Consider the following 461373-nt stretch of genomic DNA (forward strand, 5'->3'; position numbering starts at 1 on the left):
TTGAATTTGAACTCGCGAGACAGGTGTCTGCGCTGTCACGGTATTCTTGCAATTGACGTGCCGCTTTGCCCCTCCTCGAAGCGCGGCGAAACCATATGCTTCGTGCCAAGCCGAACGTACTGTTGCGCTGCTGCCACGTGTCGCGAAGCCGACATCGAGCAGGGAAACACGACACCTGCTCACGCGTGACGGCTGGCTCAGTTCCTGCATGGTTGCGGGCGATCATGTCGTGGGTGCCCTCCTGAAGAATTATTGTTCGGTAGCGGCGCCGAAAGAAGCGGAAGTCTCACGTGATGCGCAAGGTGTCTATTGCTACCCTCCTAGTTCTCGTCTCATCCCATGCGATTGCGAATGACGAATTGATGAGGGCGGCCAGACAGATTTTCAAACCGATCCCCTCTGCTATCCCCGCAGTCAAGGACAATCCTGTCACTGTCGAGAAGGCCGAACTCGGCAAGATGCTATTTTTCGACCCTCGCCTCTCGGCGAGCGGGATCATCAGCTGCAACACGTGCCATAATCTTGGCACTGGCGGGGTCGACGCCGGGCCAACCTCGGTCGGTCACGGCTGGCAAAAGGGGGCGCGTCGGGCGCCAACCGTCTACAATTCGGTATTCAATGCGGCGCAATTCTGGGACGGACGCGCGCCGGATCTCAAGGCACAAGCCAAGGGACCCGTTCAGGCGAGCGTCGAAATGAATGCGACCCCGGATCGTGTGACGAGCACGTTGAACTCGATGGAAGGTTATGTCGGTAAGTTTAAGCGAGCCTTCCCGAATGATACACCGCCGGTCACCTTCGATAATTTCGCGAAAGCGATCGAGGCCTTTGAAGCTACCCTTACGACACCGGCGGCTCCGTTCGACCAGTACCTGAATGGCGATGTCAGCGCTCTAGATGATCAGCAAAAGGCGGGATTGAAGCTGTTCATGGACAAAGGATGCGCCTCCTGTCATAACGGACTGAATATTGGCGGCCAGGATTATTTCCCGTTTGGCGTAATCGAAAAGCCCGATATCAAACTGCTTCCTACGACCGACAAGGGACGGTTCGCAGTCACCAATGCTCCCGGCGACGAATACGTGTTCCGTGTCGCCCCCTTGCGCAACGTTGCCTTGCGAGCTCCCTACTTCCATTCGGGGCAAGTTTGGACTCTCAAGGAAGCCGTAGGAATCATGAGCGAAGTACAGCTCGGCGCCAAGCTGAGCGAGAAGGAGAATAACGATATTGTTGCCTTTCTTAATTCACTGAGCGGGCGCCTCCCCAAGATCGAATATCCGATACTGCCAACGCGCACAAAGGAGACGCCACCCCCCTCCTTAGGCAGATAGTGTCGTTCTTCCACAAACGGGATCACACATTGTCAAATGGACCATGGGTCAAGTCGATCCTCTTTGCAGCCTACTTGCGACGCCGCTGCTGCGTTCGGGAGCGGCGTCGCAAGCCCGAATGCCGTTTAGGTCGTCGAAGTGGCTGTCTCGAAGCATCGCGGGCCGTCCCTATCCCGACCGGCAGAGGTACTGGATCATGAAGTACATGCAGCATCGCGCGGTCAATCGGGAGCCGTCACGGAGGTCAGATGACAACGGTCATTAGAAATCTGCTCGCTCGAAAGCAGAAGCTGATTGAGCAACTCGATTCGACTACAGATGTTAAGCAGCGCGAGAAGATCGAGCATCAACTTCAGCAAGTAAACACGGCGCTCGACCTTCTCGATCGGCCTAAGCAGCCGAGCGACTGAGAACGCGAGACCAACGCCCGGTGCATCTTGAAGGGGGGACTTTTTGGCTTTCCAGCAAGCTTTAACTCTGGCAAGCTTTAACTCTGAATGGTGTCCGCCGGGCCTCAGCGTCGCAATCAATTTCTCCTAACGGACCATCGCTGTTCGCCCCCGCTGACAATCGTGTTCAGCCAACGTCGACTGCAGATAGCGGTTCCAGAATTAACCCGTGGCGGCGACATCAAGCTTAATGCAGGGGTTTGCTTGCGATAGTACTGCAGGGCGTTAGGCTCCGCGCACCGGACATTGCCCCGTCCGGGTCCGCCCAAGGCGAAGTCGTCGCGCCAATATACTCGGCGCGGCGCATCGTTTGATTGGAAAGCGTCATCGTAGCGTAAGCCGCCGCTGTCCGCCGCTTTCTATGCCCGCCTCTGGATCACCTTGCTCGTGCTAGTCGTCGCTGGCTTAGCCCGCATGAACGTGGAGGCCATGAACAGAGGTAGCCAACACCAAGTTGCTCGCCTCCGCAGAACGGGCGGCCCCGCGCGTCACTCCGGCGCGATCGTCGCAAGTCCAGCTTCGATGACTGCAATTTCTTGACTTACTTGCGCGACGGCTCGACTTGGATCGATGCCGGTGACGCTGCTTAGTTGCCTCAGCAGCTCCCGCCGATGCGCAAGAAGACCCTCCAGCGCGCCACGATCCTTTAGTCTGACGTAGCCGTTGACGATCAACTCAACTGAATGCGACATCTATCTCTCAAATAAACGATTGGCCTGAATTGGCCAATATAATTACCCACGCAGCTGAATGCAGCATCCCAATAGCAAAAACCTTCATCGGTAAGACTAACGAGCAAAGCTCCTTGTCGCCGTACATTCACCGCGCCCATCCTGGCGGTGGTCGCGAAGGTGCCGATGTCTCGCGTAACCTGCGTCTTCGCGGCAAGGGGCCGCCGCCTCCAGAAGCGGCGGCCCCGCCCAACGCGAGCGAACAATGCTAGAGCGTCTGCCAAATGATGAAGACACGTCACTTATCTTTCGCGACTTTCTCGAAGGCGCTGGCATACGCCTCAATGGAAGGACGTACCGTCCGCCCTGGCATGCCTGTTCTCACTCGAAATGAAGCGGCAAGCTGCCGTGGACGCGAATAAGATCTAGTTGCAACGCTCGCCTATCGAACGGTCACAACGTACGTGCCGAGCCATCGTAGGCAACGACCTAGGATGAGCACCGAGACGGACGCTCATTTGAATGCATCGTTGAGGATCGCCGCAATCCTGGCGCCGGCGAGTGCAATCCGCTGGTTGGCGATCCTGTGGGCCCTTGACTGATAAGGCTGCGTGAGTTTGTACGGGCCGTCGCCGCCGCGAATCGGCGGCGCATACACTGAACTCTTGGCGATCTCGAAGCTCTCCTGGATCCAATCGTTCTCATCCGTCGAACCGCTATCCACTGTCCGAAGATCCGCCGCGGCGTCGATGGCATCCTGCGGTGGCGCGCTGGTCGGTCCCAACAACCCATCCCAGAACGCGTGGAGTTCCCTCGCGCTTCCACATTTTCTGCAACTGATCTTGACGTCGTTTCCTCCGGCGTCGCCATCCTGCTCGGCGTGCGTAAAGCGAGAGGTCGCGTGCAGCGGCTGGTGCAGGTCACCGATGAGATGCAGCAGCCAGGAAAGATCGTATGAGCGCACGTCATCCGATGCCGTCTTATCCGCAAGCGTTTTCTTGAAGACCGCGACCTCAGTCTGCGCGTTAGGCGATTGCGGCTGCTGCAATGGGGTGCCATCCGTCGAGAACGGTTCATCAATGAAGTGCCAATACTTGTGGCGAAAGTGATCGGCATATCCGATGTTCTGCGACGCTTCGGGGGTTTGCGGCGCAACATCGCCGTTTCTGTCGCCATCGTTGTGGTGGTCGCTGAGCGATTTGATCTGGTCCGGCCACGTCGCCGCCTTGACGAACGCGACCTGGTCGCGCTGGCCCGCCGGCACGCCCTGGATCCAGCCATCGTATTGAGGATTGAGTTTGAGAAGGCGCGTGGCTTCCTGCTTGGCGGCAGGCGTCAGCTGGCTCCAGGCCAGCGCAGCTGCCTCCATATGTCCGAAATTATTCCAAGCGTTGGCGGACGATCCAACGAGTACTGCACAACCCAGCGCGATCAAGAAACGAATCTTCATGGAAAATCCTCACTGATGGACAATTGAAAAAGCTCGCTTACGTTGTGAATGTATATTTACGCACGTCTTGGGTCATCAAAAAGAAGGTAAAGATGGTGCTTGCCACGCAGACGTCGCTTGGGCCGAGTTCAAAACAAGCTCGGACCGAATAGCCGTCGAGGTCCTTGCCTCCCGCGCGCTCACTCAAGCTCCAACCAGTTCAACGCTGCACTCACCATCTGTCGGGCGCGGTCTCCACGACTCCTCCGAGCTTAAGCCAATGGAGGTTTTTTGGACCTAGAGGGCTCGCCAGGACGCGCCACCGTATTGATCCATGACATTGTGGCGACCCCGACCTCAAGCCAACATGAAGCGGCAGTCAGCAAGGCCTCGAGTCCGACAGGAACGAGATCTTGCGTATCGCGCCTAAAGAAGGCTCGCGGTACAAGGTACGGGAACGCGATGTCTGTTAGGTGACGGCGTCGATAGCAATCGTAGTCGCAATATCCTCCCCCTGTTCGCACATCTCGCACGTAACCTGGACCTAAGGACCGAGAACATCCGCTGCAGGTTCTATCGCCGTGCGGGGTCCTGTGATTCACGAGGATGAATTTCATAGTCTGCGCCCGTTAGGGGTCTCATTCCGGCCTGAGATCTTGTCAGCGATCCGAGCGTTCGAAATCGCGCCAATCTTGGTTCCGAGCCGGTCTGGATGGATATTTAAGGTCGTCTTGCAGCAACGAATGCCTATGATCCGGTATCCTACTGGGGCATCCGAGAAAGAAGACCGTGGTCTTTCTCAACGTCCGCGTGGCACACGCTGCCAGCTGCTAGGCCGCTCGCAGCCAGGAAAGCCATTTATGATCGGCTTCTCGCCGCATCCTGAGGCGGTCGACGCATTTCTTGGAACAAAGAGCCGTTCGCCAGCAGTAGTAGCGGATCAGACCGAACCTTCCACCGCAGATCGCACAGCACCTTGCTGAGCCATGCTCCGAATTATGCGAGCTGTTTCGCATTGTCGCCTCCTGTCGGCGTTAGCTGGATAGTCCTCGCCTTGCGCGCAGCACTACGTGCGCACGCCGCGCGCGACTTGGGCCGGTCGCCAAGCTTTTCCGGCTTGTACGGATACCGTGCGCAATCGCTTGATGTGCACCGATTTTGACGAAGCAACCACTCCATTGGGAGGGCTTCGCCGATCGCTGACTATAAGCGTCATTCAATCTTGATTAGTGCAATCAATACCGAAGTTGAGCCTAAATCCTGCGCCAAATCGCCAATACCCGACGAATTTTAACGAGATTGACCGAGAACCTGCATCCAGCAGCATTGGCTTGGAGCAAGCGCTGCCTTCGCCTGTCAAAGGGTGGCAATCCATCCGTCTCGAACTGTTCGATCGGCATGGTCACTGCGGGCCGGCCGAGATGTTGCTTTTGTAGTTGGCTTGGCGAAGGCGAGGCCGTTCACACTGCTCAGGAATGCGGATGATACGGCGGATCAAATTTGGTCCGCGGGGGTCTTGAGCTCAGGATGCAGAAAGGGCGAGTAGCGGACGGCAGAGAAATCACCGTCATACGCACAAGCGACAAAGACCGGCCGAATTCGAGCTTGCGAGGCGGAGGACCTTCAGCCGTTCATAGCCTGGTTGCAACAGTGGCCTGCACCATTGGGCGAGCAGGAAACAATATGGCCGCCCCTCAATTGGCCGCTGCTTCACAATATGCTTGATGCTGTGACGCTCGCACTTATGACCGCCGGTGGGCATCGCGCACCTTGGTCGCCCCCTTTTGCTCCCAGAGCTGTCGGGCTCCGATGTTCGTCAGTCGAGCCCGTTCGCTCGGACTACAGGCTCACTTGCGGCTTAAGGATGACGTTATCGATCAGCCGCGTCGAGCCGACGTAGGCCGCGGCGCACAGAGCAGCAGGATTGCTCAAGGGATTCGAGGCAGGCTCAAGCGTGTCTGCATCGACGAGCTCGAGATATTGCAGCCGGTCGACTTCATCCAAATGCCGCCTGGCGATTGCAATAAGCTTCTCGCATTCGCGTTCGCCTGCGCGAAATTCGGCCTCCGCTGCGAACAGACCGCGACTGATCGCAAGAGCCCGCCGGCGCTCTTCTTTATTGAGATAGCGATTGCGGCTGCTCATAGCGAGCCTGTCCGGCTCCCGAACGGTTGGCACGGTGACGATCTCGATGGGAAGATTGAGATCAATTGCCATGCGACGTACGACCGCGCATTGCTGGAAATCCTTCTGTCCGAAAAACGCGACATTCGGCTGCACCATGCTGAACAGCTTGCAGACGACGGTTGCGACACCGCGAAAGTGCCCAGGCCTGAAAGCCCCGCACAAGGGTTTTGCGAGTTCGCCGGGTTCGATGAAGGTCTCGAACTGAGCCGGATAGACCTCCCGTGCACCCGGAGCAAAAACAATGGTCACGCCGGCATCACGGCACAGCCCCTCATCCCGGAGAAAGGAACGCGGATAGGTACCGAGATCTTCGTTCGGCCCGAACTGAGTGGGATTGACGAAGATGCTTACAACCGTGACGTCGCATTGCGCGCGACTCGCGTCGACCAATGCCAGATGACCGTCGTGCAGGTAGCCCATTGTCGGCACGAAGCCGACACGCTTGTCTGAATTGCGAGCTTTTGCAAGAGCGGCACGTAGCTCAGCGACCGTCGTAACTGTTTGCATGTTGGAGCTTTATCTCAGGTTGGATTGGAAGGCGCCCAGCTTGCGATAGCATCGCTCAAGCCTTCGGGAAGCCGATAGCACTCTTGTGACGTCGGAAATGCACCATTGCGGACATCTGCGGCCCAGCGTGACAGCGCCTCCTGCAATAGCTGAAAACCCTCGACATAGGTGCGAACGAATTTTGGCCGATGGCTTGCAGTCAGGCCAAGCACGTCATGGAACACAAGTACCTGGCCCGAACAACTAGGGCCAGCCCCAATTCCAATTGTCGGGATTGTCAGGGTCTCGGTCGCTCGGGCGGCGAGTTCTGCCGGGATACCTTCCAGGACGAGAGCGAAACATCCGGCTTCCTGTAGACGATGGGCGTCGTCGAGCAGACGCAAGGCATCATCGGCGTTCCGACCTTGCACCTTGAAACCACCCATAACATTGACGCTCTGCGGGGTCAGGCCGAGATGGCCCATCACTGGAATGTCGCAATCGACCAAGGCGCGTACGATTTCGGTACGCTTGGCCCCACCCTCGAGTTTGACGGCGTCGGCCCCACGCTGCAAGAAGCCTCCGGCGTTGCGGATCGTCTCCTCTGGACCAAGGTGAAAGCTAAGAAAGGGCATGTCGGCTACAAGCAGGGCTCGAGGCCTTGTCCGTGACACGGCTTCGAGGTGATGGTTCATCATCGCCATGCTAACCGGCAACGTATTATCAAATCCGAGACAGACATTGCCAACGCTATCCCCAACAAGGATAATGTCGACAATGGGGTCAGCGATGCATGCCGTGACAGCGTCGTAAGCGGTGGTCATTGCGACACGCCGCCCTTCCCCCTTCCACCGCTGCAGCACCGGAATGGTGATGCGCTCGACAGGCGCCTGCGAAATGTGGCTCATCCTAAATCCGATCCGTCAACTAACCCGCATACCCAGAGTCGTCGCTTCCTATGGAAGGCGAGAGAAAATTGTCAACGGTGAGGAGAAAAAAGTAAGATACCTCGCCAAAGTTATGGACGAAAGCACCAAAACATCCAATGATCGCGCAATCATCGAATAAGACCTTCCAGGCCGCCACCAACATAGAGACCGATTGCGCGGCAGGCGCGTGTCGGTCTGCAGGCGGGACGGTTGCGGCGTTTCCGCTCTGCCTTCTTGCCGAGCGTACCGTGGCAAATCGCATGTGCTCTCATAGAGCCACAGAGAACGAATATGACCCGTCTTCCTCGACCATCGCGGGTCAACCTAAGCAGGAGTGCGCGATAGCGGCCCGCAGCGCACCGCCGTTCTCATTTACGTGTGACGGCAACGCGGGCAGCCCTGCGGGAAGCAGGCGCGGCAGAAAGGCTTGCCGCATGAATTGCAGGGCGCATGGCCCGCGGTATCGGTCAGGTGCAGCTTGTCGTCGCACACGAGGCGCACGCGATCGAGGCCCGGTCCCGCCTCGCAGAGCGGCCGCTCAAGCGTCCTGACCAGCGGGTGCCAGTCAAGCCGGATCATGCGCTGCCCTTTGCGGCGGCGAATCAGCACCTCGAAGCGTTGCACCGGTACATAGATCTCAAGCGCTTGGACCCATTCGACCGTGACGCGCAGCGCGTAGTTACGGCGTAGATCGTCGAGCTTGGCGCGATATTCACGCTCGATCGCCTCCACCCGCAGCGTCTCGCGCCGCCGGTCGGCCTCTGCGCGGTCTCCGTCCGTGCGGTTGAGCGCCGCCAGGCGTTTCAGAGATGTCTCGCGCAGGTCATTGTGATAGGCATGGACACGGTCGCGGTCTCGCTCCAGTCGGCGGCGCATCGCCCGCAGGAACGGCTCCATGCTATCCTGTGCCTCGCGCTCGAGCAGCGGACGCAACCGCGCCGCGAGCGTCCCTGAGCTCCATCCCGGTCCGGCCACGCGCTTGGTCGCCGCGTCGGGCATGTGCCAATCGGCAGTTTGCGCCAGCGCGGGCCGCAGCTGTGCCAGGACGTCGCTGATCGGCGCGCCAGTCGCGAGGTTGAAGCCGAGCCAGATCAGTTTCTCGCGCTTCTCGTCCGACAGCGCGGTGATGCGGAACGCCAGCATCAGGCAGCGTGTCCAGGTTGCAGACATGCTCTGGAGCCGCCAGATCGCGTTCGGCAGGTCGAGGACGCGATCGAGCAGCTTTTCGGGGGCACTGGGAGGTGGAACCAGAGCGGGGAGCCGAACCTCCCGTTCGCTCCATCGTCCCTCGTCGGCGAGGATCGCGCCGAAGCGGTCGAGCCAGTCCCCCTCGAGCGCTATCGCAACCGCGCCCGGAGCTTGTTGCGACCCGAAGCCGAGATGCGTGAGTTCGGGCCAGCCCAGCTGTCGTTGCAGGGGAGTAGGCGCGAGCACTTCAAGCCGGTCCGAAGCGAGAGCCTCGACGGCGGCGCCCCGGTGTTCCAGCAGATCAGCGACAAAGTCGCGCAGTTCACTCATCGGCTCGGCTCACACGGTCTCAAATTCATCACCGAACAGGGCGGTGTCGAGGGCCTTGGCACTTTCGTGGTGCTCGCGCGCTCCCTTCAGACGGCGGCCGAGCGCTTCCAACGCCTCCGCGCGGCCCGTCTCGGTTGAACGCAGCCATGCATCGAGCATGAGGTCGGCGAAATCGCGGTCCTCGTCGAGGCCGCCCAGGATCGCCCCGACCTCACCTACGACAAGCTCGAACATCGAGATCTTTTCGTCGAGCAGCGACAAAATCTGCTGCTCCAGAGTGCTGCGAGTCACAAGGTTGAACACGAACACCTCGCGTTGCTGGCCGATGCGATCGATGCGTCCGATGCGCTGCTCGATCGTCATCGGGTTCCACGGCACGTCGAAATTGATCAGTGTATTGCAAAACTGGAGATTGCGGCCTTCGCCACCCGACTCCGTGCACAGCAGCACCGGCACCCGCTCGCGGAATTCTGCAATGGCGGCGTCCTTGGCGGGGCCGCTGAGCGCGCCCTCGAAGCGCTCGAAGGCAAAACCTTCGCGTGCCAGCAGCGTGGCCAGATGCTCAAGCGTCTCGCGGTAATGAACGAAGACCAGCTTCTTCTCGTCCGGGTTCCGACGCAAGAGGTCGAGGAGCGCCGCCTCCTTGCCGCCGACACCGATACAGGCCCATTTCTGCGCCAGCGCGTGCCAGCTCGCATCGACGTGGCGGCCGGACAAGCGCCGCACGGCGGCGGCGGCCGCGGCCGGAGATGATCCGGCAGCGCCGAGCAGATGCCGAAGGGCCAGCCGATTTGTCCCCTGGGCCGCCAGTTGCCGCACCGCGGCCTCGAGCTCGCGGTAGGCTGTCAGCTCGCCCTCGGTGCCATCCGCGCAGATCGTCACGGCGTGACGGCGCGGCAATTTTAGCGCGACGACCGCGCGGGTGTTGCGCACCATGGCGCCGCGCATCAACTCGCGCAGGCGCTCGGGATTGGCCGGTTGGCGCGGCTTGCCCGTCGTCACGTGAGCCGCGCGAAACTCCTTCATGGTTTTGAAGATACCAGGTTTGAGCAGCGTCAGCAGGTTGTAGAGCTCAGTGAGATCGTTCTGCACCGGCGTCGCCGACAGCAGCAGGACGAAGCGCTTGTTGAGCGCATCCACCAGCTTGTAGCTTTGGCTCGTGCGGTCACGTAGATGGTGGGCTTCGTCCACGATGACGAGATCAAAGCTGCGGTCGAGAATGTACGCCGCATGCTCGCTGCGACGCGCCAGGGCGAGCGAAGCGATCAGGCGATTCTGCCGCCAGAACCCCTTCGGGTCGCTGCGCAGCAGCGCATCATGGGTGGTCGCGCAGGCAATGTCGAACTTCGATTCGAGTTCCTCCTGCCACTGCCCGACGAGCGAGGCCGGAGTCAGCACCAGAACGCTGTCGACGATGCCGCGCAAAAGATACTCCTTGAGGATCATGCCGGCCTCGACGGTCTTGCCGAGCCCGACCTCGTCGGCAAGCAGAACGCGACCACGATGCTGCTTGAGCACCTTACGCACGGTCTCGACCTGGTACCAGAAGGTTTCGATGCCGCGCAGATGCGGCAGGCAGAGCAGTTCGTCGAAGCCTTGAGCGAGGCCGAGATGGGCAAAGCGCTCGCGCAAGCCATACCAGGCGCCGTCGCTGTTCGGTGGCTTGTGCAAGGCGTCCAACAATGGCGCGAGATTGAGCTCGGTGGTGAAGGGAATATCGATGTCGATCAGCGGCAACGAAACCGGTATGGTCGGCGTAACGGACCCTTCCGTGGGCGGCCTGGGCTTGACCCGGGTCTTGGCTTTTGGCACCGGGCCGGCGGCCAAGCGCCTGCTCCGGACGGTCTTGCTGGGCTCGAAGATCCGAGCGTAGTGACGGTAGAGCCATCCCCGACGCTCAAGGCCTCCGGGAAAAACGTTCGCAACGTTGAGCCAATCCGTGAGCCCGTGGGCTTCAAGCAGCGAACGCGCCGGCAGGAGCCTGTTCTGCTGCGCAAGTGCCAGGGCGTTCAACAGGTAGCAGGCACCGATCGCAACGTAGCGCTTGCGGAAGCGTTTCAGAAAGACCTGTGCGCGGGCCGCATCCTCGTCCAGCAGCGCCGCCGTGGCGGCGAGCAGCAGGATATACCCATCGCCAGGCTGTGCGCGCACGGCCTCCTCAGCCAGCGGCAAAAAACCCGACTTGAAGCCGCGATCGGCGAAGGCAGCCAACAGAACTTGATCCCACGCCGCGTCCTTCCGATCTCCGCGCGACAGCTCTTCCGGCTGATCGCCAAATGGGAAAACCCTCTGCGCCGGGGATGCATGCGGCATTAAAAAAATCCCACTACCGCTCCGCCTGGAGGCGAAACCAATGACTCGGAAACAGCGACGCTACGCTGAAACGAGAGGCATGCAAGTACGCGATAGCTGTGCGGTAGCATCTGGTTGTGGAAAGATGCCTTGGAGCTTGGAGAACTCCCGAGCACCCGCACTCGCCATGGCCGCGTTGTATCCGAAGCCCCGCGAGGCGGAGCACAAAATCGCAGGCCATCGCGCCTTGGCAAACGGAGTTTATGGCCGGCTGCTGCATCGTAGTCCACGACGAAGCAATCGTGCCCTGTCATCGGGCCGTGGCGCGCCGTTCAAATCACGTGGATCCCGGATGTCCGGTAGGCCAAGGTCGAGAACATTCCGCGCCGGGTTCTCAGATAACAGGTCGAGCGCCAGCTTGCTGTTCGCAGTTTCGAGAACCTCGTATCCATCCCGTTCGCAGCAGCTTGCATATCGGTGGTCCGTCGTCGATGACCATCACTCTGACAGGAGTTGCGGCCATAGGTGCGCCCAGCCACTCGGTGCCTGAAATGGGTCCACATCAAGGCCAGATTAAGCTGTTCCAGCACGTTGACACGGGGCTCACCCAGCAGCGCCCCAGAACGGCCCTTGTATTTTTTGTGACCAGGTCGCGAACCACCGTGTCACTCACGCAGATGTTTGTCTCGTGGAAGTGCGATGGTAGCCGGTTCGTCGGTGATCACAAACCACTTTAGCACCGGGATTCTGTCTGGTGGGGCAAGCCGAGCAGATCCGGTTCATGACATCGCCCCCCGGCCGTGTCGACCGCGCCAATCAGGACCTCTGCCTCGGCGATCGCCATGACGGCCTTCCGCGAAACCAGGTTCTCGGGAATCGGAGCGGTCTCCGTGCCGAGCCCCATTGCACGTACGGCGCGGTTACAGACCTCGACTTCCGCACGTCGCTGCAGACGGCGGCGAACTCGCTTGATCCCGGCCTACCACCGCCTTACAACCCGGACCTGGCGCAAGCACGAGGCCGACAAAGCACAACGCTGTCAAAACACAACGCTGCGAGCGAGGATTGTGACGAACCTGGGGCCGCCAGCACAACTCCGGCGGCCTTACGCGCTCTGCCGTTCGTCGGAATTGAACCGAGTGGGTCCGTATTCCGCGACAATCCACTTGGTCGTCGTGACGGTGCCGCCAATTTCGTTCTCCGTTGCCAACCGGGCTGCTTCGAGCCTGGCCTCGGCAACGGCCAAACCGTCAAATATGCCAACCAATGTTGTGTTCGGCAGTCGATATCGCACGTTGTTCGAGCCAAGGATCCACAGTTTCCAGCCCTGCGCCGCTGCTTGCTTCAAAAAAGTGGGGTGCGAATCAGGATTGGTCTCCTTCAAATCATACGACGCAAGGTAGACAGGCATTCTGAGACCCCCAATGCGAGCAAATAATCACGCCGTCAAATAGTTCTGCAGGAGTTTCAGATGATCACGACCTGACCCCGGCGAGAAAACCATCGACTTCCAATTTGAGACGATGGCTACTTTGAGCGAGCGCATTCGCAGACGTCAGTACCTGCGAGGATGATGCACCTGTGCTTGAGGCGCTCAATGCAACCTGCCGGATGTTGCTGGCGACCTGCGTCGACATTTCTGCCGCATGTTGGATATTCTGCGCTATATCGTTGGTTGCCGTACCCTGCGCTTCGACCGCAGCAGCAATCCTCGAGCCGATTTGCGAGATCCTGCTAATACTGCCGCCGATCTGCGTGATGGCGCAAACCGACTCCTCCGTGGCTGCTTGGATATCTGCGATTTGCTCTGCAATTTCCGAGGTCGCCTTGGCTGTTTGTGTTGCCAGCGACTTTACCTCGTGCGCAACAACGGCAAAGCCGCGGCCGGCTTTGCCCGCGCGTGCAGCCTCGATCGTTGCGTTAAGAGCCAAAAGGTTTGTTTGCCTGGCAATTGCGGCGATCAGCTCAACGACGCCACCAACCCTTAGCGCAGCTGCCGACAGGTGCTTTATTTGTCGGTCGGTTTCTTCCGCCTGACGCACGGCGGCTCTTGCGATTTCTGCAGATTGCTCGACTTGGCGTCTAACCTCAGTAGCAGACGCGATCATCTCGACGGTACGTGCAGAGACAATCTGAACATTGCCTGAAGCTTCCTCCGAGGCGGAGGCGACCTTGCGCGAGACTTCCTGCGTATTGTGCGCCGTGTCCGTCAGACTACTAGCGGACGCCTCCAACTCGGTCGAAGCGGATGACAGTGTGTCGATGACGCCGCTTACTGCATTTTCAAAGGTCCTGGCAAGTTTCTCAAGCTCCGCCTTCCGTCGCAGTCCCGCCAAGCGATCCTGTTCCAGATTCGCTACAAGCTCGGCTTGCGCCTTTTCTCTCAATTTGAGCTTGAACGATTCCATGGCCCTCGCCATCTCACCGATCTCGTCCGATCGGCCAAGTCCGGGTAGGGTCACCTAATTGTCCAGCCGCCAGCTGGCGCATCGCTTTGGTCATGCAAGTGATCAGCCGAGCTATGCCCTGCCCGACAAAAATCGCAATGAATCCGATTGCGAGTGTGGCAAGCCCAATTCCCCAGCCCAGCATCTGGCGGATTCGCAAGGCACGCTCTTCCGCTGCGGCAGCGCTGGCATCAGCTGCCGCGATCGCTTTCAACAGGAGAGGATGATTGCGACCATAGATCTGCCCGAGATCATCAACCTGGTCATCCAATGCCTGTTGGGCAACCATGAACGCCACGAAGCTAGCTCGGTAGGAACCAATGAGCGTCTTCAGTTCCAATTTGGTGGCCGGCGCCAACTCGGAAGACGCCAGCGCGGTTCCGAACTCGGCAACCCGCTTGTCCAGTTCATCGCCGTACTTCTCCTCACGCCGCAGCATAAAATCTTTCTCGTGCCGCCGCATCATCAGCATCAATACGGTTAGCTGCGGCTGATTGAACTGCGCAATCCGGGATTCGGCTTGATGCACGATGTCGCGCAGCTTGCCCTGCAGGCCATCGTTCTCGGCGAACCCGAGCACGCGTTGCGCTGAAACGATGTTGTTGAAACGCGTTGCGTAAAGGCCAATGCCGGTTCGGAGGAATGATACGTCCTTCAGAGGATCGCCCTCTGGCAAGGAAGCAACATACTCCTCGATCTGGTCGAGGTCACCCAGCGCCTTCCTTATGCCCTGCGCGTGCCGCGCGATCAAGGCTTCGTCGTGCTTACGCAGAAACTCCAGCGCAATCTGCTGCGATTCAAGGAACGCTTCGGAAAGCACCGCCAGGTGAGCGCGAAGATGGATGCTCTGGTCTGCCTCGCGCTGCGCCTGCGCAACATAATTCAGCCCCACGATGCAAGTCGCCCCTGTGACGAGCACGCCCACTATTCCAAGCAGGGCGATCTTGGTTCGCAGGCTTGGCCGAAGTCGACGAAGAATTGGCAATACGAACCGTTTCGTAGCCGTTGAGACGGACATCAAATTGCCAATCAATCCGTGAACATTTCCGGCGCGCTTCTGATCAGCACGCTCGAAACGTGAGCTCGGGGAGATACTGACCATTCGCAACCTCTAGGTTGGGTTTGTTACACAAGGTTGACGAAGAGACCGGGATCGATAGCGTCCCGTGAGGAGAGTGGAGGGGCAGTTTGCTTTTGCGTTCTTCTTTCGCGTCCGCAGGCTCAACGTGTTCGCTTCGCCGATTCACCGATCGTCGACAATGCAAAGAACGATTGCGAGATCGGCATATCACGTCATCTAGCTGCGGACTCGCACCGCAGGTGACAGCTCGCGCATAAATCGAGCGATTTTTGGCATAGTTGCGCAGGATTCACTCCCTCCGCTAGGGAGCGCCACAGGTTCCAGAAGCGCTGGTAAATCAAAAGCTTCACGCAAATCATGGCTTTGGCTGCGCTCGGGTGGTATCACTACGACGTAGCTTTGATGCGCGCGCTTATGGGTCTGATCAGAGACAGACACGGGACGTATTACGCCCAGCGGAAGGTGCCTGAACGCCTTCAAGAGGCGGTTGCCCGCGTGGTCAACGCCGATGACGCGTCTTTCTCAAGAAGTCACTCGGCACGAAGAGCCTCAAGGCTGCCAACGTAGCTGCAACGCACGTGCTGGCAGACTTCGATAGGACCATCGCGGCGGCCGAGGCCCTGCTTACTACACGCCCTGTCCTGCCCTCGCTGACAGACGCCCAGATACGGCGGATGGCCGAGAGCCACTATGCCTCCATGCTGGCCACTGATGAGGAGGAGCGCCGCGACGGTACAGGTTCGGAGCCGGTGTTTCAGGAGATCGCACAGCAGATCAGGGAAGCAGGCCTCAAAGTCCAGACGCCGTTCGCTGTGGGGACTTTGCCGGAGGTGGGTCTGTCGGACCGGGAGTTCTGAAGCGCACCGAGACGCTGGAACACCCAGCTCACAACGTCAACGGCGGCGTTGGCACGCGGAGACATCACCGTCATTCGAGAGCACCTAGACGACCTTCAGGACGGCTTCCAGTCGCACGTCGATCGCGCCAGCTCGTCCTATCGAAAGCTCGGAATGGCTGTGCTCACGGCTCACGTCAGGGCACTCAAGGACATCGAGAGGCGCAACGCCGGAGAGCCTGTAGAGACACCTGCCCTTGCGCTCCCGCCCGGCTCCGCAGTCTCATCAGGTAAGCAGAACGGCTCACTGCGCGATGCCTTCGAGGGCTGGAAGAAAGAAAGGGAGCGACCTGAGGGCACCGTGCATGAGTACGGCCGCGCAGTGGAGATGTTCATCCAGTTGCACGGTAACCTGCAACTCGTGGACATGAGACGTTCGCACGCGCGCACCTTCCGCGAGGAGCTTCAGATGGTGCCCAAGGTGCGCAGAGGGGCGCTGTTGAAGGCATCGCCGCCCGAGCTGAGCGAGCACGGCCGCGCGAATCCCTCGGTCACCAAAGTCTCCGCAGGCACAATTAACAAGCAACTGGGAGCGGTGCAGGCAATCACGGGATGGGGTCAGCACAACGGTCTTGTGCCTGATGATGTGCTGTGGGCAGACCCGTTTGCTGAGATGAGGTTGGAGGGGGAACAGTCAGACCGCGAGCCATACGACGCGGATGATCTGCAAGCGATCTTCGACGCCCCGCTGTTCACTGAGCATCGGCTCCCAGTTGCAGCGAAGGGAGCCGCCGGAGTGTGGCTACCGCTGCTCACGTTGTTCGCCGGCGCACGGCAGGCGGAGTACGCAGGCCTTGCAGGTCGAGGACCCCAACGCTGGCGCTGGCATCTTCCAGACCCTCACCGAGGACCAAGCCCAACAGCACGTCGTAGAGCAGACCCAGCAGGTGGGTCTCACGGAACACGACGCCGCAAAGGTGGCGAAGGCTCAGAAGCACGGTCTCTGAGATGTTGCGTATCCCCGACCTGTGGACAGCCGCTCTAGCCCGCAACAACCTCGGGCCGGCCTCAGTCATCCGACAATTCATCCGACGCGCCACCGAAGTCGGGCGCGAGGCTGTTCCGGCGGGTGACTTTGTGACCGTTCGTGAGGCCTGCGTGGTTTACATGCTTGCCCGATCGAACAACCACTCCGCGGATTTCCAGCGCCTTGAGTGTCTCTCTGGAATGAACGGCGGCAGCGTCTCATTCGTGTCCAGCAGCCTAGAGAGCAAGCGCCTTGTAACCGTTGAGCGCGGAGACAGCATCGTCATCAATCTCACCGATAACGGCCGAGAGCTGGTGCGTAAATGTCGCGCGGCCAATGCCCAAGTCTAGCAGAGCCGCGACCTGCGATCTGCTCGTCAAGATCGGCAGCATTTCGACCGATCTCCCCGTGCCTGACATCTCCGCCGAGCTGGCAGATGTCACCGGCATGGATCGAGAGACATGCAGGGCGATGGTGATTTCACTGCGCAAGTGCACCGGCGCTTATGATCTCATATCGACTTGCCTCCCCACTGAAAACCACCTGCGTCCCCCTTAGAGCCGCCAAAAGCGGGCCCTCAGGGTGGACCAAAGCTGACCGAGCGTCAGAAAGGATACCCCCCCGATGTCCCATTCGACATCAACCACTGAAAAGCACGAAGCCTTCCTGCGGCAACGCGATCACCTCGAACGCGGCGAGGCGGAAGCGATGGACCAATACCGCGAGTTGACCAAGCAGCAAGAGCGTCGAGAGCGCAGCGCTGCGAGAGCGCTTGAGCCCGGCGATACGTACCGGCCTCCCTTCGACATCAGGAACAATGCGAGCTTCGGTGCACGATAATGACCGATAACGTCGTTTCACAAGCATCCACCCAGGATGCACCTCAGTCCGCACCGGCGGCCCCCGAAGTTGCACCAGCGCCCACCTCGGTTGACACTTTGCGGCCCTCTTGGTTGCCCGAGCAGTTCGCCACCGCCGAAGACATGGCGAAGGCTTACGCAGATCTGGAGCGCGCACAGACTTCTGGGCATGGCTCACAAGCTACGCCGCAGCGGGCGTCCCCAGCGCACAGCGGCGACGTGCCCGCCAATCACAGCGACGCCGCAATGCTCGTGGAGAGCGCTGGTCTCGACTTCAACACCGAGTATGCGCAGAAAGGCACCCTGAGTGCCAAGTCTTACGCCGACCTTGCTCGCGCCGGCATAGACCGCGCGATCGTTGATGGCTACATCGCAGGCCAGCAGGCGATTGCTCAGGACATGAAGAGCGCTGTGTTCGATGCCGCGGGAGGCGCCGACGCCTACACGGACCTGACAGGCTGGGCCGCTGTCATCCTCTGATGCTCCAGCACTTCATGACATCCAGTGAAACCCCGGTGTTACTCAATAGCACCGGGGAGCAGCGGCTCGTAGGTTACATTGTGGTTGATCACCGCACCGGCAAGCCGATCAAGTCGCAAGGCGGCCGACGTGTGGTCCTTTATCAACACGCCGGCACCGCACGCCGCTTCAAAAGCGAGAGCTGCCACCGCAAGAGCGAGATATATCGCTGCGTCATTCACCCGAGAGAGGCTGACGCGGTGCCGATGGGTTACGTGCTCATGCGAGGTGACACACCTGTGCGCATTGGTCGACCTCGTGACGCCACCATCAGACTTCAGTTGACCGCCGGTGGAGCCCGAGTTGCCGCCAATCGCAACCCCGGTGCCACCGTGCGCCGTGTGTATCTCGCATGACCACTTGAGGGCGACTCCCCACTACGATGCGGCCACCGGCATCGTCGCATGGAGGGCTCTCTGTCTCTCTCCCCCGGTAATGCCCCCATCGGATCAATCCCGGGGCGCAGTCGACAGGCGCGGGATCAGGAAGATCGGTATCGACGGCCCCCTTCTATCAGGTATCGAGTTAGGCCATGTACGGACTGACCACAGCCCAAAGGGCGCTCCTTGGCGCGTCGCCGCATTGCATCCTAAAACGAAACTTGCGGTCGCGCAGCATTGATGCACGTCAAGGCTATGCAAGCTAGTCACTGTCGGCCGACTAATCAGATGCCGGGGCAATCGCCGAAACAAATCAAATTTCGACACACAACCAATGGAAGTGCGCGCGCGAATATGCTCTAATCGATCTGTCGCCACTTTCGTGAATGGAGTACTTTCATGCGCGTCGCCGCTCGGCTATTTTTTGCTGGCTGTTTGTCGATGGCGCCCGGCGTCGCGCGAGCTGACGCGGTGGAAGACTATTACGCGCTTCTCCAAGAGTATTTCAAGGGTTCGCATTGGATTCCAATCATCATTCCTCGCGGTGAGCAGATCGGCAATGTTTACAATATCCGCAATCTGCAGTTTGTCGCTGACGGCAAGACTTGCTTCCCGAAGCTGAAGGTCCCCGCGCCCACAGCATCTACAGTTCCGGATGCTGCCAAAGGTAAGAAGATAAATGGCGCCCTCGCGCTGGGTGTCAAAGACGTTGCCGCTGCGGAAGCTCAACTAGGTAAGTCAGATGAGATGAGTTTGCAGTTTACTGACCCTCATGTCCTAGCGGTGTCCGCCGTCACGTTGGCAAATTCGTTCAATTCCGCGAAGTGCCGATTTCTGAAGAGTCAAGTCGAGGCAACGCTCTCCGGACAGTCGCTAACTGGCGAAACCGCAAACCTTGTAGTTGGTGAGATCTTGTTCGCGAAGCGGAGCTTAGTTATGAGCTATGCTGATGGGGCCAAAGCGACGGCAGAGGTATCCAACTGGCAGCGCTTCATCAAGCTTATCGGCCTGACCGCGAGTGCTAGTGTCGATGCCCAATCAGGGCGAAGCATATCGGTGACAACGTCAGAGCTTCTACCTGTAGCAATACGGCCCGCGTTTATTCCGGATAAATTTCCGGACGTAAGGCTCGGCTACGATAAGCAAAACACAGCGGTACGTTGGACACCGTTGAACATGGACACGCAAACCGATCAACACAGGGTCAATGATCTCGCCGAAAAGCTGAAGGATAGCCTGCCTCGGGCAAATAACCTGAAAAGCTTTTGAGGTTTGCCCGCTCACCTTTTCCAGATGCGCAGCTTATCCAGCGTAATTTCATCCGCCATGGTGTCGAGAACGTCATACCCCGAAATTCCTAGAGGACCGGATTTTTCAAAGGTGGCGGCAAATTTGCTCAATTCTCTGGTCTTCGCAGATGCCGGTTTTTCGTAATTGGCGATTTGCAACAATCGCTCATGATCGGCTGGATGACTGCTGTCTGGGACAGAAGGCTCCTTTTCGTGCATTAAAATCAGGTGGGCCAAGGTGGTGTAGCTAGCGGCAAACAAGTCGGTCTTGCTAGTCTTGAGGATGTCCAACGCAAATCTATCGGCTTCTAGTTCTTGTTTTCGTCGCCTCTTCGCGAGATCAGATTCAGTTTCGTTAGGATACGGTCCAAATCGGTGCTGGAGCGCAACATGACCAGCTTCGTGAGCGACAACGAACAGAGTCATATCAACGGAAAGCAAAGTGGCAGATCGCACTGCTTCTTCCGACTGATCGGTAACAGACGACATGCCGGCTGCGTCGAACGGCTCTATCCACGAAGAATTCGGCTGTTTCCTCAATTTTCGATGGTATAGGAGATATTTGAACCACCACGATGTATCGCTCAGTTGCACTTGCGAGAGGACCATGGCGAGGGCGCATATGTCGAGTGCACTTATTCCGCCCAACGATATGTTGATCGTCTGCCTGGGGTAATCTTGCCCATGCGAATAAAAAGAAAATGGCTGTTCCTGCAGTTCATAGCGCAAATCCGCAGCGGTCAGACGCCCAGCCACTGTTTTCGAGACACTAGACAAAATAGTCTTCATGTTGAGCTCAACCGTGAGCTTGGATGAGTTAAGCATCCAGTCCATCGCTTGCTCACGGGTGAAATTATTGAATTGGCTGAAATCAGGCGGTGCAGCCGCAGCAACGCGATACATCCCGAGGGATAGAACCGAGCTTAGCAAAGTTCGTCGGGTGAGAGCTTGTGCGCACATTCCTCGCCTCCAAGGATTGCGGCCAGCAGAATACCAAATGCTCGCCTTAGTTGAAACCCTATTCCGCTTGGCTTGTTCGCTGAGTTGATGACCGCAGGCATGAAAGGCTCAGCCGCGTCTGTTACGGGTAGTCCGCGTGGACAGCGACAGTCACTATCGTCACCATGCGCAATCGTTTTGAACGGTGTTCTGAATGCGGCCATGACCATGACCACCATGAACGGCAATTGCCAGTTTCCGCTTGACCGACAGAAGCGGACGTCTGCGCCTTTGTGAGCACACGCCCCGGATAATTGGCAGAAAAATGCGAGCGTCAATCGATAGACTAGCGGCTGCAATTTCCCCCCGTGCCCGGCCAAGCTCGTCCCTTCTTTCCCATTAGGAGGTAAATCAGCACCCTCCGGATGCGCACGCCCTGTGGCTCCGAGCTACGCAATCCTCTCAAGTACCCTGCTCACCTGCACAGCCGACCATTCGCCCATGCTCCCGCTTGGCTGCGGTATGCCGCGCTCGGTCAGGGCCTTCGCGATCTCGCTCAGAGAGCCTGCACCGGCCTTTCTGATCTGGGTAATGATCGGCGCGAGGTTATCGGCCTTCTGCGCCGCCTTGGCCTTCACGGCCTCTGTAGCGGCCTTCTGACCAGCACCGGCAACCAAGTGGTGCTTGGCCCTCCGGTCCCATTGCCCACACGCGCCACCTTGGCAGCCAAAGCGGCCTTGGTGCGCGGACGCCTAGATCACATCAACAGAGACCGGCTGGATAACAGGCTGGAGAACCTCCGCGAGTGCTCAGCGTCCGAGAACAGGATGAACAGTAGCGTCCGTTCGGACTGCATCAGTGGACTCAAGGCCGCTTCATTCGATCGCCGAACGGGGCGCTACAAAGCAGTGATCAGGATGACCGGACGGGGCGGCAGGCGGAAGTATCTTGGCACGTACAAAACTGCCGAAGAGGCCCACCGAGCGTTCTGTAAAGCGTCGCAAGAGCGGAGCAGCGCGTTCTTCAGTGAGGCCACCAAGCCGGAAGCCTGATCGCCCACCGGGTGCCATATCGGTGGCACCTGAGCGGCCCACCTGCGGTCGCACGCTAGGTGCACGTTGGTTGCACAAGCGGGCGCCGCGTCGCCCGAGGACGAAGCATCTATCAAAACCAATCAATCGGCATTTCTTCGATTAGTGCGCGAGCATATGCAGCCGCAACGAGAGCAGCGTAATTCTGCCAAACGTCGTTTTTTTGCTCATCACAATAGTCGCAGACGCCCCGCACGACGAATGCGTCCTTCCCTTGCGCCCAAGCTGCGTTCTGTAACCCGCTGGCTTCCATCTCGACCGCGCGAACGTTGAACTGATCGCGTAGTTGGTCGCGCGTTGTGTGGTTCTTCAGCAGCGTGTCAGCGGTCCCAATGGCACCGCCGTGCACCTTGGGAAGGGTGTCGCGCACATCGGGATGTGCGACCGCTTTGCCGTTTTCATAAAGAACGTCTTGAGAGCTTGGTGGGCGGGCAAACTTGGCACCTAGTCTCAGTTGCGCGTGCGCCAATATAGATTCCCACGGTCTTTCATTCATCAACTCTCGGGTTGTGAGGTGCCCAGCCGCTTGTAGCAGCTTCGCTGACGGCCGCTGAGGAGAGCTGCGCGTTTGGCGACCCTCTTGCGTCTCTTTGACGAAGTCATATTCGATTATTCCGGCAGAGCTTGAAAACACAACATCGCCCAGCCGCACGTGGTCATCGGGCTTTTGTGTGTTGGGACAACCGCCGGCAATACCCACCATGAGTATGTGTTCAACATTCGGGAATGATCGCAGAGCATTTGCAGTGACGGTAGCTGCGTTCGCCTTGCCCATGCCAGCAGAGGCGAGAACAACCGTTCGGCGCTCACCCCCCTTAACGAAGGTGCCTACAGAATACAGATTGCTGTCATCGGGTCTGCCGAACTGTGTAGCATCATCAAGGGTGGAGAGAACCGCTGCGTTCTCTTTTGGTAGCGCAGTGACGATGAGCACTTTTGCCATTTGGGCGCGCTCGTGCGCTCCGGGAGAGCGGGAGCCCGCTTGCTTTTCCATTTTGAATAAATCCTGTCCATCCGCGTTATATTCGATGCGCTTCATTGCAGGATACAGAGAGGTATGTCGCGCTGCGGCCTCAAGCCGCGCTCGCGTTAGCGAGCCGGGATTGGCGGCTTCGTAAGCCCGTAAAACGGGCCCTGCATAAGCAGCACAGTTGTCGGCATTTCGTGCCATGTGCTCCAACAGGCGCTGCTTTACCCGATCAACGTCCTCATCAGCAAACCAATCCATGATGAGGGTTTCCAAACCGTCGAAGTAAATACCTCGCAGTCCGGTCGCAAGTCCAGCGCGCGGCTCCGGGTCAGGGTCTTCTGACCCTTGTACGAGAAACTCATAATTGTCTTGAGCGGTCTGAACATCTTTGACGGCCAATTGAAAGGCATACTTCCTTATATTCGGCGGCTGCGCCTCTACATCATGTAGCGGCAGGCGCAGGTCCTTAAGATTGAAGTTGGGATTTTCGTAGGTTGCCCAAATCGAATACTGCGCCACGATTGGGTCGGGGTGCAAATTTAGCTCACCGATGACCTTGCGATTGGGCATGTTCAGCGTAAACAGATTTTCGGGGGCCTTGTCTAAGCCGACCAGAATGCCTGCGAGCCTCAACTCCGGCGGGTCTGCATAGTCAATCTGCACACGCGCCACTCGAAGCTCATTCTGGAAATGACCGCTGTGTTGGACAGCAGCCATTAGGGTCGCTCCCGCGAGCGGCAGATCAGCTCGTTCGAGCTCCTTCCTCGCCTCCTCGGCTGGGAGCAACGCGCACAACGCAGATACGCCCGCACCTAAAATGTCGGGGTCGTTACGATTTCGTTGGATAGCCTCGACAATTGCCCGTGTGTTGTCTCGGTTTCCGATCAACGCCAACGCGTTCAACGCCCAGCGCTTGACCCTGGGGGCTGTATCGTGGAGCAGCCCCATTAAGTGGATCGATATTCGCTCAGGCTGATGGTGTCGCAGACCTTGACGGTACAGCTTGCAAAGTCGCTGGAGACCGATCTTCTTGCTCTCTGGGTCTCTGTCCCCGATGAGCAGCTCAATGTAAGCGACTTCGGTCGGATCAAGATACCTATTAGTACGCCGAGGCCGCAGCATGGCAACTTTGAGCCTCGTGTCCCAGTAATCCCGTGAGGTTTTCCAACACAAGCCGCGACCAAGGATCGAAATCCTCGTAGTGGTTGATTTGGAACTTCAGATCATGCCAAGCGAGGTCATTTATCGCCAAGCGACGAGTGATCGGTTCAAGCCACTCCGGCGCTTGGAACGCGACAACTCCGAGCAGATTGAGAGGATTGTCATTGTTGGCGCAGATGAATCCTTTCAACTCAGCGCCGCGCGAGAGTTGGAGGTCAGTGCTTAGGCTCAAGTCGACTGAGACGGCACGGAGTCCACTGGCCACAATCCCATGGTCCTCTTGATCAAAGAGGGTGAGGTCATCGTGCACGACCGGACAGAAAAACCCGACTGATCTTTTTTGCAGGAAGTTGTCGCGATCTTCGCGATATCGGCCGTGCCTATACGTAAGCACATGATTGCTGCGCAGGACGAGCACGAACGACCACACAAGGACATCATCCGGGGTTCTACGACGCGAACTCGAAGCGTAGTGATAGTGCCGCTCGCTCAAAAGCTGTAAGACTTCACTTGATGCGACGACAGTGCGCCGGCAAAGCTCACTAGCGCTGTTGGAGTTGAGGGCCAGCGCGTGGTGGTACGCCAATTCGCGTCGTCTGCGCCTCGCGACAATCGGCACCCGATATTCAGCCGGAATTGCTGGGTCTGTTAGAAACTCGCGCAGGAAAAAGTACCCGGGCCTCGTGCGGAAGAAAGCGCTGCGCTCGCGGCGGGAGAGGATGTCCTCGCTTAACCGAGCTTGTAGCGTCTTATGTTGCGTCTTGCCGTACAATGAGGGCGGAACAATACCAGACGATAGGCCGCGCCTCAGGATTTCGCGGGGCGGTAACGGCCTCCGCGCTTCGCGCAGTACACGGCTTGCGATGTCTAGATACGCATCCAAAGGATTGTTTCCGGTAATGAATGCACGCTAACAGGGACGTCTCACGGGTTCAACGACGTGCGCGCTCTTATCACAGCCTAGGCACCTTGCGTGGTGGTAGCACCATGTGGTAGTAACCGCTCAGCAGTCGAGCTGATTTGTGCTGATTTTTCAGTATCTTCCTGCCTTGCCCGCGCCCTCCGCTAGGGGCGCGCCAGCGGCGCTAGAAGCGCTGATAGATCAAAAACATCCCGCAAATCATGACTTTGACTGCACGTAGCTTTGATGCGCGCGCTAATGGGACTGATCAAGGACAGACATGGTACCTTCTACGCCAAGCGGAAGGTGCCCGAGCGCCTACAAGAGGCCGTTGCCCGTGTGCTTAACTGAGACTGCGAGAGGCAGGTTTTCTCAAGAAATCGCTCGGCACGAATGGCCCCAAAGCGGCCAACGTAGCAGCGACGGGTGTACTGGCAATCTTTGATAGGGCCATCGAGGCAGCCGAGGCCCTGCTTGCAGCGCATCCTGTCCCGCCCTCGCTGACTGACGCTGAGATACGGCGCATGGCTGCGGCGGCCGGCGGCACGTGAGAGTGTGGTTCGGCGACGGAGCAAGCGGGCCCAGCGAGCGTTGGAGCACGGCAGCCAAGGAGGAGTACGGGCTGCCGGCACCATCTTCCTCAGAGAGATTGCCAAACCTGAGCGCGTGAGAGTGCTGGTGTCTAAGTTGTTTCGTCACCTCTAGCCGTACGCTAGGCACACTACAGGGGCAACCAGAGGAGGTAAGGGGACATGCTGCGGACTTCAGCGCCACGGTGAGAGCCGAAAGCAACCTGTTGGGCTTAGGCACCGCACCCTGCAAAGCGTCCCATGACGCGCGTGACACGGTGGGCGAAGTGGCAACGATGGGATGGGTGACCGGGTGGTTAGTCAATACAGCCTTTCGTCGGCGGTGCTCTTGCTCAGCCTTCGGCCAAACCCCAGGGTACGATTAGGTAGTAGATCGCCGCGCAACGACTACGTTGTCCGGGGCGCTACAACCAAACCACGGACTTTACTTACCGAAGATAGAGAAGTCGTCGGCCTCAAATGGGTTCGCAAAGCCCCTTCGAGCGATAAAGAAACCGACGATATGTGCGGCGGGGAAACGGTTGCTCAACACCTCTTTGGCAGCACGAAAGTGAGTGCCAGCAGTCAACACATCGTCTACGATCCCAATTCGGGTCGGTTCTGGGTTGCAGACCGACTCGTCTATTGCGAGGCATCCTTGATCTCCTGAACGGAAGGACGTTGATCGCTTTCATGCGCTGCACGCAAATTTGCCGTCTGCAATAGCAGCTCTCGCACGTCGATAGCTACTGCGGATCACAGTGCCCGGCAGATTTGCGCCACTCGGTCGTCGTCGGCGTCAGTTCTGATCTTCGACGGCGGCATCGGAACCAGCACTCCGCCAGTAAGCCATCTCGGGTTGATAGCTGGCCCCAGCACCGCTGCGCACTCGTTGATTGCTCGCCCTTTGTAAACGTAGTGGAGCTGGTTCCGCTGAGAAGGCTTCTTTTTCAAGTTAGAAATAAGAGAATTCGTCGCGCTGAAAACCGTAGCCCTGCCGGGCCGTGTACTCGAACCGGTAATAGCACTCATCATTTGGCTGTATGAAATGATGGTCGATACGGTTCTGATCATCGATTTGTCGAAGCTGGATGGTCACCCAAAGCGTCCCAAATATCTTCCGACTTCTTCACACGGATCGCCCCCCGCGCCTCGTAAGTGGCTGGCCAGGTGATGTCCGATCTTGCGAAGCAAGAGTCCAAAATGAAGAGCTTCCGCCGTTGATGAAGCGCGGCGCGCGCTTGGGTTAGCGTCCCGCTCACCCGCTTCGACGATAATGGTTGCTTCGGTGAGCGCACTCATCGTGATGTTTCGCTCAGGGAAGAACAGTCTGTTTTGTGGCACGGCCTGCTTTGAGTAACGTAGAACCGGCACCTGAGAGATTAAAAGGTAATCGCTCGCGATCTGAGCCTGCAGCTCAGCATTTTCTTTGGGATACGTCACTCCGAGAGGAGTGCCGATCACCGCAATTGTACGCCCCTTAGCTTCGAGCGTGGCCCTGTGCGCAGCGGTGTCAATACCGGCAGCGAGACCCGAGACCACCGTGAATCCGGCGCCAACCAGCTCACGCGCAATCCGGGCAGCGCGCTTTAGACCTTCCTCAGATGCTCTACGGCTACCGACAACTGCCACGCCGCGGGTCTCGGACAATTCCCACGTGCCCCGATAGTAGAGCAACTCAACCGGATGCTGAGCATCTCGCAACCGCTCGGGATAGTCACCAGCGTGGTTGATCCGAATGCCGAAGCCATGGTCGCCCGCAGTCTTCAAGGCTTGAAAGACTTCCCGTGCTCTTGCGTCCGCAATCGAGTGAGCAACAAAGTCGGAGGGTAGCGCTGTCGGGTCCTTCGCAAACCGCTCTGCAATGTTTTTGAAGGTAGCTCCAGGTTGGAGCCACATTTCCTCGTAGGCTCCAAGCTCGCGAGCAGGCGAGATGGGGTTTATTGCGGGCGAACTATCCCGCGAAGCAAAGAGAGCATTCTTCATTCTGACCCACCATCCGGTTTCATTATCTTACGGCAATTCCCTATTAACAAATTGGACTGTTGATGAAGCTGAACGGCTTCGGTGAGCTACGTACCATGGCTGAACCAGAGATCGTTCTCATTTGGTGACAAAGTCAAGGCCGGGATCGACCTGCCTATAGCCTTCCTATTTTGCCTCGGCGGCGCAGCTATAGGCTCCGCCTGAACTAAACGGGCGGATCGAATTTCGTTTGCTGGATGGCGTCGTAGATGCGAACGCGAACCTTCGGAAAGCGGCGCTTCAGTTCGACGGCGCCATCTTCAGCGCCCTCCCTGGTGGTGAACTTGGACTTGAGAATTCCGTCGATCTCGATGGCGTAACCCGTCTTCGGCAGTTCGATATTTCGCCCAGGCATTATTTGTCCTCGTCCTTGGTGGATCTCCGATCGCAGGGTTACGTTGTGTCCGTCGGGTCGGACAAGCCGGCCACGTCCGAAAGGAAGGGATAACGCGTGAGTGATCCGTACGACCTGCAGCGTTTCGTGGACGCGCAAAACCCGGTTTACCGGCGGGTCGTCGAAGAACTGGGCCGCGGCCGTAAGGCGACGCGTTGGATGTGGTTTGTTTTCCCGCAAATCGCTGGTCTAGGCTTCAGCGCGATGGCGCAGCGGTTGCGATTAGCTCTCGCGCCGAAGCCGCCGCTTATCTGCAACATGATGTGCTGGGACCTCGCCTCGTTGAATGCACCCGGGCTTATCGTGGCGGCCAGCGACAAATCGATTGCCGATATTCTCGGGTCGCCCGACGACATGAAGTTTCGATCGAGTATGACGGCTGTTCGACGCCGTCTCGAAGCAGCCGATCTTCAACGACGCTATCGTGGCCTTCTATCCGGAAGGCAAAGATCCGGCGACCGTGTCGACAGTTCAGCGAAGCGAAGCTCGTTGACCGTGGTCCTGTGAGAACTGCGGACGGCACGGCGTGTCTTGCGACTGGCCGCGGACTGTGGCCGACTTGGGACCACCGGCTAACTCGGGTGGAGGGCTGGCGCCAACTGCGGACCAAATTTTATTACTTTGAGGTATTTAGGTCGTGATATTGACGGGCGACGCGGCTGGATGTTGGCCGCCTTTTGGCGCCCAGATGCTTCGGATAGGTTGGAACTGTAGGGTCGGTTTGAGTCTCACCGGCCTGGAATCCCATCTCGGGTGAGGCTATTGGCCACTACTCCAGAGAGCTATTGTAATTGCACAACATATTTTTATTGAGATCGCACGACATATTATTGTTGTAATCGAATTCATCCTCGCCAATCTCAACTCGCGTTCGGGGAGGAGCTTGCAGTTTTAGCATCACGCCATCTGCCACGCCCCACCTCAATCTCGGGGGGCGCAGTACCTTTCTCGTCTTCTGAAGGATACTTCTCCGAGCGCATCTCCCTGGGAATTCAGCTACTGATTGGTACGAGCCAGCGTCGCCGAGCGGTCACGGGTGCACATCGCGGCAGCGATGATTGCCCGGCGCCAATTTCTCACCCCATAAAGTTCGTCACGCCTTTGCGACTTATGGAGAACGCGATCTCGGTTTCGGCGAAGAAGAAGCAGACCTCATTTTGGACCATCTTGAAGGGGTCTCTTCGAAAGACGTTACGAGACAATTCTACTCTTCGGACCCACGGGCTCGCCGAAAGTGGGCGGCGGCGATCAGGCGTTCTCATCCTGATCGGGTTCTTCCGCATATTTGGTGCAGCATAGCGATAGGTTGCCTGGTCGTTCTCAAGCAGCCAGGAGGACGCGTCGACGTAATAGTGGGTAGCTCGCACATTTGTCGTTTGATGGCTTTGATCCTGCTGATCTGGCCTTCGACCGGACTGGTTGTCCAGGATGTAGTTATTGCCGCTCGGACCGCATCGATGTCGCGCGCGATGCCGTTGGCGAAGCTCTTGAGCTCGCTGTTGCCTGCTTGCATGATCCATTCATCGAGCTCGGCGATGTCGCTACCGTTGAGAAGGGACACAAACCGCTTCGCCAGATCGGCCGCCGTGGCAAGCTCTGGAGCTTGTGCAAACAGATGACCGAGGAACAGCCTGGTTTGAGCATCGATCTGATCCGGATTCTGGCTCAAGTACCAAGCACAACGACGACGCGTGGGAGCTTTCCAGGTCAGGTGTGGTTGTGCGGCTCCTCCCGCTTCTGCATGTGCGCGTCTGTCAGCGGCCCATCGCGCGACGGTCACCCGACTTCCAGTATACCCCTGTTGCTGAAGCTCCCGCCAAAGCTGCTGGCCCACCTGGCAGCCGGAGGCCCACTGCGCTTCGAGCCATGCCTCGAAGGGCGCGAGAAGATGTGAAGGTCTTTTGGGACGTGAATGCTCCGGTTCACCGCCAGCGGCCAGCCAGCGCTGAACAGTGCGCTTGTCGACGCCGAGCAGTTGAGCGGTCCTGGATGTCGGGCAACCTTGCTCGCGTAGGCGACAGATTTCATCCCAGCGTTCGCGTCGCGCAGCCTTTCGATCCGCCCGCAACTGCGCAAGGCCGGGCGGCAGCGTGGAACTGCCGGTCTTCGCTTGTTGCGCGGACGCCATGATTTGCACAGCGGCGGCTACGTTGTGACGATGGCGGCCGACCGCATGGCGCAGGGCCTCACCCAAACTATTGAGCAGGTGCCAGCGGTCCGCCACCTGCACCGCGTCGGGCGCGCCGCAGCGTGTGCCATCAGCATAGAGTCCCGCACGATCGCGGGCGACGACCTTGATTCCCGGCCAGCGCTTCAGCCAGTTCGCAACACTGTCGGCGTTACGATCGGGAAGCAGATCAAGTACGCAATTGCGCTCCAGATCGCAGATGATCGTTCCATATCGCTGGCCACGACGCCAAGCCCAATCATCGATGCCGACGACGGTCGGGGCAACGAAATCCGGCAAGGGAGCCGAGTGAACCATTCGGAGCAAAGTGTCGCCGCTGACCGGCATGGCCAGTTTGCGCGACAGGCGCGAGCCGGGCTCACCGCCGACGGCAAAGCCGATCGCCAGTTGGCTCTCGCCGAGGCGGGTTGTGCGTCTTGCTTTCGGCCGCACCGTTGCCGGTAGCCGCTCGGCGAATATCCGACGCGAGCATTGCGGATTCGCGCATCGAAACCGTCGCGCGTGAAGCCGGATTTCGACAACCCGCCCCCGCCACGGCAGATCGGCTAAGCGTCGCACGTAATGGCTGTGGACGCGACCCGTCTGGCAGGCGCAACAAGGACAGAATGAGACCGCTGACTTCGGCCGAGCCACGAGCACCACCCTGTCGGTGTGGGGGAGGATCTGGACAATCGAAAGCTCGGGGGAAACCAGTGAGCGGAAGGCTTGAAGCAAGGCGAATCACGGGCGTCGACTGCGATCCTGACCTTATGCCCTTATTCGCACTGTCCGTGAATCCCGCAGCCTGCACCAAATGTGCGGAAGAACCCCTGATTGTCGCGCCATACGAAAGCGGGAAATGATGCATGCTTGGGTCGCTTGGTGCGAACACTGGGCGACCCGTGCCATCGCCGAAGACCCTTTGCTCCTGGATCGCGAATATATGGCGGAGGCAGCCAAGTAGTCTTAGAGACCTGAGCTGGGCGCGGCTCATGCCGAACCAAAATCTTGGGACGACGCTTTCGTGCGCGGCAGGTAGACACGAGGCCACCGCCCGGCGCTAGCCGCCGTTGACCGCCACGCCGCGACTCAAGCACGACATGGCCGGGTTTCAGGCGCGCGTCACGACGTTGATCGAGTTCATCGGGAGCCTGCCACGATGGCGACCCGCCATTGCCTTCTCAGCGGCCAATCGCATTCGGAGAAAAAAAACCCTGTGGGTTATCCTCGGCGTTCCAATAGTCCTTTGTGGCGGGTACTTCGTCGCGCCACTCAATCTCCGTCGCGGCGTCGTAGTTTTCCCATCTGGCGTTCTGTCCTTCTCTCACGAATGCGTTCGTCCTCGCCCAGGCCTCAATGGCGCCGTCCACTGTGGCCTCATGTATGGTTGAGACTACCTCCTGCGCGCGCAAGCACGCGCGCGTGATGGGCCCTGGTTCGCTTCGCTTCGTGAGCGCCCTCATGCCTCCGATGTAGTCGCCGCGAAATACGGTCGGAATGATGACTTGCGCCTGGTTACCTCTCAAAAGTTCTGAAGTGAGGTGCAGGCGCGATATGCGTCCGTTGCCGTCATCGAACGGATGCACTTCCGCGATCAGACAATGGAGGAAGACGCCACGTGCGAAAGGTTCGGTGAGCCCCTGCAGGAGATCGTAGCCGTACTTCAGCGTGCCAACGACCAGGTCGGGCTGGACCATTGAGATCCCACTGACCTTGTTGTTGACTGTCTTGAACCTGCCGGGCTGCTTTTCGGGACGGGCGTCCATCAAGAGCGCATGACGCGCCCTCAGCATGTTCTCGAACTCCTGATAGTCAGCAGGCACCGCCGTCAGTGCGCGTTCGTCGGTGAGTAGCCGGTACGTTGCGATCACGTCGTGCCCGTCCGCCGGACGGTTGATAGGCGCGACGCCTTCGAAGACGATGCGCTTCGCCTCTACCACCGTAAATTCGGTGCCTTCGATGAAGTTGGAAAAGTAGGCCTCGAGGAACGCGTTCGACTGTCTCACCCCCTGGTCCTGGGATACGGGCCGATCAGGAAAAGATAGCGACTTGAGGTGCGCGAACAGCTCCTGCAGTCGGGCGCAGCAGTTCTTGTCGGCGCCCGCCCGTCTAATTTCCGCAGCCTTGCTCGCGAAGCGCACTTTTTGCGTTCCGAGCAAACCGCCCATCAGGCGGTCGAGCTTCTTGAACTCTTCCTCAGCGCTAAGCTGAGGTGCGAGCTTCCTCGCTTCGTCGCGCATTTTGTTGAAATTGTCCGGCCCGCCCGAGTCAAGCAGGGTGACTAGGTAGTCCTCGAATTCGGCATCGCTCAGATTTCGCTGCACTCCGCCCCGTGTCCGCGTGGGTTTGAGGTTCTCAAGTAGAGAACGTGGACGGGACGGTGAATAGAACTCGGCGGTGATCATTGGACTGTCGCCAGGCAGAGCCGACGGCCCTTCGATTAGTCGAATTTCCATGCCCGGAAGCTCGACTGTCCGGTTGGAGTATGGCCCTGTGAGGAATACGTAAGATTTCCCGCCCTTCTCTGGCTGATATGGTCGCATCTTTGCGCCGGTGCGAGATGTCACCACCGTTTTGGGAAACAGGTGCGGTAAGATGTACCAGATGTTCCGCCCCACGACGGCTTCGAGACCGTCTTTCAGATTTGACGTATAGACGCGCTCGACGATTTGCCTAAGTTCACCGGCCTGGGCGCGCCTGCGGATCTGCCGGCTGCCGGCTTGGTCGTCTTTTGTCGTGATGAGGATCTCGCCGTAGGTCGCCATAGCCGTGTCCGCTGCGGTCGAATAAGGAGGACGACCGTCCATTAAAGTCGGTTAAACGCCCATTTTGGTCCGCATTAGTCGAATTGGAACCCGCTTCCAGCTCTAATATTCGAGTATCCTGCCCATATTCAAGGGGATAGTCCGTAAAAATCGTTTAAGGTGCCGTTTTTGTCCGCAATGCTCGAATAGACTGACACGGACATATTCGAATAATACGGACAAAAAGTCAATAATATCTGACTTTTACGGACAATCCACCTGGCAAATCGACTGTGGCGGACGCCGCATAGGACTAGGCGGTTGGAGCGGCCCGCTTCGGCCCCAGTCTGATCGAAAGCCGTTCAATCAGATGCGGTTTGAATTCAACCTTCGGGACGAACACCGGAACCTCGGGATCGGGCTTGTCTTTGTCGTGTTTGGGATTGGCGCTCCAGTCATCCCGCTGTGGGACGTTCTCCAGCCCGACCACAAACATGTCGAACCCATCTTCCGCCAGTCGGAACCGCAGGAAGTTGTTGTACGCGCCGATCCGCAGCGAACTGAACGCATCGTTACGGTTCATCCTGAACAGCAGGCAGGTGATCAGCATGTTCAGACCAAACAGCGTGCTCCCGATCAGAAAGCAACGAACCGTCCGCCGGCCCAGCAGCTCTCAGTTCTATTGGTGACATGACGACAGTCCTCTCTCCCAACTGCTGGGTCGAGACATAGCCTGAGTCGCAAAATCGGTTGCGCATCAAATCCGCGTCGCCGCGCCGCCGTCGAGCCTGTGATCGGCCATCTCAAGGACGACCACCGGATGCGCCGTAACCATCTCAAGGGCCGCGACGGCGACCGCATCAACGTGCTTGCCGCCACCGGCTACAACTTCAGCCTGCTCCGCCGCTGGCTCGCGGAACATTTACGCGGCCTGTTATGGATACTCTGTCGCCACCCATCGCAGCCACACCTTGCGTAAAAACGGTACTCAGAACGTTCTTCACAAACGACGATTTACAGTCAGCCCCCCCTTCGTCACTCGGGAGACCCCCGCAACAGCGTCAGGCAGTGGGCCCGAAATCGTGTCCAACTCCGCCTGACCAGTGAAACGGCGCGTTCATCAGTGTGGTGAAGATCACGCCCTGCTGAACCGGCTCAATGCCAGCCGCGATCTCAACTAGCTTCCGGGCGGCGGTTACCGCGCCCCACGGACAAACGACAGCTGTCCATAAGTCGGACGCCCCTTTCAATCTTGCGAGCGTGACGAACCTCTACCGGCTCCTTCGTCAAAGCCCACCGCGGACTCAGGATCGGGTAAGCGCAATACTCGCCCCATCGGTCGGAATAATAAGAAGAAGTTGGCGCTCGAGTGCCTATGCACGCAGAGCGTTCCTTCCAGCCAGCGCATCGGCGGCATCTTTGATGCCCGCATAGATCTCGTCAAGGTCTGCCGCTGTCGCACAATACGGCGGCATCACGTAGATCGTATTGCCGAGCGGCCGCAGCAGCAGATTTCGATTCTTGAAGAAGGCGTGAAGCTTCGGACCGATGTCCGCCAGATAGCCCGCATCGCTCGTCTTCAGATCGAGCGCTGTAATCGTGCCGGTTCGACGAACGCTTCCGAAGCGCGCATCGCCCCGGAATGGCTCAATTGCCTGTTCTTGCATCGCGGCGATCGCCGCCACGCGTTGGCGAGTTTCGGGATCTTGCCAGAGGTCCAGATTGGCTCTTGCGGCCGCGCAGGCCACGGGATTTGCGGTATATGAGCTCGAATGAAAGAACGTGCGCGTGCGATCCTTCGAATAGTGGGCATCGAATATATCGGCGCGGCAGAGCGTCACCGCGAGGGGAAGCGCTCCGCCCGTAATTCCCTTGGAGTAACAGACGATATCGGGTGTAAAATCGGCCTGTTCGCACGCGAAGAGTGTTCCCGTGCGGCCCCAGCCCGTCATGACCTCGTCGGCAATGAACAGGACCTCCGATGCCTCGCAGATCCGCTTCATCTCTCTGAGCACCCAGGCTGGGTACATCAGCATTCCGCCGGCCCCCAATATCAGAGGCTCCACGATAAAGGCTGCCGGAATTTCGTTTCGACATGCAGACTCAAGCGCGTCGAGCGTGTCCTGCTCTCGACCTGTTGCAGGAAACGGGACTGAGGTGACGTCAAACAACAAAGGCCCGTACGCCTCGTTGAACACGCCCCGCGCACCAACCGACATCCCGCCTACCGTGTCGCCATGATAGGAATGTTGCATCACGACAATGCGTATTCGCTGCTTGCCGATATTATGCCAATAGCCGAGCGCCATTTTTAGCGCGACTTCCACGCTTGTAGAGCCGCTGTCGGAGAAGAAGACATGCTCTAGCCCGCGGGGCGCAAATTTCAGGAGCTGCGCCGCAACTTCCTCAGCCGGATCGTGGGTGTGGCCGGCAAAGATGACCTGGTTGAGCTTGCCGGCCTGTTCTTGAATCGCGCGCACAATATCCGGGTGACAATGACCATGCGTCACCACCCACCAGGATGAGATTGCATCGATGATACGCCGACCATCGGCGGTGTGGAGATAGGCACCACTACCCCGAACAACCCTCGTCATCTCATCTTGAAGAGCGTGTTGCGTGAATGGATGCCAGATCGGAGATTTATTCTTTGGCATACAACTTGAAACTATCTGCCCGGAATGAGGTCTTGAATGTGGCCTGCAGCGTGTCCGCGGTGAGGGGAGAGAGCCATGGCAACCGTCCCAGCCAACGCACCCGGCCCATCTCGCGGATGACGGTCTGAGTCTCGGCATTTCGTTCACCAATGAAGGCCATCCCGAGAATGGGGATCTCACGCTTTCGGAGAGCCTCTATCGACAGCAATGAGTGATTGATGGTGCCCAGCTTCGTGCTCGCGCAAAGCACGACTGGAAGGCGCCATCGCTCGAACACATCAATGTAAAGAGTATCGCCAGTCAGCGGCACCATGAGCCCGCCCGCTCCCTCGATAACCAATGGCTGCCGACTAGTATCGGGCACATCGAGCGAATCTGCCTCGACGCGAACTCCGTCAACCTCCGCGGAATAGTGGGGCGAGGCTGGTGTTCGAAGGCGGTAGCGCTCTGGCAAGATGCGGTCGGCCGACAAGCCGCCGAGCCGCGCGACAGTCTCGGTGTCGGTCTCTCCATCGAGGCCGGCCTGAATCGGCTTCCAATAATTCGCGCCGAGAAGGTTCGCGAGCCCCGCGGAAAACACCGTCTTTCCGATTCCAGTATCTGTGCCCGTTACCACGATACGCGGAGTCATCGAAGTCCACCTTTTGTCTCCTCGGCCAAGGCATCGAGCATTGAGCATACGTCGTCTTCGAGGACGTTGAGCGTTAGCGAAACTCGCAAACGGGCCGTGCCCGCCGGCACGGTTGGCGGCCGAATAGCGCGGATGTCGAAGCCGCGCGCCTGCAGCGCCGAGGCAAGCCGCATCGCACGCGCGTTGTCGCCTACGATGAACGGTACGATCTGCGAGACCGAAGGACTTTTCCAACCACGCTCTCTCATCTGCCGATGCGCGAACGCGACCAATTCGATGAGTCGCTGCTGACGCTCGGGTTCCTGCTGCAGGATCAGAATCGCCTCTCGCACGGCGACGGCCGTCAATGGCGAGGGGGCGGTGGCGAAGATGAATGGACGGCACCGATTGACCATGAAATCTCGCAGGACGCCGGAGGCAGTAACGAGCGCCCCCGCAGCGCCCAGTGCCTTGCCGCAAGTATGAACAACCAGAAGATTTTCTCGCCCCTCATAAGGCGCGGTGAATCCCCGTCCCTTCTCACCGTAAACACCTGTGGCATGGGCCTCATCCACCATCAGGAACGCATCATGCCGGTCGGCGAGCGCAACCAGTTCTTGGAGCGGCGCAAAATCGCCGTCCATGCTGTAGAGACTTTCGGCAACGATCCAGATTCGCCCCACTCCGCCATTTGCCCGCCAGTCACGAATCGTGCTTTCGACCGAATCCGGGTCGTTATGCGCGCTTATCCGAAAGTCAGCGCGGCCGGCCCGCGCGCCTTCATGAATGCTCGCGTGCACCAGAGAATCGAGAACGAGCAGATCGCCTTTCTGCGGCACCGTCGTCAGGACAGCAAAATTTGCGACATAGCCGCCGCCAAAGAAGAGCGCTGTCTTGGCCCCAAAGAACCTGGCAGCTTCAGCTTCCAGACTTTCGTGCTCCTCGCAATTGCCGCGCAGGAGCCGCGAGCCGCCGGCTCCGATCGGTGTGCCGGCCTCGATCGCTGCCAACACAGCCTTCTTCATGCGCGGCGCGCTCGCGAGCGCCAGATAGTCGTTCGACGTGAAATCGATTCCTGCACGCGGACTGAGGCTGCGCAACCGGTGATCTTCTTTCAGGACGTTCAACGCCGAGGCATATCGGACAGCTTTTCCCGCGTGGATTGAATTCATTCTGCACTCTGAGAGCATTGAAATCGCGCAAAGTTCTCACCATGCGCGCAGAAAAACGGCTTCGAATGGCCGCTCGGCGATCAAACCGGCGATATTCGATTTTCTCGATCAACCAACACAACGCGCGGTCTGAATGTTTTTGCTTCCGCCTCGTCAAAGGAGGCATATGCAACGATGATAATTTTGTCTCCGGGCATCGCTAGTCGCGCAGCCGCACCATTCAGGCCTATGATGCCCGACCCCTGCGGCGCCTCGATCACATAGGTGGCGAAGCGCGCTCCGGTTTCGATGTTGTAGATTTCGACGCGCTCGTTAACCAGGAACCCTGCCGCGTCCAGCAGCGTACGATCGACTGAAATCGAGCCTTCATAGTGCAGATCGGCTTCGGTCACCGAGGCGCGGTGAATTTTGCCTTTCATCAAGGTAATTTGCATTTCTCACCTAAGCTTAAGGAGTTTGCAGCTCGCCGTCCTGCTTCGTTCAGGCAAGGGCGGACGTGATGCCGAGCTTGGTCAGCAACTTTGCGTCGCGGTCGGCTTTCGGATTTTTGGTGGTCAGCAGTACGTCCCCGATAAAAATTGAATTTGCACCGGCCAAAAAGCACAGTGCTTGCAACTCGTCGGTCATGTCATGCCGTCCGGCGGACAACCGCACGATGCTCTTCGGCATCATGATCCGGGCGGTTGCGACCAGACGCACGAGCGCGATCGGATCAGGACGCTCCGCGCTGTCATTGACGGGAACCCCCTTGACCTCGTTCCAAAGATTGATCGGCACGCTTTCCGGAGGTTTTCGGAGATTGGCGAGCAGGACGAGCATGTCGAGACGGTCCTCAACGCGCTCGCCCATGCCGATTATGCCGCCACAGCAGATCTTGATGCCCGCCTCGCGCACATGCTCGAGCGTGTCAATTCGGTCCTGCAGCGTGCGGGTTGTAATGATCCTGCCGTAGAACTCAGGCGAGGTGTCGACATTGTGATTGTAGAAGTCTAGCCCTGCCTCGGAAAGCTGTCCTGCCTGTTTCGGTGTCAGCATGCCGAGTGTGACGCAGGTTTCCATGCCAAGGTCTTTGACGGCGCTGACCATCTCACAGACCCGATCGAGATCACGGTCTTTCGGACTGCGCCAGGCCGCAGCCATGCAGAAGCGGGTTGCGCCAGCCTCCTTGGCACGTTGCGCGGTGGCGACCACATGGGCGCGATCCATCAGGCGGCTCGCTTTCACCCCCGTCTCGTAGTGCGCGCTCTGCGCGCAGTAGCCGCAGTCTTCCGGGCAGCCACCCGTCTTGATGCTGAGTAGACTTGCTGTTTCGACGTGGTTTGGATCGAAGTTATCGCGGTGAACGCTTTGCGCCCGAAACATCAACTCAGCGAACGGCAGACCATAGAGCGCTTCGGCCTCGCTACGCTTCCATTTGCGGCCGACCTGCGCCAGCTCGCAACTTCCGTTCCGGTCAACTCCAACAGCAACATCCATAGCCCTGAACCCGTAATCATAGATAATGATGTAAATTATCTATCGTTATCGACATTTGATCGATGCTAATCGATGTGATATCGGGGCGCACCCATTTTTCCGATAGATAATCTATGATGAGTGAGAACAGGACGACTGCTGGACGCATCGCAGAGTCGATTGGTGAGCGCATTATCAACGGCGCTTTGCAGCCGGACTCGCCACTCCGGCAGGATCATGTCGCACGGGAATTCAATTCGAGCCACGTCCCGGTACGGGAGGCTTTTCGACAATTAGAGGCTCAACATCTTGTCGTGAGTGCACCTCGCCGCGGCGTGCGGGTCGCTCCGCTCGACACGAATTCGGTGAAAGAGATCGCCGAGATGCGTGCGGCGCTCGAGGTGGTCGCGCTACGCAATGCAGCTCCAAAGCTCTCATCGACCCACCTGGCACGCATTGAACTTGCCCTGATTGAAGGAGACAATGCCAAGACCATTGAGGAGTTTGAGATGGCCAACCGGGCCTTTCACTCCGCCCTGGTTGCGCCCTGTGCGATGCCGCGTCTGCTGGCCAGCCTTGACGAACTACAGCTTGCAAATTCTCGGCTGGTGTTCGCGATGGCGCGGACGGCCGGCTGGCGTCCACGGTCCAACCAGGATCATCGCCTGATTTTGCAGGCCCTGCGAAGTCGCAATCTTGATCAAGCCTGTAACCTGCTTGCGCGTCACATTCAGACCATCGAACGCTTGGCCCTTCCGACGTCCTGATCAGGAAGAGGCTCTTGGGAGTTCAGTTGCAGCCTGCGAGGGGCGACACTGTCAAACAATCGATCGTCAACCAGCGATGCAGCAGCGGGGCGTTGCAGAGGGCTCGATCCCAAGTTAGTTATGCGTCCCATCTCTGACAGCAATGCTAGATCCATCCATGATTCGTCACATCGTTTTGTTCACCGCCAAGGATGAGGGGCACATTGACGGGATAATCGAAGGCCTCTCGGTTCTCACGACCATCCCGCATGCACGCCGGCTCGAGGTTGCTCGCAACCGCAAGAGCGACCAGCTCGGAAACGACATCGACGTCATCGTCTATGGTGAATTCGACAACGAGGCGGAACTCGCAGCTTACAAAGCGCATGATCTATACCAGGAATCGATCAGGCGGGTACGCCCACTCCGCGAGCTGCGGTACGCGGCAGACTACAATGTATCGACCGATGTGCGTTTGCTCACTCGCCGCGCTGTGTCCACTGGCGGAGACTAAGCTGACCGCCGGTTTCATGAGCTTGCAGGTTCCGATCGAACTTCGCTATTGTTTGGCGCGGGCCGTAAATCGCGGCGCGCGGATGCCACTCGCCGGTGACTGACAGCCCGATGCACGTCCGCGAACTGCCATGGATTGCCCCTGTCGCAGCGATGCAGCGCCTCGCCCGCAGGCCTCATCTTACGTTTCTCGATAGCGCATCAAGCCACGAGCTACTTGGACGCTACTCATATCTGACCTGCGACCCGTTCGGCACCTATATCGTCGCGGATGGACGGGCAAGTTGGAACGGACAGGTTCTTGACGACGCCCCCTGGGAAGTCCTTCGCACCCTTCTTGCGAGGTATCCGCAAGAGCATCGCCCAGATCTGCCGCCATTTCAGGGAGGAGCGGCCGGGTTCTTCGGTTATGATCTGAACAGGACATTGGAGCGATTGCCAGTTCCGGCAACCTCCGGACACTGTTTGCCTCAATCCATCCTGCATTTTTATGACGTGGTCGTCAGCTACGATCACCGTGAGAAGAGATGCTGGATGGTGTCTACAGGATGGCCGGAGCAGGAGCCCGCACGCCGCACCGCGCGTGCATGCCGTCGAGCCAATGAGTTTGCAGCTCTCCTTGCCAACTCAAACTCGCCGCGGACTAGCGCCTACGGCGCGGTCGGACCATGGCAATCGAATTTCAGCCGCGCGGGCTACATTGCGGCGGTACAGCGCGTCAACGATCTGATTCTGGCTGGAGACATCTTTCAAGCCAACATTGCGCAGCGCTTTAGCGCGCGCTTGCCGACCTCATTTGATCCTGTTGCCTTCTACTGCCAACTGCGATCATTGAACCCCGCCCCGTTTGCAGCCCTCCTGCGTTACGGCAACCTCACCATTGCATCGAGCTCGCCGGAGCGGTTCTTGAGGCTCGACGGACGACGGGTCGAAACGCGCCCCATCAAAGGCACGATCGCGCGCTCCACTGATCCCATGGAAGATCAGCGTCGCGCTCAACTCCTGGTCACATCCGACAAAGATCGTGCCGAGAACATCATGATCGTCGACCTCCTACGGAATGATCTGTCACGTGTTTGCACTCCGCATTCGGTTGATGTTCCTGCGCTGTGCAATCTCGAAACTTATGCCTCGGTGCACCACCTCGTGTCGGTCGTAACTGGTGAGCTTGCAGGAGACCAGGACGCCATCACCCTCCTTCGCGCCTGTTTTCCGGGCGGCTCCATTACCGGGGCGCCGAAGGTGCGATCGATGGAAATTATTGCGGAAATCGAGCGAGTCGCACGAGAGGTCTATTGCGGAGCGATCGGCTTCATCGCGTTCAGCGGCCACATGGATACGAATATTGCGATCCGCACTGTCACCATCGACGACGGCATGGCTGTGTTTCACGCAGGTGGCGGGATAACGGCAATGTCGGATCCGGCGGCCGAATACGAGGAGACACTCGTCAAGGCACAGCGAATGTTTGACGCATTTTGCGCCAATTCTTCCGGTGATTCGTGATTGTCATCATCGACAACTACGACTCCTTCGTCTTCAACATTGCCCGCTACTTCCGTAGGCTCGGTGAAGCAACGGAAGTGATCAGGAATGACGCGATTTGCATCGACGATATTGTTCTTCTCAAGCCGCGCGCCGTGGTCATTTCCCCCGGTCCCTGCACTCCAATAGAAGCCGGAATATCGACCTCGGTCGTTCGCGACCTTTCAGGTCGTGTCCCAATTTTCGGCATCTGCCTTGGGCATCAATGCATTGGTAGCGTTTTCGGCGGAACGGTGGCACGTGCACGTCGTCCCATGCACGGCCGGTCGTCATACGTTACGCATGACCGCAGAGGGATATTTGAAGGACTTCCTTCGCCCCTTTGCGTGGGGCGCTACCATTCACTCGTTGTGGAGATCGATCAGTTACACGCGTCGCATCTGACGGTAACGGCGCGTTCGGACGAGGGCGAGATCATGGCCCTTGCACATCGCGATCAACCTACCTACGGTGTCCAGTTCCATCCTGAATCGATACTGACCCACCAGGGCGAGACTCTGCTTAAAAACTTTTTGCGACTCGCAGAGAATTTCCAAGCGTGACGGCGGGCTATCCTCTCGTACGCCTCCGCCGCAATCAGGCGGCGGCGGCATCCCCAACATCTCAAATCGTATCGCATTCTCGGCCATCTGGTTCGGCCAGCAGCCCATAGAGCGCGCTTTCAACAGCCGAGGCGCGCGCGCTTAGGACACGACCGGTCACCACCGCAACCTATATCCGGGCAGCGCTTTACGCGGTCTTCCATCGTTTCGCTTTCCATGAAGCTGCTCCGCAGGATAAGCGCGTTTTTAGGTCTGTGAGGAGACGCGCCGTACTCCAGAGCATCCGGTTCACTGCGACATAAAACAACTTGTATCTCACGCGGTGTCAGATTGTAGGCTTCCATACGCAGCAACTGACCGCCTTGCTCAAGCGGGGAAGACCTTACACAAGCGCGAGAGAGAGCTTCGTGGATACGCTGGATGTCATTGGCGTCGGGATCGGTCCGTTCAATCTCAGCCTGGCAGCGCTGATTGAACCCACCCCTTTACGCGCACTATTCCTTGAGAAGCGCGAGACATTTTGCTGGCATCCGGGACTAGCGCTTCCGAACAGCCGCCTGCAAGTGTCGCCATTCAAGGATTGTGTGACCTTGGTAAACCCAACCAGTCCCTATTCTTTCCTGAATTACCTCGCACAAAACGGGCGGCTCTACAGTTTCATCAACAAACGCAACGCCTCGACCTCTCGGCGGGAGTTCACTGACTATTACCAGTGGGTCTCACGTCAACTCGGCACGGTCCGCTTCAACGAGGAAGTGGTCGACATCGCCCCCTTCAGGGACGCCTATCGCGTCAGTACGAGCACAACCACATACCTTGCGCGCGCCGTGGTGATAGCAGTTGGCGTCGAGCCAAAGATCCCCCGGTGCGCTAAGCCTCTCATTTGCGATACTATCTACCATGCGGCTGACTATCTTGATCGAGACCCACCACGCAGGGACGAGCATGTGCTCGTGGTGGGCGGTGGTCAAAGCTGGCGCAGAGATTGTCGAGCACATGCTCAATCGCCCCGATGTTCCCCGGATTACCTGGGTCACTTCGCGCTCGAACCTGTTTGCGATGGACGATACCAGTTTCGTCAACGAGGCCTATATGCCCGGTTATAGCCGGCGCTTTCACGCCCTGCCGCTTCAGCATCGCCGTGCCATCATAGAACGCGAAAAGCTGACAAGCGATGGCATTTCTGCCGAATTGTGCAACCGCCTCTACGACATTTTGTATGAACGAGACGTGGAAGGTGCGCTTCTTGAGAGCTTCCATTTACTCTCCAGTGTCGTCCTGAAGCACATCACGCCTCTCGACAAGCGCTGGCTAGTCGAGCTGACCGGTCTTTTCAGGCAGCAGCATCACAGTATCGTCGTTGATCGCATCGTGCTCGCCACGGGCTTCCAACCGCGCACGCCCCGCTTTCTGCAGTCGCTCCTAGGCAGCGCCCACATGGAGGACGACCTGCCCGTGCTCGGTCCGGACTACGCGGTCAGCTTCATGCAGCAAATGCCAGGACCGGTCTATTTGCAGAATCAAAGCCGTCTGCAGCACGGATTGCAGAGCGCAAATCTGTCGCTGGTGGCGTACCGCAACAGCCTCATTATCAACAGCCTCCTCGGGCAGCCGTTTTACCTCGATCAATCTGGGCAACTCCTAGGCGGTTACGAGGGGCCAGACGATGCAGAACTGAACGATCTATCGGATGCAAGGACATCGGCAGAAAACATGAGCGCGATCACATGAACGCGGGACGGCCCTCTATCTTGCGTATCGTCGATGTGCCCCCAGGAGCTGCGGACCGCCTCGCTAGCAGACTGCCCTACCGCGCCTTCGGACCATTTCTGCTCGCATCTGGTGTCATTGCTGCAGCCTATGGCACGAGCTTCGTACTGCCGGAATATGTGGAAACCCTCGGTATGGAGCGCGACGTCGCTGGCTCCATGATCTCAAGTGGCATGGTTGCGACAATCGTGTGTTGCTGCCTGGCAGGCCGTCTTGCTCAGCGTATCGGCATTATGCAGACGATGGCTGCCGCCACGGTCGTGATGGCACTGGCCATGGCAGCTTTTGCCGCCGCAGTGTTCGACACGCGAATAGCGTATTTAGGCGGCATGCTCGTCGGTGTGGGATGGTCAGTGTTGTTCATCCTGTCGCCGCTGCAGATTATCCGCCATCTACGCCCCACAGCACGTATCCAACATCTGACGATCTTGTCTGGCGCGCAAATGGCCGGGCTTGGCCTAGCGGCTCCGCTCGGCCACTTTCTGGCAGACTACACGGGGTCAATGGCGATCATGTACGCGCTGTTCGCCATGGCCTGCGCAGTCGCGGCCATCTGCATAGGCGTCGCACGAAATGCCATGTTGAGCATCCCCTCGGTGCCGATGCCTCACATCGAGATCACCCTCACCACGACGCTCGCCCTGCTTCGACACGCGACGGCCGCACCGATCCTCATGATCGCGGTTGCGGCCTGCATCTTCTCGGGGCTATCGACCTATCAGAGTGCCTATGCAGCATCACGTGACCTCAATCCCGACCTCTTTTTCCTGGTATTCACCATTACCAGCGTGGCGCTTCGCTTTTCTGTCGCCCATACGCTGGACCGAGTGCCCGTACACCGGCTTGCGCTCACGCTCTTTATCGCGACCGGCGCCTCATTGGCGTTGTTCATTGTCAATGAAGGCGACGATCTGCTCTATATCCTGGCCGCCGCAATCTTCGCCACAGGCTACGGGCTCAGCTATTCCACCCTTAACGGAATGGCCGTCAATCTCGCTGGCGAGCGTGGGCTCTCCGCACCGGTTACCTCGCAGATCTTCACCTTAGCCTATTTTCTCGGGTTGTTCGGCTTTCCGTTCCTTGGGGGGCAGTTGATCCGCGAATTTGGCCCCGATGCGATGTTGCTCACGCTATTGGGTGCGACCGCCTTTAATGGAGTGCTCGCAACCGCACTCCGCCCAAAGGCAACAATTGGCTCTCTGTAACATGAGAAAGGAGCTCACGACATGCTGACCGACGCACAAAAGGCGAAATGGCATCAGGATGGATATCTTCCACTCGAAGGCTTCTTTGACGCACCTACGCGCGACAGGATCTCTGGTTTTGTGGAGGACGTCGCACGCTGGGAAGTAAGCATCGACAAATGGATGATGTGGTTCGAGAAGACCACAGATGATCGCAAGATCATCTCAAAGGTCGAGAACTTCCTGGACTACCATGATGCGCTACGTCAGACGCTGCTGGCCGACGGTCGCATTTGCACCGCGATCGAAAAACTACTCGATGAAGACACCCGGATGTTGAAGGAGCTGCTGATCTTCAAGTACCCCGATAGCGGCGGGTACCGCCCACATCAGGACATATATCACATCCCCCACAAGCTTCCGGAGCGAATGGTGCATGCCATAGCAGCCGTTGCGATCGACGATTCGGCTCCTGACAATGGAGGCCTGTTCTTCACCCCTCGGCTCCATAAGGAGGGAGTATTTCCCATGGATGCCGGCGGTGTCATCAACCCGGAAGTGATCGAGAGCTTTGAATGGGAACCGGTGCCGTGGAAGGCAGGCGACGTGTTTATTTTCGACGACTACGCGCCCCACTACTCACTCCCGAACAAGAGCGATCGCTCTCGTCGCACGCTCTATTTGGTGTTCCAGCGGGCATCCACTGCCGGTCCTGATCGTGCCGAATACAACCGGATGAAGCGTGCCTATAACCCACCGGAGGGCAAGGTAGCTGACCTCCAAGATCTAAAGACGCCTAACGGCATCTTTTATCGCGAGTGATCGCAACGCCTAAGGAAAGACGACGTGTACACGAAGCAGATCGATCGCTCCCTGATGCGAACCGAATATGGCGTGCTGGTTTGTCGCTTGCTGGAGCATTTGCCGGACGATCTCAGCCCCGAGTTCGGTGCCTCGGTCGTTGAGGTCACCCCCGGTGGCGCGGTCGATCTGCACGCGCACCATGAGCACGAATTATGGGTGCTGATTTCCGGTGAGGGAGAGTTCGAGGCCTCCGGGCAGATCCGGTCGGTCAAGGACGTGACTTTGTTCTACATGCCCCCGCACCAGACCCACGCCATCCGCAATCTCAGCCAGGAGAATACTCTGAAATTCCTCTCGATCTGGTGGGATTGACATGCGCACCTATTTCGTATGTCCGGCTCCCCCCTGCCCTAACGGCAAATTGCATCTCGGTCACGTCGGCGGCGTATACCTGCTCGCCGACATCTTCGTGCGTTTTCAGCGTATGGCCGGCCATCGCGCACACTACATCACCGGCGCAGATGAGCATGGCACGTATACGCTTCTAAAGGCAAGAAAGCTCGGGCAACCCGTCAGCGAGATCGCGCAAAAGCACATTGACGAGATCCTGAAGTGCCTGCGTGCGGTGCACATCACGCCCGATGTCTTCGTTCGCACGTCCAGCGAGATACATAAGGAGAACGCGCTGGCGATTTTCCGCGAGCTGCAGGAGGCCGGTTACATCGAGGTTCTCCAGGGTGTCCAACTCTATTGCGAGCATTGCGATGAATTTGTCGCGGACTCGCTGGCAATCGGGAATTGTCCGGCATGCAATTCAGCGAGCGACAGTAACTTGTGCGAGAACTGTGGCCTGGCAATTCGCCACGACACATTATGCAATGCCCGGCACACCACCTGCGGCCACAATCTTGTACTAAGGCCCGTTGAGCAGGCCGTGTTCGATACGCCCCGCCTCGCCCATGCTCTGGTCGCAGCAATTGGACAAAGCGCCTGGGCCGCGCCCATACGAGACAAGGCGCGCGCTTGGCTCGCCAGCGATGTGCATGGTTTGCCGATGTCGCGCCACTTCAGTCATGGTGTGGAGTTACTGCAGCCTGAAGCTTTGTTCGGCCAAACCCTGCTCACATGGTTTGAAGGCTTGTGGTGCTTTGACACCGGAATTCGTGAGCAATCCGCCAATGATTTTCTGGACGCAAAATCAACCATGCACGACCCTAGCACCAGGCTTGTGTTTTTCATGGGCCAGGACAATCGCTTCTACTACACGATAGGTGTGGCCGGCGCGCTGCTCGCGCGCGGCTATCCAATTCCTACGAACCACTCGATCCAGGATTTCTACAAGCTCGAGGGCGAAAAATTTTCGACCAGTCGCGACCATGCGCTTTGGGCCGACGAAGTGGCGCACGCGGTGGATCCCAATGGACTTCGCTACGCGCTCGCTCGAATTGCGCGGCCATTCGGCAGAGACGAGAACGAGTTTAATGTTGACGGACTGGTCACGGCTGCATCACACCTTCGGGTCTGGGAAGACGCATTGCGCCAATATGCAATCAACGCACGCACATTGGACAGCAGACGTCTGAGATCTCGTTTGCGCATCCTGGCTCAGCGTTACGCGGATGCAATCGAGGAACTCCGATTTTGGGATGCGCTTGATATCGTCGATGGGTACTTCGAGGTAGCCGATTTTGCGCGTGACAACAGCGGCATGTGGAATGCCATGGAGATCTCGCTGTTCCTGAGCCTGCTGTACCCTGTGGTACCCGAGCTTTCGATCCGATATGGCCGGCATTTCTTCGGTGCAGCATGGCAGCCGTCCTTCGGGAAGCTGGCAGCGAAAGCTGGCCTGCCACCAAAGATAGATTTCCCACGCCTCAGCGCCGCGGTACCCACGCATTTCATCGCAGCGTACAATGAGCGTTTTCGCAGGCGCCAGCTAAGTAAGATAGCAGGATATGAATGAGCAAGCCATGAACTCGCCTGTCTCGACGCGCAGCTCCCTCGCTCAGGGCTTTGCGCCGTTCAACTACTCAGCTGCGAAGCACGCCATCAATTTCGGGTATGGGCTTCCCGATCCGGCGATGTTCTCAGAGTTGGCCTGGCCGGACGCATTAAGCCAAAATACTGGCGTCGCCACCGCTGATCTGCTTCAATATACGGATGCGGTCGGTTTGCCCAAGCTCCGAACAAGGCTCGCACAGCGTTATAATGTGCAGCATCAGGAGGTTATCCTTACCGCTGGTGCTTCACAGGCTCTGCAACTGATCGGCGATACCTGGCTCGACCCGGGCGATGTGGTCCTGACCGAGGACCCGTCCTACCTGGGTGCACTGCGCATCTTTTCGATCGCGGGAGCTACCATCCTCCAGCTTGGGATGAGCGCCGATGGCGTCGATGTGAGCGAGCTTGAATCGACCTTGCGCCACAATGCCCGCGTGAAACTTTTCTACACCTCGCCAGCATTTCATAACCCGACTGGGCGCCAGATATCGCGCGCCCACATGGCCCGCCTTGCAGCGATGCTAGCCCAGCACGGGGTGGCGTTGGTACAGGATCTCGTCTATTCGGAGTTACCGTACAACGGTGTAGCTGATTGGCTGCCGCCAGGCGGCAACGTCATAAATATCCACAGCATCTCCAAGCTGGCTGGACCGGGATTGCGAGTGGGTTGGGTCCTTGCAGACTTGGATGTCATCACCAGGTTGGCACGCCTCAAATGCGACGGCGGCGTCAGCCCTATTGTCAGCAATATCGTTTTGTCGTTGCTGCAGTCCGACGCACTTGATACGCACATTGTGCGACTACGCCAGCATTATCGTGCCAAGCGCGACAGCTTGAACACATTGCTGCAGGATAGCCGGTTTTGCGAGCCAGACTATCTCCTTCCAAGCGGCGGTTTTTCGTTTTGGGTACGGCTCGCCCCTGGAATTGAGGCTGAAGCTTTCATTGAGGCTGCGCGCTGCGAGCACGACGTGCATCTTGTGCACGGCCTTCATTATGGCCCACGAAGTGGGCAGCATGTACGCCTGTGCTTTAGCTACCTTCCGACGAATTTGATTGAGGAGGGATTAGCGAGATTGGATAAGCTGCATACAAAGCTGTACACGAGATCGCTACGGACGCTCGCGGAAAGTGGCCGATTCGAACTGTGATATACTCCGAGTTTTACCCAGGAATGACGGGCCGGTCCAATACGTCTGCGAGTTCGAGAGGTGGCTCGATCAATATGCGTGGCCGGGACTGAAATGCCTCCCGAACAGGAAGGATGACTTCCAACGTCCGGTAACGACCGTCTTCGGTTATAAGCGCGGTTTGGGTGACGACTAGCCGAGCAAAGCGTTCAGAACTAGGCCACAACAGCGTAAGCGCTTTTTTCTACGCACCTGTGCAATTGAGAGCCCGGATGGGATGAGGTGTCCACCATGAACAAGGTGGACACCATCGATGATCACTCCAGAAGCCCCTTTTAAGCTTGAGACGCTCGGCGTGTTGCGGAATGGCCGTCGTCGCTATGACCCAGCCAGCAAACAGCGGCTGGTCGAGGCCTGTCTGCAGCCTGGCGTGTCGCTGGCGGGGCTGGCGTTGCAACACGGCGTGAACGCGAACCTGCTGCGCAAGTGGGTGGCCAAGCGACAACTTCAGAACGGGAATGGCCAGCCGGAGGCGCGGGCGGCGATTGCGCCGGCGTTTATTCCGGTGAGCGCGCCGTCGCGGTCGCCAACCCGATCTGCCGGCGCGATCGCCCTTTGCGCTACGGAGCGATCCTCTGCTGGGCGGCTGACGGCATCGATGCCGAACGGCGTGACGCTTTCGCTGGAAGGCGGCGACGCGCAGTTGCTGTCGGTGGTGATTGAAGCGCTGGGGCGTTGCGATGTTCCGGCTGGCGTCTGATCTTCGAGTCTACCTTCACCGCGCGCCGATTGACTTCCGGGCGGTGTTGGTGACTTTCTAAATCCGCACAAAAATGACGACAAGAATGGGCGGTAGGATGGTGAGGGAACTAAAAAGGCGGCCCGCAAAGGCCGCCGCCGAGTGTCGCAGTGGTGTGTGTTTCAGAAGGAGTGTGGTTGCTCTTCGTCGTCGCGGTGATCGGCCGGCGCTTGTTGCTCCTGGATGAGTTCCTGGATCTTGAGGCAGTAGTGCGACCAGATGCTGTCGGATAGATCCTTGAGGAGCTCGTGGACAGCGAGCGCCTGCTCCGGGGTCCATTCGGGATTGATGAGGAAGCTGATCCCGAAGTTGAGGCCGGATGGTTGATGGTGGTTTCTGGTCATGCAACGTGCTCCTTCTCGTTGGTACTGGCGGGCCGGCTTCGATGCTGTGTGCTCTGGGCCTCGGCGCGTTCCAGAGCTTCCTTGAGGCGGTAGGATTCGCCGTCGATGGAGATCACCTCGGATCGGTGCACGAGGCGGTCGACGAGGCTGACGACGCATGCGGCATTTGGGAAGACCTCCGTCCATGCGGCGAAGGGCTTGTTGGTGGTCACGATTGTGGAGCGGGCCTGATAGCGCCGGCTGACGAGTTCGAACAGCAGGTCTGCGTGACGGTTCGAGTAGGATAGATATCCCACCTCGTCGATCGCCAGAACGTCGGCGGCGGCGTAGTGATGGAGCCTTCGGCGCAAAGCGGTATCGCTGTCGAGGGCGGCAAGCTCGCCGAGCATTTCGCTGGCCGATCGGAACAAGACCGAGTGACCGGCGATGAGCGCCTGGTAGGCGATATTCTGCGCGAGGGTCGATTTGCCGACGCCGTTTGGTCCGACGAAGACGATGTTGGTTGCGTCGTTCATGAAGGACAGCGACATCAATTGCTCCACTGCGGCGCGGTCGAGGCGCCTGGGCCAGAGCCAGTCGTAATCGGCCATCGGTTTGAAGTGACCGATCCTGGCGTCGCGCAGGCGTCGCTGCAGCGAGCGCCGGGCACGTTCCTCCTCCTCCCATTGCAGCATGGGGGCCAGCCATGGGGCGCCGGCGATTTCGTCCCAGTGTTCGACCAGGCCGTTGAGGCGCAGCGCCTTGGCGCGGTTCAGCAGGGCATCATCAGTGCTCATCGTCGTTATCTCCAGAAGGGGTCAGTTGGTCGTAGCTGTCGAGGCGGTGCGGCCGGACCGTTGTATCCTTGCGCCGCACATGTTCGGGCAGGCTGGTTTCGACGGGCGGCGGTTCACCACGCTCAAGGCGCCGACGTTCGAGTGCGGCGCGGACCGTCGCCGCATGGACGGAGCCCGCACGCAAAGCGTCCTCGACGGCGGCCTGCAATTCCGTTGCGCCGTAGCGATCGAGCAGCCGCAGCAGCGCGGTCGTGAGCGCACCGATGTTGGCGCCACGTTCGGCGGCCCTGATCATCAGGGTCTGACAGACCGGCACGGTTCGGGTGAGGCTGTTGAGGCCGCGATGCTGGCGCGCCTCACGCTTGATCTCGGCGAGATCCTTCAGGTGTCGTCGGTCTTCGATCTCTTGGCCACGATCATAGCTGCGACGGTGACTGGCGATCATTTGCGCGCCGTCGAAGATCCGGACCTGGCTGAGATCGGCCCGCACGCTCAGCATGCGCCGAACATGGGTATGGGGAACCGTGTAGTCGTTCAGGTCGAACCGCACATAGGGCGTTTTGCCGACCTTCACGGCGACCTGCTCCTCAACGGGATACGGGTTGGCGGGCAGCGGCAGAAGCAGTGGTTGCTCCTTTGCGAACGCCTGGCGTACTGTCATCTCGCGATCCTCCGGACATGGTCGGTCCGCCGCTTCGGATCGGCACCATTGTTCGGCCTGGGCATTCAGCTCGTCGAGATCGGTGAACTTGCGGGCGATGAAGAATGCCTCCCGGATATGCCGTATAGCGCGCTCGACACGGCCTTTTTCGTTGCCCCGGGCAACCGCGACAGGACGCGGCTCGAACCGATAATGGCCGGCGAAGGCAAGCAGCGTGGGATGGAATCGGATCGCATCGCCCTGGCGCTCGAGCACCGCGCTCTTAAGATTGTCGTAGAGCAGGACCCGGGGCAGCCCACACCATGTGTTGAACGCGCCGATGTGGCCGCGCAGGAAGTTTTCCATGCGCGCATCGAGGAAGAAGCGCAGGTAGATGTCGCGCGAGTACGACAGCACCATGACGAACGCCATCAGCGGACGGCGGGCGCGACCGATCTCGATGTGACCGAAGTGCCCCCAATCCACCTGCCCTTGTTCAGACGGCAACGTGCGCAGCCGCAGGAACGCCTCGGCTGGCTTGCGTGGACGGTGCAGAGCGATCAGGTGCCGGAAGTAGCTGGGCGACCCGCGGTAGCCGCGCTCACGCATCATCGCATACAGGCGGCTGGCCGTGAGTGCGGGGAACTGCTCCAGCGTCTTCAGGACGATCGGCAGATAGGGCTCGATCTTCGTGGGGCGCAATATCGGCCTATTCCTGGGCAGTCCGGCCTGGGTCAGGACGCGATGCACGGTCGTGTGATGAACGTGCAACTGCTTCGCAATGGTGCCGCAGCGCCATTTCTCGACGTGATACAGACGCAGGATCTGCGCTTCCAATTCAGGGGTAACGGTCATCGGTCGGGTCTCGGCCTCCATAGGGGTGAGCATGACGAGGCCCCCGGCGACGCACGAAGCCGGTACGAAGGAACAGCGACAACCGACAGCCGCAGAACCGACAGCTCGGCATGGGCATGATCGATGTCGTCGCTCGCTCGCCGACGTCAGTAGGTGCAACAACGACATCGTCCGCAGGCCGGCGCAGTAGTGAACCGACAGGCCATGCGGGTGGAGAGTGATGCGTCACGTTATTGTGCCGCGCCCGGTATCGTCGGGCGCGGGTCGCATGCGCCAGGCGTCCGCGGCGGCTGCGCTGATAACGCCGTCCCGCCTCGCGCAGGCTCTCGCGGCGGGCAGCACGGGCGCAGTCATGGCCGCAATAGCGTTGTCCCCGGTCGCAGTTGCGGCAGATCGTTACCTGCGAACGGCAGCGGCCGCACAGAAAGAAGCGGCCCGTGAGCATCCGCGGCGGTCCTTTCGGAGCGCCGCCGGAGGTTGGTGGAAAAGGTCGACGGAATGCGCTGACAGTGCGATAGTGCAGGCCGCGCACCGTCCGTGGGGCGTGACATCGAGCCCCACTTGCCAGTTGAGATCGGTGTTACGCCGGCTTTGTTTCTGCGGCGCTGATTACCCGCAGATCTACCATAAGGCAGGCGCAAAGCGGGGTACGTCGAAAGGAGCCTCAGGGCGCCCGGAGACGTGCCCCGCGTCTTTTATTCCTCAACTCAGACGCTGGTCGTCGCCGCAAAGGCGTCCGCCCGCTTCGGCGCGATTGGTGAGCGCGCGTGCGGACGCCTTCGCTCTACCGCCGTCGACCTCGTCGTCATTCTTGCGCGGTTTTCGACAGTCAACGACAGGGCGGGGATCAACAGCCTGGCGATCGTGGTCGAGCAGTCGATGGGGCAGGATCCGTTCCAGCGCGCGGTGTTCGCGTTCTGCAATCGCCGCCGCGACCGGGTCAAGCTGCTGATTTATGATCGGTCGGGATTTTGGATGCTGTTGAAGCGGCTGGAGGCGGACCGATTCCATTGGCCCCGAAGCCAGGAGGCGGTGCTGACGCTGACGACGGAGGAACTGCACTGGCTGCTTGACGGCATCGACATCGCGGCGGTGCGGCGCCATCCGGTGCGGCAATATCACAGCGTGGGCTGACCGTGTTCGATGCGGGCGGCGTCATCACCGCTATCGGGTGACGCCGCCAACCGCATGGAACCCGGTTGACGCGGCGGCATGACTTCGATTCAAGACTACGATGAGTCGCAAGCCCACGACGCACGAGATGGAAGCCCTGATCGCGGCGCACGCGGCCGAGATCGCGGCGCTGAAGGCCGAGAACGAGAAACTCGCGCAACGTGTCCTGCATCTTGAGGAGCAGTTGCGCCTGGAGCGCTTGCACCGCTACGCGCCGAAGAGCGAAAAGCTCAAGGAGCGCATCTTCAACGAAGCCGAGCAGGCCGCCGCTGAAAGCCGGGACGACGGCGATGTCGAGGCGGTCGCCGTGCCGGACATGGGATTGCCGGAGGCTCCAAAGCCGGCGCCGAAGACACGCGGCCGCAAGCCGCTGCCTGACGATCTGCCGCGCCAGCGCGTCGAACATGATCTGGGTGAGGATCAAAAGGACTGTCCGTGCTGCCGCAATCGGATGCATCGGATGGGCGAGACCGTCACCGAGCAGTTGCACGTCGAGGTAAAGGCGTCGGTGCTGCAACATGTGCGGTTCAAATATGCGTGCCGTCACTGCGAGCGCACCGCGCTGAACACCCCGATCGTGACCGCGCCGATGCCGGCGCAGCCGTTGCCGGGCAGCGTCGCCACGCCATCGACGCTGGCGCTCGTGCTCGCCAACAAATACGTCGACGGCACGCCGCTGTATCGTGTGGCGGACGCGCTGGGGCGGGCCGAGATCAGCATCAGCCGCGGGACGCTGGGCAACTGGGTGATCCGGGCGAGCGAATTGCATCTGCATCGGGTCTATGACGCGCTACAGCAAAAGCTCAGGGCGCAGCCCCTGGTCCACGGTGACGAAACCTGGGTGCAGGTTCTGAAAGAGGAGGGCCGGGACGCGCAGGCCAAATCCTTCATGTGGGCCTACCGCAGCGGCCAGGACTGCGCGCAGCCGGTCGTGCTGTTCGATTACCAGCCCGGTCGCGGTCAGGAGTATCCGCAGGCGTTCCTGGCCGGCTATCGCGGCTTGTTGATGAGCGATGGCTATGACGCCTGGCGCACGCTGACAGGCGCGACCCATCTCGGCTGTATGGCGCATGCCCGCAGGAAATTTACCGACGCGCTCAAGGCCAGGAAGACGCCCGGCGGTTCACCATTGCAGGCGCTCAAGTTCTTCGAGGCGTTGTATGAGGTCGAGAGAGTGGCGCGCCAGACGCCGCCCGACGGCGAAACGCGCGCCGCATACACCGTGCGGCTGCGCCAGCAGCATAGCCTGCCGGTATTGGCCGCCTTCAAGACGTGGCTCGACGACCAGGCGCCGAAGGTCCTGCCCGAAAGCTTGACCGGCAAGGCGATCGCCTATGCGCGCAACCAATGGGACTATCTGACCCGCTACACCAGTGACGGTCTTGCGCCAATCGACAACAATGTTCTGGAGCGCGACATCAGGCCGTTTTGCACCGGAAGAAAAAGTTGGCTGTTCAGCGATACCGTTGCCGGCGCCAAGGCAAGCGCCGTGATCTACAGTTTGGTGCTGACATGCCGGGCATGCGACGTCGATCCCTATGCATGGTTACGTCACGCGCTCACTGAACTGCCTCAGCGTGCGCCCGACGCCGACATCGAAGATCTGTTGCCGTTCAACTGCACCGGTCAAACACACCTGCCAGCTGAGAACAGCGGCTGACGTTCGAACGCTCAGGTCAACCAAGCCGTTCCGATGATCCCGCTGGGGCCCGGCGTCACACCACGCCGCGGCCACCCGCGCGCGCAGCCTGTGCAGTAAAATGCGCGCTTACACAACAGCAACCCCAGCTAGGCGAAGATTAGGCCGGGCCTATTGGCCAATCGCAGCGCCAACCAGTTGGTCGTGCCAGTCTGGTAGCGACAGATATTGACGGCCGAGATGGCCGTCGCCCTTCATGCGACCAGTCTACGAGGTCCATGGAAGAGTGGCGACTGAGCTCGCGTTTGATTGCGCCATAGACGCAGCGCTTCTGGCCGACAATCAAGACACGGCGCAGGTTCGGCAAATAGCTCTCGGTCGACACAGGCGCTGTCGATGATGTGGCCGGTGAGAGCTCGGCGGCATTCGAGAATGCCGCCGAGCTGTTGCCGTCATACGGTTGCCCGGCAGGCCTTTCGTTCCGCAGGATCTGGCCTCATGGGCACGGCCTGTGGATGATGGCGGTGAGTGCATGACGCCGAACTCAGATGACGCTGAGCTTCTTCCTGCCGATGTACTCGATCCCAGGTGCTTCCGCGCGGTGCTTCTATCCAAACGGCGCGCTGACTACCGTCGGTGTCCGAGCGGAATGCCTAGCTTTAGCGCCTTCTGACGCAGTGATCCGACGCTTCTCTTTGTAAGCTTTGCGATTTTCGTAACGGGTGTCTTCGCTCTCGAGTGTGCGCGCAGTTCCTTTACGTCCGTCTTCGTGTACTCGCGACGTACAATCTTCTTATTCAGCGTCTTGGCCATCATAACTCCCTTGGCATTTCTGAGCACGCATCTAGCCGAGATAAAGTAGAGCTGCCAAGCATGCGGGGGTTGCATGCCCAAGGCCTCCTGAACCCACCGGATACCCTTCACTTTTTCCAAGCTCAGGAGTGGTCTATCCAGATCGAAGCAAATCTAGCTGTTGGCCACGCGAATATGTCACTGGTAAGTATAGATCTGGGCGCTACACATCGGTTTGCGCGGACGCAATGTCGAACGAGGGTTGCGGAAAGTACTCGAGAAGCTCGCGCTCGATTCGGACCTCGCGCTGTGCGGTCGCCTAAAACTACGACGAGCAATTTCAGGCCGGTTTGCGAGATCGTACGAACGAAGCTCGCTTACGAGTCGTCCTCCAGCCAGCCGATCTTGCTTTTCAGGAATTGGAAGCCCAGTACCTGAAAGCCAGCCTGCTCCTTGTTGTCCCGGCCATAGCCGTGGCCGCCAGCGTTCGGCTCGTAGAGATAAGCCTCATAGCCCATCGCTTGAAGCTTGGCGACCATCTTCCGAGCGTGCCCGGGATGGACGCGATCGTCCCGCCGCGTCGTGGCGATCAGGATCGGCGGGTAGTCCTGCCCGGGCGCGGCGTTATGGTAGGCGGAATAGGTCTTGAGCCATTCCCATTCCTCGGGCTTGTCAGGATCGCCAAATTCCGCGATCCAACTCGCGCCCGCGAGCAGCTTCGTGTAGCGGCGCATGTCGATCAGCGGGATGGTGCAGAACAGCGCGCCGAAACGCTCAGGGTACCGCGTCAGCATATTGCTGATGAGAATGCCACCGTTCGATCCGCCCTCGGCCACGATCCGTTTTGCCTGTGTGACGCCGCGGCGGACAAGGTCGGCCGCGACGCTTGCGAAATCATCATGGGAGAGCCGCTTGCCGGCGAGGCGTCCAGCATCGTGCCATCGCGTGCCGAACTCGCCGCCGCCACGCAAATGTGCCTGCACCGTGGTGCCCCCACGCTCGAGCCACAGCTTGCCGAGCGCGGAATTGTAGTACGGCTTCACTGAGGTACCGAACCCGCCATAACCGCTCATGTGCACGGGCGCCTCACCCGTCTCCTGTTTCGGCCCGGTCTGCACATACGGAATGCGCTCGCCGTCGACCGAGATCGCTTCATGCTGGGTGACCACCAGACCATCAGCGATAAACGTTTTTGGCGCCTCCTTCAGCACGGCTGGACTGGAGACACCCTCTTGCAATAGCATCAGTAACGGAGGCGTAAGCGGATCCTGGATCTTCGCAAGCAGGTCACCATTGCTCTCTAATGGATCGCGATCAAGCGGCCAGACATCAACGACGCCGATATCGGGGAGCACGCTCACCTGCTCGCGGCTCCAAGTCGTAGCGGATGGCGTGCAGATCTCGAACACCGGTCGCAGCTCGTCCAGGATGGAGAGGACAAGCCTACCGCCCGACCAGAAAAATCCCTGCAGTGCGCGCCGCGGGGTCGCCATAAAAAGCACCGCAAAATTACGTTTCCCAGCGAGAAAGTCGGTCAACGATATGCCGACCAGGGTATCTGCCGGGTAGATCACTCCGGCGATTGTCGCAGCCGAGCGGAGCTTCACCGCGAGCCAATCCTGATGCGCCTGCAGCCAGACATCGGTAGGAGGGTCGAGCTGGATGTTCGCCCCTAATTCGGTTCCGAGCCAGGTGTGGGAGTTGAAGAAATTCAGCTGTTCGGTGAACCAGACGCGTTTTTCTTGGCCGGTTCGATCGATCGTGCAGTTGACGCCAATACGATCGGCAGTCGTCTCAAACACCACGGCCGCTCGTTCGATGGGGTCACCGCGGTGCCACAATCGGATGGTCCGGGCATAGCCCGAAACTGTCGCCATGCCCTTGCCATACGCGCTGGACACCAGCAGCTTGTCCTGATCGACCCAAGTGGCACTGCTCTTCGCTTCCCCAAGCACAAAACCATCAGCCACAAAACTCTTCGTGGCCATGTCAAACTCGCGCAGCGTCACGGCATCGCTGCCGCCCCGTGACAGAGCGAGTATGACTTGCGAGCTACTAGGCAGCATGGCGGTCCAGCTTACAAGCCAGTCCTCGCCTTCAATGGCCGCGAGCCGATCCACATCGAGTAAAACGTCCCATGACGGCTTCGACTTTCGAAATTCTTCTAAATTGGTTCGACGCCAGAGGCCCCGCGGATTATTGGCATCTTTCCAAAGGTTGTAGAGATGGTCGCCGTGCCGGCTGACATGCGGTATATTGTCCGCCCGGTCGTAGATTGAAGCCAGCGCGTCGCGATGCTGCGTGAATGTCGCTCCGCCGAACACCTGCAGAGTTTTGCCATTTTGCTGCTCGATAAAGTCAAGTGCCCGCGAGCCCTCTATCTCTTCCAGCCAGAGATAGGGATCATCATCTGGAGCGGAGAGCGTTGGCTTTCCTTGCCCTGACGGCTCTGTCGGCGAAGTTCCTTCAACCACAAATCACTCCAATGTTAGCATCAACTGGGCTTTTATAAGCTGCCAACGCCTGCGTTATACGGACTCCAGCCTACAACCTGCCGCGCCAGTCACTTCAAGCTCTTTCCCACCAGAGCAGTGCGATTATCCGTGGCTCGGGGCTTTGCATGGCCTGAGGCGCAGACTTTTCTGCGCACTAGGATAGCAGGCCTATGATAGTTGTTCAGATCGCCGACTTATTTGAATGGGTCACGGTCTGGAGACTTAGGGAATGCGGGGCATGCTTTGCATCCCTTGCTCGAACGCGGCGAACAGCCGCTTTCGAAAGTGACCAAGAAACACGAAATAGCCGTAGCAGGAGCGCCGACGACGCTGATCGAGGAGTGTTTCGCCGCTCTTCGCGTCTGCGATCAGGTGACGGGTTAGCGATCCTCTGCTCGAGTTGATCGAGCGACTGCCGCGCCTCAGTCATTCTGTTACATCGAGACCCCACCAAATGATCGGGACGAGAGCTGAAAGCAACGTCTTCTATATCAGGTGGATTGCGTCGTGAAAATATAATGCTCAGCGACTGACAATCGATCCGCTCCCAATGCTCAGCAAAGCCATGCCGCACCACCATGCCGCGGGTCTCATCCCGCGCGATGAGCGATTCAAAAATCGGCGGCATGCTTCGCCGGCTGACGGAGTCAATCCCGTTGACGAGGAAAGGTGTTGGAACTCCGGACCATGCCAACTCGAGCGCCACCGGCGCATCAAGCGATGAAGCGTATTAGAGAACTACAACCGAGTCGCTATAGGGAGCATCATCGTCAAAACTCGCGCAGGCGAGGCGTGAGGGGTGGCTGGCGTCACATAGGCGCCCATTTGCCAACCGTATTCGGTGGCTACGGCGATGTCAGAAATCCAACAAGCCTCCGCATTCTTCGTTTGGGGCCGCCGCTAGCACGCGCGTTCTCGCGTCGGGGCAAGATGCTCCGCTCTTCCGCGATCGGCACGCCCTTTGCTGGGATCAGGACGAAGGCCCCGTAGCCAATGTTGCTCGCACCGCAGGGCGCCAGGAGTTCATGGTGAGACCTACTTGTTACCATCGTTCTGAGATAATCACACCGTGCTTTTCCTTCGTTGCACCTCCGCTCTCTGCACAGGGGCGGGCGGTGCTTTGATGATATTTGAGGCATTTGGCCGCACAAGCTGCATTACGTGTATGTGGAGGACCGCGAGGCTTTGATCGCGTGATTTTCAAGATGCTTCAGCGCCGCGCTGCCCTAGGCAAGCCGTTTCCTGAAAGCGGAGTCAATCCATGCTTAAAGTGAACTCCATAGGCCAAGCAGCTTCCCAGATTCGATCATTACGATTGATCGCTCTTCTATACGGCTTGCTCGCTTATGCGGCTTTTCTTGTCACCATTGTCTACACTGCCGGCTTTGTAAGCGGCATAGGCGTACCAAAGACGATTGACACGGGGCCTCACACGTCCGTCGTCGATGCGCTTTCCATAAACACGTTGTTGATGGCTCTGTTTGCCATCCAGCACACCGGCATGGCGCGCAAGTGGTTCAAGAACCGGTGGACACGATATGTGCCGAACTACATCGAACGAAGTACTTACGTGCTAATCGCGAGCCTTTGCCTCATGTTGCTATTCTGGCAGTGGCGGCCGCTTCCGGCGGTTATTTGGCACGTCGAGGACCCCGACGTATCCGTAATGATTGGAACCCTATCATTCATCGGCTGGACGCTGGTGTTCGCCAGCACGTTCCTGATCGATCATTTTGAATTGTTCGGACTGCGTCACGTTATCGCCAATCTCAGGGGGCGCGGCATAGCGGCGCAGCAGTTCCGGACGCCGCTGTACTACAAATTCGTGCGACATCCGATCTATCTCGGCTTCATCATCGCGTTCTGGGCCGCGCCAGTGATGACAATCGGGCATTTACTGTTTGCAGCCGTGACCACCACCTACATCTTTGTCGGGATTTTCTTCGAAGAGCAGGATCTTCTCCAGCTGTTTGGGGAGCAGTACGGCCAATACAAAAAACAAGTCAGCATGCTCATCCCGTGGCGCAAATTGGACCGGTAGGAATCAGATAGAAAAGGCAGTCGCTCCCGAAAAGTGCATCGCCAGGTTCACGATCCCATCGGAGGACCTGCGAGCGGCGCTCCATCCATCTCAGACATCGCTGTGTCCGAAGGGCCGAAGGCGCACCGATCATCGGCACTCTAACATTCGCTGCTGCGCATGCAGCAAAGCATTATCGAGCTGCTAGTCCGGTTCAGTATAGGGAATCATTTCGGCGCGCGGCCCTGTCGGTACGATTGAGGCGGTGATGACCCACCGCGCAGCACTCCACGAACCAGTTGCCGATACAGCACGGCATCCTCGCCGCGCTTATCCTCTCACAGATGGACACGACAATTTCGACGAAAGCACACGAGTTGTCATTGACATCTAAATTCACTCGTGCCGCACTCCAATTGTTGTCCATCACCGAAAGCATACCGTGGCCGTCCTTCGTCAACGAGCTTCGACCCACGGCCACCAATTACATTGTCGAAACTTCCTGTACGCATCTGATACAGATCGCTGCGTTCATTGTTAGTGATATTCAAGCGTACAACCTCACGCAGCGTCAGAATCAAGCCGATTCTTTGAGAGTGAATGTTGCGCCGCAGTTACAGCAATTCGCGTTGGCGCTGTTATGACGCGCGCGGCCGGGGGCCCTCTAAAGGAAATGAAGCTCGAAATGAAGAACTTGTTGCTTATGACTGCGAGCATCGTCGCACTCAGCGCTGCGGCGCCTGCATTCGCTGCGGATCTCGCTGCACAGCCGGTCTACACCAAGGCGCCACCGCCGCCCGCACCGGTCGCGGTCGCGCTCTACGACTGGAGTGGTTTCTATGCTGGTATCAACGGCGGCTGGGGTTCGAGCCACAACTCCTGGGATTTCGCAGGCACGACCCCTGAGGGCTCCCACGACGCAAGCGGCGGTACGCTCGGTGGGCAGATCGGTTATCGCTGGCAGATCGGCCAGGCAGTGCTTGGCGTCGAAGGCCAGGGCAACTGGGCCGATTTCAACGGCTCCAATGTCAGCACGGCCTTTCCGGCCAACAGCAATCACACGAGGATCGACTCGTTCGGCTTGATCACCGGCCAGATCGGGTATGCCATCAGCAACATGCTGCTCTACGCGAAAGGGGGCGCCGCCGTGGTGAGCAGCAACTATCAGATCAACTCCGTTTCGCCAGGCACGCCGCTTGGCAGCGCGGACACCACGCGTTGGGGGGGCGTCGCTGGTGCGGGGCTCGAGATCAACCTGACGCCGAACTGGTCAGCTGGTGTTGAGTATGACCACGTATTCATGCCGACCAGCGACGTGAGCTTCGCAGCCGCTGGAGGTGGTACGCTTGGGAACGATCGCATCCGTCAAGATTTCGATCTCGTGACCGCGCGGCTCAATTACAAGTTTGGCTGGCCCGTGGTCTTCAAATAACGATCTTCTCACCTGCAATCGCGATCGAGAGCTCCGACCCTTGGGCCGGGGCTCTTTGAGGTATTCATTTGAGTGTAGGCACCCCTTGCCTTCTCGTTTTGAGGGTCCTGGGAGAGGTCGGTGCGGAAGTGCTGAACGACACCGACCGCGCAAGGCGCCATGAATCCCGGCGTTTGCATTCGGCAATCATGGCGAAAGCGGACGTCATTCTCATTAGGCGGCTCTCCGGCAAGTGTGGAATACCGGACGATCTGCATCTAAGGCATTTTCCACGCACTCGATGCCGCGCGTAAAGCTCAGGAAAGACCATTCAAAGTGCCTCTCGCTAAGTGATGCTGCGAGTACGGAAAATCCTCACCAGCAAGGCACGGCTGGTCTGCTGGCGCCGGCCGAATGAATGGCAGCGCCAATCGATCAAGTCACGACCCAATAGACGTTCGCGGCGATTCATGGCGACAAGCGCAGCCGTTTGAGGCCATACTGCCGCGAGGCGTGTTCCTTCTGAGATTTCAGTTCACCACATTCATGGGGAGCCTTGCGAGCGGACGCGAAACCAGCTAGGCGACCATCGGCGTTGCCAACGCGGGCGCCGAAAATTCAATAAGACCAAGGCGAAGTGCCTTTACGAGGCCTTGAGTCCGGTTCGCCGTGCCGAGCTTTCGTATTGCGTTCTTAAGATGAAAATTCACTGTATTCTCACTAACATTCAGTATCTTACCGATTTCCCAGGACGATTTTCCCTCCGCCACCCATCGTAGGCAATCCTTTTCGCGCTCCGATAGGGTCACTTTCCTATCGCAGGCACTGTCGGTGGGCTTTGCGATGTCCGCAAATGCAACATGGAAGTGCCAAGCCAACGCGTTGAGACGCCTCACATTCCCCTGAGGATCGGCATCATCAAAACGGGACGCGAACGACACCACAGATATCCGGCCTGATGGCCCAAATAGTGGCACGCTGATGCCACGCTTCAGGCCTGCCTCTCTGGCCTCGTCTAGTACGCGTTGCTCACACGCCTGCAGCTGATATTCCTTGGCGAGTTCGTCCCATAGAAATGGTCCCGCAAACATCGGTGTCCGCCGTACCACCGGATCGACGGTATAGTACTTGCGTTCCAAATAGCGTTGACACCAGTCTGGCGGAGCCTTCATAGCCACCAGAGGCGGTGGGCACCCCGGTAGACGAAGCGGCTCCGCGAACGTGAGCGCTCCGTAAGCGACCTCAGTGAAGCCCTCTTCGCTTGCACAGTTCACAAGCAGATCAAACAGAGCTTTCAGAGATTGCGTTTGGTTCGCGCATTCGACGAAGCTAAAGAGATTCATTTGGCGCCTCACGCGATCGCCAGAAGGCCGCTATACGCCATTCAACTGAACTCGTTTCAGACGCAGATTAGCTCGCGACTTCTTCCCGTTCGCAATGTGGTCGCGCGAATGCCGCGATAGCCGCGGATCGCAAACGGCTCGCAGCCCGGGTAAGATCTGCATACGCTGGCGATACAGGCGAAGTCGGAACGTCCTCGCGTTTCCGCCGACTTAGATGGCAGTGTCCCCGTAGTTCCCTTGATGTCCGACCGATGGTAGATCGCGCGTGACACGCCTGGGCCGATATTCCGCCATAGAGTAAACGGCCTTGACGGTCCCCGATCCGCCAGTCGAGCATCAGCCGGTCGCTTGATCGCTGGCGCGGCGAGACTCTCCGCCCCAATTTTGACCAGCGGCGCGAGCTGCAGTGCGCAGGACCATCTGATGCCGGGCTCAGGCTGTTTGAACTCACGATTGACGATCTGCTTGCGATCGACAATAAGCTCGGCGGGACTATATCTCCTGCAACTTCTTGAGGATCGCGGCTGCCCGCGCATAGTTGATCGGCCGTGAGCCGGCATCGGCGAATGCGGAATCGGCGAAGAGCACGGCAGGCTCGTATGAGGACAATACCTTCGGAAAGGAATCCGATCCGTCTGCGGGTCCTACTGCGAGGACGGTGATTTCGCCGTCGAACTCCTCGCGCAGGTCCGGCCCCCCTTCCAACAAGCGCCGTTCGAGGCGAACGATGACCGTCACCGCGCGGGCGCGCGCTGATATTGGTGAGAGGCTGCACGCGATTTCGAACGGACTCGGGAACCTGTTTGATCCAGATGACGCTGTGCATACGCTTCTCCAAAACTTTGCAAGGCTCTGAGATGAGCGCAGCAAGTGTCATACCACTCGCGGCCCACGCGACAATTCGTCGTCAATACAAGCACTTGAAGGGATCGCCAGATTTTGACCGACTTTAAGCACTGCGACTTACGTCGGAACTGCAACAGCGCGGTTTGCGTCAGCCCCGACATCCGTAGACGAAATTGAAACACGGCACACGGATTCCTCCTCGCACTCCCAAAGGCTGAGCAAAGCTGGAGGCTGCACGCTCGCGAGCGGTCGAAGCTCTTGACCGATTTGCATCGCACGATGCCTGCATCGCTGCCCCATTTTTGGTTACGCAATCAATCGCCCCCCGACCCACTGAAGGATCGGAATTGTGTGCTCCTCGTTGTCGACATCCAACGATTTGTGCGCCAGTCAACTACCAACGCTAGCAATTGATCGGGATCACGGACACGTGCCAATAAGTGCTTAGTTAATGCAGCGCAGGTCACGCCTCCTAGGATACTCGGCATGCAACATAGATCTGTTCGCGCAACCGACTCCGATCGAGGTGCGAACTCGCCACCCGACGATATGCTCCGACCTCAGATTTGCTCGAACGATCACCTCTCCTTTCTTATGGAAGCCCATGACGGACTTTCGGGAGCGATCGCCCAGCGCGCAGGTTTTAAAGCACTCTGGGCTTCTGGTCGGTCAATTGCGTCCTCTCTTGGCTACCGCGATGCCAACGAGGCCTCTTGGAGCCAACTCGTCGACGTGCTCGAACGCATCGTGGACTCGAGCGAGCTGCCGGTGCTCGTTGACGGCGATACCGGCTTCGGCAATTTTAACAATGCGCGTCTCCTAGCACGCAAACTCCGGCAACGTGGGGCTGCCGCCCTCGCGCTGCAGGACAGCTGTTTTCCGAAAATGAACTCCTGCCAGCGGCATGTCCTCGCCGACATCGGTGAGTTCTCGGGCCGTCTGCGAGCAGTGAGGGATACAGTTGGGCGAGAGTTGGTTCTCGTCGCAGGGATCGAAGCGCTGATTGTCGGTCGTGAAATAGACGAAGCGGTTTCGCGCGCTCACGCTTACGCCGACGCGGGGGCCGACGCGACTCTCATTCACTCGCGAAAGAGTACCGCGGAAGAGATCTTTGAATTTGCGAGTGCCTGGCGGAACCGACTACCCGTCGTGATCATCCCAACAAAGTACTATCAAACGCCGGTCTCTGCATATCGCGAGGCGCGCATTTCCACGGTGATCTGGGCCAACCACTCCATGCGAGCCGCAATATTGGTATGCGCAGGGTCTGCGCTCGGATCATGGCTAGGGAAGGGATCGCGAGTATTGAGCCCCATATTGCGACGCTTGCTGAGATTTTCGATCTATTGGGGTACGACGAACTCGTCCGTGCCGAAGCGCGATATCTCCAACCCGATGACCAAAAAAGCTAGCTCCTCATGCGCCACTGGACACATGCAGTTTCGACGAACTGGAGCCATGCACCCATTTCATCGTTGTCCGCCATTGAACCCCGCAGCGCAGCACGTGGAGATTTGATGGCGCGACAGCCCTATTACACGACCTACTTCGGTCCCATCAACTTGCTCGGCGGCCAGGCACCGAGGAAAAGCACCGAATTCATTCGGCGGCCAGAAACAATCAAGAAGGGGCTCTGATGTGTGTTTTAGATCAATTCCGGTGTTACTTTTGCTGCAAATCCGACAGATCTGCGGCCGCCCAGCAACGATCCCACAAAATTTAGGGGCGAGCGCTCTTGTTGGCGCACCGGACAGCTTTGGTCAAATTGTGGGGCCAAACTGCGATCAGGACCGCCGGAAAGGAGGGTACTGCACGCGGCGAGGATATCATTGATCTGACCGCAGAAGAGATCTGGAGCGAACTCGCTCCATCCGTGCGCGAGGGCGCGATTGCAGCGATCAACGGCAACCTCAACTGCTATACCGACCAGATCGGGCTGCTGGCGCTGCGCCATGCACTTGCTCGCAAGCTTTCCGCTGAGACGGCTCAGCCATGGTCGGCAGACGAAATCGCTGTGACGAGCGGCGCCAAGCAGGCGCTCTTCAATGCGGCCCTGGCCCTTCTAAATCCCGGTGACGAAGTACTGATCCCCGCCCCCTACTGGACGACTTTTCCCACACAGGTAATTATTGCCGGCGGGACGCCGATCTTTGTCGAAAGTCGACACAACAATTACGTGCCGAGGCTTACGGATCTTGCCGCGGCCATTACATCGAGAACCAAAGCGGTCGTGGTCAACACGCCAAACAATCCGACAGGCACAGTCTACGACCGCGACACCCTTAGTGGGATTGCCCAACTCGCGAGGGATCGGAACTTCTGGATAATCTTCGACGAATCCTACGGAGCTTTCGTTCATCCCCCACATTTGCATCATTCGATCCTATCGGTGGCGCCCCAGGCACGCGATCGCATATTGATCGTCAATTCCTTTTCGACGTCGTTGGCCCTCACTGGCTGGCGGATTGGCTATATCGCTGGGCCCAAAGCTGTTGTCAGTGCGGTTAAGGCGCTACAAACCCATACAACATCGAACCCCAATGTCATTGCGCAGCATGCGCTACTGTATCACCTCAACTCTGGCGACTCTGCCTTCGAATTGAAATTGCAGCGCCACATTTCGGACGCGCGAGTACTCGGGCTCTCGATTCTTTCAGATCTGAAACTGGTATCCCCGCCTGCTGCCCAAGGCGGATTGTTTTTCTACCTCGATCTCAGCGGTTTCCAGCGGCGTCCGACGGCCAATGGCTGCGAATTCAACCCCGATGACATCGCTGATGCGTTACTAATGAACGCTGGCGTCGCAACAGTTTCGGGCACCGCCTTTGGCGATCCATCCGGTCTCCGGCTTTCCTACGGCGTCGATCTTGAACTACTCGGTAAGGGTTTGCGGCGCCTGACTACAACTCTGAACGAGTGGAACTGAAATTTGGCTTCACGATTCTCAATATGAATCGAACTATCATTGACCTCCACTTTCAGCTCGCGCCATCATGTTTGTGGCAGGACGCGACTTGCGCCCGCGTCATTGGTGTGTTGAGTGTATTGTAAGACCGCATGTCCGCCTCCGCCGGTGAGGTGACTCGCCCTACACTGCGCGTCCGAGGGTTACTCGGGCGGACCGAGCCGATCCTCATCACTGCAGGACGAGCCATGGCAGATTATAGGGAAGCGTTTGTCGGAATCGATGTGGCCAATCTGAGAAATGCCGTCGCGATCGCTGATGCAGGCCGGGAAGGAGAGGTGCGCTTCTTACGGCGAGGCCGATGCCCACCAACATGCGCCGCGTCATAGTGCGGATCGACCAACCGATTTGACCACGTCCACTTCTATCACGGTGCCGGCCCGGCTGGCTATGGTCTTTATCGCCTGATCCGGGCCCTCGGCCATGAAATGCACGGTGGTGGCGCCATCGTTGATCCCAAGGAAGCTAGGCGATCGGGTGAAGAGAACCGCCGAGACGCCGTTCCTCTCGCGCGACTGCTACGGGCCGGTGAACTGACGGCGGTATGAGTTCCCAATGACGGCCACGAGGCGATGAGCGATCTCGTTCACGCCCGACCGGCAGCGGTTGAAGCGCTGCCGGTCCACCGGCAACAGGTGAGCGCGTTCATGCTCAAAAACGGCCGCATCTATCCCCGCAAGGGCTGGACAATGCGTTATCTGCGCTGGTTTCAGGAACAGACGTACGATCACCCGGCACATCAAATCGCGCTTCCATTGGCAGCTGCGGTCGTTTGCAAAGCTCTGCCGCCTTTTAGACGGCTAGCGCCGTCTCGACGAGGTTGGCCCAGTAGCCAATGCCATAAGGCAACGCTTCGTCGTTGAAATCATACTCCGGGTTGTGGAGGGAGGCGGTCGGACCATTACCAAGTAAAATGTAAGCACCCGGCCGTGCCTCAAGCATGTAGGCGAAATCCTCAGATCCCATCCTCGGCTTCATCTTGTCATCCACGGATTCAGATCCCACGAGGGTACGCGCGGCCTGAACTGCGAGATGAGTCCCCTCGGGATGATTGAAGGTGACAGGACAATCGCGCCGGTACTTGAACTCGACCCCCCCCCCAAATCCGCGCGCAACGCCCTGAGCTAACGCTAAGATCTGTTGCTCAGCGAAAGTTCGCAGCTCAGATGAGAAAGTCCTGACAGTACCGCCCATTTCTGCGGAGCCGGGAATGATGTTGTAAGCGGTGCCTGCGTTTAGCTTAGTGATGGAGATCACGAGCGCCTCAAGCGGGTTCGTGTTCCGCGAGACTAAAGTCTGCAACCCCACAACAATTTGTGCAGCAATGACGATTGGATCGATGGTCTGGCTCGGATTGGCCGCATGCCCCCCCTTGCCGGTCACAACGAGATCGAAGTCGTCAAGCGACGCCAGAGTTGGGCCGTGACCAATTGCGAATCTTCCGATCTCCAAGCCGGGAGAATTGTGCATGCCAAAAATCTGGGAGATACCGAAACGATCCATGACCCCTTCGTGGACCATCCTTTTGGCGCCCGATGGTAGCACTTCTTCCGCCGGTTGAAAGATTAGTGCAACGCAGCCCCTGAACTTGCGCCTTCTGGCAAGGTACTTCGCGGCGCCGAGGAGCATAGCTGTGTGGCCGTCATGGCCACAACCGTGCATCTTGCCGGGCGTCTCGGACGACCACGGCTTGTTCGATGCCTCGAGTATTGGCAGAGCGTCCATATCGGCCCTTAATCCGATCGTCGGACCGTCTCCGCCCTCACCGTGAATCAAAGCCACGATACCGGTTTCGGCTATCCCCGTTTCAATGTGATTGATGCCGAAGGAAGCTAGCTTCTCCATTACAAAGCTTGCAGTCGTGTGTAAGCGATAGTCTAGCTCGGGATGTCGGTGGAGATAACGACGCCACTCGGTCACCTCGCTGTGCAAATACCGAAAATTGTCAACGCTGAGCATTTTAAGATCTCTCTGAAACAGACCAAATCAAACGTGCGAGGCGCCGTGCCAAGTCACCAGCAACGACTGGCCGCGCGCTAGAAGAATGCACGGCCGGTGAATAGAATGGCCAGCCTGCAAATCGTCCCAGCGAGATCAAGCCCCGCATTTGAACTTTCCTCCTGTGCTTTCCGAAACGTGTAGCATAAAAGTGTAGCACTCCGGCACTCTCAACAAAAAAAGCAGCGAGGCTCCCGCGGGTACGACCGGTGCAGCGGCACCGCACGATTGAGACAGGAAGTCGACGCTTGGGCCCCACGTCCGGTGCATAAGGACAATTGCTTTCGGTGATCACCGCGCCCTACTTTAGGTCTCGCGCTAGCAATCGTAGTTCGAGAAACTCGAATCTTCGATGCAGATATTATTTCGTGCGCAACCTTAATCTAGTCAATTTAGCCTCTCTCGGCGCAGAACTCCTGCGTTTTGCGGCGAGGTCTGTAGAATTTGCGCGGCACGTCGTCGCCGGCATTCAAAACATCGCGGCGACGAGAATACGTAAGCGGCAAGCTGCGGCCGTCAGCCGGCGTGGTTCCGTGGCGTAAGCGCGTCGATTTGGCTGCTCGGCCAACCGTTGGCGATCCGCTCAAGCGTTAGGGTGAGCCAGGCGAGCGGATCGACGTGGTTCATCTGCGCTGTCTGCAGAGTGTGGCGACGTTCGCCCAGGTCCGTCCGCCGCCATCACTACCAGCGAGGAGAGTATTTTTTTCTCGTAATTGTTTGCGGCCTGATGGCCCGTTCGACGATGTTCGAACCGAGCTCGATGCGACCATCGGTCAGGAAGCGTTCGAAGATGGCACGGCGCAAGACGGCGTAGCGGATCGCCTCGGCCAGTTTTGATCTGCTGGAGATCCGCCGCAAGGTCTGCTCCCAGAGATCGAAGAGATCTGCGGCGACCGCCGCGGAGGCCTGCTAGCGCGCGGCAACGCATGCGTCGGGGTCATGACGACGCACAGTCTTCTCGACCTAGCAGAGCGTTGCCATCCGCTCGATTGTCGTCGTTGCCACTCTCGAGCTCCCTGCAACATGCAGCTCGTAGAACTTGCGCCTGCAGTGTGACCAGCAGCCAGCCAATGTGATGCCATCATTGCCGCGATCGGGGCGCGCCAATTTGTCATAGGCGGCATAGCCATCCACTTGCAGGATGCCCCGATAACCATGGAGATGTCGGACCGCGCATTCGCCGGAGCGGCTGTCTTCAAAGCGATAAGCCACCATCGGGGGACCACTGCGGCCAAAGGTTCGGTCATCTCGGGCATAGGCCCATAAGTAGGCCATCTTCGTCGATCCGGAGCCGGGAGCGAGCGTCGGCATGGTGGTTTCGTCGGCAAAGACCCGTTCGGCCTTCTTGACCTCGCTGAAGATGGAGAATACGAGCGCTCCTCACGTTGTTAAACTGATCATGGCGCGTCTGGCGGGCGCCTGCAAGCGTGATAGTAGGATTACAGTGTTAAGGGGATGACGCTGGCTTGCATCATCTGAGCGGGACTGCTAGGCAATGTGGAATCTAAGGGTTCCCTTTTTAGAGCAAATCAGAGCGACTGGCTGTGCCGCGAACACCAGCTTAAGGTCGGCCGCAGCGCCATCACCGAAGCACCGATAGCACTGTTGAAAACGTCGCCAGCTCAGGCCGGCTCGCCCCATGTGAGTTCCCTGTTCACATCGATCTTGATTCCCTGCCGATCTCGCCAGAGGACGCCCTGATCTCCCAAGGTTTTGTCTGAGCCGACGAAAACAACGCTCGGACTAGCGAAAACATCGCTCGGACTAGCCCGCGGCACTGTTCTCGGAGACAGTTTGGATCGGCACGCTCGGCGCCTCGCAGGCCACCACGGCAACCTGACGACACATCGTGAGCAGCCCGCCGGGCAACGCCATTACGTGCACCACCTTAAAGATGTCCGCACCCTCAAACCCCTCAGCCAGAGGGCCAACCTTCTTCTCGCCTAGGGATCACCTTTTCTGCCTACCATCAAGTATGGTAGTCGCCCACCGATCAGTTCATGCCAGGCCGTATCACTGCGAACCACACGATGATTAGGTGTGGCCAATGCTTACTCAAGAAGGATACTTCTTAAAGTGAGCAATGATTAGCTCAGCAACCTGATCCGAATGATCAACCCCACTTACTAATTTTGCGTCGTATAGCCCTCCCGGGTCCGCAATATTAATTTCAAGTATGTAGGGATACGCCATATCAATCCCGATAAAATTGATCCCATGTGCCATCAGCTTTTTACCGATCAACTCGGCAAGTTCGATTTCACTGGAATGTAAATCGACTTCAATCAGCTTTCCTCCTTGCGTTAAATTCGACCTGTGATCGTCTGGATGCAGTTGCCGACCATGCCAGGCAACAGCCTTTCCGCAAGCCACGACGACGCGCTTTTCGCCTTGGGCTACTTCCGGGATGAACTGCTGAAGAACAGCATACTCAGCCTTGAAGCCGCCTATACCATAGTCGAATACGTGTCGCGCGGCGGTGTTTCCGGTAAGGCATTGGAGGATTGCGCGAACATTTGGTCCGTTTGGATGAAGTAAGAAGACATTTTGCCCGCAAAAGGCATTTGGCGGCTTGGCAACCCACGACTGATCTGGGTTCTTCCGATAGCGTTGCCAGAGCAACGAGAAGTCATTCGATGTATATGAAAAAGGCCTGTTCTCTTTTGGCACGACGTAGCCCAATGCATGTTTTGTGTTTAGAAACGTCATGCCTTCAATGCTATTGACGAAAGGCGTGTGTTGGGATGCTAACCACAGCATTTGCCAGATATCGCGGGCCACGCAATCCTGGGGCTGTCTCATGACCCAGATCAGCTGGCATTCATCAAAAAAATATGCGCCTCGATCCCCTTGTGCCGCAGAACCGGGATCGTACAGCTGGCCGTTTCTCGGTACCAGCACTCCTCGTGTGAAATAGCGATAGTCATCTGCCGAAATAGCATTGATCTCGCCGAAGATTACTTCGCAGCCGGAACGACGGAAGGCGTTACCGAGAGGTGCATCATTCTCACCTAAGCAATTGAGGCTGTTTGTGAGTATGAGCAATCTCATCACGTTCTCCTAGCCAGATAAAGCAAACACGGACGGAACTAGCTGTGCAATCCAGGGTATCGATGACGTCGAGAAGGCTGTCTGCCGTGCATGATGTAGACAAGCCCATTTCGGAAATCACCTCGAAACGAATTTCGGAGCCATTCGCGACCATCTGCTTTGTTGCTGTGACAATCGAGATTCTGCCTTCCGGTATTACTCGGTCTTGCTGCATCCCAAAGCAACCGCCGTGCCAGCGCGGTCCTCACTCGGTAAGCTACTCAATTGCGCGTTGAAAGATCTGGATTTGGCCAAGGAAGTCATGTGTTTTGAATCTGACGGGATTTGTGTCGTTGGCGGAAGCCCGACAAGAAACGCAGGCCTCGAGCTGGTAGAATCCGCTTGCAACGGGTCATTTTCCGGCGGGTGGAACGGAAGTTGCTAATTCTGCACGCTACTTTGTGTGGCCCAATTTCCAAGAGAGAGTGACGATGCAGATCCTGCTCGAAACATCGAAGGCGTGGACCACCGATGGGCGTTTGTCATTCGGGCAGACGAGATTGCCCACGCAGCCTGCAATTCAGGCTGCGCCATGAAGTCGAAAGCCGACAGCTGGCGAGGCAGGAGGAGGCCCAAGCTAGCTAACGGTAATGCCGCTATATGAGGGCCCCTTCTGAAGGAAGAGCGGACCGGTGCTGCTCCATGAATAAGCGGCACAATCATAGACATTCGCATCGGAAATAGTCAGCGACAGGTGGCTGCCCAAGCTGATCGCGGAGGCTGAATGATGGCCAGGGTGCCGGCTTCGCCAAGGTCTTTGCCGGCCGCTGGCGCATCGTCGAGATGGACAAGTGGGACAGCGAGTCCCGCGATCTTGACGAAGAGACGCCTCTCACCTTCAATGGCAAGTCCGTCGGTGAAATCGCCTTCGGTGCGCTGAACGGCTTTCTCGACGTCCGCTACGGCCCCGTGACGGTACAGCCTGCGCGGAGTTCTCATGCGAAGGGCACGACGAGAATGACCCCATCTGCGGTGCGGATGGGTTATGACCGGCAAGCAGAAAGGCTCGTCGGCCACTCCTACATACACAATGGCGACGATTCAGGCTTCGTTTGCCAACGCGGCTGAGTTCTTCAACAGCCTGCTAGTCTTACTGAGTCAGAGTGTCGCGGCGTTTACCGAGAAGAATCATGTATTTGAGAAGACTCATCTTTTCAGCATGCGGAGAGGCTGAGATGGGTCTGGCAAAATCGGGGGACGTCGCGTCGCGGTTTTCGGCGTATGTTGAGGGTCTTACGAGCGTGATCGGACACGCAGACCGAGCCAAACCGCTTCGCGATTACTGCACCGGTCTGATGATGCCTTGCGATCGCAAGAGTGTCGAGCCGATGGCGGCCATCACGGCTCCTGAGCGGACAGCAGCGCAGCACCAGTCGTTGTTGCATTTTGTCGGTCAAGGCGACTGGTCGGACCAGCAAGTGTTGGCCAAAGTCCGTGAGTTAGTGCTGCCGAGCATCGAACGCCACGGAGAGATCGAAGCTTGGATCATCGATGATACGGGCTTTCCTAAGAAGGGGCGGCATTCGGTCGGGGTTGCACGGCAATATTGCGGCCAACTGGGCAAGCAAGACAATTGTCAGGTCGCCGTGACCCTTTCGATTGCCAACCATCACGCGAGCCTGCCGGTGGCGTATCGCCTTTATCTACCAAAGGAATGGGCGACCGACCGTCCGCGTCGGCGCAAAGCCGGTGTGCCCAACGAGATCACCTTCAAAACCAAGCCGGCCATCGCGCTTGAGCAATTGCGCTGGGCCTGTGCAGGGGGCTTGCCGCGTGGCGTAGTGCTGATGGACGCCGGCTATGGTACTGATACTGATCTGCGTACGAACATCACAGATCTCGGCTTGAACTATGTGGCCGGCATCCAGCCACAAACGTCCGTATGGCGCCCTGGCACTGGGCCGCGGGCGCCGAAGAAGTGGTCGGGGAGCGGACGACCTCCGAAGTTGCTGCGACGTGATGGCAAGTATCAACCGATCTCAGTTAAGAAGCTTGCGATTGGTCTGCCAATGGATGCTTGGCGCAAGATCACGTGGCGTGAGGGGACGGCAGAACGCTTATCCTCGCGCTTTGCCCGTGTGCGCATCCGTGCGGCACATCGAGATTACTGGCTCGCCGAAAGCCGGCCGGAGGAATGGCTGCTGATCGAATGGCCGGAGGGCGAGGAAGCACCCACCAAATATTGGTTCTCGACGCTTCCGGCGAACATTGAATTCCGTCAGCTGGTCGACACCGCCAAGCTGCGCTGGCGCATTGAGCGCGACTACTACGAACTCAAACAGGAGATCGGCCTTGGCCACTTCGAGGGGCGAGGCTGGCGCGGCTTCCACCATCACGCAACGCTGTGCATCGCGGCCTACGGATTCCTGGTCTCCGAGCGGGAGACGATTCCCCCCTCAGCAACAGGTTCCGCCGGGCTTTTCAAAGAAATTACAATTCCCGAAACTTATCGCCCGAGGGGGGCCGCCATTGCGGCCTGAACGGCACGTTCCAAATTCGATCGCGACCGTTCGGCGAGGATTGAGCGTCGCTCTCGCGTCCACACTATCTCGATGCCCCTGTTGCATCAGGGCAGTCTCACGTCAAAGTAGCTATCGAAATTTGTGACGCAGTAAGACTAGGTATCTGGAATGCAAGTTCGTCCCATAGTCGAGCTGGCACTTGCTGGCGAGCCTGAAGCTGACTGCTATCTGCGATCATAGGCTATTTGACGGGGCCGGCCGACAAGAGCCGAGCCTCCGCGAGACCCTGGTGTTGTGCCCGCAAGAACGAGCGGCGCATCGAGATGCCCTCAAACTTGCGCGCTTCCCGTTCGTTCGCGATCTCTCCGGCTTCGAGTTCTCGGCCCAGCCGCTCCCAAGCAGGTACGCTAGCTTGCCGGCGCGCGCTGGATTGTCAATGGCGAGAATCTCCCGCCGCTTAGGCCGTCTGGCGTTGGCAAGATGCACCTTGCAGTCGCGCTGGGGCGTGAATCGATCCTGGCTGGGCATTCCGTGCGGTTCGTCGAGCCAACACACTCGTTGCGCAGCTTGCTGCCAAGCCAAAGTTCTTGATCGACGAGCGCAGATATCTGCCCTTTCAGCCCAATGCCGCGCATCTGTTCTTCCAGCTCGTTAGCCGCCATTATAAGCAAGGCCCGATCCTGCTTAGCAGTAACCGCAACATCGGCGAGCGGGACGTGTCTTCAGTGACCCGCCGTCGCCAACGTGATCCTGTCTGCTGCACCACACCCACGTCATCACCGTGACCGTGGCACGAATTTCTGCGGCAGCACGCCGTTCCACTGATGCGACCGCCGCCAACCGCCATAACAAAGTTGAATCATGAGGCGACACCTATCAGTCTACCTGATCCTTCTCGCCTGCCTCGCATCGCCCATGGGGCCAAGTCTATCGTCCTTCTGCGAGCCGGACTCTAACTCCATCTGGAGGAAATACGCAGCGGCAGGTCAAGTGAATGATGCGGTCGGGGACGACCTGGTCCTCGTGGCCCGAATCGCGGCGCTGACCGCTAATCATGGGATGGACGAAGCTTTTTGCGAGCTCACGTCACGCTTATGCCGACGCGGAAGCCGCGCGATCCTCATTCACTCGTGAAGGAGCATGTTTGAACGCGATGGAAGCCCTCTCGGTGCGTGAGCCACTGCCCGGGAAACCTCGATCCAGCGCGGGGCGGGATCGTACGCGAGCCGATCCATATCGTTCATGTCCCCGTAGCCGGTCAGTCGTCCGAACGCGGATCGGTGAAGCCGCACGATCAGCGGCTGGCGACTGCCGGTCTTGGTGCCGGCACGAGCCGCTCCATCAGCCTGAGCGTCATCGAGCTCGGCGTCGCAACGCTAAGGTGCACGAGCGCTGAGTCGATCTTGCAATGCCTTCCGACGGACGACGAGGTTGTCGAGGTGCAACAGCAGCTCATCATCAGGTCGCTGTCTCTGCGCCAATCGTCCAACCAGCGCCCGCGTGGCCTCGAGCACAAAGACGCCGCAATCATAATTGTTCTGCTGCTGAGCTATGCGCGCTGGCTGTAGTCTGGCACCTAACCTTCCTGAGAGATGTTCTGCAATGGAGCTGTTAGATCCTCCGAAGGAGTCGTAGTGATAGGCAATCATCCCTTCCGGTGCGCGGCGATCAATGAGCAGCAGCGACCAATGGGTGCCGCGGCGGGCGGGGTCCGCAGCGCTGGCATTGCTCACTGGCAGAAACAGGAAGTCGGCTGTATCATTCTCGTGCTCGTCTTCGACGACCGCCTGGAGGGCTGTCAGAAGTTCGATCTCGCACTCGGTCCAGCGCAGCAGGTGGGCCATGGCAGGCCGCACGAACCGCGTCCGCGCGGCCAGATCCGGATTGTCGGTCTGCCATTCTTGCTCCAGGAGCATGTAATCCGCCGTGATATGCTGGTCACCCAGCCATTCCGTGTTGCTGAGCTTCAGCCGACGCTGCGGCGGGATGCCAGATCCGGACGCCCGTCTATCCGGTTGGCCCAGACGTACGGTCGACTTTTTGCGACGACTCCCCTCGAAGGCTTTGCCAAGCCCTAACTTAAGACACCACCACCGTCCGAAGCATTTGCCATCCGACGTCCGTGTCGCAGACCTCTCCGCCCCGGTCGATGACGATGTCTTTTCTGCATTTTTCGGGAAGCCTTCGATGGACGCCCCTACGGGTTCGTGAGATCGAAGTCCGTGTCCAGGAATGAGCGTAACGCGAAGTCCACGCGGATTGTTTAGAGTCGCCTCCTTTGTCCCTTGCCCAAGCTTCGTCGTGTAAGGCCGACCATGGATGTAAAAATGTGTCTGCGGCCGGAGCGGTGTCGCCGGCAAGACGCCCTTTCTGTGGAGTGAACCGATCAGGGCATCGGGCGCCGATTGGCAACCATGATCCCATCCCAAGCCGACGATATGTGTGAAGTCTTCCACTGGCACGGTAGCCTGTATGTCGACCGCGGGGTGCGATACTTGGAATGGCAGTTCCAAGCGGCTCGAAGCGCCCCTTGACCCGGGAGGCGAAGGTCGCTCAGGATCGCCGAAGGCCACGGATGGCTCTGCACTAACCGACCGCGATGGTGACATTGGCAACGTCCTCGTAAAGGTCCCGTCGCGGGATTGGCTGAAGTTGAAGGGACATAGTCTCCGCTCGCGCGCCGAAGATCAAGCTCTTCAACGTGACGATCTCTGCGCGCAGATCGTCGTTCTTCGCCTTCGAACGCAAGCACCATCTCGGCGAGAGCCGCAGGGTCAGAGGGGAGATCTTCAGGGCGAAGCGCCATATCGCAGAGCTACACGAACACACTCGCAATCGCCAGCAAAACAAGACGATCGAGGCAACTTTCGTCGGCCGCTTCGTCACCTTCGGGACCACACGCGACCACTCCGCAAGACCTTCGATCAGCATCGCCAGTTGCGCCTCCGTCACCAGCATCGTACCCTCGCGAACAGGTGGCCACGCGAAGCTCCCATCCTCGAGCTACTTCGTCGCTAGAACTATTCCCGAGCCGTCAAAAACGAGAAGCTTCAAACGATCCGATCGCTTCGATCGGAAGACATAAACGTCGCCGCTGTCGGGCTTGCCGCTCAACCCCTCCGCCACCAGCGTGACCAGGCCATGAACTCCTTTGCGAAAGTCAATCGGCTGCGTCGCGACGAACACACGGACCATTGGACCGAACGAGATCATCGCATCGACCTCACCGCCGCCAGCACGCGCTCCAGCGTCGCGGCGTCGACGCCGACGGGCACGCGCACCGTCGCGCCCGCGATCACCACCTCGATCCGCTCGGCCGGACCCGTCAGAACGTGAGGCTTGCCGATCGCGTTCGCCCGCGCCTCGACTGCGTCCTCGAGCCTGACCTGTACGAACTGCGGCGCTTCGCTCGACGCAAGCCGCGCATTGCGCCGCCACACACCGAGCAGTCCCCGGTTGACCCCATTGCGCCGCGCCACCTCGGAAATGCTCGTCTCCGGATCGGCGCTCTCGGCCACGATCCGCGCCTTCTCCGCATCGCTCCAACTGCGTCGTCGCCTCTCCCCTGTAATCACTTCGATCCGCTGATAGGAGTCGGCATCATGCCTGTCTTGATGCCTGTCTTGATCCATTGAAATGAGCGTCCCTCGCGTTGTCTGTCCCCGCGCGAGACTCACTCATCCCGTCATCGTATACCAGGTGGAGCCGTCGTACCGTTTACAGTCTACCGAAGAGAAGATATTGACACTTTCTCCCGAAACGCGACTTGAGCAGCGCCTGCGATGCACGCGCGATGGGCGCGATCGGCCGCGAGCACCAGGGCTTTTGCCGGATGAATTCGTCGCCTATGCGTTCGCGGATCCGTCATTCGCGGCCATGCCATAGCCACCGACGGAGCCGCGTTGCGAAGCAACGGCGCGTGATACCACGTCGCGTATCGTCCCCAAACGAGCGACGACGGCCTCAAAATTCGGTCATTCAGCTACGCGCTCGGGGCGCCGGTGCCTAGGTCAGCACTAGTTAGTACCTTAAAGACCACAGCATGCTCACCGGCCTTGGTTAAAAACGGTTTGCATTTCGGCGGTTGCCCCGTATCGGGCGGCCGGCGAGTAGTCGTGCTTCTCGATAAGATCACTTCGTTTGTCTAAGATCTTGCTGTCAGTGCGTGCGGCTCGCTCGAGCACATGGTTGGAGAAAAATTGCAGCGATACCGCGCCCGAATTGATGATGCCGGCAGTGGTTAGCGAGAGCACGCCTTCATTTGAAATGCTGATGAGCCCCGCTTCATTTAGTCTCTTAAGCTCGCGACGAAAGTATTGCTCCATGGACACGCCAAATTCCCTCTCGAAACGAAAGAGCGACACTCCGCTACTTCGCAACGCCAGCATCACCGTTCTGCGCATCAGATCGTCTTGCGACAGGACGACGCCCTTCCACACTGGTTTCTCGCCACGCTCGACCCTAAGCAAGTAGCGACCTAAATCTGCCTCGTTGTAGAACTGGCACTGACTCACGTAGCCAAATCCGCCAACGCCAAACGGGATCAGATTATTGTCGTTCCATGAATCGTATTTGCGGCACTGCTGAATGGAGTGCGGCTGCGACTTCTTGGTCCAGAAGAAGATCGGACCATGGCGATAGCCAAGTCTCGTGAGGATGTGCTCCGCCATGAAATGCATGATGATGCGCTCCTTCGCCCCGGCGAATTGATATCGCCCTCTGCTCAAATGGCGAGCTATGGGGTCCGTCGATTTGAACAACAATGGAAATATGTTGAATTTCTCCACTCCCATATTCAATAGACCGATGAGCGAGTCGTACCAGCTCCGCAGCGTTTGCTGCGGCAATCCATAGATGAGGTCCAGCGATAGATTCTGAACCCCCATCTTATTCAGCAATTTGACGAGCTTACTAACCTCACCCACACCGTGGCCGCGGTTCAAGATACGCAAGATGTCTTGATCAAGACTTTGAACGCCCAGCACGAAGCGGTTTACGCCATTACTAAGCAGAGTGGATATGCGATCTGCGGCATCCACCTGCTTTGCAAGAGAGGGATGCAATTCGAAGCTGACTTCGCACTTCGATAGATCAAAGCGCTGCTTGATCATGTCGAATAGCGTTTTGAGTTGTGGGTTTGTCAGCATTGACGGGGTGCCGCCGCCAAAGAACGCTGTCTCGATAGTTCTGCCGGCAAGCGCCGTGTCCGACCAACTCATCTCTTTATCGAGAGCCGCCAGGTAACGTTCCACTCGCCCGGGACGTGGATTGATTTCCTTGGCGAAATGACAAAAGGTGCAATACTGATTGCAGAAGGGGATGTGAAAGTAGAGATCGATCGACGAGGTAATCTCGCTCAACAGCCTTTCGGCATTCAGCTCACCCATTGCTTTGAGAGGTGGATAGGTACCGACAAGGTAATCATTGTAGGTGTCAAGGTGTAGTTTTCGAGCCCTCAGCATGTCGAGGTTGATGTCGTACGAGCGGTCGATCGCGAACTCTAGAGCCTCGCAATAGCTTGGCGCACGCATATTTTTTGTCTCCTTTAGCTATCGTACGAGGCAGGTCGCGCCGACACACAGGCGTCAGAGGAGCGACCTTCGGTTCAGCGTCGATACAGGCACGGTGAAATTCGCGCGAGCACTCAGCGGCTGCCTCGGCTCCGTGCAGATCATATCCTGCGTTGCTATCCACTGCGCGACACCGACAGTCATAATTCGGCGCGGATAGCGGCAGCGACACCAGCATGCCGCAGCGAACCTCCAGCGGGACCGCACTCACGGGGGCAGCGTCCATCGCATTGATTTGGACCAGTCGAGCACGCTCATTTCAAATCCTGGACAGTGAGAGCAGCACATGTTGCTCATTCTTCTCCGTGTCCAGCAATTGGCATGCCATCAAAAACGTCCTACGAGGCTTGCGTGGAGTAGAACGAAAAACTATCGGCCTCGCACCGCATCGGCATAGACTTGCGCGCTACGTTCGATTCTGGACATCAGCGTCTAGAGCCGAACACGACTGAAACACGACAGCTGGGACATATCGCGTGATGACGGTCTCTCTCAAGCGCGGACTCGGACAACCGCCCCGCGACTGTGCCCAGAACGGCGAGGTTACGACGACCTGAGTGTTCCTCCTGTCGACCGAGTTTCTTTCGCTCCCCTCTATGTCAGGCAGGCGACGTTGCGCTTCATCCGGGATCAACTGATGGAATACCAACGGAGCCCGCGTGTTGACACCCATCTGGCGCTGGCGGGCATGCCGAGCAGGTGCGTGCGCAGTGCATGAGCACCTCGAGCCGCCTCACGGCGATCACGCTCATGATGCGGCGTCAGCAAAGAGGATTTGCAGGAAGACTCGTGTGGATTGGCTGCGCTTGATGCAGGTGAACTCGTATCGTGCAAGGAGCAGCAACGGCTCCAGCTCTGCTGACTTCACATATTCGCAATCTGCACAAGGCTGGTCCCAAGGCCACGACAGCGGAGAACTTTTTCCGAGGTGCTCAGAACGTAGAAGAACTGTTCACCCGGAAGACCGAGAATAGAACACACACCATTCCACACCAAACGAACTTTCGCTTCCGCTTGTCTAAATGATTATGCCGCGTCGAAGAGAGCGCGTGGATGGTTTCAAAGTTTTCATAGCTACTGACATTCTCTTTCGACCAGAGCAAGGATACGCTACCATTGAACCGCAAGGTTCTATGCAGCCCATGTCTCTTCTTGGCTTTACACGCTTTGATCGAATGCCTGACGCTAGCGAAAAATGTGCTCGGCGACCGGCACGATCTGCAACTCCCGACGAGCATGACAGCCTCCGAGACCCTTTCGTATTGGACTGCAAGGCTCGCGCTTGTCCGGCTATTCCTAGGGTCGAAAAGCGCAATTTTGAGGTAACCGTCGCGCGCGATGTCGAAGAATGGAGCGTGGATCAAGCGCGTTCGACGCGCCAGTCTCGTTGCCTCATTCGGCCCATGGCGGTTCGAATGATGAAGCGGCGGTTCGGCCGCGATGACCTCACCTTGGTCCGACGGACAGACGAAAGGAGCAGATCACCCACCTCGCGCACGTCAGGCAGGCAAATGTACAGCCCCGGCAAAATCGATCTGATCCAAGAAAGGTTAATTGGCGCAGAAGCGAGGGGAGCTGCTCCAAGTTTGCGCCAGAGCAAAATATTGCCGCCCCAAGCTTTAGGGGGGTCGGCGTCCAAAATTTGGAAGCTGATCGCCACCCCGGTAAGGTAAGCTAAAGCGCGATGAGTTGGGATGAATCGTCATCGTGCTTTAGCTTGATGTTTGGGCATGATCTCCGCGCAAACGCGTTTGCGCGTTTGTCGCGAGGGAAAACCGCTCCACACTTTGCGCTAACGCGGCCCTTCGGGTCCGGACCATACTTTAGCCGGCAGCGAAGTCGTCAGGGCGGAAGAAAGGTCCGTCGATGACGAACCGACGGCATCTTAAAGACCGCCGGGGTACGGCCGGCGGCGGATCAACTCCTGCGGCGACCCTCCGATCGACTTGTTGCTCGCCGGCCTGCCAACGACTTGGAAAGAGGGCGCATCCTGGCCGTCGTATCGGCAGATCCTCAAATCGAAAAGCGAGGGGACCCGCCTTGACCGGCTCGTTCGGGCGAGCCTGCCATCCTCGTGTCGGCGAGAGCTGTTCGAGCCAACTTCATCAGCCTAAGCCGTATCAGCTCCAAGTCGGTCCTGGAGCGCCGGCCGATTGGCGACGAGGTGGTCAAGGTGCAGCGGCTCGCGCCCTGGCCGCTCTCCTTGCGCCAATCGTCTAACCAGCGCCCGCGTGGCGTCCACAACAAAGACGCCGCAATCATAGCCGTTCTGCTGCCGGGTTATGCGAGCGACCTGCAGACGGACGCCGAGTCTTGCTGCGAGTTGTTCTGCAACTGGGGTGTTGTGTGCCCCGGCGGAGTCGTAGTGGTACGCAAGCGCTCCCTCCGGCGTGTGGCGATCCACGAACAACAGCGACCAATGCGTGCCTTCGTCATCAGCATGACCATCGCTCACTGGCACGAGCAGGAACCTGGCGGTGTCGTTACCATCCCGATCATGTACGATCCGCTGGAAAGTTTCCAGCCAGCCGCTCGGGCTCGGGGTCAAGCGCAGCAGATGGGCTTGGGCCGGCTGAACGAACCGCATCTCGGCCGCCAGACCCGGATCGTCCCCCCGCAACTGCTCGTTAAGGAGCGCGTAGTCGGCCGCGATATGCTCGTCACCCAGCCATTCCGTGGCGCCAGGCACCAGGCTGGCGTGGAGCGAGGCTGTCGGATCCAAGGAAGCGACCTGGGCATCGGATGTTTTGCGCGGAAAAACCCGCGGATAATGAACATCATCAGGCATCATCTGCTCTGTCGACGGCAAATCAACCACGGACCCAACGCTTCCGTAGACGTTTGACCGCGGAGCGCTCGCAGGTGATGGTGCCGCGGGTCCCGGCCTCTCCTCCTTGAGCCGAACCGATGCTTCCGCGCTCGGAGGGTTTGACGCTGTGGGAAGCCCCTGAAACGAGCTGGCCAACGAGGCTTCTTCCCCGGCGCCGCCACAGAGATAGCCGTGCAGCGCCGTCACACACGCATCCGCGTTCTTGTTGTCGTTCCTCTTATGGGGCGGAACGACCGTGATATCTGCTTGGCGATACTGCGGAATTCGCTCCTTGACGATTTCCTCGAAGAGCTCCTTCTTGATGGCCACCTTGTTCGCGCTCCCCTCGCCCGAGGTCTCCTCCGCCTCGTCGATCCGCAACAACGGCCGGCTGGTGTCATTTGCAAGGCGCTTCCAAATCTCGCCGCGGTCGGTATCGAGCCAGATCGAGACCGCTTTATCCAGGATGAGGCGCCGCGTTTCCTCACGCTCGAACGAGCCACCGCCGGTTGCAAGGATCAAGTTCCCTTTGTCGACCAACTGCGCGATCAAGCTCGCCTCGCGGTTCCTGAACCACTGCTTGCCTTTGTCTTTGGCGGCGAAAATTTGCGTAATCGCCATACCGGTCTCCCTTTCAATTTTCTTGTCGGTGTCGACGAAGGCGAGCCCTAGTCGTCGTGCGAGAGCAGGCCCAATGCGGGACTTTCCGGCGGCTGGTAGTCCGACAAGCACAACCGGCCGCGAGCCCAGAACAGAGACAACCTCTTTTGCGATCAGTGATCGCTCGGGCATTCTTGACCGTTCGGCAGCTCGCGGGCCAAAGATGGCGCCGGCAGCTGATCGGGCGTCGAGTTCGTTTCCCCAGTGGGAAATCTCTCTGGCGCCCTCCGGGATCGGCACGCCCTTACAGACCTCCCGCGCGCGCTGGGCGAGTTGTTGCGTAGCCTCGTCGAGAGCATCTCCACTCGCTCGCAGCCGCAGCCTGCCTCGCTCCTTGTAGGTATCGTGATTGGCAATCTTGGCTTCAAAGCTCTGTGGCGTATGGAACTCTACCTCAAAGCGATAGCCGTCCGGCGTGGTCAGTACTGTGGTGACACCGAGGAAGGTTGGATCTCGCATCCTGAACCAATTCCTAGTGCTGACCTCGGCGTAGCCCCGCTCATCGAACGCCAACATGGCCTTCTTGAAACCATTTGTGAAATCTTTGCCAGGGATTTCGAAGAGATGACGAACGGCGTTGCTGATCAGCTGGGTGTTGCCGTCAGACTTGATGATCGCTCCCGTCAGTTGGTCTGTCATTGATCCCTTTGATCTCAAGCAGCGATTTAAACGAGGCATGCTCACCTCGATATCGGCCCGCCTGAGTATCTCGGCGACCCGAAGGGTCGCCGTGGTGATGTCGTTCTCCTCTTCTACGGCCCTGGCAGACTCCGCCCCGGCGCGGTCGGCAGCCTCCGCGCTGGTCAAAATCATCGCCATAGCGGAATCATCCGTGGGGAGCTGTCGAGCGGAGGACTTAGGGAGGATGTGTTTGTCGGCAGCGAGCTTGATTGAGGCTTCCATGACTGAAGCCGCTAGCGTCGGATTGTCCTTCAGATCGTCCAGGGACGTATCGACATCGAACCTGCCATGCATGAGCGTGGCAGCTACGCCTTTGATATAGGGCACGGCTTTCAGGCCCGGCGTCTTGTGCAGGAGGCGCTGAAGGTGTTGGCCTTTTTTAAGGAAAAGTCGGGCACTAGTATCGGATTTATAGGCGTCGGTCCCGACCTTGTTGCCAAGGCTCAGGAGGTTGATTGTGCTTTGTACGACGTCGTCCGGCTCGTAACCATCCGGTCGTGGATCGATGCGCGCAGGATATTGATCGAGTAAGGCCTGGACGCGGTCTCGCGGGTGAGCGGAGGTCCGATAGGCGTCCGCCAAGTCCGGAAAAAGCTCGCAAGCCGTTTGGCTCAGCCCAGGGTCGAGATCGGAGGCGCTTTCTGTTTCGACCGGGACCGGCGCATCCGCGCTCGAAGCCCACGCCTCTAAGTCGGCCACGAGCAATTCGGTGACCTCGCGAGCGATTGGGTGCTCTGCGACGTCGATCTCGCGCATCGCCCTTTCGAGCGTCGCCTGAATATCCTGCCCGCTTGTCTCCTCCCGGTTCAATAAGTCACGGATCTCTTGCCTGAACTCGTGGTCAACGCCCTCGTAGATGCCAAAGATGGCCCGTTCCGCAAACCAGCGCCGGGCTTGATCGGATTGAGCCAGAAAGTTTCTCTGCAGAGTGCTATAAGTTTCCAAGGTGTCCTGCGTGGCTGCCAGGATCTGGTTGCCACGACTGAATTGGTACCTGCCGTCCTCGATCGCGGGGGTATGCGACTTTGGCGGCTTGAGCGAGCGGACTCCGCGAGCCTGCTCCTCGGCATCAAACTGCCGGACATGCTCATAAAGCTGCGGCCGGTCCCCGATAATAATGACGGTGTCCCCATCGAAGTCGCCGTCGAGCTTTTTCTGTTCATCGGGCGGGACGGCAACCAGGGACCCGGGAGCGAAGACCTCGGTGGCTTGGAGCATGCCGACACAATCGAGTGAGGTGTCCGCCGTCACACGGTCCTTGCGCTCGGTCCAGCTCGAATGGGATTTCACGTCCTCAGCCGACATCACCAGCCCACGATCTCGATAGTTGGCCGGCCACGCCTCATCAGGCACCACGATCAGAATGCCTTTTGCGAAAAAGGTCGGATCGTCGGCCGCCAGTTGAGCACCTGACTTCTCGGCAACATTAAAGCTGTATTGAAACGCCACGCATTTATCGAGGAACGCCGCTGTGGAATCACCTTCAGATGCCGTCTTTACGCGTTCGGTTGTGAACGGGCGCAGGTTTGCCTTATCATATGGCGAGCGGCCGATCAGCACGCCAGCCGCCCCAGCCAACGTATCGCTCTTGAGCTTGGGCACGTGCAGATGGCCATCATCGGAGGGCACGGCGATCGCGCCGGGCGCTTCGATGTGTCCGGCCGTCACGGTCCGATACAGCTGTTCCGAACTCAGCGGCTCCCCTTTTCTTCTCTCAAGCCAGCTCCTGGTTTTCTCGCTTACTTCCTGCGCCACTTGCTCGCTGCGCGAATAAAATTGCAGCGCCGCGGCGGGCAGCGACGCCTTCCTTTCCTCACCGTAGGCAAGTAGCCGATCAGGACCTTCCTGCTGACCACCTCGGCGAACAGCCAACATGCGCTCGGCTAACGAGGCTCTGATGAAGCCGCAGCCATCGTGCGGGCGCAAAGCGATCGGCCCGTCTGGTCCAATCAGCTTAAAGGGATGTTCCTCGCCGGCAGGGCGGTCCGGCAGCAGCGACAACTTAAAGGCACCTTCCAGGGCGTAGTCATGAGGGCCAAGATCTTTGATAACAGGTGGCGCGGCAAACCCCCTGCGCTGAGTATAATAATATGCTTCCTTAAACGGGGCCCAGGCGCGCGATAGCTGCTCGAACGCCGTGCCCGGTGCGGTGTCGGCATACGGAATCGCCAACAGCTTCCCGCCGGAAGCCGCGGGTCTTTGCTCGCCCGGAGCGACGGCAGCAATCTGCGACAGGGTTGGTTTCGGTGCCTTTAACTTACTTCCGCCGAACAGGTCCATCCGGTAGGGCACATCATCGACACAGAACACGCGCCTCAACATGAAGGGGCTCGGCTTTTTCGGTAGTTGCACCGCGACGACCGGTAACGCTCCCGAGGTCAAGCGATGAAACATCGAGTATCGCGTCTCGGGTGCCGTAGGCAGTCGGCGCCCCTGCATGTCCACGACCGGCAACTGCATCAGTCCTGCCTTGCCCTGCGGCGGTCTAGGCTCGTGATCCATGGTTCGTAACACCTGGTGCGCATCGAAGACGGACGAGGGATGTTGAGTTTGGATCGCGCCCTCATCGAGCGACATGAATGAGTCGAGCGCATCAACCACATCGTCCGCCTCGATCTGCGCGATCAGATTCCAGCTCATGTTGGAAAGATCGCCTTCGATCAGGGCTCGTGTGTCCGCCAGGATCTTCTTGGTCACATGCTCCAGCTGTTGCCGACGCATCGCCAAATCAGACTTGTTGCCCTCGACATACGGCCGACGGTACAAAGTCTCTAGGACCTTACGCGCCTTGAGCACCTGAAAAATCGAGAGTGCGGGACGGCGGGCCGAAAACGAACTCTGGGTCCGCCGCTCGGCTTTGCTTGCCGCCAGATATGCCGCTATTTTCTGCTCCAATACCGGTTGCAGATCGTTGAGCAGGTTGAGAGCTTGCCTCCGGTGCCACTGCATCGACTTCTGCGGGCTGCGCGCCAGCGGCAGCAGAGCGATACAAATATTGCCCATGGATTCGAGGTTGTTCTCGCGGGCAAAGCCCGAGGCATGAAGCAATTCCTCGAGTCTAGTCAAGCCTGTCGGTGCGAGCAGACCGAGTTCGTCAAAAAGCCGGGCCTTTCCAATCGCCTTGAACATGTTGGTTATGCTCAAGACATCGGCCTGCTCGAGCCGATCATTTGCATAGTGCAAGTAATGAACCAGCTGCTGCAGCCGGTCTTTGAGCAAAGTGGCGTCAGCAATCTCTCCACCTTCCTCCGCCCTCATGAAACTTCGGCCCACAGCATTGGCGATCATGCTGAGCTGAGGCGTGTTAAACACAGCGAACCGCTCACCTCCCCGACCAAGGTCCCGCGCAAGGTGTACCATCACCTGGGTGCACGAAATCTCTCCACGCCATTTGATGAAGCTGTTCATCAAGTCAGCCTGTTGCTGCGGAGTAAAATCGCGGAGGCGGCGGCGGCTGAGGATCTCCCGAGCGATCGCGGCGGCGGCTTCGGAGCAGTCTTCGTCTGCAGGCCACTTGCCAAAGCCGTTCAGCAGGTTCGCCAGCCCCTGGCTATCAGAACCGGATAGCCTGTTGCGGTCGCATAGCTCGCGGGCGATCGCGGCTGTTGCGCGGCGACAGCTCTCATCAGTCGGCCACTTGCAAAAGCCGTTCACGAGGTTCGCAGACTGCTGGCGGGTAAAGGCCGAAAGCCGATCGGAGCGGCTGAGCACCTCACCGGCGATTGCGATCGTGGCTTGAAGCACAAGCGTCTGGTCTGGCCATTTGCTGAAAGCGTTCGCCAGGTTCGAAAGCGACTGCTCGGTGAAGCCAGTGAGGCGACTGTCACGATCGGCACGACCAAGGGTCTCTCGGGCGACTGCGCCTATGCCTTCGCCGCAGGCCGGCTCTGCCTGCCACTTGCTGAAACCGTTTGCCAGACTGGCCAGTTCCTGCGGCGTACAATGAGAAAGGCGGCCAGGAAGCCTGAGGATCTCGTCGGCAATCGCGACGGTTGCCTGACGACAGCCCTTCTCATGCGGCCACTTGCTGAAACCATTCGCCGCCACAGCGAGGTCTTGTGCAGGATAGTCAGAAAGTCCGTCGGTTCGGCGGGCGAGCTCAAGAACCTCAGAGGCTATGACCACGGTGCCCGCACGACAGGTCGGATCTTCCGGCCATTTGCTGAAACCGTTTACCAGGACGGTCTGGCCCTGCGGGGTAAGACCACGCAGTCGCCCGCCCAGGACCGCTCCGGCGATTGCCGCTGTCGCCGCGCGACAGTCCGCTTCCTCGGGCCGCTTGCTGAAACCGCTCACGAGGTTCACCAACGCCTGTGGCGTGAAATGGCCGAGCCCACGGCGGAGGACCTCCCCGGCGATTGCCACGATGGCCGCGCGACAGTTCTCCTCGTCCGGCCATTTGCTGAAGCCGTTTGCAAGGAGGGACAGGTTCTGATGAGTAAACGCAGAGATGTCCCGGCGGCAGATCTCACCGGCAATTGCGACGGCCGCTCGCCGGGTAGGCCGCTCGTCCGGCCACTTGTCGAAGCCGTTCACCAGGTTCGCCAGGCCCTGCGGCTCAAAATTACCCAGCCGGCGCCCGGCAACCTCCCTGGCGATGGCGATCGTCGCGAGCTTACAGCTCGTTCGGTCCGGCCACTTGCAGAACGCATTCGCCAGGTTCGTAAGTGCCTGCGGATTGAAATCGGAAAGGTGTGCGCGACCAGACACCTCATCGGCAATCACGACGCTCGCCCGGCAGCACTTCGCCTCGTCGGGCCACTTGCAGAAGGCGTTTGCCAGGTTGGACAGTTGCTGCTGAGTGGCATGGGAGAGCCCCGCACCGCGTGCGCGGCGAGAGACTTCGCTCGCAATCGCGACCGTGGCTTGCCGACACTCCGCCCGTTCCGGCCACTTGCTAAGTCCGTTCGCGAGCAACGAGAGACTCTGTTCGTTCAGCTCCTGAAGCGCTTCATGATCATCGCGAAAGAACTCGGCGATCCTGATTGTTCCATTGCGGCACCTACTCGATTGTGTGTGCCGCCCGAATGAAGTCGCAAAAAGGGAAAACGCCTTGAGGTCGACTTTCCTCATGAGGGAGTCATCAAGTCCTGACAGTCGCGCTGCCATGGCCTTGCAAGCGTCTATACCCGCTTGACCTCCGGCCTCCCGGCTCACTGCATTGCAGGTCGTAGCGTAGCCCCACGATTGCTGGTAGCGGAGGTTGTCTTCCCATAGCGGGACGAATTCAGTCTTGAAAAGAGTCGCGGCCTTTTGCAGAAAAGCTGCCAGCCCAGGCATCTTCAACTGCTTGGGATTATTCTGTTGTGTATGGACGACCACGGTTCGAGAGAATTGATTGAAGTCATGCGCGCGACAAGCCCGATCAATGGTCTCGATCGCTGCGCGAACTTTTCCACTCTCGAGCTCTGCACGTCCATACCGTTCCGAAGTCGCGGCATGCGGGCGGTGCTCAGCCAGCTCGTCGAAGCGGCGCTTACCTGCCCTGGAGGGAAGCAGCGAGGCCGATTGCGCGTGCGGCGCAAGTGTGCCCGTTCGCGAGCTTTCGGTGGCTCCGTTATCTCGCCGATCCGCAAGGCGAGAATGGGTTAAGCCGCCTTCCGGTTCTTGCGCGTTGCGATAAGTGGTATGACGCCAATCGTGGACGCTATGACCTCCTTTATCGCCGGCACGATGCGTTCCCCATTCCGCGTCCCGTCCCGACACGCCTCGGCGCAGTTGCAGCGCACCTGTTTGCGAGCTTTCCGGCCGCAGATCGGCGTCGAAGGGATCGACACCGGAACGAGAGGAGCTTGGCTTCCGAGTTTGGGCGCCACGCTTGTGTCCCGCGGACCGCTCGCGCCCGCCATTGGCTGCGTACGGCGCACCCGCTCCGGTTCTGTGTGCGTCAACGCTAGGATCGGCAAGGGTATCGCAACGATCATCACCAGGCACGGACGGGGTGCGTGTTGAGGGAGCATCTGCATCTTGAGGCTCAGAGTGCATCCGCGCAAGCACAGCTCCGAACCTTCCGCTAGCTCCATCGCCGCGCCGAGACGCGAATTGAGATTCATCATCCCGAGCGGTTAAGCCCGTTTCGAAGTCCGAAATCCGTGCGTTTCTACGTCTGGTGACGTCTCTCATGCCGTGTCTCCCAAGAGGATGCGAATGCGCGAGCGATAATGCTTATCGCCCTAGCTGCGTGCTGGGCCGATCCGTCGTGGCGGCTGCTAGGAGCGCAGGAGCACCAAATGACGATGCTAACGCTGCTGCGCACACAACGGATGGCTGGATAAGGGTGTTTCGAGCAACAGAAGCGAGCACCGTCGTTCATCGCCAAGGGTGCATCTGTCGCAAGGACAGATACATTTGCTCGCCCGCTTCGATGTTCGAGGTAAGCTGGATTCGACGCTCATTGCCGCCCGACAGCGCGACTAGCTCTGCCGGGCTTGCAGCATTCCGTGAAGTTGATTTTTGGTGTCAGCTGATGAACGTCGAACGACGGATCAGAACTTCTCACTCAATGATCTCGGCTCGAACAATTTCGCGCGAAAGACCCTGCTGAGTTTGGAGATGCCCGCCAATACCCTCCACGACGACGCGTTGGAGCATATCGGTTGGAGGGCCATAGGCTGGAGAATTCTCACTGCAAAATGGATGATCCTAGCTGTCTATTGAAGGCGGCACAGAGCTAAAGGGGCGAGCTGACGAGAAGCTGACGAATTCGCTGCGGACACTCACGGCTAGCGGCCCAAGCGCTGGCTCCTCGGGCCATGGCATCAGAACGACCGGTCTGTCGGCAAGACCCAGCCGAAAGCAAGACCAAGCCGAAAGGAAGTCTATCAAGCAGTTTGTTGCCACTGAGCGACGTGTCCAGCCACATGACCGCTTCTGAAATCCTCCTTTATGCGATTGAACGATCGCCCCCGCATCAATGCGCGGCGCTGGAGGACATGCTTTCGTGACGAAAGCTCATGTACAAGCCACTCGGCTGAACCATGCCATGTTATTGCAGACGCGAAAAAACGACAAAGTCTTTGGCTGTCCTCTCAAACCCGACCTTGTCAAGAAGGCCACTTGGTTCGTCGTCGCAGGTCAAGCGTCCCGTGAACGAGATCACTGATTGCGCAGCCGCGGACCGACGACGGCCAAAAGATTCACCGCAGCAAGACGCATCGGACGAGGAGGCGAAATCTACGTCTTCAGGTAAGCTTGCCACCCCGGGCAGAAGACATTGCGTGCTTGACGAGCACCCTCTTCCCATCGAGAGGCGATGGAACCACGATGCTCATAGCCAGGAAAATTGCTCGGTTCGGACAAGACGCCTTTCGGAGCAGCTGCGCTTTCTCAAATTCCAATATCGTCACCCCATCTGGAGGCATGTGCGCTTGATATAGCCAAGCTACGAGCGCTCATAGGGGCTTGAATCGGACGGAGCGTCAGATTGTACGATTCGAAACAGGTACAGGACGTATCACAGCTTAAGTCGCGGCGGTCTCCGGCCCTCGCAACTTCACGACAGATAGAATGTCTCAAATGCTCCAAGCTCGCCTCCCTCTAATCCCTCAAGCTTCTTGGCCACGCCACCCAAGCCCCTGCTGCCGGCATAGCCTATGCGACCTTGACGCCGTATCAGCTCTGCCCCACTTGCAGCCCAAACCGGACGAGCGGTTCGCCGGCGCGCCAACCGGCTTGAAGTTGCGTCTCGAATTGGGAAGGCAGATCAATCAAAGTCCGATCTCTGACCTTCGTATCCATTGGCCAAAATCAGTGGAACGTAGGCAACTCAACCGCCTAAGTGGCATGCGTCACAACGAAAGATACGAAATGCGCTCGCCAATGGTTCGGCGCCCGACGGGTGCATCGCCGCCAGCGTATCGGACGTGACTGAATGTCGGGTCTGGCGAAGTTTCGGTGCCCATCGAGGGTCTGTCCTTTGCAGCGAGAGAGATTGGCTCGAAGCGATAAAGACCGAGCAAGTTAATGGCCTTGCAAACCCGACGATAGGTCGTCCACGCGGCGATCGAGACTTTGATGTAGCAGGAGCTAACCGCGCACGGGCTCGCGTGGCCGAACGGTTAAGTCCGCTGGTCCGCACGCAAAAGTCTACCGGCGCGAGGGGCTTCGCAAATTGGGAACGCAACGATGCAAATCGGCCGAAATCACCGCTCATCAGCCATCAAACCTGCGGCCGTGAGGCTGCACCGCTCGCTCATCAAAGCATCGATCGCGATGAGGCGATTTCGATCCAGCCTCCGGGAACAACATCACCGATCCGGAATGTGAATGCATTTCATCCAAACAATCGATTTCACCATCACGTGTGCTCGCAATCATATTGCCCCCCTGATGTCGTTGACAACTGCCAAAATTGTCGCGGCGATGAGCGAGGGTTCTACCATCCTGTCGATGCGTTTGATTGATTGCGGTCGATGCCTCTGAGGCAAGGCCAGACTGGAGGTCCACCAGGATGCATGCGAGCCAGATGAGGCTGTCGAAAATGCGAGTCGAGCTGACATTGGATCGGATCAAGTGCGCGATTGGTTAGTACCGTTCTTCTTCGTCTATTCCGGCTGCAAACGCTTACACGAAAGCCGGACTGCTCAATTTCGCTCGACGTCATGTTCGAACATGACCTGCTGAGTGTTTTGGCATGACTTGGTAAGAGGTGATGACATGCGAACGCTACTGGTTGATCATGAGACGGCCCCAGCTCGCGTTGTACACGAAGCGCTCTCGGACTGCGGTTTTGCCGTTGACGTAACGTGCACGCTCGATGAGGCCGCCGCCGCCTTTGGTTGTGCCCGCTATGACATCCTTCTCCTCGAGCTGCTTCTACCGGATGGAGACGGCTTGGAGTGGCTGAAGCAGTTGAGGCGCGACGGATATTCGATGCCTGCCGTGATGATGAGCAGCCTTAACGAGCTCGGTAGGCGGATCGCGATTTTCAATGGCGGTGCGGACGACTTCCTGCCCAAGCCCGTGTCTACGGATGAACTCATCGCACGGATGCGCGCCACTCTGCGCCGATCAACGCAAATGACGGCCCCCGTCGTTACTTTTGGCAATCTAAGATTCGATCCGATCGGTCGGCAGGCCTCCGTTAATGGTCGGCCGCTGAAGATCGCGCGCCGCGAAGTGTGCATTCTTGAGCATCTGCTCAGCCGCGCAGGCCGCACCGTCGTGCGCGCGTCATTGGAGGATGGCCTCTATGCGTTTGACAACGAGGTTTCGACCAATGCGCTTGAGGTCGGAATCTATCGTTTACGCGGTCATTTGAGTCAGTCCGGCGCAACGCTACGGATCAAAACCGCGCGCGGGATCGGCTACGTCCTTGAATTAAAAGGCGCGGCGTCGGCCGCGTAGTCAATCGAACTTGAAAGAAAAGACTGTCTTGAACATCGTTTTTGATAAGCATGCGGGCGTCCGTCGCGTATCGATCGCTGTGAGCGCCCTTTTATCCGCCTTTCTTCCTTGTCTTTCGCATCTTTTGTGCGTGGTCGTTCTGCTATGCCCGCTCGCGGCCGCAGCTCAGATCAAGCGGAATGATGGAGGGGGGCCGCCGCGTACGGCTCCTGACGGCATTAGCGGGACACTGACCCTTTCCTCTTCGCTCGGTAAGACAATTCATCTGCCCGCGCCAGCTGCGAGCATCTTTGTCGCCGATCCTACGATCGCGGACTATCAGGCGCCGTCGAACAATACCATCTTCGTTTTTGGCAAAAAATCGGGACGGACCAGCTTGTTCGCACTGAACGAGAACGGGGAGGCTCTCGCTGAGCTGCGTGTTGTCGTCACGCAGCCGATCGAGGATTTGCGCGCCACGCTGAAAGCACAGGTCGGCGACTATCCGATCCAGGTCAGTTATACCCCGCGCGGCGCCATCCTTAGCGGTACGGCGCCCAATGCGGAGATCGTCGATAGCGCAATGAAAGTGACTGAGCAATTTCTCGGCGCCGGCGCGCTCGTCGTCAACAAGATCCAGGTGGCTGGGTCATTGCAGGTCAATCTGAGCGTGCGCGTGGCGGAGGTCTCCCGGAGCGCCATGAAGGAGCTCGGCGTCAACCTCTCCGCGTCCGGTCAAGCTGGCCCTTTCACGCTCGGCTTGGTCAGTGGCAGTGGCGGCGGTAACGGCGCGGCGCAGGGCGGCGGTACGGCAAGGATCGGAGTCAACACTGGCAATGTCAACGTCAGCGCTGTACTCGATGCAATGGCCCACGAGCACCTCGCTTCCGTACTTGCTGAACCGAACCTCACCGCAATGTCGGGCGAATCCGCCAGCTTCCTGGCAGGCGGCGAATTTCCCATTCCGGTCTTGCAGGACAATCGGCAGGTCTCCGTCGAGTTTCGTCACTTCGGCGTCAGCCTGGAGTTCGTGCCGACCGTTCTCAGTAACAATCAGATCAACATCCGCGTGAAGCCCGAAGTCAGCGAACTATCGACACAAGGCGCGGTCACCATCAACGGCATCTCCGTGCCGGCTCTCTCCACCCGGCGTGCCAACACGGTCGTCGAGCTCGCCAGCGGCCAAAGCTTTGCAATCGGTGGGCTCATTCGGCGCAACTTCAGCACTGATATTACGACTTTCCCTTGGCTCGGCGACGTGCCGATTCTTGGTGCGCTGTTTCGCTCATCCTCATTTCAACAGGAGGAGACGGAACTCGTGATTATCGTCACGCCCTACGTTGTGCGGCCACGATCGAACACGAGGCCGATGAGTGCCCCCACCGACCGCACCGCACCGCCCTCAGACCTCGCGCGCAGTCTGACGAACACGATGGCAACTCGCCCGCCTGGTCGCGGCGCTCCCCCGACTAGCGTACCAAGCACGACACGGGGTGGCGGCCATATCATCGAATGAGGATCGACCAATGACATTTCGAATCGTGCGCCCCCTGATCGCTCTGACGGTAAGCCTAGGTGGCTGCACAAGCAGCGCGCCGATCTATCCCGAGCCGACTTCACAAGCGATCATGGTTCAACAGGAGAAGAACGTCTTGCTGTTACAGAGCCTTCGAGGGACTGAGCGGCAGCGCCTGCGGTATTTCATAGCCAGTACCAGTCGCGGTCGGCGTGACGCGCTCCATCTCGATATCACCGGCTCACCTCGGCTCGGAGCGCAGATAGCCAGTGAGGCCCGCGCAATGGGCGTCGACCCTTACAATATCCGCTTCTTGGGCCCATCCATCGACCGGCGCGATGGCTCTGCCGCGCGAATCGAGGCGATTACGTATGAGGCATACCCTCCGGTCTGTCCGTCGATGTCGATCGTCGGCCCTTCAGTGAACGACAATTCTTTCGACCCGACGCTTGGCTGCTCGATCCGCAATAATCTGGCCGGGATGGTCAACGATCCGCACGACTTGCTCGACAATCAGGCCGTTATGCCGAGTGATGGCAATCGTGCGGCCATTCCCGTTGCCACATATAAAAGCTTCGCGACAGGCAATAGCAGCAACTTGGGCACAGCTAACAACAAGGTATCATCAGATCCCACCTCAAGCGGAACCCAGGCCGCACAGCCGTCTCGGTAGCGATCAACGTCCCCACTCGTCATGCGACGTCTTTCGCAACACGAACTAGACTTGGCCGGTGGCAAGGAGTGCTCTTGCGACAGATTCGAAATACTGCATAGGAATGGGGCTGCCAAGCTTGGTCTTACGGATAAGCTCGTGGACCAGGCCGTGGTCATCGACAATACTGAGACGAAGGGCTCGCGCCTCATCCGAGAGTCGCGAAGCCGCTTCGCCCTCACCGCGGCAAACCAGGACCGGCACGCCGGTTTCGCCACGGACGTAGCGCAGCCCGACCAGCATCTTTCCCCCAGTCAAGATCAATGTTGCGCGATGCACGCCGAGCGGGGGCTCATTCGCCTGCTCCCGCCGGAGACGATGGTGTTCCCGTTTCAGCTCCGGATTACCTTGCTGCTCCTTGTGCTCGCGCTTCATCTCGCTCTCAGTCATGCGCATGTTGCGCAAAAACAACCAGCGCTGGAGGAGGAGATCGATCAATCCGACGATCAGAAACGCGCCGCAGGCAATTCCGATCAACAGTTTCACTTCTGTGAAGAGGAAGTCGAAGCAGCCCATGCCGCAAACCGGCAGATAGACCAGTGTCCTCCACGCGCCGACAACGACAAGGAGAAAGATCGCGCCGAGGCAGACGAGCTTGAACAAGCTCTTGCCAAGCTCGACGAGGGAACGCAAAGAAGCGATGCGCTTCAACCCTTTGATGGGATCAATGTTCTCGAATTTCGGCGTCATCGGCTCCGTGGAGAACACCGGTCCACCATTGGCCAGGACTGCCGTCAGAATTGCGCAGATGACAACACTCCCAAGGAGCGGGCCAACAATTCGGAGGGCAAGTTCGGGCAAGACGCCGAGCGCCAGATCGACCGCAATATTGAACGGCTGATTCAGCAGCTTGTCAGTCAGCATGAGCGCTTCACGGCACTTGCCCTGGATGGAACTCGCTTCCAGCCAGAGATAGCCGAGACCGGCGCAAGCACTGACGGCTTTGACGAGATCGGTACTGTGCGGAACCGTTCCTTTCTTGCGCGCATCTTTTAGCTTCTTGTCGCTGGCGGCGTGCGTTTTCTCTTCGCTCGTGTCGCTCATTTCAGTTGCCTTTCAAGCCTCTCCAGCTCGCGGCCCGACTGCGTGATTTCCGATTGCATGTATTCGATGAGATATACCGCGTAAGTGACCATGATGATCGCAAAGCCGATATTTTTGATCGTTAAAGTCAGATCCTTCGGGTTCAATTGCGGCGCAAAGCGCTCGAGCAAGAGCGCTGATATGTCGACCAGCAACAGGAAAGCCACCACAGGCCCAGAGACCAGGAGGGTGGTACGTATGATGCTGTCGAGCACACCCCACAACTCCATTGTCCTCTGCATGCTCAGCGTGGGTCCAAACTGATAAACCGGCCAGATCAGATAGCTGCCGTAAAGCCCGCTGATCATGGTTTGCAGCCCCCCTGATACGACGAAGATCGTGATCGCGGTGATACCGATAAACAGTCCCGTCGCCGAAGCCTGACTACGCGTCGCGGGATCGGCGGGCGTGACCACGCTGCTGATGCCTCGTTGCGTGTCGATAATCTCGCCGACGGCCTGAAGGCTCCAGAGTGGAATGCTGAGCAGGGCACCGATCATCAGTCCGACACACGCCTCCTTAAGACCGAGTAGTGTGATTTTGAGCAGACGTGTGTCCGGATCCAGCGCCTTCAGGCCATCGGCGACTTGCGTCAAGTATGGTAGTTCGATCGCAACAGCCAGGCAGCCGCGGATCAGCCGGCCGATCTGCGGACGCGTAAATACGGGCAGCACCAGCATAATGCCCGCGGGGCGGGCCGCACCAAGGCCGGCAGCAACGACGAGTTCAATGGCCGCCTGGATCAGACTTTGAGTCTCGGCGGTTGACAAATCATACATGGCGACGGCTGCTGGTGGCTCTGCACAGTGATTTTGACGGGTTGCGTCCAGGGCAGTCAGATTGGCTCCAGGAGGCTTTTGGGATCAGTGAGGGCCTCGATGCTGCGAGCTGTCCTCGGCTGCCTTCTGATGACGCCAGTTGGTTCCAGCATCAGCACCATTTGGTGAACCAAGGGGGCTGACGCGAAAATAGTATAGTCCTGCATCTCGCTTTCGGACCGGGGGTCTCACGGGCAAGGAAGAAGCGCTGCTGGTGACAAACGCCTGCTCGAATCCTCCAAGCCGGCCGCTCCCGTTGGTGCTGCTGGCACGCAAATGGTCAAACTGACCGCGCATGAGAGCCTGTCGTGCGAGACGGTGAGCCCCTGCCCAGCCGAGAACGAGTTCTCTAGCGCCGACTATCGAGAGTGATTCCCCGCGGCCTATGTTGGGCTATCGGGTAGCATCCCGTCCAGCGCGGTGCGGATTTTTGTTGCTCTCGACGTCTCTATAGATGCGCTATACTGGCGGGAGTCCCGTCTAACGGCAAAAGCTTCGAGGCGTTCGCTCAATGGCTCCGTTTTTGGGGCTCGCCTGCTAGTGCTCAAGTCTATTTCTTTAATGCGGGGTTGATGAGCTGCGACGTCTTCAATTGCTCCGCTGGAGTGCGAGTGCTTGTAAAACAATGCCGGAAGAAACCTCTCCCCGTGGAACAGGTTGATTTGTGCAAACTCCAGCATGGCGTCGGGCGAAGGCATGTAGGCGCTGCGATCGCCACTAATGTCCGCTATCGTTCCATGCCGATAAAGGTTGTCATGCCACTGGTCGAAGGTTTGCGCATGCCTGTATGCTGCTAGCGCAAACTGCATACTAAACATTACGCAGTCTGCAGCAGACTTCTGGGCACCGACATCGATAAAGGCCCACTTCGGCTCCGTTCCAAGCTGTTGTATCGTTTGCTGCCGCAGTCCAAGATAGAAAGTTATGAACGTATAAAGGTTGGCAGGCTCCATCACGATGATGGTCGGAGCTGCACCCGCGCGCATCCGAACATCGGCGGAAACGTGGTGCATTTCACCGTCCTTCAGTCGCACGACAGCGCGCCAGGCGCAATCTGAGGACTGGTGGACCAGCGCAGCGAGAAACTGGGCGGGCGAATCTATGTGCCTAAGGTTAAGGTCCGAGGAGCGTTGGTTATAGCTGGCCGCCAATTGATGAAAATTGTCAATGTCCAACGACAGGAGTTGGTCGTCAGGCTGTTTGTTGGCAGACAAATAGGAAGCGACCTGCTGACCGTATTCCATCAGTCCAGATGAAAGTTGCGCTTGCCTCGCACGCTGCAGCGTTTGGGAGAGCAATTGGAGCTTCTCGCCAATGCGTGGGGCCTCGTCAGCGCTCGATGTCGTCACGTCGTCGGTGGGGCGAGATGACCCTGGCGACTGGCGTTGAATGGATCGAGACTGGCTTGGCCGTAAGGACCGGACGTGAGCGGCAAATTCGGTCTCCTGAACGTATTGATCGTGCTGAGAGGTGTCATGACTTCCGCTCAGCCGAGAGATGCAGCCGCCCATTTCTATCCTCATCTCACCTGCGAGAAACACACTATTCCGAGCTGTTTGACGTAGCTCGGTTGAATATCCGTTCGAGCTGTTGCATGATGCTCAAGGCAGTATCGCCACCGAGAGATCCAACATTGTCAAACTACGATGGTTAGCTTTCGAGAAGCTGACGAGGACAGAAAGTAGCGGTTATTGCAGAAGTGACGCTGCCCTCGATTGGAGTTCATGCTTACTGATCGGCGAAATGCGCCCGCCGATCAGACCCAAATCGGGGCAGATCGAGCACTACGACTGTGAGTACGGCACAAGGGCACCGCGAGCGTGTTCGTGATCTTGGATGTGAACAGCCTTTGGCACAGGGTGAAGGTCTCGTTCCACTACGGCCCCAAGCGCGCCAGCTGGATCTCATCGTGGAGAATGAGATCAGCGCTTCTGGTCCGCAAATACCCTCGATCAACGCGTTGTGGGCGGCGACGATCAAGGTGACACGCTCTCATCCTGAGAGTTGCGCAATAGTGGAACGCGCCCCGGACAAAATAGATGTTCACAACCGAGAAAGCCCGCGCACAAAATGGGCCGTACCTACCCAAAACCTATCGCCAAATCAGGCCGAGCTCAAAGTGTCAAAACCTCTGTGACGAGGTACTAGGGCTCGGACTCATTAGACCCACCATACAAGAGCGGCGACGAGACAAACAGAGGCGAGATAGTTTCGAGCGAGTCGGTCGTAACGGGTGGCGATGCGCCTGAAGTCCTTCAATCTGTTGAAGGCACTCTCGATACGCCAGCGAAGCTTGTAGAGCCGCTTGCTGAACCTGAATGGTTGCTTTCGATTGCTGCGGTTGGGAATGACCGGTTTGGTTCCACGTTCATCGAGCTCGTCGCGCAGTTCGGCACTGTCGTAGGCCTTGTCGCCGAGCATGCATTTCGATGGCTTCACGCGGCGAATAAGGCGCTCCGCGACCGGGCAATCGTGGGCTTCACCACCGGTCAACAGGATGGCGATAAGTCGCCCTTTAGCATCTGCGAGTGCGTGGATCTTCGTGTTACGCCCTCCGCGCGAACGGCCAACAGCCTGCTTTTGCTCCCCCCTTTTCCGCCCGCCGCCGAACGGTGAGCTTTAACGTGAGTGGAATCGATCATCTGCGTATCCAGCGACCGGCCGTTTTCGGCAAGCACTCGGAACAGACGTTCCCAAACACCGCGGCGAGCCCAGCGCACGAACCGGTTATAGATTGTCGTCGGCGGGCCATAGACTTCCGGGCAATCGCACCAGCGGCAGCCGCTTTTGAGCACATGCACAATCCCGCTGATGACGCGACGATCATCCACTCGCTCTTTGCCTCGAACATCCGTCGGCAAATGCGGTTCAATCCGCTCCCACTGCTCATCGCTCAGCCAAAAGAGATTCCTGCTCATGAATACGATATCTCGCTCAAAACGAATCAATATCGTATTGTGAAAGCAGAAGGATTAATGAGTTCTAACCCTAGTAACCGGTCGTGAGCGCGGGAAAGTCAGTGAAGATCTGCTTGGCTTGCTCGATAAGCGGGGCGCTCAGGACCGGAGAAAACAGACCGATAATCCCAACAATGACCAGAAGCTTCACGGTGAGTGGCAATGTCTGGTCCTGGATCTGCGTTGCCGCCTGGATGATGCCGATGACGGTTTCGGCGACCGCCGCTGCAATGAGTGGAGGCAGAACCCAGATCATGAAAAGCACCAGCGATCGGCTCATATGAGTGAGAATAGTGGTCTCATCCATGCTCAACCTCCAGGCGTTGTATAGCTCAGCACGAGCCCGTGCATGAGACGCGACCAGCCATCAATGGCCACGAATAGAAAGAGCTTGAAAGGAACAGATATCACTGTCGGAGACACCATTGACATGCCCAGGGCCATCAGAATGGTCGTTACGATCAGATCGATCGTGATAAAGGGAAGATAGAGTAGAAATCCGATTTCGAAGGCACGCTTGAGTTCTGAGATTAGAAAAGATGGGACAAGAATAACAAAATCATCGACCGTGGCTCTGCCGCGCATCTCCTCTGGCCAGACACGTTCGGTCGAGGACAGGAAAAAGTCTCGTTGTTCTTCATTGGTGAACTTCTTGAGATAGCCTCGCAGCGGCTCCTGCCCCTCCTTCGCAGCGGTTACAAAATCCTCAAGCGTCTGATAGCGCAGCTGCAGATCGGCGATTTTATCGTAGCTCTGCTCAAAGATGGGGGCGCTCGTGAAGGCGGTGAGGATCAATGCGGCGCCGTATAGAACGATGTTCGGAGGTATCGATTGGGTCCCAAGTGCATTGCGAACGAGGAAGAGAACGACAGATACCTTTATGAACGCCGTGGTCGTGACGACGGCGAAGACCAGGAGGCCGAGCCCGGCCGTGATGACAAGAAGCGCCAGGATTGCTGGTTGGATGTCAGTCATTGCCCGCTAACCCGCCACGCAGTCTGATGCCGAGCTCGTCCCCAATACGGACGATGTCGCCACGTCCGATGCGCACCCCGTTTGCAAAGATATCGACCGGGCCGTCGACCGGCCGGCCAAGTTCGAACACATGTCCTTCGCCGATGCTCCTCAATGCTCCCAGCGTTATCGGCCAGCGGCCGCATTCGAAGACAAGCGAGATCTCGATATCCTCGAGATCGGCTTCCGAGGGCGGCTGCAGTTGACCGGGTTGTGTCGTCATATGCGCATACTCCAGGGGGCGCGGTCGCGAATGAAATGGTCCGCACAGGATCAGGCGGTTGCCGGCGACATCTGCCGCGGTCCATAACCGACCCGCAGTGAGGATGATCTGGCCATGAGCGAATGGCATGACCTCTGGCAACAAAGCATCGCCTGCACTTGTCTTGCGAAGAAGCGAGGCTGAAGCGCGGAGCGCGCCGATCTCTCCTGCAACGATGATGGGTAGCTCTGTGGAAAGCTTGCGCATCTCTCGCGGCAACTTGGCGAGCAGCTCGCCTAAGGCGCGGAACGCCGGCGGTATCGGCCCATCAAGAGGCGAGAAAAGAAGCAGGCGACCTTTGCCCTTGACTGGGCCGTAGACGATGTCAAATTCGATATAAGGCCCTTTCGTCTCGGCCTTTCCGACATGGAGAAGTTGCAGTTTCTGCTGTGTCTCAGTCTCCAGACGAGCGAGCAACGGCTCGAGTGCAAGTTCGAGAACGAGCGAACGACTTGGCTCGGAAAATAGAGCTAGGCTACTGCCGCCCTGCACTGTCGAGATCAACGCCTCGGTAAGCGCATACGGAATCGACAAGACAATCGCATCATCTCCAACGCCCCAAACGCAGTCGAGCATCGAGGGAGCGGAAGGCTCCTGCTGCCACACAAGTCGACCCACGCGCACCGATAGCGGCTTATCGCCAAGGTTACTCCGCAAAGACGTGCGGAGCCCCGCGATTGTATTGAGCCACGAGACGAGAGTATGGGTCAGAATCTGGGACGGCTCGTACTTGGCGTACTCGTCCGCACGACTTGCAGGAGCTGGGTCTACAGGACAGCACCTTTGCAGCCCAACAGGACTAGCCGTTGTCATCAAATTGAACTTTCCGCCACCGCCGTGAGCAAGCCGCTCCCATAGCGAAGCAAGACTTCATCATCGGCCTCTAGCTCAGCTGTCGCTTCCGAATGGGTATCGGCCGCACGCCAAACGTCGGTCTCGATTTGTCGCCATTTATGAGTCGCGGCGAAACGTTTGGCCCAGTGCGCCCGCTTCTCCGATGCCGCTGTCTCGGCCTGCTTTTGAGCGATACGCGCGTCTTCAAGCGCCTGGCGTTTCGACGTGATCTCAATTGCGAGCCTCTCAAGGGTGAGCTCGCAACGATCCAGTTCGACGACGGACAAGGTACCGAGCGATGTCAAATGCTGGTAAACCTCGGCCTCCGCCTGGGTGTGGTGCTGTTCTGCAATTGCAAGTTCCTGCCATGCGTGCTCCGCGGCTAAGGTCGCGATATGACGTTTGGCTTCCATATTGGACAACTCACTACGAGCACTACGCTCACGCATGTCCTTCACGTGCCGCAATCTCGAAGCGTGAATGCAACTCATGCGGTCAGACGGCACATCCATGTAACGGTTTCCTCAAAAGTAGACGCATCGTCTTCACCCTGGCGCAAAAACTCGCGCAGATCGTCGATCGAGGCGATAGCTCGGTCCGTCAGCAAATCGCTGCCTTGCTTGTATTCGCCAACCTTGATCAAGAATTCCGCCTCTGCATGGCGGGAGAGCAGATCACGGAACAAGGATGCTGCCTGGCGATGCGGCGCAGATACGACGGCATCCATGATGCGGCTGCGGCTCGACAGCACATCGATGGCGGGGAAATGCCCCCGTGCCGCAAGAGATCGTGAGAGAACGATATGGCCATCGAGAATGCCGCGCGTTTCCTCGGCGATTGGATCGCCCGCGCCGTCACCTTCTACAAGCACGGTATAGAAGGCCGTAATCGAGCCGTGCTCCCCCATGCCAGCGCGTTCCAGCAAACCTGGCAGCATGGCAAAGACAGAGGGAGGAAAGCCCCGGCGGGTCGGTGGCTCACCGGCAGCCAGACCGATTTCGCGCATGGCGCGGCTAAATCGCGTCAATGAATCCATCATCAGAACGACGCGCAGGCCTTGTTCGCGAAAATATTCGGCGAGCGCGGTTGCCGTATAAGCACATTGCGCCCGCTCCATCGCTGAGCGATCGGAGGTCTCAACGACGACGACCGTGCGGCGAAGCGCCGCCTCCCCAAGATGCCGCTCGATGAATTCACGCACTTCGCGTCCACGCTCGCCTATCAGCGCAACCACGGTGGCGTCAGCGGCCGCGCCTTTTACGATCTGCGACAATAACGTCGACTTGCCGCCACCAGGCTCTCCATAAATGCCGATCCGCTGGCCCTCGCCACATGTCAGAAGACCATCCATGGCGCGAACGCCGAGTGGCAGGGGGCGCTCGATGATACGTCTCGTCATCGGGTTTGGCGCTTTGCCGCGCAGGGGGCGAGTTTCCGTGGCTTTGACTGCGCCCTTGCCATCGAGCGGACGGCCGAAGCTGTCGATCACCCGGCCAAGCAAATCGGGGCCGACAGGCACTTCGTGCATCCGTCCGGTGGCAACGACTTCTGCGCGGCTGGACATGCCTTGCAGGTCACCAATGGGCGTCAGCAACACGCCATCGTGCAACAGACCGATCACCTCGGCCTGAAGCGAGGATCCGGTGCGCGGATCCTGAAGGACACACAGCTCTCCAATACGAGCATCCGGCAAGACCGCATGGATGAGCGTGCCGATCGCCCGCGTGATCCGTCCGCGTACGGCACGCGTGTCCACATGCCCTGCTCTAGATCGAAGACGCGCCAGCGCCGCGTGCAGGGTCTCCTCTCCATCAGGGCCGGCATAGTTTGGTCCCGGCGCCGTCACTGTTCGCCTGCCTCATGATCTAACCCAAAACCCGAGCGCAGGGCGCGAAGCTGCGCGTCAAGTCCGAGATTGATATTGCCAAATTCGCTCCACAGCACGCATTCGTGCGGAAGCAGCGCCGGATCCGGAATGATTCGGACCGCCGGCCGACCTTCCCGGCCGTCGCAGGTAGCAAATTCGCGCGTAAGCGCATCTGCATCCATGGGGGACACATGAAGAGAAAGTTCCGCCCCACCATATTTTTGCAGCATCGTGTGACGAACCGTCCTCACCAGCATCTCGCCGGGGTCGAACGCGCCCAATAGGTCGGTTACGATGTCCATCACAAGCGCCGACAACTCCTCCTCCAGAACGGCTTTTCGTCGTGCCAGTTCCGAGGCAGCCTGAGCGATCAGTTGTGCCATTTCCTCGGTGCCGGCCTTCACCCCCTCGGCATGACCGCGCGCTCGCTCCTTCTGATAAGCTCTGCGCGCCCAGGTGCGAACCCGCGCTAGATGCCGCTCTGCTGCGGCACACGCCTCGACGGCGTTCTGCCAGATCTTAAGATCGCTTGCCGCCACCAGTGGCCCAAGCGGGCGGATGTGCGGCGTGTTGGGCGGCGCGGAGTCGTCGGCCATCATCCCGCTGGGGCCTCCGTCGCCAATTGGGCCAACACCAGGGAAAACAATCGGCCTGCGCCATCGCGGTGTTCAGTGGCAGGATTGTCCGCAGCCGTTCCGACAGCTAGGCGTAGAAGCACGCGGCGGCGATCAAGCGCAGAAACTTCATCGAGCCAAGCGCCGAGACAGGCATGTCCATCGTCCTCAATCTCTTGCGCAAGTTGCTCCGGATCGGCAATAACTCCGGTCGAAACCGCATGCGCTGCATGTCGGATTCCGAAAGCCTGCACCTCGGTGCCGATGCGCCCGATCAGAATAGTGACATCGTGCTTTGAAATCAGCCTTGTCAGCGAACGGGCATGCCAGATACCGCCAGCGAGCCGAGCAGCCCTGCTCGGATCACGTCCGAAGAGAGGGTCTGGCCCGAAGTCACTTCCGTTCAAGTCCATGTCATTGCCGAGCAGCAACCCCGGCAATCTTAGCTGCAGCCTGGGACTCTTCTGCAGCCGTAGCAACGTCGCAGCCGAGAGGTTCGTGTCAAGACGCGCGGCAAGGCGGGTCGGATGAATCGAGGCGGCAAGCTCACGAACACCTACGGAGGGCAATTTGAGCGGACGATGCCGCTCGGCGGATGGCTTCGGTCTCGCCATATCGGAACCCACACTACGCCGCATTAAGGTTGATCGCTTTGCGCACGGCCTCGATGGCGGACACACCCGAACGCCCCGGAACCCTGCCCACTTTGTGAGCTGATTGCCTGCGCTGACGCATACGAGCGCTCAGCAAGACGTAGGATAGTACGCCGAATACAGAGCCGCCGAGACCCATGCCGACCGCAAGCAACGGCGTTGAAATCAATCCTGATGCTTGGGCGAAACCGGCTGCAGGCGCCGGCCGCGGTTCCAGTGCAGGCCGTTCGACCGACACGAAAACCACAGCCACCTTGTCATAGGATAAGCCCTCGATGCTGTTGGCGACGAGCATCTTGATCTGCGGCAGCAGAATTGAGAGATTTGCCCTCGAGTCATGCCGGATGAAAACCGACGCTGAAGATGGCGTGGTGTCACGTCGTAACAGCTCATTCTTCGGCAGAACAACATGGACGCGTGCTGAGAGGACACCATCGATATCGCTGATCGTGCGCGACAATTCCTCGCTCAGCGCATAGACGTAACGGGCTCGTTCCTCGGTCGGCGAAGCAATCAGCCCCCCCGCGTTGAACACTTCGCCGAGACTCTTGAAAGCATGGCGCGGCAACCCTTCTCCATTCAGCAGGTCGATTGAGGAGGCAATCTGATTCTGCTCGACCTGGATCGTGCTGGTCCCGTCCTTAGCAGCAACGCGGACCGCATCGATCCCGTTCTTGAGGAGGACCGCAAGCATCTCGTTCGCCTCACGCTCTTGCACTTTGGTGTAGAGATCGGCTTTGCAACCGACAAGGAGAAGCAGCAGCGGCAGCAGGGCCACAACGCGAAATCGCTTGTTGGATGGACGAGCCTGGCCGCTTTGGCGACAACAGATTGAACCAATCATTCGCCCCACTCAGCCGGCCGACATCAGCTTGTTCAGGGATGAACCGAGGCTGCCGATACCATTTGAAATGAGCGTAACCTGAATGACGCCGTCAGAAACATCCTTTAGATTCGCCATCATCGCTTCGAAATCACCTGGGCCATGGGGGGCGACCGGCTCACGTGTTTCTGCCGCGCCCGGCTTCAGCAAAAGGGGCTCCGACGCCGGCCCAGGCTCCGCACCCTTTGGAACTGCGTTGACCCGATACATCGACGAAAGATTTTGGAGGATGCGATCGCCGAGCGGGCTCGCCTGCGTTGTTGTACGTGATACCTCGGATGTCGGCGGAACTGGCGCCACTTCTGTCACTGGAGGTCCTGCCACTGGCGGCGCAGTGTCTTGAACTGAAGCCGCCTGCAAAAGACTCTGTTGAAACTGGGCCTGTTGGTCGACCGCTGTTGCCGAACAGGTCTTGGACAGACCTTCGGTTAGAGTGTGAGACATCGGCGCAGCGCCTAACATCATCATGGAAAGACCTCGCTTTCTTCGACCTCGCTCTCTTCGAGATGTGATGCGACCAGCCGCTCAAGCCCATTAACGGTTCAACGTTCTAGAGAGGCCAGCTGACGAAAAGCTGACGAGTTCGCCCGTTCATGGTCATCTAAAGATCACGTTTCGCGTTCACGTTTAGGCAACGTTACTCCTGTTGGTTTAGGTCAAAGAGAACCCGTGAATGCTCATTCGATTCATTATCCGTTACGTTTTGAACGGAGTCCTCTGTTTCGGCGTTTTCGTTTCAAGCGGAATACAGATGGCGCTCGGCGCATCCCTGTCGCTACCCTCGACCGCTTATCGCTATACGGTTCTAGATCAGGAGCTTTCTGCCGCGTTGCAGGAATTCGGCAACAACCTCAATATCAGAGTCACCGTCAGCGCCGAGGTGAAGGGACGGATTCGCGGGCACATGCCGGATCTGCCACCGCGCGAGTTCCTCGATCATCTGACGCAGCTCTACAATCTTCAATGGTATTACGATGGGCTCATGCTTTACGTGTCTACCGCAAAGGAAGCGCAAACTCGTCTGCTTCTTCTAACTTCAATCAGCTTCGATGCGCTCAAGGCGACCCTGGATACGCTCAACATTTCTGACGAGCGCTACATCTTGAGACCGGCACCGGGAAATGGCCTCGTCCTTGTCTCCGGTCCGCCACGCTTCATCGCACTCGTGGAACAGACGCTCAATGGTCTTGTGGCGGAGGCGCAGGCGCGACCACGCTCCGCCCAGATGCCGTCGCGGGACTCTGTGCTGATGCTATATCGCGGGTCCTCAGCGACAGTTGTTCGAGATGGGCGAACTGAAAGCCCCTCTTCTTCAGATACCCCGCGCCAGGACGGCGCCTTGCCCGCGCACACGGCGGGCCAAAGATGATATTGAGGCGCGCTTGTTGCCGAATTCCTGTTCAGCAGCCGCCCCCTCAATGAGCCCGTTACGCTGGGTTGTGCAGGGAGCTTGGACCGATCGTCCCGGTCAGACACCGTACAAGGATGGCAACGCGTCTCGTAAATCGGCTCTACACAGGCGAATTGCCGCTGCGCCACCTTGTCTTCCAGTATCGGGATGGCCGGTCGCCGTTCGGCAACCATCCGCCCAGGCTGAAGTGCCGTTGCACTGGCGGCGCGATTCTCCGCCGGGATTTGGTCCAAGCCAAGAGGTTGTCAGGATCGGCCTTTTTAAGTTCGCCTGGCCGTTCGTCACCTCATGCCGTCGGCGCCGGCCGACCCGTCGCGCCCTTTGGATGACAGGCCTTGCGGCAACCATTCACAATCCATGAGGTGATGCAGTGAGATTGGCACCTTAAGATTTTTCACATCGCCAAATCAGCTATTTTCGATGAGGATCGTCACACGCCACCGGAAATAGCGGACTCGACCAATATCTTTATGCGCCGACCGCACTCAAGCCTCCCATTTTGAGACAAGCGGGAGGGGAATTTCGCGGGATCCCGATGACGAGAACCGAACGAAAGGCAGGCCCAATGCCGCATGACCGACAGACACCACACGAAACGGGCGAATGATGTCGCCAGCGCGAATACATAAGGATGATCGCGCAGGCGCCAGTTTGGTTAGCGAGGCCTGCACGTTCTCCTCAAGCGGAAGAGCTATCCGATCCCTTCTACCGAAAAGAGAGGCTCACGCCTCGCCGCCGTGGTGGGCAAAATCGGGCAACGGTAACCGAGCGCCGAATGGTGCCGATACCGTCGAACGACCGTTTAGTAAGCCGCCTTCAATGAGCAACCGACAAGTTTGCCGGCTCGGTCCTCTCCATCGCGACTGGTCTGCCAGGAATCCGAAAGCGATCCCTACATAAAGTCATACTCATCCTCGGACTGGACGCGCGGTGTTTCACTCTGGCTATCACCGTCCTCAGCTTTGGATAAGTATAGGCCCGGCTTGTCCGCCCGCTGCCATTCGTCGTCCCGATTTTTGATCCACTTTTCGGGATGCTGGGTGGGATCAAGCACCATGTTATCGGCATCTACATCAACAAAGCCCAACTGCAGCGAGCGGGCTCTGGCTTCTCGATTGGCAGGACGAGAATGGAGCAACGCGTTATCGCCGTCGAGCCGAAGCTGATGTTCCAGTAGGATATCGCCCGCGTTATCGACGAGCGGATGAACAATCTGAAGATCTACGGTGGACGTGACTTCGTTTCGTCCGGGGAACGATTTCCGCCACTGTTCTTCTGCAAACACGTCGCGCATCGCAAATCCGCCCTCCGTTCTCAGAAGACCGACACTCTTGTTGCCGAGCTGATATCTGAAATAGCGCGCGTTCGCGGTATCGTATTGCGTGGTTCCGTATTTCTTAGCGACCTTTTTTGTGCGCTTGGCCTTGTCGGATATGTGAGGCGAGTACTCTTGTGGGTTCGCAGCAATATGCTTGATCTCATCGCCATGGTAAGCCTTTGCCTGTTCAGCAAATGAGCGCTTTGAGAGCTCCACGACAGGGGGGCGGTCGACCAGGGAGTACGCCCGCGACGAAGACGAGCCAGCGTGTGAGTTCGATTCCAAGTGGATGTTTTCAAGCGTTTGCAAGAAGCTGTGGCTATCTGCCGAATATCCCGCCTCATCAGCGTGGCTATCGTTGCTGAACTGGCTGGATGAGCCATGGATTCGGCCATACATGGAAATTTGCCTCGTGTCGGTGAAGTTGCGTGGCAGCGCGTTCAGGCTGCTGCTCAGGTGGGCGGAGATTGATGGTCGCGCCAGCTGACGCGCTAGGTGAGCATCTGCATCGGCTTCTAGGTGGCGGGCATTCGACAACGGCGATGGACGCGGCTCGCGTGTCATGGGTTGCAGAACAGGGTTCGCGGTGCTGGCTATCGAACTGGAGTGACAGATTGCAAACTTTTGCGCAATCTCTGATTCCCTGGCGCTGCCGCGAGAGGCTTACTTGCACCTGCACCTCGTCATACCATCACCTCGCGGGAGTGGCGCTCGATTTAGCCGGTGATGTCCTGTTGGCTGATGTTACCGAAATCGCGGTTTCCCAACATGAACGTTGCCGGCGCGCACAAGCGCGGACGTTCTTGAGAGAGGCTATAGAAGTCGGCTTCTCGAAACGCCGGCACGGTCCGGCAAAGGTATGTCGAGCTGCAGCGTGGGCAGTTAAGCGGTAACGGTCCGGCGGAGACCCGGCAGGACAGTAGCTGTCATTCGGATTCCTCGTCAGCTTCTCGAAAGCTAAGCCTCTTAGCGAGAAGGTGTCGATCTGGGTCCAGCGTTAATTGTTCGGATCTGAAGGAGAATGGGATGGATCCGCTCAACAATGTCAACCCATTCGAGACCCCGGATTTCGCCGGGACGGACCACGACGAGCTGCAACAGTCTCGCGTGGACCAAACGGGGTTTCAGCAGAACCTGAACGAGTTGCACCTGCGCGAGCGCCCGCCCCGCAATCCAAATCGTCGCGGCGACCATCCTTATGTTGTGTCGAACCGAGATGCGGACTGGCTAGACCACGTCGGGGAAGGCACCTCGCGGTTGCCCTCCAATCCGCCCGTCACCTCTGAACAGAGGGACAATCAGCATGTGGTTTTTGCGGCCGCCAATCGCAGTGGCCAGTTGCCAGCCAGCAGTTTCAGTCTGACGGACTATTGGCACAGCATGGATTCAGCTGTCCACTTGCCGATGCATCGTGTCGATCAGGAGGAGTATTCGTGGGCGGAGGCCGACGATGAGTGGCCAACGACCCCCACAGCTTCTTGGGACCATAATCTCGAGGCATCGAGCCTCGACCGACAGCCTCGGTCGGGCGATGGCAATACTTCAGAGGGGCACTGGCTCACCCCGGCAGCGGCGCAGTGGGACGAAGCCTCGAGCGACGGGCGGGCCTCTCCCGCCGGCCCTACCGGCGAACCGAAGAACGTTGAAAACCCCATCCTCCGGCAATCGCAGCTTGACGATATCCTGAACAGTTGGGCTGGCGAGGAGGGGCAGACAGAAGACGAGGAGCGGCAAGAAGCGGTAAGACGAATCAAAGCCTGGGGAGAGGCCGGCGACGTCTATGCACGGCTGGAGCTGTCATACCTGCGCCTGACGACCTTGCCCGCCGCCTTCCCTTCCGATCTGCGGATGCTCAATGTGAGCGACAACGAGTTGATGCACCTGCCCGACACCCTTCCGGCCGAACTCCGCACGCTCGAAGTCGGCAACAATCGTCTGATCAGTCTGCCTGACATCCTGCCGGCGGCCCTTCAGTCATTCGCCATCGCTGGCAACCAGCTGACCAGCCTGCCCGTAACACTTCCGGAGGGCCTACAGACACTCGCCGTCGGCAGCAACCACCTGACCAGCCTACCAGAAACCCTGCCGGCCGAGCTCCAGGACCTCGATGTCCGCGGCAATCGGCTGACCAGCCTGCCTGAGACCCTCCCGGTCGAACTTCAGGAGCTCGAAGCCGACGGCAACCGGCTGACCAGCCTGCCCGAGAGCCTCCCCTCCGAGCTCCAGTTGCTTTTCGTCCGCGACAACCAGCTGACTAGCCTGCCCGATACTCTCCCGCCTGAGCTCCAGAGGCTTCATGCCAGCGGCAACCGGCTGACCAGTCTGCCCGAGACCCTCCCGGCCGAGCTCCAGGTGCTCGAGGCGCGCGACAACCGGCTGGCCAGCCTGCCGGAGTCCCTGCTAACGCAGCTGGGTTCTGGGTGTATGGCTTATCTGGAGAATAATCCGCTATCCGAGCGGGTGCGGACGAATCTGGCAGCAGCCATGAATGCGCCAGGCTATGTCGGTCCTCGGGTCTTCTTTTCGATGGACGAGGCAATCGCGGAAACTCAGGCGCGGCCGCTGCCCGAAGTGGTGGCGGACTGGCTCGACGAGGCGCCCGAGTCATTGGCCGCCTGGCAGAACTTCGCCGAGGAGGCGGGTGCTCCCGAATACGCGCGCTTTCTCGACAGGCTGCGGGACACCGTGAATTCTGGCAATCCCCAGTTCCGGCAGGCCGTGATCGAAGATCTGCAGCAGGCGGCGATGAGGCCGCAATTGCGCCAGCAGTACTTTCAGCTGGCCTTCGGGGCGAGCGAGAGCTGCGAGGATCGCATCACTTTGACCTGGAACGGCATGCAGAGCGCACGTCTGAGCGCTGACGTCGAGGGCGGCGCCTATGACCATCGGCTCGGTGATCTCGTCGAACAAGGCCGCATTCTGTTCCGCCTGGGCGCGCTCGAGGGAATCGCCCGGGAGAAGGTCAACTCGCTCCGCTTTGTCGACGAGATCGAGGTCTATCTCGCCTATCAGGTCAAGCTGCGCGAGAAGCTGGAGCTACGGCACATCGCCCCGGACATGCGCTTCTTCGGCGTCTCATGGGTTACCGACGACGATCTCAGCACGGCCGAGACGCGGGTGCGCGAGGAGGAGGCGACGGGGTTCGCCGACTATCTGGCAACCCGGTGGCAGCCCTGGGAGACGGTGATGAGCCGGATCGTCCCCGAAGCCCATGCACAGATGCAGGATCGGCTCGTCGAAGCGATGGGCGAAGAGTTCGACAGCCGCCTCCAGCAACGGCTTGCCGATCATGACCTGATCGGCAACAGAGATGCCGAGCGGCAGTTCGGAGTCCAGGTCCGTGACGAGATCGCTCGCGAGATCAAGGGCGCGCTGACGCGTCAGGTGCTCGCGGACCACGGGCTTGAGCTGTGAAGCGGCCATCCAGTTGCAAGGGGGTGTCCATGCTGTTTTGCCGATTGGACCGCCATGAAGGCTCTCAGGATGTCGTGGCCGCCATGTGCGGCCCCCTTGTCATGGTCGCGGATCTTGGCGCCGCGCAAATGGAGTGGACCTGCATCGAACCTGCCATGGTCGGCAGAGACGTGATGTCGGCTTTGCGGGCTTCCTTCGCCAGCAGGAAGCTTGGATCAGAACCGGCCTGATTGGGGAATCCAAAACGCTTCTGGTCGCAAATCCGCTCGACTGCGTGTGCCCGAGCATCAGTCCCTCGCCAGGCACCGCAGTGTCAGATTGGCGGAGCAATGCCGCAGCGAGCAAGGCCGAGAAAGCATAGCCGAGGCCCGGCAATATCAGCGTGACCGCTTAGCCGAATCTCGCCGCGATCAATCCACTCGCTGCGAAGCCACCAACGCGAACGCCGACATCACCGAAGTCAGGAACGCGACATCTGTGCCCGCGTTGCCCGGCCGGGCGAGCCCGAGAAAACCAGTTCGTGAATGTAATATGCTGGACTGCGAGTGCCGCGAACACGATCCCAACGCTCGCGACGGCGCTCACACGAACGTCAACATAGCCATCAATAATCGCAAGCGCTCCAAAATCGATGGCCAGGACTGCGCAGCCCCAGATCAAGCCTCGGTGCGGCGTCATTCGCGCGAGGATCGCGCTGGTGCCTTAGAGTGTTGTCATGCATCGTTGCTCGATCTGGCGAAATCTGCAGCCTTAGCCGACGTCGTCAAGATCGTCGCCATCGACCATGAAATGATGAAAGGCCTTCTTTCCCGAGCCGACGATTGCAAAGCTATGATTTGCGAACATTGACGTGGGACAGGTGTTGGTGACTTTCTAAATCCGCACAAAAATGACGACAAGAATGGGCGGTAGGATGGTGAGGGAACTAAAAAGGCGGCCCGCAAAGGCCGCCGCCGAGTGTCGCAGTGGTGTGTGTTTCAGAAGGAGTGTGGTTGCTCTTCGTCGTCGCGGTGATCGGCCGGCGCTTGTTGCTCCTGGATGAGTTCCTGGATCTTGAGGCAGTAGTGCGACCAGATGCTGTCGGATAGATCCTTGAGGAGCTCGTGGACAGCGAGCGCCTGCTCCGGGGTCCATTCGGGATTGATGAGGAAGCTGATCCCGAAGTTGAGGCCGGATGGTTGATGGTGGTTTCTGGTCATGCAACGTGCTCCTTCTCGTTGGTACTGGCGGGCCGGCTTCGATGCTGTGTGCTCTGGGCCTCGGCGCGTTCCAGAGCTTCCTTGAGGCGGTAGGATTCGCCGTCGATGGAGATCACCTCGGATCGGTGCACGAGGCGGTCGACGAGGCTGACGACGCATGCGGCATTTGGGAAGACCTCCGTCCATGCGGCGAAGGGCTTGTTGGTGGTCACGATTGTGGAGCGGGCCTGATAGCGCCGGCTGACGAGTTCGAACAGCAGGTCTGCGTGACGGTTCGAGTAGGATAGATATCCCACCTCGTCGATCGCCAGAACGTCGGCGGCGGCGTAGTGATGGAGCCTTCGGCGCAAAGCGGTATCGCTGTCGAGGGCGGCAAGCTCGCCGAGCATTTCGCTGGCCGATCGGAACAAGACCGAGTGACCGGCGATGAGCGCCTGGTAGGCGATATTCTGCGCGAGGGTCGATTTGCCGACGCCGTTTGGTCCGACGAAGACGATGTTGGTTGCGTCGTTCATGAAGGACAGCGACATCAATTGCTCCACTGCGGCGCGGTCGAGGCGCCTGGGCCAGAGCCAGTCGTAATCGGCCATCGGTTTGAAGTGACCGATCCTGGCGTCGCGCAGGCGTCGCTGCAGCGAGCGCCGGGCACGTTCCTCCTCCTCCCATTGCAGCATGGGGGCCAGCCATGGGGCGCCGGCGATTTCGTCCCAGTGTTCGACCAGGCCGTTGAGGCGCAGCGCCTTGGCGCGGTTCAGCAGGGCATCATCAGTGCTCATCGTCGTTATCTCCAGAAGGGGTCAGTTGGTCGTAGCTGTCGAGGCGGTGCGGCCGGACCGTTGTATCCTTGCGCCGCACATGTTCGGGCAGGCTGGTTTCGACGGGCGGCGGTTCACCACGCTCAAGGCGCCGACGTTCGAGTGCGGCGCGGACCGTCGCCGCATGGACGGAGCCCGCACGCAAAGCGTCCTCGACGGCGGCCTGCAATTCCGTTGCGCCGTAGCGATCGAGCAGCCGCAGCAGCGCGGTCGTGAGCGCACCGATGTTGGCGCCACGTTCGGCGGCCCTGATCATCAGGGTCTGACAGACCGGCACGGTTCGGGTGAGGCTGTTGAGGCCGCGATGCTGGCGCGCCTCACGCTTGATCTCGGCGAGATCCTTCAGGTGTCGTCGGTCTTCGATCTCTTGGCCACGATCATAGCTGCGACGGTGACTGGCGATCATTTGCGCGCCGTCGAAGATCCGGACCTGGCTGAGATCGGCCCGCACGCTCAGCATGCGCCGAACATGGGTATGGGGAACCGTGTAGTCGTTCAGGTCGAACCGCACATAGGGCGTTTTGCCGACCTTCACGGCGACCTGCTCCTCAACGGGATACGGGTTGGCGGGCAGCGGCAGAAGCAGTGGTTGCTCCTTTGCGAACGCCTGGCGTACTGTCATCTCGCGATCCTCCGGACATGGTCGGTCCGCCGCTTCGGATCGGCACCATTGTTCGGCCTGGGCATTCAGCTCGTCGAGATCGGTGAACTTGCGGGCGATGAAGAATGCCTCCCGGATATGCCGTATAGCGCGCTCGACACGGCCTTTTTCGTTGCCCCGGGCAACCGCGACAGGACGCGGCTCGAACCGATAATGGCCGGCGAAGGCAAGCAGCGTGGGATGGAATCGGATCGCATCGCCCTGGCGCTCGAGCACCGCGCTCTTAAGATTGTCGTAGAGCAGGACCCGGGGCAGCCCACACCATGTGTTGAACGCGCCGATGTGGCCGCGCAGGAAGTTTTCCATGCGCGCATCGAGGAAGAAGCGCAGGTAGATGTCGCGCGAGTACGACAGCACCATGACGAACGCCATCAGCGGACGGCGGGCGCGACCGATCTCGATGTGACCGAAGTGCCCCCAATCCACCTGCCCTTGTTCAGACGGCAACGTGCGCAGCCGCAGGAACGCCTCGGCTGGCTTGCGTGGACGGTGCAGAGCGATCAGGTGCCGGAAGTAGCTGGGCGACCCGCGGTAGCCGCGCTCACGCATCATCGCATACAGGCGGCTGGCCGTGAGTGCGGGGAACTGCTCCAGCGTCTTCAGGACGATCGGCAGATAGGGCTCGATCTTCGTGGGGCGCAATATCGGCCTATTCCTGGGCAGTCCGGCCTGGGTCAGGACGCGATGCACGGTCGTGTGATGAACGTGCAACTGCTTCGCAATGGTGCCGCAGCGCCATTTCTCGACGTGATACAGACGCAGGATCTGCGCTTCCAATTCAGGGGTAACGGTCATCGGTCGGGTCTCGGCCTCCATAGGGGTGAGCATGACGAGGCCCCCGGCGACGCACGAAGCCGGTACGAAGGAACAGCGACAACCGACAGCCGCAGAACCGACAGCTCGGCATGGGCATGATCGATGTCGTCGCTCGCTCGCCGACGTCAGTAGGTGCAACAACGACATCGTCCGCAGGCCGGCGCAGTAGTGAACCGACAGGCCATGCGGGTGGAGAGTGATGCGTCACGTTATTGTGCCGCGCCCGGTATCGTCGGGCGCGGGTCGCATGCGCCAGGCGTCCGCGGCGGCTGCGCTGATAACGCCGTCCCGCCTCGCGCAGGCTCTCGCGGCGGGCAGCACGGGCGCAGTCATGGCCGCAATAGCGTTGTCCCCGGTCGCAGTTGCGGCAGATCGTTACCTGCGAACGGCAGCGGCCGCACAGAAAGAAGCGGCCCGTGAGCATCCGCGGCGGTCCTTTCGGAGCGCCGCCGGAGGTTGGTGGAAAAGGTCGACGGAATGCGCTGACAGTGCGATAGTGCAGGCCGCGCACCGTCCGTGGGGCGTGACATCGAGCCCCACTTGCCAGTTGAGATCGGTGTTACGCCGGCTTTGTTTCTGCGGCGCTGATTACCCGCAGATCTACCATAAGGCAGGCGCAAAGCGGGGTACGTCGAAAGGAGCCTCAGGGCGCCCGGAGACGTGCCCCGCGTCTTTTATTCCTCAACTCAGACGCTGGTCGTCGCCGCAAAGGCGTCCGCCCGCTTCGGCGCGATTGGTGAGCGCGCGTGCGGACGCCTTCGCTCTACCGCCGTCGACCTCGTCGTCATTCTTGCGCGGTTTTCGACAGTCAACGACAACAGGTACAGTCCATACGACCTCAAGCCGACGTCCCGCACCTTGACGCCCACCAAGTCGCGATGCCAGCAATGCTTCGACGTCCTCGACAGTGAGCACCACATGACTCCATCACAATCGTGCCGGTAGGAAAGCCCTCTATGGGTCGCTCGGATTTCAACGGCTCGGACGCGAGCTTGGAGTTGCAAAACACTTGCCGGCGAGACGCTAAACGGATCGGTTTCCCGACATGGCGTTAGTCATCGAGCACAGGTGACGGAGGCAACCGGCGTGGATGGTGCCTCGCACAGACTTGGCGAAAAAGACTTGGCGAAAAAGACTTGCGTGTGCAGTGCGGTCGCGTATTATTGCAGTGCGGTAGCGTCTCGCGCTGCCGCTGCCCTCCTTGGGCGTTTCCTCCCTAGACTTGGGCCGCTTGTCAATCAAGCGGCCCTTTTTCTTGCCCATCAGTCCGAGCATTGAGCTCGCGTGCGCCAGATTCAGCATTCGCGCCCGCCTTGCCTGAGCAGCGCGAATGGATCCAGGCCTACTCGCCCTATCAGAAGTTAGTGCCGGGCCAGACCTACCCGGCCCCCTTCATTCTCACCTCCACAAAGGACGACCGCGTTCATCCGGCCCATGGCCGCAAGGCAGCCGCAAGGCTCGCTGAGCTAGGCCAGCCCTATTTCTACTATGAGAATCTCGACGGGGGGCATAGTGCCGCCGCCAATCTCATCGAAGACGCACGGCGGGCGGCCCTGGAATATACATATGCATCTGGGCGGCTTGGATTGAGTGAGGTCGAAAAGAAAGGTCGTTAAGCGACAAGTGCATGCGGCAATTGTCTGAACCGCTGAGACCGCTCCAGTGCACTGGCGCTTTGGCGCGAGCGACGCCACGCCTACGCCTTCGGGGAAGGTGGGCCTCGTCAGCTTCTCGAAAGCTTGCCCGTGACCGCATCTTGTTCGCTCAAGCGGCGATTGCGCATTTCGCGACATAGGTCGAGCCCTCAGCATCACGGCACCGGCCGGAATACGACCGACGGCCCGCAGGAATTCGTAGGTGAGGTGCAGCTGGCTGTTCCTGGAGCGCGCGGAGTTGGAGTTCTCCGCAAGCCTGCGGGCCGCGAGCAAGATCGGTCGTAGCCGGGACTCTCGGAAGCAATCATATGGGGCTAGGATTTCGGTTGCGGTCTCGCACTAAGAAACGCTGATCTACGATACGCGCGCGAACCCGAACTTGCTTGTGACCTAGTTCGCCGTGGGCCTGATCATCGCTTCGACCTCTGCGCGAAACGCCTGCCGCGAGCCTTCGCGCGAGTAGAACATGTGGCCGCCTGGAAAGACCACGAGCTTGACCCGCGGCACCGAGGCAAAGGCCGGCAACTGGTCGAGCAACATCTTCGAGGCAAAATAAGGCGTGGCAAGATCGAACAGGCCGTGCCCGACCAGCACGTTCATCTTCGCGTCCGTCGCAAGGATCTGGCGCAGCCCCGACAGCGACTCGGGAGGTCTGCCGCCAAAATCCCACCCCCGCCAAACCGCGCCGTTCAGCACCTCATAGGAGCCGTCCGGCCGCCAGTTCAGCTTGCGCGTGAGGAGATCGACGGCGGCACTGGTCAGCGGCGCCTGAAGCGTGTCGCCGGAGGGATCGCCGAAGCGGGAGGCGCCGGAATCCGGATAGGGATCGAAGCCGCGCACAGAGGCATCGTAGCGGCCGGTCACCTTGCCGTTCTTGCGGTCGAGTTCACGGCGGAATTCACCGATGTCGAAGCGGCCCGAGAGCCTGCGGCTCACCGCCTGGTCGATGCCGGTCAGTGTGGCGACCTTGTCGGCCAGACGCGTAGTCACCTCCCTGTCCGCCTCGCCTTTGACGAGGTCGGCCAGGAACTCGCCGCGTGCATAAGCTTCCACATCGGCGAGATCGGCCCGCTTCACCGGCCCCTTGGCTTCGCGCACGGTCGCAACATAGCTCGGCAGCGTTGCGACATATTGCAGAAGGCTCGTGCCGTTGAACTCGCGGTAGTCGAACAAGGGCGAGATCATGATCAGGCCCTTGACGCCGACGCCCTGCTGCATCTGCAACTGGGCTACGACCTTCGGCCCGCGAATGCCGCCATAGCTTTCGCCCGCGACATATTTTGGCGATAGCAGGCGGTCGTGCTTCTCGAGCCAGCGGCGGATCACCAGCGCGAGCGCGCTGACATCGCCGTCCACGGAAAAGAACCGCCTGCGGACATCCTTACCGGTCGCAACGAAACGGCTATAGCCGGTCCCGACCGGATCGATGAAGACAAGGTCGGTGAAATCGAGCCAGGTCTCGGCGTTTGGCTTCACCTCAGAAGAAGTCGATGGCGTGACCTCGTCGGCGTTGATCGGCAGCCGCCACGGACCGGCATTGCCAAGTTGCAGCCAGGCCGACGATGCGCCGGGCCCGCCGTTGAAGAAGAACGTCACCGGGCGCGTGGCGCGGTCGGTGCCGTCGAGCTGATAAGAGGTGTAGGCGATCTCGGCCTGCGGCTCGCCCTTGTCGTCGAACAGGCGGATGGAGCCTGCGGTCGCTGCGAAGGCGAGCGTCCGCCCGGGCAGCTCGAGCGTTTGCCTGGTGGTGGAGTCCGGCGGCAGACGATGCGGCTCGGCCATAGACGGCGTTTGGCCGGACGGTGCGCCGGGACCGCCTTTCTGGCCGGCAGGCGTCGCGGCATCGGGACGCTGCGGCCGATCGTCTGCCCAAGCGCTCCCCATCACGCCGCAGGCAAACAGGGCCAGCACAAGACAGGCGCGGCGCAGCGCGGTCAAATCAAACTGCATCGAGTTTCTCCCCTTCCGGCCGCTCTTTGCGTGCACGAGGCGTGTCTCCCAGCCCTACTCACTTAGCTGATAGTCGAGAAATTACAGGCCTACTAAGTCCGGTAGTATTCGCTATCCTTGGGTCCCGCCTGTCGGCAGCAGCGCCAGAGCAGCGGGCCTGTGCTTGCAGATGGCGATCGCTTGCCGACGAGCACATCCACACGGATTAGGAGCTCCCGGCGCACGAATTGCATCGAGAAAACCCGCATCTTGCCGCCCAGACGTGGTTCATGGATGGCCTCATAGCCCTTAGGCGCCGGCTTGTGGGACAAACCTGGAGCGAGTCAACATGTATAGACCCGCCGGCGCGGCCACGCGCGCTCATGAGCGAAACGTACATTGAGAACTTTGCAGCATACGAAGCGCGGCTAGAAGGCGCGATCCAGACGGGGGTTTATAAGTTTTGAACGTCGATTGACAGTTTGTGACGTGCAGAATTCGAGCAGTCCCGAGGCGCGTTCCCAGCGATTTTCGATCACGTGTCGTCGACCCGACAATAGGCCTCACGTCTGTAGTTCATCAGATTGCAGTTGCGCTGCTGACCTGCTTCCGTTGGCAAAACCGCGGCCAGAATAGCGCGAGGCGGGTTAAAACATGCCAATGGCCGAGACCGAGATCGACACCGTCACCGCGGCAATCCCCCGCCAGAATCCGCTCTGTTCATCACGCCCCGCCACAGGCGGCCTGTCCTGGCGATGACAATGGAGCTCGTCCAGATCGTGCCGATCGCCGCGTTCGAATGCTTATCGCAACCTCCCACTTCAGAGTGCTGCGACGACCGATTGAATCCGCCCCCTTAAAGACCGGTCACGGCTCGCGGCCGCGTTGTTTGATGCGTTTTCGGATTCGACGCCCGTATCGAGATAGCTCTGCTGGGTGCGGCCATACACATAAACGCCGGCATAGAACGGGTTGGTGAGGACCTGGTGGATCTTTGTGTAAATGGGGGCGTCCCATCGGAGGGGGACGCCGGTCTTCTGGCTAAGGGGGCAATCATTTGCAGGCCGAATGACACGCCAGTCTCAGACGTCGTAAGCCGCAGGCTGAGACCGTTAGCCGGCGTGGCTTACAATGAGCACAGATCACCCCGTCCCACGAATCTTCACTTCGAGGTCACGGTCATATTGTCGAAGTTGAAGTTCATTCCGCCTGGCGATGAGGTGATCTCGACGCCGTATTGGACGCTACCGACGTTTATGTCGCCGAAGTAACCCTTCGACTTGATCCACTCTAGGATGCCTTTGATATCCACTGTCCCGCTATTGCTCTTCGAAATGGGCACGAGCGAGATGACGTTGTGACCATTATTCCCTTCAAACACGTTCCAGGTCGTCCCTCCTACAGCGACATTGCGATAGACCGGGATCGACGCCCCGGAAGGGGCGTATTTATACGAAATGGGCTTAACGTTGCCGCTACCGTCCGAGTTTCCGGTGTAGTTTGTCCAGATCATGATCTCTTGCTGGTTTGAGCTGTCCCAAATATCATAGGCAGTGTCCCAGGCCCCGCTTTTAGGAACGTGCTGATTGAAGGTCGAGGTCAAAGTGTTGATTGCACTGAGCGGCTTTCCGATATGGACAGCCTCGTGCGGATAGCTCTTGATGCCACCAGTTTCAGGCTGGTTCGACCACAAGCTCCATCGGTTCGCTTCATGCACCGAAATGGTCTGAGGCCCTGCACCACTGCCCCACACGTCGTTGTTCCAGGTATTGCCATCGCGTGAAAAGTTCCCGTATGGATCGCTCGACCTCCAAATCAGATTTTGTGCCGGCATGGGGGCGGTCGCCGATGACCTCACATTATTCACAGCCTGGCTAAAAAGATCATGTTCCTCCTGTGAGTAAACGTACCCCATTGGGGACTCTGGCGAGCCGGCACCGTTTATCCGATTAAAATCCATAGTGCTCTCTTCCTCTTTCTGCCAGCGGGGTATCCTGGAATGGGTGAGCAGTTCAGTCTTAGGTGGCCTCATCTGAAGGCAGGTTCGAATTCTACGAAGCTTGGCTTTCGAGAAGCTGACCCGTGCAAGGAGAAAGGTGGACTGCGTATTGCCGCACAGATCGATGCTCTCGAGTGCGATCGGTTGCCCTTATTTACTTTGCTCCCGGCTTGGGTTGAGGAGGAGGCCGGGTGCGGAGATGGGCGGGGTTTCGGAGCGCCCGGCCTCCCCCGCTGGCACCTGGCACATCATTGGGTTGTTGTGCCCTCGTGCCCCAGCAGCGCTTTCTCTGCAGGAACGAACAATAATGTACATGAGAGCTTTGCAGCATACGAAGCGCGGTTTGGAAGGCGCGATCCAGACGGGGGGGGGGCTATACGTTTTGCACGTCGATTGACAGTTTGTGATGTGCAGAATTCGATGCCAGCAGTCCGAAGGCGCGTTCCCGGCGATTTTCGATCACGTGTCGTCGGCCCGACAAAAAGCCTCACGTCTGTGACTCATGAAATTGCAGTTGCGCTGCTGACCTACTTCCGTTGGCAAATCCGCGGCCAGAATCGCGCAAGGCGGGTGAAAAATGGCAATGACCGAGACCGAGATCGACACCGTCACGTGCTAAATCGGTTCCTCTCGGGTAGTCGCGGCTCTTTCGGAGGTTGGAACTGGACTGCTCCGAAATGGCATCGAAAGTTTGCTCGAGGTGCGACTGACGGCTAAGTCAGGGGCGGGACGCCGATGGCCCTGGCGCCCGCCCCCGAACATCACCGCTGGAGCGTTGGTTTGGTGATGGTGCCGCGAACAAAGCAAACGGCGTGCCGGTTCGAAAAGTGCAGTGTCTGCCGGCACTGGTAATCGCGTGTCGTGTCAGATTGCAGACGCTGGCGGGCAACTGGCGGGCGATTTCGTACAACTCGGGCGCCCTACCGGTCGGCGGTCATCATTCCATCATCTCGTCCGCGTCATCGAACACGGCAAGGCGCGTTGATCAGCTACCGTGACGAGCGCTTGCGCCACAGTGATGTCTGCAATTAATCCGCCACGCTTACCGAAAAGAAAGTAAGCGGCGTGTCTCCCGCACCTTGTTGCTGTTGAGCAGATCGGCAATATGCGTTCCGTCTTGACGAGGGCGGTGTGCATAGATGATCGGGCGTGTTGTCGACGCATCTCAGCGACGGGTCCGGCGACGCTGGAGCGACGAGGTTAAGGGACGCATCGTTGCGGAATCCTTTGTGCCGGGCGCGATCGTCTCGGACGTCGCGCGGCGCTACGGTCTGTCGCCACAGCATTTGTCGACCTGGCGCAGGGCGGTGCGCGACGGGTTGTTGAAGTTGTCGGAACACACGGAGCCGGTGGCGAGGAGGAGGCCTGCTGGAGCGGTCGCGATCCAGGAAGCGAGTTCATCAAGCGGCGAGGCTGTTAGTTTGCTCGGCGCGCCACGCCCAGGGCATGAGTTCGTCCAGACGCGAGGACGGCCAGAGGTTGACGAGTCTGGTGAGGACGTCGGTCAGATAGGCCTGCGGCTCGACACCGCAGAGCTTGCAGGTCTCGATCAGCGAAGCGATGCAGGCCCAGTTCTCCGCGCCCTCATCATGCCCCGCGAACAGCGCATTCTTGCGATTAAGGACAAGAGGACGGATGCTTCGCTCGACAATATTTGTGTCGAGCTCGATGCGACCGTCGTCGAGGAAGCGCGTCAGGCCAACCCAGTGGTTCAAGGCGTAACGGATGTGCTCGGCGATTGTCGCTTTGCCCGAGACGCGGGTGAGTTGCTGCTCGAACCAGGCCTTGAGCGCCGCTGCCTGCGGCTTGCTGCGCTCCTGGCGGACGGCACGGCGCTCATCGGCGCTGCGGCCCGTGATCGTCTTCTCGATGGCATAGAGAGCGGCGATACGCTCGAGCGCTTCACTCGCGATCGGGGCAGGACCGTCCTGGACAACGTCGAAGAAGCGCCGCCGCAGATGAGCCCAGCAGAAGGCGAGCGTGATCGCCGCGTCAGGCGCGGTGTTGGCAATGGTCTTGTAGACGGTATAGCCGTCGCATTGCACGATGCCGCGATAACCGTCGAGCAGCTTGAGCGCGTGGACGGCTCCGCGACCAGGTGCATAAGTGTAGGCCACTGCCGGCGGGTCAGCTCCGCCCCACGGCCGATCGTCGCGCGCGATTGCCCAGAAGAAACCCTTCTTGGTGCGGCCGCGGCCGGGGTCGAGCACCGGCGCTGTGGTCTCGTCCGCCGCGATCTTGCCCGCGGTCAGAATGGTCTCGCGCAGCCTGAGCCAGAGCGGACGAAGCTCCGCGGCCGCATAGCCGACCCAGAACGCCAGAACCGAGCGCTTGATGTCGATACCCTGCGCCAGCAGCATCTGAGCCTGCCGATACAGTGGCAGGTGCCAGGCATATTTGGCGACCAGCACATGGGCGACCATCGCCTCGGTCGGCAAGCCGCCCTTGATCAGCCGCTCTGGTGCCGGCGCCTGGACCACGCCATCCGTGCAGGCCCGGCAGGCATATTTGGGACGATGGGTGACGATCACGCGGAACTGCGCCGGGACGACGTCGAGCCGCCGTGAGGTCTCCTCACCGATCACATGCAGAGGCGCGCGACAGCACGGACAGCAGGTCACCTCCGGGGCAATCGTGACGTCGATATGCGGCAGATGGGCCGGAAGCGCACCACGGCTGCCCCGGCGCCGTTCAGCACGCTGGCGTGCGCCTGCCGTGTCCTTCCGGTCCTGAGCCGCCTCGTCGCTGGCAATGGCCTGCTCGATGTCCTCGATCGCCAGCTGCAACTGCTCAGGATCGAGCTTCTCCGAGCGGCGACCGAACTGCGCGCGTTGCAGCTGGCGCAAGAGATGCTGAAGGCGATCCATTTGCGACAGCGCCTGGTCGCGTTCGACGATCGCCGCGTCGCACTTTGCGATCGCCGCGTCGCGCTCCGCGCGTGCCGCCGCAACCAGCGCCTGCAGCGCCTCGATATCGGTCGGAAGTTGATCCGTGGTCTCGCTCACGCCCGGCACTCAAGCTGATTCGCGGGCCGTTGTGGAATATTGCAGCCGACGTGATTCAATTGGTCACAGGGTTTATGACGTTGCGCTCGGCTGAGCAATGTCGCGGGTATGCAGGCGCGACCAGTCCAGGCCGTCCATCAGCGCAGCGAGCTGTGAGGCAGACAAGCGCATCACGCCATCGCTGATCGGCGGCCAGCGGAACGCACTATGCTCCAGCCGCTTCCACAGCAGCACAAGCCCGGACCCGTCCCAGGCAAAAATCTTCAAACGGTCTGCTCGCTTTGAACGGAAGACAAAAATCGTTCCCGCGAATGGATCATCGTGGAGTTGCTCGCGCACCAGCGCGGCGAGACCGTCAGCACCTTTACGGAAGTCGACCGGCCGCGTCGCGATCATGATCTTCACGCCCGCCGAAGCCGCGATCATGCGGTCGCCCTCACGGCCCGCAGCACATCGCGCAGCCAGGCCGGATCGACCCCCGCCGCGGCCCGAACCACCGCATCACCAATCTCGATGCTGATCGTTATCGCGTTCCGCGTTGCCGCTTCCACGCACATCCCAGCGGGACGCAGCTCCGACACCACCGGAACGAAGAGTGGCGCATCCTCCGCCGGCAAGCTCAGCAGACCGGCGCGCGCGGCCTTGCGCCAAGCGAACAAATGTTGCGGTGAGAGGTCGTGCCGGCGCGCCACCTCCGACACGACTGCGCCCGGCGCATACGACTCCGCCACGATCCGTCCCTTGACCGCGTCGCTCCACCGCCGCCGACGCCCCGCTCCGACTTGGATATCCACCCGGCCCCGGGGCTCCGAAGCGTCGACCATATCGTCAACCATATATGCGAGCCTTAACTGTATATGACGGCTCGCATGTTGCCGATCAGCTCACGCCGAACAAGGTGCGGAAGGCACGCCGCTTACAAAAGAAATGAGCCGGTCCTGTTTAGACAGCTGCCATACCTTGCTCGCGGCGTAGCGACTTACAGCAACTACGCGTGCCATCGCGATTGGCTTTGAACGGAAACACGCCCCCGCGCTGATCGAAAGTCAACCTTCGTCGCCGCCCGATTTCACCGGTAGCGTCAAGTTCGACCTGGGGGTCCAGTTCCAGCGGATACCGAGACAGCAGCATCGTATTTCGGGCAATGCGGCCTATTATTTTCGATCACATCGAAGAAAAGGCCTGTTTCAGCCGCCGCTTGACCTGCCGGCACGATGGCGGGCCCTCGCAGTGACACGCGGCCCAATACCTACACGCTCGCCGGGTGCTCTTCCGTTCGCCCTATATCTCGGCAGGATTTAGATTAGGCTCTTGGGGAAACTGAGGGATAGTCAACTTCCAATTTCATGGCGTTGCTGGATCCGCGATGGGGGCGGCCGTTGATGCCTGATCGTCTGAAGCGCTCCTTATCATTGAAGCGAGATGTCGTCCGGCCGCCATCACCCTAACGGTAACGCCGAAGCGCGACACCGCGACAATTAGATTAACTTGAAAAGATGTTCCAGCAGTCCAACAGATCCACGCTTTTCTGCTTCAGCGCGTCGCGCAAAGCTCCTGGTCTGGATTCTGGCCGACCGCGCACTCAATGCGTTCTCGCATGGCTTGATCGATATCTTTTGCGCCAAGCAATTTTGGCGGCGGCGTCTCCTGCACCTGAAGAGCTGGTCTATCCCAGCTGGCGCAACCGCCGAGCCCTAGAATGGAAAGGAGAGCTGAGAACGAGAGCAGACAAAATGGGCCCAAGCGCCACTGCACTGCTTTCCGACGTGAATTCATTCGGTCCATCTTATATCGACTGCTGCGCCTGTGAATCGTCCGCAACGAGCATGTTGCTAAGTTCCTCCGACGGAGCCTTGTCCTTCGCAGCTGCGAGTGTGATGGATCCAACCGGCTGAATTGTGAAGTCCGAGGCAAGGTCTTGATAGGATAGAACAGCAAGATCGATCCCATTGCGGGTGAGAAAACCGCGGACAAAGCGCCTTATATCCATCGAAGCAAGGATAACGGGCTGGATCTGACCTCGGACTGCGTTCGAATGGATCTGACGCATTTTTGACAGCAGCGCCTCGCTTTGCCCGTCCGTCAAAACCAGGTAGGGCCCTTTGGGAGTGTCACGCACCGCGCTGCGAACAATATCCTCGGTTTGACGTTCGATGATAAAGACCGGCACGACACGGTGTGCGTTGGCATAGCGGTGGCAGATCTGCCGTCTCAGGCCGGAGCGAACATATTCCGTGAGCAAGACGACGTTTTGTTCACGTCCGCTCCATTCGGCCAATGCCTCCAAGACCAGCCGCGTGTTCCGGATCGGAATACCCTCTTCCAGGAGGCGCCGTAAGACGTCGGCGACCTTGGGGATCGGCGTCGTACGTAAGACCTCCTTCACAAGATCCGAATATTCCGTCTCCATCCGCGCCAGCAATTGGCGCGTCTCCTGGATACCCACCAAGCACTGTGCATAGCGGGTCAACGCTGAATGGACGCGCAAGGCCAGGATTTCAATGGGACGATGATGCCCGATGCCGGCTGCTTTGAGAGCTGGTGCGTTGCTCTGTTCAATCCAGATTTGATCCGTCTCCGCCTCCCGCCGAAACGGGATGCCGCTCAATTCAATATTGGCCGGATCGTCGCGGAGTAAAAGCTGCGTTGGATCAATCGAACCCTGATCGACCGGCACGCCCTCGACATCCACCCTGAACTGCAACTCCGGCAAGCGCTCGTCAACCTCAACCGGGATGCGCGGAATCGTGATGCCAAGATCAGCTGAGACAAGACCCGAAACGCGCTCAATATGCTGTTGCAATTCGTCCTTGTCGATCGGCCGTGTCAGACTGGGCGCAAGGAACACCGCGACGGGAAGTGCCCCCGCAGGCACGGTTTGCTTGTTAGACTGTTCGGGAGCCGGGCGAGAGACATCGGCGCCTTTCTTGGCGCTTTGGATCACACCGTCGGCAAAGCTCGCTGCCGCAAAGACTGCGGCCAAGAGGAGAAAGACCGGGAGCGGGAAACCCGGAATGGCCCCCATGACGACCAGGACGCAGGCAGATAGCCGCAATGCGTGCGGATTGGCCGTGAGCTGGTTAACGATGTCGGTACCAAGATTGAGCCTTACAACCCCATTGACACGAGTGATGATCGTCCCGGCTGTAATCGAGAGCAGCAGCGAGGGAATCTGTGAAATGAGCGCATCACCTATCGTCAGCAAGGTATATTGATGCAGCGCCGCCTCGAAAGACATGCCCTTGGAGAGCAGGCCGATGGTGATCCCGCCCAGCATGTTGATGCAGATGACCACCAAGCCTGCGATGGCATCGCCCTTTACGAACTTCATGGCGCCATCCATAGCCCCATAAAGCTGGCTTTCTTTCTCCAATGTAGCGCGCCGGCTGCGGGCTTCGTTCTGATCGATATGGCCGTTGCGCAGCTCCGCATCGATCCCCATCTGCTTGCCTGGCAGAGCATCGAGCGTGAAGCGCGCCGCCACCTCCGCCACGCGCTCAGCGCCCTTGGCGACGACGATGAACTGCACCATGGTCACGACTAAAAATATGACAATGCCGACGACGATGTTTCCCGATATGACGAAATCACCGAACGTGTGAATGATGCTGCCGGCATCCCCCTCAGCCAAGATCAGCCGCGTCGTCGAGATGGTGAGCGCCAGGCGGAATACCGTGGAAATCAGGATGACGCCCGGCAAGGACGAGAAATCAAGCGGAGTGCTGATATAGAGAGCAACCATCAGCAGCAATATGGCGAAACCCAGATTGAAGCCGATAAGCGTATCGATCGCCACTATCGGGATCGGCATGATCATCATGCTGACCGTCAGAAGCAGTGCCAACGCAACCATCAAATCGGAGCTGGCCGACGCGCCCGCAATGATGTTACGCAGGACGCTGGCCATGGGGACCTTCCGATCGTTGGTTGATAGGGCCGTTGCTGTCACGCAACGAAACATAGTTTTGGAAAACCGCGCGTGCCTCGTCTATGAGGCCGGCCCGCCGCAGCGCATGGCTACGCAAGAGCATCAAAGAGGCGCGCGAAGACGATTCATCATCAAGTGCGTCCAGCCTATCCAGGATCGGCAGCGCTTCATCGCCGAGGCCTTCCGAGATGAGGGCGTAGGCGAGAATCCGCAGCAGATCGACATCTTCAGAGTCGTCGCGGACGATGAGCCGCAAGAGAGCCAGGCATTCTGCGCTCTGCCCACATGCAAGATACAGATAGGAAAGGGCACAAAGCAAATCGCGTTCCTGTCCGGCACTCAGCGAGACGTTATCGGATTTGGAAACATCTGTCGTCCGTTGCGCTCCATCGGAGTTGGACATTATTAGACTTCGATCAAGCTGTTCCGGTTTTGCCGAAGCAGCGCCAACCACTGCAGCCCCTGCTGCAGGACGACGACACCTTCGTGCGCCATCGAATCCGCAGGCGCGGCCGCGAGCTTATGAGCGAGACGTTCCAGAAGAATGCCATACCGCTCTGCCCGCAGCATGTCCGGATGACGCAGCCTTGGCGTGACGAAGGAGAGCAGATCATGCGCGATACCGCGCCCATAGAGCGACGCCGCCACCGCGGGCGGCTCGATCTCATAATTGCGAGTGCGTATCTCGTTGAGACTGACGCGCCCGACTGCATCAATATCTTTGGCCTCCCCTATGGCTTTTATTGCTACATCCGGCGGTTTATACGATGCGTTCAGCTCGCGCCAGATCGACGCCGGCTCCTTCTCACGATCAGTGCAAGCACCGTCGATCGCAACCTTATTTGGTTGGCGGATGGTCGGCCCGATGAGCGGCGCATGATAGTCCTCGTTTGGTTGCTGCGAAACACTGCTAGGCCCGACATCGTAGTGGGACAGCTTTGACATGACGCTCTCCTTATCTTTCCTTCGAGCCCGGAAAGTCTAATAGGGGATGGCAGCAAAACGGCCATTGCGGCTTAGCAGCACGCGCCCCTCCTCGATTCGATTGACCGCCCATCCGTCGGCCAACAGAGCGCCGACGAAATACTTCTGTCCACCGATAAGGAGATAGGGCTCGGTTCCGTGCCAAACAGCTTCGACAGCGATTGCGGATGGCTGCTTGTCCTCCTTGACCACGACTCCGTTCACCAGTGCCACCGCACCGTTTGTACGACCATCAAACCATTGCTGGAGCTCCTGCCATTTCGTAACCGCTGCAGGCGTTACTGTTCCCTCAGCGCTCACAAAACCCGGCCCAGAACCGACCCTGATATCGAGCAGGCCGGCCTTATCAACTTCCTGTTTCAGCACTTCGGCTGCGGCCTGAGCTCGCCGATCATCAGGTCTGTTCATGCCCAGCTTGGGCACAAGCTCGGCGGCAGGCGGCGCGATGGCGCTCGGTGCACTTCCGCTGGCCTTGAAGAAAACGGTCGAGAGAGCGCCTAGACCAAGAAAGGCGAGCAGCACGATGGCGAGCGCTGAGATCGAAGCGCGCGATAGGCTGGTCGAGCGAACCTCAACTGCGTTCTGGATCGACCAGCGAATTGACATCGCGCCTGCGCGAACGACGCCGGGAAGAGAAAGAACAACGCGTCCACCTGCGGCGATATCCTCTTCGCCCTCTGGGGCGCTTACGGCTGCAAGAGCCTCAATCTCGATTGAATTCCCAACAAGCGCGATACGAAGGTGATGCGGCTCAAGCCCTTGCTCGACGAAGACCATATCTGCGTCAAGGCCACTACCGATAAGGCTCGCTCCGGCAGCCGCCTTTCCGCTTAGACCGGCATAAAGCCCAGATAGCACCTCGAAATGCAAGGAGGCAGCAGCCTCATCCACGGACAATCCTCCGAACCAAGGAGCACGACAGGCGATTGCGGCACGGCGCATTGCCAGGCTGCGCGCCTCACATCGCCGCCACGACGGAAAAAGCGGAGCGAAGACTCGCCCCGCCTTCCAGGGTCAGCCGCTAGCCCGCTCGCTCGCCGCCTTCCTCTCACTCGATAGCTCGGTCGACAGCGCACGCAACCGCATGTCCTGCACCATGGCTTGCTGATTAACAGCCTTCAACTGTGCGATCAGCGCCTCGAAGGTCGCCGCCCCACCAACCTGATCGAGCACAGCCCCAGGCCCAGATGCGGCAGCCCCAGCCCCAGGCGCAGCGCCAGGCGCTGGGGCCCCGCCACCGGAATCTCCGGGCTTGGTAGCAGTCTTGTTATCAACCTTGCTGTCATGGTTGTCATGGTCAGCATGAGAAGAGCTGGCACTAGTTATTTTCGTCATATCGCTCACCTTCTGTTTTGAACCTGCCGCCACGAATGGCGACACACCCCTGACGTCGGAGATTTCGACGTCAGGAATCCTCATCTGTTTCAGATACGGCTTCGTGAAGATTTGCCATGTTTCGCTCCACACACTGAATCGCGACCATGTTAAGAACCGAACCAAAAGCCGATTCTAAGTTTTGACGATCAGCTGCAGACTGCGAGCTGCAACTATCAGAATTGGTACGAACCACGCTTTCGATTGCGCCTGCCATCTGGTGCCTCTCATTTTAGTTCCATCAGAAAGGTGGCATCACCTACCGAGCGATCCACGTTGCTTACGCTAACGGGAAGAGCTGTCGAGAAGCTGACCAGAAGGACGAATCCGGCAACTACCTTAATATCAGTCAACATCACCGGCGAGGTGAGAGTCGCGGGCACATGCCGGATCCGGCACCGCGCGCGTTCTCGGCCGCGTCTCTTGAGCTCTACAACATCTCCGACGAGCGCCCGATTGTCTTGGCGCTCGATCCACTCACACATCGTCATACTTGTGGATCGCACGCTCGATGGTGAATGGCGAGGCGCAGACGCAACCACGCGCAGTCGTAAATGCCGACGCGAGGCTCGGTGGTGATGTTGTTTGCGGCTCCTCGACGATGGTCATTCGCAACTGGACGACCGGAGGGGCCTTATTCTTCCAGCATGCCACATCAGGAGAGCGTCATGCCGCATGTGCTGGGCCGGAGACGAACACTCAGCGCCGCCTGGAGAAATCAAGATGGTCGCGCTGCTCTGCGCAAGCCTTCTTTGATTCTGAGACTCGTCAGCTTGTCGAAAGCTTGTGTGCCTATCACATAGCCTTGATCTCTAACCGCCGATCCCGCCCGTTGACCGCAATGGAAATGTACTCACATGCAGCTCAATAACTTTTCGCTACCAGCCAGTGCAAATCCAGTTCTGTCGGCGTTAGGACCTTCCGCGCACACGCCCGACCAGATTCGGCAAGGGGAACCTTCGACATTCGAGGCAATGGTGTCCGTTTGCGCGCGGGACGACCAAGCCGACGCGCCCCCCCCGTCACCGGACCTACTGCACCCAAAGCTGCCTATGCCAGAGGATCCGCTGGACCACCTGCCCGCGCAGGTGAAGGCGGCGATCGAGGCAATGGAGCGGGGCGAGCCCCTTCCCTCCTCAAGCGGCACATCGGCGACGGCTGAGCCTGCAGATCTACCGACCGCTCCGGTGCCAAGCTCGAGGATCACGTGGAATGGCGGCACGCTGACCAATGCCGAGTTGCAGATCGTGGCAGTGTTGAACCGGCACAAGGACCAATGCCCGCTCAGCTGGGACTCGCTGGCAGACAAGGCCAACGATCCGTCGACGCCGCCGGATCTGAAGCAGGCGATCAACGGATTGCGGCGCGACCCAGAGCTCTTCTACGCGATTGGCTCCCAAGGCGACGGCCGCTGCGGAGGCAAGATCAAGGACAAGGATCTGTCCGAGTTTTCCGACAGCCACTCGCAGGTTGCTACATTCCAGGAGCAGCAGGCGCACAGCTACGAGCAGAACTATATTCCATCCGACGGCACCGGGACTGGACAACCGTCGGTCATGACCTTGAGTGATGCATTGCGCGAGCTGTACAAGTATTCTGACTACCTACCCACGAATTTGAGCCTGGACGATTTCAAGGGGATCGTCGACGGCAACGCCAAAACCGGCAAGTGTCCGCCCCAGGTGATCGCGGCGGCCCAATACTTCCTCGACCATCCGGACAGCTGGAAGCAGTTGTACGGTGGCGCGATTGATAAGGTCCACAAGGAAGACTTCCTGCAAGTCGCCTCGTCGTCGATGAACCTCTCGCTAAGCGAGCTGGACACGCTCGGCACGATCAACAAGAATCAGGATGCCTTCTTCGGGGGCGGCGTCCTGACACGAGAGAAGTTGGCCAGCATGGTGGGCGACAAAACTCTCGACCCGAAGGTACGACAAGCGGCGTCACAGCTGCTTTCGGATCCCGTGTTGTTCGGCCTGCTAAACAATTCGATTACGGGCTACAAGACCCATCACAAGTTCTTCGACTTCGGCGGCGGGCATACGGTCGATTCCGGTAATATCAGCAGCAACGACTTTACGCACTTCTACAGCAACATGTCGGCTGCGAACCACACCGTCCAGCAGACAAAGACCCACCTCCCCAAGACCGTTGCCGATCAGAGCGCTGTCGCGGACATGATGGCAGGCGTGGCCGACCAGCCCGACATCAAGTCTCACAAGAAGAGCGGCGGGGCCTTCATGCATGCGCTCGACGGCGTGGCCAAAGTGGGCTCGAAGGTGCTTGATTGGACCGCCACGGCGGTCGGTTTGCTCGGTTTCATTCCGGGGCTGGGTGAACTGGCCGATGCAGCATCAATGGTGATCGAGTGCGAGTCGCAAGCAGCGAACCTTTTGCACACCGCCATTAGCGGGGGCAATATGAAGCAAGCGCTCGAAGAAGCTGGCCTCAACGTCGCGGCGCAGGCCGTTGGCTGCATCTCTGGGCCCGAGGTCAAATTCGCGATGCGCGAAGGGCTAATGAAGACAGTGATGGAAGGGGCCGCGACGACCGGAATCGACCTGACGGTCTCGCAAGCGCAATCCTATGCGGACAACTATTTGGACGACCTGAAGACGAGGCTTGAAACCGAGCCGGCGTAAGCCACTGTCGGCCTTGAATGACCACATCGTCGCCATCGGGAAACACATCGAAAACCAGCCATGACCTTGCATCAACTGTTCCAACATTCGAATGACGCATCGAGGCGTCTTCCCGACCATGAAGACGATCGTGTCGCCCATCGGCCTTCCTGCTTTCGCGAGCGCGTCAAAGCGTCCAGTCACGACACGATCGGCAGGGCAAATTGAAAGGTCGCGCCCGGCCCTTGGTTGCGGACGATTGACAGGCGCCCTCCGTGAGCTTCCACGATCGAACGACAGATCGACAGACCCATTCCAAGGCCGCTCGTTTTGGTGGTGAAGAACGGATCTAAGATGCGATCCCTATCTTCCTCAGCGATCCCGGCGCCGCAATCGGTCACGGAGAGCTGCACGCGCCCCTCACCGTCCCTGGATGATTGGATCACCAGTCCGCGCGCTCGATCGTCAACCGCTTGCATGGCCTCGATCCCGTTCGTCACCAGATTGATGATCACCTGTTGCAGCTGAATCCGGTCACCAAGAATCGTGGGAAGCATTGGGGTCAACTCGGTTCGCAAGGTCACTTGGTGATTGACCAGCTCACGTGTCACCAACGTGATGGCCTCCTTAACGACGTCATTGACATCGAGCGATACCATCTCAATCTCGCCTTTCTTCGCAAGTGCGCGGACCCTGCGGATCACCTCGCTTGCCCGGATCGCGTCTTTGACGATCCACTCCACCGATCTGCGCGCGGCGGAAAGCTCAGGAATTTCGTGTCCCATCCAAGCGAGGCACGCATCGGCGTTGCTGACAATGGCGGAGAGCGGCTGGTTTACTTCGTGGGCGATGGAGGCTGTTAGTTCCCCCAGCGTCGTCACGCGCGATACATGCGCAAGATCCGCCTGTGCCTTCCGCAGCTCTTGTTCGGCCTGATCTGCGCGGATCTTCGCGGTGATGTCGGTGCTGACGCCTCGGTAGCCGAGAAAGTTGCCGCTTACATCAAAAAACGGCTTGCCGCTGGTCCGGACGTAGATCGGAGTCCCGGTCCTATTGACGGCGCGATAGACGAGATCACGAAATGGCAGATGTGCGTCTAGCGTCGCCCGATGCTGCCGCCACTTCTCGGGGTCTTCTTCGACGTCGCACGCAATTTCCCAGCGAGGCAAGCCGATGAGCCGTGTGGCCATGATGCCCGTAGCGCTGGCGTGCTCCGATAAGTGGGTGACCAGGTGGTCCGGCCCGGTCTCCCAGAGCCAGTCGGAAGCAGTTTCGGCGTAGTCACGAAAGCGCTGCTCGCTCTCACGCAGCGCGGCAAGGGTGTTTTCCAACCGTTCCCTGGCTGCGTGTTGCTCGGTGACATCCATATGCGTTCCGATGAGTTCGACGGTGTCGCCATCGCTTCCCAACACGGCGTGCGCAACTGAGTGTATGTGCCTTATCGTGCCATCGGGAAGACGGATTCGGAAATCATACTCGAAGTTACCTGCCTTCTGTTCGATAGCCTGACGCTGCACTTCCTGCTGCGGCGCCAAGTCATCTGGATGAATACGCGACCGGATGGCCTCAAGCGATACAGGCTCGTCCGGATCGAAGCCAAACAGACGACTGACTTCGGCGGAGCGATACGCAAAACAGTGACGACGGCAGTCCCAGGACCAAGTGCCCGTGCGACTGAGCTGCTGCGCGTCGGCCAGATAGGCCTCGCTACGGCGCAACTGCTGTTCCGTCTGCTTGGCTGCCGTGATGTCCGTCGCCGCCCCGACGAACTCGATATCGCCAGACGCGGTTTTCGTGGCCCGTGCCAGCGTGTGAATGTGCTTTACCGACCCGTCGGGCATCTGCAGTCGGTATTCATGCTCGAAATCCTGGCCTTGAAACGCTCGATCTAGCGTCTCTTGGACGGCAGCCTTATCTTCTGGGTGGACGCGGTTAAGGACGTGTTGCGGTGTCACTTTCGTCTCCGGATCGTATTGGAAAATCCGAAAAACCTCCTTAGACCAAACGACCTCGCCGGTGGCGACGTTCCAGCCGAAGCTGCCAGTATGGCTCAATTCCTGCGCCTGGGCCAAATAGGCTTCACTCCGCTGCAGAGCAAGTTCAGTCCGCTTCTGCTCGGTGATATCTTCGCAGGCAATGAGGACGATGGGCTTGTCATCGGCCCACAGCATGGCTTTGGCGTTTTCGCGCACCCACAGCACCGAACCGTCCTTCCTGATCTTCTGGATGTCCCAGGTGTGCGATTGGCCGATATTTGTAAGACACTGCCCGATACGTTTGCGAACGACCTCACGATCTTCTTTCAGAAAGACATTCAGCACGGATAAGCCGACCAACTGCGCAGGAGCATAGCCGAGTTGAGTCGCGCCGAAAGTATTGACGTTGAGGACCGTTCCGGCTTCATCGACCATGAAGTACATGACTGGATTATGTTCAAAGATTGCACGCCAGCGCTTCTCGCGGTCATGCAGATCGGCCGCTCTGTGCCGTAGCTTGGCTACCGCCTCACGCGCAGCCTCTCTTTCGTGGCGGACTTTTCCAATCAGGTGCGTTCCGACAATTGAGGCGGTGAGGAACGTGACAATCACCAAAAAGTCCTGAGGGTCATCGGTCCGGAGACTGAACGTGGGGGACGTAAACAAGTAGGCTAACGCAGCGACAGAGACGATAGAAAGCACCGACGATGCGATGAAGCCGCCCATCAGCGAAAACAGCAATATCACAACGAGATAGGCGAACGCCGTCGCTGCGAAAGGGCTGTGAATATACAAGGACATGAGCGTCACCGCAGCTAGCGCAACGCTTCCGAAAACCAGCTGCATCGCTGAACGTCCGAACGTGGTGAGCTGGTTACACATGCTTGTAGCGGTCCGGCCTTTCGAGCGGGAGAGGTTAACAATTGAGCAAAAATACAGCAATTCATTTCGACCCCGATAGGTGCTCCTGAGCGGTTTCGAGATCGGCGACTGAACTGCACAGCCGAAGGAAGGTGTATTACAAACCTTCGTATAGTTCTCTTAAACCTATTAATATCGAACGCTCTCATCGGACAATTAGGTCTTGGTATTCACGCCGTTCGCCTTTCTCCGCGATGGTAAAAGCACCATGTTGCAGCCGGATTGCCTCGGAGCCGGCAGAAGGAATCGCGGTTGATCCGATGGATGGCCGCTGGTCTTCACCATGTCGCGAGAGCTCCAATGAGTAGCGCTCTCAGGCCGACTCTCCAACGTTCTCACGATCACGGCTTCGATGCGGGCATCGTCAATCGTGCGCGGCGCGCCGGAGCGCGGCTCGTCGTGCAGTCCGGCCACGCGCTGCTCCATAAAACGCCGCCGCCACTTGCCTAGCATCACAGTTGCGTTTTTCGCGGAGTTCTGAATCCATGGGCAACCATGATTCGAATGTCGTGGGCGCGGGCCGCGTCGGTTGAGGAGACGCTTGCGTTGTGGGCGGCGTCGCTTCGAGAGATCAAGCAGCGGATACGTCCGTTGTTCACGCAAGAGCGTGTTGCGACGAATGCGGGTCTGTTCCTGGAAGGTCTGCTCGGAGATGAGCAGCGCAAGACCGGTTGGATGCGCGCGGAGGCGGCAGGCGATCCTGGCCCATGGCGGCAGCAGGCGATTCTGGGTCGTGGGGATTGGGACGCCGATGCCCTGCGCGATATCGTGCGCGACTATGTCATCGAGCATTTGGCGGATGACGATGCGGTGCTGGTGATCGACGAGACCGGTTTTCTCAAACAAGGCAAAGCGTCATGCGGAGTGGCGCGGCAATACACTGGTTCGGCAGGGAAGATCACGAACTGCCAGATCGGCGTCTTCGCTGCCTACGTTTCGCGTCATGGCCATGCGTTCATCGATCGCGCGTTGTATCTTCCGAAGGAATGGACCGACGATCCAGATCGTCTGGAAGCCACCTATGTGCCTGCTGATGTCGGCTTTGCGACCAAACCAAAGCTTGCGACGAGAATGATCGCACGCGCGATAGCCGCGTCTGTACCATTCAAGTGGGTTGCCGGTGATACCGTCTACGGTGTTGGCAACATCGAACAGCAACTACGTCGGGCAGGCAAAGGCTACGTGCTTGGGGTCAGCAGCGCTCATGTGTTTCGATCCTGGGGCAAGCGACCGCCGGTCGCCGGTACGGCTGCAGACCTCGCCCGGACGCGACGCTCATCCGACTGGAAGCGCCTGTCGGCGGGAGCCGGAACCAAAGGACCGCGGCTGCACGATTGGTGTTATCTCGAGTTGGCCGATCTCGAGGCCGAGCAGTTCAACAGTGCAAATGACGGCTTGTGGACACGCGGTCTACTGATCCGTCGTCGCATCGCCGATGATGACCTCGCCTTCTTCACCACCTGGTGCCCAGCGGGAACCGCCATTGAAACGCTGGTCGCGGTCGAAGGCCATCGATGGGCGATCGAGGACAGCTTTGAAACCGCGAAAAACGAGCTCGGGCTCGATCACAACGAAAGCAGATCCTGGCATGGCTGGCACCGTCACGTGTCCTTGGTGATGCTCGCCTTCGCCATAATGGCCGCGATCCGACATCGCGCTAACCCGCCACCGCCCAAAAAAACGAAACGGCGCCCCCCGGCAAAAGCCAAAGCGCAACCACCCCACCGCTGATCCGTTGGTCAATCCAGGAAATCCGCCGAATTGCTATCAGACTTGCTCGAAAGCGGATTCAACCCGCACACATCATCGCATGGTCTTTCTGGCGCAGAGCTCACCAGGCTGCCGCTCAACGCGCCCACTTCAAATCAAAACAGCAACTGTAATGCTAAGGTCTGCCGGTCCAGCCCCAGCTTGGCCGCCACTTCCGTGTTCTGACCACCTTCCGCACAGGTCAGCACGATCCGGACTCTTAGAGCCCGCACCTGCGCCGTTCCGCCGCATCGTCAACGACGTCAGTCCGGCGCGCTCGTCGTCGCTCAATATCAGAGGGCAAGTTGTTGGACCGCCATTGGGGACTCCGTCGCTGCTTGCCTCCATCCTTGGCACAGCGACGCGAATCTACTGCGAATCCAGCTAGTCTCTACACCCTGCCCCTGGGAGGGCTTGGCTCGGGATTGCCCGTGAAGGTTTCCCCAACGTTGAGCAGTTCTGCACCTGGGGCTTGCCCTAGGGCACTCATTGGCAAAGTCCGATGCCTCTATCAATTCCGCCACGGCCAGTTCGACACGGCCCCAATCGCGCAAGAAGAGAACACAGTTGTTACACGGTTTGAGTAGCTTAGCGCCGGACCCGGTCTGTCCTGGATAGGATTTTGGTGCTAGTGGTTGTCTAAAGGTTCATTGAAAGTACTTTTGCATGCCGTGGCGAGCGATGGAGCCTGACCATCTTCCTGAAGTTCGCGCCATCGCAGATCGCGTCCACCTGAACTACCCAGAGGATGAGGTCGTTTTCTCCGAGCGGCTGGAGCTGTACCCTGAGGGATGTTTTGTGCTTGAGCGCCCGCGGGACGGCCTGGCCGGCTATATCGTCAGCCATCCTTGGCACTTCAATAAGCCTCCCGCGCTGAATGTGCTTGTGGGTGGCGTGCCCGAGCCTGCATCGACCTACTATATTCACGACATCGCGTTGTTGCCGGAAGCGCGCGGCAACGGTGCGGCGTCCGAGGTCGTGCTTAAGCTGGTCAGATACGCGGCAAAAGCCGGCTTTCCCAACCTCTCGCTGGTCGCCGTCCGCAATTCAGCGAAGTTCTGGGAGAGGCACGGGTTCCGAACGCTCGATGACGCGGATTTGAACCAGAAGTGGCTCAATAAGTAACGCAGATCTGATGGAGCAGATCTACGTCGTTGGGCGGTCGGTCGGGCTGGTTCATCGGTTGCCATGCGACACACCCTCCGCTCAGACGAACAAGCAACGGTACGCTTGCGTGATTAGGACGGGCCTGACGTCAAGAACTCGATTGCGTCCAAGCCTACTCGTATTGCTGGTGATGATATCATCATCGCGTTCTTGGCGATCTTACGCTCGCTGATGAGGTGAGATGCTCGAGTCGGGCGTGTTGCCACGATCGCGATAGCCTGGTCCGCCAAGTGCGGGGACAGATGCGTGACGTCTGCGTGTGTCAGATTGCAGTCAGCTGGAGGTTGTATGTGGTCCACGAAGCTTGAACGGCAAGAGCTCCCAAGAGCTCCGTAGTAACAAATCTGCCAATAGGAGCGAGAATCTGATGTATGGCCACAGCATTTCAGCCAGCCAATCCGCAGGCGCTAGCCGGACTGATGAATCAGGCGAGTCAGGCGATAGCCAGCGCTTCGAGGGAACCCTTGCAAGCATGGAGCCAGGCAGTTCGTCGTCGGCTAGCACGCGGCCATACTCTCTCGTTTCCACCCCACCGATTGAGGAGATCCAAAGAGATACCTTCAACAGAGAAGTGAGGGAATTTTTCGGCGACGAAATCAAACACATCGCCGATAATCCACGAGAGTACTCGGATTTTGTATCCACAAAAGCTGAGCGCGCGGCAATGGTCGCGAGAGGTTACGCCAGCACGACAGACGATCCTAACAACAAGGCAAAATTTTTCCGCTATCGATTGGGCGACACAACTGTTGGGCTTCTAAGAGCAGGAGGCCCCGTTCGCGTTAGAGGGGACCGGCTTCAGCGACAATTCGGACGCAATGAGTTCACGTCCGTTGTAGATCTTCGGCTTAGCCATCCGCTTGTCGAGAACGCAGGTGATATTCTGCTGGAACATCAACTTCGGCAAGACGGCGATCAGCCGTTGGTCATGTCACGTCCTGCCTTGCCAGGCGTGGAACCCCGTCTAGCGGAGATGGGGTTTGTTCATTTGGGTGGCAATCACTGGGCGCTTGATCCGACCCAGCATCCCGAAAAGTGGACGAAGAACGCTGACGATGAATGGCAGCGGTCAGACAAACCCGCACTGTATCTTTCAAAGGCTGAAGGCGGTGATAGCGATACTGAAGCAGGTATCGAGGCGAATTCGAGCGAAGCAAGCGTAGAGACAGACTCGACTGGCGATGACCCTTCTTGGTATCTTGAGCGCGCTCTTACTTTCAGCTGAGTATTGCCCGTGAAGTCGGGCGCATCGACGAGGTCGCACCTGAACGTGATTGCTATCTCGCCGTTTAAGCGGCGGTGGTGCGAGCCCCCAGCGAGTGGCAGGTACCATCACTCGTGACGATGCAAGATCCCGCGCATCGATCGCTTCGCATAATGTGTCGTCCGTGGAACAGTGCGCAAACCGCTGAGCGGGATTCGGTTTTTGGCACGCTGGTGGGTTTGAGATTGCGGGCTTTCGAGAGTTGACGCCTCAAAAGCCTGCGAGTCCACTCTCAAGGTAGCCTCGAGTCAGCAATCGTGATTCCCTCGTCGCAACGGAAGTGATGCGACCGAAGCAACCGAAGACGACTGGAAGGCGATCGAGGCAGGCTGCATCATTATCGATGTCCAGCATGTGCTGGCGCAGCTTGGCGGCAAGACTCGACTGGGACTGGGTCGATCACGAGATCGCACCGTCTGCTGCCAGAAGGAGCGGCCGGAGACCGAGAGACGGTTCGTCATCGGGCTGCTGCTCGAGCACATCTACGCTTGTCCGTAACCGGTATGAGGTCCCACATCTGTGGTGATCAGCGGGCGCGTGCGTAGCGGATCGGCATCCAGTGCTGGCGCAAGGCCTCGACGGTCATTGGAATATCGTGGTGGGCGTTGCGCAGAAAGTCTCGGGGCTCGCGGCCGGTCCGTGGCGGTCCGAGTAGCGGACCGCCCTGATCGTCGCGACTGTGCAGCAGGATAGGCAGAAGCAGACGGTGATTGACGTTGCTGGCGTCCAGCAATGGCGCCCAAGCCGACAGCCTGAGCCGCATCGCGGCGTAGAATCCCTGACACCATGGTCGCGGATCGACGTCGCCATTGGGTTGACGCCGGTGCATCGGGGCGAACTGGTTAGGCGTGGTAGAAAGGACCTGGCTGATCTCGTTATGACGCAGCGCGACGGCGGAGATCGCGGCGAACTCCGGGGTGCCGCCGTGGTTGAAAGCATCGACATCGATGGCGAGCAGTGGGCAGATCCAGTCGAGCGGGCTCATCGACACCGGTCCGGCCACGATCGCGGCGACGTAGCCGTCGAGCATGGGGAGACTGGTGGCGGCAGGATGCTGATCGACGCGAGCCTGGAGCCATCGCTCGAGCTCCGCAAGCGGCATCGCGGCGGCCGCCATAGACGATGAAGCTTTAGGGCGACGTGGGCTCATGCTGCAGCCTGTGCGATGCGCTGGCGGGCCGCCTTCCAGCTCCAGGCGAGCAGCTCGTGGAGCTGATGGCTCTTGGTTCGCCCGGAGACGATGCGTTCCAGCACGTCGGCCAGGTAGGCCTGCGGATCGAGATCGTGGAGTTTTGCCGTGTTCACGATCGACGCCAGGATCGCCCAGCTCTCGGCGCCGTCTTCGCTGCCGCTGAACAATGAGTTGCGTCTTCCCATGGCAATCGGGCGCATGGAACGCTCGACCGTATTGCTGTCGACCTCGACGCGGCCGTCGCTGAGAAACAGCGTCAACCCGTCCCAGTGATTGAGCGCATAGTTGATGGCCTCCGCCAGCTTCGACTGCGAGAAGAGCTGGTCGACCATCTCGGTCAGTCGCGCCTTGAGCGCCGCCGTCAGCGGTGCGCTCCTGGTGCGGCGGGCGGCAAGCCGCTGCTCGGCACTGCTGCCGCGGATCTCCGCCTCGATCGCATAGACCGCCTGCAGGCGTTCGATCACCTCACGCGCGAATGGCGACTGCATCGTCTTGTAGACCTCGACGAATTTGCGTCGGGCATGGGCGAGACAAAAAGCCAGCTGGATCGCGCCGCCATGACCGCGGGCAAGCGCCTTGTAGGCAGCATAACCATCCACCTGCAGAATGCCGGAAAAGCCCTTCAACTGTCCGGCGATCTCCTCCGTGCCGCGGCCGTCAGCGAACACGTAGGCGACCGCCGGCGGCGAGGGGCCGCCCCATGGCCGGTCATCCATGGCATGTGCCCAGAACTGGCAGATGCGAGGGCGATGTCGTCCGGGATCGAGCACTGGCATTGGCGTCTCATCGCAGAACACGCGAGGCGAGGCCTGGATCGTGCGCAGCTGAAGCTCATAGAGGCTCCTGAGCCACCAGGCCGCACGCTTCACCCAGCCGGCCAGCGTCGCCCGGTCGAGATGGACACCCTGGCCGGCCAGAATTTGCACCTGTCGGTACAGCGGCAGATACCAGGCGAACTTCGAGACCACCACGTGGCTCACGAGTGCGGTCGAGGCCATGCCGCTCTCGATCAGGCGCGGCAGCACCTTCGCTTGGACCACACCATCGGTGCAGCTGCGCAGCCATATTTGGGACGGATCGTGCGCAGCACCCGCAGGATCGCCGGGATGATGTCCAGCACCTCGCTGACGTCCTCGCCGATCTTGTGGAGCTGACCCCGGCAGCACGGGCACGCCGTCGCCTCCGGCTCCAGCCGCTGCTCGCAGCGCGGCAGGTGCTTTGGGAGTGCGCCGATGTTGCGGCGCGCCTTCTTGCGCACCTTGCCGGGCGGCTTCGCCGCAGGCGCATCGTCGTTGGCCTGCACCGGCAACGTGGCGTCGGTCTCGAGATCGCCCAGCTCAAGCGCGAGTTGCTTGTCCACGAGCACCGCAAGTCGCTCCGAGCGCTTCCCGAAGATCATCTCCCTGAGCGTCTGCATCGCCACACGCAGCTTCTCGTTCTCTGCGTCAAGCGCGAGCACCATCTCGGTCAGAGCTGACGGATCGGTCGGGAGAGCATCGGGGCGAATCGCCATGACCAGACGATACATCCGCGCGCCACAGGCTCCAGCGAAATCCCCACCTCTCAGCCGACAACGGCCGGCTGCTTCACAGGCTTGGGTGAGACACGCGTCCACTCGAGGCCATCGAGCAGCATCGCAAGCTGCGTCGCACTCAGATGCACCACGCCGTCGCGGATCGGCGGCCAGGTGAAGCGTCCCTCGTGCAACCACTTCGTCACCAGCACCATGCCGCTGCCGTCCCACGCCAGAAGCTTCACTCTGTCCATGCGCTTGCTGCGGAACACGAAGACGTCACCGCAATACGGGTTCGCACGCAGCGCTTCGCTCACCAGCGCCGACAGCGTGTGCACCGACTTGCGGAAATCGATCGGCTGTGTCGCTAACACCACCTTGAGGTCGGACCGTAACGCAATCACCGGCAACCCCGGAGCGCCGCCAGCACCGTCGACAGCGTCGCCAACTCCACGCCCGGCTCGACGCGGATGCGCGCTCCGCTCACCTCGATCTCGATCACCCCGCAGACCTTGGCCGAGGGCGCGGCGATCTCCAAAGCCTTCGTCTGTGCCGGCGAAGCACGCTCGGACTCGCCAGCTGTCTCGCCACCGATTCCGGCGCCAATTTGAATCGGCACGAAGTTTGGCGCCTTGCCGGCTACCGCCGCCGCTCCTTGGCGTCGCCACACCGTGAGCAGCCCGCGGGAAACGTCGTTGCGCCGCGCCACCTCGGAGATGTTCGCACCCGCCTCAAAGCTCTCCGCCACGATCCGGGCCTTCTCCTCGCCCGTCCACCGTCGCCGTCGGCGCTCCCCAGTGATCACCTCGACGCGACGATAGGAGTCACCTTCCTGCCTGGCATCAAGCATGGCATTTGCCATCGCTCCACCTCCACCGATCAGCTCATGCCAAGCTGTATTGCAGCCGAGCCGAAGGATGGCGAGGTGGGTGCCTCATGCCGGTTACGCTTGTCCGACGAGGGCAAGCGCGAACCCGAGCTCGATCAGGCTCGACATCGACGACACGGTCGACGTGGTGCATGGCCGTCAGCAACTCTCGCTGTTCAACGCCCATTATGACGAACACTGCTTCCTGCCGATCCACGTCTACGACACCGAGCACAGCCGGCCTGTTGCGGTCATGCTGCGCCCCGGCAAGACGCCGAGCGGCATCGAGGTGCGAGCACATCTGCGCCGCCTGGTTCGGCGCATTCGCCGGCGCTGGCCCGATACGCGTATCACCTTCCGCGGCGACAGCCATTACGCCTGCCCCAAGGCGATGACTTTTTGCGAGCAAAACGGCGTCGATTACATCTTCGCGCTGGCCGGCACAAAGCCGCTCGCCAGAAAGGTCAACGAGGTCGGTGATGCAGTTCGAACCGAACGTGCGGTCGCGAACAAGATCTTGGTTCGCGGCTACACCGAGACCAGCCACGCGGCAGGTTCCTGGCATCGTGAGCGCCGCGTCATCGCCCGCATCGAAGCACCCCAACAAGGGCTCGACATCCGCCACGTCGTCACCAGCCTGAATATCAGCACGGCGGGGTGGATCTATGATAGCCTCTACCGGGCACGCGGACAGGCCGAGAACCTAATCAAGCTGCACAAGACCCAGCCCGCCTCCGATCGCACCAGCTGCCGCTCGGCGATCGCCAACCTGGTCCGCCTCGTCCACGCCGCCGCCTATTGGCTCATCCTCGCCATGCGCGACGCCATCCCGAAGCCGCGTGATCTGGCAACCGCCGAATTCAACACCATCAGGCTCACATTTCTCAAGATCGCAGCCCGTGTCGTCGAGACCGCCACCCGCGTACGTCTGGCCTTCGCTGCAGCGTGCGCCGACGCCAACCTGTTCCGCGGCGCGGCAAACGCTCTGGTCCCGCAAGCGTCCTGACGCTCGGGGCATGAGCCCCGGTCATCCCCGCCGCCGTCCTCCAACGCGTTCAGGAAGTCCGGTCGAAAAGCGGCGAAAAAGCCCGTTGCGTTCGCGCGCGCCTTCAACCCCGACCGGAAATGTTCCAGCAGCCCGCCCGGCACTCATGATTAAGACGAGCTAGAAATCTGGTTGCAGAGTCTCTAAGACAAGCTCTCGTGCTCGCTGCAATGGTGTTACGAAGAATGAAGATACAGATATTCTCATTGCGGGAGCGACCAGATCTGATCCCATTGGTCTTTTCGAATGACTTGGAGGAGGTGTGGCCCGAGTTCATGCGACATGACGCGACGTCAGAGCTCTACTTTGGGCGATCTGTGTTTTTCGATTACCTCGACTACGCCTTTGGAGCACTTCTCGATGGCGAGATCGTCGGGCGCGCTTTTGGTGTTCCATTTGCCTTCAACATCGAGGGCCGCTCCGAATTGCCTGACGGCGGCTGGGACCAGGTTATCCGCTGGGCTCACGAAGACAGGCTTGTTGGACGTAGGCCGACGACGATAAGCGCGCTCGAAATCGCCCTTGTCCCCAAGGCGAGGGGCATTGGCAATGCACTGGCGATGTTGAATGCCTTGAAGGCGTGCGCGAAGAAAATGGGCTTTGCAGAAATGTTTGCCCCTGTCCGGCCCAGCCAAAAGCAACTCGACTCGCGGAAGGCAATGCGCGAGTATGTCACATTGCACCGTGCCGACGGTTTGCCAACGGACACGTGGTTGCGAACTCACGTCCGCGCCGGAGGCAAGATATTGAAGATCGCTCCCTACTCCATGACCATCGTTGGGACCATCGCGGAGTGGACGCAATGGACAGGGGCAGCCTTCAATTGTTCGGGCCAGGCAGAGGTCGAGGGTGCATTGGTACCGGTACTTGTATCGGTTGAGCAGAATTATGGAGTTTACGTGGAGCCGAATGTGTGGGTCCAACATGCATTGTGATATCTGTTGCATCCAACGGGGTAGCTGGATGTGCCATTCGACCCTTTAATTGCAGATTGATGTCAATTGGCCTCTCGTTCTTTTCTTGACGGTGGTAACGCTCGAGACAGGTTGCGCGCTGACTTTACGTCAACGAAAGCGCCTATCGCCCGTTTCTGGAGAACCTCACGGCACACGGTCCCGTGGGCGTTCTCAAGCCTTGTTGTATAATGAGGAAAGGCCTCACGGGGCGATCGGCAATCGACCGCCGATTTTGCTGCAGAACCACGTCGGCGCATCCAGCCCGCCAACGTGTTTAGAGTCGTAAAACTCTAGTTTCGAGTGGTCCAAAGTTCGGTCTCGCTGCATCGGTAACTCACCCTCAATTTAGGGATGAATGAGATCGGCAAGGTGTAGCGTTGAAGATTCCCCCGGGCGTCGTCGCCACCGCCCCCGCCCGTCAGTCCTTGTCCGAATTGACACACCTGCAAAATCGAATTGGGACACCGAATAAAAACGCCACCTGCTTGAAATAGCTTGCAGGCGGCGCTTATCGAGCCCCGGGAGGGTGATGCAAAATCCCGGCTCCCATTAGTCAGCACAACCTGTGCCAAGGTTTTATGTCTCGGGGCGGGACACTTGCGGGTTGGGGATAGAATCGACAGAGGCCGCTCACTGAGGCTAGCCTGTCTCTGTCCAATCTGCAGCTTTTTCGTCATCGTCATGCTCTTCATCATCTGCCGGCAAGGGATCCGGCAACTCTCCCGCCAACATTTTGTCCTTACTGAGCAGGCCGGCGTCCTCCAGCGTGTCCATGTCCGGCAGATCGCGCAGCGTCGCCAGCCGAAATGCACCAAAACCCCTTAGTGATGACGTAGGTGTAGGGCGCGCCGGGCTGCGCGGGCCACTTGCAATGAAGCCTAATTTAGGCAGTCATGCGCCTTGACAGGCGAATTGAGGTCGATCAATGTAATGTTATAACATTACATTGGCAGGCTCCTCGTGTGCCACTCCACCGCTCTCACCCTATCTCCTTGAAAAAGGCTCTTCGATCTCCATGCAAATACTCCCCGTCACCGTCTTGTCCGGTTTCCTCGGGGCTGGAAAGACCACTTTGCTGAACCACGTCCTGAACAACCGGCACGGCCTGAAGGTGGCAGTGATCGTCAACGACATGAGCGAGGTGAACATCGACGCGGATCTGGTTCGCGATGGCGGTGCGAACCTGTCCCGGACCGATGAGAAGCTCGTCGAGATGACCAACGGCTGCATCTGCTGCACGCTGAGGGACGACCTTCTGAAGGAGGTGCGCGCCCTCGCCGAGAGCGGCCGCTTCGATTATCTCCTGATCGAATCCACCGGCATCTCCGAGCCGCTGCCAGTGGCGGCAACCTTCGACTTCCGCTCCGAAGACGGCGAAAGCCTCTCCGACGTGGCACGCCTCGACACCATGGTCACCGTGGTCGACGCCGTGAACCTACTCAAGGACTATTCGTCGACCGACTTTCTGCAGGATCGCGGCGAGGCACTGGAAGACGACAGACGAACGCTGGTCGACCTGCTTGTGGAGCAGATCGAGTTTGCTGATGTGGTGGTGCTCAACAAGGTCGACGACGCCACGGAAGCTCAGCGCGAAGCGGCGCGCAAGATTATCCGCTCGCTCAATCCGGAGGCCGATATCATCGAGGCAAACCACAGCCGTGTGCCCTTCGATCGCGTACTCGACACCGGCCGCTTCGACTTTGAGAAGGCCCAGCAGCACCCGCTCTGGTACAAGGAGCTCTATGGCTTCGCCGAGCACGTGCCCGAGAGCGAAGAATACGGCGTGACGAACTTCGTCTACCGCGGCCGCAGGCCGTTCGATCCCGCCAAGTTCGACCAGTTCATCAAGCAGCCTTGGCCGGGTGTCGTCCGGGCGAAAGGTCATTTCTGGCTGGCGACCCGGCCGCAATGGCTCGGCGAGATCAGCCAGGCGGGTTCGATCATGCGAACCGGAGCATTGGGATTCTGGTGGGCGGCCGTTCCTGCCGAACGCTGGCCCGACGATCCCTTCTGGCGCAAAAATCTGCGGAAGCACTGGAACGAGATCTATGGCGACCGCCGCCAGGAAATCGTATTCATCGGCGTCGGCATGGACGAAGGGGCGATCCGCGCGCGGCTCGATGCCTGCCTCGTGCCGGGCAGGCCTGCAATGGATGTTGCCGAATGGGCAAAGCTGTCAGATCCATTTCCAGCCTGGCGACGCGCCGATCAGGCCGCCTGAATGGCAGCCGTGGCGGCGATCCGTTGCGGGCTGGATTGGCCGTGCTCGGGCGGTTCGCGCTCGGCGTGACGATCGCCGCTTGGCTTGCGGCTGGAGCCTTGGCGGTGGAACAGCCGTCGGAAACTCCGGCCTGGTTGAAGAACCATGTCGGAGACGGCGAGGGACAGATCGTCCCAGTGGTCCTGCAGAGAGCGCGCGCTCTCTACCTGCGAAAGGTCGCGGCAGCCGTCGTCAAAAACCCCTGCTATTTCGCCATGGACGCGACGCGGCCGAGCGATGGCGGATTGGGAAAGCGCTTCTACGAGATCTGCGAAGCCGACCGGTCATTTCGCGCGATGTCCGCGGGGCACGGCAGCGGCCGCAATATCAAGGGCGCGGTGAATTTCGCGAACGGAAAGGAGTGCGCGAAAAATTTCGGCAATGCACTGGACTCGAATCTGACGACCGGCGGCGCCTATGTGACGGCCGAGACGAAAGCCTCCTTCAAGGGTTACTTTCGCAACGCCGCAAAACGGGAGGCCATCCTGATGCGCTCGTTCGTTCAGTTCGATGGCGAGGGAGAGACCGCCAATGCCAGGGAGCGTGCGATCGGCGGACATGCAGCCATTGTCCTGAAGGGCATCCATTATCGAAGCATGGCGCGCAGTCCGTATGCCAATGTGAATGGTTGCGTTCCGGTCGGAACCCTCGTGGACTACGCGAGCGGACGCAGCAATGGATGCACGAGTTGGTCGCGATCCGACGCAGAACAGATCATTCCGCTGCTCGATGAACCGACGACAGTCTACATCTACCCGGAAGCGCAGGACATCAAGGCGGTTGCGCAAGCCGTTTCGGCGCGCCGATCGTTTTCGTCCAATGGCCCTTATTGGAACGCCCTTTGCCTGAAGGAGATCGGCGCTCCGAAATTCTGGTCGAATGAGATGCTCGAACCGATCCTCGCTCGTTACCGCCGGGATCCTGAGCGGCCCGCGAGCCCCGTGCCGACTTGCAGGCCGTAACCTCTTCTCCGCTTCCTTCGTCGCGGGCATCACCGCGAGAACATCCAGAGTTGCTCTGTAACCGGCTAGCAGCAGGGCACCGAAGGCAACAATCGCCACCGACGCCGCGACCTCGAGCGCCCGGATCGCGAGCATGCCAAAGCCGGCCTGAGCCTTGGCAACACGGCCGGCGATGTCGCGCGCGCTGACCGCGAGCGTTGCGATCGCCGCGACGGTCACCGCCGTGCCGAGACCCATCAGCAGTGTGGCGCCGACGCCGGTCCAGAAGAGGTCTTGCGCCAGTCCAAAGAAGAGCAGCATGATCGCGCCCGAGCACAGCCCGACCGCGACGACCGCGGAGAGACCGCGCTGCCAGCCGCCCGTGCCGGCAAGTTCGGCCGGTTCAGGCCCGCGCGTGTGTCCCCAGGCAGATTGCTCCCGAGTGCGATCGGTTGCCTCATTTGTTTTGCTCCCGGCTTGGGTTGAGGAGGAGGCCGGGTGCGGAGATGGCCAGGGTTTCGGAGCGCCCGGCCTCCTCCGCTGGCGTCTGCCACATCATTGGGTTGTTGTGACCTCATGCCCCAGCAGCGTTTCCCCCGTAGGAACGAACAACAACGCGTTCGCTTGCTCGCTGCGCCAGGATTTAAGCCGACGTTGAAGCGTTCGAAGAAGCTTGTTCGGATAGGTCCAGGATATTCCGCCTGCAACCGGGAGAGCAGTTCGCTACCAGTCCGCCAAGGCTCGGCTTCAAACCATTTTCGCAAATCTGGCGTTGCCCGGATGAGCGGGTCGGGACGCCGCCGGCCTCTTTTCGCTTTCACGATTGGCCGCTCCGTCGGTTGCATAGCTCCGTCCTTCCAGGCGGTTCGTAGGCTTGCCAGGAAGAGATCGATCGATTGCGCTGCCGCAGCAGGATGGGCGATTGGCTGGGTATCCGCGAGCGCCGCGAGGCGTTCCTGCGCGCCGCGGATGTCGCGCAACAACGCGACCGGGTCGAGAGCGGCATAGATTTCTTGGAGATGGTGGCGAACCGCGTCGGGCGTGCGGGCGTCGGCGGCCAAGCGCTGGTGTAGCGTTGCCGGCGCGCTGTATGTCTTGCGCACACGAGCACCGGCGCGCTGCTTGGCCATCAATTTGAACGAGGGTTGGAAGAAGTTCACGAACAGCCGCGCCGATCGATAGAGTTCAGCCAGCAGCTTGGCCGTTTCCAGGCCCTCGAACCGACGATAGCCGACCATCCTGCGTACGACGGCGCCGTTCTTCTGCTCGACGAACGCCTGATCGCTCTTCCGGTAGGGCCAGCAGCGCGTGAAGACGATGGTGGCCGCATCGCAGTAGGCTTTCAGCGTCTCGTTCATGAACACGGTGTCATTGTCCGTATCGAGGCCGACCAGCGCAAAGGGCAATTGTTTGCGCAATTCCGTCAACACCGTACTCAACAGCGTATGTTCGCGCACGATCAGAGGAGCGCACTCCGTCCAGCCGGTAGCAATGTCGGTGAGCTCGAGGGTCTGGATGAAGCTGCCGCGCGGCAATTCGGGTGGAAGCGTTTAACTTCTTCCATCAATTCGGGGCAGGCGGAGAGATACCAATAGGCATCACGCACGCAGGCGTGGCCGAGGTAAGTGGGGAGCACTGGGAGTTGTTGTGATACCAGTCGAGCGGCGTCTGGATGGCGAAGCGATGACGATAATTCCGCCAGCGGAATTACTGGCATAGTTCCGGCACCGCGATTATTCCGGCAACCGGCGGCGAGCTGCATTTTTCCGGGCGGATCACGCGAGGGTGAGCGCATCGTTGGCGGAATAATCAGAGAGCTTGCAGGAAGGCGAGGACGCGATCGCTCGGCCGATAGCGAGATGCGGGGATCCGTGTGGCTGTAGTCATCGCCAACGCCTTTTCCTTCAGCCGCATGTCAGCCTGCAGGTAAATGGAAGTCGTCTCCATATTTTCATGCCCTAACCAGAGGGCGATGACGGAGCGATCGACGCCGTGGCGAAGAAGGTTCATCGCCAGCGAATGTCTCAAGGAGTGGAACGTGACGCGTTTTTTGGTCAACGTGGGGCACTGACGACGAGCGACGGCAAGATGTTTTTTGAGCAAGTACTCCAGACCGTCGGAGCCCAAGGCCCGACCGCGGGTAGTTGGAAAGACCGGATCAGAGGGTTGACCACGCCGTTCTCGCAACCACGCGCGCAGAACCGTAACGGTCTCTCTGCGAAGCGGAGTACATCTTGTCTTCCGTCCTTTCCCCAAGCACTGCACGTGTGCGCCTGTACCCAGCACGATGTTCTCGCAGCGCAGGCCGGTCACCTCTGATACGCGCAATCCGGTCTGCACAGCGAGCAGCAACAGAGTTCGATCACGTCGTCCACTCCAAGTGTTGAGGTCTGGCGCGGCAAGCAGAAAATCAATTTCGACCGCGGTGAGAAAGCATATAGGTCGTCGCACGTAGCGTTTGCTGGGTATGGCAAGCACACGCTGCGCCAAAGCACTGTACTCGGGCGCATGCAATGCAACGTAGCGAAAGAACGAATGAAGAGCGGCCAAACGTACATTGCGACTACGGGCGCTGTTGTCGCGTGTTTTCTCAAGATGATCGAGGAACGTGCCGAGGAATGCCGTGTCCAAGTCCGGTAAAACCAACTGCGAAGGGGTTTTGCGGAGCCGTTGCTGTGCATATTGCATCAGCAAGCGAAAGGTGTCGCGGTAGCTTGCGATCGTGTGGGGACTTGCCTGCCGCTGTCGCATCAGGCGATCCATGAAGAATGACTCCAACAGAACGGGGAACTGGCTGGCACCTTTCATGGACGGGCCCTCCGCTCGGATCGTTCCACTCGTCTTAGCGCGTAGCGCAACAACTGCGGGGTCGCCGTCAAGTACCACTGGGTATCAGTGATATGTGCGTGCCCCAAGTACGTGGCAAGCGTGGGCAGACGGCGCTCGACATCGATCCCGCCGCGATACCATTTGAGAAGCGTATTGATGGCCAGCCGATGACGGAATCCATGCAGACGGGGGCCGTGCGAGTCGCCGGGAGCGCGCAGGCCGATCTCATGGGAGACTTTAACGAACGTCCATCGCAGCATGTCATACGTCACGCGGGTTCCGCGGTCGGAGAGGAAGAAGTGGGGACTGGCGGGCGTGCGGCACAAGCGATCCCGAAGCTTCGCGTAGCGCTCCAGAGCCCGCCGCGTGGATAAATGCACAGGCACGAATCTCGTCTTGCCAAACTTGGTATCCCGGATCGTCAGCACGCCGTTAGCGAGGTCCACGTCCTCACGACGCAGGCACAATGCTTCGTTGGCTCGCAGACCGGTGGCAACGTACAGCCCGAATAGCGTGGCATAGGTGTGCGGTCGCAAGCCGTTTGTGGACGGCAACCGTCGAGCCGCCTTCAATAGACGGATGATCTGCTCGTCGCTGTAGATATAGGGCGCGACCCGACGATACCGATGGGGAAGCAAGTCGGGAGGCGGCACCTTGGTCCGCGGATCGTTGCCGTAGCAATACCGGGCGAAACGGCGCACCATCCCCAAACGGTTGGCCCACTGAGAGGGCTGTGCGTGGGCCGGCTGGGTTGCCCACTTCAAAGCCAGTTCAGGCGTGATGTAATCGGCGTGCGCGTGTTCGGCAAAGTCAACAAATCGCCGCAACAGACGTCCTGTCAGAATGAGCTTGTGTCCCAAAGCGCGACGGGCGCCGAGATACTCATCGAGCGCGGTTCGCAACGAGTTCATGAAACACCTCCCATCCAGGGAAGGGCAATGCCGCGCAACGCCTTGATATCGACTTTGGCGTAGATTTGCGTGGTTGTCGGCTGCTTGTGACGGAGGAGTTGACCGATCTCGCCCAAGGATGCGCCTCTGCGCAACATCGTGGTCGCCAGGGAATGCCTCAACAGGTGCGCCCCTTTGAAATCCGGATCTAATCCAGCGCGTTTGAGGGCGCGGCGAACCACGCAGCAAATAGCGGTGAGGCGAAGGCCACGCAGCGGAGCCTTCAATCGGATAAAGACATTGCGCGACGAACACGCGGGACGGACGTGACGAAGATAGTGAACCAGGGCCGTCCCGACATCTCTGGGCAATGGCAATCGTTCCAACCGCTGACCCTTGCCGCGCACAATCATCTCGCCGTGCTCCCAGTCCAGGTCGTCCAAGGTCATCGCCAGGACTTCTCCACCGCGCAAGCCCAGTCGAGCCAGCAGCAGCAAGATAGCGTAGTCGCGTTGGCCGGACGGCGTGCAGCGATCACAGCTGCGGAGCAGTTGCTCGACTTGTCCCGGCGGTAGCGACTTGGGTATGTGAGACAATCGCCAGTGAGCTACCCCGGGCAGCGCGGCGGCCAAGTCAGTCTTGATGGCCCCACGTTGGCGCAGGAAACGCAGAAACGAGCGCAGCGCCGTGACTGTCATCCGGGCATGAATGCGACTGACGCGCCGTCCTTGACGAAGAATGAAGCGATTCAGGTCCGCTGGGCGCAGCTCCTCAAGGCGCAGCGACTTGGTCCCGAAGCGCTCGGTCAGAAGTCTCCTCACTATCGGCAGATAGCAAACCACCGTCGCACGTGCCAGGCCGCGCTCCGAACTCAGGAATCTGCAGTAGTCTCGAATGATCCGATCGAGAGCGGTTCGGTCCATCTTTTGTGGTAACGAAGAGATGACTCCGAGGCGGCGGCGTAAAAACTCCAGCAACTGATGGCCGGTAAACACATCGCCGCGCCGGAGCGAGCGGCGATCGTAGGCGTGAAACTGCTTGAGCCTCTGCTCATCAAGTCTTGCCAGCGGCAGTCCACGTCGTGCGAGCCAGCGGCTGAGATCCGCCACCAGAGCTCGCTTCACCTTTACCGTCCGCGAGGGGTAACCCTCACAAACCAGGAACTCCGCGAATCTATCGATGTAACAAGCCAGCGGCCCGACGCAGACGCGTTGACCTGACGCCGTTGCAGCACCGTTGTGAGTAATCGTCATCGTCCGTCTCCTCAAAACCGGGGAACGATCCCCAATGGGAGACGGCAGGTTGTCTGATTATCCCGCCAACGATGCGCTCACCCTCGCGTAATCCCCCGGAAAATGCGGGAGCTCGCCGCCGGTTGCCGGAATAATCGCGGTGCCGGAACTATGCCGGAAGTCGTGCACGCGTGGCCCGGTACGATCACCCTGGTCGCCGCAGCCCGATCTCTCGGGACAACCGCCAGAAGACGCGATGAACGTACTGGTTCAGCAAGCGGCCTCCCTGTTCGGCAACGAAGAAGGTCGAGCCGCAGCTTGACCCGAGCATCGCGTCGCGCCGGTGGGCGTAGTCGCGCAGCGCGGTTCTCGTCGTCGGATGCAATGGCACGAGCCTGCGGCATACTTACCGAACTTGGTCAGCCGGACCGTCAGCACGCCAGCCTCGAGATCAACGTCATCACACTCCAGGCCCATCGCCTCGGATATACGCATGCCCATCCGGTGCTCGTACTTGTACCCCAACCTCTTGCGCATGCTCAGGTACTTATCGACCGCGGAGCGCAGATCGGTCATTGCACGCCTCCCGACCAGGGCAGACTCAATGCTCTCAGCGCATTGATGTCGACCTTCGCGTAAATCCGGGTGGTGTCATGGTTCCCGTGCCGCGGCAACTGTCCGATCTCCGACAAGGTCGCCCCAGATCGGAGAAGCTCGGTAGCGAGACTGTGTCAGAAGATATGGGCGCCGCGGTGGGCGCAACCTTCGATTCCAACGCGATCAAGGGCGGCCTTGGCGATCATGGTGACCGCGCATCCGGAAGCAAAGCAGACGTGTGGCGCGAGTGTGCGGACGAACAGCCGTCGGCACGACGACTTTGGGCGGCCATTGCGCAGATATGCAACAATAGCCGCGCCAATGTCAGGCGGTATCGGTATTCGTGCACGCTGTCGGCCCTTGGCGCGAACGAGTATCTCGCTGGCGCGCCAGTCGATCTCGTCGAGGGTGAGCGTTGCAACATCGTCGGCTCGCAGGCCGAGCTTGGCCAGCAACAACAGAGCGGCCTCGCACCTCGCTTCCTGCTGCATGTCTAGAACAAGGAATACGACCTTGACTCGCGCATGCGGACGCTCGTATTCGGCGACAAAGCCTGACGGCCGCGATTCCGACCGCTTGATGTCCTCGCGAATCTTATACTTGAATGCAGGAGGAGCCGCCTTTTCCGCCACCTCCTTCAATATTCGATCACTTCCTCCACATCTTTGATGTAGGCGTAGGTCAGGTGAAAAAAGACCAGGCAATGATCATAGGCGAACAGATTTTGAAAGTGGCTGGTCAGCTGCTTTTGCATCGACTCCTGCCTGATCGGCCGACCGCAGACCACCGCCCCCATGACGGTCAGCGTTATGCCATCCTTGTGTACCGCAAGATCTCGTTCGCCGGGATTTCCGTTGGCCGTCCAGCCTCCCTTTGACTGATCTGCCGGCTGAGCAATGGTCAAATGGTGTCGTCCCCAGCAGTCGCGCCCCTCGCTGATCGCCGCTCAGAGTTGGTGAAGCGCGCGCTTGAATTATTGCGATAACCAAGCCGTCGCGTGTAAGCGCGGACACATGCTTGGCGCCTGTGCGTCAGGTTAAGGTCAGCTAATCTGCATAGGCTCTCGCTCGACAACGTGCAATTTGGCGATAGGCGAGGAATCTGATGTACGGTCGAATCGTTGCCTCATCCACGCAGTCCATAAGCGCTAGCGAGGCAGATGAATCGAGAGACTCAGAAGATGCCGTTCGCTTTGCGGAAACGATTGCGGGCATGGAGCTAAGTGATGATCAAGCGATGCAACATTCAGGGGGCGCTCAGGACGACGTACACTCAAGTATGTCGCGAGCCAGTTCTGGCCGGCAGACGGATCAAGCGGAATCGTCCGGCGCATTGCGCTCGGAACTTCAAGCCTGGTGCAATCAAGCACCCACGAAGAACAAATCGTCATTCTTTCGCAGCAAACTGTGTTGCGCTCCATCGACGTCAGATGAAGCAAGCGCGTCGCAATCACGCGAGCAAAGGCAAGCGGCCATGGATCATATCCTGCGCTGTTTTGACGAAGGTGGGACGGACTTAGATTTAAGTGACCTGAATTTGTCCCAGCTGCCCCCTGGGCTCAATCGGATTCATCACCTGCGCCGCTTGGATATTTCGGAGAACGCCGCGCTCACCCAGTTGCCCAACGAAATTTCGCAGTGCAAGCATTTGACGGAGCTCATTGCGGACCTTTGCTCAATTGTCAAGCTGCCTCATAGTATTGGGATGTTAAAGAACCTAACCACGCTTTCACTATCCTTCAACTCATTACGTGGACTGCCGGATGAAATAGGCGACTGCGAAGCGCTTGAGAACCTTAGCTTGGCAGGCTGCAAACTGCGACTGCTACCCAGCACACTGGGAAATCTTCAAAATCTTTCGACGTTAGATTTGGCATCAAATAGTGAATTGAGCAATCTTCCCGACATGAACCTTAGAAATTTGGCGGTCTACGTTACAGGGACACAGCTGGCACTCATGTCCCGGATATTCCGGCCTCCGGCGTTAGAGCATCCGGAGCGCTTGTCTTTGTCTAGAACATGTGAGGAAATAAAACGCAGATGGAGTCAAGTCGGAAGTGAGTTATCCGCCGATGCGTGCTTCCGCATTAACAAGCTGCGGTGTTCCGCCTCCACAACATTGGCGGAGAATCATGAAATCGATTCTTCATGGCAGCATGCTGCAGCCAAAGTGCAGGAGTGGGCGAAGAAGAATTCCCCATTCACGAAAGAAGGCATTTTTGAACTAAATCGTATATTGCTGGGAAATGCGGATGAGGCTACGCACATCGGCGCTCTGCGAAAGGTGCTTGTGCAGGCTGCAGACGAGGATACTTGGACTGCCAAGAGATATCCGCCACCTCAAACACTTTCCAAAGAAATGGCCGCTTTCGCCGATTGGGCCGCAGGCAACGAGCGTGACTTGACATCCAGTGATCCGATGGCTGTGGTGGAGTTCGCGGCTCAGGTCCATCAGCGGCTGGCCAGTCTGCATCCCTTTGAGGATGGCAACGGACGAACCGCTCGCTTGGCAATGGACTGGGTGCTTTTGCGGCACGGACTACCGCCGTCACCGCCGATTGGACCAGCTAGCCGCGCCCCGGCCGTGTTCTTAGGGGTTGGGGAAATTCAGATTGAGGATGTCGTACGAGAAACAGTTCAAGGCATGGAGGCTGCGCTTCGAGAAGCGGCGCCCGACGTGCCATACCGGACCCGTTCGGCATAGTTCGGCGGGCCGCATAAACCTGCAAGATGAACGACGTCGATCCGCAAGCCTGGCTCGCTGACGTGCTGGCCAGACTTCCAGATTACCCTGTCAACAGAGTCGCCGACCAGCTCCAGTGGAATTGGAAGGCGACCCGACAGTCCAAAGCGGCTGCCGCCTGAGCGCCACGGCAGGCCGGCGCGTCCGCCCGGGGTGCTGGCCGAATGCGTACGTTTTCGACCATGCCGTGATCGACAAGGCGGACGGCGTTGTTTTCCGCTGCACGCTGGATGGATCGGAGACGCAGCGTTTTCTGGAGATCCCATCCTGGATGTTCGACCGCGCGGCATGTGTTCGGGGTTGCAGCCTAACGACAGAGCCCCTTGTCAGCCTGGAAGCGCTCAACGCGATTCAGTGGTCAAGAGCCCGGCATCATCATTGAATGAACCGCTTTCCGGTGCATGCGGAGTCTCTCACGACCAGAAGCGGGAGAGGCTCATGGCAAGCAGGACGGCGATACCGGCGAACCCGGTTCGGCGCAACCGGCTGTTCGGCATGCATCAGATGGACCTGTTCGCGGGTGGCATCACGCACAGCGCCGTTGGGGTTCCAGAGTGGCGGGAGCTGCCGAAGGAGGCGCGGGATGCGCTGGGCGCTTAAAGAATGAACTGCGTTGCACCGCCGGCGATCAACAGCTTCGAGCCCTCAAGTTCGCCGTTCACTTCGTCGGCGACATTCATCAGCCGTTTCACGCGATCTGGGAAAGCAGCGGCGGCAACGGGATTGCCATTAAGGTGATCCAGCTCAAGGGCAAGACCTGCACGGCGGACCACTGCTCGACGCCTCCCGACAATCTTCACAAGATGTGGGACACGACGCTGATACGCGCGATGGAGTACAATTGGCCGACTTTCGTCGATGATCTTGAGGCAGGCTGGCTGACCAGCGATGTCGCGAAGAATGACACGAAGGACAATCCGGTCATGTGGGCGGAGGATGCGCACAATGAAGCGATCGCCGGTAATATCTGGGTCGATGGTGATACGCTGGACCAAGCTTACTATGATCGGGCCACACCACTCTTAACACAACAACTTGGCTTCGCCGGCTTACGCTTGGCGCGGTACCTGAACGACGTCATCAGTTCCTCGCAGTGCCCTCCTATACATCTCACATGTGTGCTGGTGACAGTAGCGATAGGCAGCGACGTCACGCCGCCATCATGTCGAACTCGACATGCACGCGGTCATAGGGAAATTCCACGCCCCCACTTTCCGTTCGCTCCAAAATCCCTGCGCCCAGTAGCAGCGTCACGTCGGAGTGAACCCCCTTAAAGTCACGGTCGACCCGACGCGCAACTTCTCGGATCGTCAACGGGCCGGCTCCGGTCATAACGCGCACGATCTCCATACGCTTGGGCGCCAGCACCCGCCAAAGGTCGCTGACGCTCTCGAATGAAATTCGATCGTCCCCAGCCTTACGCTGCCCGTGCGCAGTCGCCAGGATGCGGCGCGTCAGGTCGCTTTGTGTCTCGACGCCCAAGATAACCGTCCGCATGCTCTATCTCCGTTTATTCACGTCGCGCCAAAAATCCGCCAGCAGCCGCTCCAGCCCACGAAACGTATAAGTGCTTTCCTTGCCATCCAGGTGGCGATGATCGCCCTTGCCTCGCTCATTGTCGTACCGCACGCGGCAGACGCCATTCACTACATAGGCGAGCCGGTATTTGTAGCTGTGCGGACTGCCCGAAACGGGCTCGGGAACTTCACACAACCAGCTCGGCAAAGCCGGGGCCGACGACAACCCGGGTTCGCGTGATCTTACGTGCTTTGACCATTGATGGAATATTTTACATCAACAAGACCTTGATGTCAATGAATACATCAATGCCTGACAATTCCGGAGGATTTGTTTGTTTTCCGCGAGGGGAAGTATCGCCCTCGTGGGTAGTCATACTGACTATCGCGCGTTATCCGCGTTTCCGCATCAGCGATCTCGAGCTCAACCTGCGAAAACGGCGTGGGGTCCGGAGTCTGATCAGAGCAATAGACTCTTGATTCTCCTCCTACCAGATTGGGGTCTGAGGCTGCCCCTCAATCTTAAGCCACACGTTCGCGCGGTAGCGATCAAGGACCATGGCGAAGACTTGCGATTGCGGGACCGAACCGTCATTTCTCCGATGGAGAGATTTGCAAATCGTGTGACCTCAGCTTGAAACGATGCGTTGACCGTACCGGTCGGACCGTGGCGCTGCTTGCCGATAATGATTTCGGCTTTGCCCCGCGCCGTATCGATCTCCGCTTCCCATTTGAAACGAGCATCGGTGCCGGGCACCGGCTCTCTGCCCTTTAGGTAGTATTCCTCGCGATACAAGAAGAGCACCACGTCCGCATCCTGTTCGATCGATCCAGACTCGCGCAGATCTGACAATTGCGGCCGCCGTTCATCTCTGTTGTCGACGTTGCGGGACAACTGCGACAACGCAATATCCGGCACGTTCAACTCTTTCGCGAGCGCTTTGAGACCGGTCGTAATCTCGCTTACCTCCTGCACCCTGTTTTGCGAGGCACGAGAGGTCGTGCTGTGCATAAGCTGAATGTAATCGACGACGATCAGATCAAGTCCGCGCGGTCGCTTCAGGCCGCGGGCCCGGGCGGCCAGTTGGTTGATAGAGAGAGCGCCGGTCTGATACCTCCCGCTTCATCGACGAGAGTACTGCCAATCATCAGCGTTCCCCTCCTCTCAATCACCATTGATTGACGCTCAAGACTCTCAGAGAGGAAACGAGCTTGCGAGTCCAGGATCAACTCTTTTTCATCGCGTCTGAAAACTCATTTTCTAGATTCGCGACAAACGGTTTGTTTGTTGCGGCGCGCTTTAAAACTCTCGCCCATACAGACGTTCGCGAAACGACGACTCAAAAAGCACCGGTAGTTATTTCTTTCGCGGAACTGGCGTCGCGAGACAATTTTCTCCTACAGAAAGACTCACGCACGTTCATTTCAAGCGCGACGTTAGAAACAGTGACGGCGCCACGGATGTTGTCCCGGGGCCGTCTATATCCAGCTGCTGTCCTCTCCGGACGGGTCGCTTCAACATCTCCGCGCCGCGCCGTTTCTCGAAAGCGTAGCGCCGCTCAGACGGAGGTCCGATTCGTCGACTGCTCCAAGCCACTTGTGTCGATGATCAGATCGAGATCTGCAGTCGCGAGCGACGACGCGCGTCGGGATCGCTCGCGTCACTGGCTCGGGCGAGTCGAAGATCACGGCCTCGACCTGACCCATCCATTCGCGCCAGCGCAACTCCACCGGCGGGTCTGCGAACTCGGTGTCGAGATCCTCTTACGGTCGCGCCCGCCGTCCCATGTCAGAGCCCGTACAATCGGAAAGTCGGCCGGCCGGTCGACCGAAGTACAGGACCGGATGCGAACCGCCCTGACCGGCGCAATCGACACCTTCTTTTCAACTCGAAAGATCGCGGGAGCTGACAGAGTGACGCTCAAGACGCGCTCGTCCTCGATACCAGTCTGGCCTTCCTTACGATTCGTCCGTCGATGGGAGGACCGACGCGAGATCTGGCTCGACATCGAGGCCATACTGGTGTGCGAGGGCCGCGATGTGCGTTCCGAACGTCGCCCGCAGCTCACCTAATGCGACGAAGAAGGACGGACTCCCCTCTTCATCGTCTGCATGCCTCGCGCCGAGCCATCGCGTCAGGTTGCGAAAATCGGGCGTGGGCTCCTCAAGGAAGCGGCGACACGCTGTGCGCATCGCGCGAGTGGAACCTGCCGCACGCGACGTCTCGGGCAGAGCCTGCAGAACCTTCGTCAAGATTTTTCGCATCTCGAGCACAGAGGACGTGACCTGGGAGACAACCTCCAGGTGATAGGGAACAAACAGGACGCGCCGATCCTCCATAGCGGTGAGGAGCCCTCTGACAATCTCACGCTCGTCAGCGGGAGGCGTCCATTGCACGCCGAAGAAAGGGAGTGAGAACCCGCTTAGGGCTTGTTCAGGAACTATCGCTGCGAACTGAGGTTTGCGGCCTTATGGTGTAGTTCCAGTCGCCGTGGAATTTATGGCGGAGGATGTTGATGGCGTCCATTTCGTCATCAGTGACTTTGATGCCTGCCGGATAGGTGTTGGGGTCGATCTCGGATTGCACCTTTAGGCCTGTATCGGTGGTCGTGGCGGCGATCAGTTGGACGATGGTTTGGTGGCTGACGAGTGGCTTGCCGCGCCAATTCTGTGTGATGAACGAGAACAGGCGATGCTCGATCTTGTTCCATTTGCTGGTGCCGGGCGGCAGATGGCAGACCGTGACGGCAATGCCGAGTTCATTGGCCAGGTTTTGCAGCTCGCGCTTCCAAAGGCGGACGCGGGCACCGTTGCTGCCGCCGCAATCGGCGGTGATCAGAAGTTTTGTCGCGTGCGGATAGCGCGCGCGCCCCATCGTCTGCCACCAGCGGCGAATGGAGTTGACCGCGAAGCCTGCCGTGTCTTTGTCGATGCCGACACTCACCCAGCCGGCATTGTCGGCAATGTCATAGACGCCGTAGGGCGCCGCCCGACCAAGCTCCGGGATGATGAAGTCGTGCACACGCACCGACTCGGGCTGACCCTTCGGACGGTACTCGCGGCCGCCATTCTTGAAATCGCCGACCAGCTCCTTCTTGGTATCGACCGAGATCGCCGGCTCCCGCGCGGCCAGCGCTTGCTTCACCTTTCTATTGATGTACCCAAACTGGGCATTGCGGTCGGGATGGTTCGTCCCCTCGCGGATCTTGCGGTTGGCTTGAAGGCTGTACCCCAGATCGCGCAAAAGATCGGCCACCACATTGTGACCAATACGATGGCCAAGCTCACGAAGCCCGGCGGCCAGGTTGCGCAGGCTCTTGGCGGTCCACAGCAGCGGCGCCGTCGGATCGCCGCGCGTCGTCGGTTCTACCAAGTCTTTGAGATCGGTGAGCAGCGTTGGATCCGTGACGACCAGAGGCCTGCGTCCGCCACCCTTCCGGCGCACCCGATCGGGCGCCGCGTCGGGCTCTGCCTCGCCGCGCAACTCCGCTAGTCCGCGGTCGATCGTACTGCGCGCTATGCCCGTGATCCGCGCGACCGCCGTGACCCCGCCACGCCCAGCGGCCAACGCCTCAGCGGCCGCAAACCGACGTCGCCCGCGCTCATCCAGCACCGGGTCGAGCGCTGCATAGCGCAATTTGATCGCCGCATCGTCAATCACCATGCGATTCTATATAAGCTGCGAGTCACCGTGGGAATCCCCCGAACGGAAAAATCCGATCCGGTAAATGATCAACGGGTTCTAAGTCGATGCACCAGTGAATTCGCTGCAATCCGGCCCTTCTTGGTGATATCGCGAGGTCTGCCCATGTTCTCCCCTTAGGTCTCGGTCAATTTGACCGACCAAGCTATTGGTCAAGTCCAAAACTTATTCCAATAGTCGCACGAGCACGTCTGACTGCTCGGCGAATTTTTGGGTATTGGCCTTCCGCAATCGCTCGAGGTTTTGCAGCTTCCACCGGACGCCCGGGAGTTGCTCCAGATGCGGGATGCCCAGCAGATTCCATTCTGGCTCAGCAGCGACCAATGACAACAGGAACCGGCGCTCATCCGCCGTCAGCTCCTGCTGGAGTTCGTGCGCCATTCGCTCGCGCGCGGCCAGGAGCGCGCCGAGCTCGACGGGCTCGGCGGTCATGCCGATGAAATTGTGCTCAAACTCCTGGCGGATGTCGCGCATGGACGGAAACAGCACCTCATGCACAGGCCGGTTATGGCTCGCGAGGTAAACGACGAAGGCACGGCGGATGGCGGCCGTGATCCCCTCGTGGGCGAAGAGCTGCATGACGTCGAACAGATCGCGGGGATGCTGGCGGTCCATCGCAGCGACGAGCTTGCCGCCATACACGTCCTCGAGCGAAACGACCGGGATTTCGAGATCCGCCTGCAGCGTGTCACGTGCATTCTGCGTCAGCGACGCCACGCGCACCGCGTTGACGGTGCCGCGCATAACGAAATTGGCCTCAATCTTGACCTCGATGGCCCCCTGTCGCACCAGCAGCTTGGTCTCGCCTACATCTGTCGAAGCGGGCGCGTGGGTTCGAAAGCCGCGCTTGTTCAGGCGTGCAACGGATTGGCGAATGGCTTCGTTGATGCGCTTGAGCGCCTCGTCGCGCGGCAGCGTGTGATCGGGAAAGACCAGGTCGAGATCGACCGAGAGCCGCGGCATGTCGCGAACGAAGAGGTTGATCGCTGTGCCGCCCTTGAGCGCGAAGGTGTCATCGACGAGCACCAGCGGCGCGACTCGCGTCAGCAATCGGGCGCTGTCGAGATAGGTCTGATTCACGGCTTGAGCACCAGAAGCCCGTCAGCCGAGCGCGACACCCATCGCCGATCGCTGCCCTTAGGCAACTGGGATGGATCGAGCTTACCCATCCACGGCAGGGAAAGCTCGTGTCCGAGCTGCAGGCAGAGGCGCACGGTCTTGACGCTGGCGCATCTCTTGAGCAGGTCGCCGAGCACGTCGGCGCGCAAGCTGTAGCTGCTCTCAACCAGTTCGCGCGCTTCTTGCAGCGGCTGACGAACACCAACTTCGCTCAGAACCTCCAGTAGTGCGCGCTCCGGTGCCGAGACGAATGGTGCGCCTTTGCGGTTCTCGAAGGGCCGGACCTGCAGGAGCGCGTCGGGGCGCTCCTCGAACAGCCGCTTGCGGTGATACTCGGCTGGAAAGCGCTGGGTGAACCACTCGGGGAGACGCCCCGCCTTCCAGCCATAGAGATGAAGGACGGGTTGCTGGGCCACGTAATGGCGGATGCCATGCCAGTCAAGCGCAGACTTGCCGCCGACATGCAGGCCTTCAAAGCTTCGCTGCAGCAACGCCAGGCTCGGATGCAATGCGGGCGGATCGTTGGGGCGACAATAGACCCCACGCGCCAGCCGTTCCAACCAGCCCGCCCGGACATAATGGACGGCCAGATCCGCCGATATCCCAAGTGCGGCGAGGTCCTCGGAGATCAGCGGCGTCCCCGGTGCGAGATGGGAATAGAGCCGGTTTAGCTTATCTCTTTGAGTCGTAGCCATACTACGATATTAGGAACAATTCCAAAAATCGGCAAGTTTAGATTCGAATCGTGGATCGAAGCTAAATTACGATAATCTATCCTTTTCTAAACAGTGAGCCTGCCTGGGGTGCGGAACTGGAAGCAGACATCGTCAGGCGCTCGATCAGATAATTAGGCCAAGCGGTCCAAATGCGTGAGCGCCGAGATTAGGGGAGCACCTATCCAGAAATCCTCCCGCGAAGGGATCGAGCCGCCCTTGCGATCGAGGATGACCTTCTTGCCGAAAAACTGGGACAGCTCGCCGCGGGCCATGCGATTGATTTGTAAGCGCTCCTTTCTATGGAGACACGCCGCTTACGAAAGAACCCTCACGAAAGAATCACACATGTTGGGGGAGTAAACCCCAACGGGACGCAGTGGAAGCGATCCATCGATCAGGCTATCAAAGATATCGAGAGCGACGAATGGAAGTTCTATGTCGAAGAAAACGGCCGCAGGGTTGATGTCGTGTGGGCCACGCACGAGGGACACAGGTACATCAAGACAGCGGCGGACGACATTCAACCCAACAATCTTCTTCTGCTCGCTAACTGTCCGTGACATCGCGTCAGCTCAGCTAATCGCGCCTGGGAGCAGTCATTCAAAAGAAAGCCGGCCTCCTCGAAGTACGGGCAAGCATTCTTAAAACGGAGGCTGCTTACGTCGCTTTGCGGCGCAGCCTTTATGTTCACTTCGACGCGGCCGCGCTCGCCGCGGATGCGGTGCAAGCGGTCAGGCAAGTGATGGGCTGCACGGCGGAGAGTGCGCCCCCACGGGGATGATTATACCCTTCCTGACCCATGCGTCGAACGCGGCCTCGGAGCAGCCGCAGTAGGTTGCTGCGTCGGGCTGTGTAAGACCACGTGGGTCGATCTGGTTGGTGCATTTTATCCGCCCCGAACGCCTGCGTTCGCCAGCGAAGCTTTGTCCCGTTGGTAATTTCGGTTTGTTCCAGCCACCAGTAGAAAGTTAGCGGCGACGTTAGTCGGCACCCAATTTGTCGTGCGCATGGGATCGTGTCCCACGGCGTGGTGTAGCTGGCGGCGGGTCACCGCGTTCGCCGGCGTGAGCCGAGCTGGTCAGCTGGCGATTGCCTGTAGGCTGACGGTCGGATCATCGCTCAACGGCGTGATGGTTTCCAGCCTCATGTAGCGGGCGCGCTGGACAGCCCACTCATCGTTCTGCTCGAGCAGGATCGCGCCGATGAGCCAGATCAAATATGATCTGAGGCCTACAGGCATCGCAACCTCGTCGAGCGCTGTGTCAATCGCATCAAACAGTTCCGTCGCGTCTCTACCCGCTACGAAAAGACTGCCAGAGCTTACCTATCGATGCTAAGCATCGCCGCAGCGATGCTCTGGATTAGAACCGTCAACACGACCTAGAATCAAGTGGAAGTGTTTTCGCAAAACAACTTTCCCTGATTCGCTGCCCCGATGCGCTTAAACTTCGTGAGATATACGGGTTAGCAGCGCTTGCCGATCGACGACGAGATTGTCGAGGTTCCGCAGGTCTGCTTGCCGTGTTCCCGCCAATCGCCCAACCAGCGTCCGCGTGCCATCCACTACGAAGACGCCGCAATCATAATCGTTCCTCTGCTGACGCATGCTGGCGTCTTGCAGGTTGGCACCCAGCCGTGCTGCCAGCCATGCGGCAGGTTGATCATTGTGCCCCCCGGAGGAGTCGTAGTGATAGGCAACCGGGCCTTCGCGATCGCGACGGTCAACCAGCAGCAGCGACCAATGGGTGCCCCGGCGATTAAGGTCCGTAGCGCTGGCATCGTTCACCGGCAAGAACAGGAAGTCAGCAGAATCATTACCGTTACGATCAACGACAATGCGCTGGAATGCGGCTAGCGCGTCGCTGTCGACGGCGTGGCCCAGCTGAAAGGCTATCAGGGGATCCACGAGCCGCGTGCGAGCAGCGAGATTCGGATTGTCTCTCTGCAACTCCTGCTCCAGCAGCCTGTAATCCCTCAGGATATGCTGGTCGCGCAGCCATTGCCTGGGACCGAGCACGAGCGAGCCTACCGAAGCGCGTGTGTGGGCATCCGAAGCCGAGGATTGGCGAGGATGATGGACGAAGTAAGCATCGCGGCGCCCTTGTCCCAACTCGATCGAGTAGGTCTCACCGTTGATAGAGACCGACTTTGGAACGCTGTGCGAACTAGGCATGAGCATTTTGTTATCGAGTACATCGATCAGGAGGTCTGACACCGGCTGAGATCCGTGCTGCCAATCCTCGCCGACGAGATAACCGATATCTTCTAGCAACTGAGATGCGCGTGATGGCCCCATCATGAACGGCGATCTGGCGGCGCGGTTCGGCTCCGGCGGATAATACGCATCGTCCGGCGTCTCGTGCGCTGTGGACGGCAAATCAACCAGAGAGTCAAGACCGCCGTATATTTCTGATGACCGGGCTGATGGACCTTCCGGACTTGGCCACATACTCGCATCAAAGTCGGACGGCACTCGCGGTGACCAGGCTGAGCTCGACCCGGCACTTTCCTGCCGACCGGCCTGTCCTGACGAACCTTCCCGCGTTGGCCACTCACTGGCCTCAAAGTCGGATCGCAATCGTGGCGACCAGATTGAACTCGTCCCGGCAGGCGGCGGCTCCCCACCTGTCTGCTCAGGAGACAACCCGAGCGCCGCGTTCGCCTCGACGACGTGTAGGTACTGCCCAAGCCTATCGAGGCTCACTGAGCATTGTCCGACTGCTTCGACGAAGTCCCGGTAGTCTACTTTCAACGACCATTTCTGCACATCGCTGCCGTTGACTCGGCTTACTATGCTTTCCCGACCGCCTTGGCGGAGCCAATCACTAAATTTGCGTTGCTTGCTGGCAATTTTCAGGGCGTTATCTCTCTGTCTAGTCGAATCCATTCCGAGCTTGGTTAGCTCTTGGTGAGCCAGGCCCTCGATAAGGCGAGCGTCGTCTGGATAAGGATCAAAAGGGGCCGATTTCGATGCGGACTCGGCGCCTAGGTACTGCCGAAGCTGATCCAGACGCAGGACGGGTTTTCCCTCGGTCTTGGCAAAGTCCTTCACGTCTAGTTTCAACGACTGTCGCTGCTGATCGCTGCCAATGAGACGGCTCACTATGCTCCCCCTATCTCCCGCTTTGAGCCAATCACTGAACCTGCGTCGCCCGCTGGCAGTATCCACGGCACGTCTTCTCTGGGCGGGCAAGTCGGATTCGAGTTTGCTCAGCTCTTCCTTGACCACGGCATCGATGATGCGGGCGTCGTCCGCATACGGATTCAGTTTTTGGACCCCGGGGCCCAGGCCTCGGTACTTCCGAATCTGATCGAGACTGACGGTCTGTCTTGTGGCTTTGTAGAAGTCTGTTTGATCTGCTCTCAACGACAGTTGCTGCTGTTCAGTTCCGCTGATTCGGCTCACTATGCTGCCCCTAGCCTCCCTTTGGAGCCAATCACTAAACCTACGTTGCTTGGTGGCCATCGTTGAGACGCGGCTTTTTTGCTCTGGAGTCGGGTCGGGTCCAGCGTTGCTCAGAGCTTCATTGACAACGGCATCGATAATGCGGGTGTCGTCGGGATAAGGATGATTTTTGAAGCGTCCCATCAGGCGGGGCCCGGGGCCGACGGCGTGGAGTTCCTGCCCATCAGGCGAGAGTCTCCGCAGATGAGACAGTGCCGACTTGAGACGCTCACGATGGTCGCCCCCGCTTGCCCTGTAATCCTCGATATCAGCGGCTAATGACTCTGGATCGTTAAACAGCCGAGAAGCCATCGGATCCCTGTTCTGTGCTCGAAGCCAACGAGCAAACGCGGTAAGAACGCCCTGATTGTCCGTGAGGGTGGGCTCGGGAACCCTTCCGTCCCCTCGGCCGAGGCTACCGTCAGGTAGAATTTCGTACCCTCGGACTGCTTCCGCGAACTGCCCAATGCAGCGCTCGTCTTCCGGATGCATGTCCTCGCCGGCGGAGCGACCACGCTTGACGAAATCCATCCGAAGCTCTGAAGACATCGCGTCGGGGCCCGAGCCGCCGGAGAACTTTTCGCGACGGCTCCCCCCGAAGGCCTTGCCGAGCCGCGACTTAACACGCGACCACAGCCCTCCACTCCTCTTATCCCTCGTCCGCGCGACAACCTCCGGTTCCGACGGTGCCGTATAGCGCGTGCTGTTGAATAGCCTCTCACGCAGATCAGAGCGCGATCCCTCCACAGCCGAACCACGAAGGTGAGCTCGCGGCAGGTCTACGCTGTGGCGCGTCCTGCTGAATCCGTTGTCCTGCAAGTTGGATCGGGACGGCGTCCGTATCGAACCACCGTCGACAGTACGCTGGATACTTCCATGCCCCTCCGCGGCTCGAGTGTCGGGTGAACTCAGCTCAGCGGAGCTCTCCTCACATGCGCGGAGTTGCAGCTTGCTCAACTGCTGCTCAAAGCCAGCTTGATCCACAGACAAATTGTCCGACTCTTGCCGCGCACGCTGCAGCTCATGCTGCTCAGCGTACCAACGCATCCAATGATTCCGATCGTTATAGCTCGGTTCCACACCACTCTCCCTAGGTGAGGTTAATCGGTTAATCTTCATAGCCGCCGAGAGCTAAACTCGGGTGCACTGACCGCAACGACGCCAGCTTCAGAAAGCCGATCGCCGAGGTCGGCAGCCAGAACTTGAGGACAGTCGTCGAGCGCACGCTCCAAGCTCGTGCATTGCTCACACCGCCCAGCCTTAGCTGCCGCAGAAGAACTCCCTGGCCCTCCTTAGCACTAGGTGGCCGATGCGCCAGAAGTGCGGCCATGCGACGAGCCCCATCACAAGAGGCCTGGATCCATGCTGTGGTTTTGCACTCACGACAACCCGGAGGCTGCGAAAGAGGCATTCGCTCTATCGGAAGGCAACAGTGTTGGCACCCTTCTGCTCGAAAACACGACATGAGGTACATCGGACTGAAGTTGGGATCGCCCGAATACAAGATGCCAGAATTCCACGTTGAGACCGCCTAGGTGCGCCCGTCAGGCCACCTTCTGCGACGATGCCGTCGTGCCAACCTGACTCGGAGCCTATGCGGCTTGCATGGGACTGGCCTCGAGGCGCTCCTTCAGGTTATTCAAATAGTCCTCCGCATGGGATTGCGCCTGCGAAACCGCCAAGTCGACCCCGGCATTCGCGGCCCTTTCAATGAGTTCTTTCGCTAGCCCCTCGCGCATCGCGAGTTTGACCTCGGGCCCGGAGATACAGCCAATTGCCTGCGCCGCAATACTGAGGCCGAACTCTTCCAGCGCATGGTCCATATTGCTCCCGCTAATGGCGGTGTGGAGAAGAGTCGTCGTTGCTGACTCGAATTCGAGGGCCATTGATGCAAGATCGGCCAATTGGCCCAGGCCCGGAATGAAGCCAAGCGCGCCAACCGCTGTGGCGGCCCAGTCAGTCGCCTTCGCTTCGACATTGAGCACGCCGTCGAGTATGGGCTTCGCGTCGTCGAGTGCGTGCTTGAGCGCCCCGCCATTCTTCTTCACAGACTTGATATCGGGCTGGTCGGCCACGCCCATCATCATGTCCGCGACCGCGGACTGCTCGGCCTCGGTTTTGGGAACATGGGTTTTCGTCTGCTGAACGGTGCGGTTCGCAGCCGACATGTTGCTGTAGAAGTTCGTGAAGTCGTTGTTGCTGATGTTACCGGAATCGACCCTATGTCCGCCACCGAAGTCGAAGAACTTGTGATGGGTCTTGTAGCCCGTAATCGAATTGTTCAGCAGTGCGAACAATAGCGGATCCGAGAGCAGCTGCGACGCCGCTTGCCGTACCTTCGGATCAAGACTCTTGTCCTCGGCCATGCTCGCCAGCTTGTCCCGGGTCAGCACGCCGCCTCCAAAGAAGGCGCCCTGATTCTTGTTGATCGTGTCGAGCGTGTTCAGCTCGGTTTGCGTGAGGCCCATCGACGATGAAGCGACTTGAAGGAAATCCTCTTTGTGGACCTGATCAATCGCACCACCGTACAGCTGCTTCCAGGCATCCGGGTGGTCGAGGAAGTATTGAGCCGCCGCGATCACCTGCGGCGGGGTCTTGCCAGTTTGGGCGTTGCCGTCGACGATCTGTTGGAAATCAGCCAGGCTCAGATTCTTGGGCAGGTAGTCGGAATACCGGTAAAGCTCGCGCATTGCGTCGTTCACGGTCATGACTGACGGTTGGCCATTTCCGGTACCATCGGAGGGGATGTAGTTCTGCTCGTAGCTGTGCGCCTGCTGCTCCTGGAATGCGGCAACTTGCGGATGATTGCTGCAGAAGCTGGACAAACGATCGGCAACTCTATAGGACCTCCAGTCGGATGTCCCTCCGAGCGCAGCGAAGAGCTTGCGGTCCTGGTGCAATCCTTGGATTGCGGCTTTCAGATCCGGCGGCACTGATGGATCGAAGTCGGTGGGCGTGATGTGTCCCCACCAGAGGGGCAACTGATCCTTGTGGCGGTTCAGCACTGCCACGATCTGCAACTCGGCATTGGTCAGCGTGCCGTCAATCCACGTGACGTTCGACATTTCCGGCGCGGGAGCGCCCTCCTCCGCGGCCTTAACCGCCGCCTTCACATTCGCCGGCAACAGATCCAAGGGATCCTCCGGTACAGGTAGCTTCGGGTCCAGCAGCTCCGGTGGCGGGGACGGCAGCTCGGATTTGGCTTCTCGCGCGCAACTGGACAACATGGCCTCGAAGGGGTCGCCTTGCTCACCGGGCGGCTGCACGGAAGGACCCACGGCCGTGGTTTCCGGACCAAGCACGAACAGAGCTGGAACCGCACTGGCGGATGACAAAGAGGTGTTGAGCTGCATAGCACTATACCCGGATGTGAGGGTGGAGGTCGTTTGAGGAGCCCGAGTCCAACCTATCGGCCCGAAGGATGCCGAACTTTTGGGTTACGTCGAACCTTTGAGTGACTGTTCATTTCGTAAGGCGCTCACTCAACTGCCTCGCAATACAAAGTTCGAAATTGCGCTTTGCTGGGTCAGGCCCGGCGTCTGCGCAGAAGGTCCCAGAGCCAACGTGGCCCTGGGGTAAACGCCGGCTGAGGCTGATTTCCGCTGCTGGCTGGCGAAAGGTTGCTGAGCGACATGGTGCATCCCCGGATGTGACATTGATGACCGTCACAAGTTCACCTTGTGGCGCCGCCGTGTTCACGACGAACAACACGCAAGACCTGATGGAAATGTTGATCGGGACCTGGCCACGGCCTGGCGGCTCACTAAAAATGTCGCCACGATGTCCTGCGCGCCAGGCCCGACGTTCATTTCCGTTACGGTCAATAGGCGACAGCGCCGTCTAGAGACCCAGGCTCTCATGTTAGGGAGGTTAGCTTTCGAGAAGCTGACGCGTCTGAAAGCGAGCCACCAATGACGATGGCAAATCCATGAGTTCTGCCGGAAGCTGCAGCGTGCTCTCGATGTGTCTGGTCAGCTCAGGCGCGGGCACGATGCCGTGTTGAAGGGGTATGGCGAGTGCGACATCAAGCGAATTTCGCAAGCTTTGCCGGCACGATCATTCTGCGGCTTCTACGATAGTGGAGGTTTGAGCGGCTCGCGGCTGGTCGCAAAGGTGGGCATGCAGTGCCGCCACGCATTCATCCACTTGCGTCCCATACGACATGTCACGCGATACGCGCTTCCACCCAAATTGCCGCGCGGCACCGGTCCCGCGTAGCGGATGCGCCGAGCGGGGTCGCTCAGCGGCCACGGGATCGACCAACTACGATGGCGCGCGCATCGATAATACGGAGCAAATGATTTGCGAGCATGACGATTTCGGCGACTTCTTCCGGATCATCCAGTGCAACATTGCGATGCGAATGCGGGTTCTTATAAGAATCGATGGCGCCGCTAAAGAGATGTGCACGCGCCCGCGAAACTCCCGGCAAGGGACGTCGGTACCACGCTGCAAGGCGCCGTGGCATCGATTTTTGGGACTCCATACATGCCTTCCGCGCCGCCGACCGCGCCGGATCTAATGATGTACGTCCCGGGCTGGCTGCACCGCGACCGACGTGCGCATCTGGAGCTCATGCGGGGCATGCACTGCATGGGCGTGTTGCCGAACGAGGACCGGCAGCAGACGAATTTCACCATTTGTAGCGTGCCGTACACGGCAATGTTGGCCCCCGTCACGTAAGCAAAACGACATTCGGGTTGACCGAAATCAAACAAATGATTGTCGCTGACAAATAGGATGCAAGCAGAAGCTGCGTCGGCTCTCGATGAGGGCCGATGTCGTCTCGAAGTCCGAGCTGCCGAGTTGGCGTTACGCCCTCGTCGTCCGCTGATGAGATGATGCTCACTGCAATGTGCGCTCGTTTGGAGCCTCTACAAATATTCATCAGCTGCGCAGCACGCGGCGCAACCGTCGCCGTTCACTCTATGGCGTCGGTCGTGAAGAATTCGGAAGCGATTGATCTGTCGCTGTGATTTGACGTGAGCAAGTATTCGATTGTGCAAGAAAGCCGTGTGTAGGTGTTGGTTTTCTTGCGTTTTTGGATTCCGGATTTGGCGACTTCGTGATTCCTTTGACGGCGAGATTCGCTGTTGGGGAGAACCCATGAGCCATCCGCGCGACGATCGTCAGGACGATCTGTTTCGTCCATCTCTGGAGAAGATCATCAACCTTCGCCATCCGTTGGTGCGTCTGGCGGCGGAGATCGATTGGGACTTCCTGGCGGGACGCTTCAGTTCGGTCTGTCGCCTCGGGCCGGGGCAGCCACCGTTGCCGACACGATTGGTAGCCGGACTGTTCATCCTCAAGCACATGCACAATCTCTCTGACGAGGCGCTGTGCGACAGGTGGGTCGAGAACCCGTATTTTCAGTATTTCTGCGGCGAGGTGGTGTTCCGGCACGACCTGCCGTTCGATCGCTCGTCGCTGACCCGCTGGCGCCAGCGGCTGGGTGAGGAGCAGATCGCTGCGCTATTGCAAGAAAGCCTCTCGGTGGCGCACCGAACTGGGGCGATCGAGACCAAAGATCTCGAGCGGGTCGTTGTGGACACCACCATCCAGGAGAAGGCGATCGCGCATCCGAGCGATGGGCGGCTTATGCACCGGGCGATCGAGAAGCTGGTCGATTTGGCCAAACGCGAGAGCGTCGAACTGCGCCAGAGCTATCTGCGCGTGGCCAAGCGCGCCGCCATCATGGTAGGGCGGTACACGCATGCCCACCAGTTCAAGCGTGCCCGACGAGAGCTCAAATTCCTGCGCACCCGGCTTGGCCGCATCATCCGTGACATCAGACGCAAGATCGAGGGCGACCCTGCGCTTGAGGATCGCTTTGGTCCGCTGCTCGATCTCGCCCACCGGGTTCGCCATCAAGAGCAGCGTCAGCGCGGTCCCAAGGTCTACTCGTTGCACGCCCCCGAGGTGGAGTGCATCGGCAAAGGCAAGGCCCGGGCACCTTACGAGTTAATGGCATGGACACGCCCGCTCTCAGCGGCAACATGAAGCCCCGGCAAGAGAAGGAGCACAAGCCATGTCCACTACGAACATTGTCACGATTGGCATCGATCTAGGGAAAAACACATTCCATGTGGTGGGGCTCGATGCTATGGGAGCAATCGCCCTACGCAAGAAGCGATCGAGAAATCAGCTGGAGCAGTCGCTGGCCAATGTTCCGTCCTGCCTGATCGGAATGGAGGCTTGTGCAGGAGCACACCACATCGGTCGGAGGCTCGAAAAATTAGGCCATCAAGTCCGGCTCTTGCCAGCACAATATGTGAAGCCGTACCTCAAGGGTCACAAGAATGACTTCCGTGACGCTGAAGCCATCGCCGAACCCGTTCAGCGCCCGACAATGCGATTCGTCCCATTGAAATCGACGGAGCAGCTCGATTTGCAGGCGCTCCACAGAGTGCGCAGTCGACTGGTGACGCAGCGAACAGCGGTCATCAATCAAATCCGGGGCTTTCTACTCGAGCGAGGGCTGCCGGTTCGGCAGGGAGCGGCAGCACTCCGATTGGCGCTTCCTCAGCTTCTCTCAATGCCCTCGGATAACCTGTCGCCTCGAGTAGTTCAGCTCGTTCAGGACTTGGTCGAGGACTGGCGCTATCTCGACCGGCGGGTTACATCAATTACGAAAGAAATCAACGAGCTCGCCGAGCAGGATGCACACTGTCATCGGCTGATGACTGCGCCGGGCGTCGGACCGATCATCTCAAGCGCGATGCTCGCCGCGATCGGGACTGGCGATGCTTTTCGCAAGGGCCGCGACTTTGCGGCATGGCTTGGTCTGGTACCGAAACAATTCTCGACCGGCGATCGAACCATTCTCGGCCGCATATCGAGGCGCGGCAACCGGTACCTGCGAACGCTCTTCATTCAAGGGGCCAGAGCCGTGCTTCTGAGGCGCCAGACTTGGTCCAGGCACGGGTTTGGAGCCTGGTTGGAAGCAGCGTCCAAGCGGCTCCACTCGAATGTACTGGTTGTCGCCTTGGCCGCAAAACTCGCGCGCATGGCCTGGAGCATGCTCGCAAAGGGCCGTGACTACGACGCCAATTTCTTAGGCCAGACCGCCTAAGACACACGACCGGGAAGAAGGATCCACGATCTCAATCGGAAGGGCACAATATCCCGCCGAGGTTTGCGAGACGGAAAGGACGAATGGAGAAACGGTTCCACCGACACTTCTGAAGCCTGGTTCGCAGCCATGGGCCCCTTGTCGAGGCCGTCGAGTTATTGAGGACAGGGGTGGGCGGATATCCATATTGGCTCGAGGCGACAGCCTCAAATTGAAGCCGGATAGATTGGCGCAGACCGCTACATCCTTTTGTTGATTCCTCTTGCAACGCGGGCGTGGTCCATAGATTGGTTGCAAAGTCTCGCTTGCCACGCCTGCCACCGCGCCCAAAGGCGGGCAGTTTGTGCTGCATGCCAAGGCCCTGCACGGCAATCCCTATGACGGCCACACGCTCGGTCCCGTCATCGCCGACCTCGAAAAGCTCACAGGTGTTGCAGCGCGCCGCATCCACGGCGACAAGGGCTACCGCGGCCACAACTATCCCGACCGGTTCAAGGTCTGGATCAGCGGCCAGGTTCGCCGTGTCACCAAAGCGATCCGTCGCGAGATGCGGCGTCGCGCCGCCGTCGAGCCTGTGATCGGCCATCTCAAGGACGACCACCGAATGCGCCGTAACCATCTCAAGGGCCGCGACGGCGACCGCATCAACGCCGTGCTCGCCGCCGCCGGCTACAACTTCAGCCTGCTCCGACGCTGGCTCGCGGAACTTTTACGCGGCCTGTTATGGATACTCTGTCGCCGCCTATCGCAACCACACCTTGCGTAAAAACGCTGCTCAGAAACGTTCTTCACAAACGACTATGGCGAAATCCTCGACTTGCACGCGACCGCCCGTCGTCGCGCGGGATCGCGCCGCGGATCGGCATGAGCGTGAGGACAGTCTAGCGCTTGCTTGCTGCAGGCGGTGACTCTGCAGCACCGGCAGCGACCCGCAGCATCCGTCCTCGTTGATCCTTTCCGAGATTATCTGGAAAAGCGCTGGGAAGAGGGTGACGCCGCGCGTCGCCAATTGTTGACAGAGGTCAAGCTCTGCGGTTTTGAAGGCAGCGAAGCGACCGTCTACCGATAGACGGCCGCCCGCGCGCAAAGCTCATCGACGGCTGCGCCAAATGTGCGGTGGCCTCCCCCCGCATAGCTCCTGAGCAAAGAGCCTGCATGGCTCGATCATCTGGCAGCGGCATCATGGGCAGAAGCAAGTGCGTCTATGATGCGCCCCCAGACACCAGCCCTCCTCCGGCGAACGAAGCGGTTGTAGCAAGTGGCATATGGGCCGAATACCTCTGGCAGATCCCGCCAGGGGCTGCAGATCGCAAGCCCCTGTTGGATACAGAGCCTGACTCACCACCGCAAATGCGCCGCTTCTGGCAATCATGCTTCGTGAGAGCAGCTCGGTCGGAAAGGCTTCGGTAAAAGGGTTCAGAGATCTCCATCTTTGATCAGGTTGAAGCGAACGTCGTCAGCAACCGTTAATCAACAGCCGTTTCCTTCATATTGCCATACGAATAAAAGAGCCAGCTGCCGCCCGGAAGAAAGGGACACACTTTCGTCGCACCGAAAATGTCCCGGCAGGGACCGGCCTCAACTCCAAGTGCTCAAATGGGATCGTTAGAGCGCTTGATCAGGCTGCGCGCCCGCACTGATACGATCGAGCGAAGCGACCAGCCGCGACGGCCCGCTGTACGTGGTCGACACGATTGCGATCAGTACGATCGGGCTCGTCAGCGCGTCGGAGATGCTCTGGAGGAGGCTTCCGCATCATACTCCGAGTCTGCCGGATCTGACTGTCCACCGAGATACGAGCTTGTCGATTGCTCAAACGCAGTCGGAGGCGGGGTTCTACTCAATGGGCGCATCAGCACGTCACGGGCACGTTCCAGCACTTCGCTCGGAAATTGGGTCTCGGCGGTCCTGCCAAGGCCGATATTGCCGAGCCGATTCGGAGGCACCCTCGCGACGAAGCGGCTGTTCTCCAATTCCCCAACGAAATTGGCCGACCAGTTTTGGAGTGAATTTTCTCGAAGCGTCTTCATCATCGCCTCCCAGCGTGAGCGGCGTTCATCGAGGGGCATCTCCATGGCCTCTAAGATCGCGCGCTTTATGCCGGAGATGTCCTTCGGATCAACGAGCAATGCCTCCTTGAGTTCGTCGGCTGCGCCTGCATATTTCGACAGAACCGGCACGCCGGGATCATTCGGATCTTGCGCAGCGACATATTCTTTGACAACGAGGTTCATGCCATCACGTATCGGTGTCACCACAGCAACATGCGCGGCGCGATAGAGGCCAGCGAGCACCTTCTGGCTGACGCCCTCAACCTGATGTCTTATCGGAATCCAATCGTCCGTAGCATGACGCGCATTCGCGTCTTCGACGAGTTCGACGAACCGGTCTCGGTATTTGCTGTACATCTCAATCTTGGCGCGCGTTGGCGTTGCTACCTGCAAGAGCGAGATGCTGCCTGGCCTCTCAGTCCACAGCTGATCGAAAGCCTCGATCCGCTCGTGGAGACCTTTCGTATAATCGAGCCGGTCGACGCCAACCGCAAGCTTCTCGCCATTCAGGCCGCTCTGCAGCGAGGCGACTTTGGAATTCGATGTTGACTCTGCAGCGTACTGAGCAAACTGATCTGCATCAATGCCGATCGGAAATACCTTGCAGCGGGTGAGACCGCGGTTGGACGCCACCACACCGTCCTTGATTCTCAGACCAAGATCGGAATGGACACAATCGAGGAAATTCCGACAGTCCCGCTCGGTGTGAAAGCCTAAAAGATCGTACGCCATCATCGATTCGATGAGCTCATCATGGTGAGGCACTCGCTGCCATACATCTGGCCCCGGCCAAGGCGCATGCAGGAAGAATCCGATTGGCCGGTCGATAGCTTTCTCACGCAGCTTGGCACCGAGTACCAGCAATTGATAGTCGTGCACCCAGAACGCATCTCGGTCGCCAAACTTGAGCAACGCATTCGCCATGATCTCGTTAATCGTGTGATAGCTTTCATAATTGCGGTCAGAATTCGAAACCGAGATCCGCTCGCTGAGGGAATGCAGTGCGGGCCAGAGCGTCGAATTTGCAAAGCCGTCGTAGTAGCCCGCATATTCGGCCTCAGGCAGCTCCAGTTTCACCAGCGCGCCATTTCCGAGCTCGTGGACGGACGCTTTGTTCTGACTGGGATCGCCCGAGTTCTGACTGGGATCACCCGATGAACCCATCCAAACGGCGCCGGAATCCTCAACCACCGGGAGTAGGGCCGCGGCAAGCCCACCAGTCGCCGGCTCATTCGGCTTGCCATCCGCAACTCGGTTCGAGACGAGGACAAGGTTCATATGTCGTCCCTGGGTCGCCATGTCCGTGGGATCCGCCTGATCCGCAGACAATATGCGACGCGAGGATCCTGCACCGGCTTGACGACGTCTACTCTGTTGCGGCTCGCTCAAGTGGCGCTCGAAGGTTGCTTGCTGCGCCCATTGCTCTTCCATCATGGGATGCGACGTTTCGGCGCGATTGGGGCCCAGCGGGTTGATATTCGTGTCCATCCCAGGTCCTCCGTTTGACGAGCTTTGTGATCGGAACAGCGAGTGTCCGATCTGCACTTCTGATATTATGACAGCTTTCTTTCGAGAAGCTGACGGGTCTGAAAGCGAGCCGCGACGTTGATTTCTTCCACGGTGCGTCCGGGATACGCTCGTGACCCAAGAACTGAGGGATATCGTCCGATGTCGGAGGCGGACCACAGCAGAACCTGATTGGGACGCTAGACGACCGATTCCATGAAGCCGGCACGGAACTGGAAGGGTGTTCGTGGATTCCTCGTTTTGAGATTGTCCGAACGAGGGTTGGTATCATGGCAACATGGCGGCAAGCAGTCGAGTTGGCGATGACTGAGAAGGAGATTGAAACGTTGACGCCTCTTTCGCGGTCTCGAACCGAGTCGGCGAGCCGGGTGTCGCGGGCAGCAATGCTGCTGGCCTATCGCGAGAACCCGTCGTTCTTTGCCGTGGGACGAAGACTTGGTGTGCATCATCAGACGGTTCAGCGCTGCGTCGAGCGGGCGGTAGCCTATGGTGCGCTGGCGGCACTCGACGACCGACCGCGACCGGGCAAGGAGCCGGTGATCACGCCGGAGGCCAAGGCCTGGCTGGTGTCTTTGGCGTGCGACAAGGCCAAGGAGCACGGCTACCCGCACGAGCTGTGGACGACGCGGCTGCTGGCACGCCATGCGCGTGAGCATGGCCCGTCGGCGGGACACCAATGCGTTGCCAACCTGGTCCAGGGCACGGTGTGCAAGATTCTCGGCCAAGAGGAAATTAAGCCGCACAAGGTGCGCTACTATCTGGAGCGTCGCGATGCCGAGTTCGAGCAGAAAATGGCGGAGGTCCTGTGTGTCTATCGCGAGGTCCAGATCCTGAAGAAGAGCGCAGCCAGGTCGAAGAAATCGGGCAAGCGGGTGGCGATCGTCTCCTACGACGAGAAGCCGGGAATCCAGGCGATCGCGACGACGGCGCCGGATTTGCCCCCTGTGCCAGGCGTCTATCCGGCCTTTGCGCGCGATTTTGAGTATAGACGTCATGGCACGCTCAGCTTGTTGGCTGGAATCGATCTGCTGACCGGCAAGGTCCACGCTCTCGTCAAAGACCGCCACCGCAGCCGCGAGTTCATCGAATTCCTCAAACTTATCGATGCTGCCTATCCGGCCGGTACCCGATCAAGTTGATTCTCGACAATCACTCCGCACACATCTCGAAAGAAACCAGAGCCTGGCTCGATACACAACCGGCAGGCCGCTTCGAGTTTACGTTCACGCCCAAGCACGGCTCCTGGCTCAACCTCATCGAGGGCTTCTTCTCCAAATTCGCTCGCTCCGTCCTGCGCCACATCCGGGTGACCTCAAAACACGAACTCAAGGAGCGCATCATGGCCGGCATCGACGACGTCAATCGGTGTCCAGTCATCCACACCTGGTCCTACAAGCTCGCCGAGGCCGCTTGATATGATTCGAACCACCAAAACGCAGACCTAGTACCTCGACTCGACATGGAGGTTTTGACTCGTTGAACTTGGCGCGATTTGACCGAAGTGGTGTCCGGTCGATGACTTGGAGGTGTGAGTCCTCGATGGACCTTGGTGATAGGAACCGTTAGCCGAACAGCAAGGGCATCGTCACGAAGCGAGATCCGCAGGAAGCTGTAATCAAAGCACCGGCATGACGAACAGGAAGCACATACGAAGCGTCCGCATCCGGGCGAGGAAGCCACAAAGCTTGAAGCCCAATGTCACCTAGAGACTGCGGCCGTAGATGCGACAGGTAGATAGCACGAAGGTCGCGCGTCTTACCTGCGAGATCTGACAGCAGATGCCGTGGACCCTGCCCTCGATCAAGGCGATCTATCTTGCCGAGAGTGCCGATGCCGCTCTGCTCAGGCTCGGAGGACTTTGAAGCCGAGTGGGGAAGCACAATTCAGCGAAGGGGCGGCCTGGCGGCGGGCATGGGAGCACGTCATTCCGTTCTTCGCTTTTGCGCCGGAGATCCGCAAAATGATCGACACCACCACCGCGGTCGAGGCGCTGAACCGTTCGCTGCGCAAAGATCATCGAGACGCGCGGCAGTTCTCCAACGACGAGGCGGCGATGAAGCTACTTTACTTCGCCATCAGAAATCCACGCATCCATTGGCGACGACCGGTTGCATGGACGGCCGCGATGGGCCAATTTGCGATCCAGTTGGGCGAGCGCTTTGCAGGCTCAGCGGACTGACCCCATGGGGTCAGTCCGCTGCCCCCGCAAACTTCTCACAGAGGCGCTCTTACACAAAACTTCTGTCACTCCCGCGACCGCAGGCGCCGCTCAGTCCATCGAGCTGTGGTCGACCACATGACCCCGCCATGGAATTGTAGTCCGGACATCCGCAACAGAAGGGTAGCCGATGCATAGCCGCGATACGCTTACCACCTCGGGCGCGGCGCGACAACGAGATGCTGATCGCTTTCTAGGCCGAGCCAGCTGAGCACTTCACCGCCCATTGGAAGGTAACAACGCCCAAAAGGAACCCACGCGTAGGCGCCTTAGCTCGGCAGGGCACAAAGGCGCCGGACAACGATTAAAGCCGACGCGTCCTCTGCCACGAGGTCACCCGCGCAAACTAACAACCGCCCGTACCGGCTATCCCCAATCGCACCGCTCAAACTCGCAGCCAGCGCCGGCTCTCACCCAACGCCCAGCGCTCCGCCTTCCGCAACCGGCAGCCGTGATGTACGCACGGAGTCGATTGCCGCATTTTTGACGGAACGAGGCTGTGCCGTGGTTGTCACCACGCGGAACATGCCACGAGCTTGCAGGCCCGACTCATTCCATCTTCTGTGTGGTGACTGTCGCCAAATGCCGCCCGTTGGGGTCCCTGTAACGATTGGCGAGGCTTTGGAACAAGTCCTCCATCTCCTCTGAGTGAACAGTAAATTCTCCATAGTTAGGATCAAAGAGTGTGGTTCTTCCACCCTGCGCCGCTGTTGCAACTGTGTGTGAGCCTCCTTCGGCGAAATACAAAGTGAGCAAATACTCCGATCCGTCGTTGGTGATCTTCCCAAGCATGCGCGAGACGCTCGAATGCTCGCCGAATTGGTAGACCTTCTCCTTTCCGGATGGTCTCAGGCCTGCTCGCCGCAACATGCTGTTTTGTGCCTCTAAGTCTGCCTGAGAATCTCCCAATCCCTCGAGTCGCAACTGGTCCTTGCCGTCTTGATACTCCTCCTGCCGCTCAGCCGCTGAATAGTACATTTGTGATCCGGGTGTTAGCGCACTCATTCGAGTTGATGGGCTGTTGTGGAGATTGCGGAGCCACTCCGCAGTCAACCCGACGCAGATGCCGTCTACATTTGCTTCGTGCAATTCGGCCGTCCTGTAGTCGAACAGGGGGGTGATCGGCCTCGCCGTAGAGGATGTACCGGGATCATGTGGATCCGTGGCCTGTGGCGTGCTGACGCAACACCCCATTTTGTCGGGCAACTCCCCAGGTGGCAGCCTCCTCCGCGAGGTGAGATTTTGCCTGGTTCTGCCAAATGGTAGCCTTTCGAATTCCATGACAGGAGGTTGGGAAACGAGCGAATACGGCCGTGTTGGCGCCGAAGACAAAGTTGCATGGGGATCTGGCACCGATCGGGACGACATGCCCGCCAATGTTTGCCGAAAGCGGTCGCTGTCTATCGACTGAGTCGGCTCGTGAGCATGGTTGAGGAATGTGGATGGGCCACTGATTCGATTGTGCATGGTGATTTTCGCTTCCCTTCGGCGTCAAGTCTCTTCGCAGAGAACTGAGGCTGCTTAGGTCCGGCTGCGAATGATACTCACACAAGCTGATCCCAAGCTGACGGGCAGGCGTTGCTCAGCTTAACAGAGCATGACGAAGACAGAGCATGAAGCAGGGTATCGTCGCGCGACCGGGCATCCGACGGAGCTTGGACGGTAGCAGCATCGTATACAGGCGGCGAGCGCGACCCGTGGTGATGGCGGCCCATGTCAGGCAGACGATCCCTGGGACCTCGATAGATGCTTGCAGTCAAGCGATGGCAAAGCAGGTTCGCGATGGATCGTCGACAGAAAGAAGCACGGTACTTTCGTGTCGATTTGAAGCGCATCATCCGCCGTTTCTTCGGCGAGCAAGCTAGCGGGAGCCGGAAGATTCGACGAAGCCCCTCATGATGCGCGCGAACTATCGCAATTGCGCCACGCTGATAGGTGCATAAAATCTCACACCTGCAAGGGTCGTCTCATCACCAGATTAAGGTTCAGTCCAGAAGATGCAGTCAGGCCCACCTGGGTCTATTCATCGTTGTCGAGCGCCATACCAACGGCGACGTTCAGGTCTAATGGATCGAGTGCGCGTTCCATTCCGCTCCCTATCGAGAGAGCTTGAATCGTACGTAACGTTACATTGTACGATCCCGATCGCATGAACCCAGACCAACGCCGGTTGTGACAATCCAGCCGATTGACTGCCCATTGGTGCGAGCTTCAATGGCATGGCCAATTTCTATCGCAAGAGGTAGGAGGACTGAGAGAACAATGACCAATGCCGGCGTACTGGGGAGTGGATTTTGCGCCGGCGGTTACCGAACTCGCAGAAATCTCGACATTGAGTTGGTCCCGGGCTCGGCGCGCTTGCTCCGGCAGATCCGTGCCCCTGCTGGGATTTCAATTGGATGGGCGGGAGGAAAGCCGCACGAGGTGGGATATCTACTTTCGTCGTGAGCTCTGTCGCCTTTATCGCCCAGTCATCCGAGAACATGCACGACCGAGAACGTGCGTGAGTAAGCCCTCATGAAGAACGCAAATCGGCGGTCCTGCGTCGGAACGCTCTTTGTTCCGGCCATTCCGGAGAACCCTGCAAATGATTGAATCATACCCGGAGAATATACAGAACCTGCGCGCTGCAATCCCTCTTGGCGGCAGGGTCCTGGAGATAACGACGACCACGGGCTGCGTCGTCGGATGTTCTTATTGTCCTCAGGACAAGTTCGCCGAACGGCAAAGAGCCGTGTCACACGCAAAGCATCTTCGGCTCGAAGATTTCAAGAGGTGCCTTTCGCACGTACCAGCAGCTGTCGACATCAGCTTTGCCGGGTACTCAGAGCCCTGGCTCAATCCGGCTTGCACCGAAATGGTTGAGCATGCCTACGCAGCTGGCCATGGCATCCGAATTTTCACGACACTCGCAGGAATGAGCGAGCGGAATCTACGACGCTTGCAAGCGCTGCAATTCCGAGTTTTCCTGGTGCACGTGTTTGATGACGGCACGTACATGAACAGTCGCCTGGTCAGACGCAAGTATGTCGATTTGATGCGTCAACTGGTCGACGCAGACATTCCATCGATGCTGTTCATAGTCATGGGTGAGGTTCATCCCGAGCTTGTCGACATAATCCCCGAGGAAGCGCTGGTTCGTTCGCGTCCGCTGAGCAGCAGGGGTGGAAGCGTCGATCCAAAGATCGTTGAGGCACGACAGCCGATCGTCGGAGCACTAACATGTGTCGACGAACGAGAACATCGTAATGTTCTTCTCCCAAACGGCGACGTCACCCTTTGCTGCATGGATTTTGAGCGACGCCACATCCTGGGCAATCTCCTCCGCGATGAATATCAAGATCTCTTCAAAGGACCGACTTTTCGCAAGATTGTCGATCGCATGAACGGGGAGGACGGTTTTCTTCTCTGCCGGATATGTGAATTCGCTAAGCCAACGGCATCGGGATGCTGATTTGTGAGGGGACCGACGCCCTGCCCTGGCGCACAACTGCCGCGAAAGCGCGTCGCTCAAGGCGAGACTCTGCCCGACCAAGCTGCTCTGTTTGGACCGTTCTGGCTCGTGCATGTCAACAGCTTTGGCCAAATTCATCAGGTCATCGGTCACGACGTTCGTGGGCGAAAGATTTTTACTCTGCAAGCGCCCACCCTTTTTTTGAGGCTAATCGACGCGCATGCATTCGGCATGCGGACCTTCAGCACGGGCACTCTAACAGCCAGGCAATGACCGAGTTTCCACAAGGGCGTCCGGGACGAGCCAAGTGCGCCGATCGGTTTTCGGAACGGGTAGAATCTCTCGATGGCAAATCGAGTGACGGTTTTCTTCTATGGCCTTTCATGGACCCGGAAGGCTTGATGGCAAAAGGTCTTCGTCCGGCCAATTTCAGAAGGGCCTATCTCGAGCGGTTTGCGCTGAGGCTATCAAACCGTGCAACGTTGGTGGCCTATCATAAGGGGCGGGTTTACGGCACAATCGCTACTCTTACCCATGCCGAACTAGATCGGCTCTATTCAGAGCCGAGCGTCGCAGCCTATCGACCCGAGCCTGTCCTCGCCCGACTTGCCGACGGCACGGCAGAGCTGGCGCTTTGCTTCAATCTTCCAACGATCCCGGACGACAGGACGACCGATCCGGGCTATGTAGCTGACCTGCGAGCGATCGCGCGGAAGGTCGGCTTGTCGGAGTCATACGTGGCCAGCATTGGCAAGGACGAATAAGGGCTATGATGGCACCTCGCGACGGGGCTTGCGCCAACGACAATCGCGACCGGACACATCGCGCTGAAGCGCTGAGCCTCATCGCTTGACATGAGCCGCGATCGGGGGACCGGCCCCAAATCAGTGCAATATCCCGGCCTACCGCCTACCTCTTGCGTGATCGTCCGTACTGAAGGTGTCAAAGGCCGTGCTCAACTCTCGTTGAGCTTCCATTCCAGCGACAATGAGATGCCGTTCAGCGCCGCTGGCCGCCCGCCCGCCCTATTGACCAAGTTCTTTAGGGTTGGCGGTACCGTTCTTTTTCAAATTCAAAGTTCTTAGCTCGCTGCTTCGGTGGATTTGAACATGCTCACGCGGGCGCGCGCCCAAGGGACTTGAATCGCACGGAACGTCATATTGTAGGATTTTCAAAGTAGGTCGCGACGGTCTGACTAGGCGTACGTTCGACGCTGGCGCTGACAGTTCTCATGAGCCGTCTTGACCTGTCCTTTATGGGCACGTCGCCATGAGGCATGGCCGATGTCCCATGCCATAGGTGGGGCAATGACGTCCAACGCCGTTGACGTTTGTGTAGTCGGCAGTGGTGCCAGCGGCTCGATCGTCGCCCACGAGATCGCCAGAAACGGATTCCGGGTACACGTCCTCGAAGCGGGCTTGAAGCTTCCCACTGACGCCTCACTGGCGACGGTCCAAAATGGTATTGACGCCGCCCTGGTGCGCTCCCCGACCGGTACATTGAGGCCGATCGGCTGGCCGTGGACCGTGTCGACGCTCGGTGGTGGAATGACACTCTACGCCGGCATCGCTTTCCGATATCGCAAGGTTGATTTCGACGCACGAGCGCATGTCGCCCCCGACGCGCTCGACCCGGTCTGGCCCATCGACTACGGCGAACTGCGCCCCTATTACGAGGAGCTCGAACAGCGGATGGGGGTGGCGAGGTTGGCTGGCGCGGATCCACTCGAACCGCCCAGTGATCCCGCCGTGCTGCCACCGCACAGGTATAGCTTGCAGGGCGGATTGATCGCTACGGCGGGCGGACGCCTAGGCCGGCAGCCGTTCCCGACCCCGCTGGCGATCAACTCGGTCCCCTACCGCGGCCGGCCGGCCTGTGACCGGTGCGGCCCGTGCAACGAACACCCGTGTCCAAGCGGCGCGCGTGCCGATGCGCACTCACCATTCACCGACGTTTGCCTGCCACCCGGCGCCCTGTCGGTCAGCTCGGGCAGCAAAGCTGTGCATATCGAACTTGGCAGCGTCAGCCGCGCCGATACGGTCGAATGGTTGGACACCGTCACCCGGCAACGCGCACGGATCCATGCCCGCTGCATGGTGCTCGCTGGCAACGCGATTCAATCTGCCGCCTTGCTGCTACGCTCAGTGCAGCGAGCGGCCCCCAACGGCATCGGCAACACCACGGGCATGGTCGGCAGGGCCATCTGTTTCAAGATCAGCGGCTACGTCTCTGGGACCATCACAATGAATCGGCTGCCTTTGCATTCGTCCGGTGGACCGCTCTCCACTGTTGCGATGACCGATCACTATCTCGACGGTGATGCGCCCTCTGGCCTCGGCGGACTTATTTACGAAGCCAGTCCAGCAGATCGGGCGGCCGGCGAGGGACAGGTGCCGCTAAGAGTGCATTTCCTGGCGGCCGATCAGCCCATGCGCAGCAACGCCGTTCGACTGGCCAACAGTCGCGATCGGCTCGGTCTGCCCAATATCATTCTTGAATACCGCACCCATCCGCTCGACAAGCGCCGTCTCGGCTATTTGTCCCAACGCGCATCGGACGTGCTGACCGAGGCAGGCGTGAAAGAGATCGATTACGAGGATTCCAACTATCAGTTCGGTAGCGGCCATCTGCATGGCGGCTGTCGAGCGGGAGTTGATCCAAAGGAATCCGTAGTCGACCGCTGGGGTCGCGTGCACGATATCGACAATCTCTATGTCGCGGACGGCGGGTTCTTCCCGTATCCCGGAGGCGTCAACCCGACCTTCACCATTCAGGCCAACGCGCTGCGGATCGCTCGGCGAATCCTCACGCAGCTGGCCTGAGGGCCGCGACGATCGGAGAATTTTTGATGTTCACCAGCACACCCCACGGCACGTTGGCCACGACGGATACGCACAAATCCGCACTGCGCCGCGCGTTGCGGATCACTGCGTCGGAGAAATGGGATCTCAATCGGCGTTTTCCCCTCGTCATGAGCCATGCCTGCGGTGCGCATGTCTTTGATGTCGATGGAAGGCAATACGTGGATCTCACCTCCTGTAGCGGGGCTGCGCCGCTTGGAGCTGGATATCAACCGGTCGTCGATCATGTGACTGCAGAATTGCGCCGCACCGGCGGCATCCTGCCCGGGCTGTTGTCCGTGCATCGGATCGAAGTGGCCGAGCGGCTAGCGGAGATATTCCCGCTCGCGCAGCGCTCGATATTTTTCCGCACTGGCTCCTGCGCCACGACCGCCGCAGTCCGCCTTGCTCGTTCACATAGCGGTGTGAACCTGGTGCTTACCAGCGGATATCACGGTTGGCACGACTGGCACTTGCAGGACCGTCCGGGGATGGGACTACCCGACCGGGACCTGGACAGTATCGACTTCCATTACGACCTTGACCTGCTCAAGAGACTGACCAGAGCGCAGCGCGTCGCTGCTGTGATCATCACTCCCGAGGTCAACTTCTTTCCGCCCGAATATCACCGGGAATTGCAAAATCTCGTGCACCAATGCGGTGCCCTGCTCATCCTGGACGAGGTGATGACGGGATTCCGCTATCGCTTCGGCGGCTATCACACCGCGATCGGGCTTGCGCCCGACCTGATCACACTCAGCAAGGGACTGGCCAACGGCATGGCGCTATCGGCGGTGGCTGGTCGGGCAGACGTGATTGGCGCCGCCGAAAAGACATACATGGGCAACACCTATCAACGCGAGATCACCCCGTTCGCTGCCGCCCTGAGCACCCTCGACGCGCTGAGCGACGGCGCCGCGCTCGCCCGGATGCACCAGGTTGGCGAGGACCTCATCAATGGCCTCAACGAGGTCTTCGCCCGCCATCAGGTTCAGGCGAGCGCGTTCGCATGGCCGACCATGTTCGACGTCGTGTTTGCCAATGCCGAGCTCGGTCACACATTCTTTCAGGAGATGTGGTCGCGCGGCTTCCTCATGCAGTACGGCGGCCGTTTCATGCCGTCCGCCGCGCTCTCCGATGCCGACGTGCAAGGTGCGATTGATGCCGCCGGACAGGCTCTGACGGCGGCACTGGCCCGGGTAGACGCTACTGGCGACAATCCGGATCCGATCGCCGCTGCGGTGCGGTTTGCCGGTGATCACTTCATCGCAACGCCGGACACCGTCCGGCGGTGGGTCACCGCTGCGAGCCATCCATGAATACCAGCAGTCGAGGAGCGGACACTCCCATGCCCAAGGCCGACCTGTTCTCCAGCTCGCCGGTGCTGCTCGGTGGCGAGAATCGATCCGGCACCACCTTGTTGAGCGTCGTGCTGGACTCCCATGCCGATCTGGTGGTCGGGCCGGAGATCGACTTTCTAGAACCGCCGAACCTCGGGCCGCACATTCTAGGAGCGACCGACATGCTCGCAGCTAGCGATTCCCGGGTCAGCGGCACCACCAAGAGCGCGATCGACGCGTTCTGGTATGACGGCGCGCATTTCGTGGTGCAATGCCAGCGGTTCGGCCTGAACTTCGATGATGTGCGCAAGCTTGTTACCAAGGTGATGGACGAGACGGCGGGCGATATCATTTCGTTCGCCGACAGATGCAGGCTGATCAACGAGATCGGTGAGTTCCGTAAGGTACGAACAGGGGCAAGGCGCTGGGGACTGAAGCTCCAACGCAAGATCACCCAAATCGACGTCTTCGCACAGCTATGGCCCGATGCGCATTTCGTGCACATCGTCCGGGATGGTCGGGACCTTGCCGCCTCGCATTTGAAAACCGTGCCAGACTGGGGATACCGAACTGTGGCAGAGGCCGCGCACGGCTGGCTTGAAGTCGTATCTCGGCCGCATCTCCTCGCGCCGCCGGCGCGCTATCTCGAGGTGCGCTATGAGGATTTGGTGACTCGCCCTCGTCCCAGCCTCATGCAGATCTTGGATCACCTGCAGCTACCCTGGGATGAAGCCGTGCTGCGGCACGCCGAGCATAAGCACGCGCTGTTCGAAAGGCCGCACGGCCATCCGGCAGCCGAGTCCGCGGGCAAACCGTTGCACGCAGGCCGCCTTGGCCGGTACAGGCAGGATCTGACACTCACGGAAGTCGCGGAATTCGAGCGGATCGCCGGCGGCGAATTGGCCCGGTTGGGTTATCTGTCGACCTCGAGCCCGGCCATCGACGTATGAATCCCACCGAGATCTCCCCCTCATCTCGAGGATTACCGCGCGGCTACTTAGGGCTGCTCGTCGGGCGCACTGTATCGGAATTGGGATCCGAAGTGACGGTGCTGGCGCTACCCCTGACGGCGATCACTCTGCTGGGAGCGGGCCCGGCGCAGACCGGGTTGTTGCTTGCCTGCGGCCGGGCGCCGAACCTCGTGATTGGCCTGCTTGCCGGGGTGATCGTGGACCGCCTGCCACACCAATGCATCCTGTTGACTGCCAATTTAGTGATGGCAGTAACGCTCGCAACCATTCCGCTGCTCGCCAGTCTTGGCTGGCTCGGAATGGTCCAACTGTGTGCGGCAACCACGCTTGTCGGGACGGCTGCGGTAATCGGTGAAGTCGCCTATCTGGCGTGCGTGCCAACCGTCGTTGATCGTGCTCTACTCGTCAGAGCGCAGAGCTCCTGGCAACTCAGCAGATCTTGCGTGGTGACCGTCGGTCCGTTTCTGGCAGGCTGGCTGGTCAGCGCGTTCTCCGCGCCAACCGCGATTCTCGCCGACTCGGCCTCGTTCGTGCTGGCCACCGTCTTGCTGCCGCTGGTGCCGAAACGCACGGCCGAACCGCCGGCAACTGGATCGAGCTCGGTCATCAGTCAGATCGCGGAAGGACTGACGACCGTGTTTGGCAACCCGATTCTGCGGGCGGTTACGTTTGCGACCGGCAGTTTCATCTTCTGCTACAACGCTTACTCTGCGGTCTTTCTGCTTTATCTGACCCAACATCTTGGTTTGGACGGTTGGACCACGGGCGTGGTTCTCAGCATCGGCGCACTGGGTGGTATTGGGGGCGCGGCCACCGCAGCATGGGCCGGCCGCGCGATCGGCGTTGGGCCTGTGTTAATGGTTACCTTGGCGCTTAGCGGCGCCGGCATGACCCTGGCAGCACTGCTCACGCAGCAGCGGCCGGCGGCAGTCATTTGCGTTGCGCTGTCCCAGTTCGTGCTGTCGTTTGGTCAAGAGATCTACAACGTACACCAGGTCTCCGTTCGATACGCGCTGTCTCCGCCTCGGGTGCTGGGCCGCGTCAACGGGAGCATCCGCAGCCTGGTGTGGGGGCTTGCGCCGCTAGGCGCGCTGCTTGGCGGTGCGGTCGGCGCCGGGCCTGGCCTGCGGACTGCGCTAGTGGCCAGCAGCGCGCTGGGTGCGGCCTCCATGCTGTGGATCTGGCGATCGCCCCTGCGCCGCACCCACAGCTTGCATCTCTGATACCACGGACTGGCTGGCAGGACTGCGCATGGAGATCAACGAGCTCGGGGACCTCGAGTTGTGGCCGGGCCGGCTGACCTTGTGGCGCATCAGCGTGCCCGGCACGGCCAGATGGCGCCCGGACCCGCGTCGCCCGTCCTATGTTCAGGAGGAACACCTTCGCTGTTTCGAGAATGGCCGGCCAGCCTGGCTGGGCGTCGCGTTTGAATGGTCGGGCGAGGTCGATACGGCAGCACTGAGCTGCGCGATCCTTGGCTGGGTCGACCGGCACGAGGCACTACGCTGCCGCTTCGACAAGGACGGCACCGCGATCCACCTTGCGACGGTCGGCCCAGGGGCGGCAGCACTCGATCTGGTCGAACTCGGTGACTATGCCGATCCGGACGAATTGGCCCGGACGCTAGATGAAGTGTTCGACACCGAAACGAAACCGCTGAGCTGGCCACCGTATGTCTTCGCAACAATCAGCCGGCCCGAATGCACCACTCTCGTCATCGCCTCCGACCACTCGGTGACGGACGCCTACTCCATGGCCTCGGTACCCTACGAGATCAGGGAACTCTACTCCGCGGCGATTCAGGGCGTGGCCCCGCGACTGGCTCCGGCGCACAGCTATCTGGAGTACGCCGTCTCCGAGCGCGCCCGTGTGAGCGATCTGACCGACGGGGATCCGGTGATCGGACACTGGCGCGAGCTGATTGCGGCCACCGGCGGTCAACTGCCCGATTTTCCGGTGTCACTCGGTGCACTGGGCGGCGGCGCCGTCTTGCAGCAAACCAGACGGATCTGGCTATCTGACGCGGAACGCGCAGTGAGGTTCGATCGGGCGTGCCGCGCCCAAGGCGGACATACAATGGCAGGCATGTTTGCGTGCCTGGCCTTGGCGGGGAAAGCGCTGGGCAACCAAAAGAAATTCCACTCCGTCGTTCCCTTTCACACGCGAAACGCAACGCGATGGAAGAACTCGGTTGGGTGGTATGTCGGGATGAGCCCGGTAAGCTTCCCGGTGTCCGACACGTTCCCAGATCTACTGCGCTCCGTTAGGCTCGAACTGAAGCGGGCCAATGAAACCGCGCAGGTGCCTTTTTCCAAGGCGATGGACGTGCTAGGCGCTGCATTGCGGGATCGCTTTATGGTCTCCTATATGGACGATCGGGTGGTTCCCGGATCGCATTGCTGGGCGCGCTGGCGAACGAGATTTCTGATAAGCCGCAGCAGCGACCCGCAGGAGGTCTATGTGTGGGTCAGCCGGTCGCACGATGGAATCTGCTTGAATTTCCGTCACCCCGGCACGCCAACCGCCCGCACCGCAGTGGACCGCTATTTCGCCGAAGTCGCGAGGCTAGCCAACGGGATCAGCGGTGCATTATCGCGGCCAATCGTGATGGACGACTGACTTGGCTACCGGCGTACAAAAAACTCTCACGTTTGCCGATCGAAAACCGGTGTCCCAGGGACGTCCAACCGTAGCTGCGTTGGATGATGTGCGCCGTCGCGAAGAGACCGTTCAGCACGATCGCTCAGCGAGACATCCACGATCATGGAAGCCTTGTGAGCGGCGATGTCACGGTGCCGCTCCTATGACATTGGCCGGTGTCCCTCGGCGTAAAGGGTGGGCATGCAGCGCGGCCACCGCGCTTAGCGATGCAGCCCAGATTGATGTCTTCTTTTTTCTAGCGACCATTCTGTCGCGGGCTCATCAAAACGTTGCCCAGATTCCGACAGTCGACAACAAAAGAGACGTTCGACCCGCCAATCCACATGCGGTTTGACTGATTCCAGATAGCCAGCCGGGCGCGCGAGGCTGGCTCACTTCGGTTGAGCGGCTTCAGGCCAATCTGAGAACTCCATCTCAAACCGACCAAATCCAGCCGGCTTGGTCGTAAAGTTGACTGCCTTTCCTGACAGCGCCGCTAATGAGCCGGATGCGAACTTAAAGACCATCTTACCGGATGCTGCTATGCCAAGAGGTCTCTTATCCCGCATGATTAGGAAGGCGGTCCCCTCCAGAAGCTGTCCAACTGCAAATCCGTCGATCGCGTGGTGAATATCGAGAGACGCTAAAGACGTCCCTTTCTGACCATCCAACTCGCTGACCGAAATCGCCGTGATCGTGGCATCTCTCAATGGCCCGTCGGCCAGGTGACAGGTATATTGAAGGCTGATGATGACGTGCTCATCCCGATCGCCCATTGGCTCTCGATCAACCCCGTCTGTCGAGCAGTCATAGCGCCGGATCGTGTCCGCACGCGCTCCCCCGCTCAGCCCGAGCAAACCCAAAGCGGAACATAGAACGATCGCGAGAAAGGATGTCTTCATCCGCTTATGCCTTCGTGGGATACCCTCCTTGATACGTACAACTTGACGCTACGACCGATTCAAGCTCTCGGGTGGGATACGTTAGGGCGACCCAGAGCTGCATTTGTGGAAGCGTAAGAATATCGAGTCCCTTCGTTCTCGGGTTCGCGGTCGAAGCCGCCGACGCCTCCCGCATCCCGCGTCGCACTGGAAGAACGAGGATCTCTTGCGGTTGCGTCGCGATTTATAAAAGCGGTGCATTTACCTTGGGTTGGCGGGCTTATGAGGAAATCATACAGCCAGACCTTTCCCTGCCTGGAATTCGCGCTGCGTGTCCGTATTGGCCATCAATTTATAGGGCGCGTCGATCGAAAGGGAAAACCGAGACCGCCGGTCATGCTTCCTGAATTGCTCGAGGCGGCCAAAGCACAGGGACTGATCTCCGGCGAGATTGAGTGGGCGCCCCTTGCGACGATTACGGCGATGATTGCGGAGCTATTCGATCCTCGGCCAATTCACTAATTTGCGATACATTTCAATGGCTTAATCTATTTGCTAGATACATTTCATCGCGAAATCTATTGACAATTGCAAGGGTTTCTATCATGCTCCTCTTATGGAAACGGTACCCACGCGGCAGGAAGATCGCGCGGCCTCGCTCCTTCAGGAACGGGGGATGATGCGCCTGTCCGAATTCATCAAAGAAGGCATCACCGCCACCACGATCTCGCGAATGGAGCAGAAGGGCCTCCTCAATCAACTGAGCCGCGGCCTCTACCAGCTTCCCGATGCTCCGCTCGATGTCCATCATTCGCTGGCGGTGGCCGCCAAGCTCGTGCCAAACGGAGTTATTTGCTACGATTCCGCCCTCGCCTTTTACGAACTCACGGACCGTATTCCTCCCTATGTCTGGGTCGCAATCGGCCCGCGCGAATGGCGGCCGAAGATCGAGCGTCCCAGAGTTGAAATCGTCCGCTTTGGGCCCAAGGTGTTCGACAAGGGCATCGAGCATCACACAATCGAGAATGTCCCTGTCCGCATCTATTCTCCGGCAAAGACCATTATCGACCTATTCAGAAGCGCGCGCTTTCAGCATGCGGCTTACGAGAGCACCGGCGGGTTCGTGCAGGCGACACAGGCCATGAAAGAAGCCCTGCGACTGCGCAAAACCACGCCCGCCGAGATCGCACGGTTTGCCGTCGAAGGCGGTGTCTGGGAAAAAGTCGTTCAGCCTCGCCTGGAGGCGCTAACTCTGGATGCGTAAGCCGCTGCAAAATGTCGGCGCGTCCATCCGCGCGCGCCTTCTCAATCTTTTGAAGCAACGCAACGAGCCCTTCGAACTGCTGCTCACGCAGTACACGCTTGAACGGCTTCTCTACCGGCTCAGCATCAGCAAAGAGCGCAACCGGTTCGTCCTCAAGGGTGCCATGCTCATGCGGCTGGACGATCCTCACCGACCTACCCGCGATCTTGATCTGCTCGGGTTCGGCGAAAGCGATCCCGAGCTAACTCTCAAAGCCTTTAACGAAGTCTGCGCCATCAGCGCCGATGACGGTGTAATCTTTGACGCCAAAGACCTGACGGTCGATCGGGTTCGCGATGAATCCGGGTGTAGTGGCCTTCGGCTCAAGACCTATGCGACGGTTGATGGCGCACGTGTCCGCATCGTCATCGACATCGGCTATGGTGATGCCACCGAGCCGGGCCTCGAAGAGATCGAGCTGCCCGCTCGGCTCGATCAGCCGGCGCCCAAACTTCGCGCCTATCCGCCCGAAACAGTCGTTGCTGAAAAATTCCAGGCCATGGTGATGCTTGGCCTTGCCAACACGCGGCTCAAGGATTTCTACGACATCTGGGTCTTGGCGAAGACGCATCAGTTCTCCGACGACCGGCTGGCCCGGGCCATCGCCGCGACCTTCGCACGAAGGAAGACGGCTATTCCGACCGAGCGGCCCGATGCGCTGACGCCGATCTTTGCAGCCGATCCGACCAAGCAGCAGCAATGGGTTGCCTTCATCCGGGACGTCGCCATTGATCCCGGATCGCTTGCCGACGTGGTTGAAGCGCTAGCGGGTTTTCTGATGCCTCATGCGAGCAATGCACTGGAGTTGGTGCGCAACAACGAGTGACCCGACGTGCAGAATCCGGCTTCGCCAGTCAAAACTGACCCAACAACATCCGCGACATCTTCATGGAGGCTCTGGATCGGCTCGATCAAGCACGCACAGGGTGGCGGGTTTGTTCACGGATGTGCAGCTCGTAGCTTCCATGCGCCCGGCTGGAACGATGAAGCGACCTTCGCACTATCCGCCAACGCGCAGCTAACCGTCCATCAGGCCACCGTCACGGACGACGCATTTGCAGTCTTCCACGACAAGATCATGCGTGGCACCATCGATACGGCGGCAGTATCTCCTTCGAATTTCCAGCTCCGTGTGGCGGCCGCCCGCGTCATCGTTCAGGAAGCTCTCGGTCAATCAGGCGTTCCAACCGAGTTGTACTACTCCCTTCCCGACGTGGAGGCTCTGGTCGGTCGGGAACATGAACCGCTCGCAAGCCTCCTCTCGGTTCTACAGCAACAACTCAACCTGCCATTCCCAGAGACCTATGCCAGCCACCTGGGCAACTTCGAAATTTTCCGCCTGCACCCTTGGCTTGACGGACAGTCTCCGTTCCTCATCGAGGCCGTACCGAACACTGATTTGAATCGTGATCTCCCCCAGACGAGCGAGATATGCCGCACGCCACAAGTCGCGTCTGCGACCCATGCCGCACATCTGGTCGGACGCTCGCACGGAGACGTGGTTCTCGATCGCATCATCAAGCTCTCGCCGAGTGAACGTCGCGTCCCAACACCGGCTCCGTGCGCGTGCCCTCCGACTCCGAACTTAGGACTATGTCGAGTGAGGAACGTATAGCCTTTCGCAATTCTCAAAGCACTCCATGAAGCGATATGCTCAGGGCGCGAGCGTCGCACTGATGTTTGCGCTGGTCATCGCGGTTGTCGCACTCGTCGCGCAAGCGGGGGGCCTTTAATCGGTGATGTTGCTGAAATCGAGCTCGGAGAGGACCGATCGCTTGTTGCCGCGTTGCTTGCTGCGATCCGAATCCCACATAGACCCGAAGTTGTGACATGCCGCCTTGACGCTCCTAGACGGGGCGCAAAAAAACCGAGAAAGCATCGGGAGACGTTGAAAACCGTTGCGGTGTCAAGGCCTCAGTTTCTCTAAAATCAGGTTACGCTACAGCATCGCCGATATCGATCGGACTGTGATAGCATCCCGGACCAGGCAATCCAAAGCAGCACACTCGTTTCGACCAGCATCGCGACCACTATGAGCGCCAACGCGTGCCTTTCGACCGAGCATTCTCCTAGCCAACAGTTACGCCACCCTTGAGCATTTCTTCGCCGAAGCTGAACAAATGCAGAAGTTCGCCATTAACGACAGGTTTCGACGCTCGGAAAGCGGGACAGCCGTCGATCTTGTCAAAAGGAAAAAATGATGAGCGGCAGAAGAACATTGCGCCTGGCTTTGTTGTCGATCACGCTTACATCTTGCCTTGCAGGGAATGGGCTCGCGGCGCCCACAATTTCGGCATATTACCTGACTGGCCCCGGCGCAGAAAAAGGCACGCCGGACTACTACGCGAGTCTGGAAAATCTCAAGGAGCTCAGCGAGAAGATCGAGCACGATCAGACGAATTTCAACAGCCTCGTGCTGTCGTTCGTGCAGCCCGGTTTGACCAAATACACATCGAACGATCTGACCTGCACGGGACTTTTTGGTTATACCTGTAGCAGTGACAGAGGCACAACCAAGGCTGTCTCTGCGGAGAACAGAGATCCGAAAGCCGATTTCGAGACTCTGAAAAGGATCGTCGCCGATCTAAGAGCCCACGGCGTGGAAACCTCCATAGCAGTCGGCGGATGGAATTTCAGTTGTTATCCCAATATCTACGATGCGACGGCAGGAAAGAGCAATTCATGCGGCCCCGAGGATGAAGTGTATGATACCTTTCCGAACCCTTCGACTGAAATACCTCGTCCTCAATTTGAAAGCGGCATCATAGGAAGCGGCGCGGACAGCGCATACAAGAACATCGTTGCGCTCGCAAATGATCTTGGGGTTACGGGCATCGATGTCGATTATGAAGAGTTCTGGCACGCCGACATCAATGCCAAGTCTTGGACGTTGACTCCCGACAAACTCACGCCGCCCGCACCGACCAATGATGCGATGAAAGCGGAGATGCTAGACGACAAGGCCTTGATGCAGCTTGGCATCGGAGCTGACGTATTTGGCGACGCCATGAAACTCAATCCTGACAGCGACAAGCTTCCACGTGCCATGCCGCGGACGGTCGAGAAGTTCGCTGCGATTCTGAAATCGTTGGACAACGCGATCACAAGCATCAATCGGTCCTTGAAGCTCAGCGTTGCAGCCCCTGCCAACGGTGGGATCCCGAATATGTCGGCCAATTGGGACACTGTCGCTCCGAACTCGGGCATTTATGGAGGTGTATGGCGGGGCGGCAATCTTTATGGCCTGATCTACAACACCGCCCTCCTCCACAAAGCGGAGATAGACAAGTTAAGCCAGGTCGGCATTATGTCCTACGATCTTGGTGAACTGGACTGTGAGCGCACCCGTCCCGGGACTCACATTCCATGTGATCTCGTAGGACAAGTAAACTATTACTATGCGCAGTCCGCGGTTTGGCTCAAAAATGGCAACGGACTACCGGCAGATTCGAAGTTTGCAGACTTGCACGCAAAAGTCTCAGGATCGAGAACCGGCGCTCGAGCCTCAATTCAGCCCCGCAAACTCCTGATCACGCCACCGATCGCGGTCGGCTTTGAAGTGGGACAACCAGCAAGCGGGAATCTGCCACTTACCAGAGATGATCTGACGAAGATCATAGATGAGACAATCAAGCATTCTCGGTCAGGGATCATCATGTGGGATTTATACAAAAACGTCCGCTTCGATCGAGATCAATGGAAACCGAACTGGGCTAGCCCGAAGGACGTGCTGAAGGAAGCTTGCACGAAAATGGGGCTTTCCGGACAGTATTATAACTGCGAGGCCAACATCCCACGCTAGAGGAGATCCAGTTACTCAAGATCATATCCTGCTGCCTTGAAGGCGGGTTCTGCCGGCGTCAGTTTATCGAAAGCGAAAGCCGATAGCCTCCCATAGGGCCGTGATTGTCTGCTCGGCCGTGGCTTGCCAGATTGCCTGGAGCCGTGACTGCGACCGGGTGGGATAGCGACCTGCTAGATGCACATGAGTTTTGCCAAGGAGCACGCTTGGATCTCACGAACTCTTACGTGTGAACAAGATCGGAGACCATGCCTTGAGCCAGCGAGCGCTGGCGAATGCGCACTGATCGCGAAGTGCTAACGGCGAATTCGCTCCGAGCGGCTGCCGTTGTGCACAGTGAGAATAAATCGTGCTTGGATCGTCACTCGAATTGACTGGATCTCGATCCACGATGTGCATGAACGAGAAACTCGTGTGAGTGGCTCAAGAGCCCGGTGCGATGGAAAGTGTTGTTGCACCTCGATCATCGCTCATCGTATGAGCTGCTCTCAAGTGCTTCAGCCGCGGATTTGTTGCGAAGAACTATCTGTTCGTCCCTTCGGCATCCACCAACAAGCTGATTTGGACCGGCAGAACATCAACCACCTGCTCGCGATTCGCTATCATCGTACGAGCACGGCGTCCCGCCATTCATACCGTAGCCGGGACTTCGGAAATGACATGATGGGTGCCGCCGCGGCGCGGCGTCATTTCGGTTGAGCAGCCTCAGGCCAATCTGTGAACTCCAACTCGAACCGACGAGCACCGGCCGGCATGGTCGTAAATTTGACAGTCTTTCCGGAGAGAGCTGCCAACGAGCCGGATGCGAACTTAAACGCCGTCTTACCCGAAGCTGCGATGCCAGCGGTCCTGTTGTTCTCCATGACTGAGGAGCCGATCCCCTCCAAGAGCTGACCAACTGCAAATCCTTCGAGCGCGCGGTGAACGTCGAGAGAAGCCAGGTACTTCCCTTTCTCACCGTCCCACTCGCTGACCGATATTCCCGTAATTCCCGCGTCCTTCAACAGCCCATCCGCGACGCGACAGGTGTATTGAAGGCTGACAATGATGTGCCCATTCCGATCGCCTACCGGCTCTCGATCCGCCCCGTCTATGGTGCAATTATAGCGTCGGGTGGAGTCCGCAAGTGCAACCGTATTCGGCCCGAGCAAACCGAAAACGGAACATAGTACAACAGTGAGAAGGTTTTTTTTCATTTGCCTATGCTTCGCGGATATGCCTCCGGAATGGTGTACAACTTAACGCTACGACCGATTCAAGCGCATTTGACGCGTTGGCGCTCCTCACTCTAGCAACGGACCATTCAGGGCTGATCCGACCGATAGGCACGCAAGTGTCAGCTGCCATGCAAAGTTTGATGCTGCTGGTGGGCAGCACCAGGAATACTTCGACCACGGGATGAATGACTGAAACCTGCTGACGATGCGAGAGAGGCGGCACTCGCGTCCAATCAGACAACTATATCCGACTCAGCAACCCGGAATTTATCGGCAAAGAACGCGCATGATGCGTAACAGAGACAGAAAGGCGAACGAGGCCTCGCTTCCGCCGAAGGAGCAAGACAACTTGAGCGATTGAAATACCGACAATGTCAAAACAAGGGATTTGCCCATAGTCGTCTGCGCAAGGTATCGAAAAACGATACCTTGCGCAGACATCTGCGGAAAATCGCCTATATGCGCGGGACTACCCTGAAGCGACCCGATGCTAGCGGGCGCTATCCGTCGTGCGCAAGGACCTTGTTGAGGGCAGCGACTGTCTGCAACTGCTCCTCTCCCGGCCGGGCGAGCGGGTGAACAACCTCTTCAAGCAAGGCTGCGAGAGCATCGGAACGCACCCGAGTTCGCCGAACGGATATTTCACCGACAATCTGCGGTCGAATACGCATTAGGAGAATTCAAGCGGGTCGCGGGTCGCGCATCGCCGTCTCTTAAGAAGTTAGCGGCGGAGCGCAGCCCATCAAACAACGTGCAGGAGGGAGATGTTTTGTTTCTTTTCGTGCACAGTCATGGAGGCGGCGAGTTCGATTTATGGATCGCGACTAGCCATAAAGCAGTTCAGTTCGAGTTCGTCGCGGGTGCGGCAAGCGGCTGCGCCGCGGCTTGCGGGGCGCGGCCGACCGCGACGGTCAATAAGCCCTGCCTCCAGAGCCGCTTTGCGGCCTGCCTGGCGTCGTCCAGCGTCACGGCATCGACAATGGCATTGTGCTTCTCGATATAATCAATCGGCAGCTTGTCCTGCTGATATTGCAGCAGCGCCTGGGCGAGCTTAGAGGAGGTGTCAAGCGCCAGCATCTGCGAGCCCTTGAGGTAGGACTTCGCCTCGTCGAGCTCCTTCTGCGTCGGTCCTTCCTCGGCGATGCGGCGCACCTCCTTCTCGATCGCATCGATGGTGTCGCCGGCGCGGTCGGCGCGCGTGCCGGTGCTGCCGATGAACACGGCCGAGTGCTCCATCCAGAGCAGCGATTCAAACAGCGAATAGGCGAGCCCGCGCTTCTCGCGCACCTCGCGATAGAGGCGGGAGGACAATCCACCGCCGCCCAAGATGTGGTTGACGACGTAGGCGGCCATGAAGTTCGGATCGCTGCGCTTCACGCCGGGGCCGCCGAAGGTGATCACGGTCTGCGGCACGTCGAGCGGCACGAAGGCGCGCTGCGGCGGCGCGGCTGCCTCGACGTCGGCGACCGGGGTGAGGTTCGCCTTGGCCGGTAGGCTGCCAAAGGTCTTGTCGAGCAGCTTGCCGAGGGTTGCCGGGTCGACGTCGCCGACGACAGCAACCTTCAGCCTGTCCCTGGCCAGCACGCGGCCGACATAATCCTTCATGTCGGCGACCGTGATGGTCGGCACGCTTTCCAGCGTCCCGCTGGTCTGCCGACCGTAGGGATGATCGCCGAAGGCCATCTCCAGGAACTTGCGGCCGGCAAGCGCGGTCGGATTGGTGGTGCGGCGACGCAGGCCGGAGATCACCTGGGAACGGATACGCTCGACATCGGCGGTGTCGAAATGCGGTGAGGTCAGCGCCATCCGCAACAGGTCAAAGGCCTCGTCCTTGTTGTCGCGGAGCATACGCAGGCTGCCTCGGAACGTGTCACGGCCGGCGTTGAAGGAGAGCTCGATGGCGCGGCACTCGAGCCGCTCGTGGAAGGTCTTGGAATCGAGATTGCCGGAGCCTTCGTCGAGAAGGTCGCCGACGAGGTTGGCGACGCCCGGCTTGTCCTTGGGATCCTGCGACGCACCACCGGCAAAGGAATACTCCATCGCGATCAGCGGCACGGTCGCATCCTGCACGAACCAGGCTTCGATGCCGTCCGGCGAGACCAAATGCTCAATCTTGGCAGCGGCGAACGACGGCGCGGCCGCCCCGAGCGAGACTACGAGTCCGCCTGCAAGGGAGAGCGCAGTGCGTCGAGTGCAAAGGAAGGACTGGTTCACAAACGCTTCTCCTCGCGCTTGGCGGTGGTGGTGTCCTTGATCAGATAGCCGGTGACCGAGCGCTTCTTCTCGAGCCATTTCTGCGCGGCGGCGCGTACCTGGGCGGCGGTCACGGCGCGGATGCGATCGGGCCAACCGCGGATGTCCTCGATGGACAGGCCCGTCGTCAACGCGCCACCGTACCATTGCGCCAGCACCGCCTGACTGTCCTGGGCGTAGATCGCTCTCGCGATGAGCCGGCTCTTGATCCGTTCGAGATCCTCGGCACGGATGGGGTTCTGCACGATGTCGGCGATCACGTTGTCGATGACCTGCTCGACCTCCGCGAAGCTGACGCCCTGCTTGGGCGAGGCCGCGATCGAGAACTGGCTCGGGTCGAGCGAGATGCTCGAATAGCTGGCGCTGACGGAGACCGCGAGCGGTTTGTCGACGACGAGCGCGCGGTAGAGATAGGAGTTGCTGCCGCCCCCTATCAATTGCGCGAGCACCTCGAGTGCCTCGCTCTCGCCGGGCGCCGCGGTCGCGGCTGAGGGCACGAGATAAATGCGCTGCACGCTCGGCTGCTCGACGCGCGGATCGGACAGCGTGACGGTGCGCGGGCCGGCGGGCTCCGGCTCCTGGGGACGGATGCGTTGTGCGGGAATCGCGGGCCGGGCCGGGATCCAGCCGAAATTGTACTCGGCCAGCAGGCGCACGTCGGCGGCTGCGACGTCGCCAGCGATCACCAGGATCGCATTGTTCGGTGCATAAAAGCGGCGGTAGAAGGCAAGCGCGTCTTCGCGATCCAACTTTTCGATCTCTTGTCGCCAACCGATGATCGGCCGTCCATAGGGGTGATTGAGGTAGAGCGCTCCCTCCATTTGCTCGTACAGCCGCGCCTCGGGACTGTTGGCAACGCGCATGTTGTGCTCTTCAAGCACGACGTCGCGCTCAGCTAGCACGTTCTCGTCCTTCAGAACCAGGCCAGTCATCCGGTCGGCCTCGAGGTCCATCATGGTCGACAGTTGTTCGCGCGGGACGCGCTGAAAATAGGCAGTGAAATCAGTGGACGTGAAGGCGTTTTGGTTTCCACCGACGCGATGCACGATCTGCGAAAGATCACCGATCGCATGCTCCTCCGTGCCTTTGAACATGAGATGTTCGAGAAAATGGGCGAGCCCGGATTTGCCCGGCGCCTCATCTGCGGAGCCTACTTTGTACCAGATCATCTGCGTCACCACCGGTGTGCGATGGTCCGGGATCACGACCACTTGCAGGCCGTTACCAAGCGCAAAGCTGTTGAGTTGCATCGAGCTCGCAAGACTCTTTTTTGATACACCAGCTATTACGAAGGCACACGTCAGGACCCGCGCTAGAAGGCAAACGACCGATCGCGATGAGGACGTCGGAAGTCTTGACAGCAGTCGTGATAGATTTTTCGAAACGAAAGCCCGATCGCGCCGTCGACGGGGCATGGCATTGTTTTCAAAACGGTTCGTCAACCGCTGGATCGGCATGGCTTTTTGCAAGCGCCATCGCGATTGGTTCTGTATGAGGAATGTGGTCATGATCGAAGTCATCTGTCAGATGCTCCATGCTTTTGGTTAATCGACAGATCCCCTTGCTTCAGGGGATATCGTCGGCCAGGCGCGTCGCCGACGAACCCAAAGCATTAGTCGTGCCAAAGGAGAAACTGTTTGAACTGCAACGTGATCGCCCTAAGCAGCCTGTCAGCATCTTCACACATCGTCATACATCGGACACGGTGCGCGCGTTGGAACAGGTGCGGCTATCGAGAGACTCCTTCTTGCGAATCACAGTTCACCCGCCCAGCGCGTTGCTGGCCTGCCTACTTTCTGGAATGAGATGACCAAGTGCATGGGCGGCCGCGATCAGCGCCAGTTCGAGAACTTGTGCAAGGTCCCAGCAGGATGCCGCTGTTCGGTTTGTGGTCAGCTCGGCGGTCTAGGCTGCAGAAAGCTGCGATCGACGTTTCACAACCGTTAAACTTGCGCGAGCGTAGAAATGGCGGGCTGTGGCGCGAGTGCAGAACGATCTTGGGACCAGGAGCTTGCAATAGAGAAATCGACGCGCGATTTGCAGTTGCCGCATCTGACCGTGATCGAACGCCATTTTATCAAAGGCCAATCACGCATTTGGGATGTAGGGGAGCGTAATGGCAGATCTGTCGGCAAACGCACATCATTCTAACCGCCGGCAGCGCCTGGCCTCCCGTCATAACGATGCAAGCTTTTGAGCTTTGACGGCTCAAAAGCTTGCAGTTTGCAGCCTCCGGCCGACTCGAGGCACGGCACCTAACATTACAGTTGCTGTTTTGATTTGAAGTGGGCGCGTTGAGCGGCAGCCTGGTGAGCTCTGCGCCAGAAAGACCATGCGATGATGTGTGCGGGTTGAATCCGCTTTCGAGCAAGTCTGATAGCAATTCGGCGGATTTCCTGGATTGACCAACGGATCAGCGGTGGGGTGGTTGCGCTTTGGCTTTTGCCGGGGGGCGCCGTTTCGTTTTTTTGGGCGGTGGCGGGTTAGCGCGATGTCGGATCGCGGCCATTATGGCGAAGGCGAGCATCACCAAGGACACGTGACGGTGCCAGCCATGCCAGGATCTGCTTTCGTTGTGATCGAGCCCGAGCTCGTTTTTCGCGGTTTCAAAGCTGTCCTCGATCGCCCATCGATGGCCTTCGACCGCGACCAGCGTTTCAATGGCGGTTCCCGCTGGGCACCAGGTGGTGAAGAAGGCGAGGTCATCATCGGCGATGCGACGACGGATCAGTAGACCGCGTGTCCACAAGCCGTCATTTGCACTGTTGAACTGCTCGGCCTCGAGATCGGCCAACTCGAGATAACACCAATCGTGCAGCCGCGGTCCTTTGGTTCCGGCTCCCGCCGACAGGCGCTTCCAGTCGGATGAGCGTCGCGTCCGGGCGAGGTCTGCAGCCGTACCGGCGACCGGCGGTCGCTTGCCCCAGGATCGAAACACATGAGCGCTGCTGACCCCAAGCACGTAGCCTTTGCCTGCCCGACGTAGTTGCTGTTCGATGTTGCCAACACCGTAGACGGTATCACCGGCAACCCACTTGAATGGTACAGACGCGGCTATCGCGCGTGCGATCATTCTCGTCGCAAGCTTTGGTTTGGTCGCAAAGCCGACATCAGCAGGCACATAGGTGGCTTCCAGACGATCTGGATCGTCGGTCCATTCCTTCGGAAGATACAACGCGCGATCGATGAACGCATGGCCATGACGCGAAACGTAGGCAGCGAAGACGCCGATCTGGCAGTTCGTGATCTTCCCTGCCGAACCAGTGTATTGCCGCGCCACTCCGCATGACGCTTTGCCTTGTTTGAGAAAACCGGTCTCGTCGATCACCAGCACCGCATCGTCATCCGCCAAATGCTCGATGACATAGTCGCGCACGATATCGCGCAGGGCATCGGCGTCCCAATCCCCACGACCCAGAATCGCCTGCTGCCGCCATGGGCCAGGATCGCCTGCCGCCTCCGCGCGCATCCAACCGGTCTTGCGCTGCTCATCTCCGAGCAGACCTTCCAGGAACAGACCCGCATTCGTCGCAACACGCTCTTGCGTGAACAACGGACGTATCCGCTGCTTGATCTCTCGAAGCGACGCCGCCCACAACGCAAGCGTCTCCTCAACCGACGCGGCCCGCGCCCACGACATTCGAATCATGGTTGCCCATGGATTCAGAACTCCGCGAAAAACGCAACTGTGATGCTAAGCTTTCGCCTTTGATGGTCGCCCCTCTAGTCGGTGTCTTTCGACGCGTAGAGCGAGGGGGGAACGAGTTTAGTGAAACTTGTAGGAGACCTGCAGGAACGTGCCCCCATCGTTCCATGCGATAGTTCGCAAGGTAGGGCCCAGAGGTGACGGGAAAGGTGCGCGCCTGCTCGGCTTGGGTGGCGAATTGCTCACTATCTCTCGGACTCCACATCGCCCAGTAACGGCCGCCGACGCCGACGCTGAAATTGCTGGTGATGAGGTACGATAGAACGCCTTCTATTTGTACCCCATGGCCACCACTCCCGCGATGATCGATGAAGGTCGTGAGGTCGCGCAGCAGATGATTGTCGCGCCCCTGGAAATCCGTCCAGGGCAAATAGGCGACATCGGCGCTCACGCGCCAACGATCGAGAAACATGGTCTCAGCGGTGAGGCCGATGCGCAGCGCATTCCAGTTGGTATCTTGGCTGCCAATTGTCCTTTGATCGCCCGGCGCGAGACATTGAAGCGACGCGATCCGAACGCATCCTGTCGAATCGGACTTTTGGCCGTAATAGGTCCAGCCGGTGAACCCACCGATCTTGTACGTGCTCCCACGCAAAAAATCATAGCCCGCATCGGCCGTGTAGTACATGAACCTTCCGTTTGCCTGACCCGAGATCGTGTTGGTATAGGCCATGGGATCGCCGGCGTCCCAAACTAAGCCCCAATCTTCATCATTCTCATTCCCGCTGTTAAAGAGCCCGAATCCGATATTGCCCTTCAGGAAGATCCCCCAGGGGCTGTCAACCCGTTCGAACAACTCACCGGAAATCCCATCCAGCTTGTGATAGGTCAGCCTCGACACAAGACCGGGCGGACCATTTTCCCATTGAAATTTTCCTCGGCTCAGCCAGAGCCGTGTGCCGCTTTCAAGCGACCAGCCTGCGGCGAAGGGAATAGCCGGCGCGCTAAAGGTCGGCTTTATCGGATAGAGCGGCGTATCCGGCCATCGCGGCGTCAATGCATCGGCATCAAAATGGTAGTTCAGAGCGATCTTGCCGATCTGGTAGCCGCTGGTCAGGTGAGTGGTGTTAGCTGGCACCGTTGCCAAGGGTGGATATTCTAGCGTCGAAGGGGTTGCCACACTTGGTCCGCCGAACTTCAGATAATCATATTCGAGACTGACCGACCACGCCGGCGTGAGCGCGTGTTCGACACCCGCGCCGATGATGCCTCCCCAACGACCATAGTCAAAATGGGTTGCATTCTGTGGCGCCCATCCGGAGGGGTAAGGCTTGCTACGAAACTCGTTACCGTTGGCGATATCGCCGTGGTTGTGTTGCCAGGCCACACCTGCTTTGAAATAGGCAAGCGTGCGGCCCTGCGGGCCAAAGGCATAACCCAGCCGGCCGGTCCCGGTGACGAAGACGTCCGGACTTGCGTTGCAGTTTGCGCTCACGAGAACACCGGAAGCGGCAAGACAGGTGTTTGCACCGTCCGAGATGCCGCCGCTGACATCCAATTCAAGGCCAAAGATCCAGTGGTCTCTCTGCCAATTGTAACCGATCTGCGCTCCTGCCAGGAATACAGGGGTTTCGACCACGTCGCCATAGATCGAGGGACCGTAGGGATCACTAAATGATGTCCGGCCGTAGCCCCCGCCGACCTGCCCGCCGAAATATCCTCCGGTCCAGCTCCATAAGACAGGCGGGACCTTTACTGCCGGCTTAAAATCTGCCGAATTGACGACCCCGCTTGCAACGAGCGCTGCCGTTGCCGTCCCCCAAAACAAAAGTTCAGGTCTCATATCACCTCACGAACACACAACGCGCGCGCCAACTTGCAACGAAGGCCGAATGACCGACGTTGTCGCACTGCTTCCACGGGGCGAATGTTGTGCAGGATCCAGGCCATCGGACGCGGCGCGCATTCCCTGCAGTTGCTCGTCAGTGATGTCGCCTTCGCAACAAGACCGATGATCTTTGAAACAAGTCCGCGTCTGATGTAGGTCATACCGCGCGCGCTTGACGCTCGGCATCCAGCGGATGGATAGGGGGACGCTCTGTAATCGTCCGGTGACGATAGCGGCAGACGTGCTGTTGACTTACAAGATATGGATCACGCAGCCCTCAAGTAGGCCGCTCTGCCCGGATAGAGATTCCGAGTTGATTTGCTGAAGCATGTCGCGTTCTGGCCACATACGAAGCCAGTCGATCTCCACTCCTGCCGCCAACGCAAACAGCAACACACAGGGGGCCGAATGTATGTGATACGTCCCAGGGAAGTTGGGATCGTCCGGATGACGAAAGCGTTTGTACTTGGCCTCAGCCGCGCCCTCGATAGGATTGATGTACCTAGCCCGACCTGCAATGCCGGCCCGCCGAAGTACGGCCACGTCTTACTCTTGACGTCCTACTATTTTGGCTACGAAAAAATTCGTGAAGATCATTTGGGACGAACCAAAGCGGCTCGCCAATCTCGGCAAGCACGGGATGGATTTCGCCGATCTCAACGAGAAGTTCTTCGATACGGCTGTCGTCTTGGAAGCCAAGCGAGACCGTTATCGCGCAATCGGCGTGAATATTCGCGACGTTATTTCGCGATGTACGGCAAGGAGACCGTCAGCATCATCAGCATGCGCCCAGCCAGTAAAGCAGAAAGGGAGCTCTATGAAGCGAATCGTCGCTAAGAAGCGCTATACCGCCAGCGATATGCGTGCTGTAAGCGATAACCCCGAATGGACTAATCGCGACTTTGCAAAGGCAAAAGCCATCCACGAGGTCTTCCCAACGATGCGAAAGGGCCGCGGCCCCAATAAGGCGTCTACGAAGAATCTGGTTTCGCGGCGGCTCAGCCCCGTTGTTCTAGATCATTTCAAGGCTGGCGGCCCCAATTGGCAGAGCAGAATCGACGAAGCGCTTGTGAAGATTGTTAAACGAAAGGCTGGATAGCCGATCCGTCGTTTGACAGGAGCGCGGGAGCAATCCGATCGCGGATTTGCAAGGCGCGCTAAGATCCACCTCACTCCCGTTTAGGCAAAACGCGGAAGGTACGGCCTTCAGCAAAACCAAAGAACCGCAGCAATCCGAAAGCAGCGAAGCCCGGCAGGAAAGCCGGGCTTCGCCTCTCTTGAGACGGAGGGCAACTCCGCTCCCCTACTCTGTCGGCTGACCAGTTTTGCCGTCCGACCTCAAAAGCCAAAGTCGAGTTGACGCGGCCAAGAACGCCAGTGCTCACAAACGTGCTCACGGCGTCCATGGCGTAGTCGCGTGTACGCGCTTTGGCCCCGAATTGGGATCATCTCCCATTTTGGTTCTCCATGGTTTGGCGGGTGGAAGCGCGCTGCTCCAACTGCTCTTTGCAGTTGCGCTTGCGTGGAGCCCGGCGTGAGCCGGTCATGGAGACGATGCCGACGCTAGTGGGTGACCGATTCTAACCGATTCGCGTAACCGAGTTGATCCTTGCGCCGCCTGCGCAGGAACATGCAGAGGACCCGAGAAGGTGCTGCTCAGCAGCGTTGGCGGCAGCGTCAGACAGGCGCGCCCCTTGCCGACTCTTCGTTGCAGAAATACTGCGCGACAGCGCCCATTGAAGCAGCTTTCCGGACGCTTGGGTGGGAGCTGACGCGAGACAAAACTTCTCGACTGCGAATATGATGCAGCGTCATTTACGGCAGATCGTCACTCAAACATCCCCATAACCTCGAGATCATAAAGGGGATCAGGCTCGATACGGTGAGCTCGGACTTGGATTGGGACAGCAAGAACGGACGTTATCGAGTGCGACTTGAGGGAAATGGGTGGACCTTTCCGACGACCTGGTGATTACCGCACCCAGTTTGGTTGGGCGCACGATGGTTTGGCTATTTGATCTGGACGTTATCTGTCCGCTGCTTGCAGCGCATTGGCCGCTCGACGCGGAAGCAATGACACCCACAGGGATTCGCTTGCTCGTTCATCAGGAACGGAATAAGAGCGATGCATATTGAGACGGAATTATCGAGTGCACTACGATTTCGACAAGCATCGCCGCGGGAGCCCGATGGGTTTGAGAACTACCTTGCCGCGGCACAAGCAGTTCACCGGCTGAGCGGACCAGCGCTTAGCTGACCCTGTCAAAAAGCACGGTCGGAGCCCTCCCCTTCAATAGAGAACTGGAGGGGATAATACTTCATGCTTTCCGCTAGGCGCACGATAGCACTGATCAGGATTTGGGCGAGGGAAGTTGATGCGATTCATACACACGTCGGACTGGCAGCTCGGTAAGCCGTTTGGACGAGTGCCCGACCAAGCTCGCACTGCTCTATTCGAAGCGCGTCTCGATGCGATTGACACGCTTGCCGCCGCGGCGCGTCGCGAAGGCGCCGAAATCGTGCTGGTGGCTGGCGATGTGTTCGATAGTCCAGAACCAGGTGACCGCGTCTATCGTCAGGCGCTCACGCGCATGAAAGCCGCATCAGACATACGTTGGGTCCTGCTTCCGGGCAATCACGATCCGGCGCGTGCCGACGGTCTCTGGAGCCGTCTCATCGGCGAGGTGCCCGACACTGTAACCGTGTGCCTCGAACCACGGCCTCTCGAACTCAAGGATGGATTCTGGCTGCTCCCTGCCCCGCTGCAGTTCAAGCGGGCGCTAGAAGACCCGACTGCATGGTTCGATTTCGCGGAAACCCCCGCGGGCGCGAAGCGCATCGGTCTCGCACATGGCCCAATCCGAGATTTCGGTTCCCGCGAAACGGCTGGAAACCTGATTGCGCCGGATCGAGCGCGCCGGTCTGGCCTCACCTATCTTGCACTCGGCGACTGGCACAGCCGGCACGAAATCGATCCCAACACCTATTATTCTGGAACGCCTGAACCTGATGATTTCGGCCGCGAGGTGAGCGGCGTCGCGCTTTGCGTGGACCTAGGTTTCGAAAGGCCAAGCGTAGCGGACCTATCGACCGGGCGCTACCATTGGAGAGCAGAAACTTGGTCGCTCAGCAGCGCGGCCGACCTGAACGTCTTGCTCGCCGGTCTGGCCCCTGCCGTCGAGCGTGGAAACCTTATCTTGCGTCTTAAATTATCTGGCCTTCTCACACTCGCAGAGCGAGTGGTTCTACGCGACCGGCTCGAAGGAGAGCTGGCTCACGAAGTGCGCTGGCTTGACCTCAATCTCGACGATCTCTATGCGCGTCCGACCGATACGGATCTCGCTGACATCGATGCCCATGGCGTGCTGCACGTGGCTGCCGAACGCCTGCAGGCCTTGTCTGCGGAAGGCGGTGTGCTCGCCAAGCGCGCTGCCGCCGCGCTCGAGCGCCTTTATGTCGAACAGCGCCGAGCCGCCCGCGCGGAGGCACACTGATGCTGATCCGCGACCTCGCTATCGATAATTTCCGAAAGTTTCGCCGGCCGATCCGGCTGGCCGGCTTCAAGGCCGGCTTGAACCTGGTGTGCGACCAAAATGAAGCAGGCAAGTCGACAGCGCTTGAGGCATTGCGAGCCGTGTTGTTCGAACGGCATGGATCGCGAAGCGATCGCATTCGTTCGTTTCGGCCGCATGGCGACGATGTAGCGCCCTCTGTCGATTTGACTTTCGAGATCAGGGGCGATGTCTGGAGGCTGCGCAAACGCTTCCTCCAGAACGCTTCGGTGGAGCTCGAAGGGCCCAATGGGCGCGCGACTGGCGACGAAGCCGAGGAACGCCTGCAAGCGCTACTTGGGTTCGCCCGCGCTGGCAATCGCGGCGCCGACGAGGACAGTCGCGGGGCGCTAGGGTTGCTTTGGGTAGAGCAAGGCCAGTCCTTCGTGTTTGGAGTCCCGGGGCAAGGTGCCCGCCGGACGCTTGAGGAGGTCCTGGCCAGCGAGGTCGGCGTTGTAACCGGCGGCCAGCGTACGACTACGGTGCTGCAGGCCATTGAACGAAATCTCGCTGATTTTCACACCCCGACGGGCCGCCCCGCCCGCCGCCTCCTTGAGGCTCAGGAAAGAGCAACTGCCGCCTGCGAAGAGGCGCGCGTTGCACAGGCCGACCTGGAGCAGTTCGATACAGTGCTCAATCGACTCGAGTCGAAGCGTAACGAGCAACGGCGGTTAGTTCGCGAACTCGAGGATCCCGAACAGGGCGAACGTCTCGCCCAACTGGAGGCCGATATCGATCGCGCGAAGGCCGCGGGACAAGCATTGCGCACTGCCGAAGCATTGCTGCGCGAAGCTACCGGCGAACGCGTGCGATTGGAAGCCCGTGAGGTATCTCGGCGCGAGTTACGCGACCAATTGGAGCGCGCCGAGCGGACCGCAGCGACCGTACGTCAGGTCGCCGCGGATCATGACGCCGTTCAGGGATCGGCCGAGCAGGCCGAAAGTGAGGCGGCCGCAACACTCGAGACCGCTCGGGTCGCCTTGCGCATGGCCGACGAAGACAGGCTTTCAGCGCAACAAGCGCGAACTGCGCGAATGCGCCAGCGCGCGCTTGCCGCAGCCTTTGCCCGCCTCGAGGCCGCCGAAAGGATTGCAGCCGAGCTCCAGGCGCGTCGCGGCGAAGTCGCGGCGATTCGGATGACGCTGGAAGCGAGCGCGCGGTTGCAGGAGCTCGAACAGACCCTCGTCGAAGCCAAAGCGGCCGCCACCGCTGGCGCGGCCCTCATCAAGATCGATTTGCTGCAGCCGGCGCCGCAAGTTCGCCTGAACGGCGCTCTGGTAGAGGGCAGCAGTCGCGTCTTCGTGACCGACACCCAGACTCTCGTGTTCGAAGGTATCGGAAGCGTGACGGTTACGCCGCCTGCTTCTGGAGCCCCTGCACAAGCCCGACTTCGTGCAGTAGAACAGGATCTCGCCGCGTTTCTCGCCGAGGTCGGCTGTACCGATACAATCACCGCCAAGGAGACGGCGCGAGCGCGCGTGGAAGCGACCCAAGCGGTCTCTGTGCTGTCGGCTCGACTTGCGGCCTCCTGTCCCGAGGATCCGGAGCTCGGCATTGCCGCAGGCCTGGATTCGCTGCGCGGCGCGCTCGCAACCACAGACCGGCCAGCACAGCTCGCCGAGGATGGCACCGATCGAACTGAAGGCGATTTCGAAGAAGCCTGGCGGGCCGCGCGCACCGCTGAACGAGAAGCCGAGGGTCGTCGCCAGGCTGCGCTCGAGACGCTGCAGGAGGCGCAGCTCGCCCATGTTCGCCTGGCGGGTCAGGTCGAGCGCGCTGTAGCAGACGTTTCACGGCTCGGTGACCAACTCGCGACCGAGCTCGAAGCTTTCGACGATATTGCACTCGGCGCCGCATTGGCGGCTGCAAAGGCAACCGAAGCGCGTGCGATCGTTGCTCGCGACGAAGCGCGGCGCGCCGTCGAAGGGCTCGACGAGACCGTGCTGGTGCAGCGTCGCGACAATCTACGCAAGCGAGGCGAGCGACTGGCCACTGACAGGCTTGTTCTTGTGAGCGAAATCGCCCAGCTCGAAGAACGCGCCAAGACGCTCGGCGGCACGGGGCCGACCAGCCGCGCGGCAGCCGCCGCCGAGCTCGCGGAGGCTGCGACCGCAGCACATGCCCGGCTGAAGGAGGAAGCCGAGATGCTCGCAATGCTCGCGGAGACCATCCGCGAAGCACAACGCGAAGCCGCCCGTCGTCTTCTTGCACCCATCACACAGCGCGTCACGCCCTTCGTCGGCCGGCTCTTGCCCAATGCATCGATCACATTCGCGGAGGATCTCCGTCCGATGCAGCTGTTGCGCGCCGGCCGCGAAGAAGCCACCGATGATCTCAGCAAGGGGACCCAGGAACAACTTGCCGTCCTCACGCGCATCGCCTTTGCGGACCTACTCATCGAGAACGGAAAACCTGCCTCGCTTGTGCTCGATGACGCGCTGGTGTTTGCGGATGATGATCGCTTCGAAGTCATGCTGGAGATATTGACCGAAGCCGCCCAGCGCATGCAGATCATCATTTTGAGCTGCCGCACCAGCGCCTACCGCGGTCTCGAGGCTAACCGGATCATGCTTGCATGATAGCTCAAAGCGCATCTCAGCGGATCGCCGCAGCCCACTCAGTCTGATCAGGGAAGAAATGCATGGCGGCCAAGAGCAAGGCCGAGATCGCGCAGGAATTTGCCCAGAGCGCGCTGAGCGCCACCCCAGTGATCATCCTCGGGAGTGGCGCCTCGGCGGCGCATGGTGTGCCGGGAATGGGAGCGCTGGCAAAGCATTTGTCTGCCGCGTCGCTTCCCTCTAGATGGACAGCTGAAGAGAATGCCGAATGGACGTCGTTCATTGGTCATCTCAAGGCCGGCACCGATCTTGAAAGCGCGCTACAGGCGGTACGTCCTACCGAACGCCAAACGCAGTTCATTGCAGGCGCTACGCGGGAATTTCTGCTGCCTTCCGACCTGGCTGTCCTCGCATCGCTATTGGCCGATCGCCACACCTTGCCGCTAACCAGGCTTTATCGGCACCTCTTCGACAGCACGCACACGACGATCCATGTCGTCACGCCCAATTATGACCGGCTCGCGGAATACGCCGCCGACGCGGCCGATGTTAGCACGTTCACGGGCTTCAACCATGGCTATCTGCAGACCCGGGCGCGGGCGCCCAATACCCGTGTCACCGTGAACGGGCGGCCGTCGCGCACGGTGGCGATCTGGAAGGTCCATGGCTCCCTCGATTGGTTCCAGGACGCAGCCAACCAGATCGTTGGCGTGAGAAGCGCCCTCCCAATCCCGGCGGCCTATACGCCGCTCATGATCACGCCGGGCATTGACAAGTACCGCCTGACCCATGGCGAGCCGTTCCGCACAATCCTGAGCTGCAGCGACAACGCGCTAGAGAATGCCCGCTCTTATTTCTGCGTCGGCTACGGTTTTAATGATGAGCATGTCCAGACCAAGCTTATTGAGCGTTGCGACTATAATTCCATACCGCTGGTCGTGATCACAAAGGAGCTGACCGTCAGCGCTAAGGCCTTTCTGACCGGCGGCCGTTGCCGCCGCTATCTCGCCATCGAAGACAGCGCCGCAGGCGCTCGCGCATATACGCACGATGCGCCAGCAGGATTCGACCTAGACAAGCCGCTGTGGCGCCTCGACCGATTTCTCGACCACATAACAGGAATACCCGCATGAGCATGCTCGACTTTGCCGATGCAGAGGCGCTCGGACGTGTCCAATCGGTCGATACCGCCACCGTGATTGTTCGCGTCGATGACGTCGATGCATTGCGTGCACTACAGGTCAATCGGCTGGTCGCGCTCCAAAGCAGCTTGGCCGGCCACAAGCTGATTGGCGTTATCCACAAGATCACGCGCACCGCGCTCGAGGAAGCGAAAGTGGCCGACGTGGAGCGTGCCGACGAGGCTCATCCCGAGGTTAATCTGGTCCGCATCACGTTGATTGGAACTCTGCTCGACCGGGACGGGACGCGGGCTAACGTATTCCGGCGTACGCTCGAAACGGTTCCGGAAATCGATGCATGCTGTTTCGCACTTGAGGGCGAACGGCTGACCCGCTTCATGGGCGTCATCTCTGAGGTGACTGGGGGAGCTCAGCGTCTGTCGCTCGGCGCTTATACTCTCGATCCCAACGCGGAGGCTTTCGTCAACGGCAACAGGCTTTTCCAGCGCCACGCCCTCGTCGTCGGCAGTACTGGCTCCGGTAAATCCTGGACGACAGCGCGTCTCCTAGAACAAGTGGCCGAGCTTGAAAGCGCTAGCTATCGTGTTCGACATGCACGGCGAATATGCGTCCATGGCCGGCGACGGTTTCGTGCATCTTCGAGTCGCGGGTCCGGGCGATATTGATGCGGACAAAGGCCTCACTGACGGCGTGCTTCACCTTCCCTACTGGCTGATGAGCTACGAAGCGCTAGTCTCGATGTTCGTCGACCGCAGCGACCAAAACGCGCCTAATCAGGCCATGGTTATGTCCCGTGCGATCGTCGATGCGAAGACCAGCTTCCTGACTGCAGGGGGCCACACCGATGTCCTCGCCAACTTCACGATCGATAGCCCCGTCCCTTTTGCGATGGCATCGGTGCTCACGGAACTCGATCGTCTGAATACGGAAATGGTGCCAGGCGCCAGGACCGAAAAAAAAGCAGGGCGACTTTCACGGGAAGCTCAGCCGCTTGATTCAGCGCCTCGAAGGCAAGCGCACAGATCGTCGACTCGGGTTCTTATTTCCGGCAGCGGGCGTCGCCGATGGCTATAAGTGGCTCGATGAAGCAGTCACGCTGCTCCTAGGCGGACGAGCTGCCAAGGGAGGCCGCGGCGGGGTAAAGGTGATCGACTTTTCCGAAGTACCCTCGGACATTCTGCCGCTGATCGTCGGCATGGTTGCCCGTATGGTCTTTCATGTGCAGCAGTGGAGTCCGCAGGGGGCGCGTCATCCAGTGGCGCTGTTCTGCGACGAGGCGCATCTCTATATTCCCCAGGACGCGACCTCCGGCGCCGCCGAGAATGCGATCGCGACCTTTGAGCGCATTGCCAAGGAAGGCCGAAAATATGGCGTTGGCCTTGTCGTCATCAGCCAGCGGCCCGCCGAAGTGAATCGCACCGTCGTAAGTCAGTGCAACAATTTGATTGCCATGCGCTTGACCAATGGTGACGATCAGACGGTGGTACGCCGCCTGCTGCCCGATAGCCTGGGCGGGTTTGGTGATCTGCTGCCCGTGCTCGACACCGGCGAGGCCCTCGTGGTCGGCGATGCGATCTTATTACCTACACGCATCCGGATCGCAAAGCCGACCAACGAACCGCTTAGCGGCACGATTGAGTTTTGGGACCGCTGGGCGGATCCAAGGGCTGCAGCCGCGCTCGACAAGGCCGTGGAGAGTTGGCGCCGTCAGACGCTCGTCAAATAGCGTTGGGTCAAACCGAGCTACGGAGGCAGCCCACGCCGCTTATCGCGCCCGTCACCCGTTTCACTTCGGGTCGCCTATCTGCGGGCAACTTCCGTTGGCTGCCGCGATCGTCGGCCATGAGAAAGTTCGAATCGTGGGGCTCGCAACAACCCTCTTGCGGTTGGTCGAATACCAAGTTCCGAGATTAGCTGCTTGACAGCGGGATTCCTGGGACCAGTGTCCAGAACGTACGGAACATCTTCTAATCTATTGATTTTGTTGCTGCGATGCGCTTTTCCGCTCACGAGGCGAGCGTGTGCCCATAGTCCTTGGCGGGCGCATTCCCGGAGGAGCGCGTTATTCCATTTTCCGATGCACAACTCCGGAATACTCTCGAATTGCAGAAGTGACCCAGCCTATATTGCTAATTGCGTGAAGACATTGGTGCGCAGCGTGCCAAAAAGGAGGGTACGCGGGCATTTTTATCAATCCTGCGATGTTTTTTGTAACGTAGCATTTGGGGGCAGAGGGTGGAGCAGACACGGGCTGGGGGATCGGTGGGCGGAACGCTGAAGGTAGTTTGCACCGCCGCGGACAACATCAATGTTGCTTTTTATCAGAACGCGGTCCCGATTATCCGCGAACTGGCGCTCGAAAATCGTGAAGGCCGCGACCTGAGGGAGCTTTCGGTGCACCTCACGTCAGAACCCGCGTTCATGACGCCGGGGGTCTGGCATATTGAACAAATCGCGGCCGGGGCGACACACCATATCCGTAGCCTGGATCTGAAACTGGACCCGGCATTCTTAGCAGCTATCAATGCCTCGAGACGAGCCGAGTTGCGCATCCGTGTGGAAGCGGCTGGCGAAACCCTTGTCGAGAATGCCAGCGAGGTCAATCTGCTGCCGCCGTCGCACTGGGGCGGTGTCAATGCCGCGCCCGAACTGTTGGCGGCCTTCGTCAGACCCACAGATCCCAGCGTCGACGTCATCTTGCGGGAAGCCTCAAGCAAGCTGGCCGCGGCGGGACGCGACGACGCGATGGACGGGTATCGCAAGAAGACCAAGGCTAGAGCCTGGGAGATCGCCGACGCTCTTTGGGCGGCGCTCGTTTCCCACTCGATCGCCTACGTTCTTCCTCCGAAGAGTTTCGAACGGTCGGGCCAGCAAATTCGCGGACCGAGCGAGATCCTTTCTCGCAAGGTCGGCACCTGCCTTGATCTGGCGCTTCTCTATGCGTCCTGTCTCGAACAGGCAGGCCTCAATCCGGTGCTGGTCCTGACCGAAGGCCATGCTTTCGTTGGCGTGTGGCTCGTGGATGAAGATTTCTCGAGCCTTGCAATCGATGACCCACAGATGCTGCGCAAACGCGTGCAGCTCGAGGAGATGCTGTTGGTGGAGACGACGATCCTCACCGGCGCAAATCCTGGGCGTTTCAAGCAAGCGGTCGATGCCGGTGCAAAGCTGATCGCCGAGGACGCAACATCGCCGTTCGAGCTTGCCATTGACGTCAAGCGCGCGCGGAGTGCCAAGATCCGGCCGCTTGATCTCTCCAGCTCCGGCACCTCAACCATAACGCCGGCTGGCGCAGCTTCCAGCTCCCAAGAAGTCGGTGAAATTCCGAAGTTCGAGGAGGATTTCGACAAGCCGCGCGAGCCCGTTTCCGAGCGGAGCCTGGATCGGCTCGAGATATGGAAGCGGAACCTCTTAGATCTAACGCTGAAGAACCGCCTACTGAACTTCAGGGACGCGAAATCCACTATCTCGATCGAGTGCCCCGATGCAGCAATGCTCGAGGACAAGCTTTCCAGCGGGGACCGTTTTAAGCTGCTTGGCAGAGCGACCGTTCTCGACGGTACAGACGGGCGCGACGCCACTCTGCTCGCGCAACGGCGACACGACGACGTCCGCCAGGATTTCATTAAAGAGGCGATGGCCCGCGGCGAATTGCACACCCTCGTTCCGGAGACTGAGCTTGACGGACGCCTCACCGATCTCTACCGCGCCTCCCGCCTCACTTTTGAGGAAGGCGGCGCAAATATCCTGTATCTGTGCCTAGGCTTGCTTAAGTGGACACCACAGGAGGGCGCGGGGCCTTACCGCGCACCGCTGATCCTCGTTCCGGTTCAGCTTGAGCGCAAAAGTGTGCGTTCCGGATTTCGGCTGGCGCTACACGAGGACGAGGCACGATTCAATCCGACATTGCTACAGATGCTGAAGCAGGATTTCGACCTGTCGATACCGGAGCTTGAAGGAGAATTGCCACAGGACGCCAAAGGTGTCGATGTCGCGGGGATCTGGAAGACAATCAGACGTCATATCAAGAGCATCAAAAGCTGGGAGGTCACCGAGCACGTCGTGATCGCGACATTGTCCTTCACGAAGTACCTGATGTGGAAGGACCTTGTCGACCGCTCGGACATTCTGAAGCGGAATCCTGTCGTCCGCCATCTGATAGACACGCCTACCCACACCTATGATGGATCGGGAGCCACCTTCGTCGCCGAGAACACGATCGACCAGATCGTAGATCCGGCTGAGCTCTTTACGCCGTTGTCGGCCGATTCCTCGCAGGTCGCCGCCGTTGTGGCCGCTCAACGCGGGGCCGATTTCGTGCTGTTCGGCCCCCCCGGTACGGGCAAGAGCCAGACGATCGCGAATATGATTACCAATTGCCTTGCCCACCAGAAGACAGTGCTGTTCGTGTCCCAGAAGACGGCGGCACTGGAAGTCGTGAGGCAGCGCATGCACGCGATCGGCCTTGGCAACTACTGCCTCGAGGTCCATTCGACCAAGGCTCAAAAGTCGAGTGTGCTCAACCAGCTTGCCACCGCCTGGCGCGAACACGGTCTTGTCACCGAAGAGCATTGGTCGGCCGCCGCCAGCGAACTGAAGCGGCGGCGCGACCAGCTGAATAAGCTTGTTTCCGCGCTGCACCGGCGTCGTGCTAACGGGATGACGGCCTACGAGGCCTTCGGACGCGTCATTGCCGATCGCGAACGGTTTTTGCATGTCGGACTGACATGGCCCGCTGGGACAATGCACGCTCCCGAAGACCTCGCGAGGATGCGCGAGACTTGCGCGGATATTCGCACTGCACTCGAGGCCGTCGGCGATCCCGTCGACCATCCGCTCAAGGGCATCGAGCAGGCCCGCTGGAGCCCGGCCTGGGTGCAGTCGCTTCACCAGTTGGTCGACCGCCTCCATCTCGCACTGCGTGAAGTAAGGGCCGCCGCCGACGATCTGGTGTCGTCGATCGGGCTCGACGGCAGCGCCGGCGACGATGCTCTCCTGCCGCAGCTGATCAAGCTCGTCTCACTGATGCTGCATGCCGATGCCGCAGACGGAGCGCTCTTGCTCTCAGCCGAGACACCAGAACGCGTGAACGCATTGTACGATCTTGCAGACGTCGTGGCCCGAGTGAAGGAAAAGATATCGGAACTCTCTGTCCGATACGATCTCAAAGCTGCGCTGCTCGACCTGCAATCGCTCGAGCGTGAGTGGCTCGAGGCGTGCGCGTCGAACATGTTCGTTCGAAGCGCCCGGAAAAAGAAGGTCAGACTAGCACTGAGCCCATACTGTTCGGGCGAGGTGCCTGACGATATTGGCCGAGACATTGTAGTGCTGCAGGATCTCGCTGTCCTGCTACGCGAAATCGAGACCATAAAGCCGCGCTTCAGGGGCATGGAGCGCTTGTGGCGCGGGGTGCAGACCGAGGTGTCGCGTTTCCAGGGGCTGATCGACTGGGCCGCAAGCATGCGCGACGCGGTCGATGCCTATCCGATCGAGGGAACCGCACCGGATCGGGTTCTCTCGCACATCACAGATCTATTGCTGCGCGATAGCTCGCGCTTCCGGCCCGGGGGACAGGTACGACATGCCTTCGAGACGATGCACAAGGCATTTCCGACCATGCACCGGACGGCCAAAGAGTTGGGCGTATGTATCGGCCTCGATGATCCAGACGACATCGTCAAGATCGAAGCCGACTGGGTGGAGGCGCTCCTCCAACGAACCGCGAGCTGGAAGGCAAATCTCAACAAGGCCCCGCAATGGGCGACTTGGCGTTCCGCCGCTCAGACGGCACGGGCGGCCGGACTTTCCCCTCTTATCGATGCTGTCGAAGTCGGAGCCGTGAACGGCAGCGTTCTCACCAGCATCTTCGATTATGCTTATGCGCGCTGGGTCGCTGAAACCATCGTGAACGAGGACGCGACCCTAAGTAGCTTTCTCGCAGAGAAACACGAGGCCACGATCGATGCGTTCGTTGCCGCCGACCGGAAAGTTGCAGAGCTCGCGAGAGATATCGTGAAGGCACGCATCGGAACGGCAATACCGACCCAGACCAACTTCGGCAAAGATCCGGAATGGGGCACGCTTGCACGTGAAATCAACAAGAAGGCCCGACAGATGCCGCTTCGGCAACTATTCGGCCGCATCCCAACCGTGCTGACTCAACTTGCCCCGTGCGTAATGATGAGCCCACTTTCCATCGCACAATATCTACCCGCGGAAGCCAAACCTTTCGATGTGGTAATCTTCGACGAAGCCTCCCAAATCCTGGTATGGGACGCGATCGGAGCGATAGCGCGCGGCAGCCAGGTCGTGATCGTTGGTGATCCGGAACAGCTGCCTCCCACAAACGTGGGACAGCGTGGCGTGGACGATGAAGACGACGACGGCTCAATAGTCCAGAGCCAGCAGAGCATACTTGATGAGTGCTTGGCATCGAACGTCCCGAGCATGCGGCTGTCGTGGCACTATCGCAGCCGGCACGAGAGCCTGATCGCGTTCTCGAACGTCAAATACTATCGCGGCGAACTGACGACTTTCCCCTCTCCAGTGACGCGCGATACCGCGGTGCGCTACGTTCATGTCGATGGAGGCGTATACGAGCGGGGCGGCGCCAAGGTGAACCGGAAGGAGGCCGAGGCCGTCGTGGCCGAGGTTATCAGGCGCATGAGGATATCTACCCATTCGATCGGCGTCGTCACATTCAACGGAGAACAGCAGCGTCTGATCGAGAACTTGCTCGACCAGGCCCGCCGGACCGACCCGTCGCTGGAGCCGCATTTCGACCGCAACCAGACCAGGGAGCCGATTCTCGTCAAGAACATCGAGAACGTGCAGGGCGATGAACGCGACGTAATCATCTTCTCGGTCGCCGTCGGGCCAGATAAGACCGGACGGGTCACGGCCCAGATCTCTTCATTGAACAGCGAGGGCGGCCACCGCCGCCTCAACGTTGCCGTCACCCGCGCCCGACGCGAACTTCTGGTGTTCGCGACATTGCGGCCCGAGCAGATTGACTTGGGACGCACGAGCGCTAAAGGCGTGGTCGACTTCAAGCACTTTCTCGAGTTCGCCGCGAACGGCGCGCGCGCCATCGCCGAAGCGTTCTCGCCAACCGGGCGCGACACGGAATCGCCGTTCGAGGACGCTGTGATGCGAGCCCTTCAGGAGAAGGGGTGGGAAGTGCATCCTCAAGTGGGCGTCTCGTTCTTCCGGATCGACCTCGGCATCGTGCATCCGGACTTTCCGGGGCGCTACCTCGCCGGCGTCGAATGCGACGGAGCTGCCTATCACCGGTCCGCAACTGCACGCGATCGCGACCACCTGCGTGAAATGGTGCTCACGGATCTTGGCTGGCGAGTTCTGCGAATCTGGAGCACCGAATGGTGGATGGATTCATCCGCCGCAGTGGAAAAGCTTCACACCAGGCTGATGGCTGATCTCGAGGCCGACCGTGCCTCTCGTCCAATTGTCGCCATAGTTGATAAAGCTGCGTCTCCACTGGAGGCAAGCCCATCTGCAGATGGCTCCGACCTGCCCGTTGGCGCCGAGCTCTCGAGCGCAGAGACGCAGGCCGATGCGGAGCAGGCCGAAGTCACGCCTGAACCGGCAAACGACGACAGACAGCCGGTCGAACAACCGAAAGTCTACGCGCGAGGACCGGTAAACGATGGGCATGAGGCTACTCAAAAGCAGGCCACATATGTCAAGGCTGATCCCGCTAACGTTGCTACACCCGACCGCGAGCGTTTCTATGACGTCGGCTACCGCGGAACATTGCGTAGCATGGTTGACCACGTCATCGCGATCGAGGGCCCTATCTACTTCGATGTCCTCGTCGAACGCATTGCCCGCGCACATGGTTTCCTGCGCTCGGGCGAGACCGTGCAGAAAACCGTCGCGGCATCGCTTGGTCGTAATCGCTTTCCGACGACCAAGGACGGCGAACGGCAGATCATATGGCCGCAGGATGGCACGGCTGACGACAGCACGCCCTATCGAGGGGCTGGCGAGCGGGATCACGGAGACATTCCGGTCCCTGAATTGGCGGGACTTGCCCGGATGCTACGGAGCAGTGGCCTGGAGGAAGATGAGGACATCATCCGCGGTATGCAGGACCACTTCGGTTTGGGACGCCTCGCAGCTTCCACACGCGAACGCTTCGAGGCCGCTGTGACGGTTGCGGGTTAGAGGGAACAGGTTCCGCTTCGCCTCGCCCTGGAGGCACCGTGGTGCGCCGAGTTCAACTCCCGATTACGGGCGCTCCAGCGGATGTGCAGACCGCCAGGCCAGCCCCAACACGTTCGAGTGGGTTCAGTGGAAAAGCTGCAATTCTTACAAATCATTCTCAAAAATCCGCGCAAGAAGCGGATTTATATAGACGGTTCAAAGCGTTCCCCCCGGTGCGCCGAATAACAGTTTACGATGCGTCATACCCGCCTCGCCGGGGAGAGTTACTCTCGACGCGCCAACTATCCCCGCCGCCAAAGACACGCGGCCATCCAAACGCAGCCGACTACGACCAGTAATCCACGTGTAATGCGGAGCGGCTGCGCGCTGAAGAATTGCGGGAATGTGTACAAGGACATCCCGGCAGCGAAGAACGCCGCTTGCCCTCGGATACTGACAGGAGCGCCAAAGCAGCGCCGTTGCGGTCGCAATGGCTGAGACCGCAGGGAGCAGCGGGCCGCTAATGAGCATCACAGGGCCGGTCCGGAGCGGATGGCGTCGGAGTTCTGCCGGAGCGCTTCCTGCCCCAGCGCGTGAAGACCATAGGTTTCGCCGCCGTAGAACGGCAGCTTAAAGCCTATGCCAATCACGCTCAAGACGACGGAGACAAGGAGCCGACGTTCGGCGGGCGTCGCAAGGAGAGAGCGTTGCAACTCTAAGAAGCCCTAATGGCAGCAACACAAACGGCACAACGGTAAGCATGTGCGACGCCAGCCATGCCCCAGCCCCCCAGACCCGAAGGCAGCGGCGCCAGCAGCGACCTTTCGTCGGAGAACGGTCGAAGTGCCGGTAGATCACGAACAGGATTCCGGAGACGGCGAGAGCGCCAGCGCCGAAACGGATACGGTTCGCAAACATCGATCCCTCTGAGGCGATTACATGAGCCTAGCTTCGCGACCGTGCACCTCAAGCAGCTTTTCCGAGAAGGCACAGCGAAGTCGGGATGGCTTTTTCGCAAAATCGGGCGTTTCGTCGTGGCTCCACAGATAGACCCATCCTCATCGGCATTGGCGCGGCAGCTTTCCAAACGCGAGAGCAGCGATGTTCCTTGGAAAGCTGAGAGGGACTGACCTGCCACTTAGCTTCATCCAGCGGCGGTTGAAGGCTCGGGGTTACTGAGACGCAGGAGCCAATCGGCGGGTATCTCTAGTGCTAGGATCGCGCAAGGAAAACGCGCCTTCGAGGCGATGAACGAAGAAAAGCTGCGCTCGGACACAACAAAAGGCCTGCAGAATGCATGGACGATGAACCAGCATACCATCGTGCTATGCATACCCACGCGGTTAATGCCCGCTGCCGCGAACAACGAGCGGTCCTCGCTCTGCCCGCGCACTGTGGTCGCGAGCTCAATTGCAAATCCCGCCAGTTGGAGGTGATGTTCGCGATCGGCCGCAGCGTGGCCGGAAGTCGGTATGGTCAGGCGTCGCACCAACACTTTGCAACAAGGTCCTCGCAACCCGCATCGGCCCGTCATAGAGCTCTGGTAAAAAGAAACAGGATTGTTGCAACCTTTAAGCGCAACCCAAGGCAACAAAAAGTGGAGGCATCTCAAGATGCGTCGTGCGGTTTCGATCTCGATTCTGGCCGTGGCCCTCGGCATCGCCTCATCTCCCGCCCGCGCATGGTGGGACGAGGGGCACATGCAGATCGCCTATCTGGCATACAAGCGACTGTCCGATCCCGTCCGGGACAAGGCCGACGCCTTGCTGAAGCTGAACGGGGACTACGCTAAGTGGACGGCGGGCGCGCCCGACGACAAGACGGCCAAGATGTACGCATTCGTTCACGCCGCCACGTGGGCCGACGACATCAAGACCAAACAATACGGCTACACGCGCGACGCCGTCACAAGCCCCACGGCGGGACAGAACATCGGCTATTCGGACCACAACCAGCACGCATTCTGGCACTTCAAGGACATCGATTTCAGTCCAGACGGGACGCCCCTGCCCCCCGTGGATCCGGTCGACTTCGTCACGCAGCTCAAGCTCCTGACCGCGGCCCTGCCCGCATCGTCGGGCGCATCTGACGACGTGCGTTCGTACGATCTCGTCTGGATCCTGCATCTCGTCGGCGATGCCCACCAGCCTCTCCACGCGGCCGCACGGTACACGGTCCAGATCCCGGATGGCGACGCTGGCGGCAACGCCGAGTCCGTGATTCCGGCGAGCGGCTGGAGCATGGTGCTGCATGCCTATTGGGACGCGATCTTCGGTGGCTATTCTTCGCCCTATGGCGCGATCTTCGACGCGGACGACAAGGACGGATTGTCGAGCGTCGGCGTCAGCCAAGCTGAGGCGCAGATTGCCGATCCCGCCGTATGGGCTCAGGAGAGCGCAGATCTTGCGAAACAGTTCGCGTATGCGCCGCCGGTCGGCGCGGGAAAGAACCCGGTCTTCCTAACGCGCGAGTACGAGACCAATGCCAAGAACGTGGCCCGAGCGCGGGCCGCCTTGGCTGCGGCCAGACTGGCCAATCTGATCGACAACGCGCTGAAGTGATTTTTTTTTGCCGACCACCGGCGAGATGCAGAATTGGAGGATCGAACAATGAAAAGATACTTTGCGGCTATCATGGTATCCGTAGCGTCGTTCCTGGTCGAGCCTGTCTTCGCAGCGTCGCCGCTCGCCCAATTGACGCCAATCACCGGGACGCCTGTCTTCTTTGACGCGAAGAAAATTACGGCCGTCGTCGCTCTGCCGACCAGCGAATTTCGCGTCGACGCCGAAACCCTGCGCCTTTCGCCGCAAATCTTCTTTCCGGTGCCGGCCGAGCTGTCGTCGAACGGTCCGAAACCGCCGGTTACGCAGGTGCTCGGCATCTTCGCAAACCTGATGCCAGTGAAAGAGTCCGTGGACGACGTCCTCAAGCTTGCGGGCCGCGACCAATTCGTTCAGTTCACGCTGCTTTCCGGGGACAAAGTCTGGATGCGAGCCTCCGCGATCGGCTGGCTATCGCGCGAATACCCGGCCGCGGCGAATCCGGGCGCCGGCAGCTACCTCGGTCTCGGCCTGGCTCCCGGACGGCCGACGGCGGTGAAGGAAGACGTCGACACCGCTCGCAAGGCCATCGAGCAGGCTTTGCCGAACTAAGGCCGCCGCTCCTCCTCGCATATCTGCCGCCGGACAGGAGCGCGAAGCGGTTCTGTTTGCGGTGGTGGCTGGCAGATAGGCCCGGACGAATCTGGCGACCCCTCATCTGTCTAGTCTGGGCGGTTCACACCACAGTGGTTCATTTTGACGTGTCAAGCATCTTTACTGAATCACAGTCCTTCCAGCAGCTTGCCGATCGCTCACCGGCGTTTTTCCCGTACCGGATCGACGGCCTGCACCGCAGCTCCTTTGGGCCGAGCGTCATGCGTTGACTCACCCGCGGTAACTGCAAACGCATGAGCTTTTGCTAACGCATGATCTACTGATTGCCGACAGCTAGGACAACTGCTTGAGACCGCGCATTGGTCACGCATGGCCGCGGCCGCAGACGGCAGCGCAACGACATCTATTCGAGGCATAATCACGCGATACAAGCTGATCGTCGTGCCCGTATTGGTGAAGCCAGCCAGTCATCGCTTCACGCCGATGCTGATCGTGGCCAACCGCCAGGGTTGAGCCGTGTCGGTTGGTCCAATGAAATATCTTGCCGGGTTCGTAGACTGTCTGGCCGATGAACCAAGCCGCTGTCCGACGGCCTTGTTGTCGGATCCCACAAGGCCTATCCGGCTCACCGCGCAGCGACGGCTTCAGGGGCGCGGGTGCCCTTGATCGGAACATTCGCTTCGATACCGGGAGGCGACAGCCACAATTCCGGCGCCTTACAACTGCTAAAGTGGCCGGTTGCATGAGAGAGCCAAACTCTGGCGGCACAAACTGTTCCTCCTGCGCTCGCGCAGCGCGTCCAATCCGTGAAAGCCAATTCTTTCTGTTGCTTTCAGAATGCACTTGACGGTTTCAGACCGCACCGTGCCGGTAGCATGCAGAGCCGGTTTACGGTCGACAGCCTTAGTCAGGCCTGCGCGAGGTCGGCGATTGTTGATCGTTTCATCGCACCTCCCATACGTGCCATCAACACATGATGTTATACGACGCAAAGAGACTCTGTTCTGAAAACATCATTTCTTTCTGGAATTGGTGATGATGGCAGCACCATCAATGTCGTAACCACAGGAGCACAATTTTATCGCGACGGATGATCCTATCGTCTCCATCACCATCATCCAACCTCGGCTTCCATGACTCGACGGAAGCCATTAAGGAATCTTCTTGGATGTCGATCACCCCGGAAACGGCAGCGTTCTTGCATGCCGAAACACACCGTGCCCGGGCCTTCGTCTGGGGTGCTGGGTTTGCGACATTTGCGTGGGAGCCCTGACGTTGGCTCAACTATGCGTCGCCCTGTTCGAAGCAAGGTTTTGCACAAGGTCTTTACTGGCACGGCAATTGCTGGACCGTGAATGTCCGTCCTCGCCAACCTTTGGGGTTCTGATGTTCCTGCGACTTGGCAATTATTGCCGCAACTGAAAGCCAGCTGTGACAGCGCATTCGCAACTTCAGGCGCAATGCGGCAGGTCCGTTTCGATCTGGCCGCAGCCTAACGGTTACTCTACCAAGTCGGTTATCTGATGGGAAGTCAGGAGGGAGGTGAAATGAGTACAGGGTCCGAGGCTGTCGCCGGAATGGGGTGGCACCCCTCAGATACGACCTCGTCTCCGCTGAATGACTGCCAGAAGCGAACGAGGTTGGAGGGAATCCGACCAGCCTCGAACGCGGTCCAACACGAGCCCTCGGAGAGGAAATGATGATCAGGTATGCAGTCGTCGGCGCTGGCTCGATTTCGCAACAGGCCTTCTTGCCGGGAGTCGGACAGTCCGCAAACTCGAAGGTTACGGCAATCGTAACCGGTCATCGAGACAAGGCCGCGCGACTGGCGGATTTCCATGGTGTTGGTCAGGTCGTCAACTATGACGGATACGATGCCCTTTTGAGAGGCTCCGACGTCGACGCGGTATATATTGCTCTGCCCAACCACTTGCACACTGACTACGCTGTTCGGGCGGCTCGCGCCGGCAAGCACATTTTGGTCGAGAAGCCGCTGGCCACCAACGAACAAGATGCCCTCGCCATGATCGCCGCCGCGCGCGAGGCCGGCGTGCTTCTGATGACCGCCTACCGGCTCCACAACGAACCCGGAACCGTCGCGGTCCTTGAACACATCCGCAACGACGCGATCGGCCGACCGCTCTTCTTTCAATCGGCGTTCAGTTTCCAGACGGCGGCAGGGAACCACAGACTCAAGGCTGCGAGTTGGGGTGGACCGCTCCAGGACGTCGGGGTCTACTGCGTCAACGCGGCGCGTCATATCTTTGCTGAAGAGCCGATCGAGGCCGTGGCAATGGCGCACCGACCGATCGATGACCAGCGGTTCGGCGAGGTGGAAGCGTCGGTCGCGGCCTTGCTGCGTTTTCCTTCAGGCGGCTTGGCCCAATTCGTCGCGAGCTTCGGGGCGGCTACCGTCGACAATTATCGGGTCGTCGGAACGGCTGGCGATCTCGAACTCGACCCCGGCTACAGGTTCGAGACGGCAACAAAATTGCGACTGCGCCGCGACGGCGAGGTCGGCGAAACCCAGTTTCCGCACATCGACCATTTTGCCGCGCAGGTGCAGTACTTTTCAGATTGCATCAAGGCTGGAACGGCACCCGAAGCCGATGGCGAGGAAGGCTTGGCGGACCTGCGCGCGCTGCTCGCAATTGAGACGGCCATCCTGACCGGGCAACCGCAAACGATCACATCCCGTCCACGTGCCCGCCATCCAACACCCGACATGGTGCGATTTGTCCCTGCAACCGATCGACGACTGGTCCTCTGAGGAGACTCCTGTCATCAACGCGGACGAAACGCATTCGACCTGCATAGATTCCAGCCTTCGCCGAACCTCCGCGCCGTGGTAGAGGCCGAGCTGCCGCGTCCGGCGTGCGACCCAGCTTGTTTGCTGCCTGGCCTCGAAGTGTGGTGGGCGCTGCCATCATGTTTTCATCGTCCGTTGTAAGCCGGTAGTCACAAGCAGTTAGTCTCAGTCCATCGCGTGATACCGTGGGCATGGATACCTCGAAGTCGCCACCAAGCCGACCGCTGAACGCGAAGAGAGCAAGTGCGAACGTTTTTTGCCGTCTTCGCCTGCATATAGCGACGTGCCGACGACGTTTGCCCTACTGAAGCTCCTGATGTCACCTTGAAAGAACTCGCGTGCGGCAGACCATGGTCGCTGTTTCGAGCACGTCAGGCGTTGTGCGTTCGTCAGACACTGGACACGGACCAGTGGTCGTTTCCGCACGAAAAGCATTCGTTTTCCGGCGATTATCGCAGCAGCCTTTGGAATGGAAATTGCTGTACTCAATCACAAAGACAGTCAGGCTTGATGCGAGGACCTCCTCGATCGTGATCAAGCGTCGCTTTATCCTCGAAGGTCGCCGATTTCGCCATGACTGGATCGGCTTGGATACGATCGAAGAGCTTGCGTTGTTCCTGCAACCGCCGCCGGTTGCGTTACGTGCACTGTCTTTCGTCCTATTAGAACACATTCACGAGCAGTCTTTCTTTCGCCCCCGAGCGGATTCGGACAAGCCGTTCGCAAACATTGGTCCTAGTCGTCTAGATCGATTTGACGTATTCGGCAAAGAGAACTCGTTAACTGAGCGTCGAACCTTGTGAGCTGAACGTTCTGGCAAGTCGAACTTGACGTGTAGCACAACGATGGCTCTGCCCGAGCGGGCGGCTGCCACACGCGTCAATTCACCGCGCCGTAGGCAACAGATCAATTCGCAACTCTGTCACGCCGGAGAAATAAGATTGCGAAGTGGGACATTTAGCGGGGCGCTCTCATGCCCATTCTTATAAAGCCCCGAACGCTGGGTCTGTTGACCAAATGCGAGCGACGTCCTCGCGGGGCAAGCCTCATCATTTCCGCCTTGGCGATGTTCGACCTCGCGAACCCCTGCGCTGACCGCCTGGAGGGCGAGCAGGAACTTTGGGTCATGAGCGCGAAAGAACTCCCGCCCGGCAGCCCGCTTGATATCGGCATGCCCAAGCCGCAAGCGGAAGTGCTCATCGGTGGACATGCGGCAGCGCCCGAGGGACCGCCGATCCAGCGCATGATGTTGGGCTGGTCGCTCGGACCAATACAGAAGCGCCTGTTGGTGACGGGCGATCGCTATTGGCAGATGACGGCGTCCGGCTGGCGACCAACAGCTGCCAAACCTTTCCGGCGGATGCCGCTAATGCATCAGCGCGCATTCGGCGGGGCCGGACATCCGACGAATCCGACTGGCACGGGCCACGAGGCTCTTCGCCGTAGCATGGCCGGCGAAGTGGTAGCCCTACCCAACCTCGAAGATCCCGACTACGCGGTTCAGTTCATCGAGACAGCGGCGCGACCCGCAGCGTTCGGACCAATGGCCCTCGATGATAAGGAGCGCCTGCGACACGCCGGCACTTATGACGCGGCGTGGCTGAAATCGGCCGCTCCCGCGTTGGCGCTTGATGTCGATCCGCGCCTCTTTCTGTTCGCACCGCTGGACCAGCGCTTGAGCGGCTTTCTTTGCGGCGGAGAACCCTATGCGCTGCAAAACTTCTCCTCGGAAGATCCATTGATCGAGGGCCAGCTGCCCACCTTTCGCGTGCGATGCTTCATCGGTTGGAGCGCTCCAGAGCGTGCTGTCAGTGAACTGCAGACGCGCATCGACACGCTGTGGCTGTTGGCCGGGGCTCGCCGGGGAATTATGATCTACCGCGCCGCGACCGCCGTGCAGGAAATCGACGGCAGCGACGTTGCCGACATTATGGTCGCCTACGAGCGGCAGAGCGATCCCGCGCGCTCGGCGGATCATTATCTGAATGTCAGGCGGCTGCGCCTCGACCCGAAAACCGCCGCGCGATACGCCTTTTCGGAACATCAACTCACGCCCGCGCTTTCGTCTGCCGAGCGCGAGCGCCGCGCAGCACGGCGAGGAGAATTGGCCGAACAGCGTGCATCGCGCCAGCAGGCCTCAAGGCGCTGGGCGCTCGACCAAGAACTCGCACGTATCGATCTTCCACCTGCGCTGCGCCCTACATTCGAGACCTCGCCCATCGAACCGTCAACTATTCCCGAATTGTCGCCCGAGGAACTCGAGAGCGGCGAAATCGACTTGGCCGAGATTCTCGACGCCGTAGAGACGGTCCAGTCCAAGGCCGTGTCCGATGTCGACAAGCTTGCTGCTCAATGCGAGCCTATGCGCGAGGCGTATGAAAGGATTTCCGGCGGGAGTGCTATGTCGGGCGATATCGACACGTTGCTTGCCGCGATCGGCAGCATGGACGCTGCGCACGCGATGGATGCAAGCTTTGAGCAGATCCAGCCATTGCCTATCTTGCCGCCGGAAGTTGATCCGACCCTCGTGCACGAGTTCGAAGCCAAGCTCGCGCGGGCAAAGGACTGGCGTGGCGAGATTGTTGGCGCAGCAACACGGCCAGTCGACGAGCATCAGCAATTCGAACTTGCGCACGCTCGCCTCTTCGGCCTGCCGGCTGGCAGACCGCTTGAGTCGATACAAGCCTCGTTATCGGACGACGCTTTTTCACTGCCCGACGTCCCTTCACTTGCGCTGCCAAAGGAAGCCCAGCGCGTCAAGTGCCAGCCGCCGCGGCCACCGACCATTGACGACATAATAGCGCAGATCGAGAACAACGGTGCACCCACTGAATCCGTGCAGCGTCTGCGCACGATCTTCACCGATGCCGAAGCGGCGCTCAGAGGCACCCTGCCCTCGTTAGCCAGCGATGGCCGTGCGCCGTTCGAGGCATTCGTCGGGACCGATCAACCGCCGCTCGCCGATACGACCGAAGCGGCGCTGGATGAGGCCGTCCGGAAAAGTAAGGAGGCCCTGACCGGCCTGCAGACCGAGATCGATCGCGCCGAAGGTCAGCTCGCGCCCGCCATGGCCGCGGTCAGGCTGGCCTCACCCAAGCCGCTCGAACCTCAATCGGCGCTGGCTCCAGCCGTGGCACGCGCGCTGGGCGAGGTCGTGGAGGAAGAATACGGCCGCGGCCGCTCGCTCGCTGGCCGCGATCTTGCCGGCGCCGACCTGTCGGGCAGGCAATTCGCCAATGCGGATTTCTCCGGCGCCTTTCTCGAACGCGCCAAGCTGAACGGGACCAACCTTGCCGGCGCAAAACTTATGAAGGCCACGCTTGCCGGCGCGGTGCTCGTCAACGCTGATCTAAGCGCGAGCGACCTTACTGACGCCAATCTTGGTGAAGCCGACTGCCGCGGGGCGCGTTTCGCAGGCGGCCGGCTTGTACGTACTCATGTTCTCGGAGCACGAATGGTGGGTGTGTCCTTCGACCACGCACGTCTGGCTAATCTACAAATGTTGCACCTGCCAATGATCGGATCAACATTCCGCTCTGCGCAGCTACATCAATGCGGGTTCATTCGAGCCGCCCTGGATAACAGCTTATGGCAGGGTGCCCTCCTCCAGCGAACACAATTCATGGACTTGTCGCTGTGTGGTGCGGTCTTTTCCGGCACTCGCCTCGAGCAAACCTGCTTCCTCAAAGTGGCAGCGCCGCAACTCGATTTCAGTGCCTCCAAATTTGACCAGGTCAGCTTCATCGGTGAAATCGATCTTCGCGATGCCCGCTTCGACCGTAGCAGCGCGGAGGCGCTTTCCTTTCAGGACGCCGACATCAGCGGCACCGACTTCAGCAGGGCGCGGCTCAACGGCGTCTATTTCGGGAAGTCAACTTTGTTGCGCGCGATCTTCCGAATGACCTCGCTGAAAGGCGCGGTCCTCACCGGCAACGATCTGCGCGGCTGCGACTTTTATGCTGCCAACCTGCTCGAGGCACATCTCAATCAGGCGGATCTGGCCGGCGCCAGTTTGCGCAATGCGAATCTCTATGGTGCCGACCTAATGGATTCGACATTGGACGCCGTTGATTTGAGCAACGCCAATATCGAGCGTACCGTCCTTATGGTCCCTCGCCATGTCAATTGATCTGCTGTTGCAATCAATCGCCCACCGCCTCCCGGTACGCCAAGTCAATCTCGATGGCGAGACGCTGTCTGGATTATCCTTGAACGATGGCGTCGTGCTGAGCTCATCCTTTCGGAACAGCAACTTCGGCGGCACCTCCCTGACTGGCATGACTTTTCAGGACTGCGACTTCAGCGGCGCTTTATTCGCCGACGCTTGCCTCGACAAATGCACGTTTGTCAATTGCTGCGCAGGCGATTCCAACTGGCGAAGGGCTAATCTCGTCCAGTCGACGTTGATGTCGTCGGATCTCAGCCGTGGCGACTTTAGCGAGACGCGGCTCACTCAAGCGACAATGATGCGCTGTGTCTTGGCCTGCGCCGTCCTGCGTGACGCCACCTTGTCACAAAGCGCCATCATGGAATGCGACCTGACCAATCTCGTGCTCGACGGCACCACACTCACGAACGCCGCCATCACGCAGGCCGATTTGCGCAGCGCTAGTCTCGCAAATATGCGATGCGACACTATCCTGTTGGCGGAATGCGATCTATCCGAGCGAGACCTCACAGGTCTGACGCTGATGCGCGCGAACTTGAGCGGGGCAAGGCTGAACGGCGTCAACTTGTCCGGTGTAGACCTCTCTGGCTCGATTCTGTCAGGCGCCAGCCTCGTGGGCGCCGACCTCTCACGCGCCACCGCCTCGAATACGCTGTTCGACAAGGCGGACTTGCGAGCCGCCAACCTGCGAAGCGCCGATTTGATGCAATGCATCTTCCAGGAAGCGCGCCTCGACAGCTGCGATCTCTCGAACACAACATTGGAGATGGCCGTATTTACGCGTGCATCCGCCAAGTCTACCTCGTTTCGCGGTGCAAAGATGCCTTATGCGCTGATGCACCATGCTAAGGCCGATGGCAGCGACTTCTCCGGCGCACGCTTTCTACGCACCGATTTCCATTGCACATCGACTAACGGCAGCCTGTTCGTCGGCGCGCGTGGCAGCGCCCTGCCGACGGTGCCTGAACGCGCTGTTGCCGAACTCTACGATGCCAGTTTCGTGACCCCGTTCAATGGAGAGTTCTGAACCATGCCCTACGTCAATGCCAACGGCCCCATGTCGGCGCAGGATCTCGGCTTTCCCGACGTATGCAACACACCGGCCGGTCCCGCCGTCGTGCCCACCCCCTATCCGAATATCAATTTGAACACGACAAGCATTCCCAGCCAATCTCGTTGCCTGCTCATGTGTATGCCGGCGCACAATATGAAGACGGTGCGCGCGATATCGACGGGTGACAACGCGGGCGTGGCCCTCGGCGTCATGTCGGGCACGGTCATGGGTCCAGGTCGCGCCATGAAGGGATCGACCAATTTGTTCATCGGTGGCCCGCCGGCGACCAAGATGGCGATGCCAACCAAGCAGAACGGTTCCAGCCCGAACACATTCGGACTGTCGATATCACCGTCTCAAACACGATTAATGGCGCTACGCTAAAGCACCCATCCGAATGACCGAGGAGCCGATTATGTCGAATGCCTATGCCCGATTTTTCGTCCCAGAAACACCAAACTCTCCCCTGACGAGCTCGAGCTATCTGCGGCTCGGCGCTTATTCGGTCGGCGAGGAGGAGATTGTTACCGACCTCATCTCAACCAGCGACAACAATTCGACCAAGCATGAAAGCGACCACGCTGGCATACTTGCCTTCACCCAGAAGGACTTCCAGGTAACCGCTGAGGGCGCTTCGCTCATGAGAATCGGCCGCGGCCACACGACCGAGGTCAGGAACGGCGACGCCAGATATAAGGTCCTAAACGGCGCCTATGAGATCTCGGCCCAGAACGACGTATCGATCAGCGCCGGTGCCGACGGAACCGCGGGCAACATCAGCTTGACCGCCTCGCATTACGAGCAGACCACCAAGGGCGACGTGTCGGAGACCACTCACGGCAACTCGACACGGACCACAAACGGCTCGGCTATGGAAATCTACAACGGTGCCAGAGTGACCTGCGTTCAAGGCGCAAACGTTATCACGGCTGTGGGCCTCAGTGTAGCTGCGTTCCTCGGCGGGGCGATCTCCATCGGGGCTGGCTACAATCTTTCAATCAGCTGTGGCGGCAACTGCTCGATCAGGTTCCTCTTTGCAAATGCGCTAACGATCGGCAACGAATTCAACAAGGTGACAGGCAATATGACCAGGATCATCGGTGGATACAACGTGCAGGTCGCTGATTCTGATATCCGTTATGTCAAGAAGACCTATCTCAAGGTGGTAGACGATGCTGACGTGAAAAGGGTCAAGCTCGACGGCACGTGGTGCGAAACGCGCGTGCAAGTAGCAGACGCACAAGTGCAAATCGGTCAAATGAGCTCCGATCAGCACCAGGTTGTCGACAGAGTGTGCGAGGTCGAAAGCGCAACCGGCCGGTATAACACCCAAAACTGGCGTACGCTCCTGTACCTGTAGCCAGCAGGAGTGAGAATATGACAGTGGCCTTCCGCACCAACGCTGAGCTCTTGGCGCCAACCGAGCGCCTGCTTGATCCTGGGCATCACACTGCCCGTATCGTGGCAATCGATGACAATGGCACAGCGTCGGAGGTGGAAGTCGCCGGCGCTCGTCATACGGCGGTGGTAGCTTTCGGCTGTCTGGTACGGCCGATTCCTCAGGACCTCGTGCTAATCTTCAGCGATGCGAGGCAGGTCTTCATTCTGGCTGTGCTCGAGCGGCCGAGGTCAAGTTGCGGGACCCTCGCTTTGCCCGCAGGTGGCAATCTATCGATTGAGGGCGACACCATCGCTATCGCCGGCCGTCAGCGAATGTCCCTGCGCGCCGACACTATCGATCTGCGGACTAAGCTGTTTGCCGTGTTCGCGGACAGGGCCAGCTGGATCGGCAGGCTTTACACGTTGATTGCGGACCGTTTCCGCAGCGTGACGCGCATCCAGGAAGCGAGCGCGGATTCGCTTACCGTAAAGGCAGTCGAGCGTATCGCTATCATCGACCGTATCGACTCGCTTCAGACCGAAACCCAGGTGATTAAAGTGACCGGCATTGCCTCCGAGACGGCTCACAGCAAGGTCATTGCCGTGACCGAGGACCTCCGCCTCGACGGCAAACGTGTGACGGTCGCATAGCGCGCATGCCGACCACTGGCTTTCCGGCTCCAACCTGGCAAGACCGCCTTAGAACGGCGCAGGAGTTCATTGCAACCAACCGTCTCGATGAGGCGGAGGCGCTGCTGAACGATGTCCGTATCGTAGCCAACGATCCTGACATACTCAACGTAAAGGCGACACTAGCGCTCGCGCGGCGGCGGACCGAGTTTGCGTTCGAGATGCTGGCGGAAGCGGCAACCCTCTATCCTGAGCACTCCGGCCTCGTCACTAATCTCGGCATCGCCCACGAATTGCTCGGCCGCTTCGACGAGGCGGTGATCTGTCTGGAACGCGCGTCGGCACTCGTCCCGCACAACCAAGACATCAAGCTCGCGCTTGCTCATGCGCTGCTGTGCCGCGGCGACATTGCGCAAGCCCGCGCGATCACGCAAGCCGCTCTAAAACACGAGCCTGCCAATGCGCGCGCCTTCCTCCAACTTGGAGCCATCGATCTCGCCTTGCGCGAATACCCATCGGCCGAGGCGGCCTTGCTTCGCGCCCTGGAACTTATCCCGGACGATCCCGATACGCTGCGCAACATGTCGGTGCTCTTGCTCGAACAGAGCCGCTTCGACGAAGCGCTGAGTTTTGCGGAACGCGCCCATTTGCGGGCCCCGCTCGATACGGCCGGGCTTCTGCATCTGGCCTATTGCCGCGCCGCGACTGGACTCTGGCTGCAAGCGGAAGCCGCTTGCAAGAAGTTGCTTGCCTATGCGCCGACCCTTCTCGGCGCGCGCGAAATCCTGGCCCGCGTCACGATCGCAAACGGTGAGGTGGATCGAGGCATTACGGAGCTCACGCAGTTCGTACGCACCCACAAATCAGATCTTTCCGCCGCGCTTGTTCTGGCGCGCACCCTGCAGTTTGTCGGCCGGTTCAATGACGCCCTCACGCTTGCCAGCCACGTCGCGCACGCCTGCCCCGACGATGAAACGGCAAGCCGTCTGAAGACGACCCTTGAACTGACGCTCGGTCGCTTCCCGACGCCCGAGCCGGTCGCCTTGGCCCTTGTAACTTTGGTTTATGTGCCGCCGACGACTTGCATGCTCGAATTCGTGGCGCTCGTTCTTCTTGTGCGTCGGCTGGCGAGCCAGCAAGTTGTGCGCGTCATTGCGGAGCCACATTACCAGGCAGTTCTCACCAGCCTGGCTGAGCAGGTCATTTCAGAGGAGCCAAAGTCTGGACTCTCCACCACCTCGCTGCAATCGTTATTGCGCGTACTGGCGATCGATGCGCACAACATTGCCGATGGCATCCCTTATCTGCGACCCGATCCGGGATTATCCGCCAAATGGCGAGACGCTCTGGCCGGACTTGCAAGACCATTGTCGGCATCGTGTGGGACGGTGGTGTTCTCGGTCTAACCATGGAACAGATCGCCGCTACGCTCCCCAACTCCATCACGCCGGTCAGTTTGATGACCGACGCGCAACGGCACGACATGAAGCGATGGAGCCGCCCTATTGATGCTGGTGTGCATATTGACAGCCCAGCGGAATTGATTGCAGGGATCGCCATTCTCGACGCGATGATTGGACCCGACAGCTTCGCGGTCCATATTGCGGGCGCGCTCGGAATTCCCGGCGTTGTCTTCGTGCCGAACGGTTACCCTTGGTACTGGGCCCAGGGCAACGGAAAGCCGCTCTGGTACCCATCATTCGAAGTCATTGTGCAGGAGGAGCTCGGGAATTGGTCCGGGGTGATCGACGAAGGTCGACGCCGGCTCGCCGCGCTATTGCACGCGCACGCGATCGATTGAACGGTTTGCGCCGCCCAGAGCGTAACCGGAGGTCACCATTTGCGTGCTGCAGACATTCGCCAAACGCCTAACTCCGACATGAGAGCGTGCCGCGGACAGGCTGGCCCGGCAGAAGCCTCCTAGCGGGCTCCCGCTCATCCTGGAGATTGGCGCCGGGTAACGACTGGCGCCTTGCGGTTATACAGCTTGGCAAACGCCGCCTGGCTGTAGATATCCATGAAAGGTCTGCTGATAGATCTTGCCCACGCGCCCTTCGTGTTGCCGACATAGAAGATGTCCTGCGCGCCGGTCACTCGCTCTCGAACTCGCCATACGCTCGCCCTTTATCTGCAAGACCAGGCCCCTGTTTGCATTCAGCTTCACGCACTTTTCGCCTTTCCTGGTCTCGGCGCCGCGCATGTTGGATACCGAGGATCGCGACAGCGAGGTCTGACGCGCCGCTTATGGGCGGTCCGAAGGTTTCAAGCGGTCGGCGCGTAGGAAAGGTTCGGCGTTCATTGGCGGCCGCGACAAGCCCCTTGAACAGGCCGGACAACGCCGGCACGGCCCTTGCTATCAAGAGGCAGCAACCCTGAGTGAGGCTGAGTGCCTCCTCGCCGCATCGGAGTGGGATTATGACGGGTAGTCCGCAGGCTAAAAAGCAAAAGCAAAACCCTCCGAACGAGCTCTCTTGTGTGGACGAGGCGCTGATCTCCGATTTTGAGGAAACACTTAAGCGTCTGTATCCGTTCAGATACCTCGGGTACCCAAGTGTTCTTCGCAGGTTCAGTAACTGGCTCAAGATCGGCAAGAAGGAGCCCATGACTTGCCGACTTTTCCATGATGGGCTTACGGACGATGCAGAACAGTTCAAGCGTGAATTCGGGAGCAGCACGATCTGCCCCGCGTTGACGTTGCTTCGGGAACAACATCGTGAGCCAGCAGGGGGGCACACCGGTGAGGGCAGTTCGCAGCAAATTACCGGGGCATCGTCTTCAACCGGGGCCGTGTCGTCCTCGGCCATCAGCAGTCTCGGATCGTTGCCATCCGAATCGAGCAATCGCGGTTTGGACTTGGATCTGAATGCGCCCCTACCGGATGAGTGGCTTATTTCCCACTTCGGACACCAAGCCATTACGGACGGCTGGACCCAAGGCGTCGTGGCGCGACAGATCCGCGAGCTTACGAAATTCGCCGCCTGGCGTCACCAGACTGGTAAGCCGGCAATGGCCGATCAGCTCGATCAGCTCGATCAGCTGCATGGCGATTCGCAGGCCTATGCGGTAAGTCAAAAAGTTGATCCCGACGCCGTTGCTACCCTAAGAAGGGCGTTGAACGGGCTTGCGGAAGCCGCGGCCGGGAAAAACGTGAGTGGTCCTCTAAGGAAAGCAAAATACGACGAGGACGAAGATCTTATTGACAAATACGGGGCAACAACAGACTTGAATATGAAGCCGGACTCTGTCCGCTCATACGCAGCGGTGCTGCGTCGGTTCAGTGACTGGCTCTTTGACAACGACAAGGCGCCGATCGCGCGCCGACTTCACCGCGACGAGCTGTTGGAGGATGCTAATCAATTCAAGGTCTCGTCCAGTAACCCATCGATCCGAGCCGCGCTGACAAAGCTTCGGAGCTTCATCCTCGAGCAAGCGGATTCCTCCGCCGGGGTAGACACTCCGCAGCCCAGCTCGTCCCAGGTACCTGCCCAGTCGCTCGTGGAGCTCCCGTCCTCGGGTTTCGGCGGAGGGAGGCCCGTGGCGGAGTATGGACATCTTGTTGACTTGGGCTGGCAGCATGGCCGCCAAGCGGCCCCGGACATCCTGATCGCCGAACTGACGAAAAGCGGCCTTCTGCCAACGACGCCGTTCCAGTCGACAAGTATGTACATCCGCGGCCAGCCCTACACGGCGCAGTTGGATCCAGCGAAGGACGTCGTGACCGGAAACAATCCGCGAGGCGGCAATAGCATTATCCTTATCCCGCAAATTAAACTCGAACCGGACGAGTCGGCGGGAGCGCACATCGCACACGTCCCGGAATCACAGCCGTTTGCACAACAACGGCCAACAGATACCTGATCCAAATCATCTTACGCAACACAGGCGCAGCCGTCCCGACCTGCCTTGCCCGGTGCAAGGGGCGTCCGGCGGTCAATGATGGCCGCAGGCGACCGCGGCGCGACGCGAAGCGTCCTTGAGGACCGACCGCCCCCTTGCGATGGTGGGTTCAGGTGGGACTCGGAGGCGTGTCGGATGGTGCAACTCAGCTCTTCTAATCGGCTACGCGACTACCAAGCCGTGGGCGGGTCAACGCTCTTCGAGCGTAAGAGCCTCCTCCTCAAAAAGCCCGTCGCTCCTTCGTATAGGCCTGCACATCGGCATTCAGTTGGTTAGGCCGATTGGCCATTGGCGACCACGGTCTTGCGAATCCATCTGCTAAACCTCGCCGTCCATCGCACATAATTTCAGGCGCGGTCCCCCTTTTGGCTTCCGTTCGAAGTGGGAAATAAGTGCAGCGTCAATCTCGAGGCCGAGCGCCTCTGGTTGGTCAGAAGACTTGTCGGGCGGCCGTGCTTTGCTTCTTGTGCGGCGGGCTGTCGGTCATGGTCCATCTTCGACTCAGGATGAACTCCGCGCCCAACCACTTTGGGAACATCTCAAAAGCAGGGGCCGCGCGAACGAAATCTACCGAAATTGTTCAGCTTGGAACGCCTCGCACACGACGGACGGTGTCCGACGTTCCAAGTCCAGCAGAATTGTCGTCAGAAGCATGACACGGTCAACTGTCGTTCGCGCGCGAACAGTTGCCGTCCCGCGCAATAGCCGCATCAGCTGCCGGAACGGAACTGCTCTAACCTCAATCACGAAGCCTGTCAGGTTCGACTGAAGAGAAACGAAATGGCCATAGTCCGATGATGCCTCTTCGTCGGCGATGATCAATTTACCCGCGGAGCCTTGCCATGCATGCTGCACCACGAGTTCGAAATCACCAGCCATACCAAACGCCCCCGAAGCAAGGCCGCCTCCCCCTGGCTAAAGACACTAAGCCGCGCAAGCAACGACTTGAGATCGACCGCAGCTACCGCAGCGTTCCCCAGCCATGGCGCGACCAAGGCGCCCCCAAAAGGGCGGCGTACGAGCTGAGCTGGAACTCACAAAGCTTTCGCCGCCGCACAGCGGCCTGGGGGCCGAAGTCGTTCACCACTTGTCTTCGCCGGTGGTACTGCCAGGAATGTGTTCCCATTTCACTTCTTTGTAGGTGAACGACCACTCTTCCATGTTTTGGAAGAAGTTGTTCTGCGGGTTGATCGTCAGTGGCACAAAAGCCTTGCCTTCGATCAAGGTCGCGTTCTTCCAGGTCGTTTTGAAGAATTTTTGCGGCTTCGGCATCCCCCCTGGGTCGGCGCGGTAGAACTCGCACACCACCTCTTCAAGCAGCTCATTGGTGGCCAGCGCCTGCCAGAGCAGCGGCGAGGCACGATCGAAGAACTTGGTGAAGACCACCGGCTGATGATTGCGTGCGCCGGTGGCGACACCGCTCGTCATATCGCGTGGGACAATGATTCCACTGGTGAAGGCAACGACCGTGACCTTTGATTGGTTGTCGGCGTCGCTTTTGGCGACCTGCCCGATGCTATCAAGCTTGGACGCATCTTTGGAGATGTCGCCCTGCTTCTTGCCTTTGATCGTCATGTAAGCTTCAAGCGCCACTTTTGCCTCCATTGTCTGATATGCGCCGCGCACGAATTGACGCAACAGACATCGCAACATCCGTGCCAAATGTCGTCGGCATAAAGATCGTTTGTATTTGCCAATCTTTTGCATATGCCGACGAAAGAAGGCTGCGCAGATTCCGGCGTACCGTTCCCGCTAGGTTCTCTGCGCAAGTACAGCGATCCCTCACAGCATGGCAGAGCCTGCTGACTCCAGTCGACACTCGACATCGAGAAACGCACGCGTGGCAACGTCGAGCACAGCCTGCCCCGTCACCTGATAACCGATGCGTTTGTCGACGACTGCACTGCCCCGCACTGCGTAGATGACCACTGTACGAGGACCTCGTTGCTGCAGCGTTAGATACTGCGTAGATAGCAGCAGGCGCAATTCGCGTCCGTTGCGAAGCAGTTGTAAGCGAATGCCATCGGACGACGGCGGCGGCACGTTGATCGTCGGTGTTGGCAGGATGGCTGCGCGCGCTGCATTGGCGACCGCTTCTTCTAACGGATCGATCTCGCGGGTCGCGGGTCGCCAGACAGTCATAAAGCGCTACAAGATGAAGAAATCACGCAGGCCCATCGAATATCTCGATAGAGGCGCCTGACTGCGACTTGATGCGATTGAACAAATGTGTCTCGGAGGTCACGACTCCCTTCATATCGGGATTGTGCACCGCGCCGACCACCACCGGCCGGTCAATATCGCCGTTTATGTAACCGACAAGAACTTCCGTTCCGGCGACCAGGGGAAAATGGAGCCCGGTTTCACTCGGGCCAGCGTAAGGCTCGAGCTTTCTGACGTAGTCGCTGCCAAGTCCTTTCGACGCCGCTTCGTCGGCGAACGTAAACTGCAGCTTGTAACGGCCTTGGTCGTCGATTTCAGCCCGTTCGTTCCACCTCTCTCCATCGATCTTGGCGCTATAGAGACCGACGCCCGGCGGCACAGGCGTCATAGCGACTGGACGGTAAGGCACATCCGACCGGATGCAGTGGACCATGTTGTAGTAGGCGCGCCCCTTCCCCGGCAACGCGTTGAACCCGGTCGGCGCCGGCCGGTAGGCCGAGTGATCTGCCGCGACGACCAGATATTCGCCGTCGAACCGTGGATGGCCCTGCAGTGCGAAAATGCGTCCTGCACGGAGCTGCGGCGCATCGCTATGGGCAATGTACATCGTTTGACTAGCGCCAATTTGCTCCGCACGGATCTTGGCAAGCGTGATCGCTTCTCCTTCGGAAGCAAAATGCCCGCCGAACCGTTCGGCCTGCCCCAAGAAGCCGCCACCTTGCCCGACCTCTTCATCCACGGATATGATGGAAGGCACCGTTTCGTTGTAATCGCGGAGCTTGATCGTCTTTGTCGAGAGAACGCGGCGTTGCCGGACTGACAGAATTGCGCTTTCGTCGATGCGGCGAGACGTGCCGCTGTCGCGTTGGTGCGAATATAGGATGGCTGCGCTCGGGCCGAACCTGACCTTGGGAAATGCCAGGTTTTTGTCACCAAAGACGACGGTCTCACCGTCGTCTTCCTGCTTGAAAAAATAGAAAATTCCGTTCCGTTCGCAAAGGCGCGAAATGAAATTGAAATCACTTTCATTGTACTGCGCGACGTAATTTCGCTTTGGGTAGCTATCCAGATTGTACTCGGCCGGGATGCTGATGGCTGCCCTGTTCAGCTCCTGCTTGACGATGTCATCCACGCCGACTGGCTGGCCAGGGCCGTAAACGCGGCTAGCTATCGAGAGTTCGGTGACCGAGAAGCGCGGGCGTAAGACGAATTGAAGCACCCGAAGTTCGGATATTGTTGGGTCCAGTTCCTCTACCAGGGCGCAGAGGCCCGAGGCAATCCATCGGCCGCATGCGGTATTGATCGTCAGCCTGGCACGTTCACCGATCATTGAGCCGATATCTGTATCACTCGATGTCGTGGCATAAACCTGATAGCTGAACGGCAGCGAAATGCACTCTGTGCCTTCGAAGCCTTGCACGTCGAGCTCCAGCTCTGGCTTACTGAGAATATCCAGACTCATGCTGAGATTATATTCTTGCATCGGTACACCACGTCGAAACGCTTGCGGAGCCAAGAAGCTCGTATCTGTTACCGTCGAGCGAGCTGCCATCAGAGCCGGCAAGTGTGCTCGCAATTTCCAAGCATTGGAAATGATCAAATAGTATCTTGCCTCCTTGCACGCTTTACGACAGCCGCATGGCGCGCACCGCCCCACACGCGGTAAAACCAAGGCGGCCGGGTGAGACCCTGGACAAACTCATCGACCGTCTGGATTCTGTCGTCGCGGTTGAGGGCAAGACCTGAGGCCAGTGCCCGCCATTGCGCCGTCGAAATGGTCGAAGGCGGCGCGGGTGTCAGATTCTCGTAGAGCGCCACGTCGGCCGGCCGCCGCGCATATGGATGCGTGCCGGTCAGCACCAGATAGGCCACCACAGCAAGAGAATAGACATCATCGCTTTCCGCACGCGGTTCGCCCATCAGCATCTCTGGCGATGCATAGGCCGGGGTCATAAGGGCGATCTGATCGGACAGCACCGCGGCCCTATCGCTTCGTGTCGTCACCCCTCCTGCAAGCACCGCACCAAAATCCAGAATCTTGACTGCTCCGCTTGACGTCATAAAGATGTTTCCCGGTTTCAGGTCGCCATGGACCATTCCGAAACGGTGCATATGGGCGAGCCCCTGCCCCGCAGCGCCGATGACACGAAAGGAAGCAGCGGGTGAGAGTGGACGTCCCTGATGTTCAATCAGGATCTGGGCTAGCGAGCGGCCCTCGAGGAGCTCCATCACTTGGTAATGGTACTTGCCGTCGTAATCGGAGTCATAAATGCGCACCAAATTCCGGTGTGCGACCTTCCGCAAAAGGCGTGCCTCGCGATGCAGCAGCTCGACCAATTCCTGGCAATCGGTGGGATGCTGCCGGATGACCTTCACTGCAACCTCGGGATTTGGTTCGCGCGCCCGCAGGCCGATCCGATCGATCGCGCGATAGACGGTGCTGATGCCGCCGACACCGATCACGTCCACCAGGTCGAAACGGCCGCCGAGCACGTATCCCACGGGCGCGACCGCCCCCAACGAGGACGCGTTCAAAGTGGATCCTCGCTCAAGCGGGCAACGATCGCGCGGACATCACCGGTTGCTCCCCTGGTGCAAGCACAAAATAGGCGGGGCGCGGAGCCCGCGGGACCTATTTCAAAACGCAATTGCGAGCTCTGCTTGTAGCCCGGCGACCAGCGATCGCCTTGCGTCGGATGGGACGCCGGCGAGGATAGGTTGAGCCGTTGATGCCTCGGCGCAATGAGGCACCATTGGCCGGGCTCTTCCCGCAGATACAGAAAAGAACGCCGACGCCCACTGGTCATAGGCTATCCGGACACCGAAACGAACGAAGGACACTCAATCTGAACGGATTGCTCACGCTGGCTGCGCGCAGCTCGTAGGTCACGTTAGTCCCATCCGGCTTACCGATCGTCATCGCAAACCGATCCGAAGCGCCGGCTGAGGCCAGTTGTGACGCGTCGAACAGCCGGAACAGTGCCCAGGGGCCTGAGCGTTCGATCCTCTCCTCGGCTTTGTCCGCCGCGGTCAGCGTAATGGAAGCGATACTTGCATCGGTTTGCGTCGGCCATTCGAACTCGTAGGCACGCGGCGCCTCATGACGATAGGCGATTTCCTTGCCGTCCAGGACGAACGTCGCGCCCATCAATTTGGGGCTGAGGTAGACTGGCTTGATGCTGAACCTCACTGCCGGTGCGGACCCGGGGCTGCTGAAGAACGCATTGCGAATCTCCCGCGCGCGCTGAAATTGTATCAATGCGCCCGCTCGGATTGGTGCCTCTGCACCATCGATAGTCGCCGGTGCAAGGCCGGACCGACGGTCGACGACCAGCGGAGAAAGGTATTTCTGAGAAAAGTCATCGACGATGCCGCCGGGACGGAAGAAATCACCGAAATCCTTGAGGCTCATGTCTTCGCTTGCCAATTCAAACACTGGATAGCGCTGAAAAATAATGCCCTGGCAGACCGGAATCACTTCGTGCGTCCAAACCGTATCGACATGGTCATGCGCCCGCTTGAGCAAGGAGCTCCACGTCTGAAGGGCCGTCTCGTTCATGATGGTGCGGATCGGCTCCGGTCGCAGCGCCGAGTCGGCGCGCAGGGCACCGAAAGCATCGCTATTCGGATCCTTGGCGCGTCGCTGAACGAGCTGAAACGCGGCCTGGTTCGGATCCGGTGCTGCCACGATGTTGGCCATTGCCGCATAAAGACCGCCGAAGAGACCACGGATATGATCCATGCCCGTCGACTGTCCAGCCGCCTCGTCTGTGGCCAGTTGGGCCAGAGGCCGGAACGCTTCGGTGATCCGCGTTCCCGGCCACGGTGCATCGCCAAACGCAGCACGGAACAGAGCGCCCGCGGCATGACCGGCGGCCGCCGAGGAAGGCCCGGCGGTGGTGCCAGTATCTCCGGCCTTGGCCAGGGTCTGCTCCCCTGGCGGCAGCAAATTCGAATTGTCGCGTACGAGCGAAACGACCTGCTGGAGCGTGCTTTGAGAACCGGCCAATCCGCGCATGATCGCTGAGCCGCGTTGCAAATCGTCAAACTTGACAACATGGATACTGCTCAGGGCATTTGACCAAACACGGATATAATCGTTGACATACCGATCCATGACTTTGAGAGCGATCTGTTGAATATCTACCGTGTCGATCGGGGCGCCAGCGAGTAGCCAGTCGGCGTTCTGCTCGGCTCGGGCGATGAGCGGCAGGTTCGGCAGCACGAAATTGAGGAAACCCTCGCGCGTGAAGATCCCAGGGATCATGGCAGCATTGCCAACCGGTTCCTGTTCGTCAATGGCGGGAAAGGCAATCTGCAAGGCGGGCATCTGGGTGATCTCAAGCTGGCCTGAGCCCACCAGACCAATCAAATCGATCGGCCGCAGGCGCGTGTTCTGCGCGGCTTCGCGGAGGAGGCGGGCGTAGACCTGCTCGACGACAGGACGCTTGTTTAGCCGGGACCGTACCGTTCCCACGAATTGCTGGTCGACACTGATGGGCTTCGGCAGCAACTCGATAAGCCGCGCAAAATGCTGGTTCAGCTCGCCCGCCGACGTCGGATCGAGCGCAAACGTGTGCGCGACTTCATTGCGCGCAGCGTGCTCGACTTCGCCACGGTCGAAATGCCCGGGATCGCTCAGCATCCAATAGGTACGGAACACCTGCTTGACCTGATCCAGCAAAGCGTCGTTGCCGGCGCGCAACAGGGCATCGATGCGGATGGCGAGCCTGCCCGCGAAAACCGGCAGCAGACGATTGAGTAGAATGCGGTCGTAGGCATTTTGGGCAGCTGGCGCAAGCACAGGGGTCGCCGAGATGCCGAGACCATCAAGCCAAGCAAACCAACTGTCTTCCCCAGCCGCCAGTCGTAGCCGGTGCGCGGCATTGAGTGTTGGCAGGACGGCCTTAAGGTCGAGCGGTCCGCGCGTCTCCAGGAGGCGCGCCTCTGCAATCTGCGCCGTCGCTCTGGTTTGGTCGATACGCGCCTCATTGCGAGTGAAGGCACTATACCACACAATGAAGGCAGCCACCGTCAGCACCATTGCCATGATATGCCCGCCGCCATGTACCAGCGCGAGCCGGCGCTCAAGTTTTAAATTGCGGCCGACCAGTCCCTGCTCGGCAAAGATCACTTCGGTCAGCAGCTGCTTGATAAAGAACCCCCTCCCCGGCCCAACAGTCGGCATGCGCCGGGTCAACTGCAAACCAAAGTTCCGACCAATCGCATCGATCACGCGATCGATCGGCTCTCCCTCCTGTGTGCCGCTGGTAAAGTAGACGCCACGCAGCATCGGCTCTACTTCGAAGCGGCGCGATCGGAAGACCTCACCAACGAAGCCGGCGATTGCGCTCCGGATACCCCAGAACTCCTTCGGAAACGCATACATGAGTCCCCGCCGGATGAGATCACGTTCATCGTGCATGCGAAGGGCCAGTCTCGCCTCAAGCCGCTCCGCAAGCTCCTGCATCTCCAGACTCACGGCGTCGCCGATACGATCGCACGGCCCGAGAGGAAACGTCTTGCCCCAGACTTGGGCACGGCCTTGCTGGTCGAGATCGTCGAAATATTCGGTAAAGCCAGGCACCATATCGCATTTGTTCACCAGCAAATAAACCGGAATGCGCATCCGAAACGTCTTCAGCAGCTCCTGTATCCGCGAACGGATGGCCTCGGTGTGCCGCCGCCTCACCGGCTCGTCCGGCGACAAGAGATCGGCCAAGCTGACCGCAACCAGGATACCGTTGATGGGCCGCCGCCGCCGATGTGTCAGGAGAAGATCGAGAAAGCCGCGCCAGGCCGCACGGTCGACCTCGGCATCCTTGTCCTGCGTCGTGTAACGGCTTGCCGTGTCGATCAAGACTGCATCTTCTGCGAACCACCAATCGCAGTTTCGTGTGCCGCCGATGCCTGCGACCGGCTCGCCTCCAAGCTGCCGGGAGAGCGGAAACTCGAGCCCAGAGTTGCGAAAAATCGTCGTTTTGCCCGCGCCCGGTGGGCCAATGATGATGTACCAAGGCAACTCGAACAGATAACTTGGTCCGCGCTTGCCCGCGAACACCGTATCACGCAGGACCTTCAGTGCGTCCTCGAAACGCCTGCGAATGAGTTCGACTTCCTCCCGGCTGTTGTCGGCATGCCCGATCAGGCCCTCGCTCTCCATCAGTGACAAGATGATGCGTCGGTTAGTGCGACGCGCCAGCCAGTAACGGGCAAGCGTGACGAGCACGACCACGAAGAAAAGGCTCACGATCGCGGCGGCCCGAACGGTCATCTGGTCGAGCGGACGTTGCTCGGACACGACGAGATAAGGACCGCCGAACCAGATGAGTAGACTGATCGCGAGCAAGCAGACCAGCGTAACGATGCCTCGAACCGAGAAGAGTACCGCCAATTGTGCGCCGAACACCTGCGTCTCCCCCTAAAGCGGTCCCGAGCGGCCGATCGACTCGATCAACTGCTCGACAGCCGCCAATTGGCTTCCGAGGCGCCAACGGAAAATGGTGTAGCCGATGAGCATTACAGAGGCGGCGACGGCGAAGGCAATCCACAAGGGCCCGTACTTGCGCACACTGGTGCGCGCCCTGATGCCGCGCCATTCGCCCGACAGTTGAGCAGGCGGCGCGGTCGTGTATTCGCCCAAAAGGCGATGGACCTCCGCGCGCAGGTCTTCAAGCTGCTCGCGGCCGCCTTGCATGACGCGATATTTGCCTTCAAAGCCCATCAGCAAGCAGACATTGACGAGCTTTAGCAGTGCGAGGTATTTGGCCGGCTCGGCCTGGATACGCTCGACGATCTGGAAGACCTTTTCGCCGCCCCAGGTCTCGTTGTGGAACTGGTTGAGCAGACTATTGTCGCTCCAGGCGCTTTCACTGCCCCATGGCGTCGTCATCACAGCTTCGTCGACCAGCGCGCATATGAGGTAACGCGCGGCGCTCACATCGCCGCGGCGCGCCTGATTTTTGACGGCCCGCTCTTCGAAGCGACGAATTTGCTCGACAGTTCCACGGCGCATCGCCCCTATATCGGCGTTCTCGACCATGCGAAGCTGCGCGACGATCAATAGGATCGGTGTTGCCGCCGCAACCAAGGTGTCTTCCAGTGCGGTTGGCTCGAACAGACCCTGCGCGACAATTTCGGCATGATTGGCGATCCCAACTCCGCCGGGTTCAGCTACTGGTGTTGGCGTAACGGGAAACCTCGCTGCGGCGGCCCCGGACGGAACGCGAACGGAAGATTGGCCGCGTTGAATATTAGGGGTCGGAGCGAGCGGTCTACGCCCAATGACTGTCGGCTCATCCATGTGTTTCAGCCTGGTTAGCTAAACGTTCTCCGCGGATAGCCCAGAATTCGAGATGCAGATCCGGGTAGTCACCGCTAACGTGAAAAGCGAAGGCCGCCGATCGCGGCAGGGTGCGCCACAGCTCCACTGACTGATCGAGCTCGAAATAGACGGCGCTCTGGATGTAGGGTATCTGGCGCGGTGCCACAGGCAGCGCGCGAATAGGAACACCGGGGAGCTGAAGATTGACGAGATCTCGGATCTGCTCGACCGAGCCTACCTTCATTTGCGCCGGAAGCTGGATGCGCAGCGTCTCGGTCGCCACACTCGCCACCGCTACAAGAACGAAGCGAGCATCCTGAAACAAGGCGCGGTCGGCAATGAGAGCGATTAGGATGCCGTAACCGCGATCCTGTAGCGGCAGCGATATCGCGGCGCCCTGAATCACGACGGACAAGAGCTCGCGCAGGATACGTACCAGAGCTGTGAAGCCGGTTTCGAGATCCTCATGACAATAGGCGGGCATATCTGCGGGTGTGCGGCGGTCGCCGGCGAAACTCGACAGCTGTCCTGCAAGGCCGAGCAGCGCGCGGAAAAGCGTTTCTGGATGATGCCCGCGCGTCGCTGCGAAATGGTCGAAAACGGCTTCGGCGCCGTTCACGATGGATAGCGTGACGAGATCGATCAGTCCCGCGCCATCTGCCCTCGAGCGTGACGGATCGGCGCGCGCGGCAAGAGCTTCAGCGCGGGTCCGAAGCAACGACCTGACCTCGTTCAATAGCGCAATCAGCGGCTGGACCGCATGGATATCGAGGGCCGGCGGGAGGTAGGTGGCGATCAACGTAATGGCGCCGGCCGAATCGACCTCGTGGATCCGACCGATAGGCATCGTGATCAGCTCGTCCTGCTCCTCACTGTCGAACACGAGATGCGTTGTCAGCGCTGCAACATTGATATCGACGGGAGGCTTTTCAGGCGCAGTCGCATTCCGGACCTGCAGGACCTCCTGACGATGGCGACTCAAAGGTGAATTCCCGGGAGAGTGATCGTTGCCGGCTTTCCGGCGCCGCGCCACAGCGATCTTCACCGGCAGGTTCTTCGCCGCAGCTGGAGGTGTTCGTCCAGGTGGAAGCTGACCGTACTCAGGTAATCGAAGCGCCGTGCCGTCGGGCATAATTGCTTCGAGCTCGGTAAGGACGACCTGCCCGAGCGCGAGGCAGCTGCGATCAAAGGCAATCTTCCGAACGCCCCAACCGTGGGCGATCAGACAGCCGACGCGATTCTCGAGCAGTTGCTCGACCCAACGGTCGTATTGCTGCAAGTGCTGCGGCCGCACCAACATGCCTTCCGACCAGATCGGTCTACTCGTCACAGACATCGCCAAGTCGCTTTGTTAATCGGGTCTGCTCAGGACCTCGCCATGACGGCGACAGAGGCAATCAAAAGATCTTCCACCAGTTTTGGCTGGCTTCAACGCTGATCGCATGCGCCGTCAATTTCACCAAAATCGTGTTGTCTCGGTCGGGCTTGATTTCGGCCGACGATCGCCATTGCGCATCGTTGCCCAGTCGGAAACCGGCGATCACGCCGATATAGCGAGTGTCAATGGGCGTGTTGCGCTCGAAATCGTATTTCTCGCCAGGCTTGAGTTCAGTCTCGCGCTTAGCCACCAGGTCGGGCCCGAGGCGTTTGGCGTCGTTGTCGAGCAGCTCGAAGAACTGCGCCCGGTCGAAATTAGTCGTCGACTTCAGCTCATAAATGCGTACGACAACCGGCGACGGCTCACCGCGCGCGTTCTGATTGACAAGCGGATCGGTCTGGATGACGAATTTGATCGGCGTTGTCTTCAGGCTCTTATCGATCGAGCAGCTGGCTCCTACGGCGGCTATCAGCAATGCCCCGCTCACGAGAGATAGCCGCTGAAGCTTGTACGGCGACACCATCATGGCGCCTTCCGCCCGCTTGGGCCAAGTGCCGAGAGCCGCGAGTCGTAGGCTCTCGCAAACTCTTCTGCGGTATAGGTGCGCACAGCCCGATCGACGTCATTGACCATCGATGCATGCAGCTCGACAAACCTGTCCCACAGCTTGGCCTTGTTGATGCGGGTGCCAAAGAGGCCTTTCCTGGCGCCATCACTCTCGATCCGTTGCGGGCTCATATGTGTCAGGACATTGGTGACCCCCGCGCGGATCGCCGCTATGGCCGCGGCCTCATGCGCCTTGATGTCGTAGAACCCTTCACGGACTGATTGGGAAAGCGAGAGCAAAGCGTGATCCATCGCAAGCGTCTCGCGCAGCGCGCTATAACCGCTCTTCATGAACTTGAATGCGTTGTTGTCGCCAGCGCGTGCCCGTGCTGGCTCAATCTGGAGTTCGTGTTTGACTATGGTCCACGCAGCCAGAAGCGATTGCAGGCCGTTGGCCATTTCTGTGACCGCGCGGCCGACTTCAGCGAGGACCTCCCGGCGCTGCGCCGACGGCAGACACCCCGGATCGATCCCCAGTGCGTTCCAGAACTCTTGGAGTTCACCTGATTCCGCCGCCGCCGCTGCGGGGGAAAGCGAGGCTGCAATGGGCGTCGCGTCGTGAGCCTGCGAAGCGTCGATCGGCCTCCGCGCAGCCCGCTCATTTATGACCCCCGCCCCATCAGGCCCGCGCTGTCCGGGACAAACATCCGATGCACTGGGAGCGCTCAATGGCCCGCGATCGGCACAAGCGGGACTGATCGGATTGGGCGCGACCTGAAACGGGGCGCTTGGTGCGTCGAGGCACCAATTCGTCTCTCGTGGCGATGCGGGCGGCGCCACTCCGAACGAGCTAACCCCTGGCAACAGATCGCCAATTTCAAGGCCCTCTGGAATGATCGGTGCAGGACGGCCGGTCGATTGTGCGGCCCAGCTTTCCTTGAATAGTGTAGGCGGTCGACGCAATTGCTCGTCAAATGAGGTCTCAGCCTGCGGCAACGGAAAAGGAGGTTCGCGCAGTCGCGCATGGGCGGGCGGCATCTCCGCGTCAACCGCGCTTGAGCATCGCGCCATCCGAGACGAGCCCGCCAGCAGATCCGGCTCGGCTGATCCCTCGTCCTTGCCGGGAACCTCGTCTTCAAGAAGACACAAGAGATCACGCACCTGTGGTGAAACGACCGCCTGTCGCTTCTCTTGCGCAGCTGAATGGGAGGACGACTGCCACCCGTCGATCGCGGTTAACGGATCGAGTGGAAGATCTGTGTCCCTGCCCAACAGCCCGGTAGCCGCAAGGGGCACATCGGGCAACTCCTCACCGAGTGAAGGCGACGGCACGGCGGGCGTTGCGCCAATGATGCGCACGGCGTTCGAGCTCGTTAAGCCGAGCTGCTTGCGTTTCTCGTCAGGATGGTGCTCGATCATGACCGAGATGATGTAGCTAGCCATGTATAATGTGTCGCCATCGGCCAATGGCGCCGTATTGCCACGCCCCAACGGCGCGTCAATCGTGTTGATGTAGACGCCGTTCGTGCTGGTGTCGGTGACGGAGAATCCGATACCGTCGAATGCGATCTGCGCATGGCGTGCCGATAGAGTCTTGGTTGGATCCGGAAGCTGCCAGTTGCAGCCAAGTCCCCGCCCGATAACGCCACCTTCCGGTCCGAACGACTGTATTGCGTTTCGGCCTAGGGCTTGCGCGTTCTCTCCGATGATTCCGAGTATGAGATGCATCCCAGCCTTGTTCGACTTTACTTTTCAGCGCGCCTTTCGTATGCGCCCACCAGACCAGACTTGTGCGAGGCGCCAACCGTAGCTGCCTCCCCTGCACCTGTTCTTTGCACCACATTTTGAGGTCGATCGACCGATTCGCACGCACATTCGCTTTTCGTGGACTCTCTGGCGGGTGAAGGAAGCAGTGATTTTTTCCTCTCAGGAGCGCGGCACATAGGTGCGAGAGAAGAAGAGCATCGCTCGTCCTGCGTGTCCGCCTGCATTTAAACCCCTCTCTTAACGGCATCCTGTTAGCAACCGCCGTGCCAACGGTTCTCACTCTTCAAGCTACTGATTGGCATTTGAAAATGGGGCGCTGCAAACGACGGCCGGTGTTCTGAACGTGACAGGGCGCTACGACTGTCAGATACTGGACAAGCGTCAACATGGGGCTGAGCTCCGAGACGACCCCTTCACTTGATCTCGCCGGTGTAGCCGATCCGTGCAGGCTCGGCAGAGGGCACTTGGGGCAGTCGCTGGATGCCTGCGCATCTACCATCTGGCTTCGTCTTTTCAATGCATCAAAGACGAGGGCCTGCCAGAAGCGTGCGCGCCGGAGCTCAATAAATCGAGCCTGACGAATGAAATTGCGAAGACGATCACAAGAGAACTGAGCTCTCTGTCGCCTCGAAAGGGTCGACCAACGTCGTCCAGCCCAATTCTCCTTTACCGAGAGCCCATTCCGGCATCTCTCCGGGCGCCAGTTCTAGCTTGAGGTCCCAGGTCAGCGGCTCGCGCAACATGGCACTTATAAGACGGCAAAGGATGGTGTGGGTCTCGCGAGCGGGCAGCAGCGACAAAAACTGCTGCTTGCTGAGCGGACCGAGGCAAAGCCGAAATTTGCCCATTAGGTCCGGCATTGTTTCGCCAGCAAGAGTATCAAAGCCGAGCTGAACACCAGGGCTACCCAGACGCCACTGCGCTTCCGGCGGAATCTCGATTTCGCGCCAAATGAATTCTTCAACCCGGGCCGGAATGTCCAGATGGTTTGAAATGACGCCGGCTACGAGCGGTGCCGATCGGCTGGACAAGGCAAGCTGACCTGCATGAGGCAGCAACCGGGCCCGCCATTCCCGTTCATCAGCTGTGCTTTCCGCGGGCATGAGCCCAAAAAGCGCACCGACCAACACCGATATCGCATCGGTCGCTCCCTCCTCGAATCGCAAATGGTGGCGATAGTACTTCCAAATTCGCAGCAGCAGGCTAATCAGACGGTGATTGAAAAAGTCAAAAAATTGGCCGAGCGCCCCAGTGCCGTCCCCGTGAATCACCCGTTCGGTGAACAAGGGGGGCAGCGGCGACGATGGGCCGTGCAGCCCCAGGAAATTGACAAACACTTCCAGCCGCTCGCCGATGGCCTTGACTTGCCTGATCTCCGCGATCTCGTCGGCGGGAAAGCCGAGCATCGGCGCCGCGCGGAAGCGCACCGCCTCACGCGCAGGATCGTCGGTTGATCCGATTGGCGGAGCATCGCTGAAGCGCCGTTCAAGAAGGGCTGCGAGAGAGAAAAATCCGTAAGCCGCGAGCTCCTTGACATCATCGGGCGCAGTCAGAACGGCGTGATCTTTCCGCTTCTCGCTGGCCATGTGTAGTGCGCGTTGCTCTCCGTGCCGCGGACCGAAAACCGGTGCAGCATGTTGATACCGGCGAAGGTCGCGAGGAAGGCGTCGAGTACCGAGCCGAACAGGAACAATTCGCCTTCACTACCGATCTTGCTGTCAGCCACGAAGAGTTCGATGTTGCGCATCCGGATCGGGGCGCCGCGCACCACATGATCCGTATCGGTCGTCACGAACCGGTCGAGCCCCTCGAGCAACAGCTCCAGGCGACGGCGCGCCTGAAGATCGTACACCGCACGGAAATCGTAACTGGAAATAACGGTCCGCAGCGCATCGATATTGACCATGGAGCCGTAATTGCGCGCCAGATTGGCCGTCAAGCGCCGCAACAGGCCGTCATTGATCGGTGGCGGCACCTCTGCAACGACCCCGGTAATGTTGGAGAAGGTGACCGAGCGAGGCGTGTCGGAGGAAGGCTGATCCACCGCACCAACCGGTAGCCGCTCGGCGATGGGGCCGTTGGAACAGGTCAAGTGAAGCGAGGCGACATCGATCGGCGGATGTTGGGTGATGTCGAGTCGATCAACGAAACTGACATAGTGATCGATGCCCCGGCCGATCACTGCGGGGCGAATGCGCTGGCGAAAGTAAGCTCGGCTGCGACCGGCCCCGGGTAGATCGTGGCGCAGCAGACCGAATGGCTCGAACTCGATACGTTCGGGATGTCCTTGCCTATGGCCGGTCACGCGATCGACAGAACGGATGCTGAAGTTCGGTCCCCCCGACGAAAGCACACGGTATTCGGTTTTCTTCCGCTCCAGGCGGATCGGCGACGCCTCGTGAGCGAAGACATTGATGGCTGGCGCGCAATTCAAGCGAATCTGATCCTTGCTTAAGCGCAATTGCGCGGGGAACGGACGATGAAACTCGATGCTGAGCTTGCACTCGCTCTCCGTCTTGGTTCCGACCGGGTCGAGACCGGACAATTCGACATAGAGGAACTTCGAGGGATAAGTCAGATACTCTTGAACGATCCGGAATCCCGAGAACCCGTTCGGCGGCCAAGGCAAAACCGCCTCGTCATCGCCAAAGCCGACTGGCGCGATTTGTGTTGGCCCAATTGCGGCAACGACCTGTTGATCTCCCACGGTGACCGTCGCTGTCGTGACGTGACGGCGCAGCCAGGTCAATAGATAGCGACCTACTTGCGGCTCGCGCTCAGTCGAAAAGAAGAACCGGAGCCGGCCTTTCCGAAGACATGACAGGTTTTGCCGACCGGTTGCCTTGATAGCCAGGGTAAGGCGAGCCGAACTCGTCCGATTCTCGAGCTCGATGTCCTTGATCTCCAGCGGCAGCACGTCAATTGGATAGCGGGTGACAAACGCGCAACTGGTTCCGTCAATCGGACGCGAGCGGATGCTCGTACCGGCAGGAACGTTCACGCTCACGGCGCTCGCCGATGGCTTCACGGCAAACGCCAGCGTCGTGATGGGCGGCAGGGGTTGAAGATATTGTGGCCATACCATCCGCAACAGGTCATGGACAAGTTCTGGGAACTCGTCGTCGAGCTTCTGACGTAGCCGCGCCACGAGGAAGGCGAAGCCTTCCAAGAGCCGCTCGACGTCCGGATCGGTCGCATCACGCCCGAGAAAGGGAGCGAGCTCGGGACTAGTCTGGGCGAAGTCGCGACCAAGCTCGCGCAAGTAGGACAGTTCATCTTCGTAATACGGGTTGATGGCCACCGCTTTAGCCTCTCAGGAGGACGTGCCTGTCGTCGCTCAAGATCGTGTCAAACGAGACGTGCTCGACCTGGTCGTTATCGTTCACCATTGCGGTTACGTGGAACGTCAGCTGTAACGGCTTGTCGGGATCGGCATGAAAGCGGATCGAAACATTCCTCAATCGAGGTTCGAACGCCTCGATCTCCTGCTTGAGCATGCGAGCGACCGCGCGAACCGCGTCAACTCCCTGGCCGATCGCGTCGTTTAGATCTGGCAAGCCGTAGTCGGGTCGCGTCTCGCAGCAGCCCTGGCGCGAGTTCAAGATCCGACGCAGATTTTCCAGAATACTCGCTTGGAGGCGGTCGAACGAAAGATGATGCGATGGGACCATGGTCACGGCTGCTTCTTCCAAGCGCTCAATAAGACTGCGGTCGAACATCGACTGCCGACCCCTTTTATTGCTTGTCGAGCCTGCCCTTTAGCGTCAAAGCAAAATCCGCGCCCATGTACTTCAGGTGCGGGACGACGGATATGCCGACGCGATACCAGCCCGGCTCACCTTCGACATCTTCAACGTCGATCTCCGCCTTACGCAAGGGACGGCGCGAGCGGACATCTGCCGACGGATTCTGCTGATCGGATACATACTGGCGGATCCAGTTGTTGAGCTCGCTCTGCAGCTCTTCCCTGCTCTTCCACGAGCCGATGTTTTCACGCTGCAGCACCTTGATATAGTGTGCGAACCGGTTGATGATGAACATATAGGGCAGCTGGGTACCAAGCTTGTAGTTGAGCCCGGCTGCCTTCCCTTCCTGAGTATTGCCGAAATACTTCGGCTTTTGCACGGAATTGGCCGAGAAGAAAGCGGCGTTGTCCGAGCCCTTGCGCATGGTCAGGGCAATGAAGCCCTGTTCGGCAAGCTCGAACTCGCGCCGGTCCGAGATGAGGACCTCCGTAGGTACTTTACTTTGCAACTGCCCCATCGATTCAAAGGTATGCAGATTGAGGTCCTCCACCGCCCCACCTGACTGTGGGCCGATAATGTTTGGACACCAGCGGTACTTGGCGAAGCTTTCGGTCAGACGGGTTGCGAAAGCAAAGGCGCCGTTGCCCCACAGATAGTTGTTTGTCTCGCCATCCGAAGCTTCCTGATAGTTGAAACTCTTTACTGGAACCGTCTCCGGTCCATAGGGCAAGCGCAGAAGGAACCGCGGTAGCGTTAAGCCGAAATAGCGAGCGTCCTCGCTTTCGCGGAACGAATTCCACTTGGCATATTTCGGCCCCTCGAAAATCGATTGGAGGTCCTTGAGATTGGCGATCTCCTCATGTTTTTCGACGCCGAACATCTCAGGCCCGGCTGAGGCGATGACAGGCGAATGCGACATGGCGCCTACCGCGCCCATGTACCGCATGAGCTTAACGTCTTGATTCCAACTGCCAAACTCGTAGGCTGATATCATGGCCGCGACGGGCTGGCCGCCAAACTGGCCAAACTCGGCTGTGTAGACGAGCTTATACAGACCGGACTTGACGATCTCCGGGCTGTCTTCGAAGTCGGTGAGCAGCTCGTCCTTGGAGACGCCGAGAAGTTCTATCTTGATGTTCTGACGAAAATCGGTTCGGTCGACCAAGAACTTGAGGCCGCGCCATGCCGCCTCGAGCTTTTGGAACTCTTCGGCATGCAGCACGGCATCGAGCTGAGCCGAGATCTTGCGATCGATCTCCGCGATCATCCGATCGATGAGCGCATTGTTGACCTTCCCATCGGCCCGCCCCGGTTTGATGAGCTCGGCAAGGAAAGCCGCAACACCCCGGCGGGCGAGGTCGTACCCCTCGTCGCGTGGTGTGATTTTTGTTTCGACGAGAACCTGATCAAGCAGCGAAAGCTCAGTGGTCGTAGTAGTGACTTCGGCAGTTTGCTGCGCGCTTGCGTCAGTCATAGCACCCTCGCTCATGCCACTTACTCCGGCTTGCCGGTGAGCTCGCCAAGTAGCCGCGGCCTAGCGCCGTCGTCTTCGAGCAAGTTCTGGATGGCCTTACGGAAGTTCGGCACATTGCCAAGCGGGCTCTTCAGAGCGATCAGCGCTGCGCGTAATTCGGTCAGCGCTCGAACTTCGGAGATTTGTTGCGCGACACGCTCGGGCTCAAAATCCTTCAGGCTCTCAAACTTCAGCGTTACCGACAGCTTGCCGGCCTCAGGCGATTCGTCGAGCTTGTTCTCAGCCAAAATATCAAGGCTTAGTTTCTTACCTTTGACGACCTCGTTAAAGTTGTCCTTGTTGATATCGACGAGTTCTCGGTCCTCTATGGGACAATCATCGACCCGTCCGGTGAAGTCGCCCAAAACCATCAGCTTGAGCGGCAACTCGACATCCTCCTTGAGGTTGCCGGTTGCCGGCTTGAAGCGGATATTAACGCGCTCCTTCGGAGCGACCGAGCTTTCTTGTGCCATACCAGCTCCCGTTAGCCCTTTGGCTTTGACGAACTCAGCCGCGACCTAGGCGGCTCGCCCGTGCGATGTCGATCCGTGCTGCTCGCATTCGGATCTGCTCCAGCGCGAGGCGACGGCGAGGCTCGTCGATCATCTGTTGCGACTCGGAATGGGTCATTGCGCGGAAGCGCAGTTCGGCAGCTTCAAGCGCAAGCGCGGGCTCCCAACTTTCCAGGTCGCGCTTAGCGACAACCCCTTCAATGTGATCTAACAGCGGGACGGCGGTCGTGACGAATCCGGTGTCGACGCAGAAACGCGCTTGCGCAAGCTGGCCGACGAAACGCGCTCTCTCGCAGATCGCTCCATCCAGCGCCCGCGACAGCCTCTCCAGCGCCGCCTGCGGCTGCCCTTCACCGATGAGCTTGTATGCGTCAGCGACAGCTTCCTCCACGGGATCAGGGCCCGCCGTCGCGTCTATCACCGCTGCGGCCCAAGCACGCGTTTCGTCATCTGCAAACGGCCTGCCGTTGTTGAAATGAAATTCCAAGATCCGCGGATAGCGTGTAACCAGCATGGTTACTGCCCCGCGTACCACCGTGGCTGCCGCCTCAAATGACGGCCCCATTTGCTCCAGCGCCTCGGCCGCATGCCGGTGAGCGTCGAGCCAGAACGGTCCCGTCCAGGCGATCTCTTCGGCCAAATTCACAACATCGGCGTGCTGACCGGCCACCACCTTTACTTCTAACGCGACGATGCTATCGGCGGGCGGAAATATCTCGGTGCGGCCACCCGAATCGGGCGGGAGCGCGTCAAAACGCATCCACGAGCCGACGCGATTGAGCAGATAGGCCTTCGGGTTTGTCGGCGAGGCGGCGCGCACGGCGGCCGCTGCCTGCCGGAGCATATCCGGTAAACGCTCCGTGAACTCGGCCCAGTCGCCATCGACGCCGCCCAGGACCGCCCGATGTGGTACCGCATGTTGAGGCCCATCAGCCGGGGGCCGAGCTTTCGCCGGCGCGGCCGAGGTCTCCTCGGCAGCACAGACCGCGTCGGCCACGCGATCCTCTGCCTCGGCGCCCGCGCGTTTGGCTTCCTTGTAATGCGGCTTCAGCGCCCGGAAAAGCTCGCCCAAGACAACGTGCTCGTTGACCAATTTATCGCCGAACTGGTGATCCAGGTCATCAAGCGCTTCATAGGCGGCAAGCACCGCTGGATAATCGGCTTCAATCGCCGCAGTTTCGGCCACGGCCGGCCCAAGGCGACCAACGAGCCAATCGACCGCTCCAACCCGTGCACGTTCCCGCTTGATCGGGGGATAAAGCCCATCCCAATGCACGTCCATCATGCCGCGCAAGATTGCTAGTCCCACGGCAAGACCCTGATATCCCTCGATGCGAAAGAGACCATAGACAGCCCAACAGGCGATCAGAATGTCTTTTGATTGGTTCGCCAGGATATGAAGCGAAAGCTTACAGACTTTCCGCCAATCGACCGCGGCTGGTCCGTCAACCTCCATACGCCGCACCTCGGCTTCGAGCTGCTCAAAGTCGGCCGCATCACGGACGTCAGCGCCGGCAGGCACGGCGCCGGGCACGGGCGCGGCGCCGTAGAGCGCGCGCGCATCGGAGGCGCCACGAACCGCTATGCCCGGGTGTTCGATCACGGTGAAACACTCGTGCGCGGACGCGCATTGCGGCGCTTAGCGACCTTGGCGCGGTCGAATGCATACCCGCCGCATCCAGTGAACTGAGAAGCCCCAATCTTGTAAACCATGACTCCGACTCGTTAGGGAGGCGATGCTGGATGACATCCATCGTTCAAGACTTGTGCCAATTGCGAGGGGCTTGATTTGTAAGAATATTTGCTCAAGCTGACGTGTCTGCCCCGACAGCCTGTCGCAACTTCGACAGTCGGCATCAGAGACGCTTGATCTCCATCTCGCAGTACTTGCCCAGAGCGGCTATTGAGCTTCGTAGCCGATCCCATGCTTCTGGTATGTTCCTCAAAATCTGAATCACGGCAAATACTGCGCAAGTTGAGGTGCCATCGTGATCCGGGTCGACACGACAGCCCCGTCGAGTTAGTTCGACCACTTCAACGGTAGCAATCCAAAGGGGTCCTACAATGCGAGGAGCCTCGGGCTTAGCGTCTGGCGCGGAGCCTCAACAATGCGAAGACCGCCGCGATCAACATTGATGAAGCGACTACAGACTCGGTGGGCAAATTGCCTCCGATCGAACACCTATCTTTTGAATTCTGATACCAACGAACGTACACCCTACAATTGTCGGGGCGGAGCCGCGACGCCCTGCATCAATTCGCCTCCACATAACAATTTTGCGCCTCAGTCAACTACCAACGCTAGCAATTGATCTGCGTGACAGAAACATGTCACTTTCGGTGGATGAACGTCGGCAGGTCGAACGAGACCTGCAAGGATTTCGGCATGCAACATCAACCACAATATGTATTCGATAACGGACCTAGCCGATCGGCTGTTTCGTCGTCCGTAGAAATGCTGCGCGCTCTGGTCTGCTCCAATAGCGAGCTCTCGTTCCTCATGGAAGCGCATGACGGACTCTCCGCCGCGATCGCCAAGCGTGCAGGATTCAAAGGTCTCTGGGCGTCGGGCCTGTCGATTGCCACCTCTCTCGGCTACCGCGATGCCAACGAAGCTTCATGGAGTCAGTTCGTCGACGTGGTCGAGCGCATCGTGGACTCGACCGCGCTTCCTGTGCTCGTTGACGGCGATGGCGGCTTTGGAAACTTCAATAATGCACGCCTCTTGGCGCGCAAGCTCCGTCAGCGTGGCGCAGCCGGCGTCGCGCTCGAGGACAGTTGTTTTCCGAAGATGAACTCATTTGTTGGCGAGCGGCATCCCCTCGCCGATGTCAATGAATTCTCCGGCCGTCTGCGGGCCGTGAAGGATACCGTCGGGGAAGACCTGGTCCTCGTAGCTCGGATCGAAGCCCTGATCGGCGGTCATGGAATGGACGAAGCAATTTTGCGCGCTCACGCTTACGCTGACGCGGGAGCCGATGCGATCCTTATCCACTCACGAACGAGTAGCGCGGACGAGATCCTTTCATTTGTGAGTGCCTGGCAGAACCGGCTGCCGGTCGTCATCGTTCCAACGAAATACTTCCGAACCCCGGTCTCAGCATATCGCGATACCGACATCTCGACAGTGATTTGGGCGAACCACTCCATGCGAGCTGCAATGGCGGCAATGCGGCAAGTCTGCAATGAGATCATGGCCGAGGAAGGCGTTGCCGGCGTTGAGCCACGTATCGCCACGCTCGACGAGGTCTTCGCGCTGTTGGAATACGACGAACTCGCCCGTTCGGAAGCGCGATATCTGGTTTCCCGATAACTTACGGCAGTCGTTTCTCATGCACACAACAACATACTCGTTTGGGAATGCTGCCATGCAGCACAGCATGCGGTGCTCCATCATCTGGAATCCGAAATACTGCCTTCCAACTGGAATTGCAGGGTCACGTTGCTAACGCACGGGCGCTCGGGCTCTCGATCCTGTCAGCACTAACATCGGTGCCACAGCCCGCGGCCCAAGGTGGATACTATTTTTATCTCGATCTTACCGAATTGCAGCGCCGCGCCGAGATCAGTGGGCGTGAGCTCGACGCCGATGAGGTCGTTAACGCGTTACTGATGGAAGCTGGTGTCGCAACAGTTTCGGGCACAGCCTTTGGTGACCCGCCGGCATCCGACTCTCCTACGGCATCGACCTCGAACTTCTAGAGGCTGTTAGGGACTGATTAATCATAGATGTTGAGGTTTGGGGGATGTCGATTCCCCGCGAGCCTTATCCTTCTGACGTTTCCGATGACGAGTGGGCGCTTGTTGCGCCGTATCTGACACTTTTGCCCGAGGACGCCTCGCAGCGGACGCACGCACTTCGCGAGGTGTTCAACGGCCTGCGCTATATCGTGAAGACCGGCGCGCCCTGGCGCTGGATGCCGAACGATTTGCCGCCGTGGGAGATCGTCTATCAACAGGCGCAGCGGTGGTTGCGCGCGGGTTGTTTTGAGGCCCTGGCCGAGGATCTGCGCGTCATCCTGCGCCTTGCGGCTGGACGACCCGCGCAGCCGACCGCCGCCATCATCGACAGTCGAACTCTGCGCTCGACGCCCGAGAGTGGCGCCCGCGGCGCCTACGACGGAGCCAAGCGCAAGAAAGGTTCGAAGCTGCATCTGGCCGTCGATACGCTCGGCCATCTTCCGGCGCTGCATGTCACGCCCGCCAACACCGACGATCGCGCCGAGATTGGCCGGATCGCCAAGACGATTCAGGCAGAGACTGGTCAGAGCGTCGAAGTCGCCTTCGTTGACCAGGGCTACACAGGCGACAAGCCTGCAACGGCGGCTGCAGAACACGGCATTGCCCTCGAGGTCATAAAGCTGTCGGAGGCCAAACGAGGCTTCGTGCTGCTCCCAAGGCGATGGGTCGTCGAACGATCCTTCGCGTGGGCCACACGCTTCCGAAGACTTGTCAAAGACTACGAGCGATGCGCTCAGACCCTCGCCGACCTCCACCTCATCGCCTTCGCATGCATCATGCTCAAAAACGTCGCTAAACTCGCTGCTGGTTCCTAACAGCCTCTTCACACCCGTGGCATCGACTTCCTCCTCACCTGAACGCGTCTCCGTAGAGCAAAATTCTGGTCCATGAGGCGGATTTGACTTGGGGAATAGGCTTTGGCCGCCTCTCACAAGGCAACGCTGAACGATTGTCCCTTTATCGATTTGTTGCGGCGCGTTTCACCTTTGAGAACCCTTTGTCTGTCGCCATGAATCTTTGGATCATCGGAGCGATGAGCTTGGCGGGACCGGGGGCCGACTGTCCGCTCTCGCGCGCGATCGCCTCGGCGTAGCTTTTAAGATCCCTGAAGACCGCCGCCGACAGCTCGATCGTGAGCTTGACCGGCTTGTCGTCCGCGAGCGGTCCAAGCTTGAGCTTCGTCACAGTGCTCCTCCTTTCCGGTAGGAAGCCAGGACTAAGTCTCGCGTAACAATTACACGGACCGGAAAACCTGGCCGAATGGTCAGGATGTTGAGCTGACGCTGCACGATCTGCTGGCCGGTCTGGCTGATGCTGTTGGACGCGCCGCTACGGATCGCTTGAACGAGATTGTTCTCGTTCTGGCTCGTGCCCGCCTCGGCGCCGACGCTGAGCATGGTCGAGAGAACGGCGGCCTTGAACAGCATGCCCCAATGGTTGTCGACCTCGTCCTCGAGCCCGGCATAACCACCGGTGTCGGCGCCGGGCTGCGTTCGAGCCCGATCGAGTTGCCATCCGGCATAATGATGCGGGTCCAGACCAGCAAGATGCGGCTCTGGCCGAACGCGACGGAGCTGTCATATTGGCCGATCAGTATGCCCGTGATGAGCGCAGCCGGGATCACGGTGCCCGCCTGCACGACATACGGAGAGACCTTGGCCTCGAGCCGGTCCGGACTGACGGTGCGCTTGTCGGTCGAAGCGTTGAGAAAAGCCGTCTTGCGGTCCTGCATGTTCTGGGCGGACCCGGCATCGACGGGTGGTGTCGTGGCCAGGGTCGTCGCCGTTGGTGTTGAGCTATTCGGGAGGATTTGGCCGACGCTCTGCGGTTGCTGAACAGTCTGGGCGAAGAGGCGACTGACGCGGGCCGCCTCGATCTCCTGGCTTCTCCGCTGCGCCTCCGGATCGGACGTCGTTCCGGGGACCACAGTGTTCGGTGCAGCGCCAGCGTTGAGGATCGGCTTGCCGAGATCGCCGGGCAGCGGCGGCCCGAGCGGCGGCACCAGGCGCGGCAAGCCCGTATAATCCTCCGGCAAGGCGGCGAGGCCCTCGGCCGAAGGGCTATTCTGGGTGCTGAGCAACTCCTGGCCGGACTCCTGCTTGTTGCTGTTCTGAAGCGCGTAGCCGAGCGCTCCCGCGACCGCCAGCGCAGACACTGCGCCAAGGCCGATCAGCATCTTGCGGGAGAGGCGGGTGACCGGTGGCTGCTCCCCTCGGAGCCGAAGATCCGGCGGCGTCACGGGTGGGATGTCGCTCTGACGTTCGTCTTCGCTGCCTATCGCCATGAGCGCGGGCTTCCGTCAGTGCGAACAACGCGCACGCGTCGCTCGCTATCCTTGTCGCCAAGACGCAGTTCGGCGGCGGCGAACAAGCGATCGACGATGTAGTAGTTGCGGTTCGCGCGGTAGTTCACCAGTTCGGATCCGCCGGCCGGACCGATGACGAACAGTGGCGGCATATCGCCCTGGACGATCCCGCTGGGGAATTCGATGTAAACCTTGCTCCCGTCATCGAAGGCGCGCAGCGGACGCCAGGCTGGATCATCGCCCTCGATCGCGTAGCGAAAGTTGATCGAGCCGAGATCGACGCCAGCCGCGATTGGCGCTGCGGCCTCTGCCGTCGCATTCTGCTGCCACAGCGCGATGAGCTGGTCCTCGGATACTGCCAGGAGACCGAGGCCATGTAGGTCTTCTCCGTCGAGCGCAGCTCGAGGAGATAGGTCCGCCGGTCGGTGTTAATGACGAGATTCGTGATCAACTCCGGCCGCGTCGGCTTGACCAGGATACGGATCTTATTGGTCGCGCCCGCCCCGCTCTCGGTATCACCGATGATCCAGCGCACGGTGTCGCCAGCGGCGACCGGACCGGAGCCTGTGAGTTGCTCGCCCTCCTGAAGGGCGACATCGGTGATCTGGCCGGGCGCCGCATAGACCTGGTAGAGGGCTCCGCCGGAGAACGGATAGACCTGGACAGCGTTGATGAAGCCGTTGCGGACCGGCTGCACGCGTGCCGCGGCGTTGGCCTGTTTGACGCGAACCTTGGGATCTGCGGCTTCCGGGACGCGTTTGCCCGCGGCGAGCGGTTTCAACTGCCCGGGCAGCGGCAGGGGCTTTGGCATTTCCACGATCTTGACCGGTGGTGGCGGCGGATCCGTGGTGAGGGTTGCCGGCTCGGCACTATCGTAGTTGATGTCGGGCGGGATGAAATTGTGTGCGCAGCCGCCGAGCGCCGAGACGGACATCAGCAAAACCGCAAGGGCGGATTTACAGAAGCACGTATCGCGGATTTTCCGGCTTGGCTGAACGATGGAGAGACGCGAAGCCGGACGGCCGGCGCCCAAAGAAATCGGCGGGGTCATTGTCCCAGCTCCTTTGACCAATTGATGGCGTTGACGTAGATGCCGAGTGGATTCTTGCGCAGCCGATCGGCGTCTGTGGGCGGCTGAATCGCGATGGTGAGTATCGCGGTCCAACGTGTGGTGCCGGCGAGCGCTCCGTCCTGATAGCGGTGCTCCACCCAGGCCACGCGAAAACTGTCGGGCGAGGCGCGGATGACGCTGGAGACGTCGATTGCGACCTGCTGCTTGCCAAGACTGGCGAAGGGGTCGTTGGCACGGGCGTAATCGTTCAGCGCCATCGCGCCTGCCGTGGTCGTGAAATCATACGCTTTCAGCCAGTTCTCCCGCACAATGATCGGGTCGGCGGGAAGCGAGCGTACCATCGCGATGAAGTGCGCGAGGTACCAGGCGATCTGCGGGTCGCTCGGCCGGTAATCGGCCTCAGCGGGCGCCACGGCTTGTGCTTCGCCAAGCTTGTCGACCTGCACCACCCAGGGAACGACGGTGCCATGCGTGGATTGCCAGACGAGCCAGCCGGCGAGACCGCAAGAAAGGGTCAGCGAACCAAAGGCCATCAGCCGCCAGTTCTTCGCCTGCACGCGCGCCGCGCGCTGATAGGGAGTTTCGGGTTCGGGCGTGCGGCCGTAGCGGACCGACGATCGCCTGAAGACTGACATTGATTATTCTGATTATTCTCCTCCCGAGAGGTCGACGGAGTGGCCGCCGCCATGACTGTCGCCGGACTTGAGGGCTTGCGCGGCCGTCTGCGCGCCGTGAACAACCGCCTAATTGCGTTTGACGCGTTGGGCCCAGGCGGGCGGCCCCTTATCGACGGCCGCTCCAGAGGTGGCTCTATCGTTTGCAGCCGCGCTGCTCTCGATGGTCCCCATGGTCGAGGAGCCACCCGTGTTTGCGACACCGGCGCGGGCGCCAGAGGTGAAGCTCTCCATCATCGTAGCTGCCGCTTGCTCAGTGGCGCGCCTGACGGGTGCTGCCGCGCTACTTGCCGCAGCACGGCTCGCACCAGCGAGACCGGAGGCGACACCGCTGGCGCCGGACCGGTCGGCTGAGGCGAGGCTGTAGGCGGAGGATGCCGCCCGCCATCGACGCGCCACCACGTGCGGCCGCCGCGGCCCCGGAGGCTGCGACCATCGCTCCCCTTCCGGCTAGGCCAAGCGCGGCGCCCCCCGCCATCGCCGTACCGGCGACGGCAAGGCCGGTGCCGACGGCAGCACCCGCGCCGAGCTGCGGCGCACCTGAGACAAGACCGGTTGCGATGCCGGGCCCGAAGATGCCGAGGCCGAGAAAGGCGAGCGCCGCGAGCACGACGGAGAGCACCTGCTCGATGGTCGGCTGACCTCCAGCATGGACAGTGGTGAACTTGGAGAACAGCCCGGTGCCGATGCCGACGATGACGGCAAACACCATGACCTTCACGCCGGAGGCGACGACGTTGCCCAGCACCTTCTCCGCGAGGAAGGCGGTATTGTTGAAGAGGGCGAAGGGAATGAGGATGAAGCCGGCAAGCATCGTCAGCTTGAACTCGAGCAACGTGACGAACAGTTGCACCGTCAGAATGAAGGAGGCGATGAGCACCAAGAGCCAGGACACCATCAGCACGGCGATCTGGACGAAATTGGCCAAGAATCTGGTGAAGCCCATATCTGGCTTGCCGCGTCCAGCAGCGGCTGCCCGGCGTCGAGGGCCGACCTGTGCGAGCCGGCCGGGCCGCAGGAAGTCCGCTGTCGAGATCGACGAGCCGCCGGCCTTCAGGCCGAGACCGGCGAAGCTGTTGAAGATGACCCTTGAGAGACTTTTGAAATTGGTGATGATGAAGGCGAAGAAACTGATGTAGAGCGTCTTCTTGACCAGAGCCTCGGGCACCGGTCATCCCGGTGGGATCGTCGTGGAGACCGCCAACCATGATCTCGGTCTCTCCCAAATCTCGCCCCCAACCTCTCACAGAGATGCGCATTGGGCGTCTTCATCGAGTTCATCCACGACGTCAGACGCGAACTCGTTGTCGAGGGGTTCCTTCTTCTCCACAGTGTCACGAGCCAGTTCCAGTTGCCGCCGGTCGGCGCTGTTCGGGTCATCTACGTCGGTCCGGTCGTCGGCCGAGGCGAGCGGGGCCGTGGGGGCGCGGCGGGAGTGGCCGTGAACTCCAATCGTCCGGCCGGCTGTCGCTGGGCTTGGTCAGCGCCGGTGGCGCCAAGATGCGCTCCTGAAAACGGCTGTCCTCGCGGATCGGATGGAGGCCCGACATCATGACAATCTCATCTGATGGCGGGAGCTGCATCATCTCGCCGGGGCTCAGGAGCGGGCGGGCGGTCTCCGACCGCGACACCATGAGGTGACCGAGCCAAGGGTGCCAGCCGGCTGCCGGCATAGTTCTTCATCGCCTTTATCTCGGTCGCCATCCCCAGTGCGTCGGACACCCCGCTTTGGCATCCTTTCGTCATTGGTCGCGAAGCTGACCCGAACGTAACAGTTGTCGAGGATCGAGTTGTTTGGCCCGTAGACCTTCTCGAGCCGGCGGCCATAAAGGCTAGCGCGGACTCAAAGAAGTCGAGCCGGCCGAGCGCAGGAAATTCATCGAGCATCAGGAGGAGCCGGCGTCGTCCTGCCTTGGCCTTAAGATCCTCGGTCAAGCGGCAGTCGATCTGATTGAGGATCAGCCGGATCGGCGGTCTTGTGCGGTTGACGTCCGATGGCGGCACGACGAGGTACAGCGTGGACGTTCGACCTCTCCCGACAATGTCGGTGATCCGCCAGTCGCAACGTCGTGTCACTTCTGCCACGACGGGATCTCGGTAGAGGCCTAGGAACGACATTGCCGTGCTCAGGACACCGGAGCGTTCGTTGCCGGACTTGTTGAGCAGCTCACGTGCGGCGGAGGCGACGACGGGATGGACGCCGGCCTCGCCTAAATGCGCCGTGCGCATCATTGCCGCGAGCGTCGTCTCGATCGGCCGCTCAGGATCGGACAGGAAGGTCGCGACGCCGGCGAGGGTCTTGTCCTCCTCTGCGTAGAGGACATGGAGAATGGCGCCGACTAGCAATGCGTGGCTGGTCTTCGCCCAGTGGTTCCGCTTCTCGAGGTTACCATCAGGGTCGACGAGGATGTCGGCGATGTTCTGGACGTCGCACACCTCCCACTCGCCGCGGCCAACGGGTTATAGGCTGACGACTTCGCGTTGGTGGGAACAGAAGGAAGCGGCCGTGCTGGGCGCGAAAGCCGGCGGTGAACTGCCAGTGCACCTGACAGGAATGAAAGAATATCATCGAGAGTGCTTCAGCTCTGACGATGGCGATCGCGGTCTGGCGTAGCGAAAGAAATGGCGGGTCGATCAGGCGGGCTCGGCTTTGTCTTGTGTCGGATCAAGACTTCCCGTGTCATACGATTCGAGACTGACTTCCTTGAGAAGCGACGATCCGCTGGAGAGCCGCCGTCCGAGCGCTTCGACAAAGCGATCGTAGCGTTCAGCGCCCTTGGCGCGCGCTGCTGGGCTCGATTGCTCCGGCAATGCCGGAGTTGCCGTCAACCAGAAGCGGATGAACAGGGCAATCGTTTCCAGGGTAACACCGTCATTGCGCTCCAGGCGCTCGAGCACGCGCACGATCCGGTCGAGCCGCTTGGCTATCGCCGCTTCCCGCCTTTCGAACTCATCGGGAGACAGAAAGGAGGCAATGGCAGCCTCCGCAACCAGCGACTTGGGCTTGCCCTGACGTTTTGCGAATGCCTCAAGGCTGCGAAAGATCTCTGGATCGAGGTAGATGCTGAGCTGGGCCTTCTTCATCGCGCCATCCTCAGAGGCCCATCTTATCGTCGGGGTCGAGGCTGACCGAACGTGCAAGCCCCTGCATCGAGCGGTTCGGTGCCGTCGCTTGCACAGCATCGGCATCGCTATCATCGAGCATGGCATCAAATTCGTTATCGGCGCGCGGCGCTGAGATCACGACCTCCTCCTGCTGAGGCAGTTCTGGCTCGCGTCGAATGCCACCATTCCCTTCGCGGACGTTGCGCTTCAACGCGGTAAGCAGATCGATCGAGGGCGGAATCGGTGTATGGGCCGACCAATCGTCGGGCTGCGAGACCAAGCCGACTGGAACGCTGCGCGACGGGCCTAATATCCGGCCTTGTAATTGCGGATCTTCGTAGTAGCGGACCTTGCGCGCGCGCACGGGATGCACGCCTGAGACCATCACAACGGCCTCGCTGGCCGAGAGCTGCATGACTTCCCCGGGTGTGAGCAGCGGACGAGATGTTTCCTGGCGGCTGACCATCAGGTGGCCAAGCCATGGCGAGAGCCGATGCCCGGCATAGTTCTTCATCGCGCGCATTTCGGTGGCAGTTCCGAGCGCGTCGGACACGCGTTTGGCCGTGCGCTCGTCGTTGGTCGAGAAGGCAACGCGGATATGGCAATTGTCGAGGATTGCGTGGTTCGCCCCATAGGCGCGCTCGAGCTGGTTCAGGCTCTGGGTGATGAGAAAGCTGCGGATGCCATAGCCTGCCATGAAGGCGAGCTGGCTCTCGAAGAAGTCGAGCCGGCCGAGGGCTGCGAACTCATCGAGCATCAGGAGCAGCTTCTGCCGCCGTCGGTCGGTATCGAGGCTCTCGGTTAACCGCCGCCCGATCTGGTTGAGCACGAGCCGCATCAAGGGCTTTGTCCGGGCGATGTCGGAGGGCGGCACCACAAGGTAAAGCGAGATCGGTCGGGGTCCATCGACAAGATCGCGAATACGCCAGTCGCTCCGCCCCGTGACCTTGGCAACCACGGGGTCCCGGTAGAGCCCTAGGAAGCTCATCGTGGTCGACAGTACGCCGGAACGTTCATTTTCACTCTTGTTGAGGAGTTCGCGCGCCGCCGAAGCCACGACCGGATGGACACGCTCTCCCAGATGGGGCGTCGCCAACATCGCGTTCAGGGTCGTTTCGATCGGGCGCAACGGGTCCGACAGGAAGTTGGCAACGCCGGCAAGCGTCTTGTCTGGTTCCGCGTAGAGAACATGGAGAATTGCCCCAACCAGTAGGGAATGGCTGGTCTTCTCCCAGTGATTGCGACGCTCGAGCGCGCCTTCGGGATCGACGAGAATGTCGGCGATGTTCTGGGCGTCGCGGACCTCGCAGTCGCCCCGGCGAATCTCGAGCAGAGGATTGTAGGCCGCGCTCGCCGGATTGGTCGGGTCAAATAACAGCACTGGCCCAAAGCGGGCGCGCCATCCGGACGTCAACTGGAAATTCTCGCCCTTGATGTCGTGGACGATCGTGGAGTTCGGCCAGGTCAGCAGTGTCGGAATGACAAGGCCGACACCTTTGCCGGAACGGGTCGGGGCAAAGCACAAGACATGCTCGGGTCCATCGTGCCGGAGGTAACGGCCCTCGAAGCGACCGAGCACGACGCCATCTTGCCCCAGAAGTCCCGCACGGCGAACCTCCCGCGCATCCGCCCAACGGGACGACCCATATGTTGTCACATGCTGAGCCTCCTTTGCCCGCCACACCGAAAGGAAGATGGCGACGCCGACCGATGCGATCCCGCCGCTTGCGGCGATGCACGCTCCCTTGACGAAGATGACAGGCGCGTAGGCGTCGAACTCGAACCACCAAAGAAAGAAGGCAGCCGGTTGGTAGATAGGCCAGCCCGCGATCATGAACCAGGCTGGCCCGAGCTGCGGCTGGAAAGCCAGACGCCAAGCCGTCCATTCGGTGGCCGCCCAGAGGAAAGCGAGCACGACCATCGAGACAAAGAGCAGTTGACCCCAAAGAATCTTCGTTGCGGGCATGGCCAGAATTGATGCGCACGGCGAGGGCGCCATTCAACGGCTATCCTGTCGAGGTCGCGGTGTCGCGCAGCATGGCGAAGAGATCGGCGGGTTAGAGCGAAAGGTCGCGCTTGCGCCCAAAACTCCAGTCGACCCCGCCGGGACCTGCGATGCCGCTGACCTGTTTGCCCAGCTCACGCTCGAGCGACGGTGTCCAGGGCACGAGCTGGAAGCCAAGCCCGTTGTCGATCATGGCAAAGCGACCGGAGGCGAGCGAGACCCTTTGGCGGTAAACGCCCGCGATGGTCTCTCCCGCCTCAGCGGGCAAATGCGCCAGCCCTGTTTCAGAGGCCAAGCGCCGACCCACGGTAACGAGCTCACGGTTGCGCAAAGTGCCAATCAGGTTGCGGCCTAATGTGACTTTGTCGCCATCCCGGCGGGCAAGCCCCTGCTCTACCAGCGCATCGATCCGGCGATCGAGCGCGGCCCGAACCTCGGCGCCGAAACCGCCGCGCGCGAGATCGACAGGCTCACGAGCGACCAGGCGCCGGTCGAGCCAGGTCGCCCCTTCCGAAGCCACCTGCTGGTCGAGATTAAGATCTGAGCGGACGGCAAGCGCGATTCGCTGGCGGCCCCTCGTATCCTCGAAGCGACGCAGTTCGACGATACCGCCAACCGGACCGTCGCCGGCCGCATCGATGTCGGGAAGCCTGAGATGATGCACACGTCCGTCAATCCCGTCGACAACGGCGAATGCCGATCCCTTGAGCTCATCATCGAGGCCGCGGGTGATAAGGCGGCCGATAACGAGTTCGCCATGGCGTTCGCCTTCGAGCGCCCAGGAGGATGGCGCACGAGAGGCGCCATCCTTTGCGAGTGTCTTGTGCAGCCGCTTGATGATATCGCCGCGTTCTGAAAGCGCACGCAAGCGCAGCTCCGTATCAGGGGCGAGAACCCAACGCGCGGGACCGGCGGGCTCAGCGAGCCCCAGCCGCTCGAGCGTCCGCATCCGGCCAATCCGGATCTCGCGCAATGGGTCGGACCCGCCGCCGCGCTCTGGCCGCAGATCGATCACCCCGTCCGTCCGTCCCGCTTCCCGAGCAAGCGCGCGGTCAAGCCGCGTCCAGCGCTCGGCCGCAACCTCTGCCTCAAGGCCGCGCCGAACCTCAAGCTCCGATCGGGGACCAAGCTCGCGCGTGACGAGATCACTTGCGCGGGCCCGCAGGCCTTTGCTGATATAATCGCGGCTGATCACCAGATCGGAACCATCGTCTGCACGGCCGCGCACAAGGATGTGGATATGCGGATGCTCAGTGTTCCAATGGTCGATGGCGACCCAGTCGAGCCGCGTACCGAGATCGCGTGAGGCCTGATCCATCAACTCGCGCGTAAAGCTCCGTAAGCTTCCCAATTCGCCGGCGTCATCCGGCGAGACGATGAAGCGAAAATGATGCCGATCGTTCTCGCAGCGCTCGGCAAAGCCTCGGCCATCTGCGCCATCTCCGGCAGCATCGAATAGTTCGCCACGCGATCCGTCACGGGTGACGCCGTCACGCCGCAGGTAACCGATATGGGCCCGCAGGCCGCCTGGCGAGCGCATCCGCCGCACGACACGCGCCTTGACCATGGCACCGCGGCCTCGTTCTTGCAGGAGCCGGTTGGCGCTAAGGGTCGCAGCGCGCCCACGCCCAAACCGGCCGCCACGAGTGCCGGCACGACGTGAAAGACCGCCGGCCTTCTGCGCGGCTTGGAGCGCTTGCGCCAGGAAGGGCTTTGCCCGCGGCCAGCGTGTCGAGCGAATTTGGCCTGGGCGGACGCGAAAATCATCGTTACGCGTCATCTTGGTCCCCGCAATGTGCAGAAAGTCGAGCCAAAACAGTGTCGTGGCGAAAATGACAAGTTGTGGCAGATGTTCGCAATGTTTGGAGCGTATCTGAATTTGCTGGCAATTCTCACCCGACCGACCGGCCGCACCTTGCGGCTTTTATCCTGCCATCCGCGATCGACTAGCCCCTGCTCCCTCCCCAGCACTCTCCAACGCGCGACAAACTTCGACAACATGCGACGAAATGCGATTGCGATCATCGGGACTCCGCTTCGGTTGATCGCTGCACAAAGAGCTTGGTCGCGCCAGATACGAAGGCAAGCATTCCCAGGTTCGAGAGATCTTTCGGGCTGTTCATTGAATGCAGAGCCGATGTCGATCTGGCATTGACCGACGCGCCGTCGGAGCGATCAAAGAATAGTGCTGCCTGCTGCCACGTAAGAGTGCGTCGGGCAGCCAAAGTGGCATACCGGTCTCGTGTGATTCCGATCAATCCTGCGAGCCTGGCGACGTAAACCTGCGTTTCCCGAGGTAGTGGTCGCCCCGTAGCCAGATGCGCCTCGTACCGCTCTGGACCGGCGTTGTAAGCTGCGAGAAATCCTCCCGACCCAAACCGATCGAGCATCTCGCGAAGGTAGGCGGTGCCTGCGAGAATGTTGTCGCGGGGGTCAAAGGGGTCGACACCGAGGCTGTAGCGAATACTCAGGTCGACCCAGGTCTCAGGCATGATTTGCATCAGGCCCAATGCTCCCCGAGAGGAAACGGCGCCCACGTTTCCGCCGCTCTCGACCCGCACGACAGCACGGATCCAGTGCTCCGGGATCGCAAATTTGCGGGAAGCTTCGGCGACGAAGGCGGTATGTGGATCGACATCCACGGAGCTGAGCGAATGGGACTCAAGCGCCGGGATTGCGGTCTCAGCCAAAGCGTCCGACGAGAGTTCAAGAACCAGCACAGCACCCAAGGCGCAGACCGCCACTAAAGAGATCGAACTGCAAGCGTTTGCGCTCGCGAAGGGTACGGGTAGCGGGCTCGGCCGCTGCGTGCGAGGCCATCGCCGACAAGCACCGCGCACGATCGTCTTCAAGAATCTGGCCGGGACGGAGCGAAGGTGCGGCGATCCATCGACCGGCGGTATTGCATATCCACAAAGCAGGCTCAGCAAGATCAGTCTTCCTTTGTCCACACGGGGAGCGCTTGTCCGATCACGGCGGATGCTGGAATTGGCCCGAAGTAGCGGCCATCAAAGGAATCCGCCGACTGCCAGTTCATGAGAAAGACTTCATCTGACGCTATGAGGTGGCATCCGAGCCAAACCGGCAGCGGCCGGCCACGTGCATCGCGCTCCCGCGCCAGTCCCATCTCGATGTTGTCGACGGAGATGGCGAGGCCAGTTCTGCAAACGGTTTGCCCCGGCAGCGCCAGGACGCGTTTGAGCATGGGAACACCGGTCGGCAGATAACCGTTCAAGTCCAGGAAGCTCGCAAGTGGCTCGGGCGGCCGAACCGCCACGAGTTCAGTGACAGTCAATTGTCGCGCTGGTTGCAGTCGATAGAAGCCGATCGGAACGCTGTCTGAAGCGTTCCAGATGTACGATGGCGGCGCCTCTCTGTCCGAGCACAGCGCCAGAGCTGCCGATCCGCAGATGGCAAGCATAATTGATAGCCGTTCCATCAGTGCTCCCGTCTTCGACGTCGCAGCCAAGCCTGATGGCGCGCACGGGTGTAGGTTCGCGGGCTTTCGTTGACAGAGAGACGGTTGTGAACGTGATGCCAGTACTCGGGCGCAGCATCTGCAGGATTGATACCAAGTGCCTCCACCGCATCGATCAATTGCAGTGCGCGCTCGACCTTTGTCCAACCTGACAATCGCATCAGGCTCTCCCCGCCGGGATTGACCCAAGGGACCGTCGAATATCGCTGCTGGGGCACTGCGGCGCGCAAAATGTCGATGCGGGACAGAACGGTTCCAAAATCGTTGGACGTCCAGCGTACGAATGCAAAAATGCTGCCGGTTGCGAATGACAGAACGCGGCGGTGGCGGTCAATGACCTTTTCCGATACGGGCTGGCCGAACCGAATTCGGTTCTCGAACCGCCCTTCGACCCACAAGAGTTCAACGGTTGTGACATCGCTCATCTAGCGGCTCCTTTGTTCACAGACGTCTCTGGTCCGCGCCAACAGGCGCTTATCTTTCGGCAAATGGCAGTAATAACGTTGGCTGCAGCTGAGTGGCTGTCGTGAGCTGGAGGTCGGCGCCGCTCCTGGATTTTCGCGGCGGTTACCTTGCCGATCGCAGACGAACGGATCTGACCCGTTATAAGCAATCCGAGGGATTGGGGATTGGCAGAGTTAGGGGATTGGAAAGCGATCGCACAGCAAACCCTTGGCAGTGATTTCCGTTCCCGATAGTACGAAGGTGCGGCCGCCGATGGCACGAAAATTCTGGTCCGTGATAGCACGATGCAATTCACAGGCTTTCCTCCGGCCTTGAGATGCGCCCGCACCTTCCCAGCCTTTCTGCAGAGGGGACGGACCTGAAGTGGCGCGAAGTTCGATCGCTCCACACCGTCAGTGTCACGCGTAATGACAAGCCGATACGCGGGTGAAGTCTGCCGACGGACGAACTGGCGCGGGTCGTAAGCAAAGTGCTTGAGCGGGGATCGGCTACCCGACTTGGCGTGGAGGTTTACGAAATCAAAGCTCCAGCCGCACGTTTGACGTCGGCCATGTTTTCGCAGGAGGCGAACGAGCCAGCATTCAAATCTACCAATCAGATCGAAATAGGCTCGGTCGATCGTCAACACGAGGGCATCATCGAGAACCCCCGTGTAGAGCCAATCCGGTAAGATCAGCTCGATTCCGCAGGCATAGCGGTGCATATCTGCCGTTTCCTTCCATCTGTTGATCCGGAGAAGCGGTGCCGGCGGCGCTCGGTCGGCCGGCGGATCGCGTACACGACCGTTACTGATTGCAGCCGGTCGAGTGCTGCCTTGACGTTCGCAGTCGCGCACGCTGGTGCCGCGATCTACGTAGGTCAGGATCTCGTATGAAGTGGGTTCATCAATCCGGATGGCTTCAAGCCGGTATCTCGAGCCTCGACAATCTGCAAAGCGGTCCAGATCACAACGTCCGCATCCCAAATCCGCTCCACGCCATGTTCCGGCACAGCCTCCATACGAATCGTGATTGTCCCGGCGCGGAGGTCGATTGGCACAATCCGTTTCGACTTTGCCGGCGAGAAGAGCGGATATGCCGTCAGGTCTGACGCATCGCGCGGCATGAGATCGCCGGGCAATGAGCGAAACAGATCTGAGTTGGCCGCGCTCCGAGTGACGTTGCCCATAAGCAAAACATGTGTCGTTCGACATGGATCAGCGCCGCTCCTTGCCCGCATACGGAATGGGTGCATGCCGCTTCGCAGGCAAGACCGTGCCTATGCCGGGATCGCTGGTTGATTTCTTTGCTCCGCGGTCCACCCAGGCTTTTAGGTCTTCGAGCGCATAAACAACGCGCCCACCAAGCTTGCGATAGGTCGGCCCGGTGCCATAGGTGCGATGCTTTTCCAAAGTTCGGCCGGACAGGCCGAGAAAGCGTGCCGCTTCGGGGGTTCGTAAGTATCGCGGCGGCAGGCCGGCGGTCGGATCGGGCATTTGAGAGGCTCCGTGCTCATCTGGAGGGCTCGCGCGTCTGATCGCGCGCCGACGAGCATGATGGCGGAGTAGAAGCACTTAAGGGGATGCCGAAGATGCGGGGCTGATTTTCGGCACCCCTGCTCCGTTCCTTGCGAGATGACAGGCAGAGCACCATCCGTCGATCTCCGCTCCTCAGCACCAAACAGGTTACGCAAAGCGATAGTCAGCTGGGTCGTTCGAGGGTTTAGAGGCGCGCTGAGGAATCGTTCGAGGTCGACCACCAATTGTGCGATGGCGCGGTGGGCATCGATTCCTTCGACGGCTCGCAGCATCAACCTCAAACCTTCGCGGCGCTGGGGTAAATGAACAGAGGTCCCGGTGGGCGGCGCGCGATGGTGCGCCACGGACGATATAAGGCGTCTGCGCTGGTATCGAAAGCTGCATCGAGCGGCAGTTTGACTGGATAACGCGCACAGAACTGATTGCCGTGTCTCTTTCAGATACGGGGGTCGTTAAACGGATACGGCATCAATCCACGCTCTGAATGTGTTCGATCAAAACTATTGATTTTTGCCGATCTTACGAGTGGCGGATAATACGGGTCAGGTTGGCAAACACAGAAATGGACCGATTATCATCTTTGCCAAGGCTTCTGAGAAGAACTCTAACGTTTGCGGCGAGCATCGGCCAACACCAGCCCATTGCGACCCTTTGGCTGGCGAGGAAAACGGCATCGTGCCGGCTCGAAGCGACGGACTTCCTCTGTCGCGTAGCCGCCTGTTTCCAATAAACCACGGTATAGGTATTCAGAGGCTCTCTATATCGCTTAGCTCCGTGCGACTGAGCGATGCTTCGGGATCTCTGGCCTCGCAAGGAATTGGTCGCAGCCGATTGCAGGTCCAGTGCTGTGGCTGGCTAGATGGTTTGAATTCATCGCACCCAGATCGTGCGAAACATGGATCGGCTCGTCTTCGCGAGGCGCTGCGATTGGGAGCGATAGAAGATCCAATCTGTGCGCAACAACACTGAACAACCAGCAATCTCTGTACGCAATGCCTTAATCGGACGTGCCGTGCTTGCGTCGATCTGAAGCGCGCGGTGGGCGATCATGCAGCGAAGAAGCCAGAGCGCGACCACAATGTCATCGGATGTTGTCGCGGCATGATGTCATCCTCGCGAACGGCACGTCATCTGAGGATGGGGATGGTTGAAACCCATCTGAATCGCCATTGCTGGCGATGTTTCTTTCGACCGGACGAAGGGTTCAGGACGGACGCTCGGTCTGGCCAAGGATAGGATGTTGAATGATGAACCACGATGTAAGCAATTCGCCTGCGCTGTGCTTTGTTCTCGGTCTTCCGCGCTCGGGGACGACGCTGCTAGCGCATTTGCTTCAGCGGCACCCGGATATTTTGGCTCCGCCTGAGCCCTGGCTCATGTTGGCACTTGAGGCCTTCGGTAAAGTGGACCACCGTCACCCAGCCGGCGCATCACTGGTTCACACCGCAACCTCGGAGTTCTTGGGACGGATAGATCGAGCGATCGTTACCCGCGCTTTTGCCGATGCGGCTTATGGCCGGTATTTGGCCGCTGCAGGCAAGCGCACCCTCCTAGACAAGACGCCGCGCTATTGGACGGTGCTCGACTTCTTGGATTCCCTCTATCCGGAGGCACCGCGTCTCGTTCTCATGCGCAACCCCTACGCCATTGCCGCATCACTGAAATCGACGTGGGGCGTCCCTCTCCTGGCCGCAAGTTGCCCGTCCGCGATCGCATCATGTCTTGCCGATATCGCGCTGGGCCAGCCCACCCCCGCAATCGCATCGTCTCTCGCCGACCTCGTTCTGGGCCTGCCCGCGCTAGCAGCGTACCGCAGTCGACCTCAGACGCAGGTGGTACACTACGAGGTCCTTGTGGCGCAGCCCGACGAGGAAATCCGGTGCGTGCTTGCTGGCCTTGGTTACACTCCGGCCGACATGTCATCGGCGCCGATGGGGCAAACGGACTATCTTCGGACCAGCACTTTCGGGGATCGCAAGATCCTGGAGAGAAAAACCGTCGATGACCGCTCAGTACAGGCTTGGCAATCTGACTTGAGCGTCGAAGAGATGCAGGTCGTGACCGACCTGGTGGGGGCGGAGCTTTTGATAGAGCTCGGTTATGAGCAGGACCTTCAGTTCGCAAAGCAAGCCGGCGTCGTTGATAAGGGGCCAGAAGCAACGGAAGGCTATCGCCACTTGTTTCGGACCTGCTGGGATTTCCTGGACGGCAAGACAGGAGGATCGTTCGACATCGCCGCTGATGGCGCCGAACGAGACAGTATTGGTCGGCAAGCTGAGGAAAACTCCTCGTTGGCTTTCGGGCCCTCGGTATTTCAGCAAGCGCAACGTCTGGCCGCGACCAAGAAGGAAGAGAATTTGCGGATGGCAAAATCGATCGCGGCGCAGTTGAATGAGGAACTCACGGCTTCGAAGGCCGATCGAGATGCGCTGCCGGGAGGCCATTCGTGAACGCGTGCCAGCATGATGACATTGCGGGGGCAAGATCATGCGGCTCGGGCAGACCTCGTCATTTCAGATGGCAATCTGAGACACCGCTTCAGCTATCATGCGCAAGAAAACTGACATTGGAGAACCACCTGCGAGATTTGAGACAGAGATGGCCGAGGTATCCGGGACAGGTCAGAGCGATTGCTCGCTTGCTCTCGTCAGAATTTCCCGAGCGCCAGGCGCATAGGCAATGCACAAGCCGCTCTTCTACAATTGAGCTCGCTAAATTTCAGGGAACCTCAGCGCGTCCGAGGGCTTGACCTCGGCCGACCTACCCAGTCCAGCCAGTCTGGCGTCAGAGCTGACGTTTGCTTACTGCAAGCGAAATGAACCCGCAGCGTGTTGCGGCACCCGGCGATGGCTCCGCAACACGCCAAGACTTGCATTCCAGGTTCGGTCACGATGGCACTAAAGCGCGATGAGATTAGGATGAATCGTCATCGCGCTTTAGGTTATTGTTTGCGCATGATCTCCACGCAAACGCGTTCCGCGTTTGTCGCGAGGGAAAACCGCTTCACACTTTGCGCTAACGCGGCCCTTCGGGTCCGGATCATGCTTTAAAGGACTCCTCTCGCAGGTTGAGCAATGATTTTCGCCTCACGATTTTTTGCGAGACGCAGGACGGAGCAAGGCACGATAGCCGCGGCGCATCAGCGCCAAACCCGCCTTAACCAGGCGAATAACTCGGCTGCGCAGGTCGTGGGTTTTCCAGGCGCGCTCGGAGACGCGTCTTGAACCAAACAACACCTCGGCGATGGCTCGATAGGAGGCGCCATCCATGCATCCATCGAGGGCGCGCAGCGCCAGCGCCAATCGCTTACGTCGTTGTACCGATAGATGATGAAACGGAGGTCCTGGCGGGCGACCGTTGATCGCACGCAACAACCGATTTGCGGCATGGGCACGGATCTCAAACGCGTCAGGCGGCAGTTCGAATGCATAAGTGGCACCGAACTGCGGGGCCTGTTTCAGCCACAGATGATGTTTGGCTCCCTGAATGCGCAATACAACATGCCAACCATCCGCCGCCTTTCTGATCCTGTCCGATGCAGGTTCGGCAAGCGCAAGCGCAGCGGCAACGATATCCGAGCCGGAAGCGCTCCGAACGATCGGTAGCACCGCCGGTAAAGCCTCCGGCGCCCAGAAGATGGCCTGCTGATGAAAGGACCTCTGCGGGTCATGAGCGAAAGCAGAGGCCCCATCTCCTCCGAAATTCAGGAGTCACCTGCCCGTGTTTCGAAACCGTGTTCCGATAGTCAGCTTGATACTTGGGATTGCGACGGAGGATTTCCCAGGCGAAATCCGACGTCTCGCCATCTTTGACGCTCTGATACGACGCCGGTGAGCGCCAGTCGAATTTAGACACTGCTGTGATCTCCCGCCAAATCGAAATTGCGGCGCAGTGTCTATAAATCCTGGGGTTGTTGTGGTAGCCACAAATTGTGCATCACGCGTGATGCAAATAGTCGATCACGCCATCAACGGGAGAAGTTCTTTCTCCCTGCGCAATCCAGGCGATGAATTTTTGCTATTTTGGAGCGCCAACACGAAGCAAGTCGCGGTAGCCGTGGTCCGCCATCCATTTTGCGCGTGCCAAATGGCTGTCGAATGCATTGCGAGCGCGCCCTGGCTCGCGATCCGGATCGATGTGCAACACGATCCTGGCAACTTCGCTCCAATCAGCGCCATCCGCCTCGGCATCGAGGAGTCGCCAATACGTCACCAGATGCTGCTGGTCATAGGACGTCAGCTCCGATTCATTCGGCGCCGCGTCCGCGACATCAGGATCTAACGCCGGCTCTTTCATGTCAGCTCACGCGGCGAGTTCGTTATCTTCAGTTGACGAACTTACCGTAATAGAGCGGTTATAGCCAGTGGTTTGATGGCCGGCCCAATGGCTGCTTTGGCGCATGAAAGCTCGTGCGCTTGTGGCCTGGAATGTGCGCCGGATCCGCGTGGATCTCGGTATTCCGCAGGAGCAATTGGCTTACGATGCGGAGATTGACCGCTCATATCTGGGCGGCGTAGAGCGGCAAGAGGAGAACCCGACAATCGATCTTCTCGACCGGATCGCTAAAACGCTTGGTGTTCATTTATCTGAGTTCTTTGTCCAACCACCCAAGGGAGCAACCTCCCACAAGACATTGCGCAAAGGTCGCAAGCCGGCTCGTCCACGTCACAAGAAGAAATAGCGGGACTGCTCGCATAAGTTCGCCGAAAACATCACAGTTTGGACGGCCAGAGTTTCGAAAAGGCTGCGGAAGCGAAAAGGCTTCACGCAGGAGAAAATTCGCCGATGCCTTTGGCGTTACTCAACAATACATCAGCGGGTTGAAATGTGGTCAGCGCAATCCGACTGTAGTGACGCTGTTCGAGCTCGCAAGCACGCTGGGCGTCAGTCACGTCAACCTTATCTTGCCTGACGAAGAATTTTGCAAAGCACGTCCCAAGATCGCGAAGCGAAATTCATAAATCCGATCGATTGCGGATCAATCCGGCGGTCTGGGCCATTTTTTTCTGCTGGCGTCAAAGAACGCCCCGCCCGATTGGATCGGGCGGGGCGTAGGTGTTGTGAGGCTTACTCGCCGGTCTTGCGCGGCCGCGACCAGAGCAGCGTACAGCCTTCGCCGTCTTCATCGTCGAACAGGTTCGCGTAGATCGGCGCGTTGAACGAGGGGTCATCGAGCTTGAGCGAGAGGTAGTCGCGGCCTTCCTCGGAGCGCTTGGACCAGGCCGCCCCGATTTCTGCCCGGCCCACATAGACGCGGTGGCTGGGAGCGTTCTCGTTTGAGCGGTTGGCCTCGGCGACGATGCGGACGCCCCTGGCCTGTAGGCTCAGCGTGACGATCTCGCCCTGGAAGTCGGAGCCGACCTTCTTGAAAGAACCGATGGTAGCCATGTCACTTCTCCTTGGTTTGTTTCGAGCCCCGCGACCACCGCGGCCTCGATGGCGATCTGAAGGCCGAAGACGATCGGCGACGCACCCGCGTCTTCCCGCGGGCCGGAGCGTTAAGCGGAGGATGCCGGCGGGGAGACTTTCTTGCCTCGCGAGGAATGGGCGTTAGCCCAGGGGAAGAAAGTCTCACCGGCGGCATTGCGTCTCAGACGATCGAGGCGCAGCCGGTCTTCGGCCAGATCAAGCCAACGAGGCGAGGTGCGTCCGAGCGCTGAACACAGACTTAAGCGGGAAAGACGTGGCAGACCTCGCTTTGCAACACAAGAAAGCGGCAGGTCTCGGCGCAGAGAAAGAAAGAGCGTGCGGGAAAAGGCGACACGACATTGCCGTTGCGCAGCGGTTGCGACCAAGCATCTACCGTCCACCGCTCACGGAGGGCCGAGTGGAGCCGTCGGTCTGATCTAGCGTTACGAAGTAGCGGGAATCAGCCATTGAGCGATGATCTCTGTCTTGAAGAGAGAGCCATCAAGGCGGTACGGCGGTTACGCGAAGCTCTGCTGTCGCAAATTCGGAAAACTGCGCAAGCGGCCGCACATCGAGCGCTCATGAGCTTGCTGCCAGATTTCGACCGAGCAATCCTCGAGGTTCGACCTCCATCAATCGGGCCGAAGCTACTTGATGTGGGTGCGAGAGCGGTCACCCAATCGGACGAGGCGCGGCAGGTCTTCAACGATGCGGCTGAGGGGCTCGCCAGGCCCCGACTGCTCGCGAGGTGCAGTTGGCCTATGTTCACCTGCGAAAGCACATCGCGAACGGTCCCGATTTAGATGATGGCTGACCGACCACAGCTTAACTGGATGACCTATTTGCCGCTTCGATCATTGCCTCAACTTATCACGAACTGGTTCGCATCCGGGCGGCGGCTGTGAAAGGGCGGCGCTGAACCGCCAGGTCTTCGATCGAACATCCTCGTGAACGGGAACGCCGCGCGGCCAACTGGAGCGCGACGGCACCACTGGCACTCCGCCGCACGTACGTCCAGTACCTGCCGGGGGCTACACCAGTCCGGCTTCGTTCAGCGCTGGCAGTGCTGCGCCGCGAACTGATGGCCTGCTTGCGATCAGGACGCGGTGTCTGCCGGGCAGAAGACTCAAGACCACGGGATCTTCCATGGAATTGGAGGCCACGATGATTCGGATTCTTTTTTGTGCATCCGCGAGAATGCTTTTCGTCAGCTAATGGTCAGCCAGGCGATTTATCCTGACAGGCTTCGCATTATCGCCTGGATCGGAGGTGGATATGACGGGCATTGGCCGGCTGCGGCCTTTCAAGTCGCAGGTTGAGGCTGCTAGAGCGGACAGCACGTCGGGATCGAGCAGTTCGCGCTCGGAATCAGGACTTGCCGCTGGGGAAGGTAGCCAATCGTTCGATTCCGTCTTGGAGCGGATGCGCTCTGGGCCTCAAGACAGAACGGCGCCGGACCTCAGCCAGCCGCGAGCTTCGGGTACGGAGGTCCCCATTTCGGCGACAGGCGACGAGATCGAGGCAGCAAAGCGACAAATGGACGGCCTGCTTGAGGAACTTGACACTTGCCGTAATGCGGCCACGCAAGTGTTGCGGAACTCGTCGGAGGCGCAAGAGCGGATCGACCAGCTCGTCAAGGCAGGCGCAAAAGTTCTGGACTACCGCACGACCCTGCCCCCGCATGTGGCGCGTAGGGTTCTGTCCGATGATCGGGCTCGCCGGCTCCGCGACGAGGTGCTCCATGCGGCGGACCAATGCAACACACTGGCCACCCAGACTATCTACACCTTGGAGCAGAGCAGGAAGAGTGCGGCCACCGTGCTCGACCGGATGCGCCGATCCAACGCTCCCTCTGACCAGCTGAGCCGAGCGGTTTTTAGTGTGGCGGACCGCTATGCGGCCTGCATGACGTGGTGGGGAAAGAAGGCATTGCGCTCGGAACGGATGCAGACCGTCTGCGCCGCCACCGCCAACTTACCAAGTACAACGGCCGAGATGCGGCAGGCCGAAGAGGCGGCACTGCGGCTGCACACCGGCTGGGCACTCAATACGAAGTGCATGCATCTGCAATCGCGGATCGCTCTCGCGCAGGTCATGATTGAGCCGCAGGCGAGCACGTTCGAACCAGCCTTGAGGGATATCCTGATGGGTGAGAACGGGCGGGTGCGTCTGCTGGGAACCTTCATCGAAGATGTTTTTCCTGCATTCGTCTCGACGGCCGATGCCGTTCTAAACAGCAAAGGACGCGCACTCGATGCAGAGCACTGCGCCGTTCTGGAAGGAGTCATGGAGCGGCTTTCGGAATTTGCGTCGGCGTTGCATGACATCGGTGCCAAGCTAAGCGATGTCGGAACAGGTGCCGATCTCCCATTGGAGCTCTTGGGTAAGATCGTGGAAGGCGCGTGGGTCACTGCGCACGAGGCGATGCGCTTCCTGGCACTGCAGCCGAAGACCGCAGCCAACATTGCACCGCCGGCCGACGCTCGGGCTGCGATACCGACCAACGCGACCGGCGATGCTGCATTGGCGGAAGGCACGACAGCGCGCAGGAAGGGGAAAGGCAAGCGCACGCCGGCCGCTGGCGCCGGGAGCTCAGCGACCGGGCGGACGCAGCCGCAGGTCGCTACGTCCGAGACGGCGCCAGCAGCCAAGGTTCTCGTGCTCTCGGATCTGGGAACGAAGAAGCTCGTGAGCGCAGAGGAGGCGCATGCGAGGGCATCATCGTCGGCGACGCACTTGGCAATCTGGCAGGCCCCGCCGTCGATGGAGGCACTGACGCCACTCCTCAAGCGTTTGGACGAACTTTTGCAATTCGATCTGGCTGGTCAGCAAAGGACCGCCTCGCAAGTGCGCGAGATGAAACCCGAGGACGCCGACCACGTCGTGGACACCGTGGTCAAGCGCCTGCAGACCCAGGCCACGGAGATGCAGGCCTGTGTGGCCGCGTTGGAGGAGCCTCGCCGGCGCGGTCTACTCACGCCTGTGCAGTTGCGCGAAGTGCACGACAAAATAGTCCGGCTCAAAGTGATGGGGTCCGAGGCCCAGGGGCTGGCCAAGGCTTTGAACGAGCGAAAGGCCACGACGAGGATTGATTGCATGAAGACGTATGCCTTTCCGTCGCAGAAGTACCTTGAACACTTGCGGGCGGCCGAGGAATTGGCGCCTGCGGATGTACCGCGCGCGTTAAAGGGCGAGCCAGGTGCGCTGTTTGAGATCAAGCTGCAACCCAGGGCGCTGCGCAATGGTGCAATTCCGAATCCGATGTGGGTGCACATCCATACGAAGCGGCCGGTGCACGCGCGGCAGTTGGCGACGCTTGATGACGCCGACTTCGCCGCTTGCCACGTCAAGTCCAATGAGCAGCGCGGCTACAACCGGCAGTGGCAGAACGCCCAGGCAGCGACGGGGCATGAGAGCGTCGTGGTCCACCGCGGAAAGCTCACGCCTGGGTTCTGTAAGCCCTTGTTGACCACGGCGCTTAGCGGCCACCCAGGCTATCCGTTTGCTGAGGCGGAGCACTGGTCGACGCAGGCCGCTCGACACTTGTAGTTGGGGCGTCTCACGGTAGAGCGCCTCGTGGTGACACCATCAGTGAGACCTCAGGCTCCGGAGCCAGGAAGCCGTGATCAGGTCGCTGTCCTTCGGCAGGCGGTAGACTGAAAGCTTCCGAGACGAAGTCCTGTCGCTCGCCGCCGAACGCACGGCCAGCTCTCGCGGTGATCGCTCCGAAAAGCAGTTCCAAAGCCCATGTTGCCGAAGCCAAGCCCCTGATGACGACCAGGAATTGGGCCGATCACGGCTCCTCCCACTTGTTGCACTGGCGCCGGCAGCTCAGGCCTTGAAAGGCTGCAACTTTGCAACCTGGCTCGGACTCCACACCGCTGCTGCGGACCACGGGTGGAAAGCAGAAAGCTCGGCGAGACGTTTCGCATGGATGAGCGAGCCCTGCGCAGGCTGCTGACCATTGCAGCGAGGGCGGCGGTGCGTTGGGCAATGGGCAAAGGCTCGCCAAATGTGTGGCTCATGCGCATGCTGAATCGCAGACCGCCCATTCTCGTGATCGTTGCCCTCGCCAACAAGATGTCCACGCAAGGGCATTGATGGCCAGAGACGGAATTTATTGAGTTCTAACTAAAGCGCGATGAGATTAGGATGAATCATCATCGCGCTTTAGGTTATTGTTTGAGCGCATGATCTTTTCGGAAAGCCGCTTCACACTTTTCCGAATCATGCTCCAGCTACCCCGGATAGTTCTGCCGCCACGCCTTGAAGTGTGAGAAGGTCAAACAGAGCATGGCGGTCTTGCGGCGCCGCGTCCTAGACCACGCTGGCGTCAGAGCCATGACGCCGGATCTGCGTTCGATCGGGCGTATCGACGGTTAAGCTACCGCTGGCCGCGCGCGAGACACAGGTGCAGAGCTTGCTGTTTATCGCCCGCTCTTCACTGCTGAAGAAGACGTCACGATGATCGACATGGACCGACGGCTCCAAGATCGGCAGGACGCAGAGGCCGCATTCTCCGCGCCGGCAACCGAAGATCATCTCGACGCCAGCATCTTCAAGCGCCTCCAGCATGGAGCGATTGGCAGGGACGTCGATTTCTAGACCCAATCGGGGAATCCTGATCTTGAACGGCGCATCCGCAATGTTGCCGGCATTGCCAAACGTCTCATAGCGGAGGTGCGGCGCGGGCCTGCCCGCTTCGCGCCACAAGCGCTTTGCCACCTCCAACATCCCGAATGGGCCACACACATAGAGCTCGCCGCGCGGATCCAGTTTGGCGATCTCGCCGGCGATATCGATGCGCTGTCCCTCTTCACTGACAAAGATCTGGAGCCGTTCGCCAATGTAGCGGGCAAGTTCCTCCGCGAACGCCAGGTCGAGACGGCTGCGCGCTGCATAAAGCAGGCGAAACTTCGCGCCCGTTTGCTTCAGCGCGAGCGCCATTGTGTAGATCGGCGTAATGCCGATGCCACCGGCCAGCAGCAAATAGTCCGGCCGGCCATAGCTCAACTCAAAGCTATTCCTCGGCTCGGAGATCGTGAGCCGTTCGCCCGTCCTGAGGTGCCACATGCCGGCTGACCCGCCCCGGCTGGAAGCGAGCCGCTTGACGGCGATGCGATAGAGCCCGTCCCCGCAAGGTCCTACCAGCGAATAGCTACGAAGCTGCGCCCGCCCATCAATCGGCACGACAACGTCGATGTGACTGCCAGGCGTTATCCTGATCAACGGCCGATCCGGCTCGATCTCGAAAAGACGGACGTCGGGCGTGAGATCGCGCGTGGCGCGAAGACGTGCACTCATCCGTTCCATCGGCTTGGCCATGCCTTTTCGCTTATTCAGCTGCAACGTCTTCGATCACGCCGTCCTGTTCGCCGGCCATCATCCGGTCGATCAGCCGCCGTGCCCAGAGCGCGCCCGCATCGATGTTGAGATCGTAAAAAGGCGAGCGCGGGTTCTTGTCGATGGCGGCCTGCTGCGCCTCCAAGATCCTGTGATCCTGATCGTAGACGCCTGCCCCGCCATTGACGTGGGCCAGCTGGAGCTCTCTCGTCAGTTCCACATCATCCTTCCGATAATTTCGGACGAAGTTCCAGAAATAGTGGCAGGTCGTCTCGGTTTCGGGCGTGATCGCCGCCAAGAACGCGCCGCTGACGCCGTGCGAGCGATCGCCTTGCGGCGCGCCCGTATTTGTCAGCGCCACGCCGACGTCGCCGACCACGACCGACGGTGCCTGAAAGGTCACGATCTGCCAGCGATCGACGCGGCCCGGCCGTGCGAGCTGACGCCCCCAGAATGGGGGCGGCTCGATGTCGATCATCCAGCGCGTCATCGTCGCCGTGTTGTCCGTGTGGGTCACATCGAAGGGCGCAGCCGTGATCGCCTCGTCGCCGATGCTGCCGGCGTGCACATAGGTCTCGTGCGTGAGGTCCATGAGGTTGTCGACCACCAGGCGATAGTCGCATTTCAACTGATAGAAAGTGCCACCCTCGCCAACCCATTGTGTGCCACCGTTCCAGTGAAAATCCGGAATTTTGTCAGCGTCCGCAAGCGCTGGATCGCCGGGCCAGAGCCAGACGAGGCGATGTCGCTCAGCGACCGGATAGGCACGCACGCAGGCTGACGGATTGATCGTCTTCTGTGCAGGCATGTAGGAACAGCGTCCGGCCGAATTGAAGACCAGCCCGTGATAGCCGCACATGACGTCATCGCCCTTGAGATGTCCGAGCGACAACGGCAGCAGCCGGTGCCAGCAGGCATCCTCCAGCGCTGTGATGGCGCCATCCGTGCGGCGGTAGAGCACGACGTTCTTGCCGCAGATGGTGCGGGCGGAAAGCTCGCGGGCGATCTCGTGACACCAAGCAGCCGCGTACCAGGCATTGAGCGGAAAGGCTTTGGGTGCGTTCATCGGGCAGCTATCTCCATGGTTCGGTCGATGGTCGCGGGCTTGCCGTCTTAACTCCCACTTTCGAGCAGATTGCGTTGGCAATGGTGGTCGGACAATCGGACAGAGTTGATATCCCTTATCTACTCTTTCGATATCGCATCGTTTTTTCGCCGGGAGAGTCTTGAGGAGATGGCAAAGGATTGGGATCCATTCGCGATTGATTTTGCCGCGATCCGTACCTTGCGCCTGGTGTCGGAACTGGGTTCGTTTTCGAAGGCCGCCGAAGCACTCGGCACCAATCAATCGACGATCAGCTACACCATGGATCGGCTACGCTCGGCGTTCCACGACAAGCTGTTCGTGCGCCAGCGCGGCGGCATCGCACCAACGCCCCGCTGCGTCGAGATCGTCGAATGTGCCAGCCGCCTGCTCGAAGGTTTTGAGGGCTTGATGCAGCCGACGGATTTCGATCCCGCAAGCGCGGCCGGCCGGGTGACAATCGCCTGCAACTATTACGAACGCTCGATCATTCTGCCGCGCACCATCGCCGAGATCAGGCGCCGGGCGCCGCGCCTGGTGCTGGAGATCAAGACCGCGCGCGCCAAAGGTATTGCGTATCTCAAACGCGGCGAAGCCGATCTTCTCCTCGGCCCCTACGACGTGCATGAGGATAGCCTCTATCATCGCCATCTGCTGGATGACCACTATATGTGCGTGATGCACCGCAGCCATCTGCTCGCCGGCAGGAGGCTGCGTGTCGACGACTATGTCAAGGCGAGCCACGCCGTCGTCACCTATGGCGGCACCTGGCGATCAGGTTATCTCAGAGGATTGGATGAACGCGGCCTCTCGCTCAACCAGGTGGTCACGGTGCCGAGCATTTCCGATCTCACCCACATTCTCCCCGGCACGGATCTGATTTCGACGGTGCCAAGCCGCATCGCTTCGAACATCGCCAAATCCGTCGTGGCCACGTCGTGTCCTTTCCCCGAGCCGTTTCAGGTCGGGATGACCTGGACGTCCCGGACGCACCATTCCGCCGCCCACCGGTGGCTGAGGCAACTCATGGCTCGAATTGCCGGCGCTCTGCCGTACAGGGCCGCTCTTGCCGCGCCGTCCGGGCGCAACCTCGGCAGCGCCGATGCGAGAACTTGAATTGCCTGCCCGCCGGCACGTCGGTCTCTCCGCTGCTTTCGAATTTTCGTTCCCCCCTCCTCTATTCTCACGAAGCCGCCTACGTGCCGACGGCCCTTGCACGGCGAACAGTTCCCGGCAGCTCGATCGGCCTCGTGAGTTCCAATCGGACGAGTTCTGGTCGTTACGCCCGCGTGGATCGAAACGAGAAAAACCGACGTTCCCGGTGCCTTGCTGCCCGCTTCAAAGAGCGCTGCTTCCGTGCGGATCGAAGGGGCGCACCACACATACTCCTCGGTCTTGCCCGGCCACCACGAAACGCACGTTTGGCTTTCGCCGACTTCGTCATCAAACACGTTCAAACAATCGAGAGAGCAGGTTATACGAGTCTACCAAGTATGATGTTTTTGGGAGATTTGACGTGAGGCTTTCCTGCGCTTAAGCAGGAGATGTTTTCGACAGTGGGCCAGCATATGCGTTTGGCAAACGATGAATTGCGCCGTGGCCGCGGACACAACGAGCAAGGCGAGCGCGGGATGAACTCCTCTTTCCGTCGACTGCTCGCAGATTACGTGGAGTATCATCGCGATCCCTACAATTGCGCGATGCACGTGTTCGGCATCCTGCTCTTGTTCCTGGCTGCCAGTCTTCCGCTCAGTCTTTGGGTCATCACACTATTCGAGATCCAGATCAGCGTGGCGACCATCGCGCTCACGCCTGTGCTGATCTTTTGGCTCGTGCTCGATTTCGAGCTTGGCGCCGCGATCCTTGCCGCTGTGATCGCATTGCTTGCAGCCGCCGCCGTGATCCTCAACCATGTGACGACCGTCGGGATGTGGTCGCTTGCTGCCACCATAAGTGGGCTCGGTGTTGCATTGCTGATCATTGGGCACTTGGTGTTCGAGCGCCTGCGGCCGGCAATGGTCGACAATCCGACCCATCTGTTGGTCGGACCCATGTTTGTCATGGCGAAGTTGGTTGTCGCGCTCGGCTTTCGGCGCGATCTCGGCATCATCGTCGGGAAGCGTCGCCCGGCCTCTTCCCGTTGAACCATGCTTTCTTGCCACCGTCGCTTCGCAAGGGCCCATTTGATGGGCTACGGCTTTGTGGCTGCAGGTCGATGAAGGTACGGATATAGACCTCTAGCCGCCCGACCGCGAAGTGTGAGCACCTCGTTGGATTTCCTTTCTGGTGCGTTCAGCCAGCCCGGGCTCGATGATTGATCCATGACGCAGACGTCGGCGTAGATTCGGTATGATGCTGTAGCTGTTGAGGGAACTACGCTCCGATCTTAGGTATCTGGTGCTTTCGAGACAGATCGTGAGCGCAACATTGAAATTGGAAATCATCTTCGTCGAGGTGCGGCAGCATCCTTATCGCACCAGAGGGTTGATGGCACAAAGCGTCCCGCCGAGATGGCGGGACGTGGCTCTATCAGACGAAGGTAAAGTCTGACGCGGTCAGGTGCAGGTGGGCCAGATCGGCCACACCTTGAACACTGCCCAGATGGGCGAATTCGTCCACGTGGTTCGCGGACGTGACAAAGGCCAAATTCGCGGTTTGGGTCTGGTAGTCGTGGTAGACGATGATGTCGCCGGCGTTCTCGCCGGAGATCGCACTCGCCGCCTGAGTACCGGAGGCGAAAGACCGATCAGTGATCACCACCACGTGTTCGCCATTGGCACCGGAGGCCGGGCCGCTGTAAAAGGTGTCAACCGGATAGCCCGGCTGTTCACTGGCGTGGTTGCCGAAGTTCGCCCTGGAACCGTCGTTATAGAGACCCACAGCATCAAAGGCGAGAGTGTCCTGCGCCGGATCGAAATCCCAGATGCTGGTATTGTCCGGATCCGGCCCGTATTTCGGGTCGAGCCCGGGGATCGGGTCGTGGAACTGGAAGACAAAGGTGTCGTGGCCGGAGCCACCGCTCAGAAAATCCCTGCCGTCACCGGCAAAGAGCACATCATCGCCGGGGCCGCCGTAGAGCTTGTCATTGTCTACACCGATGATGCGCGGTTGGTCGCGGTTATTGCCGCCGTAGTCGCCGCCATAGAGATAGTCGTTGCCCTCTTCGCCGAAGACCTGGTCATTACCGGCACCACCGAAGACGCGGTCATTGCCCTCGCCGGCCGAGATGGAGTCGTTGCCAGGCCCCCCGTCGATCCAGTCATTGCCGCGGGGATCCATCATCAGATCGTCGCCGCTGCTGCCGAAGAGGCTATTGTCACCCGAGCTACCCCAGATAAACCTTTCCATCGCAAATGCTCCTTAGGATTCACCCCCACATCGCTGCCCGATGCCTTCGTATTCCTCGTTAGGACGGCGAAAGAAATCGATTGTTTTGATGGATATCATTTACATTGCGAATGCATTCATATGCGCCTCACGGGCTTAGACTCACACGTGTTCTCCGTCATCGAGGGTCCGTCACCATTCATAAATGAGAGTCGAATGCGCGTGATTGCAACTGCTGCAACCACAGGCGCACGCGAGGGCGAAGCCTGCCCCATCATGCTGATGGTGACGTTCTGGCAAGTTTCCACATTCCTTGATGCGTCAATCGAATTCTCGCGCGATAAAGCTCGCAGAACTTGTGAGCCGAGAGCTGATGTCGTCTCCTTGGGTCTCCAAGAACCGGAAACCAAGTCCAGAGAGCGGAGCGGGCGACCTGATGCCTGGCGCCTGAATGGCCGGACATCTCAGTCGCCGTTAGATTTTTCCGGTTCTTGAGAGACTAAACGCGCCTTTGGCCTTGTTGATCGTTTTCGGCCGCGCTTTCGTGATCCGCTTGCCCCGTTCGCCTTCGAGCGCAAGACGTAGCACCGGCCAGCCGATGCTCGCCGATGGCAACCTTATTCTTGGCCATAAGCCCTCCTCGCACGTGACTTGGGTGCGCCTACCCAAGAGAGCGCCCCGCCCGATTAGATCGGGCGGGGCGGGTGATGCGAGGCTTACTCGCCGGTCTTGCGCGGCCGCGACCAGAGCAGCGTACAGCCTTCGCCGTCTTCATCGTCGAACAGGTTGGCGTAGATCGGCGCGTTGAACGAGGGGTCATCGAGCTTGAGCGAGAGGTAGTCGCGGCCTTCCTCGGAGCGCTTGGACCATGCCGCCCCGATTTCTGCCCGGCCCACATAGACGCGGTGGCTGGGAGCGTTCTCGTTCGAGCGGTTGGCCTCGGCGACGATGCGGACGCCCCTGGCCTGTAGGCTCAGCGTGACGATCTCGCCCTGGAAATCGGCGCCGACCTTCTTGAAAGAACCGATGGTAGCCATGTGACTTCTCCTTGGTTTGTTTCGAGCCCCGCGACCACCGCGGCCTCGATGGCGATCTGACGGCCGAAGACGATCGGCGACGCACCCGCGTCTTCCCGCGGGCCGGAGCGTTAAGCGGAGGATGCCGGCGGGGAGACTTTCTTGCCTCGCGAGGAATGGGCGTAGCCCAGGGGAAGAAAGTCTCCCCGGCGGCGTTGCGTCTCAGACGATCGAGGCGCAGCCGGTCTTCGGCCAGATCAAGCCAACGAGGCGAGGTGCGTCCGAGCGCTGAACACAGACTTAAGCGGGAAAGACGTGGCAGACCTCGCTTTGCAACACAAGAAGGCGGTAGGTTTCGGCGCAGAGAAAGAAAGAGCGTGCGGGAAAAGGCGACGTTACCGCCAGGTAAAAAGCCGCAACCAAGCCCCTCCCACTGGCCCCGTGACAGGGCCGAATGAGGCCGGCACAGTCCGATTGAGCGCTACGAAGTCCGCCCTTTCCCGAAGAGCTCCTGCAATGAGGCCTCGGCGCCCACAGAGGAAAAGCAACCGAGATGTAGCGGCCAGAGGCGATTCCTCAGGCGTCGCGGACGAGAGAGCCGGTTGATGCAGAATGGGTCAACCTGCCCGACGCCGCATCTGGCCCGCTCAAGGTAGTGATCTGCGTCCAGGCCTTCCCGGCGATGAAGATTGCGCCGACGCATGCGAAGACCTCACGCCAGAACGGCGAGGATACGCCGATCTGCGATAAGGCGAGCATGACATGGTATCCAGAAATTCCTGCCGGAATGGCAAATACTCCGCCAATCATGCCGCGCAAGATGATCGGCCGCGCCATAGAATGGGCGAATTGACCAATGGCGAGCATCGAGGCGGCACTGATGATGGCGACAATGAGCGCGCCAGTCATCCCGGCGCCGCGCTCCAATGCCATTGCAGCGGCGCTGACCGCAACAAAGAATGGGAGGGCATAGACTGCGAGAGCAAAGATCAGCCAGAACAAGAGGCCGAGCCCAACGAGATTGAGGGCAAGTCCAAGGGCAAGCACGGTGGTGGTTCCCGCTCGAGAGAGTACGGACTGCGCCTTCCACCACCACCACGGCGCGACTGATTGTATAGAACCAAAACGTGATCAAATCGCGGCGCAAACTGATGCAGGTTTTGTAGCGATTGAGGTCTCGAGGACAATTCGACCGCTGCGTCCGATTCTTGTTGGAATCGACCAAAGCGGGCTTGCGAGCGGTCCTTGGCAAACTTCCAAATCGGATCGCGTTCTAGCCCGATAGCTTTTGCGGAGTTCGAAACCCCTTTCCCCCTCCGCAAGTGCCGCTACTCGCAAAACGCGTCCGGCACCACATCAGCGTTTTGGCGAGCTCGAGCGCTGGACAGGAATGAAGCGTATCGTCCGAATGGATCTTCGACCCATCGACGATTGACGTCAGACCGATGCCAGCTCTGCATTCACCTGCAGCGCCGCTTGGCTGGTGCGTCAAACACGACAAGGTGATCGAAATGGCCGATCGACGATAGCGAGGCGCTGCTCGCAACTTGTGATCCTGCGAGCCGAACACGAAAAAGCATCCGATCGAAATCGCGCTGTGATCGTGCCCGCCCTTGCGCCGAGGGATGCCGGTTTCACGACAGCTCCCTTAGGCTCCCTCGCAACGGTATCAAAGGCACAATGATTGGCATCGCTGCACAGATCAAAGACAGGATGGGCTTGTCAGACTGCGAGCTGGACCCGACATCCTGCTTCCTTCCGTCACTCAGATCGTGTGATGAGCGAGACGTGATGGATCACGCGTCAACTCAGTGTGGGTGCCCCTCGCCTCGGCCGATGAACTCCAACACCGTCTCGGCCTTGTTGATCTCACGTGAGATACGCTCCAGTACCCGGATCGTAGATGCCTGCGTCGGGATCAGACCCGCTCTTTCGTACGCAAGCTCCAAATGATGCATCACCTGTTCGTTGGTAGGAGCGGCCCGGCTCTGCAGCGCGCTGATTGTCAATGATGCGAGCATGTGCTCGACCACGCTTTTTTCGGCCTGTATCAATACTGCTTGCCTCTCTGGTCGTTCTCGACTTTTTGAGATCGATTATCGGCAAAAGTGTGTGCATTCCGAACCATCGGCGCACCGATTGGCGCGTACGTTGTGGATTGGCAACGCGCATGATGCGGAGGATTTCGCCGAAGGCCCCGACATCCGCGGGCGGAGAAGTGCTAGCACCGGAAAGCAATTGGTAAAGATCAGGCCAAGGCATCTGTCCAAGGCATCCGTCTTGGCTCGAAGCGTGTCGCTCAAGGAGTCAGTCAAGACAGCGAAAGGACGATCAGAAATCGTGACACGAATCCGAATCTTGGTCGGTTCTGTGCGCGTCGCACCGTTCTGCGTACCGGGCTAGCTTGTCGTATTCCTCGGCGACTTTCAGGAGCCTGTCTCTGGGTTTGCCGGGGCTGAGCGAGTCCGCTTTGAGACGCGTTGCGAGCGCACGACTGCGCCAGAGGTGTGGATCGTAGATTGGTCTGTATGGCATGTCGACGACGATGCATTTCGCAGATCAAGAAAGTACGACGGCCGACCTCCGTATCATTACGTAGGCTGCGATTCGTAAGCCCACAGCTCACTGATCTTGAAAACTGGCGGCAACGGACGAGCACGCGCTTTTGGGATCAGTTGGCGCTCGTCATCCGCAACGTCGGTGCTGGCGAGCGCGAGCTCGTGATGATGCGGGAGGTGATTTGCCGTACAAACCGGAACCGGCGGCGCACCGGTAACAAACGTCGGCGATGCCGCCTCGTTCGCAACCGGCTCGCCTGGCGGAATCCGAAAGAACCGCTTTCGCGGTAGCGGTCAACAGCTTTGCCGAATACGCGACAGAGTCAGATCCGACGATCAGGTTGGCCTGGCTTGCTCTGGCAAGCTCGCGGTCGCTGTTCGCCCTCGCCGGATGGTGGCACTGCCTATCCGTTTCCCCATTCGGCGCCGTAGAGCCTACGCATCTCGGCATAGGCACGGCGGATCATTGCGCACTTGAACAGACGGTCCACGATTACGCAGGCTGCAAGCGCAAATAGGCCGGCCATACAATCGTTCGTCCAACTCCAGTAGACATTCGAAACCATCACGGGGAAAAACGCGACCAGCATCGCACCTTTGCAGATCCATCGCATTTTTTTGAAATCTCCCAGCCTGAGCGCGCACCAAAAGCTGCCCATCCGAGCAAAATAATAGCACAAAAGGTCGCAGAAGTTCTTCGCTCGCCTACACCGGCAGGTGCAGGAACTCAACGTAAAAGGCCGAGTGCGCGAGGAAAACATGCGCCGAGTTCGACATCATGTCCGAGGAAACATCGGGCGGCGGCCGGCCAAAGATTCACATTTGTCATGGCGGCGCCTTCTGGGTATGTGTTGCTTGGTGTGTGTTGCTTGGTATGTGTTTCTTGGCCTGTGTTACTTTCCTGCAATGAGCGTTGAGATGGAAAACTGTGTGATTGTGCGTGCTTACGGAAGAGTACTGGATCAGTTGCGCGAGGAGGCATCTCGCGTTTCGAAAGGACACAAGACGGACTGGTGGATCGAGCGTGGTGACAAAGGGGTAAGCTTTTGCTTCGAGGACGCCGAAGCGAAAAAGGCTTTTGCGTCGATCTGCGAAAATCTCGCTATTTCGTACACGGAAGCTTAGACAGGCGATCCAAATCAAAGGCCGGCTGGAAAATAATTGATAGATACGGCCGGGATGACTCGGCGCCCGATATGCGCGCGCTTTTTCGGCACGGCAACGACCGGAGCAGCACTCTTTCTGGATCACTTTCCGCGTGAATAGTGGAACTCCAAGGAAGCGAACAAGGAACGAAGAGGACCGGCCCACCCGCTCGGTGTCTCGATGCACCATCGAACCCTGCGCCATCGATCCTTTCAACGTGCCGCACCATAGCTTTCAGCGTCAACCAGGACGGCGCTCACGCGCCGTCCTTGCCAAACTTCCAGACCGGGATACCGAGCTTCTTCGCCTTGTCGGCGAGGTTGTCCTGGATGCCTGTGCCCGGAAAGTGCATGACTCCGATTGGCATGACGTCGAGCATCGCGTCGTTACGCTTGAATGGTGCGGCCTTCGCATGTTTCGTCCAGTCCGGCTTGAAGGCGATCTGCGGCACCTTGCGATGGGTGGCCCATTTGGCAGCGATCAATTCGGCGCCTTTCGGCGAGCCGCCGTGCAGGAGAACCATATCGGGATGTTTTGCGTGGACCTTGTCGAGGCGATCCCAGACGAGCGAAACGTCGTTGAATTCGAGCCCACCGGTGAGTGCGACCTTTGGCCCAGGTGGGAACAACACCTCGGTTTCGGCCCTACGCCTGGCAGCGAGAAAATCGCGGCTGTCGATCATCGCGGCGGTGAGGGTACGATGGCTGACGATTGACCCGGAGCGCGGCCGCCAAGGCGAACCGGTGTGGACTTCGAAGCGTTCGGCAGCCTGGTCGCGAAAGAGCTCCATGGCGTTGCGGCGTTCGATGAGCGTAATGCCCTGGGCGATGAGTCGTTCGAGCTCGACGGATCGCACCTCCGAGCCGTTCTGCTCGCGTTGGCTCTTCTGCTGCGCCTGCTCGTTGGCGTCGAGCTCGTGTTCAATGCGGCCCGCTGCGCGATGGAAGAGATTGACGGTCGACCAGAGCAAGTCCTCGAGGTCAGGTTCCAGGCGCGTGTCATTCAACGTCGCGACGAGCGCATCGAAGATATCGGCGACGGCGCCGGTGATCGCCATGCTCTCGGGAAGCAGCCGTGGATCTGGCTCGTCATGCAAGGGACGATATCCGAAGAGTTGAAGTTCGGCGAGAACGTGATCGGTCGGGGACGAAGCAAAGAGCGGCTCGAATTGAGGGTCGTCGTTGTCGGTCGTCATGGGTGAGGTCCTTTGCCGGATCGGCCGCGCCCATCGCGGCCTTCGTGGCGATCACATGACGGCGAGTGGAACGGAACAGCACCCGTAGCAAAGCGGAGGGCCGAAGCAGAGCGGAGGATGGCAGAGGCACAGCTATTTTGATTCGCGATGCAAAGGCGCGGAACGCGCCGGCGGAAAATAGCTGTGTCGCTGCCATTGCCGGCCCGTACCGCTTGCCGTTCGATCGCCTTCTAGAAGGCATGGGGGGCGGCTCTATCCGCGCGGCGACCCCACAGGGAGCGATCATGACGAGCATCGCTAAGACCATCCGCATTGAACCGACATCGAAACGCGACCGGACGCATGAATTGCGCGGCGGCTTTCATTTTGGAGCTGATCGACGAGATCAGCTCTCGTAGCAGGCGCTTCAGCGCGATACCGGCATCAACATGTGGAGCAAGAAGCGTGAAGGTGGCGAAAGGACACGATGCGGGGCAGTGGCTCTAACACTCGTCAGATTCCAGAAAGCTATGCCTGCTAGCTGACAAGAAGAATCTGCGAGGCTGTATCAACACGGAGATACGGAATGGATCGAATTTCTGACACACTCAACGCAGCAGCGTCGGTTCCCGATGGTACATTATACGCCACTGAGCAACATGAACGAATAGACCAGGCGGTCTTCGACCAGCAACTGAGCGCGCCACCACCGGGACAAGAGCCACAAGGCGATACAGGTCCTGCCGGTCCTGGTGTCTCGGTGCAGTCCGAGGTCAACCGCAATGCGACAGCCCAGCAATCAGACATGAAGCTTGTCGTCATTTCGAACCGCGTTTCGCCCTTCGACCCCACTAAAGCCCAGACCGGGGGGCTTGCCGCGGCCCTCGAGCCCGTCGTGGAACGTTCCGGCGCGATCTGGATAGGCTCGTCGGACAAGCAGAGCGATAAGACTGACCGGTCCCTGTCACTCGAGAAGATTGGCGAAGGTCACGTGGCCAGGCTCGATCTGCCGGCCGTGCCCCATCGTGGCTATTATCGAGGTTTTTCGAATTCGATGCTGTGGCCGGTGCTCCACTCCCTCGCCGACCGCATCTCGGGCGAGGAAGGTGACTACGAAAGCTATCGCGCGATCAACGACCATATGGCGCACGTGGCGTTCAACTTGCGGGATCGGGACGCATTCTGGGTGCATGATTATCATTTAATTCCGCTCGCGGCTGATCTGCATAAAATCGGCGTCGACCGGCCGACCGGCTTCTTCCTCCATACGCCATGGCCGACGCCTGACATGATCGAACGAGTGCCCAATCATCGTGAACTGATGAAATCGATGCTGGAGTACGATCTGATCGGCTTTCAGACAAAACGGGACGTGAGCAATTTCCTCGCCTGTCTGAAGTCACATCTCGGGCTGGAGAGCAAGGATGGCGTGGTGCTCACGGAGCGTGGCCAGTCGCGATGTCAAAATTTTCCAATCAGTATCGATCCGAAGCAGTTCACAGAACATCTTCCTGCAGAGCTTCCTGCCGAGGAGGAAGCAAAAGTCTCGTCTTTGCTGGAGCAGCTCAGGGGCCCCAAGCTTGCGATCGGCGTCGACCGGCTCGAGTATACCAAGGGTATCGACAAGCGGGTCGAAGCCTTCAACCACGTCTTGACGGCCAATCCGGGCAGCATCTCGCTCCTGCAGATCGCGCCCCCCTCACGCGCCGACATCGAAGCGTATCAGGAGTATAGCAAAGATGTCGAGAAAGCGATCGACCAAGTCAATACCGAGCATAGCACGGACAATTGGAAACCGATCCACTACAAGAACGAATCCTTCAGCCAGGCTGCACTCGCCCGTCTTTACCGCGCCGCGGACGTTGGTGTTGTGGCGCCATTGGCCGACGGCATGAATCTGGTGGCAAAAGAATATGTTGCCGCACAAGATCCGGACGATCCCGGCGTTCTGGTTTTGTCGAAGTTTGCCGGTGCGGCTGAAGGTTTCAATGAGGATGAAGCACTACTCATAGATCCGAACCGCCCGGAAGACATCGCAGCCGCGATATCCAAGGCGGCAGAGATGCCGCGCGATGAGCGGATCAAGCGCTGGCGGTCGATGATGGACAAACTTGAAGCCTATACAATCCACGATTGGGCGGCGGACTACCTTGCGAAGCTGGACGACAGCCGGGTCACCCTGCCGGCCGATCACTTCCCATATCTCGGTCTAGGCTGGACCAACGAGAGTCAAATGCCCCTGTACCCGAACTATTCCGAGGCGGCGGTCGCCTATGCGGCGGTGGATCCGGCCGATGTCGAGTTGAAGCAGGCCGCCTATGCCAATATGAAGACGGCCTTTGACGAGTTAGCGGGCCCGCTGACGCACACACAGGATCGACTTTGGGTGCTGCCGAACAATGGTGTAGACCAAATGGGAGGCGCGACCGAAGGATCGATCGAGCAATAGGATCGTCCTTGGTCAAAACTGAAAGATGCCCTCAGCACTCCAGCTGTATTTATACCTGAGTCGGCTTTGCCATCGATGCGTGGAATTGCGCTGACCTCCGCCTCGAAAACGAAAGGAGTTGCAAGCGCGAGCAAGAGAGTCACAAAAGCGCGATGTGTCATTCTGTGGCCGATGACGAGACTGTCGCCTGGGGCCAGGCGCGCGCCAGGGGCGCATCGCCTCATCGAAAATGGCACCCGCAAGAGCGTGAGCATAGCGACGCCGAAGGCGGCACGCGGGACCGAGTGCCGCGAGGAGACCGGTTAAAAGGGCACCCGGGACAGGGGCAGTGATAGCGACGCCGGCATACTTCGTCATGCCGGTGGGCCCCTTTCCCGAGTGTCCCCGGCGAGGAGCTCAGGATGTCTTACGCGAGGGATTGCTACCCGAAGGGGCCGAGACCCGAGTGCTACCCGAAGGGGCCGAGACCCGAGTGCTACCCGAAGCGGCCGAGACCCAAGGCTCGGTGAGCGCAGCGAGTAAAGCCGGGCCGCCATCGGCGGACGCGCCCACAAAGCTAGAACCCACAAAGCCAGTCCGCACACCGCTTCCCGCGATCATGCCGTTGAAAGGATCGGCAGGCTCGCGCCGATTCAGAGCATCCGCAGGGCCGTGCTTACCTTGCGCGCCCGTAATGGCGCTCAGCGCGATCGGCGTGCCTAAAGCGCAATGAGATTGGAAGGAGTGGTCTTCGCACTTCGGACTATTATGATTTCCGCACGAACGCGCCGCGCGCGTCGCCTGGGAACGCCGCTTCACACTTGTCCGAATCACGCTCTGGCTAGGAGAGCGCGGCTTGCCGGTGCTGATCGTCGGCGGCGGCGGCCTATTCGGGTGTTCGATCCGGCAGGATGGCCGAGTCCGACGTTCTAAAGCATGATCCGGAAAAGTGCGAAGCGGTTTTCCGGAAAGATCATGCGCAAACAACAACCTAAAGCGCGATGATGATTCATCCTGATCTCATCGCGCTTTAGTTTCCGGGATTAGGTCGAGTGTTCAAGGTCGCTTCCGCTTCTGCGATTCGTTCGATGATGTCTTCGAACGGTGGGATTTCTCCGAAGATCATGCCGGCCATCTTGTCGTAATCTTCCTTCAAGGGGCCGAGCATGCCCTCGGGTGGCGCGATGCCGAACGTCCCGGGAGTAGCCAGATCGAGGTCGAGAGGCTTTCGATCGAAATAAAGACGAGCGTGATCAGCGCAGCTCTTCGCGAGCTCGAGGTCGGCCATCGCACTCATGCCATGTTCTGAAGCGAGAAGCCGATAGACGTCGTAATAGTGACGCGAGAGCCGCTGCCCGTCCTTGTAGAGTTCATCTCTGTTTTGAAACCAGTGCCGCTGTCCGTGAAGAATGATGATCTTGTCCCAAAATGTCCGTTGCGGCTTGATCGTGAGCACGTTTTGGATTGCAAGATTTAGCCCCTCCGCGTCTATTGCAGAATAAGGAGCGATGGTCCTTACTTCGTGGGGATCGAGCGCCGACTTCGCTCCCGATTCGATCTTCACGACGCGTCGTATGTAACCGTCCTTAGAATCTCTGAACGCGCTCGGGTAATGGAACAGCAGTGACTGGCCGTCCGGGTCGTCTGGATCTGGCTCGATTTTGAACTGCAATTCCTCGAGCTCTCTGGTGGCCACGCTCGTGAGGGCGCTCTTGAAATCGCCATTGATGAAGCCGCCGCAGCGCCTTTTGATCTCATCCAGCTTTCGGCTCCGTTGCTTGGACCCCAGCGCACGCAATTCATCGTCAGAAGGAAAGTCCTCACCCAGTAGGTCGGTGCGGAACACGGTTATGTCGATGTCCTCTGAGAACCGCTGTATCAGATCGAATGCCTTGGATAGGGACGTACCACCCTTGAAGAGGAGCCGCGGCTTGATAGGAGCTTTGTTGTAGAGCACATCAAGGGTCCAGCAGACCCAGAAGTCCTTTTCGACGTTCTCAGGTGCGCATCCGAGACGTTGGCCGGTCTGCTGGAACAACCCCCGTCGGTCCTCGGTCCTTGCCTGGATGATTTTCGGCATGTCGTTCATGAGCGGATTCCCAGGGCATGCGTGGACCGCCGCGAAGGATCGGTGTCCGGCTCCATCGTGTCAGACTTAAGGAGGTCTTTGACGACGGGCACTAACCAGACGGGCAGATCGCCAAGGTTGTCTTGCAGATCCTTCCGGATGCGGTCTCCGGCATCACCCTTGTTCAAGATGGCCTTCAGACGCTTTGTGATCCTGTCCCCATCTGACGAAAGAACGTCTCGCAGCCAAATGAGAGCCTGTACGACCTGGGCAGCAGGTCGGTTGGCCCACACGAGGCGGCTCGGTGCAACTTGCTTAAACTCGATGATCATTCTGTCGAGCTTGATCGGTTTGACCCGAGCGTCCGTCCACACGACGACTTTTGAGGGAACCGCGTTGGTGAGGCCAAGGTTGTTGGCGGCGGTTATTCCGTCGACTAGGACCTTAGTGCCATCTCGCCGTGCGACAGCCTGGATCACCGACTTGTAGTCGGGTGGCGAGAACTTCTTCGTGAGTTGGTTCGTGTGGGGAACGTCGTACAGACCGTGATCGATGCGACGTATCCGCTTATTGCTCTGAAGCCTGTGAAGAGCGACGTCGATAGCCGATCGCGTTCCGATGTCCGCAAAGTCGCGTGCAGTCCACACTTTGGTGGACTGGGAATCTTGAGTCATTCTATCGTAGATGCGGTCCGCAATGCTGGCCATGGCAACCCCTTGTAAGAAATATACAGCACAAATCTTACATAAGCAAGCAAGTTGTAAGAAAATTATCACATATTTCTTACAAACCGGCCATTTTGTAAGAAAAACTCTGCAAATTTCTTACAAACTAAAACCTGTTCGTAACTCTCGCCAGGCGAAAACGTGGCTCCGCCCTCAGCTTCGAGCACAAGCCGCGGCAAATAGGATCGAGCTCCTCCTGCTCCAATGTTTTCGCGCGGTCCTTAGTCAAGTACGGGGCTAGCTCGGCGATGCACGATTGCGGCGGACGGCGCGCCGGAGCGGCCTCTTCAAGGGGACCTTGCCGAATTGCTCGGCGATCTCCGCGTAGAGCTGGACGCACCGACCTGTGGAACCCACTCCACGCGGCTCCATCAATGATGTGTCAGTGGCGATGACGACTTGACGCTCCTATTCTTCCGACAAGCCACGTCAAACTAATGTCATGCCCGAAGCAGGTTTGAAGATGAGATTGAGAATACGCCGTCCAGATCATGCGGGTTCTTCTCGAAAAATGAACGTGGTCGCCGTTGGTCCATTGTGAGACCTGCCGATCTTGTAAGCTTCTCGCAAGGTTACCCTGCCAGCATGAGAGCCAGGAACTTTGGATTGCAGGCAGTTGAGTGAGCGTGTTGTGAAATGAACAGTTACGCAAAGCTCGACATCAACCGAAAGTTCGGCATCCTTCCAACCGACGGATTGGACGCGGGCTCCTCAAACGTCCTCCGCCCTCACATCCGAATATAGCGCTATGCAGCTCAACAACTCTTCATCATCCGCGAGTGCGGACCCAACTCGATTCGTACTTGTTTCGCAGCACCACGGCCCTGAAACAATCCGTGCAGTCGCTCGGCCAGATTCGGCAAGGCGCAACCTTCCCTTCGAGGCAATCTTGTCCATTTGCGCGCACAAAGACCAGCCCGATTGCCCCCCTCACGCCAGCGGATCTAAAGCCGCCAGATCCAAAATCAACGGTGGATGATCTGCTGGATCTGCCGTTGGCGGATATGAGCGGCGATTGAGACGGGAGGGATCACGATTCCAAGTCGCGATCTTCGAGTCACGCTTTTCAGGTCACGATTTCCAAGGCTGCCTTCGGGGCCAAATTCATGGCGCCGTCGGATAATACGTGTCACAGGAGTCTACATATTGGCGGCTGCATTTCACGACTGAACGTACGGCGCGCGCGCAGCCAGGACTATGGACCCACTCAGGAAACCGAGTTTGTGCTCACCCTGAGTCCGCGCCATCAAGTCCGCCTCCATCCAGTATTGAATTGCAGCGCTCGCTAAAATGATCTGGAGAGACCGGCGATGAAGACACATCGAGCCGTGACCGCTCACCACGCATTAACGAGAAGCTCGAGTTGCTCGCTCAAACTCGGAGCGTGCCAGGCAAGCAGGAATTCCATCCAGTCTAATGGAATACGATCAGCAGGTAGCTCCTCACCACCTGTCCGCCAACATACAGCCTGACGAGAAAATTTTGTCGCTCGACATCAACGATTTTCATCATCTGGCGACCAGCCACAACAGACGCTACTCGGGCCTTGACCTTAGGCACATGGACTCGCCTGCCAAGTTTCCGGACGACACTGGACACGATGTTACGGGACGATTGATGAGGTCTCCATATCGATTGGGTGGAAGCTCCAGGTCTTCGCTCGGGATTACAATTTGACACCGAACGCACCGAGTCAGGCTCTACATCACCGGGCGACTTGGTGATGCTGCCTTGAGCGAGGCAAGCAGCGTGCCGGACCGAGGCTGCGGTTAATGCAAGCATGCCATGCGAAGAGCGGGTGTCAACGCAACATTAAATTGCATATTCTACGTCTTAGCGTTATGCGGGTACGAAAGATGGATTTGAAATGGTGACAAACGCAGTTAATGGACAAGACTCACCGCGTAAGATGTTCTTCTTAACCGAGCTCGGTCCGCTGATCGTCTTCTATGGTGTGAACGCGAAATTTCAGCTGTTCGCGGCTACCGCCGCATTCATGGGGGTGACTGTCCTGGCAGAGATCGTCTCCCTCGTGGTGAAGGGTTACATGGCGATCACAGCGCTGATCACCTGCGTCAGCGTGCTGGTATTCGGTACGCTGACGCTGGTGATGCATGACGAGACGTTCATCAAGCTCGATGCAACGGTCGTCAGCGCACTGCTTTCGACGGTTCTCGGCGGTGGACTTCTGTTTGGCCGCTCCTTCATTGTGGTGCTATTGGATCACATTTTCAATCTGACACCGAAGGGCTGGCGTATCCTCACCCTCCTTTGGGCAGCGTTTTTCGCAAGCATGGCGATCTTGAACGAGGTCATCTGGCGAACCCAGAGTACGGATGTCTGGGTGACCTTCAGGGTGTTCGGCATAACGATCTTGAGTCTGCTCTTCGCGACCGGTCTGATGCCGCTGACCAAGCGCTACCATGCCGCGCCTGTGTCGCGTTCCGCTCAATCATCTCCTGTCCAAGTCCACCAGCAATTGCCCGAGTCGAAAGATGTCGAGGGTGTGCCAGGCGAACACGATTCGATTGGACCGCCCGGCGAACATTGAATCAAGCGGCATACCTTTCGGCATGATCCAAAAGACTGATTGGATCTGAATCGAAACAAAGCGATGCACAAAGCCGCAGGCATCCGGCGTCACACTCCCGGCGAAGTTCTTGCCTTGCGTGTCCGTTCGGCGTTGCCCGTTATGAACCTCGATTCGCAGATATAGATGCGTCAATGCTGCAATTCGCTGCACCGTTGCTGATTCGGCAGTGGCGAGCTGATATCTTGCGCCTCGTGAAACGGCGCCGATAGAGTGAGCGTCTGCCGGAAGTCGTGCGCTGGAACGTTGGGGGAGCGGCTCACCTCTAGCAATCGGCGCAATTTTGTGGATGAGGTCGGCAACTATGGCCGTGCAGCAGCGGAAGTCACGGCGCTCTTTCGCACATGAGCTTCTGCGCGTTGAAGAACGACAAGCGGGCGACCGTCACTGCCGCATCGCATGCCCGGCGCGCTCGTGCTGCGGAGTGGACTCGATCAAGTCGAGCAGTTGTCGTTCAGACGTGCAGCCCTTGCTTTTCTTCTTTCGTCCGCACCGTCTGGCTGGCGCGGGTCGAACAGCACGAGGCCGGCCGCGCCCCCCAAAGCGCACCAAGCTCGCCGACCGTGAGCGGAAGCTGCCGGCGCGCCGCCATCGGCACCTGTCAGCTCGAAGCTCTGATTGACCGGTGCCGGCTTTTCTTCAGCGGACTGCTGGCTTCGAAATCTTCGAGAGTTCCATCCGTGCAATTTGGGATCGCTATGGGGTTTGTCAGCTTATCGACAGCAAAACCGGTCAGAGCATGAGAACGTCTCGATCTGGACTGATAGGCCCGGCCTGATCTGCTCAGATCTGGCAGAGGGGAATGATGGATCCCTTTAACAATCTGAAGCGATTGGAGAACTGAGATTTGGTGCGGACGCGCTATCTCTGGCAGCACTGCTCGGTGGGTAAAATGGAGAAACGTGTTGGGCGGTGTTTGACGGGAGCCGATCTTTGAATCGCCTGCTTCATCAGTCGTGGTGATCACCACCAGCGGTGACAGCCGCGAGCTTCGAACAGCGCCGCTCCGGCGCATTCCCTTATGATTTGGCTACCGAAGAGACGGCCTCGATGAATACAGAACAGGTGCAGCTTGGCGCCGGCGCCGCCTCGGAATCTTCCGAGATCGAAACGTCCGATTCCGAAACCTCCGAACCTGGGTCTCCCGCCGCGGCGCGATGGGCCGATGCCTTGACGAATACGCGGGTATCTGCCGCCGACCCCGGCTCGTCCCAGGATCAGATCTTGGCGGGTTGGGCTGCCGAAGAGAGGCAGGCAGAAGGAGAGAACCGGCAAGAGGCGGTTAGTCGAACGAGTGATTGGCGGGAGCAGGGCGATGTCCATGAGAGTCTGGATCTATCTTCCTTGTCCCTGACCGCCTTGCCCGCCCCCCTTCCGACCGATCTCCGGCGGCTCTACGCCATCAGCAACAGGCTGACCAGCCTGCCCGCAGGCCTGCCACCCCGGCTCCGGCGCCTGATGGTCGACAATAACCAGCTAACGCATCTGCCCACCCTTCCGCCAACGCTTCGCGAGTTGGATGCCAGCGGCAACCGGCTGACCAGTCTGCCCGACTTACCAGCCAGGCTCCAGCGCCTGAACGTCGACTACAATCAGCTTACCAATCTGCCCGAGCCCCTCCCCGCAGGGCTCGAATGGCTGAGCGCTAGCCACAACGGACTGACCAACCTGCCGGAGACGTTCCCCGCCGAGCTCTTCTGGCTCGGCGCCAGCGACAATCAGCTGGCCAGCGTTCCCGACACCCTGTTGACGCAGCTAGGCCGCGAGTCCAGCGTTGATTTGGAAAATAATCCGCTGCCTGAGCCGGTGGTGACCCACCTGTCGGCAGCCATGCACGCCGGGGACTATGCTGGCCCGCAGATCTTTCTCTCGATGGACGAAGGCGCGGAGGAAGTTGAGCCGCGGCCCCTGCACGAGGTTGTCGCGGACTGGCTGGAGGGCGAGCCGGCGGCAGTAGCCGCCTGGCAACGCTTCGCCCCAGAGCCGGGTGCCCAGGACTATGCACGTTTCCTCGACAGGCTCCGGGGCACTGTGAACTATAGCAATGACGCGTTCCGGCAGGCGGTGATCGAGGATCTGCGGCAGGGGATGGCAAGGCCGCCATTGCGCGAGCAGCTCTTCGAGCTGGCTTCCGAAGCGAGCATGAGCTGTGAGGATCGTATCACTTTGACCTGGAACCGCATGCAAACCGCACGCGTGAACGCTGACGTCGAAGAAGGCGCCTATGACGGTCGGCTCGACGAATTGCTCCAGCATGGCCGTGTCATGTTCCGCTTGGAAGCGCTGGACAGGATCGCGCGCCAGAGGGTCGATTCGCTCCGCCTTGCCGACCCGGACGCCGAGGTCGACGAGATCGAGGTCTATCTTGCCTACCAGACGCAGCTGCGCGAGCCGCTGGAGCTCTGGCACATCGCCCCGGACATGCGCTTCTTGAATGTCTCTCACGTCAACGAGGAAGACATTGCCAGCGCCGAGACCTCTGTGCGGAGCCAGGAGACGACGGGCTTTGCGGACTATCTGGCAACGAGCTGGCAACCGTGGGAGACGGTTATGAGGCGCATCGCCCCCGAAGACCATGCCGAGATGCAGGCGCGGCTCGCCGAGGCGTCGGGCGAGGAGTTTCAAACCCGCCTGAACCAGGGGCTCGCCGAGCGTGGTCTGATAGGCGATCTCGATGCCGAGCGGGGGCTCGGAGCCGAGATCATTAAAGAAATCGCCCGCGACATCAAAAGTGAGGTCATGCACCGGGTGCTCAGCGATCGCGGCATCGAACTGTGAAGCGTTCTTTGATTGCAAACGGTTGACGATGTCCGCTTCCATGTGACTCCGTCGCAATCGTGATCTTTGGGAGGACGGGACGGCGCCGGGTGAAGAACGCGGATTGACCTGAGAAATAAGCAGGGTTGGTCTTGATATAGTATTCGATTTTACAGGAAAGCGGAGTATTGGACCTCGCTTTCTTGCGTTTTACGATTTTTCTTTTGGGCGATTCGTGATTCCCTGACGGGGTCGTCGACATTGGGAATGCGATGAGCAAGCCACGGGATGATCGCCAGAAAGATCTGTTGCTTCCGGCGCTCGATCAGATCATCGACATCGGTCATCCGCTGGTGCGGTTGGCATCGCTGATCGACTGGAACATCCTGAATGAGCGCTTCAGTTCGGTTTGCAAAGCAGGGTTTCGCAGCTCGGTTTCCATGACTGATCGCGCCGCTTAAGCGCGATCAACCTTCCAAAACGGCCTACCCACGGACCGTCGTCGGATGCGTACCATTCGATGCAGCAATCATTCCTGCAATCATCGGGAGGTTTGCCAATAATCACGGTACGCCCGCACGGACCCGCACGCCATCAAAGCGCGAGCTCAGTTTTTCGTTCGCTCCTTGCGCCACGCGATGGTGCGCCAAGCTTTGGCCGGCAGGCCCAATCGCGAGCGCTTTGACCGTGGCCGGCTAATCTGACGGTCGTGACGCATCAGTTTCGGTGGACGGCTGCGGCCCGACCATGGCTTCAGCGACAAGGGACCGGTGCCGTAAGCCCAGGTCTCGGCGAGAGCCGCTCCAAGCCCAGCTCTATCAGTAGAGGCTGACGTCAACCCGCCAGTCGGTTTCGCAGTGCCAGCCGATCGACGATGAGGTTGTCAAGGTGCAACTCGGCCGGCCGCCATCTTTCCGACAATCGGCTAACCAGCGTCCGCGTGCCATCCACCACGAAGACGCCGCAATCATAGTCGTTCCGCTGCTGGGTCATGCGGACGGGCTCCGGACGCGCACGCAGCCGTTGTGCGAGTATTGCTGCAAGCTCGTCGTTTTGTCCCCGGTGAGAGTCGTAGTGATAGGCAACTGGACTTGCCCGCTCGCGACGGTCAACGAGCAGCAGCGACCAGTGGGTGCCGCGGCGAACCGGATCCGAAGCACTGGCGTCGCTCACTGGCATGAACAGGAAGTCGGCTGTATCGTTACCACCGACATTTACAATGCGCTGGAAGGCGGCGAGCATCACGCTCGCCGACCCCAGGCGCAGTTGATAGTGGGCGATGAGGGGATCGACGAGCCGCGTCCGGGCGGCAAGGTCCGGATTGTTCTGCTGCAAGTCCTGCATCAGCAGTTCGTAATCCCGCAGGATATGCTGGTCGCCCAGCCATTCCCTAGCCCGGAGCACCCGCCCGCTGCGATCGGGGGACGGCGCTTCCAACGCATCGGAGGTTGTGCTCGGAAACGCCGACACAGAATGAGCATCATCTCGCAGTTCCTGCCAGATGGACGGCGACCAAGCGGGCGTCCCGTCGGGAAATAGACTCCAATCAAAGCTGGGCGGTATCTGTGGCGACCAACTTGCCTCGGAGCGCGCAGATTGATCCGACTGCGACGATAGCCCCGACCAGGGAGGGGCGCCCAACCCGGCAGGTGACCGCCCTCCGGCTTGGTCCACCTCGCACCAAAGCTGTTCCTGGTCGTAACTGACCGTTTGCGACCCGGCAGTTTGATCCGATTGCAACGACGGTCCCGACCAAGAACCGTCCCACCCGGCCGTGGCCCGCGATCCGGCTTGCTCCACATCCCGCCAAAGCTGCTCCTGATCGTAATCGGCAAATTGCGCTCCCGCGGGGACCTGCCCTTGTTCCGCCGGGGATGCCCCGAGCGCCGCGTGAGGGTCCTCCCATTGTCCCCGGAACTCCAGGATATCGTCGGCTGATGACCGTGGAGCGGTTAGAAGCCGAGAATCGATCGAGTCCCTGTTCTCTGTTGGGCGCCCGCTGGAACGGGCCACATCATCGGTAACATGCCCGCCTTCCCCGGAGGGGCGACGACCTCGGGGCCCGAGATCAGGTAAAATTTGGGGCTCACGATACTCACGAAGGGCTACCAACGCCGTCTTCATCGTCCAGCTATTCGGGAACGACTTATTGACGTGAGCGACTAGAGAGTTGTGATCGATTGCAGTTATCGTTTGCTGAGGCCCGAGAGAGTCCGCGAGCTTGCGCAAGCTCCTAACATACACTTCGACGGTGCTCGGTTTCCATCCCCGGCGCAGAGTAGCGGCCAGGATCGCGCTGTCGATGAGACGCGCGTCTTCCTCAGAGACTTCCATAACTGGGCGCTGGTTAACTGGAGCACCGGGGTCGCGATACTTCCGAAGCGCGTGCAACGCGGTACCCATTTCCGCGTCACGCGGGAAACACTTTTTAACGTGGGCGACCAGGAAGTCGCCATCGGCTCCAGCGATCGTATGGCCCTGCTCCTTGAGATGCATTCCCAAGCGACAAAGAGCCGTAGTGTAACCCTCGCTTGTTCTTGGTTTCAGATTCCGGCAATCAGCCTCGGCCCGGACCGCCTCGTCGATGAGCCTTGCATCTTCCACAGAGATTTCGTCACGTGGACGTTTCTTATTTGGAGGACCGGGATCGCGATACGCCCGAAGGGCGTTTAGCGCGAGAACCATTTGCGGGTCACGCGGGAAAGCCTTTTCGGCGTGAGCGACCAAAAAACCGTGCTCGACTCCAAGAATCGTTTGGCCCTGTTCCCCGAGATGATTCCCCAATCTACGAAGTGCTCGAGCATAATTAGTAACGGTCCCCGGTCGCAGCCCCCGGCGTGCAAACTCCTGTGCCGCGCCCTCGATGTAGCGACGATCTTTGTCAGATAGATGCGGCCAATATCGGTCTTGAGGGGAAGCCCCTCCAGAAACGAGAGCGTCGGCTCGGAGCGTCCCGTGCAAGTGCTGCTCGAAGCTTTCGGGCCTGTCCCGTTCCACCTCTTGCTCTTGAAACATGGCATCGCACGCTTGCCAAGAATCTGGATGGACGAAATTAACTGGGGGCACACTAACATTCCTGTCCGAAGTCAATCCGAATCACGGTGCCTACATGGGCTAGCTGTCGAGAGGCTGACGAGCCTTTCGGCCGGTGAGTGACGCGGTCGCCACACTTCTCATGCGCACCCCGTCGTCGACTCCGCGAAGCGGCTGCAATGCGCCCGGAGTATGAGCCGAAGTGGGCTACAAGGAAGATTGGGTCAGTGGACGCACGTGCACTGGCACACCACAGGGCGGCGTCCTGGCTCCCTGAACGCAAAAGACAACTCTTTGATCGCGTCATCACCGGACGGTAGGCCCAACGGCTGAGGGCGGCGCGACGCTTGCTCGCGAAACAATCGTGCATGGCGGAGGCGGCTTTGGCGCTGTCACGCGAAGGAGATCGCAAGGCGCCACGGTCTGTTGCCGCAGCCTCTGGGCCGAGCGTGGGGCGCAGAATCCGCGTTGAACCTGCACCAGGTCGAGGGCATGTTAGTTTCGGACGAACGATCTGTGCCTGTTCCCGGCACAGAAATTGCTGTCTTGATAGCGTGCTGGTCAGCGTGATGTAGGAAGATCGACAATGTCGTTCGCGTCGAGCGTCATAGAACGTCCCATTCTATTTGAAGAGGGTGCGTTCGCCCAGATGACATGCCCGACGGGACGCTTCAATTTCTCGTCACGCCAGAATTTGGACGACGCGGAAGGCGCATGAGCTGACCACAGCATGCAGAACGTGCTGGGGCCGCCAATTCGCACCCGGCAATCATGACGATAAGATATGGCGTGGGCTTTCGTGAACGATGCGCCCGTGCACCCGACAAGGAGAGCGAGATGGATGGTCCGATGATTACGGAAGTAAATCTCCATGACTTACGGATCACGGATCCGCTCATTGGAAAATACCAGCAATTGGTGAGGGAGGTGACGATTCCTCATCAGTGGGAGGCGCTGAACGATCGTATTGCCGAAGTCCCACCGAGCCATGCGATAGGAAACTTCCGGATCGCCGCCAACCGAGCAAAGGGCGAGTTCTACGGCACGGTTTTTCAGGACAGTGACGTGGCGAAATGGCTGGAAGCGGTCGCCTGGTCCCTGTGCCAAACACCCAATCCAGAACTGGAGAAAACCGCCGATGACCTGATCGACCTGATTGCGGCCGCCCAGTGCAGCGATGGTTATCTCAATACTTACTTCACGGTAAAGGCGCCTGGGGAGCGCTGGAGCAATCTCAGTGAATGCCACGAGCTTTACTGCGCCGGCCACTTGATTGAAGCGGGCGTCGCTTTCTTTCATGCTACTGGCAAACGGCGCCTGCTGGACGTCGTTTGCAGGCTGGCTGACCACATCGCCGTGGTTTTTGGCCCGGAGCGCCATCAGTTACATGGCTATGATGCCCATCCGGAAATCGAACTTGCATTGACGCGCCTCTACGAAGTGACGCAGGAGCGCCGATATCTCACACTCGCGAATTATTTCGTCGAGCAACGCGGCGCTGAGCCGCACTTCTATGACATAGAATATGAGACGCGTTCCGGTCACCGGAAATCACACGTAACGCCTTGGGTGGTCAAAGATAAAGCCTATAGTCAGGCGCACCTGCCGGTCTCGGAGCAGCGGACTGCAACAGGTCACGCGGTTCGGTTTGTATACCTCATGACTGGGGTTGCCCATCTGGCGCGTTTGAACCAGAACGAGCGGCTACGCCAAGCTTGCCTCCGGCTATGGCAAAACATGGTGCAGCGGCAGATCTATATTACCGGCGGTATCGGCTCGCAAAGCGCCGGCGAAGCATTCAGCAGCGACTACGATCTGCCGAACGATACCATGTATTCGGAAAGCTGCGCCTCGATTGGTCTGATGATGTTCGCCCGCCGGATGCTGGAGATGGAGGCGGACGGTCGCTATGCCGACGTGATGGAGCGTGCGCTCTATAACACCGTTCTGGGCAGCATTGCGTTGGATGGACGCCATTTCTTCTATGTCAATCCGCTTGAAGTTCACCCCAAATCGCTGCGGTCCAATCGCATCTTCAGTCATGTCACACCGGTACGCCAGCCCTGGTTCGGGTGCGCCTGCTGTCCGCCGAACATCGCGCGCCTTTTCACATCAATCGGTCACTACATCTATACGTCACGCTCCGACGCGCTCTATGTCAATCTTTACATTGGCAACAGTGTGGCGCTACCGGTCGGAGAGCATACGCTGCGCCTGCGCATGAGCGGGAACTATCCCTGGGAGGACCAGGTGGAGATCGCCGTGGAATCCGAGCAGCCCATCACCCATACCCTCGCCCTGCGTCTGCCGGATTGGTGCGGCGCGCCAGAGGCCAGGCTGAACGGCGAACCGGTCAATTGCGAGTCGCGCAAAGGGTATTTGCACATTCAGCGCACGTGGCGGCGGGGCGATCGCGTCGAATTGCTGCTGCCCATGAAAGTGCGCCGCGTGTACGGTCATCCGCAACTTCGTCATTTGGCCGGCAAAGTGGCTATTCAGCGTGGCCCTCTGGTTTACTGTCTGGAAGAAGCTGACAATGGGCCGGAGCTACACAATATTTGGCTGGATGCAGACAGCCGGTTTTCGCTTGTTGAAGGCAAGGGCCTCTTTGCCCGCAAGATTTTGCTGCAGGCTGAGGGGTTCCGTTTGCAGCATATGCTCTCTGAGGAAGCACCGCTTTATCACTACGACGAGGTGCCTGGACAGCGGCATCCGCAGCGCTTGACATTCATTCCGTGGTTCAGCTGGGCCAACCGTGGCGAAGGCGAAATGCGAATCTGGATCAATGAGTGGTAACCGGGGCCAAGAGCGGTAGCTGTTTGAAGCACACTTGGCCGAAGAGGAGAGGAGTGGTTGAGAGCCGGCATGGGCTGGTCCGTCGCATGCAGGGCAGTTGGCCTGTTCAAGAGCGACGGTCAGATCGATGTCTCAACTCGACTTTCGGCCTTTTAGCGATTCCAACTCCATCGACCTTCAAGACGGCGTTGGAAGCGTCAGCCTTTGAGAAGCTGACGGGCATCAGCATGGCCAATTGAAGGATCGCATTCAGCGGGCCTTGATTGCAGCCGGGCATACGGAGCGCGCGACATCCTGCAGAGTAAACTGGAGCTGCAGGGGCTAAGCACACTTGACCGATGGCCATTGAAGAGCGTTCCGCCAAAGCATTCTTGAAATGAACGGGGTGCGCGCCGGAGCGTCCCAGAAATCGTAAAGATACTTGGACGTGACGCGGATGCGGATAGATTTTGCCTACTCAACATTGCGCGAACCAGGCGCGATGGCGGACTCCAAAGGGGCCGGCTTACGACTCTCAATCTGCAACAGTTCTCCGCCTGCAATCCCGACCACCAATACGTAAAGCCAGCCTTCATACGCGTCCATCAGGTGCGAATTGAAAATCGAGCTTGCAATATTCTGCACTGTCGCAAGCATTCCGATCCAGGCGACTAGGGCCCTGCTGCAGAACAGCCGTACGTGCGCTATCCACATTGCCCAGACAAGGAGGATTCCAACGCTGCCCCATTGCACCGCGGCAGCAAGCGTCTGATTGTGAGGATTGCTCACAACCAGGGCCGATATTCCAGTTCGCCCAATCGATTCTTGCCCGAAAAGGCGTCGGATCGAACCAGTCCCATGACCCAGGACCGGTGCTCTTTCAATGAACTGAACCGACTTGCGCCAAAATTCAAGCCTTTCAGCTGCCGAAGGCTCTTTCTCTCCGATCTCGGCATCTGGCTGGAATGCAGCCACTTCTACGAAAATGGCAGAGACTTTTCGTTGGAGATTGGGAGATGTCTGCCACAACGCCGCGCATAAGATGCAGATTCCGATGAACCCAACCGACGCAGTTCTTGGGCTTGAGTAACGTATTGTCAGGAGGACCAGCATTATCGGCAAATAGAAGAACGCCGTTCGGGCGACATTGATGAAGGCAAGGTTGGCAAAGAACAGGAGACTGACCGCTCCAAGCACCGCAACCCAATAATGCTTTTGCTGAGACGCAGCCTCGAATGCCAGGCCTGCCAACGCCACGGCAACAAGCGAAAACCCTTGGCTTTGGTCAATGTAATTTCTCACGGGAACGCCGTGGCCACCGATTCTTTGAGCAATCGCCAATTCCGGCACTGCCGATGCAACGAACGAGTAGACCAGCAGAATCATGTTCGAGCCTACGAAGGTTGCGAACATCCATTTGGCGCGCGGACTGGATTGGAAATGGAACAACAGGAGCGGGAGCAACAGCAGCTTGGTCATCTTTCCCAAAGCACTGAGCCGCTCCGGCCAAGGTACTCCGCTTGCCCAGGTTACCCCTATCGCCGCTAGCAATACGAGCGCGAGCGGCAGCGCGCCGGCGGGATGACTGATAGTTGCGAGCATCCGCTCGGTACGGAACGTTGTCAAAATGCCAAAGAAGAGTACGACTCCAAGTATGCTGGTTAGGCTCGTCGACCAGGGTAGTCCGGCCACAAGCGCAAGCACGACGATGTCCACATTCCGCAGCCTCAGACTGTCCGCACGCCCGACCTCTGGGCCGCTCCAAATTGTGCAGGCGAGCGACGCCTCGATCACAAATCGCCGAGAACAAAGTAGAACAGCTGACATCATCTGCATATTGAGTACCCGTGTCCCATTGCGGCCGACCGCGGTCGCGCTGAGGCTTATGAAGCGGATCGATCGCCATGTCGTAATTGGTTGACGGTGTTCTGGAAGGAAGCGCGAAACAGGCGGTTACAATTTCTGTCACTGCCAACTTCCACCTAGCTGTTGCACGATTTCCCAAGCAGGAAACTCAGAAAAGAAGGGCTCTTTCTGTGTCGGTGATGCGCGGAAGATGATCCGGTGAGATTTCGTGATGGCAAATCCACGAGCTGACGGCCTTCGTTGTCTTTGCCAACCCTGTTGTCGAGCCCGCGATGTCAACCAAACGTGAGGCCCTTTTCCAAGAGCGCGCAGGTGGTGTCATTCTCGGGTCATGGACGTCGACGCTTCCTGCTGCCCCGCTCCTGCCAATCGCTCAACGGGATTGTCCTTGATCGGCGCAGCGAGGCCACACGCTGGTTTGGGAATCCCGGCGAGGCACATAGCAGTGGAATAAACGCCCCGCGCGTCCCATTTGGGATGGCATCTACCTGCCGCGGTTCCTCTCGCGAGGGGCGTAGGCTCTACTAGCTCGGAAAAATAGTCCGTTGAACATCAGTCTCCGTGTGAGGCCCCGGGCACGTCGTGCCTCGGCCCCACTCGCGCAACAGTCAGGGCCCTTCCATGAACAAGCGCCTTTTGCATTGAGCGGTCTTGTTTCGAGTCCATTCCAGGCGAACGCGCGCTGCAGTGATATTGGCCAGCCCACCATCGCTAGCGTACCGGCCAGAACCGCTGTTCCACACGATACACGGCAGAGGGGCAACCGAGATGATAGCCAAGAGCACGAAGGGCGTACTCGTAACCTTACGCCGTTCATGATCGTGGTGCGTTTGAGACACGGCTACATAGCGTAGACCTTGGGCCGCGCAAACTTCACGCTTCACCCGGCTGGCGAACTGTTGCCGATAGGCCGAGCAGCCGATCCGCGGCGAACGCTGCGCGCGACAATAACGAACCCGCCTATCTCAAATGGGACTGGCGCTCCCTCAAAGCTTCCCGCATGGGTACGTAAATCGATACCGACGGCCGGGATATGCAAGCTAACCGACGAACTCATCACTTCGGTGCGATCGCGCCATCGCTCGAGATGATCCCGTTTTCAAGGTCGATTGCAGGATGCCGTGGAGCGGTTCCCGGTGTCAAAGGACAAGGGCAGCCAAGACGGGCTGGCGTAATCCCGCCTTTCAGCTGCCGAAGCTTGAGCAATTGAATGCGCATTCTCGTATCGGGTGGCGCCGGCTTTATCGGGTCGGCGGTTTGCCGTCATTTCGTTTTAGAGCTCGGCCACGAAGTGGTCGTGTTGGACAAGCTCACCTATGCGGGGAACTTGGCGTCACTGGCACCGATTGCCAACGATCCGCGCTATCATTTTGAGCAGCGGGACATCTGTGACGAGGAGGCCGTCGACGCTCTGTTTGCGAAATATCGCCCCGATGGCGTGATTCATTTGGCCGCTGAGAGCCACGTTGATCGATCGATTTCAGGGTCTGATGTCTTCGTGCAAACCAATGTGATCGGGACCTTCGCCTTGCTCGAAGCTGCCCGGCGACACTTCTCATCTCAAAACGTGCCAGACTTTCGCTTTGTTCACGTCTCGACTGATGAAGTCTATGGTTCGCTCGGAGAGCGCGGACTATTCACTGAAGCAACGCCGTACGATCCAAGCTCTCCTTACTCTGCGACCAAGGCCGCATCAGATCATCTCGCGAAGGCCTGGTATCGAACGTATGGCTTGCCGGTGATCGTTTCCAATTGCTCGAACAACTACGGCCCTTATCACTTCCCGGAAAAGCTCATCCCGTTGATGATCCTCAATGCCCTGGATCGCCAGCCGCTTCCCGTATACGGGACTGGCTCGAATGTTCGCGATTGGCTCCACGTTGAAGACCATGCGCGCGCGCTTGGTCTCATTTTGAAGGGCGGACGACCGGGCGAGACGTACAATATCGGCGGAAGAAATGAACGCCAGAACATCGATGTGGTGCGCCAGGTTTGCTCGTGGATGGACCTCCTGCGTCCAACTGATCGGTCGCATCACGAGCTCATCCAATTCGTGCCGGACCGGCCGGGTCACGACCGCCGCTATGCTATCGACGCCTCGAAACTCGAAAATGAGTTGGGTTGGCGGGCCCAAGAAACGTTTGAGAGCGGACTTGCGAAGACGGTCCATTGGTACCTGTCAAACCAACATTGGTGGCAGCCTCTAAGAGAGAAGATATATGCCGGCGAACGCCTCGGTCTTGTAAGAGGATGAGGACATCGTGCGCCTCTACGTGATCGGGACGAAGGGACAAGTATCGAGGTCCCTCAGGGAGTTGGCTGCGTTCGTGAGCGACTTGGTCATTGGTTTTGCGAGCCGGCCCGAGCTCGATCTCGCGCGGCCCCAATCCGTGGCCAGTGCAATTGCGTCGTTCAGGCCGGATATCGTGATCAATCCGGCTGCCTACACAGCTGTCGATCGGGCGGAGACGGAACCCGATCTAGCCTATACCATAAACCGCGACGCGGCCGGCGAAGTTGCGAAAGCGGCAAACGCGATTGGTGCGACTATCATTCATCTCTCCACTGATTACGTTTTCGACGGCAAAAAGCCGGGCCCTTACGTGGAGACGGACCAACCTAATCCGCAAGGCGTTTATGGACGCTCCAAACTGGAGGGCGAGCTTGCTGTCGCCGCCGCCAATCCTCGCCACGTGATCTTGCGGACGTCTTGGGTTTATGCGCCGTTTGGGCACAATTTCCTTCGCACGATGCTGAAGGTCGGCGCGGAACGAGAGCGCGTTCGCGTGGTGGACGATCAACGGGGCTGCCCGACCTATGCGCCCGACATCGCAGCTTCGATCGTCTCAATCGCCAGAAGATTGAGACATTGGCAGCAGCAATATGGCGGGACCACCCACCTCGCCGGGTTAGAAGCTATGACGTGGCATCAATTTGCCGGTGTGATTTTTAGCGAAAGCGCGAAACGAGCGGGTCCCTCGGCCGAGGTCGAACCCATTTCGTCCGCTGAATATCCGACTGCGGCCGTACGGCCAGCCAATTCACAGCTGTCCACTGAACGGTTGCGCTCACTTTTCGAGATCAGCTTGCCATCGACACCATCATCCATCTCGGACTGCTTGGATCGCATTTCGCACGAGGAGAAAGGACTATGAAGGGAATCATCCTTGCCGGTGGGAACGGTACTCGCCTTTATCCAATGACGGCAGTGACATCCAAGCAGCTTCTGCCGGTCTACGACAAACCAATGATCTACTACCCCCTTACAACCCTGATGCTCGCAGGTATTCGAGACATTTTGATTATAGCGACGCCCCACGATCTTCCGTTGTTCCAGTCCCTCCTTGGAGATGGCGCTCAATGGGGGATGTCACTGTCGTACAAGGCGCAGCCAAAGCCTGAGGGGGTGGCGCAAGCCTTTATTATTGGTGCGACGTTTGTGGAGGGGCACAATTCAGCGCTCATCTTAGGCGACAATATTTTCTTTGGACACGGTCTTCCTGCGCTGCTTGCGAACGCACGTGCACGCACAATCGGCGCCACCGTGTTCGCCTATCAGGTTTCAGATCCTGAGCGTTACGGCGTCATCACCTTTAATGAGAGCGGCAAGGCCAATTCCCTTGAGGAGAAGCCAAGACAACCAAAGTCCAACTTTGCCGTGACGGGACTTTATTTCTACGACCCGCAGGTTGTCCATCTGGCAGCCGGTATACGGCCGTCGGCTCGAGGCGAGCTGGAGATCACCGATCTGAATAGGGCTTACCTCGATCGGGAGCAGCTTACTGTCGAGCGCATGAGTCGCGGCTTCACCTGGCTTGACGCCGGAACGCCCGACAGCCTGCTCACCGCGGCGGAGTTTGTTTCCGTGCTCGAGCGACGTCAGGGATTCAGAATTGCGTGCCCAGAGGAGATCGCCTTCGGACAGGGATTCATTGATCGCGACCAACTGATCCGGCTTGCCGGAACGTTGGGAAGAGGTGACTACGCGCGATACATCGTTGGCGTCGCCGATGGCCACAGCTGACATAGGAACATTGGGTCAGCATAGAGAGCGTGCAGAAGTGTTCCACAAACTCGCTTCAAATGAACACCTGGACTATTTGAGGTCGCGCGCGCATCGCTTACCGAACTGGATGCGCTCGCCGCTCAAACGTCTATTCAACGCTACGAACCAACTGCAAACTCGACAATACCAGAGGTGGGTACAACAATATGACACGCTCACCCCTTCAGATGTTGACGCAATCCGTCGCCATGTAGACCTCTTACGACACAAGCCCCTATTGTCGGTCATTATGCCGGTTTATAACCCACCGACCTGGGCTCTCCGTGCGGCAATTGAAAGCGTTCGCGAGCAATTGTACCCTAACTGGGAGCTGTGCATTGCCGACGATGCATCGCCGGATCGGCATGTACAAGCCTTGCTGGAAGAGTCGACGAGAGATCCTCGAATCAAACTGGTCAGGCGGGCCGTTAACGGCAACATTTCGGCCGCCTCCAATTCTGCGTTATCGCTCGTTCAAGGCGAGTTCGTCGCCTTGATGGATCACGACGACGTCCTTTCTGCGCACGCCCTTTATGAAGTTGTCGTGGCGCTCAATGACCGCTCCGATCTCGACATCATATACAGCGATGAAGATCAGATCGATCGGCGAGGTCGCCGTCAGTCACCCTATTTTAAGACCGACTGGAACAAAGAACTGTTCTTGGGCCATAACCTCATTAGCCATTTGGGAGTCTATCGGCGCTCTCTGCTGGAGAGTGTCGGCGGATTTCGATTGGGCTTTGAAGGTAGTCAGGACTACGATCTCGCGCTGCGATGTGTTGAATCCAGCTCACCCGATCGAATTCACCACATTCCAACTGTCCTTTATCACTGGCGTCGCGATTTTGGAGCGAGGTCGTTCTCCGAAGCAACACCCGCGCCGTGTGCTCAAGCGGCTCGGCGGGCCATCGATGAGCACCTGCAGAGAGGTCATGAGAACGCCGTCGCGGAATCACATCCTGTTTTGCCGCATTGGGTGCGTGTTCGCCGAAGGCCTCCAACAACGGCGCCGACCGTCACACTCATCGTCCCAATGCTCGTCGGAACAGGTTTGCCAGCCGCTCGCGCAAGAGATCTCCTTGAGCAGACCGACTATCCCAACGTCGAGCTTCTTGTCGTCGAACACGAAAGCCGATCCACAGAACGCCAATCGCTGCTTCATAGGCTCAGTGACGATCCCCGCGTTCGTACCCTCACCTACAGGGGGGCGTTCAACTATTCTGCAATGGTCAATATGGCGGCCCGTCGGGCAAACGGAGCAATACTCGGTTTGTTGAGTGATGAAATTGAGGTCATCAATCCGGGTTGGCTTTCCGAAATGGTCTCATGGGCCGTTCGAGACGACGTGGGTGCAGTTGGGGCCAAGCTGGTCCATTCGGATGGTCGCGTTCGACATGGCGGGTTGGCGCTCGCTTTGCCCGGTATTGCCAATCCGTTCAATTATCGATTGCGCCGAAATGCCGCCGGGTATTTCGGTCGGAACGCGCTGGTTTCCGAAGTCTCTGCCGTAGCTGGAGCCTGTCTTCTTGTACGAAGATCGGTGTACGAACAGGTCGGCGGACTGGATGACATCAACCTGCCCGTTACGTTCAATGACGTTGACCTTTGTCTGAAGATCAGACGCTGCGGGTACCGGAACATCTGGACCCCGCATGCGGAGCTCTATCATCATCAATCGAGGGGCGAAAACTCCGACGCGCACCTGGATAATTCGAAAGATGTGCGAGCCGAGGCCGCCCACATGCTCAAAACATGGAGCCTGGAGCTGTCGCGTGATCCCTTTCACAACGACAATCTCGTCAATGACGCGACAACCTCCTTTGAACTCGCGTTTCCTCCGCGACGCCGGAAGCCGTGGCAAGGTCAACTAGCGGCGCGTGATCATTCGGTGATTCGGCAGCCCTTCAGCAAAGAGACTCCGGTTCAGGCGCGCATAGCATCCAGATCCACTGCCGCGGGCCGACTGCATGATTGATGCAACCGACTTCAGACCTAAAGTCTTTGCAATCTTGAGACAAACTCAGCACGCCGCGAAGTAACCGAGCAAGCCGATGCATCCATTGTCTGTTGATCGAAGTCAGTTCGACGTCCGCCTCCCGGCAACGACTACCGCTCGAGGCTTCAAGAGTGCCCGCTTGGATCTCCTGGATGGCCTAACCCATTGGAGGCTTTGGGGGTCCTTGGGTTGGAACGAGATCGTCCAGCGGTATCGGCGCTCCGTTCTGGGCCCGTTTTGGTTGACCGCCAGCATGGGCGTCATGGTCATCGCTTTGGGCGTGGTATATGCGGAGCTCTTTCAGCAGGAAGTCGACCGATTTATTCCGTTCTTCTGTTCCGGCATGTTGGTCTGGACGTTGATGGCGAGCTATTTGACTGAGAGCGGGACGCTGTTCACCGGCTCTGAGTGCTACATCAAGCAAATTAGCTTGCCTTTCTCGGTCTATGTTTTTCGTTTCAACTGGACCAAGCTGATCATTTTTGCACACAATTTCATCGTATATTTGGGCGTTGTTATTTATTTCAGAATTTGGCCTGGATCGGTTGCCCTTTTAGCGGTCGTTGGCCTCTTGGCCATTGTCGTGAATGGGATCTTTGCAAGCCTGACAATTGGAATGGTCTCCGCGAGATTTCGCGACATTCCGCAAGTCATCAATTCGGTCGTCCAAATTCTGTTCTTTCTCACACCGATCTTTTGGCGGCCGGACTTACTGAGGGGACACGCCTTTATCACCCGATACAATCCGTTCTTTCATCTGCTGCAGGTGGCGCGCGCGCCGCTCCTGGGAGAGATGCCATCAACGGAAAACTACTGCGCGGTCGTATTGATCACAGTCCTCAACATCGGCGTATCAGTCTATCTGCTTTCGCGCTTCCGCGGCCGAATCGCGTATTGGATCTAAGGATGGTTACATCAGCCTTTGACCGGACGGCTCTGCTTGCGTTTGACGATGTAAGCGTTTCCTTTCCTATCTACCAAACAGGTTCGCGCTCCCTCAAAAAGCATCTGTTGTTTCGTGGCACAGGCGGCCAGCTTGCAACAGATGCCAGTCATCGGATCGTCGTCGAGGCGCTCCGAAACGTCTCTTTGCGGTTGACCGCCGGTGATCGCATAGCTCTCATCGGAAGAAACGGGGCCGGTAAGACAACCTTGCTTCGAGCAATGGCCGGAGTCTACCAACCGACAAGCGGGAACGTAACGTCCCGTGGCCGGATTTCACCTCTGTTTGATATCGCCTTGGGAATCGACGCTGACTTGAGCGGATACGACAATATCCGGCTGCGTGGCATGCTGCTTGGGCTAAGCTCGAGCCAGATAGAATCGCACATGGCGGACATTGGCGATTTTACCGGGCTCGGTGACTATCTGAGCATCCCGGTACGGACCTATTCATCGGGTATGATGACGCGATTGACGTTCGCCGTGGCAACCTGTTTCTCGCCGGAAATCCTATTGATGGATGAGTGGATCATGGCTGGCGATGCAGCTTTTCTTGCCAAAGCGCAGCACCGTGTAGCTTCCTTCGTAGAACGAGCCAGCATCCTGGTGCTTGCTTCTCACAGCTTCGAAATTTGTCGGCAGTGGTGCACCAAAGCCATTTGGATGGAGCGCGGTCGAATCCAGATGTTTGGTGAAATTGAGGCCGTCCTACAAGCATACGCGGAGATCTGTGCCGGTGGTACTTGATACTTCCTAGCGTCTGTTCGGGACTGAGCTTAAGGCCGCGCTGCAAGCAGGTTATTTGCGAGGCGGCGAAGCCTCAAGATAGTGCCAATCCGCGGGAAGACGCCTCGCATCAGGATAGGTCTCTGATTGAGAACTGTGCCGATGCCAAGCTGAACAGAGAAGCCGATCGCTTCAAAGCGATCGTGAATCTCGTCTACCCCTCGCTTCACGACAAGGTGCGTTCAAGAATGACGCTGACGGTGACGCGTTTGGCCGCGATAAAGAGCCCGGAAGTCTCGCGTTCTTCACTCGCCGCGCGTAGGCCGGATGGTCGACGCAGATGCGTTGAGGATCAGGCGCCAGCTGCAGGCCTGCGCGAGCGCGACGACATCCGATACGGGATCGTTTTGATGCACGTCAGCGATCAGCACATCGCCGTAAGAGAGATCGACAATGCGCGGCGCAGGATGGACCGGCGCCCACATGGCGCGCTCGGGGTGGCCTGCTTGCTTATGTCGGACGACCACGTGTCTTGGTCGTCTAGGGAGCGCTGATCTATATCGGCGATACGACTTCCGCACAGCGCTGTCGCCAACTTGTTCGGCACCCAGATTGCGATAGATTCAACTTTAGATTAGATCCCCTTCACTGCAGGTTGACAACTAGGAGTTCCCATGGGCGCGTCCGATGATCTCTCGATCGTGGCTATTATTCCGATGTACAATGGCGCCATGTTCATCAAAGAATCTGTCGCAAGCGTGCTGGCTCAGACCCTTCCCCCGAGCGAGGTTCTGGTTGTGGACGACGGCTCAACCGATAATGGAGCGGCCATCGTCGCGAGCCTGGCGATGGTACATCCGAAGATCAGGCTGCTTCGCAAGCCGAACGGCGGCCAATCGTCTGCTCGAAATTTTGGTGTCTCCCACTCCAAAAGTCGTCTGATTGCCCTGCTTGATCAGGATGATGTCTGGCATCCTCATCACCTCGAGAGGCTGTCCAAGCCATTCCAGAAGAAGCGCGGAATTCCACTTGGCTGGGTCTACAGCAACCTTGATGAAATCGATGAAAGCGGCGGAATGGTCACAAAGCGCTATTTGGATGGGGTGCCCGCTCAACACCCAAAACGAAGCATTATCGAGTGTCTGGCCAGGGACATGTTCATCCTGCCATCAGCCTCACTCATCTCGCGGCGAGCATTCGAGGCCGTCGGTGGATTCGACGAAAGGCTATCCGGTTATGAGGATGATGACCTATTTCTACGGCTGTTTCGCGCCGGATACGATCACGTCTATCTTGACGAACCTCTTTCGAAATGGCGCATCTATCCAGGCTCGACATCGTATAGCCCGCGCATGGCGAGGTCCCGTATGATCTACGCATACAAGCTTGCGACGACCTTTCCCGACAATCCTCGTCAGAATCGGTATTTCGTCCGTGACCTGATCGCGCCGCGGTTTTACGCAAACCTGCACGGCGAATACGTAACGGCTGTTCGCCGCGGTGACCGCGAGGCAATCAACCGTGTCCTTACCGACATCGGAGCGATCCTGCCGCACTTGAGGAAGCGACATGCTTTGATGTTTCGTTCGATGGGCACTTTGCTGCGCGATCCAATAATCGGCTACGTAGGTGTCGGTATCAGGCACTGTCTGACAGGACTGATCCGGGCTCGTGCGTCGTGAAGGCAGGCGCGGTGATCCACGAAGCAGCGAAGACAGTCTCTGAGCAGATCGCAACGGTTGATGATCTCATGAAACGGGGGGCGATCTATTGCGCGGGTCCCACACATCTAGACGCGCAGGGCAAATAACCGCGTCACTCCATCCAAGACATGAGCAATTTTTGGCCGCAGAGGCGCGTCGCTCTCGGGGATAGGCCTTCTGCTGCAAGGTTCAGCAATCATCTTTGGCTGAACTATAAGAAATGGCCTGAGCCGTAAGGCCGAAAGTCGCTGCCCTGACGGTCGACGGCCTGTCGCCTGCTCGGCGCTGCCAACCCGGCAAACTGTATGCATCCTGGTCGGTCAGAAATATATCCGAACATGCATCGGTGGTTGCCCCGCGCAACACGCTGGTTCTTGGAAGATGCCGCGACGGGGCTCAATTGGTCGCGTCGATGTACCGATAGAGGGCAGCGGCTACGTGCTCGGGGACCGGTCATAGTAAGCTCGGAGGTCAAGCGATCATGCTGAGAGGTGCTCTCTTCGCCAGGATTTGAGATGACGCTCACGCCACGAGGATACATGCGCCATGCTAGGGGGTGATCGACGGCCAATCAACACCAGACCAGGCACGGTGCTGTCGCTGCAGATACCTGGCCGGTTGTTCCAAAGCGAAGGCTGGAGGCTGATGTCAAACCCGCGCTTCGGAGCATACATCTGTCAAGTCCCTAAGGCGCGGATACCGGCTGTCCTTGTCCGAGAGAACTGCACTCGCACGGCGTAGAGGCCACTCGATCCCGAGGTCGGGATCGCTCCAAAGAATGCCCCTATCGCAGTCTGGTGCGTAATAATCGGTGACCTTGTAAAGGACCTCCGTATTCTCTTCGAGCGTCATGAAGCCATGCGCGAAGCCTGCAGGTACCAGAAGTTGGCTCCCTGTCTCAGCCGAAATCATAGCATTCACGTGCTGACCATAGGTCGGTGAGTTGTCGCGTATATCGACGGCAACATCAAAGATGGCGCCGCGTACCACACGCACAAGCTTTGCTTGCGCACGCGGTGGGATCTGAAAATGTAGCCCTCGCACGGTGCCTGTCGCAGCCGAGAACGAGTGGTTATCCTGGACGAAATCAAGTTCAAGGCCACCTTCCAGCAAGGCGCGCTTATTCCAGGTCTCAGAAAAAAAGCCTCGATGATCGCCGAACTTCGGTGACCGGATGAGCTTCACCTCCGCGATGGCAAGAGACTGGATTTCGACCGTCATGTGACTTCCTTTCGATGGTATTGAATACGACCGCGGGTCTTCACCATGGAGCGTGTGAGCGCTGCGAATAGCAAACGAAGGCGAGTGGGCAGGCCGATCAGATATGAGGGAGGCTTCGAGGTGATAGCCGAACAAAATTAGGCCGCAAACGCCCAAGCTTTCGTCGGAAGCAGATCATCAAACCTTGTTCGCGATCACAGCCAACAGCATTGCGAGATTTGCGAGCGGCGTCTGCCGGTAAACTCCGGACCGCCACAAGTTCCACAAACGTCGCGGGAGGCTTTCCGCTAGGCGCATCTCAACGAATCTCTCGAGAACACTCATGTTCTCCTCTGTCATGCGGTGTGATAGGTGGTGCATCAGTGCCGTGACATTGAGGGAATTCCAGCCTCGCCACTGACCCGCAAGGATCTTCTTCGCGCGATGAACGGCGGCTTGAAAGCCCAGATTTGACCCAACCAAGTTGTCCCGATGCTGACGATATCTCACCGAAGGAGTCTGATCATAGAAGATCATCCCGCCTGCTGCAGAGACCGTAAGATAAGTCATCCAGTCATGGGCGACAACGATCTCATCGGGCACATGCCGGAGTAGATCGCCGGCAAGCCGATTGAACACCATAGTGTTTCCCCCTCCGACATTTTGGACAAGCGCGTTTCGAAAGCTCGGAGGACGTTTGAATGCGGTCGAGTATCCAAGATGGCGCCCTGCTTCATCGATCAGTTCAGTTCGCGAACAGTAGAGCGCGGGCTGGTCGCGCGGCACGGTGCGCAGCATGTTGATCGCCCTGCCGAGCTTTTCGGCATACCAAATGTCATCCTGATCGCTGAAGGCGAAATAATCCGCTTCAATTTTGCCATCGCACAACAAACTTAAGAAGTTGGCCGCAGCTCCCGTGCGAGGGCCACAGCGCAGGGTCACCTCCTGCGGCACGCCGCCCGCGAAGTCCTGAATTATATCGTGGGTTCCATCGCTGGATCCGTCATCCGAGACATGGACGGACCAGTTGGGGTGGGTCTGCTCCGCATATGATTGGAGTTGTTCGGACAGGAAACGTGCGCCATTCCTAACAGCAAGCAGGATAGCTACGTGTGGGCTGTCCGTGTTGCGATCGCTGGCAACAACGAAAGCCGGTCGGCTATTTCTCATAAAGGCGGCCCAAGATGCAAGCTGCTCACACATTATTCGCAGCACTAACGAAGGCGGGACAACAGCGAGATCAACTCGCCCTGTCGCTTGGTCGCGGTCCGCACAAAAACGGCTTTGAGGTGATTGCGAGCCGTTCCCGCGGAAATGTTCATTTCGCGGGCGATTTCCTTTAGCGATTTTCCCATGACGAGGAGTCGTGCAAGATGTGCTTGAACGCGAGTCAAGCCGAAGATCTCTATAAGAGAAATTTGAGAAATGACAGGCATCTCATTCAGATCCGTCAGGAGAAGAAGAGCGCCGATGTCACAAGTCGAGCTTTTGCAGGGCCACTCTTGCCAGACGGCTTCGATAATGATCGGTCGACGATCCGAACGATGGATTACGACTTGCGAAGCGAAAATCTCTTGCGAGCAGGACGCCAAACGGACCCGATTCAGCAACTCCTCCAATTTCATGCGCGATTGGTAATCGGTGACGTAAAGACGCCGCCCCCGCACGAAGAGCTCGCCGTCAAACAGCTTTGAAGCCTTGGCGCTCACAGCCAGCACCGAGCCGTTTCGATCCATCCAAATGGCCGGACAGTTGATAACGTCGAGCACGCTGATGATGCTCGAATACTCCTCCGGGTTCATGGAGGACTGAGGGAACGCGGCTCTTCCTGCGCACAAATCAAGCATTTCAACTCTACGCGTCGTTGGTCATGAGCAAGTCTCCAAGCGTGCCTACAACCTGACGTAAGGTGCGGTTCAAGTGAATTTCCAACAATTGGCGGATCTCTCTCCGATCTGCCGCCCAGCGAGAATAAAGCTTCCCACTCCGGAACAACGACGCGAGTTCCACTTTTCCCTACCCGTTCCGATTTTCGCCTCGCCAGGTCCGAGAATTTGCAGCAGCTGAGGCAAGGTGACTTCAAGAACGAGTGCTGGATCTTGGTTGTGTGACAGAACCGACTTACTCCCGCGCGTGCCGCTTTATCAGCCTTGGACTAATCCACGATGCGAACGTGCTTTGGGCTGCGGCGCAGAGATCGCCTTTTTGAAGTCGGCGCGGCTCTGTCGGGCATGGGCCTCACCAGATCGGTCAGGACGGCAGAACAAACATCTGTCACCTGGCCGTTCCCCGGCGTATGAAGCGAACGACATCCTGCGGCGCGAGTTGGATGCGCAGTGCCGCTCGCAGCGCGCCGAGGCCGAACGTTCGCAGGTCCTCGTTGAAGTCTGAAAGTCGAGGCGATAAGGCAATCGCCTCGACACCGGCCTGCATGGCGCGCTCGGTCAGGGCCGCTACCGCGAGAGCGCCTGCCGCATCGGCATCGCGTGCAATGTAGAGGCGACGTAGCGTCAGCGGAAGCCGCAGGGCGGCAAGATGGTTTGCGGAAAGCGCAGCAGCCATTGGCATCGTCGGAGCCGCGCAGCGGAGCGAGAGCATCGTCTCGATCCCCTCTCCCGCCGTAAGCACCTCATCGGCGGCACCGAATCTGACCGCGTTACCGAGCAGATCGCCCATGGCACGTCGCGGCGTGTCGATTGGCGCTTTTCCGAGGCGCACGCGATCGAAGCCGTGAGGATCAAGCCAGGTGCGATGCACGCCAGTAATCCGACCATTTAGATCCGTAACGCGAGCGATCAATGCCGGCCAGATCTCTGTTTCGGTGTCCTCATCGGATCGGTAGTAACAGTGCGGGTGGAAGCGCAGCTCACCATCGATGCAGCAAGGTGCAATGCCCCGGCCACGCAAATAGGCTTCCGCGAGAGTTCCGGCGACCAGCCGCGACATGGCGTAGAGGCGCACGGCCGCCTCGGGCGAACCCGCCAGTGCTTTATTGTGCGCAACCTTAGAGGATGGCGCGGGGGTCGAACGAGGCAAGTTGAGAAAACGCCGCGCCTCCCCGGCAACGTCACGGAAATCAACAAGCCCGCAGCTTTCGCGGATGATATCGAGCAGGTCGCCATGCTCACCCGTTGCAGCGTCGGTCCATTTGCCGGCTGGCCCCTTGGGGGAGGCCATCAGTCGCACGAACATCGAGCGTCCCGGCGTGTTGCGGGCATCACCAACCATCCAGTAGCGGCCTTGGAGCCGGCCGTTGGAGAGATAATGGCGGCACACCGCCTCGGCCTCACGCGCGAGACGATGTGCCAGTTCGGAAAGCGGGCGTCCCATCACGCGGCCTCGCGTTCAGCGATCCGCCTAAGCGGATAGCGCTCCCGCTTTTGGGCGCGGATCCCAGATCGGGTCGCATCTGCCGGGACGAACCTGCGCAGCTTCCAGGAGATGATCTCGCGGAAAAGGCCGTAAGACTTGGGACGGTCCCCCATCGTGCCGTTGAACCCGGAGACTTCAGTGCGGTTTACATCCATCACTCGTACGCGGCGGAGCTGAAGATCTTCGGCGAGCTCGAAAACGGGCTTCCCGGCGTGGCTCTCCTCGAAGACGATCATTCGGTCGAAGTCGGAGCCCAACCATTCAACGATCTGCGTTACACGCGAAAGCTTTTCGCCGCGTTCGTCGGTGGGCAGCGTAGCGTGGGTGGTAAATCGGACGCCTTCCGAAAGCCGGATCGGGGTGTCCTGACGGAAACGCGACAGCGGTCTCACAAGCAGCCGCGCCATGCCGGGCGCGGACCAGTCGCGCTGCGCATCTTCGATCAGTTCGTCAGACTTGCTGATCCAGACCGCCCGGCGGCGGCCCTTGAGCCAATTGTCGAGCAGGATACCGGCGACCTGCCCCTTGCCTGCGCCGAGCCGGACGTCCGACAGAACACCATCGGCCATAAGACTTGAAGGCCGGTGCGGACGGTCGTTCGGCTTCGGTAACGCAACGGACTCCACCGCCGCGGATTGCACGAGCTTGATCGGATGTGCGCACGATCCGGGAATGCGGATCGACTGCAATTCTTCGGCAAAGGTGGCGAGCAAGCCGGTCCGCGCTGAGGGCTTCAAAATGCGGTCGGCCGGCGTAATGCCGGCTGCGGTGCATGCCGCAAGCCCGAGCGGGATCGGGGTCGAGAATTGCTGAAGCGCCTGACAGTCCTCGGAACGCCGCGTATGGATCTGCAGACACTTTACAGTTCTCGCGAGCAGGGGCAGCATCGCGACCGTCGAACCAGGCTTGGACCGCATGACCGGACCAAACTTGCGCACAAATAGAACGGTCGCCGCCTCGAAAGTGTCATAGGCGGTCTTCCAGTTCCAGGCGCCGTCCGCGTCCGAGGCGCCAAAGGCAGCCTTCATAGCGCTGCGCAGGACACCGACATCGATACGACGGTCGCGTTCGAGGTCCGTCAAGAGCTGCCGCGCAGCCCTGACGACGGCGGAGGTGATATTTGCAGCGGCACGCATCGATAGCGGCGCGGCGACAGCGCCGCCGGCGAGAGATTCGGTCATGGCAGGATTTCTTTCGGAGAGCAGGAGCGGGTCGAGCCGGCTGGCGCTCTCTCTGGACCAGGCCGGCTCAAACCCGTAACGGCGGCCCTCTCAGCTCTTATCACGCGGCCGCCCTCACGCCGGGCCACCAGGCGATACGGGCCTCGCGCATCGCGTTCGTAAGCTGCAACAACGGATCGCCCTGGCAGCGCCGCGGCGCGCGGAAGCACACGAGATCGTGCCCCTGCAGCTCATCGAGTACTGGAAACGCCGCGCTCCCGCGCGAACACGGCGAAACGCGCTGCCGGACAGACTACCGCGAGCCGGAGCTGCTATTTGATCATGTTGATGGAAACGAAGAAAATAGCCGCGATGTCTTGCTCGGAACAGCCTTGTTCGCGCAACGTCTGGGATACACGAAACTGGCCCGAGGGGATGAGGCGCGACGCGATGAAACGATATCGGCGAGCTGAGCCTCTTCCGCGCTGATCTCGGTGATCGCATCACCGACAATGCAGCGGACCGACGCGGTCTTCACAAGGCGTCCGCTTCACCAGGAGTCCAAGCGCGCGATAGCGGCGGCTCCCGACACTCTGCAGCAGTATCTTGCGGTGCACTTTCTGTGCTGCACGCAACTGCGAGTTTGCCAACGGGTCCCCGCCGAAAGCCGTCGCGGGATTATGGGCCCGCGACGGCGTCGCATTCCGGTCTTTTCGAGAGGAAGCACAACTAAAATCCGCGCATCGGAAAAGCGCAGACGCACCGAGCATTAAGATCCGAAAAATGCCCGGCGTCGCGGAAATCACGCCACCCGATCGAGCAACTTCTTGGCTTTGGCCTCCATGTCCAGGCGGGCATCCTGATGCGGCTTGTCGCGCGCGACGGCGGTGATGCCCTGCACAAAATCGAAGATGCTTTCAGGCGGACGGCCTTCCTCCGCCAGCACCGCGTCGATCACCTTGCTTGTCTCGGCCTTGGAGAAACCGCGGCGGCGCAGAAACTCGGTGCGATCCTCGTCGCCGCGCGCCACGATCCGCTCGCGGGCGGTCTTAATGCCATTGACGAATGGCATGGGTGAGGAGTTGGCGAAGTTCAGCAGCGCCGGAGCGGCCTCGTGAGCAAAGCGGGAGGCTGCGTATTTGGAATGGCGGATGGTGATTTCCTCGAAATCCTCCACGCCCCACAAATTACGGTTTTGACAAACTGCACGGAGATAGAAGCTCGCCATGCCGAGCGTCTTCGCCCCGACTTCCGAGTTCCAGCAGTAGAAGCCGCGGAAATAGAGGTCAGGCGAGCCGTCCCGGAGACGACCAGCTTCGATCGGGTTGAGGTCATCGACGAGGAAAAGGAAGACGTCCCTGTCCGATGCATAGAGGGTGGTCGTGTCCTTGGAAATGTCGACACGTGGATTGTAGATCCCGGTCGACCAGTCGAGCACACCCGGCACCTTCCACCGCGTATCGCCCGTGCCATTGCCGGCGATGCGCTGCACGGCCTCGACCAACTCGTGGTCATAGATCCGCCCGTAGTCGGGGCCGGTGACGGCGCGCAGCTCAACGCGGCTATCCTCGGTCTCGAGCGTCTTGATCTGTTCGACGCGATTGGCGGTCAGACCATATTGCAGGTTGATGCCTGCGAGTGCCGCGGGGAGCTGTCGTAGGTAAGCGGCTGGAGCGCCAACCTGGCTTGCAAGCTGGCCGAAGCTCCAGTGGGTCGGCGCGACTGGCTTGTCCGAGCCGGGCAGCATCAGTGCCAAGCGTTCGGGGTCGGTACGGCTTGCTTCCACATGGATGAGCGCGCTTTCGACCACGCGCGTCCTGCTGCGGTCCGTGCGCTCGCGCACCGTGCGGGCCAATTCGTTGAGCGAGAGATAACGCTCATCAGCGGGACGAGAAAACCACTCCGAGGACACCCGACCGACGCGCTCGCCGCGACTTACATCCACTCTGTAGCCGCCGCTTGTATCGCGGTGGGCATCAAGAACCTGCGTATTCATGGGGGCAATCTCCATGACGGGCGCCGGAAGACTCTCCTCCGACCCTCAACCCGTCACGGCCTACACCGCTCCACTCTTCCTCTCCTGCATCGTCTGTCGCCGAAGCCTTACGAAATTCCGCGCCAGCCGCAGCTTCTGTCAGGATGGAAGCCTGAAGGGCGAAAACCCGGCTCAAGCCGGGTTTTTCCGCGCCAGCCGACAGCCCGGTCCCGCAGGGACACGACAAGCCATTGGGGGGCTGATCAGCAAAACCCGTCGATGAATACATTGCGCGTTTTTGAAGCGATATGATGCTGCGCGCCGACGAAGTTCCGCATGCGGAATCAGCAAAGCGATGGCCGCGCGTCGAGCGGATCATTGAACGTGCTCGGATCGGTATAAAAGAGATTGATCATATCCAATGTGCGATTGCCGAACGCGCGGCATTTGAACAGCCGCCTCGGAATGCTTTGCTTCTTGGCCACTGCTCCCCCTTCAGCGGCGATTCGGGTCCGAAATTCTGAACGATCCGGAGATCGGTTTTAGCACCACGTTCTCGGCCCAGTCGATATTGGCGAAAGGGCTTGCCTGTTGCTGGACGAATGGAGGCGGGATCGGAATCATCCTCGACCAGATCGCGGCGAAGTATGTAAAGCTTTTCGCGCATCTTCGCTGTGATGCTTCGGGCAGTGCACAAGAAGCCTCAATTCCTCCGGGTCGACTTTGTGGATGACAATGGACACGTCTGTCAGGGCAACGACGCTATCGCTATGGTTTGGTTTCTTTTTAGCCGCGACTGTCATGGGAAACCGATCCGGCAATTGCTCGGAAAGAGCATGGCCGACCGCCACGTCGATTTCGGCCGGCTGTCGGCCAGCGCGCTTCCGCTTCGGGTATTGGCGGCACGCTAACTGCAATCCATCGCTACACCCACTCCCCGACCTGCGTCGCGAGCGCATTCAGACCTCTGAGGCGAGCCAAGCGCGGGCCGAGTAGCTGCATTTCGTAGCCCTTTGTTTGTGGGCCAAGCCTCGCTTTGCGAGGCTGTCCAACGCGGACTCCGTTGATTGCCTCTGGCGCCGACGCCCGCCTCGGCTACTCCAGCCGCATTTTAGCCACTGAGAGCGGGGGCCTCTTCATACCGCACCGCGTCTTTAGCAACCTTGAGCGGTGACGCTTTAACCGATTTGCTGGCTGGCTTGGCCGCGAATTCCATCGGCTGCTTCGTGAAGGGATTAACTCCGCTACGGGCCTCAGTAGCGGGCTTGTTCACCACCGACATCTTTACGAAGCCGGGAATGACGAACTCACCGGACTGGTTCAACTCCTTGTAGCCTACACTCGCCATCTGCTCGATGACGGCCTTTACGTCAGCCTTGGAAATCTGCGTTCCTTCAGCAATCGCGTCAATTAGCTGGTTCTTGGTCATCTTGGGCATGGGGGATTCCTTTGAGAGCCGCAAATCGATTCAAATGTGTGAGCTACGCCGGCATCGTTACTTTGTTCGAGCACGGCAATGCCGCATGAATCGCTTCTCGTTCACGCCGAGGTCATGAGGTGACGGGCTTTAAACCTATCGGAAGCCAAAACACAAGGATCCGTTCGAGGTGTTTCCGACATCCCGCCCACTTCTTACGTCGGATGTTACGTGGCCATCGACCTCGGCAAAGTGCACAGCCTTGCCCGCCAGATCGGGCGAGCGCTGCCCCTAAGCAAACCCGCCCCGGGGGTTACAGGCCAGACGAGGGATGATCCATGAAGCGCGAGGATCGCCGTGGATCATGATCCTCGGCACGATCAGGATCGCCATCATCATCGGCGCGATAATCGCCGTATCATTATCAGCGCGATGATGATCGGCACTGATCATCGTCGGCGGCATGGGCTTGATAGCCGTCCTGTCCCGGCCGTTGGTCTGTTGGCGCTGAGGTAGCTGGAAAGGCGTTTTCCGCGGATTTAGGCCATTGGCCGCGATTTTCGTATACTTATATGTAGCCGCATCATCGGATATTGGATACATATAAGTTGACAATTTGACGTATTTGGATATATATAAGTATCCAATTTCAGCTATTGTGTATACATAAGAGTTAACAGATGGGCATCAAAACCATTGTCCAGCAGCAATACCGCAGCATCGTCGACAGCGCTGCCTCAACCCTTGCCGGTCTCAAGACGCCGCCGGAAGGCTGGCTGCGCACGGTTCGGAGTGCGCTCGGTATGTCGGGTACTGATGTCGCAATGAAGATGGGTGTCACCCGCGCACGCATCACGAAAGCAGAACACGCCGAACTCACGGGCGGTGTCACCCTGAAATCCATGCAGACGGCAGCCGAGGCGATGGGATGCCGCTTCGTTTATGCGATCGTCCCGGCGTCAGGGCGCATCGAAGATATAATCACGACCCAGGCACGCAAAAAGGCCATGGCGATCGTCGGCACCGCCAGCAAGCATATGGCCCTCGAAAACCAGAAATTGCCAGACGACAAGATCGCTCAAGAAGTCGAACGTCTCACTCGAGAGATTGCGCTGGAAATGCCTCCGAATTTTTGGAACGATAAATGATCGAGGATATTCAGTATCCGCAAGGGGCGATGCCGCTTGACCCAAACGAGCTTGGCGGGCTGAAGCATAAGCACATCACAACGCAAGGCGAACTCGATCAATTGGAACAGGCCAATATCGAGTCTGGCCTGCGTTGGCTTGGTCGCCAGCGGGCACACGTCCTTACCGACAATTTTGCCATTATGTTACACAAGCGCCTGTTCGGTGACGTGTGGGACTGGGCGGGCACGTTCCGAAGGACAGGCAAGAACTTCGGCATCGATCCTATTCACATCCCGGTCGATGTGCGTACCCTTATGGGCGATGCGAAGTACTGGGCTGACAACAAAACTTACTCGCCTTCAGAGGCAGCGGTTCGCCTGCACCATCGCCTTGTAAAGATTCATCCGTTTCCCAACGGCAACGGCAGGCATGCTCGCATCATGGCGGATACGGTTCTAGATCGTGTCTATAACGCAAAGCCGATTGACTGGGCGGGCGGCATGATCTTCAAAAGATGAATGAACGGCGAACTGCGTATATCGCTGCGCTCAAGGCGGCGGACCAGGATGATATCGATCCTTTAATGAAATTTGTAGGCGAGGCGTGATGAACACTCGGCCAAATGATTGACTACGAAAACACAAGAAAGAAAGGACCGACATGGCTTCAACCACAAATCTAAGACCACGCGGAAGAAGCACGATCCGATTAAAACCGCGCGCAACAAAGGCGTTCAGCACATCGCAAGATTGAACACTTGCGAGGAGAATTGCGCGAGAGCGAAGAGCACCTAAAAAGCCGCTTGCGTGATCGAGAAGCTGAGATCGCCAGTCTGCGCAACACAATACTGGCGGCAGCTCGGCTCCCCCAATCGGATGAGGTTGCCCGACAGCAGCATCATCTTTCGAAGCAAAGGGCTTGATTGGTTAATCGGATGAGCCAACCTGGTTGATGGTCCAAGCATTCTGGCTCGCAATAACCTGACTTACGAGATTGACGGACATCTCTGAAGGGCAAACCTGCTCGCCAGCAGCAGGAAACGCAAAACGAGAAAGCCCGCGTAGACGGTCGTCCCAATTGACAATCCGATCCAGATACCAATGGCGCCAAGCCCGATCTTCAAACCAAGCACGTAGCTAAGGGTGAAGCCGATCGCCCAATTGGCTATGCAGGCGAACAGTAGCGGGACGCGGGTGTCCTTCAGTCCGCGCAAACCGCCCGCCGCAATGTGCTGTGCGGCATCACTGACAAAGAAGCTCGCGCCGATCAAAAGGAGGTTTGCCGCCAGTTCTGTCGTCGCGCCGGTGCCGTCAGCCGTCTGGTCCATAAAAAGACCGGTAATCTGAAAACGCATCGCGACGACCGCGGTCGTCAGCAGTGCAGCAGCCAGAATGCCGAGCAGTATAGCGATCAGCCCTGCCCTTTTGACGCCGGGACCGTCACCGCGGCCGACTGCATGGCCAACGCGCACGGCCGCCGCCGTGCTGATGCCTAGCGGAACCACGAACAACATCAAGTCGACCTGGAATGCGATCTGATGGGCAGTGAGTGCGCTGACGCTGACCAGTCCGGCCAGCAGCCCCGCGGCGGAAAACAATCCGTATTCCAGCAAAACAATCAGTGAGATCGGAATCCCGGTCACGAGCAACCGCCGCATGAAGGGCCAATCGAAATGCCAGAAATGCGCAAGGACGTGATAATCTCGGAAAGGGCGACGCATTGTCGTAAACCACAGAACGACCAGGAACATCGCAAAGTTCATGAAGGTGCTTGCAAGACCGGCCCCGAACAGGCCAAGCGGCGGCAGGCCCAGCCTCCCATAGATCAAGAGATAAGCCATCAGGGCGTTGAAGGGGATGGCCCCAAGCGTAATCCACAACACCGGCTGCGGCCGGTGGACCGCGGCCATGAAGTTGCGGAAACCTTGAAACCACAGTGCCGGCACCACGCCAACGGCTAGTCCGAACAGGTATTGCTGTGCAAGCCGCGCCACGTCGGGCGCTTCGCCGCAAGCGAGCAGTATTTGCTCACCGTGAAACGCGAATGCCATGATCGGGAGCGATAGCAGCAGCGCCGCCCAGAGTCCCATGCGCAGCGTGCATCTTACCGCGGCAAGATCCTCCGCCCCGAACGCCTGGGCTGCCAGGGGCGCGATCGGCGCCAGCAAACCCACGCCAAGAGTGAAGCCAACGAGGTAGGTCGTGGCCCCCAGCGCTGCTGCAGCAAGCGCCTCAGGACCGATGCGCCCGATCAAGGCAAGGTCGGTCGTCATCATCGCGACCTGCCCAAGCTGCGTCAACACCATCGGCCATGCGAGCTTCGCAACTTCGGCAAGCTCGACAGCGAAGTGATGGTATTTCCCCCATGTCTTCCGTTTGTGCTGGAAGGTGAGCTGGGGCTTTTCGACGAGTTTGTCCATAGAAATAACGCTGTCCGGTTTGTTTTGCCGGCCCCACAACTTCTGCTTCACAGAGAAGAGGATTCGCTTCCCTGCCCTAAAACTCGCGATGACTAGTGAGGCGAGCTCACATCAGCGATTGCGCGCGATAGATCCGCATTGAGCTCGTGGCCCGCCCGCTGCTCGCCGACTGATGAGAGCGCTCCGTCACTTCCGCCAGCGGCACCGCCTTCGTGTGAAGGAGATGCGGCTGCTGGCCGACACACCGAAATGCTCGATCACCAACATCGCACACGGTTATCGGCGCGAACTGGATCCCAGCGTGCTCGATTTAGCCGGAAAATCTCGCAAGAGCGCGCAGCCAAAAGGGTAGCGGCGTTAAATGTCCCGAAGTCACGTTCCTCGCATACGGGTAATTGATATCGTCGGTCACCTGAGAATCCTTGAACTTCCGTCCTGAACGAGTTTCTCTCTTCAAAGCTCGTGCCAACGCGAAAGCCTTGAACGAGAAGGCGATCCGCTGAAGCGGACGTGTCGCGGCTCTGACAGCACGTCAGAAATCCGACAGCCGCCATCAGGGATACGTAATCTCGATCTTGCAGTGGTTTGAGGCAAACCGTTCAGGCGTGGCCCAACACTGTCCTCTCTTCGGCATCGACCGCTCGGATCTTTTGAGCCTGCAAAGGGCGCGGCACGATGCTCTTTCGCCAATGGCTTGAAGCGTCAGCCTTCATGGGTCGAATATTGGGCTGGCTCAGCACCCGCTGTATTGAAGACCATGTCGCCTGAGAAAGAATAGGAGAGCGATAGCTTTGATCATTCGATACTCCTCGGCGGTCGGCGAGGAGCCTCGCGAGCCTCGCTTTCGGCCCGCCATCAAACAGTCGCGGAAGCCCCACCACCCGTCCCACTCTGCTCTCGAACAAAAAAGGAAGAGTTCGCGCAAGATCGCGGGGCCGCAACCTTCTTCTCTTCAGCTCTGTCGGCAGGCATCCGACAAAAAGCGGGGAATCCAATTTGCCGCCTCGCTGGTCTTCCTTGACACGTGGAGTGCAGCAGCCGGGAGAATGTATCGTGTGGTGCAAGAAGAGGGGCTAGAGGCGCGGCAACTCACAAGGGAGGCAGCCGCTGGCGCGCTGCACGGCGTCACCCGTTGGTTGGACGCAAGGATCGACGACAGTCCTCAAAATCGCTTAAAAAGCACAGGCAGGCGCGCCCCTACATACACCGGCGCGAAACCCGCCGGGCCCCCGGGACCCGAGTGCCTTCGGCGAGGGACACAACCTTGAGCGCGCGGGATCGAAGCCGGATGGCGTGCGCCGTTGAGGCGTGGAGAAGAAGGGAGTGTTCGAAAGAATGGAGCCTGCTGGTTATGGCTCTTACTTGCCCGGCTTACCGGTGTCGGAAACGACTGAGACTCCGAAAGGGGAACGGGACCAAAGCATGCCGGGAACGTCTCAAAATCGGGCGCCGCAGTCCGGTGGAGAGCACAGAGTAAGGTGTGCATGGTGAAAGCTGTATTGCCTGAATCCCAGTTTCCAGTTGCCAAAGGGCTGGCCGTAGCGAACGCGGCTGACACGCTATGCCACGCGGGGCAGATCGCACCGGCCAGTGCGATCCGCCACCAGTCTGCGTGGGACGACCACCATCTGTGGATCAAGGAGACGAATGGGGCACCTAAACACACCGCAACTTCCTACACACGCAACTACGGGATCGCCTGCAGCAGGCTCTTTCGAGAACCTGTATGGCGACGGAGCCGTCATAGTACCCAAATGCCCGGCGTAATGGTCGGGACAGCCACCGCGAGGTGGACGATCATGCGTATAAGGCCGGGTGACCGGACCGAAAGCGCCTCCGATCGGGGGAAGGACGATGCCGCCAACAGCGGCATTTGCAGTATGCGTAGAAGAGATTCTTCGACGGAGAGGTTCTGCTGATGCAGGCCGCTACCATCCAGAGAAGAATTGAATCACTGCCGACTTTGTCGCGGTCGGGTAGGCGCGTAAATGGCCTTCACCGCCTGATGAGATCTCCGCATCTCTTCGAGTGGGCCTACGAAAAGGTCTCCCGCAACAAGGGAGCCCTGACGCCCGGTGTAGATGGCAAGACCTTCGACGGCATGTCGCTGGCGAAGCTCGCTGACATCGCCAGGCGCGTAGCAGATGGCACTTATCGCTTCCGGCCAGTCCGGCGGGTCTATATCCCAAAGGACAACGGCAAAACACGACCGCTGGGTATCCCGACGCGCCAGGCATAATGCACCTCACACAGTTTACGTTGGGCATGCTGGGTGGAGATGGCTCGAGTTTGCGACCCATTCTCGCAGTCGTTGATCAACATTGTCGTCGATTTTGATGGCATATGGCGCATTTGATTTTCGTTGTGTCGCCGAGACAATGCCACGTTCGATCCAATAATGGACAACCCACAGGCTGACGCCATATCTCGCGCGGACCTGGCGGACATTGAGTGTTCCATCGGGAAGCAGCGGTCTGGAAATGCGATGCTTGTAACGGGTCCAGCTTATCATGCTGGCGGTGAATAGTTTACCGGTCGAGCTCGTCAAACCTTCTGCTTTGAGGCGCGCAACGATCTCCGTGTCATCGTATCGTTCCGCCATGGTGCGGATTTTAGCAACGAATGCGTCGGGATAGCGGAGCACATCAGGGTAGCTCGGCCGCTGCTGAACTTCGGTTGTTTCCGTCGCCCCTCCCTGCCAGCAGATCTGCAAGCGGAGCAGCTTTGGTTGTGGGGCCTTGCTGACGGTAATATCGCGGATCAGCAGACGGAGTATGCGCTTGCGGTCGCGAGCCGAGGTGGTTGGTGCCTTCCACAGTCGAGGAAAGTCTCGACCGAGCCGCAGAATCTGCTGCTTCTGCTCAGCCGTAACGCTGCGCATTGATTGGCGTTCGAAATGCGCCAGTTCGGCTTCCAGTTCAATCACCCGCTGCATCGCGTCGTTCCAGCGTTTCTCGAGTGTAGCGGCGACGAGCCGGTTGCTGGGGTCAGACTCCTCGTAACGGCGCTCCGCTAAATCAGCTTCGTAGCGGGCCCGCTCGATTCTTCGACGCCATTGCGCAGAAATCGTTTTGTCGCGCACTTCCAAGTTGTTCAGCGCCTCGAGCGCTAATTTGATTGTCAGTGGCGTAACGGCGGTCAACAAACGCGCCGCAATGGCATCATCCAACGGCTTTGCCGGCAAAGACATGCAGTGGCGAAGCGGCGATGCGTCCCGACTTCTCGAATTGCAGTCATAGCTCGGGTAGAGACCGCCGTTGCCGGCATAACGTGTACTCAGACGCCGCCCGCAAATGCCACAAAGCAATACGCCTTGCAGCAAACAGAGACCTTCGCGAGCAGGCCCAGCGAGAACCTCGCTGTTGGTCCGGTTCGCTGCGAGGTGACTACGATTGGCAAGGAATTGAGCCCAGGTGATGTAGCCCGGATGGTGGTCCGGAATAACTACACGCCACTGATCTTGTGGCATCTGGCGCGATTGAGTTGAGATTTCGCCGGCGGGACCGATCTTCTTGCAGGATTGATACCGACCAAATACGTAGGTGCCGGCATAAGACGGATTCGTGAGAACGCCGAGAACTCGTGAATGGGTCAACCGACCCCAGATAAGCTTGCCATTCCAGACACCGCCGTACGACCGACGCGGAAAGAGAAGGCCGAGTTGGTGGAAGCGTTGAACGACACCGTAGGCGCTGTTCTCCTGCTCAAACAGTTCGAAGGCCGCTCGAACAGCGCCTTGCACTTCTTGGTCGGGGTCGAGAACGATTTTGTCGCCGTCGAATACCAAACCAACCGGCAGAGGAAAACGCAACTCGCCTTTGTGCGCCTTATTGAGTTTGCCGCCGTGGAGACGCGCGCGAATGATGTGCAGTTCGGCCTGAGCGAACGTGCCCTTCATCCCAAGAACGAGGCTGTCGTTGAAGTCGGATGGATCGTAGCAACCATCGCCATCGAACACCAAGGTCTTGGTAATGGCGCATAGTTCCAGCAATCGGTGCCAATCCTTGTTGGAGCGCGCCAGGCGCGACGACTCCAACGAGAAGATGGCACCGACTTGCCCCATCGCTACGTCGGTCACAAGGGTCTTGAAGTCGTCGCGCTTGGTTGTCTGTTGCCCCGACTGGGCAAGATCCCCGTCGAGAATCCGAATCTGTTCTGGGCTCCAGCCGAGCGACTTCGCTTGGTCTGCCAGATTGTACTGACGCTCTGTGCTCTCCTGGTTGAACCGCACTTGCGCCATCGTCGACTGGCGAATGTAGATACAAGCGTGCCGCGTCAGATGATGATCGGCAATCTTCGCATTCAACAGCATGTTCGGCTCCTTCCGCACTGAGCGGCGAGGCGCCGGCAGCAAGATAGGATTCGATCATGTTGGCGATGATGGCGCCCGCCTTGGCAATATCGAGGGCTGCGATCGCCGGGTCCATTTAGTCGAGACTCTCGCGGCGGCGCAGAAGCTCGGCATTGATCGCACAAATCTCGTTGAGCATCTCCTGAAGCGTGCGGTAATTGCCAAGAAACTCTGCGACTTTTGGGTAGATCGCATTTGGTACATAGCCGAGCCGTGGTCGCTCGCCGGTTCGCGCAATTGTCGATAAATATCGCTTGGGTCCGTGTCCAGGTCCGTCGATACAATGACAACTGGGACGGCCACAACGCTTGTAGGTCTCGATCAGAGAGCCACGTACGATCTGCTCGATTGACGGCAAATCCCGCACCAGCTTGCGTCGGCGTCGGCGTAAAGCAGCGGAGGAAGCCTTTTCCATATCTGCCGGACCGAATCAATTTTATGTCCGATTGATTCAGAGCTGGAGTCATCGGTCAAGCTCTCGTTTTGTGCTTTATCGAGACGACGAGATCCGCGAGTGCTAACAGTCCGGTGACATCAATGAGCAGCGGCAAATTTGCCTCGGTGGGCTCACTCGGGGTGCCAGGGGGTGCCCAGTCGGTCCAATCGCGACGGACAGCAAAAGAACCCATCGAGGCATGACGCAGGCTCAACGTCTCAACGCCGGACATCCTTCTGATCTTCAGAACAACGAACCGTTGGCCGCGAAGCGGATGAAAAGGATGGGTGATCTCAGCCGATCCCAAAGTCTGACCAGGCCGAAGTGCAGTTCGAAGCAGCCGTGCCAACGGTGGAAGACCGGCTCGTTCAGGAGGCGGTCAGGATTCTTCTCGAAGCGATCTACGAACCCGTGTTCCTCGACGAGTCGCATGGGTTCCGCCCGAGACGATCCTGTCATACCGCACTCAAGTCCATCAAGAAGACCTGGACGGGCTGTAAGTGGCTGGTCGAAGTGGATGTGCGTGGGTTCTTCGACAACATCGACCATGACATTTTGCTTGGGCTTCTAAAGAAGCGGATTGATGACGATAGGTTCATCGCTCTGATCGAAGGAATGCTCAAAGCAGGTTACATGGAAGATTGGGTCTACGGACGCACTTATAGTGGCACGCCACAGGGCGGCGTTGTCTCGCCCCTGCTCGCCAACATCTATCTGCACGAGCTGGACCAGCACATGCAGACAATGAAGGCGGGCTTCGACAAAGGCCGCGACCGACGTCCATTCCCGCGCTACGCGGCGCTGGAACGGCGCGTCCTCAGTCTCCGCCGCAAAATTGAACGGCTCCGCGCCAGCGGCGCGGATCGGGCCGAGATCGACGCGGCACTCGCGGAGATCAAAGCCATTAATAAGGAGAGACGGAAAGTGCCCTCCGTCGATCCGATGGACCCAAACTTCAAAAGGCTCCGCTACTGCCGCTACGCCGATGACTTCCTCATCGGCATAATCGGGAGCAAGCGGGAAGCGTGTGAGATCATGGTCTGCGTCGAACAATTCCTGACGCAGACATTGAAGCTCACCGTGTCGCCCGAGAAAAGTGGGGTCTATGCCGCTTCAAAGGGAGTGACCTTCCTCAGCTATCGCATCTCGACATACACATCCTATGGGGCTGGACGCAAATCCAACCGCACGGGACCGGATGGACGGACATGGCGCGTGGTACGCCGGCCGACCACCGGAAATGTCAGTTTGCGCGTGCCGCGGAAGGAGGTCACCGCGTTCTGCAAGCGACACGACTATGGCGATCTCGCCAGAAAAACTGGCCGTCCTCGCGAGCAGTTCTTGGTTACCAGCGATGTCGCAACCGTCCTCGCCTATAACTCAGAGTTCCGTGGTTTTGCGAACTACCATTCGTTTGCTGATGACTTCAAGGGCGCCTTGGGACTGTTGGAGCTCGTTGTGTTCCGCAGCCTCGTGAAGACGCTGGCGATGCGACATCGGACGACGAGAGCGAGAACCATGGCGCGTCTGTGGAATGGTACGGACTACGAGGTCAGCTCCGTGGTCCGTGGTAAGCTTCGCAGCATCAAGCTGTGGAGGCTGAAGCATCTGACCCAAACCTACTGGACGAGTCCTGTGGTCGACAACGTCACGGCAGGGGCGTGGTGGGTCAAAAGCCCAAATGATCTGATCGATCGCCTCAACGCTCGCAGATGCGAAGCGTGCGGCGATACGACGGGACCATTTGAGATGCATCACCTCCGCCGCGTAGGAGACCTGCGAAGCGGATCGCTGACGGATTGGAAACGGTCCGGTTGGCGGCGCAAGACCATCGTCCTGTGTCCGTCATGCCGTTTAACCGTCTCCGGTCGAGAGCATGCGCGTATGGAAAGCCGTGTGCATTGAAAAGTGCCCGCACGGTTTGGGGGGAGGCGTAGGGATATCCTCGTCGAGGTATCCCGCGCCTACCCTACCGAGACGCGACGCGGCTCGGTTTACGAGGGCCCGGTGCGGCCAGCCGCACGCGCAGCAAAAACCGAAAGCGGGAAAGTCAGGCGCGAAAGCTAGACTTCCTCTCTGGACTTTGTCTGAGCATCATAAATTCTGACCTGAAGCCTGGGAAAGCGCTGCTTTAACTCCTTCGCTCCGGCCCAGGCCCCGTCTTTGGTCGCAAATTCAGCTTTCAATCGACCATCCACTTCGAGAGCAAAACCGGAAGCGGGAAGTTTTGGAGCGGCAGCGACCATTTCATTCCTTCAGCACGTTGGACTGATCGATGACGGCTGCTTAACCTGAGTCGGCCGGGCCTCGCCAGCGCCGACGACCGCCATATTGCACAAGCATGATGCAACGGGGAATTTCCGCGGGCCTCAGAGTACCGGTCGGGCCCCGCGGAATTCGCGCCCTCCAAACCGTAACTGCTTGCGGCAGAGCAGCAAGACCCTTCGACCGCCCACAACAGGAGCCCAGTCGGGCCTGCATCGTCCTTTTGCCGCAAACGAATCGTCCATATAGTCGAAATATGGGAAGTTTTGCGATCAGGCCTGGCTGCCTACGAAATTGGCGAATTCGGCCGCACAGACTGTTGTGGCCGGCATCAAGGCACTTTCTTTCGATTTCTAACCGGAGATATGGCGTGACATTTAGGATCGTCCCGCGCTTGCAGCCAGAGGATGCATCATGAGCGAGCTCTCGCAAGAGATGCGGTCGCGCACAAGTCCTGATGACGCCATCGTCCTGGTCGTCGACGACGACGCTTCGATGCGCGCGGCTCTCACAAATCTGTTCGAATCGGTGGGCCTTCAGGTCGAGGCTTTCGGCTCTGCAGCCGAAATTTTGCAAGCCGACCCGCCAGAGCTGCCGAGTTGCCTCGTGCTCGACATCCGTCTGCCGGGATCGAGCGGCCTCGAGCTCCAGTCCGATCTCGCTAAGGCTAACATCCACACTCCCATCATCTTTATCACAGGTCACGGCGATATTCCCATGACCGTCCAGGCCATGAAGAGCGGTGCGGTCGACTTCCTGACCAAGCCGGTACGCGAGCAGGACTTGCTCGACGCGGTCCAGGCCGCGATCGAACGAGATCGCAGGCGGCGCGACCTCGAGAAAACGGTCTCCGACCTGCGATCCCGCTTCCAAAGCCTAACGCCACGCGAGCGCGATATTCTGCCCCTGGTCACATCTGGCCTGTTGAACAAGCAAGTGGCGGGCGAGCTCGGCCTCGCGGAAATTACGGTCAAGATCTATCGCGGGCAGGTCATGCGCAAAATGCGGGCCAAATCGCTGGCTGACCTGATAAAAATGAGTGAAGCGCTCGGAATCTCCCGTCCGAAGGGGGACGTACAAACCTAAGTATGCTTTTCAATCCTGTGCCACGCCCCCACTTTCCATCGTCGGCCGCAGCCGCGGCAAGCAGTTCCCCGATCATGAGCAGTCATCTTGTCAACGCCACCTGTCATTTCGGTCATCGACGATGATCCATCAGTTCGCGCCGCAACGACCAACCTTCTGACATCGTGCGGATATAGCGTCCAAACCTTTGCCTCCGCCGTTGAATTCCTCCAATCGGCGGAAATGCACGAGGCGTCCTGCGTAATTTCGGACATCCAGATGCCGGCGATGAGCGGACTAGACCTGCTCAGGCACATGCGCGGCCTGGGCCATCACATGCCTTTCATCTTGATCACGGCCTTTCCGGACGATGCAGTGCGCGCCCGCGCGATCAACGCCGGCGCAATCGGGTTTCTTGCCAAACCGCTTGTCACGCAAGCCTTGATCAAATGCGTAAAGATTGCTCTGGATGGATCGGACGGTCCAAGCGGATGACGCCTCAGCCGCTGTCCACCACTCATCACTGGTTCCAGTTTATGTTGAAATCAACGGCGTTGTTGATCGAAATCAACGGCGTTGTTGATCGGCCACATTCTGCGATGACCATCCGGTCACGCAGCCATTCATGATGAGCGAGATCGGCAAAAGGTGTTGAGCGCGCGGCCGACCAAAGGGGCTCATGAAACAAGGATCCATGGCGCACGCTCTCAAATCCCACCGGACCTCCACCGAAATCGCAGTATTCTCCATTGCGGTGCAATGAGTATGCACAAATCATCACCGCGCTCCCCTGAGGATTGTTTATCTCGCCGATGAGGTAATCCTTACGTACGTGACGAATGAGCAACCGCATACGGTTGCCAAGTCTCCCGAGATGCAACGTGGAGGCGCTTCCTCGCCCTGCCGTCAAGGGGCAAGGCGAGGTCAGCGGTACTGCAGTTGCGGCCCTGCTTAGGCTGCAGTGCTGCGCCCGATTTCTTCACACACCCTGGCCGCTCCAGCTGCAACTTTCGCATCCGGCGGCAGGGTCCCAAAACCACCGCGGGTCAAAGAGCCACGAACTCCTTTTGACGTGGTCTGTTCTTGGCTCGGCATCGGCGCTTTCTCTCCGTAAGCCCAAGATCCTGTCGTGCTGCTCATGTTCAGCTCCTTCAAATCGGCCTCTATTGACCTACTGCGAGAAACAGCAAGGGCCGTGCCAACGCGCCTTACGAGCATTGAGCGCGTGATTGCGCTTCGCATGAGCTCGCGAGGACAATCGCCTGGTGTTTTGGATCTCGCACTTTGTGAAGCGCTGTCAGACTCAGAACAAGGATCGAGAGCTGGCAGCCGGATCCTATCGAGAATAAAGCCGGATGCACTATCGACTTTGCACAGACCACGGTAGGCCGAGGTCGAGCGGGTGGGAGAAGGGGCAGGATCGATCGTGGAATGGCTGACTGATGATCGATCCCCCGCTTTCGCTACGTCGAGCCTGTCTACCCGTTTCTCGTTGTCGTCGTCTTGCGCGGCTTTCATTTCTCCTCAGACAGACACATAAAAGCTCGTAAGGTACAACTTCACGCCGCGTGCGATTCAAGCCTCATCGGGGCCATCCTGGCATGAGATAGCTGCAGGTGCTGCAGCGTCGGGATGTTTGCTACGTTCAAAGCCGCATCACAACCTCCCAGGTGATGCTGGGGCGGACTCGGCGCATCCCCCGATCCAAAGACGTCGGTGCCGCCCCACTCTTTTTTTCAACGACCGATCGGCAGGAAGGGATGCAAAACCGAGCGGCCGCAGCTGTGTCTCGTCGACTCCCGCATCTGGTCCTCAGAGCGCACGCGCGCGAAACCTTTCGTATATGATGATCAGCATCTCCGTCCGGGGACAGAGTGACTGGTAAAGTCAGATGGAGCTTTGGCCACGTGCGGCTTCCTTATCCAATTCCCTTGCGCGGTTATCTCAGCCCGAGACATAAACCTTGGCACAGGACGTGCAGACCCATTGTTTACCGGGATTTTGCACCACCTCCCGAGTCCTGAGTAACGCCGCCTGCCATTATTTCAAGCGGGCGGCGTTGCTGTTTCACCAGGCGACCAACCACAGCGCGAGCCCTTCACACATGAATGTGCCGCCCATATCAACCATTCGGATGTTGAGGCCTTGCGCGCAATCCATCGCGATTTCCCTTGTTCGCCTCCGCTTATGGATTTCCTCAGCAGCAATTGGGCAATACCTACTTCTTTATGTCCATATGCTTTCCGGCGTAAGGATCTCGAACGGGACGATCCGTTGCTCGATTGACGGCGTGTCTCGACATTCGACCAAGCGCAGCATCACATCGATCAGCTCCTGCGGCATTTTGTCGAAGGGATGGCATATAGACGCGGTAAACAGTCCTTCGCTCAGGCCCTTGCGTGTCTCAGGTGCTAGGTCGCGGCAGACGATGCGGATTTTCCGCTGTCGTTCGGGAGACAGCTCGCGCATCGCACCTAAGACGCCGGAAATGCCGCCATCATTGACGAAGATGCCGCTGAGGTCCGGATTTTCGTCGATCAGTTTTCCGATGATTCCATGGGCCTTCCCGGGGTCTTCATGAATCAGCAATGTGTCGCTGACGTCGAAGTCCGGGGCATGCTCGCGCATGTAGGAGCGAAAACTCGCGTCTGAAATATCCTGGCACTGATAGCGGTGGCTGCCGATCAAGGGAAATACCTTGCCTCGCTCGCGGACCATCTGCCTGATCAACCAGGCCGCTGTTCGACCGGCCTTCCAGTTGTCAGTTCCCACAAAGCCTGCGCGGCTCGCGGCGGAGAGGTCGGTGATATAGGCCACGACTGGAACGCGTGTGGCCCGCAATTCGTCGATCGCCTGACTGACCAGTGGATGGTCGGCGGTGATGACGGCGACGGCGTCGCTATCCTTCCCAAGGCTCAAGAGGTTGGTGGCGACGGCTTCCGGGGCCAGGTCGTCCTCGAAGAGCACATCCGCCTTGATAACGGTATCAGTGCGCCGGGCTGCGGCAGCGACGATTTGTGCGGCCCACAGCTGATAAAGCGGCCGATGCGACTGCTGCATCAGAAAGCCGAGATTCCGGTGCGGCTTCCTGCGCTCGCGCAGCGTGCCCTTCCCGTAAAAGCCGATTCTTTCTGCTGTTTCCACGATGTGCTCGACGGTTTCGGAGCGCACCGTGGCACCACCATGCAGGAGCCGGCTTACCGTCGACGTACTCACGCCGGCTGCCTGCGCCAAGTCGGCGATCGTTGGCCGTTTCATCGCTATCTCCCGGATGTGTCATCCGTGAATTGAGATGCCATGACGAAAACATATAGTTTCTCTTTCTGGCATCTCTAAGTTACAGATCAAGCCGCATTCAACGAAGTGCACACGTCTACGCCAGCGGCCTGCATAGTCCGATAAACGAGCCAAAAGGATGTGAATTGGCACGCTGCCAGCTAAGGGCTGCCCCGCTCGCCATCAGAACGGTGCACGAGCATAGCGTGACTCGTGGCCGACAACACTTCGCCCACCTGTCGGTCTGGCGGCTGAAAGAGTGGCCATGCACGATTGACTGCGCGGACAATAGCGGAGCAACCCTTTTAACGGCTGCCGAAACGCCGACCAGGCTCAGAGGCGACTTCAAACACTGCAGCTGTGTAGGGACATGTTTATTGAATTCGCCAGTGTGACCGTGCTGTTGCCGGTCGCGCACAAATAGAGCGGCCAGCGTATGGACGCTTGACTTTACGCGCTTGAGCGAAACGCGCTCATCGATGAGCATGAAGGCGCCGCGCTGACCTCGGAAAGGTCGCCACTCCAAAAACTCGTCGACACCTCACCAGCTCTTCTTGAATCCCGCCGTCAAGCTCATGTTGGTCGTGCCTTGCGCGGTTTCCCCGATTGAGCTCGCGATGGTGACACTGTCGAAAAGCTTCTGCTCTGCGCCAAAGGTGCGCAGCCATTTATCGTCAGTGGTCGACATGCTCTGGCCGACGACAAAGCTGGTGCCGGTCCTTCCGATTGTGACTTTGGCCGATTGATGGGTCTCGTAATTGCTTACCTGTCCGCCGATGCCGAAGGGCGACATGTTCCCCTGCTGAAGCACGTTGCAATCGATCTGCAAGGCCAGCGAGTGTACGTTGGGCAGCGGCACCGACCTGATGAGCGAGGCGCCGATCTTGCTGCTCTCCGCGCCCGGATCGACGCGCGCCTCCACCACTGTTTTGTCCCAGATGACGCCTGCGCCGGGCGCGGTCGCAACAACCCAAACGTTGCCGGAGGATTGCGGCACGTTTCCGCCATTAGCGGCCTTCTCCGCCAGCAAATCCGACATCGTGGCGGGCTGGCGCGCCACCGTCATGTCGGCGCCAATCCAAGTGTCCCAGAACGGCAAGATCGACTGCTTGGCGGTGACGGCGGAAGCGCCGTTCGATTGGGTACTGGATGACCAATTCAGACTGTCGGTCGCGGGCGCAGCCTGCGTGGCGTGCGGCGCAACAGCAGTTATAGACGAGACAACGAACGCGGCCGCCCATAGCGCGGGCTTGGCCCAGTCAAGCCCTGACGTGAATTCCATAGTCCTGCCCGCAGTCGATCCCGCGTCAAGATGCATGGCGAGAAACGGCTTTGTCATTTTGAAGGTCTCATGGCAGCGCTTTCGCGCGTTGCTTACAACTTGACGCTACGCTCGATTCAAGCCTTTTCGCACATCGCGACGACTGGAGAACAAATTATTGGCCGGTAAGAGCAAGAGACAATTGCTCTGTGCTTCAGACGCAGCTTACCGTGTAGATTAGAGTTTCTCCGTCCCAACACGGACTGCCGTGACGGCGCATGGCCTTGATTTGGATCGCGCGGCACCGACGTCTACGTGGCCACCTAACCAATAAGCTCGCGAGTCGTCGCCGCATGTCTTGATTGACTAATCGTCTGAAACTCGTCCGCTCACCCTTATAAGTGCCCTGACCAGACCTCTCGACTGTATGAGCCTTCTTTGCATTACGGTTCGTCCTTTCGAAACGCTACAGCCGAACCAAAAGAGCCCGCGGAGGATGTCACAAGTCGTCACACCACTTCGGAAGCCTTACGTACGAGTTTGTGACGTTAGGTTAGCCTTCGCGACCGCTTGCGCGCGTTTGCGCCACATGTTGTTGTCCAACCGCGACCTGTCTGATGTTTAGAATCCGCCGAGCTGCTTGCGAGACGACATCGGGAAAGGTGCTGCTTGCCAAACCGTGGTTGTTTTGAAGGAGAAGAGCATATGCAGTTCAGTGGCAGACGCCTGCCGATCCTGTTGTCCTTGTTTGTGGCTGCGAGCATGAGCACGATCGCCAAGGCCGATGAGCCCTCGCCGAAATACGCCGAAGTGCTCAGTGCCCTGCAGGGCGGCAAGGATGTGAAGCTCATACTGGACCTCAGCCGCTGTACCACTGTCGATGGCGGCAAGCCCGGGCCGGCCGTGCAGGGCGGGTTGACTATCAGCGCCTTCAGGGTGAGCGACCAGCACGGCATCAGCTTCGCCAATGCGCATCAAACCGTGGACATCTCCGGACACCCGGTTACGGAATACATTCGCCACAGCCTCAGCCGCGAAGGCAAGGTCACGGTGCGGGCCTCCAAGCTGGCGGCCGGGGCGGCCGAAGTCGTGAACCAGGGCGATTTTGTCTGCGAACTGCCGGACGGCGCGAAGTTCGTCTGGTAATCCGAAGAAATACGCACACGATGCGTGGTGCGCTTTTGCCACCTCCGATCAAGGCCGTGTGGACACCTCATCGGAGCCAACATGGTAGTTGCGAACGTGCGGCGGCCAGTTGGTTTCTGGCCGTCTTCTGGTAGTGGGCCGCCACACGAAGAAATTGGGTCGGCGCGATCACCCGCCGGCTGTGAGCTCAGGCCAAGCCCCGCCTCGCACTACCATCAAAATAGTGTTTTCGGCGCATGCAGGGATCCGATGGAGGCCGGTCACACGTGGCCGGCCGTTGTCGTTGGACGTTGAGCGATGAGCAGCGAGGAGCGCGCGCGATCTCATGAAACTGACGACCGACGCGTGCACCGCACTACGCTCGTATCTTGATCAGAAAATCGCTGACCTGTCCTTGCAACGAACCGATATTGTTGTTCAACTCTTGGACGTTGTCGACGACTTGGTCAGCCGATGAGCCGGAGGCGCGCGATGCATCATTCAGTCGGTCAATATCTCGGGATGCCTCTCGCATATCAGCACTGATGTGTGTGATGCTCTTTGAGATGTCATTCGTAACAATCGATTGCTGCTCTATCGCCGCCGATATACTGCCCGAGATCTCGCGCATCTTGTCTATTATCTCAGCGGTGTCGGCCATCGCGGCAGCCGCCAGCCTCGCCCTTTCCTGAATGGCAAGTATCTGAACATCGACCTCGCTCGTCGCGTTTGCCGCCTGGGCTGCAAGATTCTTCACTTCGCTCGCCACGACTGCAAAGCCTCTGCCCGCTTCGCCAGCTCGCGCGGCCTCGATAGTCGCATTGAGCGCCAGCAAATTGGTTTGCGATGCTATTCCCTCGATGAGCTGGACGACGCTACTGATCTTTGTCACCGACGCAACGAGCTCACTTAGTGTTGCTTCAGCGTGCACCGTCTTATCGCGGGCAGTTTGCGAAACGTCCGCCGCGGTCGAAACTTGCCTACCGATCTCCGAGATTGAGGCCGAGAATTCTTGGGCAGCTGACGACACGGCATTGGAGTTTTCTTCGGTCTTTTTCACTATCCCGGTCATACCTTCAGTACGACGACAGACATCGTCTGTGGAGGCCGTAATTGCCAATGAGCCTGTTTGCATGTGACGCATGGAGCCGACCAAAACATCGACAACCCGCGACACGTCGTTTTCGAAATTCTTAGCTAGGCTCAACCGCTCCTCGCGCATACGGACCAGGTCAGTTATGTCCTGCCAACCACACACGACTATCGGGCGGCCTTCGAATTGAGACACCACAAGACTTGTCCTGACCGGAATGGAAGTCTGGTCCTTACGGCGGAGCCACCACTCGATCGCGATATGGCCTGATTGCATGATGATTTTATTGGTCTCTTCGAACATCTGCGCAACGCTCTTACCGTTCGGCTGCGGATCAACCGAAAGCTCGGCAAGTGCCAGCCCTCGCATTTCTTTCCAATTGGAAAACCCAAGGATGTGAGCTGCAGCATCGTTGCTCAGGACGCACTTGTCGGAGTCAAAAACTGCGATTCCATCCTTGATGGATTCAAAGGCGTTAATGGCCATCACATCGTCTAAGGTCGGTGCTGCGGTCTTCCTTCGCGTCGAAGTCGCGAAGGAAACGGCCAACATTAATCCACCGACAAGCAGCCCGCTCCAGAAGTGAATTGACAACGCATCCGCATTGGCAGCGACGGTTGCTGCCGGGATAGACAACGCCAGCGCGAGATTTGATATTCGATTATGCCACATCGAAGCCCCCAAATGCGGATGAACCCAAGTCAAGTGGCTGTATCGAATCTCGATTAAAACTCTCTTTCAGTGCTGGACGACCTGCCCATCCAGATCTGCCTGCTCCATGCGAACCCTCTCATAACGAAGTCGGAGACGCGAAGCGCTTGGAAGCGATCGAATTGAGGCGCGGCGCACTGTCCGCAGTCGACGCGTTGATAAAACTGGGCGAATTTGTCTGTTGCTCGTTCGGCGCCACAGGCGGAGATCAACGCCTACGCATCCTTTGCGCGTAGCGCGCATATACCAAAGTATACTCACCTATACGTCGGTATATCGGAGCTTTTGAGCGGGCAGCTCCGACGCCGTTCAAAGCGATACGACTCCGCGCGCGCGTCTCCAAGACTCTGCGGTGATGCTCGCACAAAGAAGCAAGTGGCGCGTCGAATAACGCATAGCGTTCCGTCAAGGGTGCCCGCGCCATCGCTCGTTCGATCTGCGGGTGAAAATCCTGCAGCTGCTCGGATACATCACCCGCGCGCGCCTGAACGAGTGCGAATCATCATCGCCGTCCATCGGCCAGTGCTGCGAACGCCGTCTTCAGCATCGCCACGTCGAGCGACCGCCCCCCGCACCGAGGCCCGGGCGCGCCTGAAGCCGCAAATGATCGCGACTGCTGGTGAGAACATCAAGAGCGACATCACAAAGGCGGTCGCAACCTACGTAACGGAGTTAGACGGGCTCCCCGAACAGCATTGGGTCGCAATGGACTGTGGCCCCAAACCGAGCGAGCGGATATAGCGCGACTGCGGTCCGCCGAACTTCAACACGGTGTCCGGCCATTCGAAATGCGTACCGACCCGCTCTATTTATTTGAGCGACGGCCTCATTGACCAGACCGGCGTGACGCTGCTGGAACACGGTCCGAATTGGGTTCAATACTTACGCACGATCGCAACCTTGCCCGCCCTGAAGTTTCGGGGAGGCGGTCGGTCCTTTCGGAAATGAAAAGGTGAGCGGGAAGGTTTTGGCAAAAAGAGAATGGAGCGCGGCCTGCTCCTCTGCAAGGCGTCTTTCGATGAACTCGCGATCTACGTCCGACAGCCTTGTTTCTAGCACTCGTCGACACCGGTGCATGTTGTTGCGATGAGCCCGAATTCGAGCCAGGTCTTCATCGAGCATCGTTGTCACTCCTGAAGACCCATGTCCTCTTTGATTTCGAGCAGCAGCAAGAGATCTTGCAGCGAAACGCTTTGGCCTCTTTAGAGCGCACGCCGCATCGGAGAAACGTCCGGCAGCCAGCATACATTTCGCTCACTTCCCGAACTCGTTTCTCCATTTCAAAGTCGTGCTTCACCAAGGGCGCGGTGGGCCGGATCCCGCTCGCCGGGCTAGGCCCAATACATAGACGATGCCTGGTATTGATTATTGCGACGGCTTGCCGAATGGCGCCTTAATCCCGCGTTTGAACGCCTTTTTCGACTTATTTCATCATATCGGCATATGCTTGCGCTGGTGCCAGACCGATTTCCCCACCTAATAAGCGGCCGTGAAGCCAGTGTTCGAAAGCCGGGTCGTCACGCCGACGTTCGGCGATACACTGCTCCCGCAACCGCGAATGTTCGAAACATACGGCGAGCTGTCTCGCGTATCGTGTAAGCCGCGCTGCGGATCCACGCACATGTCGATCGAAAGCACTCCAGCAAACGTTGAAGTCTTGCGACTTAGGCGGCATTGGCCAGGCTCCTGCGCGAGCTGTCGTTCCACCGTCCCACGGACGCCATTCCGAGCGCCTTCAAATAAGGGGCACCGTCGGTGTGTTCCACCGAAAGACTTTCGTTCAAGCTCCCGTCACACGCTTGAGCATTGTAGGAAAACGAAATGCCACGTCCGAACATCCCGCCCGACGAAATCTTACAACGCGCGAGCGCCTTCCCGTTGCCCTGGCTGAAGTTCACTACTCAGCGGCCGCTGAATCGCACTGTCCGTGCGCTCTGGACGCCAGGGCGAAAGCCCACTCACCTATTGCCGAACGAGCGGAAAGACTGCGCGTGACAGCCCCGCTACGCTGATTATCGTCACTGCTGCGGCGCCTAACATTGCCCCTCCTGCTTGGCTCATGACCACACGGTTAAGGGTATTCGCCATAGTGTCATGGCAGGAGCTTTCCTTGCGTTCGCCGGCGACAACGCTATCTTGGGGCCCGTGAATAGGCTATCTCGCTTGCATCTTTGGATTTGCCTCTTCATTCATTCGGTACCGGCCTCTGGTTCGAGCGCGCTTTCATCGAACGGGCTCATTGCGAGGTGACTCGCCTCCACGGAGCGCGGAGTGGGGTGCGACATGGTACATCGTTTCAGCCTGAGCGCTCTGCTCGGCTAGTTCGGTTGAGTGCAGAATGCTTAGGAACAGGTCTCGGCCATGGAGCAAAGAAGAGGAAAAACGCCTTCTCGATCTCGCTTCGAACAATGAAACCCCAAAGCGGATTTCAATCCTGCTCGAGAGAAGCGAGAACGCCGTCGCTCGGCGGCTCAGGAAATTGCGACCGAGTCCCCCAAAATCCCAGCCGTCCTCCTGAGCGTGGGGCAATGCGCGGGAGCAAAGCTCCGCGCCGGCGGCCGCTGAGCAGCTCAGCTGGCGCTGGGCTTGCCCCACACTAATTTCCTCGAGCGCATCCGACCTAGCGCTTCTAATAGATGTGCGGTAGGTCCTAGCATTCATGAATACCATTGCACTGAGAGTTCTGATCCAGGCTCAGACTCAGGGCTGATGCCCCAATTTCACGATCATCTTCGAGTGGCGTTCACTCAAGGCCTTCAACGCGAGCAAACTCTTCCGTTCGCTTTCCCGGTTGTCCGTGTAAGTCCCAGGCTCGACGTCGTGCTCCCAACCCCAACGCGTGTGGGCAGCGTCACCCGTCAGGAGCACCGGACCTGTTGGCGTGCGAGCGAGATAGGAGACATGGCCCGGAGTATGTCCCGGGGTTTGGATCGCAAACAACGAACCATCACCGAAAACATCGATCACCCCTTCGAATTTCCCATCCGGATCTTTCGTGAACTGGAACTCCCGAAGTGCGGGCCTTCCTTCAAGGAGGCTGTCCTCCGTCCCTTGAACGGCCATATGCACAAAGCTCGAATACTCGGGCTCACCGGGGCCCGTGTAGATCGGCACGTCCTTTGGAACGTCCGGCATCCCAGAGATATGATCGAGATGTAGATGGGTCATAAAGACACCTTTGAGCGGAACGCCTTCCGATTTGATGACCGACAACGTGTCTTGCCGGACCTCCATCCTTTGGATCTTCGCAAATTTTCTCAGCACCCATCCGACCCCGACGCTCGCGGGATCCTCCACCAGCCGCTTTGAAACCCCGGTATCGACCAGAAAAAATCCCTGCGTCGGATGTCGCACGACATGTGTATAGATCTTGATCGGCTCCTCGTGATCCTTGAGACCGGCCTGAACAGCTTTCGGATCGTTCAGATTGAGCAGTCCCGAAAGATCGGCAATCCAATCCGCGCCGACGACCGTCTTGAGCTCAATTGGTCCCGGCTGATCGATCAAGGCTTCCATGGCCGCCGAGCTGATCGGCTTGCCGAGATCGGCGGGCTTCCCCGGATGCGAGGTCTGCGTGCATGCGGAAAGCGCGGCGATGGTAAGGGCGCGCCAATGCAAAAGAGTCCTGATTTGCGGAGCATGATTGTTTTCCTCATTTCTGGCGCCCCTTTCGCTCTGGACAGCCAGAATAGCAATCGCCTAACTTCCTATGTTGTCATACATAAATGGATGGCCCGCGGATCAGCCTCAGGAGTGATAGGTGGAACTACAGTGGGATGACCTCCGGATTTTTCTCGCCGTTTGCGACGCTGGGAGCCTGAGCGGCGCCGCGCGACGCCTCAGGGTGAGTCAACCCACTCTGAGCCGGAGGATTGCGGAGATGGAGTACGGGCTCGGCGAGCCGCTTTTCGTTCGCAAGAACCTGGGCATCTCCTTGACGAAAGCCGGACAAAGGCTCCTTCCCGCGGTTCAAGGAATGGCGCAATGGGCGACGGAAGCCAATCGCTCACTTGACGCTAAGACCTCGTCCGTGAGCGGCCGCGTGCGCATCGCGGCGATACCATCGTTCGCCTTCGATTTCCTGGCTCCGATTGCGGAAAAGCTCAAGAGAAAGCATCCACAGATCACTCTCGAAGTTCTGGCCAGCACTCAACGTCTGAACCTCTCGCTCGGCGAGGCCGATATCGCACTCAGGAGATATCCGTCCAATGATCCTGACCTGATGACCGTCGAAGAAGTTGTCGTTCCGATCGGTGCCTACGCGAGCAGGGATTACGCTCGGAGACTGCCTGCGAAGTACAATTTTCGCGACCTCGACTGGATCGCATGGGCAGGTGTTGGTGACTTTCTAAATCCGCACAAAAATGACGACAAGAATGGGCGGTAGGATGGTGAGGGAACTAAAAAGGCGGCCCGCAAAGGCCGCCGCCGAGTGTCGCAGTGGTGTGTGTTTCAGAAGGAGTGTGGTTGCTCTTCGTCGTCGCGGTGATCGGCCGGCGCTTGTTGCTCCTGGATGAGTTCCTGGATCTTGAGGCAGTAGTGCGACCAGATGCTGTCGGATAGATCCTTGAGGAGCTCGTGGACAGCGAGCGCCTGCTCCGGGGTCCATTCGGGATTGATGAGGAAGCTGATCCCGAAGTTGAGGCCGGATGGTTGATGGTGGTTTCTGGTCATGCAACGTGCTCCTTCTCGTTGGTACTGGCGGGCCGGCTTCGATGCTGTGTGCTCTGGGCCTCGGCGCGTTCCAGAGCTTCCTTGAGGCGGTAGGATTCGCCGTCGATGGAGATCACCTCGGATCGGTGCACGAGGCGGTCGACGAGGCTGACGACGCATGCGGCATTTGGGAAGACCTCCGTCCATGCGGCGAAGGGCTTGTTGGTGGTCACGATTGTGGAGCGGGCCTGATAGCGCCGGCTGACGAGTTCGAACAGCAGGTCTGCGTGACGGTTCGAGTAGGATAGATATCCCACCTCGTCGATCGCCAGAACGTCGGCGGCGGCGTAGTGATGGAGCCTTCGGCGCAAAGCGGTATCGCTGTCGAGGGCGGCAAGCTCGCCGAGCATTTCGCTGGCCGATCGGAACAAGACCGAGTGACCGGCGATGAGCGCCTGGTAGGCGATATTCTGCGCGAGGGTCGATTTGCCGACGCCGTTTGGTCCGACGAAGACGATGTTGGTTGCGTCGTTCATGAAGGACAGCGACATCAATTGCTCCACTGCGGCGCGGTCGAGGCGCCTGGGCCAGAGCCAGTCGTAATCGGCCATCGGTTTGAAGTGACCGATCCTGGCGTCGCGCAGGCGTCGCTGCAGCGAGCGCCGGGCACGTTCCTCCTCCTCCCATTGCAGCATGGGGGCCAGCCATGGGGCGCCGGCGATTTCGTCCCAGTGTTCGACCAGGCCGTTGAGGCGCAGCGCCTTGGCGCGGTTCAGCAGGGCATCATCAGTGCTCATCGTCGTTATCTCCAGAAGGGGTCAGTTGGTCGTAGCTGTCGAGGCGGTGCGGCCGGACCGTTGTATCCTTGCGCCGCACATGTTCGGGCAGGCTGGTTTCGACGGGCGGCGGTTCACCACGCTCAAGGCGCCGACGTTCGAGTGCGGCGCGGACCGTCGCCGCATGGACGGAGCCCGCACGCAAAGCGTCCTCGACGGCGGCCTGCAATTCCGTTGCGCCGTAGCGATCGAGCAGCCGCAGCAGCGCGGTCGTGAGCGCACCGATGTTGGCGCCACGTTCGGCGGCCCTGATCATCAGGGTCTGACAGACCGGCACGGTTCGGGTGAGGCTGTTGAGGCCGCGATGCTGGCGCGCCTCACGCTTGATCTCGGCGAGATCCTTCAGGTGTCGTCGGTCTTCGATCTCTTGGCCACGATCATAGCTGCGACGGTGACTGGCGATCATTTGCGCGCCGTCGAAGATCCGGACCTGGCTGAGATCGGCCCGCACGCTCAGCATGCGCCGAACATGGGTATGGGGAACCGTGTAGTCGTTCAGGTCGAACCGCACATAGGGCGTTTTGCCGACCTTCACGGCGACCTGCTCCTCAACGGGATACGGGTTGGCGGGCAGCGGCAGAAGCAGTGGTTGCTCCTTTGCGAACGCCTGGCGTACTGTCATCTCGCGATCCTCCGGACATGGTCGGTCCGCCGCTTCGGATCGGCACCATTGTTCGGCCTGGGCATTCAGCTCGTCGAGATCGGTGAACTTGCGGGCGATGAAGAATGCCTCCCGGATATGCCGTATAGCGCGCTCGACACGGCCTTTTTCGTTGCCCCGGGCAACCGCGACAGGACGCGGCTCGAACCGATAATGGCCGGCGAAGGCAAGCAGCGTGGGATGGAATCGGATCGCATCGCCCTGGCGCTCGAGCACCGCGCTCTTAAGATTGTCGTAGAGCAGGACCCGGGGCAGCCCACACCATGTGTTGAACGCGCCGATGTGGCCGCGCAGGAAGTTTTCCATGCGCGCATCGAGGAAGAAGCGCAGGTAGATGTCGCGCGAGTACGACAGCACCATGACGAACGCCATCAGCGGACGGCGGGCGCGACCGATCTCGATGTGACCGAAGTGCCCCCAATCCACCTGCCCTTGTTCAGACGGCAACGTGCGCAGCCGCAGGAACGCCTCGGCTGGCTTGCGTGGACGGTGCAGAGCGATCAGGTGCCGGAAGTAGCTGGGCGACCCGCGGTAGCCGCGCTCACGCATCATCGCATACAGGCGGCTGGCCGTGAGTGCGGGGAACTGCTCCAGCGTCTTCAGGACGATCGGCAGATAGGGCTCGATCTTCGTGGGGCGCAATATCGGCCTATTCCTGGGCAGTCCGGCCTGGGTCAGGACGCGATGCACGGTCGTGTGATGAACGTGCAACTGCTTCGCAATGGTGCCGCAGCGCCATTTCTCGACGTGATACAGACGCAGGATCTGCGCTTCCAATTCAGGGGTAACGGTCATCGGTCGGGTCTCGGCCTCCATAGGGGTGAGCATGACGAGGCCCCCGGCGACGCACGAAGCCGGTACGAAGGAACAGCGACAACCGACAGCCGCAGAACCGACAGCTCGGCATGGGCATGATCGATGTCGTCGCTCGCTCGCCGACGTCAGTAGGTGCAACAACGACATCGTCCGCAGGCCGGCGCAGTAGTGAACCGACAGGCCATGCGGGTGGAGAGTGATGCGTCACGTTATTGTGCCGCGCCCGGTATCGTCGGGCGCGGGTCGCATGCGCCAGGCGTCCGCGGCGGCTGCGCTGATAACGCCGTCCCGCCTCGCGCAGGCTCTCGCGGCGGGCAGCACGGGCGCAGTCATGGCCGCAATAGCGTTGTCCCCGGTCGCAGTTGCGGCAGATCGTTACCTGCGAACGGCAGCGGCCGCACAGAAAGAAGCGGCCCGTGAGCATCCGCGGCGGTCCTTTCGGAGCGCCGCCGGAGGTTGGTGGAAAAGGTCGACGGAATGCGCTGACAGTGCGATAGTGCAGGCCGCGCACCGTCCGTGGGGCGTGACATCGAGCCCCACTTGCCAGTTGAGATCGGTGTTACGCCGGCTTTGTTTCTGCGGCGCTGATTACCCGCAGATCTACCATAAGGCAGGCGCAAAGCGGGGTACGTCGAAAGGAGCCTCAGGGCGCCCGGAGACGTGCCCCGCGTCTTTTATTCCTCAACTCAGACGCTGGTCGTCGCCGCAAAGGCGTCCGCCCGCTTCGGCGCGATTGGTGAGCGCGCGTGCGGACGCCTTCGCTCTACCGCCGTCGACCTCGTCGTCATTCTTGCGCGGTTTTCGACAGTCAACGACAGCAGGAGAGCGTGAGATGACGAGCCCGAATCCGGAGCTAGCGGCCAGGATCCCTGACTTTCGTCCCGCTTTCACATCTGACGACTACAGCGTGCAGGTCGCGGCCTGTCAGGCCGGCGTTGGCGCGATGATCCTTCTGAAGACATCCCATCGGCTCAAGCGACCGGGCGAGCTTGTGGAGCTCAAGCTCGAGCTTCCGACCTCGCTCCGCGCAGAACTCGCGATCATCTGCCACAAGCGCATGGCGGATCTACCCAAGGTCAGAACCGTCGTGGATCTGCTCAAGCAGGAATTTGTCGATCTGAGGAAGACCCGAGGCGCGAGCAAACTTTGAATAGTGACGCCAACGATCCAAGGCAGGTAAGAGATAACAAAGACGCCTCAGCCAAACATTCGAGTGCGAGAGGCTCAAGAGTGTTAAAGTTCGTCGGAAATGCTGACACCTTCGGATCCTTGGTCTCCCATGCACGGCCATAGGGTCGGAAAGCGCCACACTGTCTTCGTTCCCCGGGAGAATCCTCGATAGCCGCTTACTGGATAGGTTTGGTTGCGCGGCCTGAATGCTGGCTAAGACAGCGCCCGGTCGGATGGCCTCCAACCGGGCGACAATTCAACTAGTCAGGGAAGAACGTGCCGTTGTCTATGCAGCAGCGTTCGTACCGGACATCTGATCGAAGCAGTCCAGGGTACGAGCTGTATAGACTAGCGCCGCGCCTGCATTCATCGCAATCGCGACGCCCAGCGCCTCGGCAATCTCAGCCTTCGACACGCCATGCTTCATCGCAGCCTCAACGTGGCTGGCGATGCAGCCATCACAGCGGGTAGTGACCGCAACCGCAAGTGAGATCAACTCGCGCGTCTTCGCGTCGAGATGCTGTGCTTTATCGCCGGAATTGGCCAGAGCTAGATATCCTTTGACCGTTTCCGGCGCGAGCTTGGACAAGTCGCCAACCCGCGACTTCACGGCAGCGCGATACTTCAGCCAGTCTAACATGCAATCTCCTCTTCTCTTCTGCTTTTCAGAACATCGTCGCATCATATGAGACGAAGCTGTCAACAAACGCGTCAAAGTTCGCGCGCTCGATCCTCGTGCAAGTACTATCCGTGCGTTTCCCCTCCGGCCACCTCGTCGCGGCACACCGCGACACGCTTGAAAGCCATAGCCTCAGTGCAGAATCTGACTGAGAAACAGCTTTGTGCGATTGTGCTGTGGGTTGCGAAAGCTGCTCAGGCCAGACCTGCTATAAAGCCAATTGCCTTGACCGTGCGCCCGAACATCAACGCGATCCCCGCGTTGTAATGGATTGCGTGACGCACATTGACCAGACACAGCTGCCCATCGGACAACCGATCCGCGAAGGGCACGCGCATGGCTCGGGAAATATGGTCGCTGCGTATCCCAGACCGCACCTCGTTTGGTTTGGGGGTCTTGCTTTCTTCTGTTTCCTGACCGCCAGCATCGCGTGCCTTTTTGAAACAAGCAAACGAGATATATTCACTAGGCCGTTCAATTTTTTTGAAGTGAAATCCGCCGTCGTGCCCGAACGCCTCCGTTTTGATATCAGTGCTCGAGAGCAGTTCGTAGGGCGATGGCTTCATCTCCGCGCGTGCATCACAGTCATTGGATCGATACTCGATTGGGCTCGCCGTGACGTTCTCGCTCTCGAACCATCATGCGAGCTTGCCGGTGGCCTATCGGCTCTATCTACCAAGGGAGAGGGTGACGGACCGTGTACGTCGGCGCAAAGCCCGAGTTCCCAAGGACATCACCTTCAAGACGAAGCCGGCAATTGCACTTGATCATTTGCGCTGAGCCTGTGCGGCGGGCTTGCCGCACGGCGTGGTCCTGATGGACGCCGGCTATTGGCACCGACACCGCTCTGCGTGGGAGTACTACCGAACTGGGCCTGATCTATGCGTGGCCGGCACCTTACCACAGACCTCGGTGTGGGCGCCCGGAACCGGACGGTGGCCACCGAAGAAGTGGACGGGGAGCGGAGGACCTCCAAAACTGCTAAGGCGCGATAGCAAACACCGACCGATTTCGGTCAAGAAGCTTGCGAGCAGTCTCGCCAGCACATGCCTGGCACAAGATCACGTGGCGTGAGGGTACGGCAGAACAGTTGTCTACGCATTTTGCCCGTGTGCGCGTCCGTCCGGCACATCGAGAACTGGCTCGCCGAAAGCCGGCCTGAGGAATGGCTACGGGTCGAATGGCCAGAGGGCGAGACCGCACCGACCAAATATTGGTTTTCAACGCTTCCGGCCAGCATTGGATTTCGTCAGCTGGTCGATATCGCCAAAACTGCGCTGGCGCGTTGAGGCGCGACTACCACGAACTCAAACAGGAGGTCGGCCTTGGCCACTTCGAGGGGCGGGGTTGGCGCGGCTTCCACCATCACGCAACGCTGTGCATCGCCGCTTATGGATTCCTGGTCTCGGAGCGAGAAACGATTTCCTCCTCAGCAACAGCCTCCACAAAAAATCTTCAAGGAAGCTACGATTCTCGAACTTTATCGGCCGAGAGGATCTGCCATTGCGGCCTGAACGGCACGTTCCAAATTCGATTGCGACCGTCCGACGAAGATTGAGCGCAGCCTCGTCGCGAGTAGCCATCGAAATTTATGGCGCAGTAAGACTAAGGACTTTCCAAGTGTACCACAGCCAAGCGTGGGTTTTAGGTTCACAGCGAGCGGCCTTGTGTGAATGCCAACCATTCCTGGTAGGTGCGGCGACCGTCGGGATCTAGCATGCTCAATCGCCATCAGGCGAACGGACGTATGGATTAAATTGTACTCGTTGTTGGATGCTTGAAAATGTCGGGCATGAGGCAACGGCTTAGAGTCGCAATGTTCAAGAAGGTTGAGGCTTGACAGAGCAGGTGCGGACCAACAGGAAGTCGAAGTCCCGACACCATGAATTTTTGGAATGACACACACCCCGGCACTTCTTTGCCGGTGCTGCTGCATTTGAAAATCAAGCGCGCGATCTAGACATCGCCGATCTCTGTCTGGCAGGCCGAACCAACCTTATAGAGAGTGTTGAAGAAGCACGTGGCCTTCCAAAGGCCGCATTCTCTGTGGTAGGGCAGTACTTGAAAGTGCGCAGCGTATGGCTGCGCAACTTGAGACGAGAGGAGGATTCCGATGTTCGAGGCTAAAGACTATCGCGTGTGTTGCCACCACTTTGTCACTCCAACCGACCGCGCCGTCTACCCGGCGCAGGAGCCCTTACTAACCTACCCTGAGGCCCTCCGCCACGTGCAGGCTGAGCAGGCCAAGGGCTACATGGTGGCCTGGGTCATCGACCGCGCCGGAGCAGGCGCCACCAAATGAGATTGGTGATTCGAACGCGAAGCGTTCCCACTGAGCGATGGTATGCATGGGACTGTTAGGACTTAGTCCGCGGCAGCATCAGCTATGACCGAGTTGGCTGGCGCATTTCGAGGGGGCCTGCAGGGCCACCATCCCGCACGGTGGCCGGGTATTGCTGATCAACAAGACGACCATTGAAGGGTTTACGTCCGTTGATGAAGTTGACAAGGCTTTCGTCGACGTGCTTTCGGGGCCGACAGGCGTTGGCTTTGTCCATGTCAAGGAACGAGACGAAAGGGACAGATACGAGTCAAGTTTCTGCCGACATGCCGCTGCCGTTGAACGAGCAGCGGCATGATTGTGCCGAGTAGCTGCACAAGCGTATGCTGCAAGAGCCGCTGCCGGAGGTCGCGGCCGTCACCGAGATCGAGGCGATCCACGCGGTTGATCTGCCGCAGCATTCGCCGCGAGCCGTTCCCGGTCAGAAATGGCAGCTGTTGCGGACGAAAACGGAGTCGATCAATGGCTTCTTGCTACGGGAAAGGAATGCAAGGCGATGCTTGAGGCGCCGACAATGCGCATTTTGCTCCGCGATCTCGTTGATATCCTTGGTGACTAGCGCGACGCGACGGTCGAGATAGCGCGCCAGTCCTCGGCCAAGTCCTGCCCTCGCTCAAGCAAAAAGCCCGGATTTGATCTATGACCGGCGTCCTCCGCGTCACCAATCGACTCGCCGGAGAGCTGCTTTGGATAGGCCGTGCGAAAATCAGTGAGGCCGGTACGGCGCAGGGCGTCGCCAACCTGCGCGCGGCGCTGCGCGGGCGAGAGCTGAGGCTGTCCGCAGGCGGCGCGCCGCGCAGTTCCGCAGCGCCCGATGACGGCAGCAGCAGCCCGCCGAGGATCGACAAGAGCGTGCTCTTGCCGCAGCCCGACGGCCCGACAATCGCCACCACCTCGCCCGCGCTGACGGTGAAGGAGACGCCGTCGAGCACAGCGAGCTCGCCGAAGCGGTGGGTGATGTGGTTGGCGATCAGGTCCATCTGCCAGGCCTCACTCTCGACCGTCATCCTGAGGTGCGAGCATTGCGGTGCATATGCACCGCAATGAGAGCCTCGAAGGATGAACGGCCGGGCTGCATAGGGGCCGTCCACCCTTCGAGGCTCGCTTCGCGAGCACCTCACGCGACAACGGCTTCGCCGTTGCGCGGGGATGACGGGGAGGGTTGGGAGCGCGCGTCATCAATCCGCCTTCACATAGTCCTTCGCAATGATCGTGTCCGCGTCAAAGCCCTTGTCGGCAAAACCCTGCGCTTGCAGCCATTTGATCTGGTTGTCGACGTTCTTTACGTCCAGCTTGCCGTCCGGATCGATATAGGCGCAATTGCCGACCACCTGCTCGACCGGCAGGTCGGTGTACTTTGCGATGATCTCGAGCAGCGGTTTAGTCTGCTCATTGATCGGCACAACGCCGTCCTTCATCGCGGTCAAAATGACGTCGTGATATTCGCGATCGGCTTTTGCCAACGCACCGAGCAGCTTCGTCACCAGCACCTTGTTGGCGAGCGTCTTCGGCGAGGCGAAGACGGCGCCGAGCTGCCAGGGCGTCTCGTCGCCGACCCAACCCAGGAATTTCGCGCCGCCCTCGTCCATCAGCTTTCGCGCGGTGGAGATGGGAAGCAGCGCGGCGTCGACGGTCTCGCCCTTCAGCGCAGCCGCCGCATTCGACAGCGATTGCAGCGGCACGATCTTCACCTCCGACAGCTTGAAGCCGTATTTGTCCGCGAGCAGACCGAGGGAATAGTGAAAGGATGATCCGACCTGCGTCATCGCCACGCGCTTGCCGGCAAGGTCCTTCGGCGTTTTCAGCCCGGCCGCGTACGCGTTGTTGCTGGCGAAATAGCCGATCAGGGGATAGCCGGCCTTCTCGCGGCTCATGCCGCCGATCACCTTCAGCGTACCCTTTCCGGCGAGATTGTAGAGACCGGCGGTGAAGGCGGTGATGCCGAAATCGACGTCGCCCGAGGTGGTGGCGACCGCGATCGGCTGTGCCGCATCGAAGAACTTCAGCTCGATATCGAGGCCGGCGTCGCGGAAATAGCCCTTGTCCTGCGCGATGAAGACCGGCGCGGAGGACGACAGCCTGAGCACACCAATCCTGGCCTTCAGCGCCTCCTCGGCCTGCGCTGTTGCAATCGTCGTCAGCGCCAACAAACCAGCTACAGCAAACCGCGCAACCCAACCCATCCGGCTTCCTCCGTCGTTTCTTTACAGGCCCTCTGGCACGGTCTGGTCCCGCCCGATGAAGGCGCCCTGTTGTTTCAATGTTTCCTGCAATTTTGCAACCGGGATGTCACGCGGGATCTGGTTGCCCGACAGCGCCAGCGCAGCGGCGGAACCAGCCGCCTCCCCCATCACGAAGCAGGCCCCGGAGACGCGTGCCGCCGACTGGCCCTCATGGGTCATGGAGGCGCAGCGGCCGGCGACCAGGAGATTGTCTACGCCCTCCGGCACCAGCATGCGATACGGCAATTCGTTGTAGCCGCGCGATTCCGGGATCGGCGGGAAGGTGAAGACGACGTCGCCAGGCACATGGGCCTCGATCGGCCAGCCATTGACGCCGATGGAGTCCTCGAAGGAGGCACAAGCGAGCACATCCTCGCCGCTGAGCTGATAGCCGCCAGTGATACGGCGGGTCTCGCGAATGCCGAGCTGCGGCGGCAGGTCGACGATGTAGGATTTTTCAAAGCCCGGCACGGTGCGCAGGAATTCGAAGGCGGCGAGCGCCTGGCGACGACCGTCGATCTCACCGCGGGTGAGATCATCAGGCTCGATGCCATTGATGGCGTGGCCGTCCTCGCGCGCAATTTGCGTGAAATTCACCCGCCACTCGATGCCGTGGCGCTGCGGCCGCACGATCGCGCTTTTGCGCGGAAAGCTGTGCGTGCCGGCGGCGAGCGCCTTTTCCATCAATTGCGGAATGGTGCGCCAGGCTTCGCCCGCCCGATCGGGATCAATGCCGTTGAGGCGGAACATCATGGACGGATAGAGCGGATGGCCGTGCTCATCGCCGACCTCGTAGGGCGCACCGGCCCAGACCGCGAGATCGCCGTCGCCGGAGCAATCGATGAAGATCTCGGCCCGCACCGCCTGCCGTCCCGCCTTGGTCTCGACCATCAGCGCATCGATGCGGCGCGCATCGCCCATCACGACGCCGGCGCCGAGAGCGTGGAAGAGGATATCGACCTTGTGGCTCGCGAGCAGATCATCCGCCGCGATCTTGTAGGCCGCGGTGTCATAGGCCTGCGCAAAAACCTTGCCGAGGATCAGATGCGGCTCGTTGAGGCCGTCGAGCCGATCGATCCGCGCGAGCAGCTCGGAGGCCATGCCCTGCACCAGACGGTGGTGCCTGCCATGGACATTGCCATGCAGGCCGCAGAAATTGGTCACGCCGGCGGCCGTGCCCATGCCGCCCAAGAAACCGTAGCGTTCGATCAGCAGCGTTCGCCGCCCTGCCCGCGCGGCCGAGGCCGCTGCGACGATGCCAGCCGGGCCGCCGCCGAGCACGACAACTTCATATTCGCCGTAGAGCGGCACCTGGCGCGCAGGTTCCTGAATGGATTTTTGCTGCAAGACGATATTCCAGTCGTTTGAGGCCCAAGGAGGGCCATTCCTGCTATCTCGACAAAGGGATCGACGAAGTAAAGCCCTGTGGCGCCACAAGACGATTGATCCCGTACGGCGGAACTGACAGAAGATACGCCTCGAGTGCTAAACTGTCCGAGCAGCGAATTCTATTCCTTCAACGGCGTTATGGAGGCGTTGCAGCACCATCCTTGCAGCACCATGATGCCGGTAGTTTGGAGGCTGATTTCGAGGGAATGTCCCGCACGATTTTGAAGTTGGGGGAGCGAGCGTTGTGTGACATGGAGATTACGGCCTTTCGATTGCGCTCAAGAGTGGGCGATCTTGAATGGCTCTCAGCGCAGCCTTCAGGATCGGCAATTGCTTCACGCGTTCAGCCGCCTGAAGCCCTTCGTCGCTTCGATCGTTGCCCGCAGCGAGCGTCGCGCTACCGCTTGACGTTGCTCAGATGCGGCGGATCGTGCCATTCATGTTCTCGATGATGTTGGTGCAGACGAGCGATCGGCGGAGTTGCTGCGGCCCAGAAGCCAGGTTGCCGATAGGCTTATCCCAGAAGATTGAGCCGCTTCTGGTTTAGCAACGTCCACGAGCTTTCGACGCGTCAAGCAAACGCTCACCGGCCCGAATTCTCTTCGAACTCTTGATCCAACGCCTCATGACCACGCCTTTTGAGCGCAGCCGGTTGGTTTGAGGCCCGCGCCTGATTGCCGCCCCCCGGGAAAGTCCCGTTCCACTTCCTGCCGTTGAAACATGGCATCGTACGCCTGCCGCCAACCTGGATCGAATGGATTGAAAGTATATGGGCCCACAGCAACCTTCCGTTTCTCGAAGTTAAGTCGGATCGGATTGCTACTCAGGCTAGCTGTCGAGAAGCTGACGACTCTAGTCGACGGTCCTTCCCTCTGCCTCGTGCTCCATGCGGGCGCAATGGCGGTAGCGACCGACAGAACGGCGCTGCGTCCCCTGGCGCGGCCGATGCTCCAGGACCAGTTGAAGCAGGCTGAAACGCGGTCCTTTCAGGTTTGCGGGTGTCACCATCGTCGCCCGTACGGACTCAAGCCGGGAGAGACGCCTCAGCTCGGCGGGCGAAGGTTTGTCCCGTTGGTGATCCCCGTCCATTCGGACCCCAGGGCGAAGTTAGCGGCAACCTGACTCGGCGCCTGATGTCAGATACAGCGCAGTCCCTACCACGCCCGCCGCTAACTTCAACGGTCCCAGCCTCAAGCGGCAGAAGCTGACCGTCGGATGCATCCGTCCAGAAAAACTTCACTGGCACAGCCACCAGAGCTGGCCGCCGCAAGTGGCTTGACGATCAGTCTGGGACCGAAAGCAGCGCGGGCGCGACTCGGCGCCGGGTCGGCTTGGGGGCAATGAAACAGGCGCTGTCCCTACCGCGTCCGCGCTGCTAATTGAGGTTAGCAGCGACGCGACTCGGCGCTGACCCTTCTGGATAGATAGCGCTGTCCCTACCACGCGCCTAACCTCAATGGTTCTGTATTCGGACTAGCTTTCCAAAAGCTGACGAGAGCCCGACGCAATTCACAAAACGACAAGCGGTCCGTGTTGCCCGCTTGTCAATCGGCGCGCACGACGATCTCGCCAATGGCAATCTCGATCACTGCGCCTGCCACAGAAGCCACCGCACCATCGCAATCCGAGTGCCGCGAGAGATAAAGCTGCTCAGCCCGAGCATCACGGCGCCAAGCGAACAGCTGCGACGGGTGGATGCCGATCCGGTGGGCGATGGCCGATACGCTCGCGCCACGCTCCAGTGCCTCTCACAACATCGGGGCCTTGAGACCCTGTGAGTTCAGCCATTCCGCGATGTGGGCGGGTACATCAGCTCCGTGAGCCTTCTTCGGAAGGTCCTCACGCTCCTTGCCCCGGGGGAGGAGCTCTGCCTTTTCCCTCGCGATCCGAGCTTCCTTGATGAGCCGTTCGCCAAGCGCTCTGCTCTGCCTGAACCGGATGCGCCTCATGTTTTCTTCCCTCCGTAATCGCTTTTCCAACAAGCTTTTATCGAGGCCAAGCCGTTTCCGAGAAACGTTAGCGCCGAAACACACCGCCGCTCCCAATCCGTTCGATGGGATCGGATTCCTCGATCTGGCTTGGCATCATCAGCCCCGGTGTCGCGAAGCGGTCTGGCTCGTCCCGCACGTAAGGCCCTCAACACATGCCGAAATATCCGCGACTCCACGTCCCCCGATTTTGTCAGACCCATCTCAGCCTTCTGAAAAGTGAGTCTTCTCAATTGATTCATGCCGGCAAGGGCCGCGCCCCTCTGGCTCAGTAAGATTAGGCGGCCTCGAGCGATCATTCCCGCACCGGCGAGTTCTGTATCATGACGTTCACCGCGCGCTCGCGACGGCTTCGCCTGTCGCGAGCGACTTCAAAGAGAACAACATCACCCACGTAGAGCGTATCGGCATAATCAACGCACTGACGTGAACAAACTGATCGGCACCGCCGTCGTCACACCGAATGAAACCGAAAAGGCGATCGCGATTCCAGTAAATCACTTTGCCCATCTCCACTTCTATTCTCCGTGATCAGGACCACACAGTAAACGTAAAGTGCGCTCCTTCCCGGCGATCAAATAGGCAGATGCGACCGCAGCTGATTTTCACTGTAAAGTAGGATGCGGTGTCGTGATCGAAGCCGGTGTACGCCCCGAGGCGCTTCGGGGCGAGCTGTAAGGGTGCCCCTGTTCCATGGTCGACATTTGTGATCGTAGTCGAATCCGTTCGCATTATTCCCGCGTACAGAGACACTTGTCCCGCTGTAACCATGAGTTTCATGCTCGTAGACGCTCACAACGTCGCGGCGAAGGCCGAGCGCAAATGCGGTTGCCTGGCGCCGTTCGCGGAAGCGCTCAAGAGAAACCACCCACAGATCACTCTCGAGGTTTTGGCCAGCACGGAGCGTCTGAATCTCTCGCGCGGCGAGGCGGACATCGCGCTCAGGAGATATCCCTCCGATGATCTCGATCTGATAACAGTAGGTGAAGTGGTGATTCCGATCGGTGCGTACGTCAGCAGGGACTACGCACGGATGGCCTCCAACCGGGCGACAATTCAACTATTCAGGGAAGAACCGGCCGTTGCCTATGCAGCAGCGTTCGTACCGGACATCTGATCGAAGCAATCCAGGGTACGAGCTGTATAGACCAGCGCCGCACCCGCATTCATTGCAATCGCGACGCCAAGTGCCTCGGCAATCTCAGCCTTCGACACGCCATGCTTCGTTGCGGCCTCAACGTGGCTGGCGATGCAACCATCACAGTGTGTGGTGACAGCAACCGCAAGTGAGATCAACTCGCGCGTCTTCCCGTCGAGATGCTGCGCTTTATCGCCGGAGTTGGCCAGAGCCAGATATCCCTTGACCGTTTCCGGTGCGAGCTTCGACAAGTCGCCAACCCGCGACTTCACGGCAGCACGATACTTCAACCAGTCTAACATGTACTCTCCTCTTCTCTTCTGCTCTTCAGAACTCGCATCATATGAGACGAAGCTGTCAACAAACGCGCCAAAGTTTGCGCGCTCGATAGTCGTGCAAGCGCTAAAGGTGTCGTCCCTTTCGGCTATCCGTCGCGGCCCTCCGCGACACGCTTGAGAGGCATCCCCTCAGTGTAGAATTTGGCTAAGAAACAGCTTCGTCCGGTTGTGTTGTGGGTTTCCGAAGAATTCGGCCGGCGTGTTCTGCTCGACGATCTGACCGGAATCCATGAAGATGACACGGTTAGCCACCTTGCGCGCGAACCCCATCTCGTGAGTGACGCACAACATGGTCATCCGCTCTTCGGCCAGACTCACCATCGTCTCCAAGACCTCCTTGACCATCTCCGGATCGAGCGCCGAGGTTGGCTCGTCAAACAGCATGATCCGGGGCTTCATACAGAGAGAACGCGCAATCGCGACGCGCTGCTGCTGACCGCCAGACAGTTGACCGGGGTACTTATTAGCCTGCTCGGGAATCTTTACCTTGCGCAGGTAATGCATCGCGATTTCCTCTGCTTCCTTGCGCGGCATCTTGCGAACCCAAATTGGCGCCAGCGTGCAGTTTTGTAGGATCGTGAGGTGCGGGAAGAGGTTGAAGTGTTGAAACACCATGCCGACCTCACGACGGACCTCGTCAATCTTTTTGAGATCGCTGGTGAGCTCCTTGCCGTCGACGATGATTTTACCCTTCTGGTGCTCCTCGAGGCGATTGATGCAGCGAATCATTGTCGATTTGCCGGATCCCGAAGGCCCACAAATAACAATGCGCTCGCCGCATATAACCTTGAGGTTCACGTCCTTTAGTACGTGATAGCCGCCGTACCATTTGTTCATGCCGATGATCTCGACCGCGACTTCATTCGCCGAGACTTGCGTCCTGCTGAGATCTACGTTCGCAGCGCGAGACGTACGTTTTGTGCTCATCTGCAGGCTCCCTTCTCACCGCCCATGCCCAGTTTCAAGACGCCGTTCCACATACTGCGAATATCGAGACATACCGAAGCAGAAGATCCAGAAAATCACTGCGGCAAAAACATAACCGGTCCTTGCGGTTTGCGGCGTCGCCCAATTGGCGTCTCCGGAAATGCCCTGCTTGACGATCCCAAGCAGATCGAACATCGAGATGACGAGGACCAGCGTCGTGTCCTTGAACAGTCCAATGAAAGAATTGACGATCCCTGGAATGACGAGCTTTAGGGCCTGCGGCATGATGATCAGCCCGGTCTTTTGCCAATAGCTGAGCCCAAGAGAATCCGCTCCCTCGTATTGGCCCTTGGGCATGGCCTGAAGCCCTCCCCGCACCACTTCCGCCATGTAAGCAGATGAAAACAGCGCAACGCCGATGAGCGCGCGGAGCAACTTGTCGAATGTCGTACCGGGCGGCACAAAAAGAGGAAGCATGAACGCTGCCATGAACAGCACTGTGACCAGTGGAACTCCCCGAACAGTTTCGATGAAGATGACAGAAAGTAGCTTGATCGTCGGCATTCTGGATCGACGGCCAAGAGCCAAGACAATGCCCAGGGGGAGCGAGACGACGATACCAACGTAGGCAAGGACGAGAGTGACCATAAGTCCACCCCATAGCGGGGTTTCGACGTAAGGCAGCCCGAAAACCCCGCCAATCAACAGAACGAAGGCGATAAACGGATAGATGCCGAAGAACAGGATCGCATTGGCCCGTTTGAGCGGCGCGCGCGGAATGAGCAGCGGGACGAGCAGTCCCACGAAAATGGCGCCCGCCAGCATCACGCGCCAGCGCTCTTCCAACGGATAACGGCCAAACATGAAATAGCCGAACCGGTTGGATACGAACGGCCAGCACGCAGCCGACCAACCGGCCGGCAGTTGGCCGCCCTGTTCGATGGTGAGGCAGGCAGTTCGATCGGTGCCAACCCAGACGGCATTGAAGAACAGCCAGCTCAGGATCTGTGGCAACGCCCACGCGGCTATGATCACAGCAACAACCGTCAGGAGCATGTCCGCCGGCGTGGCGAGGAGATTCTTGCGCATCCAAGCTAGAATCCCGACCTCGGAGTTCGGCGCAGGTTGCGCAAGGGTCATGTCGGTGCGCACCCAGCAAATGTCATGTTGCTTCATGCCTCACCTCTGCCTGAGTGCCAGCTTGACGTTGAACCAGTTCATGACGAGAGAGGTCAGAATGCTCAAACCGAGATAGACCACCATAAAGATGACGACGACCTCGATGGCGCGCCCGGTCTGGTTCAGGATTGTACCGCCCACTGCGTACAAATCCGCATAACCGACGGCCACTGCAAGCGACGAGTTCTTCGTCAAGTTCAGATATTGGCTCGTCAGCAGTGGGATGATGATACGTAGTGCCTGCGGAATGATCACCAGACGCAATCCTTGCCCAGGGCGAATGCCCAGGGAGGAATAAGCCTCCGCCTGCCCCTTCGGCACACCCTGGATACCAGCGCGAACGATCTCTGCGATGAACGATGCCGTATAGAAGGACAGCGCCAAAAGTAACGACAGAAATTCGGGCTTCACGTCGAGCCCTCCCGTCAGCATGAAGGTGCCCTTCTGCGGGAATTCGACGGTCATTGGAAACCCTGCCAGCACGCAACCAAGCAGCGGCAAACCTATGAGGAGTGCAACTGAAACCCAGAAGACGGGGAGTTGCTGCCCCGTTGCCATCTGGCGGGCATGCGCTCTTCGCGCGACGTACCATGACAGCCCAATGGCTACCATGAGCCCTGCAATAATGAGCCAAGCTCCCTGGCTCCAGATCAGGCGCGGGAGATAGAGACCGCGGTTGTTGAGGTATGAACCGAAGGGTAAAGCCAGGCTGCTGCGCACGTTCGGCAGCAACGCAAGCACTCCTTGGTACCAAAATAGAATCACGAGCAGTAGGGGCACATTGCGGAAGACTTCAATGTAGATGGTCGCAAGCTTGCGTATCATCCAGTTGCTCGATAGTCGGCCGATGCCAACCACAAAGCCTACGATTGTTGCGACAATGATGCCCAAGACGGCAACACGCGCGGTGTTCACAATGCCAACCAGCAAGGCCCGTCCGTAGGATGACTCCGAACTGTAATCAATAAGCCGGTCAGGAATCTCGAACCCGGAGCGTGAGTTCAGAAACTCAAATCCTGTCGGAATATTGGAACGACGCAGATTTTCGATGGTATTGTCAGAGATCCACCAGAGCCCGAACACCAGCAGAACGACAATTGCGACCTGGACAACGATGCTCCGGAGCTTCGGGTCATAGAACGGCGACGCCTTCGTCGGCGCGACATCGAGAACTACCTCTTGTGACACTGCGCTCCCCTCGCGTGAATTCTTGATGCCGATGTGGCGTGCTAGGACCCAGAATTGTGCCGAATTGCCCCAGCCCATCGTAGGGCTATCAGCGTATCGGCACGCCGTATTGGATACCGCCTTTGGTCCACAATGCGTTGACACCACGAGAGATATTCAAAGGGCTACCCGACCCGAGGTTACGCTCAAAGATTTCCCCATAGTTACCGGTCGCCTTGACGATGTTGACGACCCAGTCGTTTGACAGGCCCAGATCAGTACCGATCTTCGTTCCGGCTTCGGTCCCAAGTATCCGCTTGATGTCGGGATTGCTGCTCCCCTTCATCTCATCGACATTCGACCGGTTAATGCCAGCCTCCTCGGCATCAAGCAGCGCAAAGTAGGTCCACTTCACGATGTTCAGCCACTTAGCGTCCCCTTGACGCACGGCTGGCCCGAGCGGTTCCTTGGAAATAATCTCCGGCAATACGACGAAGTCCTTCGGCGACGAGGTCTGCAGGCGAGCTGCGTAAAGACCGGATTGATCGTTTGTGAAGGCATCGCATCGACCCGCATTGTAGGCCGCAGTCGCCTCCTCAAGGGTGTCGAAGACCACTGGTGTGTAGTCGATCTTGTTGGCCTTGAAGTAGTCGGCAAGATTCAATTCGGTCGTTGTCCCCGCCGCCACGCAAATCACCGCGCCCGACAGCTGCTTGACCGACTTGACATCGGGCAACTTCCGCGCGTTGATCATGAAGCCTTGCCCGTCATAATACATGACGCCAACGAAGCTGATGCCAAGCGAAGTGTCGCGGCTCACCGTCCAAGTGGTGTTGCGCGACAGGACATCGATTTCTCCAGATTGAAGCGCGGTGAACCGGTCTTTGGCCGTCAGCCCGGTGAATTTGACCTTGCTGGGATCACCGAATACGGCTGCCGCGACCGCACGGCAGAAGTCAACATCGAGACCAGTCCACTGACCCTTGTCATCCGAAGCGGAAAAGCCCGCCAAGGCTACGTTCACACCGCACTGGAGGAAGCCCTTTGACTTGATGTTGGACAACGTGTCCGCCGACGCTATCGATGCAGTCAGCGCAAGCGACGCCATACCTGCTGCGACTGCCAATGATTTCTTTCTCATGGTCTCCACCCTCTTCTTCGTCAAACATCTTCGCCACGGACTTCGAACCCGTGAGCTGACTCGGCATCGAGAGCCGTTTCGGATCGTTACAGCCAATGGGATCTCGGCGAGACTTGCTCGGGCCAGATCCGTTATGGCGCAGATTGTTTTTTAGCCCGCACACCCGAACGTCAACGCGATCCATGCGTTGCAACTGATTGCGGAACACGTGTTGACCAGACGCAGTTGCCCATCGAACGACCGGTCGCGATCGGCTCGTGCATAGCTCTGGGAATGATCCCACATACCCTCGACCGCACCTTGCTTGGCTTACACCAGCGCACATCCGGCGGTTAATCCGAAGCGATCCGCGCCTTGCGAACTAGCCCCCCACTCAACTCGTTCGCCAGACCGTGTACTCGTAATGCTGAGTACACAGATCGGAACGGCGTCGCATGTACTGCCCCAGAAAGACTGGCATAAGCGACCTTACCTCCCAATCAGCAATATTATGGTGGCCATTACCATTGTGACTCCGATGCCAGGGGCAACGATCCAGAAGGTCTCGTTTCTCGTCTCGAAACATCTGCGGGCGATATTCCATTTCGACAGCAACACGACCGAAAATCGAGATATTTGCTTGTGCCGGCAATAAAGCCGCGTCCACAGCATCTCCATCCAGTTCGACATCTGCGCCCTTATGAGTGCACACCCTCGAAGCTTCGCGATTTCCTGATCACCCAGCATCGCGTTGTTTTTTGAATCAAGCAAACGAGATATATTCACGGATGAGTTCAACTTTTTTTAAGTGACCCCGCCGTCGTACGAACGCTTGGGTTTTGATCTCAGTGATATAGAGCCGTTCGTAAAGCAGACACTTCGACTTCCGCGCACGTCCCTCGGATATCGGATCGATTCTCGATCGGGCGCCCGATCGGCACCGCCATCTTCCGTTCGCAGGAGAGCGACTTCGCGTGAAAGATCGTAGAGCTACCATGCTCGTCGGCGTTAGGCTTCACCAACGTAACGGCGCGACCTCCGCCGGCGCATGCCGCCGATGCCCCTCTCGCCAGTCTCTAAGCTACTGGTGCCTGCAATCGAATGCCCGGTCAGGCCTGCATACAGCGATAACCAACACTGACCGGCAACAACAAATTCGCTTATGGATATCGTCAACAAATTTGGGTTGTGAAGCTTACGCCCTAGGCGTAGTCATACGGCGCCTCGCATAATGCGGGGCGGCACTCTCGGAGTGCCCACGAATATCGGCCTCCACATCACGCCGAGAATCTGCTTCTTCGCAGGATTTAGTACCTTTCGTCGCGCGCGGTTGATCTCCCCTACGTCAAGGTTTGCATCATGAAAAAAGACACGCTGCTCGTCCGCGGCGGCCGCGCGCCCACCGGTCCGGTGAATCCCCCGGTATCACGGGCCTCCACGATCTTGTTCGAGGATCTTGCCGCTTTCGACGCGACGCGCGCCGATCGGTTCGGAGCGCTGCGTTACGGCATCCATGGCACTGACACACTATTCTCGCTCGAGCACGCAATCACGAAGCTCGAAGGTTGCCATCGCGCGATTGTGGTGCCGTCTGGGCTTGCTGCCATTACGGCCGCTCTCACTGCCGTCCTTAAGACCGGTGATCACCTCCTCATGGTGGATACGGTTTACGGACCGACGCGCGCATTCTGCGATGGCTTGCTGGCGCGAAGCGGTGTCGAGACGACTTATTACGACCCCCTGATCGGCGACGGAATCGCCGAGCTGTTCCGTGACAATACGCGAGCCGTATTCTGCGAAAGTCCCGGCTCGCTCACCTTCGAGGTGCAGGACATACCCGCCATCGCGAAGGCCGCGCACGCGAGATCGATCCCTGTTCTGCTCGATAACACCTGGGCCAGTCCGCTGTTCTTTGACGCGCTCACTAAGGGAGTTGACATCTCGATCCAGGCGGCAACCAAATATCTCTGCGGCCACTCCGATGTGATGATGGGCACTATCGCCACGACCGAGGGGTGGTGGCGACCAATTCGCGACGTCGTGGCTGACCTGGGCTTCTCGACCAGTCCAGATGACTGCTATCTGGTCCTGCGGGGCATGCGCACACTCGGTGTGCGGATGCGCCACCAGATGCGGAGTGCGCTCTCCGTCGCGCGCTGGCTTCAAACACAGCCGGACGTAGTGCGCGTACTGCATCCCGGCCTGCCCGACGATCCGGGGCACGCGCTCTGGTCACGCGACTTCAGTGGATCCTCTGCACTCTTCGGCGTCGAGCTTGCCTCCCGTTCTCAACCCGCGCTGACCGCCTTCATGGATTCGCTGGAGCTGTTCGGAATCGGCTCGAGCTGGGGAGGCTATGAGAGCCTTGCCTTGCCGGCTCGATTCACCCGTACTGACCGCCCGTTCCCATTATCAGGTACTCTGGTGCGGCTGCATGTTGGCCTCGAGGACCCCACCGATCTCATTGCCGACCTCGCAAAGGCTCTCGCAGCCATGCGCGCGACGGAGGCCCGTGCAATATGAACCGGCATCAAATCGGCGATAAGTCCCTCCGCCGCGAGACTCGTATCGTTGCACACCGGTATCGTTGCCGCGAACTCGCCCACACGATCACTCTTCCGCAAGACATCGCGCCGAGGCCAAGCGAACCAAGGAGCAGCAATGGGGCTTAGATAGTCTCGCTTACAGCTGGCGTTAGGATTTTTCATTACCCGACTTGCGGCGGTACTGGCATGATCTCATGGATTGTGCGCGGCACCGTTTTCCCAACGGCGGCTTTGTCGCGCCTCACACCAAGAATGGTACGAAGGCATTACGACCTACTAGATGCTGCCGATCAGTTCGTACCGTTAATGCAATCGATGATCGTTGTGCTGCAGTGGCGACTGCAGTTCAAAAGCATTCGCTCCGGAGGGAGACACATGATCGACAGACGCGACCTGCTCAAAGGAGCGGGCTTCGCCGCACTTGCGGCCACACTGAATTCCACCAAGGCATTGGCGCTCGACACCGTCACGCTCCCGTTCGCCAATGGCGAACGGCCGCTGGTGAAATATCCGCAGAAGCGGCCGATGATCCGCCTCACCAGCCGGCCGCCGCAGCTCGAGACACCGTTTGCGATCTTCAACGACGGCCCGATCACGCCGAATAACGCGTTCTTCGTGCGCTATCACCTAGCGGGCCTGCCCTACGATCTCGATCCGGACAAGTTCATGCTCGAGGTCAAGGGCAAGGTCGACGAGCCGCTGAAGCTGTCGCTGAAGGACATCAAGAAATTGAAGCCAACGGAGATCGTCGCCGTCGCGCAGTGCTCCGGCAACAGCCGCGGACTGTTCGAGCCGCGCGTGGCCGGCGGCCAGCTCGCCAACGGCGCGATGGGCTGCGCGCGATGGCGCGGTGTGCCGCTGAAGACCGTGCTGGAGATGGCAGGCGTGCAGGCCGGCGCCAAGCAGGTCACCTTTGGCGGCATAGACGGGCCGGTCAGCGACAAGACGCCCGATTTCGTCAAGGCGCTCGACGTCGACCACGCCAGGGACGGCGAGGTGATGCTGGCCTACGGCATGAACGGCGAGGACCTACCGTTCCTCAACGGCTTCCCGCTGCGCCTGATCGTGCCCGGCTATTACGGCACCTACTGGGTCAAGCACCTCAACGAGATCACCGTGATCGACAATGTCTATGACGGCTTCTGGATGAAGTCGGCCTATCGCATTCCCGATACGCCGGACAATTCGGTCGAGCCGGGCACCGCGCCGAAGGCGACGATCCCGATCAACCGCTTCACCATCCGCTCCTTCATCACCAACGTCCCCGACGGCGCCAAGCTGAAGGCGGGACGCACGACGCTCCGCGGCATCGCCTTCGACAGCGGCAAGGGCATCAAGGAGGTGCAAATCTCCACCGACGGCGGCAAGACCTGGGCGAACGCCAAGCTCGGCAAGGATCTCGGCAAATATGCCTTCCGCGAATGGAATCTGCCGGTGAAGCTCGCGGCGGGCAATGTCGAGCTCAAGGTGCGCGCCACCGGCAACGGCGGCGAGACGCAACCGGACACGCCGCGCTGGAACCCGGCGGGTTATTTGCGCAACGTCGTCGAAACCGTCCGCGTCAGCGTAGCCTGAGGGAGAATGATCATGCAGCGCGCCGTTCTCCTCGCCGCCACACTCGCCGTCGCGATGGGCTCGGCCCTCGCCGCGCCGGTCGATTACAAGACACCGGATGAGACAGCAGCCTTCAGGCCCGGGCCCAATCTCGAGGTCGCGCAGGGCAATTGCACCGCCTGCCACTCGTCCGACTACATCGCGACGCAGCCGCCGATGAAGGACAAGAAAGCGTTCTGGCAGGCCGAGGTGGCCAAAATGATCAAGGTCTATGGCGCGCCGATCGACGATGCCGATGTCGGCAAGATCGTCGATTACCTAGCCACGACATATTGAGCTCCAGTGAGGCTCCCAAATCCCGAATCTGGATCGATTAGCCTGACGGGATTGCACAAGTTTCAAAGCAATCGGACCTGGATCGCGACATGGATGAATTTCATCTGCTCTCCAAGCGCTTCGGCCCCCTGGCGGCGGATCTAGAGCTCGACGACAGCGCCCCTGCCGTCCACAGACAGCTGGCCAAGCGCGGCTCTGTTCGGAAATTCCGTCCCGAACAAATCCAAGGTCACGTCCTGCGGCGACTTTGCGCGCTCGCGCTATGTGCCCCAACCAAGAGCGATCTGCAGCAACGCGACATCATCATTATCGATTCGCCTGCCTTGCGATCCGAAATCTGCGTGCTTTTGGCGAGCGGCCGCCTAGGCCAGAAGTGGCTCGAGGAAGTCCCGAACCTTCTGATCTTCTGCGGTAACAATCGGCGGCAGCGGCGCCTCCATGCGCTGAGGGCTAGACCCTTTGTCAACGACCATTTGGACGCCTTCTTCAATGCCACGGTCGATGCCGCGATAGCACTCTCATCATTTGTGGTCGCGGCGGAAGCAGCAGGCCTTGGCGTCTGCCCCATCAGCGCGGTGCGCAATCACCCGGACCGGCTCGCAGAGTTGCTGAACCTACCCGAACAGGTCTTTCCCGTGGCAGGCCTAGCCGTCGGGTATCCAGATGAGCCGCCACCAAGGAGTTTGCGGCTACCTCTGCCCGCTACTATTCACCACAACACCTATACCGACGATACGCTCGACGCCGCGATCGAGGAATACGATCGGCGTAGATCGGCCGAGCAGCCTTATGTAACGCAACGATACGTCAACGAACTCGGTCGATCCGAGAGCTATGGCTGGTCCGAGGACAAGGCGCGGCAGTATGCGTTTCCGGAGCGCCAAGACTTCGGGACCTACGTCAAGCGCATCGGCTTCAAGTTAGACTGATCGACGGCGTTTCGGCGCCGAACTATCCAACAGGCGGACCTGCGCCGCACGTTAAGCTGGTGACGGCCTCACCCGGGCGGCCCCTCCCCTCAGCTCCCCTTTGTGTCGTGGACGTAGGTAAAGAAGAGGTCCTTCCAGTTGCTGGTCGTGTCATTGATCAGCCCCGCGGCGTGCATTCCATTGAGAAATACCAGCAGCTTCTGAGGCTCGGTCGTCCACTTGTTCTCCGGATTCTTGATGATTGCCTCCGCATCCTCTTCCGAAAGCTTGAGGTGGTCCCCCTTGATCCAAAGACTCGCGGCTGTCCTGGGATCAGAATTGATCAAATTGATGCTCTCCTTAAGCGCCGCATAGAATGCCGCGACGATTTTCGGGTTCGCGGTCACGAACTTGTCGGTTGCCCACACGACGCTGAACGTATGGGGGCCGTCGAGAACCTGATAGCTGTCAAGCACTCGATGCGCCCTGGGATCCTTGAGCTCCATCTCCTGAAACGGAGAAGATCCGAAATGCGAGGTGATGCCTGCCTTGCCACCCAGCATCGCAACCTGAGCGTCGGGATGACTCAAGGATACTGTCAGCGAGTCAAGCTTGGTGGCCTGCCCCTTCCCGAACTGCTTCTCGACAGCCATCTGCAACGTGATCGCCTGAATCGAGGTCTTCACCGTCGGCATTGCGATCTTGTCGGCGCTACCGAAGTCCGCGATCGACTTCACGTTTGGATTGACTGTCACGAGGTAAAGGGGCAGCGAAGCCATCGCTGAGATGCCCCTGATCTTGTAGTTCTTCAACGTCCGCGACCAAATCGTGAGCATAGGGCCGACACCACCCGATGCTACGTCGAGGTTTCCGGAGAGAAGCGCCTCGTTCATCCCTGAGCCGGCGGAGAACTGCAGCCACTCGGTTTTGACGGTTTGACCGTTCTTGGCTGCCTCCTTTTCGAGGAGTTGCTCTTCCTGCATGATGGTCAGCGGCAGATAGGCCAGGCCATATTGCTTGGCGAGACGTATTGTCGAAACTTCCGCCCGCGAGGCGTTTGGGGTCAGCACGCTCGCCAGAGCGAGCGCGACAAGTGCCAGGCAACTGGATTTCACCGTTTGTCCTCCCATTCGAGTCGCCTCCCGCTTATGCGAGGAGATTCTCACTGTCATCAGCTGTGGGCGCCCCACCGATTGATCGTTCTCTGCTCGATGACGCGGAAAATAAGGTTCTCGACGACAAGCCCAATCAAGATGACGGTCAACAGGCCGGCAAACACGTTCGGAATATCGAGCATGTTCTTGTTCTCGAAGATGAACCATCCCAGACCGCCTGAGCCGGAGCTGACGCCGAACACAAGCTCGGCCGCGATCAATGTTCGCCAGGCAAATGCCCAGCCAATTTTCAACCCGGTCAGAATGCTGGGGAATGCTGCGGGAATCAGAATCTTGATGATGAAAGCAGGACCGCCAAGTCCGTAGTTGCGGCCGACCATCTTCAAGGTCTTGCTCACGGACAGGAAGCCGGCATGAGTATTGAGCGCAATCGCCCAAGTGACTGAGTGCACCAAGACAAACACCAGACTTCCATTCCCTAGTCCAAACCAGATCAAGGCGAGCGGGAGCAGCGCGATCGCCGGCAGGGGATTGAACATGGAAGTCATCGTCTCGAGAAAATCCCTGCCAATCCGGGATGCGATCGCAAGACCGGTCAGCAGCGCGGCGAGAACGATGCCCGACGCGTACCCCATCAGCAGAATTCTGATCGACCCCCATGCCCGGCCGGGCAGAACCCCATTGACAACGCCCTTGGCGAACGCCGACATGGTCGCCCCGAAGGTCGGGAAGAGGAGTTCGTTGTCGAGCCAACGCCCATACCCTTCCCAGACAAGTGCCAGGGCTATGAGAATGAATGCCTTCCGAACGAAGTCCTCGCCGTAGAGCTTATCGAATAGCGATCGAGGCTTCTCGACCACCCTGATTTCCTCGACGCTCTGAGCATTCCGGATTTCGGGACGAAGTGAGTTGGCCATTTGCGAATTTGACACGACGCTCAATTGATTATGCATGGGCCGCCTCCGGCGCAGCTTCGGAAAACAGCATTTCGTGAATTTGCCGCTCGAGGTGCGCGACGTCTTCAGGGGTTGTTGCGCTGTTGAGCTCAGCTCGCACCCGGCCCGGATGTGGCGACAACAGAAGGATACGATTCCCGATCTTGATGGCCTCGGCGATCGAATGCGTGACAAACATGACGGTGAAGCGCGTCTTGTCCCACAGAGAGAGAAGCTCATCCTGCATTTTGCGTCGCGTCAACGCGTCGAGGGCAGCGAACGGTTCATCCATCAGCAGGATGTCAGGCTCCATTGCCATGCCGCGGGCAATCGCGACGCGCTGCTTCATGCCGCCCGACAGCATGTGAGGATAGCTGTTAGCGAATTTTGAGAGCCCCACCATCTCGACGTAATGGCCAGCTCGATCAGCCGCTTCACGCTTGGGCATCTTTTTCGCTGCTTCGAGTGCGAAAGCGACGTTCTGTTGCACCGTCTTCCAAGGCAAGAGCTGATCAAATTCCTGGAAGACCATCATCCGATCAGGGCCTGGTTTCGTGATTAGCTTGCCCTTGAGACGCATTTCGCCTTCGGTCGGCGTGATATATCCGCCAACGGCCTTCTGAAGCGTCGACTTCCCGCATCCCGACGGGCCGAGCAGCACGAACCGATCGCTCTTCAACATCTCAAAGCCGACGCGGTACGTTGCCGTCACAATATGAGACGTGGTCTTATACTGCAGCGTAACGCCGGATACTTTTAGAAGCGGCTCGTCTCGGTCCATTTCTCCTCCCATCTGTGTCCCTGATGTCTTTCTGGGATCCGGCTATTCCGGCGACGCGATATCGTCGACACCACCACGATGACTGGCATTCCGCACTTGGAGACCGCGTGGTCGTCGCGCCACCCAACCGGTGACGTGATATGCGCAGCCTCCAGCGAGCCCAGCCGAGCCGTGGCTCCGACGAGAGCGAGAGGTCCTGACCCAAGGACTAATACCGAGCACCTCTAGCGCTTTCCTCACGCGGGCTTCGTCTTGCATTTCGAAATTGGATATCTTGCCCGGCTTCCAAAATACTGGCGTAAAGTCCTTCTTTCTCAAAGGCACAAATGCTAACGCTTATTGAAACTTTGTCTTACATCTCGGCGGAGTCGTAAATGTCGATCCGAACCCTCAAAACGTTGATTGCTGTGGCGGACCAAGGGAGCTTCAGTGCAGCCGCGAAGGAGGTATTTGTTACGCACGCCGCTGTAAGCCAGCAGATCAGGGCTCTTGAAGAGGAGTGGAAGATCGCGCTTTTCGACAGAAGCCGCCGAACGCCGGAGCTGACTCCCGCGGGACGGGCACTGGTATCGAAGGCTCGTGAGGTTGTCGCTGCTTACGACAGCATCGTCCCAAGCATATTGGGCAATCAAGGAATCGAGGGCGTGTTCTCTCTAGGGGCCGTCCCAACGACGCTCACGGGCCTCGTGCCCCTAGCGGTATCGAAGCTGAAGAGCGATTATCCGGGCCTGCATGTCACCATCACACCCGGCCTGACCACCGCACTGATCCAACAGGTCGAGAGAGGTCATCTTGATCTCGCGATCGTCTCAAAGCCGCAGTTCATTCCTCGCAATCTTGTCTGGTACGATCTTGCAGAAGAGCCTTTTGAACTGCTGGCGTCTCTCGAGGCTGAGGGCAAGGATCCGCTCCAGTTGCTGAAAAACAGTCCGTTCATACGGTTCTCACGCCAGGCCGTCGTCGGCGGATTGATCGAAACTTGGCTCCAGGAAAACAAGATCGCCGTGAACGAGAGCATGGAGCTGGAGAGCCTGGAGGCCATCTCGAGCATGGTCTACTACAATCTTGGCGTCTCTATCGCGCCGCGAACCTGCGTTAGTGCATCGAACGCCCTTCGCCTTAAGCACTTGCCGCTCGGACCGGACAAGCGCCTGGTCCGCATTCTCGGGTGCATATCTCGAGCCGACAGCGTCAGGATTCGCGCCATCGACGAGATGAATGCTCGATTTGCCGCAGCGATACGCGATGGGCAGCCCTCGCCAGACTCGCGTCAGCCGGCACTCAAGAAGAGGCCGTCGAGGCGAAAACGATAAGAGCAAGCGAAGCTCTGGTGTGCTGCTCCACCAGTTAGCCAAGCAGCACTTCCTTGGCGACGATGATCAATCCCGAGACAAACATCAGGCAGACCAGCAGCTTTCGAAATTGATCGTCTGACAGCCTCTTGAAAGCCCAGATACCAGCTTGGGCCGAGATCAGGGTAATAGGGAGCGCAATCAGGATCAGCGGAACGCTTCTGGACGAGTAATAGCCACTCATCGCGTAGACGGCGGCCGCAATCGCCAGGATGACGACGTTGAATGGCTGCATGACGGCTCGTTGCTCGGACTTTGTCCAAGGCTGGAGCGTGCACCAGATCGTCGGCATCACTCCAGATAACGAGGCCGCCCCTCCTAGAATTCCGCCTACGAATCCGACAGCGCAGTCCAATATTGGCTTCGGTTGGGGCAACCGTGGAAGCTCTCGGCGCAGCAATATGAAACTACCATACACAATGAGGAATGCTGCTACCGTGAGCTTGATCGCGAGCGGGCTCGCGATCGCGAGCAGCTTGACGCCAATCGGGATACCAAGGAGTCCGGGGAGGACGAACCTCGACAGGCGCAGCGGATTTTCACGGATACTATCGCGGACGAGAGCAACGCCCTGCAGCCCGCTGACCACGGACATGATGACGATCATCGAGACGGCCTCGGTCGGCGGCAGTATCTGCAGCCAGAAACCAAGCGCAAAAAGCGCAGTTCCGAACCCTGCAAGACCGTTGATGAAGCCGCCCGCCGCGGAGCCTGCCGCAAGCCAAAGATAGAAGCTCATGACTTGGATGCCGACCGTGTTATCGACCGTAATCTATTGCCTAGTTCGGTACACGAAAGAATGGCGCGGGCACCAGCAGCTTGTTTTCGACCTTCGCTACAAGAGGACGCATTTTCTTGGCGTAGGACTGCCATGCCGGCGACGCTTGCAGTTGCTTTCGTCGCTCGAACCGATCATCCAGGCTTTCATATCCCCACATGTGGACGATCTGATTTAGTGGGCCGAAATCGGTATAGTAATAGCCAACCATCCTGCCCAAGATGCGAACCTGGCACTCCATCCCTTCTTCTTCGTAGAGCTTCAAGAAGGTGGGGACCTGGCCCGCATGCAGGGAGTATATTCTTTCGTCCACGAACATTGTGCGTCCTTGTAGCCTGCTGGCGAATTGAGCGATCCCGGACCTATCCCGTGCGAGCTTCGCTGCGATTAACCGATTAGCTCGTCCGACCGATCGTCGGTTTCGCCGAACCGCTTCAGTACCGCCGGCTTCGTGCCCGCGTAGACACGCTCGAGATTGGCCGACACCTTGGCGTTCTCGCGCTCGAACAGGCTATTGCCGTCTAAGTCGCTCTCGACGATGAAGGGCCCCATGTTCTCGGCTTCGATCAACCACATGGCCTGGGCAAGCCCGAGTTCCTTCTTCCAGTAGATATCGCGCGCGCGTTTGATGCCGCGCCCCAATAGCGCGCCGGTGCCGTACCCCACCGTCGTCAGGTAGATTGCGCCGTTCGGGACGAAATGCTCTTTGTAGTCGTGCGACGTCATGCCTCCCTTGCCGATGATGAGCTTCGCGCCGGAAATGCGCAGCCACTCCCCGATCCACTTCGAGAAGCGGAAGGAGGCCGTGGCCGTCACGGCGCCCATCGTAATGTTACCGTCTTGATCAACGGTAGCCGCCGGCGAACAGTGGAAATTGGCAGCACTTTCTTCCGGCAAGCTCAACGGGAGAGGTTCCTTCCCCTCGAGAGCGCGCATGTAAACGCCCTCGCGACCCGTATAGATCAGCCCATCCAGATAGACGATGTCTCCAATCTTCAGGGCCGCCAGATCTTCCCGCGTAGGCTTGGTGCTCAGGCGGATTTGCTTAGGCTTGGAAGCACGTTCCATTCCACCGTCTCCCGACGTTGATAATCAGTGAACCAATCCGGATCGGTCCGGTACTCGACACGGCCGTCGCCATGGATGCGTGCTACCGCGCGGCGAGACGACAGACAAAACGCGTGGACGCTCATCTGCATACCGCCGGTATGGCAATATCCGACTTCGATATGGCAATCGATCACCATCGATTTGCCGACGAATCCCATCGCGCCCATTCCGATGGAGTTGCCCAGCTCCTTGAACTCCCGCTCCATTTCCGCAATGCGCGGGTCCGGGTTTCGGCTTCCGACTGTTCGCAAGCAGGCGGCACGCTTACCCAGAACCATGCAGGCGTCCTTCGACCCTCCGAGACCAATGCCGATGATCGCCGGCTGACAGGCCAGGCCTCGTTTTCCAAATGCAACGAGGCTGTCGAGATAGAAGCGCTTGATGCCGGCGATACCGTCGGACGGAAACAACATGCGATAATCGGTTCCGAAGAGACCACCCTTGTGAACCGTAATCAGGTCGACCCAGTCGCCATCCGGCTCGAACGCATATTCAATCTCGGGGGCACCGATACCGACGTTGTTATCGTGATCGGTACGCCAAAGCGGATGCACGCGATTCGGCCTGAGTGGAACGTTCCTGGTTGCATTGGCGGTGGCGCGCCGCAGGGCGGTTTCCAGAGCGATTGGCCCCCCCTCGATGCTGGCCTCATTACCCATCTTGACGTACCAGCGCGGACAGCCGGTGTCCCCGCACATCGCGCGACGATCCTGCTTGGCCGCCTCATAGTTTTCAAGCATGGCTTGGAGAACGAACGAGGACAGATCACCATCTTCGACGTCTGCAGCGGCCTTGAGGCCATCGAGATAGTCTTCGGGTATCTCGATGGCGGCCTTCTCCATCAGGATTTCCGCGGCCTTCTGAATCGCATCGATGGAGATCATTCTGCAGCCCTCACGAGGGTGTCGGGTTCTTCGGTGGATAGGATCGAGTGGCCGGGCTGTACGATAGTAAATCTCACCCGTTCCCGGCTCATCTGAAGCTCCTCGTCGCGCTTGCGCGCCAAGGTGAAGTATGACTTCTCCAGGCTTCCGCTTTCTGGAAAGTCTTCCCGGTAGTGAGCTCCACGAGAATTTTCTCGCTCTAAACCCGCCTTGGTAATGACCTCCGAGATGTCGCAGAGCGAACTCACGTTCAGCCAGTCGTGCCAGGTGAGATTGAAGGCCCGGCTGCCTCCTGCCACGCCGACATTCATGAGCTCGGACCGAATCTCCGAAATGCGGCGAGCTGCCCTGGTCATTCCTGCCGCAGTTCGCATCACGCCGACGTTGTCCCACATCGTATTCTGAAGTTCGTTGCGCAACTCCCGGATGTTTCCTGGTGATTTCGTGAACGGATAGACGACCCGTTCTATTTCGGTCTGGAGAATCGCCTCGTCCGGATCGCGCAGACGTGCCATCTTGCGGATGTCGCGGCCCATGACGTCGCCAGCAATCCCGCCGTAGACGGTTGAATTGGCCACGCCGTTTCCGCCCAGCCTATTCGATCCGTGTGCACCGCCGGCGTCCTCGCCTGCGACGTACAGCCCTTCCATCTCGGTGTGCGTGTCGGTATCCACGACAATGCCACCCATGAAATAGTGCGCTGTGGGAACCACCTCGACCTGCCCTGCGGCGAGGTCAACGCCGCTGTCCGCGCAGCGCTTCACCATGCCTTTGAACTTCTGCCGTACGTTCTCTGGGCCGAGATGGGCCATCGAGATGTATACGCCGCCGTTCTTCGAGGTGTTGTTCTTGCGCATCTCCGCATAGATCCCTCGGCTGACGACGTCGCGGGTCGCTCTTTCGCCCTTTGCGTCATAGTCGAACATGAAGCGATGGCCGTAACTGTTCAACAAATGGCCCCCGGCACCCCGAAGCCCCTCCTCCAAGACTGTGCCGGTCATCCGAGTATCTTCACCCGCGAGCAAGCCGGTGGGATGGAACTGGACCATCTCCATGTCGCGGAGCGGCAAGCCGGTCCGAAGAGCCATGGCGAGGCCGTCCATCGTCTTGTCGCCGGATGGTGTGTGATACTTGTACATTGTCGGCCCGCCGCCGGTCGCCATCAGCACCGTCTTGGCGCGCACCAACCGCAGTGCACCCGTGCGCATATCGATGAACAAGACGCCGGCAAGGGACGGACCATCCTTCGATGGAATCAAACCTACGGCACGGTGTTCCTGCAATTTCTCGACTGGTCGAGCGAGCACTTGCTCCATGAGGCGACTGATGATCTCGATGCCAGTCAAGTCACCCTTATGAACGGTTCTGTCCGCCGTTTGCCCGGCGAACGCCTTCTGGTGCAACGTGCCGTCTGGATTTCTATCGAAAAAGCAGCCGATCTCGTTCTCGAGTTCGCGGATGCGCACCACGGCCTGCTCACAGAGCCTCCAGGCCATGTCCTGGTTGGGAAGCCATTTTCCGCCAATGATCGTGTCCATGAAATGACGTTCGACGGAGTCGCCGCCGCCCAGCGCCACATTGTAGCCGCCCTGGACCATCCGCGTGCAGCCACACTTCCCGATGAGACCTTTCACGGCGATCGTGATCTTGGTGCCTTCGGGAGCCGCCTGCTGCGCGTGAAGCGCCGCAAAAAGGCCGGCTCCGCCGGTTCCGATGATCAGGATGTCGGTGTCGTGACGTTCAAGATCGAATGGGGCCGCCATGATCAAATCGCCCTCAGGAGGAAGCTGCCGGCGACCATGAACGCGAACGCCACACTGGCCGCGGCCCAGGTCTTCTGATCCCTCGTCCAGGTGAGCAATTCGAACGCCATGAGCCGGAGGCCGCCGAAGAAATGGACCGCCAGCAGGAACACGAGCCCAAACTCGGCGGCCTTCACCAGCGGGTTGTCCGCCCAATGCAGGAAGCCATCTAGATCCTTCGGTGCGGTGAGCGCGAGGGAGAGGACGTAGAAGTGCGCCGGAAGAAAGATCGCGAGCGCCAAGCCGGATAACCTGTGAAGGAAGTAGGCCAACCAGAGCGGATGATGTCGGTGCGGACGGATCATAGCGCGGTCACCGATAGAACTGCGCGCAGCCCGGAGAAAAGCGAGAAAGCGCACAGGGCCCAAGCCAATGCGTTGAGCAGAAGACCGCGCATGTGGAGAACTTCTGCGGCGATTACCCTCACACCGATCGCGGCATGGATCGATACCGCCACTACAAAGGTCCCATAGAAGAGAGCCCAGGGAAGGCTTCCCTGCGTTCTAGATAGAATCGCTCCGGTCGATAGGCCGCCACGTATCGCATAGACCATCACGGCCAAGTGCCCCAGCACCAGGGGAGCCATGATTAGCGCTGTCACCCGCTGCAGCATGAAAAGGCGAAATGTCAGCATGATCACTGCCCCTTGAAGAAGGACTTCATCGTCTCGCGCTTCAACCCGGCGATCGACGTAATCGGGCTCAGCTCATTCGGGCAGAACTTGGCGCAACTTCCCTGAGAATGGCAGTTGTGGCAGCCACCCCGCTGTGACACCGCATCGAGAATATCGGCCCGCTTCCCGTCCTTCTCATCGTTGATGAGGGTCCATGCGCGATTCAGCGCAGCGGGCCCTAGGTACTCCGGATTGCCCTGTACGGTGTCGCAGGAAGCGTAGCATACGGCGCAGTTGATGCATTCGATCGCGGCATCCGCGAGAATGCGATCGTCACTCATCGGGTCGACTTTGACGATGTCGTCATTTCTGGTACCCGTCGGGTGGAATACTCCTTCGGCCTTGACCCACCTCGTGAAGAAGGGATCCATATCCGTCGCGAGATCCTTGATCACCGGCAAATTGCGAAGCGGCGCCACCTCGATGCGATTGTCGCGGACAACCTTCTGCACGTGCGTCCGGCAAGTCCACCGAGGCTGGCCATTGACCATCATCGCGCAAGATCCGCACATACCCACCCGGCACGCGTATCGATAGGCAAGCGTGGGATCGATCTTCTGTTGAATCCAAACCACGACGTCGAGAATGGTCTGGCTTTCCTGATTGGGAACTTGAAAGCGCTCAAACTTCCCGCCAGCGCTGTCTCCCCGCCACACAGATACGTCGAGGGTTTTTGCGTCCGAGGACAAGCGCTCGCTCCCAGGAATATTGTTTGCCTGAGCTCGACTATATTGACGATTTTTCTGACAGAAACCCAAAAATAGTGACGGAAAATGTAAGAAAAACTATCACCGCAAACGCGGTCCGCCGAAAGGCACTTCTTAGGCGCACGTCTTCCGGCAGAGCACCAATCAATCGACGATGCACTTCACGAATCCTGAAATGCAATTTCAGGAAAGTTAGTTTGCTCACATCTCTCCGATAGGCCAGGGCTTGTCTGTTTGCGCGCTGAAACAGGAGATCGAAGGCATGGCCGACCGCTCGAAAGATTCAAATGAGCACATGCTCGTCGCTTCGCGCCGCCAATTCTTGCGCGAGGGAGGCACGCTTGTTGGAGGTGCGGCTGTCAGCGCGGTCGTCGGCGGAGATGCTCTCGCAGACCCGCTCAATGGCGAAAATCTGCCGCCGAACGTCCCCGAATGGATGAAGTCGCCCGGCGATCCTGTCGGCAGCCAGCTCTACGGGACGCCGTCTCCGTTCGAAAAGGGTGTCACGCGAAACATACCGAAAAGTGGCGATCCGGTTTTTTGGACGTCCAGTCGCACTCCCCTTCAGGATCTGGATGGCATCATCACCCCGAACGGGCTTTTCTACGAACGTCACCATTCGGGTGTTCCGGCGATCGATCCGGCCCAACACCGCCTGATCGTCCACGGACTCGTCGACAATCCTCTCATTTTCACGATGGATGACCTGAGACGCTTCCCATCTGAATCACACATCTACTTTCTCGAGTGTTCCGGTAACCCCGGGTTCAAGAAGCCGTACGGCAAGACAGCATCTGACTTGGTCGGCTTGGTCAGTTGCGCCGAGTTTACCGGTGTCAAGCTCAGCCATGTGCTGCAGGAAGCAGGATTGCGGCGCGAGGCAAAGTGGATCGTCGCTGAAGGCGCAGATGCAGCAGCATTGACACGCAGCATTCCGATCGAGAAATGTCTCGACGACGCGCTGCTCGTCTATAGCCAAAACGGTGAGCGGCTTCGTCCGCAGCAAGGCTATCCCTTGCGTCTATTCTTGCCGGGCTTTGAAGGTAACATGAGCGTAAAGTGGCTGCGCCGCCTGCATGTCGTTGCCGAGCCGGTCTATTCTCGCGAAGAAACGTCGAAATATACGGACCTCTTGCCGGACGGTAAGGCGCGAGAGTTCACGTTCTACATGGACGCAAAGTCCATCATTACCCATCCGTCCGGCGGCCAAAAGCTCAAGTCGCATGGCTTCCACGAGATATCGGGTATCGCATGGACTGGCCGTGGCAAGATCAAGCGCGTCGACGTCTCGGTCGACGATGGCAAGAGCTGGCAAGAAGCACAGCTACAGGAGCCGGTACTTACGCGAGCTCTAACGCGCTTCAGACTGCCATGGCGATGGGATGGCAGCCCCACCGTGATCCAAAGCCGGGCGATCGACGAAACTGGCTATGTTCAGCCGACATTGTCTGACCTGGTCGGCGTACGCGGCGACAACTCGTTCTATCACAACAACGCAGTCCAACCCTGGCGGGTTGCCGCGGACGGCGAGGTTACCAATGCAAATGCGTAATCTTTTGATTGCGAGTTCCGCCGCATTATTCCTGGTCTCGGCGGCGCATTCGGAGTCCTCGGTTAAACTCGGGATTGGACGTACAGCGACTAAAGCTGAAATCGCTGGCTGGAATATTGATATTGACCGCAATGGGACGAATCTGCCGCCAGGCAAAGGCTCGGTCGGCCTCGGCAGGGAAGTGTTCGATCAACAGTGCGCCGCCTGCCACGGCTCGAAAGGTGAAGGCGGCGTCGGTGATAAGCTTGTTGGCGGACAAGGTACATTGGCCACGCCGAATCCTGTTAAGACCGTTGGATCCTATTGGCCTTACGCGACCACTTTGTTCGACTATATTCGCCGAGCCATGCCGCACCCTTCCCCCCAATCGCTCAGCAATGAGGAGGTCTATGCGGTCACAGCTTATGTTCTTCATCTCAACGGCCTGCTACCCGACAACGCCGCCTTGGATGCGAAGAACCTGCCCGCCATCAGGATGCCCAACCGCGATAATTTCGTTGGAGATCCCCGTCCAGACGTAAAGTGACTTGTGTCAAGGTTCACTCGGATGGCTCAACTATGATCACGGGGCTGGCAGAAAGATTTCGCTCGATTGTTGGCGGGCGACTACCCCGACTCATGCTCCTCATTTCGCGGCCCGCAGAGTCGTCGGAGATACTGTTCTACAGCATGATTTTCGATGATGTGGTGGTCGAACCTCCGGCTCAGCCATCTCCCCTTAGCGGTCAAAGGCAGCAGCAATCCGCCAACATCCTTAGGGGAACTCGGATATCTCCCGCCGTGATTCCTAGAGGACGACCCAAATGTGAAGCTGGTTGCGCTATTCGGATCCTAAGGACACGCAGCGAGACGCTTGTTTTTCAGCAGAGTGGATGCGGAACTGTCACACTGTTGCTGACCAAGATGACCGATACCGTCCCTGACGATCCAGTTCTCGAGTTCAGCGCGACGACCCAAACGACCAGCATGGGTGTCGTCCTGGGCCGAGACTTTCAGAACCGAATGCCTCGCGTCGGCGGCGCACAGTTCGCTCTCATTGAAGAGGGAGACCAAGTCCGACAATTCGTAGCTAACGCTGCTAGAGCCGGCCTCTATGAACGGCTTCTTGGCGGTGCGACGGGCCTCGAACCATGACGAAACGAACGACAGGACCATTTTTTGAGCGGATGGCGCTTATCCATCGCTAGGATTGGGTACTTCCGGATCATCCAACAAGTTGTCGAATACTCGTGCGGCAGGTCTCGGAGTTCGGTCCGATAGCCTCAGTCGCCATAGTGAGCGCTCTACCGTGATTCCGCGAAGCTCTACGGCCTTCAGATAGCCCAGCCGGACTTGGTCTCTCGTCGCAACAGTTGAAACGATGGAGACGCCAATACCCGCCGCCACTGCCTGCTTGATCGCGGCCGTGCTGCCGATCTCCAGAAACCGAAGCGGCTCGATGTTGTTCGACGCGAGGACCTGCGTCACGACTTCGCGCGAGCCTGATCCCGGCTCACGCAGTATCAATACCTCCCCTCCTAGAAGCTGTGGATCGATGGCTTCCTTCGCCGAAGCGAAATCATGATGCTCCGAGACGATCAACTTCATGACGTCGGTCCGCCATTTCTCCGCTACCACGACACCTTCGTCGATCGGCCCCTCGACCAAGCCAATATCTATTTCTTGTGCCGCCATCTGCTCGGCAATTTCGCGTGTATTCGCGCTGACAAGATGGAGATCAATCCCCGGGTGCGCCCTATGAAAGGCTCCGAGATAAGGAGCGAGCATGTAAGTGGCAATCGTCGTACTTGCACCAATGCGCAGTGATCCGTTGTCCAGATTGCGCTTAGACGAGAGCATTTCCTCCGCCGCGCGCTCGGCGGCAAATAAATCCTCCGCATGCTTCAGCAAAGCGAAGCCTTCCGACGTAGGCACGACGCCTTTTTGAGACCGGTTCAGCAGCCGACAGCCGACCTGAAGTTCGAAGTCCCGCACTCCTTTTGAAATCGCGGGCTGACTTAGATTCATGGTTTCAGCGGCCCGAGAGAAGCTGCCTACTCGGGACACCGCCACGAACATTCGAAGCAAATGCAGATTGAGGGCCATAATTCCTCATTATCGGCTTATGACAAATCAATATTTTCCAAAATCGATCCTGTCACGCATATTTCGTCCTCTTTAGAGGAACCCGATGTCGGATCAAGTCGATTGTAAGAAGCCTGCACCGGCCATTTCCACCTTTGCGATGGCCTCCTCTGTTCTTCCCGGGATTGTCCTCTGCGCTGCCGTGACAGGGATCGCGATTGGTCTTCAGACGGCACAGGAAGCTTCCTTTGGTCATCCCTACCTCGAAGCGATCGTGATCGCCATTATCGTCGGAACGGCCATCCGGACCTTTTGGACGCCAGGCACCCGCTGGCGCGCAGGCATTGCCTTCAGTGCGAAGCAACTGCTCGAGGTGGCTGTCGCGTTGCTGGGTGCATCGATTACGTTCTCGACGATAGCGGCCTCCGGGCCAACTCTACTGGTGGCGACCGTATGCGTTGTCATTCTCACCATCTTGATCAGCTACACGGTGAGCCGATCATTGGGGCTTTCAAATCGTCTTTCCATACTGGTCGCCTGTGGCAACTCAATCTGCGGAAACTCTGCCATCGCCGCTGTTGCGCCACTAATCGGCGCAAGCTCCGATGAAATTGCCTCGTCGATCGCCTTCACTGCGATTCTAGGTGTCATCGTTGTTCTGGCACTGCCTCTTCTCATTCCGCTCTTCGCTCTTTCGGAGGTTCAATACGGGATACTAGCGGGCATGACCGTCTACGCCGTACCGCAAGTGTTGGCGGCCACCATGCCGGCCAGCCTCGTCAGCACGCAGATCGGCACCGTCGTCAAGCTGGTGCGCGTCATGATGCTGGGGCCGGTTGTCGCTTCAATCGCCTATCTGGCGCGTGGCCTGCGCACTGACGGAGCGACGGGATCGTCAAAGCAGAAGCTCTTCAAAGCAGTACCGTGGTTCATCATCGTGTTTTTTGCGTTGGCGGCGTTGCGGTCCCTATCTTTGATTCCCGACAACTTTATCTCGCCGATCCGCTACATCGCGAGCGTCTTCACGGTCCTGTCGATGGCTGCGCTCGGCCTGGGCGTGGATCTTCGCGTAGTCGGACAGGTCGGAGCCCGAGTGACGGCCGCCGTAACGTTATCGCTCATCTTCTTGATCGCAGTCAGCTTCTGTCTCGTTCGCTACGTGATACCGACCTAGCGCAGGATGGATTGATCTATATCCACGACGGCCGGTGATCGCGCCTGTCAGGTGGAGACAAATGCCGATCTGGCTTCCTTTACGGATCCGGAGATAAACCTGTGTACCTCCTGGATGCGCCGCGTCTCGTGCGTGTCGGGATGAGACGTTATCCAATAGTTTCGAACGAAACGAACCTCTGGCAGCAAGCGTCTCAACTCGGGATATCGCTGCGCCGCATAGTCGTGAAGAATGCCAACGCCGTGCCCAGCCCGGACGGCCTCCATTTGTGCGACCACGCTTCCGCATTCGTATCGACGTGACATCAGCCGACCGAGAACGGAGGCGTAGTCCAGAGCGCGACTGTAAGCAAAATCCTCGACATGCGTTACGAACAAGCGGCCGGCCAATTCGGCCTGGCTGGCGATGGGTCCCTCGCGTTCGAGGTAGCTCTCTGCGGCGTAGACGCTCAGCGTGTAGTCCGTCAGCTTCGACAGGATAAGTCGCCCCTGCTTGGGGCGATCCAACGTAATCGCGATGTCCGCCTCGCGCCGGGACAGCGAAAATGTTCGAGGCAACGGAACGAGCTGAACCACCAGCTTTGAATGGCTCGCGGCGAGCGCTCCGAGACGATCCGCGAGAAAGTAATTTCCCAGGCCGTCAGGGGCGCCGACGCGCACGGTGCCAGTGATCGCCTCCGTGGCTCCTCCGATGCTGGAGCCAACTCGGAGGAACTCGCTTTCGGCGCGCTCGGCGGCAGCGACCAACGCCTCCCCCGCTGCGGTCAAAGTGCAGCCGGTTGTGTGTCGCTCGATCAGCCTGGCGTTCAGGCTCCGCTCGAGCGCCGTAAGCTGTCGCGCAACGGTCGCATGATTGAGCCGTAAGCTTTTTGACGCTTTCAGGATCTGTCCCGCTCTTGCGACTTCAAGAAATATCCGAACCCGTTCCCAATCCATCGACTACAATTTCTACACAACGGAGCCGCGAATTCGGCCGTTGAAGTGCGATTTTAGGCGCTCCATACCCAAACGATCAAGCTTCGTTTGAAGGAAAAGACCATGCAGGCGACCATTCCGAATTTCATCAATGGTGAGTTGGTGCCAAGCCAGGCCCCCCGCACCACGGCCGTTTACAATCCGGCCACCGGCGAACAATCGGGAATTCTGGGACTAGCATCAGCACAAGATGTTCGATCAGCGGTGATCGCTGCTCGGAAGGCATTCCCGGCTTGGGCGAACACACCTCCTCTACGACGCGCTCGCATCCTCAGCCGCTTCCTTCGGATTGTCGAGGACCGCATCGACGAGCTCGCGCAGATCATTACCGCGGAGCACGGCAAAGTCCTTTCAGACGCCAAAGGCGAGATCCAGCGCGGCATGGAAGTGGTAGAGTTCGCAACCGGTGCACCGCAGCTTCTCAAGGGCGAGGTTACAGAGAACGTCGGAACGCGCGTTGACAGCCACTCGCTCCGTCAGCCTCTCGGTGTGGTCGCCGGGATCACGCCGTTCAATTTCCCGGCCATGGTTCCGATGTGGATGTTCCCGGTCGCCCTCGCCTGCGGCAACACCTTCATCCTCAAGCCCTCCGAGCGCGATCCTTCCACCTCCCTCGTTCTCGCGCAGTGGCTGAAGGAAGCTGGACTTCCCGACGGCGTCTTCAACGTCGTCCAAGGTGACAAGGAAGCCGTGGACGCCATCTTGTCTGATCCCGGTATCGTTGCCGTCAGCTTCGTCGGCTCGACCCCGATTGCACGCTACATCTACGAGACGGCGACCCAGCACGGAAAGCGATGCCAGGCGCTTGGCGGCGCGAAGAACCACATGATCGTCATGCCAGACGCCGACATGGATCAGGCTGTCGACGCGCTGATCGGAGCCGCCTATGGCTCCGCCGGCGAGCGCTGCATGGCAATCTCGGTGGCGGTACCCATCGGCGACAGCACCGCCGACAGATTGATCGAAAAGCTCGCGCCAAAGGTCCGCGCCCTGAATATCGGTCCAGGGACGGATCCTGAAGCCGAGATGGGACCTCTGGTGACCAAGCAGCACCTCGACAAGGTCCGCGGATACATTGATGCAGGCGTCGACGAAGGTGCAAAGCTTGTCGTCGACGGCCGGGATTTCCGGCGTCAGGGGTATGAAAAGGGATACTTCATCGGCGGATCGCTCTTCGACAACGTGACAACCGATATGAAGATCTACAGGGAAGAGATCTTTGGACCGGTGCTCGCCATCGCGCGCGCCAAGTCGTACGACGAAGCAGCCGAGATGATCAACGAGCACGAGTTCGGCAACGGCACCGCCATCTTCACGCGAGACGGCGACGCGGCCCGTGAATTCGCGCATCAAATTCAGGTGGGCATGGTCGGCATCAACGTGCCAATCCCTGTGCCAATGGCATTTCATTCCTTCGGTGGCTGGAAGGCATCCCTCTTTGGCGATCATCACATGCATGGCCCCGAGGGGGTACGCTTCTATACCAAGCTCAAGACCATCACCACGCGGTGGCCCACTGGCATCCGATCAGGTGCCGAGTTCGTTATGCCAACGATGCGTTGATCTCACGGCGGGCGAAGATCGCATCGGTCTTCGCCTAGCCTTTCGGCCGAGTAGTGAGAGGCCCCTCAACAGAGCATCAGGGGAGTTCAGCGCGCATCTTCGTTGCGAACTCGCCATACGTCTCGGCAAGCTCATCGAGCACCTTGCCCCGCAGCAAGCCTAATGTTGATGCGTCGGGCGGTGCCGTTCGACCAGGTCGATCCGTGTGCTGGAACTTGAAGCCGGTCGAAGCCTTGATTTCATCGAGATCGTATCCGGGGTGAATGCTGTCGAGAATGAATCCCGGATGCGAATTGTCGAAGCGAAAGAGGCCCTTGCCTGTTAGCAGTGCGATCGGCCCCCCACTTCTGAAGACCCCCCTTTCGCTCACGCCGGGCGCGCTCACAAAATCAACTTTGTCGACGAGAACGCGCGGCGAATGTTCCTCACGGAAGAGTATGACCCGAGGGACGACAAAATACAGATATGCCGACCCGAAAGATCCAGGCCAGCGCACGTCCGACTGCGGATAGCCACCCGCGCCCACGAGATTGACGTTACCAACCCCATCAATTTGGCCGCCGCCAAGGAAGAACGCATCGATGCGTCCCTGCGCTGCGCAATCGAACAGCTCGGCCGAGCCGTTGGTGAAGAAGTTGTGTTCAACGGAGCCCAGTACCGAAATGCGGGGGACAGGCTCTCCCTTGGCAGCCTTCATTGCGCGCAAGAGCATGGCCCCAGCGGCGGGGATCGGCGACGAGGCGCCTACAGCTACGTGTTTGACGCCGTCCAATAGCTGCGCGATGGCGTAGATCAGTATCTCGCGGGGATGGATGGCAGTCACGATACTGTCTCCGACCCGACGTCAGCCATGTATCTAGAGAATCCCTCGGCCGTTCGCGCCGCCTTCGCATAGCGATTGAGTTCTGTCACGTCCGGGGGATATTCGCCCCACAAGCCGTATGGCCATGCGCCTCGCGAGGCCTGTCCGACAGCCCCAATGTAGAGGGCTGGCAACACACCTGCCGCCGTCAGCTCATCCGCCAGTAGATTCTCCTCCACGATGCGCTCAACTGTGACTAATGTCGTCGTTGACGCATAGGCCATGGCTGCGAGCTCGCGACGACGACCGATCCAGACGTTCCCGAAACGGTCAGCCATCGGAGCGTGAAAGACAGCTACGTCTGGCTTGATGGCTGGGATCAGGACAATCGGATCGGCGGTATCAGCAAGCGGATTGTCGAGGACGCGCCAGTCTTCCCGGTGCCGAAGCAGGTCCGTGCCGATCAGCCCGCGCATCGGCAGAAATGGAATGCCTTTCTGTGCAGCCATCAAGCCAGCATGAATCGCCGGACACGTCGCGTCCTTCAGGCGAATCGAGCCGTCCTTCACGGCGGCATTGAATCGAGGCGCGCCGCCTGCCTCCCCCAATGAGACAGCGCTCGTCTCGACCGTCCCGACCAGGCCGGCTCCGATGAGTTGATCAACTTGCAGGCCTCCGGTCGGCACACAGACCAGATGAAGGTCATTCGCACCCCGCCGGATCATTTCGCGCGTCATGGCCATCGATACGCCGGCGTAGTCTACCGGCAGCGCGATGGTCATTCCACGCTCGATGCATTTCGCCATTGCGCCAAGAGAGCTCGCCAAAGATGCCTCCGCTTGCTTCACAGTAGGTACGTCGTACGGGACGTTGTCGGCGAGCGACCAATCATCGGCCAAGATCACCCCAGTCACGCCAATGCAGCGTACAAATTGCAATCAGCGCCGAGTGAGCCGGCACTGATCACTGCGCTAAGCGGCGACTACCCGCAATGATCTGCGCAGACCTTCGAGACAGCTCGCGCTTCTACGCGCGCGACGCCATCGATCCTTGCAGTCTGGCCAGCTTGTATTCGCTCTCATGGCTGCCTGGCTTCAAGAGGCTGCGCTCCTGGAGCAGGCTCTGGGCGAGTGGCAGCTTGTTCGCGCGAAGAGCCGCCTCAAGAAGGTACTGATCGAAGATGTCGCGCTGAGCGTGACTTGCACCGATCGGACCAGTGACGTGACGCAGCGGCAGAATTCCGCCCACGACATCGTCATATCGACCTTGCTCGAATGCAATGATACTCTCACAGAGCGGAACGCCGAGCCTACGGATAACGCCGCTTGCGTAGCGGGTCTCGTCGCCGGCATAGTTCTTCATCGATTCGATTACCTTCTGGGCCGCCTCGAATCGACGCTCATGTGCCAACGACATCACACAATGAACATCGGTAAAGATCAGCGCATGATCATCGATGTGCGTCTCGGCGTGATCGGCGAGAGCCCCCCATCGGTTCCCGACATCGACACCACAGAACTCGAGCCGGGCGAGAAGAGACGCGGCGTTCTGAATATCGAGATAGAAGTCGGATTTGTCGCCTTTGATGGCCTCATCATAGAGCTGCAGCGCGCCATCGAGACGTCCCGCGTCGATGTTGAACAATGCCTTGTGCCACCACAGGTGACGCCGAAACGGATTTCTATCGTTCCACTGGTCGAGAGGATGATTGAGCCATTTCAGCCCCTCGCCGTGACGACTTTGCATCTCCAGCACGTGCGCGACGGCATGCAATGCCCATAAGTCGTCTGGGCAGATCTCGACGGCCTCGCGTCCACAACGTTCGGCGTTCGCGTATTCACCGTTCTCCTCAAAGCCAAACGCAAGCATGCCCAGAACGTTACCGTAGCCGGGCATGTCTTTGCTCCAACTCGCCAGCACGGATGCAGGGACCGCGCGCAAAGCGCGGGTCTGCCCCATCCAGAAGCAGTTGAAGTGATGAAGCCGCAAGGCAAGAAGGTCGTGGGGGTGCTCGAAAAGAATTTGCTCCCAGCAGGTGTTGGCGGCCATAAGATCGCCGGCAATCCAGAGGCCCAACGCTTCGACGTGGCGTCGCTCGCGGGTGTTTGCATTGCCTAGGGTCGATTGAGCATCCTTGAAAGCAGCACGCGCCTTATCCATGACCAAGAACGTGCCGAAGACCATGAAGAAATAGCCACGCAAGCAATGCGCCAGGCAGAACTGCGGATCGGCATCCAACGCTTCCTTTGTCAGGGGCATTGCCGTCGTCCGGTACTCGAGAAAGCTCTTGACCGCCCGATTATAGGAAGTCACGGCGGCCTCGTTCTGGCTGCTAAGTTCCAAACCTCGATCGTCGAACATAGGACCTCTAAAGTCTGTCGTTTTCGGTTGAAGATATTCACGGCGAGCGTTCGAGGGCCCTTCACGCCTCGGGCGCTACACCCGCAAAAGGGAAGGGATACTCAAATAATCAAGCAGTGGCGCGCGTCCTAGTCTGGAGACGGACCTACAAAGCTGTTGCGCGTGTGCACGATCGCCTGCACGGAGCGCGCAAATCTGCACTTCACCGCCTGTTCTTGGGACTGCATTTGCGACGCTCATTCGTTTGCGCTTGGAGCATCTTATTTCGCGTCATTTTCCAACTTAAGCAAACGAGATAAATTCACGCACCAATTCAAAAATAATGAAGTCAAGTTCGCAGCCGGCCACCGGCAGAGGTAAGGTCGCGTAGCACGGGTGCTGTCCCTTGTCCGGCAGCATTCGCTATTGAAACGAGCAGCCTGAAAGACCATTCGGCGCACGCCGAACCGGCGCCTACACGGAGGCGGCGTGGCCGTGGCTTATCATTTGTGTGATCGCCTCCGCCGAATATCCAAGAACCTCAGACAAGACTTGGCGAGTGTGTTCACCCAGCGCCGGAGCGGGAGACTGCTTCCCGGCATTCAGATTGATTGGAAGAGTTTGTGGCATTCTGACCGAACCCAAAACCGGGTCATCGACGGCATTCAAATCTCTGGCGCTCAGATGTTCGTCGCTGGCCATATCCTCAATAGATTGGATTGGCCCGACGCCAAGCGATTTCGATTCGAAAGCTGCGATAACGGTCGTCCGATCTCTTTCCCCTATCCAGGTCGCGACCCAAGCCTCAATCTCGTCGCGATGAGCGGTGCGTTGCGAGAGGGTCGCGAATCTAGCGTCGGAAGCCCAGTCAGGACGGTCGACAAGTGCTGCGCAGCGCGCAAATTGTTCGTCATTTTGAACGGAAAGACATATCCATTTGTCGTCCGCCGTCTTGAAATGCCCCGTTGGGGCCCCTCCAAGACTGTGATTGCCGTCTCGCTGCCAAGCCTCTCCAGTAGCTTCATAGTAGGAAATGAGTGGCGCAATCATTCGGAACGCGACGTCATAGAGCGCGACATCGACCGACGACATCGGCTCCATTCCGCCCTTTCGCTGATAGAGCGCCAACACCGCGCCGAACGCGCCAAGCACTCCCGTCATGAAGTCGCAGACTGGTACGGCACCACCTGCCCTCATGGGCGGTCCATCGCGCTCACCCGTCAGGTTGCTTAGCCCGCAAAATCCCTGCGCGACCGGATCGTACCCGCCCCGCTTCGAATTTGGTCCAATTCGGCCAAACGCAGAGACATGCACGACGATCAATCTCGGATTCAACGACTGGAGCGCTTCGTCGTTGAGTCCAATTTTGTCAAGTACGCCGGGCCGCAGGCTATCGATGAGCACGTCACCGGCCTTCAGGAGATCCCGCAGAATAGAAAGTCCACCGTCGCGGGTGATGTCGAGCACGACCGACTTTTTGTTTCGGCTGTTTACCTGCCAAAACGCGCTGGTTCCATTGACCATGGGACCAAACTGCCGAAGTACATCGCCCCGCCCCGGCCGCTCGATCTTGATGACTTCTGCTCCGTTGTCAGCAAGCAATGTCCCCACGAAAGGTCCAGCTATGAGCTCTCCTAGCTCAATCACACGCGTCCCGGCGAGCGGCTTTGCGAAGGAAGTCGTCATGTTGTAGGTGCCCCACTTACAATAGGATGCGTCGATTGCACGACGCTTTCGAAAAAGAGCCCGGCATGTACATTTGCACACGCCGGGCTCGAGTAGCGGGGCCTGCGGGCCCCCGATCCGACCGGGAGGCGGCCGAAAAGCGTATCTCCGCTTTCGGACGAGCGAAGAGCACCGTCATGAGCCCTTTTCCGAGGCGGACGAGGCTCCTAAGCCTCATCCGGCGAGATGGTCGATAGGGCCCTGCCCAGCCCTCAGACAGTCATCCTATTCGGCAGCATCGCGGCCTTGGCTTCGCGCAACGTGGGTGTAACCGTCACGTGTCTGCGGCATCTTCATGCCAAGCACGCGCGAGGCTACCAAGGTTCTGAGCACTTGAGCAGTTCCGCCGGCAATGGTGAACATGCGAGCATCTCTCACCGCGCGCTCCATTGGATAATTGCGCGAGTATCCCCGAGCGCCGAAGAGCTGCAATGCCTGGTTGGTGACGTTGTTGGCGGTCTCGGAAGCGATGATCTTCGCTTGGGCGGCCATGAGAGGGTCCGGAAATGGATTCGCACTCAAAGCGGCTTGATGCAACGACAGGCGCGCGGCATTCACGGCTACGGCCATGTCGGCCACCATCCATTGCAATCCTTGAAATTCCGCAATGGGACGACCGAACTGCTCACGCTCCTTCACGAAAGCAAGAGACTTTTCGAATGCGCCTTGCGCGATGCCGAGCGCCACAGTGCCCGCGCCGACGCGCTGGCTGTTATAGGCGTCAATCAGATCAGCGAAGCCACGACGAAGCCCGCGCGGCGGCAGGACGAGCATATCGTCCTTGACCTCAAGGTCCTCGAAAATGATCTCCGTTTCGGGAATTCCGCGAAGCCCCATCGCCGGCTCACGCTTGCCGACCTTCAAACCCGGGGTCCCGGCAACGGCCAAAAACCCTCCGATCCCCTGCTCCGCTCCCCGCTCATCGAAAATGCGGGCAAAGATCAAGTGCAGCTTGGACACGCCGCCGCCGGTGATCCAGTGCTTTTTGCCGTTGATGACATACGTGCCGCCACGCTTGTCTGCTCGCGTTGTCATCTCGGTAGCGGCCGAGCCCGCGTTCGGTTCGGTAATGCAGATCGCAGGCTTGTCGCCGGCGAGCACCAACTCCGCCGCCATCCGCTTCTGCTTTTCGCTGCCGTACTGCATGACGGCTGAGATCGCGCCCATGTTGGCTTCGACCGCAATACGCCCGGTAGCACCGCAGACGCGGGCCATTTCCTCGATGATGAGGGTGGCCTCGAAGAAGCTACCGCCGCGACCGCCATACTCCTTAGGCACCGTGTAACCCATGAACCCAGCTTCGGTCAGCGCCTTCACGTTGTCGTAGGGATAGGCCTCCGTTCGGTCTACCTCTGCAGCCTTTTCGGCGAATTTGGACTCTGCAAGCTCGCGCGCAGCGGCTTTCAGCTTCTGTTGCTCAGGCGAGAGCTTCATATCCATAGGGGTGAATCCTCTTCGGGTACGGGACGGTCAGCCGTTTTCACTCCGCGAACTATCGAAAGGCAAACGAATATTTTGCGAGCCAGACTTCAAAATATGTTAAGTTGGCTGTCATGAGCATCAGACAGCTTCGTACACTCGTGGCCATTGCAGACGGCGGCAGCTTTAACGCGGCCGCCCAGCGGCTCTACATGACCCAGTCGGCGGTCAGCATGCAGATGAAAGCCTTGGAAGTCGACATGAGAGCCAGGCTCTTTGACCGGACCATCAGACCGCCGGTTCTCAATAGCAACGGATGGCGCCTTGTCGACGAAGCCAGACAGATTATCGAACGCTACGATGCCCTTCGGCTACTTGCATCAACTCCTTCGACGGGCCTTACGGGTTCGTTGCGGCTGGGTGTTATTCCCTCCGTTGCGACGCACCTTCTTCCTCAAACGCTATCAAAACTGCGGAACGAGCATGCGAGCTTGAGAATTCAAGTTCAAAGCGGCCTGTCTCCCGAGCTTGCCTTTAAGGTTGAGGAAAAGCGCTTGGATGTTGCGATCGTTACGGAGCTGGAACGCTTGGATCCGTCGATCGCCTTTGAGCAAATATCGGAAGAAGAGCTTAAGGTTGTCATTCACAAGGATCTGGCCCGCGGTTCGATCGGGGAACTGCTGCGAACATATCCATTCGTTCGCTTCAATCCTGCGATGGGAGTTGGACGAGTAATCGATTCGACGTTGCGTGCACGTCGCATTCTGGTGAACGACTTCATGGAGTTCGACTCCATCGAGACAATGATAAGCATTGTAAGGCTCAAACTCGGCGTGACCATTATTCCCGTCGGCCTGTTTTCTCCGGACCTCGACGCCCTAAAGTCGATTTCTTTCGATCCGCCAGTTCATAGACGAATCGGGATTCTGGCTCGTCGTGGGACGATTGATGCCCCTACCGTTCGCGCGGTCGCTGACGCATTCAGATCATTCGTAACGGCGCCCCGCTACACGCCCCGCAAACGTAAGCGATAGTCAGAGCGGCGTAGCGGCTATTCGACTTGAACGCCCGCTCTTTTGATGATGGGAGTCCACCGATCAATCTCGCGCCTGACCAGGTCTCTGTCCTCGGGCATGTCGGCGACATCGGGGACAGGGAATCGACCGACCGCAAGGGCTTAGGTCATGAATTCCTAAGTTATTGCTCGTTGGAAATTGGCACGATCACGCGACCGCGCACTGCCCCTGCAGTGAGACGATCTGTAAGGGGGATGCAGACTTCGAGCGACACACGTTCGGTCATCGCTTCGAGGGGTGGAAGGATCGATCAGCTCGCTTTCGAGCGGAGAGCGCTCTTTTGAAGGTATATGATCCCAAACAGGATCAAGCCGAAGACGATCGGATGAATCCAGTCGTGATGAAAGACCGTCAACTGCAGGACGAAGGCTGCAATATCGATCGGCACCAGCAGCAATAGCGCGGCCCACGGAGAGAAACGTGGCACTAGAACACCAACTCCACCGACAACCTCCAAAGCCCCGGTGAAATACATAAACCAGAGGCCCAGGCCCAGATAGTTGAAATCTTCAATCATCATGGGCGTTGCCATCAGCTTCATCGCACCGGTAGCAATGAAAACAAAGGCCATGAGGCCACGCAGAACCCAAAGACTGATTTTCCCGGGTTTCAGCACAGAGTCTTCAGACATACGATCACACGCCTATTCTATTGAGCGATGGTCAAATCCATTCCGCAAGGTCATCCGCCTCGAATGGAGCGAATGACCTTGTCATGCTTGGTCTCAGGAACTATCAGATTTGGTTCCAGCCGCCGTCGACGCAAAGTTCGCTGCCTGTCAGATAGGACGAGTCATCGGAGGCCAGGAACAGGACGGCCTTTGCGATCTCATCGACGGTGCCGCTGCGGTGCATCGGAATTTGAGCATGCACTTGGGTCTTGGTCTGCTGGATCATCTCCTCGCTCACACCCGATTTGCGCGCCTGGTCAGTGTCGATGTAGCCGGGCGCCATGGCGTTCACTCGTATGCCCTTGTCGATGAGTTCCACCGTGAGCGAGCGCGCCAGCGAGCGAATGGCGGCTTTGCCCGCCGAATAGACGCTGACATAGGGCATGCCCTTGGTGGTCAGGGTCGTGGTGTTGAGAACGATCGAGCCACCGGATGTCATGAGCGGCAGGAGCTTCTGGACCGTGAAGAAGGTCCCCTTGAAGGTGCAGGCGACCGTGAAATCGAATTCTTCCTCCGACATGTATTCAAACATGTTCGGTCGCGCCGCACCTGCGTTCGCGAAGATGATGTCGACGCGGCCGAGCTTTCTCTCGACAAACGCACTCAGTGCTTCAATGTCCGCCATCTTCGAAATATCGCAGCCGATCGCGTCGGCGCCGTTTCCGATGCTCTGCGCCGCGGCATCGAGCCTCGCCTGATCGCGCCCGGTGATGATGACCTTCGCACCCTCGCGTGCGAACAGCTTGGCTGTCGCCAGTCCCATTCCGTCACTGCCGCCGGTGATGACAGCGACCTTACCGTCTAGTTTACCCATATTTTATCTCCTATCGTCCTTTGGCGCGCACGATGTGAACCGCGCGTTTGTGGAGCTTGATTTGTTTTTCTCGTTCAGGCGCTCCTTTTGCCTTGGACAAGCAGAATAGCAATCTCCCAACTTCCTATGCCGACATACAAAAATGGATGGCGTAGACCAACCCAAGGAGTGAAGGCCGCGGTCCTGATGGAAAAGGTCGGGCTGTCGCTAGATATGATGCGGCGGCTTCCTCATGAATTCTGCGGCGGGCAACTCCGGCGGATCGCGATCGCCCAAGCGCTCATACTGGACCCGAAAGTCATCGTTGCCGATGAAACGGTGCCGACACTCGACGTTTCGATCAAGGCGCAGGTCTGCAACCTGTTGCTCCATTTGCAGCAGAGCCCGGCTTTCCTCGTCATCTCGCACGACATGGCCGTCGTGGAGCGGGTGAGATCGCTGAAATCGGGCCGCGCGCGGCCGTGTTCGAAGAACCGCAACATGTCTACGCGAAAGGCTGACGGCGGCGGTACCCGTGCTGGACCCTGCGCGGCGCAGGATCCGGCGGCACATCGCTGATGACGACCGATTGGACATGAACCACCGGCAAGACATTCCCGAGAAGCATCGGAGAGTCATCTGATCAGGGGGAACGAAACCGATTGCCCCCCTGCTCTATGCATCCCGTCGAATGCGGCTTGCATGCTTAGAAGTTCGCATCAAACGAACACGACTGAATTTCCCCGCGAGCTCAAAAAGTGGCGCATGGTCGGCGCCATGCCAAACTTCGGCGCAGTCTCCCTGTCGGAGCAGCAACTCGAACATCGCATGGCGGTTGCATCCCCCCGCTTGAACCGCAGTGGAAAACATCTGGTCTCAGTAGCCGAGGGCGATGCCATCCCGACGGGGATCGGCCCCACCTCTGAGAAGTCCACGTTTGCGGTCGATCCATACCGCTTGGGCTGTTCCGAGTGGATTTGCCGCTCGCGTCGGGAGGTGCCCTAAGGCGCGAAGGCCCTCGACGATATTACCCGGAACGGTCGCTTCAACGTCCAGCTGGTCTCCACGCGCGAAGATGCGGGGCTGATCGATCGCCTCCTGCACCGACATTTCGTGATCGAGTAGGTTCGACAGAAGTTGGATTTGTCCAATCGGCTGGAAATGCCCGCCTGTCACACCGAACGACAGCACCCATTCGCCGTCCCGCGTCAGCATCGCAGGCAGGATTGTGTGCATTGGTCGCTTGCCGCCAGCAAACATATTGGGATGGCCGGGATCGAGCACAAAGCCGAAGCCGCGGTTATGCAGCAGGACCCCACATTCGGGTGCCACGATGCCACTGCCGAAATCGTCGAAGATGGAGTTGATAAATGACACTGCGGTGCGATCCTTGTCGACGACAGACAGGAACACCGTATCCTTGTGTTCCGGCATTGAGATCGGCGTGATGTCGCTCAGCCGTCTGTTCAATGATATCTGGCGAGCGAGGATGTCGGCACGGGTTGACGAGGTCATGCGCTCGACCGGCACATGCCCGGTATCGGGGTCGCCGACGAAGATGTCGCGCTCCGCATAGCCAATCCGGGCGATCTCGGCCAGGAGATGATAGCGCTCCACCGATATCGGAGCAAAGTCGGCGACATTGTAACGGTCGAGCAGACTTGCCATGGCCAGAGCGGCAACGCCCGAGCCGTTCGGGGGACATTCCCACAGTTCAAAACCACGGTAAGATGCTGATATTGGCGTCTCGTATCGCGGCCGGAACGCTGCGAAATCCTCGACGGTGTGAAAACCACCGAGCGAGCGCAGCGCCTTTACGATGCTTTCGGCAATCCATCCCTCGTAAAACACATCCGCCCCTTGTCTGGCGACATCCCGAAGGGTGCGGGCCAACATTGGCTGCCTGTGCAAATCGCCGGGAGCCGGCGCTTCGCGACGGGGAAGAAAGATCGAAGTCGTAGCGGCCAGACGAGAGAGCTTCGGCACGTGCCTCGCCCAGTCCCGCGCGAGCCGCTCAGTGACGGGATAGCCATTTTCCGCAGCGGCGATGGCAGGGGCGAGTAGGCGCGCGAGATTAAGTGTTCCGTGATCTTCTGCCAGGCGAGCCCATGTCCGTACGGCACCTGGAACAGTAACTGCGTGCGCACTCTCCGGGTCGAGTGTCGTCATGCCGGCTTCTGCGAGCCGTTCGACACTCGCGGCTGATGGCGCGGCTCCGGATCCGTTGAGAGCTATGACCGGCTGCCCTTCCCGCTTCAGCAGAACGAAGCAGTCTCCACCCACGCCGGTCTGGCTTGGCTCAACGACGGCAAGCATCGCTCCGGCCGTCACGGCTGCATCTATGGCGTTTCCGCCTTCGCGGAGCACGTCGATTGCGGCCAGCGTGGCCAACGGGTGCGTGGTCGCGGCCATTCCGTTGACGCCGAATGCTTCGGAACGTCCTGGCGATTGGAAATCTCTCATTTCAGTACCGGCACCCGTACGATTCGCAATTTTGCCGATCTCACTCCTTCGGATCTCAGCTCCGATTCGAATGATCTCGCGCAGCCGCGGGTTAAGAAAAGCGCCGGGGCAAGAGCCCCGGCAAGTTTGGGAGATAGGCAATCGAACGCAGGTAGAAAACTGAGCTTGGGCCCTATCATTATTGCGTTTGACGTCGAGAAACGCGTCTAAATGCTCTTCCATTTTGCAAGAATGTTGCAGGTTGGGGCCACAAGTCACAAAGCCGCCTTGCGAGATGCCGTTCTGTCAGGGAGACGGGTGCGGAAACTTCGTCGATGGCGTTAGACGATTGATCGAAGCGCGCGACCTATTTATTCGCTTTCTCCGTGGGCAACTTCAGGCGCATCGACGCTTTGACCCGATCCATGACCACCATCGTCTTGAAATGTTTGACGTTGTGATTCTCGAAAAACAAACGCTTGGTAAGCTCTTCGTAATCTCGCATCGAAGCAATGGTGATCACCAACACGAAATCCATGTCGCCAGTAATGTAGTAGCATTGCTGGACTTCCGGGGTGGCAATGAACGCTTTCTTGGCGGCCTCGAGTAGATCAAGACGCTCGCTCTCGATGTGGACTTCCACGAGGATTGTGATCGGCAAACCCACGGTCTCCGGATCGAGGATAGCGACGTTGCTTTCAATGACGCCCCCCTTCTGAAGCCTGCTGATCCGGCGCTGAACGGCCGCAGCGGACAGGTTGACCATGTCTCCGACAGTGCGTTGCGGAGTCGTGTTGTCGCGCTGAAGAATTTCGAGGATTGCTAGATCATATTGATCGAGGTCATCCACCCCGAGCTTCTTCGGCATCAACGCCTCCATCGTCCAGTAAGCCTCTCAAGCTAAAAGCTTTTTTGAGCCCGCGCGCAATATCTTTTCGACGAGCTTCCCCGCATCTCGCCGCTCTCCTTTCGTCGACAACCCCGACCCGAGCTCGCGGCGCTCCCCCGAAATGGCGCTCCGGGCGGTTTCGAGTGAACCACCACAATTCGTTCGGCCAATGCCGAGAAAACGAGGGAAGATTGCATTCAGCAGCTTGAATCCGAGCGCACACCTCGGCGACGCCGCAATATTGATCATGCCCGGTTATGCACATTCCATGGGCACAAGAACCGCGGCACAGGAGGCGGCGGCCTGAGTTCGCAGTGGGCGATATTTCCTTTCCGGAGTTCTGATGTCCAACGTTGCCCAGACCATGAGGGAAGCTGCGATCGCCGCCGCGCGAAGCTATGTCCTAGATGGCGAATTCTCGGCCGACATGGCCCCTCGCATTGCCATCCGCAGCGAAAGCCCTCGAGAGGACAGCCGCCACGACCACTTGCGCTACCTGAACGAGGAAATGCGTCCGCTCCTGGAGCGGATGGGATTTACATGCCAGCTCCTCGAAAACCCGGTCGAGCAGCGTCTACCGGCGATGTATGCCGAGCGGATCGAGGATCCGGGTCGCCCGACCATCCTGATCTACGGCCACGGCGATGTGCTGTGGGGCATGAGTGGCGATTGGAAGGACGGCCGCGATCCCTGGGTACTGGATGAAGCCGGAGGACGCGTCTACGGCCGAGGTACTGCGGACAACAAGGGTCAGCACTCAATCAATCTTGCTGCCTTGCGCATCGTGCTGGATAGACGCGGCCGACTGGGCTTCAACACGAAAGTGCTTATCGAGATGGGCGAAGAGACCGGCTCGCTCGGGTTGGTCGAACTCGCGAGGCAGCATCGCGATCTGCTCAGGTCGGACTGTCTCATCGCTTCCGATGGCCCCCGTTTGGCCGCAGGCGCGCCCACTCTGTTTCTCGGCGGTCGAGGCAGCGTTGGCTTTCGTCTGACCTGCGAGACCTGCGAAGGAGCATATCATTCCGGAAACTGGGGCGGCCTGCTCGTCAATCCCGGCATTAGGCTTGCCCATGCGATCGCCACCATTACCGATCCAACCGGCCGCATCGCGATCCCGGAATGGACTCCGGAGCGTATGCCACCCGAGGTCCGCGCGGCCCTAAAAAAAGTCGTCCTCGAAACAGGCCCCGATGACCCGGCGATTGACGACAACTGGGGTGAGCCCGACTTGGCGGGCGCGGAACAGGTCTATGGCTGGTGCAATTTCGAGATCCTAGCCTTCCTCTGCGGCCGGCCTGATGCCCCCGTCAACGCCGTACCGGGGACCGCTCAAGCAACATGTCAACTGCGCTACGTCGTTGGCGTCGATCCGGAGAAAGTGCTTCCCGCGTTGCGCGCTCATCTGGATGCGCGAGGGTTCTCCGACGTGAAATTCGAGGAAATCAAGGAAGACTACTATCTTGCGACCCGGACAACCTCGACAACGGCTGGGTTCAGTTCGCCCTCTCGTCGATGGAAGCGACGCTCGGTCGCGAAGCATCTTTGTTGCCCAACTTTGGTGGATCGCTGCCAAACGAGGTCTTTTCCGAGATCATCGGCATGCCGACACCCTGGATCCCGCACTCTTACCCCTCCTACTCCCAGCACGCACCGGACGAGCACATGCTCGTCAGCGTCCCGGAGGAAGGAATGCAGATCATGACCGGACTGTCCTGGGACCTCGGCGAGGCTCTGTTGCCAGACGGGCGCCCCCCATAGCGTCGGCGACTGCCTGACGCCAGCCGGTCCTCGCCAAGCCTCGTAGAACAAACGGTGACGCCGCAAGGCGTCACCCAAGACAATAAAAGCAAAGCATCATCTAAGCAGGAAGGATCGACTATGGAGACATTAGGAAACTCTCACACGCGCGCTGGCAGGCCGCATTCAAAGCTGGCGGTCGCGCTTGGTGCCGCAGTCCTGGTCGCTGCGATGGCAATCGCTCCGCTTAGCGCTCAGGCGCAAACCCAGAGCGGACAGGGCGCCTCCACTTCAGACAAGGTCGACACCCTCGGAGCCATTAAGGCTCGCGGATACCTCATCTGCGGAGTCGCAGGCGATCGACCCGGCTTCAGCTTCCCGGACAGCAAGGGCGTGATGCAAGGGCTGGATGCGGACATCTGCCGCTCGGTCGCAGCCGCGATCTTCGGTGATGCGGAAAAGATTCGCTTCGCGTCCCTCACCAGCTTGACGCGCTTTCCTGCACTCCAATCCGGCGAAGTCGACATGCTGGCTCGCTTCACCACCTGGACGCTCACTCGCGAAGCCAGCCTGGGTCTCGACGTCGCCTCGGTCTATTTCTATGACGGCCAGGGGTTCATGGCAAAGAAGAGCCTCGGCGTAAAAAGCGCGCTGGAGCTCGACGGCGCGACCGTCTGCGTGACGCAGGGCACGACAAGCGAAGCCAACATGGTCGACTTCTTCCGCGCCCACAATCTCGGATTGAAGCCTGTCGTCATCGAAAAGATCGAACAGGTTCGCGATGCGTTGGCAAGCAACCGATGTGACGCCTATACAAATGATGCCTCGCAACTCGGCTCCCTGAAACTTACAATGGGACCGGCCGGCGACGAATACATTCTTCTTCCCGAGATCATTTCAAAGGAACCGCTGGGAGCCTTCGTGCGCAAGGGCGACCAGCGCTTCTTCGACATCGTTCGCTGGACTTACATTGCCATGCTGACCGCCGAGGAGCTCGGTATCGCCAAAAGCAATATCGACACCTTCCGGAAGACGCGCGATCCGCAAAATCAACGCTTCATGGGCGAGACCGGCGATCTGGGCGCCGCCCTAGGCCTGGATCCACAATGGGCCGCCAATGTGGTCAAGGCCGTCGGCAATACCGCCGAGTTGTGGGACCGCACCATCGCCAACCTGGGAATTCAGCGCGGCGTAAACCGCCTCGCGAAGGATGGTGGCCTTCAATACGCTCCCCCGATGCGTTGATACCGCTCGCGAGCGGCGGCGAGAAGAAGGCCTTCCGGCGATCCTCTCGCCTTCTCCTGGGGAGATGTCCCCTCAACTTGACCCACTTCTTGCAATTCGTGGCAGAGCGACATGACGGCACTCAACAACGGCATACAGACGCACAATCGTCGGGCAACAATGCTGGGCTCGTTTGTTTCAAACGTCGCCGTTCGTAGATTTGGTTGGCAAGCGCTCGCGGCGCTCGCCTTGTTTGGAAGCGTCTTCTGGCTCGCAGGCAACCTCCATCACAATCTCGCAGCGCGCAACATCTCCTCGGGCTTCGGCTTCCTTACTCGTGAAGCGGGCCTGCCGATTGCGGAACACTTGATCTCTTACACGCCGGCAGACAGCTATTTCCGCGCACTTCTCATAGGGACGCTGAATACGCTGTGGGTCGCGTCCTGGGCTATCATTCTTGGGACCATTCTCGGCACCGCCATCGGCATCGCGCGCACCTCGAAGAATTGGCTGCTCGCCAAGCTTACTTCCATCTACGTCGATTTATTCCGAGACGTCCCGCTCCTGCTACAGCTCTTTCTTTGGTACACGATCCTCCAGAAATTGCCGCCGGTGCGGCAAGCTCTCAATCCCGTCGCCGGTGTTTTCCTGTCGAATCGTGGATTGAGCTTCCCCGTTCTCGATTGGCAAACCGCGCATAGTTGGACGCTGCTCGCCTTTGCGCTTGGCCTGGTGGCAACGACGCTTTACGCGAAGAGAGCGTCGCGCAGGCAATTGGAGGACGGCCGCGCAAGGTCGCTCTGGCCCGCAGCCACGCTCCTTCTGGTCGTCGTCCCCCTTGTCGTAGCATTCGCGCTCGGCGCATCCGTAGACATCGACATGCCGCAGCCGAAGGGTTTCAACATTCGCGGCGGCGTCACCGTATCTCCCGAATTCTTCGCACTTCTTGTAGGTCTCATCGTCTACAATGCCGCCTTCATCGCCGAAATTGTTCGATCGGGCCTCGAATCGGTGGGTCGTGGTCAGCACGAAGCGGCGCGCGCCCTCGGGCTCCATCCGAAAAACATTCTGACGTGGATCGTATTTCCGCAGGCGTTGCGCGTCATCGTGCCTCCGTTGACCAGCCAATATCTAAATGTGACCAAAGGCTCCTCCCTCGCCGTCGCGATCGGTTACCAGGACATTGTGTCCGTCGCGACGACCTCGATGAATCAAACGGGTCAGTCCATCGAGCTCGTGGGCATCATCATGGCGGTCTATTTGACGATCAGTCTTTCGATCAGTCTTCTGATGAACATCTACAACGCCCGCGTGGCCCTGGTGGAGCGCTGATTATGGCCGCTTTCGTTGAACACATGATCAATCCGACCCTCATTGAAGCACGCGAACGCCCGGAATTGATCGGTGGCGGGTTCTTCGCTTGGGCGCGGGAGAATCTCTTCTACTCCTGGCTTTCCTCGCTCATGACATTGATCTTACTCGCGGTCATGACGAAGGCAGGCCTCTCGCTGTTCCAATGGGCTTTCGTGAATGCCATCTGGCAGGTTCCATCCGGTCCACAGGGTCCCATCACGGATAGCTGTAGAGCGCTAGGAAGTGGGGCTTGCTGGGCAATCATCGGGGAGAAGTACCGCTTCATCCTTTTCGGCATATATCCGTTCGAGCAGCAATGGCGACCAACGGTCGTTATTGCGCTCTTCGTTGGATTGTTCGTCGTTTCAGCAATGAAGCGGTTCTGGCGCATCGAACTCGCAGCAGTGTGGGTGCTTACGCTCCTCCTGATTGGGCTTCTCATGTGGGGCGGCATTTTCGGGCTCACATTCGTTTCCCAGGTGAACTGGGGCGGCCTGGCACTCACTCTTATCATTGCGACCATCGGGGTGGCGATCGCGTTTCCGTTGTCAGTCCTCGTAGCGCTCGGCCGACGTTCGGACCTTCCGTTCATTAAATGGCTCTGCGTGGCCTATGTCGAAGTCATTCGCGGCGTCCCCCTGATTACCCTCCTTTTCATGGCCAGCGTCATGTTTCCGCTGTTGATGCCCGAAGGCGTCAATCTCGACAAATTACTTCGAGCCCAGATCGCCATCATCCTGTTCTTTGCCGCGTATCTCGCGGAAGTCGTGCGCGGCGGCCTACAAGCGCTTCCGAAGGGACAGTACGAGGCTGCGTACGTGTTGGGGCTTTCCTATTGGCAGACTTCAAGACGGATCGTGCTTCCGCAGGCCTTGCGGACCGTCATTCCACCGCTCGTAAACAACTTCATCGGGTTCTTTAAGGACACCTCGCTGGTTCTGGTCATCGGTCTATACGACCTTCTGCACTCGGCGCAGGTCGCCGTCGCCGAGCCAGCCTGGCAAGGATTCGGGTTGGAAACCTACATCTTTGCAGGCCTGATCTACTTCGCCTTCTGCTTCGCAATGTCGCGATACAGCCAATGGCTGGAAATCGGCCTCAACATGCATAGACACCGCTAGTCATTAATCACCCCGGGCGAGTTCTTGAACCGCCCCTCCTGCGAGAGACTCCAGATGACTCGAAAGGGATTTAAAGTGATCGAGCCAGCGATCATCGAGACTAGTTCGCCAGCAAGGGCGACGGCCGTTTCGATACAGAAGGTCAACAAGTGGTACGGTAGCTTGCACGTACTTCGCGACGTCGATCTCGATGTGGCAGCCGGCGAACGGGTCGTGATCTGCGGGCCGTCGGGCTCGGGCAAGTCCACGCTTATCCGCTGTATCAACAATCTCGAGGAACATCAGCAGGGCAAGATCTTCGTGGACGGCATACAGGTCGACAATGATCTGGCTCATCTGGACGCCATTCGACGGGAAGTCGGGATGGTATTCCAAAGCTTCAATCTGTTCCCGCACCTAACAGTTCTCGAAAACTGCACGCTTGCACCTATGCTCGTGCGCGGCATCGCTCGTGCAGAGGCTGATGCGCAAGCTAGAGCCTACCTGGAGCGCGTCCGCATTCCCGATCAAGCCAATAAGTTCCCGGGACAACTTTCGGGCGGACAGCAACAGCGCGTCGCCATCGCCCGCGCCCTATGCATGAAGCCTAAGATCATGCTGTTCGACGAACCAACGTCGGCTCTCGATCCCGAGATGGTCAAAGAGGTGCTCGATACGATGGTTTCGCTCGCCCGGGATGGCATGACGATGATCTGCGTCACCCATGAGATGGGATTTGCTCGCGAAGTCGCCGATCGCGTCGTGTTCATGGACCACGGGCAAATCGTCGAGTCGGGCAGCCCGCATTCCGTATTCGGTCAGCCGAGGACGGATCGCCTGAAGCTGTTCTTGGGGCAAGTTCTCAGAGAGCATTGACCTTCTGTCGTGCAACTCGAGACATGACGAACGATCGGATCATCTGATTATCAAAACGGGGCGCAGCAGCTGACAAACCAGCCTGAAGGCGGCCTCCATGGAAAGGTGGAAATGACTATTGCGATTGACGCAGCTCGCCTGATCGAGCGTATCAAAGAACTGGGCGCGATCGGCCGAGACGAAGCCGGTCGCCTCTGCCGTGTTGCCGGCACCGACGCTGATCGCGAGGGGCGAGACCTTCTTTGTGAATGGTTGAAGCAGGCGGGCTTGCGGATCGACGTCGACCGCATTGGTAACATCTATGGCATCTGGGAGCCGAAAGATGCTTCAGGTGAGCCGGTCGTGATGGGATCCCATATCGATACGGTCATCGACGCCGGCATCTACGATGGCTGCTTTGGCGTGCTGGCCGGCTTGGCAGTGATCGAAGCAATGCAACAAGCGAGCCTTCGACCGGCCCGGCCTCTCGCCGTGGTCGCCTACACCAACGAAGAGGGCGTACGCTTCGCTCCTGACATGATGGGCAGCCTCGTCGCCGCCGGAGGACTCGCTACCGATGAAGCTCTTTCTGCCATCGGGACCGACGGAACCACCCTTGGTGCGGAGCTTGCCCGTATCGGCTACGCCGGATCCAGAGAACCGGGATTCCTGCGACCCCATGCTTACGTCGAACTTCACATAGAACAAGGCCCTGTCTTGGAAGCCGAAGGCCTGCCTATCGGTGCTGTCGAAAACCTCCAGGGCATTTCGTGGCAAAGGGTGTCAATAGCCGGCACGGCGAACCACGCAGGAACCACGCCCATGGTGATGCGTCGCGATGCCGGTGTTGCAGCGGGGCGAGTTATCACCTTCCTTGATGACCTGGCGCGAAGAACGCAGGACGCCGTGGCGACGGTCGGCACCATCCGGTTCGAACCGAACGCGATCAACGTGATTCCGTCAGCCGCAATTTTCACTGTCGACCTGAGGAATCCCGACGAGGATCGGCTGAGATCTCAGGAGGCGGCGCTTCAGAGGTTCCTGGACGGACTTGTCACCGAAGGCTACGAGGTAAGGACCGAGCGTTTGGCTCGCTTTGAGCCGGTGATATTCGCGCCTGAGATTGTGAGCGCCGTTGAGGAATCCGCTGGCCAGCGGCAGCTGCTCTGCCGGCGAATGACGTCAGGCGCAGGTCACGACGCGCAAATGATGGCGCGCGTTGCGCCGGCGGCAATGATATTCGTACCATCGAAGGGCGGAATTAGTCATAACCCCGCAGAGTTCACGGCCGATCATGAGCTGATCGCCGGCGCTAACGTCCTTCTCGACGTCGCGAGGAAGCTGAGCCAATGAGTAAGAGGGCTCAACGGTTGACCCGACGCACGCATCGAACGCCGCCGACGCGAAACGCTCATTTGACAGGGTGAGCGAGAGGGAAATCTGCGATATCCGGGTGAAATTGTAGCGCCGTGATCACATGAGGACGGTATCTATGATGAACTTGCTCAACGGAAGATGACGCCATGTTGCTTCGCAATACTCTCAGTGACTATCGTTCTGCACTCGACCCTTCCGATGCCGACGCTCTCGGCATTGAGGCGGCTCAAGCGGTGGAGCGCTTTCTCCAACATCGAGAGGGGGCGACCCCGACCCCACTGGTTTCCCTTCCGGCTCTTGCGCGTCGCTTGGGTGTCGAGTCCATATACCTCAAGGACGAGGGGCACCGCCTAGGTCTCGGCAGCTTCAAAGCGCTCGGAGGAGCTTATGCCGTCATCCAGCTTGTCCTCGAGTTGGCGTCGAAACAACTCGGCCGTCCCGTCGACGTTTCCGAATGGCGCTCACCTGAGGTGGCCGCAGTCGCCGCGGGACTAACGGTGACCTGTGCCACCGACGGCAACCACGGCCGGTCGGTCGCACAAGGCGCCCAACTGGTTGGGGCAAACTGCGTCATCTTTGTCCATGCGGGCGTTAGTGAGGAGCGATGCCGAGCGATCGCCCGCTATGGTGCTCGCATCGAGCACGTTGAGGGCAACTACGATGATTCCGTTGCGACGGCATCGCGTGTCGCAAGCGAGCGGGGCTGGATCGTGGTGTCCGACACATCGTGGCCTGGTTACGAACGCATCCCACACCTTGTCATGCAGGGCTATACCGCGCTACTGCGTGAGGCGCTTACCGCACTACCAAAACCTCCGACCCATGTGTTTATTCAGGCTGGTGTCGGCGGAATTGCCGCAGCGGTTGCCGCACATTTTGCACTCGTCTTCGGGAATGACAGACCCTTCCTCACTGTGGTGGACCCGTCGCGAGCCGCCTGCCTTTTTGAGAGTGCCAAGGCCGGCCACATCGTGAAGATTCCGCATGACAAGCCGACAGTCATGGCGATGCTCGAATGCTACGAGCCATCCCTGGTTGCCTGGCGAATTCTCTCCCGCGTCGCAGATGCCTTCATGACCGTTGAGGACGACGCGGCGATCGCGACGATGAAGGATCTCGCGTATCCCGTCGACGGCGACCCGGCGATCGTCGCCGGCGAAAGCGGCGGCGTCGGTCTCGCTGGATTGGCAAAGGTGGCGAGTGAGCCAGCCCTGCGTGCCGAGATCGGGCTCGGCCCAGATTCATCCGTCTTCCTGATCAATACCGAAGGGGCGACTGATCCGGTGCTCTATCGGAAGCTTGTGGGCATTCGTCCCGAGGACGTGACGGCAAGAGTACTCAGCAAGCATTGAACTGCAAAGAGCTCAATTCAATGGGGAACTTACCGCGAAGGAAACGGAGGCCTTTTCAGCGCGCGCAACGGCCACAACGTCAGACGTCGCATCGGGCGTCGAAGAGTACGGCCGCCACATGCCTGCAAACGAAACCCTGGACCACCCCGTAAGGCCTGGGCCCGGCGGCCTCGTATCGACGGCAAAGCATCGTGACATTCGAGCTTGCTGACCTATCCTAAAGCGGCAGGATGCGGTTCAGCAGATCCAGCAGCGTACGCTGCTCGGCCTCGCTGAGCGGTTCCAGCATCTTCTTGTTGTAGGGCTCCGTCAGCTTTGCCCCCTCCTCGATGAGCCTTGTGCCCTTCAGCGTCAGCATGAGCTCGATTGCGCGGCGATCGGACTTCGAGCGATTGCGCCTGATGAAGCCGGACGATTCCAGCTCGTTCAGGATCTTGATCAAGTTCGGCAGGCGCAGCCGCAGCAGGGTCGCGAGGCTGCTCGGCGGCACGCCTGGATTATCGCGGATGACGGCAAAGATCGCATAGGTCGCGGGCGTGAGGCCCAGTGCGGCGAATTCCTCGTAGAAGCCTTCGAAGAACTTCAGCTGCGCGAGGCGCAGCATGAAGCCAGGTGTGCGTCGTAGCGCGCGAAGGTCCAGCGAACTTTCCGGCTGCGATGCGGATTTCGCGCCGGGTTTCCGGGTTTTCGAGCTCATGATTTTCAATCCAAGGCCGGGCGAATTGACACTCCCAAAAATAGCTATAAAATATAACTATTATTCAGCGGCACCAAGACCGCCTATGGGAGGGACACAATGAACAGCAAATTCCTGCATAAATTGTGCATTTTGGCCGCAACGCTGACCGCCATGCCGGCCTTCGCGCAGGACGCCGTGAAGATCGGCATCCTCAACGACCAGTCGGGCCCGTTCGCGAGCTATCAAGGCATCGGCTCGGTCGTCGCAGCCAAGATGGCCGTCGAGGATTTCGGCGGAAAGGCCGCTGGCAAGCCGGTCGAGGTCGTTGCCGCCGATCATCAGAACAAGACCGACATCGGGATCGGGATCGCCCGGCGCTGGTACGAGAACGATGGCGTCGATGCGATCTTCGACATCCCGAACTCGTCGATCGCGCTCGCCGTCGCCGGCATGAGCGCCGACAAGAACAAGGTCTTCGTCGGATCGGGCGCCGGCACCGTGCTCCTCACCGGCGAGAAGTGCACGCCGAACACCGTGCACTGGACCTACGACACCTATGCCTACGGTCGCGGCCTCGGCAAGGCGATCGTGCAGCAGGGCGGCAAGAAGTGGTTCTTCATCACCGCCGACTATGCTTTCGGCCATGACCTGGAGAAGCAGGCCGCGGAAGCCGTAAAGGCCTCCGGTGGCGAGGTGCTCGGCAGCGTGCGGCATCCCCTGGGAACGGCCGATTACGCCTCGTTCCTGCTCCAGGCCCAGGCGTCGGGAGCCAATGTCATCGGCTTCGCCAATGCCGGCGACGACACCATCACGTCGATGAAGCAGGCCGCCGAGTTCGGGCTGACCAAGGACCACAAGCTGGTCGGATTGATCCTGGGCATGAACGGCCTTCCCGCGCTCGGCCTCAAGTTTGCACAAGGCGCGCAGATCATGAATCCGTTCTACTGGGATATGAACGACGGCACGCGGGCCTTCGCCAAGCGTTTCGCCGAGCGCATTCCCTCGAAAGCCTATCCGAACGACATGCAGGCCGGCGTCTATGCTTCGGTCATTCACTATCTCAAGGCGGTCGACAAGGTCGGCGGCGCCAAGGACGGCAAGGCCGTCGTCGCCGCGATGAAGGAGATGCCGACCGACGATGCGCTGTTCGGCAAGGGCTATATCCGCAAGGACGGACGCAAGATCCATCCGCTCTATCTATTGCAGGTCAAGTCGCCCGAGGAGTCGACCTCGAACTGGGATCTCTTGAAGGTCGTCGCCACGATCAAGGGCGAGGACGCGTTTCGCCCAGAGAGCGAAGGCCACTGCCCGCTCAGCAAGCAATAGAGGCGGAGCGGACCATGAGCGCCATGACATCCAGTCCGGTCGATCCGTTTGCACCCGACTTCCTGATCGACCCCTATCCCGCCTACGAGGCGCTGCGCGCGCTCGGCCCCGCTTTCGAGCTGGAGCGTTACGGCGTGTGGGCCATGGCCCGCTATGGCGAGGTCGAGCCGGCCCTGAAGGACTGGAAGACGTTTATCAGCAGCGAGGGCGTCGGGCTGCATGGGATGAACCCTGCGCTGCCAAAGCCGCTCACGCTGCAGATTGATCCGCCCGACCATGACAAGGGCCGGCGGGTGCTCGGCCGAACGCTGTCTCCGGGCGTCGCAAGGAAGCTGCGCGAAACGTTCCAGCAGGAGGCGGAGAAGAAGGTCACGGAGCTGATCGACAAGGGCTCGTTCGACGCCGTCTCCGATCTTGCCGAGGCTTACCCGATGAAGGTGTTTCCGGATGCGATCGGCATCCGGCCGGACGGCCGCGAAAAGCTGCTGGCCTGGAGCACCTTCGTATTCAACAGCTTCGGCCCGGAGAACGAGATCTTCGCGGCTTCACGGACGGAAGGCCTCGCGGCGCAAAGCTGGATCATGGAATGCTGCGCGCGGGAGGCGTTGCGGCCCGATAGTCTCGGCATGATGATCTACCAGGCAGCCGACGAGGGCGAGATCACCGAGCACGAGGCAACGCATCTGGTGCGGCCGTTCCTCACCGCCGGGGTCGACACCACCGTCAACGGCATTGGCAATACCCTGCTCGCGCTCGCCACCCATCCGGGCGAATACCGCAAGCTGCACCACAGACCGGAGCTGGCGCGCAACGCCTTCGAGGAAGGCCTGCGCTACGATTCACCGGTGCAGACGTTCTTTCGCACCACCTCGCGGAACGTCGAGATCGGCGGCGGCGTGATCCCCGCCCATCGCAAGGTGCTGCTATTCATGGCCTCGGCCAACCGCGATGCGGCGCGGTGGGAGCGGCCCGACCGTTTTGAGGTCGAGCGGGCCGCGACCGGGCATGTCGGCTTCGGCGCCGGCATCCACGCCTGCGTCGGCCAGATGATCGCCCGTCTAGAAGGCGAATTGATCTTCAGCGAGCTCGCAAGGCGCGTGAGGACCATCGAGCTCACGGCCGAGCCGAGGCGCAGGCTCAACAATTCCCTGCGCGGGCTGGAGAGCATGCCGATGCGTGTGACGGCGGCGTGAGCTGTATCACGTGCGCGGTTGGCCCGCTTTACGGTCAAACTGTCACGACTACCTTTGGCTAATTGCGAGATTTTTTCTGCTCAGAACCGATAGATCGAAGCGCAACCTCAATGTGGCAGCGGTTTGGAAGCCAGGGCGCTATGCCGCCTCACTATGCCCGAGCCGGGCATTGAGTTTGCGGATCAGTTCCTCGGCGGCCTCCGCGATCACCGTGCCGGGCGGGAAGATCGCCTCGGCACCGGCCGCGTAGAGCGCATCGTAATCCTGCGGCGGCACCACGCCGCCGACGATGATCATGATGTCGTCGCGCCCCTGCTTCTTCAGCGCGGCCTTCAGCTCCGGCACCGCGGTGAGATGGGCGGCGGCGAGCGAGGAGACGCCGAGGATGTGGACGTCGTTCTCGACCGCCTGCCGCGCGGCCTCGTCGGCGGTGGCGAACAGCGGCCCGATATCGACGTCGAAGCCGATATCGGCGAAGGCCGACGCAATCACCTTCTGGCCGCGGTCGTGGCCGTCCTGGCCGATCTTGGCAACGAGGATGCGCGGGCGGCGGCCCTCCGCCTCCTCGAACGCGTCGATCAGCGCCTGAACCTTCTCGACCTGGTTGCCCATGCTGGACGCCTCCCGCTTGTAGACGCCGGTGATGGATTTGATCTCGGCGCGGTGCCGGCCGAACACCTTTTCCATCGCGTCCGAAATCTCGCCGACGGTCGCCTTGGCGCGCGCAGCATCAATGGCGAGCGCGAGCAGATTGCCATTGCCTTCGCCGGCGGAACGCGTGATCGCGGCAAGTGCCGCATCGACGTCCTTCTGGCTACGCTCGGATCTCAGCCGCGTCAGCTTGTCGATCTGCAAGCGCCGGACGTTGGTGTTGTCGACCTTGAGGATGTCGATGGCGGCCTCGTCGGTCGGCTTGTACTTGTTGACGCCGATCACCGCCTGCTTGCCGGCATCGATCCGCGCTTGCGTCTTGGCGGAAGCTTCCTCGATGCGCAGCTTCGGTACGCCGGCTTCGATCGCCTTGGCCATGCCGCCGAGCTCCTCGACCTCCTGGATGTGGCTCCAGGCTTTCGCTGCGAGGTCGCGCGTGAGCCGCTCGACATAGTAGGAGCCGCCCCAGGGATCGATGATGCGGGTGGTGCCGCTCTCCTGCTGCAGAAACAGCTGGGTGTTGCGGGCGATGCGCGCCGAGAAATCGGTCGGCAACGCCAAGGCCTCGTCGAGCGCGTTGGTGTGCAGCGACTGGGTGTGGCCTTGCGTGGCCGCCATTGCCTCCACGGTCGTGCGCATCACATTGTTGAACACGTCCTGCGCGGTCAGCGACCAGCCCGAGGTCTGCGAATGCGTGCGCAGCGACAGCGAGCGCGGGTCTTTCGGGTTGAACGGCTTGAGCAGCTTGGCCCAGAGCAGGCGCGCGGCGCGCAGCTTGGCGACTTCCATGAAGAAATTCATGCCGATCGCCCAGAAGAACGACAGCCGCGGTGCGAAGCGATCGACGTCGAGGCCAGCGGCAAGACCGGCGCGCAGATATTCTACGCCGTCGGCGAGCGTATAGGCGAGCTCGAGATCCTGCGTCGCGCCGGCCTCCTGCATATGATAGCCGGAGATCGAGGTCGAATTATATTTCGGCATTTTTTGCGAGGTGTACGCAAAAATGTCCGAGATGATCCGCATCGAGGGCGCGGGCGGATAGATGTAGGTGTTGCGCACCATGAACTCTTTCAGAATGTCGTTCTGAATGGTGCCCGACAGCTTTTCCGGCGCTACGCCCTGTTCGCCGGCGGCGGCGACATAGAGCGCGAGGATCGGCAGCACCGCGCCGTTCATGGTCATCGACACGCTCATCTGGTCGAGCGGAATGCCCGCAAACAGCGTGCGCATGTCGTAGATGGAATCGATGGCCACGCCGGCCATGCCGACGTCGCCGCCGACGCGCGGATGATCCGAGTCATAGCCGCGATGGGTGGCGAGATCGAACGCGACCGAGAGGCCTTTTTGTCCGGCGGCGAGATTGCGGCGATAGAACGCGTTGGAATCCTCCGCCGTGGAGAAGCCGGCATATTGCCGGACGGTCCAGGGCTGATTGACATACATGGTCGGGTAGGGGCCGCGCAGGTAGGGCGCGATGCCGGGATAGGTGTCGAGGAAATCGAGCCCCGCGAGATCAGCCTCGCCATAAGCCGGCTTCACCAGGATGCCCTCAGGCGTCAACCACGGCTCAATGCGACCCGCGGGTGCAGGGTTTGCGACCTTCTCGAACGCAACATCACCGAAATTGGGAATGCGGGTCATCGTTTCGTCCATATCGCCGTTGAGCGCACGAGGCGCAGAATCTTGCTCTATACCTGTTCGGTCCGCTGATAGACGTCCTGCAGCATCGCGAGCGCGTCGGTGCCGGCAAAGATGAAGTCGGCGACGCCGGCCGCACGCAGTGCCGTCTCCGCTTCGGCTGGACGGCCTGCCAGATAGGTGTGCCGGCCGCCGGCAGCTTGTAACGCCTTAGCTGCAGCTTCCGCCTGGTTGGCATAGACCTTGTCACTGGAACAGAGGCAGGCAATCGTAGCGCCTGACGCCTTGAACGCAGCAACAAGCTCGGCCGGATCGGTAAAGCCGTCATTACCGACAGCCAGAATGCCGCCGGCCTCGAAGAGGCTCTTGGCAAAGGTCGCGCGCGCGGTGAAATCGGCGGGCGTACCGAGATTGGCGAGGAACACTTTTGGCCGCGATCCACGTGCCTTCAACGCCGCATCCGATTTGTCGCGCAGCGCCTCGAACGGCTGCGCGAGCCGAATCGGCGGCAGTGCGTCGAACTTGTATTTCTGCTCGCCGTAAGGCGGAAGCGCGACAGGCGCCGCCTTCAGCACCGTCGTTTCGCTCTCATGCAGGTTCGGAAACTCGCTGGCACCGGTCAGCACGTCACGACGCTTGGCGATGTTGGCCTCGCGCGCCTTGCGCGTTGCCGCGACCTTGCCCTGGAACAGGCCCTGCTGAAGTGCGGCAAAGGCGCCGCCGGCCTTCTCGCTCTCTTGAAACAGCGCCCAGGCGGCCTCGCAGAGCTGCGTCGTGAGCGTCTCGATGCCGCCGGATCCCGCCGCGGGATCGCTGACCTTGGCGAGGTTGCTCTCTTCGAGCAGCAGAAGCTGGGTGTTGCGTGCAACGCGCCGCGCAAACGCATCAGGCAGCCCGAGCGCCAGTGTATGCGGCAGCACGGTGATCGCATTGGTGCCGGCAAGGCCCGCCGCGAATGTCGCGATGGTCGCGCGCAGCATGTTCACGTAGGGATCGCGCTGCGTCAGCATGCGCCAGGCCGTGTCGGCGGCAATGAACAGCGGCTTCGGTGTCAGCCCGCACGCCGTCTCGATGCGCGCCCACAGCGGCCGCAGCGCGCGGAATTTGGCCATGGTCAGGAACTGGTCGGCGTCTGCGGCGAGCCGCGCGTAGACCATGCCTTGCGCCTGCTCGAGCGGAACGCCGGCGCTCTCGATCGCGCGCAGATAGGCGATTCCGCAGGCGAGCACGAAGGCGAGCTCCTGCACCTCGGAGCCGCCGGCATCGTGGATCACGCGTCCGTCGGCGGAGGCAAACGGTCCCTTGAAGCCGAGCCCGACGAGGCCCTTGATCGCGCCGGTGACGGCGGGAACGATCTCGTCCCAGGTGTAAGGGCTATGCCCCCATACCGCGCCCGCCGCGAGCGGGTCGAGCCCGAAGTGGATGTTGCAGGCGGCGGGATCGAGGCCGTTGCTCTTCACATATTCCGCGACATGTATCGCCGCCATCTGCGACTGAGGTCCGATCTCGAGCTCGATGCCGATGCCGGCGTCGAGATGGATGTTCTTCAGGACCTTCGCGACCATATCGGCCGAAGGTTCCAGGCCGAAACCATGCGCGCCATTGGCGCCAGCGAACACCAGGGAGAGCCCCGTCGCTCCGTTTTCGAGATCGGTCAGCGCCTGCGCATTCGCAATCGTCGCATCGGGATGGTCGATCCGCTGCATGATCTGCCACGGCGCGGCGGCAGCTCGTCCGACCACGGGCGTAACGCCCTTGGCCCGCGGATAGAGCGGATCGATCTTGATGCCGTCATAGGTCTTGCCGACCAGCTTCTCGAACGGCGCGCCCTTCAGCACGCCGTCGACCAGCTTGCGCCAGTCTTCGACAGTAGCCTTGGGAAAATCGGCCGCCAGCGGCAGGTCGTCCGGCGTCACGGCCTGAGCCCTTGCACATCGGCGCAAAATAGCGGCTCGGGTCCGGACGGCATCGACAATCCTCCTTGCGAAAATTGACCAACTGGCGATTCTTTCAGGAGCTCATGACCGCCGCGAGCGGCAGTTCTTGGGCCGACCGTCTGCGAAACCGAAGTAGCGTCCATTTGGGATCTCCCATCCGATTTTCTTGATCGTTGGTTGCTCGTTGAGAGAATGCGCTATCCGAACTCCAGGATCAGCGCGTCCACTGCAAGCGTGGCGCCAGCGTTGGCGTGGATCTTCTTGACCGTGCCGTCCCGCTCCGCCCGCAGCACGTTCTGCATCTTCATGGCTTCGACCACGGCCAGCGTCTCGCCAGCCTTGACCTCCTGCCCTTCGGTCACGGCGATCGATACGATCAGGCCGGGCATCGGGCACAACAACTTCTTGCCGGTGTCGGAGGCCGTCGTCACCGGCATCAGCCGCGCGGACGCAGCTTCCGCCTCCGTCCAGACACAGACCGGCACCTCGACGCCCTGATGCGCCAGGCGAATGCCGTTGGCGATCGGGCGGGCCTGCACGGCGACGAAATGGCCATCGATGGTGCCCTGCCAGACCGGATCACCCGGCTTCCATGCGGATTGCAGCAGATGCGCATTGCCGGCCTTGCCCTTGGCATCGACGAAGCGCACCGCGATCGCCTCACCCTCGCGCGCGACCTCGAGCAGTATCTCCTGGCGGTCGAGCCAGACCGCACGGCGGCGCTCGCGCTGCACGATACGGCCGCCCATCTGGCCGGAGATCTGCCGCTTGCGCTCACCGAGCACGTGATCAATGGCAGCGCCAACCGCGGCGATGCGGCGCGCGACCTCGCCTTCGGGCACACGCACCGCAAAACCCTTGGGGAATTCCTCGGCGATGAAGCCGGTCGACAGATTGCCCTCGCGCCAGCGCGGATGATGCATCAGCGCCGACAGGAACGGAATGTTGTGACGGATGCCATCGACATAGAACGAATCCAGCGCAGTCGCCTGCGCCTCGATCGCAGCCGCGCGCGACGGCGCGTGCGTGACGAGTTTTGCGATCATTGGATCGTAATGGATCGAGATCTCGCCACCTTCCTGTACGCCGGTGTCGTTGCGCACGGTGATGCCGTCCTTGCTCACTTCCGCCGGCGGGCGATACTTCACCAGCCGCCCGATCGAAGGCAGGAAGTTGCGGAACGGGTCTTCGGCATAAAGGCGCGATTCCACGGCCCAGCCGGTCAGCGTGACGTCCTTCTGCGTAAGCGCGAGCTTTTCGCCCGCGGCCACGCGGATCATCTGCTCGACGAGGTCGACGCCGGTGACGAGCTCGGTGACGGGATGCTCGACCTGGAGACGCGTGTTCATCTCCAGGAAGTAGAAGCTCTTGTCCTGCCCTGCGACGAACTCGACGGTGCCGGCGGAATCGTAATTCACGGCCTTGGCGAGCGCGACCGCCTGCTCGCCCATCTTGCGGCGGGTGGCTTCGTCGAGCAGCGGCGACGGCGCCTCCTCGATGACCTTCTGGTTGCGGCGCTGGATCGAGCATTCGCGCTCGCCGAGATAGATAACGTTGCCGTGCTTGTCGCCCAGCACCTGGATCTCGATGTGGCGGGGATCGACGATGAACTTTTCGACGAAGACGCGGTCGTCGCCGAACGAGGCTTTCGCCTCGGCCTTGGCGAGGTTGAAGCCTTCCGCGACCTCGGCCTTGGAATGGGCGATGCGCATCCCCTTGCCGCCGCCGCCGGCCGAGGCCTTGATCATCACGGGGTAGCCGATCTCGTCGGCGATCTTCACCGCGTGCTTGTCGTCCTCGATCACGCCGAGATGGCCCGGCACGGTCGAGACCTTGGCTTTCGCAGCCGCCTTCTTGGATTCGATCTTGTCACCCATCGCCGCGATCGCGCCCGGGTTCGGGCCGATAAAGACGATGCCAGCGGCTTCCAGCGCGCGCGGAAACGCCTCGCGCTCGGACAGGAAGCCGTAACCGGGATGCACGGCCTCGGCGCCGGTCTTGCGGCAGGCCTCGACGATCTTCTCGATCACCAGATAGCTCTCGGCCGCGGCAGGCGGCCCGATCAGCACGGCCTCATCGGCCATCTCGACATGGAGGGCGTCGCGGTCGGCCTCGGAATAGACCGCAACCGTCTGAATTCCCATCTTGCGGGCGGTCTTGATGACCCGGCAAGCGATTTCGCCGCGATTGGCGATCAGAATTTTTTTGAACACTGCTATCTCACAACGGCAAATTATCGTGCTTCTTCGTCGGCATTTCCGTCTTCTTGTCCTTCAGCATTGCCAACGCCCGCGCGATGCGCTTGCGCGTCGAGTGCGGCATGATGACGTCGTCGATGTAGCCGCGCTCGGCAGCGATGAAGGGTGACAGGAATCGATCTTCGTATTCCTTGGTTCGCGCCGCTATCTTGTCGGGGTCGCCGATATCAGAGCGGAAGATGATCTCGACCGCGCCCTTGGCGCCCATCACGGCGATCTGGGCGGTCGGCCAGGCGTAGTTCATGTCGGCGCCGATTTCCTTCGACGCCATGACGTCGAAGGCGCCGCCATAGGCCTTGCGGGTGATGATGGTGACGAGCGGCACGGTGCACTGCGAATAGGCGAACAGCAGTTTCGCGCCGTGCTTGATCAGGCCGCCATATTCTTGCGCGGTTCCGGGCAGGAAGCCCGGCACGTCGACGAAGGTCACGATCGGGATGTTGAAGGCGTCACAAAAACGAACAAAGCGCGCGGCCTTCCGGGATGCATCGCTGTCGAGCACGCCGGCCAGCACCATCGGCTGGTTGGCGACGAAGCCCACCGTGCGGCCCGCGATGCGACCGAAGCCGGTCACGATGTTCTTGGCAAAACTCTCCGCGATCTCGAAGAAGTCGCCCTCGTCCACGACCTTCAGGATCAATTCCTTCATGTCGTAGGGCTTGTTCGGATTGTCAGGGATCAGCGTGTCCAAGGACATGTCGATCCGGGCGGTGTCATCGAAGCTCGGCCATTCCGGCACGCCGTCGGTGTTGTTCGACGGCAGGAAATCGATCAGGCGGCGCATCTGCAGCAGCGTCTCGACGTCGTTCTCGAAGGCGCCGTCGGCGATCGAGGAGCGCGTGGCGTGCACCGAGGCGCCGCCGAGCTCTTCCGCGGTGACGACCTCGTTGGTCACCGTCTTCACCACGTCGGGCCCGGTGACGAACATGTAGCTGGTGTTCTTCACCATGAAGATGAAGTCGGTCATCGCCGGCGAATAGACGTCGCCGCCGGCGCAGGGGCCCATGATGACGGAGATCTGCGGGATCACGCCCGAGGCGAGCACGTTGCGGCGGAACACATAGGAATAGCCGGCGAGCGCGGCGACGCCTTCCTGGATGCGGGCGCCGCCCGCGTCATAGAGGCCGATGATGGGCGCCCGTGCCTTCATCGCCATGTCCTGGAGTTTTGTAATTTTCAGCGCGTGCGTCTCCGAGAGAGACCCGCCGAACACGGTAAAATCCTTGGCGAAGACAAACGTCTTGCGGCCGTTGACGGTGCCCCAGCCGGTGACGACACCGTCGCCGGGCACCTTGTTCTTCTCCATCCCGAACTCGGTGGAGCGATGCTCGACGAACATGTCGAACTCCTCGAACGATCCCTTGTCGAGCAGGAGGTCGATGCGCTCGCGCGCGGTCAGCTTGCCGCGGGCGTGCTGCGCCTCGATGCGCTTCTGCCCGCCGCCGAGCTTGGCTCCGGTGCGCCGGTCTTCGAGCATCTCGATCACTTCAAGCATCGGGTTGGCCTCGCTCGTTGTTCGTCCAACCTCGTGCGGAGTAGAACGCGAGGGCGACTGCGGTGACTTTCAGCAAGTCAGCGGTAATGAATGGAAAGAAGCCGAGCCGCAGCAGTGGTGCATCGAAGCCAATGACGATCCCAAGCCATAGAAGACCCGAAACGTAAATAGTCGCCAGGAAGACCCCGGCGCTCGCTACGATCGAGAGGAATGAGCCATTCCGATCACGCTCAGCGAGGTAACCAGCCAACAGCACTGCCGGGAGACAAGCGAGCAGGTAGCCACCCGTCGGTCCCAGAATGTAGGCGAGACCGATGCCCTTTTCGGGAGAGCCGGCAAAGACAGGAAACCCTGCAATACCCTCGAAAAGATAGGCGAGTACGGCAAGACTGCCTCGGATCGGACCGAGGGTTAGGCTGATGCCGAAGACCACGAAGGTCTGCATGGTCATTGGCACCGGAAAGAACGGGACCTGAACCTTCGCTGAGACGGCAATGAGCAGCGAAGCGCTTACGATCATCGCCAAGTCGAAGCTAACGCGTCGCGGTGCGCTGCGGAGCACGCCAGGATTGTAAATCGTCATCATGAGCTCGATTGGAGAACGGAACGGTCTCCGTACGGGCCAAAGCGCCTCCGCGAAAGGCTTGAAGAGGCACATCTGTACATGATACAAATTTGCGAATTGAAAATTGCAAAATTGCGAAGATGTCGAATGGAAAGCTCTATATTGGGCGACGGGTTCGCGAGGTCCGCGAAGCGGCGAAGTTGACCCAGACGGCATTCGCGGAAAGATTAGGTATTTCAGTCAGTTATATAAACCAAATCGAGAACAACCAGCGATCAGTCTCGGCCTCGGTTTTGGTTCTTCTGGCCGAGCGATTTGGGATAGACCTCAGTTCCATATCGACGAACGACAGCGATCGGCTCATCGCAATGCTATCGGAAGCATTGGCAGATCCCGTCTTCTCCCCCCACTCTCCCAGCCTCCAGGAGCTGAAGCTCGTCGTTCAGAACGCACCTAGCTTTGCGCAGGCGCTGCTCAGTTGCCATCAGGCCTACCGGCGCAATAGCGAGCAACTCGCAAGCCTGGATAACCACATCGGCAGCTGGAGCACCGAACCAACCCCCTACGAGGAGGTTCGCGACTTCTTTCACTTCACCGATAACTATGTTCACGATCTCGACGTTTCAGCCGAGAGCCTGGCACGCGAGCTCGACATCGCCAACAGCGACGCAAACGCCGCGCTCGCAAAGCATTTGGAGAACCAACACGGTGTGCTGATCCGGAGAACGGATCCTGGCGATAGCTTCTTGAGGCGTTTCGACCCTGCATCACGAACCCTCTTCTTGAGCCCATATCTGCCTGCCGCGACACGCAGCTTTCAAATGGCGTTTCAGATCGCCGCGCTTGAGCAGGAAGACGAGATTGAAAGAATTGCGAAACGCGCCGAGTTTCGCACTGCTGACGCGCGCGAGGTGTGCAAGGCCGGCCTGCGGAACTATTATGCAGGAGCGCTGATCTTGCCGTATCAGGCATTCCTCACAACTTCGAAAGAGTTGCGCCATGACCTTGACCTGATCGCGGCCCGCTTCGGCGCGAGCCTGGAGCAGGTTGCCCACCGGCTCTCCACGCTACAACGACCAGGTCAAAAGGGTGTGCCGGTTTTTTTCGCGCGTGTCGACCGCGCGGGAAATATCACAAAGCGCCATAGCGCGGCGAAATTGCAGTTTGCGCGCTATGGCGCAGCGTGCCCACTATGGAATGTGCATCAGGCGTTCGAGTCACCGAGCCGCATCATTCGGCAGCTCGCCGAAACACCGGACGGCGTGCGCTTTCTCTGCATCGCGACCGAACTCGCTAAGGGGCACGGTGGGTTCGGAACGCTGCGGCCGCGCTATGCCATCGCCCTCGGATGTGAAATCTCCTACGCACGAGATTTCGTGTATGCTGATGGGCTCGATCTGACCAGCCAAGGCGCTTACGATCCGATCGGAATCTCCTGCCGCATCTGCGAACGTGCGGATTGTGCGCAACGCGCCGTTCCTCCATTGAAAAGCCGATTGACCGTCCACCGCAATCGGCGAAACGTTCTGCCATATGAGATTTCCTGAGCCCTGAATATCGGCCGCTGACCTCGCCACTTCAAGAAATCGATTCGGCAGGTAAATGATGATGGCACCACAGGATCCAAAGAAAGCGGGCCATTCCGGAGAATGGCCCGCCAAGTCAGGGAGGAAACGTCCCCTAAAGGACAGCTGGGATCAGGCCGCAGCCTGTTCGATAGGCGAGAATGGCAGCCCAAGGCTTTCGGCGACTGCCTTATAGGTGAGGCGCCCCCGGTAGACATTGAGACCCGAGCGAAGATGCGGATTCTCAAGCACGGCTGCGAATCCCTTATTGGCGAGCGCCAATCCGAACGGCAGTGTCGCGTTGTTCAGCGCCTGGCTCGAGGTGAATGGGACAGCTCCGGGCATGTTGGCCACGCAATAGTGGATAACGCCATCGACTTCATACGTCGGATCTGCGTGCGTCGTGGCATGAGACGTCTCGAAGCAGCCTCCCTGATCGATGGCAACATCGACGATGACCGAGCCTTTCCGCATCGAGCGCAGCATGCCGCGGCTGACGAGTTTCGGCGCGCTAGCGCCGGGAATCAAAACTGCGCCGATCACGACATCCGCAGCGAAGACTTCTTCTTCGACTGAGTCTATCGTCGAAAATCTGGTACGAACCCGGCCCTCGAACAACTCAACCAGTTCGCGAAGCCGCGGTATCGAGCGATCGAGAATTGTGACCTCAGCACCCAAGCCGACGGCCATTCGTGCTGCGTGCGCACCGACAACACCACCTCCGATCACAACAATGCGGGACGGCTGGACGCCCGGTACACCGCCGATCAGAAGCCCCCTTCCCCCCGCGTATCGCTTAAGAGCTGCGCCCGCCGCTTCGATCGAAAGCCTTCCCGCAACCTCACTCATGGGCGCGAGCAACGGAAGGCCGCCTTGAGCATCCGTCACTGTCTCGTAAGCAATTGCAGTGCACCCAGATTTCAGGAGACCCTTGGCTTGCTCAGGATCCGGCGCCAGGTGAAGATAAGTGAAGAGGATGTGGTTCTCTCGTAGCCGAGCCCATTCGGAAGGTTGTGGTTCCTTCACCTTTACGATCATCTCACTCGAGGCGAACACCTCGCCGGCAGAGTTCGCGACTGTCGCCCCGGCATTTCGATAATTCTCGTCTGTTGCGCCGATACCTGCACCGGCATCAGTCTCGACCAGGACGGAGTGACCGGCTGCGACATATTCGCGGACGGCGCCGGGTGTGAGGCCCACCCGGTATTCATGAGTCTTAATTTCCTTGGGAACACCGACCTTAATTTGAAATCTCCGCTCTGCCGTCGCCTCTTCTAACTGCAAACACGCAGTGAAATTGCGAAAGAAGCGGCCAAACGATGCAGCAATTGAGCAACGTTCGGCCCCTCGCGCAGGTTTACAGCCGATCGTGTGGAGAGGATGGAGTGCTTCTCGTCAGGTGAGCGACGCCATCGAACGGGTGAGTCGGGCCGTTCGCAGAACTCGCATCTGCTGAGGTGGCGCTGGCCGAGAAGCTCATCCGCGCGGCTTCGGAGGAGGAGTTGTCCCGCGGTCCGCCCCTTTCGCGAATTTGTGGAAGTTTGCGTCATTTCACCGATCCAGCGAAGCGGCGAGCGCAGCGGCCTTGAGTGCAGCCCGCGGCGCCGATAGGGGCCACCACAGAATCAGATTTTCTGACCTTCCTGCACGAGCTGATCCATCACTGACCGAACCGCGGACTCCGTGATGGAGACCATCTCGTCGATTTCGGCGATCGTGATGACCAGAGGAGGCGCGAAGCCGAGAATATCGCCATGAGGCATGGCTCGCGCAATCAGCCCGCGGTCGCGCGCGGCCTTTGAAACTCGAGCGCCGACCTTGAGCGCCGGATCGAAGCGGGTCTTCTTGTCGCGATCAGCCACGAACTCGATTGCACCCATCAGGCCGACGCCGCGTACTTCTCCGACGATCGGCAGCTGAGCGAATTTCGTCCGCAGCTGAGCCTGAAAGTAGCTTCCGACCGCGTCGGCTTGGCCAGGGAGATCCTCCTTCTCCACGATGTCGAGTACGGCATTGGCTGCAGCTGCGCCGATTGGATGACCGGAGTATGTATAACCGTGGGAGAATGCACCGACCCGGTCGGCAGCATCTTCCATGACCCGGTAGACTTTCTCGCTGACGATTGCGCCGGACAGTGGAAAATAAGCCGATGTCAGTCCTTTGGCGATGGTGATCAGGTCGGGTTCTATGCCGTAATGGTCCGAGCCGAACATGGAGCCGGTACGACCAAACCCTGTGATCACTTCATCCGCAATGAGTAGCACGTCATGTTTGCGTAGGACGGCTTGGATGGCTTCCCAGTACCCCTCCGGCGGAGGTGTGATGCCGCCGGTGCCGAGGACGGGCTCGCCGATGAAGGCGCCGACCGTTTCCGGCCCCTCCCGTTGGATGAGTTCGTCAAGTTCGCGAGCCCGGCGCTTCGAAAATTCGACCTCGGTTTCCCCAGGTTGCGCGCCCCAGTAGTGATGTGGAACGCCTGTATGGAGGACCTGAGAAAACGGCAAGTCCATGTGATCGTGATAGAAGCTCATCCCCGTCATGGAGCCGGAGATGATGCTGCAGCCGTGATAACCGCGGTCTCTTGAGATGATCTTCTTCTTCTGAGGTTTGCCACGAAGATTGTTGTAGTACCAGACCAGCTTGGCTTGCGTCTCGTTCGCGTCCGAGCCGGACATTCCGTAGAAGACCTTGCTCATCTTGCCGGGCGCCATCTTCACCAGGCGATCCGACAGAATTGCCAGCTCATCGGTGGTATGCGCGGCGTAGGAATGATAATAGGCTAGGCGATAAGCCTGCCGCGAGATCGCTTCCGCAACTTCGGTCCGGCCGTAGCCGACGTTTACGCAATAGAGCCCGGCAAAGCCGTCAATAAACTCCTTGCCGGCTGCATCCTGGATGCGAATGCCCTTACCGGTCTCGACAATGGTCGGATCACCGGCTTTTCCAGTCGCAAACTCCTTCAGCTGTGTGAAAGGATGCAGGACCGAGCGGCGGTCCAATTCGCTGATCTTCGCGATATCGATAGTCACTGTCTTTGTCCTTTCAAGCTGCAAGGCCGCCGAGGCAAACGTATTTCGGCTCCAGATACTCGGCCAATCCGAGCTTCGAGCCTTCCCGGCCGAGGCCCGACTGTTTCCACCCTCCGAACGGTATGGGCGCGCCGGTGAATTTTGGTGTGTTCACGGCAACCATTCCGTACTCGAGGCGATCGGTCACGCGCATGGCGCGCGCGAGATCTTGTGTGTAGACGTATGCCGCCAGACCCATCTCGGAGTTATTCGCCCGCGCGATCACCTCGTTCTCGTGGTCGAAGGGAAGAATAGCCGCGACAGGACCGAACGTTTCTTCTTTCGCGATCAGCATGTCGTCGGTGACGTCCGCAAGCACAGTCGGAGTGACGAAGTTGCCGCCGAGTGGACTATCCTGTCCGCCTGCAACAATGCGTGCCCCGGCTGACAAGGCTTGCGAAATGTGCTCGCGGCACTTCTCGGCCACAGCGGGACGCGTCATCGGACCGATGTCAGTGCCGCTTGCCAAGCCGTGACCGACTTTCAATTTCGCGACCGCGTCGGCAAAGTCGCGCACGAAACGCTGGTAAATGCCGCGTTGGATATAGATGCGGTTCGCGGCCAGGCAATCCTGGCCTGATGTCGAGAACTTCGCGACCATGCATCCCCGGACCGATGCGTCGAGCATGGCGTCATCGAACAGCAGGAAGGGAGCGTGACCTCCGAGCTCCATGGAGACTTTCTTCACGGTCTGCGCGGATTGACCGAGCAGGAGGCGTCCGACGTCCGTCGATCCTGTAAACGAAAAGGCGCGAATCTCGGTGTGCTCGAGCAACTTCCTGGTCAGTGGAGGCGCTTCGCCCGTCAGGACTTGGAATACACCGGCCGGCATACCAGCTCCTTCAGCGAGCTTCGCGAGGGCAAGGGCAGAGAGCGGCGTCTCCGGTGCGGGCTTGACGATCATGCTGCAGCCTGCCGCAAGGGCAGCCGCAGCCTTGCGCGTGATCATCGCAGAAGGGAAATTCCAGGGCGTGATTGCGAGCGTGACGCCGATCGGCTGCATCTGAACTGACAGTCTGCTACCCGGCAGATGGCTCGGAATCGTATCTCCGTAGGCGCGCAGTCCCTCGGCGGCAAACCAATCGACGAAATCGGCGCCATAGGCGATTTCGCCGCGGGCTTCGAGGAGCGGTTTGCCTTGCTCGCAGGTCATGATGACGGCAAGATCCTCGGCGTTTTGTCTCATCGCCGAAGCCCAACTGCGCAACACCGCGGCGCGCTCACTTGGCAGGCGTTCGCGCCAATCCAGGAATGCCCTGGCAGCAACCTTGACCGCGAAATCAACGTCGCTGGCGCTGCAAGCAGTCACATTGCAGAGGCGCTCACCCGTTGCAGGATCGATGACCGGAAGGGTCCGGCCCGTCTCGACCCAGGCACCATCCAAAAATGCGCGTGTCTGGAGCAGATCCGGGTGTCTCAGCTGCTTGAGTGCTGCGGGGGCAAGACCTTCCATCAATGGCTTCCCATAAACATCGGTGAGCCATCAATTTAGAGCTGCCCCCTCACAGGAAAGCGGCGAGTGAGAGCGCTTCTGCTATTTAATCCTGCAAAAAAGCGCACAAGGCCGCAGGAATGCAGCTACTGGAAGGTTTCGACGCCGATTATCGATTTACGGCTGCTGCCCACTGGACCGCATCGGTTGACCCCGCCCCAATCCACCTGCGCGCTTTTCCCGCAGAGCCGTGTCCGGCATCGACAAGGCAAGTCGGTGGAAGACCGAAAGGAGGAATCGCGCATCAACGCGAGTCCCCTGCCCGCAATGACTGTCCTCGAATCTTCTCGCGATTCCTGTTGATTGAGGACCCAGGCGCATGCCCAAACAGAAGCCCTAGGTGTTGGTTTCGGGCGCCTCAATGGGAATCGTGAAGCCGACTTTCACCCGGTCCATGATTACTAGGGTTTTGAAGCCCTTGATGTCGGGATTTTCATAGAAGAAGCGGCGGGTGAACTGCTCGTAGCCTTCCATGTCGGTAGCCGTGACGATGATGACGAAGTCAGCCTCTCCCGTCACATAGTAACCGCTCATGACCTCCGCATTGGCTCGCAACGCTTGCTTGAACCTGTCGATGATGTCTGCCCGCTCTCGCTCGAGTGAGACGAGCACCAACATTGAGACCGGGCGGCCGACCGCTTTTGGCGAAACGATCGATACGTCCGCCTCGATGATTCCAGCGTCTCGAAGTTTCTTGAGCCGCCGCTGGACCGCGGTTGCAGAGAGCCCAACGCGCTCGCCAATCTCATCTGATGTGAGACGATTATTAGCCTGGACGAGCGTCATGATGCGCGCATCCAGGCGATCGTATGCAAAGGCCATTCGCATTTTTCCTGCGTATGGCAGAAGATTATCGCAGGTTTACTGCGAGTGCTAGCAAATACTCTCGGCTTACGCGCGGCTAAGCGACATTTCACGAGTGATGGCAACCAGCGACCAGAGAGCTGGCCGTTGGAGCCGATACGTTGGACTGCCTTACGTGGAAATTTCGAAGAGCTCGCGCGGCAACTTGGTGAATGGTTCACCGCCGGCATCGGTGACGCGGAAAGTTTCGCTGATCACATAGCCAACGTCTTCACCGATCCAGTTTCCAAGCATCAGATGGAAGGTCATGTTCGGCTTCAGGACGGTCATGTCCCCTTCCTTCAGACTTGCCGTCGGCTCGGTCCAATCGATCCCAACGGCATAACCGCAGCGCGATTCCTTCTCAAACCCGTGCTTCTTGAGCGTCGTGTTGAAGGCTGCTGCGACATCGTTGCAGGTACTCCCGGTTTTTGCCGCGACAAGGGCAGCTTCCAGACCTGCGACTTCGCCCTCATGGAGCCGACGAATGTGATCTGACGGTTTCCCGATGGACATGGTGCGCATCAGTGGAGATGTATAGCCGTGACGAACGCCGCTAAACTCGAGGTTGACCTGTGAGCCCTGCTGGAAGACGTCCTCCGTCCAACGGATGTGACAGGTCGACGTGCGGGGTGTCGCGCACAGAAAGAAGCTTGCAAGATCGGTTCCGGGCTTGCCGTTGGCGCCTCGCACCAGCGTCGCTATGATCTCGGCAGAAGCATCTGCCTCGCGTACGCGCGGACGGATGACTTCCTTTGCCTTGAGCATGCCGGCATCGGAGATGGCGGCTGCCTCTCGCATCAAGGCAATCTCCAGATCCGATTTCACGCCCCGGATCCAGGTCACAGCGTTGGTGCAATCGACGATTTTGGCTCCCGTCACCCGAGCCCTGAATTTCTCGACGGTCAACGCTGGAAGGAGCTTGGTTTCGACGCCGACCGCCTTCGGTCGGCCCTCCTTCTCCAGGATGAAGTCGATGATCGCATCGTAACCGTCGCGATCGGGATTGGCGATCAGGGCTTCGGGGTAGCCGATCACGCGGCTGCGATCAATGAACATCTGGTGGATCGCCGCAGGTCCATCCATTCGACGCGTCAAGAACGTCGGCTCTTCATCCTTCAGCGACACAACCAGTCCCTGGGGCACGTATCCGGACTTGGACGTATATCCCGACAGATAGGTAATGTTGGCTGGGGCCGTGACCACCAGGACATCAACCTCGCGCCGCTCCATCTCTGATTTCACCGCAGCCAATCTTCGCAGATATTCGGCACGGGGAAACACCGGCGTGGCTTTGGGCATTGTCATGGCATCATCTCCTTGGGTTGAGTACGTTCTTTGTTGATCATTGACGAGGTCGGCGCCGGCAAGCTGAGAAGCGCGGGGCTCTCGGCGCAAGCCGCAGACAGCGCGGCCGGCAAGACTCCAAAGGAGAAGGCGGCATCCGGTTTCGCATGAATTCGATCATCATGCGTTTTTTAGCGCCAGGTTTGTGAACGAGGTCGAACACGTGAGGTCACTTAAGAGTTGAGCATCTCGAGGCAGTATCGGACTGCGAGTTCAGTTGTCGGAACGAGAAGGTCGTCCGATGCTCCGAATGTCGGGGTGTGAACGCCGGAATGGTTGCGCTCATCTTCGCTGCCGAACCAGAAATACAGCGAAGGTACGCAGGTGGAATAGAAGCCGAAGTCATCGCTGCCGCCGCCGGCGACCGGCGATATTTTGTCAGCAAATCGATCCTCCCCGACGGTGTCGACAACCAGCCGTCGAAACCGGTCGACCATGGCAGCATCATTGACGACGGGCGGCTCGCCAAATCGGTGAGAGAATTCTGCTTTCCCACGATGCATGGCGGCGACGCCCTCGGCGATCTCTCGAACGCGTTGGACGAGGAGCGTTCGTCTCTCGGGACTGCTGGTCCTGATGGTGCCGGTCATGGTGACAGACGGGCAGATGATGTTTGTAGCCTCGCCGCCGGCGATAGTGCCGATCGTGATGATCGCACCGTCTGCAAACGGCATTTCTCGCGATACGATCTTCTGGACTTCGTTGATGAACGCTCCCGCCATCGCGATAGCATCCACACCCGCGTGGGGCCTAGCGCCATGAGCCATGGTGCCGATGAGTTTGAGCGCGAATTGATCTGCTGACTTGGTCACCGCGCCTGCGCGTGCACCGTACATGCCGGCAGGCAGATCGGTCTTGACGTGGAAGCCGATGGCGGCCTCAAAGCCCTTGAGTAGCCCTTCTTCCGCAACTGAGCGGCCGCCGAGGGGTTCAGCCTCCTCGGCGGGCTGGAAGATCACGCGAAGTTTGCCGGAAAAGTTCTCTCGCATCCGGTGAAAGGCGAGCGCGGTGCCAAGGGCGATCGAGGCGTGCATGTCGTGGCCGCAGGCGTGCATCAAGCCAGGAACCTGCGAGTGGTAAGGCAGGTCATCCCGCGTTTCCTGGATCGGCAATGCATCGATATCGCCGCGAAGAGCGATTGCCCGCCGTGGTCCCTCGGCCGCCCCTTCGATATCGACGTAGAGGCCTGTCTTGTGGAAGATCTTGGCGTCCGACAATCCGAACCGTTCCAGAGCGTCACGGATCCTTTGCTGAGTTTTCCATTCATTATTGGAAAGCTCGGGCTCGCGATGCATGGCCTGGCGCATCTCGATGATCGCGTCCCGCTCGACGCCGGATAGCAAGCTGTTGTCGATTGTTCTCATGTTCACCTGGGCACCAAGATGAGTTGAGGCTAACGGTCGGAACGTAGCAGAGCGAGACAAGCGGGAAGCAGCGAGTCGACCTCATCGAGCGCAGCAAAGCTGCAAGATTGGCTCCCGACGCGCACGACGGCGCGGACGTTGTTGATCACTGCGACAAACTCCGTACCGCTGGTAGCTGCTTTTGAGAGGAAGCGCCCCAAGGCGCCCCCGGTCCTTAAGAGCGAAACGATCAGTTCGGCTGGGGTATTGATGCCGATCGGAGAATGACAGCTCAGCTTCTAAGCTCCTTGGTCATGCGCTCACCGAGAGCTGCGCCTTGCGCCATGAAAGCCTTCCAGTCGATCGGCTTCTTCAAGGCAGCGCGCTCCTGGGAGTTGATGAGGATCTCCGCCTTCAACTCGCCGAGTTCGACGTCGGTCGTGGGCCCATAGCGGAGCGCTTTCGGGACCGCGAGCATGCCCCGATCGGAAAGAAGCTGATTGATGTAGGCGAGTGCCGCCTCTTTGTTGCGGCATCCACGCACGATGTTCGTGTAGGACGTCACGGCATAGATGCCTTCTCGGGCGACGACTGTTTGCAGCGGAGTTCCGGACTTCCGCGCCTCATGGGCGCGGCCGTCCCACAATGTGCCGGCTTGCGCCTCGCCTTGTGTGAAGGCTTGCAGTTGTGCAACCGAGCTCGGAGGCGTCGCAATGATATTGTCCTTGGCGGCGGCGAGCACCTTGTAGGCGGGCTCCATATTTGCCAAAGACCCGCCGTTGCCCTCGGCAAGAGCAAGCAAGACCATCCAGCCCGTGTAGCTGTTGGCCGGCATGGTCGAGACCTTTCCCTTCAGGTCCGGCCGAGCGATGTCGGAAAAACCCGTCAGCGGCGGCTTGACCGTGCTCGCGTTGTAGACGGGTACGATCGACGCGACGCTGAATGGTGCGCCGTAATCGCCGAACTCGCGAAAACCCGGAAGCACCCGCGACAGGTTGGGGACGTCCGACGCGCTGATTGGGTCAAGGATGTCGCCCGCAATCGCCTGTGGGATGAGCGGGCTATCGGCCATCAGGAGATCGATATGAGGATTGCTCTTGTTCGACAGAAGTTTTGCAATATCAGCTGACGGGCTCGACGGGATATATTCGACCTTCAAGCCCGTGCTTTCTTCGAGCGGTTTGGCAACCCCTTCGATCAGAGCTTTGTCATAGGTCCCTCCGTAGCCGTTGACCCGGAGCGTTACGCCTGCAAACTTCTTCTGCTGAGCATGCACGGCCGGAGCTACGATGGCTGCCAGAGCCGAGGCGGCACCTGCCGCCAGAAAGTCCCGTCTTCTCATGGTCTCCTCCTCCACTCATTGCGCTTGGTGAAAAGCAATGCTCCGCTTTGCTAGGTCCGCTTTCTCACTGAGCGGCGGGTACAAAGCGCAAGCCGGTCGGGTCGATGGCGATATCGATCTCGTCCCCTGGCCTCGGCTTTTGGCCTACGGCAAATCTGGTATCCATGATCAGCTTGGAACTGCCGATACGAAGGTGCAGGCGGGTCAGAGCTCCGTGATAGTCGCTTGCCTCGACAACAGCGCGGTGTGCCGCAATCTGCGGCATCTCGTCCGCCTTCTTCACGCTCTCTGGCCTGACGACCGCAGTTGCCCGGCCAGAGCATCCTGAAGCTGGCAGGCCCAGCCCGTCATCGGTTTTGAACTCTTTTCCATCGAGACATTGTCCGTCCAACAGGGAGCACCGCCCGATGAATTCAGCCACGAAGCGGGTTGCTGGAGCATCGTAGACATCTTCTGGGCTACCGACCTGCTCGACCGCGCCCTTGTTCATGATCACAATCCGATCCGCCAGTGTGAGGGCCTCGTCCTGATCGTGAGTGACAAAGAGCGTCGTCATTTCGAGGCTGCGGATCAGCGCATGGAGGTCTTCGCGAAGTCGCACGCGCAGCTGCGCATCCAGGTTCGAGAAGGGCTCATCGAGGAGCAGCACTTTTGGCTGCAGCGCAAGCGCTCGCGCCAGCGCAACGCGTTGTTGCTGGCCGCCCGAGAGCTCGCGGGGGTAGCGTTCAGAGAGATGCTGCAGCTCGACGCGGCGCAGCATGTCATCGACCCGCTTGATCCGCTCGCCTCTCTTCATGCCAATGTTGACGAGGCCGTACTCGACGTTCTTGGCCACGGTCATATGAGGAAAGAGCGCGTAGTTCTGAAATACGATTCCGACGTCCCGCCTATAAGCGGGGACACGCGTCACATCTTGACCATCGATCAGGATTTCGCCGCCTGTCGGCGGTATAAAGCCGGCCAGCATGCGGAGCGTCGTTGTCTTGCCACATCCTGAGGGGCCGAGAAGGCACACGAGTTCGCCGCGGCGGATCTCGAGCGAAAAGTCGGGCACAACGGTGATGGCGCCGTAGTCCTTCCGCAGGTGTCGGAAGGAGACGATCGTTTCGCGCGACCGGCTGGACGCAAATGCATCTTGAACGAGAGTATGCATGTTTCTCCTAGATGACGGACTTTGGTCCCGAGATGCGGTCGGCAATCAAAATGGCGACGAGAGTGAAGACGATCACAACTGAGGACACGGCGGCAACCAGTGGATCCACGGTTTGCTCGACATAGGCCAGCACCTGGACTGGAAGAGTGACATTGCCGCCGGCGCCGAGAAAGACCGAGAGGCTTACATTTCCGAATGAGGTGACGAACGCGAATACGCCAGCGGAAATGATACCCGGCACGAGCAGAGGGATCGTTACCGTTCGTAAGACCGTCGCGGGCGTCGCGCGCAGGCTCATTGCGGCTTGCTCGAGATTGCGGTCGAACAGCACCATGCTGGCCGACAGCGTGCGGACCACGTAAGGAAGCGTCACGACGACGTGCCCGATCAGCAGGCCAACAAAGGTTTGGCTAAGGCCGATCCAGACCTGCAACTGCATCAGCCCGAGGCCGAGGACGACGGCGGGAATCAGCAGTGGAGAAAGCATGAAGCCGCGCATGAGCTCGCGGCCGCGAAAATCGCACCGCTCTATTCCGAAAGCAGCGGCAAAACCGAACAGAAGGGACAGAACTGTTGCAAGTGCAGCGACCTTCAAGCTCAGGATCAGGGAGTCGATGAAGAGTGGGCTGTCCCAGAAGGCGTAGTACCAGCGCAGCGAGAAGCCGGTCGGCGGAAACCGCATAGCGTCGCCGGACGTGAACGACGTCGCGACTACGATGACGGCGGGAAGGATGAGCGCCAGATAGACGAGCACACGAACGAGCTTGCCCAACACCGCCAGTATTCTGTCCACAGCGTCAGCGAACATGGAGGCCTCTCGTGAGCGGACGAATGAGCGTGGCGTTCAGGATGGCCATCAGTCCGAAGCCGACGGCGAGTAGAATGAAGGCCATTGCGGCGCCGAATGGCCAGTTGGATGTGGTCAGGATCTGATCATAAATGAACCCACCGACCATTTGAGCGCGCGGGCCGCCGACCAGGCGCGGTGTCACGAATGCAGAAACGGCCATGACAAAAATCAAGGAGAGTCCGGCCAGAATGCCTGGTGTGGAGAGCGGAATGATCACCTTGATGAACGTCCGGACGCGATTTGCACGCAGGCTGGTGGAGGCCTGCTCCAGGACAGGATCAATCTGCATGACCACATTCATCACCGAAAGGATCATGAAGGGGAGGAACTGCTGGATCAGAACGATCACGACGGCAGTTCGATTGAACAGCAGCTGTTGTGGGCTAGCCACAATGCCGAGCCAGAGCAGCATGTTATTGACCAGGCCTTGCCGGCCCAGAAGCACCATCCAGCCGAACACGACCACGACCAGGCTCAGCGTCAACGGGACGATGACTAGGAGCATTCGCAGGCGGCGTTTGGCAGGCGGGTGGCGCGCCAGCGAATACCCAACGGGAAAACCAAGGACGAGACAGCCGAGGCAGACGATCAGCGCATACGCCACGGTCTCCCACAGCACCGACAGATACAGCGAATCGCCAAAGAACTTCACATATTGAGCAAGCGAGTAACCTGTTGCCCCGATGGTCGACGTCCCCGGATAGAAGCTGATCCGCAGCACGATCGCAGCTGGAATCAGCAGAAAGACAAAGAGCGTAAGAGATGCCGGCGCCAGGAGCGGCAGCCAGTGCTTTTTCCCGCCTTCCCCTTCAGCTGCGGACGATTTCATGCCGTTCCTCGGAGAACTGAGTAATCGCGCGCTTGCGGCCGTGCTCTGCACTTGGATTGCGCTCCCTGGCCTTCTCGAAACTGTCAGCTCACGATCTGCAAAGCGTAGCTCCGGCAAGGGGATGAAAAGCTGTAAAATTAGGTCAGCTTGTGCAGGAATCCTGCGCAAATGTAAGACGGCCGCAGTATTCAGGCTGAAATGCGGCTCCTGGCGAGAGCCCGAAATGGCTGGGGTCATTCAGAAAGCCGAGTCCGCGTGAGTACCGGAAGCCCGGCATCGAGATCCCACCACGCCTTCAGCTGTGATGAGGGATGCAAACTCCGCGCCGGCCCAGGAGTTGTTTCGCAGGATAAGATAAGGTCGGCGCGTACTTGACGCCGTCCACGCCAGGCTGCGCGCACTGTGCTCCCGAGCAAAGGCTGTCGAGGCGTCCTAGACCACTTCTCGCGACTGACCCCTCATCCAAATCCCTGCCCAGCGGTCGGAGACGCCGCGAAGGACTCGGCTTCATTGAATAGAATCAGTCGAGAGCAGCAATGGTCGTGCAGCACAGGCTCACGATGTCATAGACAGGCAGTTTGGCGAGGCGACGGATGGTGGGTGCGACAATCGGAAAGCCCGCGCATTCGAGCAGGATCGCGCCGATCTCCGGGTGTGCCGTGCGAAGGCGCGCAACACATGCTTTCACATCCGATTCGATGCTGGCTACGCTCGTGGGAGGCACCGGACGCTTCAATTCATTGTGCCAGAATTCTCCGCCCTCGATGCCGCCAATGACGATGCGGGCGCGCTGCGCCGCCTCTTCCAGGTCAAGCAGATCTTCCGTCAAATGCGCGGAATCATAAGTGAGCACCGCCATCATTGCGGAGGCAGGCAGCTGGCGCAGCAGTGTCGGAATCAGCAGCAAACTCGACATCACGACAGGAACGTTCACTGCTGCGGCAATCGCCGCTTGATGCCGGACCGAAAAGCCGCAGTTTGAGCTGATCGCGATGGCTCCTCGTGACACGAGTCGTTGTGCTGATTGAACATACGCTCCTTCAAGCGAGGGATCGCCGCGGACGACATTCTCGACCCACGCCCCGGGTACTGTCTCGAAGATCGCTGGTCGTTGAAAAGTGGCGGGATGGCGCAACGATCCGAACGCCGGCGTTGGGCGAGGCATATCCGGTGGCAGGCCACGCTCGAGTTCCAGAATACCAAGAGAGCCGTGGCTCGCCATGCGATGCTCCGAACTGCCGAGAAAAATGTCGCCAACAAAAAGATAGACGGATTCAAAGCCGGAATTTTGCTAAAGAGGCGGGATTGCGCAGAAAACCTGCGTCAATGGTCACATAGCCGCTTGTCTTCACCAGGTCCAAGCCTGAAGGCGCGATTGGCGTCCTTGCCGTTTTGCGCTACCCGTCGGTTCACTCGTAAGTCGCCAAGATCAAGGTCGGATTCTGCTCCGTGGCGAGGCTTCGCGCAGCAATTCGGCGCGATTAGGCAGCATTGGATCTGTGTCCGCACTCTCTATGAAGTAATGTGCAGGTGTCATCAACAGTTCGGTTGCCGAGAGCAAGGCCGACGCATCGTCTGACTGAGGTGACTTGGAAGCTATGAACAAGCAGATGCGTCCCGATACGCAAACGATTTCGTCCGCTCCTTTTTCGCCGCTCAAGAACAGTACGTTTCGTGCGATCTGGTTGGCGGGACTGGTGTCCGGGCTCGGCTGGTTGATCCAAACGGTCGCGATGAGCTGGCTCATGGCGACGATCTCGTCGTCGAACCTGATGGTTGCACTGGTACAAGCCTCGGCAACTCTACCTCCTTTCCTTCTGTCCGTGTTCGCCGGTGCCATCGTCGACAATTTCGACAGGCGCAAGGTCATGTTGACCGCCCGATGCCTGATGACCGTAGCAGGCGGCGCGCTGACCATTGTCGTCGCCCTCGGCTTCCTCAATCCTTGGATTATCCTCGGCTTCAGCTTCCTGGCCGGTTGTGCGATCGCTTTCAACGACCCCGCCTGGCAGGCCTCGGTTGGTGATATCGTAAACAGGCGAGACCTTCCCGCCGCCCTTACACTGACATCTGTCGGCTTCAACACGGTCCGCAGCGTCGGGCCGGCGCTTGGGGGAATCATCCTCGCCTCCTTTGGACCACTTACGGCTTTTGCGCTCTACACGTTATGTCTCCTTGTCCCTTTGCTGGTGGTTTGGCGCTGCAAGTGGCCGGTTCCTACGTCGTCACTGCCGCGAGAGGCTTTGATTACTGCGATTTCGGGGGGCATCCGCTTTGCAATCATGTCGAAGGAGATTACCGCGGCCATAGTTCGCGGAATCCTGTTCGGTGTCGCCGGCATTTCCACGCTCGCGCTATTGCCGTTGGTTGTCCGCGACCATTTGCAGGGTGGGCCAGTCGCATACGGCGCGCTCATGGCCGGGTTCGGCAGCGGTGCCCTGCTGGCCGGCCTGATTTCAGGGCATTTGAGGCAGATGTTGCCGGAGGAGACTCTGCTGAAGCTAGCGTGCATTGCTTGCGGCGCCTGCTCACTCAGCTTAGCACTAACTTCCTCTCTGCTCGTTGCGGCAGCAGCTCTCATGGTCGGCGGAGCCGGATGGGTGATCGGTTGGTCCGGATCGAACATCAGCGTTCAATGGGCGAGCCCGCGCTGGATTGTCGGACGCACCATCGCGCTATACTATGCGCTGACGAATGACGGTATCGCGCTGGGCAGTTGGCTGTGGGGAGCGATGGCGCAGGGCTATTCGCTTGGCTCGGCGCTGGAAGCTTCTTTTGGAGCCCTGTTGCTCGTTGCTGCTCTTGGCTTTTTCCTGCCTATCCACGAGCGCGCCGAAGCCGATTTGGGTCCATCTGAGAGTGATGACATCCCCATCGCGGCTCTTGATCTTGAGCCGCGTAGCGGTCCTATCACGATCAGGATCGAATATGTCATCCCGTGCAGAAACCTCGAGGGCTTTCTGGGGCTCATGCGAGAGCGCCGCCGCGCCCAAAGCCGTATTGGTGCTCGCGGGTGGACGCTATTGCGGAGCCTCCAAGATACGTCGCGCTGGACAGAGACATTCCGAACTGCGACTTGGGCCGACTACTTGCGGCTGAACCATCATTTGAGCGCCGATGATAGGGACCTCAATGAGCGCATCGTCTGTTTGCACGCTGGCGCCCTTCCGCCATCGATCGATTTATGGATAGAGCGGCCGACAGTGCCAGTGCGGAAAAGTGTGCCATTGAGGCCCCTGATCTCTCAGCCATGACTGGAGTTAGCCTTCCGATACATTGGGCTACACAGCGGCTACTGGCGCCGTGCCAACAGCAATCCATCGCTGCATCCGTTCCTCGACCTGCTCCGCGAGCGCTATCCGGACCTCTCGGCTGCGCCAGATGCGGGAACAGACTGATCACCGTTTCGTCGAGCCTTCGCAAAGGTCGATCGGTCGCCATGAATCGCTCGATCGTCGGCGCAATCAGTTTGCCGGGCTCGGTCGACGTTACGCCTCCGCTACGCGCCAAAACCTCAGCATAGACTTTGATATCTCTGGGCACACGGTTTGCCGCTGGGGATCGCGCAGCGCGGCCGCTTCGGAGACATGTATTTGGACAACAGAAGCGCCCGACCGGCGCATCGGCACGTTGGCCTGAGCAGGAGGATAGTCCAAAGCCTTGTGGCCTGACACAAATGGTAGAGCTGCGGTTGGGTTTCAGATGTCAGAGACAGGTGCAATCCCTCCAACAGGTCCGCTTAAAAATGCCCCGCCGTCGTGAGACGGCGGGGCCGTGGCCGCAAGCATAAGCCGCGACCAAGTCTGGGGAGGAAACGCCCCAAGGGGCAGCGACAGCGAACGCCGCAGTTGGCGCTCGCTGTCGCCTAGTTACCGTTCGGCCACTTGGAAAGCCGAACGGATCTCATCGTGACGCCGAAACCCCACGAAAGCTGCTTAAACGTCAACGTCTGATCCGGCTTCACGCCAAGAATGGCGTCGAGGCCCCCGCTGCGGATCCGCCGATGTAGCTCTTTCTCTCGTCCTTTTTCGGAAATTTTTGCGGTCATGCGAGTAGCAGCCCCTCGACCGTCTGACGAAAGCGGCGCGCGATTTGCGGCCGACTGTGATGCTGGCCATTTTCAACAACCTTGCGGCCGCGTGCCCATACGCAATCAACCAACGGGCGTCCGGCGCCGAAAATCCAGCTGTCGAGTATTGCGTCACCCGAGCGACCAGCCAACGCCGTGTTCTCCGCATCAAGGCTGACGATATCGGCGAACGCGCCCACGCTCAGTCCATCTTTGGTCAGGCCGAGCGCCTGCGAACCACCGCGCAGAGCGCTGTCGAACAACGCGCGGCCAGTTGAGTTGGTGTTGGTGGACGACGTGATATTCCGGGCCCTCAGTGCGAGGCGTTGAGAGTATTCCAGTTGCCGTAGTTCATCGGTCAAACCGATCAATACGTTGGAATCCGTTCCGACACCGAAGACCCCACCCTGCTCGATGAATTCCGGTGCATGAAAGGTTCCGTCGCCAAGGTTGGCTTCCGTCACCGGGCATAGCCCGGCCACCGCGCCGCTGTTGGCCATCGCGAGGATTTCCGCCGATGTCGCGTGAGTCGCATGAATAAGACACCAGAGGCGATCGACCGGCGCATGGTCGAACAGCCATTGCAAGGGACGCAGCCCACTCCAGGCAATGCATTCATCGACTTCGCGGGTCTGTTCCGCGACGTGGATATGAATCGGACCGTCTGGAACGAGAGCTATCACCGCATCAAGCTCGTCAGGCGTGACGGCCCGCAGCGAGTGCGGCGCGAGACCGACGATCGCGCCATCCTGTCGCGCCACTGCACGGCGGCAACCGTCCATCAACCGCGAAAACCCGTCGATGCTATTGACGAAACGCCGCTGGCCCGGATCGGGGCTTCGACCGCCAAATCCCGCATGCGCATAAAACACAGGCAAGAGTGTGAGACCGATGCCTGCAATGTCCGTAGCCGAGACGATCCGCTCGGCCAGTTCGGCCGGATTCTTGTAAGGCGCCCCGGAAACATCGTGGTGAATGTAGTGAAACTCTCCGACCCGGGTGAATCCCGCCTCCAGCATTTCGACATAGGCTTGCGCGGCGACGGCCTCGATATCGTCGGCAGTCATGCGTCCGACGAAACGATACATGACGTCGCGCCAGGTCCAGAAACTGTCCGTCGACGCTCCCCTGATCTCGGCCAGACCGGCCATTCCCCGCTGAAAGGCATGGCTGTGCAGATTGCACATGCCCGAGAGCCCGATCCGATGATGCTCATCGCCGGGCTCCGCCGCACCACCACTTCCGACACTAATAATGCGTCCGGCATCGACGGCGATCCTGACGTCGTGCGCCCAGCCCTGGGGCAACAGCGCCGCATCGAAAAACAACCCCGTCATCCTTTATCTCCGCAGTCAGCATCCCCTCTGGACGGACAGAGTTTCATGTTATATGTATAGACAAGTTAGCCATATATGCACATACAAATAGGCGAGATGCAAGCAAGTAACTTTAGCACCGGACTGCAGAGTTCATGACAGCAGTCGATCACATTTGGCACGGATGCCGCCTTGCTACGCTTTCGCCGTCGCGTGAAGGCCTCGGGTTGGTCGATGAAGGGATAATCGCCGCCGCTGGCGGCCGCATCGTCTATGCTGGCCCTGCCTCGGATGCGCCTGGTACGCTCAAGGCCAAGCAACGAACCGATTGCGACGGCCGCTGGATCACACCGGGTTTGATCGACTGTCACACCCATCTGGTTTACGGTAGCAATCGCGCCCGGGAGTTTGAACAGCGCCTCGCTGGCGCAAGCTATGAGGAAATCGCGCGAGCTGGCGGCGGAATAGTCTCGACAGTGGATGCGACGCGCCAGGCCAGCGTCGAGCAATTGGTCGCCGCGACGCGGCCGCGGCTTGACTCATTGATCGCCGAGGGCGTCACGACCATTGAGATCAAATCCGGTTACGGCCTCGAACTCGAGACCGAACGCCGGCAATTGCAGGCCGCGCGACAGCTCGGCGGTGAGCGCGCAATCGCGGTGCGAACCAGCTTTCTCGGCGCTCACACGGTGCCGCCCGAGATGAAGGGTCGCAGTAGCGACTATATTGACAAGATATGCACCACGATGCTGCCGCAGATCGCTGCGGAGGGATTGGCCGATGCGGTCGACGCCTTTTGCGAGGGGATTGCATTTTCGCCCGATGAAACTGCTCGCGTTTTCGCGACAGCACAAGCCTTGGGTCTGCCCGTCAAGCTTCATGCGGACCAATTATCGAACCTTCACGGTGCCTCGCTAGCCGCTCGCTTTGGCGCACTGTCCGCAGACCATCTCGAATATGCCGACGATGACGGCATGGCGGCGATGGCCAAGGCTGGCACCGTCGCCGTGGTTCTGCCCGGCGCGTTTTACTTCATTCGCGAGAAGCAACTGCCGCCGATCGCTGCGATGCGCCAACACGGCGTACGGATCGCACTCGCGACCGACAGCAACCCAGGGACATCACCGCTGACATCGCTGCTTATGGCGATGAATATGGGTGCGACACTATTTCGGTTAACCGTCGAGGAGTGTATCGCCGCTGTAACGAGAGAGGCCGCTCAGGCGCTCGGGCTATCGATTGAGACCGGCAGCCTGGACGCCGGGAAATATTGCGATCTCGCGATCTGGGATATCGAACGACCGGCAGAGCTCGTCTATCGGATGGGCTTCAATCCACTCCACACCCGGGTATGGCGCGGCGCGCCATCACCGCGCGCCTGACGTCTCCAATTGAAGGAATTCAGACCATGACCCGCATTGACAATGCCCGCGTGATCCGTGCCGCGCGCGGCAGTGAGCTTTCCGCCAAATCGTGGCTGACGGAAGCGCCGATGCGGATGCTGATGAACAATCTCGATCCGGACGTGGCGGAAAAGCCGGGCGAGCTCGTGGTCTATGGCGGGATCGGCCGCGCCGCGCGCGACTGGGAAAGTTTCGATCGCATCGTGACGACGCTCAAGCGCCTGGAAGGCGACGAAACGCTGCTGGTCCAGTCCGGCAAGCCGGTCGGCGTGTTTCGCACCCATGCCGACGCGCCGCGCGTTCTGATCGCCAACTCGAACCTGGTGCCGCATTGGGCGAACTGGGAGCATTTCAGCCTACTCGACCGCAAAGGCCTGATGATGTACGGGCAAATGACGGCCGGCTCGTGGATCTACATAGGCAGCCAGGGTATCGTTCAGGGCACCTATGAAACCTTCGTCGAGATGGGTCGGCAGCATTTCGGCGGCGACCTCTCCGGTAAATGGATTCTGACCGCCGGTCTTGGCGGTATGGGCGGCGCGCAACCGCTCGCGGCCGTGCTGGCCGGCGCCTCATGCCTTGCGGTCGAATGCCAGCCGTCGCGCATCGAAATGCGCCTGCGCACGCGCTATCTCGACCGGCAGGCCACCAACCTCGATGAAGCTCTGGCGATCATCGAACAGGCAGCTCGGGATCGTAAGCCGGTGTCGGTTGGGCTGCTCGGAAACGCCGCCGAGATTTTTCCCGAGTTGGTTCGACGCGGCGTACGCCCCGACGCCGTTACCGACCAAACCTCCGCGCACGATCCTGTCAACGGCTATTTGCCAAAGGGCTGGACCACCAGCGAATGGGAGGCACGGCGCGAGACCGATCCGAAAGGCGTAGCCAGCGCTGCGCGCAAATCGATGGCCGAACACGTTCGCGCCATGCTCGATTTTCACCGCATGGGGATTCCGGTTGTCGACTACGGCAACAATATTCGCCAAATGGCGCTTGAAGAGGGGGTCAAGGACGCCTTCGATTTCCCGGGCTTCGTGCCGGCCTACATCAGGCCGCTGTTCTGCCGCGGCATCGGACCTTTTCGTTGGGCGGCTCTGTCCGGCGATCCCGAAGACATCTATCGCACTGATGCCAAGGTGAAGGAGTTGCTGCCCGATAACGCCGCGCTACACCACCGGCTCGATATGGCGCGCGAGCGCGTCGCGTTCCAGGGCCTTCCCGCGCGCATTTGCTGGGTCGGCCTTGGCGACCGTCATCGGTTGGGCCTCGCCTTCAACGAGATGGTAGCACGCGGCGAACTGAAAGCGCCGGTCGTGATCGGGCGCGATCATCTGGATTCCGGCTCGGTTGCTTCGCCTAACCGTGAAACCGAAGCAATGATGGACGGCTCCGACGCCGTGTCGGATTGGCCGCTCCTCAATGCGCTACTTAATTGCGCCAGCGGCGCCACGTGGGTTTCGCTGCATCATGGCGGCGGCGTCGGCATGGGATTCTCGCAGCACTCCGGCATGGTGATCGTCTGCGACGGCACGTCCGAGGCGGCCAGACGGATCGGTCGCGTGCTGTGGAACGATCCGGCCACCGGAGTCATGCGCCATGCAGATGCCGGTTACGACATCGCAATCGATTCAGCGCGAGCAAACAAGCTCGATCTGCCGAGCCTAAGCTGACGGGAGACTGGCCCATTGAACATCATTCGTGCTACCGACCGGACGACAACGCCATGGAAGAATGGCGGGGGCTCGACCACGGAGATCGCAGCGGAACCAGCCGGCGCATCGCTAGATACATTCGACTGGCGCATCAGCATGGCGCAGATCGCGGTAGATGGGCCCTTCTCCGAATTTTTAGGAATTGACCGCACTTTGTCTGTCGTGAAGGGAATTGGGCTGTCGCTAAAGATCGGCGACAATGCCCCGGTGACGTTGGATCGCAGATCTGGCGCGATCAGTTTTGCCGGAGAACTCGCAACGTCAGCACAACTCACCTCGGGCGAGATCACCGACCTTAACGTTATGACGCGGCGACAACGCTTCAGTCATCGCGTGCGGCGCGTCTGGGAACCAGCCTCTCACGACTTCGACGGTGCTGATATCGCCGTCGTCCTTTCGCTCAACGAAGGCATGAAGGTAACCACGGAAAAAGCCGCTGCCACGTTAGGTCCGGGCGATGCAGCCATTTTGCTTCGTCCAAATGACGTTCGATTTCGAATGGTGCCGAGAGTTTCGAGCGTCTGCTATCTGGTGTTACTGTATAAAAAGCCGAACCTGCCTTACGCCGACCGCGCCAAAGATTGATCGAGAGCCTTCACCGCCTGATAAACTACCGCCGTACCAGCGGCAATGGCTTCACGATCCGCCCATTCCTCTGGCGCGTGGCTCTTGCCACCGCGACATGGCACGAAAACCATCGCGGACGGACAGATCCGGCTCATGAACGCCGCATCGTGACCGGCTCCGCTTGGCAGATCGGTGTCGGCGAGGCCTAAATCGCTTGCCCCCCGGCGCAGGGCAGAACGCAGATGGGCGTCGCAGGCAACTGGTTTGCTGTCGGACAACGTGGTAAAGGAGGCGCGCGTGACCCGGGCGGCAGCAGCGTGCTCTGCGCTCTCTTGCTCGATGATCTCAACGAAACGCCTTGTCAATGTTGGTTCCGTTGTCCGCGCGTCGATAACAAGACGGCACTGTCCCGGCACGATGTTTGATGCCGAAGGATCGACCGTTAAGATGCCAACAGTTGCGACGAAGTAACCTTCCTCAGCGGCAAGTTGTTCTGCTGCTCGCCGGACGGAGACAACCGTGTTTGAAGCAGCCACGAGTGCGTCGTGACGTAGCTCCATTGGCGTGGTGCCGGCATGATCGGCCTCGCCTTGAAATACTATCTCGATCCGGCGGATTCCGACGATGGAGGTAACAATGCCGACATCGAGCAACCGGGATTCGAGCACGATGCCCTGCTCGATATGCAGCTCCAGAAAAGCGCGGATATCGTTGCGTCTCGCCTGAGCGAGGCGATCAGGATCGCCTCCGACGCGCCGCAATGCGTCGCAAAGCTTCTCTCCTCCTGGTTCAGTGAGATCAAGCATCTTGCCTTCAAGTGCTCCTGTCATGCCGCGGCTACCCACGCATGAGAGGCCGTATTCGCTCGGCTCTTCAGCGAGAAAATCGATGATCTCGATCGTATGATTCAATCGCGTGTTCGTTTCGCGCAGAGCACGAATGATTTCGAGTCCTGCCGCCACACCGGCGATGCCATCGAACCGCCCGCCGGCCGGTACGGTATCGCAGTGCGATCCGATCGCAATCACACCAAGTGTGGGATGTCGGCCCTCGATCCGGCCGATCAGATTGCCGGCCGCATCGATCCGCGTGGAAAGACCAGCTTCAACGAACCGCTGTGTCAGCCAGGCTCGACCTTCCAGAAACAGCGCAGTGAACGAACGTCGTGTATAGGGACGCGCCGGGTCGGTGATTTCCGCAAGCGACATCACATCGGCCCAGAGCCGAGCCGCGTTGATTGGGAGATTCGTCCGTGAAGTGGGCTGTTGAAAGTGCGTTGGCATAGAAGACTTCAGGCCTTTGCGTGCGAAACCTCGAGCCAATATGTATATACTATATATGAATATCGTATAATCAAAAAATACTAACGATTGCGTGTTTCCAGCAGGAAGCTTGGGCGCCGGGCCGTAAACCAATTCCCTCGACGCACATGCCAGTCTAAGGCTAAACGAATGCCCATTTTGGGCTAAACGAATAACCCACTTGGACTAAGCTTTTTGCAGCCTTGAAATCGAGACGATTGAATGAAGAAGCCGCGCGGGGACACAATTCACCCCCATCCCAAAGCCCCACGAAATCCTGCGCTACCTATTCATCTCGAGATACAGCTGGATATTGAGGGCAAGATCGAGAGAGGCGAGTGGCGGCCTGGCGACCGGGTGCCGGTCGAGCAGGAACTGACCAAGGTCTACAATTGCTCGCGAATGACTGTGAGCAAGGCGCTATCCAGGCTCTCGGCGTCCGGGTTGCTGGTGCGCAAGCGGCGCAGCGGCACTTTTGTCGCAATGCCTCGGCTGGCCGAGCCCCTACTCACCATTCCGGACATTCGAGCGGAGGTTCTGTCGACTGACCGAACCTACAGCTTCAATATCCTCGGTCGCACGATCCGAACGGTCACCGACCTCACCGACGCGAATCACCTTGGAGTTCCTCTGCGAAGTCAGATGCTCTGCTTCGATGTCATGCACTATGCCGACTCGTTGCCCTTCGCGCTCGAGGCACGGCAGATCAATCTCCGTGTGGTACCCAGCGCGGCTGACGAGACCTTCGAGAAGATATCGCCCGGCGAGTGGCTTGTGGCTAATCTCGCATGGTCTGAAGGAGAACATTCTTTACGAGCCATTTCAGCAGACGAGATCCTTGCGCGGCAGTTGAAGATACCCGTCGGCACGGCTTGCTTTTCAGTTGCGCGCCGCACGTGGCTTAACGGGGAGCTCATCACTTTCGTGCGGCTGGTTTATCCTGGTGAACGGCACCGTTTCGTCCTGCGGTTCGGCCCTGGAGGGCCTCCCCCGCAAAATCCGGCTTCTTGAGCCTGATCGATTACCCCAACGACCTGGCTGTATTCCAGCCACGTAGCATCGTCGTATTTGATCAACTAGAAGCCCGCTGCTTTCACGCCGGGCTTCTAATCTTCTTGCGAGGATCAAAAGTTACGCCTTAGGCGAAGGTCGGCGATGTAGGCGTCAGCTGACTTGAACAGGGCGTTGCCAGCGGCGACCGTAGAATCCGAGACTGTGATGTGGCGGTATTCAAAGTCCGTGTAGATCGCCAAGCTCTGGTTGCCGAATGGAGTCCACTTGATCTGAGTCCCGAGTTCGAAAGCCTTGTAGTTGAGCGGACCGGCGGTGTTCTGGTTGCTATATACATAATACGACGGCACAAGATCGAACTCGATTGTCGGTGTGATATGCGCTTCGAGAGCCGAAGCAATAGTCCACTCTCTGGACAGTTGCAGGACACCGTTAGCAACCGCCGCGTCAGCGCCAAGATCGGCGCTAGCAAAGGTCCCTAGCCCCTGGTAGCCCCAAGAATAGGCCAAACCTGTCGCGCCAACGGCGTACGCGGCTTGAACACCCCACTTGGACCCGGGTCCGAACAACGGAACGTTGAAGTTCACGCCGGCCTGAACGCCATAACCGTTCCCGCTGCAGGGTCCGGTGCTGCAGAGAACGTTCCCCAAGCTCGTGCTAGAGGTCTCATAGAGCTGGTGGTAGCCGACCGAGAGCTGGGCCGCGCCCCAAGCCTGCGAGACTTTCAGCGCCCCGATTATGTCGGGAATATCCAAACCGCCGTAGGCGAACGAAAGTCCGCTCTTGCGAGATACGGTTAAGCCGCCAGCGGTGGCGTTCGACTTCTGGGTGCCACCGGTGGTCGGGTCTTCGACCGAGACCGTAGCAGTGAAGCCGTTGCCGAGTTGGGCGGTGTAGGCGAACTGGTTGACCCAGTATTCGCTGAAGGCTTCGAACTGGAAGAATATGTTGGTGTTGATCAGGAAGTTATATTGAGTTTCGTCGCGACCGACGTGAAAGCCAGCAAGGTCAATGAAGGCTTTGTCGAACGTAAACGTGGGGACGCCCGTGATCGAACCGGCGGGGCTGTTGACATTGCCAACGTTGGAGTTCGTTCCGAAGTCGCCGCGGAATTCCAAGTAGGATCGCAGCACCCCCCAATCGGTAGCCGTGCGGGCATCGAACTGGAAGTCTGCGCGCACGGTTTCAGCAACTTGGTTCTTCGCTTGGACACTCTGGCCGAGCTTGAGACCGCTGTTGATGACGCCGATGTCAGAACCACGCGTCGTATTGCCCGTATATGAGTCGGAACGTGCAAACCCGCCAATCCTGAGGCAGGTACCGCCCACCCCGGCCAAACCCGGGAGGCTCGGAACGTAGATAAAGTTGGGACCGTATTCCTTACAAATCTTCACGTAGTCGACCGGGATTTTGACGGGCAGATCACCGGCCTGAGCGCCGGTAGCCGTTGAGACGATCGTAGCGATTACGGCCAGGGAACCGAGTGCGACCCTCTTTTGCTTTTTGATCGCAACCGCAGAGTCTCGAAGATTTAGATAGCTCATGCCTACTCCCCCTTTTGAATGTGATCTGAACAAACTCCGGTGCGCATATCCCCCGCGACCGGGTCTATTGGTGCATACAATTGGGATGTTTTGTCTATGACAAATATGTCACAGCCTCGCCTTAATTTTGGTAATTTTCATGCATTGACAAAATGAATGAATATATACATTTGGGTTGCGAATGCCGTTCGTTCGCTTCCAGGAGATCCAATGTCATCACCAGAAACACTCGAGTTTCGCGCCCCCAGCGTGGACTTGTCGTTCCGCGCCAGATTGCTCGCGGACGAAAACCCTGACGTCGTCCAGCAAGTGCTCGCCCAGCTTCCACTGCAAAGCGTGCTTGGCCATGTTGTCGTCTCCGGAGAGGCGATTTGGATGCCGACCCGGATCGTGCATCTTGGTCGAAGCAACATGGTCGTACGCCACCCCGGCGCGGTCTATCTCTACGCTCCCGGCCAGACGATCTGCCTTACCTACGGCCGCATCACCGAGAGTGCGAAGGTCAACAAATTCGGTGAGGTCTTCGAAAGCGATCTGCCGATCCTGCAAAAGCTCGGCGAGCTCGTTTACGAACAGACTGTCGCCCAGCCACGCCGCAACATCGTCGAAATCAACGTCCGGAGGGCTTCATAATGTCCGCAATCACGAAGTTCGAAGGCGATTGGCGGGAAGCCAAGAAGCTTATCGAAAAGGAAATCGACCGGGTGTGGTTCAACGAGCCCGAAGAGATTCAGAAAATCCGCTGGGGCGTCATCGATAGCGGCGCCGGAAGCGGTGAGCAGTCATTTTCGGTGCTCGTGCACCTTGAAGCATATCTAATGCTGGTCGGCGCCGACGTGATGTATCGCTTTCTGAAAATCTCCCAGTACGACGATATGGAGCTTTCAACCCTCAACCGGTTATCGCGCGAATTTCTGACGGGCACGTTCAACGTTTTCGAGTTCATGACCGACCTGGGGATTACCCACATGCACGAGATCGGCCAGATGTACTCCGACGCACTCGACACCCTGACAACCAAGGAAGAGTACGTCGAATTAACGGGGGCCATGATGACGTATGTGATCCGCATGCATCGCTGGATCCACTACATCTTTCCGTGGAATCTGGGCGTAGCCTTCCCTCACCGCAAACCGGCGGAGGTCCTCAGCTTTGCTGCTGTAGCGGCCAACGCCTGAACACGCATGAAGCTGTAAAACTGATTGCGTGGCAAAGCCGCAGTTTGGGGCTTTGCCACGCCCTGAGAATAAAATATACGGCCCCTTGCTTCTTGAATATATTGATACATGAGCAATGGGGCCGAGTCGCATGAAGCGAGACAACAAGCAGGTTTCCGAGGCAGGAGCCCCACTCCAGGGCAATCAAGTGAGCGACCGTCAGGCGATCCAGGCGGAGCTCGATCGCCGGACTGAGGGGCAACGATTGACACCCGCCCAGCGACGCATCGCTCAATGTCTCACCGAGCGCAGCGGAGAGATCGGCTTTCTTTCCAGCATGGAATTAGCTGAATTCGCCAATGTCAGCCAACCCTCGGTAACACGATTTGCGATGGCACTCGGCTTCGACGGCTACCTTGAAATGCGAAAATATCTGCGCGCCGTGGTTGCCACTGACGAGACGGCCTCCAGTGCACAGACCAACCGCTATCAAGCTGCTGCCCTCGCTGAACTCGCGAACCTCTCAGAGCTTGCACAGTCGCTCATCAATGAATCCGAGATCGACCGGATCGGCAAGGTGCTCGCCGGTTCTCGTCCCCTGGCAGTGCTTGGCTTGCGGGCCTCCGCCGGCCTTGCTTGTCAGTTCGGCTTCTACGCCTCGAAAGTGCATCCCGACGTGCGCGTAATTGAGAGTGGCGGGTCGATGGTAGAAGATCAGCTTGAGCAATGTGTTTCGGCCGGCGG

At 59.2% G+C, this 461373-nt stretch carries 360 protein-coding genes and 37 pseudogenes (1 of these 397 cut by a window edge); 163 read left to right on the plus strand and 234 right to left on the minus strand.

Translation table 11 applies throughout. From position 1 onward, the window contains the following. Nucleotides 1–293 precede the first annotated feature (293 nt). Nucleotides 294–1331 (plus strand): cytochrome-c peroxidase, encoded by a 1038-nt coding sequence (locus NLN62_RS10315; RefSeq protein ID WP_254113421.1) that lies wholly within the window; start codon nt 294–296, stop codon nt 1329–1331. A gap of 248 nt (nt 1332–1579) precedes the next feature. Beyond that, on the plus strand, nt 1580–1741 hold the full coding sequence (locus NLN62_RS10320; protein ID WP_198031819.1) for a hypothetical protein: 162 nt from the start codon (nt 1580–1582) through the stop codon (nt 1739–1741). A gap of 527 nt (nt 1742–2268) precedes the next feature. Here NLN62_RS10320 and NLN62_RS10325 read toward each other — a convergent pair. The 6 genes from NLN62_RS10325 to NLN62_RS10350 form a co-directional block, all read right to left on the minus strand. Next, nucleotides 2269–2472: a hypothetical protein gene (locus tag NLN62_RS10325; RefSeq protein WP_027524830.1), complete on the minus strand. Its 204-nt coding sequence runs from the start codon at nt 2470–2472 to the stop codon at nt 2269–2271. 493 nt (nt 2473–2965) lie between these two features. After that, nucleotides 2966–3901, minus strand: a complete 936-nt coding sequence (locus NLN62_RS10330; protein WP_254108681.1) for a S1/P1 nuclease — start codon at nt 3899–3901, stop codon at nt 2966–2968. Nucleotides 3902–5719: 1818 nt separating this feature from the next. Next, nucleotides 5720–6574, minus strand: a complete 855-nt coding sequence (gene panC, locus NLN62_RS10335) for a pantoate--beta-alanine ligase (protein ID WP_254108682.1) — start codon at nt 6572–6574, stop codon at nt 5720–5722. A 14-nt stretch (nt 6575–6588) separates the two neighbouring features. Beyond that, nucleotides 6589–7461, minus strand: a complete 873-nt coding sequence (gene panB / locus NLN62_RS10340; RefSeq protein ID WP_027524833.1) for a 3-methyl-2-oxobutanoate hydroxymethyltransferase — start codon at nt 7459–7461, stop codon at nt 6589–6591. A 393-nt stretch (nt 7462–7854) separates the two neighbouring features. Continuing rightward, nucleotides 7855–9000 carry a hypothetical protein gene (locus NLN62_RS10345; RefSeq protein ID WP_254108683.1) on the minus strand — a complete coding sequence of 382 codons (1146 nt, stop codon included), beginning with the start codon at nt 8998–9000 and terminating at the stop codon, nt 7855–7857. Nucleotides 9001–9009: 9 nt separating this feature from the next. Next, nucleotides 9010–10527, minus strand: a complete 1518-nt coding sequence (locus NLN62_RS10350) for a DEAD/DEAH box helicase (RefSeq protein WP_254113422.1) — start codon at nt 10525–10527, stop codon at nt 9010–9012. On the opposite strand from NLN62_RS10350, the gene NLN62_RS10355 reads away from it, so the two are divergent. Continuing rightward, entirely contained in the window at nt 10504–11316 is an 813-nt protein-coding gene (locus tag NLN62_RS10355; protein ID WP_254113880.1) for a hypothetical protein, read from the plus strand. The two genes, NLN62_RS10350 and NLN62_RS10355, sit on opposite strands and share 24 nt — an antisense overlap. A gap of 1081 nt (nt 11317–12397) precedes the next feature. On the opposite strand, the gene NLN62_RS10360 is transcribed toward NLN62_RS10355, so the two are convergent. The 3 genes from NLN62_RS10360 to NLN62_RS10370 all read right to left on the minus strand — a co-directional run bounded on the left by NLN62_RS10360 (nt 12398) and on the right by NLN62_RS10370 (nt 14841). Then, a complete protein-coding gene (locus NLN62_RS10360; protein ID WP_254108684.1) occupies nt 12398–12703 on the minus strand; it encodes a hypothetical protein in 306 nt (101 codons plus the stop codon). A gap of 64 nt (nt 12704–12767) precedes the next feature. After that, on the minus strand, nt 12768–13700 hold the full coding sequence (locus tag NLN62_RS10365) for a methyl-accepting chemotaxis protein (RefSeq protein ID WP_254108685.1): 933 nt from the start codon (nt 13698–13700) through the stop codon (nt 12768–12770). A 13-nt stretch (nt 13701–13713) separates the two neighbouring features. After that, nucleotides 13714–14841, minus strand: coding sequence for a hypothetical protein (locus tag NLN62_RS10370; protein ID WP_254108686.1), 1128 nt, complete (start codon nt 14839–14841; stop codon nt 13714–13716). 653 nt (nt 14842–15494) lie between these two features. Here NLN62_RS10370 and NLN62_RS10375 point away from each other — a divergent pair. The 3 genes from NLN62_RS10375 to NLN62_RS10385 all read left to right on the plus strand — a co-directional run bounded on the left by NLN62_RS10375 (nt 15495) and on the right by NLN62_RS10385 (nt 17032). Next, nucleotides 15495–15677, plus strand: coding sequence for a hypothetical protein (locus NLN62_RS10375; RefSeq protein ID WP_254108687.1), 183 nt, complete (start codon nt 15495–15497; stop codon nt 15675–15677). A gap of 832 nt (nt 15678–16509) precedes the next feature. Then, nucleotides 16510–16662: a hypothetical protein gene (locus NLN62_RS10380; RefSeq protein WP_254108688.1), complete on the plus strand. Its 153-nt coding sequence runs from the start codon at nt 16510–16512 to the stop codon at nt 16660–16662. 1 nt (nt 16663) lies between these two features. Continuing rightward, entirely contained in the window at nt 16664–17032 is a 369-nt protein-coding gene (locus tag NLN62_RS10385; RefSeq protein ID WP_254108689.1) for a hypothetical protein, read from the plus strand. Nucleotides 17033–17321: 289 nt separating this feature from the next. Here NLN62_RS10385 and NLN62_RS10390 read toward each other — a convergent pair whose 3' ends face one another. Further along, on the minus strand, nt 17322–17543 hold the full coding sequence (locus NLN62_RS10390) for a hypothetical protein (RefSeq protein WP_254108690.1): 222 nt from the start codon (nt 17541–17543) through the stop codon (nt 17322–17324). Between the two features lie 92 nt (nt 17544–17635). Here NLN62_RS10390 and NLN62_RS10395 point away from each other — a divergent pair, with 92 nt between their 5' ends. The 3 genes from NLN62_RS10395 to NLN62_RS10405 all read left to right on the plus strand — a co-directional run bounded on the left by NLN62_RS10395 (nt 17636) and on the right by NLN62_RS10405 (nt 19710). Continuing rightward, entirely contained in the window at nt 17636–18022 is a 387-nt protein-coding gene (locus tag NLN62_RS10395) for a hypothetical protein (RefSeq protein WP_254108691.1), read from the plus strand. A 14-nt stretch (nt 18023–18036) separates the two neighbouring features. Next, nucleotides 18037–18417: a hypothetical protein gene (locus tag NLN62_RS10400; RefSeq protein ID WP_254108692.1), complete on the plus strand. Its 381-nt coding sequence runs from the start codon at nt 18037–18039 to the stop codon at nt 18415–18417. 423 nt (nt 18418–18840) lie between these two features. Then, nucleotides 18841–19710 (plus strand): hypothetical protein, encoded by an 870-nt coding sequence (locus tag NLN62_RS10405; RefSeq protein WP_254108693.1) that lies wholly within the window; start codon nt 18841–18843, stop codon nt 19708–19710. Nucleotides 19711–19721: 11 nt separating this feature from the next. Here the strand turns inward: NLN62_RS10405 and NLN62_RS10410 are convergent, their stop codons facing one another. Together NLN62_RS10410 and NLN62_RS10415 are read right to left on the minus strand one after the other, a co-directional pair. Further along, nucleotides 19722–20690 (minus strand): hypothetical protein, encoded by a 969-nt coding sequence (locus tag NLN62_RS10410; RefSeq protein WP_254108694.1) that lies wholly within the window; start codon nt 20688–20690, stop codon nt 19722–19724. Between the two features lie 428 nt (nt 20691–21118). Further along, nucleotides 21119–21307 carry a recombinase family protein gene (locus NLN62_RS10415; RefSeq protein ID WP_254108695.1) on the minus strand — a complete coding sequence of 63 codons (189 nt, stop codon included), beginning with the start codon at nt 21305–21307 and terminating at the stop codon, nt 21119–21121. Nucleotides 21308–21409: 102 nt separating this feature from the next. Here NLN62_RS10415 and NLN62_RS53380 point away from each other — a divergent pair, with 102 nt between their 5' ends. Further along, on the plus strand, nt 21410–21721 hold the full coding sequence (locus NLN62_RS53380) for an HNH endonuclease (protein WP_371933114.1): 312 nt from the start codon (nt 21410–21412) through the stop codon (nt 21719–21721). Nucleotides 21722–21833: 112 nt separating this feature from the next. On the opposite strand, the gene NLN62_RS10420 is transcribed toward NLN62_RS53380, so the two are convergent. The 4 genes from NLN62_RS10420 to NLN62_RS10435 form a co-directional block, all read right to left on the minus strand. Beyond that, on the minus strand, nt 21834–23447 hold the full coding sequence (locus tag NLN62_RS10420; RefSeq protein ID WP_254108696.1) for a hypothetical protein: 1614 nt from the start codon (nt 23445–23447) through the stop codon (nt 21834–21836). Between the two features lie 382 nt (nt 23448–23829). After that, a complete protein-coding gene (locus tag NLN62_RS10425) occupies nt 23830–24774 on the minus strand; it encodes a winged helix-turn-helix domain-containing protein (protein ID WP_254108697.1) in 945 nt (314 codons plus the stop codon). Between the two features lie 1682 nt (nt 24775–26456). After that, nucleotides 26457–27347: a DNA-processing protein DprA gene (locus NLN62_RS10430; RefSeq protein ID WP_371932951.1), complete on the minus strand. Its 891-nt coding sequence runs from the start codon at nt 27345–27347 to the stop codon at nt 26457–26459. Nucleotides 27348–27552: 205 nt separating this feature from the next. Continuing rightward, a complete protein-coding gene (locus NLN62_RS10435; protein WP_254103354.1) occupies nt 27553–27741 on the minus strand; it encodes a hypothetical protein in 189 nt (62 codons plus the stop codon). 126 nt (nt 27742–27867) lie between these two features. Between NLN62_RS10435 and NLN62_RS10440 the strand changes: the two are divergent. Further along, nucleotides 27868–28110: pseudogene (locus NLN62_RS10440) on the plus strand (DUF1810 family protein); the annotation flags it as partial. Continuing rightward, nucleotides 28032–28421 (plus strand): hypothetical protein, encoded by a 390-nt coding sequence (locus NLN62_RS10445; protein ID WP_254113424.1) that lies wholly within the window; start codon nt 28032–28034, stop codon nt 28419–28421. The pseudogene NLN62_RS10440 and the gene NLN62_RS10445, both read left to right, overlap by 79 nt. Nucleotides 28422–29038: 617 nt before the next feature. On the opposite strand, the gene NLN62_RS10450 is transcribed toward NLN62_RS10445, so the two are convergent. The 3 genes from NLN62_RS10450 to NLN62_RS10460 form a co-directional block, all read right to left on the minus strand. Next, the gene (locus NLN62_RS10450; protein ID WP_371933115.1) at nt 29039–30610 is read right to left on the minus strand and encodes an ISL3 family transposase; all 1572 of its coding nucleotides are present in this window, start codon (nt 30608–30610) and stop codon (nt 29039–29041) included. A gap of 518 nt (nt 30611–31128) precedes the next feature. Further along, on the minus strand, nt 31129–32712 hold the full coding sequence (locus NLN62_RS10455; protein WP_254108698.1) for a Fic family protein: 1584 nt from the start codon (nt 32710–32712) through the stop codon (nt 31129–31131). A 292-nt stretch (nt 32713–33004) separates the two neighbouring features. Continuing rightward, the gene (locus NLN62_RS10460; RefSeq protein WP_027527295.1) at nt 33005–33301 is read right to left on the minus strand and encodes a hypothetical protein; all 297 of its coding nucleotides are present in this window, start codon (nt 33299–33301) and stop codon (nt 33005–33007) included. Between the two features lie 156 nt (nt 33302–33457). Between NLN62_RS10460 and NLN62_RS10465 the strand changes: the two are divergent. Further along, nucleotides 33458–33670, plus strand: a pseudogene (locus NLN62_RS10465) (IS5/IS1182 family transposase); the annotation flags it as partial. Between the two features lie 394 nt (nt 33671–34064). Here the strand turns inward: NLN62_RS10465 and NLN62_RS10470 are convergent. From NLN62_RS10470 to bioB, 5 genes are all read right to left on the minus strand, one after another. Continuing rightward, nucleotides 34065–35348 (minus strand): adenosylmethionine--8-amino-7-oxononanoate transaminase, encoded by a 1284-nt coding sequence (locus tag NLN62_RS10470; RefSeq protein WP_254108699.1) that lies wholly within the window; start codon nt 35346–35348, stop codon nt 34065–34067. Continuing rightward, on the minus strand, nt 35335–35979 hold the full coding sequence (gene bioD, locus NLN62_RS10475) for a dethiobiotin synthase (RefSeq protein ID WP_254108700.1): 645 nt from the start codon (nt 35977–35979) through the stop codon (nt 35335–35337). Before bioD ends, NLN62_RS10470 begins: the two co-directional genes overlap by 14 nt. Then, a complete protein-coding gene (locus NLN62_RS10480) occupies nt 35976–37130 on the minus strand; it encodes an 8-amino-7-oxononanoate synthase (protein WP_254108701.1) in 1155 nt (384 codons plus the stop codon). The genes bioD and NLN62_RS10480 overlap by 4 nt, the downstream gene beginning before the upstream one ends. A gap of 80 nt (nt 37131–37210) precedes the next feature. Then, complete coding sequence (gene panD, locus NLN62_RS10485) at nt 37211–37564, minus strand: aspartate 1-decarboxylase (protein WP_254108702.1); 354 nt, start codon at nt 37562–37564, stop codon at nt 37211–37213. Between the two features lie 46 nt (nt 37565–37610). Then, on the minus strand, nt 37611–38606 hold the full coding sequence (gene bioB / locus NLN62_RS10490) for a biotin synthase BioB (protein ID WP_254108703.1): 996 nt from the start codon (nt 38604–38606) through the stop codon (nt 37611–37613). A gap of 113 nt (nt 38607–38719) precedes the next feature. Here bioB and NLN62_RS10495 point away from each other — a divergent pair, with 113 nt between their 5' ends. The 12 genes from NLN62_RS10495 to NLN62_RS10545 all read left to right on the plus strand — a co-directional run bounded on the left by NLN62_RS10495 (nt 38720) and on the right by NLN62_RS10545 (nt 49580). Then, nucleotides 38720–39352 carry a GntR family transcriptional regulator gene (locus NLN62_RS10495; protein ID WP_254108704.1) on the plus strand — a complete coding sequence of 211 codons (633 nt, stop codon included), beginning with the start codon at nt 38720–38722 and terminating at the stop codon, nt 39350–39352. A 157-nt stretch (nt 39353–39509) separates the two neighbouring features. Then, a complete protein-coding gene (locus NLN62_RS10500; protein ID WP_254108705.1) occupies nt 39510–39845 on the plus strand; it encodes a Dabb family protein in 336 nt (111 codons plus the stop codon). A gap of 110 nt (nt 39846–39955) precedes the next feature. Continuing rightward, complete coding sequence (gene pabB, locus NLN62_RS10505) at nt 39956–41350, plus strand: aminodeoxychorismate synthase component I (protein WP_254108706.1); 1395 nt, start codon at nt 39956–39958, stop codon at nt 41348–41350. Continuing rightward, complete coding sequence (locus NLN62_RS10510; RefSeq protein WP_254108707.1) at nt 41347–41931, plus strand: aminodeoxychorismate/anthranilate synthase component II; 585 nt, start codon at nt 41347–41349, stop codon at nt 41929–41931. The genes pabB and NLN62_RS10510 overlap by 4 nt, the downstream gene beginning before the upstream one ends. Before the next feature lie 407 nt (nt 41932–42338). Beyond that, nucleotides 42339–43037 (plus strand): SidA/IucD/PvdA family monooxygenase, encoded by a 699-nt coding sequence (locus tag NLN62_RS53385; RefSeq protein WP_371932952.1) that lies wholly within the window; start codon nt 42339–42341, stop codon nt 43035–43037. After that, a complete protein-coding gene (locus NLN62_RS10515; RefSeq protein ID WP_371932953.1) occupies nt 42928–43662 on the plus strand; it encodes a SidA/IucD/PvdA family monooxygenase in 735 nt (244 codons plus the stop codon). The genes NLN62_RS53385 and NLN62_RS10515 overlap by 110 nt, the downstream gene beginning before the upstream one ends. A 20-nt stretch (nt 43663–43682) precedes the next feature. Then, nucleotides 43683–44906 carry an MFS transporter gene (locus NLN62_RS10520; RefSeq protein WP_254108709.1) on the plus strand — a complete coding sequence of 408 codons (1224 nt, stop codon included), beginning with the start codon at nt 43683–43685 and terminating at the stop codon, nt 44904–44906. 21 nt (nt 44907–44927) lie between these two features. Beyond that, entirely contained in the window at nt 44928–45707 is a 780-nt protein-coding gene (locus NLN62_RS10525; protein ID WP_254108710.1) for a phytanoyl-CoA dioxygenase family protein, read from the plus strand. A 24-nt stretch (nt 45708–45731) separates the two neighbouring features. Further along, on the plus strand, nt 45732–46061 hold the full coding sequence (locus NLN62_RS10530; RefSeq protein WP_027527285.1) for a cupin domain-containing protein: 330 nt from the start codon (nt 45732–45734) through the stop codon (nt 46059–46061). A 1-nt stretch (nt 46062) separates the two neighbouring features. Beyond that, nucleotides 46063–47652, plus strand: coding sequence for a class I tRNA ligase family protein (locus NLN62_RS10535; RefSeq protein WP_254108711.1), 1590 nt, complete (start codon nt 46063–46065; stop codon nt 47650–47652). Continuing rightward, a complete protein-coding gene (locus NLN62_RS10540) occupies nt 47645–48841 on the plus strand; it encodes a PLP-dependent aminotransferase family protein (RefSeq protein WP_254108712.1) in 1197 nt (398 codons plus the stop codon). Before NLN62_RS10535 ends, NLN62_RS10540 begins: the two co-directional genes overlap by 8 nt. A gap of 292 nt (nt 48842–49133) precedes the next feature. Continuing rightward, complete coding sequence (locus NLN62_RS10545; RefSeq protein ID WP_254108308.1) at nt 49134–49580, plus strand: transposase; 447 nt, start codon at nt 49134–49136, stop codon at nt 49578–49580. Between the two features lie 161 nt (nt 49581–49741). On the opposite strand, the gene NLN62_RS10550 is transcribed toward NLN62_RS10545, so the two are convergent. Genes NLN62_RS10550 through istA (NLN62_RS10560) form a run of 3 tightly spaced genes read right to left on the minus strand, consistent with a single transcriptional unit; the run spans nt 49742 to nt 52267 of the window. Beyond that, nucleotides 49742–49963, minus strand: a complete 222-nt coding sequence (locus NLN62_RS10550) for a hypothetical protein (protein WP_254108354.1) — start codon at nt 49961–49963, stop codon at nt 49742–49744. Beyond that, nucleotides 49960–50739 carry an IS21-like element helper ATPase IstB gene (istB, locus tag NLN62_RS10555; protein WP_254108353.1) on the minus strand — a complete coding sequence of 260 codons (780 nt, stop codon included), beginning with the start codon at nt 50737–50739 and terminating at the stop codon, nt 49960–49962. Before istB (NLN62_RS10555) ends, NLN62_RS10550 begins: the two co-directional genes overlap by 4 nt. After that, complete coding sequence (gene istA / locus NLN62_RS10560) at nt 50729–52267, minus strand: IS21 family transposase (RefSeq protein ID WP_254108352.1); 1539 nt, start codon at nt 52265–52267, stop codon at nt 50729–50731. The genes istB (NLN62_RS10555) and istA (NLN62_RS10560) overlap by 11 nt, the downstream gene beginning before the upstream one ends. Before the next feature lie 648 nt (nt 52268–52915). On the opposite strand from istA (NLN62_RS10560), the gene tnpB (NLN62_RS10565) reads away from it, so the two are divergent. Beyond that, nucleotides 52916–53368 (plus strand): IS66 family insertion sequence element accessory protein TnpB, encoded by a 453-nt coding sequence (gene tnpB / locus NLN62_RS10565; protein WP_254108713.1) that lies wholly within the window; start codon nt 52916–52918, stop codon nt 53366–53368. 100 nt (nt 53369–53468) lie between these two features. After that, entirely contained in the window at nt 53469–55067 is a 1599-nt protein-coding gene (locus NLN62_RS10570; protein ID WP_371932934.1) for an IS66 family transposase, read from the plus strand. A 1148-nt stretch (nt 55068–56215) separates the two neighbouring features. Here NLN62_RS10570 and NLN62_RS10575 read toward each other — a convergent pair. Continuing rightward, nucleotides 56216–58312, minus strand: coding sequence for a prolyl oligopeptidase family protein (locus NLN62_RS10575; protein WP_254108714.1), 2097 nt, complete (start codon nt 58310–58312; stop codon nt 56216–56218). A 1282-nt stretch (nt 58313–59594) separates the two neighbouring features. Between NLN62_RS10575 and mddA the strand changes: the two genes are divergently transcribed. The 3 genes from mddA (at nt 59595) to NLN62_RS10590 (ending at nt 61785) form a co-directional block, all read left to right on the plus strand. Next, entirely contained in the window at nt 59595–60374 is a 780-nt protein-coding gene (mddA, locus tag NLN62_RS10580) for a methanethiol S-methyltransferase (RefSeq protein ID WP_254108715.1), read from the plus strand. A 362-nt stretch (nt 60375–60736) separates the two neighbouring features. Beyond that, nucleotides 60737–60997, plus strand: coding sequence for a hypothetical protein (locus NLN62_RS10585; RefSeq protein WP_254108716.1), 261 nt, complete (start codon nt 60737–60739; stop codon nt 60995–60997). Between the two features lie 41 nt (nt 60998–61038). Next, complete coding sequence (locus tag NLN62_RS10590; protein WP_254113428.1) at nt 61039–61785, plus strand: outer membrane protein; 747 nt, start codon at nt 61039–61041, stop codon at nt 61783–61785. Between the two features lie 557 nt (nt 61786–62342). On the opposite strand, the gene NLN62_RS10595 is transcribed toward NLN62_RS10590, so the two are convergent. Together NLN62_RS10595 and NLN62_RS10600 are read right to left on the minus strand one after the other, a co-directional pair. Then, nucleotides 62343–63107 (minus strand): LuxR family transcriptional regulator, encoded by a 765-nt coding sequence (locus tag NLN62_RS10595; RefSeq protein ID WP_254108717.1) that lies wholly within the window; start codon nt 63105–63107, stop codon nt 62343–62345. A gap of 492 nt (nt 63108–63599) precedes the next feature. Then, nucleotides 63600–63845, minus strand: a complete 246-nt coding sequence (locus tag NLN62_RS10600; RefSeq protein ID WP_254108718.1) for a hypothetical protein — start codon at nt 63843–63845, stop codon at nt 63600–63602. Between the two features lie 702 nt (nt 63846–64547). Here NLN62_RS10600 and NLN62_RS10605 point away from each other — a divergent pair. The 3 genes and pseudogenes from NLN62_RS10605 to NLN62_RS10615 all read left to right on the plus strand — a co-directional run. After that, a complete protein-coding gene (locus tag NLN62_RS10605; RefSeq protein WP_371932955.1) occupies nt 64548–65471 on the plus strand; it encodes an isocitrate lyase/phosphoenolpyruvate mutase family protein in 924 nt (307 codons plus the stop codon). A gap of 220 nt (nt 65472–65691) precedes the next feature. After that, on the plus strand, nt 65692–66879 hold the full coding sequence (locus tag NLN62_RS10610; protein WP_254108719.1) for an aminotransferase class I/II-fold pyridoxal phosphate-dependent enzyme: 1188 nt from the start codon (nt 65692–65694) through the stop codon (nt 66877–66879). Between the two features lie 227 nt (nt 66880–67106). Continuing rightward, nucleotides 67107–67670, plus strand: a pseudogene (locus NLN62_RS10615) (IS110 family transposase); the annotation flags it as partial. A 40-nt stretch (nt 67671–67710) separates the two neighbouring features. Here NLN62_RS10615 and NLN62_RS10620 read toward each other — a convergent pair. From NLN62_RS10620 to NLN62_RS10630, 3 genes and pseudogenes are all read right to left on the minus strand, one after another. After that, nucleotides 67711–68877 (minus strand): M20 aminoacylase family protein, encoded by a 1167-nt coding sequence (locus tag NLN62_RS10620; RefSeq protein ID WP_254108720.1) that lies wholly within the window; start codon nt 68875–68877, stop codon nt 67711–67713. 555 nt (nt 68878–69432) lie between these two features. Then, nucleotides 69433–70278 (minus strand): annotated as a pseudogene (locus tag NLN62_RS10625) (IS66 family transposase); the annotation flags it as partial. Between the two features lie 693 nt (nt 70279–70971). Continuing rightward, nucleotides 70972–71967, minus strand: a complete 996-nt coding sequence (locus tag NLN62_RS10630) for a RimK family alpha-L-glutamate ligase (protein ID WP_254108721.1) — start codon at nt 71965–71967, stop codon at nt 70972–70974. A gap of 766 nt (nt 71968–72733) precedes the next feature. On the opposite strand from NLN62_RS10630, the pseudogene NLN62_RS10635 reads away from it, so the two are divergent. The 3 genes and pseudogenes from NLN62_RS10635 to NLN62_RS10645 form a co-directional block, all read left to right on the plus strand. Further along, nucleotides 72734–73074 (plus strand): annotated as a pseudogene (locus NLN62_RS10635) (hypothetical protein). A gap of 107 nt (nt 73075–73181) precedes the next feature. Then, nucleotides 73182–74486: an IS701 family transposase gene (locus tag NLN62_RS10640; RefSeq protein WP_254108599.1), complete on the plus strand. Its 1305-nt coding sequence runs from the start codon at nt 73182–73184 to the stop codon at nt 74484–74486. A 405-nt stretch (nt 74487–74891) separates the two neighbouring features. Then, nucleotides 74892–75253, plus strand: a pseudogene (locus NLN62_RS10645) (ATP-binding protein); the annotation flags it as partial. A 591-nt stretch (nt 75254–75844) separates the two neighbouring features. Here NLN62_RS10645 and NLN62_RS52940 read toward each other — a convergent pair. From NLN62_RS52940 to xopAD, 5 genes and pseudogenes are all read right to left on the minus strand, one after another. Continuing rightward, complete coding sequence (locus NLN62_RS52940) at nt 75845–77077, minus strand: Ulp1 family isopeptidase (RefSeq protein ID WP_256575903.1); 1233 nt, start codon at nt 77075–77077, stop codon at nt 75845–75847. Between the two features lie 256 nt (nt 77078–77333). Then, nucleotides 77334–77681 (minus strand): annotated as a pseudogene (tnpB, locus tag NLN62_RS10655) (IS66 family insertion sequence element accessory protein TnpB); the annotation flags it as partial. Beyond that, the gene (locus tag NLN62_RS52945) at nt 77678–78100 is read right to left on the minus strand and encodes a transposase (RefSeq protein ID WP_256575904.1); all 423 of its coding nucleotides are present in this window, start codon (nt 78098–78100) and stop codon (nt 77678–77680) included. The pseudogene tnpB (NLN62_RS10655) and the gene NLN62_RS52945, both read right to left, overlap by 4 nt. 414 nt (nt 78101–78514) lie before the next feature. Continuing rightward, nucleotides 78515–79999 carry a coproporphyrinogen-III oxidase family protein gene (locus tag NLN62_RS10665; protein ID WP_254108724.1) on the minus strand — a complete coding sequence of 495 codons (1485 nt, stop codon included), beginning with the start codon at nt 79997–79999 and terminating at the stop codon, nt 78515–78517. Nucleotides 80000–82148: 2149 nt separating this feature from the next. After that, nucleotides 82149–89894, minus strand: a complete 7746-nt coding sequence (xopAD, locus tag NLN62_RS10670) for a XopAD/skwp family type III secretion system effector (RefSeq protein WP_254108725.1) — start codon at nt 89892–89894, stop codon at nt 82149–82151. Between the two features lie 2949 nt (nt 89895–92843). On the opposite strand from xopAD, the gene NLN62_RS10675 reads away from it, so the two are divergent. The 3 genes from NLN62_RS10675 to NLN62_RS10685 are packed head-to-tail and all read left to right on the plus strand — an operon-like array spanning nt 92844 to nt 95701. Further along, on the plus strand, nt 92844–93533 hold the full coding sequence (locus tag NLN62_RS10675) for a response regulator transcription factor (RefSeq protein ID WP_254103315.1): 690 nt from the start codon (nt 92844–92846) through the stop codon (nt 93531–93533). 28 nt (nt 93534–93561) lie between these two features. Next, complete coding sequence (locus NLN62_RS10680; protein ID WP_371932956.1) at nt 93562–95028, plus strand: type II and III secretion system protein family protein; 1467 nt, start codon at nt 93562–93564, stop codon at nt 95026–95028. 10 nt (nt 95029–95038) lie between these two features. Further along, complete coding sequence (locus tag NLN62_RS10685; protein WP_254108726.1) at nt 95039–95701, plus strand: CpaD family pilus assembly lipoprotein; 663 nt, start codon at nt 95039–95041, stop codon at nt 95699–95701. Nucleotides 95702–95746: 45 nt separating this feature from the next. Here the strand turns inward: NLN62_RS10685 and NLN62_RS10690 are convergent, their stop codons facing one another. The 13 genes from NLN62_RS10690 to NLN62_RS10750 all read right to left on the minus strand — a co-directional run bounded on the left by NLN62_RS10690 (nt 95747) and on the right by NLN62_RS10750 (nt 107193). After that, a complete protein-coding gene (locus NLN62_RS10690) occupies nt 95747–96784 on the minus strand; it encodes an EscU/YscU/HrcU family type III secretion system export apparatus switch protein (RefSeq protein WP_254103313.1) in 1038 nt (345 codons plus the stop codon). After that, nucleotides 96781–97602, minus strand: coding sequence for a type III secretion system export apparatus subunit SctT (gene sctT, locus NLN62_RS10695; protein WP_254103312.1), 822 nt, complete (start codon nt 97600–97602; stop codon nt 96781–96783). Before sctT ends, NLN62_RS10690 begins: the two co-directional genes overlap by 4 nt. 422 nt (nt 97603–98024) lie before the next feature. Next, nucleotides 98025–98939, minus strand: coding sequence for a YopJ family acetyltransferase (locus NLN62_RS10700; protein WP_305881667.1), 915 nt, complete (start codon nt 98937–98939; stop codon nt 98025–98027). Nucleotides 98940–99801: 862 nt separating this feature from the next. Continuing rightward, nucleotides 99802–100559, minus strand: a protein-coding gene (locus tag NLN62_RS10705; protein ID WP_254108727.1) for an IS5 family transposase whose coding sequence is annotated in 2 segments (ribosomal slippage) — nt 99802–100220 and nt 100220–100559 — 759 coding nt in all. Because the reading frame shifts where the segments join, the coding sequence is not laid out codon by codon here. Between the two features lie 70 nt (nt 100560–100629). Beyond that, nucleotides 100630–100905 (minus strand): EscS/YscS/HrcS family type III secretion system export apparatus protein, encoded by a 276-nt coding sequence (locus NLN62_RS10710; RefSeq protein ID WP_027522073.1) that lies wholly within the window; start codon nt 100903–100905, stop codon nt 100630–100632. Between the two features lie 2 nt (nt 100906–100907). Next, the gene (gene sctR / locus NLN62_RS10715) at nt 100908–101573 is read right to left on the minus strand and encodes a type III secretion system export apparatus subunit SctR (RefSeq protein WP_254108728.1); all 666 of its coding nucleotides are present in this window, start codon (nt 101571–101573) and stop codon (nt 100908–100910) included. Next, nucleotides 101566–102450, minus strand: coding sequence for a type III secretion system cytoplasmic ring protein SctQ (sctQ, locus tag NLN62_RS10720; protein ID WP_371932957.1), 885 nt, complete (start codon nt 102448–102450; stop codon nt 101566–101568). The genes sctR and sctQ overlap by 8 nt, the downstream gene beginning before the upstream one ends. A gap of 236 nt (nt 102451–102686) precedes the next feature. Then, nucleotides 102687–103220, minus strand: a complete 534-nt coding sequence (locus tag NLN62_RS10725; RefSeq protein WP_254108730.1) for a hypothetical protein — start codon at nt 103218–103220, stop codon at nt 102687–102689. Further along, nucleotides 103196–104506, minus strand: a complete 1311-nt coding sequence (sctN, locus tag NLN62_RS10730; RefSeq protein WP_254113432.1) for a type III secretion system ATPase SctN — start codon at nt 104504–104506, stop codon at nt 103196–103198. The genes NLN62_RS10725 and sctN overlap by 25 nt, the downstream gene beginning before the upstream one ends. Nucleotides 104507–104550: 44 nt before the next feature. Then, on the minus strand, nt 104551–105174 hold the full coding sequence (gene sctL, locus NLN62_RS10735) for a type III secretion system stator protein SctL (RefSeq protein WP_254103308.1): 624 nt from the start codon (nt 105172–105174) through the stop codon (nt 104551–104553). Beyond that, the gene (locus NLN62_RS10740; RefSeq protein ID WP_254108731.1) at nt 105171–105803 is read right to left on the minus strand and encodes a nodulation protein NolU; all 633 of its coding nucleotides are present in this window, start codon (nt 105801–105803) and stop codon (nt 105171–105173) included. Before NLN62_RS10740 ends, sctL begins: the two co-directional genes overlap by 4 nt. 13 nt (nt 105804–105816) lie before the next feature. Continuing rightward, complete coding sequence (sctJ, locus tag NLN62_RS10745; RefSeq protein WP_254108732.1) at nt 105817–106686, minus strand: type III secretion system inner membrane ring lipoprotein SctJ; 870 nt, start codon at nt 106684–106686, stop codon at nt 105817–105819. A gap of 9 nt (nt 106687–106695) precedes the next feature. Beyond that, nucleotides 106696–107193: a nodulation protein NolB gene (locus NLN62_RS10750; RefSeq protein WP_254103305.1), complete on the minus strand. Its 498-nt coding sequence runs from the start codon at nt 107191–107193 to the stop codon at nt 106696–106698. 205 nt (nt 107194–107398) lie between these two features. Between NLN62_RS10750 and NLN62_RS10755 the strand changes: the two genes are divergently transcribed. Beyond that, complete coding sequence (locus NLN62_RS10755) at nt 107399–108094, plus strand: secretin N-terminal domain-containing protein (RefSeq protein ID WP_254108733.1); 696 nt, start codon at nt 107399–107401, stop codon at nt 108092–108094. A gap of 934 nt (nt 108095–109028) precedes the next feature. On the opposite strand, the gene NLN62_RS10760 is transcribed toward NLN62_RS10755, so the two are convergent. Then, nucleotides 109029–110018: an Effector protein NopP gene (locus NLN62_RS10760; protein WP_254108734.1), complete on the minus strand. Its 990-nt coding sequence runs from the start codon at nt 110016–110018 to the stop codon at nt 109029–109031. Nucleotides 110019–110480: 462 nt separating this feature from the next. Here NLN62_RS10760 and NLN62_RS10765 point away from each other — a divergent pair, with 462 nt between their 5' ends. Both NLN62_RS10765 and NLN62_RS10770 read left to right on the plus strand, forming a co-directional pair. Then, entirely contained in the window at nt 110481–112868 is a 2388-nt protein-coding gene (locus NLN62_RS10765; protein WP_254108735.1) for an NEL-type E3 ubiquitin ligase domain-containing protein, read from the plus strand. 210 nt (nt 112869–113078) lie between these two features. Continuing rightward, entirely contained in the window at nt 113079–113717 is a 639-nt protein-coding gene (locus NLN62_RS10770; RefSeq protein ID WP_254108736.1) for a hypothetical protein, read from the plus strand. A 128-nt stretch (nt 113718–113845) separates the two neighbouring features. Here the strand turns inward: NLN62_RS10770 and NLN62_RS10775 are convergent, their stop codons facing one another. The 3 genes from NLN62_RS10775 to istA (NLN62_RS10785) are packed head-to-tail and all read right to left on the minus strand — an operon-like array spanning nt 113846 to nt 116371. Further along, a complete protein-coding gene (locus tag NLN62_RS10775) occupies nt 113846–114067 on the minus strand; it encodes a hypothetical protein (RefSeq protein ID WP_254108354.1) in 222 nt (73 codons plus the stop codon). Beyond that, on the minus strand, nt 114064–114843 hold the full coding sequence (gene istB / locus NLN62_RS10780) for an IS21-like element helper ATPase IstB (protein WP_254108353.1): 780 nt from the start codon (nt 114841–114843) through the stop codon (nt 114064–114066). The genes NLN62_RS10775 and istB (NLN62_RS10780) overlap by 4 nt, the downstream gene beginning before the upstream one ends. Further along, on the minus strand, nt 114833–116371 hold the full coding sequence (istA, locus tag NLN62_RS10785; protein ID WP_254108352.1) for an IS21 family transposase: 1539 nt from the start codon (nt 116369–116371) through the stop codon (nt 114833–114835). Before istA (NLN62_RS10785) ends, istB (NLN62_RS10780) begins: the two co-directional genes overlap by 11 nt. A 1301-nt stretch (nt 116372–117672) precedes the next feature. On the opposite strand from istA (NLN62_RS10785), the gene NLN62_RS10790 reads away from it, so the two are divergent. Continuing rightward, nucleotides 117673–117975 (plus strand): prolyl oligopeptidase family serine peptidase, encoded by a 303-nt coding sequence (locus NLN62_RS10790; protein ID WP_254108737.1) that lies wholly within the window; start codon nt 117673–117675, stop codon nt 117973–117975. Nucleotides 117976–118404: 429 nt separating this feature from the next. Here the strand turns inward: NLN62_RS10790 and NLN62_RS10795 are convergent, their stop codons facing one another. From NLN62_RS10795 to NLN62_RS10800, 3 genes are all read right to left on the minus strand, one after another. Continuing rightward, on the minus strand, nt 118405–119964 hold the full coding sequence (locus NLN62_RS10795; RefSeq protein ID WP_254108738.1) for a S10 family peptidase: 1560 nt from the start codon (nt 119962–119964) through the stop codon (nt 118405–118407). Between the two features lie 800 nt (nt 119965–120764). After that, nucleotides 120765–121013: a recombinase family protein gene (locus NLN62_RS53390; RefSeq protein WP_371933116.1), complete on the minus strand. Its 249-nt coding sequence runs from the start codon at nt 121011–121013 to the stop codon at nt 120765–120767. Nucleotides 121014–121105: 92 nt separating this feature from the next. Further along, a complete protein-coding gene (locus NLN62_RS10800; RefSeq protein WP_254108739.1) occupies nt 121106–121858 on the minus strand; it encodes a glycosyl hydrolase in 753 nt (250 codons plus the stop codon). A 1223-nt stretch (nt 121859–123081) separates the two neighbouring features. On the opposite strand from NLN62_RS10800, the pseudogene NLN62_RS10805 reads away from it, so the two are divergent. Next, nucleotides 123082–123222: pseudogene (locus NLN62_RS10805) on the plus strand (transposase); the annotation flags it as partial. Between the two features lie 120 nt (nt 123223–123342). Here NLN62_RS10805 and NLN62_RS10810 read toward each other — a convergent pair. From NLN62_RS10810 to NLN62_RS52950, 10 genes are all read right to left on the minus strand, one after another. After that, nucleotides 123343–124947, minus strand: coding sequence for an IS66 family transposase (locus tag NLN62_RS10810; RefSeq protein ID WP_254108296.1), 1605 nt, complete (start codon nt 124945–124947; stop codon nt 123343–123345). Nucleotides 124948–125019: 72 nt separating this feature from the next. Then, on the minus strand, nt 125020–125373 hold the full coding sequence (gene tnpB, locus NLN62_RS10815) for an IS66 family insertion sequence element accessory protein TnpB (protein WP_254108297.1): 354 nt from the start codon (nt 125371–125373) through the stop codon (nt 125020–125022). Beyond that, the gene (locus NLN62_RS10820) at nt 125370–125678 is read right to left on the minus strand and encodes a transposase (RefSeq protein ID WP_371932932.1); all 309 of its coding nucleotides are present in this window, start codon (nt 125676–125678) and stop codon (nt 125370–125372) included. Before NLN62_RS10820 ends, tnpB (NLN62_RS10815) begins: the two co-directional genes overlap by 4 nt. A gap of 1055 nt (nt 125679–126733) precedes the next feature. Beyond that, complete coding sequence (sctV, locus tag NLN62_RS10825; RefSeq protein WP_254108740.1) at nt 126734–128854, minus strand: type III secretion system export apparatus subunit SctV; 2121 nt, start codon at nt 128852–128854, stop codon at nt 126734–126736. Continuing rightward, on the minus strand, nt 128835–129278 hold the full coding sequence (locus tag NLN62_RS10830; RefSeq protein ID WP_254108741.1) for a M48 family metallopeptidase: 444 nt from the start codon (nt 129276–129278) through the stop codon (nt 128835–128837). The genes sctV and NLN62_RS10830 overlap by 20 nt, the downstream gene beginning before the upstream one ends. Before the next feature lie 2 nt (nt 129279–129280). After that, on the minus strand, nt 129281–129820 hold the full coding sequence (locus NLN62_RS10835) for a hypothetical protein (RefSeq protein WP_254108742.1): 540 nt from the start codon (nt 129818–129820) through the stop codon (nt 129281–129283). Between the two features lie 36 nt (nt 129821–129856). Beyond that, complete coding sequence (locus tag NLN62_RS10840; RefSeq protein WP_254103293.1) at nt 129857–130750, minus strand: hypothetical protein; 894 nt, start codon at nt 130748–130750, stop codon at nt 129857–129859. A gap of 123 nt (nt 130751–130873) precedes the next feature. Continuing rightward, entirely contained in the window at nt 130874–131032 is a 159-nt protein-coding gene (locus tag NLN62_RS10845) for a hypothetical protein (protein ID WP_254103292.1), read from the minus strand. Nucleotides 131033–131264: 232 nt separating this feature from the next. After that, a complete protein-coding gene (locus NLN62_RS10850; protein ID WP_254108743.1) occupies nt 131265–131450 on the minus strand; it encodes a hypothetical protein in 186 nt (61 codons plus the stop codon). Between the two features lie 260 nt (nt 131451–131710). Then, nucleotides 131711–131842 (minus strand): hypothetical protein, encoded by a 132-nt coding sequence (locus tag NLN62_RS52950; RefSeq protein WP_256575905.1) that lies wholly within the window; start codon nt 131840–131842, stop codon nt 131711–131713. Between the two features lie 443 nt (nt 131843–132285). On the opposite strand from NLN62_RS52950, the gene NLN62_RS10855 reads away from it, so the two are divergent. Further along, nucleotides 132286–133875 (plus strand): HrpF/NolX family T3SS translocon protein, encoded by a 1590-nt coding sequence (locus NLN62_RS10855; RefSeq protein WP_305881669.1) that lies wholly within the window; start codon nt 132286–132288, stop codon nt 133873–133875. A 179-nt stretch (nt 133876–134054) separates the two neighbouring features. Here the strand turns inward: NLN62_RS10855 and NLN62_RS10860 are convergent, their stop codons facing one another. Further along, the gene (locus NLN62_RS10860; RefSeq protein WP_371932959.1) at nt 134055–136676 is read right to left on the minus strand and encodes a PAS domain S-box protein; all 2622 of its coding nucleotides are present in this window, start codon (nt 136674–136676) and stop codon (nt 134055–134057) included. A gap of 231 nt (nt 136677–136907) precedes the next feature. Continuing rightward, on the minus strand, nt 136908–137204 hold the full coding sequence (locus tag NLN62_RS53395; protein ID WP_371932960.1) for a helix-turn-helix domain-containing protein: 297 nt from the start codon (nt 137202–137204) through the stop codon (nt 136908–136910). Between the two features lie 42 nt (nt 137205–137246). Between NLN62_RS53395 and NLN62_RS10870 the strand changes: the two genes are divergently transcribed. The 3 genes from NLN62_RS10870 (at nt 137247) to NLN62_RS10880 (ending at nt 140892) form a co-directional block, all read left to right on the plus strand. Next, nucleotides 137247–138482 (plus strand): IS701 family transposase, encoded by a 1236-nt coding sequence (locus NLN62_RS10870; RefSeq protein ID WP_254108561.1) that lies wholly within the window; start codon nt 137247–137249, stop codon nt 138480–138482. Nucleotides 138483–139181: 699 nt separating this feature from the next. Further along, nucleotides 139182–139625 carry a GNAT family N-acetyltransferase gene (locus tag NLN62_RS10875; RefSeq protein ID WP_254108745.1) on the plus strand — a complete coding sequence of 148 codons (444 nt, stop codon included), beginning with the start codon at nt 139182–139184 and terminating at the stop codon, nt 139623–139625. A 409-nt stretch (nt 139626–140034) separates the two neighbouring features. Further along, nucleotides 140035–140892, plus strand: coding sequence for a host specificity protein (locus NLN62_RS10880; RefSeq protein ID WP_254108746.1), 858 nt, complete (start codon nt 140035–140037; stop codon nt 140890–140892). A 565-nt stretch (nt 140893–141457) separates the two neighbouring features. Here the strand turns inward: NLN62_RS10880 and NLN62_RS10885 are convergent. The 4 genes and pseudogenes from NLN62_RS10885 to NLN62_RS10900 all read right to left on the minus strand — a co-directional run bounded on the left by NLN62_RS10885 (nt 141458) and on the right by NLN62_RS10900 (nt 144486). After that, complete coding sequence (locus NLN62_RS10885; protein ID WP_254108747.1) at nt 141458–142048, minus strand: UPF0149 family protein; 591 nt, start codon at nt 142046–142048, stop codon at nt 141458–141460. 29 nt (nt 142049–142077) lie between these two features. Continuing rightward, nucleotides 142078–143636: pseudogene (locus tag NLN62_RS10890) on the minus strand (IS66 family transposase). Nucleotides 143637–143686: 50 nt separating this feature from the next. Further along, on the minus strand, nt 143687–144040 hold the full coding sequence (gene tnpB, locus NLN62_RS10895) for an IS66 family insertion sequence element accessory protein TnpB (protein ID WP_254103050.1): 354 nt from the start codon (nt 144038–144040) through the stop codon (nt 143687–143689). Beyond that, complete coding sequence (locus tag NLN62_RS10900) at nt 144037–144486, minus strand: transposase (RefSeq protein WP_254108748.1); 450 nt, start codon at nt 144484–144486, stop codon at nt 144037–144039. Before NLN62_RS10900 ends, tnpB (NLN62_RS10895) begins: the two co-directional genes overlap by 4 nt. Nucleotides 144487–144610: 124 nt before the next feature. On the opposite strand from NLN62_RS10900, the pseudogene NLN62_RS10905 reads away from it, so the two are divergent. Continuing rightward, nucleotides 144611–145510: pseudogene (locus tag NLN62_RS10905) on the plus strand (IS1380 family transposase); the annotation flags it as partial. A 314-nt stretch (nt 145511–145824) separates the two neighbouring features. Then, entirely contained in the window at nt 145825–146484 is a 660-nt protein-coding gene (locus tag NLN62_RS10910; protein ID WP_254113436.1) for a hypothetical protein, read from the plus strand. A gap of 660 nt (nt 146485–147144) precedes the next feature. Here NLN62_RS10910 and NLN62_RS53400 read toward each other — a convergent pair. Beyond that, nucleotides 147145–147279 carry a hypothetical protein gene (locus NLN62_RS53400; RefSeq protein WP_371930031.1) on the minus strand — a complete coding sequence of 45 codons (135 nt, stop codon included), beginning with the start codon at nt 147277–147279 and terminating at the stop codon, nt 147145–147147. A gap of 241 nt (nt 147280–147520) precedes the next feature. Between NLN62_RS53400 and zigA the strand changes: the two genes are divergently transcribed. Together zigA and NLN62_RS10930 are read left to right on the plus strand one after the other, a co-directional pair. Next, nucleotides 147521–148726, plus strand: a complete 1206-nt coding sequence (gene zigA, locus NLN62_RS10925; protein ID WP_254103284.1) for a zinc metallochaperone GTPase ZigA — start codon at nt 147521–147523, stop codon at nt 148724–148726. Further along, the gene (locus NLN62_RS10930; RefSeq protein ID WP_254108749.1) at nt 148669–149727 is read left to right on the plus strand and encodes a murein L,D-transpeptidase catalytic domain family protein; all 1059 of its coding nucleotides are present in this window, start codon (nt 148669–148671) and stop codon (nt 149725–149727) included. The genes zigA and NLN62_RS10930 overlap by 58 nt, the downstream gene beginning before the upstream one ends. Nucleotides 149728–149844: 117 nt before the next feature. Here the strand turns inward: NLN62_RS10930 and NLN62_RS10935 are convergent. The 8 genes and pseudogenes from NLN62_RS10935 to NLN62_RS10970 form a co-directional block, all read right to left on the minus strand. After that, nucleotides 149845–150027 (minus strand): annotated as a pseudogene (locus tag NLN62_RS10935) (nickel transporter); the annotation flags it as partial. Between the two features lie 234 nt (nt 150028–150261). Next, a pseudogene (locus tag NLN62_RS10940) lies at nt 150262–151235 on the minus strand (ISNCY family transposase); the annotation flags it as partial. A gap of 280 nt (nt 151236–151515) precedes the next feature. Beyond that, complete coding sequence (locus tag NLN62_RS10945) at nt 151516–152514, minus strand: tyrosine-type recombinase/integrase (protein WP_254108750.1); 999 nt, start codon at nt 152512–152514, stop codon at nt 151516–151518. After that, nucleotides 152511–153446: a tyrosine-type recombinase/integrase gene (locus NLN62_RS10950; RefSeq protein WP_254108751.1), complete on the minus strand. Its 936-nt coding sequence runs from the start codon at nt 153444–153446 to the stop codon at nt 152511–152513. The genes NLN62_RS10945 and NLN62_RS10950 overlap by 4 nt, the downstream gene beginning before the upstream one ends. Further along, nucleotides 153443–154678 carry a site-specific integrase gene (locus NLN62_RS10955; protein WP_254108752.1) on the minus strand — a complete coding sequence of 412 codons (1236 nt, stop codon included), beginning with the start codon at nt 154676–154678 and terminating at the stop codon, nt 153443–153445. The genes NLN62_RS10950 and NLN62_RS10955 overlap by 4 nt, the downstream gene beginning before the upstream one ends. 249 nt (nt 154679–154927) lie before the next feature. Continuing rightward, nucleotides 154928–155233, minus strand: coding sequence for a hypothetical protein (locus NLN62_RS10960; protein ID WP_254103282.1), 306 nt, complete (start codon nt 155231–155233; stop codon nt 154928–154930). A 155-nt stretch (nt 155234–155388) separates the two neighbouring features. Then, nucleotides 155389–155745 (minus strand): tyrosine-type recombinase/integrase, encoded by a 357-nt coding sequence (locus NLN62_RS10965; RefSeq protein WP_371930157.1) that lies wholly within the window; start codon nt 155743–155745, stop codon nt 155389–155391. A gap of 146 nt (nt 155746–155891) precedes the next feature. Further along, nucleotides 155892–156158 (minus strand): hypothetical protein, encoded by a 267-nt coding sequence (locus tag NLN62_RS10970; protein ID WP_254108754.1) that lies wholly within the window; start codon nt 156156–156158, stop codon nt 155892–155894. Nucleotides 156159–156727: 569 nt separating this feature from the next. On the opposite strand from NLN62_RS10970, the gene NLN62_RS10975 reads away from it, so the two are divergent. The 4 genes and pseudogenes from NLN62_RS10975 to NLN62_RS53405 form a co-directional block, all read left to right on the plus strand. Further along, entirely contained in the window at nt 156728–157957 is a 1230-nt protein-coding gene (locus NLN62_RS10975) for a Fic family protein (protein WP_254108755.1), read from the plus strand. Nucleotides 157958–157974: 17 nt separating this feature from the next. Beyond that, nucleotides 157975–158118 (plus strand): annotated as a pseudogene (locus NLN62_RS10980) (transposase domain-containing protein); the annotation flags it as partial. A 316-nt stretch (nt 158119–158434) separates the two neighbouring features. Next, on the plus strand, nt 158435–158596 hold the full coding sequence (locus NLN62_RS10985; protein ID WP_254103276.1) for a hypothetical protein: 162 nt from the start codon (nt 158435–158437) through the stop codon (nt 158594–158596). Further along, a pseudogene (locus NLN62_RS53405) lies at nt 158551–159018 on the plus strand (S1/P1 nuclease); the annotation flags it as partial. The gene NLN62_RS10985 and the pseudogene NLN62_RS53405, both read left to right, overlap by 46 nt. 127 nt (nt 159019–159145) lie before the next feature. On the opposite strand, the gene NLN62_RS10995 reads toward NLN62_RS53405, so the two are convergent. The 8 genes and pseudogenes from NLN62_RS10995 to NLN62_RS11030 form a co-directional block, all read right to left on the minus strand. After that, the gene (locus tag NLN62_RS10995; RefSeq protein WP_057844126.1) at nt 159146–159493 is read right to left on the minus strand and encodes a transcriptional regulator; all 348 of its coding nucleotides are present in this window, start codon (nt 159491–159493) and stop codon (nt 159146–159148) included. Between the two features lie 3 nt (nt 159494–159496). Further along, the gene (locus NLN62_RS11000; RefSeq protein WP_254103274.1) at nt 159497–159739 is read right to left on the minus strand and encodes a DUF6516 family protein; all 243 of its coding nucleotides are present in this window, start codon (nt 159737–159739) and stop codon (nt 159497–159499) included. A 378-nt stretch (nt 159740–160117) separates the two neighbouring features. Continuing rightward, a pseudogene (locus tag NLN62_RS11005) lies at nt 160118–160624 on the minus strand (DnaB-like helicase C-terminal domain-containing protein); the annotation flags it as partial. A gap of 490 nt (nt 160625–161114) precedes the next feature. Continuing rightward, nucleotides 161115–161244: pseudogene (locus NLN62_RS11010) on the minus strand (segregation and condensation protein B); the annotation flags it as partial. 228 nt (nt 161245–161472) lie between these two features. Next, complete coding sequence (locus NLN62_RS53410; RefSeq protein ID WP_371933117.1) at nt 161473–161958, minus strand: DUF6650 family protein; 486 nt, start codon at nt 161956–161958, stop codon at nt 161473–161475. Then, nucleotides 161948–163174: an ISAzo13 family transposase gene (locus NLN62_RS11020; protein ID WP_254108758.1), complete on the minus strand. Its 1227-nt coding sequence runs from the start codon at nt 163172–163174 to the stop codon at nt 161948–161950. Before NLN62_RS11020 ends, NLN62_RS53410 begins: the two co-directional genes overlap by 11 nt. Before the next feature lie 207 nt (nt 163175–163381). Further along, entirely contained in the window at nt 163382–164296 is a 915-nt protein-coding gene (locus NLN62_RS11025; RefSeq protein ID WP_254108759.1) for a nucleotidyl transferase AbiEii/AbiGii toxin family protein, read from the minus strand. Then, nucleotides 164293–165030, minus strand: coding sequence for a type IV toxin-antitoxin system AbiEi family antitoxin domain-containing protein (locus tag NLN62_RS11030; protein ID WP_254103271.1), 738 nt, complete (start codon nt 165028–165030; stop codon nt 164293–164295). The genes NLN62_RS11025 and NLN62_RS11030 overlap by 4 nt, the downstream gene beginning before the upstream one ends. Nucleotides 165031–165350: 320 nt before the next feature. Between NLN62_RS11030 and NLN62_RS11035 the strand changes: the two genes are divergently transcribed. Next, entirely contained in the window at nt 165351–165611 is a 261-nt protein-coding gene (locus tag NLN62_RS11035) for a DUF3892 domain-containing protein (RefSeq protein ID WP_254108760.1), read from the plus strand. Between the two features lie 518 nt (nt 165612–166129). Here NLN62_RS11035 and NLN62_RS11040 read toward each other — a convergent pair. Further along, nucleotides 166130–166258: pseudogene (locus tag NLN62_RS11040) on the minus strand (IS256 family transposase); the annotation flags it as partial. Nucleotides 166259–166282: 24 nt separating this feature from the next. Between NLN62_RS11040 and NLN62_RS11045 the strand changes: the two are divergent. Further along, nucleotides 166283–166435: pseudogene (locus tag NLN62_RS11045) on the plus strand (IS5/IS1182 family transposase); the annotation flags it as partial. A gap of 57 nt (nt 166436–166492) precedes the next feature. Here the strand turns inward: NLN62_RS11045 and NLN62_RS11050 are convergent. The 3 genes from NLN62_RS11050 to NLN62_RS11060 form a co-directional block, all read right to left on the minus strand. Then, a complete protein-coding gene (locus NLN62_RS11050; RefSeq protein ID WP_254108761.1) occupies nt 166493–169027 on the minus strand; it encodes a Ulp1 family isopeptidase in 2535 nt (844 codons plus the stop codon). A gap of 1061 nt (nt 169028–170088) precedes the next feature. Continuing rightward, the gene (locus NLN62_RS11055) at nt 170089–171849 is read right to left on the minus strand and encodes an HrpF/NolX family T3SS translocon protein (RefSeq protein WP_305881670.1); all 1761 of its coding nucleotides are present in this window, start codon (nt 171847–171849) and stop codon (nt 170089–170091) included. A gap of 887 nt (nt 171850–172736) precedes the next feature. Then, nucleotides 172737–172982 carry a TIGR02391 family protein gene (locus tag NLN62_RS11060; RefSeq protein WP_254108762.1) on the minus strand — a complete coding sequence of 82 codons (246 nt, stop codon included), beginning with the start codon at nt 172980–172982 and terminating at the stop codon, nt 172737–172739. Between the two features lie 620 nt (nt 172983–173602). Between NLN62_RS11060 and NLN62_RS11065 the strand changes: the two are divergent. The 3 genes and pseudogenes from NLN62_RS11065 to NLN62_RS11075 all read left to right on the plus strand — a co-directional run. After that, nucleotides 173603–174457: pseudogene (locus NLN62_RS11065) on the plus strand (IS5 family transposase); the annotation flags it as partial. A 67-nt stretch (nt 174458–174524) separates the two neighbouring features. Further along, complete coding sequence (locus tag NLN62_RS11070) at nt 174525–175568, plus strand: IS110 family transposase (protein WP_254108763.1); 1044 nt, start codon at nt 174525–174527, stop codon at nt 175566–175568. Nucleotides 175569–175857: 289 nt separating this feature from the next. After that, a pseudogene (locus tag NLN62_RS11075) lies at nt 175858–176334 on the plus strand (transposase); the annotation flags it as partial. 401 nt (nt 176335–176735) lie between these two features. On the opposite strand, the pseudogene NLN62_RS11080 reads toward NLN62_RS11075, so the two are convergent. Both NLN62_RS11080 and NLN62_RS11085 read right to left on the minus strand, forming a co-directional pair. Next, nucleotides 176736–176870: pseudogene (locus tag NLN62_RS11080) on the minus strand (transposase); the annotation flags it as partial. Between the two features lie 416 nt (nt 176871–177286). Further along, on the minus strand, nt 177287–179107 hold the full coding sequence (locus NLN62_RS11085; protein ID WP_254108764.1) for a trehalose-6-phosphate synthase: 1821 nt from the start codon (nt 179105–179107) through the stop codon (nt 177287–177289). A gap of 407 nt (nt 179108–179514) precedes the next feature. Here NLN62_RS11085 and NLN62_RS11090 point away from each other — a divergent pair, with 407 nt between their 5' ends. The 3 genes from NLN62_RS11090 to NLN62_RS11100 all read left to right on the plus strand — a co-directional run bounded on the left by NLN62_RS11090 (nt 179515) and on the right by NLN62_RS11100 (nt 181325). Further along, nucleotides 179515–180285 carry an IS630 family transposase gene (locus NLN62_RS11090; RefSeq protein WP_254108765.1) on the plus strand — a complete coding sequence of 257 codons (771 nt, stop codon included), beginning with the start codon at nt 179515–179517 and terminating at the stop codon, nt 180283–180285. Then, entirely contained in the window at nt 180282–180560 is a 279-nt protein-coding gene (locus tag NLN62_RS11095; RefSeq protein WP_254108766.1) for a transposase, read from the plus strand. Before NLN62_RS11090 ends, NLN62_RS11095 begins: the two co-directional genes overlap by 4 nt. Before the next feature lie 369 nt (nt 180561–180929). Next, nucleotides 180930–181325 carry a transposase gene (locus tag NLN62_RS11100; RefSeq protein ID WP_254108767.1) on the plus strand — a complete coding sequence of 132 codons (396 nt, stop codon included), beginning with the start codon at nt 180930–180932 and terminating at the stop codon, nt 181323–181325. A gap of 588 nt (nt 181326–181913) precedes the next feature. Here the strand turns inward: NLN62_RS11100 and NLN62_RS11105 are convergent. Further along, on the minus strand, nt 181914–182831 hold the full coding sequence (locus NLN62_RS11105) for a YopT-type cysteine protease domain-containing protein (protein ID WP_371932961.1): 918 nt from the start codon (nt 182829–182831) through the stop codon (nt 181914–181916). 1120 nt (nt 182832–183951) lie between these two features. On the opposite strand from NLN62_RS11105, the gene NLN62_RS11110 reads away from it, so the two are divergent. The 7 genes from NLN62_RS11110 (at nt 183952) to NLN62_RS11140 (ending at nt 192588) form a co-directional block, all read left to right on the plus strand. After that, nucleotides 183952–184818 carry a radical SAM/SPASM domain-containing protein gene (locus tag NLN62_RS11110; RefSeq protein WP_254108768.1) on the plus strand — a complete coding sequence of 289 codons (867 nt, stop codon included), beginning with the start codon at nt 183952–183954 and terminating at the stop codon, nt 184816–184818. Nucleotides 184819–185087: 269 nt separating this feature from the next. Continuing rightward, a complete protein-coding gene (locus tag NLN62_RS11115) occupies nt 185088–185582 on the plus strand; it encodes a hypothetical protein (protein ID WP_254108769.1) in 495 nt (164 codons plus the stop codon). 543 nt (nt 185583–186125) lie between these two features. Continuing rightward, nucleotides 186126–187640 (plus strand): GMC oxidoreductase, encoded by a 1515-nt coding sequence (locus tag NLN62_RS11120; RefSeq protein ID WP_254108770.1) that lies wholly within the window; start codon nt 186126–186128, stop codon nt 187638–187640. A 26-nt stretch (nt 187641–187666) separates the two neighbouring features. After that, a complete protein-coding gene (locus NLN62_RS11125; RefSeq protein WP_256575906.1) occupies nt 187667–188977 on the plus strand; it encodes an aminotransferase class III-fold pyridoxal phosphate-dependent enzyme in 1311 nt (436 codons plus the stop codon). 29 nt (nt 188978–189006) lie between these two features. After that, a complete protein-coding gene (locus tag NLN62_RS11130) occupies nt 189007–189948 on the plus strand; it encodes a sulfotransferase (RefSeq protein WP_254108771.1) in 942 nt (313 codons plus the stop codon). After that, nucleotides 189945–191192 (plus strand): MFS transporter, encoded by a 1248-nt coding sequence (locus NLN62_RS11135; protein ID WP_254108772.1) that lies wholly within the window; start codon nt 189945–189947, stop codon nt 191190–191192. The genes NLN62_RS11130 and NLN62_RS11135 overlap by 4 nt, the downstream gene beginning before the upstream one ends. A 28-nt stretch (nt 191193–191220) precedes the next feature. After that, complete coding sequence (locus tag NLN62_RS11140) at nt 191221–192588, plus strand: condensation domain-containing protein (RefSeq protein WP_254108773.1); 1368 nt, start codon at nt 191221–191223, stop codon at nt 192586–192588. Between the two features lie 413 nt (nt 192589–193001). On the opposite strand, the gene NLN62_RS11145 is transcribed toward NLN62_RS11140, so the two are convergent. After that, nucleotides 193002–193511, minus strand: coding sequence for a hypothetical protein (locus NLN62_RS11145; RefSeq protein WP_254108774.1), 510 nt, complete (start codon nt 193509–193511; stop codon nt 193002–193004). Between the two features lie 595 nt (nt 193512–194106). Here NLN62_RS11145 and NLN62_RS11150 point away from each other — a divergent pair. The 4 genes from NLN62_RS11150 to NLN62_RS11165 all read left to right on the plus strand — a co-directional run bounded on the left by NLN62_RS11150 (nt 194107) and on the right by NLN62_RS11165 (nt 198595). Beyond that, nucleotides 194107–194754, plus strand: coding sequence for a type IV toxin-antitoxin system AbiEi family antitoxin domain-containing protein (locus tag NLN62_RS11150; protein WP_256575907.1), 648 nt, complete (start codon nt 194107–194109; stop codon nt 194752–194754). Beyond that, nucleotides 194747–195619, plus strand: a complete 873-nt coding sequence (locus tag NLN62_RS11155) for a nucleotidyl transferase AbiEii/AbiGii toxin family protein (protein ID WP_254108776.1) — start codon at nt 194747–194749, stop codon at nt 195617–195619. The genes NLN62_RS11150 and NLN62_RS11155 overlap by 8 nt, the downstream gene beginning before the upstream one ends. A gap of 6 nt (nt 195620–195625) precedes the next feature. Then, nucleotides 195626–196408: a hypothetical protein gene (locus tag NLN62_RS11160; RefSeq protein ID WP_254108777.1), complete on the plus strand. Its 783-nt coding sequence runs from the start codon at nt 195626–195628 to the stop codon at nt 196406–196408. A gap of 585 nt (nt 196409–196993) precedes the next feature. Then, nucleotides 196994–198595 (plus strand): glycosyl hydrolase family 18 protein, encoded by a 1602-nt coding sequence (locus tag NLN62_RS11165; protein ID WP_254108778.1) that lies wholly within the window; start codon nt 196994–196996, stop codon nt 198593–198595. Between the two features lie 686 nt (nt 198596–199281). On the opposite strand, the gene NLN62_RS11170 is transcribed toward NLN62_RS11165, so the two are convergent. The 5 genes from NLN62_RS11170 to NLN62_RS11190 form a co-directional block, all read right to left on the minus strand. Next, the gene (locus tag NLN62_RS11170) at nt 199282–199599 is read right to left on the minus strand and encodes a hypothetical protein (protein WP_254108779.1); all 318 of its coding nucleotides are present in this window, start codon (nt 199597–199599) and stop codon (nt 199282–199284) included. A gap of 1053 nt (nt 199600–200652) precedes the next feature. Continuing rightward, nucleotides 200653–202104 carry a M16 family metallopeptidase gene (locus NLN62_RS11175; RefSeq protein ID WP_371932963.1) on the minus strand — a complete coding sequence of 484 codons (1452 nt, stop codon included), beginning with the start codon at nt 202102–202104 and terminating at the stop codon, nt 200653–200655. Then, entirely contained in the window at nt 202023–203315 is a 1293-nt protein-coding gene (locus NLN62_RS11180) for a pitrilysin family protein (RefSeq protein WP_254108781.1), read from the minus strand. Before NLN62_RS11180 ends, NLN62_RS11175 begins: the two co-directional genes overlap by 82 nt. Nucleotides 203316–204478: 1163 nt before the next feature. Continuing rightward, nucleotides 204479–205714: an IS701 family transposase gene (locus NLN62_RS11185; RefSeq protein WP_254108561.1), complete on the minus strand. Its 1236-nt coding sequence runs from the start codon at nt 205712–205714 to the stop codon at nt 204479–204481. Next, nucleotides 205677–207554, minus strand: a complete 1878-nt coding sequence (locus tag NLN62_RS11190) for an outer membrane beta-barrel protein (RefSeq protein WP_254108782.1) — start codon at nt 207552–207554, stop codon at nt 205677–205679. Before NLN62_RS11190 ends, NLN62_RS11185 begins: the two co-directional genes overlap by 38 nt. Nucleotides 207555–208185: 631 nt before the next feature. Here NLN62_RS11190 and NLN62_RS53415 point away from each other — a divergent pair. The 20 genes from NLN62_RS53415 to NLN62_RS11290 all read left to right on the plus strand — a co-directional run bounded on the left by NLN62_RS53415 (nt 208186) and on the right by NLN62_RS11290 (nt 238013). Beyond that, nucleotides 208186–208698 carry a BrnA antitoxin family protein gene (locus NLN62_RS53415; RefSeq protein ID WP_371932964.1) on the plus strand — a complete coding sequence of 171 codons (513 nt, stop codon included), beginning with the start codon at nt 208186–208188 and terminating at the stop codon, nt 208696–208698. Nucleotides 208699–209546: 848 nt separating this feature from the next. Further along, nucleotides 209547–209735 carry a hypothetical protein gene (locus NLN62_RS11205; RefSeq protein ID WP_371932965.1) on the plus strand — a complete coding sequence of 63 codons (189 nt, stop codon included), beginning with the start codon at nt 209547–209549 and terminating at the stop codon, nt 209733–209735. Between the two features lie 239 nt (nt 209736–209974). Continuing rightward, the gene (locus tag NLN62_RS11210) at nt 209975–211093 is read left to right on the plus strand and encodes a DNA repair exonuclease (RefSeq protein WP_254108784.1); all 1119 of its coding nucleotides are present in this window, start codon (nt 209975–209977) and stop codon (nt 211091–211093) included. Beyond that, nucleotides 211093–213729, plus strand: a complete 2637-nt coding sequence (locus tag NLN62_RS11215; protein WP_254108785.1) for an AAA family ATPase — start codon at nt 211093–211095, stop codon at nt 213727–213729. Before NLN62_RS11210 ends, NLN62_RS11215 begins: the two co-directional genes overlap by 1 nt. 62 nt (nt 213730–213791) lie before the next feature. Then, a complete protein-coding gene (locus tag NLN62_RS11220; RefSeq protein WP_051389667.1) occupies nt 213792–214841 on the plus strand; it encodes an SIR2 family protein in 1050 nt (349 codons plus the stop codon). Then, nucleotides 214838–215515 carry a helicase HerA domain-containing protein gene (locus NLN62_RS11225; RefSeq protein ID WP_254108786.1) on the plus strand — a complete coding sequence of 226 codons (678 nt, stop codon included), beginning with the start codon at nt 214838–214840 and terminating at the stop codon, nt 215513–215515. Before NLN62_RS11220 ends, NLN62_RS11225 begins: the two co-directional genes overlap by 4 nt. Next, entirely contained in the window at nt 215463–215924 is a 462-nt protein-coding gene (locus NLN62_RS53420) for a hypothetical protein (RefSeq protein WP_371932967.1), read from the plus strand. The genes NLN62_RS11225 and NLN62_RS53420 overlap by 53 nt, the downstream gene beginning before the upstream one ends. Beyond that, on the plus strand, nt 215842–216576 hold the full coding sequence (locus NLN62_RS11230; protein WP_254108787.1) for an ATP-binding protein: 735 nt from the start codon (nt 215842–215844) through the stop codon (nt 216574–216576). Before NLN62_RS53420 ends, NLN62_RS11230 begins: the two co-directional genes overlap by 83 nt. A 536-nt stretch (nt 216577–217112) precedes the next feature. Further along, a complete protein-coding gene (locus NLN62_RS11235; RefSeq protein WP_254108788.1) occupies nt 217113–223037 on the plus strand; it encodes a DUF3320 domain-containing protein in 5925 nt (1974 codons plus the stop codon). A gap of 1592 nt (nt 223038–224629) precedes the next feature. Beyond that, entirely contained in the window at nt 224630–225577 is a 948-nt protein-coding gene (locus NLN62_RS11240; RefSeq protein ID WP_254108789.1) for a S1/P1 nuclease, read from the plus strand. A gap of 48 nt (nt 225578–225625) precedes the next feature. Continuing rightward, the gene (locus tag NLN62_RS11245) at nt 225626–226168 is read left to right on the plus strand and encodes a hypothetical protein (protein WP_254108790.1); all 543 of its coding nucleotides are present in this window, start codon (nt 225626–225628) and stop codon (nt 226166–226168) included. A 1702-nt stretch (nt 226169–227870) separates the two neighbouring features. After that, nucleotides 227871–228941, plus strand: a complete 1071-nt coding sequence (locus NLN62_RS11250; protein ID WP_256575908.1) for a Gfo/Idh/MocA family protein — start codon at nt 227871–227873, stop codon at nt 228939–228941. 569 nt (nt 228942–229510) lie between these two features. Then, complete coding sequence (locus NLN62_RS11255; RefSeq protein WP_254108792.1) at nt 229511–229783, plus strand: hypothetical protein; 273 nt, start codon at nt 229511–229513, stop codon at nt 229781–229783. Between the two features lie 170 nt (nt 229784–229953). Further along, complete coding sequence (locus tag NLN62_RS11260; RefSeq protein WP_256575909.1) at nt 229954–233109, plus strand: DUF2169 domain-containing protein; 3156 nt, start codon at nt 229954–229956, stop codon at nt 233107–233109. Further along, complete coding sequence (locus NLN62_RS52955; protein ID WP_256575910.1) at nt 233099–234175, plus strand: pentapeptide repeat-containing protein; 1077 nt, start codon at nt 233099–233101, stop codon at nt 234173–234175. The genes NLN62_RS11260 and NLN62_RS52955 overlap by 11 nt, the downstream gene beginning before the upstream one ends. Before the next feature lie 3 nt (nt 234176–234178). Next, nucleotides 234179–234586, plus strand: coding sequence for a DUF4150 domain-containing protein (locus NLN62_RS11270; RefSeq protein ID WP_254108794.1), 408 nt, complete (start codon nt 234179–234181; stop codon nt 234584–234586). Between the two features lie 31 nt (nt 234587–234617). Beyond that, the gene (locus NLN62_RS11275) at nt 234618–235562 is read left to right on the plus strand and encodes a hypothetical protein (RefSeq protein WP_254108795.1); all 945 of its coding nucleotides are present in this window, start codon (nt 234618–234620) and stop codon (nt 235560–235562) included. A gap of 17 nt (nt 235563–235579) precedes the next feature. After that, nucleotides 235580–236233, plus strand: coding sequence for a DUF3540 domain-containing protein (locus NLN62_RS11280; RefSeq protein WP_254108796.1), 654 nt, complete (start codon nt 235580–235582; stop codon nt 236231–236233). A gap of 200 nt (nt 236234–236433) precedes the next feature. Next, nucleotides 236434–237618, plus strand: coding sequence for a lipopolysaccharide assembly protein LapB (locus NLN62_RS11285; RefSeq protein ID WP_254108797.1), 1185 nt, complete (start codon nt 236434–236436; stop codon nt 237616–237618). Nucleotides 237619–237620: 2 nt separating this feature from the next. Continuing rightward, on the plus strand, nt 237621–238013 hold the full coding sequence (locus tag NLN62_RS11290) for a hypothetical protein (RefSeq protein ID WP_254108798.1): 393 nt from the start codon (nt 237621–237623) through the stop codon (nt 238011–238013). Nucleotides 238014–238174: 161 nt separating this feature from the next. Here the strand turns inward: NLN62_RS11290 and NLN62_RS11295 are convergent. After that, nucleotides 238175–238300, minus strand: a pseudogene (locus NLN62_RS11295) (IS481 family transposase); the annotation flags it as partial. Nucleotides 238301–238627: 327 nt separating this feature from the next. Here NLN62_RS11295 and NLN62_RS11300 point away from each other — a divergent pair. Continuing rightward, nucleotides 238628–240070, plus strand: coding sequence for a hypothetical protein (locus NLN62_RS11300; RefSeq protein WP_254108800.1), 1443 nt, complete (start codon nt 238628–238630; stop codon nt 240068–240070). 606 nt (nt 240071–240676) lie between these two features. Here the strand turns inward: NLN62_RS11300 and NLN62_RS11305 are convergent. The 17 genes and pseudogenes from NLN62_RS11305 to tssA form a co-directional block, all read right to left on the minus strand. Beyond that, nucleotides 240677–240988: a hypothetical protein gene (locus tag NLN62_RS11305; RefSeq protein ID WP_254108801.1), complete on the minus strand. Its 312-nt coding sequence runs from the start codon at nt 240986–240988 to the stop codon at nt 240677–240679. Between the two features lie 201 nt (nt 240989–241189). Then, nucleotides 241190–241702, minus strand: a complete 513-nt coding sequence (locus NLN62_RS11310; RefSeq protein ID WP_254108802.1) for an Hcp family type VI secretion system effector — start codon at nt 241700–241702, stop codon at nt 241190–241192. 189 nt (nt 241703–241891) lie between these two features. Further along, on the minus strand, nt 241892–242251 hold the full coding sequence (locus tag NLN62_RS11315) for a hypothetical protein (RefSeq protein ID WP_254108803.1): 360 nt from the start codon (nt 242249–242251) through the stop codon (nt 241892–241894). 22 nt (nt 242252–242273) lie between these two features. Next, entirely contained in the window at nt 242274–243872 is a 1599-nt protein-coding gene (locus tag NLN62_RS11320; protein WP_254108804.1) for a type VI secretion system Vgr family protein, read from the minus strand. After that, nucleotides 243869–244774, minus strand: coding sequence for a serine/threonine-protein kinase (locus NLN62_RS11325; protein ID WP_254108805.1), 906 nt, complete (start codon nt 244772–244774; stop codon nt 243869–243871). The genes NLN62_RS11320 and NLN62_RS11325 overlap by 4 nt, the downstream gene beginning before the upstream one ends. A gap of 301 nt (nt 244775–245075) precedes the next feature. After that, nucleotides 245076–248681 (minus strand): type VI secretion system membrane subunit TssM, encoded by a 3606-nt coding sequence (gene tssM / locus NLN62_RS11330; protein WP_254108806.1) that lies wholly within the window; start codon nt 248679–248681, stop codon nt 245076–245078. A gap of 12 nt (nt 248682–248693) precedes the next feature. Further along, nucleotides 248694–249575 (minus strand): type IVB secretion system protein IcmH/DotU, encoded by an 882-nt coding sequence (icmH, locus tag NLN62_RS11335; RefSeq protein ID WP_254108807.1) that lies wholly within the window; start codon nt 249573–249575, stop codon nt 248694–248696. After that, nucleotides 249568–250932, minus strand: coding sequence for a type VI secretion system baseplate subunit TssK (gene tssK / locus NLN62_RS11340; protein WP_256575911.1), 1365 nt, complete (start codon nt 250930–250932; stop codon nt 249568–249570). Before tssK ends, icmH begins: the two co-directional genes overlap by 8 nt. A gap of 61 nt (nt 250933–250993) precedes the next feature. Next, a complete protein-coding gene (gene tssJ / locus NLN62_RS11345; protein ID WP_254108808.1) occupies nt 250994–251500 on the minus strand; it encodes a type VI secretion system lipoprotein TssJ in 507 nt (168 codons plus the stop codon). Then, nucleotides 251497–252963 (minus strand): type VI secretion system-associated FHA domain protein, encoded by a 1467-nt coding sequence (locus tag NLN62_RS11350; protein ID WP_254108809.1) that lies wholly within the window; start codon nt 252961–252963, stop codon nt 251497–251499. The genes tssJ and NLN62_RS11350 overlap by 4 nt, the downstream gene beginning before the upstream one ends. A gap of 12 nt (nt 252964–252975) precedes the next feature. Further along, a pseudogene (locus NLN62_RS53425) lies at nt 252976–253248 on the minus strand (FHA domain-containing protein); the annotation flags it as partial. A 638-nt stretch (nt 253249–253886) separates the two neighbouring features. Then, complete coding sequence (tssG, locus tag NLN62_RS11355; protein WP_254108810.1) at nt 253887–254873, minus strand: type VI secretion system baseplate subunit TssG; 987 nt, start codon at nt 254871–254873, stop codon at nt 253887–253889. Then, nucleotides 254837–256588: a type VI secretion system baseplate subunit TssF gene (gene tssF, locus NLN62_RS11360; protein WP_254108811.1), complete on the minus strand. Its 1752-nt coding sequence runs from the start codon at nt 256586–256588 to the stop codon at nt 254837–254839. Before tssF ends, tssG begins: the two co-directional genes overlap by 37 nt. Nucleotides 256589–256592: 4 nt before the next feature. After that, a complete protein-coding gene (tssE, locus tag NLN62_RS11365; protein ID WP_254108812.1) occupies nt 256593–257006 on the minus strand; it encodes a type VI secretion system baseplate subunit TssE in 414 nt (137 codons plus the stop codon). 16 nt (nt 257007–257022) lie between these two features. Next, nucleotides 257023–258507: a type VI secretion system contractile sheath large subunit gene (tssC, locus tag NLN62_RS11370; protein ID WP_371933118.1), complete on the minus strand. Its 1485-nt coding sequence runs from the start codon at nt 258505–258507 to the stop codon at nt 257023–257025. A 20-nt stretch (nt 258508–258527) separates the two neighbouring features. Then, a complete protein-coding gene (gene tssB, locus NLN62_RS11375; protein WP_254108814.1) occupies nt 258528–259019 on the minus strand; it encodes a type VI secretion system contractile sheath small subunit in 492 nt (163 codons plus the stop codon). A gap of 34 nt (nt 259020–259053) precedes the next feature. Next, entirely contained in the window at nt 259054–260661 is a 1608-nt protein-coding gene (gene tssA, locus NLN62_RS11380) for a type VI secretion system protein TssA (protein ID WP_254108815.1), read from the minus strand. 852 nt (nt 260662–261513) lie between these two features. On the opposite strand from tssA, the gene aepX reads away from it, so the two are divergent. Then, nucleotides 261514–262371, plus strand: coding sequence for a phosphoenolpyruvate mutase (gene aepX / locus NLN62_RS11385; protein WP_254108816.1), 858 nt, complete (start codon nt 261514–261516; stop codon nt 262369–262371). 433 nt (nt 262372–262804) lie between these two features. Further along, nucleotides 262805–263614, plus strand: a complete 810-nt coding sequence (locus NLN62_RS11390) for an IS5 family transposase (protein WP_254108817.1) — start codon at nt 262805–262807, stop codon at nt 263612–263614. A gap of 142 nt (nt 263615–263756) precedes the next feature. Here the strand turns inward: NLN62_RS11390 and NLN62_RS11395 are convergent, their stop codons facing one another. The 14 genes and pseudogenes from NLN62_RS11395 to NLN62_RS11465 all read right to left on the minus strand — a co-directional run bounded on the left by NLN62_RS11395 (nt 263757) and on the right by NLN62_RS11465 (nt 277377). Then, the gene (locus tag NLN62_RS11395) at nt 263757–263984 is read right to left on the minus strand and encodes a DUF2274 domain-containing protein (protein ID WP_254108818.1); all 228 of its coding nucleotides are present in this window, start codon (nt 263982–263984) and stop codon (nt 263757–263759) included. Then, a pseudogene (locus NLN62_RS11400) lies at nt 263981–265083 on the minus strand (TrbI/VirB10 family protein). Before NLN62_RS11400 ends, NLN62_RS11395 begins: the two are co-directional and overlap by 4 nt. Beyond that, nucleotides 265074–266155: pseudogene (trbG, locus tag NLN62_RS53430) on the minus strand (P-type conjugative transfer protein TrbG). Before trbG ends, NLN62_RS11400 begins: the two co-directional pseudogenes overlap by 10 nt. After that, nucleotides 266152–266811 (minus strand): conjugal transfer protein TrbF, encoded by a 660-nt coding sequence (trbF, locus tag NLN62_RS11415; protein WP_254108819.1) that lies wholly within the window; start codon nt 266809–266811, stop codon nt 266152–266154. The pseudogene trbG and the gene trbF overlap by 4 nt, the downstream one beginning before the upstream one ends. 322 nt (nt 266812–267133) lie before the next feature. Then, complete coding sequence (gene trbL / locus NLN62_RS11420; RefSeq protein ID WP_254108820.1) at nt 267134–268018, minus strand: P-type conjugative transfer protein TrbL; 885 nt, start codon at nt 268016–268018, stop codon at nt 267134–267136. Between the two features lie 96 nt (nt 268019–268114). Next, nucleotides 268115–269392: pseudogene (locus NLN62_RS11425) on the minus strand (type IV secretory system conjugative DNA transfer family protein); the annotation flags it as partial. Nucleotides 269393–269484: 92 nt separating this feature from the next. Beyond that, nucleotides 269485–269934 carry a CopG family transcriptional regulator gene (locus NLN62_RS11430; RefSeq protein ID WP_254108821.1) on the minus strand — a complete coding sequence of 150 codons (450 nt, stop codon included), beginning with the start codon at nt 269932–269934 and terminating at the stop codon, nt 269485–269487. 10 nt (nt 269935–269944) lie between these two features. Then, nucleotides 269945–271921: a conjugal transfer protein TraG gene (locus NLN62_RS11435; protein ID WP_254108822.1), complete on the minus strand. Its 1977-nt coding sequence runs from the start codon at nt 271919–271921 to the stop codon at nt 269945–269947. Between the two features lie 91 nt (nt 271922–272012). Continuing rightward, nucleotides 272013–273740 (minus strand): DUF3363 domain-containing protein, encoded by a 1728-nt coding sequence (locus NLN62_RS11440; protein WP_254108823.1) that lies wholly within the window; start codon nt 273738–273740, stop codon nt 272013–272015. A 241-nt stretch (nt 273741–273981) separates the two neighbouring features. Beyond that, nucleotides 273982–274680, minus strand: a complete 699-nt coding sequence (locus NLN62_RS11445) for a lytic transglycosylase domain-containing protein (RefSeq protein ID WP_371933119.1) — start codon at nt 274678–274680, stop codon at nt 273982–273984. 212 nt (nt 274681–274892) lie between these two features. Further along, nucleotides 274893–275399, minus strand: coding sequence for a S26 family signal peptidase (locus NLN62_RS11450; protein ID WP_371932971.1), 507 nt, complete (start codon nt 275397–275399; stop codon nt 274893–274895). Beyond that, the gene (locus tag NLN62_RS11455; RefSeq protein ID WP_254108824.1) at nt 275399–275863 is read right to left on the minus strand and encodes a DUF2840 domain-containing protein; all 465 of its coding nucleotides are present in this window, start codon (nt 275861–275863) and stop codon (nt 275399–275401) included. Before NLN62_RS11455 ends, NLN62_RS11450 begins: the two co-directional genes overlap by 1 nt. Before the next feature lie 338 nt (nt 275864–276201). Next, nucleotides 276202–277095 (minus strand): annotated as a pseudogene (locus NLN62_RS11460) (replication initiator protein A); the annotation flags it as partial. 3 nt (nt 277096–277098) lie between these two features. Beyond that, nucleotides 277099–277377 (minus strand): AlpA family transcriptional regulator, encoded by a 279-nt coding sequence (locus NLN62_RS11465; protein WP_254108825.1) that lies wholly within the window; start codon nt 277375–277377, stop codon nt 277099–277101. Between the two features lie 1286 nt (nt 277378–278663). Here NLN62_RS11465 and NLN62_RS11470 point away from each other — a divergent pair. Further along, a complete protein-coding gene (locus tag NLN62_RS11470; protein WP_305881671.1) occupies nt 278664–279869 on the plus strand; it encodes a sulfotransferase in 1206 nt (401 codons plus the stop codon). A gap of 636 nt (nt 279870–280505) precedes the next feature. Here the strand turns inward: NLN62_RS11470 and NLN62_RS11475 are convergent. The 3 genes from NLN62_RS11475 to NLN62_RS11485 form a co-directional block, all read right to left on the minus strand. Further along, nucleotides 280506–281027: a DUF2285 domain-containing protein gene (locus NLN62_RS11475; RefSeq protein WP_084801357.1), complete on the minus strand. Its 522-nt coding sequence runs from the start codon at nt 281025–281027 to the stop codon at nt 280506–280508. Nucleotides 281028–281085: 58 nt separating this feature from the next. After that, nucleotides 281086–281274: a transcriptional regulator domain-containing protein gene (locus NLN62_RS11480; RefSeq protein WP_084801356.1), complete on the minus strand. Its 189-nt coding sequence runs from the start codon at nt 281272–281274 to the stop codon at nt 281086–281088. Nucleotides 281275–281436: 162 nt separating this feature from the next. Then, nucleotides 281437–281715 (minus strand): DNA -binding domain-containing protein, encoded by a 279-nt coding sequence (locus NLN62_RS11485; protein ID WP_084801355.1) that lies wholly within the window; start codon nt 281713–281715, stop codon nt 281437–281439. Nucleotides 281716–281818: 103 nt separating this feature from the next. On the opposite strand from NLN62_RS11485, the gene NLN62_RS11490 reads away from it, so the two are divergent. After that, on the plus strand, nt 281819–282100 hold the full coding sequence (locus NLN62_RS11490; RefSeq protein WP_035661631.1) for a helix-turn-helix domain-containing protein: 282 nt from the start codon (nt 281819–281821) through the stop codon (nt 282098–282100). A gap of 30 nt (nt 282101–282130) precedes the next feature. Continuing rightward, a pseudogene (locus NLN62_RS11495) lies at nt 282131–282380 on the plus strand (helix-turn-helix domain-containing protein). A gap of 106 nt (nt 282381–282486) precedes the next feature. Here NLN62_RS11495 and NLN62_RS11500 read toward each other — a convergent pair. Then, on the minus strand, nt 282487–282807 hold the full coding sequence (locus tag NLN62_RS11500) for a DUF736 domain-containing protein (protein ID WP_254103129.1): 321 nt from the start codon (nt 282805–282807) through the stop codon (nt 282487–282489). A 1296-nt stretch (nt 282808–284103) separates the two neighbouring features. On the opposite strand from NLN62_RS11500, the gene NLN62_RS11505 reads away from it, so the two are divergent. Together NLN62_RS11505 and NLN62_RS11510 are read left to right on the plus strand one after the other, a co-directional pair. Further along, nucleotides 284104–286377 (plus strand): hypothetical protein, encoded by a 2274-nt coding sequence (locus NLN62_RS11505; protein ID WP_254108826.1) that lies wholly within the window; start codon nt 284104–284106, stop codon nt 286375–286377. A gap of 381 nt (nt 286378–286758) precedes the next feature. Beyond that, nucleotides 286759–286929 (plus strand): hypothetical protein, encoded by a 171-nt coding sequence (locus tag NLN62_RS11510; RefSeq protein WP_254108827.1) that lies wholly within the window; start codon nt 286759–286761, stop codon nt 286927–286929. 216 nt (nt 286930–287145) lie between these two features. Here NLN62_RS11510 and NLN62_RS11515 read toward each other — a convergent pair whose 3' ends face one another. The 3 genes and pseudogenes from NLN62_RS11515 to NLN62_RS11525 all read right to left on the minus strand — a co-directional run bounded on the left by NLN62_RS11515 (nt 287146) and on the right by NLN62_RS11525 (nt 289237). Further along, entirely contained in the window at nt 287146–287817 is a 672-nt protein-coding gene (locus NLN62_RS11515; protein WP_254113452.1) for a flavin reductase family protein, read from the minus strand. A gap of 39 nt (nt 287818–287856) precedes the next feature. Continuing rightward, nucleotides 287857–288153, minus strand: a pseudogene (locus tag NLN62_RS11520) (FAD-binding oxidoreductase); the annotation flags it as partial. Nucleotides 288154–288163: 10 nt separating this feature from the next. Continuing rightward, entirely contained in the window at nt 288164–289237 is a 1074-nt protein-coding gene (locus NLN62_RS11525) for an aromatic ring-hydroxylating dioxygenase subunit alpha (RefSeq protein ID WP_254108828.1), read from the minus strand. Nucleotides 289238–289405: 168 nt separating this feature from the next. Between NLN62_RS11525 and NLN62_RS11530 the strand changes: the two genes are divergently transcribed. Next, nucleotides 289406–290371, plus strand: a complete 966-nt coding sequence (locus tag NLN62_RS11530) for a LysR family transcriptional regulator (RefSeq protein WP_254108829.1) — start codon at nt 289406–289408, stop codon at nt 290369–290371. A gap of 515 nt (nt 290372–290886) precedes the next feature. Further along, complete coding sequence (locus NLN62_RS11535; protein ID WP_254108830.1) at nt 290887–291399, plus strand: Mpo1-like protein; 513 nt, start codon at nt 290887–290889, stop codon at nt 291397–291399. Between the two features lie 385 nt (nt 291400–291784). On the opposite strand, the gene NLN62_RS11540 is transcribed toward NLN62_RS11535, so the two are convergent. After that, on the minus strand, nt 291785–292603 hold the full coding sequence (locus NLN62_RS11540) for a calcium-binding protein (RefSeq protein ID WP_254108831.1): 819 nt from the start codon (nt 292601–292603) through the stop codon (nt 291785–291787). 195 nt (nt 292604–292798) lie between these two features. Between NLN62_RS11540 and NLN62_RS11545 the strand changes: the two genes are divergently transcribed. Further along, a complete protein-coding gene (locus NLN62_RS11545) occupies nt 292799–293077 on the plus strand; it encodes a hypothetical protein (RefSeq protein WP_254108832.1) in 279 nt (92 codons plus the stop codon). 221 nt (nt 293078–293298) lie between these two features. Here NLN62_RS11545 and NLN62_RS11550 read toward each other — a convergent pair whose 3' ends face one another. From NLN62_RS11550 to NLN62_RS11560, 3 genes are all read right to left on the minus strand, one after another. Continuing rightward, nucleotides 293299–293619 (minus strand): DUF736 domain-containing protein, encoded by a 321-nt coding sequence (locus NLN62_RS11550; RefSeq protein ID WP_254108833.1) that lies wholly within the window; start codon nt 293617–293619, stop codon nt 293299–293301. Between the two features lie 555 nt (nt 293620–294174). Beyond that, complete coding sequence (locus tag NLN62_RS11555; protein ID WP_254108834.1) at nt 294175–294600, minus strand: hypothetical protein; 426 nt, start codon at nt 294598–294600, stop codon at nt 294175–294177. 806 nt (nt 294601–295406) lie between these two features. Next, nucleotides 295407–295652 (minus strand): hypothetical protein, encoded by a 246-nt coding sequence (locus tag NLN62_RS11560; protein WP_027521965.1) that lies wholly within the window; start codon nt 295650–295652, stop codon nt 295407–295409. A gap of 1422 nt (nt 295653–297074) precedes the next feature. On the opposite strand from NLN62_RS11560, the gene NLN62_RS11565 reads away from it, so the two are divergent. After that, on the plus strand, nt 297075–297281 hold the full coding sequence (locus NLN62_RS11565) for a hypothetical protein (RefSeq protein WP_254108835.1): 207 nt from the start codon (nt 297075–297077) through the stop codon (nt 297279–297281). 277 nt (nt 297282–297558) lie between these two features. Here the strand turns inward: NLN62_RS11565 and NLN62_RS11570 are convergent, their stop codons facing one another. Then, nucleotides 297559–298497, minus strand: a complete 939-nt coding sequence (locus NLN62_RS11570; RefSeq protein WP_254108836.1) for a DUF2493 domain-containing protein — start codon at nt 298495–298497, stop codon at nt 297559–297561. Nucleotides 298498–298634: 137 nt separating this feature from the next. Between NLN62_RS11570 and NLN62_RS11575 the strand changes: the two genes are divergently transcribed. Further along, nucleotides 298635–298895 (plus strand): hypothetical protein, encoded by a 261-nt coding sequence (locus tag NLN62_RS11575; protein ID WP_254108837.1) that lies wholly within the window; start codon nt 298635–298637, stop codon nt 298893–298895. 167 nt (nt 298896–299062) lie between these two features. Continuing rightward, the gene (locus tag NLN62_RS11580; RefSeq protein ID WP_254108838.1) at nt 299063–300925 is read left to right on the plus strand and encodes a trehalose-6-phosphate synthase; all 1863 of its coding nucleotides are present in this window, start codon (nt 299063–299065) and stop codon (nt 300923–300925) included. 1009 nt (nt 300926–301934) lie between these two features. Here NLN62_RS11580 and NLN62_RS11585 read toward each other — a convergent pair. Both NLN62_RS11585 and NLN62_RS11590 read right to left on the minus strand, forming a co-directional pair. Further along, nucleotides 301935–302993, minus strand: coding sequence for a nucleotidyl transferase AbiEii/AbiGii toxin family protein (locus tag NLN62_RS11585; protein WP_254108839.1), 1059 nt, complete (start codon nt 302991–302993; stop codon nt 301935–301937). Further along, nucleotides 302990–303679 (minus strand): DUF6088 family protein, encoded by a 690-nt coding sequence (locus tag NLN62_RS11590; protein WP_254108840.1) that lies wholly within the window; start codon nt 303677–303679, stop codon nt 302990–302992. The genes NLN62_RS11585 and NLN62_RS11590 overlap by 4 nt, the downstream gene beginning before the upstream one ends. A 1904-nt stretch (nt 303680–305583) precedes the next feature. Here NLN62_RS11590 and NLN62_RS11600 point away from each other — a divergent pair. The 3 genes and pseudogenes from NLN62_RS11600 to NLN62_RS11610 form a co-directional block, all read left to right on the plus strand. Beyond that, nucleotides 305584–306155 (plus strand): annotated as a pseudogene (locus tag NLN62_RS11600) (inner membrane-spanning protein YciB); the annotation flags it as partial. A 1182-nt stretch (nt 306156–307337) separates the two neighbouring features. Continuing rightward, entirely contained in the window at nt 307338–309065 is a 1728-nt protein-coding gene (locus tag NLN62_RS11605; RefSeq protein ID WP_254108841.1) for an NEL-type E3 ubiquitin ligase domain-containing protein, read from the plus strand. Between the two features lie 251 nt (nt 309066–309316). Continuing rightward, nucleotides 309317–309466 (plus strand): annotated as a pseudogene (locus NLN62_RS11610) (IS5/IS1182 family transposase); the annotation flags it as partial. 412 nt (nt 309467–309878) lie between these two features. On the opposite strand, the gene NLN62_RS11615 reads toward NLN62_RS11610, so the two are convergent. Further along, nucleotides 309879–310514, minus strand: coding sequence for a Ulp1 family isopeptidase (locus tag NLN62_RS11615; protein WP_254108842.1), 636 nt, complete (start codon nt 310512–310514; stop codon nt 309879–309881). A 2400-nt stretch (nt 310515–312914) separates the two neighbouring features. Here NLN62_RS11615 and NLN62_RS11620 point away from each other — a divergent pair. Further along, nucleotides 312915–314873, plus strand: coding sequence for a glycoside hydrolase family 127 protein (locus NLN62_RS11620; RefSeq protein WP_254108843.1), 1959 nt, complete (start codon nt 312915–312917; stop codon nt 314871–314873). A gap of 453 nt (nt 314874–315326) precedes the next feature. Here the strand turns inward: NLN62_RS11620 and NLN62_RS11625 are convergent, their stop codons facing one another. Further along, a complete protein-coding gene (locus NLN62_RS11625; RefSeq protein WP_254108844.1) occupies nt 315327–316568 on the minus strand; it encodes an O-antigen ligase in 1242 nt (413 codons plus the stop codon). 1360 nt (nt 316569–317928) lie between these two features. Between NLN62_RS11625 and rfbB the strand changes: the two genes are divergently transcribed. From rfbB to NLN62_RS11655, 6 genes are all read left to right on the plus strand, one after another. Further along, nucleotides 317929–318972 (plus strand): dTDP-glucose 4,6-dehydratase, encoded by a 1044-nt coding sequence (gene rfbB / locus NLN62_RS11630; protein WP_254108845.1) that lies wholly within the window; start codon nt 317929–317931, stop codon nt 318970–318972. Between the two features lie 19 nt (nt 318973–318991). Further along, nucleotides 318992–319873: a dTDP-4-dehydrorhamnose reductase gene (gene rfbD / locus NLN62_RS11635; RefSeq protein ID WP_371933120.1), complete on the plus strand. Its 882-nt coding sequence runs from the start codon at nt 318992–318994 to the stop codon at nt 319871–319873. Continuing rightward, nucleotides 319870–320742, plus strand: coding sequence for a glucose-1-phosphate thymidylyltransferase RfbA (gene rfbA / locus NLN62_RS11640; RefSeq protein WP_254108847.1), 873 nt, complete (start codon nt 319870–319872; stop codon nt 320740–320742). The genes rfbD and rfbA overlap by 4 nt, the downstream gene beginning before the upstream one ends. Next, nucleotides 320729–322738, plus strand: a complete 2010-nt coding sequence (locus NLN62_RS11645; protein ID WP_254108848.1) for a glycosyltransferase — start codon at nt 320729–320731, stop codon at nt 322736–322738. The genes rfbA and NLN62_RS11645 overlap by 14 nt, the downstream gene beginning before the upstream one ends. Before the next feature lie 205 nt (nt 322739–322943). Further along, complete coding sequence (locus NLN62_RS11650; RefSeq protein ID WP_371932972.1) at nt 322944–323663, plus strand: ABC transporter permease; 720 nt, start codon at nt 322944–322946, stop codon at nt 323661–323663. A 2-nt stretch (nt 323664–323665) separates the two neighbouring features. Beyond that, nucleotides 323666–324448 carry an ABC transporter ATP-binding protein gene (locus NLN62_RS11655; RefSeq protein WP_254108850.1) on the plus strand — a complete coding sequence of 261 codons (783 nt, stop codon included), beginning with the start codon at nt 323666–323668 and terminating at the stop codon, nt 324446–324448. Between the two features lie 284 nt (nt 324449–324732). On the opposite strand, the gene NLN62_RS11660 is transcribed toward NLN62_RS11655, so the two are convergent. Beyond that, the gene (locus NLN62_RS11660) at nt 324733–324912 is read right to left on the minus strand and encodes a hypothetical protein (RefSeq protein ID WP_254108851.1); all 180 of its coding nucleotides are present in this window, start codon (nt 324910–324912) and stop codon (nt 324733–324735) included. A 189-nt stretch (nt 324913–325101) separates the two neighbouring features. Here NLN62_RS11660 and NLN62_RS11665 point away from each other — a divergent pair, with 189 nt between their 5' ends. Next, nucleotides 325102–326109: a glycosyltransferase gene (locus tag NLN62_RS11665; protein WP_254108852.1), complete on the plus strand. Its 1008-nt coding sequence runs from the start codon at nt 325102–325104 to the stop codon at nt 326107–326109. Between the two features lie 669 nt (nt 326110–326778). Here NLN62_RS11665 and rfbC read toward each other — a convergent pair. The 6 genes from rfbC to NLN62_RS11695 form a co-directional block, all read right to left on the minus strand. Beyond that, nucleotides 326779–327351, minus strand: a complete 573-nt coding sequence (gene rfbC, locus NLN62_RS11670) for a dTDP-4-dehydrorhamnose 3,5-epimerase (protein ID WP_254108853.1) — start codon at nt 327349–327351, stop codon at nt 326779–326781. A 177-nt stretch (nt 327352–327528) separates the two neighbouring features. Then, the gene (locus NLN62_RS11675) at nt 327529–328533 is read right to left on the minus strand and encodes a glycosyltransferase family 2 protein (protein ID WP_254108854.1); all 1005 of its coding nucleotides are present in this window, start codon (nt 328531–328533) and stop codon (nt 327529–327531) included. 11 nt (nt 328534–328544) lie between these two features. After that, entirely contained in the window at nt 328545–329132 is a 588-nt protein-coding gene (locus NLN62_RS11680; RefSeq protein ID WP_254108855.1) for a LuxR C-terminal-related transcriptional regulator, read from the minus strand. A 472-nt stretch (nt 329133–329604) separates the two neighbouring features. Next, the gene (locus tag NLN62_RS11685; protein ID WP_254108856.1) at nt 329605–330660 is read right to left on the minus strand and encodes a toprim domain-containing protein; all 1056 of its coding nucleotides are present in this window, start codon (nt 330658–330660) and stop codon (nt 329605–329607) included. Beyond that, nucleotides 330660–331883 (minus strand): strawberry notch-like NTP hydrolase domain-containing protein, encoded by a 1224-nt coding sequence (locus tag NLN62_RS11690; RefSeq protein WP_371932973.1) that lies wholly within the window; start codon nt 331881–331883, stop codon nt 330660–330662. The genes NLN62_RS11685 and NLN62_RS11690 overlap by 1 nt, the downstream gene beginning before the upstream one ends. Nucleotides 331884–332664: 781 nt before the next feature. Beyond that, complete coding sequence (locus NLN62_RS11695) at nt 332665–333858, minus strand: DUF932 domain-containing protein (protein WP_254108857.1); 1194 nt, start codon at nt 333856–333858, stop codon at nt 332665–332667. Nucleotides 333859–334148: 290 nt separating this feature from the next. Between NLN62_RS11695 and NLN62_RS11700 the strand changes: the two genes are divergently transcribed. After that, complete coding sequence (locus NLN62_RS11700) at nt 334149–334361, plus strand: hypothetical protein (protein WP_254108858.1); 213 nt, start codon at nt 334149–334151, stop codon at nt 334359–334361. Between the two features lie 587 nt (nt 334362–334948). Here NLN62_RS11700 and NLN62_RS11705 read toward each other — a convergent pair. Further along, complete coding sequence (locus tag NLN62_RS11705) at nt 334949–335275, minus strand: HU family DNA-binding protein (protein WP_254108859.1); 327 nt, start codon at nt 335273–335275, stop codon at nt 334949–334951. A gap of 270 nt (nt 335276–335545) precedes the next feature. Further along, the gene (locus NLN62_RS11710; RefSeq protein ID WP_254108860.1) at nt 335546–335719 is read right to left on the minus strand and encodes a hypothetical protein; all 174 of its coding nucleotides are present in this window, start codon (nt 335717–335719) and stop codon (nt 335546–335548) included. 215 nt (nt 335720–335934) lie between these two features. On the opposite strand from NLN62_RS11710, the gene NLN62_RS11715 reads away from it, so the two are divergent. Then, the gene (locus NLN62_RS11715) at nt 335935–336402 is read left to right on the plus strand and encodes a mobile mystery protein A (RefSeq protein ID WP_254108861.1); all 468 of its coding nucleotides are present in this window, start codon (nt 335935–335937) and stop codon (nt 336400–336402) included. Further along, the gene (locus NLN62_RS11720; protein ID WP_254108862.1) at nt 336399–336902 is read left to right on the plus strand and encodes a mobile mystery protein B; all 504 of its coding nucleotides are present in this window, start codon (nt 336399–336401) and stop codon (nt 336900–336902) included. The genes NLN62_RS11715 and NLN62_RS11720 overlap by 4 nt, the downstream gene beginning before the upstream one ends. A gap of 467 nt (nt 336903–337369) precedes the next feature. On the opposite strand, the gene NLN62_RS11725 is transcribed toward NLN62_RS11720, so the two are convergent. Continuing rightward, the gene (locus NLN62_RS11725) at nt 337370–338803 is read right to left on the minus strand and encodes an MATE family efflux transporter (protein ID WP_254108863.1); all 1434 of its coding nucleotides are present in this window, start codon (nt 338801–338803) and stop codon (nt 337370–337372) included. A gap of 223 nt (nt 338804–339026) precedes the next feature. On the opposite strand from NLN62_RS11725, the gene NLN62_RS52960 reads away from it, so the two are divergent. After that, complete coding sequence (locus NLN62_RS52960; RefSeq protein WP_256575912.1) at nt 339027–339155, plus strand: hypothetical protein; 129 nt, start codon at nt 339027–339029, stop codon at nt 339153–339155. A 1566-nt stretch (nt 339156–340721) separates the two neighbouring features. Next, nucleotides 340722–341030 (plus strand): annotated as a pseudogene (locus tag NLN62_RS11730) (RNA-dependent DNA polymerase); the annotation flags it as partial. Between the two features lie 27 nt (nt 341031–341057). On the opposite strand, the gene NLN62_RS11735 reads toward NLN62_RS11730, so the two are convergent. The 3 genes from NLN62_RS11735 to NLN62_RS53440 all read right to left on the minus strand — a co-directional run bounded on the left by NLN62_RS11735 (nt 341058) and on the right by NLN62_RS53440 (nt 343939). Then, entirely contained in the window at nt 341058–343115 is a 2058-nt protein-coding gene (locus NLN62_RS11735; RefSeq protein WP_254108865.1) for a recombinase family protein, read from the minus strand. A gap of 115 nt (nt 343116–343230) precedes the next feature. Further along, nucleotides 343231–343569 carry a DUF6788 family protein gene (locus NLN62_RS53435; RefSeq protein ID WP_371932974.1) on the minus strand — a complete coding sequence of 113 codons (339 nt, stop codon included), beginning with the start codon at nt 343567–343569 and terminating at the stop codon, nt 343231–343233. A 55-nt stretch (nt 343570–343624) separates the two neighbouring features. Beyond that, on the minus strand, nt 343625–343939 hold the full coding sequence (locus NLN62_RS53440; protein WP_371932975.1) for a DUF5372 family protein: 315 nt from the start codon (nt 343937–343939) through the stop codon (nt 343625–343627). On the opposite strand from NLN62_RS53440, the gene NLN62_RS11745 reads away from it, so the two are divergent. Further along, nucleotides 343891–345495 (plus strand): reverse transcriptase/maturase family protein, encoded by a 1605-nt coding sequence (locus NLN62_RS11745; RefSeq protein WP_256576087.1) that lies wholly within the window; start codon nt 343891–343893, stop codon nt 345493–345495. The two genes, NLN62_RS53440 and NLN62_RS11745, sit on opposite strands and share 49 nt — an antisense overlap. A gap of 158 nt (nt 345496–345653) precedes the next feature. On the opposite strand, the gene NLN62_RS11750 is transcribed toward NLN62_RS11745, so the two are convergent. Continuing rightward, the gene (locus tag NLN62_RS11750; RefSeq protein WP_084801912.1) at nt 345654–345836 is read right to left on the minus strand and encodes a hypothetical protein; all 183 of its coding nucleotides are present in this window, start codon (nt 345834–345836) and stop codon (nt 345654–345656) included. A gap of 433 nt (nt 345837–346269) precedes the next feature. On the opposite strand from NLN62_RS11750, the gene NLN62_RS11755 reads away from it, so the two are divergent. Together NLN62_RS11755 and NLN62_RS11760 are read left to right on the plus strand one after the other, a co-directional pair. After that, on the plus strand, nt 346270–346941 hold the full coding sequence (locus tag NLN62_RS11755; RefSeq protein WP_254108868.1) for a response regulator transcription factor: 672 nt from the start codon (nt 346270–346272) through the stop codon (nt 346939–346941). An 87-nt stretch (nt 346942–347028) separates the two neighbouring features. After that, complete coding sequence (locus NLN62_RS11760; protein WP_254108869.1) at nt 347029–347415, plus strand: response regulator transcription factor; 387 nt, start codon at nt 347029–347031, stop codon at nt 347413–347415. A 25-nt stretch (nt 347416–347440) separates the two neighbouring features. On the opposite strand, the gene NLN62_RS11765 is transcribed toward NLN62_RS11760, so the two are convergent. The 3 genes from NLN62_RS11765 to NLN62_RS11775 all read right to left on the minus strand — a co-directional run bounded on the left by NLN62_RS11765 (nt 347441) and on the right by NLN62_RS11775 (nt 351535). Further along, the gene (locus NLN62_RS11765) at nt 347441–347773 is read right to left on the minus strand and encodes a cytochrome P450 (RefSeq protein ID WP_254108870.1); all 333 of its coding nucleotides are present in this window, start codon (nt 347771–347773) and stop codon (nt 347441–347443) included. A gap of 1373 nt (nt 347774–349146) precedes the next feature. After that, the gene (locus tag NLN62_RS11770; protein WP_254108871.1) at nt 349147–350178 is read right to left on the minus strand and encodes a LacI family DNA-binding transcriptional regulator; all 1032 of its coding nucleotides are present in this window, start codon (nt 350176–350178) and stop codon (nt 349147–349149) included. 559 nt (nt 350179–350737) lie between these two features. Further along, the gene (locus tag NLN62_RS11775) at nt 350738–351535 is read right to left on the minus strand and encodes a hypothetical protein (protein ID WP_254108872.1); all 798 of its coding nucleotides are present in this window, start codon (nt 351533–351535) and stop codon (nt 350738–350740) included. Between the two features lie 627 nt (nt 351536–352162). Between NLN62_RS11775 and NLN62_RS11780 the strand changes: the two genes are divergently transcribed. Then, nucleotides 352163–352603: a VirK family protein gene (locus NLN62_RS11780; protein WP_254108873.1), complete on the plus strand. Its 441-nt coding sequence runs from the start codon at nt 352163–352165 to the stop codon at nt 352601–352603. A 355-nt stretch (nt 352604–352958) separates the two neighbouring features. Here NLN62_RS11780 and NLN62_RS11785 read toward each other — a convergent pair whose 3' ends face one another. From NLN62_RS11785 to NLN62_RS11795, 3 genes are all read right to left on the minus strand, one after another. Beyond that, nucleotides 352959–354347 carry a methyl-accepting chemotaxis protein gene (locus NLN62_RS11785; protein WP_254108874.1) on the minus strand — a complete coding sequence of 463 codons (1389 nt, stop codon included), beginning with the start codon at nt 354345–354347 and terminating at the stop codon, nt 352959–352961. 921 nt (nt 354348–355268) lie between these two features. Next, nucleotides 355269–355508, minus strand: a complete 240-nt coding sequence (locus NLN62_RS11790) for a hypothetical protein (protein WP_254108875.1) — start codon at nt 355506–355508, stop codon at nt 355269–355271. A 1578-nt stretch (nt 355509–357086) separates the two neighbouring features. Next, complete coding sequence (locus NLN62_RS11795) at nt 357087–358004, minus strand: MBL fold metallo-hydrolase (RefSeq protein ID WP_254108876.1); 918 nt, start codon at nt 358002–358004, stop codon at nt 357087–357089. 142 nt (nt 358005–358146) lie between these two features. Here NLN62_RS11795 and NLN62_RS11800 point away from each other — a divergent pair, with 142 nt between their 5' ends. Then, entirely contained in the window at nt 358147–358773 is a 627-nt protein-coding gene (locus tag NLN62_RS11800; protein ID WP_254108877.1) for a LysR family transcriptional regulator, read from the plus strand. A 65-nt stretch (nt 358774–358838) separates the two neighbouring features. On the opposite strand, the gene NLN62_RS11805 is transcribed toward NLN62_RS11800, so the two are convergent. The 3 genes from NLN62_RS11805 to istA (NLN62_RS11815) are packed head-to-tail and all read right to left on the minus strand — an operon-like array spanning nt 358839 to nt 361364. Then, nucleotides 358839–359060, minus strand: coding sequence for a hypothetical protein (locus tag NLN62_RS11805; RefSeq protein WP_254108354.1), 222 nt, complete (start codon nt 359058–359060; stop codon nt 358839–358841). Then, entirely contained in the window at nt 359057–359836 is a 780-nt protein-coding gene (gene istB, locus NLN62_RS11810) for an IS21-like element helper ATPase IstB (protein WP_254108353.1), read from the minus strand. Before istB (NLN62_RS11810) ends, NLN62_RS11805 begins: the two co-directional genes overlap by 4 nt. Then, complete coding sequence (gene istA / locus NLN62_RS11815; protein ID WP_254108352.1) at nt 359826–361364, minus strand: IS21 family transposase; 1539 nt, start codon at nt 361362–361364, stop codon at nt 359826–359828. The genes istB (NLN62_RS11810) and istA (NLN62_RS11815) overlap by 11 nt, the downstream gene beginning before the upstream one ends. Before the next feature lie 820 nt (nt 361365–362184). On the opposite strand from istA (NLN62_RS11815), the gene NLN62_RS11820 reads away from it, so the two are divergent. Next, nucleotides 362185–362502: a LysR substrate-binding domain-containing protein gene (locus tag NLN62_RS11820; RefSeq protein WP_254108878.1), complete on the plus strand. Its 318-nt coding sequence runs from the start codon at nt 362185–362187 to the stop codon at nt 362500–362502. Between the two features lie 306 nt (nt 362503–362808). Here the strand turns inward: NLN62_RS11820 and NLN62_RS11825 are convergent, their stop codons facing one another. Together NLN62_RS11825 and NLN62_RS11830 are read right to left on the minus strand one after the other, a co-directional pair. Beyond that, nucleotides 362809–363162, minus strand: coding sequence for a carboxymuconolactone decarboxylase family protein (locus NLN62_RS11825; RefSeq protein WP_254108879.1), 354 nt, complete (start codon nt 363160–363162; stop codon nt 362809–362811). 233 nt (nt 363163–363395) lie between these two features. After that, nucleotides 363396–363767: a hypothetical protein gene (locus NLN62_RS11830; RefSeq protein WP_254108880.1), complete on the minus strand. Its 372-nt coding sequence runs from the start codon at nt 363765–363767 to the stop codon at nt 363396–363398. 88 nt (nt 363768–363855) lie between these two features. Between NLN62_RS11830 and NLN62_RS53445 the strand changes: the two are divergent. Together NLN62_RS53445 and NLN62_RS11840 are read left to right on the plus strand one after the other, a co-directional pair. Further along, nucleotides 363856–364275 (plus strand): annotated as a pseudogene (locus NLN62_RS53445) (transposase). 1039 nt (nt 364276–365314) lie between these two features. After that, nucleotides 365315–365503, plus strand: a complete 189-nt coding sequence (locus NLN62_RS11840; RefSeq protein ID WP_245288299.1) for a hypothetical protein — start codon at nt 365315–365317, stop codon at nt 365501–365503. A 711-nt stretch (nt 365504–366214) separates the two neighbouring features. On the opposite strand, the pseudogene NLN62_RS11845 reads toward NLN62_RS11840, so the two are convergent. From NLN62_RS11845 to NLN62_RS53455, 7 genes and pseudogenes are all read right to left on the minus strand, one after another. Continuing rightward, nucleotides 366215–366522 (minus strand): annotated as a pseudogene (locus NLN62_RS11845) (ATP-binding cassette domain-containing protein); the annotation flags it as partial. Between the two features lie 198 nt (nt 366523–366720). Then, the gene (locus NLN62_RS11850) at nt 366721–367725 is read right to left on the minus strand and encodes an ABC transporter substrate-binding protein (protein WP_254108881.1); all 1005 of its coding nucleotides are present in this window, start codon (nt 367723–367725) and stop codon (nt 366721–366723) included. A 21-nt stretch (nt 367726–367746) separates the two neighbouring features. After that, on the minus strand, nt 367747–369111 hold the full coding sequence (locus NLN62_RS11855) for an FAD-dependent oxidoreductase (RefSeq protein ID WP_254108882.1): 1365 nt from the start codon (nt 369109–369111) through the stop codon (nt 367747–367749). Nucleotides 369112–369411: 300 nt separating this feature from the next. Continuing rightward, nucleotides 369412–369642: pseudogene (locus NLN62_RS11860) on the minus strand (IS256 family transposase); the annotation flags it as partial. Between the two features lie 1055 nt (nt 369643–370697). Next, nucleotides 370698–370895 carry a transposase gene (locus NLN62_RS53450; protein ID WP_371933121.1) on the minus strand — a complete coding sequence of 66 codons (198 nt, stop codon included), beginning with the start codon at nt 370893–370895 and terminating at the stop codon, nt 370698–370700. A 6-nt stretch (nt 370896–370901) separates the two neighbouring features. Then, a complete protein-coding gene (locus NLN62_RS11865) occupies nt 370902–371102 on the minus strand; it encodes a hypothetical protein (protein ID WP_254108883.1) in 201 nt (66 codons plus the stop codon). Nucleotides 371103–371471: 369 nt separating this feature from the next. After that, nucleotides 371472–371651, minus strand: a complete 180-nt coding sequence (locus tag NLN62_RS53455; protein ID WP_371932976.1) for a cold-shock protein — start codon at nt 371649–371651, stop codon at nt 371472–371474. A gap of 259 nt (nt 371652–371910) precedes the next feature. Between NLN62_RS53455 and NLN62_RS11870 the strand changes: the two genes are divergently transcribed. Further along, nucleotides 371911–372258, plus strand: coding sequence for a LysR substrate-binding domain-containing protein (locus NLN62_RS11870; RefSeq protein ID WP_254108884.1), 348 nt, complete (start codon nt 371911–371913; stop codon nt 372256–372258). On the opposite strand, the gene NLN62_RS11875 is transcribed toward NLN62_RS11870, so the two are convergent. The 5 genes from NLN62_RS11875 to NLN62_RS11895 all read right to left on the minus strand — a co-directional run bounded on the left by NLN62_RS11875 (nt 372228) and on the right by NLN62_RS11895 (nt 377031). After that, nucleotides 372228–372581, minus strand: coding sequence for a carboxymuconolactone decarboxylase family protein (locus NLN62_RS11875; RefSeq protein WP_254108885.1), 354 nt, complete (start codon nt 372579–372581; stop codon nt 372228–372230). The two genes, NLN62_RS11870 and NLN62_RS11875, sit on opposite strands and share 31 nt — an antisense overlap. A gap of 165 nt (nt 372582–372746) precedes the next feature. Continuing rightward, a complete protein-coding gene (locus NLN62_RS11880; protein WP_305881672.1) occupies nt 372747–373544 on the minus strand; it encodes an amino acid ABC transporter ATP-binding protein in 798 nt (265 codons plus the stop codon). A gap of 15 nt (nt 373545–373559) precedes the next feature. Continuing rightward, nucleotides 373560–374720 carry an amino acid ABC transporter permease gene (locus tag NLN62_RS11885; protein ID WP_254108886.1) on the minus strand — a complete coding sequence of 387 codons (1161 nt, stop codon included), beginning with the start codon at nt 374718–374720 and terminating at the stop codon, nt 373560–373562. Nucleotides 374721–374723: 3 nt separating this feature from the next. Further along, on the minus strand, nt 374724–375989 hold the full coding sequence (locus tag NLN62_RS11890) for an amino acid ABC transporter permease (RefSeq protein ID WP_254108887.1): 1266 nt from the start codon (nt 375987–375989) through the stop codon (nt 374724–374726). Nucleotides 375990–375999: 10 nt separating this feature from the next. Next, complete coding sequence (locus NLN62_RS11895; RefSeq protein ID WP_254108888.1) at nt 376000–377031, minus strand: amino acid ABC transporter substrate-binding protein; 1032 nt, start codon at nt 377029–377031, stop codon at nt 376000–376002. 1338 nt (nt 377032–378369) lie between these two features. Between NLN62_RS11895 and metC the strand changes: the two genes are divergently transcribed. From metC to NLN62_RS11915, 4 genes are all read left to right on the plus strand, one after another. Further along, the gene (metC, locus tag NLN62_RS11900) at nt 378370–379533 is read left to right on the plus strand and encodes a cystathionine beta-lyase (RefSeq protein ID WP_254108889.1); all 1164 of its coding nucleotides are present in this window, start codon (nt 378370–378372) and stop codon (nt 379531–379533) included. A gap of 398 nt (nt 379534–379931) precedes the next feature. After that, nucleotides 379932–381131 carry a molybdopterin-dependent oxidoreductase gene (locus NLN62_RS11905; RefSeq protein WP_254108890.1) on the plus strand — a complete coding sequence of 400 codons (1200 nt, stop codon included), beginning with the start codon at nt 379932–379934 and terminating at the stop codon, nt 381129–381131. A gap of 12 nt (nt 381132–381143) precedes the next feature. Then, entirely contained in the window at nt 381144–381446 is a 303-nt protein-coding gene (locus NLN62_RS11910) for a cytochrome c (RefSeq protein WP_254108891.1), read from the plus strand. Nucleotides 381447–381535: 89 nt separating this feature from the next. After that, nucleotides 381536–382375, plus strand: coding sequence for a nitroreductase family protein (locus NLN62_RS11915; RefSeq protein WP_254108892.1), 840 nt, complete (start codon nt 381536–381538; stop codon nt 382373–382375). An 89-nt stretch (nt 382376–382464) separates the two neighbouring features. Here the strand turns inward: NLN62_RS11915 and NLN62_RS11920 are convergent, their stop codons facing one another. From NLN62_RS11920 to NLN62_RS11930, 3 genes are all read right to left on the minus strand, one after another. Next, nucleotides 382465–383337, minus strand: coding sequence for an ABC transporter substrate-binding protein (locus NLN62_RS11920; protein ID WP_254108893.1), 873 nt, complete (start codon nt 383335–383337; stop codon nt 382465–382467). 188 nt (nt 383338–383525) lie between these two features. Beyond that, complete coding sequence (locus NLN62_RS11925) at nt 383526–384386, minus strand: ABC transporter permease (protein WP_254113454.1); 861 nt, start codon at nt 384384–384386, stop codon at nt 383526–383528. Between the two features lie 28 nt (nt 384387–384414). Then, nucleotides 384415–385185 (minus strand): ABC transporter ATP-binding protein, encoded by a 771-nt coding sequence (locus NLN62_RS11930; protein ID WP_254108894.1) that lies wholly within the window; start codon nt 385183–385185, stop codon nt 384415–384417. 374 nt (nt 385186–385559) lie between these two features. On the opposite strand from NLN62_RS11930, the gene NLN62_RS11935 reads away from it, so the two are divergent. Then, the gene (locus tag NLN62_RS11935) at nt 385560–386498 is read left to right on the plus strand and encodes a LysR family transcriptional regulator (RefSeq protein ID WP_254108895.1); all 939 of its coding nucleotides are present in this window, start codon (nt 385560–385562) and stop codon (nt 386496–386498) included. Between the two features lie 34 nt (nt 386499–386532). Here the strand turns inward: NLN62_RS11935 and NLN62_RS11940 are convergent, their stop codons facing one another. The 8 genes from NLN62_RS11940 to NLN62_RS11975 form a co-directional block, all read right to left on the minus strand. After that, nucleotides 386533–387276 (minus strand): sulfite exporter TauE/SafE family protein, encoded by a 744-nt coding sequence (locus tag NLN62_RS11940; protein WP_254108896.1) that lies wholly within the window; start codon nt 387274–387276, stop codon nt 386533–386535. Nucleotides 387277–387316: 40 nt separating this feature from the next. Continuing rightward, nucleotides 387317–387634, minus strand: a complete 318-nt coding sequence (locus tag NLN62_RS11945) for an NIPSNAP family protein (RefSeq protein WP_254108897.1) — start codon at nt 387632–387634, stop codon at nt 387317–387319. A gap of 68 nt (nt 387635–387702) precedes the next feature. Continuing rightward, nucleotides 387703–388383, minus strand: a complete 681-nt coding sequence (locus NLN62_RS11950; RefSeq protein WP_254108898.1) for a fumarate hydratase C-terminal domain-containing protein — start codon at nt 388381–388383, stop codon at nt 387703–387705. Further along, complete coding sequence (locus tag NLN62_RS11955) at nt 388347–389309, minus strand: fumarate hydratase (RefSeq protein WP_254108899.1); 963 nt, start codon at nt 389307–389309, stop codon at nt 388347–388349. Before NLN62_RS11955 ends, NLN62_RS11950 begins: the two co-directional genes overlap by 37 nt. Beyond that, nucleotides 389306–391072, minus strand: a complete 1767-nt coding sequence (locus NLN62_RS11960; protein WP_254113455.1) for an L-aspartate oxidase — start codon at nt 391070–391072, stop codon at nt 389306–389308. Before NLN62_RS11960 ends, NLN62_RS11955 begins: the two co-directional genes overlap by 4 nt. A 2-nt stretch (nt 391073–391074) precedes the next feature. Continuing rightward, nucleotides 391075–391353: a succinate dehydrogenase gene (locus NLN62_RS11965; protein WP_254108900.1), complete on the minus strand. Its 279-nt coding sequence runs from the start codon at nt 391351–391353 to the stop codon at nt 391075–391077. A gap of 59 nt (nt 391354–391412) precedes the next feature. Further along, nucleotides 391413–391745, minus strand: coding sequence for a succinate dehydrogenase (locus NLN62_RS11970; protein ID WP_254108901.1), 333 nt, complete (start codon nt 391743–391745; stop codon nt 391413–391415). 2 nt (nt 391746–391747) lie between these two features. Next, nucleotides 391748–392473 carry a succinate dehydrogenase/fumarate reductase iron-sulfur subunit gene (locus tag NLN62_RS11975; protein WP_254108902.1) on the minus strand — a complete coding sequence of 242 codons (726 nt, stop codon included), beginning with the start codon at nt 392471–392473 and terminating at the stop codon, nt 391748–391750. Between the two features lie 313 nt (nt 392474–392786). On the opposite strand from NLN62_RS11975, the gene soxC reads away from it, so the two are divergent. Together soxC and NLN62_RS11985 are read left to right on the plus strand one after the other, a co-directional pair. Then, nucleotides 392787–394043, plus strand: a complete 1257-nt coding sequence (gene soxC / locus NLN62_RS11980; RefSeq protein ID WP_371933122.1) for a sulfite dehydrogenase — start codon at nt 392787–392789, stop codon at nt 394041–394043. Continuing rightward, nucleotides 394030–394569: a c-type cytochrome gene (locus NLN62_RS11985; protein ID WP_254108904.1), complete on the plus strand. Its 540-nt coding sequence runs from the start codon at nt 394030–394032 to the stop codon at nt 394567–394569. Before soxC ends, NLN62_RS11985 begins: the two co-directional genes overlap by 14 nt. A gap of 305 nt (nt 394570–394874) precedes the next feature. Here NLN62_RS11985 and NLN62_RS11990 read toward each other — a convergent pair whose 3' ends face one another. Together NLN62_RS11990 and NLN62_RS11995 are read right to left on the minus strand one after the other, a co-directional pair. After that, nucleotides 394875–395198, minus strand: coding sequence for a hypothetical protein (locus tag NLN62_RS11990; RefSeq protein ID WP_254108905.1), 324 nt, complete (start codon nt 395196–395198; stop codon nt 394875–394877). An 18-nt stretch (nt 395199–395216) separates the two neighbouring features. After that, nucleotides 395217–396128, minus strand: coding sequence for a LysR substrate-binding domain-containing protein (locus NLN62_RS11995; protein ID WP_254108906.1), 912 nt, complete (start codon nt 396126–396128; stop codon nt 395217–395219). An 85-nt stretch (nt 396129–396213) separates the two neighbouring features. Between NLN62_RS11995 and NLN62_RS12000 the strand changes: the two genes are divergently transcribed. Further along, the gene (locus NLN62_RS12000) at nt 396214–397281 is read left to right on the plus strand and encodes a YeiH family protein (protein ID WP_254108907.1); all 1068 of its coding nucleotides are present in this window, start codon (nt 396214–396216) and stop codon (nt 397279–397281) included. A 47-nt stretch (nt 397282–397328) separates the two neighbouring features. Here the strand turns inward: NLN62_RS12000 and NLN62_RS12005 are convergent, their stop codons facing one another. Beyond that, on the minus strand, nt 397329–398216 hold the full coding sequence (locus tag NLN62_RS12005) for a LysR family transcriptional regulator (RefSeq protein WP_254108908.1): 888 nt from the start codon (nt 398214–398216) through the stop codon (nt 397329–397331). A 102-nt stretch (nt 398217–398318) separates the two neighbouring features. Between NLN62_RS12005 and NLN62_RS12010 the strand changes: the two genes are divergently transcribed. Then, a complete protein-coding gene (locus NLN62_RS12010) occupies nt 398319–399818 on the plus strand; it encodes a CoA-acylating methylmalonate-semialdehyde dehydrogenase (protein WP_254108909.1) in 1500 nt (499 codons plus the stop codon). Nucleotides 399819–399894: 76 nt separating this feature from the next. Here the strand turns inward: NLN62_RS12010 and NLN62_RS12015 are convergent, their stop codons facing one another. The 5 genes from NLN62_RS12015 to acdA form a co-directional block, all read right to left on the minus strand. Beyond that, the gene (locus tag NLN62_RS12015) at nt 399895–400641 is read right to left on the minus strand and encodes a CoA transferase (RefSeq protein ID WP_254108910.1); all 747 of its coding nucleotides are present in this window, start codon (nt 400639–400641) and stop codon (nt 399895–399897) included. Continuing rightward, the gene (locus tag NLN62_RS12020; RefSeq protein WP_256576088.1) at nt 400638–401426 is read right to left on the minus strand and encodes a CoA transferase subunit A; all 789 of its coding nucleotides are present in this window, start codon (nt 401424–401426) and stop codon (nt 400638–400640) included. Before NLN62_RS12020 ends, NLN62_RS12015 begins: the two co-directional genes overlap by 4 nt. Nucleotides 401427–401646: 220 nt before the next feature. After that, a complete protein-coding gene (locus NLN62_RS12025) occupies nt 401647–402981 on the minus strand; it encodes a tetratricopeptide repeat protein (protein WP_254108912.1) in 1335 nt (444 codons plus the stop codon). 453 nt (nt 402982–403434) lie between these two features. Further along, entirely contained in the window at nt 403435–404646 is a 1212-nt protein-coding gene (locus NLN62_RS12030) for a CaiB/BaiF CoA-transferase family protein (protein WP_254108913.1), read from the minus strand. Nucleotides 404647–404910: 264 nt separating this feature from the next. Further along, nucleotides 404911–406125, minus strand: a complete 1215-nt coding sequence (acdA, locus tag NLN62_RS12035) for a 3-sulfinopropanoyl-CoA desulfinase (RefSeq protein ID WP_371932977.1) — start codon at nt 406123–406125, stop codon at nt 404911–404913. 113 nt (nt 406126–406238) lie between these two features. Between acdA and NLN62_RS12040 the strand changes: the two genes are divergently transcribed. After that, entirely contained in the window at nt 406239–407138 is a 900-nt protein-coding gene (locus tag NLN62_RS12040; RefSeq protein ID WP_254108914.1) for a LysR family transcriptional regulator, read from the plus strand. Between the two features lie 292 nt (nt 407139–407430). On the opposite strand, the gene NLN62_RS12045 is transcribed toward NLN62_RS12040, so the two are convergent. Both NLN62_RS12045 and NLN62_RS12050 read right to left on the minus strand, forming a co-directional pair. Beyond that, the gene (locus NLN62_RS12045) at nt 407431–407811 is read right to left on the minus strand and encodes a DoxX family protein (protein ID WP_254108915.1); all 381 of its coding nucleotides are present in this window, start codon (nt 407809–407811) and stop codon (nt 407431–407433) included. Nucleotides 407812–407914: 103 nt separating this feature from the next. Then, complete coding sequence (locus NLN62_RS12050) at nt 407915–408664, minus strand: SDR family oxidoreductase (RefSeq protein ID WP_254108916.1); 750 nt, start codon at nt 408662–408664, stop codon at nt 407915–407917. 171 nt (nt 408665–408835) lie between these two features. Between NLN62_RS12050 and NLN62_RS12055 the strand changes: the two are divergent. Next, nucleotides 408836–409291, plus strand: a pseudogene (locus NLN62_RS12055) (ATP-binding cassette domain-containing protein); the annotation flags it as partial. 228 nt (nt 409292–409519) lie between these two features. On the opposite strand, the gene ggt reads toward NLN62_RS12055, so the two are convergent. The 3 genes from ggt to NLN62_RS12070 form a co-directional block, all read right to left on the minus strand. Next, nucleotides 409520–411055, minus strand: a complete 1536-nt coding sequence (ggt, locus tag NLN62_RS12060; protein ID WP_254108917.1) for a gamma-glutamyltransferase — start codon at nt 411053–411055, stop codon at nt 409520–409522. Nucleotides 411056–411452: 397 nt separating this feature from the next. Next, nucleotides 411453–411953, minus strand: coding sequence for an Lrp/AsnC family transcriptional regulator (locus NLN62_RS12065; protein ID WP_254108918.1), 501 nt, complete (start codon nt 411951–411953; stop codon nt 411453–411455). A 27-nt stretch (nt 411954–411980) separates the two neighbouring features. Then, entirely contained in the window at nt 411981–412223 is a 243-nt protein-coding gene (locus NLN62_RS12070) for a hypothetical protein (RefSeq protein WP_254108919.1), read from the minus strand. Nucleotides 412224–412338: 115 nt separating this feature from the next. On the opposite strand from NLN62_RS12070, the gene NLN62_RS12075 reads away from it, so the two are divergent. The 7 genes from NLN62_RS12075 to NLN62_RS12105 all read left to right on the plus strand — a co-directional run bounded on the left by NLN62_RS12075 (nt 412339) and on the right by NLN62_RS12105 (nt 420975). Beyond that, nucleotides 412339–413679, plus strand: a complete 1341-nt coding sequence (locus NLN62_RS12075; RefSeq protein WP_254113459.1) for a M20/M25/M40 family metallo-hydrolase — start codon at nt 412339–412341, stop codon at nt 413677–413679. 110 nt (nt 413680–413789) lie between these two features. Next, nucleotides 413790–414959 carry an amino acid ABC transporter substrate-binding protein gene (locus tag NLN62_RS12080; RefSeq protein WP_254108920.1) on the plus strand — a complete coding sequence of 390 codons (1170 nt, stop codon included), beginning with the start codon at nt 413790–413792 and terminating at the stop codon, nt 414957–414959. Between the two features lie 111 nt (nt 414960–415070). Beyond that, nucleotides 415071–416270 carry an amino acid ABC transporter permease gene (locus NLN62_RS12085; protein ID WP_254108921.1) on the plus strand — a complete coding sequence of 400 codons (1200 nt, stop codon included), beginning with the start codon at nt 415071–415073 and terminating at the stop codon, nt 416268–416270. 2 nt (nt 416271–416272) lie between these two features. Continuing rightward, nucleotides 416273–417412, plus strand: a complete 1140-nt coding sequence (locus NLN62_RS12090; RefSeq protein ID WP_254108922.1) for an amino acid ABC transporter permease — start codon at nt 416273–416275, stop codon at nt 417410–417412. Nucleotides 417413–417466: 54 nt separating this feature from the next. Further along, the gene (locus NLN62_RS12095; protein WP_254108923.1) at nt 417467–418267 is read left to right on the plus strand and encodes an amino acid ABC transporter ATP-binding protein; all 801 of its coding nucleotides are present in this window, start codon (nt 417467–417469) and stop codon (nt 418265–418267) included. 111 nt (nt 418268–418378) lie between these two features. Then, entirely contained in the window at nt 418379–419599 is a 1221-nt protein-coding gene (locus tag NLN62_RS12100; protein ID WP_254108924.1) for a Zn-dependent hydrolase, read from the plus strand. Between the two features lie 170 nt (nt 419600–419769). Continuing rightward, a complete protein-coding gene (locus NLN62_RS12105; RefSeq protein ID WP_254108925.1) occupies nt 419770–420975 on the plus strand; it encodes a diaminopropionate ammonia-lyase in 1206 nt (401 codons plus the stop codon). Between the two features lie 217 nt (nt 420976–421192). Here NLN62_RS12105 and NLN62_RS12110 read toward each other — a convergent pair whose 3' ends face one another. Continuing rightward, nucleotides 421193–421672, minus strand: coding sequence for a MarR family winged helix-turn-helix transcriptional regulator (locus NLN62_RS12110; protein WP_254108926.1), 480 nt, complete (start codon nt 421670–421672; stop codon nt 421193–421195). 99 nt (nt 421673–421771) lie between these two features. Between NLN62_RS12110 and NLN62_RS12115 the strand changes: the two genes are divergently transcribed. Further along, nucleotides 421772–422980, plus strand: coding sequence for an ABC transporter substrate-binding protein (locus NLN62_RS12115; RefSeq protein WP_254108927.1), 1209 nt, complete (start codon nt 421772–421774; stop codon nt 422978–422980). A 14-nt stretch (nt 422981–422994) separates the two neighbouring features. Beyond that, nucleotides 422995–424173 (plus strand): cytochrome P450, encoded by a 1179-nt coding sequence (locus NLN62_RS12120; protein WP_254108928.1) that lies wholly within the window; start codon nt 422995–422997, stop codon nt 424171–424173. Between the two features lie 138 nt (nt 424174–424311). Here NLN62_RS12120 and scpA read toward each other — a convergent pair whose 3' ends face one another. From scpA to NLN62_RS12145, 5 genes are all read right to left on the minus strand, one after another. Beyond that, a complete protein-coding gene (gene scpA / locus NLN62_RS12125; protein WP_254108929.1) occupies nt 424312–426465 on the minus strand; it encodes a methylmalonyl-CoA mutase in 2154 nt (717 codons plus the stop codon). 47 nt (nt 426466–426512) lie between these two features. Then, on the minus strand, nt 426513–428378 hold the full coding sequence (locus tag NLN62_RS12130; RefSeq protein WP_254108930.1) for a methylmalonyl-CoA mutase family protein: 1866 nt from the start codon (nt 428376–428378) through the stop codon (nt 426513–426515). 218 nt (nt 428379–428596) lie between these two features. Then, on the minus strand, nt 428597–430612 hold the full coding sequence (locus NLN62_RS12135) for an acetyl/propionyl/methylcrotonyl-CoA carboxylase subunit alpha (RefSeq protein WP_254108931.1): 2016 nt from the start codon (nt 430610–430612) through the stop codon (nt 428597–428599). Between the two features lie 7 nt (nt 430613–430619). Further along, nucleotides 430620–432152 (minus strand): acyl-CoA carboxylase subunit beta, encoded by a 1533-nt coding sequence (locus tag NLN62_RS12140; RefSeq protein ID WP_254108932.1) that lies wholly within the window; start codon nt 432150–432152, stop codon nt 430620–430622. Next, nucleotides 432145–432735, minus strand: coding sequence for a biotin transporter BioY (locus tag NLN62_RS12145; RefSeq protein ID WP_254108933.1), 591 nt, complete (start codon nt 432733–432735; stop codon nt 432145–432147). Before NLN62_RS12145 ends, NLN62_RS12140 begins: the two co-directional genes overlap by 8 nt. Before the next feature lie 122 nt (nt 432736–432857). On the opposite strand from NLN62_RS12145, the gene NLN62_RS12150 reads away from it, so the two are divergent. After that, nucleotides 432858–434264, plus strand: a complete 1407-nt coding sequence (locus NLN62_RS12150) for a short-chain fatty acyl-CoA regulator family protein (protein WP_254113461.1) — start codon at nt 432858–432860, stop codon at nt 434262–434264. A 150-nt stretch (nt 434265–434414) separates the two neighbouring features. On the opposite strand, the gene ald is transcribed toward NLN62_RS12150, so the two are convergent. From ald to NLN62_RS12205, 11 genes are all read right to left on the minus strand, one after another. After that, entirely contained in the window at nt 434415–435527 is a 1113-nt protein-coding gene (gene ald / locus NLN62_RS12155) for an alanine dehydrogenase (protein ID WP_254113463.1), read from the minus strand. Between the two features lie 380 nt (nt 435528–435907). Continuing rightward, complete coding sequence (locus tag NLN62_RS12160) at nt 435908–437311, minus strand: aspartate aminotransferase family protein (RefSeq protein ID WP_254108934.1); 1404 nt, start codon at nt 437309–437311, stop codon at nt 435908–435910. Nucleotides 437312–437324: 13 nt separating this feature from the next. Then, nucleotides 437325–438803 carry an NAD-dependent succinate-semialdehyde dehydrogenase gene (locus NLN62_RS12165; protein WP_254108935.1) on the minus strand — a complete coding sequence of 493 codons (1479 nt, stop codon included), beginning with the start codon at nt 438801–438803 and terminating at the stop codon, nt 437325–437327. 375 nt (nt 438804–439178) lie between these two features. Beyond that, the gene (locus tag NLN62_RS12170) at nt 439179–439664 is read right to left on the minus strand and encodes an Lrp/AsnC family transcriptional regulator (protein WP_254108936.1); all 486 of its coding nucleotides are present in this window, start codon (nt 439662–439664) and stop codon (nt 439179–439181) included. A gap of 153 nt (nt 439665–439817) precedes the next feature. Then, nucleotides 439818–440993 carry a Xaa-Pro peptidase family protein gene (locus tag NLN62_RS12175; protein WP_254108937.1) on the minus strand — a complete coding sequence of 392 codons (1176 nt, stop codon included), beginning with the start codon at nt 440991–440993 and terminating at the stop codon, nt 439818–439820. A 212-nt stretch (nt 440994–441205) separates the two neighbouring features. Beyond that, nucleotides 441206–442339, minus strand: a complete 1134-nt coding sequence (locus NLN62_RS12180; RefSeq protein ID WP_254108938.1) for a M20 family metallopeptidase — start codon at nt 442337–442339, stop codon at nt 441206–441208. 328 nt (nt 442340–442667) lie between these two features. Continuing rightward, nucleotides 442668–443717: an extracellular solute-binding protein gene (locus NLN62_RS12185; RefSeq protein WP_254108939.1), complete on the minus strand. Its 1050-nt coding sequence runs from the start codon at nt 443715–443717 to the stop codon at nt 442668–442670. Between the two features lie 64 nt (nt 443718–443781). Continuing rightward, a complete protein-coding gene (locus NLN62_RS12190; RefSeq protein ID WP_254108940.1) occupies nt 443782–444870 on the minus strand; it encodes an ABC transporter ATP-binding protein in 1089 nt (362 codons plus the stop codon). Nucleotides 444871–444877: 7 nt separating this feature from the next. Further along, complete coding sequence (locus NLN62_RS12195) at nt 444878–445678, minus strand: ABC transporter permease (RefSeq protein ID WP_254108941.1); 801 nt, start codon at nt 445676–445678, stop codon at nt 444878–444880. Continuing rightward, nucleotides 445668–446549 (minus strand): ABC transporter permease, encoded by an 882-nt coding sequence (locus NLN62_RS12200; protein ID WP_254108942.1) that lies wholly within the window; start codon nt 446547–446549, stop codon nt 445668–445670. The genes NLN62_RS12195 and NLN62_RS12200 overlap by 11 nt, the downstream gene beginning before the upstream one ends. 520 nt (nt 446550–447069) lie before the next feature. Further along, nucleotides 447070–447771 (minus strand): hypothetical protein, encoded by a 702-nt coding sequence (locus NLN62_RS12205; RefSeq protein ID WP_254108943.1) that lies wholly within the window; start codon nt 447769–447771, stop codon nt 447070–447072. A gap of 376 nt (nt 447772–448147) precedes the next feature. Here NLN62_RS12205 and NLN62_RS12210 point away from each other — a divergent pair, with 376 nt between their 5' ends. Further along, the gene (locus tag NLN62_RS12210; RefSeq protein WP_254108944.1) at nt 448148–449803 is read left to right on the plus strand and encodes an MFS transporter; all 1656 of its coding nucleotides are present in this window, start codon (nt 448148–448150) and stop codon (nt 449801–449803) included. Between the two features lie 223 nt (nt 449804–450026). Here NLN62_RS12210 and NLN62_RS12215 read toward each other — a convergent pair. Together NLN62_RS12215 and NLN62_RS12220 are read right to left on the minus strand one after the other, a co-directional pair. Continuing rightward, a pseudogene (locus NLN62_RS12215) lies at nt 450027–450092 on the minus strand (hypothetical protein); the annotation flags it as partial. 501 nt (nt 450093–450593) lie between these two features. Further along, nucleotides 450594–451955: a formimidoylglutamate deiminase gene (locus NLN62_RS12220; protein ID WP_254108945.1), complete on the minus strand. Its 1362-nt coding sequence runs from the start codon at nt 451953–451955 to the stop codon at nt 450594–450596. 134 nt (nt 451956–452089) lie between these two features. On the opposite strand from NLN62_RS12220, the gene hutI reads away from it, so the two are divergent. The 3 genes from hutI to NLN62_RS12235 are packed head-to-tail and all read left to right on the plus strand — an operon-like array spanning nt 452090 to nt 455634. Next, the gene (gene hutI, locus NLN62_RS12225) at nt 452090–453316 is read left to right on the plus strand and encodes an imidazolonepropionase (protein WP_254108946.1); all 1227 of its coding nucleotides are present in this window, start codon (nt 452090–452092) and stop codon (nt 453314–453316) included. 26 nt (nt 453317–453342) lie between these two features. Continuing rightward, entirely contained in the window at nt 453343–455007 is a 1665-nt protein-coding gene (gene hutU, locus NLN62_RS12230; RefSeq protein WP_254108947.1) for a urocanate hydratase, read from the plus strand. A 15-nt stretch (nt 455008–455022) separates the two neighbouring features. After that, on the plus strand, nt 455023–455634 hold the full coding sequence (locus NLN62_RS12235; RefSeq protein ID WP_254108948.1) for a HutD family protein: 612 nt from the start codon (nt 455023–455025) through the stop codon (nt 455632–455634). Here the strand turns inward: NLN62_RS12235 and NLN62_RS12240 are convergent. Continuing rightward, nucleotides 455610–456899, minus strand: a complete 1290-nt coding sequence (locus NLN62_RS12240) for a Zn-dependent hydrolase (RefSeq protein WP_256575914.1) — start codon at nt 456897–456899, stop codon at nt 455610–455612. The genes NLN62_RS12235 and NLN62_RS12240 overlap by 25 nt on opposite strands. A gap of 240 nt (nt 456900–457139) precedes the next feature. Here NLN62_RS12240 and NLN62_RS12245 point away from each other — a divergent pair, with 240 nt between their 5' ends. Next, nucleotides 457140–457928, plus strand: coding sequence for a UTRA domain-containing protein (locus NLN62_RS12245; protein ID WP_254108950.1), 789 nt, complete (start codon nt 457140–457142; stop codon nt 457926–457928). A gap of 113 nt (nt 457929–458041) precedes the next feature. Here the strand turns inward: NLN62_RS12245 and NLN62_RS12250 are convergent, their stop codons facing one another. Further along, the gene (locus tag NLN62_RS12250) at nt 458042–459472 is read right to left on the minus strand and encodes a porin (protein ID WP_254108951.1); all 1431 of its coding nucleotides are present in this window, start codon (nt 459470–459472) and stop codon (nt 458042–458044) included. A gap of 210 nt (nt 459473–459682) precedes the next feature. On the opposite strand from NLN62_RS12250, the gene NLN62_RS12255 reads away from it, so the two are divergent. From NLN62_RS12255 to NLN62_RS12265, 3 genes are all read left to right on the plus strand, one after another. Next, complete coding sequence (locus NLN62_RS12255; RefSeq protein ID WP_254108952.1) at nt 459683–460105, plus strand: DUF3830 family protein; 423 nt, start codon at nt 459683–459685, stop codon at nt 460103–460105. Next, nucleotides 460105–460650, plus strand: a complete 546-nt coding sequence (locus tag NLN62_RS12260) for a hypothetical protein (RefSeq protein WP_254108953.1) — start codon at nt 460105–460107, stop codon at nt 460648–460650. The genes NLN62_RS12255 and NLN62_RS12260 overlap by 1 nt, the downstream gene beginning before the upstream one ends. 130 nt (nt 460651–460780) lie before the next feature. Further along, a protein-coding gene (locus tag NLN62_RS12265) for a MurR/RpiR family transcriptional regulator (RefSeq protein WP_254108954.1) crosses the window boundary here: on the plus strand, nt 460781–461373 show its 5' portion. It continues 310 nt past the right edge of the window; only the first 593 of its 903 coding nucleotides appear in the window; it begins with the start codon at nt 460781–460783; the stop codon falls past the right edge of the window.

It is taken from the genome of Bradyrhizobium sp. CCGUVB23, from assembly GCF_024199885.1.
Taxonomy (GTDB): domain Bacteria; phylum Pseudomonadota; class Alphaproteobacteria; order Rhizobiales; family Xanthobacteraceae; genus Bradyrhizobium.

Coding starts and splice junctions, on each gene's coding strand:
- NLN62_RS11300 (WP_254108800.1), top strand. CDS start 238,628: ATGACGGGTAGTCCGCAGGCTAAAAAGCAAAAGCAAAACCCTCCGAAC.
- NLN62_RS11950 (WP_254108898.1), bottom strand. CDS start 388,383: ATGGAACGTGCTTCCAAGCCTAAGCAAATCCGCCTGAGCACCAAGCCT.
- NLN62_RS11645 (WP_254108848.1), top strand. CDS start 320,729: ATGGCCACAGCTGACATAGGAACATTGGGTCAGCATAGAGAGCGTGCA.
- NLN62_RS11115 (WP_254108769.1), top strand. CDS start 185,088: ATGACCGAGTTTCCACAAGGGCGTCCGGGACGAGCCAAGTGCGCCGAT.
- NLN62_RS10835 (WP_254108742.1), bottom strand. CDS start 129,820: ATGTCAAAGCTGTCCCACTACGATGTCGGGCCTAGCAGTGTTTCGCAG.
- NLN62_RS53420 (WP_371932967.1), top strand. CDS start 215,463: ATGGCCGGCGACGGTTTCGTGCATCTTCGAGTCGCGGGTCCGGGCGAT.
- NLN62_RS12010 (WP_254108909.1), top strand. CDS start 398,319: ATGCAGGCGACCATTCCGAATTTCATCAATGGTGAGTTGGTGCCAAGC.
- NLN62_RS12150 (WP_254113461.1), top strand. CDS start 432,858: ATGTCGAATGGAAAGCTCTATATTGGGCGACGGGTTCGCGAGGTCCGC.
- NLN62_RS12180 (WP_254108938.1), bottom strand. CDS start 442,339: ATGCGCCAGGCCATGCATCGCGAGCCCGAGCTTTCCAATAATGAATGG.
- NLN62_RS12200 (WP_254108942.1), bottom strand. CDS start 446,549: ATGAAATCGTCCGCAGCTGAAGGGGAAGGCGGGAAAAAGCACTGGCTG.
- NLN62_RS11285 (WP_254108797.1), top strand. CDS start 236,434: ATGCTGGCGGAAGCGGCAACCCTCTATCCTGAGCACTCCGGCCTCGTC.
- NLN62_RS11680 (WP_254108855.1), bottom strand. CDS start 329,132: ATGAACCCGGAGGAGTATTCGAGCATCATCAGCGTGCTCGACGTTATC.
- NLN62_RS10315 (WP_254113421.1), top strand. CDS start 294: ATGCGCAAGGTGTCTATTGCTACCCTCCTAGTTCTCGTCTCATCCCAT.
- NLN62_RS10480 (WP_254108701.1), bottom strand. CDS start 37,130: ATGAATTCAATCCACGCGGGAAAAGCTGTCCGATATGCCTCGGCGTTG.
- NLN62_RS11830 (WP_254108880.1), bottom strand. CDS start 363,767: ATGAAGCCATCGCCCTACGAACTGCTCTCGAGCACTGATATCAAAACG.
- NLN62_RS11895 (WP_254108888.1), bottom strand. CDS start 377,031: ATGAGAAAGAAATCATTGGCAGTCGCAGCAGGTATGGCGTCGCTTGCG.
- NLN62_RS10795 (WP_254108738.1), bottom strand. CDS start 119,964: ATGCAGTTTGATTTGACCGCGCTGCGCCGCGCCTGTCTTGTGCTGGCC.
- NLN62_RS11120 (WP_254108770.1), top strand. CDS start 186,126: ATGACGTCCAACGCCGTTGACGTTTGTGTAGTCGGCAGTGGTGCCAGC.
- istB (WP_254108353.1), bottom strand. CDS start 114,843: ATGAGCACTGATGATGCCCTGCTGAACCGCGCCAAGGCGCTGCGCCTC.
- istA (WP_254108352.1), bottom strand. CDS start 361,364: ATGCTCACCCCTATGGAGGCCGAGACCCGACCGATGACCGTTACCCCT.
- NLN62_RS11190 (WP_254108782.1), bottom strand. CDS start 207,554: ATGAGACCTGAACTTTTGTTTTGGGGGACGGCAACGGCAGCGCTCGTT.
- NLN62_RS10455 (WP_254108698.1), bottom strand. CDS start 32,712: ATGGCGACCTACGGCGAGATCCTCATCACGACAAAAGACGACCAAGCC.
- NLN62_RS11990 (WP_254108905.1), bottom strand. CDS start 395,198: ATGGTCCTGTCGTTCGTTTCGTCATGGTTCGAGGCCCGTCGCACCGCC.
- NLN62_RS10515 (WP_371932953.1), top strand. CDS start 42,928: ATGCTCAATCGCCCCGATGTTCCCCGGATTACCTGGGTCACTTCGCGC.
- NLN62_RS12030 (WP_254108913.1), bottom strand. CDS start 404,646: ATGACGACTTCCTTCGCAAAGCCGCTCGCCGGGACGCGTGTGATTGAG.
- NLN62_RS11825 (WP_254108879.1), bottom strand. CDS start 363,162: ATGTTAGACTGGCTGAAGTATCGCGCTGCCGTGAAGTCGCGGGTTGGC.
- NLN62_RS11870 (WP_254108884.1), top strand. CDS start 371,911: ATGAGTTTCATGCTCGTAGACGCTCACAACGTCGCGGCGAAGGCCGAG.
- NLN62_RS11440 (WP_254108823.1), bottom strand. CDS start 273,740: ATGACGCGTAACGATGATTTTCGCGTCCGCCCAGGCCAAATTCGCTCG.
- NLN62_RS11145 (WP_254108774.1), bottom strand. CDS start 193,511: ATGAAGACATCCTTTCTCGCGATCGTTCTATGTTCCGCTTTGGGTTTG.
- NLN62_RS11700 (WP_254108858.1), top strand. CDS start 334,149: ATGCTGCGCGCCGACGAAGTTCCGCATGCGGAATCAGCAAAGCGATGG.
- NLN62_RS11050 (WP_254108761.1), bottom strand. CDS start 169,027: ATGGATTTCGTCAAGCGTGGTCGCTCCGCCGGCGAGGACATGCATCCG.
- NLN62_RS11490 (WP_035661631.1), top strand. CDS start 281,819: ATGAAAGCTCGTGCGCTTGTGGCCTGGAATGTGCGCCGGATCCGCGTG.
- NLN62_RS11070 (WP_254108763.1), top strand. CDS start 174,525: ATGTCCACTACGAACATTGTCACGATTGGCATCGATCTAGGGAAAAAC.
- NLN62_RS11570 (WP_254108836.1), bottom strand. CDS start 298,497: ATGACGACCGACAACGACGACCCTCAATTCGAGCCGCTCTTTGCTTCG.
- NLN62_RS11315 (WP_254108803.1), bottom strand. CDS start 242,251: ATGACTGTCTGGCGACCCGCGACCCGCGAGATCGATCCGTTAGAAGAA.
- NLN62_RS10880 (WP_254108746.1), top strand. CDS start 140,035: ATGTATGGCCACAGCATTTCAGCCAGCCAATCCGCAGGCGCTAGCCGG.
- NLN62_RS11455 (WP_254108824.1), bottom strand. CDS start 275,863: ATGAGCGATGTCACAACCGTTGAACTCTTGTGGGTCGAAGGGCGGTTC.
- NLN62_RS10400 (WP_254108692.1), top strand. CDS start 18,037: ATGACATCCAGTGAAACCCCGGTGTTACTCAATAGCACCGGGGAGCAG.
- NLN62_RS11675 (WP_254108854.1), bottom strand. CDS start 328,533: ATGTGTGAGCAGCTTGCATCTTGGGCCGCCTTTATGAGAAATAGCCGA.
- NLN62_RS11210 (WP_254108784.1), top strand. CDS start 209,975: ATGCGATTCATACACACGTCGGACTGGCAGCTCGGTAAGCCGTTTGGA.
- NLN62_RS11915 (WP_254108892.1), top strand. CDS start 381,536: ATGGATGAATTTCATCTGCTCTCCAAGCGCTTCGGCCCCCTGGCGGCG.
- NLN62_RS11765 (WP_254108870.1), bottom strand. CDS start 347,773: ATGCGGTTGCTCATTCGTCACGTACGTAAGGATTACCTCATCGGCGAG.
- NLN62_RS10620 (WP_254108720.1), bottom strand. CDS start 68,877: ATGCTCAGCGTTGACAATTTTCGGTATTTGCACAGCGAGGTGACCGAG.
- NLN62_RS11710 (WP_254108860.1), bottom strand. CDS start 335,719: ATGCCGCCGACGATGATCAGTGCCGATCATCATCGCGCTGATAATGAT.
- NLN62_RS11510 (WP_254108827.1), top strand. CDS start 286,759: ATGGATGAGCGAGCCCTGCGCAGGCTGCTGACCATTGCAGCGAGGGCG.
- NLN62_RS10550 (WP_254108354.1), bottom strand. CDS start 49,963: ATGACCAGAAACCACCATCAACCATCCGGCCTCAACTTCGGGATCAGC.
- NLN62_RS12175 (WP_254108937.1), bottom strand. CDS start 440,993: ATGACAATGCCCAAAGCCACGCCGGTGTTTCCCCGTGCCGAATATCTG.
- NLN62_RS10760 (WP_254108734.1), bottom strand. CDS start 110,018: ATGACACGCGAGCCGCGTCCATCGCCGTTGTCGAATGCCCGCCACCTA.
- NLN62_RS12240 (WP_256575914.1), bottom strand. CDS start 456,899: ATGCCAACGCACTTTCAACAGCCCACTTCACGGACGAATCTCCCAATC.
- NLN62_RS10995 (WP_057844126.1), bottom strand. CDS start 159,493: ATGCGGACGGTTATCTTGGGCGTCGAGACACAAAGCGACCTGACGCGC.
- NLN62_RS11530 (WP_254108829.1), top strand. CDS start 289,406: ATGGCAAAGGATTGGGATCCATTCGCGATTGATTTTGCCGCGATCCGT.
- NLN62_RS11435 (WP_254108822.1), bottom strand. CDS start 271,921: ATGCCCGCAACGAAGATTCTTTGGGGTCAACTGCTCTTTGTCTCGATG.
- NLN62_RS12000 (WP_254108907.1), top strand. CDS start 396,214: ATGTCGGATCAAGTCGATTGTAAGAAGCCTGCACCGGCCATTTCCACC.
- NLN62_RS12005 (WP_254108908.1), bottom strand. CDS start 398,216: ATGGATTGGGAACGGGTTCGGATATTTCTTGAAGTCGCAAGAGCGGGA.
- NLN62_RS10345 (WP_254108683.1), bottom strand. CDS start 9,000: ATGAGTGAACTGCGCGACTTTGTCGCTGATCTGCTGGAACACCGGGGC.
- NLN62_RS11770 (WP_254108871.1), bottom strand. CDS start 350,178: ATGAAACGGCCAACGATCGCCGACTTGGCGCAGGCAGCCGGCGTGAGT.
- NLN62_RS11755 (WP_254108868.1), top strand. CDS start 346,270: ATGAGCGAGCTCTCGCAAGAGATGCGGTCGCGCACAAGTCCTGATGAC.
- NLN62_RS11970 (WP_254108901.1), bottom strand. CDS start 391,745: ATGCTGACATTTCGCCTTTTCATGCTGCAGCGGGTGACAGCGCTAATC.
- NLN62_RS11155 (WP_254108776.1), top strand. CDS start 194,747: ATGCGTAAGCCGCTGCAAAATGTCGGCGCGTCCATCCGCGCGCGCCTT.
- NLN62_RS11875 (WP_254108885.1), bottom strand. CDS start 372,581: ATGTTAGACTGGTTGAAGTATCGTGCTGCCGTGAAGTCGCGGGTTGGC.
- NLN62_RS10320 (WP_198031819.1), top strand. CDS start 1,580: ATGACAACGGTCATTAGAAATCTGCTCGCTCGAAAGCAGAAGCTGATT.
- NLN62_RS52950 (WP_256575905.1), bottom strand. CDS start 131,842: ATGACCATCGTCGAGGAGCCGCAAACAACATCACCACCGAGCCTCGCG.
- NLN62_RS11715 (WP_254108861.1), top strand. CDS start 335,935: ATGGGCATCAAAACCATTGTCCAGCAGCAATACCGCAGCATCGTCGAC.
- NLN62_RS11945 (WP_254108897.1), bottom strand. CDS start 387,634: ATGTTCGTGGACGAAAGAATATACTCCCTGCATGCGGGCCAGGTCCCC.
- NLN62_RS11820 (WP_254108878.1), top strand. CDS start 362,185: ATGACGAGCCCGAATCCGGAGCTAGCGGCCAGGATCCCTGACTTTCGT.
- NLN62_RS10420 (WP_254108696.1), bottom strand. CDS start 23,447: ATGGCTGCTGTCCAACACAGCGGTCATTTCCAGAATGAGCTTCGAGTG.
- NLN62_RS10875 (WP_254108745.1), top strand. CDS start 139,182: ATGGAGCCTGACCATCTTCCTGAAGTTCGCGCCATCGCAGATCGCGTC.
- NLN62_RS10860 (WP_371932959.1), bottom strand. CDS start 136,676: ATGCAGCTGGTTTTCGGAAGCGTTGCGCTAGCTGCGGTGACGCTCATG.
- sctR (WP_254108728.1), bottom strand. CDS start 101,573: ATGACTGACATCCAACCAGCAATCCTGGCGCTTCTTGTCATCACGGCC.
- rfbC (WP_254108853.1), bottom strand. CDS start 327,351: ATGACGGTCGAAATCCAGTCTCTTGCCATCGCGGAGGTGAAGCTCATC.
- NLN62_RS12210 (WP_254108944.1), top strand. CDS start 448,148: ATGAACAAGCAGATGCGTCCCGATACGCAAACGATTTCGTCCGCTCCT.
- istB (WP_254108353.1), bottom strand. CDS start 359,836: ATGAGCACTGATGATGCCCTGCTGAACCGCGCCAAGGCGCTGCGCCTC.
- NLN62_RS10885 (WP_254108747.1), bottom strand. CDS start 142,048: ATGGCGGCCGCCGCGATGCCGCTTGCGGAGCTCGAGCGATGGCTCCAG.
- NLN62_RS10725 (WP_254108730.1), bottom strand. CDS start 103,220: ATGGATGTGCCGTCTGACCGCATGAGTTGCATTCACGCTTCGAGATTG.
- NLN62_RS10460 (WP_027527295.1), bottom strand. CDS start 33,301: ATGCTGATCACCTGCCTGCTGTTCAGGATGAACCGTAACGATGCGTTC.
- NLN62_RS10850 (WP_254108743.1), bottom strand. CDS start 131,450: ATGGCAGGCGCAATCGAAAGCGTGGTTCGTACCAATTCTGATAGTTGC.
- NLN62_RS11430 (WP_254108821.1), bottom strand. CDS start 269,934: ATGAAGAAGGCCCAGCTCAGCATCTACCTCGATCCAGAGATCTTTCGC.
- panD (WP_254108702.1), bottom strand. CDS start 37,564: ATGCAAATTACCTTGATGAAAGGCAAAATTCACCGCGCCTCGGTGACC.
- NLN62_RS11920 (WP_254108893.1), bottom strand. CDS start 383,337: ATGCAGGAAGAGCAACTCCTCGAAAAGGAGGCAGCCAAGAACGGTCAA.
- NLN62_RS10385 (WP_254108689.1), top strand. CDS start 16,664: ATGTTGCGTATCCCCGACCTGTGGACAGCCGCTCTAGCCCGCAACAAC.
- NLN62_RS11125 (WP_256575906.1), top strand. CDS start 187,667: ATGTTCACCAGCACACCCCACGGCACGTTGGCCACGACGGATACGCAC.
- NLN62_RS12250 (WP_254108951.1), bottom strand. CDS start 459,472: ATGAGCTATCTAAATCTTCGAGACTCTGCGGTTGCGATCAAAAAGCAA.
- pabB (WP_254108706.1), top strand. CDS start 39,956: ATGCACGTCCGCGAACTGCCATGGATTGCCCCTGTCGCAGCGATGCAG.
- sctT (WP_254103312.1), bottom strand. CDS start 97,602: ATGTATGATTTGTCAACCGCCGAGACTCAAAGTCTGATCCAGGCGGCC.
- NLN62_RS53395 (WP_371932960.1), bottom strand. CDS start 137,204: ATGCTAGGCAAGTGGCGGCGGCGTTTTATGGAGCAGCGCGTGGCCGGA.
- NLN62_RS11215 (WP_254108785.1), top strand. CDS start 211,093: ATGCTGATCCGCGACCTCGCTATCGATAATTTCCGAAAGTTTCGCCGG.
- NLN62_RS11535 (WP_254108830.1), top strand. CDS start 290,887: ATGAACTCCTCTTTCCGTCGACTGCTCGCAGATTACGTGGAGTATCAT.
- NLN62_RS10750 (WP_254103305.1), bottom strand. CDS start 107,193: ATGATGATGTTAGGCGCTGCGCCGATGTCTCACACTCTAACCGAAGGT.
- tssK (WP_256575911.1), bottom strand. CDS start 250,932: ATGTCTGTGACGAGTAGACCGATCTGGTCGGAAGGCATGTTGGTGCGG.
- NLN62_RS10950 (WP_254108751.1), bottom strand. CDS start 153,446: ATGAACTCGTTGCGAACCGCGCTCGATGAGTATCTCGGCGCCCGTCGC.
- NLN62_RS10605 (WP_371932955.1), top strand. CDS start 64,548: ATGGAAGCCCATGACGGACTTTCGGGAGCGATCGCCCAGCGCGCAGGT.
- NLN62_RS11940 (WP_254108896.1), bottom strand. CDS start 387,276: ATGAGCTTCTATCTTTGGCTTGCGGCAGGCTCCGCGGCGGGCGGCTTC.
- NLN62_RS12190 (WP_254108940.1), bottom strand. CDS start 444,870: ATGCATACTCTCGTTCAAGATGCATTTGCGTCCAGCCGGTCGCGCGAA.
- icmH (WP_254108807.1), bottom strand. CDS start 249,575: ATGGATGAGCCGACAGTCATTGGGCGTAGACCGCTCGCTCCGACCCCT.
- NLN62_RS11910 (WP_254108891.1), top strand. CDS start 381,144: ATGCAGCGCGCCGTTCTCCTCGCCGCCACACTCGCCGTCGCGATGGGC.
- NLN62_RS11505 (WP_254108826.1), top strand. CDS start 284,104: ATGACGGGCATTGGCCGGCTGCGGCCTTTCAAGTCGCAGGTTGAGGCT.
- NLN62_RS11605 (WP_254108841.1), top strand. CDS start 307,338: ATGAATACAGAACAGGTGCAGCTTGGCGCCGGCGCCGCCTCGGAATCT.
- tnpB (WP_254108297.1), bottom strand. CDS start 125,373: ATGATCGCGGCTTCGGCGGGCGTGAAGATCATGATCGCGACGCGGCCG.
- NLN62_RS10685 (WP_254108726.1), top strand. CDS start 95,039: ATGACATTTCGAATCGTGCGCCCCCTGATCGCTCTGACGGTAAGCCTA.
- NLN62_RS10630 (WP_254108721.1), bottom strand. CDS start 71,967: ATGAGATTGCTCATACTCACAAACAGCCTCAATTGCTTAGGTGAGAAT.
- NLN62_RS10330 (WP_254108681.1), bottom strand. CDS start 3,901: ATGAAGATTCGTTTCTTGATCGCGCTGGGTTGTGCAGTACTCGTTGGA.
- NLN62_RS11735 (WP_254108865.1), bottom strand. CDS start 343,115: ATGCTGTTGAATGCGAAGATTGCCGATCATCATCTGACGCGGCACGCT.
- NLN62_RS11175 (WP_371932963.1), bottom strand. CDS start 202,104: ATGGCTCGAGAAGAAGCGCTCGGTCACCGGCTATCTGATCAAGGACAC.
- NLN62_RS10930 (WP_254108749.1), top strand. CDS start 148,669: ATGGGCAAAGCTGTCAGATCCATTTCCAGCCTGGCGACGCGCCGATCA.
- istA (WP_254108352.1), bottom strand. CDS start 52,267: ATGCTCACCCCTATGGAGGCCGAGACCCGACCGATGACCGTTACCCCT.
- NLN62_RS10470 (WP_254108699.1), bottom strand. CDS start 35,348: ATGCCAAAGAATAAATCTCCGATCTGGCATCCATTCACGCAACACGCT.
- NLN62_RS10540 (WP_254108712.1), top strand. CDS start 47,645: ATGAATGAGCAAGCCATGAACTCGCCTGTCTCGACGCGCAGCTCCCTC.
- NLN62_RS10855 (WP_305881669.1), top strand. CDS start 132,286: ATGCCAGAGGATCCGCTGGACCACCTGCCCGCGCAGGTGAAGGCGGCG.
- sctQ (WP_371932957.1), bottom strand. CDS start 102,450: ATGCTCGACTGCGTTTGGGGCGTTGGAGATGATGCGATTGTCTTGTCG.
- NLN62_RS10535 (WP_254108711.1), top strand. CDS start 46,063: ATGCGCACCTATTTCGTATGTCCGGCTCCCCCCTGCCCTAACGGCAAA.
- NLN62_RS12115 (WP_254108927.1), top strand. CDS start 421,772: ATGAACAGCAAATTCCTGCATAAATTGTGCATTTTGGCCGCAACGCTG.
- istA (WP_254108352.1), bottom strand. CDS start 116,371: ATGCTCACCCCTATGGAGGCCGAGACCCGACCGATGACCGTTACCCCT.
- NLN62_RS11935 (WP_254108895.1), top strand. CDS start 385,560: ATGTCGATCCGAACCCTCAAAACGTTGATTGCTGTGGCGGACCAAGGG.
- NLN62_RS12145 (WP_254108933.1), bottom strand. CDS start 432,735: ATGACGATTTACAATCCTGGCGTGCTCCGCAGCGCACCGCGACGCGTT.
- NLN62_RS10405 (WP_254108693.1), top strand. CDS start 18,841: ATGCGCGTCGCCGCTCGGCTATTTTTTGCTGGCTGTTTGTCGATGGCG.
- istB (WP_254108353.1), bottom strand. CDS start 50,739: ATGAGCACTGATGATGCCCTGCTGAACCGCGCCAAGGCGCTGCGCCTC.
- NLN62_RS11750 (WP_084801912.1), bottom strand. CDS start 345,836: ATGGTCGCTGCCGCTCCAAAACTTCCCGCTTCCGGTTTTGCTCTCGAA.
- NLN62_RS11925 (WP_254113454.1), bottom strand. CDS start 384,386: ATGGCCAACTCACTTCGTCCCGAAATCCGGAATGCTCAGAGCGTCGAG.
- NLN62_RS11450 (WP_371932971.1), bottom strand. CDS start 275,399: ATGGAACGGCTATCAATTATGCTTGCCATCTGCGGATCGGCAGCTCTG.
- NLN62_RS11840 (WP_245288299.1), top strand. CDS start 365,315: ATGTTCGAGGCTAAAGACTATCGCGTGTGTTGCCACCACTTTGTCACT.
- NLN62_RS12040 (WP_254108914.1), top strand. CDS start 406,239: ATGAGCATCAGACAGCTTCGTACACTCGTGGCCATTGCAGACGGCGGC.
- NLN62_RS12110 (WP_254108926.1), bottom strand. CDS start 421,672: ATGAGCTCGAAAACCCGGAAACCCGGCGCGAAATCCGCATCGCAGCCG.
- NLN62_RS11130 (WP_254108771.1), top strand. CDS start 189,007: ATGCCCAAGGCCGACCTGTTCTCCAGCTCGCCGGTGCTGCTCGGTGGC.
- NLN62_RS11790 (WP_254108875.1), bottom strand. CDS start 355,508: ATGCTCGATGAAGACCTGGCTCGAATTCGGGCTCATCGCAACAACATG.
- NLN62_RS11135 (WP_254108772.1), top strand. CDS start 189,945: ATGAATCCCACCGAGATCTCCCCCTCATCTCGAGGATTACCGCGCGGC.
- NLN62_RS12220 (WP_254108945.1), bottom strand. CDS start 451,955: ATGACGGGGTTGTTTTTCGATGCGGCGCTGTTGCCCCAGGGCTGGGCG.
- hutU (WP_254108947.1), top strand. CDS start 453,343: ATGACCCGCATTGACAATGCCCGCGTGATCCGTGCCGCGCGCGGCAGT.
- NLN62_RS53400 (WP_371930031.1), bottom strand. CDS start 147,279: ATGGACACGCTGGAGGACGCCGGCCTGCTCAGTAAGGACAAAATGTTG.
- NLN62_RS11220 (WP_051389667.1), top strand. CDS start 213,792: ATGGCGGCCAAGAGCAAGGCCGAGATCGCGCAGGAATTTGCCCAGAGC.
- NLN62_RS52940 (WP_256575903.1), bottom strand. CDS start 77,077: ATGTCACCATCGCGGTCGGTTAGTGCAGAGCCATCCGTGGCCTTCGGC.
- NLN62_RS11165 (WP_254108778.1), top strand. CDS start 196,994: ATGAGCGGCAGAAGAACATTGCGCCTGGCTTTGTTGTCGATCACGCTT.
- NLN62_RS10360 (WP_254108684.1), bottom strand. CDS start 12,703: ATGCCTGTCTACCTTGCGTCGTATGATTTGAAGGAGACCAATCCTGAT.
- NLN62_RS11500 (WP_254103129.1), bottom strand. CDS start 282,807: ATGGCTACCATCGGTTCTTTCAAGAAGGTCGGCTCCGACTTCCAGGGC.
- NLN62_RS11960 (WP_254113455.1), bottom strand. CDS start 391,072: ATGGCGGCCCCATTCGATCTTGAACGTCACGACACCGACATCCTGATC.
- NLN62_RS11995 (WP_254108906.1), bottom strand. CDS start 396,128: ATGGCCCTCAATCTGCATTTGCTTCGAATGTTCGTGGCGGTGTCCCGA.
- sctL (WP_254103308.1), bottom strand. CDS start 105,174: ATGATGGCCGACGACTCCGCGCCGCCCAACACGCCGCACATCCGCCCG.
- NLN62_RS11245 (WP_254108790.1), top strand. CDS start 225,626: ATGAAAAGATACTTTGCGGCTATCATGGTATCCGTAGCGTCGTTCCTG.
- NLN62_RS10765 (WP_254108735.1), top strand. CDS start 110,481: ATGGATCCGCTCAACAATGTCAACCCATTCGAGACCCCGGATTTCGCC.
- NLN62_RS12260 (WP_254108953.1), top strand. CDS start 460,105: ATGTCCGCAATCACGAAGTTCGAAGGCGATTGGCGGGAAGCCAAGAAG.
- NLN62_RS11725 (WP_254108863.1), bottom strand. CDS start 338,803: ATGGACAAACTCGTCGAAAAGCCCCAGCTCACCTTCCAGCACAAACGG.
- sctV (WP_254108740.1), bottom strand. CDS start 128,854: ATGGCCAGCGTCCTGCGTAACATCATTGCGGGCGCGTCGGCCAGCTCC.
- NLN62_RS11565 (WP_254108835.1), top strand. CDS start 297,075: ATGGAAAACTGTGTGATTGTGCGTGCTTACGGAAGAGTACTGGATCAG.
- NLN62_RS11280 (WP_254108796.1), top strand. CDS start 235,580: ATGACAGTGGCCTTCCGCACCAACGCTGAGCTCTTGGCGCCAACCGAG.
- NLN62_RS12185 (WP_254108939.1), bottom strand. CDS start 443,717: ATGAGAAGACGGGACTTTCTGGCGGCAGGTGCCGCCTCGGCTCTGGCA.
- NLN62_RS11865 (WP_254108883.1), bottom strand. CDS start 371,102: ATGAGGCGCATCCGGTTCAGGCAGAGCAGAGCGCTTGGCGAACGGCTC.
- NLN62_RS11225 (WP_254108786.1), top strand. CDS start 214,838: ATGAGCATGCTCGACTTTGCCGATGCAGAGGCGCTCGGACGTGTCCAA.
- NLN62_RS10325 (WP_027524830.1), bottom strand. CDS start 2,472: ATGTCGCATTCAGTTGAGTTGATCGTCAACGGCTACGTCAGACTAAAG.
- NLN62_RS11955 (WP_254108899.1), bottom strand. CDS start 389,309: ATGATCTCCATCGATGCGATTCAGAAGGCCGCGGAAATCCTGATGGAG.
- NLN62_RS11890 (WP_254108887.1), bottom strand. CDS start 375,989: ATGGGCTGGGGCAATTCGGCACAATTCTGGGTCCTAGCACGCCACATC.
- NLN62_RS11930 (WP_254108894.1), bottom strand. CDS start 385,185: ATGGACCGAGACGAGCCGCTTCTAAAAGTATCCGGCGTTACGCTGCAG.
- NLN62_RS11030 (WP_254103271.1), bottom strand. CDS start 165,030: ATGGCTACGACTCAAAGAGATAAGCTAAACCGGCTCTATTCCCATCTC.
- NLN62_RS12100 (WP_254108924.1), top strand. CDS start 418,379: ATGACTATTGCGATTGACGCAGCTCGCCTGATCGAGCGTATCAAAGAA.
- NLN62_RS12140 (WP_254108932.1), bottom strand. CDS start 432,152: ATGCTTGAAGTGATCGAGATGCTCGAAGACCGGCGCACCGGAGCCAAG.
- sctJ (WP_254108732.1), bottom strand. CDS start 106,686: ATGATTGGTTCAATCTGTTGTCGCCAAAGCGGCCAGGCTCGTCCATCC.
- NLN62_RS11660 (WP_254108851.1), bottom strand. CDS start 324,912: ATGTGGGCGCCGGTCCATCCTGCGCCGCGCATTGTCGATCTCTCTTAC.
- NLN62_RS10900 (WP_254108748.1), bottom strand. CDS start 144,486: ATGCTTGATGCCAGGCAGGAAGGTGACTCCTATCGTCGCGTCGAGGTG.
- NLN62_RS10870 (WP_254108561.1), top strand. CDS start 137,247: ATGATTCGAATGTCGTGGGCGCGGGCCGCGTCGGTTGAGGAGACGCTT.
- NLN62_RS11150 (WP_256575907.1), top strand. CDS start 194,107: ATGGAAACGGTACCCACGCGGCAGGAAGATCGCGCGGCCTCGCTCCTT.
- NLN62_RS12020 (WP_256576088.1), bottom strand. CDS start 401,426: ATGGCGAAATGCATCGAGCGTGGAATGACCATCGCGCTGCCGGTAGAC.
- NLN62_RS11260 (WP_256575909.1), top strand. CDS start 229,954: ATGCCCATTCTTATAAAGCCCCGAACGCTGGGTCTGTTGACCAAATGC.
- NLN62_RS10365 (WP_254108685.1), bottom strand. CDS start 13,700: ATGGAATCGTTCAAGCTCAAATTGAGAGAAAAGGCGCAAGCCGAGCTT.
- NLN62_RS11985 (WP_254108904.1), top strand. CDS start 394,030: ATGCAAATGCGTAATCTTTTGATTGCGAGTTCCGCCGCATTATTCCTG.
- NLN62_RS11240 (WP_254108789.1), top strand. CDS start 224,630: ATGCGTCGTGCGGTTTCGATCTCGATTCTGGCCGTGGCCCTCGGCATC.
- NLN62_RS10690 (WP_254103313.1), bottom strand. CDS start 96,784: ATGAGCGACACGAGCGAAGAGAAAACGCACGCCGCCAGCGACAAGAAG.
- panC (WP_254108682.1), bottom strand. CDS start 6,574: ATGCAAACAGTTACGACGGTCGCTGAGCTACGTGCCGCTCTTGCAAAA.
- NLN62_RS12045 (WP_254108915.1), bottom strand. CDS start 407,811: ATGTCTGAAGACTCTGTGCTGAAACCCGGGAAAATCAGTCTTTGGGTT.
- NLN62_RS11775 (WP_254108872.1), bottom strand. CDS start 351,535: ATGACAAAGCCGTTTCTCGCCATGCATCTTGACGCGGGATCGACTGCG.
- NLN62_RS12065 (WP_254108918.1), bottom strand. CDS start 411,953: ATGCCGAAGAAGCTCGGGGTGGATGACCTCGATCAATATGATCTAGCA.
- trbF (WP_254108819.1), bottom strand. CDS start 266,811: ATGTCAGTCTTCAGGCGATCGTCGGTCCGCTACGGCCGCACGCCCGAA.
- acdA (WP_371932977.1), bottom strand. CDS start 406,125: ATGGATATGAAGCTCTCGCCTGAGCAACAGAAGCTGAAAGCCGCTGCG.
- NLN62_RS11290 (WP_254108798.1), top strand. CDS start 237,621: ATGGAACAGATCGCCGCTACGCTCCCCAACTCCATCACGCCGGTCAGT.
- NLN62_RS10430 (WP_371932951.1), bottom strand. CDS start 27,347: ATGAAGAATGCTCTCTTTGCTTCGCGGGATAGTTCGCCCGCAATAAAC.
- NLN62_RS10590 (WP_254113428.1), top strand. CDS start 61,039: ATGAAGAACTTGTTGCTTATGACTGCGAGCATCGTCGCACTCAGCGCT.
- NLN62_RS11140 (WP_254108773.1), top strand. CDS start 191,221: ATGGAGATCAACGAGCTCGGGGACCTCGAGTTGTGGCCGGGCCGGCTG.
- NLN62_RS12090 (WP_254108922.1), top strand. CDS start 416,273: ATGGCCGCTTTCGTTGAACACATGATCAATCCGACCCTCATTGAAGCA.
- NLN62_RS10965 (WP_371930157.1), bottom strand. CDS start 155,745: ATGCAGCAGGAAGCGAGGTGCGAGGCCGCTCTGTTGTTGCTGGCCAAG.
- NLN62_RS10830 (WP_254108741.1), bottom strand. CDS start 129,278: ATGTCCAACTCCGATGGAGCGCAACGGACGACAGATGTTTCCAAATCC.
- NLN62_RS11305 (WP_254108801.1), bottom strand. CDS start 240,988: ATGGCTGGTGATTTCGAACTCGTGGTGCAGCATGCATGGCAAGGCTCC.
- NLN62_RS12255 (WP_254108952.1), top strand. CDS start 459,683: ATGTCATCACCAGAAACACTCGAGTTTCGCGCCCCCAGCGTGGACTTG.
- hutI (WP_254108946.1), top strand. CDS start 452,090: ATGACAGCAGTCGATCACATTTGGCACGGATGCCGCCTTGCTACGCTT.
- NLN62_RS10500 (WP_254108705.1), top strand. CDS start 39,510: ATGATTCGTCACATCGTTTTGTTCACCGCCAAGGATGAGGGGCACATT.
- NLN62_RS12085 (WP_254108921.1), top strand. CDS start 415,071: ATGACGGCACTCAACAACGGCATACAGACGCACAATCGTCGGGCAACA.
- NLN62_RS11705 (WP_254108859.1), bottom strand. CDS start 335,275: ATGCCCAAGATGACCAAGAACCAGCTAATTGACGCGATTGCTGAAGGA.
- NLN62_RS12025 (WP_254108912.1), bottom strand. CDS start 402,981: ATGTTCGACGATCGAGGTTTGGAACTTAGCAGCCAGAACGAGGCCGCC.
- NLN62_RS10545 (WP_254108308.1), top strand. CDS start 49,134: ATGATCACTCCAGAAGCCCCTTTTAAGCTTGAGACGCTCGGCGTGTTG.
- NLN62_RS12050 (WP_254108916.1), bottom strand. CDS start 408,664: ATGGGTAAACTAGACGGTAAGGTCGCTGTCATCACCGGCGGCAGTGAC.
- NLN62_RS53455 (WP_371932976.1), bottom strand. CDS start 371,651: ATGGGCAAAGTGATTTACTGGAATCGCGATCGCCTTTTCGGTTTCATT.
- panB (WP_027524833.1), bottom strand. CDS start 7,461: ATGAGCCACATTTCGCAGGCGCCTGTCGAGCGCATCACCATTCCGGTG.
- NLN62_RS11880 (WP_305881672.1), bottom strand. CDS start 373,544: ATGAGCACAAAACGTACGTCTCGCGCTGCGAACGTAGATCTCAGCAGG.
- NLN62_RS52945 (WP_256575904.1), bottom strand. CDS start 78,100: ATGGATCAAGACAGGCATCAAGACAGGCATGATGCCGACTCCTATCAG.
- NLN62_RS11780 (WP_254108873.1), top strand. CDS start 352,163: ATGCAGTTCAGTGGCAGACGCCTGCCGATCCTGTTGTCCTTGTTTGTG.
- NLN62_RS11590 (WP_254108840.1), bottom strand. CDS start 303,679: ATGGCCAGCATTGCGGACCGCATCTACGATAGAATGACTCAAGATTCC.
- NLN62_RS10800 (WP_254108739.1), bottom strand. CDS start 121,858: ATGGGGTACGTTTACTCACAGGAGGAACATGATCTTTTTAGCCAGGCT.
- NLN62_RS11905 (WP_254108890.1), top strand. CDS start 379,932: ATGATCGACAGACGCGACCTGCTCAAAGGAGCGGGCTTCGCCGCACTT.
- rfbB (WP_254108845.1), top strand. CDS start 317,929: ATGCGCATTCTCGTATCGGGTGGCGCCGGCTTTATCGGGTCGGCGGTT.
- NLN62_RS10375 (WP_254108687.1), top strand. CDS start 15,495: ATGGCCGAGAGCCACTATGCCTCCATGCTGGCCACTGATGAGGAGGAG.
- tssJ (WP_254108808.1), bottom strand. CDS start 251,500: ATGATGGTGTCGCCGTACAAGCTTCAGCGGCTATCTCTCGTGAGCGGG.
- NLN62_RS11485 (WP_084801355.1), bottom strand. CDS start 281,715: ATGAAAGAGCCGGCGTTAGATCCTGATGTCGCGGACGCGGCGCCGAAT.
- NLN62_RS10665 (WP_254108724.1), bottom strand. CDS start 79,999: ATGCGTGCGCCAAGCTATTGCGAGGCTCTAGAGTTCGCGATCGACCGC.
- NLN62_RS11690 (WP_371932973.1), bottom strand. CDS start 331,883: ATGACCGAATCTCTCGCCGGCGGCGCTGTCGCCGCGCCGCTATCGATG.
- NLN62_RS10960 (WP_254103282.1), bottom strand. CDS start 155,233: ATGACCGATCTGCGCTCCGCGGTCGATAAGTACCTGAGCATGCGCAAG.
- NLN62_RS11540 (WP_254108831.1), bottom strand. CDS start 292,603: ATGGAAAGGTTTATCTGGGGTAGCTCGGGTGACAATAGCCTCTTCGGC.
- NLN62_RS10975 (WP_254108755.1), top strand. CDS start 156,728: ATGGATCATATCCTGCGCTGTTTTGACGAAGGTGGGACGGACTTAGAT.
- NLN62_RS11350 (WP_254108809.1), bottom strand. CDS start 252,963: ATGGCTAGCTACATCATCTCGGTCATGATCGAGCACCATCCTGACGAG.
- NLN62_RS11720 (WP_254108862.1), top strand. CDS start 336,399: ATGATCGAGGATATTCAGTATCCGCAAGGGGCGATGCCGCTTGACCCA.
- NLN62_RS11785 (WP_254108874.1), bottom strand. CDS start 354,347: ATGTGGCATAATCGAATATCAAATCTCGCGCTGGCGTTGTCTATCCCG.
- NLN62_RS10570 (WP_371932934.1), top strand. CDS start 53,469: ATGAGTCGCAAGCCCACGACGCACGAGATGGAAGCCCTGATCGCGGCG.
- NLN62_RS11470 (WP_305881671.1), top strand. CDS start 278,664: ATGATGAACCACGATGTAAGCAATTCGCCTGCGCTGTGCTTTGTTCTC.
- scpA (WP_254108929.1), bottom strand. CDS start 426,465: ATGACCCGCATTCCCAATTTCGGTGATGTTGCGTTCGAGAAGGTCGCA.
- tssC (WP_371933118.1), bottom strand. CDS start 258,507: ATGACTGACGCAAGCGCGCAGCAAACTGCCGAAGTCACTACTACGACC.
- NLN62_RS12165 (WP_254108935.1), bottom strand. CDS start 438,803: ATGGAAGGTCTTGCCCCCGCAGCACTCAAGCAGCTGAGACACCCGGAT.
- NLN62_RS12205 (WP_254108943.1), bottom strand. CDS start 447,771: ATGGCGAGCCACGGCTCTCTTGGTATTCTGGAACTCGAGCGTGGCCTG.
- NLN62_RS11185 (WP_254108561.1), bottom strand. CDS start 205,714: ATGATTCGAATGTCGTGGGCGCGGGCCGCGTCGGTTGAGGAGACGCTT.
- NLN62_RS11655 (WP_254108850.1), top strand. CDS start 323,666: ATGGTTACATCAGCCTTTGACCGGACGGCTCTGCTTGCGTTTGACGAT.
- NLN62_RS12245 (WP_254108950.1), top strand. CDS start 457,140: ATGAAGAAGCCGCGCGGGGACACAATTCACCCCCATCCCAAAGCCCCA.
- NLN62_RS12095 (WP_254108923.1), top strand. CDS start 417,467: ATGACTCGAAAGGGATTTAAAGTGATCGAGCCAGCGATCATCGAGACT.
- NLN62_RS12070 (WP_254108919.1), bottom strand. CDS start 412,223: ATGATCAATATTGCGGCGTCGCCGAGGTGTGCGCTCGGATTCAAGCTG.
- NLN62_RS10945 (WP_254108750.1), bottom strand. CDS start 152,514: ATGAAAGGTGCCAGCCAGTTCCCCGTTCTGTTGGAGTCATTCTTCATG.
- NLN62_RS11585 (WP_254108839.1), bottom strand. CDS start 302,993: ATGAACGACATGCCGAAAATCATCCAGGCAAGGACCGAGGACCGACGG.
- zigA (WP_254103284.1), top strand. CDS start 147,521: ATGCAAATACTCCCCGTCACCGTCTTGTCCGGTTTCCTCGGGGCTGGA.
- NLN62_RS11580 (WP_254108838.1), top strand. CDS start 299,063: ATGGATCGAATTTCTGACACACTCAACGCAGCAGCGTCGGTTCCCGAT.
- bioB (WP_254108703.1), bottom strand. CDS start 38,606: ATGGATGTTGCTGTTGGAGTTGACCGGAACGGAAGTTGCGAGCTGGCG.
- NLN62_RS11620 (WP_254108843.1), top strand. CDS start 312,915: ATGGATGGTCCGATGATTACGGAAGTAAATCTCCATGACTTACGGATC.
- NLN62_RS10640 (WP_254108599.1), top strand. CDS start 73,182: ATGGGTCTGGCAAAATCGGGGGACGTCGCGTCGCGGTTTTCGGCGTAT.
- NLN62_RS53435 (WP_371932974.1), bottom strand. CDS start 343,569: ATGGAAAAGGCTTCCTCCGCTGCTTTACGCCGACGCCGACGCAAGCTG.
- NLN62_RS52960 (WP_256575912.1), top strand. CDS start 339,027: ATGCGGCTGCTGGCCGACACACCGAAATGCTCGATCACCAACATCGCA.
- tssE (WP_254108812.1), bottom strand. CDS start 257,006: ATGTTCGACCGCAGTCTTATTGAGCGCTTGGAAGAAGCAGCCGTGACC.
- tssG (WP_254108810.1), bottom strand. CDS start 254,873: ATGGCCAGCGAGAAGCGGAAAGATCACGCCGTTCTGACTGCGCCCGAT.
- NLN62_RS10435 (WP_254103354.1), bottom strand. CDS start 27,741: ATGCCTGGGCGAAATATCGAACTGCCGAAGACGGGTTACGCCATCGAG.
- NLN62_RS11695 (WP_254108857.1), bottom strand. CDS start 333,858: ATGAATACGCAGGTTCTTGATGCCCACCGCGATACAAGCGGCGGCTAC.
- tssB (WP_254108814.1), bottom strand. CDS start 259,019: ATGGCACAAGAAAGCTCGGTCGCTCCGAAGGAGCGCGTTAATATCCGC.
- NLN62_RS11805 (WP_254108354.1), bottom strand. CDS start 359,060: ATGACCAGAAACCACCATCAACCATCCGGCCTCAACTTCGGGATCAGC.
- NLN62_RS10410 (WP_254108694.1), bottom strand. CDS start 20,690: ATGTGCGCACAAGCTCTCACCCGACGAACTTTGCTAAGCTCGGTTCTA.
- NLN62_RS10355 (WP_254113880.1), top strand. CDS start 10,504: ATGCTGCTTGAGCACCTTACGCACGGTCTCGACCTGGTACCAGAAGGT.
- NLN62_RS11110 (WP_254108768.1), top strand. CDS start 183,952: ATGATTGAATCATACCCGGAGAATATACAGAACCTGCGCGCTGCAATC.
- NLN62_RS11275 (WP_254108795.1), top strand. CDS start 234,618: ATGTCGAATGCCTATGCCCGATTTTTCGTCCCAGAAACACCAAACTCT.
- rfbA (WP_254108847.1), top strand. CDS start 319,870: ATGAAGGGAATCATCCTTGCCGGTGGGAACGGTACTCGCCTTTATCCA.
- bioD (WP_254108700.1), bottom strand. CDS start 35,979: ATGACTCCGCGTATCGTGGTAACGGGCACAGATACTGGAATCGGAAAG.
- NLN62_RS10985 (WP_254103276.1), top strand. CDS start 158,435: ATGGCAAGCAGGACGGCGATACCGGCGAACCCGGTTCGGCGCAACCGG.
- NLN62_RS11105 (WP_371932961.1), bottom strand. CDS start 182,831: ATGCACAATCGAATCAGTGGCCCATCCACATTCCTCAACCATGCTCAC.
- NLN62_RS10675 (WP_254103315.1), top strand. CDS start 92,844: ATGCGAACGCTACTGGTTGATCATGAGACGGCCCCAGCTCGCGTTGTA.
- NLN62_RS12120 (WP_254108928.1), top strand. CDS start 422,995: ATGAGCGCCATGACATCCAGTCCGGTCGATCCGTTTGCACCCGACTTC.
- NLN62_RS11035 (WP_254108760.1), top strand. CDS start 165,351: ATGGAGACACGCCGCTTACGAAAGAACCCTCACGAAAGAATCACACAT.
- NLN62_RS11850 (WP_254108881.1), bottom strand. CDS start 367,725: ATGGGTTGGGTTGCGCGGTTTGCTGTAGCTGGTTTGTTGGCGCTGACG.
- NLN62_RS10740 (WP_254108731.1), bottom strand. CDS start 105,803: ATGGCGAGACCGAAGCCATCCGCCGAGCGGCATCGTCCGCTCAAATTG.
- NLN62_RS11885 (WP_254108886.1), bottom strand. CDS start 374,720: ATGAAGCAACATGACATTTGCTGGGTGCGCACCGACATGACCCTTGCG.
- mddA (WP_254108715.1), top strand. CDS start 59,595: ATGCTTAAAGTGAACTCCATAGGCCAAGCAGCTTCCCAGATTCGATCA.
- NLN62_RS11685 (WP_254108856.1), bottom strand. CDS start 330,660: ATGGGACGCCCGCTTTCCGAACTGGCACATCGTCTCGCGCGTGAGGCC.
- NLN62_RS12105 (WP_254108925.1), top strand. CDS start 419,770: ATGTTGCTTCGCAATACTCTCAGTGACTATCGTTCTGCACTCGACCCT.
- NLN62_RS10595 (WP_254108717.1), bottom strand. CDS start 63,107: ATGAATCTCTTTAGCTTCGTCGAATGCGCGAACCAAACGCAATCTCTG.
- aepX (WP_254108816.1), top strand. CDS start 261,514: ATGCTGCGCGCTCTGGTCTGCTCCAATAGCGAGCTCTCGTTCCTCATG.
- soxC (WP_371933122.1), top strand. CDS start 392,787: ATGCTCGTCGCTTCGCGCCGCCAATTCTTGCGCGAGGGAGGCACGCTT.
- NLN62_RS10710 (WP_027522073.1), bottom strand. CDS start 100,905: ATGGATGAGACCACTATTCTCACTCATATGAGCCGATCGCTGGTGCTT.
- NLN62_RS12170 (WP_254108936.1), bottom strand. CDS start 439,664: ATGGCCTTTGCATACGATCGCCTGGATGCGCGCATCATGACGCTCGTC.
- NLN62_RS11465 (WP_254108825.1), bottom strand. CDS start 277,377: ATGCCCGATCCGACCGCCGGCCTGCCGCCGCGATACTTACGAACCCCC.
- NLN62_RS11250 (WP_256575908.1), top strand. CDS start 227,871: ATGATCAGGTATGCAGTCGTCGGCGCTGGCTCGATTTCGCAACAGGCC.
- metC (WP_254108889.1), top strand. CDS start 378,370: ATGAAAAAAGACACGCTGCTCGTCCGCGGCGGCCGCGCGCCCACCGGT.
- NLN62_RS11180 (WP_254108781.1), bottom strand. CDS start 203,315: ATGCAACTCAACAGCTTTGCGCTTGGTAACGGCCTGCAAGTGGTCGTG.
- NLN62_RS10775 (WP_254108354.1), bottom strand. CDS start 114,067: ATGACCAGAAACCACCATCAACCATCCGGCCTCAACTTCGGGATCAGC.
- NLN62_RS11550 (WP_254108833.1), bottom strand. CDS start 293,619: ATGGCTACCATCGGTTCTTTCAAGAAGGTCGGCGCCGATTTCCAGGGC.
- NLN62_RS10495 (WP_254108704.1), top strand. CDS start 38,720: ATGATGAGTGAGAACAGGACGACTGCTGGACGCATCGCAGAGTCGATT.
- NLN62_RS10755 (WP_254108733.1), top strand. CDS start 107,399: ATGCTCATTCGATTCATTATCCGTTACGTTTTGAACGGAGTCCTCTGT.
- NLN62_RS11525 (WP_254108828.1), bottom strand. CDS start 289,237: ATGAACGCACCCAAAGCCTTTCCGCTCAATGCCTGGTACGCGGCTGCT.
- NLN62_RS11545 (WP_254108832.1), top strand. CDS start 292,799: ATGCGCGTGATTGCAACTGCTGCAACCACAGGCGCACGCGAGGGCGAA.
- NLN62_RS11390 (WP_254108817.1), top strand. CDS start 262,805: ATGTCGATTCCCCGCGAGCCTTATCCTTCTGACGTTTCCGATGACGAG.
- ggt (WP_254108917.1), bottom strand. CDS start 411,055: ATGGCCGCGACCACGCACCCGTTGGCCACGCTGGCCGCAATCGACGTG.
- NLN62_RS10525 (WP_254108710.1), top strand. CDS start 44,928: ATGCTGACCGACGCACAAAAGGCGAAATGGCATCAGGATGGATATCTT.
- NLN62_RS12075 (WP_254113459.1), top strand. CDS start 412,339: ATGAGGGAAGCTGCGATCGCCGCCGCGCGAAGCTATGTCCTAGATGGC.
- NLN62_RS11055 (WP_305881670.1), bottom strand. CDS start 171,849: ATGCAGCTCAACACCTCTTTGTCATCCGCCAGTGCGGTTCCAGCTCTG.
- NLN62_RS10910 (WP_254113436.1), top strand. CDS start 145,825: ATGCGACATGACGCGACGTCAGAGCTCTACTTTGGGCGATCTGTGTTT.
- NLN62_RS11665 (WP_254108852.1), top strand. CDS start 325,102: ATGGGCGCGTCCGATGATCTCTCGATCGTGGCTATTATTCCGATGTAC.
- NLN62_RS11085 (WP_254108764.1), bottom strand. CDS start 179,107: ATGGACACGAATATCAACCCGCTGGGCCCCAATCGCGCCGAAACGTCG.
- NLN62_RS10955 (WP_254108752.1), bottom strand. CDS start 154,678: ATGACGATTACTCACAACGGTGCTGCAACGGCGTCAGGTCAACGCGTC.
- NLN62_RS10370 (WP_254108686.1), bottom strand. CDS start 14,841: ATGGTCAGTATCTCCCCGAGCTCACGTTTCGAGCGTGCTGATCAGAAG.
- NLN62_RS11060 (WP_254108762.1), bottom strand. CDS start 172,982: ATGGAGTCCCAAAAATCGATGCCACGGCGCCTTGCAGCGTGGTACCGA.
- NLN62_RS52955 (WP_256575910.1), top strand. CDS start 233,099: ATGTCAATTGATCTGCTGTTGCAATCAATCGCCCACCGCCTCCCGGTA.
- NLN62_RS11270 (WP_254108794.1), top strand. CDS start 234,179: ATGCCCTACGTCAATGCCAACGGCCCCATGTCGGCGCAGGATCTCGGC.
- NLN62_RS12195 (WP_254108941.1), bottom strand. CDS start 445,678: ATGTTCGCTGACGCTGTGGACAGAATACTGGCGGTGTTGGGCAAGCTC.